Here is a 448,911-nt window from a genome sequence, read left to right as displayed (position 1 = left end):
GCCAGCCGTGCTCGGCGAACTCGGCCTTGCGCCCCTCCGCGGTGGCGCGGGCCAGCTCCGGCTCGGGGTGGCTGGTGAAGAAGCGGAAGGGAGTCCGGGCGCCCCACTCCTCGCCCATGAACAGCATCGGCGTGAACGGCGAGAACAGGACCAGCGCGGCCTTCACCGCCAGCTGGCCGTCGGTCAGGTACTCCGACGGGCGGTCGCCCCGCGCCCGGTTGCCCACCTGGTCGTGCGTGCAGGTGTAGGCCAGGAGCTGCGACGGTGCCACCCGTGTGGGGTCGATCTTCGTGCCGTGGATCCGGCCGCGGAACGAGCTGTGGGTGCCGGCGTGGAAGAAGCCCTCGGTGAGCACCGTCGCCAGGCACTCGGGGCTGCCGAAGTCGGCGTAATAGCCCTGCCGCTCGCCGGAGACGATGGTGTGGACCGCGTGGTGCACGTCGTCGTTCCACTGCGCGGCGAGCCCGTAGCCGCCCTGCTCGGTAGGCGTGACCAGGCGCGGGTCGTTGTGGTCGGACTCCGCGACGAGGGCCAGCGGCCGGCCGAGCTCCGCGGACAGCTCCTCGGCGAGCGCTGCGGCGTCCTGCAGGAGGTGTCGATCCGATTCGTCGACGAGGGCGTGCACCGCATCGAGGCGGAGCCCGTCGGCGCCGTAGCGGCGCAGCCACCACGCGATGTCGTCGAGGATGAAGCGCCGGACCTCCGCGCTGCCCTCGCCCGACAGGTTGACGGTGCGGCCCCAGGTGTTCGCGCCGTCGGTCTCGTACGGGCCGAAGCGCCCGAGGTAGTTGCCCGACGGGCCGAGGTGGTTGTGCACCACGTCGAGCAGCACGCCGAGGCCGAGATCGTGTGCGGCCGCGACGAACCGCTCCAGGCCCGACGGTCCGCCGTACGGCTCGTGCACCGCGAACCAGCCGACACCGTCGTAGCCCCAGCCGTGCTCGCCGTTGAACGCGTTGACCGGCATCACCTGCACGAAGCCGACGCCCAGGTCCCGCAGGTGCGGAAGCCGCTCGATGGCCGCGTCGAACGTGCCCTCTGGGGTGAAGGTGCCGATGTGCAGCTCGTAGACGACGGCGCCGCGCAGCTCGCGGCCCGCCCACCGCGTGCCCTCCACCTCCGGGATCAGCGCCGACGGGCCGTGCACCCCGTCGGGCTGGCGGGGCGACCGCGGATCGGGGAGCACGGTCTCGTCGTCATCGAGGAGGAAGCCGTACCGCGCGTCCTGCGCGGCCGGCGCGGTGACCCGCCACCAGTCGTCCGCGTCGCGGCGCATCGCGTGCACTGCACCTTCGAGCCAGAGCCGGACCCGCCGCGGGCGCGGCGCCCACACCTCGAAGGCGTGGTCGGCTGCAGCGGCGGGCGAGGTGGGCATCGGTTTGCAACGATAGCGTCAGTGCAGGCCCTCCCACTCCGTGGTGCGGGCGCGGTGCAGCTCCAGCGCCGCGAGCGCCGACTCCGCGGTCTCGTGCCGGCCGCCCGTGATGCAGCCGATGGCGCGATAGTCGTGCTGGTCGAGCGAGCGGAACCGCCACAACTCGTCCAGCGAGTGTGTGCAGACGTGCGTGGTGAGGGTGACCAGCGCCGGCGCGCCGAGGCAGGCGCTCGCGTCCTCCGCGAAGATCTCCGCGAATGTGCGCTCGCCGAGGCGGACGTAGAGCGTGTCGCTCATCGGCACCTCGCTGAGCACCGTGCGGTCACCGGCGAGGATCAGCCGATCGTGGATGTCGGCGGTGAGCTCCCAGGCCGACGCCATCCCGGCGCAGCGGATCAGCAGGTGCGCGACCTCCTCCGCGTCCTGGAGCAGGCCCAGGATGGAGTTGCGGCCCTCCCGCTGGGCCCGCACCTCGATGGCGCCGCCGGGCACCATCTGCGCGGTGAGCCGCGACGTGCCGGCGACCGTCACCAGGCGCCCGGTGGGCAGCAGATCGGCGGACAGGCCGTGCTCGCGCAGCGATTCGGCTACCCGCGCCAGCGAGGAGGCGCGGATGCGGTTGCCGCTGACACCGGCGCGCGCGGTGGCGGACTGGGCGAGTGCCGTGGAGACCGGCCGCGGGGTTTCGCTGTTCATGGCCCGAGTGTGCGCGGACCCACTGACAAGTTTTCTATTCGCGCACCAGGAGGGCGACAGGGTGTTCGAGGAAGAGCTCGGCGAGTGGCACCTGACCTGTGACGATCTGCCTCGTCAGGCGGTCCGTCCAGGCCGACTCGCCGAGGTCGATCCGCGTGTCGCGCCAGCCGCCCGCGCGCTCCAGGCCCAGCGACCGGCGCGTCGCGAGTGCGGCGACGTCGGGCTCGCCGCCGTCCGGGCCCCGATGGAAGCCGAGCAGGTGGTCGGCGGCCGGCCCGGCGGCGAGAACGGGGGAATAGGTGCCCCGGACGAAGCTGCCCGGCCGCTCGCGCCGCAGCCGGAGCGCCGCCCTGACCAGCCGCTGCTTGGGGTGGGCGTCGTCGGCGGCATCCCAGTCGACGGGGCGGCGGTTGTCCGGGTCGACGAGCGAGTCCTCCCACCGCTCCGTGCCCTGGTAGACGTCCGGCACGCCTGGTCCGGCGAGCTGCAGCAGCTTCTGCGCGAGGGCGTCCGACCGGCCGTGCGGCGCGAGCGCGCCGACGAGGTCCGTCATCGTCGCGCCAACGGCACCGTCGAACAGCGCGTCGAGGAAGGCGTGCCCGGCGGCCTCGAAGGCACCGTCGGGCGCGGTCCACGACGTGCCGACGCGCCCCTCCCGCATCGCCTTCTCGGCGTACGCGTGCAGGCGTGTCCGGAGTGCGTCGGTGATCGCGCCGTCCTCCGGCCAGACCCCGAACGCGGTCTGCAGCAGGAACAGGCCCGTCATCGGGTCGGGCGGTGAGGGGAGCAGGGGCATCGACCGGTCGACGAACGCCGCCCAGTCGTCCGGGCCCTGGCTCAGCACCCCGATCCGGGCGCGCACGTCCTCGCCGCGCTTGGTGTCGTGGGTCGACAGCGTCGTCATCGCCGCGGGCCACTCCGCGGCGCGGCGGGCGAGGGCCGGGTGCGGATCGCTCGGCCCGAGGTCCGACGGTGCGCCACCCACCTCCTGCAGCGAGACCAGGCGCGCGGAGCGGTAGAAGGCGGTGTCCTCGAGCGACTTCGCCGTCAGTGCGCCCGTGAGCTGCGCGAAGCGGGCCGCGCTCTCCGCGCCGCGGTCGATCGCCGCGGCCACCGCCTCGATCGCCCGATGGTCGGCCGAGGTCTCGGGCCCCGCGGCGTCGATGAGGCGGCGCCGGACGGCCTCCGCCTGTGCGCTGAGCACGGGGTAGTCGTCGCGGTAGTAGGGGATCTCGTTCATCCAGAACAGGGCGGCGTCGGCGAGGTCGTCGATCGGGACGGCCGTCCCGGTCTCGACGCGAATCGCCCGGGCCAGGCGCAGGAACTCCGGCCGCAGGTCCCGGGCCGCCAACTCGTCCCGCAGGCGCAGCGTCGCGCCGGAGTTCCAGCGGACGGCACCGTCGTTCCCGGTCCAGCGTTCGTGGAGCGCGCTCAGTCCCGGCCCCCCGGCGGGGTCGAGCAGCGCATGACCCAGCTCGCGGAGCGCGTCGTAGCCCGTGGTCCCCGCGACCGGGAGGATCGGGTCCAGGGGTTCGTCCGACTCCAGGATCTTCTCGATCACGATCCACGCGCCGGGGCCGGCGAGCTCGCGCAGCCTCCGCAGGTAGCGGACCGGATCGGCCAGCCCGTCGGGGTGGTCGACGCGCAGGCCGTCGGCGATGCCGTCGGTGAACCAGGCGCCGATCTCGGCGTGCGTCGCGGCGAAGACCTCGGGGTCCTCGACGCGGACCGCGGCCAGGTCGTCGACCGTGAAGAAGCGACGGTACGAGCGGATCGGGGCGTCCCACGGCACCAGCCGATAGGGCTGCGCGTAGTGGACCCGTTCGGCGTCGCCGCCGCCGACCTCGCGGCCGATCGGGAAGACCCGATCGTGGTAGCGCAGCACCGGCTCGGCGCCTGACCGGTCGACGGTCAGCGCCGCGGCGTCGGCTTCGGAGCCGAGGACGGGGAGCGCGAGCTTGCCGCCGGCGCCGTTGCGCGGGTCCCAGTCGATGTCGAAGTAGTGCGCGAACGCCGACTTCCGGCCGTGCTTCAGCACGTCCCACCACCACGGGTTCTGCTCCGGGCGCCCCACACCGAGGTGATTGGGGACGATGTCGATCACCAGCCCGAGGCCGTCGACGTGGGCCGAATCGGCGAGCCTCTCGAGGCCCTTACGTCCGCCCAGCTCGGCGCGCACCGTCGTCGGATCGGTGACGTCGTAGCCGTGCGTGGAGCCGCGGACGGCCTCGAGCACGGGGGAGAGGTAGATGTGCGTCACGCCGAGATCGGCCAGGTAGGGCACGCGGCGGGCGGCGTCATCGAAGGTGAACGACGGGCCCAGCTGGAGGCGGTAGGTCGCGCCGACGGGGCGCGGGTCGCCGGATGCCATGTCGCCGATCATGCCATCCGCCGCAGCCGCCACCGGGCCGCAACACCCGCCCGGCGGATGACGACACCGCGCGGGCCACCGCTAACGTGGCCCGACATGACGCCCGACGAGATCCTCGCCCTGGACACCCGGACGCTGTGGCACCCCTACAGCGCCGTCGGCGGCGCGGGGGCGCGGGTGGTCGCCTCCGCGGAGGGTGTGCACCTCACCCTCGGCGACGGGACACGGGTCGTCGACGGGATGAGTTCGTGGTGGGCCGCGATCCACGGCTACCGCAACCCCGTCCTCGACGCGGCCGCCAAGGCCCAGATCGACACGATGTCGCACGTCATGTTCGGCGGCCTCACCCACGAGAGCGCCGCCCGCCTCGGCGAGCTGCTGGTGCGGATCACGCCCGACGGCCTCGATCGCGTCTTCCTCGCCGACAGCGGCTCCGTCTCCATCGAGGTCGCGGTGAAGACGGCGCTGCAGTACTGGCGCGCCCGCGGCGTCCACGGCCGGAACCGCCTGCTCACCTGGCGCGGCGGCTACCACGGCGACACCTTCACCCCGATGAGCGTCTGCGACCCCGACGGTGGCATGCACTCGCTGTGGAGCGACGTCCTCGCCACGCAGGTCTTCGCGCCCGCGCCGCCCGCCGAGTACGACGAGGCCTACGTCGCCGAGCTGGATCGGCTGGTGGCCGAGCACGCCCACGAGCTGGCCGCCGTCATCATCGAGCCCATCGTGCAGGGCGCCGGCGGCATGCGCTTCCACCCGCCCGCCTACGTCGCTGCGCTGCGCGAGATCACCCGGCGGCACGGGGTGCTGCTCATCTGCGACGAGATCGCCACCGGCTTCGGCCGCACCGGCACCCTCTTCGCCTGCGACGCCGCCGCGATCACACCGGACATCCTCTGTGTCGGCAAGGCCCTGACCGGTGGCTACCTGACCCTCGCCGCGATGCTCTGCACCGACGAGGTGGCGCTCACCATCTCGAACTCGGACCAGGGCGCGCTCATGCACGGTCCGACCTTCATGGGGAACCCGCTGGCCTGCGCCATCGCGGTCGCCAGCACCGAACTGCTGCTCGCGCAGGACTGGGCCGCTCGTGTCGCCGAGATCGAACAGGGGCTGCGGGAGGGACTCGCGCCGCTGCGCGAGCTACCCGGCGTCGTGGACGTCCGGGTGCTCGGCGCCATCGGCGTCGTGCAGCTCGACCGACCCGTCGACATGGCCACCGCGACGGACGCGACGGTCGCTGCGGGCGTGTGGTTGCGCCCCTTCCGGGACCTCGTCTACACGATGCCGCCGTTCATCAGTTCGGCCGCGGACGTCGCGGCGATCTGCGGAGGGGTCTCGGCCGCCGTGCGCGCGGCGCTACAGTGAGGGCATGAACGGTGTTCAAGTAGACGCGCTCGGGTGGCTCGACGGCTACGCCGCCGACCGCGCGGAGGCGGGCCTCCGGCGGTCGCTACGGGCCCGACGCCCCGGCGAGCCCGGCCTCGATCTGGCGTCGAACGACTACCTCGGCCTCAGTCGCCACCCCCGCGTGCTCGACGCCGCCGCCGATGCGCTCCGCGTCTGGGGCGCCGGGGCCACCGGATCGCGGCTGGTCACCGGCACCACGGAGCTGCACGAGGAGTTCGAGCGCAACCTGGCGGACTTCCTCGGCGCCGAGGCGGCCCTCTGCTTCTCCTCCGGATACCTCGCCAACCTCGGGGTCGTCACCGCCCTCGCCGGGCGGGGCGCCCTCGTCGTCTCCGACGGCGGCTCGCACGCCTCCCTCGTCGACGCCTGCCGGCTCTCCCGCGCGCGCGTCGTCGTCACTCCGCGGGGCGACGTGAACGCTGTTCGAGAAGCCCTCGCGGGTCGCGTCGAGGAGCGGGCGATCGTCCTCACAGACTCGGTCTACAGCGCCGACGGAATGCTCGCGCCCGTCGCCGAGCTGCACGCCGCGACCCGCGCGCACGGCGCGGTCCTCGTCGTCGACGAGGCCCACGGCCTGGGCGTCCGCGGCGACGGCGGCCGCGGCCTGGTCCACGAGCTCGGCCTCGCCGGCGCGCCCGACCTGGTCATCACCGCGACCATGTCCAAGGCCCTCGGCTCCCAGGGCGGCGTGGTCGTCGGCCCCGAGCGGGTGCGGGCACACCTGATCGACGCCGCGCGGCCCTTCATCTTCGACACCGGCCTCGCCCCGGCGGCGGTGGCCGCCGCGGACGCCGCCCTCGCGGAGCTGCGCGCCGAGCCCGCGCTCGCCGGCCGGGTCCTGGACCGGGCACGCGCCGTGGCCGCCGGGATCGGCGCGCCCGAGCCGACCTCCGCAGTGGTCTCGCTCGTCCTCGGCGATCCCGAGCGCGCCGTCGCCGCCTGGGACGCCTGCGCGGCGCAGGAGGTGCACGTCGGCTGTTTCCGGCCGCCGTCGGTCCCGGAGGGCACCTCCCGCCTGCGGATCACCGTGCGCGCCGATCTCACGGACGCCGAGGTGGTGACCGCCGTCGCCGCGATCCGACGGGCCGTCGCGTGATCCTCTGCGTCACCGGCACGTCGACCGGCGTCGGCAAGACCGTCGCGACGGCGGCGCTGGCCGCCGCGCTGCTGCCGAGCGGGCCGGTCACCGTGGTCAAGCCCGCGCAGACCGGCTTCGCCGACGGCGCCGAGCGCGACGAGGACGGTCAGCTCTCCGACGCCGCCGAGGTCGCGCGCCTCGCGCCGGGCGCGGTCGCGGTCGAACATCTGCGGTACCCCGAGCCCCTCGCGCCGCTGACCGCCGCCCGTCTGGCGGGTCTGCCGCCGCTCGGGCGCGACGAGGCGGTGGCCGTCGTCCGGGAGGCCGAGGGGGCGGTCCTGGTCGAGGGCGCGGGCGGCGTCCTCGTGCGCCTCGGGGAGGACGATTCTCGAACGCCGTTCACCCTCGTCGACCTCGCGTCGGACCTCGCGGCGCCGGTCGTCGTGGTCGCCGACCCGGCGCTCGGCACCCTCAATCACACCGAGCTGACGGTCCGTGCCCTCGAGGCGGGCGGCGTCGCGTGCGCGGGCATCGTGCTGTCCCGCTGGCCGGACGAGCCCGGGCTCGCCGAGCGCTGCAACCTGATCGACCTCCCCGAGCTCACGGGCGTGCCGATCGTCGGGCGGATCCCCGACGGTGCCGCCGCGCTCCCGCCGGAGCGGTTCGCGGCGGCGGCGCCGTCGTGGTTCGACGCGGCCTGGCTCAGCGAGCTATCCAGGCGCTGAGCAGGTCGATCCGCTGCCATCCGCCCTGCACGTCGAGGGGGTAGCCGGCGGGCCCCGCGGTGCGGGCGATCCGCTCGCGCAGCTGGGCGTCCGTCAGGCCGGGGTGCGCGGCGCGCAGCAGGGTGATCGCGCCGGCGGGAACCCGGACCGGTGCATCGCCCCCGACGCGCGGCAGGCCCCAGGTCAGGTCGCGACGGTACGCCGCGGCCGCGGCCCCGGTCTCGACGTAGTTCTGCTGGCAGGCCACGACCTGCGCGATTCCGCCCCCGGCCCGCGCGCTCAACGCGGCCCGGAGCTCGGAACGCGCGGCGGCGACGGCGCCCGCGAATCGCGGGTCCGCCAGCGCGTCCGCCACCGCGGCCTGCGCCAGTATCCGGCCGCCGATCACGTCGAGCGGGTAGTGCACGCCGAGCACCACGCGATGCCGGCCGTAGTCGGCGCCCCGCGCCAGCAGCTGCGGGCCGAGCTCGGGGAGCAGGGTGGCGATGACGAGCGCCTCGGCGTAGCCCCACGCGGTGTGGCCGGACGGGTACGAGCCCGACCCGCGCACCGATTCGTACAGGTCGGCGCGGCCGTCGCCGTACTTCGCGATCCGGTCCGGGGCGACCTCGAAGGGCCGCTGGTACTGGAAGTGCTTCTTCGCGGCGGAGGTGTCGACGTAGGAGTTGATCAGCGCCTTCTTGCCGACGAGGAGCGCGGTGGTGTTCGGGAGCTCGCCCGCCTTCTCGGCGGCGCGGAACGCCGGGGCCAGACGGCTGCCGAGGGCGTTGAAGATCGAATCGTCGAGGATGCCGTAGTTGTCGTTCACCGCGTGCTGCCGCTCCGCGGCGGTGGCGGCCCGGTTCGTCGCGACGGCCGTGTCCAGGTTCGCCGTGAGGACGGACTTCGGCAGGCTCGAGAACGCGGCCAGCTGATCGATGTACGAGTTCGGCGCGGCCTTCGTGGCGCTCGCAGCGCCGGTTGCGGGCTCCGCCGACGGTGCCGCCTTCGGCGTGAGGACGCAACCGCCGGTCGGCGCGGCCGCCGCCGGGCCGGCCGTCCAACCGAGAGGTGTGACCAGGGAGGCCGCGGCGACCGTCGCGACCAGGATCTTCTTCGAGCGCAGCTTCATGGGGACACTGTCCCGTCGATACCTAGAAAAGGGAAGGAAACGATTCCGGTCGAGTCGGTGAACGTTTCCCGCCCGCGCCCGGCGGGCCTTGAACACCGTTCATGAATTGAACGCTGTACAGTGCTCGGTAGCCGCGGCGCCGTAGGTGTCGCAGACCACAGCCGACCGACCACAGCCGACGAGGGAGAACACATGACCGGGGTCCTGGCCGACATCATCGAGGTCGCGCGCGAGCAGGTGCTCGAGCGCGGCGAAGGGCTCAGCCAGGAGCAGGTGCTGGCCGTGCTGCAGCTGCCCGACGAGAAGCTCGACGACGTGCTGCAGCTCGCGCACGAGGTGCGCATGAAGTGGTGCGGCCCGGAGGTCGAGGTCGAGGGCATCATCAGCCTCAAGACCGGCGGCTGCCCCGAGGACTGCCACTTCTGCAGCCAGTCGGGCCTGTTCGAGTCGCCGGTGCGCTCGGCGTGGATCGACATCCCGTCGTTGGTCGAGGCCGCGAAGCAGACCGCCAAGACCGGAGCGACGGAGTTCTGCATCGTCGCGGCCGTCCGTGGCCCGGACAAGCGCCTGATGAGCCAGGTCGCCGCCGGTATCGCGGCGATCCGCAACGAGGTCGACATCCAGATCGCGTGCAGCCTCGGCATGCTCACGCAGGAGCAGGTCGACGAGCTCAAGGCGATGGGCGTGCACCGCTACAACCACAACCTCGAGACCTCGAAGTCGCACTTCCCGAACGTCGTGACCACACACTCCTGGGAGGAGCGCTGGGGCACGCTCCAGATGGTCCGCGAGGCCGGCATGGAGGTCTGCTGCGGCGGCATCCTCGGCATGGGCGAGACGCTGGAGCAGCGCGCCGAGTTCGCCGCGAACCTCGCCGAGCTCGAGCCCGACGAGGTGCCGCTCAACTTCCTCAACCCGCGCCCGGGCACGCCCTTCGGTGACCTCGACGTCCTGGAGCCGAACGAGGCGCTCCGGGCGATCGCCGCCTTCCGTCTGGCGCTGCCGCGCACCATCCTGCGCTTCGCCGGCGGCCGCGAGATCACGCTCGGCGACCTCGGTGCGGAGAAGGGCATCCTCGGTGGCATCAACGCTGTGATCGTGGGCAACTACCTCACCACGCTCGGTCGCCCGGCCGAGACGGACCTCGACCTGCTCGGCGAGCTCAAGATGCCGATCAAGGCCCTGAACGACACCCTGTGACCGTCATGGCCGACAAGGAGCCGGTGTACGACGTGTACACCGGCAAGCCGCTCGCCGAGGGGGCGCCCGTCTTCGCGGCGGCGCTCCTCGGGCTGGAGCCGCCGCGCTACTGCACGTACTGCGCGCGCCGGATGATCGTCCAGGTCAGCCCCCACGGGTGGACCGCGCGCTGTTCCCGACACGGCGAGTTCGATTCGTCGAGCGGCGAACGCTGACCGGCGGTCCCCGCCGCACTCGCTAGGCTTCGTGCCGATGACTACTGCAGCCCCGGCTCGGACCGCGTCGGACATCGTCGTGCCGGGCGTGATCGCCGCCGTCCTCGGTGCCGCAGGCGGCCTGCTCTGGGGCCTGACGGTGCCGGGCGTCCGCGGCGTCCTCACCCGGTCCGGCGTCATCTGGCGCGAGGGCCAGCTCGACAACATCTTCTTCGCGACGGTCCTGTTCGTGGCGGTCTCGGCGGTCGGCGGGCTGCTCACGGGCGCGCTGGTCTTCGTCGGGCGACGGCGCACTCCCCGGGGCGTCGCGGTCACGCTGACCGCTGCGGCGTTCGCGGTGCTGGTCGCGACGCCACTCGGTCAGGCCGTCGTCGACGCGCGGTTCGCCGGGCCGGGGGAGCCGGGCCTGGACTTCACCGCGGCGCCCTCGATCCGGCTCGACGGTGCGAACGTCTTCGCCCTCGCCGATCACTCCGGCGGACGGCTCGGCGACCTCGCCTCGTGGGTGCTCGTCCTCGTGTGGCCGGCATGCGCCGCGCTGTGGTGCACCGTGTCCGCCCTGGTCGGCCGGCTCCCGGAGGAGTCAGTCGCCGGTGTGCCCGCGGAGCAGGTCCGCGAAGTCGGCGACGGGGCCCAGGTCGAGGGCCTTGCCGGAGCGCCTGGGGGCGCCGAGGTCCGACGGTCCGCCGAAGCCGGCCACGGCACCGTCGGCCTGGACCAGCGCGCCGGCGAGCTCCGCCCCGGCCCGTGAGATCCGGGTCGCGAGCTCGGCGGAGCCGAAGTCCTCGGTCGCGGCGAAGACGCCGGTCGGGAGGATCTGCGCGCGCAGGTAGCTGAACAGCGGCCGCAGCGCGTGGTCGAGGACCAGCGAGTGCCGGGACGTGCCGGCGGTGGCCGCGACGAGCACCGGGACGCCGGTCAGGGCGTCGGGGTCCAGGGCGTCGAAGAACATCTTGAACAGCCCGCTGTAGCTCGCGGTGAACACCGGCGAGACCGCGATCAGGCCGTCCGCGGCGGCGATCGCGTCCTTGGCGGCGCTGAGTGCGGGCGTGGGCACGCCGGTCGTCATGACGGTCGCGAGGTCGCGGGCGAGTTCGCGCACCTCGATCACGGTCACGTCGACCGCCTCACCGCGGGCCGACACCGCGGCCCGGGTGGCGTCGGCCAGCTGATCGGCCAGCAGGCGGGTCGACGACGGCTCGGACACACCGGCCGCGACGACGACGAGGGAGCGGGGCACGTCAGGCCTCCTTCGCGGCGACGAGGTTCTGGGCCGGCACGACGAGGTGGTGCGGCGACTCCGGGCCGGCGGCGACGAGCGAGGCGTGGCTCGGCGGGTCCGACGGGACGTGCGCCGGCCGACGCAGCTCGAACTCCTTGCGGAGTACCGGGACGACCTGCGTGCCGAGGATCTCGACCTGCTCGAGGACCTGCTCCAGCGGAAGGCCCGCGTGGTCGAGCAGGAACAGCTGACGCTGGTAGTCGCCGGCGTAGTCCGCGAAGGCGAGCGTCTTCTCGATCACCTGCTCGGGCGTGCCGACGGTGAGCGGGGTCATCTGCTCGAAGTCCTCCAGCGAGGGGCCGTGGCCGTACACGGGTGCGTTGTCGAAGTAGGGGCGGAACCGGCGTTTCGCCTCCGCCTCGGTCTCGGCCATGAAGACCTGACCGCCGAGGCCGACGATCGCCTGGTCGGCGGAGCCGTGGCCGTAGTGCTCGAACCGCTGCCGGTACAGGCGCACCATCTGCTCGGTGTGCTCCTTGTTCCAGAAGATGTTGTTGTGGAAGAAGCCGTCGCCGTAGAAGGCCGCCTGCTCGGCGATCTCGGGCGAGCGGATCGAGCCGTGCCACACGAAGGGCGGCGTGCCGTCCAGCGGCGCCGGCGTCGACGTGTAGCCCTGCAGGGGCGTGCGGAACTCGCCCTCCCAGTCGACGACGGGCTCACGCCACAGGCGGCGCAGGAGGTGGTAGTTCTCGATGGCCAGCGGGATGCCCTGGCGGATGTCCTTGCCGAACCAGGGGTACACCGGGCCCGTGTTGCCGCGGCCCAGCGTGAGGTCGACGCGGCCCTCGGCGAGGTGCTGCAGCATCGCGTAGTCCTCGGCGATCTTCACCGGGTCGTTCGTGGTGATGAGCGTGGTCGCGGTGCTCAGCGTGAGGTGCTGCGTCTTGGCCGCGATCCAGCCGAGCAGTGTGGTGGGGGAGCTGGGCACGAAGGGCGGGTTGTGGTGCTCGCCGGTGGCGAACACGTCGAGCCCCACCTCCTCGGCCTTGAGCGCGATCTTCGTCATCGCGGCGATGCGCTCGTGCTCGCTGACGGTGGTGTCCGTGGTCGGGTCCGTGGTGACGTCACCGACGCTGAAGAGTCCGAACTGCATGTCGATCCTTCCCGATCGGGCCCCGGTCGGGCCCTTCACGAACTGTAACGGACTGCGGTCCGATTATGTTCCGCGGGGTGGATCGCGAGGTCAGAGCGGCTCGCGCCGGAGGACGTCGGAGGAGTTGAGGATGAGCACCTCGCGGTCGGATTCGGTGAGGGCCGTGACGAATCCGGACTCGACCTTGAGCACGTGGGCGGTGACGACGCCCGTCTTGGTGTGCAGGCGCTCGGCCGGCGACCAGGGCGTGCGCTCGACCGCGGCGAGGATCAGTACGGCGACTGCGGCGATCGACCCCACCTCGCGGACGGCGAAGTCGACGGTCCGTCCGCTGAAGCCGTCGGCGAACCAGTGCTTCACCGCGAGGATCACCAGGGCGATCGCCGTGGCGCCGATCGGTACCCACACGTAGTGATAGGTCGCGGTCAGCGCGATGCAGGCGGACGCCAGGACCGCGACGAGGAGCGCGGACCACACGCTGGTGGTCGACTTGGTGTGCATGCGCCACGCCAGGCGCAGGGCCGACAGCGGCAGCAGGACCATCACGAGGGCGCTGGTGAACTCGGGGTCGCTCATGAGAGTGCCGAGCACGATCGTCAGCGCGCTGTTGACGTCGGTGACGGCCATCATCCGCGAAGCCACGCGCCAGTCCCATTCCGCGACGACCAGGAGTCGGAGGACGACGAACAGCACGGCGACGCTCGCGCCCGTGCCCAGTGTCCGCACGATCCGGGCATCCGTGGCGTCCGCCAGCTTCTTCGCGATCGCGCGGTCCTGCGAGGCCTCGTCGGTCTGTGCTTCGCTCACACGCGGATCGTAATCACAGCCGGGTGTCTCGTGCTTGCGATCACGCAGCTCCGGCGACGGTGGCCGCGCGACCGGCTCAGCCCGGCGGGCGGAGGGTGGCGAACTCGTCGGTGATCCGCAGGTAGGAGTCGGTGTACCGGTACAGCGCGGGCGGGCGGCCGCGGGTCGCCTGTCCGGTCTCGCCGGTCGCGGTGATCACCGACCGTCGGGAGAGGATGCGCAGCAGGTTGGTGGAGTCCACCGGGTAGCCCAGGACGGCGACGTAGATGTCGCGCAGCTGTGAGACGGGGAAGGCGCGAGGGGCGAGCGCGAACCCGATGTTCGAGTAGGAGAGCCGGGCCGCCAGCCGGGCGCGGGCGCGGTGCACCATCGCGGCGTGGTCGAACGCCATCGTCGGCAGGGCTTCGACGGGGTGCCACGTCGTGTCGTCCGGGAGACGCGGATCGGTGCCGGACCGGACGAGGCCGAGGAAGGTCGAGGCCAGCGTGCGGTCCGCGTGTTCGCTCGCCGGCACCCGGTGCGGATCCGAGAACTCGGCGAACTGCTCCAGGTGTGCCACCTCGGTGAGGTCGACCTTCTCCGCGAGCAGCCGGCGGGCGCTGGTCGGGAGGTCCTCGCGGGCGTCGAGCAACCCGCCCGGGAGCGACCATGCGCCCTGGTCGGGGGCCATCGCGCGCTGCCACAGCAGGACCTCGACGGTGCCCTCGCTCACGCGGAACACGACGGAAAGAACTTCGTGCGCGACGTGGTGCGGGGGAGCGGTGCTAGCATCGGCCATATATCGATCATAGGTCGATAAATCATCGGATCGAGAAAGGGAGGCGAGATGACCACAGCCACGTCCGCCACCATCACGGAATTCAGCTCGCCGCTCTCCGAGCGGATCGTCGAGGGCGGTGGCATGTACACCGGTGTCGACGGCGACCGGGAGTGGGCCGCCGAGGTCAAGCGTCTCGCCAAGCTCCGCGACGCCACGATCCTCGCCCACAACTACGAGCTGCCCGCGATCCAGGACGTCGCCGACTTCGTCGGGGACTCGCTGGCGCTCTCCCGGATCGCCGCCGACGTCTCCACGTCGACGATCGTCTTCTGCGGCGTCCACTTCATGGCCGAGACGGCGAAGATCCTCAGCCCCGAGAAGACCGTGCTGATCCCGGACCAGCGCGCCGGCTGCTCGCTGGCCGACTCCATCAAGGCCGTCGAGCTGCAGGAGTGGAAGGACGAGCACCCCGGCGCCGTCGTGGTCTCCTACGTCAACACCACCGCGGAGGTGAAGGCCCTCACCGACATCTGCTGCACGTCGTCGAACGCCGTCGAGGTGGTGCAGTCGATCCCCGAGGACACCGAGATCCTGTTCCTGCCCGACCAGTTCCTCGGCGCGCACGTCAAGCGCGTCACGGGCCGGCAGAACATGCACATCTGGGCGGGCGAGTGCCACGTGCACGCCGGCATCAACGGCGACGAGCTCGCCGCGCAGGCGAAGGCGCACCCGGACGCCGATCTCTACGTGCACCCGGAGTGCGGCTGCGCCACTTCCGCGCTGTACCTGGCGGGCGAGGGCGCCGTCCCGGACGACCGGGTGAAGATCCTCTCGACGGGCGGCATGCTCGACGCGGCCCGCGAGACGGGCGCCAAGGAGGTCCTCGTGGCCACCGAGGTCGGCATGCTGCATCAGCTGCGGATGGCCGCCCCCGGCGTCGAGTTCCGCGCCGTCAACGACCGCGCCTCCTGCAAGTACATGAAGATGATCACGCCGGCGGCACTGCTCCGCTGCCTGGTCGAGGGCAAGGACGAGGTCGTCGTCGACGCCGCGATGGCGGACGCCGGCCGCAAGGCCGTCACGCGCATGATCGGGATCGGGCAGCCCGGCGGCGGGGAATGACCACCACCGCCGTCGCCGACCTGCTCGTCGTCGGCGCGGGCGTCGCCGGCCTGACCGCCGCGGTCGCCGCGGCGGACGCGGGCCTGACCGTCACGGTGCTGTTCAAGCCCTCGGCCGGCGGCGCACCGTCGACCTCGACGGCGTACGCGCAGGGCGGGATCGCCGTGGTCGACCCGTCCGATCCCGAGGACTCGATCGATCGGCACGTCGCCGACACCGTCGGCGCGGGCGGACCACTCGTGGACGTCGTCGCGACCCGGTCGATCCTCGCCGACGGCCCCGCCGCGGTGGACCGGCTGATCTCCTGGGGCGCCGCGTTCGACCGGCGCCCCGACGGGCGACTCAAGCGCACCCGCGAGGGCGGGCACACCGTCTCGCGGATCATCCACGCCGGCGGTGACGCCACCGGCGCCGAGGTCCAGCGCGCCCTCACCGCCGCCGCGAAGACGCGGCCCACGCTCACCGCCCGCCCCGCCCAGGCGTACGCGTTGCTCGCCGACGGTGACCGCGTCGTCGGGGTTCGGACGGCCGAGGGCGACGCCTTCGGGCGGACCGTCCTGCTCGCGACCGGCGGTGCCGGACACCTGTTCTCGAGCACAACCAACCCGCTGGGCGCCACCGGCGACGGCATCGCCCTGGCCGAGGCGGCGGGCGCCGACGTCCGCGAGCTCGAGTTCGTGCAGTTCCATCCGACGATGCTCTACACGCCGGGTGCCCGCGGCCGCCGGCCCCTGATCTCCGAGGCCGTCCGCGGCGAGGGGGCGCACCTCGTCGACGCGAACGGCGACGCCGTCATGGACGGCGTGCACCCGATGGGCGACCTCGCGCCCCGCGACGTCGTGGCCCGCGCCGTGACCGACGCGATGGAGCGCACGGCGGCGCCGTGCGTCTACCTGGACGCGACGATGATCCCCGATGTGGCGGACCGTTTCCCGACGGTGACCGAGGCCGTCCGCGCCGCGGGCCTCGACCCGCAGACCGACCTGATCCCCGTCGTCCCCGGCGCGCACTACCTGTGCGGCGGGGTGGTCACCGACCTGCACGGCGCGACCGGCGTCCCCGGTCTGTACGCCGCGGGCGAGGTGGCCCGCACCGGCCTGCACGGCGCGAACCGCCTGGCCTCCAACAGCCTGCTCGAGGCGCTCGTGATGGGCTTGCGGGTGGCGACCGCCGCGCAGGCGGCGCCCGCGCTGCCGGGCGGCCCCGTCCGCGAGATCGCGCCGCCGCACGCCCGTGCGGAGCGGGACGCCCTGCAGGACGCCATGACCCGATCCTGCGGCGTCCGGCGCACCGTCGACGGCCTGGCCGGCCTGACCGCGCTGCTGGCGGATCCCGCCTTCGTCGCCGACGCCCCCGCGGTATCGTCCCGGGACCGGGAGGACGCCGTGCTGACCGCGGTCGCCCGGCGGATGGCGGGGCAGGCCCTGGCCAGGCAGGAATCCGTGACCGAGGTAGTGGAGGTACGTCCGTGACCGAGCTGACGCTGGAGCCCGACCGCGCCGAGGTGGTGCGGCTCATCCGCACCGCCCTCGACGAGGACCTCCGCTACGGCCCGGACGTGACCAGCGAGGCCACCGTGCCCGCGGGCGCGACCACGCTCGCCAAGGTCATCAGCCGCGAGCACGGGGTGCTGGCCGGCATCCCCGTCGCGGAATGGGTGCTCGACGAGGTGGTCGGCCCCGGCAACTACCGGGTACCCGCGAAGATCGCCGACGGCACCGTCATCGCGCCGGGCGACGTGGCGATGGCCATCGAAGGCCCGACGCTCGCCCTGCTCACGGCCGAGCGCACCCTGCTCAACGTCGTCACCCACCTCTCCGGCATCGCGACCGCGACGGCCGCCTGGGTCGCCGAGGTCGAGGGCACCGGCGCGAAGATCCGCGACAGCCGCAAGACGCTCCCCGGTATGCGCGCGCTGCAGAAGTACGCCGTCCGCGCGGGCGGGGGCGTGAACCACCGGATGGGCCTCGGCGACGAGGCGCTGATCAAGGACAACCACGTGGTCGCCGCCGGATCGGTGACCGCCGCGATCGAGGCCGTGCGGCGGCGCGCGCCCGGCGTCCCGCTCGAGGTGGAGGTGGACTCGCTCGACCAGCTCGAGGAGGCCTTCGCGCTCGGCGTCGACCTCGTGCTGCTCGACAACATGCCGCTGTGGATGACGCAGTCCGCCGTGCAGCGCCGGAAGAAGCTCGCGCCGCGCACGAAGCTCGAGTCGTCGGGCGGGCTCTCCCTCGACGTCGCGGCGGACTACGCCCGGACCGGCGTCGACTACTTGGCCGTCGGGGCGCTCACGCACTCGGTACGAGCGCTCGACCTCGGCCTCGACCTCTGAGCCGATCGCCCAGCGTCGCGGCCGGCGACCAGCGACGGGCCAGCCCGCCGCCGGCGAGGACCGTCGCCGCGAGCACGACCATGACCGGGTACTGCACGACCAGTTGGTCTGCGGCCCAGTAGAAGCCGAGCAGTCCCGTCGCGACGAAGGCCGTCGCCCGAGGCAGGAGGCCGATCAGCGCGGCGACGCCCAGGGCGACTTCGGTGAGCGGCACCAGGATCCCGAAGACCGTGGCGAAGCGGCCCATGACCTCGGTGGCGAACCAGACGAACGCGCCCGGCACGCGGGGATTCCCGGTCGCACTGCCGACCACCAGGAGGATGTCGCTCCGGCCGAATCCCGCGTGGTACTTCACGTACCCCTCGTGCAGCCACGCCGCGCCGAGGGCGATCCGAGCGACGACGACGGTCACCGTCGCCGCCCGGGTCGCGGTCGGGGTCATCGCCCGAGCTGCGCGGCGCCGAAGACGGCGAGCGCCTTGTCGCAGTGCACGACCAGGTGCGTGTAGTCGGCGGCCGCGACGCCCTCGGGGAGCGTGAACCGCTGCGCGGCCTTGTCGTAGGCGATCGCGCCGAGGCGGACGCCGCCCTTCACATCGGCCTCGGTGGTGCCCTTGGTCAGGTACAGGTGCAGGTCCGGGCCCTCGTCCGAGGAGAAGCCCGCGAGCTCGACGGTGCCGCCCGTGATCGTCGCGGTTCCGGCGACGTTCTTGCCGTTCAGGCCGGCGAACATCCCCGTGACCGCCGCGGTCGACGGCGCGGACATCGGCATGGACATCTGCGTGGACATCGACATCGGGGCCGCTGTGCTCGTCATCGGCTCGGCCGACATGTCCTTCGCACCGCCGCACGCGGTCAGGGCCAGGCCCAGGGCGACGGTGGCGACGGCGCCGGTGAGGTGGGAAGCGCGCATGATGGGACTCCTTCTCGTGACATGACCGGCGGCTGGGGCGCCGGCTCGTGATCGAGTCAAACGCCGGTCGCCGACGGGGAGAAGGAGAGTGTCAGCGTCGTAAGGGCACCTTTCAGTTCCGTAAGGAACGGCGCGCTCGCCGCCGCCGCGCCTACGCTCGGACTCATGCACGAGGGGTCACGGGTGATGGTCGTCGAGGACGATCCGGCGGTCCGCACGGTCGTCGCCGACCACCTGCGGCTCGCGGGATGCCTCGTCGCCCAGCACCGCGACGGGGCGCAGGCGTGGGAGGCCTTCCAGGCCGAGCGGCCGGATCTCCTGGTGCTCGACCGCATGCTCCCGGGGCTCAGCGGCGACGAGCTGTGCCGGCGGATCCGCGAGGTCTCCGCGGTGCCGATCATCATGCTGACGGCGCTCGACGGCGTGGACAACCGCATCGACGGGCTGGAGAGCGGCGCCGACGATTACCTCGCGAAGCCCTTCTCCCTCCGCGAACTGCAGCTGCGCGTCAACGCCCAACTGCGCCGCAGCGCGCCGTCCGAGGCCGGCCTGGTCTTCGAAGCCGGGCCGTTCCGCATCGACGCCGCGCACCGCCGGGTGTGGGTCTCGGGCCGCGAGATCCCGCTGACCACGCGGGAGTACGAGCTGCTGCTCTACCTCGCGCGGAACCCGGACCGGGTGATCAGCCGCGACGAGATCCTGCGGGAGGTGTGGCGTTGGGGCTTCGGCGATCCGTCGACGGTGACGGTGCACGTGCGCCGCCTGCGCGAGAAGATCGAGGAGGATCCGCGCAATCCCGCACACCTGCGGACCGAGTGGGGCGCCGGGTATCGATTCGGGTGGGACCGATGATGCTCGACGGTGCCGCGCTCGCGCAGATCGCGGCGACCGCCCTGGCGGTGACCATCGCGGTCACCGTCGGCACGCTCGGCGTGCTCCGGCTGAGCCGCCGCGCGAGCATCGGCGTCCGGGCGGCGGTCGCGATCGCGGGCGCCCTGGTCTCGGTGGTGGCGTCCACTCTCGCGATCGCGCTGCAGATGTACCTGTCGCGGCACGACCTCACGGTGCTGCTGTGGGTGATCGGCACGTCCGCGGTGTTCAGCGTGATCGCGACGCCCTTCGTCGTGGGGCGCGCCGTCGGGTCGTCGATCGACGCCCTGCGCACGGCGACCCGACGGGTCGGCGACGGCGACGTGGTCGAACCCACCCGCACGGGGCTCGCCGAGCTCGATGCGGTCTCGGCCGAGCTCGCCGAGACCTCGCGGCGCCTGGAGGAATCCCGGGCCCGCGTGGCCGAGCTGGACGCCGCCCGCCGCCAGTTCTTCGCGTGGATCTCGCACGACCTGCGGACGCCGCTCGCCGGCGTGCGGGCCCTCGCGGAGGCACTCGACGAGGGCACGGCGCCTGATCGCGCCGCTTACCTCACCGCGCTCCGCGGCAAGGTGGAGACGCTGAACGCGATGATCGCCGATCTCTTCGAGCTCTCGAAGCTGCAGACCGGGACCCTGCAGATCCATCCCGAGCCGGTGGTCCTGCTCGACCTGATCAGCGACGCGGTTGCGGACTGTCGCGCCGAGGCCGAGCGGCGCGGGATCACGATCGCGCAGGACGGCATCGACGGGCATCTCGTGCACGTCGATCCGCGGGAGCTCACCCGCGTCATCGGCAACCTGCTCGCCAACAGCCTGCGGCACGCGCCCGAGAACAGCGAGGTGGTGGTCCGGGCCGACCGCGTCGACGAGCGCCTGGTGCTCAGCGTCATCGACCAGGGGCCGGGTGTTGCCGCCGAGGACCTGGGGCGGATGTTCGACGTGGGTTGGCGCGCCGACGCCGCCCGGTCCGCCGAGGTCGACGGTGCGCCGCCCGGTGCCGGCCTCGGCCTCGCGATCGTCCGCGGCATCGTCGAGGCGCACGGCGGCACCGTCGTCGCGCGGAGCACCGACGCCGGCTTCCGGCTGGACCTGACGCTGCCGGTGGTCGGCGGCTGACTCAGCCGCTGGCCAGGCTCACGACGAGGTTGATCGTCGTCGCGAGGATGCCGTTCGCGAAGACGAAGGAGAGCAGGGTGTGGCGCAGCGTTTCGGCGCGGACGTCGCTGGACGTGATCGCGGTGTCCGAGACGCAGTAGGCGGTCCCGAAGGACAGCGAGATGTACGCGAAGTCGGTGTACCGCGGCGGCTGGGTCTGGTTGAAGTCGATGCCGCCGGGCGGCGGGGTGTCGTAGTAGGTCTGCGCGTACCGCAGCGTGAACAGCAGGTGCATCATGAGCCAGGAGAGGATCGTCGTGCTGAGCGCGAGGCCGCCCAGCGCGAGCCTGCCGTTCGGCGTCGCCGCGTGGGCGTCCGCCATGACGATCGCCACGGCGATGAGGCTCGCGAGCGCGCAGGTCATGGTCAGGAAGTTCCCCAGGCGGCGCTGCGGGTCCTCCTCGGTCGAGTGGGCCGCGGTGGTCTCCGCGTCCATCGGCGAGATGGTCAGCCAGACCCAGACGACGTAGATCCCCGCCGCGGCCGCCCAGCCCGCGGCGGGCGCGTGGCGCCACGAGTCGAGTATGCCCACCGCGACGGCGACCCCGCCGCCCACGAGGACCATGACGGTGGCGCGGATCCTGGCCACCGCGGCTCGTCGCCCCGCCACGGCCGGCCGGCTGTCCTCTGAACCGGTTGCAACTGCATCGTTCGGCATGGGGGAATCTAAGCACCGGATCGCGACTTCCGTACCCCGCGCGGAGAATCCGGCAGGGCCCCGGGGCCGGATACCGGTCGGCGCGGCCGGAGCGCACAATGGAAAGCATGATCGTGAACGCATATGGAGCCGTATCCGCAACCGAGCCGCTCGCGCCGATGACGATCGAGCGCCGCGATCCCGGTCCGCACGACGTGCAGATCGCCGTCCGGTACGCGGGCATCTGCCACAGCGACATCCACACCGTCCGCAGCGAGTGGGGCCCCGCCCGGTACCCCGTGGTGCCCGGCCACGAGATCGCCGGTGAGGTCACCGCGGTCGGCTCGGACGTCACGAAGTTCGCGGTCGGCGACCGCGTCGGCGTCGGTTGTTTCGTCGACTCCTGCCGCGAGTGCGCGGCGTGCCTGCGCGGCGAGGAGCAGTACTGCGAGCGCGGCATGGTCGGCACCTACAACGCGAAGGGCCGCGACGGGCTGCCCACCCAGGGCGGCTACTCGACGGGCATCGTCGTCGACGAGAACTACGTGCTCCGAGTTCCCGAGAGCATCGACTACGCCGCGGCCGCACCGTTGCTGTGCGCCGGCATCACCCTGTTCAGCCCGCTGCGGCACTGGAACGTCGGCCCCGGCAGCAAGGTCGCGATAATCGGCCTGGGCGGCCTCGGCCACATGGGCGTCAAGCTCGCCGCGGCGATGGGCGCCGAGGTCACCGTGCTCAGCCAGTCGCTGAAGAAGATGGAGGACGGGCTGCGCCTCGGCGCGCAGCACTACTACGCGACCTCCGACCCCGACACCTTCAAGGTGCTGCGCAACCGGTTCGACGTCATCATCAACACCGTCTCCGCGAACCTCGACATGCACCCGTACTTCGGGATGCTGGCCGTCGACGGCACGCTCGTCGAGGTCGGTCTGCCGGAGCATCCGGTCCCCGTCAACGTCTTCGATCTGACCCGCAACCGCCGGAGTTTCGCCGGTTCGATGATCGGCGGGATCGCCCAGACCCAGGAGATGCTCGACTTCTGCGCCGAGCACGGCATCGGCTCCGAGATCGAGCTCATCTCGGCCGATCAGATCAACGAGGCCTACGAGCGCGTGATCGCCTCGGACGTCCGGTACCGCTTCGTGATCGATACCGCGACGATCGAGGCGCCCGCCGCGGTCTGATTCAGAGCTGATTGATCCGGATCAGGTTGCCCGCCGGGTCGCGGAAGGCGCAGTCGCGCACGCCGTAGTCCTGGTCCATGGGCTCCTGCACCACGTCGGCGCCCGCACCGGCGACGCGCTCGAACAGGCCGTCCAGGTCGTCGGTGGACAGGGTGATCGCGGTGTAGGCGCCCTTGGCGATGAGGTCGAGCACCGTCTGCCGCTCGTCGTCGGTGACGCCGGGGTCCATGGCGGGCGGGTGCAGCAGGATCGACGTCTGCGGCTGGCCCGCCGGTCCGACGGTGAGCCAGCGCAGGTCCTGGTAGCCGACGTCCTTGCGCACCTCGAAGCCGAGGAGGTCGCGGTAGAAGCCGAGGGCGGCCTCGGCGTCGGTGTGGGGCAGGTAGGCGAGCGAGATCGTGAGGTTCATGCGGCTCACGTTATTGCGGTGGGGCGTGCGGTGCTTCTCGATTCCTGACCGGTCGCATCACTTGGCGGGCGAGGCACGCGGGAATGCCCTCGGCGGCGGCGCTGTGGTCGCGCTGGTACACGCTCGGCGGCACGCCGACGAGCTCGGTGAACCGCGTGCTGAACGTGCCGAGCGACGAGCAGCCCACCGCGAAGCAGGCGTCGGTCACCGAGACGTCGCCGCGGCGCAGCAGCATCATCGCCCGCTCGATCCGGCGGGTCATCAGGTACGAGTACGGCGCTTCGCCGTAGACGCGCTTGAACTCGCGGCTCAGATGCCCGGCCGAGAGGTGCGCGCCGCGGGCCAACTCTTCGACGTTCAGCGGCTGCGCGAACTCGCGGTCGATGCGGTCGCGGACCCTGCGCAGGACCGCGAGGTCCCGCGCCCGCTGCGCGGGATCAGGACTCCGGGCGCCACTTCTTGGCGTACTCATCCACGTACTCCTGCCCGGTGAGGGCCTGGATCTCCTGCATCAGGCGGTCGGTCACCGAACGCTCGAGCGGGTGCCGCTCGTCGGGATCCGACGGGATGTCGTACTCGATCGGCTCGATGGGCTTGGCGAACTTCACCTGTACCTTCTCGGCGTGCCAGCTGAAGGGTCCGGGCGGCGAGACCTTGTCGGTGCCGATGACGCCGACGGGGATGATCGGGACGTTCGCCTCGAAGGCGATCCGGACCAGGCCGGTGCGTCCGCGGTAGAGCCGGCCGTCGGGGGAGCGGGTGCCCTCGGGGTACATGCCGACGAGGCGGCCCTCGGCGAGGAGCTTCTTCGCGGTGTTGAGCGCGGCGGTCGCGGCGTCGCCGCCCGCGCGGTCGACGGGCACCTGGCCGGTCTGCGTGTAGAAGAACTTCTGCAGCTTGCCCGAGACGCCGGGAGCGGTGAAGTAGTCGCTCTTCGCCAGGTAGGAGATGCGGCGCGGCACCACCAACGGCACGAACAGCCAATCCGCGATGGACATGTGGTTGCCGGCGATGAGCGCCGGACCGTCGACCGGGATGTTCTCCAGTCCCTCGACGGTGGGCCGGTTCACCAGCCGGATCGTCGGTCCCACCGACACGTGCTTGATCAGCCAGTACAGGAGGCCCTGGTCGCCGTGGTTGGTCTCAGCCATGGCGGACAACTTACCGGACCGTCAGGTGCCGCAGAGCGGTGAAGCGCGGCGCGGTACGGGCGTGTGACCGCACTCATAGCGGCGGCCGCCGTCCGGTTCGCCGGGGTGCTGCCCGGCCGGAAACCCGGTGGCGCCGGACCCATAGAATGGGGCCATGTCTGATCTGCAGCTGAGCCGTCTCGACCTGCGCGGTCGCCGCCCGTCGCTCGCCGAGCTGCGCGCGGCGCTCCCGCGCGGTGGCACCGATGTCGACGCGGTGGTGCCGCAGGTGCGGCCCATCGTCGACGCGGTCGCCGAGCGCGGCGGCGAGGCGGCGCTCGAGTTCGGCGCGAAGTTCGACGGGGTCCGCCCGGCCACCGTCCGGGTTCCGGCTGGGGCGCTGGAGCGCTCGCTCGCCGAGCTCGACCCGGCGATCCGCGAGGCCCTGGAGACCGCGATCAGCCGGGTCCGCATGGTGCACTCCGACCAGAAGCGCGTCGACACCGTCACCGAGGTCGTTCCCGGCGGCACCGTCACCGAGCGGTGGATCCCCGTCGACCGCGTCGGCCTGTACGTGCCCGGCGGCAACGCGGTGTACCCGTCGTCCGTCGTGATGAACGTGGTTCCGGCGCAGATCGCCGGCGTGGGCTCCCTCGTGGTGCTCTCGCCCGCGCAGAAGGACTTCGACGGGCTGCCGCACCCCACCATCCTCGCCGCGTGCGCGCTGCTCGGGGTCGACGAGGTGTGGGCCGTCGGCGGCGCACAGGGCATCGCGCTCGCCGCGCACGGCGGCACGGATCTCGACGGTGCCGAGCTCGCCCCCGTCGACCTCATCACCGGCCCCGGCAACATCTACGTCACCGCCGCGAAGCGGCTGTGCCGCGGCCTGGTCGGCATCGACGCGGAGGCCGGGCCCACGGAGATCGCGATCCTCGCCGACCACACCGCCGACCCGGTGCACGTCGCGGCCGACCTCATCAGCCAGGCCGAGCACGACGTCATGGCGGCGTCGGTGCTGGTCACCACCTCGCCGGAGCTCGCGGATCGGGTCGACGAGGCGCTGACTGCCCAACTCGAGATCACCCGCCACCGCGAGCGCGTGGACACCGCGCTGCGCGGCCCGCAGTCCGGCACCGTCCTGGTGGACGGGATCGACGAGGGCCTCGCGGTGGTCAACGCCTACGCGGCGGAGCACCTGGAGATCCAGACCGCGGACGCCCGCGAGGTCGCCGGGCGGGTGCGGGCCGCCGGCGCGATCTTCGTCGGCCCGCACTCGCCGGTGAGCCTCGGCGACTACGCCGCCGGCAGCAACCACGTGCTGCCCACCGCCGGCTGCGCGCGGCACAGCTCGGGCCTGTCGGTGCAGACCTTCCTGCGAGGCGTGCACGTCGTCGAGTACGACGAGGCCGCGCTCAAGGACATCGCCGGCACCGTGATCACCCTGGCCAACTCCGAGGACCTCCCGGCGCACGGCGAGGCGGTGCGGCTGCGGTTCGAGTCGCTGAAGGGCGGCCGCGCGTGAACCCGCTGCCCGGTGAGGCCGTGAGCCTCGACCAGCTGCCCATCCGGGACACGTTGCGCGGCAAGGAGCCCTACGGTGCGCCGCAGCTGCCCGTGGCCGCGGCGATGAACACGAACGAGAACCCGCACCCGCCGAGCCCGGCACTGGTCGCCGACATCGCCAAGGCCGTCGGCGAGGCCGCCGCCGCGATGAACCGGTATCCGGACCGCGACCTGGCCGCGCTGCGGAACCGCCTGGCGGAGTACGTGACCGAGCGCACCGGCACCGTCGTCGGGCCGCAGAACGTGTGGGCCGCCAACGGCTCCAACGAGATCCTGCAGCAGGTGCTGCAGGTGTTCGGCGGGCCCGGGCGCACCGCGATGGGGTTCGTGCCCAGCTACTCGATGCACCCGATCATCTCGGACGGTACCGACACGCACTGGATCCCGGGGAAGCGCACCGCGGACTTCGCGCTCGACGTGGACTACGCCGTGGGCGCGATCGACGAGTTGCGTCCCGACGTCCTGTTCCTCACGAACCCGAACAACCCGACGGGGCACCTCATCGCCGAGGACGACCTGATCCGGCTGATCGAGGCGGCGCCGGGCATCGTCATCGTCGACGAGGCGTACGGCGAGTTCAGCGCCGGGCCGTCGGCGGTGCGACTGCTGGACCGCTTCGGCGAGAAGCTCATCGTGAGCCGCACCATGAGCAAGGCCTTCGCCTTCGCGGGCGGACGCGTGGGCTACCTGGTGGCCGCGCCGGCCATCGTCGGGGCGATCCAGCTCGTGCGGCTGCCGTACCACCTCTCGGTGTTCACGCAGGCCGCGGCGATCGCCGCGATCGACCATCGCGCGGAGACGCTGGCGTCGGTGGCGCACCTGTCGGCCGAGCGGGACCGGATCTCGGCGCGGCTGCGGGAGCTCGGCTACGACGTGATCGAGTCGCACGCCAACTTCATCCTGTACGGCGGCTTCGCGGACGAGTCCGCCGCCTGGCGCACCTACCTCGACGGCGGGGTCCTGGTGCGCGACATGCACATCCCGGGGCACCTGCGCGTGTCTGTGGGGCTGGACCACCAGAACGACGCCTTCCTCGCGATCAGCGAGAAGCTGGCGCCCGAGCAGAAGTGAGTGACCGCATGACCGACCGCATCGCCCGTATCGAGCGCACCACGAGGGAGTCCTCGATCGTGGTGGAGCTCAACCTCGATGGCACCGGCGTCACCGACATCGCCACCGGCGTCCCCTTCTTCGACCACATGCTCACCGCGTTCGGTCAGCACGGCAGCTTCGACCTCACGGTGCAGGCCAAGGGCGACATCGAGATCGACGCCCACCACACCGTCGAGGACACCTCGATCGTGCTCGGCCAGGCGATCGGCGAGGCGCTGGGGGACAAGAAGGGCATCCGCCGCTTCGGCGACTGCTTCATCCCCATGGACGAGACGTTGGCGCACGCCTCCGTCGATGTCTCCGGCCGGCCCTACGCCGTGCACACCGGCGAGCCGGAGTACTTGGTCAGCTCCGTGATCGGCGGCTACCCGGGTGTCCCGTACTCGACGGTGATCAACCGCCACGTCTTCGAGTCCCTGGCGATGAACGCCCGAATCGCGCTGCACGTGCGCGTCCTGTACGGCCGCGACCCGCACCACATCACCGAGGCCGAGTTCAAGGCCGTCGCCCGCGCCCTGCGCGCAGCCGTGGAGCCGGACCCGCGGGTCACCGGCGTCCCGTCGACCAAGGGCACGCTCTAGCGGATCCCACGCGCCGGGCGCCGCGCGCGGGCGTCCGGACCCGCTGCGGCGACCCCGTCCTTTCGGAGGGCGAGGCCGCAAACAATTTTGTAGGATCAACAAAATTGTTCGCGGGAAGTCGGGAGTGCGGATGTCCAAGGTTCGAGGCGTCAGCGCCGTCAGCATCGTGATCGTCCTCCTGGCGGGCCTGCTGGCCTGCGGGTCGCCGGACCGCTCGGGGAAGGACGCAGGGGAGCAGAAGCCGGTTTCGGTATCGGTGGACGTCACCAACCTGCCGCGGCGCATCATCGGGGTGAAGCAGTCCATCCCCGTCAGCGCGGGCGAGGTGACCCTGCTCTACCCGCAGTGGCTGCCGGGAAACCATTCACCCTCGGGCCCGATCGACAAGATCGCCGGCATCTCGTTCTCCGGTGGCGGGAAGAAGTTGGACTGGAAGCGTGATCCGCTCAACGTCTACGCGCTGAAGGTGACGGTGCCGGACGGTGTCGACACCCTGGATGCGGCGTTCTCGTACCTCACGCCCACCGACAGCACCCAGGGCCGCGTCGTGATGACGCCGAACATGCTCAACCTGCAGTGGAACGCGGTCGTCCTGTACCCGGCGGGGAAGCCCGCGAGCGAGATCCCGTTCACCGCGAGCGTCACCTACCCACCCGGATTCGAGGCCGGCACCGCGCTGGACGTCTCCGGCCGACGCGGCGACACCGTCGACTACCGGACGGTTCCGCTCGACGTGCTCGTCGATTCGCCGGTCTACGCGGGCCGCTTCCACAAGCAGATCGACCTGGCCCCGGGCGCCGAGGTCCCGGTGCGGCTCCAGGTCTTCGCCGACGCGCCGGAGCAGCTCGAGGCCAAGCCCGAGCACATCGAGCAGCACCGGGCGCTCGTCGCGCAGGCGATCAAGCTGTACGGATCGCAGCACTACGATCACTACGACTTCCTGCTCTCGCTCTCCGATCAGCTCAGCTCCAACGGGCTCGAACACCAGCGGTCCAGCGAGAACGGCGAGCCGACCGACTACTTCACGGGGTGGAACCCCGCGGTGGGGAGCGACGATCTGCTCGGCCATGAGTACACGCACTCGTGGAACGGCAAGTTCCGGCGCCCGGCCGACCTGTGGACGCCCGACTTCAACACGCCCATGCAGGACAGCCTGATGTGGGTGTACGAGGGTCAGACCCAGTACTGGGGCAACGTGCTGACCGGTCGGGCGGGGCTGCGGCCGGCGGAGGTCTCCCGCGATGCGCTGGCATCCGTGGTCGCCACGTACACCGACGGCCGCCCGGGCCTGAGCTGGCGGAGCCTGCAGGACACCACGAACGATCCGATCATCGCGCAGCGCCGCACCAAGCCGTACCGGTCCTGGCAGCTCAGCGAGGACTACTACCAGGGCGGTCAGCTCGTGTGGCTGGGCGTGGACGCGCGCATCCGCGAACTGACGGGCGACACGAAGTCGCTCGACGACTTCGCCCGCGCCTTCTTCGGCGTCGACGCCGAGACGTGGAAGACGCAGAACACCTACGACTTCGACAAGGTCGTCGCGACGCTGAACGGTGTGGTCGCCGACGACTGGGCGACGTACCTGCGCGATCGCCTCGACGGCAAGGAGTCGTTCGCCTCGAGCGTCGAGAAGACGGGGTGGAAGTTGGTCTACGACAACAACCCCGGCCCCTTCTTGGCGGCGCAGATGAAGGCGGCGGAGGGTGCGGCCAACTACACCTACTCGATCGGCCTCAACGTGTCCGCGGCGGGCAAGGTCACCGATGTGCGGTGGGACGGACCCGCGTTCAAGGCGAAGGTCGGGACGGGGATGACGGTGCTGTCGGTCAACGACGCCGCGTACTCCCAGGCCACGATGCAGACCGCGATCGAGGCGGCCAAGACGAACCCCGCCCCGATCCGGCTGCAGGTGAAGGACTTCGACCAGACGCGGACCGTCGAGATCGACTACCACGGCGGCCTGCGGTACCCGCACCTGCAACGGATCGAGGGCACCCCGGACTACCTCAGCCGGATCTTCGCGAGTCGTCCGTAGCCGGGGAGCCGGAGGTCAGGCCTCGCCGCGGCGGAGCAGGCGACCGTGGGGGGTCTCGAAGTCGATCTTCTCGCCGCGGAGCCAGGTTCCGCTGACCACGCCGGCGAGGGCGCGGCCGTCGTACGGTGAGATCGCGTTCTTGTGGTGCAGGTGGTGCACGTCGACGACCTGCGCGGCCTCCGGCTCGAAGATCGCGAAGTCGGCGTCGAAGCCGAGGGCGATGCGGCCCTTGCGGGTCATGCCGGCCAGCTTCGCCGGGTTCGCCGACATCCACTCGAGGACCTGCTCGAGGGAGATCCCGCGTTTCTTGGCCTCGGTCCAGATGAGCTGCAGGCCCAGCTGCAGCGACGCGACGCCGCCCCAGGCCACACCGAAGTCGCCGTTCTCGACGTCCTTGAGGTCGATCGTCGAGGGGGAGTGGTCGGAGACGATGCAGTCGATGGTTCCGTCCAGCAGGCCCTGCCACAGGAGTTCCCGGTTCGAGGCCTCGCGGATCGGCGGGCAGCACTTGAAGGCGGTGCCGCCGTTGGGGATCTCCTCGGCGAGCAGCGTGAGGTAGTGCGGGCAGGTCTCGACCGTGAGCTTGACCCCGTCGCGGCGGGCGGTCGCGATCATCGGCAGCGCGTCCGACGAGGAGAGGTGCAGGATGTGCGCCCGCGCCCCGGTCCAGCGGGCGCGCTCGATGACATCGGCGATGGCCACGTTCTCCGCGCCGCGCGGGCGGGAGGCGAGGAACTTCGAGTACTTGTCGCCCTCGGGCTCCGGTGCGTGGTCGATGGCGCGCGAGTCCTCGGCGTGCACGATCATCAGCGAGTCGAACGTGGCCAGCTCGGCCATGTCCTCCTCCATCTCATCGGCGGTGAGGTGGGGGAACTCGTCGACACCCGAGTGCAGCAGGAAGCACTTGAAGCCGAACACGCCGTCGTCGTGCAGCCCGCGCAGCTCGCCCTTGTTGCCCGGGACGGCACCGCCCCAGAAGCCGACGTCGATGTGGGCCTTGGGGCCGGCCACCTCGCGCTTGATGCGCAGGGCCTCGCGGTCGACGGTGGGCGGGATGGAGTTGAGCGGCATGTCGACGAGCGTGGTGACGCCACCCGCGGCAGCGGCCTTGGTGGCGGACTCGAAGCCCTCCCACTCGGTGCGCCCGGGCTCGTTGACGTGTACGTGCGTGTCGACGAGGCCGGGGATCATCACCTGATCGTCGGTCAGCTCGACGACCTCGCGGCCGGTCAGGCCGTTGCCGAGCGGCTCGATGGCGACCACCCGGCCGTCCCGGATGCCGACCTCGCGCGCCACCGTCCCGGCGGTCGTGACGATGCGGCGGCCGCGGACCACCAGGTCGTACTCGGCGGTGTCGGTGCTCATGCAGGTTCTCCTTCGCTAGAAATTCCGAGTCGCGGAATTTCGTCTCGATCCTGGGGCCACACTAGGTGTGACCTGCGCCACTCGTCAAGATCGGCGTTTCCGTCGTGTGACGATCATATTCCGACATACGACATGGCCCTTGACACGCGAGCGGGGATAGGTCTTACTTATCGCTACAAGTGGAACAAAACTTCCGCACAACGGAAAAGATTCGAGCGGTCAGCCAGCAAGAACGAAGGCCCAGCATGACAGAAGAACTCACCCCCCGCGTCGCGGCGCAGGCGAATCCGATCCGGCTCGGTGACGCGGACGTCGCCGATGTTCCCGACGTGGACGCGCTGAACCGGCTCAGCGCCGGCCTCTACAACCAGGACCTCGCGCCGACGAAGCGGGCGGGCCGCACGTGGGGCGGCTACAACATCTTCACCCTGTGGGCGAACGACGTGCACAGCCTCGGCAACTACGCCTTCGCGATCGGCCTGTTCGCGCTGGGCCTCGGCGGGTGGCAGATCCTGCTGGCCCTCGGCCTCGGCGGCGTGTTCCTGTTCGTCCTGCTCAACTTCTCCGGCTTCATGGGGGAGAAGACGGGTGTGCCCTTCCCGGTCATGAGCCGCATCTCCTTCGGCATCCGCGGGGCGCAGATCCCCGCGCTGATCCGCGGTGTCGTCGCGATCGCCTGGTTCGGCATCCAGACCTACCTCGCCTCGGTGGTGCTGCGCATCATGATCGTCGCGGTCGCTCCGGGCGCGGCGACTCTCGATGAGAACCGCTTCCTCGGACTCTCCACCCTCGGCTGGATCTCCTTCCTGGTCCTGTGGGCGATTCAGCTCGTCATCGTCAGCTACGGCATGGAGATGATCCGCAAGTACGAGGCCTTCGCGGGGCCGGTCATCCTGGTCACTATGGCCGCTCTGGCCGTCTGGATGCTCAGCAAGGCCGATTGGTCCATCGCATGGACCACGCCGGAGTCCACGACGGGACTCGACATGTGGCTGCAGATCGTCGGTGGCGCCAGCCTCTGGGTCGCGATCTACGGCACCTTCGTCCTCAACTTCTGCGACTTCACCCGTAACGCGACGTCCAAGAAGTCCATCGTGCGCGGCAACTTCTTCGGCATCCCGCTCAACATGCTGCTGTTCGGCGCCATCGTGATCACGCTGGCCGGCGCCCAGTTCAAGATCAACGGACAGGTCATCGAGTCGCCCGCCGACATCGTCCAGACGGTGCCGAACACGCTGTTGCTCGTCCTCGCGTGCCTCGCGCTGCTCGTGCTCACCGTGGCGGTGAACCTGATGGCGAACTTCGTCGCCCCGATCTACGCGCTCAACAACCTGTTCCCGAAGCACTTGAACTTCCGCAGTGCGGGCCTCATCTCGGGCGTGATCGGCCTGATCATCCTGCCCTGGAACCTGTACAACTCGCCCGCCGTCATCACGTACTTCCTCGGGGGACTCGGCGCGCTCCTCGGCCCGCTGTTCGGCATCGTCATGGCCGACTACTGGCTGATCCGCAAGTCGAAGGTCAACGTGCCCGACCTGTACTGCGACCTGCCCGACGCGCCGTACTTCTACAAGGGTGGCGTGAACCCGCGCGCCGTCGTCGCGCTCGTTCCCACTGCCGGCGCCGCGCTGCTCATGGCCTTCGTGCCCGCCTTCCACGTGGTCTCGAACTACTCGTGGTTCATCGGAGCCGGCCTCGGCGCGCTCGTCTACCTCGTGGTGGCCGACCGCAAGGGCCCGTTCGTCGACGTCTCCGGCGAGCCGATCGCCGTCCCCAGCAAGCACTAGGAGTCCCGCGATGCGCATCCTCGTCGCCAACGTCAACACCACGGAGTCCATGACGGCCGCGATCGCCGAGTCGGCGCGCTCCGCGGCCTCTCCCGGCACCGAGATCGTCGGGATCACGCCGCGGTTCGGCGCGGACTCGTGCGAGGGCAACTTCGAGTCCTACCTCGCCGCGATCGCCGTCATGGATGCGATCACGCGCTACGAGGGGCCGTACGACGCCGTGATCCAGGCGGGGTACGGCGAGCACGGCCGGGAGGGGCTGCAGGAGCTGCTGGAGGTGCCCGTCGTGGACATCACCGAGGCTGCGGCGTCGACCGCGATGTACCTGGGCCACAAGTACTCCGTCGTCACGACTCTCGACCGCACGGTCCCGCTCATCGAGGACCGGCTCAAGCTGGCCGGACTCGACGCCCGCTGCGCGTCGGTGCGCGCGTCGGGTCTCGGCGTGCTCGAGCTCGAGTCCGAGCCCGAGCGGGCCGTCGAGGCCATCGTCGCCCAGGCGCGGGAGGCCGTCGAGCGCGACCACGCCGAGGTCATCTGCCTCGGGTGCGGCGGCATGGCGGAGCTGGAGGAGAAGGTCTCCGCCGCGACGGGCGTCCCCATCGTCGACGGGGTGCGCTCCGCCGTGACGATCGCCGAGGGGCTCGTACGCATGGGCCTGAAGACCTCCAAGGTGCGCACCTACGCCCCGCCGCGCCCCAAGGTCGTAACGGGCTGGCCCTTCCAGAACTGAAGCTCCTATCGGGTAGTCGTTCGAGAAGCAGGACGGCCGCGCCACATTCCGGCGAAGGGATGCACATGACCACGACTGAGGCGCCGAAGAAGAAGCGCTGGTACAGATCCCTGTTCGTCCAGGTGTTGATCGGCATCGCAGCCGGAATCGCCACGGGCATCTTCTTCCCGGGATTCTCGGACCACCTCGCTCCGCTGGGCCAGGGCTTCATCAAGCTCATCAAGATGCTGGTGTCGCCGCTGATCTTCCTCGTGGTGGTGACCGGCATCGCCAAGGTCGGCAGTATGGCCGCTCTCGGCAAGATCGGTGCGAAGGCCCTGCTGTGGTTCACCGTGTGCACCACGTTCGCCCTCGCGCTGGGGCTCGTGGTCGGCAACGTCGTCCGCCCGGGCGAGGGCCTGAACATCGACCCGTCGACCCTCGACGCGAGTGCGCTCGATGAGAAGACGCACGGCGAGACCCTGCCGGGCGGCGTCGACTTCGTCATGAACATCATCCCGACCTCCGTGGTCGACGCCTTCGCGAAGAACAACCTGCTCCAGGTGCTGTTGTTCGCGGTGCTCTTCGGCGTGGCGCTCGCGGCGATCAGCGAGAAGGTCCAACCCGTCCTGCTCGAGGTCATCGACCAGGCGATGCACGTGATCTTCCGGATCGTCAGCTACATCATGTATCTGGCGCCGATCGGTGCGTTCGGCGCGATGGCCTTCACCGTGGGGAACTACGGCGCCGACTCGCTCAAGTCCTTCGGCATGCTGGTGCTCGCGTGCTACGGCGCCGCCGTCGTCTTCATCCTCATCCTCGCGGTCGCGGTGCGTCTCATCACCGGTGTGAGTACGTGGAAGTTCCTCAAGTACTGCCGCGAGGAGTTCATGCTCGCGCTGGGCACGGGGTCGTCCGAGGCCGTGATGCCGTCGATCATCAAGAAGCTGGACGCGGCGGGCTGCGACCGATCGGTGGTCGGTCTGGTGATCCCGACCGGCTACTCCTTCAACCTGGACGGCGCGGCGATCTACCTCTCGCTGTCGATGATGTTCCTCGCGCAGGCCGTCGGCGTGGACCTCAGCATGGGGCAGCAGATCACGATCATGGGAATCCTGATCCTCAGTTCCAAGGGGATGGCCGGCGTCCCGGGCTCCGCGTTCGTGGCGTTGTCCGCCACGGCCGCTGCGGTCGGTGCCTTCCCGGTGGCCGCGGTCGCCCTGCTCCTCGGCGCCGACCGCCTCATGGACTCGATGCGTGTGGCGACCAACCTGCTGGGCAACTGCCTCGCCACCTTCGTCATCGCGCGGTGGGAGGGCCTGCTCGACACGGAGAAGATGAAGGCGGTCCTGGAGGGCACGCTCGTCGTCGACGATCCCGACGACGTGCGCGCGCACCCCGGCCACGGCGCGGCCGCGTTCCCGCCGCGTGCCGATGCCGTAGCGCCGGCCGCGGCCGGCGCCGAGACGACCGTCGATGCCGAAGGGGCGAAGAATGTCTGACACCACCGCTCCGGCTGGTCCCGAGGCCACGGTCGCGATCCTCGGCAGCTGGGGCTATTACGGGCTCCTCGACGACGCCCGCGCATACCCGGTGGACACGCCCTACGGCGCGCCGTCGGACGACGTGGTGATCGGGAGCGCGCACGGCCGGCGCGTCGCGTACCTGACGCGGTCCGGCCGCGAGCGGACCATCCCGCCGCACAAGATCAATCACCGCGCCAACATCTGGGCGCTGCACCACCTCGGCGTGCGGCACATCCTCGCCGCCACGCCCGCCGGAGCCTTCGACCCCGCGGTGGGCGTCGGCACCGTCGTCGTCCCGGACCAGCTCGTCGACCGGACCGGGCGCACCGACGACACCTTCCACGACGACGAGGACGTCCGGGTCTCGTTCGCGCAGCCCTTCTCCGAACCGACCCGCGCCGCCGCGATCGACGCGCTCCGCGACCAGCGCTGGGTCGTCGCCGATGGCGGTGTGGTCGTGGCGATCCGCGGCCCGCGCTTCTCGACCGCGGCCGAGTCCCGCTGGTACGCGGCGCAGGGCTGGGACGTCGTGTCGACCACCCCGTACCCGGAGGCGGCGCTGGCCCGCGAGCTCGGCATGGGCTATGCCTGCGTCGCGCTGGTCACCGATCACGACGTCATCGCCGAGACCCCGTGGCCCGTCAGCCAGGAGCGGGTCCAGGAGGAGCTCGACGCGAACACCCTGCGCCTACGCGAGGCGCTCGTGCGTGCCGCGGCGACCCTGTCCTGACCGACGGACCTCCACGCCACAGGGAAGTGCCCCTCCCGGAATCCGGGAGGGGCACTTCACGTATCGGCTCGCTACAGGGCGATCTGGCGGTTGACGTCCTTGTAGAGCAGGTAGCGGAAGTTCGACGGTCCGCCGGCGTAGCAGGCCTGGGGGCAGAAGGCGCGCAGCGACATGTAGTCGCCCTCCTGCACCTCGACCCAGTCGCCGTTGAGGCGGTAGACGGCCTTGCCCTCCAGGACGTACAGGCCGTGCTCCATGACGTGGGTCTCGGCGAACGGGATCGACGCGCCCGGCTCGAACGTCACGATGTTGCAGTGCATGTCGTACGCCAGGTCCTGCGGATCGAGGATCCGGGTGGTGCGCCACTTGTTGTCGGTGCCCGGCATCGGCGAGGGCTCGATGTCGCGCTCGTTGCCGACGGCGACCTTCGGCGTGTGCCCGGCGAGCGGCTCGTAGCGCTTGCGGACCCACTGGAAGACGGCGGCACCGTCGGACGTGTTGGCTACCGACCAAGACGTGCCCGCGGGGATGTACGCGTAGCCGCCCTCGGTGAGGGTGTGCGCCTCGTCGTCGATCGTCACCTGCAGGGTGCCCTGCGTGACGAGGAGGAAGCTCTGGACCTCGGGCTGCGGCTCCGGCGCCTCCGAGCCGCCGCCGGGGGAGACCTCGACGATGGACTGCGCGAAGGTCGTCGAGCCGCCCGCGACGGGGCGGTTGAGCACCCACGCGCGGGTGTTGGTCCAGCCCGGGAAGACCGAGGTCACGATGTCGCGCATGACGCCGCGCGGGATCACGGTGTAGGCCTCGGTGACGATGGCGCGATCCGTGAGCAGGTCCGTCTGCGGCGGGTGGCCGCCCTGCGGCGAGTAGTAGACGGGGGCGGACGAGCTCATCGGGTCTCCTCGGGCTGGGTGATGGTGGGGCGGTTCAGGGCGAGGTCGCGCACCGTCTCGACGGTGACCTCGGCGGCGGACGCGACCTCGGCGGCGGTGACCGCCCCGCAGGTCACGCCGCGATGGATGAAGGACGCGAGCGCGCGGGCCGTCGCCGGCTCGTCGAGGATCGCGGAGTCGATGCGGTGCACGTAGTTCCGCAGCCGGGTCGCGGCGGCGGGGAAGCCGTCGCGGTAGAAGGCGTAGGTCGCGAGGAACCGCGTGACGAGCTGAGCCGGGTGCAGATCCCAGCCCTGGTAGATGCCGCGCTCGAGGTGGCGGCGCACCAGCCGCGCGTGCAGGCGCCAGGCGTCGGCCACGTGGGCGGGATCGCCGATCGGCAGGATGTTCGTGGAGCCGTCCGAGAGGTGCACGCCCGTTCCGGCGACGGCCAGCTGCATGACGTTCTTGGCGTGGTCCGCGGCGGGGTGTTCCATCGACTGGTACTGCGCGGCGATGCCGAGCGAGGCGGAGTAGTCGTAGGTGCCGTAGTGCAGGGAGGTGACCCGCCGGTCGGCGGCGTGCAGCAGGGTGGCGACGGGTGCGGTGCCGTCGGCCCCGAGGATCACCTGGGGCGTCTCCACCTGCACCTCGAAGCGGAGCCGGCGCTCGCCCAGGCCCAGTGCGGTCTCGAGGCCGCGGCTCGCGTCGACCATCGCCTCCACCTGGCCGGCCGTGGTCACCTTCGGCAGCGTGATGGTGAGTCCCTCGGGCAGCGGGCCGGCCGCGACGAGACCGCTGACGAACAGGTCGAGGGTCCGAAGTCCGCGGGCGCGGGTGGGCGCCTCGAAGCACTTGAAGCGGATGCCGATGAACGGGGCCGTCGACCCGTTGGCCACGGCCTTCGTCACCGCGTCGACGGCGCGGGCCACGTCGGCGTCCTCGGCGTCGTCGCCGCGGTCGCCGTAGCCGTCCTCGAAATCGAGCCGGATGTCCTCGATCGGCTCCTCGGTCAGCTTGCGCCGCACCAGATCCGGGAGATCTCGGTCGTCGAGGCCCAGGGTGCGGGCGACCTCGTCCAGGCCGCCGGCGGCGTCGGCCGCCGCGAAGGCCTGCTCGCCCCACTCCCGAGTCGTCTCGGGTGTGAATCGGTCGGCCGGCAGGTAGACGGTGTGCACGGGCTGCCGGCGACCGTCGTCTCCGGGGAATTCGCGGGCCAGGAGCGCATCGGTGTCGGCCAGGCGGCGATCGATCGAGGCCAGGGCGTCGTCGGAGAGCGAGCGGCTGGGCATGGGTCCTCCGTCAGAGCTGAATGGAAAAGAAATTCCGTATGGTGGAGTCTACGCCGGTCCTGTGCTTCGCACAAGGATATTCGCGACGTCGTCCGACCGCTTCGCCCTAGGCCGCGACCTCGTCCCCGCCGATCCACACGCGCGCGACGTCCGCGGGGGTGGCCAGGGAGAAGATCTTCGCGAGGGCGTTCTCCGCCGAGGCCGCGTGCCGCAGGCACACGTCGAGCGGTTGGCCGTTGTGGGGGCGCACCAGGATGGCGTCGAACTGGCTCCCTGTCGAGAGGTCGCCGACGTCGTCCAGGCCGAGCGCGCTCGCGCCCGCCCGGGTGGCGAGGTACAGCAGGTGGGCGGCGGTGAGCGGCACCCCGTCGGACATCAGGAGCTGCTGCATGAAGTACGCCTGCAGTCCCTCCTTGAACAGGGAGAAGCCGCTGCCCGCGCCCACGTCCGAGCCGAGGGCCACCTGGACGCCGTGTTCGAGGTGGCGCCGTAGTGGGAACGATCCGCTGGCGAGAGCCGAGTTGGACGTCGGGCAGTGCGCCACCGCGGCGCCCGCGCTCGCCAGCAGCGCGAGCTCGGGATCGGTCGGATGCGCGTTGTGCGCCAACACCGAGCGCTCGTGGATGAGCCCGTGGCGGTGGTAGGTGTCGAGGTAGTTCGGCGATCCGGGGAACTGCTCGATCACGGCGGCGATCTCGGCGGGGTTCTCGTTGATGTGGGAGGTGAACCACAGGCCCGGGACGTCCTGCATGAGCGCGGCCCCGCTGGCGAGCATAGCGGGCGTGGTGGAGTACGAGAACCGGGGCGTGACCGCGTATCGCAGTCGACGGTGCCCGTGCCAGCGCTCCGCGAGCTTGCGGCCCTCGTCGTACGTCCGTTCCGGCGTGCTGAGCAGCGGCTCGGGCAGGTTGTGGTCGCTGGTGACGAGTCCCGCGGTGACGCGCACCCCGACCCGATCGGCCTCGGCGAAGAGGGCGTCCACCGCATCGGCGAAGTGCGAGCCGAAGACCAGCGCAGTGGTGGTTCCCGCGGCGGTGAGGCCCGCAAGGAATTCGCCGGCGATGGTGCGGGCGTACTCCGGATCCTCGAGCTTGCACTCCTCGGGGAGCGCGCACTGGTCGAGCCAGTCCAGGAGCGGCATCCCGAGGCCGCCGATGGCGCGGACCTGCGGGTAGTGGACGTGGGTGTCCACGAAGCCGGGGAGGAGGACGCCGTCGCGGACGTCGACGACCTCCGCCTCGGGGTAGTTGTCGGCGATGGTCCGGAAGTCGCCCCGATCGACGATCTTCCCGTCCTGGACCGCGAGGCCGGCATCGTCGGCGGAGCGGAGAGTGCCTCCGGCGAAGGGACTTTCGGGCGTGTCGAGCACCTGGGCGCGGTAGATGATCATGCGGGGTCTCCTTGAACGGCTGAGGGGAACCGGACGAGCAGGTCGGCGGCGACGCTCACGGCGATGGTCGCCGGATGTTTGCCGCCCAGGGCGCTCAGCCCGATGGGGGATTGGATGGTGTCGATGGTCGCGGCGTCGTGTCCGGTGTCGGCGAGCATGGCGCGGAAGCGGGTCCACTTCGCGGCGGAGCCGATGAGGCCGACGCTGCCCAGGCCCGGCGTCCGCAGGACCTGGTCGCACAGGCTGAAGTCCTCGGCGTGATCGTGGGTCATGATCAGCACGTGGCAGCCCGCGGGCAGATCCTCGAGGACCTCCTCGGGCAGCATCGAGTGCCGCAGGTGCACGGTGGCCTCACCGGGCTCCAGGGCGCCGGCGGCCTCGATCTGCTCGGGGCGCGAATCCGTCAGGTACAGCTCGACGTCGTGGCGGGACAGGATCCGCGCGAGTTCGAGGCCGACGTGGCCCACCCCGAAGATCGCGACCGCCGGTACCACCGGGAGCGGCTCGAACAGGAGAACCACCTCGCCTCCACAGCATTGGCGCCCGTGTTGATTGCGGGCCTTGTCGTTGAGGCGCAACGTGAGCGTCTCGGGCGTCGCGACCGCGTCCCGGAGCATCTCCCGGGCCCGGTCGATCGCCGTCAGTTCGAGATTGCCGCCCCCGATCGTGCCGAATTCGCCGTCGGCGGTGGCGATCATCTTGGCGCCCGCCTCGCGCGGAGCGTGCCCGCGGACCCCGATCTGAGTGATCAGGACCGCGGAGACGCGTTGCCGACGCAGGCGGGCGGCGTCGCCCAGCCAGGTCATGGCGGGCTCAGCCGAGAGGCGCGGGGGCCGGCGCCGCGGAGGCGGTTCCGGCCGCCGGGACGGGGGTCCGACGGTGACCGTTCCGCTCGGGACCGGCGGAACGCGCGGCCTCGACCGCCCAGTACACCGCCTCCGGCGTCGCAGGGGAGGCCAGCTCCACGGCGGTCCCGGGCGGGCCGAACGCGGCCGCCGCCTGGCGCAGCGCCTCGCGGACGGAGAAGGCGAGCATGAGCGGGGGCTCGCCGACGGCCTTCGAGCCGTAGACGGCACCGTCCTCGTGCGCCTTGTCCAGCAGCGAGACCCGGAAGTCGGGTGGCATCTCGGAGAAGCTCGGCAGCTTGTACGTGCTCGCCGACTGTGTGAGCAGGCGGCCGCGGGTGGGGCGGTCGCTCTCGTCCCAGCGCAGATCCTCCAGCGTGAGCCAGCCGGCGCCCTGCACGAACCCGCCCTCGATCTGGCCGATGTCGATCATCGGCGAGAGGGAGTCGCCCACGTCGTGGACGATGTCCACGCGGCGCAGGCGGTACGCGCCGGTGAACCCGTCGACCTCGACCTCGCTCGCCGCCACCCCGTAGGCGAAGTACTTGAAGGGCACGCCCTGCATCGCCTTGGCGTCCCAGTGCAGTCCCTCCGTCCGGTAGTAGCCGGAGGCGGAGAGCTGCACCCGCTGGAAGTAGGCGGCGTGCACGACCTCCTCCCAGCTGAGCTTCTGCGCGGAGGCGCCGAGCCCGCTGATGGTCCCCTCGCTGAACCGCACGTCGGAGGGATTCGTGCCGATGAGTGACGCGGCGACGCCGGCGAGGCGGTCGCGGATCTGCTCGCACGCGTTCTTCACCGCGCCGCCGTTGAGGTCGGCGCCGGAGCTCGCGGCGGTGGCGGAGGTGTTGGGCACCTTGTCCGTCCGCGTCGGAGCCAGGCGGACGCGCGACAGGGGGACGCCGAGCGTGGTCGCGGCGACCTGCAGCATTTTGGTGTGCAGCCCCTGCCCCATCTCGGTGCCGCCGTGATTGATCAGGATGGAGCCGTCCTTGTAGACCAGCACGAGGGCGCCGGCCTGGTTGAAGGCGGTGAGGTTGAAGGAGATCCCGAACTTGACCGGAGTCAGGGCGAGGGCGCGCTTGACGTTCGGGTGCGTCGCGTTGAACGCGGCGATCTCCGCCTCGCGGGCCTCGACCTCGCCGGTGGTGATGACCTGCTCCCACGCGGTCCGGACGCGGTCGGCGTGGCGGACGGGCTGGCCGTACGGCGTCGTCTGGTCGTCGCCGTAGAAGTTGCGGCGCCGGAGTTCCCGCGCGGACAGGCCGAGGCGCGGGGCGCAGGTGCCGAGGATGTCCTCGATGACGAGCATGCCCTGCGGCCCGCCGAAGCCGCGGAACGCGGTCTGCGAGGTCTTGTGGCACTTCGCGATCCGTCCGTGCACCGCGATGTTGGGGATCCAGTAGGCGTTGTCGATGTGGCACAGCGCGCGAGCGAGCACCGGCTCGGAGAGGTCGAGGCTCCAGCCGCCGTCCGCCGTGAGGGTGGATTCGAGGGCGGTGATGAGGCCGGCCGCGTCGAAGCCGACCCGCCAGGTGGCGTGGAAGCCGTGCCGCTTGCCCGACATGGTCATGTCCTGCGTGCGGTCCAGCCGCAAGCGCACCGGCCGACCCGTGAGTGTGGCGCCGAGTGCGGCGATGGCGGCGAAGCCGTGCGGCTGCATCTCCTTGCCGCCGAACGCGCCGCCCATCCGCAGGCACTGCACCGTCACGGCATTGCTGGGCAGGCCCAGCACGTGCGCCACGATGTCCTGCGTCTCCGACGGGTGCTGGGTGCTGGACTGGACGAAGATCTGGCCGCTCTCGTCGACCTGGGCCAGGGAGGCGTGGGTCTCCAGGTAGAAGTGCTCCTGGCCCGCGAACTCGAACTCGCCGGTGTACACGTGCACCGCGTCGGCGAAGCCGGCGTCGAGGTCGCCGCGTCGGACCGTGGGACGGGCACCGTGGAAGCTCTCCGCCCTGATGGCGTCGCCCAGCGAGATGAGAGAGGGGAGCGGCTCGAGCTCGAGCTTCACCGCCGCGGCGCCCAGTCGGGCCGCCTCCAGCGTCTCGCCGAGCACCCAGCACACCGCGTGCCCGAAGAACATCACCTCGTCCTCGGGGAACAGCGGCTCGTCGTGCTTGACGCCGGCGTCGTTCACGCCGGGGACGTCGGCGGCGGTCAGGACGCGGACGACGCCCGGTACCCGCAGCGCGGGAGCGGTGTCGATCGAGAGGATCCGGGCGTGGGCGCACTCGGCCTGGACGGGGTGCGCATGCAGTGCGCCGGGCGTGCGGCCGACGAGATCGTCCGTGTAGAGGGCGGCACCGCTCACGTGCAGGGCCGCGCTCTCGTGCGGGACGTCGAGCCCGACGACGGGGTTCGCGGGGCGCTCGGACAGGTGGCTCATGACAGCTCCTCTCGGGCCGTGGTCTCGGCGTGGAGCTTCTCGAGCGAGCGGCCCAGCATGGCCACCCGGTAGCGCCCGGAGGCCCGGTGGTCGTCCATCGGGGTGCCCTCCGCGCGCAGCACCTCGGCGGCGGCGCGCACGGTGTCCTCGGACCAGGGGCGCCCGACGAGTGCCTGCTCGGTCGCGGTCGCACGGAGCGGGGTCGCCGCCACGCCGCCGAGCCCGATGGCGGCGCGGGTGACCGTGCCGGCGTCCACGGTCAGCGCGAAGGCGACCGCGACGCTGGAGATGTCGTCGAAGCGGCGCTTGGCGATCTTGTGGAACGCGGTGAGCGGGCTCAGCGGCAGAGGGATCCGGACCGCCTTGATGAGCTCGTCGGGGCGGCGCACCGTCGCGCGGTAGCCGGTGAAGTAGTCCGCGAGCGGGACCGTGCGCTCGCCGTCGCGCGAGGCCAGGACGAGGCGGGCCTCGAGTGCGAGGAGCGCGGGCGGGGTGTCGCCGATCGGCGAGCCGGTCCCGAGGTTGCCGCCCAGCGTCGCGGCGTTGCGGATCAGCCGGGACGCGAACTGCGGGAAGACCTGGGCCAACAGGGGGACGCGCCCACCGAGGCGGCGTTCGATCTCGGACAGCGTCAGCGCCGCGCCGATCTCGAGTTCGTCCTCCTCCCAGCGCAACTCGCGGAGCTCGGGCAGGCGGTCGATGGCGACCACGAGGGGCTCGCGCCGTCCCTTGAGGTTGACGTCGACGCCGAAGTCGGTGGATCCGGCGACGAGGACGGGGGAGTCCTCGCCGGCGAGCAGGTCGAGGACTTCGCCGAGTCCGGCGGGCCGGACGAACCGTCCCTGCGGACCGTCGACCACGGTCGGGGCGGCGGCGGGGGCTGCTGCAGCACGTCGGGCGGCGAGTGGATCGTCGGCCGCGGGTTCCGCGGGCAGGCCGTAGGCGGCGTCCCGGATCGGCCGGTAACCCGTGCAGCGGCACAGGTTGCCGGAGAGAGAGTGCAGGTCGAAGCCGTTGGGGCCGTGCTCCTCGTCGTGGGCGGGGCAGGCGTCGCTTCCGGTTTCCGGTGCGTCGGCCGCGGCCCGGTCGGGCCGGTAGTACTCGGCCGCCATGCTGCAGATGAAGCCGGGCGTGCAGTAGCCGCATTGCGATCCGCCGCGGAGCGCCATGGCGGTCTGGACCGGGTGCAGGTCGTCCGGCGCGCCGAGTCCTTCGGAGGTGATCACCTCCTGGTCGGCGAGGGCGGCTGCGGGGGTGAGGCAGGCGTTGATCGCGGTCCAGCGTGTGCGGTCGGCCGGGGAGTCGGCGTCGCCGGGGCGGGCCACGAGGATCGAGCAGGCGCCGCACTCACCCTCGGCGCAGCCCTCCTTCGCGCCGGTAAGGCCCTGGTCGCGAAGCCAATCGAGGGCACTCGTGTGTGCCGGGCCGGTGAAGGGTCGGGATCGACCGTTCACGGTCACATGACATCCGGTCAGCGTTTCGGTCACCGCTGCATCCCTACTGAACCGCGGCATGCGGTTCCGACAGGCATGGTTTGCGAGGCTGAGCTGGACCGCTGGTTTTCCATGCGAACACGATCCAGTGCATTTCATGATAGGTGACGGGGGTCACATCGGGAAGAGCTTTTCGGAATCTTCTTTCCGCATCACGGAGTGTGATGCGGGAGCCGTTCCGGCTCGGCCCTGCGTCGTTGCAGGTCAGCCGCCGATCAACGCGGTGATCGGTCCTCGGACGAAGTAGAGGATGAATCCGATCGAGACCGCCCACAGTAGCCAGTGCGCCTTCTGTCCGCGACCGCTGAGGAGGCTCAGGAGGGCCCACGTGATGAAGCCGACACCGATGCCGTTGGCGATCGAGTAGGTCAGCGGCATGGTGACGATGGTGAGGAAGGCGGGCAGGGCCACCGAGAAATGGGTGAAATCGATCTCCCGGATCTGTGCCACCATCATCGATCCGACCACCACCAGGGCCGCCGCGCCGACCTCCATCGGGATCACGCCGATGAGCGGCGCGAAGAACATCGATCCCAGGAACAGCACGCCGGTCACGCAGGCGGCCAGGCCGGTGCGCGCGCCCTCCGCGATGCCGGACGCCGAGTCGACGAAGACGGTGTTCGACGAGCCGGACGTCGCGCCGCCGGCGACCGCGCCCATGCCCTCGATGACGAAGGCGGACCGGATGCGGGGGAAGGTCCCGTCGGGCTGGCCGACGCCGGCCTGGCGGGCGAGGCCGGTCATCGAGCCCATGGCGTCGAAGAAGTTGGTGAAGACCAGCGTGAACACCAGCATCGTGGCCGCCAGCGCACCGACCCGCTCGAACGCCCCGAACAGGTCGAACTGTCCGACGAGGCTGAAGTCGGGCAGCGCGACGATCTGGCTGGGCAGCTCAGGAGCGCTGAGGTTCCAGCCCTTCGGGTCGGGGTGCGTCGGGTCGCCGACGGTGCCGAGCTTGGCGAAGTGCTGCACGACGATCGCGGCGAGGGTCGCGACGACCATACCGATGAGGATGGCTCCGGGGACGCGGCGGGCGATGAGCACGGCGATCAGCAGCAGGGCGAAGATGAAGATCGCGGTGGGAAGCGTTTCGATCGAGCCGTCGTGGCCGAGCTGGACCGGCGGGCCGGCCGGGGTGCGCGTGACGAAACCCGAGTTCACGAACCCGATGAAGGCGATGAACAGGCCGATGCCCACCGTGATCGCGGTCTTGAGCTCGGCCGGGACCGCCCGGAAGATCGCCGTCCGGATGCCTGTGGCGCCGAGTACGACGATGATCACGCCGTTGATGATCACCAGGCCCATCGCCTCCGGCCACGTGACGTCCTTGACGACCGCGACCGCGAGGAAGGAGTTCATGCCGAGGCCGGCGGCGAGTGCGAAGGGGAGGCGCGCGACCAGGCCGAAGAGGATTGTGATGACACCCGCTGTCAGGCCCGTCACGGCGGTGACCTGGACGAATCCGAGCTTGCCCTCGAGCGCATCGGACGAGCTGCTCAGGATCAGGGGGTTCAGTACGACGATGTAGGCCATCGCCACGAAGGTGACGAGGCCGCCCCGGATCTCCCGGGGGATCGTCGAGCCGCGGCGGGTGATCTCGAAGAAGCGGTCCAGGAACTGCGAACTCGCCGGGCTCTCGACGCGTTCGTCGGCCCCGTTCTGTTCTTGCTGGCTGGTCATGGTGGTCCTCTCGGTCCGAAACGCCGGGCGGGGCCCGTCGCGTTCAGGCGCTCCGGGGAGCGGCGGCGAAGTGGGGCTGATCGAAGGCGACGCGTGGTGGCGATCGCGTGGGGCTCCGCAGATTTGCGTTCCGCCCATCGGAAATGTGATTCCGATCACGTTGAGTGAAGCATGCGGCCTGGGGGCTGTCAAGCAGAAGTTCTGCGCGATTCTCGGCGACTTCCGCCGGGCGACAACACTTGCCGGACGAGACCGGTGGATCGAGGGGGCATCTACGCGAGCCGAGGCTGCGAGAGCTGTTCCGTATCGTGGCGGATGACTTTCGGTCGGCAGGCGTGGTTCACCTGCCTCGTCGGCCGTGGATCGAAATCAATACCGCAATACGGAACGCAGGATGGAATTGTGAGCGTACCGTCGGGATTGGAACAGCAAACGATCAGACGTTCGGGGAGGCGATCATGGCGGGGAAGTCCACCTCCGGTGTGCAGTCGGTGGAGCGCGCTTTCGAGCTGCTCGAGCTCATGGGGCGCGCCGGCGGCGAGTGCTCGCTGAGCGAACTGTCCGCGGGCACGCCGCTCCCTCCACCCACGATCCACCGCCTACTCCGCACGCTCGTGGGTATCGGCTACGTCCGGCAGCTGCCCAATCGGCGCTATGCACTCGGGCCCCGGCTGATCCGGCTCGGTGAGGTCGCGAACCGGCAGCTCGGTGCCGTGGCCGTGCCCGTGCTCCAGGCGCTGGTCGACGAGCTCGAGGAGACCGCGAGCCTCGCGGTCCTCGACGGCGACATGGTGATCTACACCGGGCAGGTGCCCTCGCAACACAGCATGCGCACCAACAACGAGGCCGGTCGCCGGGTCAATCTGCACAACAGTGGAGTCGGCAAGGCGGTGCTCGCCGAGCTCGACGACGCGCGCATCGTCAAACTCGTCGGCCAGGCCGGGATCCCCGCGCCGACCGCGAACAGTGTGAGCACCTTGTCCGGCGTCTTCGCCGAGGTGGAGAAGATCCGCGCGCGCGGTTACTCGATCGACGACGAGGAGCAGGAGGTGGGAGTGCGCTGCTACGCCATGGCGGTGCCCGGCGCCCCGACCCCCATGGCCGTCGGCATCTCGGGCCCGGTCTCGCGGCTCAGCGCCGACTTCGTCGACCGTGCGATCCCCGCCCTGCAGCGCGCCACCGGCATCATCTCCGACGCCCTGATCGGCGCTCGCGAGATCTGACGATCAGTCCGACCAGACGACCACCGCGAGTCGCCGTCCCGCAGCCTCTACGTAGAAGTCGCGGAGCGCGTGGAAATGATCGGCGATGTATCCGCGCGGATCGGTCGGTGCCTCGAACCCGAGTTCCCGCTCGGCTTGCGCGGGGTCAGTCGAGATCGCGCGCGCGGTGTGATTGATGTCGATTGACGCGAGGCGCCTCGCGACAGCGGGAACATCGTCGGGGCCGATAGCCCGCGGCGCCTCCATGACGGGGAGGAACGGCTCCCGATAGGACGGATTGACTTCGTACGCACCCGCCCACGCGAGGTCGAGCAGGGCGAACTCCGCCGCCGGCGAGCCGGACAGGGTGAGTGCTCGGGCGATGTAGCGGGGCGCCCAGTTCAGGTCGAGGTAGTCCTCGTCGGGGCCGTCGAACGAGCACAGCCGATCGAGCAGGTCGACAGAGCGCGAGCACGCCGCGAGGTGTTCGCGTGTTACCCGTGCCAGCTGCTGCGTCACAGCCATGGCGCACTCCATCCGTTCTGTTGGTCGTCGAGTGATCACTGTCGACGCACGGTAGTGCGCGGCTGAGCCGTGCGGTACCGGATTTCGGTCGGGGTGATTCGAGACGGAATTGTCGGCGACCGGCGGCGGTTGGAACACTCATGGCGAAAGTAGTGGTGGCACAGGCGTTCGGAGGGCCGGAGGTCCTCGAGGTGATCGAGCGGGAGCTGCCCGCTCCGGGGCCGGGCGAGGTCGTCGTCGAGTTCCGGGCGATCGGCGTCAACCCGATCGACTACAAGCTCTACAGCGGAGCGTTCGGCGACGATCCGTCGACGCTGCCGCAGAACGTCGGGAGCGAGGGTGCCGGGGTGGTGACCGCGGTCGGTCCCGACGCCGTCGGACCGAGGGGCCCGATCGCCGTCGGCGACGAGGTCGTCGTCTACCGGGGTGACGGCGTCTACGCCTCCTCGGCGATCCAGTCGGCCCAGGCGGTGCTGCCGAAGCCCGCGGATCTGGGCTGGGAGGACGCCGCCGGGCTGCTGCTCACGGGCGCGACGGCGTGGGACGCCGTCGAGCGCATCGGTGTCGCCGCGGGCGACACCGTGCTGATCCATGGAGCGGCCGGCGGCGTCGGACTGCTGGCGGTGCAACTCGCGCGGCTCCGCGGCGCCACCGTGATCGGCACCGCGCGGGCCGCCAACCACGAGTACCTGCGCGGGCTCGGCGCGACCCCCGTCGAATACGGCGACGGGCTCGCGGACCGAGTGCGCGCGCTGGCGCCGGACGGCGTGAGCGCGGCCATCGACACCGTCGGCACCGACGAGGCGGCGGACGTCTCCCTCGACCTCGTCGCCGACCGGAAGCGGATCGTGACCATCGCGGGATTCGGCCGCGCAGTGCAGGACGGCTTCCTCGCGATCGGCGGGCCCGACCCGGACAGTGCCCGCATTCGCGATGAGGCCCGCGGCCCGCTGCTGGACCTCGCAGGCGAGGGCAAGCTGGTGAACGCGGTCGCCAAGACGTTCCCGCTCGCCGACGCCGCGCGGGCGCACACCGAGCTGAAGGCCGCGCACCCGATCGGGAAGTTCATCCTGATCCCGTAGTACTACGGTGCGCCCGCCAGGTGTTCGAGCAGAAGTGCCGCCCACTGGGCCTCGTCGTGTCCGCCGGAGTAGACGGTGTGCTCCACGTCGTGGCCCGCGCGGCCGGCGGTGGTCGCGAGGTCGGCGACTGCGGGGGTGAGTTCCTCCTCGAAGGCCCCGGACGCCAACCGGATCGAGAACGCCCGGGACGGGCAGGCGGCGATCAGGTCGTGGATCCAGTCCTGTCGCGCCGCGACGTCCGCGGGCCGGCCCGTGAGGCCGGGGCGCCACCAGACGGAGGGGGAGTACGCGAGTACCTCGTCGACGAGCCTGGGGTGCCGCGCCGCGAACGCGAGTGCGGCCAGGCCGCCGAGACTCTGCCCGGCGATCGTCACCCTGCCCGGGGAGTCCAGCCGTTGTAGCGCAGCGGGAAGGACCTCGTCCGTGATCGCCGCGAACAGCTCGTCGTGGGCGCCGAGGAACCGGAGCCGCGCCGCGGGGTCGGCGGGGGAGTCGATGCCGAGCACGGCACACCGTCGGCCCGAGGCGGCCAGGACGTCGGGCAGGCGGAACCGGTCGAACCACGTGTCGGCGTCGAAGGCGATGAGCAGGTCCATCGCCCCCGGGCCGGACGGTGCGGACAGCCGGTACCGGAGAGGCTCCGGGCACAGATCGATGGTGCGGTCCAGCGCCGTGGACGTCGCAGCCGCCGGCGCGGTCCAGGCGTCGAGCCGGGGAGCGTCCGGCCCGGCCAGGAGCGATCCGAACGGCGAGCCGGCCAGCGCCGCAGCGTTGTGCGGGTCGATGCGTGCGCGGCGGAGCAGCTCGCGCGGGGGTGGGATCTCCTCGGGCCCTGCGTGGCCCGCGGCGCGCAACGGGAGCACGCGGTAGGTGGCCAGCACGTCGCGCGGCACCGCGAGCTCGGCGAACCACAGATCGCTCGCGGCCCGGCGCCGCATCATTCCGAGGGCGACGTGCCGCTTGTCGGTGAGACGGTTCACCCAGAGGTACGCGCCCCCGGATCGATCCCCGGGAGCGGAGCGCCACGTGAACAGCGCCCGTACCCGCGTCGGGTCGTCGGGGTCGTCGGTGAGGAGCGGGCTGCCGAGCGACAGTAGCGTGGACGCGGTCGCCTCCGACAGTGATTCAACCTCGTGGACGATGCAGTGCCGCACCGCATCCGCCGACGGCTCCGGGCGGACCGTCACGTCGTCGCTCCCGACCCCGCTACCGACACCGCATCCTCTCGCTCGGCTCGGGTGCCCCGGCGGACGTAGTAGGCGGCGAGGAAGGTCCCGGCCCCGGTGAGGGAGCAGAGGACGGCGCCGGCGACGTCGTTGTTGTACTCCGACTTGCGAACGTTCCGGGTGCGTGCGTAGTCGTACGAGGACGGCGCGGTCGAGATCCCGCGCTGTAGCGCGGCACGGTGGGCATCGACGCCTGAGACGGGAGGCCCGCCGGCGGGCACGTACAGGTCGAACGTCGAGATCCCCTTCGAGACGACCATCCAGCAGGTGTCGGTCGGCCCCATCGGGCGCCCCTCGCAGTGCACCGCTCCGCCGGGCCCCCGCGCGACGTCCGCGCCCAGGGTGATCGCACCCCAGGTGGCGACGATGCCCATCATGATCAGCAGAACCGGTAGCGCCTTCACTGCAAGGCGGTCGTTCTCGGCCGCGAGTTCGGCGCGATACGCCCGCGCCTCCTCGCTGCCCTCGTCCGCCCTGTCGAAGACCCCCATGCGTCCAGCGTAATACTCCGATGCACCGCCTCTGCGCGGCCGATTAGGCTGGGGAGCATGAAGAAGGTGGCGATCCTCGACTACGGCTCCGGCAACATCCGGTCGGCGCATCGCGCGATGGAGCGCGCCGGGGCCGAGGTCACCGTGACCGCGGACGCGAAGACCGCCCTCGCCGCCGACGGCCTCCTCGTGCCGGGCGTCGGCGCCTACGAGGCGTGCATGGCGGGCCTCAAAGCGGTGCAGGGCGACCGGATCATCGGCGAGCGGCTCGCGGGCGGCCGGCCGGTGATGGGCATCTGCGTGGGCATGCAGATCCTCTTCGAGAAGGGGATCGAGTTCGGCGTCGAGACCGACGGTTGCGGGGAGTGGCCCGGCACCGTCGAACGGCTGCAGGCGGAGGTCGTGCCGCACATGGGGTGGAACACCGTCGAGGCGGCCGAGGGCTCGAAGCTCTTCGCCGGCACCGACGCCGACACCCGCTACTACTTCGTGCACTCCTACGCCGCCCAGACGTGGGAGCTGGACATCGCCGACCACATCCGCGCCCCGAAGGTCACCTGGGCCGACCACGGCGGCCGGTTCGTCGCGGCCGTGGAGAACGGGCCGCTGTGGGCCACGCAGTTCCATCCGGAGAAGAGCGGCGACGCGGGCGCGGTGCTGCTGAAGAACTGGGTGGACACGCTGTGAGCGGCCGACGGGGCCTCTCGCTCGGGCGGCTCGCGCTGTTCTCGCTCGGCGCGGCGGTCGCTGTGCTGGCCGTCGTGGTCATCCTGCTCAACGTGCTGCGTCCGAGCCCGTGGGTGAGCCTGCTCATCGTCGCCGTCGGCCTCGTGGGGGCGGTCGCCGCGATGGGGATCGTCTCGAACCGCATCGTCGGGCGCGCCGTCGAGGACCAGCAGGACCGGGAGCCCGGAAAGTCGGATGACACGACGCACTAGGCTGGTCGCGTGAGTCTGGTACTTCTTCCCGCAGTCGATGTCGCCGAGGGCCGGGCCGTGCGCCTGGTGCAGGGGGAGGCCGGCAGCGAGACGGCCTACGGGTCGCCCCGCGACGCCGCCCTCGCCTGGCAGAACGACGGGGCGGAGTGGGTGCATCTCGTCGACCTCGACGCCGCCTTCGGCAAGGGCAGCAACCGCGAGCTCCTCGCCGGCGTGATCGGCGAGCTGGACGTGAAGGTCGAGCTGTCGGGCGGCATCCGCGACGACGACTCCCTCGCGGCCGCCCTCGCGACCGGCTGCGCCCGCGTGAACCTCGGCACGGCGGCCATCGAGAACCCGGAGTGGTGCGCCAGCGCCATCGCCCGCTACGGCGACAAGATCGCCGTCGGCCTCGACGTCAAGCAGCTCGACGGCCAGTGGCGGCTGCGCGGCCGCGGCTGGGTCACCGACGGCGGCGACCTGTGGGAGGTCCTCGAGCGGCTGAACAACGACGGCTGCAGCCGCTACGTGGTCACCGACGTGTCCAAGGACGGCACCCTCACCGGCCCGAATCTCGACCTGCTCGCCGCCGTCGCCGCGGCGACCGACGCGCCCGTCGTCGCCTCCGGCGGCATCTCCGCGCTCGAGGACCTGACCGCGATCGCCACCCTCGTCGAGCAGGGTGTGGATTCCGCGATCATCGGCAAGGCTCTCTACGCCGGGCGGTTCACCCTCCCCGAGGCGCTCGCCGCGGTGTCGCGCTAGTGGCCGCCCTTCCCGCCGGTTTCACGGCCGATCCCGACCGGCTCCTCGCCCTGGCGGGCGAGGCGCTCGACGCCGTCGCGCCCCGTTTCATCGAGGGCGTCGGCGCGCCCGCGTCGGTCGCGAAGGGCCCGGCCGACTTCGCCACCGACCTCGACCTCGAGCTCGAGCGGCGCATCACCGCGGCCGTCGCCGAGGCCACCGGCATCCCGGTGCACGGCGAGGAGTACGGCGGACCCGCGGTCGACGAGGGCACCGTCTGGGTGCTCGACCCCATCGACGGCACCTTCAACTACTCCGCCGGGTACCCGGCCACCGGCACTCTGCTCGGCCTGCTGCACGACGGGAAGCCGGTCGCCGGCCTCGCGTGGTTCCCGCTCGTCGGCGACGCCTTCGCCGGCCACGTCGCGGGCCCCGTCCGCAACCGCGGCGAGGCGCTGCCGCCGCTCGGCCGCGCCGGCCTGGACGACGCCATGATCGCCGTCGGCAGCTTCAGCCGCGGCAGCAACGGGCACTTCCCCGGCGACTACCGCTACGCGATCCTCGGCGAGGTCTCGCGCCGCGTCGCCCGCGTGCGGCAGTTCGGGTCGACGGGCGTCGACCTCGCCTACACCGCCTCGGGCGCGCTGGGCGGCGCCGTCGTCTTCGGCCACCACGCGTGGGACAACGCCGCCGGCGCGGCGCTGGTCATCGCGGCCGGCGGCCGGGTGACCGACCTGGCCGGCGAGGACTGGCACGTCGGCTCCGACTCCGTGCTCGCGGGCGCTCCCGGCGTCTACGACGAGCTGCTTGCCATCGTGCGGTCAGTCGGCGCACCGTCGGACTACCGCGGCGAACCCGGGCACTCCGGAACCCTGAGCTACTAGAGAGATTCGAAGGAGGCCGATCCGATGACGGTGGCCGTGCGCGTGATCCCGTGCCTGGACGTCGACGACGGGCGCGTCGTCAAGGGCGTCAACTTCCAGAACCTGCGCGACGCGGGCGATCCCGTCGAGCTGGCCGCCGCGTACGACGCGCAGGGCGCCGACGAGCTGACCTTCCTCGACGTGACCGCGTCGAGCTCCGGCCGCGGCACCATGCTGGAGGTGGTGCGCCGCACCGCCGAGCAGGTCTTCATCCCGCTCACCGTCGGCGGCGGCGTCCGCTCCGTCGAGGACGTCGACACCCTGCTCCGGGCCGGCGCCGACAAGGTCTCCGTGAACACCGCCGCGATCGTCCGCCCCGAGCTGCTCCGCGAGCTCTCGAACCGGTTCGGCAGCCAGTGCATCGTGCTCTCCGTCGACGCCCGCACCGTCCCGGACGGCGACGAGCCGACACCGTCGGGCTGGGAGGTCACCACGCACGGCGGCCGCAAGGGCACCGGCATCGACGCCATCGAATGGGCCCGGCGCGGTGAGGAACTCGGCGTGGGGGAGATCCTCCTCAACTCCATGGACGCCGACGGCACCAAGGCCGGCTTCGATCTCCGGATGATCGCCGCGGCCCGCGCGGCGGTGCACATCCCGGTCATCGCCTCGGGCGGCGCGGGCGTCGTCGAGCACTTCGCGCCGGCCGTGGAGGCGGGCGCCGACGCCGTGCTCGCCGCGAGCGTCTTCCACTTCGGGGACATGACGATCGGGCAGGTCAAGGACGAGATGGCGGGACACGGACTGGTGGTGCGACGGTGACGGGACTCGACGAGGGCATCGCCGCCCGGCTCAAGCGCAACGCCGACGGCCTCGTCGCCGCGATCGCCCAGGAGGAGGGCACCGGCGACGTCCTCATGATGGCCTGGATGAACGACGAGGCCCTCGCGAGCACGCTCGCCACCCGCAAGGGCACGTACTACTCGCGGTCGCGGCAGCAGCTGTGGGTGAAGGGCGAGACCTCCGGGCATGTGCAGGAGGTGGTCGACGTGCGTCTCGACTGCGACGGCGACACCGTCCTGCTCACCGTCCGGCAGACCGGGCCCGCGTGCCACACCGGCACGCACACCTGCTTCGACGGGGACCTGCTGCTCGGCCGGGAGTGACCGTCAGGCGCTGAGCGTGCGGAGGAAGGCCAGCGTCTCCTCGACGTGCGCCACCGCCCGCAGTTCGCCGACCACGATGTGCAGCACGGTCCCGTCGGCGTCGATGAGGAAGGTCTGCCGGCGCACCGGTGCGACCGCGAACTTGCCCCGCTTGACGTCGTACTCGGCGGAGACCGCACCATCGGCGTCGGTGAGCAGCGGGAAGCCCGGCTCCATGACGTCCGCGAAGGCCTGCGTGCGCACCAGCGGGTCCATGCTGATCCCGATCCGGGCCGTACCGCGGCGGTCGAACTCCTCGCCCGCGTCGCGGAACCGCCCGACCTCCGCGACGCACACCGGCAGGCCCGCGGTGAGGTAGAAGAAGACCGCCGCGCGGCCGTCGCCGCGGAGCTCGGAGAGGGTGCGGACGGTGCCGGTGCGGTCGGGAAGGGCGAACTCGGGGGCCTGCTGGCCGATGCGCATGGCCACGAACCTACCGGCGCTGGGATACTGGCAGGCGATGAGTACCGCACAGCAGCCGAACCTGCAGCCCGACGGCGCGACCACCAGCCTGGACGAGTTCCGCGCGCTCGCGGATCGGCACCGCGTGGTGCCGGTGATCCGCACGGTGCTCGCCGATGCCGAGACCCCGCTGTCGGCGTACCGCAAACTGGCCGGCGGGCGGCCGGGCACCTTCCTGCTGGAGTCCGCCGCCGCGGGCCAGTCGTGGAGCCGATGGTCCTTCGTCGGCGCGCCCGCGCCCGCCGCGCTCACCGTCGTCGACGGTGCCGCCACCTGGATCGGGAAGGCGCCCGCCGGCGCACCGTCGGGCGGCGACCCGCTCGAGGCCCTGGGCGAGGTGCTGCGGCTGCTGAGCTCGGAGCGGATCGAAGGGCTGCCGCCGCTCAACGGCGGCATGGTCGGCTACCTCGCCTACGACGCGGTGCGGCGCCTGGAGCGGCTGCCGGACACCACCGTCGACGACCTGCACCTGCCGGAGATGGTGTGGCTGCTGGCGACGGACCTCGCCGCGATCGACCACCACGAGGGGACGATCACCCTCATCGCCAACGCGGTGAACTGGGACGGCTCCGCCGACCGGGTGGACGAGGCCTACGCGGACGCCGTCGCGCGGCTCGACGCGATGGAGGCCGCGCTGGCCGCGCCCCTCGCCTCCTCGGTCGCGTCCTTCACCCGGCCCGAGCCGGAGTACACCGCGCAGCGGACCGTCGAGGAGTACAGCGCGATCGTCGAGAAGCTGGTCGGCGACATCGAGGCCGGTGAGGCCTTCCAGGTGGTGCCGAGCCAGCGCTTCTCCGTGCCGTCCGACGCGGACCCGATCGACGTCTACCGGGTGCTTCGCGCCTCGAACCCGAGCCCCTACATGTACCTCGTGCAGGTGCCGGCGCCCGACGGCTCCGTCGCCTTCTCCATCGTCGGCTCCAGCCCCGAGGCGCTGGTCACCGTCGCCGACGGGACCGCCACGACGCACCCGATCGCCGGCACCCGCTGGCGCGGCGCGTCCCCGGAGGAGGATCTGCTGCTGGAGAAGGACCTGCAGGCCGACGAGAAGGAGAACAGCGAGCACCTGATGCTCGTCGATCTCGGCCGCAACGATCTCGGCCGGGTGTGCACGCCGGGCACCGTCCGGGTCACGGACTACCGGCGCATCGAGCGCTACAGCCACGTGATGCACCTGGTGTCGACGGTCTCCGGCGATCTCGCGCCCGGTAAGCAGGCGCTCGACGCGGTGGCCGCGTGCTTCCCCGCCGGCACCCTCACCGGGGCGCCGAAGGTGCGCGCGATGGAGCTCATCGACGAGGCCGAGATCACCCGCCGCGGGCTCTACGGCGGCATCGTCGGTTACCTCGACTTCGCCGGCGACGCCGACACCGCGATCGCCATCCGCACCGCCGTGCTCAAGGACGGCACCGCCTACGTCCAGGCCGGCGGCGGCGTCGTCGCCGACTCGGTCGGGGAGTACGAGTTCAACGAGTCGCGGAACAAGGCATTGGCCGCGCTGAAGGCCGTCGCCGCGGCGAACACCCTGCGCGGCGTGGCGGAGGAGGCACGATGAACGGCAAGCGGAACCTCGCGATCGCCTCGGTCCTGCTCGCCGCGGCGGCGGGCGCGGTGTGGGGTTCGGGACGGATGTCGTGGATGGGCGTGACCATCGCCGACGGGCTCTCGCCCGAGCGGACGATGGAGGTCGCGGGGAACACCTGGGCACCCGCGCTCTCGGCGCTGTGGCTGGTCTTCCTCGCGGCGATCGCCGCGGCGCTGGCGCTGAAGAACTGGGCCCGCGGCGTCGTCGCCGTCATCGTCGCGGTCGCCGCGATCGGCGCCGCCTACCCGGCGGTCACGGTGCTGACGCAGGAACCCGACATCGGCTACCTCGAGAAGATCCTGCGCGACGCCCCGGGCGGCGGCGACGCCGGCACCGCCGTCATGGGCAACAAGGACTACATCTCCCAGGTCGACCCGACGACGGCGGGCCCGTGGGTCGCGATCCTCGGCGCCCTCCTCGCGGTCGGCGCCGCGGTGCTGCTCATGCGCGGACTGCGGGGTGGCGGCATGGGATCGAAGTACGTCTCGCCCGCCGCGCGCCGCGCCGAACTGGAGCAGCGCGTCTTCGACGACACCGCCGCGGAGCCGGCCTCCGAGCGCGACCTGTGGGACGCGCTCGACGGCGGGGACGACCCCACCGAGGCGGGCGGCGCCCGTCCCGGCGCGGGCGAGGGGGCCGGACCCGAGCGTCCGCGGGCCGAGGGCTAATGTTGGAGCACGCTCGACGACCCACGAAAGGCCTCCAGCCGTGACTTCACCCACTGCTCTCGACTCCATCATCGAGGGTGTGCGCGCGGACCTGGCGGCCCGTGAGGCCATCGTCGACCTGGCCACGATCAAGGCCGCCGCGAAGGCCGCGCCGCCCGCCGTCGACGCCACCGCCGCGCTCCGCGAGCCCGGCATCGCGGTGATCGCCGAGGTGAAGCGCGCCAGCCCGTCGAAGGGCGACCTGGCCGGCATCGCCGACCCCGCCGAGCTCGCCTCCGAGTACGAGGCGGGCGGCGCCCGGGCGATCAGCGTGCTCACCGAGGAGCGGCGGTTCAAGGGGTCCCTGGCGGACCTCGACGCGGTCCGTTCGCGGGTGCGGATCCCCGTCCTGCGCAAGGACTTCATCGTCACGCCGTACCAGATCCACGAGGCCCGCGCGCACGGCGCCGACATCGTGCTGCTCATCGTCGCCGCGCTGGAACAGCCGGTCCTCGTCTCGCTGCTCGACCGCATCGAGTCGCTCGGCATGACCGCGCTCGTCGAGGTGCACACGGAGGACGAGGCGGACCGCGCGCTCGAGGCCGGCGCGACCGTGATCGGCGTGAACGCCCGCAACCTCAAGACCCTCGAGGTGGACCGCGACTCCTTCGCGCGGATCGCCCCCGGACTGCCCTCCTCGGTGATCAAGATCGCCGAGTCGGGCGTGCGCGACAGCCGCGACCTGCTGACCTACGCGGGCCAGGGCGCCGACGGGGTCCTCGTCGGCGAGGGGCTGGTCACGGCCGGCGATCCGCGGACGGCCGTCGCCGACCTCGTGACCGCCGGCTCGCACCCCAGCTGCCCGCGCCCCGCGCGCTAGTCCCGCGCGCCCCGGCGCTCCAGCTCGCGCAGCGCGATCTGGATCGCGCCGCGCACCGGATCGACCGTGAGGACCCGCAGGTCGGAGATGCCGCGCATCCCCAGGTGATGCCGCACCCGGCGCTGTAGCGCCGGCTGATGCACGGCGAGGCCGCCCGCGAGCACGACGGGGCCCGCCGAGCCGATCCGCTCGGCGACCGAGACGGCGATGTGGGTGAGTGCGATCGCGGCCTGGTCGACGATGTCGGTGCTCACCGGGTCGCCCGACTGGGCGAGCTCGAAAACCACCCGGGCCCGGCCCGCCCAGTACCGCCGCTCCTGCTGCGCGTAGAAGTGATCCAGCAGTTCGTCCGGGTCCTGCAGGCCGCAGTCGGCGGCCAGCTGCTGGCCGAGGTGATCGGCGGGCTCCTCGCGGTCGAGGCGGATCAGGGTGCGGCGCACCGCCTCCTTCGCGACCCAGTAGCCGCTTCCCTCGTCGCCCAGCAGATAGCCCCAACCGCCCGCGCGGGCGTGCTTGTCGCCCGCTCGGCCCCACGCGACGGCGCCGGTACCGGAGATGACCGCCACCCCGTCGCGCACGCCGGCCGCAGCGAGGATCAGCTGGCTGTCGTGCACCACCCGGATCCGGGCGCCCGGGATGCGCTCGGCGAGGAGTGCGGTGAGCGTGGCCGCGCCGGCCGGGGTCTCCACCCCGGCGGCGCCCGCGCACACCGCGCCCACGTCGTGGACGCCGAGCCGGCCGAGCGCGATGTCGAGCTGGCGACCGGCCTCGTCGCGGCCCACGGACGAGATGTTCGCGCTGCCGGCGAGCGCCTCGGCGACCACCACGCCGTTCTCGGCGCGGACGGCCTGCGTCTTGGAGCCTCCGATGTCGAGGCCGATCACCGCGGTGCTCACTGGGACACGGCCCCCGTCTTGTCGGCGTCGGTGGGCCAGGTGCCGTTGTTCTGCCAGTAGTGCTGGATGTCCTCGAGCTTGCGGCCCTTGGTCTCCGGTGCGAACTTGAGCACGAACAGGAAGGCGACGACGGTCAGGGCCCCGAAGACGGCGAAGGTGCCGGTGCCGCCGAGCAGTTGGCTGTTGAGCATCGTCAGCGTGACCTGGGCGACGATGGCGTTCGCCACGAGGTCCGAGGTCAGCATCGCCGACGAGCCGTAGGCGCGGAGCCGGGCGGGGAAGGCCTCGCCGGCGTACACCCACACCAGGGAGCCGAAGCCGAACGAGAAGCCGATCACGACCAGCACCAGGCCGGCGAAGCCGACGACGCCCGCGGTCTCGTGGTTCTTGAAGTCGCCGTCGGCCATCTGGTAGGCGAGGATCATCACGGCGAAGGCGAGGATCATGGTGCCGATGCCGCCGAGCAGGATGGGGCGGCGGCCGAACTTGTCGACGGTGAAGATCGAGACGACCACGGCGAGCAGGCCGAAGAGCTGCACGAAGGCGGGCAGCATGTACTTGCCGAAGTTCCCCTCGTAGCCCATCGACGCGAAGATGTCCGGGCTGTAGTAGATGATCGCGTTGATGCCGGTGATCTGGATGAAGAAGCCGAGGACGACGACGAAGAAGGTGGCGCGCAGGTAGGGCTGGCGGAAGAGCTGGCTGAGCTTGCCGCCCGTCTCGTCGGAGAGCTGGGCGCGCATCTCATCGAGTTCGGCCTCGATGCCGGCGGCGGTGGAGTCGGGCTCGACGGAGATGAGTGCGGCGCGGGCCTCGTCCTCGCGACCGCGGGTCATGTACCAGCGGGCGGTATCGGGAAGGCGCACGAGCAGGAGCGTGACGATGATCGCGGGCACGGCGGCGACGCCGAGCATCCACTTCCACGAGGTGGTGCCGAGGCCGGCGAGCAGGTAGCCGAGCACGTAGCCCAGGATGATGCCCACGATCGTGGCGAACTGGTAGGCCACGAGCATCGCGCCGCGGCGCTTCGCGGGCGCGGATTCGGCCACGAAGACCGGGACCACCACGACCGAGACGCCGACGGTGAGGCCGAGCATGAACCTCGCGAACAGGAGGAGGGGCACGGTCGGTGCGATGGCGCCGAACAGGGCGAAGATCGTGTAACCGGCGCCGACGGCGATCATCGCCTTCTTCCGGCCGACCTTGTTGGCGAACCAGCCGCCGACGATCGCGCCGAGGATCTCGCCGACGACGACGACCGTGGCCAGCGCCTGGGTCATCCCGTCGCCGAGGCCGAAGTCCTGCCGGATGAAGTCCTTCGCCGCGGCGATGTTCGACGTGTCGTAGCCGTAGATCACGCCGAGGCTCGCCGCCGCGACGCCGACGAGGACCGCGCTCGATTTCGCAGCCTGCGTACTGCTCATGTCATCTCCTTGAAGTCGGCTCCAAGTGGTCTACACCATTTGGAGTAGGCTAAGAGTGGCATAGACCACTTTGACCGTCAAGGGGTAATGTGGAACACATGACGCTCCCTCGTTCGTCGCACACCGAGCCGCCGCGCTACTTCCGCGCCAAACTCGAGCTGCAACGCCGCATCGGCGACCTCGGGCACGGGGACACCCTGCCCGCCGAACGCCGGCTCGCCGAGCAGCTCGGCGTTTCGCGCACGACCCTGCGCAAGGCACTGGCCGAGCTGTCCGCCGAGGGGGTGCTGCGCCGCGAGCACGGCAGCGGCACCTACGTCGCGCCGCCCAAGATCGTCCGGGTCCGACAGCTCACCTCGCTGAGCGAGGACTTCGGCGTCGACGGCAAGCAGGTGAGCTCACAACTGCTCTCGTGCGACCACATCACTGCGGACGCGGAGACGCAGGTGGCCCTCGAACTCCCGCGCGGGGCGCGCGTGTACCGCGTCACCCGGCTGCGCATCGTCGACGACGAGCCGCTGGCCATCGAGATGGCCCACCTGCGGGGCCCGCTCCGCGGACTCGCCACGCGTCTCGAGGAGCAGGCGTCGCTGTACCGCGTGCTCCGCGAGCAGTACGCGCGGTCGATCACCGCGGTCGAGGACACCGTCGAGACGGCGCTCGCCTCGCCGTCCGAGGCGGAGCTGCTCGGAGTCACCGCCGGGCACCCCCTGCTCATGGTGCACCGCCTGGGCCGGGACGCCGAGGGCCTCGCCCTCGAGTGGACCCGCAGCATCTACCGCGGCGACCGGTTCAAGTTCGTCGCCCGCGCCACGAGCCCGGCCGCGACGCTGGACGTCGCGGCCGGGCCGTCGGAACTCTGAGGACGCTCCCGCGTCACTTGTCGGTGATCGGCAGCCCCGGCGGGTTGATCTCCGAGGTGGGGACGGCCTCCGCCTCCAGTCCCCAGCGCTGCAGCACCTTGGCGTAGTCGCCGCTGCGGATCGTCGACTCCAATGCCGCCTGCACGGCGCGGATGATGCCGCTGTCCTTCTTCGTCGTCGCGCCGATGAGGCCCTGCAGCGTCGAGCCGGCGCCGGACACCCGGCCGACGACCTTCGTCGCGTTCGGGGTGCCCTTGGTCTGCGCGACGTGGAAGGCCGAAATCGGGTTCGGGCCGAAGTAGGCGTCGATCTGGCCCGACGCGAGCGCGGCGTAGGTGCCGGTGTTGTCCTGGTAGTTCTTGATGGCGATGCCGGGCTTGCCCGCGGCGCGCAGGTCCGCGTCGTAGCGCTGCAGGATCCGCTCCTGGTTGGTGCCGGAGCCGACGGCCACCGTCTTCCCGGAGAAGGAGTCCCCGCCCGTGAACGTGAACGTGGAGGACTCCTGGACCTCGACGGCGAGGTCGTCCTTGCGGTAGGTGGCGAAGTCGTACTTCTGCTTCCGCGCCTCCGTGACGGTGATGTTCGAGACGCCGAGGTCGAACTGGCCGCTGTCGATGCCCAGGAACAGGCCCTCCCACGAGGTGTTCGACTCCTCGAGCTTCAGGCCGAGGGCACCGGCGATCAGGTACGCGATGTCCGACTCGTCGCCGATGAAGACGCGCTCGTCGTCCGTCGCGGGGAAGTAGAACGGCGCGTTGCCCGCCCCCGAGCCGTGCGCGACCCGGAGCACGCCGCGATCGCGGATGGCCTGGGGGAGCAGGGCCGCCGCGGCCTCGTCCTTCGCGGGCACGATCCGGTTCTGCTTGCTGGTCAGGTTGAGCTGCTGCCCGGCCGCGCCGGTCACGCTCGCGGTCGTCGACTCGGTGGTCTGCCCGCCGCAGCCCGCCAGCACCGAGCCCGCGAGGGCGAGGGCCGCGACGAGGGCGGGCAGGCGATGTCGAACGGAACGGATGGTCATGCGGTCTCCTTGGTGGTCCAGTGGGCGAGGAAAGTGCGGGTGCGGTCGGTGGCGGGGCGGTCGAGCACGGCGGCCGGCGTGCCGACGGCGACGACGCGGCCCCGGTCGAGGAAGACGATCCGGTCCGAGATGCGGCGGGCGAGGGCCAGCTCGTGGGTCACCACGACCAGGGTCCGGCCCTCGGCGGCGAGCTCGGCGATGACGGCGTTCACCTCCCCGACCAGCTCGGGGTCGAGCGCGGAGGTCGGCTCGTCGAACAGGATCAGGTCCGGGTCGAGGGCGAGGGTGCGGGCGATCGCGACGCGCTGCTGCTGGCCGCCCGACAGCTGACCGGGGTAGTGGCCCGCATGCGCGCCGAGCCCGACCCGGTCGAGCAGTTCCCGGGCTCGGCCGTCGGCCTCGTTCCGGCTGCGGCCCAGGGTCAGGCGCTGCGGTCGCGCGACGTTCTCCGCGGCCGTGAGGTGCGGGAACAGGTTGAACTGCTGGAAGACGAAGCCGATGCGGGCGCGCTGGCGGCGCAGCTCGCGCTCGGGCAGCGCGACGAGGTGATCGCCGCGGCGCCGGACGCCGATCAGGTCGCCGTCGACCCGGACGACCCCGGAGCTCGGCTCCTCGAGGTGGTTGAGCAGCCGCAGCAGCGTCGACTTGCCGGATCCGGACGGTCCGATGATCGACACCACCTCGCCGGGCGCGACCGTGAGGTCCACGCCGCGCAGCACCTCGTCGTGGCCGAAGCGCTTCGACAGCCCCACGGCCTCCAAGCGCGGGCGCGGATCGGTGGCGGTCATGCGGTCTTCTCCTTCTTCGGGGTCTTCGTGGCCCCGTAGCCGCGCGCGAGGCGCTTCTCGAGGTAGTGCTGGCCGATCGACAGGACGGTGGTCAGCACCGCGTACCAGGCGACCGCGACGAGCAGCAGCGGAATGATCCGGCCGTTCCGGCCGTACACCACCTGGACCTGGTAGAACAGGTCGGGCAGCGCCAGGATGAAGACCGCCGTCGTGCCCTTGAGCAGGCCGATCACCTCGTTCGCGGCGGGCGGCACGATTGTGCGCAGTGCCTGCGGCAGCGTGATCCGCAGCAGGTGCGCAGCCGGCGGGATTCCGAGGGCGCGGGCCGCGTCGTGCTGCCCCGCCGAGACGCCCAGGATGCCCGCCCGCACGATCTCCGAGCCGTACGCGGCCTGGTGCAGGACGATGCCGATCACGGCCGCGGTGTACGGCGAGAGCAGGTCCTTGGTCGGCGCGTCGACGAAGGTCGGCCCGAACGGGATGCCGAGGCCGATCGTCGGGTACAGCGCCCCGAGGTAGCCCCAGAAAAGGATCTGCACGATGAGGGGGATCGACCGGAACAGCCAGATGAAGCCGAAGCTGAAGGCCGCGAGCACGCGATTACCGGACAGCCGGGCCAGGGCGAGCGCGCCGCCGAGGAGGAAGCCCAGGACGGCCCCGATCAGGGTGAGCTGGATCGTGAACCAGAGCGCCTCGAGGATCGTCGGACTGAACAGGTAGGCGCCGAAGGTGGGCCAGTCGAACCGGGGATTGGTCACGGCCGAGACCGCGAGCTGCGCGAACAGGACGCCCGCGACCGCGACCGCGAGCCATCGGCCCCATTGGACGCGGTGCCGCACAGGCAGGGCGGCGAGCTCGGCGAGCTCGGGATCGGTGGCGGCCGGCTGCGGCCGGGTGAGGGCGAGGGTCATGACTCTCCGGTCGATCGGGTGGGCGGCTGGACGAGGAGCAGGGGGATCGACGCGCGGAGCCGGAAGCCGAGGCCCTCGTACACCGCGCGGGCGCCGGTGTTCTCGGCGGAGGTGTGCAGGAACGGGACGTCGCCGCGGGCCCGGATGTGGTGTCCGACGGCGCGGACGAGGCGGGTCGCGAGGCCCCGGCCGCGGTGCTCCGGGTCCGTACAGACCGCGCTGATCTCCGTCCATCCGGGCGGGCGCAGGCGTTCCCCGGCGAGGGCGATCAGGCGACCGGAGTCGTCCCGCAGGCCCAGGTAGAGCCCCAGTTCGACGGTGCGCCGCTCGAACGGTCCCGGGCGGGTCCGCTCGACCAGATCGAGGATCTCGTCGACGTTCCGGGCACCGAGCACCTCGGCCTCGCCGTCGGGCGCCGTCTTGAGGGCGGCACCGTCGTACTGGACGAGCGGGATCTCGTCGACGATCCGCCACCCCGCGGGGAGCGGCGCCCGCACGCCCCGGAGCGAGAGCGGGGTGCCGGGGACGGCGAGGCGGGCCAGGGCCGCGAAGTCCTCGGGGGTCGGCTGCGGCGGGTGGCCGACGAAGCGCGCGACCTCCGGCCGGTAGCGGACGACGGCCCCGTCTCCGAGGCGGAAGCGGGCGTGCGCGCCGTGCAGGGAGGCCCGGACGGGATCGTCGAGGACATGGCCGAGCGTGGTGGTCATGCCCGGAAACACTCGTCGCGGAAACGGATTCGCGGAACGTTTGGCGTCGCTGTGATTCCACTTTGACGGCGTAGGGATAATCGTTCCTGTGAGCCTTCCTGAAGCCAGTACCGGACTGTCCGAACGATCGGCCTTCGAGCCGGACGGGACCGGTCATTGGGGCGCGTGGGGCGGACGGCACGTGCCCGAGGCGCTCATGGCGGTGATCGAGGAGGTCTCCGCCGAGTTCGAGAAGGTCCGCTCCGATCGGGAGTTCCTCGGCGAGCTCGACCGCCTGCAGCGCCAGTACACCGGGCGGCCGTCGCCGCTGTACCCGTGCGTGCGGCTGAACGAGCACGCCGGCGGCGCGCAGATCTATCTCAAGCGCGAGGACCTCAACCACACCGGCAGCCACAAGATCAACAACGTCTTGGGGCAGGTCCTCCTCGCCAAGCGCATGGGCAAGCCGCGGGTCATCGCGGAGACCGGCGCCGGGCAGCACGGGGTCGCCACCGCCACCGCCTGCGCCCTGCTCGGCATCGAGTGCGTCGTCTACATGGGCAAGGTCGACACCGACCGCCAGGCGCTCAACGTCGCGCGGATGCGGCTCCTCGGCGCCGAGGTGGTCGCGGTCGCCTCGGGTTCGGCGTCGCTCAAGGACGCCATCAACGAGGCCCTGCGTGACTGGGTCAGCAACGCCGACACCACCTACTACTGCTTCGGCACCGCCGCGGGGCCGCACCCGTTCCCGCTCATGGTCCGCGACCTGCAGCGGATCGTCGGCATGGAGGCCCGCGAGCAGATCCTCGAGGCGGAGGGCCGCCTGCCCGACGCGGTCTTCGCGTGCGTCGGCGGCGGCTCCAACGCGATCGGTGTCTTCCACCCGTTCATCGCGGACGAGGGCGTGCGCCTGATCGGCTGCGAGGCCGCGGGCGACGGCGTCGAGACCGGGCGGCACGCCGCGACCTTCACCGGCGGCAGCCCCGGCGCCTTCCAGGGCTCGTACTCGTACCTGCTGCAGGACGAGGACGGCCAGACCATCGAATCGCACTCGATCTCCGCCGGATTGGACTACCCGGGCGTCGGGCCCGAGCACGCGCAGCTCAAGCAGGACGGCCGCGCCGAGTACATCCCGATCACCGATGCGGAGGCCATGGAGGCGTTCGCCCTGCTCTGCCGCACTGAGGGCATCATCCCGGCGATCGAGTCGGCGCACGCCGTGGCCGGAGCGCTCGAACTGGGCCGGGCGATGGGTCCGGACGCCCTGATCATCGTCAACCTGTCCGGTCGCGGGGACAAGGACGTCGACACCGCCGGGAAGTGGTTCGGCCTCCTCGACGACCACGGGGACGTGGTCGGCCAGACGGTCGTCGGCGAGGACTTGAACACCGAGCTGCGGGACGCACAAGCGCGCGCGGCGACGAGCACGGGGGAGAGCAAGTGAGCGCACTGGCACCGGTCTTCGAGCAGTGCCGCGCGGAGAACCGCGCCGCATTGGTGACCTACCTGCCCTGCGGGTACCCGTCCAAGCAGGGCGGGCTCGACACCGTCGTCGCCATGGTCGAAGCGGGCGCGGACATCGTGGAGCTGGGCATCGCCTACAGCGACCCGGTCATGGACGGCCCCGTCATCCAGCGCGCGGCCGACGACGCCCTCCGGGGCGGCATCCGCGTGCGCGACGTCTTCTCCTACGCCGAGTCCGTCGCCGCCGCAGGCGCCGCGCCCGTGGTGATGACCTACTGGAACCCCGTGCTCAAGTACGGCGTGGAGGCCTTCGCGCGGGACCTCGCGGCCGCCGGCGGCAAGGGCCTGATCACGCCGAACCTCATTCCCGACGAGGCCGACGAGTGGATCGCCGCGGCTGATCGGCACGGTCTGGACAAGATCTTCCTCGCGGCACCGTCGTCGACGCCCGAGCGGCTCGCGATGACGGCGAAGGCCTCCTCGGGCTTCCTCTACGCGGCGTCGACGATGGGCGTCACCGGCGCGCGCGACGCGGTCGACAACGTCGCGCCCGAACTGGTGGCGCGCGTGCGTGAGGTGTCCGACATTCCCGTCGGCGTGGGGCTCGGCGTGCGCTCGCGCGCGCAGGCGGCGGAGATCGCCGCCTACGCCGACGCCGTGATCGTCGGTTCCGCGCTGGTCAGCGCCGCCGGTCGATCGATCGACGACGTCCGCTCGCTGACCGCCGAACTCGCCGCCGGTGTCCGCCGCGCCTGACCGAGCGGCGCCCGACAGCGCGGCGCGCGCCGGACGTGGGTCTCGCCGGCCCTCCTGGCGGCGACTGGTGCGTCGCGGCGGGCGAACACTGTTCGACGGTCGCCGATGGCGCACCGCCGGGCAGCGGGAATACGCGTACATGACCACGGCGATCCGGTACCTCAACGGGGAACGCATCCTCCGGGTATCGGTCGCGCTGCTCGCGATGATGATGCTCCCGTTGGCCGCGGTGATGCAGTTCAACCCGATGGGCCCCTCCGGAACGCCGGCGCGGCTCGTCCACATGAGCGCCGCCGTCATCGGCTTCCTCCTCGGGCTGCGCTGGCTCGTCGGGCGGTGGCCGTCGGCGCGCGAGGCGATATGGTTCCTCTTCCTCTCCGACCTCCTCATCGGAGTCGCCGTCGCGGTGCTGTCCGACCCCACCGCGCGCATCTGCGGCACGATCCACATCGCGATGGTGGGATTGTTCGCGGCGTTCTTCCTGGGCTGGCGGATCCTGTTGCTGCATTGCGTGTACGCGCTGCTGCTGATCGCCGGGCTGACCGCGTACGCGATGCTCGCCGACGGTCGGACCCTCCTGGACCTGTACGTGTACACGACGCCGGCGATCACGACCGTGGTGGGCCTTCCCGTGGTGATCCAGGTGGTCGTGGAGCTGGGTCGACACGGCGTCGCCGATCTCACGAAGGAGTGGAACGTCGACAGCCTGACCGGCGCGTACAGCCGGCGCGGTATGAACCTCGCGATCCGCCGGACCGCGAAGCGGGCGACCGACGACGGACTCGTCGTGGTGGCGGCGCTGGATCTCGACCGGTTCAAGCAGTTCAACGACACGCACGGACACGGGGCCGGCGATCAACTGCTCCGCGATGTCGCCGCCCGGCTCAAGACCGTCCCCCGCCTCGTCGTCGGTCGCCACGGCGGCGACGAGTTCGGGCTCGTCGCGTTCCGGGACGGGCGAGGAGACGCCATGACCACGATCGAGGAGTTGAGGGCGCTCGTCGTGCCGCGGGGGGATCACGACGAGACCGGGATCCCGGGCAGCCTCGGGATCGTCATAGCGGCGGGCCGGGACCGGGCGCGCCTCGACGCCTTGGCGCTGGCGGCCGACGAGGCGTTGTACGAAGCAAAACGTTCGACGACGTCCGCGGTCGTCGTGCGGGACCTGGCTCTGCGCTGACCGGTAGCTGCTGCCGGGCGCCCACGTTCGAGCCGCACCGCCGCGGGTACAATCACCCCCGTGATGACCGGGACCAGCGTTGGCCGCTGACGCGCGGCGACCGGCGGGCCCGTGGTCGAGTCCGGTCGATGACCTGCACCCGCGCCGCGGAGGAACCGTGGTGATCCGCGAGCCGGATGGAAGCGTCCGATGACCGCGCGGCGGTTCCTGCGCGCGGTGTGGCGGCGGCTCACCGACCGCGAGGGCTGGCGCACCGCCGGGAACGTGGAGTACATGACGGCGCAGTCCTGGCTGCGACTTCAGGGGGGCGGGCTCGCCCTGCGCTTCGCGATCGGCGGCCTCGCCCTGATGATGGTGCCGCTGTGCATCGGCATCCTGTTCTCGGAGGGCCGGCCGACGACGCCGATCGCGATGGTCGTCTTCGTCGCCGCCTCGAGTGGCAGCGCGGTGCTGGGTGTCTGGTGGCTCCGGCTCCGGAACCCCCGGGCGAAGGACGCCATCCGGTTCGTCGCGGCGGCGGACCTGTGCCTGTTCGTGGGGTGCATGGCCCAGTACGGCATCGCGCGGATCAGCGGCACCATCCACCTCGGCATGCTCGCGATGCTCACGGCGTTCCTGCTGGGCTGGCGGATCCTGCTACTGCACTGCCTGCTGTCCCTCGCCGCTCTGATCACCACCACCGTCGCGACGATCGTCATCGACGGCATCCCGCTCGCGGCCCTGTACCCGCTTCTCGCGCCGGCGCTCGCGGTCGTCTTCGCGCTCCCGATGATCGTGCAGTTCGTGGTCGAGTCCGGGCGCCGGGGGATCGGTGTCGCGGTGACCGATCAGCACCGGGACGGCCTCACCGGCCTGTACAACCGCGTCGGGATGCAGGCGCTGGTCCGGGAGAAGGCGCGCCGCGACCACGGTGCCGCGGTCGTCGCGATCCTGGACCTCGACCGGTTCAAGCACTACAACGACACCCACGGCCATCTGTCCGGCGATCAACTCCTCGTCGACACGGGCAAGGCGCTGCGGGACGGGCTCCCCGAGACGATCGTGTCCCGGATGGGCGGCGACGAATTCGTCGTGGTCGCGTTGCGGCCCTCGCGCGCCGCGGCGGAGGCCGTGGTCGCGGGTCTGCGGGCGCTGGTCGCCGGGGACGAACCGAGGCGGCGGGCCGTGGCGGGCAGCGCCGGGATCGTCGTGCTCGGGCCGCTGCGGCCCGGCGGTCTCGCGCCCGCCGTCGCCGAGGCGGACCGGGCGCTCTACGAGGCGAAGGCCGATCGGTCCCGCCGCGTCGTGGTCTACGAGCGGGAGACCGCCGTCGCGCCGCACGAGGTCGCGCCGCACGAGGTCGCGCCGCACGACGTCGCGCCGCAGGGAGAAGTGCCGGGCGAATCCGCGCGGTGACGCGGTGATCGGCGTCACCACCAGGGAAACGAAGGTGAGAACCGGACCTCCGGACCGGTAGGCTGGACCGTTGTGATCACCGCGACCGACCTCGAAGTGCGCGCCGGCGTCCGCACCCTGCTGACCGCGCCGGGCGACCAGTTGCGCGTGCAGGCGGGCGACCGGATCGGCCTCGTCGGCCGCAACGGCGCCGGCAAGACCACGACGATGCGCATCCTCGCCGGCGAGGGCGAGCCCTACGCGGGCAAGATCATCTCCTCCGGCGACGTGGGATACCTGCCCCAGGATCCGCGCGAGGGCGACCTGAACGTGCTCGCCAAGGACCGCGTCCTCTCGGCCCGCGGCCTCGACCAGATCGTCGCGCAGATGGCCAAGCAGCAGGTGCGCATGGGCGAGCTGGTCGGCGACGAGCTGGACACCGCGGTCCGCAAGTACGGCAACCTCGAGGAGCGCTTCTCCTCGCTCGGCGGCTACGCCGCTGAGTCCGAGGCCGCCCGGATCTGCAACAGCCTCGCGCTGCCCGAGCGGGTGCTCGAGCAGCCGCTGCGCACCCTCTCCGGCGGTCAGCGCCGCCGCGTCGAGCTGGCGCGCATCCTGTTCGCCGCGTCGGACGGCTCCGGCGGCAAGTCCGACACCACACTGCTGCTCGACGAGCCGACCAACCACCTCGACGCCGACTCCATCGGCTGGCTGCGCACCTTCCTGCAGAACCACGACGGCGGGCTCATCGTGATCAGCCACGACGTGGACCTGCTCTCGGACGTCGTCAACCGCGTCTGGTTCCTCGACGCAGTGCGCGGCGAGGCCGACGTCTACAACATGGGCTGGAAGAAGTACATCGACGCCCGCGCCACCGACGAGCAGCGCCGGCGCCGCGAGCGCGCCAACGCCGAGAAGAAGGCGGGCGCCCTGCGCGTCCAGGCCGCGAAGATGGGCGCCAAGGCGACCAAGGCCGTGGCCGCGCAGAACATGCTGCGCCGCGCCGAGCGCATGATGAGCGAGCTCGACGACGTGCGCGTCGAGGACAAGACGGCGCGGATCAAGTTCCCCGCGCCGGCGCCCTGCAGCAAGACGCCGCTGATGGTCAAGAACCTCACCAAGACCTACGGCTCGCTGGAGATCTTCACGGGCGTCGACTTCGCGATCGACAAGGGCTCGCGCGTCGTCGTCCTCGGGCTCAACGGCGCGGGCAAGACGACCCTGCTCAAGCTGCTCGCTGGCGTCGAAACGCCGGACACGGGCGGGCTCGAGCCCGGCCGCGGCCTGAAGATCGGCTACTTCGCGCAGGAGCACGACACCCTCGACGACGAGGCGTCCGTCTGGGACAACATCCGGCACGCATCGCCGGACGCGGGGGAGCAGGACCTGCGCAGCCTGCTCGGCGCGTTCATGTTCACCGGCCCGCAGCTCGAGCAGCCCGCGGGCACGCTGTCCGGCGGCGAGAAGACCCGCCTCGCCCTTGCCGGGCTGGTCTCCTCGGCCGCGAACGTGCTGCTGCTCGACGAGCCGACCAACAACCTGGACCCCGTCAGCCGCGAGCAGGTGCTCGAAGCGCTGCGCTCCTACGAGGGCGCCGTCGTCCTGGTCACGCACGACCCGGGCGCCGCCGAGGCGCTCAACCCGGAGCGCGTGATCCTGCTGCCCGACGGCACCGAGGACCACTGGAACGCCGAGTACCAGGAGCTCATCGAGCTCGCCTGACCTCGGTGCCCGACGGCGCCGTTGTGGACGCCCGTCAGGGGAGGATCGAGTCGACGTAGCCGCCGTCCACGCGGACGGCGCCGCCGGTGGTCGCCGAGGCGAGCGGCGAGCTGAGGTAGACCACCATGTTGGCGATCTCCTCGGGCTCGATGAGGCGCTGGATCAGCGACTGCGGGCGGTGCAGGCGCATGAACTCGCGCTGCGCCTCTTCCCACGGCAGGTCGCGGCTCACGAGCTGGTAGACGAAGTCCTCCACGCCGCCGGTGTGCGTCGGTCCGGCGATGACCGAGTTCACGGTGACCCCGGTGCCCGCGGCCGCCTTGGCGAAGCCGCGGGACGCGCCGAGCAGCGCGGTCTTCGAGACGCCGTAGTGGATCATCTCGGCGGGGATGACGATCGCCGAGTCACTGGCGATGTTGAGCACGCGGCCCCAGCCGCGGTCGATCATGCCGGGCAACAGCAGCCGGGTCAGACGCACTGCGGCGAGCACGTTGACGTCGAAGTAGCGGCGCCACTCGTCGTCGGTGACCTCGAGCGGGTCCTCGGCGCCGAACACCCCCAGGTTGTTGACCAGCACGTCGACCACGCCGAGTTCGGAGACCGCGTGCTCCGCCTCGACCTCGACGGTGACGTCGGCGACGACGGGCACGAGTTCGGCGCCCGGCACCTCCTCCCGGATCGCGGCGATGGCACCGTCGACCCGGCCCTCGGACCGGCCGTTGATCCCGACCCGCGCTCCCGCCCGCGCCAGGCCCACGGCGATGGCGAGGCCGATGCCCTGGGTGGATCCGGTCACGAGGGCGGTCCGCCCGCTCAGGTCGATACGCATGCTTTCGACACTAGCCGCGGGACGGTCAGGCGCGCTCCGCGTAGACGAGGTCGTTGTTCTCGTAGCCCATCGGCGGGCCGATGAACTTCCCGCCGCAGGTGACGAGGATCAGCGTCTCCGGGCCGTCGAGCCGGTTGAGATCGTCGGTCGGGAGGACGCCCTTGTGCACGGATGCGGTCCGGGTGACCCGGTAGGCGACCTGTGCGCCGTCCTTGCCGGTCAGCGTGACGGAGTCGCCCCGAGCGAGTCCGGAGAAGCGCTTCGCGTAGCCCGCGCCCTGCCGGGCGTCGTCGACGTGCCCGGTGACGACGACCGAGCCGGCGCCCGATCCCGGCAGCGCGGAGTCGACCCACCAGCCGAGCCGGTTCACGTCCGTCGGCGGATACAGGGCGCCCTGGGAATCGGTGGCGACGGCATCGATCGGGGCCTGCGCCCCGTCGACGGTGACGGCGACCGGTGTGGTCGGCTCCGCCGCCGTCGCGCTCACCGGGGGCCGCAGGTCGCTCTGCGCGCTCGGGTTCGACGACGGTGCCGCCGCCGTCCCCTCGACGGTGCTCCCGCAGCCCGCGAGGGCGAGCACCGCCGCGGCGGCGACGAGGAGCGAGGACGTGCGGCGCGGCATCAGAGCGTCCGTCCGGACGGGATCGACGCGATCGGGACGCGGACGCCGGGGTTACGGACCACCGGGCCGGCGCCGATCTTCGAGTTCGTCACGCGGACGAGGAACTGCGGCGTCAGGCGCACGTCGAATGCGACGGCCGCGGCGTCGCGGACGTAGCCCGCGGGGGCGGCGGTCTCGATGGCGCGGTAGCAGCCCGACGGCAGTGAGAAGGCGGCGACGCCGTTCTCGCCGGTGGTCACGGCGCGGACGGCCTCATCGGAGCCGCAGCGGGCGATGACGAAGGACGCGCCCGCGAGCGGGGCACCGGTGACGCGGTCGGTCTTGACCAGGGTCCCGTTGGTCTCGACCTCGCCGGGCGGGATCGTGACGCCGCAGCGGAAGCGGAAGGCGAGCCGATTGACACCGTTGCCCTCGACGCGCGAGTAGGCGTTCGGGCCGAGCAGCACGCAGGAGGACGGCCACGCGGTGGGCACCACGCTGACGCAGTCGCGGGGGAAGGCGCCCCCTCCGTTACCGGCGCTGTCGGTGCGCGCACCGCCCAGCGGCCGCCAGGAGTCGCACTCGGCGACCGCGTACTCCGAGGCGACGCCCCGGCCGTCCTGGTCGCGGGCGGCGACCGTGAAGCGGACGGTGCGGTTCGGCGGCGGCGTGGTCGACGTCGGCGGGACGATGCCGCCGCGCTCGAGGCTGAAGATGAAGTCGACGCGTCCCGAGGTCGACGTCCTCGTCTGCACCGACGGTGAGACGAGGTGCCAGTTGGTCGGCACGTTCTCCATCGTGGCGCGGACGCAGGGCCCGGTCACCGTCGTCGCTCCGCCGTGCGACAGCGTCGCCGCCGGGCCGCCGGAGCAGCCCTGGACGCGGACCGTCGCGCCGGGGACGCCGATGCCCTGCGTCTTCGCGTCGATGATCTGCACGGCGCCCACGGTGAGCCGCCCGGGTGGTCCCTGCGGCGGCGTCGTGGTGGTCGGCGCCGGCGTGGTCGGGAGCGTGATGGTCGGCGACGGGGTGGTCGCCGGGGTGGTCGGTTTCGGTGCCGGGGTGGTGGTCGTGGGGGTCGGTGCCGGCGGCGTGGTCGTCGTGGTGGTGGCGGGCGCCGGGGTGGTGACCGGTGCCGGGGCCGGCGTCGTCGGTTCGGCGCTCGCGACGGCGGGCATCAGCCCCAGCATCGGGATGAGCACAGCTGGTAGCGCCAGCGCGCCTCGGATCCGGTTCCTCCGGGTCGTGTTCCGCATCGCGTCCTCCTCGTGGTGATTCCCCCTGCGGCGATGTCCGCCGACATGAGGGAATCGCACGGCGACGCGGATTCCGTTAGCCGTGTTACGCGATCGTTATGGCCCGCTCCACGGCCGCGAGCACCGCCGACGCCCCGTCCTCCGCAGCGATCGCCCTGCTCAGGGCGCCCGCGGCGGCGCGATACCGAGGGTCGTCCACGGCGGCACGTATCGCGTCGGCGAGGGGGGAAACCGTGACCTTCGTCCGCGGGATCGGGGCGGTCGCCGCGCCCAGGGCGTGGATCCGGTTCGCCCAGAAGAACTGGTCCGCGCCGGGCGAGGGGAGCGGCACCGTCGGGATGCCGGCGCGGAGGGCGGACGCGGTGGTGCCCGCGCCGCATGAGTGCACGACCGCGGCGAGGCGCGGGAACAGCCACGAGTACGGGGCGGCACCGACGTTCAGGACGCCGTGGCGGTCCGGGACGCGAAGCCCGGCGCCGCCCGACTGGACGATGCCGCGCACGTCGGCGCGGGTGAGAGCCTCGTCGAGGACCGCGGAGAGGCGGTCGCGTTCGGCGGCGGGGACCATGAGGGAGCCGAGGCCGACGAGGACGGGCGGCGGACCGTCGGCGAGGAAGGCTTCGAGATCGCCCGACGGTGCCCATCCGTCCGGCTCGGGGGACCACCAGTACCCGGTGACGTCGATGCCGGGGCGCCAGTCGGCGGGCCGGGGCAGGACGGCGGGTGACCAGCCGCCGAGGATGGGCTGCTGCGCCGCCGCGCGGTCCCGCCGGAGCCGGCGGGCGGAGCGCCGCGGGAGCTCGAGATCGCGGCGCAGGTCGGCGATCACGCCGTTGTACAGAGTGTCGACGGTGCGCTCGGCGGCCCGGCCCGCCGCGAGATTGAGCGCACCGCCCATCGACCGGGCGGCCATCAGGCTGGGCGGGAACGCGCGCGTGGCGGAGATCGGCTGCAGCCGCAGCGGAATCCCCGGGGCGCCCCGTGCCTCCGCGAGCGCCTGGCCCGCGGGTTCGGCGAAGGGCGTCATGAGCACGACGTCCGCGGGGACGTCGTCGACCGCGTCGAGGATGTTCCGGCTGAGCTGCCGGATCCCCGCGGGCTTGACCAGCGCCATGGCGTCCCCCAGGGAGGGCTCGCCGGACGGTTCGCCGAGGTCGAGGTCGATCGTGCGGGCATCGAGGCCGAGGGCTGCGGTCTCGTCGGCGAGCTCGGTGTTGGTGGTGATGGTGACCGTGTGGCCGGCGCGCTGCAGGCGCAGTCCGAGCCCGGCGAGGGGCGTCGTGTCGCCGCGCGAGCCGTACGTGGCGATCAGTAGGTGGGCCATGGTGTGCCTCGATTCGATGGGGTCAGGGTGCGCACGCGCGGAGGAAGGCGTCGACGAGGTCGTCGGCGTAGCCGTCCAGATCGAAGTAGGGGTCCACGATCCGGCTGAACATGGCGTTGCCGATCGCCCCGCGGACGGCGGAGGCGATGGACGCGGGGTTGATCGGACGGAACTCGCCGGTGTCCACGCCCTGCCGGAGGATGGCCTCGAGCTCGACGCGCCCGCGGGCGTCGTCGTGCTCGGTATCGACGGGCAGGTCCCACAGGCGGATGCCGCCCTTGCCTCGGAAGCCGTTGCCGATCTCGGTGATCGCGACCTGGTGCGCGGGGTGGGTCGCGAGGTAGCCGAGGTGCGCGCGGATGTGGGCCTCGAGCTTGCCGCCGGCCGTCGGGGCTGCGTCGACCGCCGGGACCATGACCTCGAACAGGGTGCGGTAGCACTCGGAGACGACCGCCGCGATGAGGGAGTCCTTGTCGCCGAAGTGGTAGAGCACCACGCTCATCGCGACGCCGGTGCGGTCGGCGATCTTGCGGACGGAGGCCTGCGCGTAGCCGAGCTCGGCGATGGCGTCGATGGCGCAGGCGGTGATCTGGGCGCGCCGGGCCTGCTCGGTGAAGGTCTCGGTAGATCGCATGATCTAACTATAGATCACTTGATCTAGCTATGTCAGAGGAGCCGGTCCGCCGGCGACGTAGCTCCCGACGGTTCCACGTAGTACTCGGTGCCGACCAGCGGTGCGAGCACCCACGCGGGCAGGTGGAGCACCAGCCGCAGGATCCGCGCGACGGTCCCCGACTTCGCGATCTCCGACCGGTGGGCGGCGAGCGCGCGCTGCTTGGCGGCGACGTGCCGGCGCACGTCGACGCGGTGCGTGATCTGCGCCGCCGGCGTGAACCAGGTGCGCGCCTGCTCGAGGTGGCCGGGTCGCAGGAACCGCAGGCGGACGGCGATCGCCAGGACGCGCAGGATCGACTCCCGCGGCGCGGTCGCCTCGGCGAGCCGGACGCCGGTGAGTTCCGCTGCGCGGCGGGCGATGTGGTGCACGGCGAGGTGGTCGCGGTGCCGGTACCCGCCGGCCTCGTCGGAGCCGAGCAGCAGGTCGGCGGATACCTCGCGCAGGATCGCCGCGAGCCGCTCCGCCGGTTCGTCGACGCCGGCACGGACGAGCCGCACCCGGCCGGGCGGGTCCGGGTACAGCTCCCCGCCGTGGCCGCTGTCGGCGTAGCCGAGCCAGCGCACCTCGTGGACGCCCAGTTCCGCGGCGGCGGCTGACAACTCGTCGAGCCGTCGTCGGGGCTCTGGCTCGTCGTCGCCGCGCATCATCCCGTCGGTGGCGACCACGATCACCACCCGGTGTCCCTCCGCCGCGAACCGCGCGAGCGTGCCGCCCGCGAGCAGCGTCTCGTCGTCCGGGTGGGCGTTGAGCGCGACGACCGAGGCCATGCGCTCTGTATAGCAGTTCCGCGGCCGCCGGGCCCGCCGCCGGTCCGCCACCGCCGGGTGGCGGGCCGGTGACGGGCCGCCGGCGGTCAGGCGTCGCGGAGTTCGCGGCGCAGGATCTTCCCGGTCACCGTCTTCGGCAGCTCCGCGACGATCCGAACGTCGCGGGGGTACTTGTACGCGGCCATCCGCTCGCGGCAGTGCGCGATGAGCTCCTCCGGCGCGGCCTCGGCGCCCGGCATGAGGCTGACGAAGGCCCGCACGGTTTCGCCCCGGACCTCGTCGGGGACGCCGACGACGGCGGCCTCGCGGACAGCGGGGTGCTCGGCGAGCACGTCCTCGACCTCGCGCGGCCACACCTTGTACCCGGAGGCGTTGATCATGTCCTTCTTGCGGTCCACGATGAACACCCAGCCGCGCTCGTCCATGAAGCCCACGTCGCCGCTGTGCAGCGCGCCGCCGGGGAGCCCGGCTGCGGTCTCCTCGGGTTTGTTCCAGTACCCCGCGACCACCTGCGGCCCCTCGGCGACGATCTCGCCGATCTCCCCGAGCGGGAGGTCGGCACCGTCGTCCCCGACGATCCGCACCGCCGTCGACGGGGCCGGCAACCCGACGGACAGCGCGCCCGAGTTCGGGTCGACGGGGATCTCCACGCCGAACGGCGAGACCGTCATCGGGCTCGTCGTCTCGGTGAGGCCGTAGGCGTTGTGCAGCGGCCGGCCCGTGGCCTCGGCGAAGCGCCGCGCGGCCGTCGGGGAGATCGGCGCGCCGCCCGAGTACACCGACGCGAGCGAGGCGAACGCGTCCCGGTCGTAGTCGGGATGGTTGAGCAGCGCGTTGAACGCCGTGACCGCGCCGATCGTGCAGGTGGGGCGGTGCTCGCGCATCGTCTCCAGCATCACCGCGGGGTCGAAGCGGTACGCCAGGATCATCGGCATCGGGGCGAGCATGCTCAGCGCGATGTGCCCGATGAGGCCCGTGATGTGGAACAGGGGAGCGATCGCCAGCACCGCCGCGTCGGGGCCGGGCGCGAACGTCGCCGCGTCCCGGTAGACGGTGGCGGTGAAGACCACGTTGCGGTGGGTATTGATCGCGCCCTTCGGCTTCCCGGTGGTCCCCGAGGTGTAGGTGAGGAAGGCGGTGTCGCCGGGCCCGGGGGAGACGGGCGGTGGCACCTCGCCGCGGTGCTCCTCGACGAACTCCAGCAGGTCCTTCGCGCCCTCCGGCGTCGCCCGGCGGGGTCCGGGGAACAGCCGGGGATCGGCGCGGGTCTGCAGGTCGAGGCCGCTGGTGGTGAGCACCGTGCGGACCGCGGTGCCCGGCACCACGTCGCGCGCGACGTCCTCGTACAGGTCGTCGAGCGCGAGGAGCGCGGTCGCGCCGGAGTCGAGGAGCAGGTTCTCGAGCTCGCGGGCGCGGCTCATCGGGTTGATCGACACGGTGCACCCGCCGGCCTTCCAGGCCGCGACCATCCCGATCACGAACTGGGGCACGTTCTGCAGGTAGAGCGCGAGCCGGTCGCCGGGCGCGAAGCCCTCCGCGAGCAGTCCGGCCGCCAGCGCGTCCGTCAGCGCGTCGAGCTCCCGACGGGTGATGGTCCCGTCGAAGTAGCGGATCGCCGCCTGGTCGGGATGGCTCGCGACGCCCGCTCGGAACATGTCGAGCGCGCTGTCGAAGGCGATGTCCACCTCCGCGGGCAGCGACTCGTACCGGCCCACCCAGGGGCGCTGCGCGGATCCCGTCACGGTGCTCACTTCACCACGACCGGGTTGACGGGCGCGCCGCTGCCCTGCGCGATCTTCAGTGGGGCGGCGGTGTACATGAACTCGTAGACGCCGTCGGCGGCGCAGTCCGCGGCCAGGGCCTCGAGGTCGGTGATCTCCGTGAAGACCACGCCGAGGTTGCGCATCAGCGCGCAGTGCAGGGTGAGCGCGACGCCGTTATTCTGGTCGGTCGTCACCTCGTTGGCGATGGTGTCGGTCACCAGGTTGGGGATCTCGTTGTCGGCGAACCACTGCACCAGTTCTGGGCTGTACTGCAGGCCGGGCTCGCAGAAGCCCTCGTAGAAGGCGTCGCCGAGCTCGAAGAAGAGCTGCAGGTAGTTGGTGCGGATGAGCAGCACGTCGCGCGGCCGCAGCTGCACGCCCTGCGCGGCGGCGCACGCCTCGAGGTCGGTGTGGTCGAAGGTCTCCGCGGTGTCGAGGTGCTCCTTGCCCCGGAAGCGCGCCATGTCGAGCAGCACGCCGCGGCCCACCACGCCGCGCTGCGCGATCGGCTCCACGCTCGCCACGTCCATGCCGCCGACCGTCGTGCGGGCGTCGTAGCCGTTCCACAGCTTGCCGTCGAACCAGACGTGGCCCAGCGCGTCGTACTGCGTGGACCCCTGCAGGAAGGCGTCGATCTTGTCGTCGGCGTAGTGCAGGCCGCCGGGGAACTGCGGCGCCTCCGCGCCGTCCCAGCTCGCCTCGTCCATGATCTGCGTGCGCACCGCGGGGCTGCGGCCGGGCCACACCGGGTCGCCCTTGGGGTCGCCGATCAGTCGCTGCAGGGTGAAGACCTTGCCGCTGCGCACCAGCGCCGCGGCGGCGACGGCCTGCTCCGGGCCGAGGTAGTTGAGTGAGCCCACCTCGTCGTCCGGGCCCCACTTGCCCCAGTTCGACGGTGCCTGGGCGAGCAGGTCGCCGAGGTCGGGCGCGGTCACGGTCTGTTCGGTCATCGGTCCTCCTGGTTCGACGGTGCGCCGGGCTCGCCCGGCGGTGACGCGTGTCACAATCGAAGGTAGGAAGCGCGCGGCGGCGGGACGTTCGCCCGCGCGCACGGTTCTTTCGCGCAGGCGCACGCGCCGCGGGAGGGGAGGAGCAGGGCGTGCCGTACACGATCGACGGCCTGGTCACCGGGTCCGAGCGGCGCCTCACCGGTTCCCGCGCGCACGGAGCGTGGCGGGATTGGTGCAGCGGCGTCCACGGCGAGTTCGACATCTCCTTCGACGGCGACGGCTACCGCGGCGACGTGCTGCGCCAGCGCACCGAGGAGTACCAACTGGTCTCCTGGACCAGCCAGCGCGAGCACGTGCGCCGCGACGCCCGCGGCATCCGCAACGACCCGCGCGGCCACTACGAGCTGTTCATGCCCCTGAAGGGCGCGCTGCACGTGGGCGGCGACGTCACCGAGAGCGCGCTGATGCCGGGCGAGATGGTGCTCGTCTCGATCGATTCGCCGTTCGTGCTCGCGCACGAGGACGACGCCTCCGCGCTGGCCCTGCTCATCCCCGAGCACCGGGTCTCGCGGACGCTCGGCTCGGTCGCCAAGGAGGGCGTGCGGCTGCGCGGCGGCCGCGGGCTGGGCCGGGTCACCCGGGACCTCGCGGCGGCGCTCATCGACGAGCGGGAGCAGCTCACGGCGGCGGAGTTCGACGCCGCCTGCGACCGCGCCGTGGACCTGTTCTGCCTCGCCGCCAGCGGGGAGGCCGACGGTGCCGGCGCCGCCGACGACGACGTCCGGGCCGCGGTGCTCCGGCACGTGCGCGCCCACGCCACCGAGCCGGACCTGAGCCTGGCGGGCGTCGCGGCTGCCGTCGGCTGGTCGGCGCGGCACATCCAGGCGGTGCTCTCCCGCACCGGCGAGACCTTCTCCGACGCCGTGCGCGGCGAGCGGCTCGATCTGGCCCGGGACCGGCTCACCGATCCGCGGTGGGCCGCTCGCGGGATCGCGTTCATCGCCGACTCCGTGGGTTACGGCTCGGCGAGCGCGTTCAGCACCGCCTTCAGCCGGCGGTTCGGGCGCTCGCCGCGGGCGCACCGAGCCGGCGCCGCCGACTGACGCACGCGACCCGCGCAGCCGCCGGGGGCGGCGGACCGGTCAGCGTGACGGGGCGAGCTCGCCGAACGTCGCGTACCGGGCGTCCGAGCGGGCACCGTCGGGCGTGACCTGCTTGTCCACCAGGATCACCTGCCCGATGAAGGGCTCGACGATGCCGACCATGCGGATCGGGGCGGCGATGAGGAGCTGGAAGCCGAACTGCTCGAACGCCCGCAGCGACTGCGCCGAGAAGCGCTCGTCCGACTTGCTGAAGGCCTCGTCGAGCATGAGCGGCGCGAAGGCGGGCTCGTTCGATCCGTCGATGCCGTGGCTGCCCAGGGCGAAGCTCAGCGCCGCCGCGAGGCAGAACGCGACCAGCTTCTCCTGCTCGCCGCCGGAGTTGGTGGCGGTGTTGCGGTAGGTGACCACCGCGGGGGCGTCCGGCTCGGCCCCGACGGCGTTCTCCTTGCCGTAGAAGGAGTAGCCGGTGCGCACGTCGAGGACGTTCTCCGTCCAGCGGCGCGACTCGGGGTCGTCGCCGGTGAGGCGCAACACCAGGCCGCGGATGCGCTTGAACTGCGCCGCCATCGCGGCCGGCTCGGCGCGCTTCGCGGCGGGTGCGTCGCGCACCATCTCGTCGACCAGCTTCGCGAACTCCGTGGCCTCCGGCGTGGGCCGGGCGGCGTACGCGATCTGCAGGTAGGTGCCCTCGTTGAACTCCACCCGGCGCAGGCCCGCGTTGACGTCGGCGATGCCGCGAGTGATGGCCCGGTGGGTGTCGTCGACCTCCTTGAACAGGTTCGACACCGAGTGGCTGACGTCGGTCGTGATGAGCCGGCGGAACTTCTCCGTGGCGGCGGCGAGGCCGTGCGCGACGAGGTTCTCGTGCACCGCGACGAAGTCGGGAGCGGAGGCGGCATCGGCGGACAGCTCCGTCGAGGCGTCGGGCCACTCGCGCAGGAACTGCTCGGCGGTGCGGACGATGCGCGCCTCGGCGGCGTCCCGCTCGGCCGTCGCGGCGGCCTGCTGGCGCTCCAGCTCGGCGCGGAGGTCGGCGCGGACCTCGCCGAAGGAGTCGAGGGTGAGCCGCCGGGGCTTCGCCTCGTCGGCGGTGAGCAGGTGCCACAGGGCGGTCGCGAGGAAGTCCTCGTCTTCGCTCGTCAGCTTCGGGGCGCTCTCGGCGTCGATCTTCTCGAACTCGGCGAGCAGATCGTCGAACTCGGTGCCGGCGCGGTTCATCGTCTCGGTGAGGGCGCCGATGCGGGTCTGCGCCTCGGCCAGCTCGCCGTAGGCGTTGTCGGCCTGCAGCTCCAGCTCCCCGAGGTCCGCGTTGCCGGAGCGGGCGTCGGAGATCCGGTCGGCCAGCTCCTCGGCCTCGGCCTTCGCCGCCCAGTGGTCGAGCTCGGCCCACGACGTGTAGCCCAGCACGCCGGCGGCGCTGTCGGTGACGGCCTTGTGCTCGGCGAGGTCGTCGCGCAGTGTCGCCGACGCCTCGGCGGCCTTGGCGTGCACGGCGGCCAGCTCGTCGCGGCGGCGCTGCAGTGCCTCGCGCTTGCTGCCGGTGTTGGTGCCCAGCACCCACTGCGAGCGGTCGGCGACGGCGCGGCGGTCGTCCTTGCGGAACCGGCCGCCCGCGTTCTTCACCAGGCCCTCGGCGGTGACGGCCTGCTCGTGGCGCTCCAGTTCGGCGGGGGAGTCCACGCAGGTGTGCCGCGCGGCGCGCGCGACCGCGCCGGACAGCCATCGTCCGGCCTCGGTCGACGTGTCCACCGTCAGCTTGGCGGCCAGGGAGCCGGGATCCGGGCGGGTGGGGTCGGCACCGTCGACCACCTGGTACGTGAGCACGCCCTGGACGCGGTTGGCGTTGACGTGGTCGGCGACGGCGCGCTGGTGCTCGGCGGGGACCAACAGCGTCGTGGCCAGCGGGCGCAGCACGCGCTCGGCGGCGCCCGCCCAGGTCGCCTGCTCCGCGGGCCTTACGTCGATCAGCTCCGCCGCGTACGGAAGTTCCTCCGCGGGAACGCCGGTGGCGCGGGCGATCACGTCGCGCTGGTCCAGCAGCGCGGGCGGCAGCAGCGAGGCGCGGCGGTCGAGCACGGACAGCTCGTCGTCCACGGACTCGACGGCGCGGCGCGCGTCGGACTCGTCCGTGTACGCGGAGTGCACGCGCCCCGCGAGGGCCTCGGCGGCCTCGGTCGCGCGGTCGCGGATGCCGGGGACCTGCTCGCGCAGCGCGGCGAACTCCTCCGCCGACTCCGGCGCGCGCTCGCCGAGCTTCTCGACCGCGGCGGCGAAGCGTTCGTAGGCGCGCTGGCGGGCCTGGGTCTGCAGCTCGCGCGACTGGAGCTCGGCCTCGAGAACGCCGACCTCGCCCTGCTCCTGCCGGAGCCGGTGCAGCAGGTCGTTGTAGCGGATCTTGCGCTCCTCGGCGCGGTCCTCCCAGCGGGCGATCTGCGCGTCGGTGCCGGCCCGCTCGCCCTCGATCCGGTCCATCTGCTCCTGCAGCAGCCGCAGCTTGTGCCCGCGCAGGTAGGACCGGACGGGCGCGCCGAGCAGGTCGGCCGCGCGGCTCGTCCCGACGGTGGCGGAGCGGTACTTCTCGTAGGCCTCCGGCATCGGCCGCAGCACCTTCTCCTGCGCCTCGGCGCGCGCGGCGGCCCGGTAGGCCTCGTCGAGCTGGGTGAAGTTCTCCACCAGGCGCTCGGCGCGGGCGTAGGTCTGCGGCCGGTCGAGCATGTACGTCCGGATGAAGGCGTCGAGGTCGCCGACGTTCTTCATGGCCTTGGCCTTACCGAGCAGCGCGAGCGCGGCCGAGGAGGTGCCGATGCCGACGCGGCGGCGCAGCGCGTCCTGATAGGCGGCCTGGGTGTCGAAGGACTCGACGCCGCTGTGCCGGGAGCGCCAGCCGCGGGTGTCGAAGCCGGCGGTCGCCCACTCCTGCAGGTCGAGCAGATCGAAGGCGCCCGAATGCAACTGGTACCAGGACTTGAGCGAGGCGCCGTCGGTGCCGCTGCCCGGGAACCACTTCACGGCGACGGCCGTGGTCACGTTGCCGGCGCCGTTGTCGTAGGTCGCGGCGACGGCAGACCAGGTGGCCGAATCGCCGCGCAGGTACTGGACCTTGGACTGCTGGTGCTCGTCGTCGTTGACCGACCACGCGCCGCGCACGTAGTCCGCCATGGAGCGGGCGGCGCGCTTGGCGCCCTTCGCCGTCATGTCCGCGGAGGCGTTGAAGGACTGGTCGTAGGTGGGCAGCAGCACCACCGAATGCGCGTCCATCAGCGAGCTCTTGCCCGAGCCCGACGGGCCGGTGAGGATCACGCCCCGCTCGTCGATCGGGAAGTCCTTGTAGCCGTCGAAGGTGCCCCAGTTCACCACCTGCAGGCGGGTGAGGCGGTACTGGCCGAGATGCTTGCGGGTCACTGCTGCTCCTCGGTCTCGTTCTCCGGCCGGCTCTCCGGTTCGACGGTGCCGTCCTCGCCGTCGTCGACGGGGGCCGCCGCCTCGCCCAGGTCCTGATCGGTGCTGGCGAGGTCGCGGTACGCGGCGGTGTAGAGGTCCACCTGCTCGGGGGTGAGCAGGGACGCGATCACCGAGTGCACGGCCCACCGGTCGCTGGTGCCGACGCGGCGGATCAGGCGGCGGGTCTCCAGCTGGTTGATCGCGGCGTCGGCCTTCTTCACGAAGCCGGCCTCGTCGGTGTCGCGCGCGGGTCGGAAGGTCAGCAGGTGGTCGATCATCTCCTGCCGCTCCACGACCGCCGTCTCGTCCGGGCTGGACAGGTGCTTGAGCCGCAGGAACAGCGCCAGCACCGAGGCGGCGAGCGAGAGGCTCTGCGCGCGCAGCAGATTCCGCTGCCGCGGGTCGTTCTCGCTGACCTGGCGCGTGAAGGCGTGCTTGGTCTCGCGGTTGATCTCCAGCAGGAGGTTCAGCTCGGAGAGCCTGCTGCGCAGCAGCGTCTCCTCGGCCTCGATCACGGCCCAGTTCTTCGACCGCGACGAGACGTGCGGCGCCGCGATCAGCTCCTGCAGCGCGTAACAGACCGAGTTCGGCAGCGCGGAGGTGTCGCCATCGAAGCGGGGCGCGGTGTCGGCGCCGCGCAGCGACTTGATCGCCTCGTCGTCGGCGATGCTGAAGTCGGCCAGGTCGATCTCGGGGAGCACGTCGTCCGCGATGTCCAGTGCGGCGTCGAGCGATTCGTCGGTCATGTCACTCCTGCTCGAACAGCGTGGTGGGCTCGGGCGCGGCCGAGGCGGGGGTCAGGGGCGGGAGCGCGGCGGCGAAGGCGATGTGCGGCACCGTCATCTCGCGGGGCCCCCGTTTCGTGTGCGCGACGACGGTGACCAGGCGGTCCTCGTCGACGGTGCCGTACCGCGCGCCGAGCGACCAGACGCCGACGACGTCGCCGGCGCGGGGCGCGTCGATCGCGGCGAGGATCTCGGTGATGTCGGCACCGTCGGACGCGCTGACCTGCTGGTTGATGGCGGAGGCGAGTGCGTCCCAGTCGATCGCCTCGCGGCCGACGAGGCGGGCGGGGTCGATGGTGAACTCACCGGAGGTCTCGCGCACCTCGGGCGGCAGGGTGACGATGCCGTCGTGGAAGCGCAGGGCGCCGACGGAGCTGGTGTCGACGGCCGACATGGGGACCGCGAGGCCGGTGTCGCGGCCGGCGGAGACGGTGTCGAAGGCGTCGACGGCCGCGCGCTGCGCCTCGGTGATGCGGGCGCGCAGCGACTGGTACTGCAGGAAGTCGCCGTCCTTGACGAAGGTGTTGATGCGGCGATACACCTGGCCGCGGATCTCGTCCACGCGCTGGACCTGCATCCACATGCGGTCGAGGAAGCCGGTGAGGGAGTCTCTGAGGTCGTCCGGCAGCACGACCTCGTGCACGACGGAGGCGACCGAGGTCTCGAGCTGGCGGCGCAGGCGGTGGTCCGAGAGCAGCGTGTAGAAGGCGTCGAAGGCCTTGCCCTCGGGCGTGTTCGCCAGCTCGTCGTGGCCGTCGAAGAGGCGCTGCAGCGTCTTCGCGTAGGCCTCGGCTTCCGTGGAGTCGGAGGCGTCCAGGCCGTGGGTGAGGAGGGCCCGGGTGTGCTCGCGGAGCTTCTCGCCGTAGCCGAGGATGTCGGCCGGCATGCGCTCGGCGAGGGAGCTGACGATCTTGAGGTCGTCGACCACCTTGTCGCGGTCGTACTCGGGGATGAGGCCCTGGCGCAGGGCCTCGCGTCGCTGGGTGAGCTCGGCGATCTGCTGGTCCAGGGCGCGGAGGTGGTCGTCGGGGTCCGCGCTGACGGTGACCGCGACCGCCGACAGGCGGGCCGTGACGAGCTCGAGCGCGGTCTCGGTGGCGACGTTGCGGTCCAGCGACACCGCCTGCACCTGGCCGAGGGCCGTCGTGGCGCCGCGGGTGAGCTGGATGACCTCGCGGTCGTCTTCGTCGAGGGTGCGGGAGACGAAGCCGTGCTTGACCCACTGGTCCAGGACGTCCGGACCGGCCGGGACCGGTCGGGCGCGCTCGGTGAAGTGGCTCTGCAGGGACTGCAGGTCGACGGTGAGCGCGTCGCCCAACTCCTCCGCGTCGACGGGGCCCGTGCCCAGCCGCGCCGCCATCAGTGCCAGGTAGGCGACGGCGTGGGGGGAGCGGAGCAGGCGGAGCGCGACGTCGTTGTCGGCGTTGTCCGTGAACGCGGCGTACAGCTGCGCGGCCGACTGCGCCATCGTGTACCTCCCCTTGCGTATGCGACGGTCCAGTGTATCGGGGAGCCCTTCATGTCGCGGACAGGTCGGGTTCACCGTGGCGGCCTAGCGTGCGGTTCATGAACCTGCGGCGTCCGACGATCATCGCTCTGTCTCTCGCGCTGCTGGTCGGGGCGGCTCCGGCCGGCGCGGCGCCGCGGACCGTCGACCTGCAGGCGCACCGGGGCGGGCTCGGCCTGCAGACGGAGTCCACGCTGGAGGGCTTCTCCGCAGCGATGCGGCTCGGCGTGACCACGCTGGAACTGGACACGCAGGTGACGAAGGACCGGACGGTCGTGATCACGCACGACCGGAAGGTGGACGCACGCAAGTGCGCGGACACCGCGCCGGCGACGCCCGGCGACCCGCAGTACCCGTACGTCGGCAAGTACGTCCGCGACCTGACCTACGCCCAGGTCCGGACGATGAACTGCGGATACGAGAAGGTCACCGCCTCGCAGCGCGTGGTGGCGGGAGCCCGCATCCCCGAGTTGCGCGAGCTCTTCGATCTCGTCCGCGCGCGCCGGTCGCCGGTGCGGATGAACATCGAGACGAAGGTGGAGGCGGGGGCACCGTCGGAGACGGCGCCACGAGGCGAGTTCGTGCGGGCGGTGGCGGGGGAGATCACGCGCTCCGGCCTCGCCCGGCAGGTCACGATCCAGAGCTTCGACTGGACCGCCCTGCGGGAGATCGGGCCGCTGCTCCCGGGCGTCGGGCTGATCGCGCTGACCAACGGCGAGCAGTTCCTGCAGACGGGGAAGCCGGGCGGGTCGCCGTGGCTGGGGCTCGACGTGGACGCCTACGGCGGCGACTGGGTGCGGGCCGCGAAGGCGACCATCCCCGGACTGACGGCCGTCTCGCCGGTGCAGGGCGATCCGCAGGACGGCGGCGTCGGCGACGCGGACTTCGTGCGCTTCACAAAGCCGGAGCTGATCCGACGGGCGCACGGCCTGGGCCTGAAGGTCATCCCGTGGACGGTCAACGATCCCGCGACGATGCGGGCGCTGCTGCGGGACGGCGCGGACGGGCTGATCACCGACTACCCGGACCGCGCCCGTGCGGTGTTCCGCGAGCTGGGGATCGCGCTGCCCGCCTCCTCGTAGGGGCGGACCAGCACTTTCGGTGCGTGTCGGCGACGACACGCCGCTCGTCGACCGCAGGAATCCACCGAGGCTCTCGGGTGCTCTCGGCGTGCCCCGGACGTGGTGTCGGGTACGAATCATCATTCACGTGTGCAACACACGACTCAGTGGTGTAGTTTTCCACCGATAGACTCATTTGTCACGGAGGGCAACATGCGTGTCTCTGGTTTCTTCCGCTCGATCGTTTCGCTGACGGCCGCCGTTGCGGTCGCCGCCACCCTGGCGACGGGGACGGCGGGGGCGGCACCGTCGACCACCACGTCGTCGACGTCCCTGACCAACCAGGCGATCGACCGCCAGGCCGCGGGCGACACCGCGGGCGCGCAGGCCGCCATCAATCAGATGCCGGTCGACCAGGCGCAGAAGGTCGTGGCCCTGATGACGAACGTCAACAAGGCGCTGACCTTCCCGCTCACCGACCAGGTGCCCGGCGGCGTCGCGCCCGGCACCGCGATCGTCATCCTCGGCTTCGGCCTGGAGAACAACGGTGCGATGCGGTCGATCCTCGTCGAGCGGCTGACCAAGGGGCTCGCGGTCGCGCAGGCGTACCCCGCATTCCCGATCGTCGTGACCGGCGGCGCGCCCAAGGCCGGCAAGACCGAGGCCGCGGCGATGAAGGAGTGGCTGCTCGCGCAGGGCGTCTCCGGCACCCGCATCTACACCGAGGAGAAGGCGGGCTCGACCCAAGGCAACGCCATCAACACGGCGGTCCTCATGCGGCAGAACGGCTTCGGCAACGGCGCGGTGCTCGTCACCTCCGCCGACCACACCCGGCGTTCGGTCGCCGACTTCCTCGTCGCCGGCATCACGCTGCAGGCCGTCGTCGCCTCCGACGCGAAGATCCAGTCCGGGCCGATGTCCGCGAGTGGCGTGGCGGGCGTCTACCGGGACGCACGCGGCGTCGCCAACCTCTAGCCCGACGGTGCCGTGGGCGGGTTCGACACCCGCTCACGGCAATCGGCGGCGCAGGCCGATTCAGCGATCGTCAGCGCCGTGTCGATCGAAATCTGGAAACTTGTCGGCCCGGTGTGCCACCGTTGTCGCCATGACCGCGTACCACGCCCCGCTGGGCGCACCCGTGTGGATCGACCTCATGACCTCCGACGTCGAGCAGGCCGTCGAGTTCTACGGCGCCGTCTTCGGTTGGGAGGCGGAGCCCGCCAACGACGACTTCGGCGGGTACCGCAACTTCCGGGTGAACGGGAACCGCGTCGCCGGAGTCATGTCGCCGCCCGACGGTGGTGGTGGCCCCGGCGACGTCTGGTCGACCTACCTGCGGGTGGAGGACGCGAAGGCGTCGCTGCGCGCGGCCACGGACGCGGGCGCCTCGCTCGTGGTCCCGGTCGTGCCGGTGGCCGACCTGGGGCGCTTCGCCTTCGTCATCGACCCGGTCGGCGCGGCCATCGGCATCTGGGAGCCGGGGAAGCACGAGGGCTTCGTCGAGCGCGGCGTGCCCGGTACCCCGTACTGGTTCGACTGCATGAGCCGCAGCTACGACGCGACCAGGGCCTTCTACCGAGACGTCTTCGGCTGGGAGTCGGAGGAGATCGGCAGCGGGGGGCAGGAGGGCTCTTTCGGCCCGGACCGCTACAGCCAGGTCTTCACCGGTACGGGCGCGCAGCGGGACGCGGTCGCGGGAATCATGGACGCGGCGCCGCTCTTCGACTCGGGCGTCTTCGGCGAGGGCATGCCGTCGTTCTGGCAGGTGTACCTGACGGTCGAGGACACCGCCGCCGCCGAGCAGCGCATCGTGGCCGCGGGTGGCGAGCTCCTCCGCGCGGCGGAGGTGACGCCCTGGGCCACCATGGGATCGGCCAAGGATCCGGGCGGCGCGGTCTTCCTCTACGCGACCCCGCCCGAAGGGCGCTGAGCCGCACCGAAGATCACGTTTGGGCGTCGGCAACCGGATCGCAAGGCCGACGGGGCTACGCTCCCCGCATGACCTACAACCAGGGCGGATACCAGCAGGGCGGTCCCTACCCCCAGGGCGGCGGGCAGGTGCCGCCGCACCAGGGCCGGCCCCCGCAGCAGGGCGCTCCGTACGGCGGCCCGCCGCAGCAGCCCGGGCAGCCGTGGGACGCCCCGCAGCCTCCGCCGGGACAGCCGGCGTACGGTCGGCCGGGACAGCCGCAGTACCCGCAGTCGGGGCAGCCCCAGTACGGGCAGCAGCAGTTCGGTGGGCCGGGTCAGTACGCCGGCCAACCCGGGCCCTACGGGCAGCAGCCGGGGCAGTTCGGTGCACCGGGCCCGGCGGGGCCGGGCGGTCCGGCACCGTCGGCGAGCGGTGGCGTCGGCACGATCCTGCAGTTCCTGATCGCCGGCGCCGGCGCGCTCGTGATCCTGGGTGCCTTCCTGCCGTGGGCCAGCGCGTCGGCGAAGATCGGCGGCACGTCGATCACGAGCTCGGCGTCGGGGATCGACGGTAGCGACGGCTGGATCACGCTGTTCGCGGCGCTCATCGCCGGCGGCGTCGCGGTCGCGGCGGCGGTCGTCACCACGACGGGAGTACCGCTGCGGCTGATCTCCGGCATCGTCGCGACCGTCGCGGGGCTCGGGATCACCGGCCTCGCCGGCTACGACCTCGCGAACGTCGTGAAGCTGACGTCGACGTACTCGTCGATGGTCGACGTCTCGGCCGGCATCGGCCTCTACCTGACCCTGCTCGCGGGCATCGCGATGCTCGGGTTGGGCATCGCGACCCTCGTCCCGGCGCTGACGAAGCGCTAGGGACGCCGCACGCTCTCCTCGACCAGGTCGAGCACCGCCTCGAGGCCCGCCGTCGGCCGGCCCGAGGCGAGGTGGGTGACCAGCCCGTCGAGCACGAGGTCGAGGTAGCTGAGAATGACGTCGGTCGGCAGGTCGTCGCGCAGCCGGCCGCGCTGCTTCTGCCGCTCCAGGCGGCGCAGCGTGGCCTCGGTGAGCTCGGCGCTGCGTTCGGTCCACTCGGCGCGGAAGTCGCCGTCGTTCTTCAGCCGGCGCGCGATTTCCAGCCGGGTGCCCAGCCAGTCGAAGCGCTCCGGATGGCTGAGCATGTCGCGCATGACCTGCACGAGGCCCTCTTCCGCGGCGATGTCGGCCATCCGCTCGGCGTCCTCGCGGGCCAGCGCCAGGAACAGCGCGTCCTTGTCGCGGAAGTGGTGGAAGATCGCGCCGCGCGAGAGGTCGGTCGCGGCCTCGAGCCGGCGGACGGTGGCCCCGTCGTAGCCGTACTCGGCGAAGCAGGTCCGCGCACCGTCGAGGATCTGGCGGCGCCGCGCGGCGAGGTGATCATCGCTCACCTTGGGCATGTGGATGCTCCTGATCGAACGGGGACGGTTACTCGTTGTCCACTACGCGGACGGCGGGCCCGGCCGCTGGGGCCGGACCCGCCGTCACTGGTCAAGACTGAAGCGATCAGCTCTTGACCATGTTCCGCAGCACGTACTGCAGGATGCCGCCGTTGCGGTAGTAGTCCGCCTCACCGGGGGTGTCGATGCGGACGTCCGCGTCGAACTCCACCTTCGTGCCGTCCGTCTTCGTCGCGGTCACGTGCACCGTCTTCGGCGTGACGCCGTTGTTCAGCTCCGTGATGCCCGCGATGTCGAAGGTCTCCGTGCCGTCGAGGCCCAGGGTCTTCCAGGACTCGCCCTTGGGGAACTGCAGCGGGACGACGCCCATGCCGATCAGGTTCGACCGGTGGATGCGCTCGAAGGACTCGACGATGACGGCCTTGACGCCCAGGAGGCTGGTGCCCTTGGCCGCCCAGTCGCGCGACGAACCGGAGCCGTACTCCTTGCCGCCCAGGACGACCAGCGGGACGCCGGCGGCCTGGTAGTTCTGGCACGCGTCGTAGATGAACGACTGCGGGCCGCCCTCCTGGGTGAAGTCGCGGGTGTAGCCGCCCTGCGTGCCCTCGAGCCCGATGGTGTCGAGCACACGGTTCTGCAGGCGGATGTTCGCGAACGTGCCGCGGATCATCACCTCGTGGTTACCGCGCCGCGAGCCCAGCGAGTTGTAGTCCTTGCGGGCCACGCCGTGGGAGTCGAGGTACTGCGCGGCCGGGGTGCCGGGCTTGATCGGGCCGGCCGGGCTGATGTGGTCGGTGGTGACCGAATCGCCCAGCAGCGCCATGACGCGGGCGCCCGCGATGTCGGTGACCGGCGACGGCTCCATCGTCATGCCGTCGAAGTACGGCGCCTTGCGGACGTACGTCGAGTTCTCGTCCCAGGCGAACGTGTCGCCCTCGGGGGTGTCCAGGTTCTGCCAGCGGTGATCGCCCGCGAAGACCGTGGAGTAGGACTTGCGGAACATGTCCTGGTTGATGGCGTTCTTGATCGTGTCGTCGATCTCCTGCGCCGACGGCCAGATGTCCTTGAGGAAGACGTCGTTGCCGTCGTGGTCCTTGCCCAGCGAGTCGGTCTCGAAATCGAAGTCCATCGTGCCCGCGAGGCCGTAGGCGATGACCAGCGGCGGCGAGGCCAGATAGTTCATCTTCACGTCGGGGGAGATGCGGCCCTCGAAGTTGCGGTTGCCCGAGAGCACCGCGACCACGGTCAGGTCCTCGTCGTTGACGGCCTTGCTGATCTCGTCGGGCAGCGGGCCGGTGTTGCCGATGCACGTGGTGCAGCCGTAGCCGCCCAGGTAGTAGCCGAGCTTCTCGAGGTACGGCCACAGGCCGGCCTTCTCGTAGTAGTCGGTGACGACCTGCGAGCCGGGGGCCATGTTGGTCTTGACCCAGGGCTTGGTGGTCAGGCCCTTCTCGACGGCGTTGCGCGCGAGCAGCGCCGCGCCGAGCATGACCGACGGGTTCGACGTGTTGGTGCAGGACGTGATGCCCGCGACCGCGACGGCGCCGTGATCGAGGATGAAGGTGCCGCGCTCACCGGTCACGGTGACCGGCTTGGACGGGCGGCCCTCGGCGCCGTTGGCGGCGGACTGCACGTTGACGGCACCGTCGTCCGCGAAGGACAGCGCGGCCGGATCGGAGGCCGGGAAGGACTCCTCGACGGCCTCGTCCAGCTGCGTGTGCGCGGCCGGGTGCTGCTCCTCCACGTAGTTGTGGATGTCCTTGCGGAAGGCGGTCTTCGACTCCGACAGGAGGATGCGGTCCTGCGGGCGCTTCGGGCCGGCGATCGACGGCACGACGGTGCCGAGGTCCAGCTCGAGGTACTCGGAGTAGGCGGGCTCGTGATCGGCGTCGTGCCACATGCCCTGCTCCTTGGCGTACGCCTCGACGAGCGCGAGCTGCTCGTCGGTGCGGCCGGTCAGGCGCAGGTAGTTGATGGTCTCGCCGTCGATCGGGAAGATCGCGGCGGTGGAGCCGAACTCGGGGCTCATGTTGCCCAGGGTGGCGCGGTTGGCGAGCGGCACCTCGGCGACGCCCTTGCCGTAGAACTCGACGAACTTGCCGACGACGCCGTGCTGACGCAGCATGTCCGTCACGGTGAGCACCACGTCGGTCGCGGTGACGCCCGGCTTGATCTCACCGGTGAGCTTGAAGCCCACGACGCGGGGGATGAGCATGGAGACCGGCTGGCCCAGCATGGCCGCCTCGGCCTCGATGCCGCCGACGCCCCAGCCCAGGACGCCCAGGCCGTTCTCCATGGTGGTGTGCGAGTCGGTGCCGACGCAGGTGTCGGGGTACGCCTGGCCGTTGCGGGTCATCACGACCGGCGCCAGGTACTCGATGTTCACCTGGTGCACGATGCCCATGCCCGGGGGGACGACCTTGAAGTCGTCGAACGCGCCCTGGCCCCAGCGGAGGAACTGGTAACGCTCGCCGTTGCGCTGGTACTCCAGGTCGACGTTGCGCTCGAGGGCGTCGGCGGTGCCGAAGACGTCGAGGATGACCGAGTGGTCGATGACCATGTCGGCGGGGGAGAGCGGGTTGACCTTGTTGGGGTCGCCGCCCAGGGCCGTGACGGCCTCGCGCATGGTGGCGAGGTCCACGATGCAGGGCACACCGGTGAAGTCCTGCATGATCACGCGCGCCGGCGTGAACTGGATCTCGACGCTCGGCTCGGCCGAGGGATCCCAGTTCGCCAGGGCGTTGATGTGATCGGTGGTGATGTTCGCGCCGTCCTCGGTCCGCAGCAGGTTCTCTGCGAGGACCTTCAAGGCGTAGGGCAGCTTCTCGGTGCCGGGCACGGCGCTGAGGCGGAAGATCTCGTATGACTGATCGCCCACCTCGAGCGTGCCGCGCGACGAGAAGGAATCGATGCTCTTGCTCACGTCAGCTCCACTCAACGTTTTGTGGTGTGCACCGACGGGCTGTGTCGGTGCCTGAAGTCGATAATACAGTACGCTTGTCCTGTGAGAGTCCGCAGGGCTGAAACTCGCCGGACGCAGCTCATTGTGCCTCGTTCCGGGCGCGCCCGCGGGCGTGTCGTACTGTGAGGCCCATGGGTCCGCTGCCGATTCTCACCGAAGTTCCGACCGATGTGGATCTGTCCGCGCTGCAGGCGGACCTCGCGACGGACGGCGTCGCCGTGCTCAACCCCGCGCACGCCGATTCCGTGCCCCAGCTGGTGCAGGTCGTCAAGGACGCGCGGGCCAACGGCATCGAGAACTTCCAGGTGGTCGTCCTGGCGCACGATTACAACCCGGACACCTCGCTGCGCGACCTCGGCACCGAGCTCGGACGGCAGATGAACGCCGATGCCGATCATCCGCTGACCGTCCTCGTGATGTCGCCGTCGCAGGTCGCCGGGTACTCGACCCAGCTCTCGCGCTTCCAGATCGAGAAGGGGCAGGACGGCTACACCGGTCGACTCGCGCTCAACAACCCGCCGAAGGCCGCCGAGGACTTCGCGACCGTCGCGAACGACGCGACCTTCCCGTGGACGGGCTTCACCGTCGGGCTGGTGCTGGTCGTCGCCGCGCTCGCGGGCTGGGCCCGCGTGGTGACGCGCCGCCGCAGCCGGGCGGTGGACGCCGCCCGGCGTGCCGCGGCCGCGCCGGTGGCCGCAACGGTCGGGGCGGAGTCCTCCGACTCGACGGTGCCCACGACCGAAGAGAATGGCGGCTCCGCTGTTCGATCGAACGAATAGCGCACATTCATTCGAAATTCCAGCTGTGTAATTAGCAGCGCCTGTCCGATTCGAATGCCATTCGACGGACGATGATCCGTGCAGGTCAGCGCGGATCTTTCGCTACTCACACCTGTGTAATTTGTGAATCTTGTTTTCTATTGTTGTGAAAGTGCCGTACGGTACGTCTGAAGCCAATGTTGTGCGTGTTGCCCATGCGCACTCATCGGGTCTGAACGAGTCTTGAGTTGAGGGAGACACCTTGAGGCGTACGGCACACCCCGCCACGAATTTCGCTGCGCGGTCGTTGCTCGCGGCAGTCGCCACCGGTTCGCTGGTGGCCGGCTCCGTCGCAGGCGCGGGATCGGTCTTCGCCGAGCCCAACGGCCCCGACGCGAATCCCGCCAACGTCGTCGCCGCGCTCGTCGACCGCATCGCCCAGACCGACCAGCGGATCGCGGACCTCCGCGGCGACGTCGCGACGAAGCGGCAGTCCGTCAACCGCGCCGTCGTCGACCTGCAGTCCGCCCGCGACGCCGCCACCGCGGCGACCGGCGCGATCAAGGTCTCCGACACCGCGGTCGCGGACTCCGACGCCAAGATCAAGACCGCCCAGGACGCCTTCGACCAGGTGGTCCGTGCCGCGTACGCCCAGGGCAACAGTGCCGGCGCCCTCGTGAACACGCTCGGCGGGAACGACCCGGGCGATGCCGTCGACCGCGCGACCACGCTGCGGATCGTCGCCGACAAGCAGAAGGTCGCGCTCGGCGACCTCCGGGCCGCGAAGACCCGCGCCGAGGCCTCCCGTACCGCCGCCCGCGCGGCCAAGGTCCAGGCCGACGCCGCCACGGCCGCCGCGGCCGAGCGGAAGACGACGGCCGAGGACTCCATCACGCAGACCGTCGCCGCCCTGACGACGCAGCAGCAGGAGCAGACCACGCTCAGCACCCAGCGCGAGCTGGCACAGCGCGCCCTCGAGCAGGCCAAGCGCGCCGAGGACCGTGCGGCGCAGCAGAAGATCTACGCGCAGTACGTCGTCGACGAGCAGCAGACCCAGCAGATCGCGGCCCCCGCCGCGCCCGCCGCCCAGCCCGCCGCTCCGGCTGCGCAGGCGGCCGCCCCGGCGGCCCCCGCTGCGCAGGCCGGCACCGTCGACACCGCGGATCCGCTCGCCGCGGCCCGGACCTTCGCCCAGGGCATCGTCGGCCAGGCGTCGTCGCTGTTCAGCAACCCGTTCGGCGCCGTCACCGGCCAGTCCGGCGCTGCACAGCAGCCCACCGCCCCGGCCTCGCAGGCGGTGCCCGGCGTCGGGAGCATGAGCGGCGCGCAGATGATCGAGACCGTCATCCAGCGCGGCATGTCCGTCATCGGCGTGCAGTACGCCTGGGGCGGCGGTAACGCCTGGGGCGCGACCAAGGGCGTCCGCGACGGCGGCGTCGCCGACAGCTACGGCGACTTCAACCGCATCGGCTTCGACTGCTCGGGCCTGATGGCGTACATGTACGCCGCGGTCGGGATCGCGCTGCCCAAGTACTCGGGCTACCAGTACACGACGGGCAACAAGGTGCCGATCAGCCAGCTCAAGCGCGGCGACATGGTCTTCCGCGGCCCCGGCGGCACCCAGCACGTGGCGATGTACCTCGGCAACAACCAGATCCTCGAGTCGCCCCAGTCCGGCGGCGCGGTGCGGATCGCCCCCTTCGACGCCTCGACGTTCCTCTCGCAGGGCGTCCGCGTGATCAACAGCTGACCGCGCGCGATTCAGTACGCTCGTGGGAACGGGCCGCCGCGGCCCGGGATCGGACGGGCCCGCACGGGCCGGGGGAACGACGACGAAGGGGACTATTGCGTGACGCACTCACAGGGGCAGGACATCGCGTCGAGCGATGAGGTCAAGCTGCTGGAGCGGGCGGTCTACGAGGTCAAGCGCGTGATCGTGGGCCAGGACCAGCTCGTCGAGCGGATCCTGGTGGGCATGCTCGCCAAGGGCCACGTCCTCCTCGAGGGCGTTCCCGGCGTCGCCAAGACCCTCGCGGTCGAGACCTTCGCCACCGTCGTCGGCGGCTCGTTCTCCCGCATCCAGTTCACGCCGGACCTGGTCCCCTCCGACCTCGTCGGTACCCGCATCTACCGGCAGGGCAAGGAGCAGTTCGACACCGAGATCGGACCGGTCTCCGCGAACTTCCTGCTCGCCGACGAGATCAACCGCGCCCCCGCGAAGGTCCAGTCCGCGCTGCTCGAGGTCATGGCCGAGCGCAAGGTCTCCATCGGCGGCAAGACCTACCCGATGCCCGATCCCTTCCTCGTGCTCGCGACGCAGAACCCCATCGAGAACGAGGGCGTCTACCCCCTGCCCGAGGCCCAGCGTGACCGCTTCCTGTTCAAGGTCGTCGTCGGCTACCCCTCCATCGAGGAGGAGCGGGAGATCGTCTACCGCATGGGCACCGTCCCGCCCGTGCCCTCGCAGGTGCTCGACCCGAGCACCGTGATCCGCCTCCAGCGCGCCGCGAGCGAGGTCTTCGTCCACCACGCGCTCGTCGACTACGTCGTCCGCGTCATCGCCGCGACCCGCACCCCGCGCGAGTTCGGCCTCGACGACGTGGCCTCCTGGATCACGTACGGCGCCTCGCCCCGCGCCACCCTCGGCATCGTCGCCGCCGCCCGCGCCCTCGCGCTGCTCCGCGGCCGCGACTACGTCGTCCCCCAGGACGTCGTCGAGATCATCCCGGACGTGCTGCGCCATCGCCTCGTCATGAGCTACGACGCCCTCGCCGACGAGGTGACCGCCGACCAGGCGATCAACCGCGTGCTGCAGACCGTCGCGCTGCCGCAGGTCGTCGGGCAGCCCGTCCCGCAGCAGGCCGCGCCGCCGGCGCCCGCCCCGCAGCAGTACGTGCCCGCGCAGCAGCCGCAGGGCTGACGATGCCGGCCACACCCCCCGGCACGCCTCCCGGTCCCGGGCCCCGGCACAGCCCGCTCCCGAGCTTCGCCGGCGGCGAGGTCGACGAGACCCGCATGCAGGCGTCCCTGAAGATGCTCGAACTGCTGGTGCGCCGCCGGCTCGACGGCGTCCTCAAGGGCGATCACCAGGGACTGCTCCCCGGACCGGGCTCCGAGCCGGGGGAGTCGCGCCCGTACACGCCCGGCGACGACGTCCGCCTCATGGACTGGTCGGTCACCGCCCGCACGACGCACCCGCACGTGCGGCAGATGATCGCCGACCGCGAGCTGCAGACCTGGATCGTGGTCGACCTGTCCGCGTCGATGGACTTCGGTTCCACGGGCGGCACGAAGCGCGACCTCGCCGTCGCCGCGTCCGCCGCCGTCGTGCACCTGGTGAGCGGCGCCGCGAACCGCGTCGGCTGCCTCGTCACCAACGGCGCGCAGCTGGTGCGCGTGCAGCCCAAGTCCGGCCGCGCGCAGCGGCAGAAGGTGCTCAAGGCCATCGCCACCGCGCCCCGCGCCGTCGAGGGCACCCGCGGCGACCTGCCCATCGCGCTCGACGCCCTGCGCCGGCCCGAACAGCCCCGCGGCCTCGTCGTGGTGATCAGCGACTTCCTCGGCGACGTGGACTACGTCCGCGAGCTCCGCGGCATCGCCGCGCGGCACGAGGTGCTCGCCGTGGAGGTCCTCGATCCGCGCGACGTCGAGCTCCCGGCGGTCGGCGAGATCGCGCTCCGCGACGCCGAGTCCGGCGCCGTGCGCGAACTGACCGTGACCCCCGAGCTGCAGCAGCGGTTCGCCGCGGCGGCGCAGGAGCACCGCAAGCAGGTGGCGCGCACCCTGCGCGGCGTCGGCGCGCCCGTCCTCGAACTGCGCACCGACCGCGACTGGCTCGCCGACATCGTGCGGTTCGTCGCCGCACGTCGACGTGGATTGGCTGGTGCTTCCTGACATGGGCGGATTGACCTCGCTCGCCACCCCGATCTGGCTGCTCGGCATCCTCGTCGTGCTCGCCATCCTGGCGGGGTACGTCTACAACGAGCGGCGGCGCAGCAAGCGCGCGCTGAAGTTCGCGAACATGTCGGTGCTCGACTCCGTGGCGCCGCCCGGGCCCAACCGGTGGCGGCACGTGCCCATCGCGCTGCTGAGCATCGGCCTGATCCTGCTCATGATCGCGCTGTCCGGGCCGCAGGCGATGCGCAAGGTGCCGCGGAGCAAGGCCACTGTCGTGCTCGTCGTCGACGTCTCCCTGTCGATGAAGGCCACCGATGTCAGCCCCAATCGGCTCGACGCGGCCAAGGAGGCGGCGAAGAAGTTCGTCGGCGAACTGCCGCAGGGCATGAACCTCGGCATCGTCTCCTACGCCGGCACGGCGCAGCTCCTCGTCTCGCCGACGCCGGACCGCTCCCTGGCGACCAATGCGATCGATCACCTCGACCTCGCGCAGCGCACCGCGACGGGTGAGGGCATCTACGCGGCGATCCAGTCGATCAAGAACATCCGGGACGTGCTGGGCGGCAAGGACGCCGCGCCGCCCGCCCGGATCATCCTCGAGTCCGACGGCAAGCAGACGGTGCCCACCGACCTCGACGACCCGCGCGGCGGTTTCACCGCCGCCCGCAAGGCCAAGGAGGAGGGGATCCCCATCTCCACCATCTCCTTCGGCACGCCGAACGGCACCGTCGACATCGAGGGACAGAACATCCCCGTCCCCGTCGACGACGACTCGCTCCGGAAGATCGCCGAGCTCTCCGGGGGCAACTTCTTCTCGGCGTCCTCGCTGAGCGACCTCAATGAGGCCTACGGCACCCTGCGCGACGAGATCGGGTGGGAGATGCAGAAGGGCGACAACTCGCGGATCTGGGTGCTGTGGGGCACGGGCCTGCTGGTGCTCGGCGCCGCGGGCGCGGTGCTGTTCAACCGGCGTCTGCCGTGACCTCGGTGCCCGCGGAACGCGCACCCGCGACGACTCGCGTGCCCGGAGATTTCCTGGGTCGCGAGCGTGATTGATACGTTGTCATCCATGTCGACTTCTGAATTCACGCCCCGGTCCGTCCTCGTCACGGGCGGCAACCGCGGTATCGGCCTCGCGATCGCGCAGCGCCTCGCCGCCGACGGCCACAAGGTCGCGGTGACGCACCGCGGCTCCGGCGCCCCCGAGGGCCTGTTCGGCGTGCAGTGCGACGTCACCGACACCGAGTCCGTCGACGCCGCCTTCAAGACGGTCGCCGAGCACCAGGGCCCCGTCGAGGTGGTCGTCTCCAACGCCGGCATCACCGACGACACGCTGGTCATGCGCATGAGCGTCGAGAGCTTCGAGAAGGTCATCAACGCCAACCTCACCGGCGCCTTCCGCGTCACCAAGGCCGCCACGCGCGACATGCTGAAGAACCGCTGGGGCCGGTTCATCTACCTCGGCTCGGTCGTCGGCCTCGCCGGCACCGGCGGCCAGGCCAATTACGCCTCGTCGAAGGCCGGCGTCGTCGGCCTCGCCCGCTCCGTCACCCGCGAGATGGGCTCGCGCAACATCACGGCCAACGTGATCGCGCCGGGCCTCATCGACACCGACATGACCCGCGAGCTCCCGTCGGACATGACCGAGCCGCTGATCAAGCAGGGCATCCCCGCGAAGCGGATCGGCCAGCCCGAGGAGGTCGCCGCGGTGGTCTCGTTCCTCGCCTCGGACGACTCCTCTTACGTCACCGGCAACGTCATCAACGTCGACGGTGGCCTGGGCATGGGCCACTAGGCCCGAGACAACAGGCCACTAGGCGCGACCGCGCACCGTCGAACCAGCCACGCAGCACGAACACACTGAAGGAGGCACGTCCGTGACCGGACTGCTCGAAGGCAAGACCATCCTCATCACCGGCATCATCACCGATGCCTCCATCGCCTTCTCGGCCGCCAAGGTGGCCCAGGAGCAGGGCGCCAAGGTGATCATCACCGGCATCCCGGACCGGCTCCGCCTGATCGACCGCATCGCCAAGCGTCTCCCGCAGGAGGTGCCGCCGGCGATCCCGCTCGACATCACCGACGAGGAGTACCTCGGCACGCTGGCCGACAAGGTCCGCGAGCTCGCGCCCGAGGGCATCGACGGCGTGCTGCACTCCATCGCCTTCGCGCCCCGCACCCTCATGGGTCCCGACGCCGTGCCCTTCCTCGAGGGCCCCGGCCCCGACGTGGCGAAGTCCTTCGAGATCTCCGCGTGGAGCTACGCCTCGCTGGCCCGCGCCGTGCTGCCCGTCATGAACGAGGGCGGCTCCATCGTGGGCATGGACTTCGATCCCCGCACCGCGATGCCCGACTACAACTGGATGGGCGTGCAGAAGGCCGCCCTCGAGTCGGTCAACCGCTACGTCGCCCGTGAGGTCGGCTACGCCAAGAAGATCCGCTCCAACCTGGTGGCCGCCGGCCCGATCAAGACCCTGGCCGCCAAGGCGATCTCGGGCACCGCGACCGACGACGCCAAGAAGCTCAACATGCTCAATCAGTACTGGGACGGCGCCTCGCCCATCGGCTGGAACGTCGACGACCCGGAGGTCGTGGGCAAGAGCATCTGCGCGCTGCTCTCGGATTGGCTGCCCGGCACCACCGGCTCCATCGTCTACGTCGACGGCGGCGCCAGCCACAACACCTGGTTCCCCGAGGAAATGATCAACGCGCAGTCGTGACCCACGATGCGCTGCTCGTGCTCTCCTTCGGTGGGCCCGAGCACCCCGACCACGTACGGCCGTTCCTCGAGAACGTCGTGCGTGGTCGTGGCGTACCACCCGAGCGCTTGGACGCCGTCGAACAGCACTACCAGCGGTTCGGCGGCGTCTCGCCGATCAACGAGCAGAACCGTGCGCTGATCGCGGCCGTATCGGAGGAGTTCGACCGCCGGGGCCGGGCGCTGCCGGTCTACTTCGGGAATCGGAACTGGCATCCGATGGTCGAGGACACCGTGCGGCGGATGAAGGACGACGGCGTGCGCGACGCGCTCGTCTTCGCCACCTCCGCCTGGGGCGGCTTCTCGGGTTGCCGGCAGTACGACGAGGACATCGCCCGCGCCCTCGCGGCCGTGGGACCCGGCGCGCCGCGGCTGACCAAGCTGCCGCAGTTCCACGATCACGAGCTGTTCCTGGACTGCTTCGCCGACGCGGCGCAGGCCGCCCTGGCGACGGTGCCCTTCGGCTCGCGCCTGGTGTTCACGGCGCACTCGATCCCGGAGGCCGCGGACGTGAACGCGGGCCCGCCCGGGGTGTCCAACCTCTACTCGCGACAGGTCCGGGACGCGGCCGCGAACGTCGCCGCCCGGCTGGGGATGGATCACGACGTGGTCTGGCAGTCCCGTTCCGGCCCGCCGCAGGTGCCGTGGCTCGAGCCCGACATCTGCGACCACATCCAGGCGCTGTGGGACGAGCGGGTGCCCGGCGTCGCGGTCGTGCCCATCGGCTTCATCTCCGACCACCTCGAGGTGATCTGGGACCTCGACACCGAGGCGCGCGATCTCGCGGGGGAGTTGGGCATGCCCTTCGCCCGCGCCGCGACCCCGATCCACGATCCGCGGTTCGCGGCGATGGTCGCCGACCTCGTCGACGATGCGGATGCGGGCAGGTCCAGCGGGCTCGGCGTCAGCGTCGACGGCGCCGCGTGCGTCGAGGGCTGCTGCCCGGCAGTGCGGCGCCCGGTTCGCACCTGAAACCCGCGCTCAGCTGATCCGCGGCGCAGTATTTCGAGCGTCCCTCATCTGAACGACGGTTTCAGAATGCTCCGCGCAGTTCGTCGCGGCACACCGCGTTCACGGCGGCCACCCGCGCGGCGCGGACGGTGCGCCACAGGTCGCGGTAGGCGGCGTCGCCGCCCTGCGCGGAGGCGAGGGTGAGACCGGCGTACGGGTTCTCCGCACCCGCGACCAGCAGGATCGCCTCCACCATCCCGGCGCTGTCGAGCACGCGGTGCGCCCGCTCGGCGGCACCGAGGGGCAGCCGGTGCGCGCCCAGGTAGCGGGTCAGCTCCATGACGACGCCGCGCGGGTCCGACGCGGCGTCGGGCGCGGGCGGCAGGCTGGCCAGCGCGGACGGCGCCTCGCGGACGGCGTCCCGCAGCGCATGCTCGGCGGCGCCGAGGGACACCGGATCCGGATCGACGAGTGCGGGCTCGTGGAGGAAGGCCTGCCAGCGCATCACATCGGCGGCCTCGGGCGTCGGCACGAGGGCGATCGTGGACGTCGCGCCGTCGAAGAGCACGACCTCGCCCCGGGCCATCGCCGCTTCCTCCAGGTCGGTGCCCGCGGGGAGGCCCCGCGCATCGCCCGGCGCGGGCAGCAGCAGCCGAACCGAATGCGGCTCCAGGGCACGGATCTCGGCCAGCAGATCGGGGAGGTCGCCGTCGACCACGGACTGCACCGGCGCCCACTCGCCGAGCGCCTCCAGCAGCTCGTCCGTGCCCGCCGAGCCCGCCAGCCAGGCCGCAGACCACACCGCGAAGCCCTGGGCGGGCCCCGCGGTGGCGCGGCGGGCGAGGGTGACGACGGGGGAGCTCATGGGCATTCATCCTAGTCGCGGCACCCGCTGGGGTGTGCGCCCCAGCGGCGCGACTCCCGGGATACGGCGTGCCCGCGCCGCTGGAGCCCACATCTCAGCGCCCACGCCCGCAACGCCGCCATCGCGAGATTTCTGAAACATGTTCTAGCAAAGGCCGCGCGGATCTACCCTGACCGGCATGACCGAATCGGACACCTTCGCCGAGCAGGCCCGCCCGGCCTCCTCACAGCGCACCCCGGACGAGGTGCGCGCCCAGTTACAGCAGTGGTTCGCCGCGCGCGAGCCGGGCGCGGAGGTGCTCGACCTGCACTTGCCCGAGGGCAACGGCATGTCGAGCGAGACCCTGCTCGCCGCGGTCCGGTTCGGCGACGAGGAGCGGCGCCTCGTCATCCGCGTGGCGCCCCGGCCGGAGTCCGACCCGGTGTTCCCGACCTACGACCTGCCCGCGCAGTTCGCGGTGATGCGGCACGTCGAGTCGTACGGGGTCGCGGCGCCGTCGTGCCTGTGGGTGGAGGAGGACCCGGCGGTGATCGGCGCCCCGTTCCTCGTCATGGACCGCGTCGACGGCGACGTGCCGCCCGACGTCATGCCCTACACCTTCGGCGCCTGGCGGCCCGACTCCACCGACGCGGACCTGCGCGAGCTCGCCGACGCCTCGGTCGACGTGATCGCCACGATCCACGCCGTGCCCGCTCCCGCCGACGGCCTGATCCCGACACCCGAGCCGGGGGAGACCGCGCTCGCCGCGCACCTGCGCCGGCTCCGCGCGTTCTACGACTGGGCGGCGCAGAAGCACGGCGGGGCGCCCCTCCTGGACCGCGCGCTCGCGTGGGCCGAGGACAACCTCCCGCCGCACGCCGACCAGGTGCTCAACTGGGGCGATGCCCGCATCGGCAACCTGATGTACGGCGGCCCCGCCGGGAACACCCCCGTCGCCGTGCTCGACTGGGAGATGGCGACCGTCGGCCCGTGCGAGCTGGACCTCGGCTGGTTCGTCTACCTGCACCGCTTCTTCCAGGACCTCGCCGAGCTCGCCGGCCTGCCCGGCCTGCCGGGCTTCCTGCGCCGGCAGGACGTCGAGCGACGGTACGCCGACCGCACCGGCCACGTGCCCCGCGACATGGACTTCTACACCGCCTACGCAGCCATCGTGCACGGCGTGATCATGTACCGGATCCAAACCCGGGCCATCGACTTCGGCGCCGCCGTCGCGCCGGAGAACCCCGACGACATGATCCTGCACCGCGCCAGCATCGAGAAGATGCTCGCCGGCACGTACTGGGAGTCCGTCGTATGACGCTGTCGCCCTTCGACGACTACCCGGTCCACCAGGTCGCGGAGGTGATCCGCCACCCAGCGACGTCGGACCGCAACTTCTACGACCGCTACTACTTCAACGCTCACAACGGCACCGCCGACGAGCCCTTCCTCGTGCTCGGCCTCGGCGTCTACCCGAACCTGGGCGTCGTCGACTGCTTCGCCGTCGCCCGGCACGGCGACGACCAGATCGTCTTCCGCGCCTCCAAGGCCCTCGGCGCCGACCGCGCCGACACCACCGTCGGGCCGATGCGCGTCGAGGTGCTCGACGGCCTGCAGCGCCTGCGCGTCACCCTCGACCCCGGCGCGGACTACGACCTCGCCTTCGACCTGACGTTCACCGGCACCGGCCCCGCGCACCTCGAGCCGCGGCACTTCCACCGCCAGCTCGAGCGCGTCACCTTCGACACCCAGCGGTTCGTGCAGGTCGGAACCTGGGCGGGCGCCCTCACCGTGGGCGGGGAGACCTTCGACGCGAGCACCTGGCGCGGCAACCGGGACCGCTCCTGGGGCGTGCGCCCCGTCGGCGAGGCCGAGCCGCCCGGCCGCCGCGTCACCGAGGCCGGCAACTTCTTCTGGATCTACTCCGTCCTGACCACCGCCGACGCCGCGATCTGCGTCGTGCTGCAGGAGGACGTCCGGGGCCGCCCCGTCGTCGAGGACGCCACGTGGATCCCGCACGACGGCTCCGAACCGCGCTGGCTCGGCCACGTCGCGCACGACATCGACTTCGTGCCGGGCACCCGCCAGGCCCGGGCGGCCCGGCTCGTCTTCACGGGTTCCGACGGTGCCGCGACCACCGTCGACGTGCGCATCACCACCGCGAACCACTTCGGCTTCGGCACCGGCTACGGGCTCGACCAGGACTGGCGCCACGGCATGTGGCAGGGCGAGGAGAAGGTCGAGGGCCGGCGGTTCCGCGTGTCCGAGCTCGACGTCAACCTCACGATGCTGGTGCCCGTCGAATACCTCGCGACCTGCACCGTCCGGCATCCCGACGGGCGCACCGAGGAGGGCGAGGGCCTGTTCGAGTTCGGCGCGATCGGGCCGCACACGCGCTACGGCTTCCAGCACTACGTGGATCCCGCGCCGTAGAATCATCCGCCGTGGGACACGGCTATGGCGACATCTACGCGGGGCACGCGAGCAAGAAGGCGCGGGTGGTCCCCGAGGTTCCCGCCGACCGCGACCTCGTGGTCGAGGACGCGGCGACCGGCTTCTGCGGGGCCGTCGTCGGCTTCGACAAGAGCTACGACGGCGACTTCGTCAAGCTCGAGGACGGCCGCGGCGCCGTCCGCGTCTTCGCGATGCGCCGGGCCGCGTTCCTCATCGACGGGAAGCCCGTCACCCTGGTGAAGCCGCGGGCGACGGCACCGTCGGGCCCGCAGCGCAGCGCGTCGGGCTCGACCCGCGTCGAGGGCGTCAAGGCCCGCGTCGCACTGCCCAGCCGGATCTGGGTCGAGGGCATCCACGACGCCGCGCTCGTCGAGCGCGTCTGGGGCCACGACCTGCGGGTCGAGGGCGTCGTCGTCGAGCAGCTCGAGGGCCTCGACCACCTGGTCGCCCGGCTCGCCGAGTTCCAGCCCGGCCCCGGCCGCAAGGTGGGCGTGCTCGCCGACCACCTCGTCGAGGGCTCCAAGGAGTCCCGGATGACGCAGTCGCTCGGGAAGTACGTCATGGTCACCGGCCACCCGTTCATCGACATCTGGGCCGCGGTGAAGCCCTCGTCCGTGGGCATCGCGGCCTGGCCCGACGTGCCGCGCGGCGAGGACTGGAAGACCGGCACCTGCGCGCGCCTCGGCTGGGGCTCGCCGCAGGACGGCTGGCGCCGGGTGCAGGGCGCGGTCACCTCCTTCCGCGACCTCGACGCCTCGCTCATCGGCGCCGTCGAGCGGCTCGTGGACTTCGTCACCGATCCCGCTTCCTGACCGCGGCGCTTGCGGTCGCAGTTATAGAATCCGCAGGTGGCATCGACCCCGACGACCAAACCCGACACCCGGCAGCAGATCCTGCGCGCGGCTCTCGACTGGGTCGACGAGGCTGGCCTGACGCGGATCTCGATGGGCGCCCTGGCCAAGCGCGCCCGCCTGGCGCGGGCGACGCTCTATCAGCACTTCACCGGCAAGGACGCGCTGGTGGAGGCCCTCGTCGCGAGCGAGCTGGACAAGTTCTACCGGCGGATCCACGACTTCGCCGACGAGATCACCGACAACGACGAGCGGCTGGCGTCCGGCTTCGGCTACGCCTACGCCTACCTGCGGGAGCACCGCGCGTTGCAACACGTGCTGGCCTCGAACCCGGCCCTGCTGCTGCCGTACATCACCGGCGATTCGCCGCAGATCCAGCAGGGGCGCCGGTTCTTCCTGGGGGAGATCCGGCGCGGCGAGTACCGCGACGGTGCCGACGTGCACGCCTTCGCCGACTACTTCGTCCGGCAGCTCCACTCGCTGCTGCTGACCCCGCTGCCGGCCGTCGAGGGCGTCGTCGACGATGCCGACCACCGGGGCCCGAGCTCGGCGAACGTCGAGGCGGGCCGACGGTACGCCCAGGCCTTCGTGCTCCCGGTGCGCGCGACGATCGCTCCCTGACACGCCCTGGAGCTGCTCGGATAGACAGTTCATTGCGGACTGTCCGGCAGTGGTGTTACGTTCGCCACATGACCGATACGACTTCGCCCGAACGTACCCGCGATGCGGTTGCCGACCGGCTCCTCGGCGGCTCCGTCAAGCGCTCCTACGCGCCGGTCGTCGACATCGACTGGGACGCCCCGATCGACCCCGACAAGTTCTTCCTGCCGCCGCACATGTGCACCCTCTACGGCACGGACATCTGGAACGGCATGACCCGCGAGCAGCAGATCGCCCTCTCCCGTCAGGAGATGGTCAACCTGCTGTCTATGGGCATCTGGTTCGAGAACCTCCTCAACCGCCTGCTGCTGCGCGACCTCCTGTCCAAGGACCCCACCTCGCGCGACGCCTTCTACTCGCTCACCGAGATGGGCGACGAGTGCCGCCACATGGTGATGTTCGGCAAGGTCATCGACCGCGTCGGCGAGCGCCCCTACCGCCTGCGGGGCTGGCAGCTCGCCGTCGTGAAGTACGTTCTCGCCCCGGTCATCCGCGGCCAGGCCGTGTGGATCGCCGCCCTCGTCGGCGAGGAGATCTTCGACGCCCAGCAGCGGCAGATCAAGGACGATCCGGAGCTGCAGCCCATCGTCGCGCGGCTCATGCAGATCCACGTGACGGAGGAGGCGCGACACATCGGCTACGCCCGCGACGGCGCGCGCCGCGGCGTGGCCGACCGCACCCGGCTGCAGACGCTGCTCGTCGGGAACCTGCACGCCGGCGCCGCTTTCGGCTTCCGGATGCTGTTCGCCAATCCGCGCATGTACGCCCGCGTCGGACTCGACCCGAAGGCCGCCTACCGCGCCGCGATCACCAACCCGCACCACATCAAGGCCAAGCAGGACGGCTTCCGCGACCTCGGCCGCTTCCTCGATTCCGTCGGGCTCATGGGCCCGCTCGCGCGGTGGTCGTGGAAGAAGGCGGGGTTCCTCGCGTGACGTCGGTGGAGCATCCGCGGATCGTCGTCATCGGGTCGCGCGTCCCCGGGGTCGACGGTGCCGTCGTGGCACCGTCGGACGTGGTGGACCTGCGGTTCCGGCCCGACCGTGACGCGTGGACGCTGACCACCCCGGCGGGCGTGACGGACTACGACCTCGTGGTGCTCGCGGGAACGACGGCGGCGATCGAGGTTCCCGCGCTGGACCCGCGCGTCGTGCCGCCCGGCACCGTCGGGCCCGCGGACGCCGAGCGCGCCTACCTGGGCATGCTCGTCGACGGGGTGCCCAACCTGGTGCTGATCGACGGCTCGAAGCTCCAGCTGGACACGCTGGATGCCTGGCTGCGGTGGATGTACACCGAGGCGGCCACGCGCCTGCTGTCGCGGCCCCCGGTGACCGCCCGCTGGATCCACAAGGGGCGGCGCGCGCCGTCCCGGCCGGACCGCGACGCGATCGACCTCTCCAACGACCACGTGCGCGACGAGGGCGTCTACGCCGGCGAGGCGGTGCTCCGCTCCGGCGACTTCGAGGCCGTCTCGCCCGTCCGGCTCGCCGGACACCTCGAGCCGCTCGACGGCAACTACCACTGGTACGGCACCGTCGACGACCTGGAAATCGGTGCGGCGCTGAAGAAGATGCCCCGCGGCAGCGTCACGGTGTCCGTCGGCGGGGGAGAGGCGTCGCCCGCGATGGTCACCGACAAGACGGTGTGGGGCACCTACCGCCTGGTCGGCGTCGGCGCGCCGCCGTACCCGCTCTGACTCATCCCTGCTCGGCGGCCGGCCCGGACACGAGGCGACGGATCTCCTCGACGATCACCTCCGGGTCGGTCAGTGGGACGTTGTGTCCCGAGTTCGCGGCCACGACGTGCCGTCCGGTCGCGGACGCGGCGGCCCGCCCGGCGTGCGCCTCGTTGACCCGCGCGCGCACCGCCTTCCCGAGGCCCGCGCTCTTCGCCCCCGAGATCACGGTGACAGGCAGATCGCCCAGGTCGGGCGCGGCGTCCTGCCACGACTGCAGCTCCGGGTAGAAGGTCTTCAGCTCCTGCGCCATCGCGTCGATCGCGCGCTGGGTGGTCGCCTCACGCGCGAGGTCGGCGCGCACGTCCGCCGGCACTCCGCGGAACAGGAGTCCGCCCAGCAGGCGAAGCGCACCGGTCCGCGCGAGCACGCGGGCGATCGCCGTCGTCAGCGCCACGCGCCGTTCGACGTTCCCGTGGAACATGTCCTCCGCCGCCTCGTCCGACGGGTCGACCAGGACGAGCCCGACGATCCGGTCCGGACGGCGCGACGCGGCCAGGCGCACGATCACGCCGCCCAGGCTGTGGCCGACGAGCACGAACCGGGTGTCGTCGCCGTCGGCGAGGCCGTCGAGGAGGTCGTTCAGGTCGTCGGCCATCCGCCCGAAGGTGCGGTCCGCCGCGTCGGGCTCGCTGCGGCCGAGGCCCGACCGGTCGTACGCCACCGCGGGCGCGAAGACGGACACCGGTGGTTGCGCTGTGCCCCAGGACGACCGGGTTCCGCCGGCGCCGGCCTCGAAGACCACGACCGGCGCACCGGCCGGACCGTCGAGCTGCGCCGCGTGCAGTCGCCTGCCGTCCCGCGTCGTGAGGTACCGACTCCGCCCCTGAGTGTGTGCCATGGCCCCAGGCTAGCGCCGCGCACCGACGGGGTTCTCGCCCGTGCTGTCCGATTCTGGCAGGATCGAGGTATGGCAGCGGCGCTCTGGCTCATCGGCGCGATCCTGCTGGCCGTGGCGGAGACGGCGGCCGGCGAATTCACGCTGCTCATGCTCGGCGGCGGGGCGCTCGTCACCGCCGGCGCGACGGGCGTGTTCGACCTGCCGCTGTGGGCGCAGGGCGTCGTCTTCGCCGTCTCGTCGGTGCTGCTGCTCCTGCTGGCCCGCCCGCCGCTGCGGCGGTACGTCGAGAGCAAGCGGGGTGAGGCACCGTCGTACCTGGAATCGCTCCCCGGCATGAAGGCGACTGTGCTGCAGTCCGTCTCGGGCGAGGCGGGCCGGGTGCTCATCGGCGGGGAGGAATGGTCCGCGCGGACGCCGTACGACGGTGTTCCGATCGCGGTGGGCGTGGAGGTGACCATCGTCGAGATCGACGGCGCGGTCGCCGTCGTGGTCGACAGCTGACCGAAGACCTAGGAGAGGAAGATCCATGGAGGGCATAGGAATCGGACTGGTCGTACTCCTCGTACTGATCCTCGCGGCGGTGGTCGTGCTGGTGAAGTCGCTGGTGCTCGTCCCGCAGGCGCAGGCCGCGGTGATCGAGCGGCTCGGCCGGTACACGCGCACGGTGTCCGGTCAGCTGGCGCTGCTGATCCCGTTCGTCGACAAGGTCCGCGCGCGGGTGGACTTGCGCGAGCAGGTGGTCTCCTTCCCGCCCCAGCCGGTGATCACGCAGGACAACCTGACCGTGAACATCGACACCGTCGTCTACTTCCAGGTGACCCGGCCCGAGGCCGCGGTCTACGAGATCAGCAACTACGTGGTCGGCGTCGAGCAGATCACCACGACCACGCTGCGCAACGTGGTCGGCGGCATGACGCTGGAGGAGACGCTGACCTCGCGCGAGAAGATCAACGGCCAGCTCCGCGGCGTGCTCGACGAGGCCACGTCGCGGTGGGGCCTGCGCGTCGCCCGCGTCGAGCTCAAGTCGATCTTCCCGCCCCCGTCGATCCAGGAGTCGATGGAGAAGCAGATGAAGGCCGACCGCGAGAAGCGCGCCACCATCCTCTCCGCCGAGGGCCACCGGGAGGCCGCGATCAAGTCGGCCGAGGGCGACAAGGCGAGCCGGATCCTGCTGGCGGAGGGCGAGCGGCAGGCCGCGATCCTCGCCGCGGAGGCCGACCGGCAGGCGGAGATCCTGCGGGCCGAGGGCCGCCGCGCCGCCGCGTACCTGGAGGCCCAGGGCGAGGCGAAGGCCATCGAGACCACGTTCTCCGCGATCAAGTCGGGGCGTCCGACGCCCGAACTGCTCGCCTACCAGTACCTGCAGACCCTGCCGGAGATGGCGCAGGGCGACGCGAACAAGGTGTGGGTGGTGCCGAGCGACTTCAACGCCGCCCTCCAGGGCTTCATGCGCAACCTCGGCACGCCCGGATCCGATGGGGTCTTCCGGTTCGAGCCCTCCGAGGACGCGCCGGGCACCGCGCCGGACATCGACACCGAGGGCTGGTTCGACACGCCGGAGCCCGTGGCGCCCGTGGTCGTGACGAAGGACGAGGTGCCCGACGCGCCGATCGCGCCCTCCGCGCCCGCGCCCTCGGCGCAGGAGGCGTCGGCGGAATCCCTCTCGGAGGTCACCGCACAGTTGCCCAGCGGCCAGTCGGCGAGTCAGCTGGGCCAGGGTCACACGCGCTGGCAGAGCCTCGCGCCGTCCGAGGTGCAGCAGCCGGGACAGGTACCGCCGCAGGAGAGCTGACACCACGCGGGGTCGGCACCCGGCACTGGTCAGCGCCCCAGGGCGACCGCCACGCCGGCGCACGCGACGGCCCACAGCACCGAGACGAAGGTGCCGATGATGAACTGCTCCGCCGCGCCGGGGTGGCGCAGCTCGGGGTAGCGGGCGAGGCCCTTCGCGGCGACGATGACCGCGAGGCCGCCGCCGAAGTTCGCGAGCACGCACACCGCGATGGCGGCCCGCTCGAGGATGCCGATCGCCAGGCCGCCGCGCAGGGGTGACGCGGGCGCGGGCTCGTCCGCGGGGCCGCCACCCCCGGGCTCGTCGTCCGAAGGATCACCGTCGGCGGGCGGGCCCTCCGTGGGCGCGGTGTCGCCGTCGGGCTCGTCCTCGCCGGTCGCTCCGGCCAGCGTGAACGCGGCGGTGACCAGCGCGCTGCCGCCCGCCATCGCGGCGAGCACAGCGGCGACCCGCACCGCGGCGAGGCCGAAGCCGGTCGCCGCCGGGGCGGCGAGGGCGACGACGGCCGCCGCCCCGACGAGGACCGCCGGAACCGCGGCCCAGACCATTCCCGCCGGTCCGCGCGCGCCGCTTCGCGACGCGAGGACGCCGGCCACCGTCGCGGCGAGCAGCAGCGCGATCACGACGGCGATCATCGAGCCGCCCCTGCGCCGGGATCGGCCGCGGCCAGCAGTTCGACGGCGAGGGCGCGGCCCGCCGGCTCCACCGACCAGCCCGCCGCCGCCGCGCGCTGCGACGCCGCCTGCCGCGAGACGCCGAGCTCCGCCGCGGCCGCCGTGATCGACATTCCCGTGTTCAGCAAGGCGGTCACCTCCTGTCCCTCCCGTGATCTACGGCCCACGATAAGGCCGAGCACCGACAGGATCGCCTCGGCGCGCGCCGCCGCGGCCCCGTCGTCGCCCCGGACCTGCAGCGGCACGGCCGTGCCCTTCGCGGCCTCGACCGCTTCGCGTGCCGCCTCGAAGGCGCGTCCGCGGCCCGCCCGGGTCTGCGCGGGGAGCGGCTGCTCCACGGGGCCGGCACCGATTCCGATGCTCCAGTGCCCGTCGGCGAGGAGCGCGAGGGCGGCGTCGACGGCTACTGCGGCGTCGTCGGTGACGGCCTGCAGTTCGTCGCCCGCCGTCCGGTCGGGTGCGCGGAGCCAGGCGAGGGGCGCCAAGAGGGCGCGCGCCGCCTCGACTCGGTCGGAGTCGGAGCGGCTGCCCCGTTGGTCGGCGGTGAGGACGAACATGACGCAAGTGTATGGACTTGCTAAGGTCTAGCGCAAGGTTTTTGACTTGCCGGGCAGGCGGCTGCTGCTCGGGCGCCTCACGCGGCGAGCTCGGGATGGCGGAGCAGCGAGCCGCTGACGACGGCGCGGGCGAAGGTGCCGCGTGCCGCGGTGACCCACCCCGCCACCAGGCCGAGGAAGAAGACGACCGCGAGCACGGCGTATCCGGTGGCGCCGGTCGCCGCCGCCATCGCGCTGAAGCCGGTGGCGCAGGTCCCGACGGGGAAGGTGAAGGACCACCAGGTCAGGGCGTACGGCAGGCCGTCCGCCGTCCCCAGCGCGGTGCGGGCGGTGAGCACGAGCGCGACCGCGGTCCACATCAGGACGGCGACCGTGACGCTCCAGCCGTAGTCCGTGCCGAAGCGCTGCAGGCCGGCGGCCAGGTCGGGGCCCACGGCGAGGTGCGCGGTGGAGCCGAGCCCGTTCGCCGCGGTGATCGACTGCCCGAGCGGGCCGAGCACGATCCACGCGGTGGGGATCATCGCCGGCGCCCAGAGGGGGCCGCGAACCAGGCGGAGGAGCACTGCGGGGAGCACCACCAGCGAGGTGGCGAGAGTGAAGGCGAAACAGGCGTAGCTGAACCACAGCAGCGCGGTGCGCACAGCGCCCTCCGCCGCGTAGGGCAGCAGCACCGCACCGCCGGCGGCGGTGACCATGGGGGAGACGACGGGCATCAGCCAGCCCGCGAACGCGGCGTCCGAGCGGTAGTGGCCGCCGCGGACCATCAGCGCGGGGATCAGGAGGGCGAAGAACAGGCCGAGTGCTGTGCCGATCACCCACAGGGTGGTGCCCAGCGCGAGCGCGGCCGTCAACCCGATCCAGTCGCGGCCGACGAGCACCGCCCCGATGCCGACGGTGAGGAACGCCATCGCCATGGCGCCGTAGAAGTTGCCGATCACGGGGTCGCGGTGGTGCCGGCGGGCGAACGCGGGGTACCGGATCCAGTGCGCGACGGTGCCGAAGGTCAGCACGGCGAGCAGGACCGCCGCCAGCACCCACACCGCGGCGGCCGCGGTGCGGAGGCCGGGCGCGTGGACGGGGAGACCCACTGCAGCGTTGGCGATGATGCCGGTGCCCATGACCGAGGCGAACCAGTTCGGCGTGAGGTTGGAGAACGCCTCCCACGGGCTGCGGAGGTCGCGCAACAGCCCGGACGGGGCGGGGCCGGCGGCGCGGTCGGCGGTGGTCATCGCGTGCATGAGACCACTCTGTTGCCCGATCGAGGCATCCAGAACCCACAGGGCACCTATCTACCCATAGAATAAGGCTATGGATATGCCGTCGGTGGAATCGCTGCGCCTGCTGGTGGCGGTTGCGGATCTGGGGTCGATCTCGGCCGCGGCGCGGGAGTGCTCGATCTCCCAGCCGAGCGCCAGCTCCCGCCTGCGCCACCTCGAGCGCCAGCTTCGGCTCGACCTGCTGGATCGCCGCACCCGGGGCGCCGAACTCACGCCCGAGGGCGCCGCGGTCACCGAGTGGGCGCGGTCGGTGGTGACCGCGATGTCGGCCCTGCAGACCGGCGCGGAGGCGCTGCGCTTCGACCACACCGTGCGGATCGCCTGCAGCCAGACCATCGCCGAGTACCTCATGCCGGCGTGGCTCGCCCGGCTGCGCGAGCACACCGACGAGCCCGTGCACCTCACCGTCGGCAATTCCGCCGCCGTGATCGCCGAGGTGCGCGGCCACGTCGCGGACCTGGGCTTCATCGAGGGCCCGACGGTGCCCGACGACCTCGCCTCGCGGACCGTCCGCACCGACCGGATGGTGCTGGTCGCCGCGCCGGGGGACCGTCTGTCCCGGCGGCGGGACGACCGCCCCGTGACCGCGGCGGAGCTCGCGGAACTGCCGCTGGTCACCCGCGAACCCGGGGCCGGCACCCGCGACGCGCTCGAGGCCGCGCTGCGGAGGGTGGGGCTCGAGTCGGACCCGCGATCCATCGCGCTCGGCACGAACGCCGCCGTGAAGATCATGGTCGCCGCGGGCGGCCGGGCCGCCGTGCTCAGCGAACTCGCGGTGAATGCGGAGCTGCGCGACGGCCGGCTCGTCGAGATCCCCACCGACGGCGTCGACCTGCATCGACGCCTGCGCGCGGTGCGGCGCAAGGACGCCGCACCGCGCGAGGTGGTGGATACGTTGCTGGCGGTTGCTAGCGGGCGCGCCGCCGGAACGCCGAGAGCACGCCGAGGATCACCACGGTGACCAGTACGAGGAACATCGTGTTCGCGGCAGCGCCGAACAGGTCGCCGCGGTCCGACTGGGTGAACACCGTGACGGGCAGGGTCCGCCACGACGCCGGGTAGACCATGATCGTCGCGCCGAGCTCGCCCATGCACAGCGCCACCGACAGGCCCGCCGCGGCGGCGATCGACGGCAGCAGCAGCGGCAGGCGCACCGTCAGCAGCAGGCGCAGCGGCGACGCGCCGAGCGAGCCGCCCACCTTGTCCAGCATCGGATCCAGCTGCGAGACCGCCGCCGAGACCATCGAGTAGGCGAAGGCGAAGACCAGGATCGCCTGCACCAGGATCACGATCGACGGGGTGCCGCCCAGGACGATCGGCGGCGCCGAGAAGGCCACGAGCACGCCCAGGCCGACGACCACCGAGGGCACGGCGACGGGCAGGTGGAAGAACGCGTCGATCGCGCCGCGGAGCCGCCCGGGCAGGCTCGGCACCGCCAGCGCCGCCCACGTCCCGGCCACCACCGCGAGCGCGGAGGCGAGGAGCGCGGTCTGCACCGAGACGCCGATGCTGGCGGCGTTCTCGGGCGTGAAGACGTCGGCGACGTGGTCGGTGGTCAGCGCGGACGGCAGCACCGAGGTCCAGCTCGCGCTGAACGCCGTGATCACCGTGACGGCGATCGGCGTGATCACCAAAGCCAGCAGGACGACGGCGAAGGCCGCCCAGACGGCGACGCGGGCCGCCGGGTTACGCACCAGCATCAGCGGAGTCCCTTCTTCATGAGCAGGCGGTACGCGACGTACGCGCCGATGGAGATGAGCAGCTGCACCGTCGCGAGCACGGCCGCCGAGGCGAAGTCCTGCCCCACGATTGAGCGGGTGTAGATGAGCATCGGCACGGTGATGACGTCCTTGGCGCCGGTGAACAGCACGATCCCGAACTCGTTGAGCGTGAGCAGGAACGTGAGCGAGCCCGCGGCGGCCAGCGCCGGCAGCACCGCCGGCAGGATCACGCGGGCGATGATCCGCAGCGGTCCCGCGCCCAGCGACGACGCGACGTCGATCTGCACCGTCGGGAACTGGCCGAAGGCGGCGAGCATCGGCCGCACCACGAACGGCGTGTAGAAGGCGATCTCCGCGAGCACCACGCCCCACAGCGACGTGGTGAACGAGCCCGTCGGGACGCCGAGCGCCTGGGCCACGCCGACCGGGCCGAGCAGGACGCCCAGCGCGAGCGGGATGAGGAAGCTGGGGAACGAGACCACGACCTCGATCAGGCGCGAGACCGCCGCCGCGCCCGGGAAGGGCACGAAGGCCAGCACCAGCGCGAGGAAGGTGCCCGCGACGAGGCAGCCGGCCGTCGACAGGGCCGCGACCTTCACCGTCGTGCCCAGGGCGCTCAGTACGGCTCCGTCGGTGAGAGTGTCGCGCCAGGTCGCCAGGCCGGCGGGGCGCTCGGCCTTGTCGGTGAACGTGCGCGCGACGATCCCGACCAGCGGGTACACGACCGCGACGAGGATGAACGCGACCGGCGGCAGCACCCACACCCAGCGCGGCACCGCGAACGACGGGCCGGCGGGCGGGGCCGGGGGCGCGGGCGGCGCGTCCAGTACGACCGTCACCGCGGCACCACCATCACGTCGGCGGGGTCGACCTCTACCCACAGCGTCTCGGCCTTGAGCGGCGCCTCGGTGAGCACCGGCACGTCGACGCCGATCGTCTCGCCCGTCTCGGCGACGCGCGCCGTCACGTGCCGGACCGCTCCGCGCCACTGCTCCTGCTCGACGGTCACCCGCAGGCCGTTCGACGGTGCCGTCCGCGTGAACCGCCACGCCCACGGGCGCACGGCGAGGTCGACGGAACCGTCGGGCAGCAGCCGCGAGGTGCGCAGCGCGCCGCCCGGCAGGACGTCGGCGCCGCCGAGGAAGGTCGCGGTGAAGCGCGTCGGCGGGCGGTGGAACAGCTCCTCGGTGGTGCCGATCGCCTCGAGCCGGGCGTCGCGCATGATCGCGACGCGGTCCGCCAGCGCGAGGGCCTCGCTCTGGTCGTGCGTCACGTAGACCATCGCGACGTCGGGCAGCTCGGCGCGCAGGCGCTGCAACTCGCCGAGCATGTCCTTGCGCATCCCGGCGTCGAGGGCCGAGAGCGGCTCGTCGAGCAGCACGACGTTCGGCCGAGTGGCCAGCGCGCGGGCGATAGCGACGCGCTGCTGCTGGCCGCCGGACAGCTGCCGCGGCAGGCGATCCGCGTATTCGGCCATCCCCACCATGCCGAGCACCTCGGCGACGCGGGGCCCGATCTCCGACCGGTCGGCGCCGCGCGAACGCAGGCCGAAGGCGACGTTCTTCGCGACCGTCATGTGCGGGAACAGGGCGTAGCTCTGCACCACGATGCCGATGCCGCGCTTGGCGGGGGACAGGCGCGTCACGTCGCGGCCGTCGATGGTCACGGTGCCCGCGGACACCTGCTCGAAGCCGGCGATCGCCTTGAGGGCGGTGGACTTTCCCGATCCCGACGGCCCCAGCAGCGCGACGGTCTCGCCGCGCGCGACCTCGAAACTGCAGTCCCGCAGGGCGACCGTGTCGCCGTAGGCGACTCTGACGCTCTCCATGCCGACCGCCACCGTGCGGCGGACCGTCCGATCCACGGCGTCGTCGTCGAGCCCCTTCGATGCCCCGACGGTGTGCTTCGGCGCGGTCACTGACCCGTCGCCTTTTCATAGCTCTTGATGTCCGCGTCCAGCCCGCCCAGTACCTCGTCCCAGTTCGGGTACCAGATCTCGACGCCGTCGATCGCCTTCTGGAAGGCGTCCCACTGCGGGCCCGACGGGGTGACGTCGCTGCGGACCGGCGCGCCCCAGGCGCGGGCGGGAACGTTCTGCTGGACGTCCTTGGAGAGCAGGTGCTCCATGAGCTTCTTGCCGTTGGCCGCATGGGGCGCCTTGTCGGCGAGACCCATGTAGTACGGCAGCGGCAGCGTGGTGCGCTTGCCGTTGAAGGTGGGGTAGAAGACCTCGTAGGCGACCTTGTCGGCGGCGATGGCGGCGAGCGCCATCTGGACGTCGGAGTTCGCGACGATCAGCTCGCCCTTGGACGTCTTCGGGCCGAGCTTGCCGGTGGACGTCGACGGGCCGACGTTGTTCGGCTGGAGGTCGGCGAGGTACTTCAGCGCGGCCTCCTTGCCCATCACGTGCTGCAGGAGGAGCAGGAGCGCGGTGCCGTCGCCCGCCTTGCCCGGCGTCGAGTACTGGATCTTCTGCGTGAACGCCGGGCCGGTGAACTCGGCCCAGTCGGCGGGCTTCGGCTGCGCGGCCGTGTTGCGGATCATCGCGAAGTAGTTGTTGACCACGGCGACGTAGGTGCCGTCGGCGGCCTTGAGCTGGGCGGGCACCGCGGAGGTGTCGACGTCCGACTTCGTCAACGAGCCCTGCTGCTGGGCCTGCTGGATGAACGGCGGCAGGGTGACGAGGATGTCGACCTGCGGGTTCGCCTTCTCCTTCTGGGCCCGGGAGACGACCTCACCCGAACCGGCCTCGACGAGGGCGACCTTGACGCCGGTGTGCTTGGTGAAGTCCTCGAATTCGGCCTTGTACCAGTCGCCGAGGCCGTCGGCGCTGTAGACGGTGACGGTGTCCGAGGAACCGGTGCCGCCGCCGGTGCCGCCGCACGCGGCGACCGCGAAGACCGCGGCGACGGTCGTGATCGCGGAGAGGGATCGGGTGATGCGCATGGGGAAGTGCCCTTCGTTCGAGTGGAGCGGAGGTGAGGTGGTGGTGAGACGAGGTGTTCGGTCGGGTCAGTTCGGGAAGTGCCGGCGGGCGAGGCCGTGGGCGATGGTCATACCGACGCCGGAGGTCACGATGCGCACGCTGAGGCGCTCCTCCGGCTCGGCGACGAGGTAGGGGTGCAGGGGGCTGGAGGCGTAGACGCCCTGCCAGCGCTCGATGATGCGCAGCCGGTCGACGCCGAGGACGCGGGCGGTCTCGGCGCGGAGGGTCTCGGTGACGGCCTCGTCCAGGAAGGGGGCGACGGTGCGCTCCGTGTGGTGCGAGTCGCCGATGAGCAGGGTGCCGTCGGGGCGCTGGGTGAACATGACGTTCGCGTCGATGTCCAGCAGGTCGGGCCGGTCGGCCTCCATCCGGGTGCGGAGCGCTGCGGCGCTGGTGGTCTCGGCGAACGCGGGGTAGCGCAGCAGCGAGGTCGCGGTGAGGACGGCGGGCGTGACGACCGCGCCGGGGTCGGCGGCGCGGGCCATCTGCAGGGCGCACCGCTGGACGCGATGCTCCTCCGCAAGGTCGGGGTACAGGTGGTCGAGGTCGTGCCCGACGCAGACGATCACCCGCTGCGCCGCGATGGGGCCGCGGCTGGTGTGGGCGCGGGTGCCGTCGAAGCCGAAGTAGGCGGTGCCGAACCGGACCTCGGCGCCGTCCTGCGCATCGACCCAGGCGGCCAGTCGCGCGACGGTGACGCGCGGGTCCACCCGCAGGTCCGCGAGGAGTGCGGCGCCGCCCACGACGTCGTCGGCGCCGCCGCCGGGGAGTTCGGAGCGGACCTCGTCGGCGGTGCGCAGTGCGACCTCACCGGGCCGGGCGGCGGCGAGTTCCTCGAGGACGGCGAGCTCGGTGGTGTGGCGGGCGACCGCCAGGCCGCCGGTGGCGCGGGCACCGAGCCCGGCGCGGCCGTCCAGGTCGAGCCAGCGCTGGCGGGCCAGGTGCGCGAGCTCGGCGAGGTCGCCCGTCTGTCCGGTGACGCAGGCGTGGCCGAAGTTGCGGATCGAGGCGCCCACGGCGCGGCTGTCGCGCTCGACGACGGTGACCGTGAGGCCCCGATCGAGGGCCTCGACGGCGTGCGCCAGACCGACGACGCCGGCGCCGACGACGAGGACGTCCGTTGCGGTGTTCATGGCTCTCAGCGTGGCCTCCCGACGCCTCGCTTGGCAAGCCTGATCGGATGATGTCTATACAAGTTGGTTCGATGTACACCCAGGTAAGACGGTCGTTCATCTGCCGTTCATCGCGCGTGCAGGTGGGCAACGCTTTCACTTGTATACTCAATGACGTGGTCGCAGCCCAGCCCCTCCATCAACGTCTCGCCGCGGAGTTCCGTGCGCGCATCTCCTCCGGTCGCTGGCCGGAGGGGGAGCAGGCCCCCAGCGAGGCACTGCTCTGTGAGGAGTTCGGAACCTCGCGCGGGCCGGTCCGCCAGGCGCTGGCCACTCTCCGCGCGGAGGGACTGATCGTCGGCGGCCAGGGCCGCTCGCCGATCGTCCGCCGCAACGTGCCCAGTCACAGCGCCAGCGCCCTCGGCTCGTTCACCGCCTGGGCCCGCGAACAGGGCCGCGAACCCGGACAGCGCACCACTCTGCAGGCCCGCGTGCCCGCGACGCCGGACCTCGCCGAACGGCTTCAGATCGAACCCGGTGAGCCGGTGCTCGAGCTCCGTCGCGTGCGGACGCTCGACGGCGCTCCGGCGCTGTGCGAGACCATGTTCTTCGTCTGGGCGCTGGGCAAGCGCCTCATGGAGTTCGACCCGGACTCCGGTTCGGTGAACCGCTTCCTGCTCGACGCGGGCGCCGACCTGTACGCCTCCACCCACCAGATCGACGCGGTCGCCGCGACCGCCGAGGACGCGGCGCAGCTCGGCCTGTCCGAGGGGGCCCCGCTGCTGCGGGTACGCCGCACCACCACCGACGCCGCCGGCGACGTCGTCGAATACTCCGAGGACCGCTACGTCCCCGGCGTGACCACCGTGATCGTCGAGAACCGACTCTTCGCAGCGCCCACCGCGAACCCGCCCGCGCTGCGATCCGTACCCGTCAGGAGAGACGCATGACCGAATCCGACCGCACCATCGAGCTCGTCGCGCTGGACATGGCCGGCACCACGATCGACGACGGCGGCGCCGTCTACGAGGCGCTGCGCGGCGCCGTCGAGGACGGCGGGGCCACCGTCGCGCAGGCCGACCTGCAGGTGTGGATGGGCACCGACAAGGTCGAGGCCATCACGAACCTGTTGCGCCTCGGCGGCGTCGAGCCCACGCCCGAGCGTGTGGACTCCGGCTTCGCCCGCTTCCGCGAGCGCCTGCAGGAGGCGTACTCGTCGACCCCGCCCACCGCGATCGACGGCGTGCCCGCCGCCCTCGCCGAGCTCCGGGGCCGGGGGATCAAGGTGGCCCTCACCACCGGATTCGACGATGCCGTCGCCCTCCCGCTGCTCGCCGCGCTCGGGTGGAAGATCGGCGACGGTGCCGACGCGGTCGTCGACGCCGTGGTCACCACCTCCGACGTCGCCGCCGGCCGTCCGGCGCCGTACATGATCCACCGCGCGATGGAGCGCACCGGCGTCCGCGATGTGCGCCGCGTGCTCGCCGCGGGCGATACGGCCGTCGACGTGCAGGCGGCGAACAATGCCGGTGCCATCTCCGTGGGCGTGCTCACCGGCAAGGCCGACCCGCAGGTGCTCGCCGACGCGGGCGCCGACCACGTGCTCGACGGCGTCGTCGACATCCCGGCCCTGCTCAACGCGTAGCGATCGGCCTCATCAGCGGAGCCGCATCATGATCGCCGGCGAGCGCACGACCGGCTCCCGCGACCGGTTCCGCCTCGTCATTGCGTTGCAACGGAATGACGAGGCGGAAACGGGTTGGGGACCGCGGTCCGGCGTGCCGCACCCGACCTGAGCGGTGTGTGCACTCGAGGCAAGTTCGCGGGCTTGCCTCGGCGGATATCAAGCCTCAGGCCTTGCGGGCATGCGAGCGTCGAGGAGTAGTCCCGCAATCCCGGTGGCCATGAGCGCGCCGCTGATCACGACGAGCCACGGGGACGACTCCCCGGTCAGCGCGTCGCCCAGCAGCACGACCGCGATGGTGCCGGGCGCCAGGCCCGCCACCGTCGCGCCGAAGTACGGCCAGAAGGGCACCGGGGACAGTGCCGAGGCGTAGTTGACGAGGGAAAACGGCGCGGCCGCGATGAGCCGCAGCGACCCGACGGCCAGCCACCCGCGCGCCCGGAGCCGGGCCGCGATCGGCGCGTAGGCGCGGTGCTCGCGGGCGCGGGCGATCACGCGTGACGGGTGACGTCGGTCGATCTCCCGGACGCCCAGGAAGGCGATCGAAGCCGCGACGATCGAGGCCGCCATGCAGACCGCGATGCCGACGACCGGCCCGAACAGGAAACCCGCGGAGACCGTGAACACGGTGCGGGGGATCGGGAAGACCGTGATGACGACGTGCGCGAGGAAGAAGAGGGCGAGGAACCACGGGCCCGTCGAATCCGCCCAGGCCCGAATGGTGGCCGCGCCGGGGTGCGGCAGGAGCATGCCGAGAACCACGAGACCCAGGAAAGCGGCGCCGCCGACCGCCGCTCGCAGCACCAAGCCGCGGTCGCCGGGCCGCAGCCGGGATTCGTTGTCGCTCACGTCGAGCCAACATACGCGGTGGTCGCGCGGAGTGCCGTGACCCTACTGGGGCGTAGATATATGTATCGGTTAACGTGGGTTCTCATCGACCCGGCGTGCGCTGGGACACAGGTGAGGAGGTCTCGTGGCGGACAACCCCTACGATGCGTGGCGTGATTCGGTCGGCGCGGTGCTCGCGAAGTCGCGCGGCGGCACGCCGCCCGAGGACCCGATCGCCGCGCTGACCACCCTCACCGAGGACGACGGCGTGCAGATCGCACCGCTGTACTCGCAGCTCGACGAGCTCCCGGAGGCCCCGCTGCCCGGCGCCTTCCCCTTCGTTCGCGGCGGCAACCCCACCCCGGATGTCCGCCTGGGTTGGAAGGTCGCCGAGCGGTTCGACGCGACCACCGACTCCGCCGACGTGCTCGGCGCCCTGGAGTCCGGCGCGAGCGCCCTCTGGTTCACCCGCCCCGACCCGGCGCCGCTCCTCGACGGCGTCTATCCGGACATGGCGCCGATCCTGCTCACCGCCGGTGGTCGCGCCGCCGAGGCCGCAGCGCAGGTGTACGCCGCGCTGGACAACGCCGCGGAGTCCGACGCCTATCGCGCCGACCTGGTCCGCGTCAGCCTGGGCGCAGCCCCGCTGACCTCGCAGGTGGTCGGCCGCGCCGACGTCTCCCTCGACGAGGCCGTCGAGCTGGCCCGCGCCGCCGACGCCCGCACCGAGGACGTCCGCGCCCTCGTCGCCGACGGTGCCGACCTGCACAACGCCGGCGCGACCGCCGCCCAGGAGCTGGGCCTGACGGCCGCCGCCGCCCTCGATCAGGTGCGCGCCCTCACCGCGGCCGGCCTGACCACCGCTGCTGCGCTGAACCAGCTCACGATCCGCCTGGCCGCCACCGACGACCAGTTCCTCACCCTCGCCAAGATCCGCGCCTGGCGCACCGTCTGGGCCCGCGTCGCGCAGCACCTCGGCGCGCCCGAGGCCGGCAACGCGCCCGTGCACGCCGTCACCTCGCTCGCCGCGACCACGCAGCGAGACCCGTGGGTGAACCTGCTGCGCACCACCGTCGCCGCCTTCGGCGCCGGCCTCGGCGGCGCCGACTACGTGACCACCCTCGACTACGACGAGGCCCTGCCGGGCGGCATCGAGGGCTACTCGCCCGCCTTCGCCCGGCGCATCGCCCGCAACACGCAGCTGCTGCTCCTCGAGGAGTCGAACCTCGGCCGGGTCGTCGACCCGGGCGCCGGCTCGTGGCACGTCGAATCCCTCACCGACGACCTCGCCCGCGCGGCGTGGGGCGTCTTCCAGTCCGTCGAGGCCGCGGGTGGCTTCGCCCGGGGCGCCGCGGAGGAGACCGTCGCGACACAGCTCGGCGAGTCCGCCGACCGCCGCGACGCCGCCGTCGCCCGACGCGCGCGCAAGCTCACCGGCGTCAACGAGTTCCCGAACCTCGCCGAGCCGCCGATCGCCCCGTCGGCCGCGACCAACGGCCCCGTCGTGCGGTCGTACGCCGCGCCGTTCGAGTCCCTGCGGGCCCGGTCCGACGCCTTCCTGCGTGAGCACGGCGTCCGCCCCCGGATCCGGATGGTGACCATCGGCACCGTCGCCCAGTACAACGGGCGATCCACCTTCCTGACGAACCTGCTCGCCTCCGGCGGCATCGAGACCGTCCTGGACGCGGCCGAGCAGGCCGCCGGCGCCGCCACGCTCGACGGCACGCCCGGCGTGAAGATCGCCGCCCTGGCCGGATCCGACCCCGGCTATGCCGAGGAGGGCGAGGCCCTGGCCCGCTCGCTGCGCGAGGAGGGCGCCCTCGTGCTGCTCGCGGGCGCGCCGGGCACCGTCGACGACGGCCTGATCGACATCTACCTGCACGCGAAGATCGACGCGGCCGCCGCGCTCGACGATCTGCTGACCCGGCTGGGGGCCTGAGATGACCGACACCACCATCGGCAGCTTCGCCGACGTCCCGTTCGAGGAGCTGCCCGGCACGGCACCGTCGGGCGCCGACGTGGACGCCTTCGTCGAGGCCTCCGCCGCTGCCTACGCCTACACCCCGGACCAGCTGACCTGGACCACCCCGGAGGGCATAGACGTCAAGCCCGTCTACACCCGCGCCGACCGCGACGCCGTCGCCGAGGCCGGCTACCCCGTGGACTCCTACCCGGGCGCGGTGCCCTTCATCCGCGGGCCGTACCCGACGATGTACGTCAACCAGCCGTGGACGATCCGGCAGTACGCCGGCTTCTCCACCGCGGCCGAGTCGAACGCCTTCTACCGGCGCAACCTCGCGGCGGGCCAGAAGGGCCTGTCGGTCGCCTTCGACCTGGCGACGCACCGCGGCTACGACTCCGACCACCCGCGCGTCACCGGTGACGTGGGCATGGCCGGCGTGGCGATCGACTCGATCCTCGACATGCGGCAGCTGTTCGACGGCATCGACCTGGGCGGCGTCTCCGTCTCGATGACGATGAACGGCGCGGTGCTGCCGATCCTCGCGCTCTACGTGGTGGCGGCCGAGGAGCAGGGCGTCGGCCCGGAGAAGCTCGCGGGCACCATCCAGAACGACATCCTCAAAGAGTTCATGGTGCGCAACACCTACATCTATCCGCCCGTGCCGTCGATGCGGATCATCTCGGACATCTTCGCGTACACCTCGCAGAAGATGCCCAAGTTCAACTCCATCTCGATCTCCGGCTACCACATCCAAGAGGCCGGGGCCACAGCCGATCTGGAGCTCGCGTACACGCTGGCCGACGGTGTCGAGTACATCAAGGCCGGCATCGACGCGGGCCTCGACGTGGACAAGTTCGCGCCGCGCCTGTCCTTCTTCTGGGGCATCGGCATGAACTTCTTCATGGAGGTCGCGAAGCTCCGGGCCGCGCGCCTGCTGTGGAGCGAACTGGTCGCCGAGTTCGACGCGAAGAACGCCAAGTCGCTGTCGCTGCGCACCCACTCGCAGACCTCCGGCTGGTCGCTGACCGCGCAGGACGTCTTCAACAACGTCGCGCGCACGTGCGTGGAGGCGATGGCTGCGACGCAGGGCCACACCCAGTCGCTGCACACCAATGCCCTCGACGAGGCGATCGCGCTGCCGACGGACTTCTCCGCCCGCATCGCCCGCAACACGCAGCTGGTGCTGCAGCAGGAGTCGGGCACCACCCGGCCCATCGACCCGTGGGGCGGCTCGTACTACGTCGAGACCCTCACCCACGAGCTGGCCGAGCGCGCCCGCGCCCACATCCGCGAGGTGCAGGAGGCGGGCGGCATGGCGAAGGCCATCGGCGAGGGCATCCCGAAGCTGCGCATCGAGGAGGCCGCGGCCCGCACCCAGGCCCGCATCGACTCGGGCCGCCAGCCGGTGATCGGCGTCAACAAGTACCAGGTCGCCGAGGACACCGCGATCGAGCTGCTCAAGGTCGACAACTCGAAGGTCCGCACCGAACAGCTGGCGAAGCTGGACCGGCTGCGCGCCGAGCGGGACCCCGAGGCGGTCAAGGCGGCACTGGCGAACCTGACGCGCGCGGCGGGCTCGTCCGAGGGCGGGCTGGAGAACAACCTCCTCGCCCTCGCGATCGACGCGGCGCGGGCCGGCGCGACCGTCGGCGAGATCTCCGACGCGCTCGAGCAGGTCTACGGCCGCCACCAGGCCGAGATCCGTACGCTCAGTGGCGTGTACCGCGACGAGGCCGGCGCGGCCGGCAACATCCAGACGGCCACCGAGCTGGTCGAGAAGTTCGAGGAGGCCGACGGCCGTCGGCCCCGCGTGCTCATCGCCAAGATGGGCCAGGACGGCCACGACCGCGGCCAGAAGGTGATCGCCACCGCCTTCGCCGACCTCGGCTTCGACGTCGACGTGGGCCCGCTGTTCTCCACGCCCGAGGAGGTCGCGCAGCAGGCCGCCGATAACGACGTGCACGTCGTCGGCGTCTCCTCGCTCGCCGCGGGCCACCTCACGCTGGTGCCCGCGCTGCGCGACGCGCTCGCGGAGGTCGGCCGCCCCGACATCACCATCGTGGTGGGCGGCGTCATCCCGCCGGGCGACTTCGACGAGCTGTACGCGGCCGGCGCCTCGGCGATCTACCCGCCCGGCACCGTCATCGCGGACGCCGCGGTGAACCTGCTGCACGAGCTGGGGAACAAGCTGGGGTACCAGCTGGCGTGATCACCGTCGCCGAACTCGCGGACGGGGTCCGGGCCGACAAGCGCGCCGTGCTGGCGCGCGCCATCACCCTCGTCGAGTCCCGGCGCCCCGACCACCAGGCCCTCGCGCAGGAACTGCTGCTCGAGGTGACGCCGGGGCCGGACGCGCCGATCGCCACCCGGGTGGGGATCACCGGCGTGCCCGGGGTGGGGAAGTCGACCACCATCGAGGCGCTGGGCAACCACCTGATCTCGTTGGGGCACAAGGTCGCCGTGCTCGCGGTGGACCCGTCGTCCACCCGCAGCGGCGGTTCCATCCTGGGCGACAAGACCCGCATGGGCACGCTCGCCGTGAACCCGCGCGCGTACATCCGGCCCTCGCCCACCTCGGGCACGCTCGGCGGCGTCGCGAAGGCCACGCGGGAGACCATGGTGCTCATGGAGGCCGCCGGCTTCGACGTGATCCTGGTCGAGACCGTCGGCGTCGGGCAGTCCGAGGTCACCGTCGCGAACATGGTCGACACCTTCACCTTCCTCACCCTGGCCCGCACCGGCGACCAGCTGCAGGGCATCAAGAAGGGCGTGCTCGAGCTCGCCGACGTGGTGGCCGTCAACAAGGCCGACGGGGATCATGTGGTCGAGGCGCGCGTCGCCGCCCGCGAGCTGTCGAGCGCGCTGCGCCTGATCCATCCGCGCGGCTCCCTGTGGCGCCCGCCCGTGCTCACGCAGAGCGCCGTCGAGGGCACCGGCATCCCCGAGTTCTGGGACGCCGTCCTGCGGCACCGCAGCACGCTGCAGGAGGCGGGGGAGTTCGATCGCCGCCGCCGGCAGCAGCAGGTGGACTGGACCTGGACGATGGTCCGGGACGCGATCCTCGGCCGGGTCGAGCATTCCGACGGTGTGCGGTCCGTCCGGTCCGAGGTCGAGGCCTCCGTGCAGGACGGCTCGCTGACGCCGGCCCTCGCCGCGCAGCGCATCCTCGACGCCTTCGACGGCCACTGACCGGTACGGACGCCGTGCCCGAGCTCACGCCGCAGGAGGACGCGAACCGTCGACTCCTGCGGGCGCGGGACGCGATGGACCGGCGCTACGCGGAGCCGCTCGACGTCCCGGCGGTGGCGCGGATCGCCCTCATGTCACCCGCCCACTTCTCCCGCGAGTTCGCCGCCGCCTTCGGCGAGACGCCGCACCGTTACCTGCAGCGCCGCCGGATAGAGCGGGCCATGGCACGGCTGCGCGACACCGACCGCGCGATCACCGAGATCGCCTACGAGGTCGGCTTCGGCTCGTCCGGGACGTTCAGCCGCACCTTCCGCGCGATCATCGGGCGCTCGCCGTCGGAGTACCGGCGTGCCGTGGCGCCGGTGCGCGCCCCGGGCTGCGTCGTGCGGGCGTGGACCCGTCCCGCTCAATAGGGCGCTTTGCGCACTGAGCAGTTTCGGATAAGCGGAGCCCGCGAAGGCTTCGTAGGCTCAGTCGCATGTTCACCTCGATCGCCATCACATCCGTCTTCGTCCTCGACCAGGACGAGGCCCTCGACTTCTACGTCGGCAAACTGGGCTTCGAAGTCCACGACGACGTCGACATGGGATTCATGCGCTGGCTCACCATCGCCCTGCCGTCCGACCCCCAGCGCGAACTGGTGCTGGAGGTCCCCGGCGTGGGCGGCGGGAGCCCGGAGACCACCGCCGCGCAGCGGGATCTGTTGACCAAGGGCGCGCTCGGTGTGGCGTGCATCCTGAACACCGACGACTGCCGCGGCGTCTTCGAGAGGCTGAGCGCGCAGGGCGTCGAGTTCACCGAGGAACCGCAGGAGCAGCCCTACGGCATCGACTGCGCACTGCGGGACCCGTTCGGCAACCACATCCGGATCACCCAGCGCAAGCAGGGCCCCGTCGAGGTCACGCAGGCCGACAGGGACCGCTGGTCCGGCAACTGAGGAATCGTCAGCGCAGCAGGTGATCGCGGGCCGCGGCGGCCACAGCAGCGGCTCGGCTGGAGACACCCAGCTTCGCGTAGATGTGTTCGACGTGTGAGCCGACCGTGGACGCCGCGATCCCCAGCGTTCCCGCGATGCGGCGGTTGGTCGCGCCGTCCGCCAGGAGTCGGAGCACGTCGAGTTCCCGCCGCGTCAGAGCCGCGCCCGATGGTTCCCGTGTGCCTCGCGCGAGCTCGAGGAGCCGCGGACGCATGCAGGCGAGGAACCGCCGGGCGTGCGTCGGCACGTCCGGGCTGTCGAAGCTGAGGTGCATCGCGCCGATCAGCTCGCCGCCGTTCGTCAGTGCCATCGACGTGCCCTCGCGGAAACCTGCGGGCGCGAGCAGTGACCGGACGGTGGGCCCGTTCCGGAAGCCGGGGAGGTCCTCCCAGAACAGCGGCCGATCGGGATCCGCGACGACTGCGGTGAAGGCCGGATCCGAGACGATCGCGCTCGACAGGAAGCGCCGGACCGGCTCGCGGTAGCCCCAGGCGATGAGCGGGCGCATCGGCGCGCGTGCGGACGGTCGGACACAGAACGCCCCCGCGGCGGTGGGCAGTGCCGCACGCGTGAGCTCGATGAGCCACTCCGCGCCGACCGCCGTCGGGGACGTCGTCATTCCGTCATTGTCGCGTCAATCGGCCAGTGCCGGGGTCGTATCGGCCCACGGGTTCACCTGCTCGAGCACCGCCCCGGCGGCGAGTACGGTCGCGTCGGCGTGGTGTCCGCCCGCAATCTGCAGCCCCACCGGCAGCCCGTCGTCGGTGAACCCCGCGGGTATGGACAGCGCCGGCGAGGTGAGCATGTTGTAGGGGTAGGTCAGCAGCCAGCCGAGGAGCTGTCGCCGGAGCGGCTCGCCGTCGAGCCGCTCCGGGGCGAACCGGCCGTTCGGGAAGGCCGCCGTCGACAGCGTCGGAGAGATGAGCACGTCGTAGTCGCGCATGAACCGTTCGTACGCGTCCCACATCGCGCCCTGGAAGACATCGGCGCGCCCGATCTCGACGGCGGTCAGGCGCTCGGCGGCGACAATCATCTCGATCAGCTCGTCGTCGACGGTGCCGCGCGCGGCCTCCCAATCGAGGAGGTCGTGCTCGGACGAGAAGGCGGGTAGCCAGACGCCGTTCCACATCGCCTCCTCGGGATCGCCCCACGCGGGCGTCGCCTCGGTCACCGTGGCGCCGGCCTCCGCGAGTCGCTCGACGGCGGCCGCGCAGATCCGTGCCACCTCGGGGTCGACGTGGCCGAAGCCCAGGTCGGGAGAGTAGGCGATGCGGAGGCCCTCCGCGGTAGCCTCCCGGACCGCGGACACGAAGGACGGTCCGGTGCGGGGGAAGGTCATCGGGTCGCGACTGTCGGCCCCGGACACGACGTCGAGCATGATCGTCTGCGGCACGAGGCCCCTGGTCGGCTTGAAGCCCACGACGCCGCAGAGCGCTGCGGGAACCCGGACCGAGCCGCCACCGTCGCTTCCCTCGGCGAGCGGTCCGAGACCGGCCGCCACCGCCGCTGCGGCGCCGCCCGACGAGCCGCCGGGCGTGTAACCCGCGCGCCAGGGGTTCTGAGTGGGTCCGAACAGGTGGTTGTCGGTGCCGCCGTAGTAGCCGGATTCCGGAGTATTGGTGCGCCCCAAGAAGAGCCCACCAGCCCGGGCGAGCCGCTCCACGATCGGCGCGTCCGCCTCGGCCACCTGATCCTTCATCGGCAGCATCCCGAAGGTGAGCGGCAGTCCCTTCTGCGCCGTGAGGTCCTTGATCGTGTACGGCACGCCGCCGAGCGGCCCGAGATCCTCGCCCGCAGCGCGGCGCCGGTCGAGCTCCGCTGCGTCGGCCCGGATCTGCTCGGCGTCGAAGTGGACGATCGCGTTGATCGCCGGGTTGATCCGTTCGACTCGGTCGATCGCGGCCTCGGCGATCGCGCTCACGTCGATGCGGCCGTCGGCGACGAGAGCGGCGAGATCGGTGGCGCTGGTCCACGCGAGGTCGATGGCATCGGAAGTGGTCATGGTGGGCTCCTTCTGTGTGGTTAGGCCCGAACGCTAGGCATGCCCGGGGGCCGGCGGTATCGGCTGAACACCCGATGGCGGACCCCGCGCGGGCCCGTTATCGTGCGCCCCGATCAGCCAGGCTCCAACGGCCGCGCCGGGAGCGGCGAGGCCGCTTCCGTGTCACGATGGGGCCATGTCGGCACTGGTGATCTGCGCGTCCAAGCACCACGGCAACACCCGGAAGGTGGCCGATCGGATCGGCGGGGTCCTGAACGCCCCGGTTCTCGCGCCGGGGGAGGTGACGGCGGAGCAGATCGACGCGGCCGACCTGGTCGGCTTCGGCTCGGGCGTGTACTGGATGGCCTTCGACCCCGCGCTACTCCGTCTCGTTCGCAGCCTCCCGGCGAAGCCGCGCGGAACGGCTTTCGTCTACGCCACCAGCGGCCTGCCGGAGACGCCGCTGCGCCGGTACACCCGCACGCTCGCGGACCTCCTCACCGACGCCGGCTTCCGGCTCGCGCCCGACGTATTCCATTGCCGCGGGCTCGACACCATGGGGCCGTTCGGCCTGGTCGGCGGCGTGAACAAGGGGAGTCCCAGCGCGGCGGACCTCGCGGACGCAGAGGACTTCGCCCGCGGACTGGCGATCCGGGGATAAGCGGACGGCGTTCGCCTGCTGAGTTGTGATTGCGATCACACGGGCCTACTGTGAGGCTTGTGGCTTCAATGGTCGCCGACGAGATTGCAAATGCTTTGTATGCGTACGGTTTTCGCCACGCATACGGTATTCATGGTGCCAACTCCGAGGACCTCTTCGCCGCCCTGCTCCGGAGCGACGCGGACCACCGGCTCACGGTGACCATCGCCAAGCACGAGTTCGGTGCCGGCGCCATGGCCGACGGTGCGGCGCGCATGACCGGCCGGCCCGGCTGCCTGATCGCCACGTCCGGGGGCGCGGCGATGAACTGCGTTCCCGCGCTCGCTGAGGCGTATCAGTCCCGCTCGCCGGTCCTCGCGCTCATCGGCAGCCCGCCGACCGCCGTCGAGGGGCGCGGCGCCTTCCAGGACATGTGCGCGGCCCCGCGCACCGTCGACGTCCTCGCCGTCCTGCGCGGGGTGACCGGCTTCGCCGCGAAGGTCTCCGGTCCCGAGGATCTCGCTCCAGCGCTCGACGGCGCGTTCGCGGCGCTGGAGCAGGGGCTGCCCGCGGCGCTCCTCCTGCCCAAGGACGTCCAGGTCGCCGACTGCCCCGGACCGGTGGGGCGCGCGCCGATCCCACCCGGGCCGGAGGCACCGTCGGACGAGGTGGTGCGCCTCGTCCGCGCGGCCCGCAGACCCCTGATCCTGCTCGGCGAGGCGGCGTCCCGGGCCCGGCTCGCCGGACCCGTCGCGGCGCTGGCGGCGGCGACGGGCGCCGTGATCGCGGTCGGACCCAACGGACGCGACGCCGCGCCGCGGACCGGCGCGGTGGGCGTCGCGGGCGTCATGGGGCACCCGTCGGTCCCCGTCGTCGCGGCCGAGGCCGACCTCGTCCTGGCCCTGGGTACCGAGCTCGACCTCATGGACCGCACGGGCCTCGACGCCGCGATGGACGTCACCTGCACGGTGCACGTCGCGGCCGAGCCGCCGCTGCGTGAGGTGACGATCCACGAGCCCTCCCGGGACCTCGCCGCCTACACGAGGGCCCTCGCGGATGCGGTCGGGACACGCCCGCGCGCCCCGTGGACCGACGCGGCGCCCGTCCCGATCACCGTGCCGCGGAACGACTCCGGGATGCTCACCTGCGCCGATGCCGTGGACGCGCTGGCCGCCGCAATCCCCGCCGACGCCCTCGTCTTCGCCGATGCCGGCAATGCCGGGGCCGCCGCCGTGCACCGGCTCCCGCTCGGCACCGGCGACCGCTTCCTCGTCGCGCTGGGCATGGGCGGCATGGGGCACGGCATCGCGGCGGGGATCGGCGCCGCGATCGCGACCGGCCGTCCCACGGTGATCCTCGCCGGCGACGGCGCCTTCTACATGCACGGCATGGAGATCCACACCGCGATCGAGGCGCGGGCGCCCGTCCTGCTGGTGGTGCTCAACAACGACGCCCACGGCATGTGCGTGGCGCGCGAGGGGAAGTTCTTCCCCGACCTGCCCAGCATCAACCGGTTCCGGCCCAGCCGGATCGCCGACGGCCTCGCCGCCATGTTCCCCACCCTGCCCGTCCGCTCGGCCACCACGCCCGACGGTGCGCGGTCCGCCGCCGCCGAGCTCCTGGCCGTCCCGGGCCGCGGACCGTCGTGCCTGGAGATCGGAACCGACCCCGCGGAGATCCCGCCGTTCGCAGCGCTGCTGCCCGATACCGCGAAGGAGCGGCAATGATCCCGGTGATCGACATCGAAGGAACCATCCGGATCGAGAGTCACCCGCGCCCGGTGGCTCAGCCGATCCTCGTCGACCGCATGCGCTCGGTGTACCCGCACGAGCAGATCTACGGTGACTTCTGCCCCGTGCAGTCCTACGTCAACGCGCCGCCGGACGATCTCTACGACTGGCTCTCCGACACCCGCTCCCTCGAGGAGTGGACGTACAGCCTGCGCGGCTTCCGCGAGACCGACGAGGCCGGCCTGTGGGTCGCGCGCGACATGCTCGGCGCCGACACCGAGATCTACACGCGCACCGTCGCCCACCCGGACGCCCGGACCGTCGACTACCACTGCGCCTGGGACCAGGGGAAGCATCTCTGGATGATCTACCTGATGCGGATCGTCGACGCGCAGCTCGTGCTGAACAAGCCCGGCTCCGTGGTGCTGTGGGTCAACTGCCACCACCCCTTCTACGACGAGAACCCGTACCCCGAGACGGCGCCGCCCGAGCGGCCCGTGTGGGTCGGCGACCTGTGGGACACGTTCGGAGCCGGGCACCAGATGGAACTCGAGAACCTCAAGGCGATCGCCGAACACCGGCACGCGCACGGCGAGCCGATCAAGCCCGAATGGATGACGTCGTGACCGCCCCGCTCGTGAACCCGCGGATCGTCGGGGTGACCTCGTACCTGCCCGAGAACCGGGTGCCCGCCGAGTACTTCCGCGAGTTCGCCGACGTCGACAGCCGCACGCTCACCGCCAATCCGATGTTCGCGCCGCCCGCGTACCGGCATCACGCCGCGGCGGGGGAAGCCAACGTCGACCTGATGTGCGCGGCGATCGACCGGCTCCGCGAGCAGGTCGGGGACGAGGCCCTGCAGGCCGACGTGGTGCTGAGCCACTCGCAGTTGCCGGACCTGCCGGTCGTCGGCTGCGGCGGCGACGTCGTGCGCCGGCTCGGCACGCGGCCCTCGCTGGTCCTGGACATCCACAACGGCGGCTGCGCAGCCTTCCTGCTCATGCTGCACCTCGCCCGCACGATGTTCACCGCCGGGACCGCGCAATCGGCCCTGCTGCTCACCGCCACCAATGCGGCCGGGAACGTCTTCACCCAGGACCGGGTGCGGAATCTGCCGCAGGCCGCCATCCCGGGCGACGGTGCCGCCGCCGCGCTCGTCGTCGCCGACCCGCAGGCGGGTGGGCTGGAGGTCCGGGAGGTGATCTGCGCGCAGCACAGCGAGTACGCGGGCGACATGACCGCCGCCGTCGAACCGCCGCGCAAGTACTGGGAGGCCGGCGAGGGGCAACTGCACGTGGGCTTCACCGAGGCCAAGATCGCGAAGGTCCTCGCCCGGGGCAACCGGCTCGTGCCGGAGGTCGCGCTCGCCGCCGCGGCGGCGGGAGGCCTGCGCGGTCCCGACGTCGGGCACCTCGTCACCAATCAGCCCAACCGGACGTTCCTCCGCAACTGGCGCGAGGCCCTCGAGCTCCCGCCGGAGCGGCACCCCGACACCTTCGACGAGTGCGGCAACCTCTTCGCCGTCGGCGTCCCGCACACCTTCGCCACCGCCCGCGCGGACGGGCGGATCGGCGCGGGGGAGGACGTGGTCCTCGCGGCCTTCGCGCACGCCGGCGACTTCGCGGCCGGGGCGCTGCTGCGCACCTAGCCGGTTCGGGCCGGCCGTCCGGGGCCGGTCCTTCGGGGCTAGCCCCGAAGGCCCAGGCGGCCGCCGAGCCAGTCGAGTTCGGCGGTCAGCGCGCCCGACCACACGGTGAAGTCATGCCCGCCCCGGATCCAACGGGTGCGCACCGTCATCCCGGCTCCCGCGGCGGCCACGGCCACCCGTTTCGCGGCGGCGGTCGATGCGGCGTCGTCGGTGCCCGCGACGAGCACGCCCGCGCTGTCCGGGAAGCGCCGCAGCGACAGCTGGGTGAGCGGGTCCGCCCGCGCGTACGCACCGCGATCACCGGCGAAGGCGTCCCGGACGGTGGCCTCGCGCCCTCCTCCCAGGTCCGGCTCCGCGTCGGGCGAGAGCGCCAGGAAGGTCCGGAAGACCTCCGGGAACCGGGTCGCCAGCTGCAGCGCGCAGGTGCCGCCGTAGGAGTAGCCGCCGATCGCCCACGCCTGCGGGGCGGCATCCACCGCCAGGTTCTGGCGCACCCACGCGGGCACGTCCTCGGCGAGATAGGTCGCCGCCCGGGCGCGCCGGGTGTCGGCGCAGAGCGGGTTCGCGAACTGCCCGCCCGTCGCGTCCGGCACCACCACGACCGGCGCGACGCCGCCCCGCCGCTGCGCATAGGAGTCCATCGTCCGAGCCAGCTTCCCGCCCGAGAACCAGTCCCGCGGCGAGCCCGGCTGCCCGTGCAGGAGCATCAGCACCGGCAGCCGCTCGCGCGCACCGGACAGGTACGCCGGCGGTAGGTAGACCAGCGCCGGGCGGGCCGCGAACCGGGAGCGGGTGGGCGGCACCGTCGCCCGTACGACCACGCCGCGCTCGGCGGTCGTGCTGGGGGAGGGACGGGGCACCGTCGCCGGGTAGTCGACGGGCAGCAGGTCCTCCACCGACGGGTACGCCGAGTACAGCGAGTTCACCTGGCCGGCGCCCATCAGGACCACCAGGCCGACCGCCGCGGTGCTCAGCGCCGTCGACCGCCACGACGGTGCCCGGGCCACCCGCACCCCGGCGAGCAGCAGGGCGAGCACGCCGAGGGCGACCCACAGCAGCACCAGCGGGTCGAGGCGGTCGGGGAACGGCTTCCACACGAACTCGACCAGGTAGTCCACGAGCGCGGTCACGCCGAGCGCGGCGGCCACGCAGGCGAGGACGATGCGCGCGGACCCGCCGCGACGGGTCGCGGAGATCAGGCCGGCGAGGGCCGCGGCTCCCGCGAGGAGCAACAGTAGTGGCACGGGGCCCGCCGTGAGCTGCAGGTTCCGTAGGGGGTTCACCGGCCGCACTCCCGTCCTCGCACGCGCCCAGAATAGGTGCGCCCCATAAGATGGACCTGTGGGAAAGGGCGGCATTCCCGGCGTTCTACGCTGTGAGCCATGACACTCTCGGACGCCGCCGCGCACCAGGACATCACCACCGTCGAGGTCCCCACCCACTGGTACAACCTGGCCGCGGAACTGGACACGCCCATCCCGCCGCACCTGCACCCCGGCACCAAGGGGCCCGTGCGGCCCGAGGACCTGGCGCCGCTGTTCGCGTCGGGCCTCATCGCGCAGGAGGCGTCCACCGAGGCGTACCACGAGATCCCCGAGCCGGTCCGCGAGATCCTCGCGATGTGGCGGCCGTCGCCGCTCATCCGGGCCCGGAAGTTCGAGCAGGCGCTCGGCACCACCTGCCGCATCTACGTCAAGTACGAGGGCGTGAGCCCCGTCGGTTCGCACAAGACGAATTCGGCCGTCGCGCAGGCGTACTACAACTCGGTGGACGGCGTGACGAAGCTGACCACCGAGACCGGCGCCGGCCAGTGGGGCAGCGCACTCTCCTTCGCCGGTGCTCAGTTCGGCATCGACGTCGAGGTGTGGCAGGTGCGGGCCTCCTACGACTCGAAGCCCTACCGCGGCCACCTCATGCGGACCTACGGCGGCACCGTGCACCCGAGCCCGTCGGGGCTCACCGAGTCCGGCCGCGCGATGCTGGCGAAGGATCCGGACACCACCGGCAGCCTCGGGATGGCCGTCTCGGAGGCCGTCGAGGTCGCCGCCCAGGATCCCGACGCCCGGTACGCGCTCGGCAGCGTGCTCAACCACGTGGTGCTGCACCAGTCGGTCATCGGCCTCGAGGCCGTCGATCAGCTGAACCTGCACGAGAAGGGTGCCGACGTCGTCTTCGGCTGCGCCGGAGGCGGATCCAACCTCGCCGGCCTCGCCTTCCCGTTCCTGCGGGAGAAGATCCACGGCCGGCAGGACCCGCGCATCGTCGCCGCCGAGCCCGTGGCGTGCCCGTCGATCACGAAGGGCGAGTACCGCTACGACCACGGCGACGTCGCCGGCCTCACCCCGCTGCTGAAGATGCACACCCTGGGCATGGACTTCGTCCCGGACCCGATCCACGCGGGCGGCCTGCGCTATCACGGGATGTCGCCGGCGCTGAGCCACACCGTGGAGCTGGGGCTCGTCGAGGGCATCGCGATCGAGCAGAACGACGCCTTCGCCGCGGGCGTGCTGTTCGCGCGGACCCAGGGCATCGTCCCCGCCCCGGAGTCGACGCACGCGATCGCCGCCGCCGCGGACTACGCCCGGGAGCACTCCGACGAGGTGCTCGTCATCGGCCTCTCGGGCCACGGCCAGCTCGATCTGCCCGCCTACGCGGAGTACCTCGCGGGCGGTCTGGCCTGACGGTGCGCCGCTACGCCCCCGGGGTCTCCGGGGGCGCCGCGGGCGAGCCCAGGGACCGGCGGATCTCGTCGAGCTTCGCTTTCGCCGCCTTCTCCCGCTCCTCGAAGGCGCGGGCGGCGTCCTGCCCGGCGGAGGTGCCGTGCGCGAGCTCCTCGGCGCCGAGCGCGGTGGTCGTGCGGCGCTCGATCTTCTCCCGCACGTGGTCGAAGGTGGGAACGCCGGCGGTGGTGTAGCCGGTGACCTGCTCGTACGACGGTGCGACCGGCCCGCTCGGCGGGAGGTCGACGAACTCGGCCTCGATCGGCTCCGACGCTCCGGGGGCCGGTTCGGTGGGCGTCGGCTCGGGGGCCGGGGGCTGCGCGGGGTCGCCGGGGTGCGTCATGTCCCCAGGGTAGCGCCGGACGGCGGGGCGGGCGGCCCCGTCGACCCCGGTCGTCAGGCGTCCTCGCCGCCCCGCACCGCCCACTGTCGCAGGTGGTCCAGGTCCACCGCCCGGGACCACAGGAAGCCCTGCGCGAAGTGGGCGCCGGCGGCGGCGAGCGCCGTGGACTCCGCGGGGCATTCGATGCCCTCCGCGATGACGTCGAGATCGAGAGCCCGGGCCATGGCGACCGCGGCGTCCAGCATGGCCTCGAGTTGCGGATCGTCGTGGCCCGTCGAGGCGGTGACCACGGACCGGTCGATCTTCACCAGCGCCAGGTTCAGGTCCCGCAGCTGCGCGAGGCTCGACCAGCCGGTGCCGAAGTCGTCCAGCGCGATCCGGATGCCGAGCTCGATGAGGCGGTGCGTGGCGGCCAGGACGTGCCGTTCCGGGACGACCCGCTCGTTGATCTCGAGGATCAGCCGCGCCGGGTCCAGTCCCGACCGGGTCAGTGCGGTCTCGATGACGTGCGGCAACTGCGGGTCCGCGAGGTCCTCCGACGCCAGGTTCACCGAGACCCAGCCCAGTTCCGGTGCAACGGCGAAATCGGCGCAGGCACGGTCCAGCACGATCCGCGCCAGGTCGGGGAGCATGCCCAGGGCCTCCAGATGCGGGAGGAAGCCCGCGGGAGCCAGCTCGTCGCCGTCGGGGCCGGGCATCCGGGCCAGGGCCTCCGCGCCCACCATCGCGCCGGTCGCGAGGTCCACGACCGGCTGGTAGCGGACGATCACGTCGCCGCGGCCGATCACCGACCGGATGTGGGTCGCGAGCGCCACCCGTTCCTGCTGCGGGGCGTGCAGCCCGACGGAGTGCTGCACGATGCGGTTGCGCCCGTCGCGCTTGGCCTGGAGCAGCGCCAGGTCGCCGTCGATCAGCAGCTGCGTGATGCCGTCGTCCGCGGCCCCCGATTCGACGAGGCCGATCGAACAGGTGACGGTCAGCTGCAGGCCGTCGACCTCCACGGGCTTCGCCATGGCGGCCCGGACCCGTTCCGCCCAGTCCGGTGTCCGTCGAGCCGCATCCACCCGGGGGCGCAGCACGACGAATTCGTCGCCGCCGAGGCGGGCGACGAGGTCCGTGGGCAGGCTCGCCGACTGCAGTCGTCGGGCGACGACCTGCAGCACCTGGTCGCCGAGCTTGTGGCCGAGGGAGTCGTTGATCCGCTTGAAGGAGTCGAGGTCGATCCAGAGCACGGCGAGGGCCCCGCCGTCGGCACGCCGCTGTTCGACGACCTCCGTGGCGCGCTCGATGAACCCCGCCCGGCCGAGCAGCCCGGTGAGGTCGTCGTGGTCGGCGCGCCAGCGCAGGCGGCGGTTGAGCTCCCGGATCTCGGACTCGGCGCGGCGCCGCTCGGTGACGTCGGTGTGCGTGCCGATCAGGCGCGTCGGCAGCCCGTCGGGCCCGGTCTCCATCGCGCGCCCGCGGTCGTGGATCCAGCGCCAGCTGCCGTCCTTGGTCCGCATGCGGTGCTCGACCGAGAACTCGGCGGTCTCGCCGCGCACCACGCCCTGGACCAGGGCCCAGGACCGCTGGTAGTCGTCGGGGTGCACGAGCTCGGCCCAGTCCGCGACGGTCTCGCCCACATCCTCGGCCGAGTAGCCGAGCATCGCCTTCCACTGCTGTGAGTAGAAGACGGTGCCCGAGCGAACGTTCCAGTCCCAGATGCCGTCGCCGGCACCGTCGATCGCGAACTGCCAGCGCGCCTCCGCGTGGCGGAGCAGGGCCTGGTCGCGCCGCGCCGCGGTGATGTCGCGCGAGATGCCGATCAGGCCCACCACCTTCCCGTCGGCGTCCCAGTACGGTGCCTTGTTCGAGAGGTAGGTGCGGAGCTCGCCGTCGACCTCGGGGTACTCCTCGACCTCGTGGCCGATGCCGGACCGCATGATCTCCTCGTCCGTGGCCATGAGGGTCTCCGCGATGGCGGGGAAGACGACCGTGTCGTCGGAGCCGATCGCCAGGACCGGGGAGATCCCGGCGAGTTCGGCGACGGCGGAGTTGATGTACTGGTACCGCCCCTGCCGGTCCTTGATGTAGACGAGGTCCGGCGCGGCGTCGATGACGGCCTGGAGCAGTCCCGCGACTCGCTCCGAGTGGTGCGCCGATTCCACGGCGCGCTCCTCGAGCCGGCGCTGGGCGTCGCTCATCGCCCGGACGGACGCGACGCGTTCCGAGATGTCGCGGGTGAGGCCCGCGATGTACCGGCGACCGTCGATCTCGTGGAAGAAGAGATGGGCCTCGATGGGGAAGGTGCTGCCGTCCTTGCGGCGATGCATCGCGGGGATCACCTGCATCGTGCCCGCCAGCGCGAGCTCCCAGTTGTGGCGCGCCTCGCTGACCGTGACCTGCACGATGTCCAGGGCGTTCATGCGCAGGAGCTCGGCGCGGGTGTAGCCCGTACTCGTGCAGGCGGCGTCGTTGACCGCGACCAGCCTGCCGTCCTCGTCGTGGACGAAGAAGCCGTCGAGGGACCGGTCGATGAAGGCGCGTGCCAGGTCCGAGGACGGCACGCCGGATCCCGCGGCCTGCGGGAACGGCGTGTCGCTCACTGGGCGGTGGGTGCGGTGGCAGCCTGAATGAAAGCGATCACGCGTTGCAGGTCCAGCCCGCGGCGCACTCCGAGGGGATGGTCGACACCCGCGGCGATCGACGCGAGGAACTCGTCGAGCAGGACGCGGAAGCACTCGATCGCCGAGGTGCCGCGATTGTCGAGCACGACCGCGCCGCGCGCGGAGTGTGCGGCCACCCGCACGATGGTCGGCTCGACCGGAGTGCGCAGCGACAGCGACGCGGTCGACGCCGTGCCTCCGGCGTGGGCCAGTTGCGCGGTCCACGTGTCGCTGGCGGGGTCGTACCGCGCGGCGTCCACCCCGGTGATCGGCCCCGCGACTGCGTCGAGAAGATCGAGGACGTGCGGGCCGACGTCGAAGAGTGCGCCTTGCTCCTGTCGCCAGGCCGACGCGGCGAATCTACCGGCGAGTGCGGCGCCGGAGAGCCACTGGGCCTCGGCCGCGATGGGCTCGAGCTCGGCTGCTCGGGCGAGGAACTCCCTCGTCTCCGGCGCGAACCGGCGAGTGAAGGCGATGATCGACCGCACGCCTGCGGCCTCAACGGTCTCCGTCAGAGCTACTGCGCCCTCGACGTCGAATGCGATGGGCTTGTCGAGCACGAGGTGCTTCCCGGCCCGCGCCGCCTCCGCCGCGAGCGGGGCCTGCACGTTCGGTGGCACCGCGAAGGAGACCGCGTCAACGGCGTCGAACAGCTCAGCGGGCGAGGCGAACGCCCGCGGGAAGACCTCCGCCGCGGCCGCGGGATCGCGGGCCCAGCCGCCCACGAAATCGATGTCCTGGTGCGCCGCGAGTGCCGGCGCGTGCGTCTCCCGCGCCCAGGGGCCGGCTCCGACCAGACCGATACGCATCGTCATTCGTCAGAGTCTGCCACGGCGGCCTCCCTGCCCAACACGGAGTGGCGCCGACCGTAGAGGAGGTAGATGGCGACCCCGAGCGCGAACCAGACGAGGAAGCGCAGCCAGGTCGCGACCGCGAGATTGAGCATGAGGTAGACGCAGGCCAGCCCGGACAGGACGGGGATGGCGGGGGAGAAGGGAACCTTGAACGGGCGCTTCAGATCCGGCTTGGTGCGACGCAGGATCGGCACCGCGAGCGAGACCAGGAGGAAGGCGAAGAGCGCGCCGATGCTGACCATCTCGGACAGCGCCTCGATCGGGATGAAACCGCCCATGAGGGCGCAGACGATCACGATGATCACGGTGAGCCGAGTCGGGGTGCCGAACTTCGGCGAGACCTTCGCGACCGACGGCGGGATGAGGCCGTCACGGCCCATGGCGTAGCCGATCCGGCCCATCGTCACCAGCTCGACGAGGATCACCGAGGTGAGTCCGGCGACCGCGGCGATCGCCACGAGGTCGCCGGCCCAGGACGCGCCGACCACGTCGAAGGCCTTGGACAGCGGGGCGCTGGAGTCGATGTCGGTGTACTTGACCATGCCGGTCAGCACCACCGAAACGAGGACGTAGAGCAAGGTGCAGGCGAGGAGCGTCCCGATCAGTGCGCGCGGCATGTCGCGCTCGGGCTGGCGGGACTCCTCGCCGAGGTTGGCGACCGCCTCGAAGCCGGTGTAGGCGAAGAAGACGACCGCGGCGGCGGTGAGGATGCCCGCGACGCCGAAGTGCGACGGCGCCCCGCCGAGGATGGTCTCGATGAGCGGCCGGTCCAGAGCGTCGCCGCCCGACTCCGCCGGCACCGAGTCGGGGATGAAGGGCACGAGGTTCGAGCGGGTGATGAAGAAGGCGCCGACGATCACCACGAAGACCGAGATCGCGACCTTGACCAGCACCAGCAGGTTGGTCACCCGGGCGGATTCCCGGATGCCGACGGTGGCGACCACGCCGAGGACGACGATGACCAGGATCGCGCCGATGTTGACCGGCGCCTCCTCGGTGAACCACTCGGGCGGTAGCCCGAACAGGTCCGCCAGGTAGCCGGACCAGCTGCGGGACACGACCGCGGCACCGAGCCCGAACTCGAGCAGCAGGTCCCAGCCGATGATCCAGGCGAAGACCTCGCCGATGGTCGCGTAGGCGTAGGTGTACGCACTGCCGGCCGTCGGGACCGCGGACGCCAACTCGGCGTAGCAGAGGGCCGCGAAAAGACTGACCACTCCGGCCACGATGAAGGAGATCGCGATCCCGGGACCGGCGTTCACCTTGGCCTGTACGCCGGTCAGGGTGAAGATGCCGGTCCCGATCACGATGCCGACGCCGAAGCCGATGAGGTCGATGAGCCGCAGATCGCGGCGGAGTCCGCCCTCGGCGGCCCCGTCGGCCTTGATCCTGGCGAGAGGTTTGGTCCGCAGGATGTCCATTCCGCGGGACGCTACACCCGTTCGTACGCCTCCGCAGTGGTCTTGGCGTCCTCGATGAAGCGCTCGACATCGGCCTCCGTGCGGAAGTCGAGGATCGGCGCGGGCTCGGAAAGGAGCCCGAACAGCGCGGCGCCCACGGCGTCATCGGCGACCGCGCCCGCGAACAGCAGGCCCGCGGCGAAGGCGTAGTCCGGATCGCCCAGGAACAGGCGGGTGACCTCGGCCGCGGCGTGACCGCGCTCCTCCCAGTGCCGGTCGAACTGGTCCGTGATCCATTCGGCGGTGAAGTCCGAGCCGCGCGCCTCGATGGCCTTGACCAGGGCCGCCACCTGGATCAGCCCGGTCTGCGCGCCCTGCCCGGCGATCGGGTCGAAGGCGATCGCGGAGTCGCCGAGCGCGAGGACGGGGCGGCCGCCGCGGGTGTGGCCGACGCCCTGCCGCACGGTCGGGGTGACGGCGCCGCGCAGCCACGAATGCTTGTCCTCGTCGATGACGCGGAGCTTCTCGATGTCGGGCAGGTCGTCGGGGAAGTAGTCGCGGTAGACGCTGACCACCACCTCGAGGGCGCTCTGCGCGTCGGTCACCTCGCCGAACCGCTGCACCCAGTCACCGTCGGGCTTGGCGAACCCGAGCACGCTCCACGTCGCGCCCGCGTCCTTGTGCCAGTACGGCCCGATCCAGATCTCGCCGTGGTCGGTGTGCAGGTTGAAGACGTTGTGCTTGCCCGCGCCGTGCCCGCGCGCCGTGAAGACGTCGTCGCCGTGACCGAGCCCGGTGAACGCGGCGGCCAGGAGGTGCCGCTGGGGCGAGCGGTAGACGGTGCGCGCCTCGTCGACCGGGAAGAGGCCCGACAGGCCGCCCTTGCCGGTGGAGATCAGCGTGAGATCGTGCGCGCCGGCGATGGCGTCGAGGTTCTCGGGGGTGACGGTCTCGACGTGGAAGTCGCCGCCGGCCTGCTCGAACAGGCGGATCCGGTCGTGGGCGCGCAGGCGCACGTCGATACCGGCGGCGGTGTAGGTGAAGTCCGGGTCGAAGGCGAGCACCTGCTCCAGCGCGCCCGGCGCACCGGTGTTGAGGCGGGTGTTCATGCCGGTCGAGAGCGGGGCGTCGGGATAGAGCTCCTCGACGAGGGTGTGGTCGACGTCCCGGGAGTGGCCGAAGAGGACGGCGGTGCCGGTCGCGGGGACCTCGTCGCGCAGCTGCTCGGCCGTGCGGTCGCTGTAGAGGTCGACGGGGTGGCCGGCGCGGGCGAGGACGAGCGCGGCGGTGGCTCCCACCACTCCGGCGCCGATGATGGCGATGCGTGCCTGGGTCATGGTCGTGCCTTTCGGTGGTCGGACATGGGGGTGGGACTAGGAGGTGGAGGCGGTGCGGGCGCCCGCGTTCCACGCGTAGGGCAGGTCGGCGCCGTTGAGCAGGAGATCGCCGATGGCGCGGGCCTTCTGGATCGCGGGATTGTGCACCGCCAGGGTGCGGGCGTTGCGCCAGTGCCGGTCGAGGCGCAGGTCGGCGTCGACGATCGACGCGCCGCCCACGTCGAACAGCTCGGTGGTGGCCTTGAGGACCGTGTCGATGACGGCGAGCTGCGCGTGCGCGGCGGCCAGCTCGGCCTCCGGCACCAGGTCCTCGTGCACCCGACGGTCCGCCAGGACGTCGTCGAGCACGTCGGCGACGGCGAGCACGGACTGTTTCGCGGACCACGCGGCGCTGGAGAGCCGGCCGATCACCTGCTGCACGAGCGGATCGTGGCGCTGCAGGTCGGCGGCGGCGTGCGAGAACGTGCGGGTGCGGGCCTGCACCCAGGCGACGGTGTCGTCGGTGGCGCGCTGCGCGATGCCGGCGAGGCCCGCGAGCTGCACCAGCTGCAGGTAGGAGGTCGCGTACGTGGCGCCCGGCGCGCCGTAGCCGGGGCCGAGCAGCCGGTCCGCGGGGACGGCGACGTCGGTGAAGACGGTGGTGCCGCTCGCGGTGAGGCGCTGCCCGAAGCCGTTCCAGTCGTCCACCCGCTCGACGCCCGGCGCGTCCGCGTCGACGAGGACGCCGACGCGCTCGCCGTCGAGGTCGGCGGCCACCAGGATCTCGTCGGCGTAGAGCGAGCCGGTCGAGTAGAACTTGGTGCCGGTGAGGCGGTAGCCGCCGTCGGTGCTCGCGGTGAGCTTGGTGGCGTAGCCCCCGACGGAGCCCGCGCCGGGCTCGGTGATCGCGTTCCCGACGACGGTGCCGTCGGCCGCGGCCCGCAGCCACGCGTCGCCCGCGGGGGTGTTCGCGAGCCGCTGGTCCTCGACGAAGTTGACGTGCACGCGCAGCGCCTGCGGGATGTTGGAGTCGGCGGCCGCCAGGTTGATGAGCTGCCGGAAGAACTGCCGCAGCGTCACGCCGCCGCCGCCGAGCTCCTGCGGTACGCGCAGGGCGGTGAAACCCGCCTCCTTGAGCCGCGCGATCGGCTCGTGCACGAGCTCGCGGTCGCGCTCGCGGGCGACGGCGCCCTCCGCGATCCGGGCGTACACGGGGCCGAGGTTCGCGTCGAGCTCGGCGTCGGTCTTCGGGGGCGTCAGCGAGGTGGTCATGGCCGACAACTGTGGTCTGCGAACGATCTGCTGGCGAGGATTCCCCGCGCCGTGAACGTTATTCACGGAAGATCGTGGAGTGTTTCGCGTCCGATTCCGCCCCGCGATGCGGTAGAACCTGTTACAACTAGAACACGTTCTGCTGAGCTGAAGCGCTTCGCAGGTCAGGAACAGGAGTGCGCATGAAGTTCAACCTCGCCGATGTCTTCGAGGCGGTCGTCGACGCGGTTCCGGAACGGATCCTGCTGAGTTTCGAGGGCGATCAGACCTCGTACGCGGAGATGGACGGGCAGGCGAACCAGGTGGCGCACCTGTTCGCCGCGAACGGTATCGGCGCGTACGACCACGTCGCGCTGTTCCTCAAGAACAGCGTCGAGCACGTGCAATCGCTGCTGGCGCTCATCAAGATCCGCGCGGTGCCGGTCAACGTCAACTACCGGTACACCGCGACCGAGCTCGAGTACATCTTCACCAACTCCGACGCGCGCGGGATCATCGTCGAGCTGCCGGAGCACCAGCGCACGCTCGCCGGACTGATCCCGGCGCTGCCCGAGCTGCGGACCGTGTTCGTGATCGGCGAGGCCGATCCGGCCCTCACCGCCGCGGTCGATGGTGCCGAGGGCGTCGCCCTGGTGCCCTTCGCCGACGCCGCGGCCCAGTCGACGGCGCGCGACTTCGAGGAGCGCACCGGCGAGGAGCACTACATCATCTACACCGGCGGCACCACCGGCTACCCGAAGGGCGTCGTGTGGCAGCACGACGACTTCTTCCGCAAGCCGCTCTCCGCCGGCGTGCCCTACGGCGGCGAGCCGCGGCAGAACCTCGACGAGGTGGGCGAGGGGGCGAAGCAGTTCCCGCCGCTCGCCTTCCTCGTGGCCGCGCCGCTCATGCACGGCGCCGCCGCCTACTCCCTGTTCACGTTCTTCGTGCTCGGCTCCCGGATCATCCTCGAGCGGGACTTCAAGGCCGAGCAGATCGTCCGGAACATCAAGCGCGACCAGACGCAGACGATCCTCATCGTGGGCGATGCGATGGGCATCCCGCTGGTCGAGGAGATGGAGAAGCAGAAGGACACCGCGGACTTCTCGTCGCTGTTCTCGATCACGTCGGGCGGTGCGATCTGGTCCAAGCACGTCCGCGACCGGATGGCCGCGATCAAGCCCGAGCTGATCCTGCGCGACAACTTCGGCGCCTCCGAGTCCGGCAACGACGGGGTGATGACGCTCGACGAGAACGGCAACCTGCACGCGCCGCCCACCGACAAGATGATGGTGGTCGACGAGTCCTTCGAGCAGATCACCGAGACGGGCCAGGTGGGGTACATCGCTCGCGTCGGCAACGTGCCGCTGGGCTACTACAACGATCCCGAGAAGTCGGCGCGCACCTTCCCGACGCTGCCCGACGGGCGCCGGATCTCGGTGCTCGGCGACATGGGCTACCCGGCCGAGGACGGCGGCATCGTCTTCCTCGGACGAGGCAGCCAGTGCATCAACACGGGCGGTGAGAAGGTGTACGCCGAGGAGGTCGAGGCCACCCTGCACGGGCACCCCGCGATCGCGGACGCCCTCGTCGTGCCCGTGCCGGACGCCCGCTACGGGCAGCGCGTCGCGGCGGTCATCTCCGTCGCGGCGGGCCAGGAGCGCCCGTCGATCGAGGACGTGCAGACCTTCGCCCGCGGCGAGCTCGCCGGCTACAAGGTGCCCCGCACCGTCGTCTTCGTCGACGAGGTCAAGCGCACCCCGGCGGGCAAGGCGGACTACCGCTGGGCCAAGACCACCGCCGAGGACGCCGCGGAATCGGAGCAACCCGCGTAGGACGGGTTGCCGCCGAGCGGGCCTTGTTCTACGAGCGACTCTCCGATTCCGTCCGATACGGACAGTGCGCCGAACACGCTCGCGGATCACTGGTCAGCCCGTGAACTCCCACGGGTTGACCAGTGGCACGCCAGTGGGCTCGAAATGCTTGGTGTTGCGGGTGACGACGGTCAGACCGTGCATGATCGCGGTGCCTGCGATGATGGAGTCGTGCCCAGGTAGAGGGTCCGGCGATCGAAGCTGGGCACTCAGGCGAGCGATCAGGCGATCCACCGGAATCGTACGTTCTGCGAACCTGGCGAGAACGTCGTCGTCGAACCACTTCCGTAGAACCGCGCCCGCTGGGGCGTCCGTGCGTTCCTTCTTGACGATTCCGCGTTCGATCTCCATCACCGTGAGCACGCTGATGAAGTGGCGCGAAGCGTCCTGCCCCTGCGCCCACCTCACGACACGCGGATCCGCGAGGGCCGGGCGGCGCAGTTCGCTGAGGACATTGGTGTCGAGGAGGTAGCTCACGATAAGTCGACTTCGCGGGGCGTCCAATCGATGAGGCCCGTCTCGAACTCGAGGTCCAGGTCGGGATCCACCGGTCCTTTCATCGCGAGGGCGTCAGCTAGGTTCATCGGCGGCTCCTCCCGACGCCGATAAGCCGCGATCGACATCAACACGTACGCGGGTTCCCCTCGGTCGGTGATGAACACCGGCGCCTCATCAGCGGCCCGCTTCGCCGCGCTGACGTCACGGTTGAAGTCGCGGGCGGATATCGACCTGTTCACCATGTCAGTCACCGCGCACCTCCTGGTAGGTAAGTGCCTACCAAGCTACGCTCGACGAAGCCCGTTAGCTATTGGGTTGCCAACCAGTCCAGGTATACGGCGCCGCGGGGCGAGAGCTCGTAGCCGACCTCGTGGCTGATGGTCAGGCCCATCCCCTTGAGCTTGCGGATGTCGGCCTTCATGGGCAGCAGCTCGACGCCGCGTTCGGCGGCGAGTTCCTTGGAGACGACGTGCGGGTGGTCGCGGATCCACTCCAGGATGTCGCGGGTCCACGGCCCGGTCTCGCGGGCGTCGAGCCGCGCCAGACGCTTCGCGATGGCCGCGAGCTCGGCGTCGTCCGGGAGTTCCTCCCGCAGGGCGAGCCGCGGGTCCTCGCCGGCCCATTCCAGGTGGACGCGGTAGACGTGCTCGCCGCCCCGCGCGGAGCGCTCCCGGCGAGGCGCGTCGGGGTCGCGGGGCGTCAGCAGCTTCCGGAGTGCGGCGGCGTCCTTGACGCCCGCCGCCCGCGCCGCGCGATCGGAGATCTTGTCGACGTCGGGTACTCGGGTGACGCGGGTGAACCGCAGCAGGCCCGCCGGGGTGAGCTGGGTGCCGCCGACCTTCACGCGCGGGGTGTCCCAGCGGCGGTACTGCGTGGTGACGCGGCCGTCGCGGACGCCCTCGGCGATCGCCTTCGGAATGAGCATGGCTTCAGTCTGCGCGACGCGCGACGACGTCGCGACAGATCTCCATGTGTCCGGTGTGCTGGGTCAGCTCGCGGAGCATGTGCGTCAGCACCCACTCCGGCGTCGCGGTGGCGGCGTTGCGCCGCGTGGTGCCGGTGGCACCGGGATTGCGGATCCCGGTGGCGGCCACCGCGGCCCACCGCGGCAGGTCGTCGCGCAGCTTCGCGACGATCGTCCGGGCCCGGTCGACGGTGCCGGTCGCGTGGAACTCCGACGACCGGTCGCGGGGAATGTCCTCGCCGGCCATGAGCGAGCCGCCCCAGTAGCCCACCGCCCCGCCGACGTGCGTCACGAGGGCGAACACCGAATTCACCCCGGGGACCGGCGGAACGGCGTTGACGGTCGTGTCGTCGAGATCGTCGAGCACGCGGTCGATCGTGTCCAGGGTCTCCGCGGCGACGTCGAGGAACGCCGCGATCTGCGCCTCAGTCGCGGCCACGGGCCAGCCCTGCGATCGAGTCGAGGAGGTCGTCGAAGAAGGCCGCCTGGTCGGTGGCGACGGCGACCTGCGCCGTGTCGGGGCGGTTCCACGCGCCGTGCACGTCCGCGACCGTCGTGCCCCGGGTCAGCGAACCGGTGAGCTCCACGTCCACGGGGTAGGCGCGGGTCTCCACGATCGACGGGTCGAGCGCGACGGCCGCGGCGAACGGATCGTGCATGTGCGCGATGTAGCCGAGGTCGTGGTCGCGGTGGAACTCGAAGTAGAACCGCACGGCGTCCGAGGTGGCCCGGACCACGGGATTGCTCGCGGCCGACCGCGTCCCGTCGGCGTCCTCGGGGGCGAGGCACTCGGCCGGGGCGCTCCCGGCGGCGTCGGCGAGGCGCAACAGGTGGTCCGGCGTGAGCTCGATGGTCTCGGTGAGGTCGAGGGGGCACAGGATCGGCAGCGGGGTGCCGGTGCCGTCGAGTTCGCCGTAGGCGCGCAGCACCTCCCACAGCGATTCGGGATCGACTGCGACGTTCCACTCCGAGGTGGGCGTCGTGTTGCCGGGGTGCCAGAAGACGCCGCCCATGATGACGAGGCGGCGCAGGCGGGTGAGGATCCCCGGGTCGTCGCGCAGGGCGAGGGCGAGGTTGGTGCACGGCCCGGTCACGAGGGCGACCACCTCGCCCGGGTGGGCGCGGGTCAGGTCGGACCAAGCCTGCGGCCCCGAGATCTCCGACGGTCCGCGGGTCGGCGTCGGCAGCTCGGCGTAGCCGACGCCGAACGGGCCGTGGGTCTCTTCGGTGGTCATCAGCGGCGTCGACAGCGGCGCGTCGGAACCGGGGAAGACCTCGATGTCTGTGCGGCCCAGCAGCTCCAGCCAGCCCAGGTTGTTCTCCACGACCTGCGTCGCGGGTACGTTGCCGGCCGTGGACACGATGCCGAGCAGGTCCACTCCGGGCTTGCTCAGCAGGTACAGCAGTGCCAGGGAGTCGTCGACGCCCGTGTCGCAGTCGAACAGGACCTTCGTTTCCGCCACAGAGGAGACCCTAGCGCCCGCCGCCGACATCGATCACCGCGGCGGCGGGCCGCCCGTCACCACGGCGAGGGCTTGTAGTCCTTGAGGAAGCAGCCGTAGAGGTCGACGCCGTTCTCGCCCTGGACGATCGGGTCGTAGACGCGGGCGGCACCGTCGACCAGGTCGAGCGGGGCCCGGAAGCCCTCGTCGGCGAGCCGCATCTTGGTGTGATGCGGCCGCTCGTCGGTGATCCAGCCCGTGTCGACGGCGGTCATGAGGATGCCGTCCTGCTCCAGCATCTCGCCGCTGGAGGTGCGGGTGAGCATGTTGAGCGCCGCCTTGGCCATGTTGGTGTGCGGGTGGCCGGGGCCCTTGTAACCGCGGCCGAACTGGCCCTCCATGGCCGAGACGTTCACGACGTACTTGCGCCGCGCGGGCGACGCGGCCAGCGCGGGGCGCAGCTTCGAGATGAGGATGAACGGCGCCACGGAGTTGCACAGCTGCACCTCGAGCAGCTCGAGGGGCTCGACCTCCTCGACGGTCTGCACCCACGAGTTGGTGTGCACGAGGTCGGGCAGGAGCCCGCCGGCGTCGATGGCGGTGCCGTCCTCGATGCGTGCGGCCGACGACGAGCCGCCGCGCAGCGCCAGCGCGGTGAGCGCCGCGGGGTCGAGCGCGGCCAGATCGCCGGAGACGCCGCCGGTGTGCCCGTCGAGGGCCTCCGTGAGCGCGGCGGGGTGCGCGGAGCTGGCACGGCCGAACCGGATGATCCGGTTCGCGAGCTCGGGCGGCACGTCGCCCGCCTCGGATTCGACCAGCGCCGAGTAGGCGCCGGGGGAGCGGCGCACCGTCTGCGCGGCGTTGTTGATGATGATGTCGAGCGGGCCCCGCGCCGCAACGGCGTCGGCCAGGGCGCTCACCTGCGACGGGTCGCGCAGGTCGATGCCCACGATGTGGAGCCGGTCGAGCCACTCTGCGCTGTCGGCGAGGGCGGCGAAGCGGCGGGCCGCGTCCGTGGGGAAGCGGGTGGTGATGGTGAGGTCGGCGCCGTCGCGCAGCAGGCGCAGGGCGATGTACATGCCGATCTTGGCCCGCCCGCCCGTGAGCAGGGCGCGGCGGCCGGCGAGGTCGGTCGTGGCGTCGCGCTTGGCGTGGCTGAAGGCGGCGCACTCCGGGCAGAGCTGGTGGTAGAAGGCGTCGATCCGCGTGTAGGGCTGCTTGCAGATGTAGCAGCTCTGCGGGCGCAGCAGCTCGCCCGCGCTGTCGCCGACGGTGGGCGTGGTCAGCAGGATCCCGGCCGTCTCGTCGTCGATGCGCTCGGCGTTGCCGGTGGCGGTGCGTTCGAGAACGTCGCGGTCCGCGTCCTTGACCTTGGCGCGGGCGGACTTGCGCCGCTCGCGCTTGAGCAGCTTGAACATGTGCCCGACGGCGCGCTGCACCTCGACGGACTGCGGATCGCGGTCGTCGAGGTACGCGGCGGCCTCGAGCACGCGGTGAAACGCGGCGAGGTCTTCCGCAGAGATCGGGGCGGTGGTATCGGGCATGAGGTCGATTGTCCCTCATCGCCCGAGGGGCACCGTCGCCTCGTGCGCCGTGAGGTCGACCACGACCGCGTCCTCGGACCAGCGGATGTCGGTGATCGTCAGCGCGTCGACGGCCGCCGGCACGATCCGCGCCCGCAGCGCGGTGATCCACGAGTCGATCGCCCAGGCGATGGGGATCGGCACCGGCACGACGCTGACCGGCATCGACAGGTCCGTGGCGCGCAAAGCGACCCGGCCGTCCCGCACCGACACCGCCACGACGACCCGCACGTCGACGCCGAGGCCGAAGGCGACGGGCAGCCCGACGGTGACCGACACCGAGCGGCGGCGCGGGACCAGAGTGAGGGAACGGACCACGATCGCCGCGTCGTCGGCCTCCTCGCGGGCCGAGTCCACCAGGTGCCGCATCCAGGACAGTCGCAGCTCGGCGGTCGCGTCGACGGACCCGACGGTCACCGCCTCGTGTCCCGGCACCACGTCCGTCGCGTCGGCGGCGAGCACCAGGACTCGCGGGTCGGCCGCGGCGTGGTGGGTGTCGACGTGCAGCCTCGGGATCCGACGGTGCCGTGCGAGCGGCACCAGCATCGGACGGGAGCCGAGGGTGACCGTCGGTACGGCGCCGAGCGGGTCGGTGGCGGCGCGGCGGATCTCCGCCCGCACCCGAGTGCGGGCCCAGGCCTCCGTGGCGACCAGCGCGAGAGCGAGGAGCAGCACGACCGCGATCGCGGTCGCGACGGACGTCGGCATCCGGTCTCCCTCCCTCGTACCGGGTCATTATGCGTGGCCCGCCGACGGGGCGGTCGGCGGCAGGTGCGCGCTTGCGCCGCGCACGCCCGGGCGGTCGTGATCTACTCGACCGATGGCGACGATCCAGATCTGCGTGATGGGAGTATCCGGCTCGGGGAAGTCGACGGTAGGCGCCGAATTGGCCTCCCGCCTGGGCCGGAGCTTCGCCGACGGTGACGATTTCCACAGTGAGGCGAACCGCGCCAAGATGGGCGCGGGGCAGCCGCTGACCGACGAGGACCGGTGGCCGTGGCTCGCCACGATCGGCGCCTACCTGCGCGACGAGATGATCGCGGGCCGCCCCACGGTGGTGGCGTGTTCCGCGCTCAAGCGGGTGTACCGGGACCGGATCCGCGCCGCGGGCGCGTCGGTTTACTTCGTCTTCCTCACTGGCAACGAGGAGCTGCTGCAGGAGCGCATGAGCAGCCGCGCGGGGCACTTCATGAAGGCCGGGATGCTCGCCTCCCAGCTCGCCATCCTGGAGCCGCTGGACCCCGACGAGTTCGGCGTCACGGTGAACGTGACCGGCGACGTCCCGCAGATCATCACCGAGGCCCTCGCCGATTTCGCCGCGACGGAGGTCCCCGGCATCGCCTGACGCTCAGCCGGCTTCCGCGTCGGCGACCGGGCAGCGGGTGCGGCTGTAGATCGTGGGCATGCAGAGGTTGCAGTGGGTGCAGCGGTCGGGTTCGGCCGGGTCGTCCTGCATACGCCGGACCAGGTCCGGGGTGCGGAGCAGGCCGCGCCCCATCGCCACGAACTCGAAGCCCTCGGCCATCGCCCGGTCCACCGCGGTCCGCTCGGCGATCCCGCCGAGGAGGACGAGCGGCATGTCCAGGGCCGCACGGAACCGCCGGGCGAGCTCGAGCAGGTAGGCGGGGCGGTACGGGTACTCCCGCAGGAAGACGGGGCCGGCGGCACGCAGCCCGGCCCGGAGCGCCGGGCTGGGGAACGCGGCGGCGAACTCGCGGCGCGGCGGCGTGCCGTGGAACAGGTACATCGGGTTGAGCAGCGAGCTCCCGGCGGTGAGTTCGAGGGCGTCGAGGGTGCCGTCGGCTTCGAGCCAGCGGGCCGTGCGCAGGGCGTCGTCGGGGCTGAGGCCGCCGGGCACCCCGTCGGTCATGTTGAGCTTGGCGGTCACCGCAAGGCGCCCGCCGACGGCGTCGCGCACCGCCTCCGCCACCTCTCGCGCGAGCCGGGCGCGGGCCGCGAGGTCTCCGCCGTAGGCGTCGCGACGGCGGTTGAGCAGCGGGCTGAGGAAAGCGCTGATCAGGTAGTTGTGGCCGAAGTGGAGCTCCACGGCGTCGAACCCGGCCTCCTCGGCGAGGAGAGCGGCGTCGGCGTGCGCCCGGACCAGCGTGCGGATGTGCGTCGCGTCCGGACGGAGGGTCGGGCGCAGCGCGAGCGGGCTGATCATCCTGCTGGGCGTCACCGGGCGCCGGTGCTGAGCCCCATCGGCGACGGGCCCCGCGTGCCCCAGCTGCGCCGAGACCGCGGCGCCCTCGGCGTGCACGGCGTCGGTGAGCCGGCGCAGGCCCGGGATCGCCTCGGGCCGCATCCAGAGCTGACGGCGCTCGGTGCGGCCCTCTGGCGCGACGGCGCAGTAGGCAACCGTCGTCATGCCGACGCCGCCCCGGGCGAACTCGGCGTGGAAGTCGATCAGGTCGTCGGTCACGAGCGCGTCGGGGGTGCGGCCCTCGAAGGTCGCGGCCTTGAGGATCCGGTTGCGCAGGTCGACGGGGCCGAGCCGGGCCGGGGCGAAGGCGTCCTCCATCCCCGGATTAGAACATGTTCTGGTCAGTCGCGGGTGGCGATCGCGGCGGCCAGGCCCCCGAAGGCGAGCACCGCGGCACCGCCGAGCGCGACGGTGCTCAGCCCGCCGCCCAACAGGGCGTCCAGCGGCGCACCCAGGCTCGCGCCGCCGAAGATCGCCACGGTGTAGAGCGACGCGGCGGCGCCGATCGCCGGCGCACCGAGCCGGGTCACCTCCGCCACCACGGATGGGGCAGCGAGGGCCACCGCCCCGACGAGGAGGAACAGACCCGCGCCGACCGCGACCGTCGCGCCGACCGCGCACAGCAGAGCCCCGGCGACGGCGAGCGCCACCGCGGACAGGATCCGGGCCCGGGCCGGGACGCCGCCCAGGCGCAGCGTGAGCACGCCCGCGACGAGCACCGCCGGGAGGGAGCTGGCGCGCAGGACGAGGAGCGTGGTGGCGGACCAGCGGCCGTCCGCCGCGATCGCGGTGTACAGCGCCACGAGCACGCTGAGGAACGTCAGGCCGGTGCAGTAGAGCAGCACCAACCGGGGGCGGGCGAGCAGGCCGGGGATGGCGCGGTGCACGGCAGCGGGCGACGGCCGCGCACCCGCGGGCGCGGCGTCGCCCGGGAGCAGCGCGCGGACCGCAACGGCAGCGGCCGCCGCGGCGCCGGCGAAGGCCAGGAAGACGCCCGTGATGCCGAGCGCCGGCGCGATCAGCTGCGCCGCGACCTGGCTGACGACCGCGGACGCGAGGCCCGCTCCGATCGCGGCCGTGTTGAGCGGGACACGCGCCGAGGCCGGGGCGGTGCGCGCGATGTAGGCGAGGGTGGCCGGGGTGAACGCGGCGGCCGCGAGTCCCTGTGCGGCGCGCCCCACGAGGAACCAGGACGCCGACGGCGCGAATGCCGTAAGAGCGGTCACGACCGCGGTCGCGGCGGCGCTCGCCACCATGAGGCGCCGCGCCCCGAAGCTGTCCGCGAGGGGGCCGAGCGCGAGGATGCCTAGCGCGTAGGCCAGCGCGAAGGCGGTGCTGGCGAGCGCGGGCGTCGAGCCCGTCGCGCCGGGCAGCGTCCCGATCTCGGCTGCGAGCGGCAGCACGACGTAGAGCTGTCCGACGATCGGCAGCGCCCCGAGGGCGGTGATCGCGCCGGTGCGGATCAGGGCGGGACGAGCGGTGTCGGAGCGGGTGGTCGTCGTCATGCGGCGAACGTAGCAACCGTACGGTTGGCGCGTCAACCGAACGGTTGGCGGTAGTCTGTCGGCTGTGACCGACGCCGCCGGATACGAATCGACGCCCACGAGCGAGGCGCTCATCGCCGCCGCCCGCACCGAGTTCACCCGCCGCGGCTTCGACGGTGCCCGCGTCGCCCGCATCGCCGCGGAGGCCGGCGTCAACAAGGAGCGGATCTACGGCTACTTCGGGAGCAAGGAGGGGCTGTTCGAGGTCGTCATGGCCAAGGCGCTCACCGAGCACGTCGAGCACAGCCCGTTCCTCGAGGGGCAGACGCTCACCGAGCACGTCATGGCCGCGTACGACCACCACCGCCGCGACCCCGAGCTGGTGCGGCTGCTCATGTGGGAGTCGCTGCACTACGACGCCGACCAGGGCGAGAGGCCGCCGTTCAGCGACGGCCGACGGGAGTTCTACCGCCGCAAGGTCGAGCGGCTGCGGGCGGTCACCGGCGGCACAGACGACCTGCGCGCCGCGATCGCGCTCTACGTCGCCATCGGACTGCAGGCCGCGCCCTTCATGATCCCGCAGCTCGGCGCCGTCATCCTCGGCCGGCCGCTCTCCGACGACGAGGTGCAGGAGTCGCTGCGGCCTCTGGTCGAGCAGACGGTTCGGTTCATCGAGGAGCGCCTCGCCGACGAGGGCTGAGCGTCACGGCCGGCGCAGGGCGCCGGTGAACATCATCGACTTGTACGGGTGCCCGACCGCGGTGTTCCACTGCGAGACGACGAGGCGTGCGGACTCCAACGTCGAGCCGGGGACGAGGTAGCCGCCGTACAGCTGGGCGACCCGGCCCGCCGCGTGGTCCTCGTCCTGCCACGACGAGCCCTGCAGCAGCGTCACCGGATCGGACCACACCCCGTCGATCCTGTCGGCGAACCGGGCGGCGATCCGGTAGCCGGTGGCGTCGAAGTAGGTCAGCACCCAGGTGTCCTCCACCAGCGACAGGGAGAGCTCGCCGTAGCCCTGGCCGAGCGCGAGATCCGTGGGCGGGTTGCCCCACGCCCAGCCCGTGTCCCGCCGCCAGCCCCAGGACTCCCATTCGACGTTGACGCCCTTGCGGAGGGTGCCGAGGGTTTCCGTCCGCATCCGGTGCAGCCGCAGGCCCTTGTCGCGCGTGAGGCCGCCCGTGGAGACGCTGTAGGTGTAGCCGTCCGGGGCCGGGCACAGGGCCCACATGCACCAGGCGCCGTCCGCGTGGCCGGCGTTGTACTGCGCGATCTCCCGCCACGTCGCGGCACCGTCGTCGCTGCGCCACAGGCCCGTCTGCACGACGGTGTCGAGGCTCTGCATGGTCATCGTGTGCAGGTACAGGACCCCGTCGACCCGGATGCACGTCGTGGGCAGGATCGTCGTGAACCGGCCGGTGTCGTGCGAGTAGTCGAGCAGCTGGCGCGCGCGCTCGGGATCGGGGCCGGCGGGGCGGCTCATGACGCCGTTGCGGTCGCCGAACAACCCGACGGGGGAGCGCCACTCGCCGGCGCCGATGCTCAGCCCCTCGAAAGTGTCCCCGAAGACGTAGAGCACCTCGTCGCCGACGCGGCACGCGATGCCCAGATCGGTACCGCCGACACCGAACCGGGTGACGGGCGTGATGTCGCGGAGCTTGCGGAGGCGGGTGGGCTCGATCGACTGGGGCACGTCCGTCAGCCTGCCAGACGGGGCGTCGTCGCGCGCCGCTCCGGCGGTGCGGGGACAGGTTCGGGGGAACTGTTCCGAATGTCCGGTACGCCGCGGAATCCGTCGCGGCCGGGCGCGAACGGGAGCACCATGAACGGTATGGAAACGTTCACGGGACGCGAACTGTACGAGGCCTTCCACGCGGACTACGACGCCGTCACCGATCGCGATGCGCGGATCTTCGACGCCGAGGGCCGGCTGCTGGCGGCGGGGCGACTGTCGGGGCTCCGGCTCGACGAATCGGGCGGCACCGAGACGGTCGAGTACAGCTTCCTGTCGCTGCACGACGACGTCGTCTGGGCGCCGTCGCACCGCATCGAGCTGGCGCCGCAGCCCGTCCAGTAGAAACGCGAAAACCCCGGCCGGGGCCGGGGTTTTCGTCGTTGTGCGCGGAGGGGGACTTGAACCCCCACGTCCATTAGTAGGACACTAGCACCTCAAGCTAGCGCGTCTGCCATTCCGCCACCCGCGCTGGGAAGCTCGTTAACCGTAATCCACGGGGGCCCGGGAAACCAAATCGGCACGTCGGGGGCACCGTGGGCGCGACGAAGTCGTCGCCCGTCCGTGGTACTCATATGGGTGTGGCTACTGCAGTGAACGCGCTCGACGAGGTCGTCGAGACCGTGAGCGCCCTGATCCGATTCGACACCTCCAACACCGGTGAGCTCGAGACCACCAAGGGTGAGGCCGAGTGCGCCCGCTGGGTCCAGGCGCAGCTGGAGGAGGTCGGGTACGAGACCGTGTACGTCGAGTCGGGCCAGCCCGGCCGCGGCAACGTCTTCGCGACCCTCAAGGGCGCGAACCCGAAGCGGGGCACCCTGCTCGTGCACGGGCACCTCGACGTGGTGCCCGCGGAGCCCGCCGACTGGAGCGTGCACCCGTTCTCGGGCGCCGTCGAGGACGGCTACGTGTGGGGCCGCGGCGCGGTCGACATGAAGGACATGTGCGGCATCATGCTCGCGCTCGCGCGCCAGCTGAAGTCGACGGGCACGGTCCCGCCGCGCGACATCACGTTCGCCTTCCTGGCCGACGAGGAGGCCGGAGGGACGTGGGGATCGCACTGGCTGGTCAAGCACCGGCCGGAGCTGTTCGCGGGCGTCACGGAGGCCGTGGGCGAGGTCGGCGGTTTCTCGCTGACCGTCGACACCCCGTCGGGCGACAAGAAGCGCCTGTACCTCGTGGAGACCGCCGAGAAGAGCATGTGCTGGATGCGCCTGACCGCGAAGGCACGGGCCGGGCACGGATCGTTCGTGCACGAGGACAACGCGGTCACCCTCCTGTCGGAGGCGGTCGCCCGTCTCGGCCGGCATACGTTCCCGCTGGTTCTGACCGACAGCGTGATCGAGTTCCTCCGCGCCCTCGACCGGGAGTCGACGATCGACATCGACCTGGACGGGCCGGACCTCGAGGGCCAGCTCGCCAAGATCGGCGGGCTCGCCCGCATCGTCGGCGCCACGCTCCGCGACACCGCCAACCCCACCATGCTCAAGGCGGGCTACAAGGCGAACGTCATCCCGCAGACCGCCGAGGCCGTCATCGACTGCCGCGTCCTACCGGGCCGGCAGGCCGCGTTCGAGAAGGAGCTCGACGAGATCCTGGGCCCGGACATCGAGCGGGAGTGGATCACCAAGCTCGACTCGTACGAGACCCAGTTCGACGGGGATCTCGTCGACGCCATGAACGACGCGATCCTCGCGTTCGACGCGGACGGCCGCACGGTGCCGTACATGCTGTCGGGCGGGACCGATGCGAAGGCCTTCGCCAAACTCGGGATCCGCTGCTTCGGCTTCGCGCCCCTGCAGCTGCCCGAGGAGCTGGATTTCGCGGCGCTGTTCCACGGCGTCGACGAGCGCGTCCCCGTCGACGCGCTGAAGTTCGGTACACAGGTCTTCGAGCACTTCCTGATGAACTCCTAGAGATCCGCGCACCACGAGAGGAAATCGCCATGACTTCGTTCGATCCGTACGCGGGGCTGCCCGCCCTTCCGGCGCTGACCGTCACCTCCGAGAGCATCGTCGACGGGGCCGAGCTCCCCGTTGCGCACCGCAGCGGCATCATGGGCGCGGGCGGCGAGGACGTCTCGCCGCAGTTGTCCTGGAGCGGCGCGCCGGCGGGCACCAAGTCCTACGCCGTGACCTGCTACGACCCCGACGCACCGACCGCCTCCGGATTCTGGCACTGGGCGGTCGCGAACATCCCCGCCTCTGTCACGTCCCTCGCCGCCGGCGCGGGCGACGGTGCGCCGGGCTCGCTCCCGGAGGGCGCGCTGACGCTCAACAACGACGCGAGCCTGCCGCGCTACATCGGTGCCGCGCCGCCCGCCGGGCACGGCCCGCACCGGTACATCTTCGTCGTGCACGCGCTCGGCGTGGAGAAGCTGGACCTTCCGGCCACGGCGACGCCCGCCTACCTGGGCTTCAACCTGTTCGGCGCCGCCATCGCCCGCGGCTCGATCACGGCGACCTACGCGCAGGTCTGACCGGGGACGAAGGCCGCGCCCGGCGATCCCGGGCGCGGCCTTCGTCGTACGATCAGGGCGTCAGCGATCGACGCCTACCGCCTCGGAGATCGAGGCGAAGCCGTCGGCGCGCAGGCGTGCGGCCAGCTCCTTGTGCACGGACCGGGTCCACGCGGGACCGCCGTAGATGAACTGGGTGTACACCTGCACCAGCGAGGCGCCGGCGCGGATGCGCTCGTAGACCTCGTCGGCGGTCTCGATGCCGCCGACCGAGATCAGCACCAGGTCGTCGCCCACGCGGGCGGAGAGGCGCCGCAGGACCTCCAGCGAGCGCGCCTTGACGGGCCGGCCGGACAGGCCGCCCGCGCCCATGGCCTCGACCTCGGCGTCCGGCGTCGCCAGGCCCGCGCGGCTGATCGTGGTGTTGGTGGCGACGATGCCGGCGAGACCGAGCTCCTTCGCGAGGTCGGCCACGGCGTCGACGTCCTCGTCGGCGAGGTCGGGCGCGATCTTCACCAGCACCGGCACGGTGACGGTGTCGACGACGGCCTGCAGCACGGGGCGCAGCGATTCGGTGGCCTGGAGGTCGCGCAGGCCCGGGGTGTTGGGGGAGGAGACGTTGACGACGATGAAGTCGGCGAGCGGTCCGAGCAGCATGGCGCTGATCCGGTAGTCGTCGGCGGCGCCCTCGAGCGGGGTGACCTTGGTCTTGCCGATGTTCGCGCCGATCGGCACCGCGGTGGGTCCGGCGTCGCGCTTACGCAGCTCGTTCGCGGCGGCGCCGGCGCCGTAGTTGTTGAAGCCCATGCGATTGATCAGGGCACGATCGGCGGGGAGCCGGAACAGGCGCGGCGTCGGATTGCCGGGCTGCGCGTGGGCGGTGACGGTGCCGATCTCGGCGAAACCGAAGCCGAGCGCGCCCCAGCCGTTGACGGCGCGGGCGTTCTTGTCGAAGCCGGCGGCCAGGCCGACGGGCGCGGGGAAGCGGACGCCGAAGACGGTCTGCTCGAGGATCGGGTCCCGGTGCGCGAGGCCCCGTCGGATCCCGGCCCGAACGGGCGGGACGGCGGTGGTACCCCGGATCAGACCGAAGACCCAGTGGTGGATCCGCTCGGGCGAGACGAGGAACAGCACGTTCAGGAGCGACCGGTAGATCGCCTGGGACATCGCCGGCATGGTGTTTACAACCCCTTCGTGGCGTCCGGCGGCAGCATGCCGGACGTTTTCGTGCGTTTGCGGCGCAGCAGGACCCGCCGCGAACCGTCGGTGTACAGCCGCACGCGGGACAGCTCCCACCCGCCGAACTCGGCCTCGATGGCGAGGCGCATCGCCGCGGTGACGCGGGAGACCTCCCGCGGCAATCGCAACGGCAGGAAATCGTACTCCTCGTCGCTGAACGCGCCGCCCTCCCGTGCGCCTGCGGTCGTGGTCATGGGGCTCCTAGCGGGTGGGGATCGCCTGGATGCCAGCGCCGGTCGCCGACTGCACGTACAGGGTCCCGGTCGTCGCGTCCACCGCCAGCGCGTTCGGCTGGCGCACGGTGGGGTACAGCTTGCGCTGTTCGGGAATGCCGGTGTTCAGCGAGTACCCGACCACCTCGTTCGTCGCGGTGCGGGTGACCCACATCAGCTTGTCGGTGTCGTCGTAGTCGACGGCCCAGGGCGAGCCCTTCTCCGGGTACAGGAACCGCTGCATCAACGGCTCGATCGTGTAGCCGATGACCTGGTTCTTCCCCGTGTCGACGGCGAACAGACGTCCGTACGGGTCGACGGCGGCGTTGGTGATGCCGCGGCCCACGCGCAGGCCCTTGCCGAGCTTGCCGCCCGCGACGTCGACCGCGGACACGGAGGACTGCAGCCGGTCGACGACAGCCACGTCGCCGTCGTGCACGAGGATCTTGCTCGCCTCGACGGGGCCGGTGATGGTCTTCGGGTTCGACGATGCCCCGAGCGCGACGATCCGGCCGTCCGACGTCCCGGCGAGGACGGAGAGGCCGTCCTCGCGGTACGGGGCGACCGTGAGCACATCGCCGTCGACGTCGTAGGTCGCGCGGCCGACGGTGCCGTCGCTTCCGGGGAGCTCGACGACCTGCTTGCCGGCCGCGACCAGGAATCCGCCGTCCGGGTTCGCGACGACCTGACTCGGCCGTGCCGGCATGCTCGACCGCCCGACCTCCTTGAGGCCGCCGTCGACGGTGTACTGCACGATCTCGGTCCCGCTGATCGCGGCCAGGCGGCGGTTCTTCGCGTCGAAGGCGAGGCCCTCGCCCGCGGCGGCGGGGGCGACCACTCCGGCGGGGGCGGTGGCGGGCTCGGGCGCGACGGCGGGCTGGGCCGGGACGATCGTCGGGCGGTCCTCCCGCGCGGGCATCGTCGAACAGCCGGTGAGGGCGACCGCTGCGACGACGGTGAGGGCGGCGATCCGGGAGGCGAAGGTGCGGCTCATGATCCCTCGAAACTACCGCCCCGGGCCCGTCCCGGCTGCGGCCGGTAGCCTGCCCGGGTGGACATGACGTGGTTGCAGGCGATCGTGCTCGGCTTGGTGCAGGGGTTGACGGAGTTCCTTCCCGTCTCGTCCTCGGGGCACCTGCGAATCGTCTCGGAGCTCTGGTTCGGCGACGACGCGGGAGCCTCGTTCACCGCGGTCACGCAGCTGGGCACCGAGCTGGCGGTGCTGATCTACTTCGCCCGCGACATCTACCGCATCGTGGTGGCGTGGTTCCGCGGCCTGTTCGACGCGGGCGAGCGGGGCGTCGACTACCGGATCGGCTGGTACGTGATCATCGGCACGATTCCGATCGGCGTGCTCGGCTACCTGTTCAAGGACGAGATCCGCACCGCGGCCCGGAACCTGTACCTGGTGGCGACGATGCTCATCGTCTTCTCCATCGTCATCTTCGCCGCGGAGTACGTGAGCTCGAAGTTCTACGCGAACCGTCAGCGCCCGTTGGAGCAGGTCACGGCCCGCGACGGCATCATCATGGGCTTCGCTCAGTGCCTGGCGCTGATCCCCGGCGTCTCCCGCTCCGGCGCCACGTCGAGCGCGGGCCTGTTCCTCGGCCTGCAGCGCGAGGCAGCGGTGCGGCTCTCCTTCCTGCTCGCGATCCCCGCGGTCACCGCGTCGGGCCTGTTCAGCCTCCCGGACGCCTTCAAGCCCGCCGGCGAGGGACTGCACGCCTCGGGCCCGCAGCTGTTGGTCGCGACCGTGATCGCCTTCGTCGTGGGCTACGCCGCGATCGCCTGGCTGCTGAACTTCGTCGCGAAGCACTCGCTGAACTGGTTCGTCGGCTACCGCATCGCGGTCGGTTTCCTGGTCCTGGGCCTGCTCTGGGGCGGCGTGATCAGCGCGACCTGAGCGCCGCCCGCGCCGCCCCGATGAGCGGGTCGCGGGCCGCGCCGCGCCGATAGGCCAGCGCGGTGTGCCGGACCACGGCCAGCGGGGTGAGCAGGACCGCCTCCGGCACGTCGACTGCAGCCAGATCGGGGATCACGGCCACCCCCTGCCCGGCTTCGACCAGCGCGAGGACGGCGGTGAAATCGTCGGTGCGGTGCCGCACGCGCGGCGTGAAGCCCGCGTTCTCGCAGGTCCGGACGGTGGCGTCGTCGCACAGCGTGCCGACGGTGCCCGAGATCCAGCGCTCCTCGGCGCAGTCGGCGAGCGCACGTGCGCGATCCCGCGGGGTCGCGAGGTGCACGGCCTCGTCGAACAGCGGCTCGGTGTCGAGCGCGGGTTCCTCGCGCGTGGGCAGGCAGTCGTAGCTCTGGAGCAGGGCGACGTCGAGCCGCCGGGAGCGCAGTTCTTCGGGCGCCGTCGCGGGGTCGATCTCGGTGACGCGGACGCGGAGCAGCGGGTGGTCGCGCGAGAGGCGCAGGAGTGCCGGGGTGATCACGGTTCGCATGGCGGAGCTGAACGCGCCGATCCGCAATTCGCCCGCGACCTCCGTGCCGAGGGCGTCGATCTCCGCGCGGGCCCGTTCGAGGCGTTCGAGCACCGCGTCGGCGTGGCCGGCGAGGATCCGGCCGGCCTCGGTGAGCCGGACGGTGCGGCCGGTGCGCTCGAGCAGGGGCCTCCCGGCCTCGCGCTCCAGCGTCGCGAGCTGCTGCGAGACGGCCGAGGGGGTGTAGTCGAGCGCCTGCGCGACGGCCGTGATGGTGCCGCGCAGCGAGAGCTCCCGGAGGAGGCGCAGCCGGTGCGCGTCGAGCATAAGCTCAGCTTACGCTCGACATCGGAATATCGTGCTGGATCTTTCACTCGCGGTGTCGGAACCTGGGACCATGCAGCTCACCGGCCTCCACGTCCCCCTCGTCACGCCGTTCGCCGCGGACGGCACCGTCGACCTCGCCTCGCTCGAGCGCCTGGCCCACGACACCCTCGCCGACGGTGCCGACGGCCTCCTCGCCCTCGGCACCACGGGTGAGCCCGCGACCCTGACCCCCGCGGAGCGGGCCGCCGTGATCGACCGGATCGGCGGGGTCTGCGCCGAGCACCGCGCCGTTCTCACCGTGGGCGTCGGCAGCAACGCGACGGCTGACACCGCGGCCGCGCTCGGCGGCATCGACCCGCGAGCAGACTTCGCGCTCGTCGTCGTCCCGTACTACACCCGGCCCTCGGAGGCGGGCGTGGTCGAGCACTACCGCAGGGTCGCCGCCGCGAGCCCGGTGCCGGTGATCGTCTACGACATCCCGCAGCGCACCGGACGCACGTTGTCCCTGGAGACGCTGCTCGAACTCGCCGCCATCGACGGGGTGGGCGGGTTCAAGCACGCCGCCGGCGGAGTCACCGAGACGACGGTGCGCCTGCTCGCGGCGATCAACACCGCGACGCCCGGCGCGATCTCGGTCCTCGCGGGCGACGACGCCTTCGTCGGCGCCGTGTTGGCACTCGGCGGACACGGCGCGATCTCCGCGTGCGCCAACGTCGCCGCGGGGGAGTTCGCGGCGCTCGTCGCGGCGTGGCGCGAGCACCGGCTCGAGGAGGCCCGCGTGATCGGCGGCGCCCTCGCGGAACTGGCGGCGGCGCTGTTCGCCGAGCCCAATCCGACGGTGATCAAGGGTGTCCTGGCCGCGCAGGGCCGGATCGCCACGCCCGCAGTGCGCCTCCCGCTGCTCCCGGCGTCCGACGGTGCCGTCGCCGCCGCATGCGCTCTGGCGAGGTCCGTCGTCGCCGCGTAGTCGACGCGATCTACCCTGACGGCGCAGTTGTTTTCGTTCGGGGAGGTAACTATGTGGATGCACAGGATCGCCGGCGTCGCGGCGGCAGCGACTCTGGGCTTGGTGGCGGGCTGCTCGCCAGCAACTCCATCGCCACCGGATGCGAATAGCACCACGAGTTCCACGGCGCCGAGTTCGTGGGTCGACGACGAGGTCACGTTCGACAGCGGCGGCGTGACGATCCACGGCACACTGCAACGTCCCGCGACCGGTGCGCCCGCTCCGGCGGCGCTGATCATCGCTGGAAGCGGCCCGACCGACCGCGACGGTAACTCCCGGTTGCTACCGGGCACAGTGGACACCCTCAAATCGGTCGCGAACCGACTCGCGGACGCCGGCGTCGCGAGCTTGCGGTACGACAAGCTCGGGTCGGGGAAGACCGGGGTCGGACGGTACGGGGCCGATCCCGCTGCGCTCGGCGCGGACGTTTTCACGGGGGAGGCGCGCGATGCGCTCGCCTACCTCGCGTCGAGGCCGTCGGTCGACCGGAACCGGCTCTCGGCGTACGGGCACAGCGAAGGGGCGCTGTTCGCCCTGCAACTCGCTGCCGACCGCGCCGGGCCGGCGGTGCGAGCCGTTGGGCTGCTCGAACCGCTGAGTCGCCGCTACCTCGACGTGATCTCACGGCAGCTCGCCGACCAGGTCGCGGCTGCGGAGAAGGCGGGGTCGATGTCTCGGTCCGACGGCGACGCACTGCTGGCCTCGCTCGCCTCCGGCATCGCGCAGGTTCGCGCGACCGGGACCGTGCCCGCGAATCTTCCGCCCGCGTTGCAGTCGGTACTCAATCCCGGCACGGCGAAGTTTCTGCAGGAGTTGGACCGGATCGACCCGCCGGACCTCGCCCGGACTCTGCCCACCGACTACCCGGTGCTTCTGACCTGTAGTGATTCCGACATCCAGGTCAGCTGCGCGGACGTTGATCACCTCGCGGCCGGGCTCACCAGCGCCGATCTCACCTTCGTCCGGCTCACCGGCGTCTCGCACGTTCTCAAGCAGGATCCCAGCCGGGATCCGGCGAACTACACTGCGGCCCTTCCGTTCTCCACCGCCGCTGCACAGGCGATCACCGCCTTCGCGAGAACGCAGTGACCCCACGGTGGTCGTTGAACGGCAGTGGAGCGGTGGAGCAGTGTTCGCGACGGCGTCCCACGTGAACCCACCGGCCTCCGGTTCAGCCCTGAGCGATCAGAGGGCGGGACAGGACGTCCCGCGTGCATAGACTCGGGGCATGACCGTGATCCTGCTGCGCCACGGCCGCTCGACCGCGAACACCTCCGGGGTGCTCGCGGGACGGGCCGAGGGCGTCGCGCTCGACGACGCCGGCCGCGCCCAGGCCGCCGATCTCGTCGGTCGCCTCGCCGACGTCGAGCTCGTGGCCGCCGTCCGTTCTCCGCTCCTGCGCTGCGAACAGACCCTCGCGCCGCTCGCCGCCGCGCACGGCCTCACTCCCGAGGTCGACGACCGGCTCGTCGAGGTCGACTACGGCACCTGGACCGGCCGCGCGATCAAGGACCTGCTGCAGGAGCCCCTGTGGAAGGTCGTGCAGCAGCAGCCCTCCGCGGCCGTCTTCCCCGACGGCGAGGGGCTCGCCGACGTCCAGGCCCGCGCGGTCGCCGCGATCCGCGAGGCGGACCGCCGCTTCACCGAGGAGCACGGACCCGGTGCCGTCTGGGTGGCGTGCAGCCACGGCGACGTGATCAAAGCCGTCGTCGCCGACGCGCTCGGCACGCACCTGGACCAGTTCCAGCGGCTCTTCGTCGCCCCGGCGTCCGTCTCCGTCGTGACCTACGGTCCCGCGCGCCCGCTCGTGCAGTGCGTCAACTCGTCCGGTACCGTCACGCTGCCCAAACGTCCAGCCAAGGAGGCCACGGTGGGAGGCGAGGCATGAGCCGCTCCGTCCATGTTTTCCGCACCCCCGACAGGTTCGTCGTGGGCACCGTCGGGCAGCCCGGCGATCGTGCCTTCTACCTGCAGGCCGTGCACGATTCGCGCATCGTCTCCGTGCTGCTGGAGAAGCAGCAGGTGGAGGTGCTCGCCGAGCGCATCGCCGCGCTGCTCGACGAGGTGGCCCGCCGCTTCGGCACCGCGATGCCCGCCGCCGACACGCCCGTCACCGACCTGCAGCCGCTCGTGATGCCCGTCGACGCGGAGTTCCGCGTCGGCACCATGGGCCTGGGCTGGGACTCCGAGGAGAAGGCGGTGGTCATCGAGCTCCTCGCGATCACCGAGCAGGAGCTCGACGAGTCCGTCGTGCTCGCCGATGACGCCGAGGAGGGCCCCGACGCGGTCCGCGTCTTCCTCACCCCCGTCGCCGCCCGGGAGTTCGCCAACCGCTCGGAGAAGGTCCTCGGCGCGGGCCGCCCGGCGTGCCCGCTCTGCGGCGAGCCGCTCGACGCCGACGGGCACATGTGCGTGCGCCTCAACGGCTACCGCCGCGGCGCCGCCTTCGGTTCCGAGGACGAGTAGGTGGACCTGACGGTGGACCTCGAGAGCGCCGATCTGACGATCCTCGGCCGGATCACCAGCGCCTCCAACGCCACCCTGCTCTGCGACCTCGGCGACACGGGGGAGCGGGCGGTCTACAAGCCGATCCGCGGCGAGGTGCCGCTGTGGGACTTCCCCGACGGGACACTCGCCGGCCGCGAGGTCGCTTCGTACCGGGTCTCGGAGGCGCTCGGCTGGGGCCTCATCCCCGAGACCGTGCTGCGCGACGGTCCGCTCGGGCCCGGGATGGTGCAGCGCTGGGTCGTCGAACCGGAGGACGGCCCGGACCTCGTCGACCTGTTCCCGCTCGACGGGGTGCCCGAGAGCTACCTGAAGGTCTTCACCGGCTACGTGGAGGACGAGGACGCGCCGGACGGCATCGCTGAGGTCGCCCTCGCGCACGCCGACGACCCGCGGCTGCGCCGCCTCGCGGTGCTCGACGTGCTCATCAACAACGCCGACCGCAAGGGCGGCCACGTGCTCACCGGCCCGGACGGCCGCGTGCAGGGCGTGGACCACGGCATCTGCCTGCACAGCGCGCCGAAGCTCCGGACCGTGCTGTGGGGCTGGGCGGGCCGCCCCGTCGGCGACGAGCTGCTTGCCGACGTCGAGTCCTTCCGGGACACTCCGCCGGACCTGACCGGGCTCATCACCGACGCGGAGCAGGCCGCGCTCGTCGAGCGCGCGGAGATCCTCCTCGAACTCGGCGCGATGCCGCTGCCCACCCCGAGCCGGCCGATCCCCTGGCCGCCCTTCTGATCCGTCCCTCCGGGAGCGTCCGGTCAGCCGCGCCGCGGCAGCCACCCGGTCCGACGGGGCGCCTCCGCGTGCGCCGCGTGCGCGTCGCGCTTGTGCCGGCACACCGCCCCGGCGGCCGCGACCTCGTCCGGATCGAAGCCGTCCGGCACGGGACCGTCGGCGACGAGGGCCCGGACCAGTGCCTCCTGACGTTCCCGCAGGCTCATGCCCACTCCTTCCGCGCGTGCTCGGTGATCGGCGGACAGCCGGCGGCCGCGGCGATGGCGTCGAGCTCGTCGAAGAGTTCGGCCGCGGGCGGGTAGCGACCGTCGCGCTCGAGCATGAACGGCACGTCCACGCGCTCCCGCAGGGCCGTGACCAGCTCGAGCACACCGGCGTTGACCGGGTCGATGTGCGTGTCGTGGTACCGACCGCCGCCCTCGGAACCGCCCGCGACGTGGCTGTAGGCGATCCGGTCGACGGGCAGCCGCGCCAGTTCGGCCAGCGCGTCGCGGCCCCGGTTGAGCGCGTTGGCGTAGACGTTCGCCACGTCCAGCACGAGCAGCGCACCGGTGCGCTCCAGCAGCTCGGTGAGGAACTCCGCTTCGGTGTACTCCTCCTCGGGCCACCGCAGGAAGGCCGCGATGTTCTCGACGGCCAGCGGAACCGGCAGCGCGTCCTGCATCCGGGTGATGTTGCGGACCAGTACGTCGAGCGCTTCCCGGGTGCGGGGGACCGGCAGCAGGTGGCCGGCCTCGATGCCGCCGGCGCGGACGAAGGCGATGTGCTCGCTGACCAGCGGCGCCCCGAAGGCTTCTGCGCAGGCGACCAGACGGTGCACGCGGTCCGGTTCGAGCTCCTCGACGCCGCCCAGCGAGAGCGCGACGCCGTGCGGCACGAGCGGGACGCCGCGATCGCGGAGGTCCGCCAACAGGGGGTCGATCTGCGCCCGGCCGCGCCGGATCGGGACGGACTCGGCGATCACCTCGCAGAAGCCGGGCCGCAGGTCGGCGATGATCCCGGCGATCTCGCGCCGCCAGCCCAGGCCGAGGGGCCCGAGGGCGGTCACGTGGCGAGGGACGGCGCGCGTCATGCCGCTCATCCTCCTCCGCACCCGCCGCAGCCGCCACAACCCCCGCAGCCGCTGCCACAGCCCCCTGCGCCGCCGCAGGACGCGCCGCCGCACGAGGCCCCGCCGTCGCCCGTGGCCTCCGCGCTGCCCGCCAGCTCGACGTTCCCGGCGAAGTCACCGTCGAACTGCCACAGGGCGGTCGTGCCGAAGACGGCCACGGACAGTCCGACGGCGGCGGCGCCGTAGGTCGCCCAGGCCGGCTTCAGAGAGGGCGCGAGGTACCCCAGGCGAACCTTCTCGGCCCGGAGCAGGCGATTCCCGGCGCGGGTACCTCGGCCGACCGACCACAGGTGCGGCGCGATGAAGGTCAGGGTGATCAACGACGGCACCAGGACTCCGGGGAGGAGCGCGAGCTTCTCCTGGCCGAGGATGACGAGTCGTACGAAGGCGGTGATCGCGCCCCCGACCGCGGCCGCCGTCACCGGGGGCGCCCCGAGCCGCATCCGCCAGCGGTCCGTCTCGGAGCGCACGTAGCCGCGGGCGGACAGGCGCTCCTCGAGCGCGTCGAGCTCGTCCGACAGCGCGTCGGTGACCTCGTCCACCGTGTACGACGAGCGGTCGTCGCAGTACGCGTGGACGGCGCGGACGAACGGATCCGCGTCGGGCGGCAGTGGTGGGCCGGTCATCTGCCGGACGGTGCTGACGTGCCCGCCGGCGCGCAACTGGGCCAGCGCCACCACGACGGGGGCCTGCCGGCTGCGCACGCACGCCAGCTCGACGGCCGACAGCGGGGGATCGACGACGGTGCGCCGCCGCGGCGCGGTCGCGAACCGCCAAGCGAGCGCGAGCGCGACCCCGCCGACCAGCAGGTACAGGAACCAGCGGGTCTCGGTGGGGAGGAGCGTTGCGATGACTGTCTCGAGTGCGGTGCGGGGCATGACGTTCACCTCCTGGTGTCGGGTTCGATGAGATCCCGGTGCCCTTGCTGCGGAGGGCCCGGTGGTTCTGGGGATCGGGTTCTGGGATGGGGATGCGCGAGGCGGCTCAGCCGCCGCAGCCTCCGCCGCCGCCACAGCCACCCCCGCCGCCGCACGAGGAGCCTCCGCCGCAGGAGGAGCCGCCGCAGGTGAAGGAGCTGCCGCAGGAGGATCCGGCGCCGCCGCTGCCCGTGCCGCCCGCTACGGCCATCGCCGCTGCGTACCTGGGGTCGATCTGCCAGAGGGCGGCGGTGCCGAAGAGGGCGACGGACAGCCCCACCGCGCCAGCGCCGTACGTGGCGAAGGCGGGCCGCAGGGCGGGCTTGAGGTAGCTCGCTCGAGCCTGCTCGGCCGCGAGGAGCCGCTTTCCCGCGCGGGTGGTGCGAGGCGCAGACATGAGCGGGGGGACGAGGAAGACGGCCGTGAGCACGGACGGGACGAGGAAGGACATGACCGCGGCCTCCACCGGATGACGCCCGGTGAGGGCCAGCACGGGCGTGCACACGACCCCCGCGACCACGACGGCGGCGAGCGGCATCGCACCGAACCGGGTGCGCCAGCGTTCACCGCCCGTCCGCAGGTAGCCGCGCCGTGCGAGGCCGTCCTCCAAGTCCCGCAGCGGGCCCAGCTGGTCGTGGAGCAGCAGATTCACGGAGAACTGCGAGCCGTCGAGCCGGTGCAGCATCCGGCGGGTGAAGTCGTCCGTGGCGGGTGGGAGGGGCCGCGTGGGATCTGCGCGGCCGTCGGCGTCGAGGTGCCCACCCGCTCTGAGCAGGCCCATCGTCGCGACGAGCGGTGCCTGCCACGACCGCAGGCAGGCGATCTCCGCCACGGTGAGCGGTGGGTGCTCGACGACCGGGCGCCGGACGGCGGTCAGGAAACGCCAGGTCAGGGCGAAGGCGATGCCGCCGAGCAGGCAGTACAGGAACCATCGGGACTCGGTGGGGAACAGATGGTCGAGGACGTTCTCGAATGGATTGCGGGACATGACATTCACCTCCTGGGACGGGCGGACCTTCAACGTTGGGTAAAGCATGGCGGCAGATCGGGCTACCCGCTAGTAACCGGGGGCAAGAGTTTGCTGAGAGTTCGTGCGGCACAGGATCGTCCCTCGTCGGACGGGCTGTTCCCGGTGCGATCGCCGCGGGCGGGCGGAGAGCGCGGCCGATGACTGCGGCGCCGGCCGCCGATCCGGCCCGGAATCCACGCCCGCGAAGGTACGCATAGGGTGGGGGTTATGCGTTCCTGGCCGACCCCCACCGTCCCCACCGTGCCCGGACCGTCGGTCCCGCTGCGCCTCTACGACACCTCCGACGCGGCGGTGCGTCCCGTGAACCCCGGCGCCGTGGCGGGGATGTACGTCTGCGGCATCACCCCCTACGACGCGACGCACCTCGGTCACGCCGCCACGTACCTCGCGTTCGACCTGGTCAACCGCGTGCTGCGGGACAACGGCCACGAGGTGCACTACGTGCAGAACGTGACCGACGTCGACGATCCGCTGTTCGAGCGGGCCGAGCGCGACGGGATCGACTGGCGCGATCTGGGCGCCCGGGAGACCGACCTGTTCCGCGAGGACATGGAGGCGCTGCGGGTGATCCCGCCGCGCGACTACATCGGGGCGGTCGAGTCGGTCGACGAGGTCGTCGAGTACGTCGGGAAGCTCCTGGACAACGGCTCGGCCTACGTCGTCGACGATCGCGAGTTCCCCGACGTCTACTACCGCTCCGACGCCACGGAGCAGTTCGGCTACGAGTCGGGCTACGACCGCGCGACGATGGAGAAGTTCTTCGCCGAGCGCGGCGGCGATCCCGACCGCCCGGGCAAGCGCGACAGCATCGATCCGATCCTGTGGCGCGCCGAGCGCCCCGGCGAGCCCTCGTGGCCCTCGCCGCAGGGCCCCGGCCGCCCCGGGTGGCACATCGAGTGCGCCGCGATCGCGGCGAACCGCCTGGGCGCGACTTTCGACGTCCAGGGCGGCGGCAGCGACCTGATCTTCCCGCACCACGAGTACTCCGCGGCACACGTCGAGGCGGCGACCGGTGAGCGCCGCTTCGCGCGGCACTACGTGCACGCGGCGATGATCGGCCTCGACGGCGAGAAGATGTCGAAGAGCCGCGGCAACCTCGTCTTCGTCTCGAAGCTGCGGCGCTCGGGCGTCGACCCGGCCGCGATCCGGCTGGGTCTGTTCGAGGGGCACTACCGGCAGGACCGGCCGTGGTCCGACGAGGTACTGCAGCGCGCTCTGGCGCGGCTGGACCTGTGGCGCCGGGCTTTCCAGGCGTCGTCGGGCCCGGACGGCGCAGAGCTCATCGCCCGCGTCCGCCGGTACCTCGCGGACGATCTGGACACCCCGCACGCCCTCGCCGCGATCGACGCCTGGGCCGAGAAGGCCGTCACCGTCGGCGGTCCCGACGCCGGCGCGCCGGCCGCCGTGGCCCTCGCGATCGACGCGCTGCTCGGCGTACCTGCCGCGGCCTGACAGCGCGACACGCTATATTGCGCCTGTGAGGACCGTCAGCGAGCTGGCCCCGGATCTGACCGAGGGCGTGTGGACCGTACAGACCCGCACGTCCACGTACGTGGTCGATCTGGGGGAGATGACCCTGATGCGCGCGCCGGGCATCGGCGGCGAATCCGAGGGCGAGCAGTGGAGCATCAGCTCGCTGCGCCGCGACTCGGAGGACATCCCGCTGCTGGGGATCAAGAGCTGCCGGGTGGGCGAGTCGGCACAGTTCTGGGTCCGCGCCGCCGACGACCCGGACGTGCGCACCTGGCGCATCACCACGCCGGTCGTCTCGATCGAGCGGATCGGCTAGCGCCACCCGCCCCGCACCGCTAGGGGCCCGTGCCCGGGTCCCGTCGCCGCAGGTACTTCTCGAACTCCTCCGCGATGGCGTCGGCGTCGATGTGCTGCTCGACGTCCTTCGCCTCCGCATCGCCACGCTCCTCGAGCCCGCGCACGTAGTCGGCGATGTCCTCGTCGTCCTCGGTCATCTCCGTCACGGACGCCTCCCACGCCTCGGCGCGGGTCGGCAGGTCACCGAGCGGCACGGCGAGGTCGAGCGCGTGCTCCACGCGCTGCAGCAGGGCGACGGTGGCCTTCGGGTTCGGGGGCTGGGAGACGTAGTGCGGCACCGCGGCCCAGAAGGAGACCGCGGGGAAGCCCGAGCGCACGCACGCGTCCTGCAGGACGCCCGTGATCCCGGTGGGGCCCTCGTACCGGTTCTGCTCGAGGCCGAAGCGCTTCGCCGAGTCCGCGTCGTAGCCGGCGCCCGTGACGGGAACCGGACGGGTGTGCGGCGTGTCCGCGAGGAGCGATCCCAGGATCACGACGCTGTCGATGTGCAGCTCGGTGAAGATCGCGAGCAGCTGGTCGCAGAACGCGCGCCACCGGAAGTTCGGCTCCGTGCCGCGGAGCAGCACCACGTCGCGGTCGGCCTTGGGCGGCCGGCACACGGAGAGCGTGGTCGACGGCCACTCGACGGCGCGGGTCACCCCGTCGACCTGCTTGATGATCGGCCGGTTGACCTGGAAGTCGTAGAAGTCGTCCGAGTCGACCTCGGTGATGAGTTTCGCGTCCCAGGTCAGCTCGAGGTGCTCGACGGCGCCCGACGCGGCGTCGCCCGCATCGTTCCAGCCCTCGAACGCCGCGATGAGGACCGGGCGGTCGAGCTCAGGGAAGGACGTCACTTCGATCAGAGTACGCGCCGGTCGTGAAGATTCGATTTGCCCGCACCCACTACCCTGGGACTATGACCCGTACGCATCAGCAGCCGCTGCAGTCGAGTTTCCTGGAGGCGGCCTCGAGCCGTGTTCTCATAGGCGACGGTGCGATGGGCACGATGTTGCAGGCAGCGGACCTGACCCTGGACGATTTCCTGGGACTGGAGGGCTGCAACGAGATCCTCAACGACACCCGGCCGGACGTGCTGGAGGAGATCCACCGCGCCTACTTCGCCGCCGGCGCCGACGCGGTGGAGACCAACACCTTCGGCTGCAACCTGAGCAACCTCGGCGACTACGACATCGCCGACCGCATCCGGGAGCTGTCGGAGAAGGGCACCGCGATCGCCCGGAAGGTGGCCGACGAGTTCGCCGCGGACGGCACGCCCCGGTTCGTCCTGGCCTCCATGGGCCCCGGCACCAAGCTGCCAACGCTGGGCCACACGTCGTTCGCCGTGATCCGCGACGCCTACGCCGAGGCCGCGCGCGGCATGCTCGACGGCGGCGCGGACGCCTTCCTCATCGAGACCTGCCAGGACATCCTGCAGTCGAAGGCCGCGGTCCTGGGCTGCCAGGACGCGATGGACGAGCTCGGCCGGCGCATCCCCGTCATCGTGCACGTCACGGTGGAGACCACCGGCACGATGCTGCTCGGCTCGGAGATCGGCGCCGCGCTGACGGCCCTGGAGCCCCTGGGCATCGACATGATCGGCCTGAACTGCGCCACCGGCCCGGCGGAGATGAGCGAGCACCTGCGGCACCTGTCGCGGCACTCGACCATCCCCGTGTCCGTGATGCCGAACGCCGGCCTGCCGGTGCTCGGCAAGAACGGCGCCGAGTACCCGCTCACGCCCGAGGAGCTGGCGGTCGCCCTGTCGGGCTTCGTGTCCGAGTTCGGCCTGAGCTTCGTGGGCGGCTGCTGCGGCACCACCCCCGAGCACATCCGCCAGGTCGCCGAGGCGGTGCGGGCCACCGAGCGCCTGCAGCGCGTCCCGGAGACCGAGAGCGCGATCAGCTCGCTGTACACGTCCGTGCCCTTCGCGCAGGACGCGTCGATCCTGATGATCGCCGAGCGTACGAACTCGAACGGCTCCAAGGCCTTCCGCGACGCGATGCTCGCGGGGGACCACGACAAGTGCGTCGACATCGCCAAGGACCAGATCCGCGACGGCGCCCACATGCTGGACCTCAACGTCGACTACGTGGGGCGCGACGGTGCGCTGGACATGGCGGCACTGGCCGCCCGCCTGGCGACCGCGTCGACGCTGCCCGTGATGATCGACTCCACCGAGCCCGAGGTCATCAAGGCCGGGCTCGAGCACCTCGGCGGACGGTGCGCCGTCAACTCGGTCAACTACGAGGACGGCGACGGACCCGAGTCGCGCTTCGTCAAGATCATGGAGCAGGTCAAGGCGCACGGCGCGGCCGTCGTGGCGCTGACCATCGACGAGGAGGGCCAGGCCCGCACCGCCGAGTGGAAGGTGCGGATCGCCGAGCGGCTCATCGCCGACCTCACCGAGAACTGGGGCCTGAGCCTCGACGACATCATCATCGACCCGCTGGTGTTCCCCATCTCGACCGGCCAGGAGGAGGTCCGGCGCGACGCGCTCGAGACCATCGAGGCCGTGAAGATCCTGCACGCGAAGTACCCGAGCCTGCACTTCACCGTCGGCCTGTCGAACGTCTCGTTCGGGTTGAACCCGGCCGCGCGGCAGGTGCTGAACTCGGTGTTCCTGCACGAGCTGACCGAGGCGGGGCTCGATTCCGCCATCCTGCACGCGTCGAAGATCCTGCCGATGAGCAAGATCGAGGACGTGCAGCGCGAGACCGCCCTGGACCTGGTCTACGACCGCCGCGGCGCCGACGGACTGCAGTCGGGCGGGGACGCCGACTACAACCCCCTGTCGAAGCTGATGGAGCTGTTCGAGGGCGTCTCGGCGGCCGGTGCGCGCGAGTCCCGCGCGCAGGAGCTCGCGAAGCTACCGCTGTTCGAGCGGCTGGAGCGGCGCATCGTCGACGGCGAGCGCGAGGGCCTGGACGCCGACCTCGATGAGGCCATGACGACGGTGCCTCCGCTGAAGATCATCAACGACACGCTGCTCAGCGGCATGAAGACGGTGGGCGAGCTGTTCGGCTCCGGCCAGATGCAGCTGCCCTTCGTGCTGCAGTCCGCCGAGGTGATGAAGGCCGCGGTGGCCTACCTCGAGCCGCACATGGAGAAGTCCGAGGACGACGCCGGCAAGGGCCGCATCGTGCTGGCGACCGTCAAGGGCGACGTGCACGACATCGGCAAGAACCTCGTGGACATCATCCTGTCCAACAACGGCTACGAGGTGGTCAACATCGGCATCAAGCAGCCGATCGCCGCCATCGTCGAGGCCGCCGAGGACAAGCACGCCGACGTCATCGGCATGTCCGGCCTGCTCGTGAAGTCCACCGTGGTGATGAAGGAGAACCTCGAGGAGCTCAACACCCGCGGCCTGGGGGAGAAGTACCCCGTGCTGCTCGGCGGCGCCGCCCTCACCCGCGCCTACGTCGAGAACGACCTCGCCGAGGTCTACGCCGGCGAGGTCAGCTACGCCCGCGACGCCTTCGAGGGCCTGCGCCTCATGGACGACATCATGGCGCTCAAGCGCGGCGACGGCCCCGACCCCGACAGCCCCGAGGCCCTGGCGGCCGCGGAGAAGGCCCGCGAGCGCAAGGAGCGGCACGCCCGCAGCCGCCGCATCGCCGAGAAGCGCAAGGCCGAGGCGGCGCCGGTCGTGGTGCCGGACCGCTCCGACGTCGCGCTGGACTTCGACGTGGCCACCCCGCCGTTCTGGGGCACCCGCGTCGTCAAGGGCATCGCGATCAGCGAGTACGCCTCCCTGCTCGACGAGCGCGCCCTGTTCTTCGGCCAGTGGGGCCTGCGCGGCGCCCGCAAGGGCGAGGGCCCGTCGTACGAGGAGCTCGTGGAGACCGAGGGCAAGCCGCGGCTGCGCTACTGGCTCGACAAGCTCAAGTCGGAGAAGATCCTCGACCACGCCGCCGTGGTCTACGGCTACTTCCCCGCGGTGAGCCACGGCAACGTCATCGACGTGCTCGAGTCCCCGGAACCCGATGCGCCCGTGCGGTACTCGTTCGAGTTCCCGCGACAGCAGCGCGGCCGTTTCCTCGCGATCTCGGACTTCATCCGCGACCGCGAGACGGCCATCGCCCGCGGCGAGGTCGACGTGCTGCCCTTCCAGCTGGTCACCATGGGGCAGCCGATCGCGGACGCCGCGAACGAGCTGTTCGCCGCCAACAGCTACCGCGACTACCTCGAGCTGCACGGCATCGGCGTGCAGCTCACCGAGGCGCTCGCGGAGCGCTGGCACCAGCGGGTCCGGCAGGAGCTGATCCTGCCCGGTGGCCGGAAGGTCGCGGACACGGACCCGTCGGCCGTCACCGACTTCTTCGACCTCAAGTACCTCGGCGCGCGCTACAGCTTCGGCTACGGCGCCTGCCCGGACCTCGAGGACCGCGCGAAGATGGTCGACCTGCTGCAGCCCGAGCGCATCGGCGTCGAGTTGTCGGAGGAGCTGCAGCTGCACCCGGAGCAGTCCACCGACGCCTTCGTCCTCACCCACCCCGAGGCGAAGTACTTCAACACGTAGGCGGTCCGCACCGCGGAGCCGACGTCCTGAGGAGGCGGTGATGGCCGAGATATCCGCGCGGCTCGCAGGCATCGTCGCCGCGCTGCCCCTCGCTCCCGGGCTGCGCGTGCTCGAGATCGGCTGCGGCCCCGGCGTGGCCGCGCGCGCCGTCGCCGACCGCGTTCCGGGGGGCCACGTCCTCGCGATCGATCGGTCCGCCGCCGCGATTCGGCAGGCCGAGGCGGGGTGCGCGGAGCAGATCGCCGCCGGTCGCCTGACGGTCCGACGGTGCGCCGTCGAGGACCTCGCCCTCCTGCCGGGCGAGGAGCCCTTCGACCTCGCCTTCGCGGTGCGGGTGGGCTGCCTCGACGGCCGGCACCCGCGGGAGGGCGAGATCGCGCTGCGCCGGATCGCCGACGCCCTGGTGCCCACCGGTCGCCTGTTCATCGACGGCGGTACGCCGCTGCGCGAGCTGGACGTGCCCGGGTGAGCGTGGACGACTACCGCCTGCACCTGCAGGCCGGCGAGCCCGGCGACGAAGGCGCGTGGTTCTGGCGACTCGACGACGCCGCCGGCCTGCAGATCGCGGCGTCCTGGGCCGACTCCATCGCGGGCGCTCTCGAAGCTGTGAAGCAGGTGTCCTCGGACCTCGGCCTGGACGACGCCTGACGACGACGGAGATGGGACGTCAGCGCAGCGCGGACAGATCGACGACGAGGGGGAGGAGTCCGTCGACCGCGATGCGGTCGGCCACGGTCGGGCCCTCGTACGCGCCGTCGACCAGCGTGAGCACTTCGGCGGATGGGCCGTCGAGGTCGACGATCCAATAGTGCCGGATCCCGGCGGCGGCGTACTCGGCGCGCTTGATCACACGGTCGGTGCGCCGGGACCCGGGCGACAGGATCTCGACGGCAAGGAGTACGTCGGCCGCGGTGAGCGGTTCGGGCGCACCGGACGCGAGAACGATCACGTCGGGCTGGCGCACCGTCGCGGGCGTGCGCTGCAGGACCACGTCGACCTCGTCGTAGACGTCGAAGCCCGCAGGCAGCTGCGCCTCGATCGTATTGGCGAGGCGGCGGATCGCCCGCGCGTGCGCGAGCCTCGGACTCGGACTCGGTGACACCTCCAGTACCCCCCGGCACAGTTCGGCGCGCCGCAGCGATTCGTCCTCCCCCAAGGCGAACCAGTCCTCCAGCGTGAGCAACGCGGGATCGGATGCGGCGGTCATGGCCCGATGCTACTGCGAACATCCGACACGCGGAACGGCTTGCCCCTCCCGTCACGGGAGGCCCTAGCGTCGCGGACATGAAGATCACCGTCCTGGACACCTACACCGCGATGCGCGAGATCCTGTGCGCGCCCGAGCCGGAGCGCGCGGCGCTGCTGGAGGAGATGTGGCGGCCCGCCGCGGGCATGTACCGGTACTTCCCGGGCCCCGTCGACCTGGTCGCGATGCACGCCGCGTCGTCCGGATTCCCGCTCGACCGCGATACCGCCGCCTGCCTCGACGCGGTCGAGCGGCTCCGCGCCGCGGACGCGTGGGGCCGGATCGAGCGGGCGCTCCGCCATGCCGCCGACCGGCTCGCGGACGCCCTGCGCCGCGTCGACCTGCCGGAGGTCACGGTCCTGCTGATCGTCGGCGACCCGTCGGATCGCATCTACCTCGACGAGGCGCTCGGCCTCACCGCGAACGGCAGCGTCACCGGCTACCTGTACCTCAACGTCTGGCCGTCGCCGGAGAACCTGGATCGGCTGGAGGCCATGGCTGTCCACGAGTTCGACCACAACGTGCGGTACGCGCCCGGCGGCGTCGTCTGGGACCCGGCGACGGTCACCGTCGGGGAGCAGATCGTCTCGGAGGGCCTGGCGGACGCCCTGGCCCGCGAGCTGTACGGCGAGGAGCTGGGCCCCGCGCGGATCGGCGTCCCGCACCGGCACGACGACGCGCTCTACGCCACCGTCGTCGACAACCTCGGCGTCACCGGTATGCAGAACTTCGCCTCGTGGGTCCTCGGCGACGCCATCGCCGGCCGGTTCGGCGCGAAACCGATCGGCGTGCCGACGGGCGCGGGCTACGCGGTGGGCAACCGCCTCGTCGACGCCTACCTGGCTGCGACGGGCCGCACCGCGAGCGAGGCCGTGCACGCGGACGCGCGCGAGATCATCGCTACAGCTTCGTGACCCGGCTTGTGGGCACCTGCAGGTCCGGGGTGGCCTGCAGGTACTTCTCCAGCGCGTCGAGGTCGATGCCGCCGACGGCGAGCTCGGTCGACTGGGTGAACACGCTGAAGCCGTCGCCGCCCGCGGCGAGGAAGTTGTTCGTGGTCACCCGGTACTTCGCTACGGGGTTCAGCGGCTGGTCGCCGACCTTGACGCTCTCGCGCACCACCTTCCGGTTCGGCGCGCCGTTCGGGTCGTAGCTGTAGGTGATGCCCGACGGTGCCAGGATCGTCGTCTTCGCGGGGTTCTGCCACTGCTGCTCGAGCAGGTCGATGATCTGCTGGCCGGTGAGCGAGACGGTGACCACCTGATTGCCGAAGGGCTGCACCGTGTACGCCGCACCGTAGGTCACGTCGCCGCCCTTGAGGTCGGCGCGGACGCCGCCCGGGTTCATGAGGGCGATCTGCCCGGCCGCGTCGTTCGGCGGGCGGGTGGTGAAGAGCATCGCGTCGGCGATCACGTCGCCGAGCGGCGAGTCGCCGCCGGGGAAGGCCTCCCGCTTGAGCTCGGTGGGGATCCTGCCGATCACCCGGTCGGCGCGCGGCTTGGCCTCCTTCTCGTAGTACTCGACGAGGCGCTGCGTCGCGGCGTCGGCGGGGAGGTCCCGGCTCACGACGCGGTTCACGGCCGTCGCCTTGGCCGCGGGGCCGCTGAAGTCGAGCGTGATGTCGGTGATGAGGCGGCCGTACGACGCCGCCTGGGTGACGGTGCGCCCGTCGATGGAGCAGTTGTAGGCCTGGTGCGAGTGCGCGGTGACCAGGGAGGTCACCGCCGGATCGATCCGCTTGGCGAGGTCGGGCACGGGCGCGGAGACGTCCTGGCAGGCGTTCGGGTCCTGCTCGCCGGAGCCCTTCTGCGCGCCACCGTCGTGCATGGTCGCGACGATGGCCTGCGCGCCGGCGGCTTTGATCTCGGGCACGTACTTGTTGATGGCGTCGGCCTCGTCGCCGAAGCTGTAGCCGCGCACGCCCTCCGGCGCGACGATGGTCGCGGTCTCCGGGGTGACGGTGCCGATCACGGCGATCTTCTTCCCGCCGACCTCGAACATCTTCCACGGGACGGTGCCGGGCGGCAGCTGCCCCTGCTCGTTGGTGACGTTCGCGGCGAGGTACTGATAGGCCGCGCCGGTGAAGGGCTCGCCGGGCTCGCAGCCCTGGGGCGCGCAGCCGCCCTTCTGCAGCCGCTCCAGTTCGATCGTGCCGTGGTCGAACTCGTGGTTGCCCACCGAGCTCGCCTGCAGGCCCACCGAGTTCAGGAACTTGATCGTCGGCTCGTCGCGGAACAGCGCCGAGACCAGCGGGCTGGCGCTCACCAGGTCGCCCGCCGCGACCGTGAGAGTGTTCGGGTACTGCTTCTTGAGCCGCTGCAGGGCGGTGGCGAAGTACGCGGCGCCGCCGGCCTCCTTGCCGCCGATCTTCCCGGTCGACCCGGTCGGCGGCTGCAGGTTGCCGTGGAAGTCGTTGAACGCCAGCAGGTGCACCTGGTCCGGGTTCGCGGCCGGCAGATCATCGACGCCGGGCACGGTGAAACTCGCCTTCGCGGTCGACGGGGCGGCGCCCGAGGACGACGGCGCCGCGTCGTTCCCGGAGGTGCCGCAGCTCGCGAGGAGCGCGGCGGTCGCCGTCAGGGCCAGGGCGGTGTGCAGCCTGCGATTGCGCATGTCAGGAATTCGAACACAGGCAGCCATCGTTCGGGTGACGAATGAATTAACACCCCGTGCGCGCGCCGACCTAGGGTGGGCGGCATGACCTCTCCGTCGCTGCCCGCCGCGGTCCTGTTCGACATGGACGGCACCCTCCTCGACTCCGAGAAGCTCTGGGACATCGCCGTCGCCGAGTTCACCCGCGACCTGGGCATGGAGATCACGCCGGAGGCGCGGGAGTCGACGCTCGGCAACGCCACCGCGGACGCGCTGCGCAAGCTCTTCGACTTCGCGCAGGTCCCGGAGGCGGACCGCGACTACGCCGGCGCGGAGCGGTGGGTGTCGAACCGCGTGGTCGAGCTCTTCGACGGCGGCATCCCGTGGCAGCCCGGCGCCCGGGAGACGCTGGACCTGCTGGCCGCGGCGGACGTCCCGCTGGTCCTGGTCACCAACACGATCCGCGAGGTCACCGAGCACGCGCTCGGCACCCTCGGCCGCGACCGGTTCGTCGCCACCGTCTGCGGCGACGAGGTACCCAGCCCCAAGCCGGCCCCAGATCCCTACCTGCGCGGCGCCGAGCTCGCAGGCTTCCCCGCGGCGGACTGCGTCGCCGTCGAGGACTCGCCGACCGGCTCGCGGTCCGCCCTCGCCGCGGGGTGCACCGTCCTCACCGTCGGACCCGAGCCGGTGCTCGACGGTGCCCGCCACCTCGGCACGCTGTCGGGCGCCGGGCTGGCCGACTTCGCGCCGCTCAGCCGACGCTGAACGAGGCGTCGCCGGCGCGACAGACGGCCGGCGTCTCCGCCGTCGGGGCGCATCGCCACCCGCCCGTCTCAAGGGTGACGGGCTGACCGTCCGCGTGCGCCGCGGCGGCGGCGTAGGCCCGCGCCGCCCGCAGCACCCGGACGCAGTTCGCCGACCCGCTGCGGATCACGACCTGCGCGTCGTCCTGCGCGGTGGCGACGGAGCCGCAGACCGTGCCCGAGGCCGCCAGTTCGACGGTGCCGGCGGGTGCAGCCGCGGACGCCGAGGAGGTGCCCGCGACGGCGGAGAAGCTCACCTCGCTCGCGGCCGGATCGTCGTTCGCCGCCGCGCATCCCGCGATGGGAAGCAGGAGCAGCGTGCACATCGCTGACCAACGTGGGTTCATTTCCAGGAAGCTAGCCGCGACGGCCGTCGCGCGCTCGCTGAGAGGCCCCGAAGGTGTTGGGCATCACGGTTTTCGTTAGGTCCCGCGACGACGGGCCGACTGTTACTTCTCCGCGCCGTCGATGGCGGCGCTGGCCATGACGGCCATGCGGACCCGCTCGGTGTCGGCGGGCGTCCAGCCGGCGGGCGGCAGGACGGCGGCGAAGGCGTCGACCATCGCGGTCCCGTAGTTGTGCCCGTGCCCGTCCGGCACCCCGGCGGCGTTCGCGAGGTCCGCGGAGACCTGCCAGAACGTGACGAACGGGTACCAGGCCATCGCCGGACTGCGGTCGCGGCCGGGCGGCTCGCGGAGCCAGTCCGGTTGACGCAGCATCAGGTCCGGAGACCACCAGACCACGGGATCCGACGGGTGCTGGACGTAGACGATGTGCGGCCCGAGCCACTCGACGCCCCCACTGCCGCCGTCGCCCGTCAGCGGCCGCTGCCCGTCGGTGAACCGCACGATCAGCCCGTCCGTGTACGTCGGCAGCACCTCGGGCGTGCCGAGGTCGCGGCGGTCGGTGATCGCCGAGTGGATCGGGTTGGCCAGCGGCGGGCCGAGCCAGACGACCCCGTCGACCTTGTCGCGGATGTCGGGCAGCCCGGCGAAGGCGCCCTCGCCGGCCCGGGAGCCGAGACTCTCGCCCATCACGAGGAGCTTGGGGCGCGCCGGGACGGGCCGGGCGCGCACGTCGGCGACGACCGCGTCGATGAGCCGCTTCCCGGACTGCAGCGAGGCCTCGCCGTCGGTGACGAAGGAGATCCAGCTGGGCAGGTACGAGTACTGCATCGCGACCAGGGCGACGTCCCCGTCGTACATGAGCTCGACGGCGCGCGCGGCGGTCGGATTCACCCAGCCGGACCCGGTGGTCGGCACCACCACGACGTGGCCACGATCGAGGGCTCCGGTGCGGGCGAGCTCACGGTGCAGCAGCGCGATCCGGTCCTCGGGCGTGTCGGCATTCTCCAGCCCCACGTAAACGCGCACCGGCTCGGTGACCGGCCGGGTGGTGAACCGGGCGATCTCGGCGGCCCGGAGCCCGCCGGAGACGAACTTGCGGCCCTCGTTCCCGAGCCCCGACCACTGCGCGGCGGAGCCCTCGGAGCCCGACCGCCAGGCCTCCGACGGCTGGGGGAACTCGGCCAGTTCCTGGTCGTTGGTCGAGGAGGCGAGGGTGTTCGCGGTCGCGGTGAAGGCGCGGAAGCCCACGTCGTTGACCGTGAAGACCACGAGGACCACGACCAGCCCGAAGCCGAGTACCTTGGCCGCGGGCTGCGGCACGCGCAGGTACCGGTTGGCGCGGCGGGCCAGGAACAGCCCGAGATCGCGCAGCACGCGGAAGGTCGAGATCAGCGCCGCGGACACCAGGAAGGCGACGACGGGCGTCAGCACGTACCAGAGGTTCGAGCCCGGCGGCATGTCCATGAGCGCGCGGACGTCGTCCTGCCAGCGCTTCGCGGCGACCATCATCGCCAGGCCGCCGACGAGGACGCCGAGCACGATCATCGCCCGCCAGACGGGCACGAACCGGGCGCGCCGCGGATCGTCGCGGATCGGGTGCGCCCGCACCAGCAGGTCGACGATCACCCACTTGAGGAACACGCCGATCGCGTAGCCGATCACCGCGTTGATCCCGGAGACGATGCCCTGGAAGAACCACGATCGGGGGAGCAGCGACACCGTCAGGCTGCTCATCAGGAACAGGCCGCCGACGAACAGCCCGGCGAAGTCGAGGTGCAGCAGGCTCCACGCCCAGGCCAACAGGGGGTGGCGGGCGGCGAACTCGTCGTAGTTCTCGCGAAGGAAACGGTCGGGGTCCCGCGCGGCGCGCACCACCCGGAGCCGCGCGCGGATCAGCGCACGGGTGTACCGGTACTGGGTGGCGCCCTTCGCGGGCGGGGTGCCGGGCCCGTCCGTACCCGGGGCCGACGGTGCCGCCTCGTCGGTCGCGCTGCCCTCCACACGGACCACTCTAGTTCGCGTGGGACAATGACCTCCGTGAAGACCATGGAGACGCTGTTCGCGGAGTTGGCCGCCAAGGCCGAGGAGCGGCCCGCCGGGAGCGGGACCGTCGAGGCGCTGGACCGCGGTATCCATTTCCTGGGCAAGAAGGTGCTCGAGGAGGCGGGCGAGGTGTGGATCGCCGCGGAGCATCAGAGCGACGAGGACCTCGCCGAGGAGGCCTCGCAGCTGCTGTACTGGCTGCAGGTGCTGCTGGTCAAGCGCGGCCTGACGCTCGACGACGTCTACTCCTACCTGTAGCCCGACTCCCTTTCCCGAAGGATCTCAAGAAACATGTTGCGGGTCGCCGTACCGAACAAGGGCGCGCTCTCCGAGGCCGCCGCCGCCATCCTCAGCGAGGCGGGCTACCGCCGCCGCTCCGATGCGAAGGACCTCACGGTCCTCGACAACGCCAACGAGGTGGAGTTCTTCTTCCTCCGCCCCAAGGACATCGCCCTGTACGTCGGCTCGGGCGAGCTGGACATGGGCATCACCGGCCGCGATCTCGCGCTGGACTCGGGTGCCGAGTTCACCGAGCGCCTCGCGCTCGGCTTCGGCCGCTCCACCTTCCGTTACGCCGGCCCCGCCGGTCAGGAGTGGACCGTCGCCGACCTGGGCGGCAAGCGGGTCGCCACGTCGTACCCCAACCTGGTGCGCCGCGACCTCGCCGCCCGGGGCCTCGACGCCGAGGTGATCCGCCTCGACGGCGCGGTGGAGATCTCCATCCAGCTGGGCGTGGCGGATCTCATCGCCGATGTCGTGGAGTCGGGCCGATCGCTGCGCCAGAACAACCTGGTGGCCTTCGGCGACTCGCTCTGCGATTCGGAGGGCGTGCTCATCGAGCGCGTCGGCCTCGAATCGGACCGCTCCCGCGATCAACTCACGGCGCGGCTCAAGGGCGTCGTCTTCGGCCGCCAGTACGTGATGCTCGACTACGACTGCCCGCGCACGCTGCTCGACGGTGCCATCGCCGTCACGCCCGGCCTGGAGTCGCCGACGGTGGCGCCCATGGCCGACGACAAGTGGGTCGCGGTGCGCGCCATGGTGCTCCGCAAGGAGGCCAACGACGTCATGGACGACCTCGCGGAGCTCGGCGCCAAGGCGATCCTGATGACGGACATCCGCAGCTGCCGGTTCTGACGCCGGCCGCCGCGCCGCGGCCCCGCCGTCAGCGGGCGGCGACGAGGAGCGTCTGCGCGCCGACGGCGAAGGCCCCGGCACCGTCGTAGAGGCGGGAGACCGTGGTGCCGATGCCCTCGTTACCGACCAGCTGGTCGCCGAGCAGGCCGACCCAACCGTCGACGGGCCGTGGAGACCGGTGGAAATGCACCGTCATGTCCATGTTCATCCAGGTCACGGCGGTGGGATCGAGGTAGGCGGAGATGCCGTTCGCGGCATCGACCACCGAGAAGACCTGCACCAGGGGCGAGGGCTCCTCGCCGGCGACGAGCGGCATCTTCGCCCGGATCCAGCACTGCTTGACGCCGTCCGGCCCATCGGGGCCGTCGACGAACTTCCAGTCGCACGCGGCCAGGAAGCCCTGGTCCTTCAGGTGCTTGAAGAAGCCGGGCATGACGCCCTGCGAGGCGCCGGCCGGAGGCAGAGCGGGGGAGAGGTCGCGGGCGATCGCGGTGGTGTCGGACGCGGCGAGCGCCCAGGCCTGCGCCCGTGCGACGGTCCGGTACTCCCCGGCACCGTCGACGCAGTCCATCTCCGCGGCGATGAGCGAGATCGTGCGGCCGGGCCGCGCGACCCAGGCCCGCACCCGGGTGCGGGTGATCGGCACGACGCCGAGCAGGTCGATCGTCACGCGGGAGATCCGGGCGCCGTCGCCGACGAACTTCTCCATGGCGCGCACCATGATCGCCGCGGGCGGCGCGCCGTGCTGCATGGTGTCGGCCCACACGCTGGCGGTGGACGGCGTCGGGTCGAAGACCTCGTACTCGAACCCGTCGGCGTCGAGGGTCCCGGCGGGGTGGAAGAACGCACTATCGGCCATGTACCAGTCCTACCGACAGGTCGGATTCGCCCCGCGACCGGGGTGGCTGGGATGATGTTCCACCATGGCGAACAGTGGACCCTTCGTGGTGGGCGACCGAGTACAGCTGACGGACGCGAAGGGCCGGAAGTTCACCGTCCACCTGGAGGCGGGCAAGGAGTTCCACACGCACAAGGGCGGCATCCGGCACGACGAGCTGATCGGCGCCCCCGAGGGCAGCGTGGTCAAGGCCGTCAACGGCACCCCGTACCTCGCGCTGCGCCCCCTGCTCACCGACTACGTGCTGTCCATGCCGCGCGGCGCGCAGGTCATCTACCCCAAGGACGCCGCGCAGATCGTGGCCGAGGGCGACATCTTCCCGGGCGCGCGGGTGCTCGAGGCCGGCGCCGGCTCCGGCGCGCTGACCTGCTCGCTGCTCCGCGCCGTCGGCCCCGAGGGCTCCGTGACGTCGTGGGAGGTCCGCGAGGACCACGCCGAGTACGCGGCGAAGAACGTCGAGGAGTTCTTCGGCGGCCGCCCCGAGAACTGGCACCTGCAGCTCGGCGACCTCGCCGAGTACGACGGCCCGCAGGTGGACCGGGTGGTGCTCGACATGCTCGCGCCGTGGGACGTCCTCGACGCGGTCGGTAAGGCCCTGGTGCCGGGCGGCGTCCTCACCGTCTACGTCGCCACCACCACGCAGCTGTCGAAGGTCGTCGAAGCCATGCGCGAGCAGGCCATCTGGACGGAGCCGCGGTCCTGGGAGGCCCTGGTGCGCGAGTGGCACGTCGTCGGCCTCGCCGTGCGGCCCTCGCACCGGATGCAGGGGCACACCGCGTTCCTCATCACCTGCCGGCGCCTGGCCGACGGCACGGTCGCGCCGCGTCCGCAGCGGCGGTCCAACAAGGGGTAGCGTGAGAAGACCCCACGGAAAGGGAGTTCACTCGTGACGGAACCGGATCCGACCCGTCCCTCGGCCGCGCCGGCGGACTCGTCCGCCCCGCAGGCCACGTCCGCGGCCGTGCTGCGCGAGCGCGTCGACGCGCTCACCACCCGCAACGCGAAGCTGCTCGAGACGCTGCGCGACGCCCGCAATCAGCTGCTCACGCTCCGCGAGGAGGTCGAGCGACTGGGGCAGCCCCCGTCGGGTTACGGCGTGCTCCTGGGCACCTACGAGGACGACACCGTGGACGTCTTCACCTCCGGGCGCAAGATGCGGCTCACGTGCTCCCCGAATCTGGACGTCCCGACCTTCCGCACGGGCCAGACGGTCCGCCTCAACGAGGCGCTGACCGTGGTCGAGGCGGGCGAGTACGAGACCGTGGGCGAGATCTCCACGCTCCGCGAGATCCTCGACGACGGGACCCGCGCCCTGGTCGTCGGCCATGCCGACGAGGAGCGCGTGGTGCGCCTGGCCGCGCCGCTGGCGCTGCAGGCCTCCGAGGATCCCGGTCTGGACGAGTTCGGCCTGCCGCTGCGCAAGCTCCGCGTGGGCGACTCGCTGCTGGTCGACACCAAGGCCGGCTACGCCTTCGAGCGCATCCCCAAGGCCGAGGTCGAGGACCTGGTGCTCGAGGAGGTCCCAGACGTGGACTACTCGGACATCGGCGGCTTGGGCCGGCAGATCGAGCTCATCCGCGACGCCGTCGAGCTGCCATTCCTGCACAAGGACCTGTTCAAGGACTACTCGCTGCGACCGCCCAAGGGCGTGCTGCTGTACGGCCCGCCCGGCAACGGCAAGACGCTCATCGCGAAGGCCGTGGCGAACTCGCTGGCGAAGAAGATCGCGGAGGTCCGCGGCGACGACTCGCGCGAGGTCAAGTCCTACTTCCTCAACATCAAGGGCCCCGAGCTGCTCAACAAGTTCGTCGGCGAGACCGAGCGGCACATCCGCCTGATCTTCCAGCGGGCCCGCGAGAAGGCGTCCGAGGGCACGCCCGTCATCGTCTTCTTCGACGAGATGGACTCGATCTTCCGCACCCGCGGCTCGGGCGTCAGCTCGGACGTGGAGACCACCGTCGTGCCGCAGCTGCTGTCGGAGATCGACGGCGTCGAGGGCCTCGAGAACGTCATCGTGATCGGCGCGTCCAACCGCGAGGACATGATCGACCCCGCGATCCTGCGGCCCGGCCGCCTTGACGTGAAGATCAAGATCGAGCGGCCCGACGCCGAGGGCGCGATCGACATCTTCTCGAAGTACCTGACCCCGGGGCTGCCGATCCACGAGGAGGATCTCGCCGAGTTCGGCGGCGATCGCGAGGCGTGCGTGAAGGCGATGATCGAGCGCGTGGTCGAGCGGATGTACGCGGAGACCGACGACAACCGGTTCCTGGAGGTGACCTACGCCAACGGCGACAAGGAGGTCATGTACTTCAAGGACTTCAACTCGGGTGCGATGATCCAGAACGTCGTGGACCGGGCGAAGAAGCATGCCATCAAGGGTTTCCTGGAGACCGGGCAGCCCGGCCTGCGGATCACCCACCTGCTGGAGTCCATCGTCGACGAGTTCGCCGAGAACGAGGACCTGCCCAACACCACGAACCCGGACGACTGGGCGCGGATCTCGGGCAAGAAGGGCGAGCGGATCGTCTACATCCGCACGCTGGTGACCGGCAAGAACTCCAGCGCCTCGCGGGCGATCGACACGGAGAACAACACCGGCCAGTACCTGTAGGGCGCTGCAGTCGCACAACAAGCGCGGCATAAGCCCAGGGCAAGCGGCATCTGAATAGAATGCTCCGTGATGAGTACGGATACCGCGGTTCTCACCGTCACTGTGGACGGGCAGACGCTGACCTTCGCCCCCGGTAAGACGGTGACCTTCGGGCGCACCCTCGAATCGGACGTGACGATCAACCACCCGTTGGTCTCGCGGACGCACGCCGTGGCGTCCGCGGGGCCGACGGGGTGGATCCTCACCGACCGCAGCACGAACGGCGTTTTCGTGGGCGGCGTCCGCCGGCCCACCATCGCCCTCAACGGCAGCCAGCAGCTGATGTTCGGCGACCCGCGGACCGGCGCCCCGGTCACGTTCTCGGCGGCCGCGCGCTCGAACACCCCGCCCCCGCCGCCGCCCCGCACTCCGCCGCCCGCCGCCGCGCAGCAGCCGGTCCAGCAGCTCCCGGCGGCGCGCCGCGCACCGTCGAACCCCGTTCCCCGCACGCCCCCGCCGCCCGCGACCGGCGGTTTCTCGCCGCCCGCGGCCGGCGGCATGCCGTCGAACCCGAGCCCCGTGCAGGGGCCGCCCGCGACTCCGGCCCCCCCGTCGCGCCCGATGCAGCTGCCCCCGCGCCAGCAGGCACCGTCGGCCCCGATCCCGGCCCAGCAGGCCCCGGTCCCGCCGCGCCCGACGGGCGACGTCGCGCCGCACCTGCGCGCAATGGCCGGCAACACCGGCCTGTACCAGGTGGCGAAGATGCCCGCGCGGCCCGTCGGCACCGGACAGATGACCATCGGCCGCACGCCGGACAACGACATCGCGATCGGCGACATGCTGGTCTCGCGCCGCCACGCCCGCCTGCTCACCGGCCCGCAGGGCCTGGTCATCGAGGACCTGGGCTCGGCGAACGGCACGCAGGTCAACGGCCGCCGCATCGCCGGCCCCACCGCCCTGCGCGACGGCGACCTGGTCACGGTCGGCAACTCCGACCTCATCGTCGAACAGGGGCGGCTCGAACGCCCGAAGGCCCAGGAGTTCGCGGGCGCCGGCCTGGCGGTGCAGGGCATCACCCTGACCGTGGACGGCAACAAGACGCTGCTGCACGGCGTCGACTTCCGTGCCGCCCCGGGCACGTTGACGGCCGTGATCGGCCCGTCGGGCGCCGGCAAGTCGACGGTGTCCCGGGTCGTCTCCGGCGCCGTCACCCCCACCGCGGGCCGGGTCGAGTTCGAGGGCCGCGACGTGCACCGCGACTTCGATGCGCTCCGCTCCCGCATCGGCATGGTGCCGCAGGACGACGTGCTGCACCGCCAGCTCACCGTGCTGCAGGCCCTGCGGTTCGCCGCCGAGCTGCGCCTGCCGCCGGACATGTCGAAGGCCGACCGGGACCAGGTGATCGACGGCGTGCTCGCCGAGCTGCAGCTCACCGAGCACAAGCAGACCCGCGTGGACAAGCTCTCCGGCGGCCAGCGCAAGCGCGCGTCCGTCGCCATGGAGCTGCTCACCGGCCCGTCGCTGCTCATCCTCGACGAGCCCACCTCGGGCCTGGACCCGGCGCTGGACCGGCAGGTCATGCAGACCCTGCGCCGGCTCGCCGACGCGGGCCGCGTGGTGATCGTCGTGACCCACTCGCTCACCCACATCGACATGTGCGACCAGGTGCTCCTGCTCGCGCCCGGCGGCAAGACCGCGTACTGCGGCTCGCCGAAGGGCGTGAAGGCCGCGATGGGCACGAGCGACTGGGCCGAGATCTTCGACTTCGCCGCCAAGCAGCCCGACGTGGCCTGGCAGCGGTACCGGTCCGCGCACCCCGCACCGCCGCCGCCCGCGCCCACCGGGGCGCCGCCGGCTCCGACGAAGGCGCGGAAGACCTCCGTGCGCAAGCAGCTCTCGGTGATCGCGCGCCGCCAGGTCCGGCTGATCCTCGCCGACCGCGCCTACCTGATCTTCCTGCTGTTGCTGCCGCTGGTGCTCGGCGGGATCACGTTGCTCGTGCCCGCGGACGACGGCCTGGCCTCGCCGTACTCGCTCCCGGACGGCTACAGCGGCGCGAAGATGATCCTCGTGCTGCTGGTCGTGGGCGCCTGCTTCATGGGTGCCGCGCTGACCTCGCGCGACCTGGTCGGCGAGCGCGCGATCTACCAGCGCGAACGCGCCGTCGGACTCGGACCGGGCGCGTATCTGTCCGCGAAGACGCTGGTCTACTTCGTCGCGGCCACCATCCAGGCGGTCATGATGATGGCGATCGTGATCCTCGGGGTGAAGCAGTCGACGGCGCAGGGATCGGTGCTGGCCAGCGCTCCCGTCGAGTTAGTGATCGACATCGCGGTCCTCGCGTGCGTGTCCACGCTGGTGGGCCTGCTGATCTCCGCGCTGGCCAGGTCCAGCGAGCAGGTGATGCCGATGCTCGTGGTGGTCGTCATGGTGCAGCTGGTGATGAGCGGCGGCCTGTTCACGCTGCACGATCGCGTGGGTCTGGAGCAGATCTCCTGGCTGTTCCCGTCGCGCTGGGGCTTCGCGTCGAGCGCGTCCACCGTCGAGCTGCAGAAGCAGATCGACGCGGTCTCCGGGCGGCCGACGATGCAGGCGATCGACCCGCTGTGGGACTCGACGCCCATGCAATGGGGCATCTCGATCGGCGTGCTCGCGCTGATGGCGGTCGTGCTGTGGACCGCGACGCGCTGGCGGATCGGGCGGCAATCGGCCTGACGGACCGGTGACGGTCGCCGCCGCCGGGAGCGGGCGGGAGCAGCACCGATAGGCTGGGCGGCATGCAGCGCATCATCGGGACCGAGGTCGAGTACGGGATCTCCGCGCCGAAGGATCCCACCGCCAATCCGATCCTCACGTCCACCCAGGCCGTGCTCGCCTACGCGGCGGCCGCTGCGGTGCCGCGCGCCAAGCGCACCCGGTGGGACTACGACCTGGAGTCGCCCCTGCGCGACGCCCGCGGCTTCGACCTCGGCCGCGGCGGCCCGGCGCCGATCATCGACGCCGACGAGATCGGCGCGGCGAACATGATCCTCACCAACGGCGCGCGGCTGTACGTCGACCACGCGCACCCGGAGTACTCCGCTCCCGAGGTCACCGACCCGCTCGACGCGGTGATCTGGGACAAGGCGGGGGAGCGGGTCATGGACGCCGCGGCCCGCTACGCCTCGACGGTGCCCGGCGCCCCGGCGCTGCAGCTGTACAAGAACAACATCGACGGCAAGGGCGCCTCGTACGGCACGCACGAGAACTACCTGTGCCGGCGCGAGACCCCCTTCGCGTCGATCGTCACCGGCCTGACCCCCTTCTTCGTGACCCGGCAGGTCTTCTGCGGCAGCGGCCGCGTCGGCATCGGCGCCAGCGGCGACGAGCCGGGCTTCCAGCTCTCGCAGCGCGCCGACTACATCGAGGTCGAGGTGGGGCTGGAGACCACCCTCAAGCGCGGCATCATCAACACCCGCGACGAGCCGCACGCCGACCCGGACAAGTACCGCCGGCTGCACGTGATCATCGGCGACGCCAACCTCGCCGAGACCTCCACGTACCTCAAGGTGGGTACGTCGGCGCTGGTCCTGGACCTGATCGAAGCCGGCGTCGACCTCTCGGACCTGCAGCTCGCCGCGCCGGTGACCGCGGTGCACCAGGTCTCGCGCGATCTCTCGCTCACCGCGCCGCTCGAGCTCGCCGACGGCCGAACGATGACGGCCATCGACGTGCAGCGCGAGTACGCCGACCGGGTGGGCCGGTTCCTCGAGGGCTCGGACGACGCCCGCGCGCTGGACGTGCATGCCACCTGGGTGCGGGTGCTCGACACCCTTGCCGACGACCCGCTGCGGCTCGCGGACGAGCTCGACTGGCCGGCCAAGCTGCGCCTGCTCGAGGGCATCCGGCAGCGCGAGGGACTGGGCTGGGCGGCGTCGAAACTGCAGCTCGTGGACCTGCAGTACTCCGACGTACGGCTCGACAAGGGCCTGTACAACCGGCTCGTCGCCCGCGGCTCGATGAAGCGCCTGGTGACCGAGCAGCAGGTGATGGACGCCGTCACCTCCCCGCCGGAGTCCACCCGCGCCTACTTCCGCGGCGAGTGCATGCGCCGCTTCGGCACCGAGATCGCCGCCGCCAGCTGGGATTCGGTCATCTTCGACATCGGCGCCGAGTCGCTGGTCCGGATCCCCACCCTGGAACCGTTGCGCGGCACCAAGGAGCACGTCGGCCGGCTGCTCGAGGAGGCCGCCACCGCGCGCGAGCTCGTCGATTCTCTGCGAGGCTAGGGCCATGGACATCGGTCGCGAAGTGGGCAAGCTCTACGCCAAGGCCTTCCCGGAGGTGCTCAAGGCGCACGGCGAGCTGTACGTGCGCTCCGGCGGTCGCATCGGGCACAAGCTGCTCTTCGGTGTGCCCAGCCTGATCGTGCGCACCGTCGGGGCCAAGTCGGGCGAGCCCCGCACCACGGTCCTGACCTACGTGCGCGACGGCGACGACTACGTCGTGGTCGCCTCCATGGGCGGCGCGCCCCGCAACCCGGCCTGGTTCCACAACATGGTCAAGGCCGGCACCGTCGACGTGCAAGTCGGCACCGACCGCTTCCCGGCCGCTGTGGAGGCGCTCAGGCCCGGCGACGCCGATTACCAGCGGCTCTGGGACCTCGCAGATGCCAACAACGGCGGCCGCTACGCCGCCTACCAGCGCAAGACGTCGCGCCCGATCCCGGTGGTCCGCCTCCGCCCCGCCTGACCGACGGTGCATCACGCGATCGCGCCGCCGCGCCGGCTGCGGCCGATGGTGCTGGGGTTGTGCTGCAGTTCGGCACTCTTCCTCGGGGCGGCGTTCATCGGTATCGCCCTCGCGATGCAGGGCGAGGTAGTCGACTGGTTCGTCAACATCGTCGGCGGGCTGTTCTTCGGCGTGGGAGGTGTTGTCCTGGCTCGGCAGGCGTCCGAGCTCGCCGTCCCCAGGTACGGTGCGCTCCGGCTGGTCGGCGGGACGGAGGTCCGAGGCCGGCTCGGTCCACGGTTCGTCGCGACCACGGTCGTCGCCGTCCTGCATACGGCGCTTACGGCAGTCGCCGTGTGGAATGCGGTAGGCCACGTCGAACCCCCCGTTGATTGGACGTCGGTCCCTACGGGACTCTCTCTCGCCGCATTCGCCGCGATGATCGATGTCTTCGTCGTCGGCTACGCGGTCGGGATGTATCGAGCGAGCCGCATGGTGCTCATCTCGATCAACGACGAAGGTGTGAGCACAGCGACTGTGATCGACTCACCGGCGTACACGCGCTGGGACGATGTGTCCGCGTGGACGACGACCCCGGAGTCGGTGTTCGTCCCGACCATCGGGCGCGACATCCGGCACCACCTCGTGTGGCGGTTCGGCGCTGAGTCCGTCCGCACGCCGGTGGACCTGCGGCCGAGCGCGGACGAGATCACGCGGGAGATCGCGCGGAGGGCGCCGAATGCGCGCACGCGCTGACTAGGGCGGCTCCAACATGCGCTGACCAACACTTTTCGAAGCGTTCTGCGAAGGTTTCGGCCCTGCGAGTCGCAGAACGCTTCGAAAAGTGTTGCCCGTGACGGCGGACCGTCGGGCTACATGCCGATGGCGAGGTTCCGGGCGTAGCCGACGCGGTTGAAGACGTCCTGCACGGCGGCGTAGGAGTGCACGGGCACGCTGGTGGTGAACGATCGCCCCTCCGGTCCGAAGACCGCGACCTGCACGAAGCCCTGCGTGCGGTCCTCCTTCGCGAGCAGGAAGAACAGCGAGAAGAGGCAGACCACGAAGGCGCCGACGATGGCGAGCACGATCGCCCAGGTCGGGATCTCCCGCGTCGTCACGCTCTGGTCGGACACCGTCCATTGCGCGCCCGCGATCGGGAACGTCCCTGCCGGAGTGATCACCTCGGTTCGGGTGCAATGGATGTCACCGATGCTCACGAGCACCGGATCGGGCATGTTGAGCGGCGTGTACGGATCCACGACAGCAGTCTAGGCCGGTAGTGTTGGCACATCGGGTCGTGCGGCCCGGATTCGGTCGCTAAGGAGGCAGCGAGATGGCGCAGGAGCAGGTCAAGCGTGGCGGCGGCGGAGACGACGAGGATGCCACGGGTGCACCGTCGGGTGCCGGCCAGGAGCGCATCGAGAAGCTGACCGACGAGACGGACGATCTGCTCGACGAGATCGACGACGTGCTCGAGGAGAACGCCGAGGACTTCGTGCGGGCCTACGTGCAGAAGGGCGGCCAGTGACGCCGCTCCGCGGCGGATCGTCGTTCGTCGAGCACCTCGCCGCGGTGGCGCCCGAGGCGCTGCCCGGCCGGGGTACCGGGTCCGACGGTGCGCCCGACGTCCCGCACGGCACCACGATCGTCGCCGTGGCCTTCGACGGCGGTGTGCTGCTCGCCGGTGATCGCCGCGCCACGATGGGCAACCTCATCGCGCAGCGCGACATCGTCAAGACCTTCGTCACCGACGAGCTGACCGCGGTCGGCATCGCCGGGACCGCGGGGATCGCCAAGCAGATCGTCAAGCTCTTCACGGTGGAGCTGGAGCACTACGAGAAGATCGAGGGCGTGCCCCTGACGTTCGAGGGCAAGGCGAACCGCCTGGCCGGCATGGTGCGTGGCAATTTCGGCGCCGCCCTGCAGGGCCTCGCCGCGGTCCCGCTGCTGGTCGGATTCGACGAGGCCGAGGCCCGCGGCCGGATCGTCTCCTACGACGTGACCGGCGACTGGCACGACGAGGTGGGCTACCACTCGATCGGCTCGGGCTCGGCCTGGGCGAAGTCGTCGATCAAGAAGCGCTTCCGGCCCGGCCTCGACGCCGACGGTGCGCTCGACGTCGCGGCCGAGGCCCTGTTCGACGCCGCCGACGACGACACCGCCACGGGCGGTCCCGACGTGCTCCGCAAGCTCTATCCGACGGCGATCGCCATCACGGCGGACGGCGCCGTCGAGGTGTCCGAGGAGGGCGTCGCCGCCGCCACCGACCGCGTGATCGCGGCGAGGGGAGGCGACCAGTGACGTTCCCGTATTACGCGTCCGCCGAGCAGATCATGCGCGATCGCTCGGAGCTGGCGCGCAAGGGCATCGCCCGCGGCCGCAGCGTCGTGGTGCTCAAGTACTCCGACGGGGTGGTCTTCGTCGCCGACAACCCGAGCTCGCTGTACAAGATCAGCGAGATCTACGACCGGATCGGCTTCGCCGCCGTGGGCAAGTACAACGAGTTCGAGGCGCTCCGCCGCTCGGGCATCCAGTTCGCCGACACCCGCGGCTATCAGTACTCGCGGCGCGACGTCACGGGCTGGTCGTTGGCGAACGCCTACGCCTCCACCCTGGGGACGGTCTTCACCGAGCAGGCCAAGCCGTACGAGGTGGAGCTGTGCGTGGCCGAGGTCGGCACGCCGGAGACCAGCGGATCCAAGCTCTACCGCGTCGGCTACGACGGTTCCATCGGCGACGAGAAGCAGTACGTCGTGATGGGCGGCCAGACGGAGTCGATCTCGCCGGTGCTCACCGAGGGCTACACCGAGGGCCTCGACCTCGACGGCGCGTTCACGCTGGCAGTGAAGGCGCTGAGCGCCCCGGCACCGTCGAACGGATCGGGAAGTTCGGCACCCGCCGAGCCGAAGACCTACGAGGCCGGCGGCCTCGAGGTCGCGATCCTGGACCACACCCGCCCGCGCCGCGCTTTCAAGCGGCTCTCGGACGAGCGGGTCGCGGACCTGCTCGCCACCGGACCGGAGAACTAGGTGGCTCGCCCCGGAGCCCTCGGCGTGTTCGACGAGTTGTCCGGGGAGATCGGAGTCTCGCTTCGGTCGCGGGAGTTCGTACGTGGGCGGTCCAGGCACGCATGGATGCATCGACGCCCCGCTGCGACCATCGGCCTCAAGCTGCAGAGCTGGTCCGGAAGTACCCGAGGCTCTGTGCGGACTTGTATGAACTGGGAGTACACGACGGCGACGTACTGGGAACAGCTCGTCGATGCATGGCCCGAGAAGATCACCGAGGAAGGCTCGATCGGAATGTTCGGCCGGAGCTTCGGCGGACGTCTCATGCCGGTCAGACCGAGGAAGTTCCTGCAGAAACCCCGGGTCGAACGGGATCACTGGTGGACACTGGAGACTTCGACAGACATCGCGCGCACCATGCACGAGATCACGGTCGCGGTAGATCAATGGCTGCTACCTCGTTTCGTCGCGTACGACGACCGGGACCTGCTGCTGGATGCGATGCGGAACCAGGTCTCTCGCTACCCGCTCCGGCGGTGGGAACTCGCGCACGAACTGGCGGCTGACGGTCCGTCGGTGGAATTGGAATCGGTACTGCAGTCGATCCGGGAGAGCGACTCCAGACCTGCCGTTCACGAACGCCTCGACCGGATTCATGAATGGGCGAATTCGCGTGATGCGAAGTGACCCCGGCTAGCCCTGAGCATCGCGTACAGCGGACAGTGCACACGATCCGGCGCGCGGGGTAGCGCTGGCACCACCGCGGGTTCGGGCGTGCGCGCCCGTGACCGGGGACCGTCGATCCGGTGTGCTGGAGGCATGACCGACACCTCTGTGCACCGGCGGGGCATCGCCTGGTTCCTCGCGCTCACCTTCGTGCCGTCCTGGGCGATGTGGCTCGCCGCGTACGGGCTGGGGCATCCGCTCGACGATCCGGCGATCCAACTGATCACCGCGGCGTTCCTCCCGGCCGTCGCGGCCCTCGTGGTGCGCCTGTGGATCACCCGGCAGGGCATGGCGGGCGCCGGCCTGCGGCCGCAGCTCCGGGCGCAGTGGCGGTGGTACCTGGCAGCCCTCGCGATCCCGGCGGTGCTCCTCGTGATCGCCCTCCCGCTGGGCTTCGCGACCGGCGTCATGACGACGCCCGCGGACGGGATCCCCGCGCACCTGCAGGCCGTGGCCTTCGGCCCGCTGATCATGGTGGTGCTGGCGCCGGTGTTCTTCGGCGAGGAGTTCGGGTGGACCGCCTACCTCCGGGGCGCGCTGGCGGACCTGCCGATCCTGCGCGGCAGGCCGACAGCGGCCTCCGCGGCGACGGGCGCGATCTGGGGAGCGTGGCACTGGCCGCTGGCCTCGGTCGGCTACTTCAGCTTCCAGCCACCCCTGCGCGACGTCCTACTGCTCATCCCGCTCTGGATCCTGATGTCGATGCTCCTCGAGATCGTGTGGAGCACACTCTGGTACGGCTCCGGCAGCATCTGGCCGACGTCGGTCGCGCACGCCGGCTTCAACCTGGTCTTCTCCGCGACGATGGGGGAGTTCCTGCCGCCCGAGGCCCTCGTCGCGGCCTTCCTCGTGCCCAGCGCGGCGCTCGTTCCGCTCGCGATCGTGGCGTACCGCGTCGATCATCGCCGACGCACCGGAGCGCTGCCCACGACGGTGCCGGTCGCCGCGGCGGTCAGCTGATCACGTCGACCACGGCCTCCGGGGCGGACCGCTCGCTGACGAGGGCGACGACGGTCTCCGCGAGGTCGCCTGGCTGCAGGGTGATCGCGGAGTAGTCCTGCGCCGGGGAGCTCGCCGCGACCGAAGCGGCGATATCGCCGCCCGCGATCATCCCGCCGACGGTGAGGGTGCCGGCGTACACACCCTCCGGCGCGAGGGCGGCGTGCAGGTTGAGGGCGTACGCGCGGTACGCCGCGGCGACCAGGGTGAGCGCCCCGAGGTGCGGCATCGGCACCACGCTGCTCAGGCCTCCGACGAGGACCAGGGCACCGTCGTGCGCACGCAGCTCGGGCAGGACGGCGGTCGCGAACTCGATCACGGGGGCGACGGTGCCGAGCGCGTCGGTCGCGGCCTCCGACGTCAGCTCGGTGATGGGCGTGAGTTCGACGGGTGCGCCCGCGCCGTAGTAGGCCACGTCGATCCGGCCGAACCGCTCCACCACGGCGGCTGCGGCGGCGACGAGGGATCCGGGGCGTGCGGCGTCGACCACGAAGGCCTCGGCGTCGATGCCGAGTGCGCGGAGTTCGGCGAGGTACGCGGGATGACGGTCCGCCGAGCGGGAAGCGATCGCGACGCGGTGGCCGCGCCGGCCGAAGGCGCGCGCGACGGCCATGCCGAGACCGGGACCGGCGCCGACGACGAACAGGACGGGTTGCGCAGTAGTTGAGGTCATACTCAACTTAGTAACAGAAGTTGAGGCGTTCCTCAAGATTGCTAGGCTTGTGTCATGTCTCCTCGGGCGGACGCGGTCCGCAATCGGCAGAAACTGGTGGACGCCGCGAGGCTGTCGTTCGCCGATCAGGGCGTCGACGTGCCGCTGGAACAGATCGCCAAGCGGGCCGGCGTGAGTATCGGAACCCTGTACAACCACTTCGCCGACCGCGGCGAACTGGTCGACGCGGTGCTGCCCGACCGCATGGCACGGATCGACGCGATCGCCGCGGCCTCCGCCGCCGAACCCGATGCGTGGACCGCCTTCGCCACCTTCCTCGACGCGCTGATCTCCGCGCAGGCGCGCGACCGCGCGGTCAACGAGGCCGTCGCGCGCGGGTCCATCGGCACCGTGGACCTGGTCGCCGAGTGCGGCCGGGCGGGCAGTGCGGTGCTCGCGGTCCTGGAGCGTGCCCACGTCGCCGGTGTGCTCCGCGACGACTTCGGGTTCGACGAGCTGGGGACCGTGATGGTCGCGGTCGCGAACATCATCGCGCTGCACCCCGAAGACGACGGGGCGTGGCGGCGCCACCTCGGATTCGTCCTCGACGGGATCAGGCGCACGCCGCACCGAACAGAGGCATGACCACGGCGAACCCGTCGAGAGGTAGTGTTCGTCACGTGCAGCGGCGAATCATGGGAATCGAGACCGAGTTCGGTGTCACGTGTACTTTTCACGGGCACCGTCGACTGAGCCCCGACGAGATCGCCCGGTACCTCTTCCGGCGCGTGGTCTCCTGGGGCCGCAGCTCGAACGTCTTCCTCCAGAACGGCTCGCGCCTCTACCTCGACGTGGGCAGCCACCCCGAGTACGCGACCGCGGAGTGCGATTCGGTGCTCCAGCTGGTCACGCACGACAAGGCGGGCGAGCGCGTCCTCGAGGACCTGCTGCTGGACGCCGAGCAGCGGCTGCAGGACGAGGGCATCGGCGGCGACATCTACCTGTTCAAGAACAACACGGATTCGGCGGGCAACTCCTACGGCTGCCACGAGAACTACCTCGTGGGCCGCGTGGGCGAGTTCTCCCGCATCGCCGATGTGCTGCTGCCCTTCCTGGTGACCCGGCAGCTGATCTGCGGCGCCGGAAAGGTGCTGCTCACGCCGAAGAACGCCACCTACTGCCTGAGCCAGCGCGCCGAGCACATCTGGGAGGGCGTCTCCAGCGCCACCACCCGCAGCCGGCCCATCATCAACACCCGGGACGAGCCGCACGCCGACGCCGAGAAGTACCGCCGCCTGCACGTGATCGTGGGCGACTCGAACATGTCCGAGACCACCACGATGCTCAAGGTGGGCACCGCACACCTCGTGCTCGAGATGATCGAGGCGGGCGTCCAGTTCCGCGACTTCTCGCTCGACAACCCGATCCGCGCGATCCGCGAGGTCAGCCACGACACGACGGGCCGGCACGAGGTGCGGCTCGCGGGCGGCCGGCAGGCGGGCGCGCTCGACATCCAGCGCGAGTACTACGGCAAGGCCGTCGAGTACCTCGCGACCCGCGAGCCCGACGCGCAGCTCGCCCAGGTCGTCGACCTGTGGGGCCGCACGCTCGACGCCGTCGAGTCGCAGGACTTCTCCGGGATCGACACCGAGATCGACTGGGTGATCAAGCGCAAGCTCTTCCAGCGCTACCTGGACAAGTACTCGATGGACCTGTCCGATCCGAAGATCGCGCAGCTCGACCTCGCCTACCACGACATCAAGCGCGGCCGCGGCGTCTTCGACGTGCTGCAGCGCCGCGGGTTGGCCGCGCGGGTGACCACCGACGAGGCCGTCGACGCCGCGGTGAAGAACCCGCCGGAGACCACCCGGGCGAAGCTCCGCGGCGACTTCATCACCGCCGCGCAGGCCGCCGGCCGCGACTTCACGGTCGACTGGGTGCACCTCAAGCTCAACGACCAGGCGCAGCGCACCGTGCTGTGCAAGGACCCGTTCCGCAACGTCGACGAGCGCGTCGAGCGGCTGATCGCATCGATGTGACCCGACATCGCGTCGATCCGGGCCGAGCGCGCGCATAGAACGTAAGATCGACACGTGGCAACTTCGCGGATCGAGCGTCTCACCAACCTGGTGATATGCCTTCTGTACACGCAACGACCGCTCGATCGGGACTACATCCGGGCGAACGTCTTCGGGTACGACCCGGACTCGGACGACGAGGCCTTCGAACGGATGTTCGAACGCGACAAGGCGGACCTGCGCGAACTCGGCGTCCCCATCGAGGTGGCCCCGGTCTCCCGGATCAACTCGGCCGTCGGCTACCGCATCGCCCTCGACGAGTACGCCCTCGGCGACATCGACCTGGACCCCGAGGAGGCGACCGCGGTGGCCGTCGCCTCGGCGCTGTGGCAGTCGCCGGAGTTGTCGGCCGCGGCCCAGTCCGCGGTGCAGAAGCTGCGCGCCGGCGGGATGGACGTCGACGGCCCCGGCGCGGGCGTGAGCCCCGGCATCGCGCCCGACCGCGGGGCCGAGGGGGCGCTGCTCGCCATGCTCGAGGGCGTGGACCGGCGCCGTCAGGTCACCTTCGAGCACCGCGCCAACCCGGCGCAGCCGTACGTCGACCGCACGCTCCACCCGTGGGGCGTGGTCACGTTCCGCGGCAGCGCCTACGCCGTCGGGCACGACGTCGCGCGCGACGCGGTGCGCACCTTCAAGCTCAGCCGCGTCCGGGGCGGCTCGGTCACGGGCAGTCCCGCCACCGTCCGGCCGCCGGAGGGCTTCGACCTGCACGCGCACGTCGTGGCCACCGTCGCCGAGCGCGATCCGGTCGGCACGGCCCGGCTGTGGGTCGCGCAGGGCAAGGGCGACGGGCTGCGCCGCCTCGCCTCGACCCAGGCCGACGGTGACTTCCGGGGGCGGCCCGGCACGGAGCTGACGGTGGAGATGCGGTCGGTGGACGCCGTGGCCCGCGAGGTCAGCGGACTCGGGCCCGATGCGGTGGTCTTCGAGCCGCAGCAGTTGCGCGACGCCGTCGTCGAGCGACTCACGGCACTGGTGGGGGAGCGATGAGCACGCAGTCGAAGCAGCCGAGCCGGCAGATGCAGCGCCTGGCGCGCTGGCTCAACGTGATCCCGTACTTCCGCACCCACCCGGACGCGGATCTCGAACGTGCGGCGGCCGACCTGGGCGTCACCGTCGCGCAGCTGCGCAAGGACATCACGGGCCTGACGATGTGCGGGCTGCCCGGCATGTTCCCCGGCGACCTCATCGAGATCGACTACGACGAAGCCGGCGTCGACATCGAGTTCAGCGCCAACCTGGACCGCCCCCTCAAGCTCACCGGCCCCGAGGCCGCGTCGCTGCTGCTCGCCCTGCGGGCCCTGGCCGACTCGCCCGGCGTCGCGGACCCCGCGGCCGTGCTGCGGGCCATCGCCAAGCTGGAGGCGGCCGTCGCCGGCGCGGGCCGCGACACCGTCGCCTCGATCGACGGTGCGCAGGACGCCGGCCCCGTCGCCGCCATCGCGAGCACCGTCCGCGGTGCCCTGCGCGACGGCCGCGCGCTGCACCTGCGCTACTACTCCGCCACCCGGGACGCGGCCACCGAGCGGGACGTGGACCCCATCGCCCTCGACACCTTCGCCGGGCACAGCTACCTGCAGGCCTGGTGCCGCAGCAGCGAGGGTCTGCGGATGTTCCGGCTCGACCGGATCGACGAGGCCGTCGTCCTCGACGAGGCCGCGTCGGTGCCGCAGCACGTCGAGCCCGCATCGGGCCTGTTCGACGGTGCCGCCGCGGACGAGCTGACCACCGCCACGCTCGAGGTCGGGCCCGGCGCCGCCTGGGCGCTCGAGTACCACCCCTTCACGGTGCTCACCGACGAGGCGGGCGGCCCGGTCACCGCGACGATGCAGTACGCGACTGAGTCCTGGATGGTCCGGTTCGTGCTCAGCTTCGGCGGGGAGCTGACGGTACGCGGCCCGCAGTCGCTGGCCGACGCCGTGGCCGACCGCGCGGCGGCGGGACTCGCGAACTATTCATGAAGTGGACATGTCGGCCGGGACTTCGGCGGGCGTTCGGGGTCGCCGCGATCCGGTAGTCTCAGGAGAGATATTCGCGAAGTTAGTGAGGCATCGTCATGGGCTGGCATACCCCTTGGTTCTGGATCATCGCTGCGGTGGTCCTGCTGATCCTGTTCGGCGGCAAGAAGCTGCCCGACGCGGCGCGCGGCCTCGGCCGTTCCATGCGCATCTTCAAGAGCGAGATGGACGAGATGAAGACCGAGGGCGAGAAGAAGACCGCCGCTGAGCAGCCGCAGGCCCAGGTCGCCGACAAGCCGATCGACGTCCAGACGGTGCAGCCGTCCGAGGCCGATCACAAGTCGGCGTAGCCGCCTGCCCCTTTGAAGATCCCGTTCGATCCCCGTCGTCGTCGTGCCGTCGTCAATCCCGACGGCACGATGTCGATCGTGGAGCACCTCTACGAGCTCCGGACCCGGCTGTTGTGGTCGCTGCTCGCGATCGCGCTCACTTCGGTCGTCGGCTTCTGGTGGTACAGCCACGGCCCGTTCGGGCTGCCGTCCACAGGCCACCTGCTGACGGGACCCTACTGCGACCTCCCGGCCACCTCGCGCGCCGAGATCACCCGGGACGGTGAATGCCGCCTCCTGGCCACCGGTGTCTTCGACCAGTTCAACCTGCGGCTGAAGGTCGCCGTCGCTACCGGCGTGCTGCTGGCGTGCCCGGTGTGGCTCTACCAGATCTGGGCCTTCATCGTGCCCGCCCTGCACCGCAACGAGAAGCGGTACACGGCCGCGTTCGTCGCCCTCGGCGGCACGCTCTTCGTCAGCGGCGCGGTGCTCGGCTACCTGATGATCACCAGCGCCTTCAGCTTCTTCCTCACGGTCGGCAACGAGACCCAGGTGACGGCGCTGCAGGGACCCGACTACTTCAGCTTCGTACTGAACGTGATGGCGATCTTCGGTATCAGCTTCGAGCTGCCGCTGTTCATCATCGCGCTCAATCTGGTCGGCGTCCTCAAGTACGACAAGCTCAAGCAGTGGCGCCGCGGCCTCCTGCTGTCGATGTTCATCTTCGCCGCCTTCCTGACGCCGACGGGCGATCCGTTCACGATGCTGACTCTCGGCGCGGCGCTCGCCGTCCTCCTCGAGCTCTCCATCCAGTTCGCCCGGTGGAACGACCGGCGCAAGGCCCGTCGCGCGGGCGCGGCGGACGCCTGGGAGGGCGAGCTCGACGACGAGGCGGCGTCGCCGGCACCGTCGGCCCCGCAGCCGATCGGCGCGTCGACAGGCCCGTCGGGCAGCGCTCTCGCCGCCCCGGCACCGGTCGGGCAGCCGGACACGCTGACGCGCACGTCGATCCCGCGTTCGGGGTTCGATGACGTCCTCTGAGTTCGACAGCTTCACCGCAGCCCTCGAGTTCACCCTCGATCCGTTCCAGGTCCAGGGCTGCCGCGCGCTCGAACAGGGCCGCGGCGTGCTCGTCTGCGCCCCGACCGGCGCGGGCAAGACCGTGGTCGGCGAGTTCGCCGTCCACCTCGCCCTGGCCGGCGGCACCAAGTGCTTCTACACGACGCCGATCAAGGCGCTGTCGAACCAGAAGCACGCCGAGCTGACCGCCCGCTACGGCGCGCACAACGTCGGGCTGCTGACGGGCGACACCGCGATCAACTCCTCCGCGCCGGTGGTCGTGATGACCACCGAGGTGCTGCGGAACATGCTCTACGCGAACTCGACCACCCTCGACGGCCTGAGCCACGTGGTGATGGACGAGGTGCACTACCTCGCGGACCGGTTCCGCGGCGCGGTGTGGGAGGAGGTGATCCTGCACCTCCCCCAGGAGGTGCGTTTGGTCAGCCTCTCCGCGACGGTCTCCAACGCCGAGGAGTTCGGCGCGTGGATCACCGAGGTCCGCGGCAGCACCGAGGTGATCGTCGACGAGCACCGGCCGGTGCCGCTGTGGCAGCACATGCTCGTGGGCCGGCGGCTCTTCGACCTGTTCGACACCAAGGCCCTGCGCACCGCCCAGGAGTCCGGGCAGAAGAACCTGGTCCTCGACGCCGACCTGGTGCGCTACGTCAAGCAGCGGGAATCGCTGGACCGCAGCTTCGAGCCCGGCATCAACAGCCGCACCGGGCGGCGCACCGGCGGCCGGGGCCGCCCGCAGGCGACCCGCCGGCCGATCCCGCGCCCCGACGTCATCGCGCTGCTCGACGCCGAGGGTCTGCTGCCGGCCATCACCTTCGTCTTCTCGCGCTCCGGCTGCGAGCAGGCGCTGACCCAGTGCCTCCGGTCGCCCGTCGTGCTCACGGACCAGGCGCAGGCCGACGAGATCGGGCGCATCGTCGACAAGCACGTCGCCGAGTTCGCGCCCGCCGATCTCGACCTGCTCGGGTACGAGGAGTGGCGCGCCGCGCTGCTCCGCGGCTTCGCGGCGCACCACGCCGGCATGCTCCCCGCCTTCCGGCACGCGGTCGAGGAGCTCTTCGTCAAGGGTCTGGTGCGGGCGGTCTTCGCCACGGAGACCCTGGCCCTCGGTATCAACATGCCCGCGCGCACCGTCGTGCTGGAACGCCTGGTCAAGTACAACGGCGAGTCGCACGTCGAGCTCACGCCCGGCGAGTACACGCAGCTCACGGGCCGCGCCGGCCGCCGCGGCATCGACATCGAAGGCCACGCCGTGGTGCTCTGGCAGACCGGCGTGCGCCCGCAGGAGGTGGCCGGGCTCGCCGGGGCGCGCACGTTCCCACTGGTCAGCTCGTTCTCGCCCGGCTACAACATGTCGATCAACCTGCTCGACCGCCTCGGCCGCGTCGGCGCCGAGCGGCTGCTCGAGGCCAGCTTCGCCCAGTTCCAGGCCGACCGCTCCGTCGTCGGGCTCGCGAAGCGCGTCGAGCGCGGGGAGAAGGAGCTGGCGACCCTCAGCGCCCAGATCACCGAGGCCGCCGGCGGCGCCGACTACCTCGAGTACGTGCGGCTCCGCGAGGCCGTCCGGGCACGGGAGCGGTCGTTGCGCCGCGAACACCTCGCGGACCGGCACGACGGCGCGGCCACCGCGCTCGCGGAGCTGCGCCGCGGCGACGTCATCGCCGTGACCGGCGGCCGCCGCCGCGGCCTCGCCCTCGTCGTGGAGCCGTCCGGCGACCGGCGCGACCCCAAGCCCGTGGTGGTGACCGAGAGCAGCTGGTCGGGCCGCGTCGGCGCCTCCGACTTCGTGGGCGACGTGGCGGTGCTCGGCACGCTGCGGGTGCCGAAGAACGCCGACTACCGCTCGGGCCGCGGCAAGCGCGACCTGGCGTCCACGCTGCGCAACAGCAACATCTCCGCGCCGCGGCAGCAGGCGAAGGCGGCGCGCCCCGCCGCGTCCGACACGCAGCTCGCGGACCTGCGCGCCCGGATGCGGGCGCATCCCGCGCACACCGGGCAGCGCGCCCCCGAGCTGGACCGGCTCGCCGAGCGCTACGCCCGGCTCGAGCGCGAGGTCACGGCGTCGGCGGCGACGGTCCGCGCCACCACCTCTTCGCTCGCCGTGACGTTCGAGCGGATCGTCGCGCTGCTCGGCGACCGCGGGTACATCGAGACCGTCGACGGGGAGTCCGAGCTCACGGAGGCCGGCCACCGCCTGGCCCGGGTCTACAGCGAGTCCGACCTGCTGGTGTGCGAGTGCATCGAGGACGGCGTCTTCGACGGTCTCGACCCGGCCGGCCTGGCCGCGGTGGTCAGCGCGCTCGTCTTCGAATCCCGCGGCGAACGCGGCGGCATGCTCCTGACCGGCGAGAAGGTGCCCGGCGCAGTGCGCTCGGCGGTCCGCGACATCGCCGACCGCTGGACCGACATCGTCTCCGCCGAGGCCGCGCACCGCCTGGAGCCCAGCCGGGAACCCGACATCGGTTTCGTCGCGCCCATGCACCAGTGGGCCGCGGGCGGAACCCTCGCCGCGGTGCTGCTGGCGGCGGGCGAGCGCGGCCGGCCTCTGCCCGCGGGAGACTTCGTCCGATGGTGCCGGCAGGTGATCGACCTGCTCGATCAGATCAAGCAGACCTCGTTCGACACCCGCCCGGGGTTGGCGACCGTCGCCACCGCTGCGATCGCAGCCGTCCGGCGCGGCGTCGTCGCGGAATCGGGCTGATGATCGGGTATCTTGACCGAAGAGGCGTACGTCGCGGGCCGTCGGCCGGCGACAGGGGAGGAGTGGACACATGAGCAACCCGCAGGATCCGAACCAGTGGGCGCAGCAGGGCTGGCAGCAGCCCGGCCAGCAGCAGCCGCAGGATCAGACCCAGATCGCACCGCAGTACGGCCAGCAGGGCTTCGGCGCGCCGGCGGGTGATCAGACCCAGATCTCGCCGCAGTACCAGGGCCAGTGGGGCCAGCAGCCGCAGCCGCAGGGCCAGCAGTTCGGCGGTGGCTACCAGCAGCCGCAGCCGCAGCAGCCCCCGCAGTTCGGGCAGGACCAGTTCGGCCAGCAGCCCGGCCAGCCCGCGCAGTTCGCGGGCCAGCAGTTCGGGCAGCAGTTCGGTCAGCCGGGGCAGCCCGGCCTGGGCGGCCCCAAGAAGTCGAGGACCGGCCTCGTCGTCGGTATCGCCGCCGCGGCGATCATCGCGATCGTGGCGATCGTCGTCCTGGTGGGCTGGCTGACCGGCGCCTTCTTCGGCAAGAAGTTCGACAACGCCAAGGTCAACGAAGGCGTGACGAAGGTCCTCAACGACAGCTACAACGAGACCGGCACCAAGGACGTCGACTGCAAGACCGACGGCGTCAAGGTCAAGACCGGCGAGACCTTCACCTGCAGCGCCACCATCGGCGGCAAGCAGAAGACCGTCGAGGTCAAGGTGCTCGACGACAACGGCAAGTACCAGGTGGGCGCGCCCTCCTGATACCGGTGGCCCGCGGGGATTGTCCGCGGGCCGTTCGGTCAGCCCGCGAGGGCGGCGAGCAGGCGCTCCACCTGCGCTCCGATCCGCAGTTCCTCGGCCAGTTCGGCCAGGCGCTGCGGATCGCGTGCTTCCCGGGGCATCGCATCGGATCCCGACAGCGCGACGTCCGCGTCGCGCTGCACCCAGACCACGTCCCAGGCGGCGTCGAGGTAGTCCGCCGACGCGGCGATCGACGTCGCCGCCCGGGCGGCCAGCGGCGACGGGGTCCGCGCCGCGGCCTCGCGGATCGCGGCGAGGGAGCCGTACTCCAGCAACAGCTTGGAGGCCGTCTTCTCGCCGATGCCGGGCACGCCGGGCAGCCCGTCGGACGGGTCGCCGCGCAGCAGCGCGAGCTCCGCGTAGGCCTCCCCGGCGCGGTCCAGGGGCAGGCCGTACTTCTCCGCCACCTCGGCCGGCCCGAACATCTCGGCCTTGGCGATGCCGCGGCCGATGTACAGGCACCGCACGCCGGGCGCGGTGTCGTCGGCCACCTGCAGCAGGTCGCGGTCACCCGAGACCACGATGACCGGGTCGTTCTGCTCGCGCGCGGCCAGGGTGCCGAGCACGTCGTCAGCCTCCAGGTCGACGGCGCCGCCCGTGGCGATCCCGACGGCGTCGAGGACCTCGAGGATCATGTCCACCTGGGGCGAGAGGGTGTCGGGCACCTCCTCGGCGCTGCCGTCGCCCTCCTCCGCCACGCGATGGGTCTTGTAGGTGGGGAGCAGCTCCACGCGGAAGGCGGGGCGCCAGTCCAGGTCGAGGCACGCCACGAGCCGTCCGGGCCGATGCGTGGTGATCAGCTGCGAGGTCATGTCGAGGAAGCCGCGCAGCGCGTTCACCGAGCGGCCGTCGTCGGCCTTCACCTTGTCGGGGATCGCGTAGAAGGCCCGGAACCAGAGCCCGGCGGAGTCGAGCAGCATCAGTGGGCGCGCGTCGTTCGTCACGGGAATCATCGTGTCACAATCGGATCATGAGTAACCCCCAGTCCTTTCCCGCCTCGGTGTACGCGACCCGTCTCACCCGGGCCCAGCAGCTCGCGACCGCGGCGGGCACCCCGCTCGTCATCACGCCCGGGCCCGATCTCGCGTACCTCACCGGCATCGTCAGCGAGTCCTTCGAGCGCCTCACCGCCCTCGTGATCACCGACGCCGGCTTCGGCCTGGTGGTCCCGCGCCTCGAGCTCGCGATTCTCAAGGACTCCTCGGTACCCGGACTCGGCGCGGCCGGGGTCGAGCTCACCATCCACGACTGGGTCGACGGTGACGACCCGTACGCCCTCGTCCTCGGCCTCCTCTCCGGGGCGTCGACGGTGGCCGTCGCCGACGCCGTGCCCGCGCTGCACCTGGTGCCGCTGCTGGACCGGGGCCTGAGCGTGGGCCTGGCGACCGGCGTGCTGCGCCGGCTGCGGATGATCAAGGACGCGGCGGAGCTCGACGAGCTGCGGGCCGCGGGCGCCGCGATCGACCGCGTGCACGCCCGGATCGGCGACTTCCTCAAGGTCGGCCGGACGGAGCGCGAGGTGGCCGACGACATCGCGGCCGCCATCGTCGAGGAGGGGCACACCGAGGCCGCGTTCATCATCGTCGGCTCGGGCCCGCACGGCGCCGATCCGCACCACGAGGTCTCGGACCGGGTCGTCGAGGCGGGCGACATCGTGGTCGTCGACATCGGCGGCCCGCTGGCGTCGGGCTACAACTCCGACTGCACGCGCACCTACGCGATGGGCGAGCCGGCGGCGGAGGTCGCCGAGCAGTACGCGCTGCTGGAGCGGGCGCAGCGCGCCTCCGTCGAAGCGGTGCGGCCGGGTGTGAGCGCCGAGGCGATCGACGCCGCGGGCCGCGACCTGCTCGCCGGCGCGGGCCTGGGGGAGTACTTCCTGCACCGCACCGGGCACGGCATCGGACTGTCCGTCCACGAGGAGCCCTACATCGTTGCGGGCAACGACATTCCGGTCGAACCGGGCATGGCCTTCTCGATCGAGCCGGGAATCTACTTCAGTGGCCGGTGGGGAGCGCGGATCGAGGATATCGTCATCGTCACCGAGGACGGCTGCGAGAGCGTGAACACCCGGCCCCACAGCTTGACGATCCTCTAGGAGCTACACACCGGAGGCATCATGACGCACGGCGGCGGCAGCACGGCCGATGGCCCTTCGATCTTCGAGGAGGGCGAGGGCAACAGCAGCCGCGTCGTCCAGATCGCGATCGTCGCCGCGATGGGCGGCCTCCTCTTCGGCTACGACAGCGCCGTCATCAACGGCGCGACGAAGGCGATCGAGGGCCGGTTCGACATCCACGGCTACACGCTCGGCTTCGCCGTCGCGTCCGCGCTGCTGGGCGCCGCCGCCGGCGCCATGACGGCGGGCCGGATCGCGGACCGGATCGGCCGCCTGCGCGTCATGCAGATCGCGGCGGTGCTGTTCTTCCTCAGCGCCATCGGATGCGCCTTCGCCACCCACACCTGGATACTCATCCTGTTCCGCGTGGTCGGCGGCGTCGGCGTCGGCGTGGCGTCGGTGATCGCGCCCGCGTACATCGCGGAGGTCTCGCCGGCCCGGATCCGCGGACGGCTGGGATCGCTGCAGCAGATGGCGATCGTGCTCGGCATCTTCCTCTCGCTGCTGGTCGACTGGCTGCTGGGCTCGCTCGCGGGCGGCGCGTCGAACGACCTTTGGTTCGGGCTGGAGGCGTGGCGGTGGATGTTCCTGGTGATGGCGATCCCCGCGATCGTCTACGGCGTGGCGTCGACGATGATCCCCGAGTCGCCGCGCTACCTGGTGTCCCGGCACCGCATCCCCGAGGCCCGGAAGGTCCTCACGATGCTGCTCGGCGAGAAGAACATGGACATCACCGTCACCCGCATCGAGCAGAGCCTCGCGGGCGAGGAGAAGCACTCCTGGCGCGACCTGGTCCGACCCGGCGGCGGCATCTACCCGATCGTCTGGGTCGGCCTGCTGCTGTCGGTCTTCCAGCAGGCCGTGGGCATCAACGTGATCTTCTACTACTCGAACATGCTCTGGCAGGCCGTCGGTTTCAAGGAGTCGCAGTCGAACCTGATCAGCGTCTTCACCTCGATCGTCAACGTCATCGTGACCATCGTCGCGATCATGCTGGTGGACCGGATCGGCCGCCGGCCCCTGCTGCTCATCGGCTCGATCGGCATGGCGTTCTCGCTCGCAACGATGGCGGTCTGCTTCAGCACCGCGGAGATCGTCGACGGTAAGCCCTCGCTCACCGGCGTGGTGGGCGTCCTCGCCCTCGTCGCGGCGAACCTGTTCGTGATCTTCTTCGGCGTGAGCTGGGGCCCGGTGGTGTGGGTGTTGCTGGGCGAGATGTTCCCCAACCGCATCCGCGGCGCGGCCCTCTCGCTGGCCGCGGCGGCGCAGTGGGCGGCCAACTGGGCCATCACGGTGACCTTCCCGAAGATGGAGGGCAATCTCACGCTGGCCTACGGGCTGTACGCGACCTTCGCGCTGCTGTCGCTCTTCTTCGTCTACCGGTTCGTGCCCGAGACCAAGGGCAAGTCGCTGGAGGACATGGACGGGAACATCCCCGCGCGGTAGCCGCTCCCGTCCGTCAACCGCGGAGCGTGCTCGATCCCAGAACTCGGGTCACGTCGATCTCGATCACGACGCGCTTCGGGTTCTCCCGCGGCGGCTTGTAGCGCACCGAGTAGCGGGCCTCGGCGTCGCGCACCGACTCCACATCGGTCAGGACCCGCGCCGGCCCCTCCAGGGTGAGCCAGCGGGCACCGTCGACCTGGGTCAGCGCGGCGTACCCGCCCCGGCCCGCGTTGCGCGCCTTCTGGCTGTCGCCGGAGGTGATGACGCGCGCGACCCCGGTCGCGGGGTCGTAGGTGAACGCGATCGCCACGGTGTGCGGCGTCCCGTCGGCGCGCAGGGTGCTCAGCGTCGCGAGGTGACGGTCGGTCACGAAGGCGAAGGCGTCGGGATTGAGGACAGGGCGGTCGTTCGGCACACCGTCACGGTAGCGGGGTGCCGCGCGTCTAGTCTGGTCCGGTGAGTGCGGACAGGATTCCCGACGGCGCGGTGCTCCTCCTGGGCGGCCGGAGCGAGGTCGGCCTGGAGGTGGCGCGGCGCATCGCACCGGGCCGCGACGTGATCCTCGCGGCCCGCCGTTCGGAGTATTTGGACGAGCAGATCGCGGCGCTGCGCGAGGTCGGCGCCACCGGCGTCTTCCCGATCGAGTTCGACGCGGACCGCACCGAGCGGCACGCCGCCTTCCTGGACGAGGTGGCCGACCGGTTCGGCCGCATCGGCGTCGCGGTCGTCGCCTTCGGCATCCTCGGCGACCAGGCCCGGGCCGAGGCCGATCCCACGCACGCCGTCCAGATCGCGCAGACCGACTACGTGGCGCAGGTGTCCATCCTGCTGGGGCTGGCGAAGCTGCTGCGCGCCCAGGACGACCGGGACGGCGGCCGGGGCGCCATCGTCGCCTTCTCGTCGGTCGCCGGCGTCCGGGTGCGCAAGGCCAACTTCGTCTACGGCAGCACCAAGGCGGGCCTCGACGGCTTCGTGCAGGGCTTCACCGACTCGTTGCACGGCAGCGGGATCCAGGTGTTGCTCGCCCGCCCGGGATTCATCGTCGGGGCGATGACGCGCGAGCTCATGGCGTCCGGGGTGAAGCCCGCGCCGTTCAGTCGCACCGCGCCCCAGGTCGCCGAGGCGACGGTGCACGCGCTGCGCCGCGGCCGCCGCGTCGTCTGGATCCCGCCGGTGCTGCGCCCGCTGTACGCCGGGCTGCGGTTCGTCCCGCAGGCCGTCTGGCGGCGGATGCCGCGATGACGGTGACCGTGGTCGGCATCGGCGCCGACGGCTGGCCCGGGCTGACCGACGGTGCGCGCCGCGCCCTGCTCGACGCGACCGTCATCCACGGCGCGCCCCGGCAGCTCGAGTTCCTGCCGAAGGAGCTGGCCGAGAGGGCCGCGCGGCCGTGGCCCTCGCCGCTGCTGCCCGCGATCGACGACCTCGCCGACGGGGTGCACGTGCTGGCCAGCGGCGACCCGATGTTCTACGGGGTCGGCGCGACCATCGCGCGGCGCCGTCCCGAGCTCGACCTGCACGTGATCCCGCACCTGTCGTCGTTCGCGCTGGCCTGCGCCCGCCTGCGCTGGCCGGCAGAGGAGGTCACGGTCGTCTCCACGGTGGCGCGGGACCCGTCGCCGGTCGTCCGCGCCGTCCGCGACGGGCGGCGGACCCTCGTCCTCAGCGAGTCCGGCACCACGCCGGCGCTCCTCGCGGAACTGCTGCGCGACGCCGGCCTCGCCGCGACGACGACGGTCCTGGAGCAGCTCGGCGGCCCCCGTGAGAAGGTCCGCCCGTTCCGGAAGAACCTGCGCATCGACGACCTCAACGTGGTCGCGCTCGAACCGGCCGGTCCGGCGGGGGAGTTCGCCTTCGAGCACGACGGCCAGATCACCAAGGCCGATGTCCGCGCCATGACGGTGGCGGCCCTGCGCCCGACGCCCGGCTGGATCTGGGACTTCGGCGCGGGCTCGGGTTCCGTCGGGATCACCTGGGCGCTGCAGGGCGGCGGCTCCGTCGTCGCCGTCGAGCGGCGTGCGGACCGGGCCGAGCGGGTGGCGCGCAACGCGGCCCGGGCCGGCGTGACCGTCGAGGTGGTCGTCGGCGACACGGCGGACCTCACCGCGGACCTGCCGATGCCCGACGCGATCTTCGTCGGCGGCGGCCTCACCGAGACCCTCGCCGCGGCGTGCGTCGGGGTGCTGCCCGCGGGCGGGCGGCTCGTGGCGAACACCGTCACCGTCGAGGGCCAGGCCCTGGCCGCGGCGCTGCGGGCCCGGTACGGCGGCGAGCTGCGCAGCTGCACCGTCGCGGACCTCGCGCCCCTGGGTGGGGGCACCGCGTGGCAGCCTCGCCGGCCGATCGTGCAATGGGTGTTCGTGAAAGGTGATGCGTGACCGTCTACTTCATCGGAGCCGGTCCCGGCGCCCCGGACCTGCTGACGCTGCGCGGCGCGGAGCTGCTCGCGCGCTGCCCCGTCTGCCTGTACGCGGGATCGCTCGTGCCGCAGCAGATGCTGGACCGGTGCCCGCCCGATGCGAAGCTCGTGGACACGGCGCGGATGCCGCTGCCGGACATCGTCGACGAGCTGGTCGCGGCGCATGAGGCGGGTCTCGACGTGGCGCGCCTGCACTCGGGCGACATCTCGCTGTACTCCGCGTTCACGGAGCAGGCCCGCCGGCTCGACGCGGCCGGCGTGCCGTACGAGATCGTCCCCGGCGTGCCCGCCTTCGCCGCCGCCTCCGCCGCGCTCGGCCGGGAGCTGACGGTGCCCGGCGTCGGCCAGTCGCTGCTCATCACCCGTGTCTCGACGCTCTCGACGGACATGCCCGCGGGGGAGGACCTCGCCTCGCTGGCCCGCACCGGGGTGACGCTGGCCCTGCACCTCGCCGCGCACCGTGCGCAGGCGCTGACCGAGGACCTGCTGCCGCACTACGGCTCCGATTGCCCCGTGGCGGTCGTGGCCTTCGCCAGCCGCGAGGACGAGCGGATCGTCCGCTGCCGGCTCGCGGAGCTTCCGGAGCGCCTCGCGGCGGAGGGGATCACGAAGACCGCGGTGATCTTCGTCGGCAAGGTGTTGGACGCGGAGGCCTTCGAGGAGAGCTACCTGTACTCGGCGCGCCGCCTGCGCGCCCCGGGGGCGAGCCACTGATGCCGCGCGTGCTGGTCCTCGGCGGGACCGCCGAGGCCCGCGAACTGGCCCGCCTCCTGCACGAGGACCCGCGGTTCACGGTGCTCAGCTCGCTGGCCGGCCGAGTGGCGAATCCGCGCCTACCGGTGGGGGAGACGCGGATCGGCGGGTTCGGCGGACCGTCGGGCCTGGCGGCGTTCCTCGCGGAGGACGGCGTGGACGTGCTCGTGGACGCGACGCATCCGTTCGCGGCGACGATCTCCCGCAACGCCGCCCTCGCGGCGGAGGCGGCGGCGGTGCCGGTGCTCGCGCTGGTCCGCCCGGAGTGGACGCCGGTCGCGGGCGACCACTGGACCCGGGTGCCGACGGTGGCCGCCGCGGCGGAAGCCCTGTCGCGCCGAGGCGGCGGACGCGCCATGCTCACGACCGGCCGCCAGGACGTCGGCGAGTTCGCGGCGCTCGAGGACTGGTGGTTCCTGATCCGCGTGGTCGACGCGCCGTCGGGCGCCCTGCCGCCGCGGCACGAGCTGCTCCGCGACCGCGGCCCGTACACGGAGGACTCCGAGCGGGCGCTGCTGCGCGCGAACGGGATCGATGTGCTCGTGACCAAGAACAGCGGCGGGGACCTGGTTTCGGCCAAGCTGGCCGCGGCGCGGGAGCTCGGGATCGACGTGGTCGTGGTCGACCGGCCCGAGCGACCCGCGGGGGTGCCCGCGGTGCCGACGGCGGCCGCAGCCTACGCCCGCCTCGTCGGGGAGGCCTGACACCGCCCGACGTACAAGCAGGACTTGTGGATCGGACCGGTATTCGAGCGGCACAGCCGCACTCGCGCCCCTACGATGGCGACTGTGGGGCTGCAAGCCCACGGACGCTACGACGAGGAGACGCGCATGACGAACATCGAGATCCCCAGCCCGGTCAAGGAGTTCATCGATTCCGTGAACGCCGGTGACGAGGCGGCCTTCCTCGACGCCTTCACCGCCGACGGCTACATCGACGACTGGGGCCGCGTTTTCGGCGATCGCGCCGCGATGCAGGGGTGGAGCGCGAAGGAGTTCATCGGCGCGAAGGGCGTGCTGACGCCGGAGAAGGTCACCGTCGACGGCGACACCGTGACCGTGGTGGGCGACTGGCGCAGCACCCACGCCAACGGGCTCAGCGAGTTCACCTTCGCCGTCGCCGGGGAACGCCTGGCGTCCATGACGATCCGCGAGGGCTGACCACCGTGCGGACGATCGTCATCGTCACCCTCGGAATCGTGTTGGCGTTGATCTTCCTCGCCGTCGGCAGGAAGGTCGGCACCGTCGGCCCGCAGCGGGCGGCGATCGCCTTCGTCGTGCTCTGGACGCTGGCGATGATCGGCAACCTGGCCGTCGGCGTCTCCCACGGCTACACCGTGGCCGAGGAGTTCCCGATCCTGCTGGTCAATGTCCTCCCCGGCGCCGTCGTGGCCCTGGTGGGGGCGCGCCTGCTCACCCGAGAAGCGCGCTGACGGCGGAGCGTCTGCGCGCCAGCTCGCCGAGGTCCGCATCGATGCGGGACAGGGTGGCGCGCATCGCGGCCTCGATCGCGGGGCACAGGTCGACGGTCCGCTCGTTCCGGGCGCACGGGAGGATCACCCGGATGGCGTCGGTGTCGAAGCCGGCGTCGAGGAGGCCGCGGATCCGGCGCACCTGCGAGGCCGCGTTCCCGTCGTAGACGCGGTAGCCGGCGGGGGTGCGCTCCGCGGCCAGGAGGCCCTTCTCCTCGTAGTACCGCAGGGACCGCGCGCTCGCGCCTGTGACCTCGGACAACTCGCCGATCAGCATCTCGCCCTTGACCTTCACACCAGCGTCAACCCGCACACTGCACGCATGTATTCCGATCGTGCCGCCCAGATCCTGTCCGCTTCCTCATCCGCCGTCGTCGACCGCGGCGCCGGCCCCGTCGTCGCGCTCGCCCACGGCGCGGGCGGCGGGGTGCTCGAGAACTTCGCCGCGCTGGTCGACCGCGCGCCCGACCTGCGGTTCGTTGGACCGTCGTGGCCCGGATCGGGCGGTACCCCGCTCGGCGCAGCGCCGCTCGCCCTCGAGGACCTCGCCGATCGCGTCGTGGCGGCCGCCGTGAGCCGCGGCGCCGAGCGCTTCCCCGTCGTCGGGCTCTCCCTCGGGGCGGCCGTGGCGGTCACGGCCGCGCACCGCCACCCCGAGCACGTCTCGGCGCTGGTGCTGACGGTCGGCGTCGCCCGATCCGACTTCCGGGTACGGACGGTCACGGAAACGATCGGCGCGCTCGCTGCGGCCGGCGCCCACGACGCGCTCGCGGCGTACGTGCTGTCCGTCGCGTCCTCGGACGCGACGCTGCGTGCGCTTCCGCCGGCGACGCTCGAGGAGACACGGATCGCGGTCCGCGACACCATGCCGGAGGGGATGTCCGCGCAGATCGATCTCGCCGGGCGCGTGGACGTCACCGATCTCCTGCCCGGCCTCGCGGTCCCCACCCTGGTCGTCGTCGCGGGCGGCGACCGGCTGGTGCCCGCCGACATCGCCCGGGAGTTCAGCGCGATCCCCGGGGCGCGCGTCGTCGACTACGCCGGGGCCGGGCACATCTTCACGCCGTCCGAGGCCGAGGAGTGGGCCGTCGAGGTCACCGAGTTCCTGCGGGCGGTGGACTGAGCGCGGCATGATCGAGGTATGACAGCTGCTGTCCTGGCCCTGCATTGGCAGGTGAACGTGATCGAGCCGGAGGGCTTCTTCGGTCCGATGCTGGCGGAACCGGTCGAGGAGTCCGGCGTCGTGGACCGAGCCGCGACCTTCCACGACGCGGCGCTCGCGGCGGGCGTGCCGGTGATCTTCACCCGGTTCACCGTGCCCGAGGGTGAGGGGGACCTCGTGCGGAACACCGCGTTCATGCAGGCGGTCGGCGACGCGCAGGAGTCGTTCCGCCCGGACGCCGACGGCGCGCGGATCATCGCCGCGATGGCCGACCAGCCGACCGCGATCTACGACAACCAACGACTCTCGGGGCTCGCGGGGCCGGCGACGGAATGGCTCGCGGAGCACGGGATCGACACGATTTACCTGACGGGCGTCGCGACCAACCTCACGGTCGAGCAGACCGCGCGGCACGGCACCGATCTCGGCCTCGTCGTGCACGTGGTCGAGGACTGCGTCGCCGCGGCGGATCCGGACGTGCACGCGGCATCGCTCGCGAACCTGGATCTCGCGACCGCGGGCCGCGTGACGGCCGTGGAGGCCATCGCCCGCTTCGGCGTCGCCTGAGGCCCGACGCGGACGCTCAGCGCAGCTTGGCGCCGTACGCGTGCGTGATCTGCAGGACCAGCAGCACCCGGCGGTCCGCGACCATCACCTCGCGGTACTCGCGCCAGTCGGGATGCTCGCCGGCGCCGGTGCGGTAGTAGTCGACGAGCGCGTCCACCTCGGCACCATCGGGATCCGTCGACGGGCCGATGAGAGTCGCGGTGCCCTCGGCGGTGGCCCAGGTGTAGCCATCGGCGCTCGTGAACTCGATCGCGGCCCGCGGATCGCGGCGCAGATTCGCCTCCTTCGCGCGGCCCGCGGTCATGGACACGAGGATCCGGTCGGCGTCCACGTCGTACACCGTGGTGACGGGGGAGAGCTGCGGCATGCCACTGGCCCGGAGCGTCGCGAGGACGCCGATCCGGCTGGCGGCGATCAGGGTGCGGGGGTCGAACTCGGTCGAGGCCATGCACCGTCCAACGCCTCGCCGGCCCCCGCTGTTCCGGGGACCGGCGAGCAGGGCTCAGACCGCCGCACTGTCGACCCGCACACCGGGACGAGGAGCGCGGCGCCGTCGCTCGGCGGCGATGCTCGCGGCGGCCAGCAGGGCGCCCGCACCGCTCAGGGCGACGCCGATCCACACCGGCGACGTGGGGCCGCCTCCGAGGCTGATCCCCGTGCCGCCGAGTTGTGCACCCACCGCGTTGCCCAGGTTGAACGCCGCGATGTTGGCCGACGAGGCGATGAGCGTCGCGGTGCCGGCGTTCCGCAGCACGCGCAGTTGCAGGGCGGGCACCGTCGCGAAGCCGACGAGGCCCATGACGGCGAGCGCGACCGCGACGAGCGGCTGCGAGCCCGCGAGCACCGCGACCGCCGCGATGGCGAGGGGCAGGAGCACGGCGAACGTGAGCAACGCGCGGTCCGCGTCCCGGTCGGCGGCACGACCGCCCACGAGGTTGCCGGCGAACAGGCCAAGACCGAACAGCACCAGGAGCCAGGGGATCGCGGCGGCGCCGAAGCCGGTCACGGACCGCAGCAGCGGCTCGATGTACGTGAAGGCGCCGAACAGCCCGCCGAAGACGAGAGCCGTGACAGCGCAGGCGATCCAGACGGACGGGCGCAACAGCACCGACAGTTGGGTCCGCACCGAGGTCGTCTCGGCGGGCACGCTCGGCACCAGGACGGCGATCGCCGCCATGGCCACGAGCCCGATCACGGCGACCGCGACGAACGTGGCCCGCCACCCGAATCGGTGACCGAGCGCGGTACCGGCGGGGACGCCGAGCACGTTGGCGACGGTGAGCCCGGCGAACATCAGCGCGATCGCCGACGCCTGGCGGTCGGGCGTGACCAGCCGCGCCGCGAGCACGGCGCCGATCCCGAAGAAGCCGCCGTGGCACAGCGCCGCGAGGATCCGACCCGCCATCACCAGCTCGTAGGTGGGGCCGGCCGCGGAGAGGGCATTCCCCGCGACGAAGAGGGCGAGCAGGATCAGGAGCGCGGTCTTCGGCGGCCGCGACACCAGGGCGAGCGTCACGGTGAAGGCGCCGAACACGACGCCGAGCGCGTAGCCGGTGACCAGTCCGCCGGCGACGGGGATGCTCACGCCCAGGTCGCTCGCGACGTCGGAGAGCAGGCCGGTGATGGAGAACTCCGTCAGCCCGATCCCGAAGCCGCCCATGGCGAGTGCGAGCAGTCCGGGGTGCAGGCGACGGTGCGAGGTGGCGGTCATCATCGGGCTCCGTTCAGGGTCGCGCGCAGCCAGACGGCCAGGTCGCGCTGGAGGTCGGTGGCGGCGTCGAGCACGGCGTCCATCCAGTAGAAGCCGTGCAGGGTGCCGGGATAATCGCGGTAGTCGACGGCACCGCCCGCTGCCCGGAGAGCCTCCGCGTACTGCCGGCCGTGGCCGCGCAGAACGTCGAACTCCGCCGTCGCGACGAAGGCCGGTGGGAGTCCGGTGAGATCGTGCGCGTTCAGGGGCGCCGCGCCGGTCGGCACGTCGCCGTCGGGAAGGTATTGGCTCCAGAACCATTCCATGTCGGCGGGCGACAGGCTCACCTCGTCCGCGGCGAGGTCGTCGTACCCACCGGGCCGCAGCGGCGGGTAGAGGACCGCGTGGGCGGCGATCGGCGGTCCGCCCCGATCCCGGACGCGCTGCACGAGCGCGGCGGTGATCGTCCCACCGGCGCTGTCGCCGATAACCGCGATCCGCTCCGGATCCACGTCGAGCGCGCCGGAGGCGATCCACTCGAGCACGGCCGCGGCGTCGTCGATCGCCGCAGGATAGGGGTTCTCGGGCGCCTTCCGGTAGTCGACGGTGACGACGGTGAAGCCCGTGGCGAGCGCCAGGAGCCGCGCGGGTTCGTCGCTGACCTCGATGTCGGCGATCACGAAGCCGCTTCCGTGCAGCATGAGGATCACAGGTCCGCCGGGCGGGCCGTCGCGGTACACGCGCACGGGCAGAGACGATCCCGGGCCGATCACGTAGGTGTGCCGGACGTGGTCGACGTCGGGTGCGCGGCGTTGCAGGTCGAGGTAGCCGCGTCCCGCTCGGCGGGCCTCGGCGACGGTGCCGGCGTGGACGGGCGCGGCGCCGGCGATGGCGGCGAGGTGGGCGGCGGCCTGGGGGTGCAGGGGCATGACGGGTCCGTTCTTCGGGCAGCGGGGATCGCCAGTGGTCGCCGCGGTTCGGCGACCCTGGTGGAGGAGGGTTGGGGCTGGGGTGCGGCTCAGTCGGCCACGCGGTGCCGCAGCAGCGTCAGGGCGTCGTCGTCCGGGCTGCCGGGCGCGGCGCTGAATGCGATCATGCGGGCACCGTCGGACTCGGGGAGGTGGAGCATCTGGTAACAGAGGTCGAGCCGGCCCACCCACGGATGGTGGAACCGCTTGACGCCGCTGGTGCACAGCTCGACGGCCTGCAGTGCCCACAGCCGGGCGAAGTCGCGGTCGAGCACCAGCTCGCCGAGCAGGCCGCGGAGGGCCGCGTCGTCGGGGAACTGGGCGGCGACCCAGCGGAGCGACGCGACGGCCAGCTCGGCCTCCAGTTCCCAATCGACGAAGAGCGACCGGACCTCCGGATCGAGGAAGGTCTGCCGCACCTTGTTCGGCGGCGGATCGGCGTGCAGGTCCTCGTACGGGACGTGCGGGGCCAGAACGGCGTTGCCGAGGCGGTTCCACGCCAGGATGTCCTGATTGAGCGAGAGCACCACGGCGGGCGTCTCCATCGCGTCGACGAGTTGGCGCACGCCGACGAATCCGGCGCCGTGCCGATCGATCGGCGCCGCGCCCTCGCCCGACGGACGAGCCAGCTCGAGGAGGTGCAGGCGCTCGACCTCGCTCAGCTGCAGGGCGCGGGCGAGTGCGCTCAGGACCTCGCCGGAGGGATTTCCCGCGGCGCCCTGCTCCAGGCGGGTCAGGTAGTTGACCGAGACCCCGGCGAGCTCGGCGAGCTCCTCGCGGCGCAGGCCCGGGACCCGCCGTCGGCCGTAGCTGGGGAGGCCGAGAGCATCGGCGTCCACCGCGGCGCGCCGGGAGCGGAGGAAGGACGCCAGGGTCGGGGCGGTCTCATCGATCATGTCCCCGAGTCTGGTCCACTACGCGCGCGGTTGCCTGCCCCTGTGAGGGGCAGGCTCCGCGGCGGCGGGTCAGCGCAGGTCAGGAGCCTTCACAGATGCGGATCTCGCGGACGGCACCGTCACCGAGGGCGGCGAGGGCCTCCTGGTAGGCGGGGGAGTCGTGCGTGGCGACGGCCTGCTCGAGGCTGTCGAACTCGATGACCGTGGTGCGCTCGATCTTCCCCGCCTCGTAGGCGACGGCGGCCTGGCCGCGGACGATGAAGCGCCCGCCGCCGTCGGTGATCGCGGGCCCGCCGATGGCCGCGTACGCCGCCATCTTCTCGGGGTCCTTGATCTCCTGGTAGAACGCGATCCAATACGCCTTCGCCATCATCCGTCTCCTTCTGTCAGTACTTACGGGGAGTGTGCACGATCCGACCGCCGGAGCGTTCGGTGACCTCGGTGCGCGAGGACCCGACGATGAGGAGGCAGCGCATGTCCACCTGCTCGGGTTCGAACGCGCCGAGGGTGGTCACCGTCAGCGTCTCCTCGGGCGAGCCGACGGCGCGTCCGACGATGACGACGGTCTCGGGGGAGCGCACCTCGAGCAGCACGTCGCGCATCCGTACGAGCTGCTCGCGGCGCGTCCTCGACGCCGGGTTGTACACGGCCAGCGCGAGGTCCGCCGCGGCGACGGCGCGCAGCCGCTGCTCGATGACCTCCCAGGGCTTGAGGTAGTCCGAGAGCGAGAGCACCGCGTAGTCGTGGCCGAGGGGCGCGCCCACGCGGCTCGCGACGGCGTTCGCCGCCGTCATACCCGGCAGCACGCGGACGGGGACGTCGTGGAAGGCCGGATCGGCGGCCACCTCCGCGACGGCCGAGGCCATCGCGAACACGCCGGGATCGCCGGAGCTCACCACGGCGACGCGGGCACCGCCGGCCGCGAGTTCCAGCGCGTGCCGGGCACGGTCGGCCTCCACGCGGTTGTCGGAGGCGTGCACGCGCTGGCCCGGCCGCGGGCGCACCCGTGCGGTGTAGGTCTGATATCCGACGATGTCCGTCGCCTCGGACAGCTCGTGCCGGACCTCCGGCGTGGTCCACGCCTCGTCGCCGGGGCCGAGACCGACGACCACGACCTCGCCGCCCGACGGTGCCGTGGGCGCGTTGATCCGTCCGGGCACCAGCACTGTCGCGAAGTAGGGCACGTCCTCGGCGCTCACATCGCCGACCGCGAGCACCCGCTCGTCCGCGCGGCTGGCCCGCTCGACGTACCAGGCCGCGCCGTCCCGGCCGGCGTCCTGCAAGGCGCCGCGAACGGTCGGGAAGGTCCTGCCCAGCTTCATGATCGCGGCGGCGTCCGTGTCGGCGAGGCGGCGGCGCAGCTCGGATTCGGGGAGCGTGCCGGGCAGCACGGTGAGCACCTCGTCGGCCTCGACCAGCGGCACACCGGTGGCGGCGGCCGCGGCGCTCACGGACGTGACGCCCGGGACCACGACGCATTCGAACCGGTCGCGGAGCCGCTTGTGCATGTGCATGTAGGAGCTGTAGAACATCGGGTCGCCCTCGGCGAGCAGCGCGACGTTGCGCCCCGCCGTCAGGTGCTCGGCGAGCTCCTCCGCGGCGCCGACGTAGAAGTCGTCGAGCGCGCCGCGGTAGCCGCCGGGGTGATCCGTGGTCTCGGTGGTCACCGGGTACATCAACCGGATCTCCGTCTGGCCCTCGCGCAGGTACGGCGCGGCGCACGCGCGCGCGTTCGAGCGGCCGTGCCGCGCACTGTGATAGGCCACCACATCGGCCTCGGCGATGAGCCGCGCGGCCTTCACCGTGACCAGCTCCGGATCGCCAGGACCCACGCCCACGCCGTACAGGATCCCCGTCACAGCTCCTCCTCCCGCGCCAACGCGTTGAGCGCCGCCGCCGTGATCGCGCTGCCGCCGCGGCGGCCCAGCACGGTGATGTACTCGACGCCCAGCCCCGCCGCCTCCGCGACGAGCGCGTCCTTCGACTCGGCGGCGCCGATGAAGCCGACCGGGATCCCCACGACGACCGCGGGTTTCGGCGCGCCCGCCGCCAGCAGGTCGAGCAGGTGGAACAGGGCCGTCGGCGCGTTACCGATCGCGACCACCGCGCCCGCCATGCGTTCGCCCCACAGCTGCAGGGCCGCGGCGCTGCGCGTGTTCCCGATCTCGGCGGCCAACGCGGGCACGCGCGGATCGCGCAGCAGGCACAGCACCTCGTTGTCCTCGGGCAGGCGGGCGCGGGTGACGCCGTGCACCACCATGTTCGCGTCCGCGAGGATGGGCGCCCCGGCGCGCAGCGCAGAGCGTCCGGCCGCGACGGCGTCGGCCGAGAACCGGACGTCACGATCCAGATCGACCTGACCGGCGGCGTGGATCATGCGGACCGCCACCGTCTCCGCGTCGGCGGCGAGGGCGGCGAGGTCCGCCTCGGCGCGGATCGTGGCGAACGATCGCCGGTAGATCTCGGCGCCGTCGGTGAGGTAGTCGTGCACCCGGGAAGTCTATTCGCCGGGCTCGCCGGTCACGACCACGCGTCGGTGTTCGCCCGACGGTGCGCCGCAGCCGCGCTCGCACGCGACCACGTGGACCCGCTCGTCGTCGGCGATGTCGTCGGCGATGTCCGCCGCGTGTGCGAGCGAATCGCCGTGCGCGCGGGCGCATCCGTGGTCGCCGACGCACGCGCTCACCCGCAGGAGCGGCGCATTCGCGTCGAAGATCAGGCCCATCGGCGCGAGGACCCGCACCACGGTCTCCGCAACGCCCTCGTCGAGGCCGTGCACGTGCACCGTCCGCCACGGCGTGATCGTGATCGGGTGATCCACGGCGGCGATGAACTGCGCGGTGCGCGGGTCGAGCCGGCCCAGCGGAACGCCCATCCCGAGCGTCACCGAGCCGTCGGGCCGGTCGAACCAGCCGACGGGAGGCGGCGTGGGGGGCGCCGGGACCGCGCGCGGCCCGGTCACAGCGCCGCCGAGGGCGGCAGCGATGCGCTCGGCACCGTCGGGCAGGTCGTGCACGCGCCATTCGTCGCCGCGCAGGTCGAGGAACGCCTGCGCGGCGTCGAGCAGCGCGTCGACGGTGCCGGGCAGGTCGGTCGGCCGCCCAGCGAGGTGGAGCACGCCGCCGCGCGACTCGGCGTCCGCGGCGAGCGCCGCGACGTCGCCGGCGCCGTCGTCGAGGGCGAACAGGAACCGACCCGGGAGCTCGGCGAGGGCGGCGCGCGCCACGAGCGCCCGGTCGAGCGCCGCGGCGGTCTCCCGGAGCTCGCCGGCCTGCGGCGAGGCGACGATGTTGCGCACGCGCTCGTGTGTCGGCGAGGGCAACAGTCCCGCATCGGCGAGACGCCCGCGGGCGGCGTCGAGGTCGGCGACGCCGCGCAGCTGGACGTTGCCGCGCGAGGTCAGCTCGATCGGCTCGTCACCGGCGAGTTCCGCGAGGGCGACGAGCTGAGCGGGTTCGAGCGCTCCGCCGGGCAGCCGGACCCGGACCAGGGCACCGTCGGCCGCGGCGTGCGGTCGCAGGACCCCCGGGCAGGCGTCGGGTTGCTTCGGCTGCAGGACGATCAGTCCTCGAAGTGGACCGGCGGCAGGGTGATGACGTGGCCGGCGTAGGCCAGGCCGGAGCCGAAGGCCATGACGAGCGCGGTCTGGCCGGGCTTCGCCTTGCCGGTGCGCAGGAGCTCCTCGACGGCGAGCGGGATCGACGCCGCGGAGGTGTTGCCGGTGGTCACGATGTCCTCGGCGACCACGCAGTCGTCGCGCAGCTCGAGGGCCTTGATGAGCACCTGGGTGATCCGCAGGTTGGCCTGGTGCGGCACGAAGACGTCGATGTCCTTCGAGGTGAGGCCGGCGAGCTTGAGCGCCTCCTGGCACGCGGGGAGCAGCGCGGTCGCGGCCCAGCGGAAGACCTTGCGGCCCTCCATGCGCAGGAACGGACGGACGGGCGCCTCGATCGTGGTGTCGTCCCGGAAGGCGTGGACCTCGTCGAAGTACGTGCCGAAGTCCTTGTCCTGGAAGATCGCGGTGGTGAAGTCGCCGTCGGCGCCCCACGACACCTGGGAGACACCCACCTCCTCGGACGGTCCGAGCACGGCCGCGCCGGCACCGTCGGCGAAGATGAACGCGCAGGTGCGGTCCTCGGGCGAGATGAGGTCGGAGAGGCGCTCGACGCCCACGACCACGACGTACTTCGCGGTGCCGGCGCGGATCAGGTCGGTGCCGACGGCGGCGGCGGTGGTGAAGCCGGAGCAGCCGGCGGTGATGTCGAACGCAGGGACGCCGACGCGGCCCAGCTCCTTGGCGATCTGCGGGGCGAGCGAGGGGCCCAGCTCCAGGCGGGTGTTCGTCGCGGAGATGACGCAGTCGACCAGCTGGGGATCGATGCCGGCGGCCGTGATCGCACGCTCGGCAGCCTTGACCGACATCGACAGGATCGTCTCGTCGTCCTCGGCGAAGTGCCGCGACTCGATGCCCGAACGGGTCTTGATCCACTCGTCGCTCGAGTCGATCTTGTCGACGATCTCGGAGTTGGGCACCACGCGCCGCGGTCGGTACGCGCCGATCCCGAGGTAGCTGACGTTCGACTGCTCAGCGGGGGCGGGAGGGGCGATCCGGGCGGGGGCGGTCATGCGTGAGGTACTCCGTTCGAGGGGTGGCGCGGATGAACCATTCGGTTCATCGACCCGTCATTGGTAACATGAACCGAGCGGTTCAAACAAGCGCCGCCACGCCGCGTGGCGGACTCCACTTCGGTGGACGTCCGCTGTTTCCGAAGAGTCGAGGAGGGTCCGGCCACGATGCCCACCGCCCCGAAGCCGCGCCCCCGCCCCCGCGTGCGACTGGTCAACACCGCGCTCAACCTGGTCGGACGCCACGGCTTCGCCGACGCCGGCCTCGCCGAACTCACCGCGCAGTCGCAGGCTTCCAAGAACTCGCTGTACCAGTACTTCCCCGGCGGCAAGGCCGAGCTCGTGGAGGCGTCCACGTCGCTCGCGGGCCGCCGCCTGCTCCGGTACATCGACGCCGCGACCAGCAAGGGCGAGCCGCACGAGTGGATCGGCCGGTTCATCGAGCTGTGGAAGCGGGTGCTGGTCCGCTCCGAGTTCCAGGTCGGGTGTCCGCTCCTGGCGGCCGCCCTGGCCGACGGCGCGCCCCGCGTGCAGGACGCCGCCACCGCCGCGTACACCGAGTGCGAGCGCCGGTTCGCCTCCGCGCTGGTCGATTACGGGGTCGAGGAGCGCGGCGCGCTCGTCTTCGCCTCCGTCTTCATGAGCTCGATCGAGGGCGCGGTCGCCCGGGCCCGCGCCGCCCGCGACATCTATCCGCTCACCGACGTCTACCACTCGATGATGGCCCTGCTCGACCTGACGATGGCGGCTCCCGACGTGGTGCGGGGCGCTACAGTCGCCGAATGACCGACGGCGACTACACCCACTGGCTGGACGACTGCTACTCCGTCGACTCCGAGGGACTGCGGTCGTACGGCCGGGCCACCCGCTCGCCGCACGTCCCGTACGCGAGCAGCCGGATCATCCCGCGGGACACGCCCGTCCCGCCGCTCATCGTGGCGGATCCGGTGTTCAAGGTGGCCGCGCGGCTGCTGGCGGAACAGATCGAGCAGTTCAACGTCGGCCGGCTGCTGCACGTCTCGCAGACGGTCCGCCAGGTGACGCCGATCCGGATCGGCGACGTCGCGTCGCTGGGAGCCCGGATCTCCGACCGCGTGACGCGAGCCGGGATCGACCTGTTCACCGTGGACTGCGTCGTGCGCGTCGGCGGCGAGACCCGGATCGAGACGTCGAGCGTCGTCGCCTATGCCGGCGGCGACGAGGCGAATACCGACCTCGTCGACGCGGCCGCTCCCGGCATCGTCATGCACGACGCCGTGCTCTGAACGCGCTCACTCGACGACGATCACCCGCAGGCTCCGGGGGCCGTGCACGCCCTCCACGCGGTCCAGCTCGATGTCGCTCGTCGCGCTGGGCCCGCTGATCCAGGTGAGCGGGCGGACGTGGACGCCGGTGTCCCGTAGCCGCGCGACCGCCGCGGGGACGTCGTCGACGATCCGGTCGGCGTGGACGACGCAGACGTGCACGTCGGGCACCAGGGTGACGGCCCGGCGCCCCTGGCCCGGGCCGTGGTCGAGCACGATCGTCCCGGTGTTGGCGATCCCGACGGTGGCGGTGGTCACCACGGCAGCGGCGGCGTCGAGCCGGTAGGGCGAGAGGCCGTCGTCGTCGAGCCAGGGGAGCGGGCCGGGGACGAGGTCACGGACGACCTCGTCGCCGAGCACACCCGCCGCCCCGTCGATCGGCCCGAGCAGCTCGCGCACCGTCGCGCCGAGATCGGGGGCGGCGCACCGTCGGACCTGGGCGCGGTAGTCGGCCACCCGTTCCGCGAACCGGTCGACGACGTCGAGGTCGCCCGTCCCGACGGGCCGGCCGTACGTCCAGGGGATCGGGGTTTCGGCGGTGTCGCGGTCGCCGACGTCGGCGAGCGCGGCGCGTACGCGGCCGAGGATCTCCTCGCGTGCGGTCATCGGCCGTCGCCTCCCTCGTGTTCGCGGGCCCACCACTGCCGGAAGGTCTCCGTCGGCGGGACGGGGGTGTCGCGCTCGGCGCTCCAGCCGTGCATCGGACCCGGGAGCTTGCCGAACGTCGTGCGACGGCGGAAGATCCGGCCACCGAGGGTCGCCACTCGTTGCGCCGCGCCGAGCCTGCCGGCGCTGCCGAACATCCACGCCGCACCCTTCATCGCGGCGGCCTCGGGCTTGGGGACGCCGCCGCGCGCCTCGTCGACCACCCGGGTCCGCAGGTGGACCAGCAGGTCCGGGATGGGGATCTTCACGGGGCAGGCGTCGAAGCAGGCGCCGCAGAGCGTGGAGGCGTAGGGCAGGGAGGCGTCGACCGCGGACGACGTGCCGCGCAGCTGCGGGGTCAGGATCGCGCCGATGGGGCCGGGGTAGACGGAGCCGTAGCTGTGGCCGCCGACCCGCTCGTACACGGGGCAGACGTTCAGGCATGCGGAGCAGCGGATGCAGCGCAGGGCGGAGCGGCCCACCTCGTCGGCGAGGACGTCGGTGCGGTGGTTGTCGAGCAGCACGATGTGCACGGCCTCCGGCCCGTCGCCGTCGCCGGAGGGCCCGGTCCAGATCGAGGTGTACGGGTTCTCGCGCTCGCCCGTGCTGGAGCGGGGGAGCACCTGCAGGAAGACCTCGAGGTCGTCGAAGGTCGGCAGGATCTTCTCGATGCCCACCACCGAGATGAGGGTCTTCGGCAGCGTGAGGCACATGCGGCCGTTGCCCTCGGACTCCACCACTACGAGGCCGCCGGTCTCGGCCATCGCGAAGTTCGCTCCGCTCACGCCGACTTCGGCGCGGAGGAACTTCTCCCGCAGGTGCAGGCGCGCGGCCTCGGCGAGCCGGGCGGGCTCGTCGGTGAGGTCGTCGGGGGCGGGGCGGCCGACCTCCTTCATCCGGCGCCGGAAGATGTCGCGCACCTCGGTGCGGTTGCGGTGGATCGCGGGTACCAGGATGTGGCTCGGCCAGTCCTCGCCGAGCTGCACGATGAGCTCCGCGAGGTCGGTCTCCCAGGCGTCGATCCCGGCGGCGGCCAAGGCCTCGTTGAGCTCGATCTCCTGGGTGGCCATGGACTTCACCTTCACCACCTCCTCCGCGCCGGCGGCGCGCACCAGGTCGACGACGATCCGGTTCGCCTCCTCGGCGTCGCGGGCCCAGTGCACGACCGCGCCCGCGGCGGTGGCGTTGGCCTCGAACTGTTCGAGGTAGTGGTCGAGGTGGCGCAGGGTGCGGTTCTTGATCGCCTCGGCCGCGTCGCGCAGCTGCTCCCAGTCGTCGAGCTCGCCGACGACGGAGGCCCGCTTGCCCCGGATGACCTTCGTGGCGTGCGCCAGGTTGCGGCGCAGCGTGGTGTCGGCCAGCGCCTCCCGGGCGGCATCCGGGAACTTGGGCATGCCGACGAACGTGCCGGTCACGCCGACGTGGGGATGTCCGGTGGTCACAGCGGGGCCCCTTCGGTGGACGCCAGGATCTCGGCGAGGTGGACGGTGCGCGTGCGCTCGCCGGTGCGCGACATGAGCCCGCCGATGTGCGCGAGGCAGGAGTTGTCGCCGGCGACGAGGTACTCGGCGCCGGTATCCCGGACGCATCCGGTCTTGTCCAGGCCCATCGCCACGGAGACATCGGCGTTCTTCACGGCGAAGGTGCCGCCGAAGCCGCAGCACTGGTCGGCGTCGGGGAGCTCCACGAGGTCGATGCCGCGGACCGCGCGGAGCAGGCGCAGCGGGCGGTCGCCGACGCGGAGCATGCGCAGCGAGTGGCACGTGGGGTGGTAGGTCACGCGGTGCGGAAAGTAGGCGCCCACGTCAGTCACGCCGAGGACATCCACGAGGAACTCGCTGAGCTCGTGGACCCGGGGCGTCAACTCGTCGACGGCGGACCGGAGCCCGCGGTCGCCGGCGCGGTCCGCGAGGCCCGCGTGCTGGTGCCGCACGGACCCGACGCACGAGCCCGACGGGGCGACGACGGCGTCGTAGCCGGCGAAGACGTCGACGAAGCGCCGGACGCCGGGGATCGCTTCGTCGGCGTACCCGGTGTTGGTGAACATCTGGCCGCAGCACGTCTGGGCCCGCGGGAACTCGACGTCGACGCCGAGGCGTCGCAGCAGTCGGACCACGGCCTTCGGGGTCTCGGGCCACATCGTGTCGTTGAAGCACGTGGCGAACAACGCGACTCTCACGAGGCCTCCGTCCGGTCGATTTCGTGTGGTCTGACCACAGAATCGAAGGTAGGGTGACGGGGACCACATGTCAACCGACGCACGCTCCCCGTGGAAGGCTGAGGGACATGACGCTCGACCCACCGGACTGGCGGCCCGTCGCTCGCACCCGCACCTACCACCTGGTCATCAGCGCGATCGAGGAGCAGATCCTGGCGGGCTCGCTCCGCGTCGGTGACGCCCTGCCCGCCGAGCGCGACCTGGCGGCGCGACTGGAGGTGAGCCGGCCGGCGGTCCGGGAGGCGTTGCGCGTGCTGGAGGCGCAGGGCGTCGTCACGTCCGGCACCGGCAGCGGGCCCCGCGCGGGCACCTTCGTCAGCGCCGTGCCCGCCGATTCCCTCTCCCACTTCCTGCGCCTGCACATGGCCCTCAGCAACTTCGAGTTCCCCGAGGTCGTCGAGGCTCGCGTCCTCCTCGAGCGGTCCTCGGTCTCGCTCGCGGCCCGCGACGCCGAGACCGCGGCCCTGGCGCCGGTTCGCGCCGCGCTCGCCGCGATGGACGCCGCCGGCGACGACCGCGCCGCCTTCAACGACGCCGACACCGATTTCCACACCGCGATCGCCGAGGCCTGCGGGAACCGCCTCGTCACGACGGTGACGGTCGCCATCCGCGGCGCCCTCCGCCCGGGGATCCTCGCCGCGTTCGAGGAGATCGACGACTGGCCGGCGCTCACCGCGGTCCTGCAGGAGGAGCACCGGGCGATCCTGGCCGCGATCGAGGCGGGGGACTCCGCCCGCGCCGCCGAGCTCACGGAGGCGCACATCCGCGGCGCGTACGGTCGGCTGCCCGGACTGCACTCGGGCACGATCGTCTGAATCGGCGCCCACTAGGGTTGGTGAGGTGATCCTTCTCCTCTCCACCTCGGACACCGACCTCCTCAGCGCGAAGGCCAGCGGCGCCGACTACCGCTGGGCCAACCCCGCGCGGATCAGCGTGGAGCTCGACCTCCCCGGCCTGCTCGACGGTGCCGACATCGTGCTGGTGCGCATCCTCGGCGGCCGCCGGTACTGGGAGAGCGGCCTCGACGCGCTGGCGGCCAGCGGGAAGCCGGTCGTCGTGGTCTCGGGGGAGCAGGCGCCCGACGCCGACCTCATGGAGGCCTCGACGGTGGCCGCCGGCGTCGCCACCCAGGCGCACGCCTATCTCGCCGAGGGTGGCCCCGACAATCTGGCGCAGCTGTACCACTTCCTCTCGGATACGGTGCTGCTCACCGGCGACGGCTTCGAGCCCCCGGTCGCGGCGCCGCAGTGGGGGATCGTGGACCGGCCGGCGGCGGCGCAGGACGGCCCGCGGATCGGCGTGCTGTACTACCGCGCCCAGCACCTCGCGGGCAACACCGCCTACATCGACGCGCTCGCCACGGCGATCGAAGCGCGCGGCGCCGTGGCGGTGCCGATCTTCTGCGCCTCGCTGCGCACCGCCGACGACGCCCTCTTCGCCGAGCTCAGCACGCTCGACTCCCTGGTCGTCACGGTGCTCGCCGCGGGCGGCGTCAACGCCGCCGGTGCCGCGGCCGGCGGCGACGACGAGTCCTGGGACGTGGGCCGCCTCGCCGCGCTCGACATCCCGATCCTGCAGGCCCTGGCGCTCACCACCTCCCGCGAGCAGTGGGAGGGCAGCGACGACGGCCTCAGCCCGCTCGACGTGGCGACACAGGTCGCGATCCCGGAGTTCGACGGCCGGATCATCACCGTGCCCTTCTCCTTCAAGGAGATCGGCGACGACGGGCTGCCCGCGTACGTCCCGGACGCCGAGCGCGCCGACCGGGTCGCGGGCCTCGCGCTGCGGCACGCGCGGCTGCGATCCATACCGAACGCGGACAAGAAGATCGCGCTCATGCTCTCCGCGTACCCCACCAAGCACGCCCGTATCGGCAACGCCGTCGGCCTGGATACGCCGCAGTCGGCGCTGGAACTGATCCGTCGCCTCGCGGACGCGGGCTACGACGTCGGCGCACCGTCGGACATCCCCGGGCTCGAGGCCGACGACTCCGACGCCTTCATCCACGCCGTCATCGCCCGCGGCGGCCAGGACCCGGACTGGCTCTCCGACGAGCGGCTCGACGGGAGCGAGGTCACCGTCGACCCCGCGATCTACCGCGCCTGGTTCGCGACGCTCCCGCGGGACCTGCGCGACGCGGTGACCGAGCACTGGGGCCAGGCGGCAGGCTCGCTGTTCACCACCGGCTCGGGGGACATCGCGATCGCCGCGCTGCGGTTCGGGAACCTCACCGTCATGGTGCAGCCGCCGCGCGGCTTCGGTGAGAACCCCGTCGCGATCTACCACGACCCGGACCTGCCGCCCAGCCACCACTACCTGGCGAGCTACCGCTGGCTCGCCGACCGCGAGCACGGCTTCGGCGCCGACGCGGTCATCCACCTCGGCAAGCACGGCAACCTGGAGTGGCTGCCCGGCAAGACGCTCGGCATGTCCGCCTCGTGCGGCACGGACGCCGCGCTCGGGGACCTGCCGCTGATCTACCCGTTCCTGGTCAACGACCCGGGCGAGGGCACGCAGGCCAAGCGCCGCGCGCACGCCGTGCTCGTCGACCACCTGATCCCGCCGATGGCGCGCGCGGAGAGCTACGGCGACATCGCGCGGCTGGAGCAGCACCTCGACGAGTACGCCAACGTGCAGAGCCTGGACCCGGCGAAGCTGCCGATGATCCGGCAGCAGATCTGGACGCTGCTGCAGGCGGCGAAGCTCGATCACGACCTCGGCCTGGAGAACCAGCCCGACGAGGACGCCTTCGACGACATGATCCTGCACGTCGACGGCTGGCTGTGCGAGATCAAGGACGTCCAGATCCGCGACGGCCTGCACATCCTGGGGGCGGCACCGTCGGGCGACGCGGAGACCGACCTCGTGCTCGCCATGCTCCGGGCCAAGCAGATGTGGGCGGGCTCCGTGCACACGCCGGGCCTGCGCGAGGCCCTGGGCCTGGAGGAGGACGGCACCGCGTCGAAAGCGAAGACGGACGAGTTCGAGGCCCGCGCCCGCGAGCTCGTCGTCGCCGCCGCGGCCGCCGACTGGGCACCGTCGGCGATGCCGGGCCTCACGGACGACCCGGCCGTGGCCAAGATCCTGGACTTCGCGGCGACCGAGGTCGTGCCGCGACTGCGCCGCACCGGCGACGAGCTCGACCACGTGCTGCGCGCGCTCGCCGGCGGCTTCGTGACCGCGGGCCCGTCGGGCTCGCCGCTGCGCGGGCTGATCAACGTGCTGCCGACCGGCCGCAACTTCTACTCCGTGGATCCGAAGGCGGTGCCCTCGCGGCTCGCCTGGGCGACGGGGCAGGAGCTGGCCGCCTCGCTGGTCTCGCGATACCGAGACGAGCACGGCGAGTACCCGAAGTCGGTGGGGCTGTCGGTGTGGGGCACGTCGGCCATGCGTACCGCCGGCGACGACATCGCCGAGGTGCTGGCGCTGCTCGGCGTCACGCCCGTGTGGGACGAGCAGTCCCGGCGCGTGTCCGGCCTCGAGGTCATCGGACTGGAGGAGCTCGGCCGCCCGCGCATCGACGTCACCGTCCGCATCTCCGGCTTCTTCCGCGACGCCTTCCCGCACGTCGTGGCGATGCTCGACGACGCCGTGCAGCTGGTGGCGCAGCTCGACGAGCCGGACGACTCCAACTTCGTCGCCGCGCACACCCGCGCCGCGCTCGCGGACCACGGCGATCCCCGTCGGGCCACCACGCGGGTGTTCGGCTCCAAGCCCGGCACCTACGGCGCCGGCCTGTTGCAGCTCATCGACTCGAAGAACTGGCGCAGCGACGCCGACCTCGCGGAGGTCTACACGGCCTGGGGCGGCTACGCCTACGGCCGCGGGCTCGACGGGGCGCCGGCCGCCGACGACATGCGCGCCGCGTACCGGCGGATCAACGTCGCGGCGAAGAACATCGACACCCGCGAGCACGACATCGCCGACTCGGACGACTACTTCCAGTACCACGGCGGCATGGTCGCGACGGTCCGTCATCTCACCGGTTCGGACCCCGAGGCCTACGTCGGCGACTCGACCCGGCCGGACGCGGTGCGGACGCGCACGCTGAGCGAGGAGACGAACCGCGTCTTCCGCGCCCGCGTCGTGAACCCGCGGTGGATGGCGGCGATGCGCCGGCACGGCTACAAGGGCGCCTTCGAGATGGCCGCGACGGTCGACTACCTCTTCGGCTTCGACGCCACCGCCGGCGTGATGGCCGACTGGATGTACGAGAAGCTCACCGAGAACTACGTCCTCGATCCCGAGAACCGGAAGTTCATGGAGGAGTCCAACCCGTGGGCGCTGCACGGCATCGCCGAGCGGCTCCTCGAGGCCTCGCAGCGCGAGCTGTGGAAGTCCCCGGACCCCGAGCTCCTCGCCGCCCTCCAGCAGGCCTACCTCGACACCGAAGGCGACCTCGAGGACCGCTGATCCCGATTGAACGTCGTTTTGGAGAACGCCACCTGCGGGTTTCCTCTCCAAAACGTCGTTCAATCGCGAGGGGGCCGGGAACCATTCGCCCGGATCGCCCGTTGTACCGGTATGAAGCTCTTCGCGTTCCTGACCTACATCGTCGTGGAGATCGCGGCGTTCGCCGGGCTGGTGTCCTGGCTCGGCTTCGGCTGGGCCGTGCTGGCGATGATCGGCGCCACCGTGCTCGGCGTGCTCATGCTGCGCCGGACCGCCGCGGGCGTGCTCCGCGACCTCGGGGAGGCCCTCGACGGGCAGCGGTCCGCGGGCCCCGCGCTGATGGACACTGCGATCCTCGCGGCGGCCGTCTTCCTGCTCGCCGTGCCCGGCGTGGTGAGCACCGCCCTCGGCCTGCTGCTGTTGGTCAAGCCGGTGCGCGCGGTGGTCCGGCCCGCGGTCGCGTACGTCGGCGCCAAGCGCGTCGCGTCCTTCGTCGAGGAGTCCGGCCTGGTCACGGTCCTCGCCGGCCAGCCGCGCGGCTACGGCACCGTCGTCGACGGTGACGTGGTCACCGACCAGCGCACGCCGGCCGAGCCCGTGGTCGACTTCGGCGGCCCGGGACCGCGCCCGGGGTACCGCGAGTTGCCGCCCGCCCCGTAGTTGGCAGACTGGTCCTTCGTGACCACCGAACTGCTCGTCGGCGGGCGGATCTACACGCCCACGTCCACCACCGCCACTGCGATCGCCGTCGAGAACGGGGTGATCGGCTGGATCGGGGAGGATCGCGCGGCGCGGGCCCTGCACCCGGACGCGCAGGTCACCGACCTCGCCGGCGCCTTCGTCGCGCCCGCCTTCGTCGACACCCACGTGCACGTGACCGCGACGGGCCTCGCGCTCACCGGCCCCGACCTCACCGGCGGGCTCGACGCCGTCCGCGCGGCGCTCTCCGGCGCCTCCGGCGACACCGTGATCGCCCGCGGATGGGACGACACCACCTGGGAACGCCCGCTGCAGCGCACCGACCTCGACGAGCACCGCGTGATCTACGCGGCCCGCATCGACGAGCACTCCGCGCAGGCCAGCACCGCGCTGCGCGCCCTCGTGCCCGGCCTGGACGGCCTCGCCGGCTTCTCGCCCGACGGTCCGCTCACCGCCGCCGCGCACCACGCCGTCCGCGCGGCCGCCACCGACGCTCTCACCGACGCGCAGATCACCGCCGCCCAGACCGCCGCCCTCGACGCCGCCGCGGCTGCCGGCATCGCCGCCGTCCACGAGTGCGGCGGGCCCGACATCGCGGGGGAGCGCGACTTCACTCTCCTCGGCGCCCTCGAGCACGGCGTCCACGTGCGCCGCTACTGGGGCGAGGCCGCCCGCGACGCCGACCACGCCCGCGCGATCATCTACCGCACCGGGGCGGACGGCCTGGCCGGCGACCTCTTCGTCGACGGATCGCTCGGCAGCCGCACCGCCCTGCTGCACGCGCCGTATGCGGACGTACCGTCGACCGGCGTCGCCTACCTCGACCAGGACGCCGTCACCGCGCACGTCCTGGCCTGCACCCGAGCCCGGATCCAGGCAGGCTTCCACGCCATCGGCGACGCGGCGGTCGCCCGGGTGGTCGCCGCGTTCGCGGCGGCCGTCGACGCCTTCGGCGGGCCGCGGGTCGCCTCCTGCGGGCACCGGATCGAGCACGCGGAGATGGTCACGCCGGACGAGGCCGCGAAGCTGGGCGACTGGGGCGTCAACGCCTCGATGCAGCCGCAGTTCGACGCCCTGTGGGGCGGCCCCGACGGGATGTACGCGCGCCGCCTCGGCGCGGAGCGCGCCGCGACCCTCAACGACTTCGCCCTGCTCGCGAAGAACGCCGTGCCGCTCGCCTTCTCCTCGGACTCGCCCGTCACCCCGCTCGATCCCTGGGCCACCCTGCGTGCCGCGACGCAGCACCACACGCCGGGCAGCGCTGTCTCGCCCCGCGCCGCGTTCGCCGCCGCCACCCGCGGCGCCTGGCGCGCCGGGGGAGTCCGCGACGGCGTCGCCGGGACCCTGGTCCCCGGCGCGCCCGCGACGTTCGCGGTGTGGGACGCCGACGAGCTGGTGGTCCGCGCACCGTCGGACGCCGTGCAGCGCTGGTCGACCGACCCCCGCGCCGGCGTCGCGCCGTTGCCCGACCTCGCGCCCGGCGCCCGCCTGCCCCGCTGCCAGCGCACCGTGGTCGACGGCCGGACGGTGTTCGCGGCGTGACACTCCTGGTCCGCGGGGGAGCCGCGCTGCTCGCCGGCGTCGCGCTGTTCTTCGCCTTCCCGCCCGCGGGCCTGTGGTGGCTCGCCCCGGTCGGCGTCGCGGCGCTCGTCGCCGTGCTCGCCACCCGCGAGCGCCCGACACTCCGCGGCGGCTTCGGGTACGGCCTCCTCGCCGGTCTGGGCCTGTTCATCCCGCTGCTCAAGTGGATCGACTCCATGGTGGGCGCACTTCCGTGGATCGGCCTCGGGATCACCTGCGCGCTCTACTACGGCGTCTTCGGGCTGATCGCGACGCGCGTGGTCCGCGCCCCCGGCGGCCCCGTGTGGGTCGCGGCGGCGTTCGCCGTGACCGAGTGGGCCCGCGCTTCCTTCCCCTTCGGCGGCTTCCCGTGGGGCCGGCTCGCGTTCAGCCAGGCCGACGGTCCGCTGCTCGCCCTCGCCCGGTACGTCGGGGCGCCCGGCCTGTCCTTCGCGGTGGCCCTGCTCGGCGCCTGTCTCGCCGCCGCGGGCGTCGCGGCGTACCGTCGCGCGGACCGTCGGACGTTCCTGCTGCCCGCGGCCGCGGCCGCCCTCGTCGCGATCGGCGCGGCGGCGGCGTGGCCGGCCGTCGGCGCACCGTCGGCGGGGCGCGAGGTGACCATCGCCGCGATCCAGGGGAACGTGCCGGAGCAGCGCTGGGACGTCGCGACCCAGCGCGAGGCCGTGCTCACCAACCACCTGACCGAGACGCACCGACTCGCGACCGAGGTCCGGGAGGGCCGGCAGAAGCAGCCCGACGTGGTGATCTGGCCGGAGAACTCCTCGGACGTCTCGCCGGAACGCGACCCGGACGTCGCGGCCAGGATCCGCGCGGCGGCAGCCGACGTGGGCGCCCCCATCCTGGTCGGCACCGTGCACTACGACGGCACCGGCCGCTACTACAACAGCATGACCCTCATCGACGCGAGCGGCCCGCTGGAGCGGCACGACAAGGCGATCCTGCAGCCCTTCGGCGAGACCATGCCGATGCGGGACTTCTTCCGCCTGTTCAGCGACTACGTCGACCTCGCGAACGATTTCACCCCGGGCAGCGGGCCTGGCGTGGTGCGCCCGAACGGCGTCCCGCTCGGCGTCGCCACCTGCTACGAGGTGGCCTTCGACCGGGCGCTGCGCGGGTCCGTCGAGAACGGCGCGCAGATGCTCACCGTGCCCACCAACAACGCCACCTTCGGGCGCACCGGGATGACCTATCAACAGCTCGGCATGTCCCGGGTCCGGGCCGTCGAGCTGGACCGCGACGTGGTGGTCGCCGCCACCACCGGGGTGAGCGCCCTGGTGCGCCCCGACGGCGAGGTGACCCGGCAGACGAGCATCTGGACCAACGACCACCTCGTCGAGACGATCCGCCTGCGCGACGGCCTCACCCCGGCCGCGCGACTGGGGGATTGGGGCGAGGTGGCACTGCTCGTGGCCACCCTCTGCGGAATCGCGATGGCGATAAGGCACGATGGAGGTCTGTTTCAGCCCCGCCCACGGACCGAGGAACCTGCATGAGTGAGACGTCAGCGCCGTCGTCGAAGACGCTGGTGATCATCCCCACGTACAACGAGCTGGAGAACCTGCCGCTCATCGTGGGCCGGCTGCACCGCGCGCAGCCCGGTGTCGACGTGCTCGTGGTCGACGACAACAGCCCCGACGGGACCGGCGACCTCGCCGACTCGTTGGGAGCCGAGGATCCCCGGATCCACGTGCTGCACCGGGCCGAGAAGAACGGCCTCGGCGGCGCCTACATCGCGGGCTTCAAGTGGGCCCTGGAGCGCGACTACCGCGTCATCGTCGAAATGGACGCCGACGGCTCGCACGCCCCGGAGCAGCTCGAGCGGCACCTCGCCGCGATCGACGCCGGCGCCGACCTGGTGATCGGTTCCCGCTACGTCTTCGGCGGCAAGACCGTGAACTGGCCGCTCTCGCGCCAGCTGATCTCGCGCGGCGGCAACGTGTACAGCCAGGTCATGCTGGGCACCCGTATCCGCGACATCACCGGCGGCTACAAGGCCTTCCGCCGCGAGACCCTGGAGGGCCTCGGCCTCGACGAGGTCGAGTCGCTGGGCTACAGCTTCCAGATCGACCTGACCTGGCGCGCCGTGCAGGCCGGCTTCACCGTGGTCGAGGTGCCCATCACCTTCACCGAGCGGGTGATCGGCGACTCGAAGATGAGCGGCTCGATCTTCAAGGAGGCGGCCACCCTGGTGCCGAAGTGGGGCTTCCGGGCCCGCAAGCGCAAGCTGCAGAAGCTGCGCGGCAAGTAGGACCGCAGGAACGCCGAAGGGCCCCGGAGTGATCCGGGGCCCTTCGTGTTCGTCGGACGAACCTCGCGTTACTTACCGCGCCGCGCCTTGAGCAGGTCCAGCCGCTCCTTGAGGAGCTCCTCGAGCTCGCCCTCGGACCGCCGCTCGAGCAGCATGTCCCAGTGCGTGCGCGGCGGCTTCGCCTTCTTCTCCTCGGGTGCGACCCCGTCGATCAGGGTGCCCTCGAGCCCGTTCTTGCACAGCCAGGTGCCGGGGAGCTCGGCGTCGTCCGCGAACGGGACGTCGAACTCCTCACCGTTGTCCGTGCGGTACCGCGCCACCCGGCGCGGAGCGAGGTCGTGGTCCCGATCCGTCTCATAGCTCACCGCGCCAAGGCGGCTGCCCCGTAGAACTCGATCTGCCATGCTTCTCCCAACCTCATGCCTACGCCGAACATTCCCAGTCTACCCGGTTCACTAGACTGCGGCCCATGACCACCGCTCGCCGTCGCAGGTCCGCCGCATGTGCGTGGTGCGGGCGCGAGGTGGTCTCCGAGGGGCCGGGCCGCACCCGCAAGTACTGCCGCCGGTCCTGCCGGCAGCGCGCCTACGAGTCCCGCAACGCCCTCGCCGGTACCTCGTTGCCTCCGGATTCCGTGGTCCTCACCGCGGACGAGGCCGAGTCGGTCGGGGAGCGTATGTTCGAGGTGAGATGCGCCGCGGAGGACGTGCGGACCGCCATCGCCGAGGGCGCCGAGCCGGCCGAACTCGCCGAGCTCGCGGACCGGCTCGTCGAGACCGCGCGCGCCGCAGAACGCCTGCGCTGACCACGCGCCGAACCACGAGAGGGAAGTCGATGACCCACGCCCGGACGCGGTTCGCCGCAGTGCTCCTCGCGATGCTGCTCGCCGTCGCGTCGTGCGCGTCGGACAAGCCCACCCCGGTGATCTCGCAGGAGCCCGCGCCGCCCGCGCCCGCGGCGCTGCCCGCGGACTGGAACGAGTCGACGGTCCAGGTGCCCGTGAGCGCGGGCGCCGCCGTCTACGTCTCGCCGCGCAATCCGCAGCGACTGCGCGCCGCGCTGATCCTCGCCGGGTCGGACCGGGCCGGGCAGATCGCCGCGCGCGAGCTCTCGGTGATGCTCGCCCAGCACGGCGTGGCCTCGCTGCGGTTCGAGGGCGCACCGTCGGACGTCCCGGACTACGCGGCCCAGCTGGACCGCGCGGGGAAGGGCCTCACGGCGCTCGCCGAGCGGTCCGGCCTGGGCGACGACCGGCTGCTGGCCGTCGGGCACGGTGCGTCGGCGGCCCTGACGCTCGCGCTGGGCACCGGCGCCACCGGACGCGCTGCCGTGCCGATGGCCCTCATCGAGCCCGTGCTGACCGGCCTGCCCGCGGGGACGCCCGACGTACTGCGCACCGCGATGACCCTGCCGCCGCAGAAGCACAACATCGTCACCTGCTCGGACGCGGACGTCGCGGTCGACTGCTCCGCCACGCAGGACCTCGCCGACGTGATGACCGGCACCCACGCGAACTACGTGCGGCTGCGCGGCGTGAGCCACGCCCTGCAGGAGGACGCCTCCCGCGATCCGGCGCGCTACGGAAGCGACCTGCCCTTCTCCGCCACGCTGTTCCGCTCGCTCGGCTCGTGGGTGACGATGCAGTGACCCGGGCTCGGCGGGGAGCACCCGCGCTGGCGGCGGGCGCCGCGGTGGCGTGGTCCAACGCGGCGCTGCCGCGCCTCGCGGACCGGTTCGGCTGGAACCGGGACGCCCGCTCGGCGGCGACGCTCGCCTTCTGCGCCGCGGACGCCGCCCTCGCCCGGTCGCACGTCCCGACGGCGGCCGGCGTCGTCGCCGGGGGAGCGCTCGCCGGGGCGGGTCTGGCCCTCGTCCGGCCCGTGCGGCGGGAGGCACCGTCGAACCGGGCGAAGTGGGTCCTCGTGGACATCCCGCTGGGCACCGCGCTGCCGGAGGAACTGCTCTTCCGCGGGTCGCTGACGCCGGCGCTGGAGGCCGCCTACGGCCGACGGGCGGGCGCCGTGGCGGGGCCGCTGACGTTCGGTTTGTGGCACGTCGGCGCCGCGCACAGCGCTCACGACCCCGTCCTTCCGACAATCGGCGTCACCGCGGGCTTCGGGGCCCTGATGGACGCCCTCGCGCGACGAACCGGCAGGTGGTGGCCCTGCTTCGTGGTCCATTGGATGCTGAACGCGAGCGGTGTGATCCTCAGCTCAGGTTCAGGGATTTCTTCACCTGAGGCCCTGGACCCGTAGAATCGTGCGCAAAGCTTGATACCGCAGGAGGAACAACGATGACTGACCGGAACCTCGGTCCCACCGGCGTCGACCGGCGCGGCTTCGCACGCCTGGGCGCGGGCGCCGCAGCGGCGATCGTCGCCGCGACGGCCTCCGCGGCCGTCGCGGGCGCAGCGCCCACCACCCCGTCGCGCCCGACCACCCCGCGCCCGGCCACGCCGCGGCCCACCGGCCCGTCCACGCCCTCGGGCGCCACCGAGACGAGCACGACCGTCGCGGCCTCGCCGGAGCCTCCCGTCGCGACCAAGACCGGCTGGGTCGCCCTCGCGGACGACAACACCAAGCAGATCACCGTGTGGCACGACGGCGAGGTCGTCAAGACCATGCCGACGTCCTTCGGCACCAACAAGCACCCCACGCCGAACGGCACGTACTACACCATGGAGAAGAAGCGCGACATGTACATGGACTCGTCCACGTACGGCGTGCCGGTCGACTCGCCGGAGGGCTACCGCACCTACGTCGAGTACGCCACGCGCATGTCCTGGAGCGGCATCTTCGTGCACGCCGCCCCGTGGTCGGTGAACCAGCAGGGCGTCTCCAACGTGAGCCACGGCTGCCTCAACGTGAGCACGGCCAACGGCAAGTACTTCTACGACAACTTCCCGATCGGCTCGCCGATCGTGGTGCGCAACACCGTCGGCGGCACCTACGTGCAGGGCTCGTAGGCCCCTTCCCGGAGGGCCTCCCGGCCCGCACACGACGAATGAACCCGCCCCCTCTGGAGGGGGCGGGTTCTCTCGGTTCCGGGTCAGGCGATCAGACGCCGGCCTTCGACGCCGCCGCGACGGTGCCGAACTTCAGCTCGGGGGCGTCGACGCGCGAGCGCTGGTAGTCCAGCGAGTCCAGCACGAAGTTGTGCCGGATCATCCACGGCTGCTCCGTGGCGGCCTTGGGCATCGCGTCGGGCGACCGCTGCACGTAGCCCGAGCTCAGGTCGAGCGCGGGGTGCTCGGTCAGCACCTTGCCGCCGACCTGCGGCTCGACGTGCGTGTAGCCCTTGACCACCATGTGGTTGAGCAGGCGCGCGATGCCGCGGGCCGAGATGTCGGCGCGCAGCGTCCACGAGTTGTTGGTGTAGCCGATGATGAACGCGAAGTTCGGCACGCCCTCGAGCATGTAGCCGTTGTACGCGAACTTGTCGTTGGGCTTGATCGGGGCGCCGTCGACGTTGACCTCGACGCCGCCGAAGGCCAGCAGCTGCAGGCCGGTCGCGGTGATCACGATGTCGGCCTGGAGCTCGCGGCCCGAGGTCAGGCGGATGCCCTTCTCGGTGAAGGTCTCGATGGTGTCGGTGACCACCTCGGCCTTGCCGTCCTTGATCGTCTTGAACAGGTCGCCGTTCGGGACGACGCAGAGGCGCTGGTCCCAGGGCTCGTACTTCGGCTTGAAGTGGACGTCCACGTCGTAGCCCTCGGGCAGCATGGCCTGGTTGAGCTTGCGCAGGAACTTGCGCGAGGTCTTCGGGAACGACCGTGCGAGGACGTACTGGCCGACGTTGATCACGGCGTTCACGTTGCGCGTGATGTTGTGCGAGACGGTCGCCGGGAGCACCTTCGCGCCGAACATCGTCAGCGGGTCGGCGTTGGGGACCGGCAGCACGTACGTGGGGGAGCGCTGCAGCATGGTGATGTGCTCGACGTCGTCGGCCATCGACGGGATCAGGGTGATGGCGGTGGCGCCGGACCCGATGACCACGACCTTCTTGTCCTTGTAGTCGAGGTCCTCGGGCCAGTGCTGCGGGTGCACGATCTGGCCCTGGAACCGGTCCACGCCGGGGAAGGGCGGCTCGTAGCCCGCCTCGTAGTTGTAGTAGCCGGTGCACGCCACGAGGAAGCGCGACTGGTACACGACCTGCTCGCCGTCGCGCTCCGCCGTGACGGACCACAGGTCGGTACGCGAGTCGAAGTCGACGGTGCCGACCTTGGTGTTGAAGCTGATGTTCTTGGTGATGCCGAACTTCGCGGCGGCCTCTTCGATGTAGGCCTTGATCTCCGGGCCGCTGGCGAGGCGGTTGGTGCCCTTCCACGGGAGGAAGGGGTAGCTGAGGCTGAAGATGTCGGAATCGGAGCGGATACCGGGGTACTTGAACAGGTCCCAGGTGCCGCCCATCTCGGCGCGCTGCTCGAGAACGGCGTAGCTGAAGTGCGGGACCTCGTTCGACACGCGGTAGGCGGTGTCGATGCCGGCGAGACCGGCGCCCACGATGAGCACGTCCTTGTAGATCGCCTCGGGATTGGCCACGGGAGTCTCCTCGTCGAAGTGGTGACGGTCCCGGCGGTGGCTGCCTACTGAGACCAATTCAATAACGTTCCCGCCATGCTACAACGCGGTAGCTTGCGGGTCTACGTCTATCACCCCGGCGTCACCCGACGACGAGGTTCTCCCCGTCGCGGCGCACGGGGACCGAGGCCAGCGCCGTTTTCGCGGGCCCGCCCTCGACCGCGCCCGTGCCGCCGTTGAACTTGCTCCCGTGCGCCGGGCACTGCAGGGACAGGCCGTCCTGCGCCGCCACGGTCACGCCCTGATGGGTGCACGCGGCGTCGAAGGCGACGAACGCTCCGTCGGTGGGCTGGGCGACCACGTAGGGCTTCGCGCCCGCGATCACCACGGCGCTCCCGACGGGCACCTGGGCAACGGGGATCCGGGCGCCGCCGCCCGGCGCCGTGCCGCCGCCGGAGGTGCCGTTCGACGAGGTGTCGTTCGCTGGAGTGGAGCCCGACGAGGAGTCGTCGGTCTTCGAGGTCGTTCCACAGGCCACCGCGACGGGCAGGATCGCGATACCGGGAAGGGCCGCGAGCACCGCGCGCCGCGTGGGGCAGAAGGTTGGCTGAGTTGTCTGCATCACAGGGTCCACTCTGCCAGCATTGATGCGTGCTCACCGAGATCGCGGGAATTCCGAGTCATCCGCTGTTGGTCCATGCCGCGGTGGTCCTGTTGCCACTCGCCGCGCTGGCCCTCGTCGTCGCCGCGTGGTGGCCCTCGGCCCGCGCCCGGTTGGGCGTCGGATTGCCCGTGTTGGCGCTGGTCGCGGCGCTGGCGTGCTACCTCGCGAAGGAGTCGGGGGAGAAGCTGGAGCAGCGCCCGTCGATGGAGGGGATGCGCGAGCAGATCGCGGGCCACGAGACCCAGGGGACGGCCACGTTCCTGTGGTCGCTGGCGTTGCTCGTCGTCGCGGTCCTGGTGTGGGCCGGGTCCAGCCCGGCGGTCGCCTCCCGCGCCTCCGGGGCGACGGTGCTGTCCGGTCGCGCGGGGTCCGTCGTGTTGGGCGTGCTGTCGACGGTCGCCGCCGCCGCGTGCATCTGGGGCGTGATCGCCGCCGGGCACTCCGGCGCGACGATGGTGTGGTCCGGACTCTGAGTCGCCCGGCCTCGGCCCGACGGGTCCGAGCTACGCCGGTCCGGTCTGCGTCGCGTGGGCCTGCGTGAGGAACTGGTAGCCGGCCGCGTTCGCGGTGATCCCGGCGCGCTCGTCCTCGGACAGCTCGCGCCGCACCTTGGCGGGCACCCCCGCGACCATCGAGCCGGGCGGCACCTCCATCCCCTGGGGGACCAGCGCGTTGGCGGCGATCAGGCTGCCGGCGCCGATCACCGCGCCGTTGAGCACGACCGCGCCCATCCCGATGAGCACGTCGTCGCCGACGGTGCAGCCGTGCACCACGGCGTTGTGTCCGATGGACACCCGCTCGCCGACGGTCAGCGGGAAGCCCGGGTCGGCGTGCATCGCCACGCCGTCCTGGACGTTGCTGTTCTCGCCGATGACGATGGGCGTCGTGTCGCCGCGGACCACGGCGCTGTAGAACACCCCGACGCCCGGCCCGAGCTCCACGTCGCCCACGACGGTGGCGGTCTCGGCCACCCACGCCGTCTCGGCGATGCGGGGCGTCTTGTCTGCGAACCGAGCGATCACTCGCGGCCTCCTCAGGCGATTCCAGTGGTGCCGAGGAGCTTACCCACGGCGTAGGTGACGGCCATCGCGATGAGGCCGCCGATCACGACGCGAGCCGTCGCGCGCCGGACGTCCGCGTCGCCCAGCCGCGCGGAGACGTAGCCGGTGAGCGCGAGCCCCACCAGCACCGAGAGCACGATGGCCAGGATCCGCTGCCCCTCGATGAGCGAGGCCAGGATCGGGATGCTCGCGCCCACGCTGAACGAGACGGCCGAGGACAACGCAGCCGCGACCGGACTGGTCAGGTTCTCCTCGTCGATGCCGAGCTCGGCGTCGAGGTGCGCCTGCAGCGGGTCGTTCGCGGTGAGCTCCTCGGCGACCAGGCGCGCCGTCGTGGGGGAGAGCCCCTTCTGCCGGTAGATCTGCTCCAGCTCGGCGAACTCGTCGTCTGGCATCTCCTTGAGCTCGGCCTTCTCCTTGGCGATGAGCGCGACCTCGGTGTCGCGCTGCGTGCTCACCGAGACGTACTCGCCGAGCGCCATCGACACCGCGCCCGCGGTGAGGCCCGCGATGCCCGCGGTGAGGATCGCCGAGGACTCGCCGGTGGCCGCGGCCACGCCGATCACGATGCCCGCCGTCGAGATCAGCCCGTCGTTCGCGCCGAGCACGCCCGCCCGCAGCCAGTTGAGACGGTCCCCGATCGCGGCGTGGTGCGGCTCGAATTCGTGTGTGCCTTCACCGATCTGCTCAGCCATGGGAAGGAGTCTAGGTACGTTCGTGGCATGACTGCAGCGCAGATAGGACTTCCCCGTCGGCTCGCGGTCGGAGGGGGCGCACTCGCCGACTCCGGCCGCCTGGTCCGGGACCTCGGCTTCTCCCGACCGGTGGTCGTGACGGACGCCTTCCTCTCCGCGCAGGGCACGGTCGCTCGGCTGGTCGCGGCCCTGACCGACGCGGGCTGCGAGGTCTCCGTCTTCGACCGCACGGTGCCCGACCCGACCACCGATTCGCTCGCGCCCGGCCTCGCCGTTGTCCGCGAGCACGGCGCGGACTGCGTCATCGGTCTCGGCGGCGGCAGCCCGCTGGACACGGCGAAGGCCCTCGCGGTGCTCGCCGCGGGCGGCGGCACGATGCGGGACTACAAGGCCCCGACGGTCACCGTCGGGCCCGCGCTCCCGGTGATCGCGATCCCGACGACGGCCGGCAGCGGCAGCGAGGCCACGCAGTTCAGCATCATCACCGACAGCGCGAGCGACGAGAAGATGCTCTGCCCGGGACCGGCGTTCCTCCCGGTCGCGGCGATCGTCGACTACGAGCTCACCCTGTCGATGCCCGCGCGGCTGACGGCGGACACCGGCGTGGACGCCCTCACCCACGCGATCGAGGCGTACGTCAGCCGCAAGGCGAATCCGTTCGCCGACGGCTTCGCCCTCACCGCGATCTCGACGATCTCCGCCAACATCCGCGCCGTCTACGCCGACGGTGCCGACCGCCCGGCCCGCGAGGCGATGATGCTCGCCGCCACGCAGGCCGGCGTCGCCTTCTCGAACAGCTCGGTCGCGCTCGTGCACGGCATGAGCCGGCCGATCGGCGCGCATTTCCATGTGGCGCACGGACTGTCGAACGCGATGCTGCTGCCCGCGGTGATGCGCTTCTCCGTCGGCGCGGCGCCGGCCCGCTACGCGGACTGCGCCCGGGCGTACGGGCTGGCGGGCGACTCCGACGAGGCCCTCGCACAGGCGCTCGTCGGCGCGATCGAGCAGCTCTGCGCCGACCTGGCGGTGCCCACGCCGCGCGCGTACGGCATCGACAAGGCGCGGTGGGACGAGCTGGCCCCGCTCATGGCGGAGCAGGCCCTGGCGTCGGGCTCACCCGGCAACAACCCGCGCGTTCCCGACGCCGCCGAGATCGTCGCCTTGTACGACGAGGTCTACGGCTAGGCGGCGGTCTCCGCCGCGACGCTCGCGGCCTGCTCGGTCACGTCGGGCTCGGAGACCTCGGCCGCCGGGGTCTCCGACGCTGCGACCTCGGTGGACGGGGCCTCGGGCGCGGGGGTCTCGGCCGGCGGGTCCGAGGGGGTCGACGGGACCGAGCCACCGGTGACCGGCTCCGGCGTCGCGACCGGCTCGGTCGGGGGAGTCGACGGTGCGGGCACCACGGCCGTCGCCTGCTCCGTCGGCGCCACCGGCTCAGCCGCGGGCGTCGTCTTCTGCTCGCTGCTCGCGACCAGCTCGGCGACGGTCACCCCGTCGGGCCGGTCGGTGCCGTGCCGTGCGGGCGGCGCGGTCCGCTCGGCCGGCGAGGAGACCGGAAGTCCGGGAATCAGGCCCGAGTCGCCGGGCTCGGGCACCGGGATCAGGGCGTTCAGGAGCTGGTCGAACTCCTTCGGCACGGCGATGCCGTTGCGGCGCAACATCCAGCCCCACGGATTCTCGCCCGTGTCGATCGACACCCAGGTCGTGTTGTCCTCGGTCCACGTCCGTTTGACGGTGCCGTTCGCGTAGGTCTCGACGGTCACGATGTTGCCGTTGCGGGTCTCGGTGCGGGTGCCGACGGGCGTCTCCGGGGTCGACCCCGGCGTGAAGGCCTCGCCGGTGATCGGCGAGTAGCGGCCGATGTTCTCCGCGGTGTAGACGGTGCCGTGCATCAGGAAGCCCGGCGGGAAGTAGAACGCGGCGACAAGGGGATTGACACCCATCCCGCAGCCGAAGTCGCCCTTGACGCAGATGCTGACCACCGTCGCGCCGGACGCGCCGTCGTTGCGAACGGGTCCGTTGTGGAGACCGGGGATGCCCGCGGGAATCAGGTTCCACGCGCCGGACCGGATGAAGCTCGGGCTGCCCTGCTCGATGACGGTGATTCCCGCGGACCCGCCCGACGGCTGCGGGTGATCCCTGCCGTACCGCAGCACCGCGAGGCCGACGACGTCGGCGCCCTGCGAGATCGTGTAGATCACGACCTCCTCGTTCGGGTCCTGCTTCGCCGCCGTGATCGCGTCGACGGTGGCCGCCGCGCCGATGTCGTTCGACTGCGCGTAGGTGTGCTTGCCGTCGCTGCTGAGGGCGAAGCCGGGGAAGCCGATGCCGAAGACGGCGGGGTGCTGGACGAAGACCGGCGCGGGGCCGGTGTAGTCGCGGCCGATCCGGGCCCACTGGTCCTTGCCGGTCGGATCGCTGGCCCCGCCGACGACGATGATCGTCTTGGCCGCGACCTGCGCGAGGAAGTCCGCGCCGCCGCCGGTGAGAGCGAGCACGCCCGCGAGTCCTGTTCCCGCCGCTGCGAGCGCGATCGGCCGGGGCTTGCGGAGGGCATGCCTCGCTGTCATCAGTTGCTCGCTTTCTCGAAGCAATGACGTGGGTCGTCGGTGCGCTGCTGATTGTGCCCGAAAATCGTTCCGGTGGAATGATTTCGTCGGATCTCACGGGAGGGAGACAGCGGCCCCGCCGTCCAGCGCGACAGCCGCCGCCCGCTGATCGCGGGCGACGGCCGTGGCGACGCCGCTGTCGGCTATGCCAGGAGCTTCTCCATGCGGGCGATCTCCGCCTGCTGGCCACTCTTGATCTGCTCGGCGAGCTTCCGGTTCTCCGGGTTGACGCCCTTCGCGAGCTCGGTGTCGGCCATGGTGATGGCGCCCCGGTGGTGCGCGATCATCATCGTGAGCCATTCGCGGTCGAACTCGGCGCCGCGCAGGGTGCCGAGCTTCTCCATCTGCGCGGGCGTCATCATCCCGTCCATGGCGTGCTCCATGGTGGCGCTGGGGGCGGGCTTGCCCCACTGCGCGAGCAGGCGGGTGAAGGCGTCCATCTCGGGCTGCTGAGCGCCCTGGACCTCGGCGGCGAGCTCGACGACCTCCGGGCGTGCCCCCTTGCCCTCGACGAGCTTGGCCATCTCGACGGCCTGGGCATGGTGCGGGTACATCATCGTGGCGAAGTCGACGTCGGCGTCGTTGAACTGCGCGGTGACCGCACTGCTCGACGGGGCCGACGAGCCCATGCTGTGGCCGGCGTGGTCGGCCGCGCCGGTGGCGGCGGTGCTCGACGGGGCGGTATCGGTCGACGCGCCGGTGGTGCACGCGCCGATCAGGGACGCGCCGACGGCGACGGCGGACAGCATGGTGGCGATACGGATACGTGAAACGGTCATCGTTGTTCCCTCTACGGGTCTCGGAGTGTTCTGATGGGTCGGCTCAGCGCGCCGCGGCCGGGGCGGCCGCGCGCGGGCGTCGATCAGACTCGGAGAACGCAGAGTTGGGCGAGGTCGAAGACCGTCCAGGACGGCGGACCCCGCGCGACGGCGGCGTGATCCGCCGGGGTGGTGCGGGCGGCACCGTCGGCGAGGGGGAGGACCGCGACGAGCGGTGGCGCGCCGACGGTCTTGTGCACGACGACGGTGCCGGCGCAGTCGTGCGACTCGTGGTCGTGGACCGCATCGACGGTCTGCTTCTGCACCGAGGTGCCGTGATCGGCCCGGTCCATCGTGGTGCGCTCAGTCGCGGAATCGCGGGGCGCGCCGTGGTGCGTCGTCGACGCGGACGCCGCGGGCATCGACATGGGAGGCATGCCGAGATGCATCAGGAGGACGGCGAGCGCGAGGAGCACGGCCGTGGTGGCCGCCGTCCATCCGCTCCGCATCGTCCGCACGCCCGAATGATACCCCAGTGGGGTATTGATCAGCGCTCCCGGAGTCGGACCTCGGCGAGGAGCTCGCGGGCGGCGGCGCGGGCGGCCGACGCATCGCCGGCGGCCACGGCGTCGATGACCGCGATGTGCGCGCACTCGTACGAGGTGGCGAAGCCGACGGGGAACTCCTGGAGGTGCTCCTGCAGGACGGGCACCAGCGAGTCGTAGAACTCGAGGTAGATCGTGTTGTGACTGGCGGCGACCACGCCGCGGTGCATCGCGAGATCCGCCGCGATGGCCTCCCGCTCGGCGCCGGATGCGACCTGCTCGGGTGCCCAGAGCCGGTTCCGGGCCTCGAGGAGGCGGCGCAGCTCGGCGACGTCGTCGTCGTCGCGGCGCTCCGCGGCGAGCCCGGCGGCGGTCACCTCGAGCGCCTCGCGAAGCTCGAGCAGGTCGGTGTCGCGCGCGGCGGAGAAGTAGTCACCCAGCGTGGAGGTGGCGCAGGCGGAGAGCACGTACGTGCCCGACCCCTGGCGCCGCTCCAACATGCCGGCGTGCACGAGCGCCTGCACCGCCTCGCGAACGGTGTTGCGCGCCGTGCCGGTGAGCTCGCGGAGCTCGGTCTCCGTGGGTATGCGCCCGCCCACGGGCCATCGCCCGCTGGCGATCTCGCCGCGGAGCTGTTCTGTGACCTGCGCTATCAAGGTCTGCCTGCGTACCGGTTGCATCACAGTCATCCTATCCGGACGGAAACCGTCTTGCCGTCATACATCCATTCATCCTATGATTTGTGTCGACCGTAAGGAGGGCGAATGACCAGCATCGCGACCGAGCCGCAGGAGGCCGACCAGACCATGGTGCGATCCGTGAAGCAGGGGCGGCTGCTCGTACTGCTCGCGATCGTGCTGTTCGCGCTGACGCTGCGGACCGCGGTCACATCGCTCACGCCGCTGCTCACGCGGATCAGCGAGGACCTCCACTTCGGCGCGACGATCATCGGCGTCTTCGGCATGCTGCCCACCGCGATGTTCGCCGCGGCGGGCATCGTGACGCCGTTCCTAACGAGCCGGATCGGCCTCGAGCGCACGACACTGGTGGCCGTCGTCGCGACCGCGATCGGCATCGGCGTGCGCTCCCTGATGGGCGGCACGCTCGGCCTGCTGGCGTTCTCGTGCCTCGCGCTGATCGGCATGGGCATCGGCAACGTCGTGCTGCCGCCCCTGGTCAAGCGCTACTTCTCGGACAACGTCGCCGTGCTCAGCACCGCGTACCTCACCTGCGTCCAGCTCGGCACGATGGTGCCCGCGCTCACCGCGGTCCCGGTCGCGGACGCCTACGGCTGGCGCGTCTCGCTCGCGATCTGGGCGATCATCCCGATCGCCGCGTTCCTGCCCTGGCTCGGCATCGTCCTGGCCCGGCGCGGCCACGACGTGGAGGACGTGACCGGGGAGGCACCGTCGGAGCCGACGGGCCGGATCTGGCGCTCCCCGCTGGCCTGGGGCGCGGCCGCGATGTTCGGCATGACCTCGCTGAACACCTACGCGATGTTCACCTGGATCCCGACGATCCTCTCGGACTCCGGCGGCAGTGCCGCGCTCGGCGGCAACATGGTCGCGCTGTTCTCCGGCGTCGGCTTCCTGGCGACGCTGATCGTGCCCGGCCTCTGCACCCGGATGGTGAACCCGTTCCCGCTGGTGATCGTGTTCCTCGGCTGCTTCGTCGTGGGCTTCCTGGGCCTGCTGTTCGCGCCGATGACCCTGACCTGGGTCTGGGTGATCGCGCTGGGGCTCGGCCCGACGACCTTCCCGATGGCGCTGACGCTGGTCAACCTGCGCACCCGCACGGGCGCCGGATCGGCCGCACTGTCCGGCTTCATGCAGGGCGTGGGCTACCTCGCGGCGTGCGCCGGCCCGCTCGGCTTCGGCCTGCTGCACGAGGCGACGCACGGCTGGACCGCGCCGTTCATGATGCTGTTCGCCTGCCTCGTGGTGCTCGGCCTCGGCGCCTACCAGGCGTGCAAGCCGCGCATGCTCGAGGACACCTGGAACTGATTTAGAACTTGCTGCTCCAGTAGTCCCAGAACTGCACCGCGATCAGCGTGAGCACGACGATGTACCAGAGCAGCACCAGGGCGGCGAGCCCCTGCTTGACCTGCTGGGTGGCCTTCGGGCCGAGCGCGGCGGCCACGGCGGTCGCGAGCACGATGGGCATGATCGTCCAGACGAGCATGCACCACAGGCACAGCGCGTGGATCACAAACAGGCTCGAGTAGATCAGGAAGATCACCAGAGCGACGCCGGCGGCGGCGCCGATCGCGAGCCCGGTCCAGAACCACCGGGGGAGTTCGACGCCGCCCGCGGCGAGCACGCCTGCGACGATCACCACCGAGAACGCCGCGATGCCGATCAGCGGGTTGGGGAAGCCGAACACCGATCCCTGCCAGGACTGCATCACCGAGCCGCACGAGATCGTCGGGTCGAAGCTGCATCCGGGGACGAAGTTCGGGTCCTCGAGCAGCTTGATCTTGTCGATGGTCAGCATCGCCGAGGCCAACAGCCCCAGCACGCCGGTCACGAGCAGCAGGATTCCGGTGGTACGACGGTTCTCGGTGGCCGGTGCGGCAGTCTCGATGGTGGACACGCCAGCGATCGTATGCGAACGCGCTGTGGACTCGCTGTCAGCGGACCGCCGACGGGGACGTCAGCCCCCGATGTACGTGGCCAGATGCTCTCCCGTCAGGGACGAACGTCCCGCCACCAGGTCCGACGGGGTCCCCTCGAAGACGACCCGGCCACCGTCGTGCCCGGCACCCGGGCCGATGTCGATGATCCAGTCGCCGTGGGCCATCACTGCCTGATGATGCTCGATCACGATGACCGACTTGCCCCCGTCGACGAGGCGGTCGAGCAGGCCGAGGAGTTGTTCGACGTCGGCGAGATGGAGGCCCGTGGTGGGCTCGTCGAGGACGAGGACGCCGCCCTTGTCGCCCATGTGCGTCGCGAGCTTGAGCCGCTGGCGCTCGCCGCCCGACAGCGTGGTGAGCGGCTGTCCGAGCCCGACGTAGCCCAGCCCCACGTCGTCGAGGTGGCCGAGGATCTTGTGCGCGGCCGGGATCTTCGCCTCGCCGGTGCCGAAGAACTCGAGCGCCTCGGCGACGGGCATGCTGAGCACCTCGCTGATGTTCTTCCCGCCGAAGTGGTACTCGAGCACGGCGGCCTGGAACCGTCGCCCCTCGCACTCCTCACAGGTGGTGGAGACGCCGGCCATGATGCCGAGGTCGGTGTAGATGACGCCCGCGCCGTTGCAGGCGGGGCAGGCACCCTCGGAATTGGCGCTGAACAGGGCCGGCTTGACACCGTTGGCCTTGGCGAAGGCCTTGCGGATGTGGTCCAGCAGGCCGGTGTACGTGGCGGGGTTGCTACGCCGGCTGCCCTTGATCGGGGTCTGGTCGACGGTGACGACGCCCTCCCGCGGGCTGATCGAGCCGTGGATGAGCGAGCTCTTGCCCGAGCCCGCGACGCCGGTGACCACGACGAGCACGCCGAGCGGCACGTCGACGTCGACCTCCTGCAGGTTGTGCTCGGTCACGCCGCGCACCTCGAGCACGCCCGACGGTGACCGCACGCCGTCCTTGAGGCGGGCCCGGTCGTCGAGGTGCCGCCCGGTGAGCGTGTCAGCGGCGCGCAGGCCGTCGACGGTGCCCTCGAAGACGATCTCGCCGCCCGCGGTGCCGGCCCTCGGACCGAGGTCGACGACGTGGTCGGCGATCGCGATGGCCTCGGGCTTGTGCTCGACGACGAGGACGGTGTTGCCCTTGTCGCGCAGGCGCAGCAGCAGGCCGTTCATGCGCGCGATGTCGTGCGGGTGCAGGCCGATGGTGGGCTCGTCGAAGACGTAGGTGATGTCGGTGAGCGAGCTGTTGAGGTGCCGGATCATCTTGGTGCGCTGGGCCTCGCCACCCGAGAGCGTCCCCGCGGGGCGGTCCAGGGACAGGTAGCCGAGGCCGATCTCGACGAAGGAGTCGAGGGTCTGCTGGAGGTTCTCGATCAGCGGCGCCACCGATGGATCATCGACGGTGCGGATCCACTCGGCGAGTTCGTTGATCTGCATCGCGCAGCAGTCGGCGATGGACGTGCCGCCGATCTTCGAGGACCGCGCGAGCTCCGAGAGCCGGGTGCCGTCGCACTCGGGACAGGTGCTGAACGCGACGGCGCGCTCGACGAAAGCGCGGATGTGCGGCTGCATCGCCTCGACGTCCTTCGACAGGAACGACTTCTGGATCTTGGGGATGATGCCCTCGTACGTGAGGTTGATCCCCTCGACCTTGATCTTGGTCGGCTCCTTGTAGAGCAGGTCGTTCAGTTCGCGCTTGGTGTACTTCGCGATGGGCTTGGCGGTGTCGAAGAAGCCGCTGCCGCGGTAGATGCGGCCCTGCCAACCGTCCATGCTGTAGCCGGGAATGGTGAACGGGCCGTCGTCGAGGGACTTGCTGTCGTCGTAGAGGGCGGTGAGGTCGATGTCCGTGACGCTGCCCCGGCCCTCGCACCGCGGACACATGCCGCCCGTGATGCTGAAGCTGACCTTCTCCTTGACCTCGCGGCCGCCCTTGTCGTGCTTGACGGCGCCGGCGCCGCTGACCGAGGCGACGTTGAAGGAGTAGGCCTGCGGGGAGCCGATGTGCGGGTCGCCGAGCCGGCTGAACAGGATCCGCAGCATGGCGTTGGCATCGGTGGCGGTGCCCACCGTGGAGCGCGGGTCGGAGCCCATGCGCTCCTGTCCGACGATGATCGCGGTGGTCAGGCCGTCGAGGACGTCGACGTCGGGCCGCGCGAGCGTCGGCATGAACCCCTGCACGAAAGCGCTGTAGGTCTCGTTGATCAGCCGCTGCGACTCCGCGGCGATGGTGCTGAAGACGAGTGAGCTCTTGCCGGATCCGGAGACGCCCGTGAACACCGTCAGCCGGCGCTTGGGGAGTTCGATGCTGACGTCCTTGAGATTGTTCTCGCGCGCCCCGTGGACGCGGATCCTCTCGTGGCTGTCGGCGGCGTGCGGGACGGACTGCGGCATGGACGCTCCTGATGACCTCGTACGGCAACCGCACCAGCGTACCGGCGTATCGGCGCGGGACCCCGTCGAAGAGAAGAGCCGAGCACCCCTTGCAGGTGTGCTCGGCTCAGCGGACGGGGGAGTATGTCACTCGTTGTACTGGGAGAGCGAGACCTCGCCCCACTTGTAGCGGTTGCCCGGGGTGAGGGTGGCGCGACCGAAGCCCTCGAGGTCCTCGAAGCCGCTCCAGTTGTCCCCACCGTCGGTGAGGCCGAAGGCGTAGACGTCGGTACCCAGCAGGTGCTGCACGCCCACGGTGTAGCCCTCGACGTTGGTGACCAGCATCGGCATGCGATGCATGTCGACCATGAGGTCGTTGTCCTCGGGGTTGAACGAGATCAGCTTCTCGCCGGAGCTGGAGAGCTGCCACTTGATCTTGTCGGCGGGGCCGTCCTTCGTGGAGAAGTCCAGCAGCTCCGCGAGGCGGAGCGCACAGTCGGCGCTGTAGGTCGCGATCAGCGAACCGGTCTGGCGCACCCGGCCTTCACGCTCGACTCGCTGTGCGCGCTGCTCCTCGTCGTGCTTGCGGACGAGTTCTTGAGCGCGCTTGAGGACGGAGAGGTCATCATTGGTCATGGTGTTAACAATAGCGTTATCCGACCACCGATGGTTACTGTTCCCCGCAGGAGGCCGCGTGTCGTCGGCAGATTCTCCTGTGAGCCGGTGTCGACCGCCGATGAGGTGCCGCATGCGGGTCGCCGCGGCATGCGCGAATCGGTTACCGGCCGTGGCGATCTGACGGAAGTTCACGAGCGAGCCGCGGTGCGCGGCGCGCCGGGCCGCCCGAGGATCCGGCGCATTGTCGATCATGTCAATCAAATCGATCATGCGTGAAATTGAATCTATGGCCATCTGGCGCGTATCGGAACTGGCCAGCGCGGAGGTCGGACGGTCGAGACTGAGGCCGGGGAGGCGGAACTGCACGGTCTCTTCAAGGGAAACATCTCCCCGCGGAGCGGCCACGACTTCCTCATGGCTATGCCTACCCATAATTCCTCCTTGCCCACACGAACGAATTCCCCATTCGCGCCGCGTTTCACCGTGCGCCACAAGAGTAGGAGAGAGCCGCTTGCTATTGCAATAGGCGTGGCAGGATGTCCATTTCTGCCATTGTTGAGAACATTCTCGGAGCGAACACGAACAAGCCCCTGAACCCCACGTGCCCGCCTCCGTATATACGTCACAGTGACGTATATACGGCGTCGGCCAGCCCGGCTGGGACACCGCAGGTGACGTCGCGACATCGCGGCCCGGGCCTGAAGTGCGCTCGCGGGCGAGAGAAGACACCCCAGCAGAAAGGCGGTCGTGTGCCACACAGGCGTCGCGGTACGGCGGTCAGTCGATGGTCCGGAGAACCGCAGCGCAGGCCGACGGTGGATTCACCCACCCGGGGGCGCATTCACAGCGCGCCGAGCAAGCGTCGCTGTTACCTGTCCCTTCTCATTCCACTTGACGCATTCCCACCGCTCTGACCTGCGTTGCGTCAACTCGATTGAGAATTGAAACGGTGCGCCTTCTCAATCTACTTGTCGCAAATCGTCAGATCGTCGGGATCGATGGGCGTAAGCGTACTTGTCGGGCACAGGACCGCCACCCAGGCCCGTGACGTCGCGTCGATGCATCTCGATGACGTTCTCGCGGGCACGTAGCCACCCTTGCGGCTCACCCCGGTCGGCCGCGCGGACCTCACGCGCCGAGCTTGTGGGTCAGTGGCGGCCGGCGAGGGCGGTGAGTGTGTTCGCGAACTCCTCGGCGATCGCCAATTGGGCTCGGAGTTCGGCGCAGCGCTGCTGCGCGGCGTCGGAGCATTGATCGACGAAAGCGGTGGCGTCGGCCCGCACCGTGGCGGTTGCTGCCGGGTCGGCGAGGGTGTCGAGGGCGGCGAGCAGGTCCCGCATCTGCTCGAGAGTGAAGCCGAGGGGTTTCATGCGGCGGATCACCAGCAGGCGTTCGACGTCGGCCGCGGTGTAGAGGCGAAAGCCCCCGGGGCTGCGTTCGGACGGGGCGACCAGCCCCATCTCGTCGTAGTGCCGGATCGTTTTGAGCGACAGTCCAGTTGCTTCGGCGACTTGGCCGATCTGCAGCAGCCGGCCGCCTTCGGGTTCGTCAGCCATGATCGTGAGCCTAGTGTTCGCCGCCGAGGTGGCCGCTGAGCCGTCCGTGCCGCTCCGCGGATGCTGGGTTGAGGCCGATGAACTCGACTGTCTTGCCCTTGTTGCGGTACTTGGTCTCGATCGCGTCGAGGGCCGCGACGGTGGAGGCGTCCCAGACGTGGGTGTCGGAGAGGTCGATGATCACGTGCTCGGGGTCGTCGACGTAGTCGAACTGGTAGACCAGGTCGTTGCTGGAGGCGAAGAACAGTTCGCCGCGCACTCGGTAGGTGCGGGTGCCCGCATTGTCGGATGCGGTGGGTGTGACCTCGGTGAAGTGGGCGACGCGGCGGACGAACAGCAGGGTCGCGACGATGACGCCGCCGATCACGCCGTACGCCAGGTTGTGGGTGGCGACGGTGATCGCGACGGTGACGATCATGACTGCGGTCTCGCTGCGCGGCATCCGCCGCAGTGTCGCCGGGGCGATGCTGTGCCAGTCGAAGGTGCCGACGGCGACCATCACCATCACGGCGACCAGTGCGGCCATCGGGATCTGCGCCACCAGATCTCCGAGTCCGACGACGAGGATCAGCAGGAACAGGCCGGCGAGGAAGGTCGAGATCCGGGTCCGCGCGCCGGAGCTTTTGACGTTGATCATGGTCTGGCCGATCATCGCGCAGCCGCCCATGCCGCCGAAGAATCCGGTGATGACGTTCGCGACGCCCTGCCCCCAGCCTTCGCGGGTCTTGTCGGAGTGGGTGTCGGTGATGTCGTCGACGAGCTTGGCGGTCATCAACGATTCGAGCAGGCCGACCAGGGCCATCGCGATCGCGTACGGGGCGATCAACTTCAGGGTGTCCAGGTTGTACGGGACATCGGGGATGAGCCACTGCGGCAGGGTGCTCGGCAGCTCGCCCTCGTCGCCGACGTTCGGTACTCCCAGGCCGAAGGCCATGGTGATAGCGGTGAGCAGCACGATCGCCACCAGGGGTGCTGGCACCGCGTTCGACAGCTTCGGCAGACCGACCATGATGACCAAGCCTGCGGCGATCATCGGATACACCAGCCAGGGCACGTCCGTCATGTGTGGCAGCTGGGCCAGGAAGATCAGGATCGCCAGGGCGTTGACGAAGCCGACCATCACCGACCGGGGGATGAACCGCATCAGCTTCGCCACCCCCAGTGCGCTGAGCACGACCTGCAGGATCCCGGCGAGGATCACCGTCGCCAGCAGGTAGTCCAGCCCGTACTCACGAGAAATCGGCGCCACCACCAACGCGATCGCACCGGTCGCCGCCGAGATCATCGCCGGCCGCCCACCGACGATCGCGATGGTCACCGCCATGGTGAACGAGGCGAACAGCCCGACCCGCGGGTCGACCCCGGCGATGATCGAGAACGAGATCGCCTCCGGAATCAGCGCTAATGCGACGACGAGACCGGCGAGGGACTCGGTTTTGAGGCGTTTCGGGCTCCGCAGCGCCGCAACGACATCGCTGCCCTGCACGGCCTCTTTCACACGCGTCTGTACTGCCATCGAGATCGGGGATCCTCCGTGAATCGGTCGCACGGCACTGCACAGCAACGGTGCGACGGGTGGGTGGTGACGGTGCGCGGTCGTCCGCGCAAGCTGCATCAGACCCTACCCTCCCGTAAGGGGAGTTTCATCCGTGGGTGTCGAGCGGCCCGCGTTGCAGTGGATCTTCCTTACGACTGCGACCTCGTCAGTGTGTGTCGATGATCGCTGTCGTCGGAAGGAGTGATTACCGATTGAACGTAAGAGCGCTGCGTTGATGCTGCAGCTGGTGCTCGCGGACCCAGTTCTGGGCGGCGACCTGCACGGCGTCCCACGGGGAGCCGAGCGGCGGGGTGTAGGACAGGTCGAGTTCGGAGAGGGCGTCGATGGTCATGCCGTGGTGCAGGGCGGTGGCGTAGGTGTCGACGCGCTTGGAGATCTCCGCGGTGCGATGGCCGATGAGCTGAGCGCCGAGCAGGATGCCGGTGTTCTGGTCGCCGGTGATGCGGATGCTGATCGGTGTGGCGCCCGGGTAGTAGGCCTTGTGATCGTCCGGTGTGGAGGTCGTCGACACCGGTACCCAGCCGCGGTCGGCGGCGAGGGCTTCGGTCTCTTTGAGGCCGGTGCGGGCGGCGACGAGGTCGAAGATCTTGACGACCTGGGTGCCGAGGGATCCGGTGTAGTGGGCGGTGCCGCCGAGGGCGTTCTCGCCGGCGACGCGGCCCTGCTTGTGCGCGGTCGTCCCGAGCGGCAGCCAGGTGATGCCGAGCTGGCGGTGGTGGGTGTGCACGGCATCGCCGGCGGCGAAGACGTCCGGCAGGTTGGTGCGCATCTGCTCGTCGACGGCGATCGTGCCCTTGACCCCGAGCTCGGCCCCGGCCTTGGCGGCCAGCTCGGTGTCCGGGCGCACGCCGACGACGACGAGCACCAGATCAGCAGTCAACTGGTCGGTCTCGCCGTCACGTTCGGTGGTCACGGCCAGCCCGCCGGTGGCGGTGCGGTTCACGGCGGTGACCAGGGTGTTGGTGCGGACGTCGACCCCGTTGCGGACGAGTTCGGTGTGGACGAGGGCGCCGAGTTCAGGTTCGACGGTGGGCAGCACCTCGGGCAGGGCTTCGATTTGAGTCACGTGGATGCCGCGGGCGGTGAGCCCTTCGGCCATCTCGAGGCCGATGTAGCCGGCGCCGATAATGATCGCGGTCTTCGGATCCTTGGCGGTGAGGGTGTTCATCACGGCGAAGGTGTCGCCCATCGAGTGAAGCAGGTGCACACCATCGTCAGCGCCGAGGCGGTCGAGGCCGGTGATCGGCGGCCGCACCGATACCGCGCCGGTGCCGATGACGAGGGCGTCGTAGTCGAGGTCGCGAGTGGCGCCGCCGGGGCCGGTGACCGTGAGGCGGTGCCCGGCGGCGTCGATCGCGGTCGCGAGGGTGTCGGTGTGCACGGTCATGCCGGTGGCGGCGAGGTCGGCGGCGGTGCGGTGGGCGAGGTTGCTCCAGTGGGTGACCTCGCCGGAGACGTAGTACGGGATGCCGCAGATGGAGAAGTTCGGGTAGGCGTCGGCGACGACCACGGTGACCTCGCTGGTGGGGTCGAGTTCGCGGGCCCGCAGGGCCGCGGAGATCCCGGCGTCCGAACCGCCGATGGCGATGATCTTGCGTGCAGACATGGGTGTTTTCGTTCCCTTCCAAGAACACAGGCGAGATGAGCAGGGCAGGCGGAACACGGCCGACGGCGGCGAAGGCCGGGCGGTCGACCAGATCTAGAGACGGGGCGGGTCGGGTGGGTCAGGTGGTGGCCGGCAGGAGGTCGGTGAGGAGGGCTTGGACGCGGCGGTCGAGGTCGTCGCGGATCAGGCGGACGGTCTCGATGGGGTGGTTGTCGGGGTCGGCGACCTGCCAGTCCAGGTACCGCTTGCCCGGGTAGACCGGGCAGGCGTCGCCGCAGCCCATGGAGATCACCACGTCCGCGGCCGCGACCACGTCGTCGGTGAGCGGCTTGGGGAACTCCGCGGCCAGGTCGAGCCCGACCTCGGCCATGGCCTGCTCGACGACCGGGTTGATCGCCGTGGCAGGCAGCGAGCCTGCGGAGCGGACGTGCACCCGCCCGCCGCCGTGGTGGGTGAGCAGGGCGGCGGCCATCTGCGAGCGGCCCGCGTTGTGCACGCAGATGAACAGCACCTCCGGCACCGTCTTGCTGGTCGCACCCGTGGATTGCGCGAGTGCGGTGAGGCGTTCGGCGGCGAACCGGCCGGCGAGGGTGACCAGGTGGGTGTGGATGCGGGCGGTGCGCCGCAGCGCGGTGTAGGACTCGAAGACGACCCGTTCGACGGTCTGCTCGGAGACGATCCCGCGGTACTGGACCGCGAGCCGCTCCGCGGTCCGGGCGAGCAGCGCCTGCGGCATCAGCAGTTCCGGTGTGCCGGCCGGTTCGGTGGTGGCGTTCATTCCTATGCTCCCGTTCGTCCGATCCCGGCCTGCTGGGTTGCTACCGGGTTGTGAGTTCGGCGGCCAGCGCGGTGACGCGGGCGGCGATGTCGTCGCGGACCAGGCGCATCCGCTCGATGCCGTCGATGCCCCGCTCCGACGGCTCGTCGGTGTCCCAGTTGACCAGCGCCACACCGTCAGGGGTCTCGACTACCGCTTCGCGGCCGAGGGTGACCACCAGGTCCACGCGGGAGAGCAGATCGGGGTCGATCGGCTTCGGGGTCTCACCGGTGATGTCGACGCCGACCTCCGCGAGAGACTCGGCGGACAGGCCGTTGACCGCGGACCCGGGCTTGGTGCCGGCCGAGTACACGGCGACCGCGTCGCCGGCGGTCTTACGCATCAGACCGGCGGCCATCTGCGACTTGCCGCCGTTCTTCACGCACACGAACAGAACACTCGGCGTGCCCGATTCGGTCTCGGTATCAGGCTTGGTCTGGTTGTCGGGCATCAGTTCATACTCCTGGACGAATCAGCTGCGGTCGCAGCGGAGGACGGGGTGAGGGGGAATCGCTTGCGCAGGGCGAGTGAGACGTAGACGAGGCCGACGAGGACCGGCACCTCAATGAGCGGTCCGACGACGCCGGCGAGGGCCTGGCCGGAGGTGGCGCCGTAGGTTGCGATCGCGACGGCGATGGCGAGCTCGAAGTTGTTGCCGGCGGCGGTGAACGCGAGCGTGGTGGTGCGCTCGTAGCCCAGGCCCATGACGGCGCCGAGCAGGTAGCCGCCGCCCCACATGATCGCGAAGTACACCAGCAGCGGCACCGCGATCCGGGCGACGTCCCACGGGCGGGAGGTGATCTGCTCACCCTGGAGCGCGAAGAGGATGACGATGGTGAACAGCAGCCCGTACAGGGCCCACGGCCCGATCTTCGGGAGGAACTTCGCTTCGTACCAGTCGCGGCCCTTGGTCTTCTCGCCGATCCGGCGCGAGAGGTAGCCGGCGAGCAGCGGAATGCCGAGGAAGATCAGCACCGATTTGGCGATCTGCCACGGTGAGGTGCTGATCGTGGTCTGCTCCAGACCGAGCCAGCCGGGCAGGATCGAGAGATAGAACCAGCCGAGGACGGCGAACATGATCACCTGGAACACCGAGTTCAGCGCCACCAGCACGGCCGCCGCCTCGCGGTCGCCGCAGGCCAGGTCGTTCCAGATGATCACCATCGCGATGCACCGGGCCAGGCCGACGATGATCAGACCCGTCCGATACTCGGGCAAGTCGGGCAGGAAGATCCAGGCGAGGGCGAACATCAGCGCCGGGCCGAGGACCCAGTTCAGCAGCAGCGAGCCGAGGAGGAGTTTGCGGTCGCCGGTGACGGTATCGAGGCGGTCGTAGCGGACCTTCGCCAGCACCGGGTACATCATGATCAGCAGGCCGATGGCGATCGGCAGCGAGACGCCGTCGACCTGGATCTTCTCCAGCGCGGTGTTCAGGCCGGGGATCATCCGGCCCAGCAGCAGGCCGGCGACCATGGCGACGCCGATCCACACCGGCAGGAACCGGTCGAGGGTGGAGAGTTTGCCGACGACCGGCTGATGCTCGGCGGCTGTTGCGGGGCTGGTCACGAAAGAACCTCCATCGAAGTGGCGCTGGTGGCGGGTTCGCCGGACTGCAGGATCCCGGCGAGCGAGGACAGGACTTCGGGGATGACGCGGTAGTACACCCAGGAGGCGCGGCGCTCGGACTCGAGCAGCCCCGCAGTCTTGAGGACCTTGAGGTGATGGGAGATCGTCGGCTGCGAGACGTCCACGGCCGGCGAGATGTCGCAGACGCAGGCCTCGCCATTCTCGTGGCTGGCGATCAAGCTGAACAACCGCAACCGGATCGGGTCAGCGAGAGCCTTGAACACCGCCGCCAGATCGACGGACTGGGTTTCCGACAGGGGTTCACGGACCAGCGGTGAGCACCGCACGGTCACCTCGGTCAACGGAATCGAATTCGACACACATCAATATTGACAGACGTCGATCTCGAACGCAATATGGTCGCCGTCCGCCGCGACGGGCTCAGCGGTCGAGAATCTCCCCGGACAGTTCGTTGATCACGACACGGAGGCGGGCGAGTTCCTCGACACCGGCTGAGGTGGCTGTGTAGACGCGTCGCACCCGGCCGTCGACGAGGTGCTCTGAGGAGCGAAGGAGTCCGCCGTCTTCGAGGCGTTGCAGCAGCGGATAGAGGGTTCCGGGTGAGATGCGGTAGCCGTGGTGCGCGAGTTCTTCGGCCATCCACGCGCCGTAGACACCGCCGTCTTCGGCGGCATGGTGCAGGATATGGACCGGCACAGCGCCGCGCAGAAGTTCGCGCACCAGGTCCATGTCGGGCACCCTACCGAACGTCGCCTCGCCTGCCCGAGAGCTGCTGACGGATCACGTAGACGGCGGCACCGAGCCCTGCCACCACCGCGCCGGCCGCGACCGATTGCCAGGGCAGGGTGAACGCGAGCAGCACGCACCCGCCGGCCCCGACGACAGGTATCAGTCGCGCGGGGCGGCCCTCGTCGAGGCTGAGTGTCCACGCTGATGCGTTGGCGATGGCGTAGTAGAGCAGGACGCCGAACGAGGAGAAGCCGATCGCCCCGCGCACGTCGACCGCGAGCACCAGCGCAGCGACGACGACCCCGACGGCGATCTCGGCGTGGTGCGGCACCTGGAACCGCGGATGCACCGCCGCCAGCGGAGCGGGGAGGTGTCCGTCGCGGGCCATCGCGAGGGTAGTGCGCGAGACGCCGAGGGTCAGCGATAGCAGCGACCCGAGCGCCGCAACGGCGCCCCCGATCGCGACAGCTACCGCCAGCCCTGGCACGCCGGTCGCGCGGGCGACGTCGGTGAGCGGTGCGACCGATGTGGCCATCGCGTCCGGACCGAGAACTGCGAGCGCGGTCGTGGCGACCGCCGCGTAGACCAGTAACGCCAGGCCCAGCGCTGTCGGGATCGCCAGCGGGATCGTGCGTTGCGGATCCCGGACCTCTTCGCCGAGCGTCGCGATCCGCGCGTACCCGGCGAAGGCGAAGAACAACAACCCCGCCGCCTGCAACACCCCGTACACGGTCACATCTGAACCGATCGCCAACCTGCCGGCGTCGAGGGCGCCGGCCCCGATAGCGGAGAGCACCACCGCGGCGAGCGCAGCGAGTACCACGGCGACGATCACCCGGGTCAGGATCGCCGACTTCTGCACCCCGCGGCAGTTCACCGCGGTCAGCGCCACGACAGCGGCCACCGCGACAGCGCGGGCGTGCTCGGGCCACGCGTACGCGCCGACGGTCAGCGCCATCGCCGCACACGACGCCGTCTTGCCGACCACGAAGCTCCACCCGGCCAGGTAGCCCCAGAACGGCCCCAGGCGCTCACGCCCATACACGTAGGTGCCGCCCGACTGGGGGTATCGCGCCGCCAATCGCGCTGAGGCGATCGCGTTGCAATACGCCACCACTGCTGCCACGAGAAGCCCGACCAGCAGCCCGGACCCCGCGGCGGCCGCCGCGGGCCCGAGAGCGGCGAAGATCCCCGCACCGATCATCGACCCGAGCCCGATCACCACCGCATCACCGACACCGAGTCGACGCGCCAACCCGCTGTTCGCCGCCCCTGTAGCCATTTCTGCACGCCTCCGCTCGACTGCCGTACAACCGAGAACGGTAGCCGATATCTAGATCCGATATCGGATGCAGTGGAGTCGTTGCCCGGATGTTCGTCACCAGTTCACCGACTACGTGGAGTGCGGCAGCCTCGCCCGAGCCTGGCGCCCTCACCGGCGGCGGCCGGGCGCGCGCAGAGAACTGCTAATTGCCGGGCGTGCAGCAGGCAGTCGGTGCGATTCGTGCGACTCCGCCGGCAGGAGCTACTGTCGGTTCGGCGGCAGAGGGTTCACCATTGAAGGTCTCGGCGTCAGCGAGGACGGTGTAAACCTCCCAGCGTTCGGCGTCGGGGGCGGTGACCCAGACCTTGTCCTGGGTGGCGAAGCAACAGGTGGCGCCGATCTCCTCCTCGGTGAACAGCTGCTCGTCGGTGAGGCGGGCGATCTCGGAGTGGACCTTCTCGCTGGAGTCGACCTCGACGCCGAGGTGGTTGATGCTGCCGCCCTGACCGGGGTTCTCCAGCAGCACCAACTTGAGCGCCGGGTCGGCGACGGCGAAGTTGGCGTAGCCGGGCTTGACCTTGGCCGGGCCGGTGCCGAACAGCTTGGTGTAGAACGTGATCGACTGCTCGAGATCGTCGACATTGAGGGCGAGTTGGACGCGGGACATGAGAACCTCCAAGGCTGAGATATATATCAAAAGGGTGTGCGGGTTCAGTTCTAGACCACACTTTGACATATGTCAACAAGTGGGTAGATTGGAATCATGCCCAAGACGCTCCCCGTGGTCGATATCAGCGCCCCGATCTGCTGCGCCCCGCTCGCCGCCGGCGTGATGGACGCTGGCACCGCGCTCGAGCTCGCGTTGCGGCTCAAGGCCCTCGCCGATCCGGCGAGGATCCAGCTGATCTCGATTCTCATGGCCTCCCGCCCGGGGGAGGCCAGCACTGGCGACCTCGCCGAGGCAGTGAACCTTTCCTCGGCGACTGTCAGCCATCATCTCGGGCAGCTCAAGAAGGCCGGCCTAGTCAGCTCGGAGCGCCGCGGCGTCAACGCTTTCTATCGCGCCGAACCCGGTGCGCTCGAAGCGCTCCGCGGCGTGCTGGCCACCTGCTGCTGATTGAGACACTGCCGCAGGTCGTTTCGCATGGTGCTCTTGGATCGCCTACGGCGCATGCGCAGCAGCGATGAGCGTGCGCTGTCTGATGTCGTTGCGCCAGAGAGTGAGTGGGTCACTCATCCCTTCGGGGCGGCAGTTGTCGGACACCAGGTGCGCGAAGGTGGGGCGGACGTCTGCCCAGGCTCGTGAGGCCAGAGCCTGGGCAGTCCAGGTGGGGTCAACGAGCAGTCGCGTGAGCTCGACAGTCGCCGGATAGCAATGGGCGGCCATACGTGTGGACCAGATCTCGCGTGGGGATACCGTCCCCCTGATCGCGGCCGGCGCCGGGTCTAGGGCCTGATCGGGTGGCAGGTTCAGCACGTTCATCGTGGACCAGGAGGTGATGATCTCGACGGCGTCGCGGAAGGCGGTGTGGGTCGGGGCCGCGCCGTATTGTGCGACGAGCCTGCGGTACCGGTGGTGGGCGCGGCTGATGTCGGGTCGGCGGTCAGTGTGCAGGGGATAGCGCACGTTGCCGGTCCAGACGCGATGTCGAGGACAGAATCGAGCCGGGTGTGCGTGCCAGGCGTTGACGGTTTGTCCGGGTGCTCGGCGGGCGACGCAGCGATAGCACGGAGCGAAGGTGTACCAGTGGCCCGGCAGCAGCCGCGTCGTTTTCGCATCGAGTTCCGGTAACGCGCATCGGAGTACGGGGGCCGAGTATCCGCTCAAGGTGGAGAGCAACGCGGTCTGACGGCGATCTTCGGATATCGACAGGCTCAGTAGGAGTCCCTTGGGGAAGCAGTTGATCTGCTCGAGGCGGTGCAGGTAGCTGAAGACGACCTCGTTGGGGAACGGTTTGACCGTCCGGGGCAGTCGGCGGACGACCTGGAGCGGGTTGCCGGAGATCACTGTGCCGTGCGCTCGTCGCGTGGCGTGATTTGTTCCGCTGCGTGGTCGACGGGCGTCTCCTCGAGCAATGCGCGGGTGACCGCTTCGGTGCCGGTGATGATCGCGGTCAGGGCCGCGGAGCGGACGAGCTGCGAGAGGCTGGAGATGCTTCCGCCGGTCCGGCGGTGGAGAAACTTCCCGTTGCGGGTGAGCGTGCCCGGGGCGTGGTCATAGAGCCGCAGGGCGCTGTCGAGGGTAGCGACGAGTCCGCGCCATTCGTCGTCGCAGGCGAAGGTGCCGGTGCGCATGAGCACCGAGCGGCCTGAGATCTGCTTGCCCCTGACACCTGTGAACAGCCCAGATCGTTCGACGTTGATCCCGGCGTAGATGAACGTCGCGGGCATGTGTTCGGTGAAGTATTTCAGGTGGTCGGACATGTCTTCGCCGGCGCTCGTCGCGAGGTTGAGGTTGTGGATCTCGTCGACGATCACCAGGTCCGTACGGGCTTCGGTGAGGACGTGGCACACAGCGTCGGCGATGTCGCTGGTGTTGAACCGAGCGCGGCTCGGGATGCCGAGGAAGTGGGCGAATTCGCTGGCGAGTTTGCGGGGCGAGCCCTTCGGTGGGGTGGTGATGTAGACGACAGGGATCCGGTCCTGGCCCGGCCATCGGCGGCGCACGCTCTGCTCGTGCACCTTGCCGAGCATCTTGATCGTGGTCGACTTTCCGCTTGCCCAGGGCCCGTCGACAATGAGTGATCTCCGCGCGCTGATCTCCCGTTGGTTGAGCAGGGTCAGCATTCGGCCGCGGTTGATGATCGCGCGCATCGGCGCAGTTTCGACGACCACGAGCTCAGAGTGATACGCAATGCGCCGCTCGTCGTACGCCTCGCGCTCGGGGGCGTCCATCGCGTCCACCGCAGGTCGTGGCAGTAGCGTCAGCGCCGCCGGTTTCTCCTGGACGAACTGGCGCCAGCCCTCCAAGGTCACCGTGGGAAGGCGGCGGTTCTCCGCGCCGGGATCGTCGTCGTCGGCTACCACCATGATTTTGCTTCCCTTTCGGGGTCGAAAACGGGCAGCGGGATGACGTCAGCGCCCTCGTCATCTTCTTCGTCAGAGATCGGCGCTGGCGCGGTGCCAGACGAGGGGAGTGGCAGCCTTCGCGCTTCAGCGGTAGCAGCGGTACGTGCGGCGATACGGGCGTCTCGTCGCTTGCGCCGGCCGTTGCGCGGCGCTCGATCGGGCGCCGCGGCGCGGTTGAGAACATCGTCGACCGCTTCCGAGATCGCCTGCTCGGTGACGCGTTCGCCACGGTCTGCGATGATCCTGCGGCCGTGCTCCCACGCGTCACGGCCGAACGGCTGCGGCGCGGCCCGAAGTTGTCGCCAATAGGCAATGATCCACGCGTCGTCGTCGGGCGTGCGGATCCACACGCGGCTGACGTCGTACGGGTCGTAGTGCACCAGCCACCGTCCGTTAAGGGACTTGATCCGTGACTTCTCGCCCCGGAGCGGGTTGAGCGCCTCGCAGTCGTACACCCGATGGTCGATCTTGATGCCGTACGAATTGATGACCCGCGTGCAGGTTGGCAGCAGTCGGATGTAGTCGTCGTCCGACAGCGGCACCGGCACGTATCCGGCCACGGACAGCAACGCCGCGTACTTCTCGTTGGGTGACATCACCTCACGGGTCACGAACGGATCCCGGAGGCCGTCGTGACGGCGGTTCTGCCACCCGGTGACGATCCACTCGTCGAGAAGGTTCTGCAACTCGAGCATGGTGAATGCCGCGTTCTGCTCGGCGTCGCGGCCGCGGCGTTCGACAGAAGAGCCGAGGTAGCCGGCAACGTGTTGAGCGAACAAGGTGCCGACAGACTGGATCGTGCGCTCAACGATCGGCTTGTCCGTCGGAGTGTCCTCATGGGCCGGTTGCAGGCTGATCCCGAGCGTTCGGCAGGCAGAGCGGAAGGTGTCCGACAAGAACGCTTTCCCGTGGTCGTAGACGATAGTCTCAGGCACGATCACTGGTCGCGCTGCAGCCTCACGTAACCGGTCATCGATTTCGACAAGGTGGTGATACGGCAGTGCTGAGTGCGCCATCTTCACCGCTTCAGACCACCCGGGGCGCATTGGTTCCGGTGTCATCGCGCGCGCCAACAGCAGCGCCGCATCGACAGCCTTCGTCGTCGGCCGCAGTACGGCGGCGCCGATCGTGCGGGTCGCCACGTCGACGAGACCGGTCAGTTCAACCCGCCCGACCACGCCGTCGTCGAGGATGACCGCGACGTCGAGGGGAGTGGAATCGATCTGGGTCACCTCGCCCGGGCGGACCGCGGTGACCGTGCTGAACGGCCCGTCGGGCTGCTTGGCCAACGTCCGCCGGGTTCGTGCCGAGCCCGTCGCGTGACGGCCCTGAGCGAGCCTCTTCAGAAGCCGGTAAAGCGTCTGCATCGACGGCATCGGCACCGTCTCACCCGGGTGGTACTCGGCCAGATCACGCTCGACCGAACGTCTGATCCGATCGACGGTTCCCGAGGAACCGTCCGTATTCGCCTCCAGGACACGCTGCAGCGCCTCGATCACCCTCGGGTCGGTTCGCCCCGCGGGGTTGCTCGCCTGCAGCCGGCGGCGATCGACAAGACCGAGGACGCCCTGCGCCTCGTAGGCAACGCGGCGACGCTGAAACATTCGCAGGGTCATGGCCTGCTGTCCAGCACGCTCGAGCTCGGCGACCTTCGCCATCTCACGCTGGCGCAGTGTCGTCGACCCGACGTCGTACTCCGGTCGCGGACGGGTACCGTGCGGCGCACCTACCGGCACCCCGTCGAGTACCTCGGTGATGTGGCCCTCGAGGTCCCTCGCGGCATCCCTGACGTCGTCGGGAAGCAGGTCGAACAACGCCGGCGGCGCTACCGGCCGGGCGATCACTGACTCCAGCGCGAACGTGCGATCCGTTAGCAGATCAGTCGCCAGAATCGTCAACGGTGCGCCACCGCTCGTACCCGCCAGAAACACCGACGACCCGTCGGTCCCTGCGACGTCGTACACGAGCTCCCGGAACCGCACGCGGCTCCCGACCCGGATCTGGCGATCGCCGGCTCTCACGAACCACCGCCACCCGCCGCAGCTGCCACGACGGTCTCTAGCCCCAGAATCTGCCGGGCCAGCGGCGCACTAAGCTCGCCCGTCCAGATCAGATGAAACAACGTCGGGAGCACCGCGATCTGCGGACCGACGCGGTCTGCGAGAACGCCGATGGGTAGCGGCCCATTGGTCGATTCCGTGAGTGCCGCTGCCGCGAGCGAGTCGTCACGGCACCGCGGTTGCCGGTATCCCGCGAGCCATCGAAGATTCGCTGCGTGCACCGCGTCAAGGACACCCAGCCGCAGGTAGTCCCACCCGACGTCGACGCAGCAGTCGCGCGTCGCGGCGAACACCGCAGCAGCGTCCTCATCGACACGACCATCCGGACGAACATCGACTACCGCCGTCGATCCATCGCGTCGCCGCACGAGCACATCAGGAGTATGCGACCTCGTGCGACCTCCGACCGATAGCTCCAGCGTGAGCGGCTGGCTGACGATCTCGATCACATCCGGATTCTGGTCGAACAGCATCAACCAGTCCCGCTCCACCCACGACTCGAAGACGACGTGGTCACCCATCGTCGACGACCACCACTCGCCGGTGAAATTCCGCTGTCCCTTGAACGACCGCGGCTTGCGCACACTGAGCAAATTGACCGCATCCATCGCAGCGAACACAGCGAGAGAGTCTCGCTGCACCACCCCAGCGATCGACATATACGTCACTGTGACGGAACCCGACACCGCAGCGGGCAACCGATCATCACGAGCGGCGAGAGGCTGCGGTGCCTGCATAGGCCGACGCTAGGACATCGAGCGATCCGGGCAACGCAGGCGCGCCGGTCGATGCGTCAACAAGATGAGAACAACACCGAAGATGCGTCAACTAGTTGAGAGCGCCCACTGCAATGCGTCAACTAGGCCGCGAATACGTCAACTGCACTGAGAAGGGACATTACCCACCGACCGCCACCGACGAACCACTCCGATCGCCACCGACGAACCACTCCGATTCGCCGATAATCTACATTATGACATTACGAGCGTTGGTATTACGCCGTCGAGCGTTGAGGCCTCACTGCCTGCCGCCATCCCCCAGGCTGGTGCGAAACAGGTCACGCAGCAGTGCGATCTCCGCACCGTGGTGAATCAGTTCCCGCTGGGTGTGGAGCACGACCGCCAGCGTGGACCACTCGGCGAACATGTCACCCGGCGGTCCCGCAGGAGCCGCGAGACCGCCGAGTCCGAGTTCCTCGACCCCGCAGATCCAAGCCCCGTACGCACCGTCGAGCCGGTCCAGCGCACGCTCCGGTGTCTCTGGGTAACGGTACGAGGCGAAATGAACCGTCGGGCCGCCGAACCGCTGCGGGCCGCTTTCGAGAAGGAACACCAGGTGTCCCAACCTCCACGCGATCGTGGTCACGGGAGCCGGCTCCGGCGGAGGGATCGTGAAGTCGGCGACGAATCCGTCCTCAGCGGAACGCACGGACCACATCCCCTCGACCGGCTCCCAGAAGTACTCAGCCTCCGTCATGCCGTCCAAGCGAGGGCGCAACTGCCGGGCCCAGTGAACCTCGATCTGCGCACGGATCTCTGCATTCCAATCGATTGCCACGCGTGCGATCCTGACCCGAGGCACAGGGTGACGGCAACGGAATTCCCGAACGCCCCGTCCACTCACCGTCCGCTCGACCTACAGACGATCGGACGGACCCCCACCGGGCTCCAGGAGTTCGGCCCGCAGAGCCTCGACTCGGGCCGCGATGTCGTCGCGGACGAGGCGCATCCGCTCGATACCGTCGATGCCCCGCTCGGAGGGCTCGTCGGTGTCCCAGGTGACGAGTCGTACCCCCGCGGGCGGCTCGACGACCGCTTCGCGGCCGAGGACGACCACCAGATCCACGCGCGCGAGCACCTCGGGGTCGATCGCCTTCGGCGTCTCCCCGGTGATGTCGACGCCGACCTCGGCCAGGGATTCGGCGGACAGGCCGTTGACCGCGCTGCCCGGCTCCGTCCCCGCCGAGTGGACTTCGACGGCATCGCTCGCGGTCTTGCGCATCAGTCCGGCGGCCATCTGGGACTTGCCACCGTTCTTCACGCACACGAACAGCACGCTCGGCGTGTTGGTGTCGTTGTCGGGCATCAGTTCACACTCCTGGACTGGTCGACTGCGGTCCCGCCGGCCGGCGGACTCGGGGGGAATCGCCTCCGGAGCGCCAGGGAGACGTACACGAGCCCGACGAGCACCGGGACCTCGATGAGCGGCCCGACGACGCCGGCCAGCGCCTGGCCGGAGGTCGCGCCGTAGGTGGCGATCGCGACGGCGATCGCGAGCTCGAAGTTGTTGCCCGCCGCGGTGAAGGCCAGCGTGGTGGTGCGCTCGTAGCCGAGCCCCATTGCGGCGCCGAGCAGGTACCCGCCGCCCCACATCACGGCGAAGTACACCAGGAGCGGCAGCGCGATCCGCGCGACGTCCCACGGGCGGGAAGTGATCTGCTCCCCCTGCAGCGCGAACAGGACGACGATCGTGAACAGCAGCCCGTAGAGCGCCCACGGCCCGATCCTGGGCAGGAACGTCGATTCGTACCAGTCGCGGCCCTTGGCCTTCTCCCCGATCCGGCGCGACAGGTAGCCGGCGAGCAGCGGGATGCCGAGGAAGATCAGCACCGACTTCGCGATCTGCCAGGGCGAGGTACTGATCGTCGTCTGCTCCAGGCCGAGCCAGCCGGGCAGGATCGACAGGTAGAACCAGCCGAGAACCGCGAACATGATCACCTGGAACACCGAGTTCAGCGCGACGAGCACCGCCGCCGCCTCCCGATCGCCGCACGCCAGGTCGTTCCAGATGATCACCATCGCGATGCAGCGCGCCAGACCGACGATGATCAGCCCGGTGCGGTACTCGGGCAGGTCGGGCAGGAAGATCCACGCGAGGGCGAACATCAGCGCAGGTCCGAGGACCCAGTTCAACAGCAACGAACCGAGCAGCAGCTTGCGGTCGCCGGTCACGGTGTCGAGGCGGTCGTAGCGGACCTTCGCCAGCACCGGGTACATCATGATCAGCAGCCCGAGTGCGATCGGCAGGGAAACACCGTCGACCTGGATCTTCTCCAGCGCGGTGTTCAGGCCCGGGATCATCCGGCCGAGCAGCAGGCCGACGACCATGGCGACGCCGATCCACACCGGCAGGAATCGGTCGAGGGTGGAGAGCTTGCCGACGACCGGCTGGTGCCCGACGGTCGGCGCGGTACCCGTCACGCGATCGCCTCGACCGGGGCACCGGACCCGGTGGACTGCAGAACGCCGGCGAGCGACGACAGGACCTCCGGGACGACCCGGTAGTACACCCACGAGCCACGGCGCTCGGATCTCACCAGGCCCGCGGTCTTGAGGACCTTGAGGTGATGCGAGATCGTCGGTTGCGAGACGTCCACCGCCGGCGAGATGTCGCACACGCACGCCTCGCCACCCTCATGGCTGGCGATCAGGCTGAACAGGCGCAGCCGTATCGGGTCGGCCAGGGCTTTGAACACCGTCGCGAGGTCGGCGGACTGCCCCTCCGACAGTGGCTCACGGACCAGCGGCGAGCACCGCACGGTCACTTCGGCGAGCGGAAGTGGATTCGACACACATCGATATTGACAGATATCGATTCCAGAGACAATCCTCGAACGATCAGCAGCAGTTCGACGACGCCGGAGCACAGCAGGCCGCCGTCGGCGTGCCGGCCGCCGGCGCCACCTCCGGAACCGGGGCGCCGTCGAAGGTCTCGGCGTCGGCGAGGACCGTGTAGACCTCCCAGCGCTCGGCGTCGGGGGCCGTGACCCAGACCTTGTCCTGGGTGGCGAAACAACAGGTCGCGCCGATCTCCTCCTCGGTGAACAGCTGCCCCTCGGTGAGACGCGCGATCTCCGCGTGCACCTTCTCACTGGAATCGACCTCGATACCGAGATGATTGATGCTGCCGCCCTGTCCGGGGTTCTCCAGCAGCACCAGCTTGAGCGGCGGCTCGGCGATGGCGAAGTTGGCGTAGCCGGGCTTGACCTTCGCCGGTCCGGTGCCGAACAGCGTGGTGTAGAACGCGATCGACTGATCGAGGTCGTCGACGTTGAGGGCGAGCTGGACGCGGGACATGAGAACCTCCGATAATTCGACATACATCTAACTGTTGCGCGTTCAGTTCTAGACGACCCTTTGACATATGTCAACGAGTAGGTAGATTGAGGCGTATGCCCAAGACGCTCCCCGTGGTCGACATCAGCGCCCCCATCTGCTGCGCCCCGCTGGCCGCCGGGGCGATGGACGCCGATGCGGCGCTCGAGCTGGCTCTGCGCCTCAAGGCACTCGCCGACCCCGCGCGGATCCAATTGATCTCGATCCTCATGGGCGCCCGTCCGGGCGCCGTGAGCACGGGCGACCTCGCCGACCTGGTGAACCTGTCGCCGGCGACCGTCAGCCACCACCTCGGCCAGCTCAAGAAGGCGGGACTGGTCAGCTCGGAACGTAGCGGCATCAACGTCTTTCACCGTGCGGAAGCCGGAGCGCTCGAGGCCCTCCGCGGCGTCCTCGCCACCTGCTGCTAGTCCGTCGACTCCCCACGCGGATACACGGCCCACGACGATACGGAGGCGGCACATGGCCGGACTGATCTATCCGACGAACGTCTCGCTCGACGGCTTCATCGAGGACGAGGACGGCCGCTTCGACTGGCTACCCGGCGACGACGACGTCTTCGCCGCGCACACCGAGCTGATGCGCTCCGCCGGCACGCTGGTCTACGGGCGGCGCCTCTACGAGATGATGGCGGTTTGGGAGACCGATCCAGCGCTCGCCGGACGGTCCCCCGCGGCGGCCGCATTCGCCGCGGCCTGGCGGGCGCCGGCCAAGGTCGTGTACTCGACGAGCCTGACGGCACCGTCGACCGCGAACACCCGGATCGAGCGCGCCTTCGATCCCGAACACGTCCGTACCCTGAAGGCCGCGGCCGACCGTGACCTGCTCATCGGCGGCGCCGACTTCGCCGCCCAGGCGTTCGCGGCCGGCCTGATCGACGAGGTGCAGCTGTACGTCCTGCCGATCGTCGTGGGCGGCGGCAAGCCGGGCCTCCCCACCGGGATGCGCGTCGGCCTGGAACTGCTCGACCAGCGGCGCTTCGACAGTGGCGTCGTCCTCCTCCGCTACTCCCCCAGCAGCCGCTGAACGAAGACCGCCACGACGTCCGTCGACACCGACGGATCGGTCGCGCGCTGCATGCCGAGCCCGAGGATCAGGCTGAACAGCCCGAGAGCCAAGGTCTCGGCGTCCACCGGGAGCTCCAATCCGTGTGCGGCCTCCAGCTCTGTGACCAGCGTCGCGGTCGCCGCGCGGATGCGCTCGTAGCGCGACGCGGTCGCCGCCATCTGGCCGCCGTCCTCCGTGTTGGTCGCCGCGACCGCCATCTCGAGCCGGAACCACGCACGGTCCCCCACGATCGTCCGCCCCCACGCGTCGACGGAGGCGATCACCGCGGCGAGCCCGTCGTCCCGCGCCGCCTCGGCCAGCGCCAGCACCCGATCGGTCTCCCGCTCGTACAGGGCGTCGATCACCGCGCTCCCCAGCGCGACCTTGCCGGCGAAGTTCGAGTACACCGCGCCCCGGGTGAAGCCGGCGTGGGCCGCGACCGCCTCCAGCGAGGTCGCCGTGAACCCGTCGCGGAGGAACAGTTCGGTCGCCGACGCCACGATCAGCTCGCGCGTGCGGACCTGAGCCTCCGCTCTCGACAATCGTTGCATCCGGCCATCCTATCGGGATACAGTCCGTATTCGAATACTGACTGTATCTGAAATGAGGCGTCCGACGTGCCCGATGCACCGCTCCCCCTCGCTCCGCATCACGAGATCGTCATCGTCGGCGCCGGGTTCTCCGGCCTCGGCACCGCGATCGCCCTGGCCCGGGCGGGATTCGACGACGTGCTCCTCGTCGACGATGCCGCGGGTCCCGGCGGCACGTGGCACTGGAACACCTACCCCGGCGTCGCCGTCGACATCCCGTCGTTCAGCTACCAGTTCTCCTTCGCGCAGCGCTCGACGTGGTCGCGCAGCTACGCGCCCGGACGGGAACTGCGCGCCTACGCCGAGCAGATCGTCGACGAGTACGACCTCGCGCCGCGCCTCCGGTTCGGCACGCGCGTCCATGCCGCGTCCTTCGACGAGGCGACCGCCCGCTGGACGATCGCGACCAGCACGGGCGAGATCCCGGCCCGCTGGCTGATCCACGCGGGCGGCCCGCTGAGCCAGCCGAAGCTCCCCGAGATCGACGGCATCGACTCCTTCGAGGGCGAGACGATGCACACGAGCCGGTGGAACCACGACGTCACGACGGCGGGCAAGCGCGTCGGCATCATCGGCACCGGCGCCACCGCCGTGCAGGTCATTCCCGAGATCGCACCGGAGACGGAGCATCTCACCGTCTTCCAGCGCACCCCGATCTGGTGCCTCCCCAAGCCCGACTTCCCGCTCGGCCGCGTCGGCCGCACCGGCCTGGCCGCGATCCCCGGCGTCCGGCAGGCGGCCCGGCTCGCCAGCCAGGCCTTCGTGGAGGCGACCTTCCCCGTGCTCGCCCACTTCCACAAATGGATCCCCGGCACCGACGTCCTCGAGATCGCGGCCCGGAACTACATCCGGACGCAGGTCTCCGATCCCGCGACGCGCGAGAAGCTCACGCCCGCTTACGCGCTCGGCTGCAAGCGGCCGAGCTTCCACAACTCGTACCTGGCGACCTTCAACCGCGAGAACGTCGCGCTGGAGACCTCGTCGATCGAGGCGGTCACCCCCACCGGCATCCGCACCGCCGACGGCGTGGAGCACCCGCTCGACGTCCTCATCCTCGCGACCGGCTTCAAGGTCACCGACCGCGACGCGCTCCCGACGTACCGGCTGACCGCCGCCGACGGCACCGACCTCGCCGAGCACTGGGAAGAGGGACGATTCCACTCGTACCAGGGCGTCGCGACGGCGGGCTTCCCGAACTTCTTCACCGTCTTCGGGCCCTACGGGTACAACGGATCCTCGTTCTTCACCCTGGTCGAGAACAGCGCCGCGCACATCGTCCGGGTGCTCGAGGAGGCCCGGCGCCGCGCGGCGACCACCGCCGAGGTCACGACGGCCGCCCAGGAGTCGTACATGGACTCGATCCTGGCGCGCAAGCCGCTGCAGGTGTTCTCGAACCCCAGCTGCGCGGGCGCCAACAGCTATTACTTCACCAAGCAGGGCGACGTCCCGTTCCGGGCCTCCACGACCGTCGAGGCGGCGTGGCACAGTCGCCGCTTCCCCCTCACCGACTACGCCTTCGCGGGCTGACGAACCACCACCAAGGAGAACCGCACATGAACCTCGACCTCGCCGGCCGGACCGTCGTCATCACCGGAGCCGCGCGCGGCATCGGCCTCGGGACCGCGAAAGCCGCCGCGGCGCGCGGCGCCCGGGTCGCCGTGCTCGACCTCCGACAGGAGGACGTCGACGCCGCCGCCGCTGAGATCGGCGACGGCGCGATCGGCCTCGCGGCCGACGTCACCGACCGCGACGGGCTCGCCGACGCGTTCACGGCCGTCGCCGATCGCTTCGGCGCGATCGACGTGGTGGTCGCGAACGCGGGCATCGCACCGCGCGGGGCGACGGTGCAGGGCATGGCCCCCGAGGAGTTCGACCGGGTGCTCGCCGTCAACCTGCACGGCGTCTACAACACCGTTCTCGCCGCGATGCCACACGTCCTGAAGACCGGCGGACACCTCCTGCTCACGTCCTCGGTGTACGCCTTCGTCAACGGCGTCGGCGTCTCCCCCTACGCGGTGGCGAAGGCCGGCGTCGAGCAGCTCGGGCGCGCGCTGCGCGTCGAGCTCGCGCCCTACGGCGCGACGGCCGGCGTCGTCTACTACGGCTTCGTCGACACCCACATGGTCAAGGTCGGATTCGACGAGGATCCGCTCGCCTCCGCGGTGACCGATCTGCTGCCCTCGTTCCTGACCGCCCGGATCACGCCGGAGCAGGCCGGGGAGAGTACTGTCCGCGGAATCGAGCGCCGGGCCGCGCGAACGATCGCGCCCGCCCGCTGGACCGGCTACAGCCTCCTGCGCGGGCTCATCAACCCCGTCCTCGACGTGATCACCGCCCATCATCGCCCGGTCGTCGAGCTGGTCCTCGCGCTCGACGTCCGATCGCGCGCCGGCCGGGCGGCGGTGCCCGCGACGGCCGAGTGATCGGCGCTCAGGGCCGCGGCTCTCAGTGGTCGCGCAGGTCGGCGATCAGGGCCGCCTTGCGCTTCGACGAGTAGCCCGAGAGGCCGAGCTCCTTCGCCCTCGCCTTGAGTTCCTCGACGGTCCACTCCTCGTAGGGGCGCGAGCGACCGCCGGCGGCGCCGACCGCGGACCGACCCCGGTTCGCGGCGGCGTTCGCGATCCGCGCCGCCTTCTCCTTCGAGTCCCCCTTGTCGCGGAGCTCTTCGTACAGTTCACCGTCCTTCACGGACGGCCCCGGGTTCTTCTTCGCCATGCTTCCGACCGTACGCCGCGAGCGAGATGCACACCACAGCGTGAAGCGCCGGGTTCGCGTAGACATACTGAATGCAGCTAACGATCGAAGCACTCCCTCAGGCCCGGCCGGTCGACTCGCTGAGCACACGGCGCACCGTGCTGGCCGGGGCACTACTGGCCGCCACGCTGATCTACTTCCTCGCCGAGCTGATCGTCGCGCGACAGTGGCCCCGCCCGTACAGCTGGTCCCACAACATGATCAGCGACCTGGGCGTTCCCGAGTGTCTCGGCGACCTCAGCCGCGACGGCGGCCTGGCGGTCTCGGACCGCTTCGTCTGCTCGCCCTGGCACCCGCTCATGAACATCACGTTCGTGGCGGTCGGCGCGCTCGGAATCGCGGCCGCGATCGCACTGGGCCCGCTCCTCCCCCGCCGCTGGGACACCGCCGCCGTCGCCCTCGCGACGGTCAACGGCGTCGCACTGGCATGCGTGGGCCTCTTCCCCGGGAGCGCGGGCGAGTTCCCGGGCGGGCCGCAGTCGCGCATCATCGTCCATCCGATCGCGGCGTACGTCGAGCACGTGACCGGGATGGCGCTGATGACGCTCGCCGCACTCCTGCTGCTCCGTTCGCGCGCCCGGGTCGCCGCGATCACAGTCGCCTGCATCGCGGTCTCCGGGCTGGCCGCCCTGATCATCCCGTGGGCGAACCCCCTCGGCGCGGGCGGCACGGAGCGGGCGGCGATCGACCCGTTCCTGTGGTGGCGCTGCGCCCTGGGGATCGCCCTGCTCATGACCGCGTGGCGGGCGCTCCTACGCCCGACGCCGGAACCGGCCTTGACCTGAATCAATATTGAGGTCCTAGCGTCGAAGACACCCGACGAGAGGACATCCGATGCTCACCACGATCCGGCCCGACCTGCTCGAGACCCCGACCTACTCCCCGTTCCCGGGACTCACGACCCACGCCTACCTCTGGACGCCCCGGACCGGCGGGAACGTCCTGTTCTACTCCCCCGGCGACGACGCCGACTTCGGAGACATCGCCGAGCGCGGCGGCGTCGCCCACCAGTACCTCAGCCACCAGGACGAGGCGGGCCCGATGCTGGGCGCGATCGCCGAGCGCTTCGGCGTCGTCCTGCACGCGCCGGAGCGGGACCTCGACGGCATCGCCGAGCACGCCACCCCGGGCGTCCTCCTCGCCGAGCGGACCGTCGACGCGAACGGCGTCGAGATCATCCCGACCCCCGGGCACACGCCCGGGAGCACGTCCTTCGTCGTCACCGGGTCCGACGGTGCCCGCTACCTGTTCACCGGCGACACCCTGTACCGGGGCGCGGACGGGCGGTGGAACGCCGGCTACATCCCCGGCATGAGCGACGGGGAGCAGCTCCTCGCCGGCCTGGAGGTGCTCGGCGGCCTCGAACCCGACCTCGTCGTCTCGAGCGCGTTCGCGGGCGGATCCGGGACGCACGCCGTCGATCCCGCGACGTGGCGGCGCACCGTCGCCGAGACGGCCGAGCGGCTCGCGACCGGCGTCCTGGCCCGCTGAGCACGTCGGCGCCGGCGCCCCCTACAGCCCGGCCGGGACGACCTTGCCGTTGACGGTGACCTCGACCTTCGTGGTCTGGGTGTTGAAGGTGATCTTCCCGTGTTCGAAAGTGGTCTGCTTGACCGCGCCCGACGTGGTCTCGTCGCTGGTCACGGCGCCCAGCGGCCCCGCGGAACCGTTCGCCCCGCTCGGGGAGGGCGTGCCGTCCGGGCCGCGCTCGATGTTCCACGCGTCCCGGATCCGGCCCCAGGTGATGTAGGCCGGCGTGCCGGCGGCGGCGTTCTTCGCGGTGATGACGCCGCCCTTGAACTGCTGGAAGATCACGCCGCTGTCGCGGGTCCCGGCGTTGTGATCGCCCGTCAGGACCACGCCCAGCGCGGTGCGTTGCGCCTGCGTCGCGGCCGCGTACTTCGCGGCGATCGGGCCGGTCAGCGTCACGTCGCTGCCGTCGGCCCCCTTGACCTTCACCGCGCCGGGCTGGGCCTTCGCCGAGGAGCCGGCCACAGTGGAGGCGCGGGACGCCGCGGCGGAGGACGACGCCGCGGACGGCCCTGTCGACGCCCCGCCGGACGCCGCCGCTGCGGACGTCGTCGACGCCACCGCCGCCGAGGTGGCGGCCACGTCCTCGCTCGGGCCGCTGTTCCCGCACCCCGCAGCGATCAGGGTTGCGGCCGCGAGGCCTGCGACGACGCCGATGGTCCGTCGAGCTGCGTTCTTCCTCATGGGTCCTTCCGGTGGTGCTCCGAGTCGACCGAGCGGTGCTTCCAGAACCGCTCGTGACCCGACGTAACCACATCCCGGCGCTGCGGACCGGCGCTTTCACTCACCCATCGGACGTCGCGTCCGTCGCCGCGAACCGCACCGACGATCCGAGCGGCAGCTGCGCGAGCCGGTCCAGGTGGTGCTCCGCCACGACGGCGAGCACCGGATAGCCGCCGGTCGTCGGGTGGTCGACGACGAAGACGACCGGCTCGCCGGACGGCGGGACCTGGATCGCGCCGGGCACGAGCGCCTGACTCTGCACCTCGCCGTCGGCGCGCGCGAGCGGTGTACCGGCGAGCCGGACGCCGACGCGGTCGCTCTGCGGCGTGACCTCCCACGACTCGTCGAGAAGGTGCGCCCAGGCGCCACCGGGGAACAGGTCCGCGTCGGGCCCGGGAACAACGTCGAGCACCGTCGGGCTACTCCCGTCCGGGAGGGTGGGCAGGGCTTCGGGCTCCCCGACGACCGTGCGCGGCGCGCGGCCGACGGGCAGCACGTCGCCGGCGGCGACCGGCGCTGGCCCGAGGTGCGCGAGGACGTCCGTGCTGCGGCTGCCGAGTACCGCGGGGACGTCGACACCGCCCCGCACGGCGACGACGACGCGCAGGCCCGCCGTCACCGGGCCGACCTCGAGGAGATCACCGTCGTCGAGGGCGAAGGGACGACCGCGCTCGACGGTGCGCCATCGCCCGTCCGGCGATTCGACGACGAGAGCGGCCTCAGCGCCGGTCACGGCGACCACCTGCTCCCCCGCGGCGACGAGTTCCATCCCGCCCCCGGCGTTCTCGATCCCCGCGGTCCCGGCGGGGTTGCCGACGAGCCGATTGGCCTGCCGCAGCGCACCGCGATCCGCGGCGCCCGACCGGGTGACGCCGATCGCGGCGCGCCCCGGCCGCCCGAGGTCCTCGACGAGGCTCTGCAGCCCCGTCTCCCGCACGACGAGCCCCCGGCCCGCGCGCGGCGCGGGCGGGCGCGGCGGCGTCCCCACCGGGACCTCGATGCGCGCGCGGACCGCGGTGAACCGCACGCGCGCGCCCGGGACGAGCAGCGCGGGCGGGTCGCGGTCGAGGGACCAGAGCTCGGCGTCGGTGCGGCCGATCAGCTGCCAACCGCCGGGCGAGGTGCGCGGGTACACCGCGCTGTACTCCCCCGCCAGCCCGACGGCGCCGGCCGGCACCCGCACGCGCGGCGAGGCCCGCCGCGCGATCTCCGGCCCCGGCTCCGTCGAGCGGAGGTAGGCGAAACCGGGCGCGAAGCCGAGGAAGCCGACGTGCCAGGCGCGCGCGGTGTGCATCCGCACGACGCCCGCCTCGTCGGTGCCGAGCTGCTCGGCGACGTCGCGCAGGTCCTCGCCGTCGTAGACGACGCCGATCTCGACCAGCGGCCCGTCCAGGGTGATGACGTCCGGCGGCGGCATTTCCGCGAGCAGGCGCTCGCCCTCCGCCGCCGACCCGGCACCGTCGAAGACGACGGTGACGGTCTCGCCCCCGGCGACGAGCTCGCGCTGCCCGGGGAGCGGCTCGGCGGCGAGGCGGGCGCGCAGCGGTTCGACGGTGCCGGGCGTGACCCGGACGCGCACGGCGCGGGCGCCGAGGCGGCGGACGTCAGCGGGGAGCATCGACACCGTCCGGGGCGTCGGCGAGCAGCTCCAGCTCCTCCTCCGGGTCGGGGTCGCGGCCGAGCGCCATGCCCGCGACCGTGGCGACGGCGGTCACGGCGACGTAGACCGCGATGATCACCCAGGAATCGGTCCAGCGGAACAGCACGGTGAAGATGAGCGGCGCCATGCCGCCGCCGACGACGCCGGCGAACGTGTAGGCGAGGGAACTGCCCACGTAGCGCAGCCGCGCGGGGAACTGCTCGGTGATGAACGCCGCCTGCGGGCCGTACATCAGCGCGTGCAGCGACATCCCGACGACGACGCCGAGAGTCAGCAGGACGCGGCTGCCGGACTGGATCATGAGGAACAGCACCGGGACCCACGCCGCGGTGAGGACCGCGCCGACGCCGTAGACGAGGCGGCGGTTGAACCGGTCGGTGAGCGCGCCGGCGAGCGGCATGGCGAAGACCTGCACCGCCGATCCGGTGAGCACCGCCGTCAGCACGTGGCTGGTCGGGAAGTCCAGTTCCTTCGTGGCGTAGCTCGCGAGGAACACGGTGAGCAGCGAGTACAGCACGTCGGGGCAGATCCGCGAGAGCGCCGCGGCGAGCAGCGCCCGCGGGTGCCCGCGCAGCACCTCGGAGATCGGGGCCTTCGGCTGCTCCGCACGCTCGGCGATGGCCTGGAAGACGGGCGTCTCCTCCAGCTTGAGCCGGATCATGAGCCCGAAGACCACAAGCACGGCCGAGAGCAGGAAGCCGATCCGCCAGCCCCAGTCGCGGAAGGCGTCCTCGGTGAGCAGGGCAGCGACCAGGGCGAGCACGCCGTTCGCCATGAGATTGCCGACGGGCACGCCGATCTGGGCCGCGGACGCCCAGAAGCCGCGCTTGCGCGGGTCGCCGAACTCGCTGGAGAGCAGCACCGCGCCGCCCCACTCGCCGCCGACGCCGACGCCCTGCGCGAACCGCAGCAGCACGAGGATCGTCGGGGCGATCACGCCGATGGTGCCGTAGCTCGGCAGCACGCCGATGAGCACCGTGGCGATGCCGATCAGGAGGAGCGTCGCGACCAGGACGTTCTTGCGCCCGATGCGGTCGCCGAGCCGGCCGAAGACGACCCCGCCGATGGGCCGGGCGAAATAGCCGACGGCGAAGGTGGAGAACGAGAGGAGGAGCCCGATGAACGGATCCTCCGCGGGGAAGAAGACGTGCGGGAAGACGAGCGCGGACGCGACGGAGTACAGCGCGAAGTCGTAGTACTCGAGGGAGGTGCCGGTCAGGCTCGCGACGTACGCCTTGACGGCGCCCTTCTGCACGGCGCCCTGCTCGGGCTGATCAGTGGACATGGATGGTCTCTTCTCGGTGAGCGGTCGGCGCTGATGTGATCCACACCATAGATGATTGTTGAACAATCTGTCACTACCGCGCGCCCGATTTGTTCAACAAAGTTCGGCACCGCTCCGTACGATCGAGCCGTGAGCACAGGCAGACAGCGCGGCCACGCCGCCACGGAGGCCACCGACGACCTGCGGCGCGCCATCGTCGAGGGCACCCTGCGCCCGGGCGACCCGCTGCGCGAGGAGCGCCTGGCGGCGGAGCTCGGCGTCTCGCGGAACACCCTGCGCGAGGCGATGCGCACGCTCGCCCACGAGGGGCTGATCGTGCACGAGGCCAATCGGGGCGCCCGGGTCACCGCCCCGACCCGCGCGTCCGTCCGCGACATCTACCTGGTGCGGCGCACCGTCGAACCGCCCGCGCTCCGCACCGCGGGTCCGGATCACCCCGGCGCGGTCCGGATGCGCGATGCGGTGGCGACGGCGCAGGCGGCGGCGCGGCTCGGCGACTGGCAGGCGGTCGGCACCGCCGACCTGGCGTTCCACCGCGCGATCGTCGGGCTCAGCGACAGCCCCCGGCTCGACGCGGTCCTCGACTCGATCCTCGCCGAGCTGCGCCTCGCCTTCGGGGCGATCGCGGACCCGGAGTTCCTGCACGCCCCGTTCCTCGACGACAACGTGACGATCCTCGAAACGTTCCTCGACGGCCGGGGCGACGAGGCGGCGGACCTGCTCGCGGAGTATCTCGTCCGCTCGGAGGAGACCCTGTTCGGCGCGCAACCGGTCTCGAAACTCACATCGTGAGTGGCGGCCGCCGCGAGCACACCACCGTAGAATAAGTTCTATGTTCGAAGGACTTCTGGCCCTCGGGATCCGCACCGGGACGATTCTCCGCGTCTCCCTCCCCGACGGTGCGGTCGAGACGCTGTACACCGACGAGGCCGGGGCCTCGCCCGACGGCGTTCTCGTGGAGGGCGGCCGGATCTACTGGACGACGATGGGCCGCCCCGACCGCGCCCCGGGGACCTCGAGCGAAGAGGGCCTCGACTTCTCCGCCCGCACGGGCGGCGTCCACTCCGTCCTTCTCGACGGCACCGACCTGCGCGACCTCGTGCCGGCGGGCGCGATGACCACCGGGAAGCAGCTCGCGTCCGACGGTGCCGGCACGCTCTTCTGGGCCGACCGCGAGGGTTGCCGGGTGAGTTCGGTGCGGACGGACGGCACCGGGCTGCGCGACCTCGTCGTCAACGTTCCCGAGCCCGACCGGCTCGCCGAATGCGTGGGCGTCGCCGTCGATCCCGCGCGCGGCCACCTCTATTGGACGCAGAAGGGGCCCGCGAAGGGCGGCCGCGGACGCATCCTGCGCGCCGGCCTCGAACTCCCCTCCGGCGCGTCGCCGGACGACCGCCCCGACGTCGAGACGCTGTGGGACGGCCTGCCCGAGCCCATCGACCTCGAGATCGTCGGCGACACCCTGTACTGGACCGACCGCGGCGCCGCGCCCGACGGCAACTCGCTCAACCGGGCCCCGCTCCCCGCGGTCGGCACGCGCGGGGCCGCACCGACGATCCTGGCGCGCGGCTTCGACGAGGCCATCGGCCTGGCCGTGGACGCCGCCTCCGGGCTCGCCTACGTCTCCGACCTGGGCGGCCGCATCTGGCGCGCGCCGCTCGACGGCCGCGCCCCCGAGATCCTCGTCGACCTCGGCACGCTCGTGTCCGGCATCGTCGGCCTGCCGGCCGCTACCGCTCGGTGACCAGCTTGGCGCCGAAGCCGATGAGCGCGACACCCGCGACGCCGTCCAGCATCCGCCGGGTGCGGGGCGTCCGCATCCAGCGGGTCACCGTGCCGGCGGCCGCGATCAACACGCCGCAGTAGACCGCCGTCAGCGCGATGTAGACGCCGCCCAGGGCGAGCGTCGTCCAGGTCACCGAGTAGCCGGCGGGCACGAAGCCCGGGAGCAGGCTCACGAACAGCACACCGATCTTCGGGTTGAGCAGGTCGGTGAGGAAGCCCGCGGTGAAGCCGCCCGTGCGCCACGACGTCTCCATCGGGGCGGCCGGCTGCTCCCCCAGCGCCGTGCCGCGTATCACCGCACGCAGGGACTGCACGCCCATGTAGATCAGGTACGCGGCGCCGACCACCTTGAGCGCGGTGTAGCCGTATTCGCTGGCCTTGAGCATCGCCGAGAGCCCGAGCACCGCGGCGAGCACCCAGATGACGAGGCCGCTGAGCACCCCGAGGCTGGTGCGCAGCCCGGTACCGCGGCCGCCCTGCGCCACGCCGCGCACCACGACGAGGGTGTCGGGTCCGGGCACGATGACGAGCACGGCGGAGGCGGCGGCGAACGAGAGCAGGGCGACGAGCATTCGGTGATCCAATCAGAAACCCCGGGCTACGCGGAAGTCGACTCCGCGCTCCTCAGGCCGTCGCCGCGGCCGTCTCGCTCGGCGACTCCCCGAAGCGCTCCCGGTAGTCGACGGCGAACCGACCCAGGTGCGTCAGCCCCACGCTCAGCGCGACGTCGGTGACCGTGCGCCCCGGATGCATCGCGTCCAGCAGCCGGGCGCGGGCGGCGAGCAGTCGCCGCTCCTTGACGACGGCGATCGGCGTCGAGTCGAGTTCGGATCGGCAGGCCTCGCGCAGCGCGCGGACACTCACCCGCAGGCGCTCCGCGAGCCAGCCCGGGCCGAGCGGGTCGGCGAGGTGGTCGTCGACGAGCGCGACCATCCGCGAGCCGAGACTGGCGGCACCGTCCGCCGCCGCGGCGAGGGCCGCGCTGTAGTTGTGCGGCTGCACGTCGAGGAGCTGGTTCACGACTCCGCGGGCGAGGTACTCGGAGCAGTCGGCACCGCCCACTGAGGAGGAGCCGCGCAGGGCCTCGTCGCCGAGGAAGCGCACCATCCGGACCCAGGACGCGACGTCGGGACGGCGCAGGTCCATGCCCACGTCGAACCGCAGCGGCGTCGTGACCTCGCTGCCGAGCCGGCGCATGAGCTCCCGGTCGACGGTGCTGCGCCGCAGCCGCACGCAGAGCTGCGGGTTGCCGCGCTGCCAGGTCATCGACGTCGGCGACGTGGGCGACAGGACGGTGGCGAGATGGGGAGAGGACTGGACCCGCGTGGCGCCGTGCTCCACGACGGCCCGGCCAGCGAGCGGGATCTGCACCAGGTAGAAGGTGGCGAGCGGCCCGGGACGGATCTGGACCGGCTCGCCGTAGTCGAGGTGCACGAGGCCCATCGAGCCGATGGTGTCGATGCGCAGGCGCATGTCGATGGCGTGCGCGCGACCCACCGGGTCGAGCCGGTGGTCGCAGAAGAAGTCGGCCACCCGCGCCCGGGCTACGTCGACGTCCCTCGTCCTCAGGACCGTCGGAGCGGTCACGGACACCTCCCTGTGGCGTGGATCACGTCCCCATCATGTGCTGCATTCCTGCCTGTCGTCAAGCAGGCGCAATACCGCGAACTGGATAGTGGGCGCGCCGAAGCGGATAGCAGGGCTATGACCTGCGTCACTACCGTCCGGATCGATCGGCGCCCGCACGGCGCCACGGACTCGACGCGAGGTGGAGGCATGACGGGAAATCTGGACGGGCGTACAGCGATCGTGACCGGTGGGGCGACCCTGGTCGGGCACGGCGTGGTGGAGGCGTTGCACGCGGAGGGCGCGACGGTGATTGTCGCCGACATCGACGCCGACGGTGCGCGGGCGATCGCGGATCGGCTCGGCGAGCGCGTGATCGCGCGCACAACGGACATCACCGACGACGCACAGGTCGCGGACCTGGTCGCCGCGACCGCCCGCGAGCACGGCGGGCTCGACATCGTCGTCAACCTCGCCTGCACCTACCTCGACGACGGGGCCGACACCGCCCGCGCGGACTGGCTGACGGCCTTCGACGTCAACGTCGCGAGCGCGGTCCGCGTCGCGGCGGCCGCGCGGCGCGCACTGGCCGCGAGCGGGCACGGGTCGATCGTGAACTTCACATCGATCTCCAGCTCGGTGGCGCAGACCGGCCGCTGGGTCTACCCCGCCTGCAAGGCGGCGCTGGTCCAGATCACCCGGTCGATGGCGATGGACTATGCGGCCGAGGGGATCCGGGTGAACTCGGTCAGCCCCGGCTGGGTGTGGTCGAAGATCATGGACACCGTCTCCGAGCACGACCGCGCGCACACCGACGGCGTCGCCGCGCCCTTCCACCTGACGGGCCGCGTCGCCGACCCGATCGAGGTCGGCCGCGTGGTCGCCTTCCTGTGCTCCGACGCCGCGTCCGTCGTGACCGGCGCCGATTGGGCCGCCGACGGCGGCTACTCCGCGATGGGGCCGGAACAGGCCGCCCCCGCGATCCCCCTGTTGGCCCCCGCGGGCACCGAGTAGGAGAACACACAGCCATGCGTATCGCCGTGATCGGAGCCGGCTTCGCCGGAGTCTCCGCAGCCAAGGTCCTCACCCAGTTCGGCCACGACGTCACCGTCTACGAGAAGGCCCCCGACATCGGCGGGGTCTGGAGCGCGTCGCGCCGCTACCCGGGCCTGCGCACCCAGAACAACAAGGGCACGTACTGCCTGTCGGATCAGACGATGCCGCGGCACTACCCGCAGTGGCTCGAGAGCGCGCAGGTGCAGGAGTACCTCGACGGCTACGTCGACCGGTTCGGCCTCCGGGACCGATTCCGGGTGTCCACCACCGTCATCTCCGCCACCCTGTCCGAGCCCGACGGTGCGCCGTCGGAGTCCGACGTGACCGCGAACCCCGCGCTGCGGCCGGTCACCTGGTCGGTGACCGCTGAGGGCCCGGAGGGCGTGAGCACCGAGGAATACGACTACCTGGTGAGCGCGAACGGGATCTTCTCGGCGCCGTCCATCCCGGGGTGGCCGGGCCGCGAGGCCTTCGAGGCGGCGGGCGGGCGACTCTGCGCGCCCGGCGACGTGCACTCGCTCGACGAGGTGGCCGGCCGCGACGTGCTGGTCGTGGGCTACGGCAAGTCGGCCTGCGACGTGGCATCGGCGATCGCACCCGTCACCGGCAGCGCCACGGTGATCGCACGGAAGCTGCTGTGGAAGATGCCGCGGCACCTCGGCGGCGCGATCAACTACAAGTTCCTCATGCTCACCCGGCTCGGCGAGGCCCTGTTCGAGTACCAGCGACTGCAGGGCGTGGAGGCCTTCCTGCACGGCGCGGGCAAGCCCGTGCGCAACGGCATGCTCGCGAGCCTGCAGGCCGTGGCGACGCGCCAGCTCAAGCTCAAGGAGTACGGGCTCGTGCCGGACGGCGACTTCGAGCGCATCGCGCGCAGTACGGTCAGTCTCGTGAGCGAGGGCTTCTTCGAGGCGGTGCAGGATGGCAGCCTCGCGGTGCGCCGCGACACGGAGATCGCCGAGCTGCTCGTCGAGGACGGCCGCCCGGCGGCGCGCCTGTCCGACGGGTCGACGGTGCCGGCCGACGTCATCATCGCGGCGACGGGATGGCGGCAGGACGTGCCCTTCCTGGACGCCGACGTGCAGGCCCGGCTCACCGACGCGAACGGCGACTTCGAGCTCTACCGCTTCATCCTCCCGCACGAGGTCCCCGGCCTCGCCTTCGTCGGCTACAACTCCTCCTTCTTCTCGCCGCTGTCGGCCGAGATGGCCTCGCTCTACGTCGCGCACGTCCTCGACGGCGCGGCCGAGCTGCCGCCGGTACCGGAGCGCCGCGAGCAGGTCTCGGCGCGGCTGCGCTGGATGCGCGATCGCACCGAGGGGCACCACGCCCGCGGCACGAACCTGATCCCGTTCTCGATGCACAACATCGACGAGATCATCGAGGAGATGGGCCTGAAACTCTCGCGGCGCCAGCGGGTGCGCGAGTGGCTGCTCCCGCCGAAGCCCGCGGACTACCGGTGGGTGACCAGGCGCCTCCTCGCGCGCCGGCCCCGCCCGGCCGCCTCGGCGGTCCCGTCCGGAGCCGGACCGAGGCGCGCCGCATGACGGCCGACGTCGTCGTCATCGGGTCCGGCATCAACGGGCTCGTCGCCGCGGCCGAGCTCGCGGGTTCCGGCCGGTCGGTGTGCCTCATCGAGGCCGCCGACCGGCTCGGCGGCTTCCTCGCGAGCGACGAGCTCACGCTGCCGGGCTTCGTGCACGACACCTACTCGTCGTGGCACCCCCTCTTCGTCACCGGCGGCGCGTACGCGACGCTCGGCGAGGACCTGCACCGGCACGGTCTCGCGTACGCGAACGCCGACGACGCCGTCACCGGGTCGGTTTCCGGCGACCGCCCCGCGGTGGTCGCGCACCGGGACCCGGCGCGCACCGTCGAACAGTTCTCGGAGCGGGACCGCGCCGCCTACCTGGCGATGCTCGACCGGATCGGCGGCGACCTCGACGTCATCGGCGCCCTGCTGGGCAACGAGACCCGAGCCCCGGGGGTGCTGGGCCACGCGGCGACGATGCTGCGGCGCGGCCTGGGCCGTACCGAGGGCTGGGTCCGCGACGCCGCGACGAGCGGGCGACGCTGGGGCCGGCGGACGTTCGAGGGCACCGAGGTGGACCAGCTCTGGGCGCCGTGGCTATTGCACGCGGGCCTGAGCCCCGACAGCGCCTCGGGCGGGCTGATGATCCCGGTCTTCGCGGCGACGATGCACGGCGCGGGCCTGCCGGTCGCCGTGGGCGGGCAGCGGGCCTTCCTCGACGCCTTCGCGTCGCTGCTCGCCGAGCGGGGCGTCGAGGTCCTGACGGGAGCTCCGGTCGACCGGATCCTCGTCGAGTCGGGCCGCGCCGCGGGCGTCATGGTCGGCGGGCGCCGGATCGACGCGCGGCAGGCCGTCCTCGCCTCGGTGACGCCGACGGCGCTGTACTGCGACCTGCTCCCGGAATCGGCCGTGCCCGAGGCGGTCCGCGCCGAGGCGCGCGGCTACCAGTACGGCCGGGCGGCGATGCAGGTGCACGTCGCGCTGGATGAGCCGCTCGAGTGGTCCGACCCCGCGCTCGACGGCGCGCCGTTGGTGCACCTCACCGCCGGCTCGGACTCCGTCGGCGTCGCGTGCGCGCAGGCCGAGGCGGGCCTGCTGCCCGCCCGTCCAACGGTGGTCGTCGGGCAGCAGGCCCTCATCGATCCGAGCCGGGTCCCCGCGGGCCGGGGCATGCTGTGGCTGCAGTTGCAGGAGGTCCCGTTCGCGCCGGTCGGCGACGCGGCGGGCGAGCTCGACACGTCCGCGGGCTGGACCGACGAGCTGGTCGCCGGCTACGTCGACCGGGTGCTCGGACTCGTCGAGGAGGCGGCGCCGGGCACCCGGGACGCGGTCCTCGCCGTCAGCGCGATCAGCCCCGTCGACCTGGCGGCCGCGAACCCCAATGCCGTGCAGGGCGATCCGTACTGCGGTGCCGCGGAGCTGGACCAGAACATCTTCTGGCGACCCGGGCCGCTCACCGCCCGTCACCGCACCGCGGTCGACGGGCTGTGGCACATCGGGGCCGCCACTCACCCGGGGCCGGGCCTCGGTGGCGGCTCCGGTCACCTCGTCGCGCAGGAACTGCTCAAGCGCGACGACGGTGCCCTCACCCGCGTCCGGCGCCTGCTCGGCCGCTGAGCGGCCGTTCCTACGAGCGGATCGCGGTGGCGGGGCCGAGGCCGGTTCCCGTCACCGCGGACACCGTCATGCTCGGCGTGATCGCCGGGTCCCCCACCCGGTCGGGGAAGTCGAAGATCCCGAGGATGAGCATCATCGGGTAGTCCGGCGCTTGGGGACTGACGCGCGTGACGGTGCCGTCGATGGAGAAGGTCACGCGCCCGGGCTCCCAGTCCGCGCGGTACGTGTGCGGCCGGCTCACGTCGACGGCGTGGCGTTCGGCGGAGAAGTCCTCCGTCAGCGCGGGATCGCGGAAGCGATGGATGCCCTGGCCGACTGCGGCGATCCCGTCCTCGATCGCGTCGCCGAAGACCTCCACGAGGCAGATCTCGCCGCAGCGTTCGACGCGGTCCTCCAGCCCCACCATCCACGCGGCGAACATCGACCGGGGCGTGAGCACGGCCGAGCAGGTGACGGCGATGCCGCCGAAGTGCGGCGCGAACCCGAGGCGGGTGGCCTGCTCCTCCTGCACGGTCTGGCCGGGGAGGAAGGGCTGCGGCGCGTCCGTCGATCCGACGGGGCCCGACCGGTTCGCGGAGTGGATGCCCGAGACGCGCAGCGGGGTGGGGTGCGTGTCCGGACACCACGGGCCCTGTTCCGGCGGGATCGAGAGCGTGAGCCCGTCCGGGCCCGCCGCGACCGTCGCGCGGGCGGCCGCCCGCGAACTCCACGCCGGCAGGTACGAGTCCGTCCAGATCGTCGGGTCGAGCCGGTCGAAGGTCTCGCGGAACTCCATCGCCCGATCCTCGCACGGAGCGCCCCGCACGACCGGCGAAGCGGCGCCGAACCCTACGCCGCGGTGCGGCGCAGGGCGGCGAGGCCGTCGCGGAGCTTCCCGCCGTCCTCGTCGGCCACCGCGGCGTCCACCAGGCGCCGCATCCGCTCGGCGGCGTCGGGCAGCCCGCGCACCAGTTCCAGCCCCTCCATCAGCAGGCCGAAGCTGTCGACGCCGTGGGCGTGGGTCTGCCCGTAGCCCTTGAGGACCCGCGCGGCGACGATCACCTCGGTCGCGAGCGCGGGATCGGTGCGGCCCACCGAGGTCACGGTGTCGAGCCAGGTGTCGATGAAGACCTGCTCGCGGCCGAACCGCAGGGACCGCGGCCGCAGCGGCCGCATCCGGGCGAGGGTGGAGAGTGTGGCGTAGCCCCAGACCGAGGTGGTGTTGATGATGAAGCCGCGGTGGCACACCGTATCGACGGCCTTGGCGAAGGCCCGGTTGTGCTCGAGCGCGCGGCCCAGGGCGGTGGGCATCGTGTCGGTGATCTCGTCGACCTGCGGGTGCAGGTACTCGTGGACCCGCATGACCTGCTCGTCGCCGGGCCGCACCTCGGCGCGCACGCGGTCCATGCGCCGGCCGCGCACCTTCTGCAGCGCGACGTGCACCGTGTCCTGGTAGCTCATCCACAGCGCGATGTGCCGCGCCGCCTCCACGGTGAGCCGGGCCTGCCCCTCGTGGTCCGGATCGAGGGCGCTGATCCGCGCGACGCGGTCGAGGTAGCGGTCCGCGTAGGCGAGGTCCTGGTAGACGGCGGTGCGCTCGAGCCCGTGCAGCAGCATCGACGCGGCGGCCGGCGGGAAGGACCGCGCGACCCGGCGGGCCCGGTCGGCGAGCGCGGGACCGACGAGCGATTCCGGTGCGCGCGCCGCGATCTCGTTGCGCTCGGTCTCGCGGTCGGCCTTGAGCTCCTCGGGCGTCTTCGGCCGCCGCACCTGCAGGGTCAGCGGCACGGGAGCACTGCCGGACGGCGCCGGGGCGGGGGCCTGCGCCCGGGCGGCGTCCTCCGCGAGGCTCTGCCGCGCCCGCTCGTACCCGGCGGCGAACGCCGCGAGCGAGGTCTCGACACCCTTGCCGCCCTTGCGGATCGCCTCCTCGAAGTCCTCGCGCGGGAAGGGCAGGGCGCCGCTGCCCGCGAGGGCGCCGAACAGCGCCGCGCTGATCACGCTGCCGTTGTCGCGGGCGAGCGTCGCGAAATCACCGGAGACGAGGGTCTTCGCCGCGGAGGCGGCACCGTCGAGCAGAGCCGCCGAGTCGACCCGGCCGTCGTCGAACGTGGACTTCTCGAGGATCGAGTAGACCCGATTGAGTGAGGCGATGAGGGTGGTGCGGTCCGGGGTGACGAAGCCGCGCTGCACCGCACGGCCGGCCTCCATGAGCTCGGACGCGATGAGCACATCGACCTCGCCGGGCGTGGGCATGAGCGAGAGGATCGGCGTCTCGCGGGCGCGCCCGGTCCCGCTGCGGTGCGTGACGTCCGGCGGGAAGAGCTCGGCGTAGTAGACAGTGGCTCCGGTGCGCTGGGCGACGCCGGCGACGGAGGTGTTCTGCGCGGTCCAGCCCTCGTCCTCGCCGAGCGAGACGATCCAGTCGGCGAGGACGCCACCGCCCTCGCCGCCCATGGCGAGTACCGCGACGGTGATGGGCCGTTGCCCCTGGGTCCAGGTCATGAGAAGGCCTCCGTGGATTCGAAGCGGGCCGCGCGGCCCTCGAGGCCGCGACCGAGGCGCTCGGACACGGCGCCGCGCACGCGGTCGCGGATCCGGTCGACGCGGGTGGGATTGGTGACGACGTCCGTGCGGTAGAACGACGGGCAGAGGGCCGCCGCGTGCGCGTTGTTGCCGCACACACCGCAGCCGACGCAAGTGTCGGTGACCGCGGCGACGGGGTCGGTCCGCATGGGGTCGGGGTTGGGCGCGATGGTCAGCGACGGGCAGCCGGAGATCCGCATGCAGGCGTGATCGCCCGTGCAGGTCTCCGGGTCGACGCCGAACCGCTGGGTGACGACGCGCTTGCCGGCCTTGACCGCCGCGGCCCGTTCCGGCTTCTCGCGACGCTGCTTGTTCAGCTGACACTCGCTCTGCGCGACGATGACCTTGGGGCCCTTCTTCTTGCTGGTCAGGGCGTCGACGAAGACGTCGCGCATCTTCGCGACGTCGAAGGTGTCGGGCATCGTCTTCGCCCACTTCACGCCGACGCCGCGCACCGCCCGTTCGATCGGGTTGTTGGTGCTGCGGTCGGGCAGGATCGCGCGGGAGGAGAGCAGGTCCTGGCCGCCGGTGGCGGCCGCGTAAGCGTTGTCCACCACCACCAGGAGCTGGTCGGACTCGTTGAAGACGGCGTTGCCGACGCCGGAGGTGAGGCCGTTGTGCCAGAAGCCGCCGTCGCCCATCACGGCGACGCCGCGCCGGCCGGCGTCCTTGCTGCTCAGCGCGGCGCCACCGGCGGAGCCGAGGCCGTAGCCCATCGTCGTGGCACCCAGGTTGAAGGGTTCGTTGATGGCGAACAGGTGGCAGCCGATGTCCGCGCTCACGTGATGCTCCACGCCGGTCTCGCGCTCGGCGAGCTTGAGCGCGGAGAAGATCGGCCGCTCCGGGCAGCCGGTGCACAGGCCGGGCGGGCGGGGCTGGACGGCGCGGCCGTCGACCCGCTCGGTGAACGGGCTGCGCGGGTCGCCCGCCGGGAGGAGCACCGCGGGATCGCCGGTGACCAGCTCGGGGGCGTACCGGCCGAGGAACTCGGCGGCGCCCTTCGTGACGGCGATCGGGGTGTACTCCCCCGCCTTCGGCAGCACGTCCTTGCCGTGCAGCGCGGTGTCGAGGCCGTTGCGGCGCAGGATCGCGTTGAGGTTCTGCTCGATGTAGTCGGGCTGCCCCTCCTCGAGGAGCAGGACCGCGTCCTTGTCGGCGCAGAACTCGACGATCTCCTCGTCGATCACCGGGTACGTCACGTTCATGACGTAGAGCGGGACCGCGGTGTCGCCGAAGGCGTCCGAGCAGCCGAGGAGTTCCAGCGCGCGGTTGAGGGTGTTGTAGAGGCCGCCCTGCACGATGAGGCCGACCTTGCCGTCCGCCGGGCCGAAGGTCTCGTTGAGGCCGTGCTCGCGGATGTACTGGACGGCCGCGGGCCAGCGGTGGGCGATCTTCTCCTGCTCGTGCTGGAAACTCGCGGGCGGCAGCACGATCCGACTGACGTCGCGCTTCGGGTTCTCCATCGCCTGCTCGACGGTCATCTGCGGCCGCCGGTTCTCCCTCGTCGTGAAGGTGCCGTGCAGGTGGCACGAGCGCAGCCGCAGCTCCAGCATGACCGGGGTGTTCGACGCCTCGGACAGCGCGAAGCCGTGCTCCACCGCGTCCACGATGGCGGTGTGGTCGGGCCGCGGATCCAGCAGCCACATCTGCGATTTCATCGCGAAGGCGTGGGAGCGCTCCTGCATGATCGAGCTGCCCTCGCCGTAGTCCTCGCCGACGATGATGAGCGCGCCGCCGGTGACGCCGCCGCTGGCGAGGTTGGCCAGCGCGTCGGAGGCGACGTTGGTGCCCACCGTCGACTTGAAGGTGATCGCGCCGCGCAGCGGGTAGTGCACCGAGGCGGCGAGCATCGCCGCGGCGGTCGCCTCCGAGGCACTGTTCTCGAAGTACACGCCGTACTCGTCGAGGATCTCGCGGGCATCGCCGAGGACGTCCATCAGGTGGCTGATCGGCGCCCCCTGGTAGCCGCCGACGTACGCGACGCCGGACTGCAGCAGCGCCTTCGTCACCGCCAGGATCCCCTCGCCCTCGAACCGGGTCCCCGGTTCCTGGCGCAGCTTGAGGACTTCTTTCGCAAAGGAGCGTTCCGCCATGCCCCGACCTGCCTTCCACGTATCACGGGCCGTGTGATGCATCCCACGCTAGCCTCGCTCCGGGACGGGTTGAAGAGCCCGCGCGGTGCCCGCGCCGATCGGGACAGCGGGCGGTCGCGATCTGGATAGCCGGGCCGTTCGGCGCGTCCTACCGTCGGGCGCAGCCGCCGCTTTCCGACGGTGCGGCCCGCGCGGCCGCTCAGCCGACACCGGCCCGTGCCGGGGAGAAGAGGACCCATGCTCACCGAACTCGCCACCGCCCTCGCGGGCGGGAGGATCCGGGTGCTCGACCTGACCACGCCGCTCTCGGCGGACACCCCGACGCTGCGCCTGCCCGAGCCCTTCGTGAACCTCATCGACTTCAGCCTGGAGCGGGTCGCCGCGTTCGAGCCGACGGCGCCGGCCTGGCAGCACAACAACATCCACACCGGCGAGCACATCGGCACGCACGTGGACGCCCCGTGCCACTGGATCACGGGCCGTGACGGCGCCGACGTCAGCCAGCTGCCGCCCGGGCGCCTCGTCGGTCCGGCGTGCGTGATGGACTTCGCCGACCGCGCCGCGGCCGATCCGGACTGGCTGCTCGACGTCGCCGACGTGCAGGGCTGGATCGCCGAGCACGGGGCGATCCCGGAGGGCGTGTGGCTCCTGCTGCGCACGGGCTGGGATCAGTACGGCGGCGACCGCGAGCGCTTCCTCAACCTCGACGAGAACGGCTCGCACACCCCCGGCGTCTCCGCGGCCTGCGCGCGGTGGTTGGCCGAGGAGGTCCCGATCTCCGGCTTCGGCGTGGAGACGGTGGGCATCGACGCGGGCAATGCGGCGATGCTGGAGCCGCCCTTCCCCGCGCACAACTTCCTGCTCGGCGCGGACAAGTACGGCCTGACGAGCCTGCGGAACCTCGCGCAGTTGCCGCCCCAGGGCGCGGTGATCGTGGTCTCGCCGCTGCCGATCGTCGGCGGCACCGGCTCCCCCGCCCGCGTCCTCGCCCTCGTCGAGGACTGACCTCCGAACACACCGGAACGGCGGCGCCCCACCGGGGACGCCGCCGTTTCCGTACGCACGCGGGTCAGGTCCGGGCGGTGACGCTCTCCTCCGGCTCCGGGGCCCCGTCGGATTCGCCCCGCAGGAGCGGGAGCGCGGCCACCGCGAGCGCGGCGATGCCGCCGACGACGGCGAAGAAGACGAAGTTGGCGCGGTAGCCGAAGCCTGCCCCTGCGATGAACCCGCCCACGATCGGCCCCACGATGGCGCCGACGCGCGCGAAGGACAGCGCCATCCCGGTCGCCGCGGCGCGGATCCGGGCCGGGTAGTAGTGCGCCACCCAGCCGGTGAGCACCAGCGAGGTCGAGATGGAGCCGATCCCCGCGATGCCCACCAGGAGGTAGTTGACCACCATCGGGCCGCGGAACATCAGGGCGAGGATGCCGAGCGCGCCGACCGCGTAACAGACCACGAGGACCGGCTTCTGGCCCCGCCGATCGGCGAGCAGTCCGACGACGATCCCGCCGATCGCGGAGGCGAGCGAGAAGACGAGCAGGAACATCAGCGACGAGCCGAGGTCGTAGCCGGCCTTGCGCATGATCTGCGGCAGCCACGTGTTGAGCCCGTACACCAGCAGCAGGCCGCAGAACAGGGCCAGCCAGAAGCAGGCGGTTGCCACTCGGTACCGCGGGGAGAAGACGACCCGGAGCGCATCGAGGAAGCCCTCCCGCTCCCCCCGCTCGGCGCGCGCTGCGGCCGGAACCGCCGGCGGCGGTTCGATGCCCAGCCTGCGGGCCTCCGCGGCGGCGCGGTCGGTCTGCCCGCTCGCCGCGAGCTGCTCGATCGACTGCGGCAGCGCGACCGCGAGGATCGGCACCAGGATCACGGCGCCGAAACCGAGGCCCATCACCCAGCGCCAGCCGAGGGCGTCGAGGGACAGCACGGCGACCAGCGCCGCGAGCATGATCCCCAACGAGTAGCCGGAGTACATGATCCCGTAGTTCCTCGACTTCTTGGCCGGCGGCGAGAACTCGATGGTGTAGGCGGCGGCGATCGGGATGACGCCGCCGAGGCCGAGCCCGCCGACGAACCGGAACAGCCCGAGGACCTCGGGGCTGGGCGCCAGCGCGACGCCGAGCTGCGGCAGCGCGCACAGCGCCACGGCGACGAGCAGCATGTTCTTCCGCCCGACCCGGTCGGCCAGCACGCCGATCGTGGTGGCGCCGATGAGCATGCCCACCAGCGACCACGCCGCGAGGCCGCCGATCTCGACCGCGCTGAGCGACCAGGGCTCGTAGGCGAGCAGGCCCGGCACCACGGCGCCGAAGACGCCGACGTCGTAGCCCTCGGCGAGGATCGCGATCCAGCAGCACAGCAGGACTCGGCGGGTCACCGCGGCGGGGATCACGGGGTCCACCGCACGTGCGCGGCGAGCTCGGGCTCCTCGTCGCGCAGCAGCGCGAGGCGCGGGCGCACGGCGTCGGTGCGAGCGCTGGGCGGCTTGCGGTTGCCCGCGCGGAACTGATCCGGCCACTCGGCCCCGGGCCCGGCGTACTTCTGGTCGGCCGCGGCGTGCAGCGTCCACTGCGGGTCATACAGGTGAGCGCGGCCGAGGGCGCAGAGATCGGCGCGGCCCGCGAGCAGGATCGAGTTGACGTCGTCGTAGGACGAGATCGCGCCGACGGCGACCACCTTCACGCCGGCGGGACCGGCGACCTCATTGCGGATGCGGTCCGCGTACGGGGTCTGGTAGCTCCGCCCGAAGGCGGGCCGTTCGTGCTTGGCGACCTGGCCGGTGGAGACGTCGACGAGGTCGACGCCGTGCTCGCAGAAGGCGCGGGCGATCTCCAACGCCTCGTCGATGTCGTTGCCGTCCGGGATCCAGTCCGTGGCCGACAGGCGCACGGAGACCGGCCGGTCGGCGGGCCAGGCGGCGCGGACGGCGTCGAACACCTCCAGCGGGAAGCGCAGCCGATTCTCGACGGAACCGCCGTACTCGTCGGTGCGGGTGTTCGAGATCGGCGAGAGGAACGAGGAGATCAGGTAGCCGTGGCCGGCGTGGAACTCGAGCAGGTCGAAGCCCGCCTCGGCGCCGCGGCGGGCGGCGTCGGCGAACTCCCCGACGACGCGGTCCATGTCGGCACGCGTCATCTCCCGGGGCACCGCGCTGTCCGGGCCGTAGGGCAGCGCCGACGGTGCCATGACCTCCCAGTTGTCGGCGTCGAGCGGATCGTCGATCCCCTCCCACATGAGTTTCGTCGAGCCCTTGCGGCCCGAATGGCCGAGCTGCAGGCCGATCTTCGCGCCGGAGTACGCGTGGACGGCGTCGACGACGCGGCGCCATCCCTCGCGCTGCTCGTCGGTGTAGAGGCCGGTGCAGCCGGGCGTGATCCGGCCGTCGGCGGAAACGCAGACCATCTCGGTCATCACCAGGCCGGCGCCGCCGAGCGCCTTCGAGCCGAGGTGCATCACGTGGAAGTCGTTCGGCAGGCCGTCGACGGCGGAGTACATGTCCATGGGCGAGACCACGATCCGGTTCTTCAGCCGCAGGTCGCCGATGGTGACCGGGTGGAACATCGCCGGGATCTCGGGCCCGGCGCCGGTTCCGGCGCCGAACGAGCGCATGACCCGGTCGGCGAAGTCCGCGTCGCGGAGCCGGAGGTTGTCGAAGGTGATCCGGCGGCTGCGGGTGAGCAGGTTGAAGGTGAACTGCACCTGCTCCTGCTCGCGGTAGCTGCCGATGGTCTCGAACCATTCCAGGGAGGCCTGCGCCGCGCGCTGCGTCGACTCGACGACGGGCCGCCGCTCCACTTCGTAGACCTTGAGCGCGGTGCCCAGGTCGCCGTTCTCGTGCAGGCACGCCGCCAACGACAGTGCGTCCTCCATCGCGAGCTTGGTGCCGGAGCCGATGGAGAAGTGCGCGGTGTGCGCGGCGTCCCCGAGCAGCACCAGGTTCCGGTGCACCCAGCTGGTGTTGCGGACCGTGGTGAAGGTGATCCACTGCGAGTTGTTCGCGAGGATCCGGCCGTCGCCGAGATAGGGCGCGAAGATCTCGGCGATCCGGGCGATGGCGGCGTCGTCGTTCTCGCCGGGCGCGAAGGCGCGGTCCGCGGTGGCGTCGAATCCCGCTCGGAGCCAGACGTCCTCGGCCATCTCGACGATGAAGGTGCTGCCCTGGTCGGAGTAGGGGTAGCCGTGGATCTGCATGGTGCCCCACTCGGTGTCCTCCACGATGAACGTGAAGGCCTCGAAGACCTTGTCGGTGCCGAGCCACATGTACTTGCACCGGCGCCGGTCCAGGTCGGGCTCGAAGCCCTCGGCGAACCGGGTCCGCGCGGCGGAGTTGAGACCGTCGGCGGCGAGGACGAGATCGTGCGTCGCCATCAGCTCCTCGACGTCGGGCGCCGGCGTCGCGAACCGCACGTCCACCTCGAGATCGAGGCAGCGGCGCTGCAGGAGGGCGAGCAGGTCGTGCCGGTTCATGGCGGCGAAGCCCTGGCCGCCCACGGTGTTCCACTCGCCGCGGTAGTGCACGTCGATGTCGGTCCACCGGGCGAAGTGGGACTCCATCTGCCCGTAGATGACCGGGTCGGCGTTCTCGATGCCGCCGAGGGTCTCGTCGGAGAAGACGACGCCGAAGCCGAAGGTGTCCTCGGCCCGGTTCCGCTCGAACACCGTGATCTCGTGGTCCGGGTCGAGCTGTTTCATCAGGGCGGAGAAGTAGAGGCCGCCGGGGCCGCCGCCGATCACTGCGATCTTCATGTCTCGAGTCCTTCGTGCTGAGGTGGGCGGATCAGCCGCGGACCGCGGCGTCGGCCTCGCGGGCCAGTTGATCTCGGAGCCGGAAGTGCTGGAGCTTTCCGGAGGGGTTGCGCGGCAGCGCGTCCACGAAGCGGACGTCGCGCGGGTACTTGTACGGCGCCAGGCGGGACTTCACGCCGTCCTGGATGCGCCGCACCATCGCGGGGCCGGTGTCCTCCCCCGCGCGGAGCACGACGAAGGCACACACGACGGCGCCGCGCTCGGTGTCGGGCCGGCCGACGACCGCGGCCTCCACGACGGCGTCGTCGGCGCAGATCGCCGCCTCGACCTCGGGGCCGCCGATGTTGTAGCCGGACGAGACGATCATCGAATCGGAGCGCGCCTGGAAGCGGAACACGCCGTCGGCGTCGCGGACGACGGTGTCGCCGGTGACGTTCCAGCCGTCCACCACGTAACCGAGCTGCCGGGCGTCGTCGAGGTAGCGGCAGCCCGTGGGCCCGATGACGGCCAGCCGCCCCGGGACGCCCGGGCCGACCTCCTCGTCGTCGGGGCCCAGCACCGTCGCGCGGAAGCCGGGCACGGGGACGCCGAGGGCTCCGGCGGCGGTGCGGCCGGGCGCGGTGGAGAGGAAGACGTGCAGCAGCTCGGTGCAGCCGATGCCGTTGACCAGCTCGATGCCGCACTCCTCCCGCACCAGGTCGAAGGTCTCCTCCGACAGGTGCTCGCCGGCGGAGACGCCGACGCGGACCCCGCGGAGCAGTTCCGCGCCGCCGCCGCGGATGATCGCGCGGTAGGCCGTGGGCGCGGTGAACAGGACGGTCACGCCCTGCTCGGCGACGACCTCCGCGAGCCGCAGCGGGGTGGCCCGCTCGGTGAGCACCGTGCTCGCGCCGAAGCGCAGCGGGAACACGACCAGCCCGCCGAGGCCGAAGGTGAAGGCGAGCGGCGGCGATCCCGCGAAGACGTCCTCCGGCCCCGGGCGGAGCACGTGCCGGGCGAAGGTGTCCGCGTTGGCCAGGACGTCGCGGTGGAAGTGCATGGTGATCTTGGGCCGGCCGGTGCTCCCCGAGGTCGGGCAGAGCAGCGCGACATCGTCCGCGGCGGTCGCGACGGGGGTGAAGACGCCGTCCCGACGCGCGGCGCGCTCCTCGAGCCGGTCCGGGTCGTCGCCGCCGATCAGCACCAGGGCTGCGCCGGAGCCGGTGCGCTCCAGCGCCTCCCGCAGGTCGGGTGCGGCCGCCGCACCACTGAGGCAGACCGCGGGCGCGGTCCGCTCCAGGAGATCGACGAGTTCGCCGGGGCGGAGCATGGGCATCGTGGTCACGAGAACCGCACCCGCCTTGAGGGCGCCGAGCCAGGCGGCCACGAGCCACGGCGTGTTGCCCTCGCGCAGCAGCACCCGGTTCCCGGGCCGCACGCCGAGCTCGTCGACGAGGACCTGCGCGACCCGGTCCGAGGCGGCGCGCAGCTCCCTGTAGGTCCACAGGAAGCCCTCGGGCGTCCGGATCGCGGGCCGCTCTCCGAACCGCTCCGCTCCCTCGTCGATGAGCGCCACCGCGGCGTTGACGCGGTCGGGGTACTGGAGCTCGGGCAGGGTGGACTCGAGCGTCGGCCACTGCTCCGCCGGCGGCAGGTGGTCGCGGGCGAAGGTGTCCTCGTGGGCGCTGGGAGACAGGATCATCGTCGGCCTTCCGTCACTGCGCGAGCAGGCCCTCCTGGCACACGGTGGCCAGGTGGGTGCCCTTGCGGTCGTGGAAGCGGCCCGTGTTGAGGCCGCGGGAGGAGCCGACGTTCAGCGACTCCTGCGAGTAGAGGACCCAGTCGTCCAGCCGCGCCGGGCGGTGGAACCACATCGCGTGATCCAGGCTCGCGGTCCGCAGTCCCTCGTCGGACCACGCCGCACCCAGCGCCCGCAGCGAGGGCTCGAGGATCGTGTAGTCACAGCAGTACGCGAGCGCGATGTCGTGCACGGTCTGCTCCTCCGGGAGCTCCGAGAAGGCCTTGATCCACACCGCCTGGCGCGGGACGCGGTCCCGGTCGCCGGGGAGGTAGATCGGGTCCGGGACGTGCCGCATCTCGAAACTGCGGCCGTGCGACCAGTAGTCGGCGTCGGCGCCGTCGCGGCCGACGAGAGCCTGAGCGGAGCTCGGCAGGCTCTCCGGGTCGGGGACGCCCGCGAGTCCGGTCGCCGCCACCTCGCCCACGAGCGGAGCGCCGGGGATCTCCGTGCCTTCGGCTCCCGCGGCGAAGGAGGCGTAGCAGGTGTAGATCACCTTCCCGTTCTGCAGGCCGCGGACGTGACGCGTGGCGTAGCCCCTTCCGTCGCGCAGGATCTCGACCTCGTAGCGCACGTCGCCGCCGATCTCGGCGGGGCGGAGGAAGTAACTGTGGGCCGAGTGCACGGTCTTGCCCTCGACGGTGGCGCACGCCGCGGCCACGGCCTGCGCCACCAGGTCGCCGCCGTAGGCCTTGGGCCAGGGCACGTACTGGGTGGTGGCGGTGAAGGCCCGGTGGCCGTCCGGGGCGTCGCCGGTCTCGGTGAGGCGCACCGCGTCGAGGAAGCGGGCGGAATCGGCCACGTTGCTGTGGAATTCGTTGACGGTGGTCATGCGCGGCGGTACCCCTCGAGCGCGGCGTCCTCGACGTCGTCGAGGTTGACGACGATGTTCTCCGGCGTGCGGCAGGTCAGCCAGACGAGGTCGTCGGTGACGGACATGTTCGCCTCGACGTGGGGCATGTAGGGCGGCACGAAGACCCAGTCGCCCTCGGTCATGTCGGTGTACTGGGCGTAGTCCTCGCCGTAGTAGATCCGGCCGTGGCCGGAGAGCACGTAGCCGCCGGTCTCGGCCTCGCCGTGGTGGTGCGGGAGCGAGCGGTAGCCGGGCTTGTTGCGGACCTGGCCGTACCAGATCTTCGTGGCGGGGGTGTGCTGGATGCTGACGCCGGAGACCCGGATGCAGTCGCCGGACTGCGCGGTGTCGGTGCTCTCCGCGCCGTGCCGGGTGACGACGGGGACGTCGCCGGTGGGTAGGAGTGCGGGGTTGACGATCTGGTCGGTCATTGGGCTTCGCCTTTCGTGGTGATGGGTGCGGTCAGGCTGTGATGCGGATGGTGTTGCGCAGGAGGCCGATCCCCGAGATCTCCGTCTCGAGGACCTGGCCGTCGGCGAGGAAGCGTTGCGGTTCGCGGCCCGCGCCCACCCCGGCCGGGGTGCCGGTGAGGATCAGGTCGCCGGGGCGCAGGCGGGTGAAGCGCGCGGCGTGGTGCAGCAGTTCGGCGGCGGAGAACAGCAGGTCGTCGAGCGGCGCCCGCTGCACGGTCTCCCCGTCGACGCGGCAGGTCACGGTGTGCTCGGCGGGATCGAAGGCGTCGGCGGTGACCACGGCCGGCCCAACGGGCGTGGTCGCGTCCCAGGCCTTCCCGGAGAGCCATTGGGTGGTGGCCCACTGCCGGTCCCGCAGCGAGACGTCGTTGCTGACGGTGTACCCGGCGATCGCCGCCGCGCACTCGTCGACGGAGGCCCGGCGCAGGTCGGCGCCGACCACGACGGCGAGCTCGGCCTCCCAGTCCAGCTTCTCGGTGTCGCCGGCATCGAGCACGACGTCGGCGTCCGGGCCGACGAGGGTGTCGGCCCACTTCGCGAAGAAGGTGGGCTCCTCGGGCACACCGCGACCCATCTCCTCGATGTGCGCGCGGTAGTTGAGCCCGCAGCACAGCACCTTGCCGGGGCTCAGGATCGGCTGCAGCGGGCGGGCCGACGGCGGGAGCGGCTCACCGTCGGCCGCGGCGCGCCGGGCGACGGCGCGCCAGTCGTCCCGGCGCAGCAGGTCGTCGACGCTGGCGGCGCCGGTGCACCGTGGGCCGGATCCGGCGTCGGCGGTGGCGACCGTCCGGTCGCCGAGCTGATGGGTTGCGAGCCTCACGGGAGAGCCTCCGAAGTCGTATGTAGCGATTCTGACGTCCGTCAGATTGGCTGAATGTAGCACGGATCACACCCGGGGACCAGACCCCGATCCAGCACCGATCCGCCTCTGCACGAAAGGAACCCCATGTCCGCCAAGGTCACCGTCAATCCCCCGCAGCTCGCCGTCCCCCGCGGCTTCGCCCACGGCACGCGCGTCGGGAACACGCTCCATCTCGGCGGGCAGACCGCCATGGACGCCGAGGGGGTGATCGTGCCGGGCGGCATCGTCGAGCAGTTCCGGCGCGCCTTCGCCAACGTGCTCGCGACGGTGGCCGAGGCCGGCGGGACGCCGGACGACCTGGTGTCGGTCACCATCTACCTGACCGATGTGCAGGACTACCAGCGCAACGGCAAGGAGATCGGGCGCATCTGGCGCGAGCTCGCCGGCGATCACTACCCCGCCATGGCGGGCATCGGCATCAGCGAGCTGTGGCAGCCCGAGGCGCTCATCGAGATCGCGGGCATCGCCGAGATCGGATCGGGCGCACGGGGGTAACGTCGCGGGGAGCCGGCCCCGCGCCGCACGGCACCGAGGAGGGACGATGACGGAAGCAGCTCGACCGCAGCCGCTGGTCCGCGATCTGATCGTCTCACTCTTCGGGCTCTACGGCCGCGGGGCGGAGCCGCTCCCCATCTCCCAGATCATCGCCCTGATCGGGACCGCCGGACCGGACGAGCAGTCCGTGCGCTCCAGCGTCTCCCGGATGAAGTCCCGGGGCCTCCTCGACGCCGCCGAGGCGGGGCACTACCACCTCGCGGGGCGGCGGGCCGCGGCCTTCGAGGCCGGCGACAGCCGGATCTTCGGCGACCACCCCTACGACCCCGCGGCCGCGTGGTCGCTGGCGGTCTTCTCGGTGCCCGAATCGCAGCGCGCCCGCCGCGTCCTGCTGAAGAAGACGCTGGGCGAGATGGGCTTCGGCGTCGTCGGGGCCAGCGTCTACATCGCACCGTCGGGCATCGGCGAGGAGGCCCGCGCGCGGCTGGCCCGGCTCGAGCTCGACGGCTACGTCGAGTGGTTCGACTTGCACCCGCCGAGCATCGACCGCCTCCGGGCGGAGGCCGCGCAGTGGTGGGACCTGGACGCCGTCGCCGAGGAGTACCGCGACTTCCTCGCGGAGTTCGCGCCCGTGCGGGAACGCTGGGACTCTGCGCCGGGCACGGACGCCGAGGCCTTCGCCGATCACCTCCGTCTGGTCACGGCGTGGCGCGACCTGCCCTATCGGGATCCGGGCCTTCCCGCCGAGGCGCTGCCCGCCGACTGGCCCGGCGCGCCCGCCCGCGAGCTGTTCCTGCACCTGCGCCGAACCCTGGCCGAGCCGGCCGCCCGGTACGCCGGCCACGCGGACCTCGAGCGGCGCGACTGACCCCTGAACACGGCACCCGCCGCCGACCCGCTCGACGTGCGGGTGCCGCGCGCCGCATTGTTAGGATTGCTACCTGCCCACCGCCGATCACGAAGGCACGACCCTGTCCGAGTCATATCCCCGCGCCGCGGTCGCCGTGTTGTGCGCCGCGGGCATCGTGGTCGCGCTCATGCAGACGATCATCGTGCCGCTGATCCCCCAGTTGCCGGGGATGCTCGGCACGTCGCCGACCAACGCCTCCTGGACCCTGACGATCACGCTGCTCGTGGGCGCGGTCGGGACGCCGATCGCCGGGCGCCTCGGCGACATGTTCGGCAAGCGCCGCGTGCTGCTGGGCACCATGGCGGCGGTCGCACTGGGCTCGACGGTGTGCGCCCTCTCGAGCGCCTTCCTGCCCTTCCTGATCGGCCGTGGCCTGCAGGGGCTCGGCATCGGTGCGATCGCCGTCGGCATCAGCATCCTGCGCGACATCGTCCCGGCGGTGCGGCTCGGCTCCGCGGTGGGCACCATGAGCGCCTCCCTGGGCGTCGGCGGCGCCCTGGGGCTGCCCTTCGCCGCGTCGATCGCGCGGCACGTCAGCTGGCACGCCCTGTTCTGGGCGTGCGCGCTCGCGGCCGTGGCCTGCGGCGCCGCGATCCTGCGGTCGGTCCCGGAGGGCCCCGCCGACCCCGGCGGCAGCTTCGACGCGATCGGCACCGTCGGCCTCACCGCCCTCCTGACCTTCGTCCTGCTCCCCCTCTCCAAGGCCTCCGAGTGGGGCTGGACCGACCCGCTGACGCTCGGCCTGTTCGCCGCCTTCCTGGTCACGGGCGCCGCCTGGTGGCGGTACGAGCTGCGCATCCCCAACGCGCTGATCGACGTGCGCACCCTGCTACACCGCCCGATCCTGCTCACCAACGCCGCGTCGATCGCCACCGGATTCGCGTTCTACGCGATGCAGATGATGCCGATCCAGGTGCTCATGGCGCCGGAGCAGACGCCCGCCGGGCTGGGCCTCGGGATGGTCGAGGCGAGCCTCGTCCTCATGCCGAGCGGCCTGGTCATGTTCGCCTTCTCCCGGGTCAGCTCGTGGATCACGGACCGGCGCGGCGCCCGGATCTCGCTCGCTGTGGGCGCCGTGGTCATCGCCGGGGGCTACCTGGTGCTGCTGCTGGCGATCGCCGGGCCGTGGCCCGTGGGCTGGGTCTGGATCCTGGCGTCGAGCGCGCTGGTCGGGGCGGGCCTCGGCATCGCCTATTCGGCGATGCCCGCCCTGATCATGGCGGTGGTCCCGGTCGAGCAGACGGGCGAGGCGAACGGCGTCAACGCGCTGATGCGCTCGGTCGGCACCTCGATGGCCACGGCCGTGGTCGCGATGGTCCTGACCGGCGGCACGGTCGTCACCGCGACCCCGGCCGGCCCCGTCGAAACGCCCTCGGCCGGCGCGTACACGGAGACGATCCTGCTCTGCCTCGCGGTCTGCGCGGTGGCCGTCGCCTGCTCGCTCGCGATCCCCCGACGCCCGACGGCGGACGCCGCGCGCGACTGTTAGGTTGGCGTGGTGCCGATCACGCCGTCCGCCCTGCCGCGCGCGCTGACCAGCCGCGTCGGCGGCCTGCTCCGCGGCCTCGCGACACCCGACCCCGTCACCGCCATCGGCCCACCGAACTGGTCGGGCCTCGACGCGCGCGCGTACTCCGGCCCCGCGCTGCCCGCCGGCACGCCGATCGACCGGGTGCCGCTCGCCGCGGGGCTCGGCCTCGACGAGGCGGCGCAGGCGTACCGGTTCCTCTACTCGACCACCAACCAGCGCGGGGACGCCGTGAGCACCGCGTCCCTGTTCCTGCCCGACGGGGACGCGCCCGCCGGCGGATGGCCCGTGGTGGCCTGGGCGCACGGCACCGTCGGACTGTGCGACGACGCGACCCCGTCGGCCCAACCCCAGTCCGAGCGACAGCAGTTCTACCTGGGGCACTGGCTGCGGCACGGCTATGCGGTGGTCGCCACCGACTACGCGGGCATGGGCACGCCCGGCCTGATGAGCTATCTCAACGGGAAGGTCGAGGCGCACAACCTGATCGACTCGGTGCAGGCCGCGCGGCAGCTGGGGCTGCCGCTGGCCCGACGGTGGGCCCTCGTCGGCCAGTCGCAGGGCGCGGGCGCGGCGATGAACGGCGCCCGCTACGCCGCGGAGTTCGGCGCGGGCTACGACCTCGACCTGTGCGGGACGGTCGCGACCGGGACGCCGGCGAACATCGAGCGGGTGGCGCAGTTCCTGCGGCCCTCCTTCCCGCCGGTCACGCTGCCGCCGCTGACCAACGTCTACGCGGCGTACATCCTGGCCGGGATCCGCGACGCCCGGCCCGACCTCGGGATCGACGCCCTGCTCAGCGACGAGGGGCGGCGGATCGTCGCCCTCGCCGAGCGGCTGAGCCTGTACGACACCCGGGAGGCGGTGCGCGGCGCGCGGATCAGCACCTGGGTGACCGCGCCGCTGCGCAGCATCCCCGGGATCTACGACGCCCTGCACGCGCACATGGGCACGCCGACGCAGGGGTACGACCGGCCGATCTTCCTCGGCCACGGCCTCACCGACATCGACGTACCGGTCGCGTCCGGACTGTCGCTGGCCGCGGCACTGACCCTGCACCGGCAGCCGGTCACGCTGAAGCTCTATCCCACCGACCATTTCGGCACCGTGTACGCGGCCGCCGACGACGCCGCCGCGTTCCTCGCGCGGGTCATGGAGAACCAGGAGTAATCGTATGAAGGACTTCCACGGCAAGGTCGCCGTCGTCACCGGCGTCGCCTCCGGCATGGGCCGCGAGCTCGCGCTCGAACTGGCGCGACAGGGCGCGAAGCTCTCGCTGTGCGACTACGACGCCGTCGGCCTCGAGAAGACCGCGGACGACGCGCGCGCCCTGGGCGCGGAGGTCCACACCAAGGTCGTCAACGTCGGCGAGCGCGAGCAGATCCTCGCCTACGCGGACGAGGTCGCCGAGCACTACGGCGTGGTCAACCTCGTCTTCAACAACGCGGGCATCGCGCACCACGCGAGCGTCGAGAAGACCTCCTTCAAGGACTACGACCGCCTGATGGACGTCGACTTCTGGGGCGTGGTCAACAGCTCCAAGGCCTTCCTGCCGCACCTGATCGCCTCCGGCGACGGCCACATCGCCAACACCAGTTCGATCTTCGGCCTGTTCGGCGTCGGCGGCCAGAGCGCCTACAACGCCGCCAAGTTCGCGGTCCGCGGCTTCACCGAGGCCCTCCGGATCGAGATGCTCGCGAGCGGACACAACGTGGGCGTCAGTTGTGTGCACCCCGGCGGGATCAAGACCGACATCTGCAACAACGCGACGGTCGCCGAGGGCCAGGACCAGGCCTCGTTCGCGGACTTCTTCAACCAGCACCTCGCGCGCACCGAGGCCGACGCCGCGGCGCGCACCATTCTCAAGGGCGTGCAGAAGAACCACGGCCGCATCCTCATCGGCCCCGACGCCGTAGCACTGGACCTGTTGGTCCGGGTCACCGGCTCGGGCTATCAGCGGCTCATGTCCTTCGTCGACGGGCAGTCGAAGCGCTTCCTCTGAGCCGTCAGGCCCGCGGGGCCAGGATTTCCTCGGCGGCGCGCCGGCCGGAGCGGATCGCGCCGTCCATGTAGCCGTTCCACCGGCTCGCGGTCTCCGCGCCCGCCCAGTGGATCCGCCCGACGGGTGCGGCGAGCGCGTGGCCGTACTGCGTCCACACCCCGCAGCCGAGCCGTCCGCCGTAGCAGCCGCGGCTGAACTCCTCCGCGCACCAGTCCATCTCGACGTAGCCGAAGGGGGTCGCGGCCTCGGGCCCGAAGTACTTCACCAGCGCGCCGAGAACCAGCTCGCGTCGCTCGGCAGGACTGAGCCGCTCCGCCGTGCGGGCGTGGGCGCCCTCGAGGAAGCCGACGAGCACGCCGCAGCTCGCGTCCTGCGGGGAGTTGTCGAGGACCACGTTGAAGGCGTCGTCGAGGCTGATGACGAAGCCGCTGAGCCCGTCCTCACGCCAGAAGGGGCGGTCGTAGCCGACCTGCACCTTGATCACCGAGCCGGCGGGGATCTGCTGCGTGAGGCCGTCGCGCGCCGAGGGCAGGGCCGGCAGGTAGCGGATGCGGCCGGCCAGGGTCGGCGGGATCGCCACGATCACCTCGTCCGCCGTGACCGCGCCGCCCGGCGAACCGTCGGCGTTCTCGTAGACGACGGTGACGCCCTCGTCGTCCTGCGTGATCGTGCGGACCACGGCGCCCAACCGGACCGACTCCCCCAACTCGGCCGCCATCCGCTCCGAGATCAGGTGGGTGCCGCCGACCACGCGGGAGTCCTGCGCGCCCGTCCGGGTGGTGAGCAGCATCGCCAGGCTCGTCCCCGAGCGGATGTAGGCGAGGAAGTGCAGGAACGAGAGCTCGGCGGTCTCCGCGGAGAAAACCGCCGGCACGATGATCCGGAAGAAGCTGCGGGCCATCGTGTTCCCGGTGTTCGCGCTCACCCAGGTGTCGACGTTGTGCCGGTCCAGATCGGCGGCCCCGTCGGCCTCCCACGGCGCGGCGGGATCGACGCCGGCCGCGAGCGTCTCGATGGCCACCCACAGCCGCCCGACCTCGGCGAGGGACTCCTCGTCCAGGCCGAAGGTCTCGTCGGCGTACCGGACGGCGCGCCCGTCCACGACGGTGATCGCGTCACCGTCGTCGTAGGAGGGGAACGTCTCCAGCCCGAGCTCGGCCACGAGATCGAGCGCCGCCGTCTGGTCGGGGCCGATCCACTGCCCGCCCAGCTCGACGGGCGTCCCGTTGCTGAGGAAGCCACCGTGGTTGCGGCCGGCGACGCGATCCCGCGCCTCGAGCACCCGCACCGCCCTCCCCTCGGCCGTCAGGCGCCGCGCTGCCGAGAGGCCCGCCAGACCGGCGCCCACCACGATCACGTCCACATCCGTCATGTCCAGCTCCTTCAACTCAGTCAGTTGTATGACTTGATTCACGTACTGTAAGCCGAGTCACACCCCTGTGTCGAGACTTGGACCGGAATCCGGTGTGCTTTGCTGGACACCCACCCCTTGGAACCGGAGGCCGGATGCCCTACGTCGAATCCGCGGTGCGCGGCCCGCAGATCGTCGCGGCGGCGCGCGCGGTCCTGATCCGCGACGGGGTCGCCAAGACGAGCCTGCGCGCGGTCGCGGCCGAGGCCGGGATCCCGCTGGGCACGCTGCAGCACGTCTTCCCGAGCAAGCAGCAGTTGCTCCAGGCCGTCATCGAGCGCGTCGTCGACGACATCTCCGATGTGCTCCGGCGCACGGCCGAGACCGACGCGGGGCTGGCGCACGCGATCCGCAACGGCATGCGCAACTTCTGGTCGGCACTCGTGACGGACGAGCGCGAGCTCCAGGTGCTGCAGTACGAGCTGGTGACCCACGCGCTCCGCACCCCGGGTCTCGAGGACCTCGCGCGGATCCAGTACGCGCGCTACACCGAGGCCGTGCGGCAGTGGTGCGCCGAGGCGGCCGACCTCGCCCACGAGACCAGCGCCGTGCCGCTGGACCGGCTCGCTCGCGTCATCCTCGGCGCCGTCGACGGCCTGATCCTGCAGCACGTGGCGCATCCCGACCCGGCGCGCTCCGCCGCCGACCTGGACACCGTCGCCGACATGGTCGTCGCGCTCGCCGCACCCGTCCCGCAATAGCGGAACGGGCACCGCGACCGGAGTCGGCGATGCCCGTTCCAGCGGGATCGATCAGGAGTCCAGCGACTCCAGGTCCGCGTTGAAGGTGGCGCTGGGACGCATCACCTTCGACATCTTCTCCGGGTCCGGGTAGTAGTAGCCGCCGATGTCGGCGGGCTCGCCCTGGACCGCGCGCAGCTCCTCCACGATGGTGGACTCGTGCTCGGAGAGCGCCTTCGCCAGCGGCGCGAACTTCGCGGCCAGCTCCGGGTTCTCCGTCTGCGCGGCCAGCTCCTGCGCCCAGTACAGAGCCAGGTAGAACTGGCTGCCGCGGTTGTCCAGCTCGCCGGTGCTGCGTGACGGGGCCTTGTTGTTCTCGAGGAGCTTGCCGGTCGCGGCGTCCAACGTGGTCGCGAGGACCTTCGCGGCGGCGTTCTCGTTCTTGATGCCCATGTCCTCGAAACTCACCGCGAGCGCGAGGAACTCGCCCAGCGAATCCCAGCGGAGGTGGTTCTCCTCCGTGAGCTGCTTGACGTGCTTGGGCGCCGAGCCGCCGGCGCCGGTCTCGTACATGCCGCCGCCCGCCATGAGCGGGACGATCGAGAGCATCTTCGCCGAGGTGCCGAGCTCGAGGATCGGGAACAGGTCGGTGAGGTAGTCGCGCAGGATGTTGCCCGTCGCGGCGATGGTGTCGAGGCCGCGCATCGCGCGCTCGAGGGTGTACCGCATGGCGCGCACCTGCGACATGACCTGGATGTCGAGGCCCTCGGTGTCGTAGTTCTTGAGCTCGGCCTTGACCGCCTTGATGAGCTCGTTCTCGTGCGGGCGGTACGGGTCCAGCCAGAACAGCACCGGCGTACCGGAGTTGCGGGCACGGTTGACGGCCAGCTTGATCCAGTCGCGGATCGGGGCGTCCTTCACGGTGCACATGCGCCAGATGTCGCCCTCCTCGACCTCCTGGGAGAGCACGACCTCGCCGGTGGCGTTGTCGACGATGTTCGCGGTGCCGGCGGCCGGGACCTCGAAGGTCTTGTCGTGGCTGCCGTACTCCTCCGCCTTCTGCGCCATCAGGCCGACGTTGGGGACCGTGCCCATGGTGCGCGGATCGAAGGCGCCGTTGGTCTTACAGAAGTTGATGATCTCCTGGTAGATGCGCGCGAAGGTGGACTCCGGCATCACGGCCTTGGTGTCCTTGGTGCGGCCGTCGGCGCCGTACATCTTGCCGCCGGCGCGGATCATGGCGGGCATCGAGGCGTCGACGATGACGTCGGAGGGCGAGTGGAAGTTGGAGATGCCGCGCGCCGAGTCGACCATCGCCAGCTCCGGGCGGTGCTCGTGGCAGGCGTGCAGGTCCTTGACGATCTCCTCGTGCTTGCTGGCCGGCAGCGTGGCGATCTTGTCGTAGAGGTCGCCGAGGCCGTTGTTGACGTTGACGCCCAGCTCGTCGAAGAGGTCCTGGTGCTTGGCGAAGGCGTCCTTGTAGAAGACCTTCACGGCGTGGCCGAAGACGATGGGGTGCGAGACCTTCATCATGGTGGCCTTGACGTGCAGCGAGAACATGACGCCGGTCTCGTAGGCGTCCTGCATCTGCTCCTCGTAGAACTCGAGCAGCGCCTTCTTGCTCATGAACATCGAGTCCATGACATCTCCGGCGCCGAGCTTCACGCTGTCCTTGAGCACGTGGGTCTGGCCGTCGGCCGTGACGAGCTCCATGCGCAGGTCGCGCTCGCGGTCGAGCGTCGTGGACTTCTCGCCGTGATAGAAGTCGCCGTGCTTCATGTGCGCGACGTGGCTGCGCGAGGCCATCGACCACTCGCCCATGCTGTGCGGGTTCTTGCGGGCGTACTCCTTGACCGCGCGCGGGGCGCGACGGTCCGAGTTGCCCTGGCGCAGGACCGGGTTCACGGCGCTGCCGAGGATCGTGGAGTAGCGCGTCGCGATGTCGCGCTCCTCGTCGGTCTTGGGCTCCGACGGCAGGTCGGGGATGTCGTAGCCCTTGCCCTGCAGCTCCGCGATCGCGGCCAGCAGCTGGGGCACCGAGGCGCTGATGTTCGGGAGCTTGATGATGTTCGCGGTCGGCTCGAGGGTGAGCGCGCCGAGCGTGGCCAGGTTGTCCGGCACCTTCTGCTCGTCGGTGAGGCGCTCGGGGAAGGTCGCCAGAATGCGCGCCGCGACCGAGATATCGCTCGTCTGCACGTCGATGCCGGCGGGCCCGGCGAAGGCGCGGATGATCGGCAGGAACGACGCGGTGGCCAGAAGTGGGGCCTCGTCGGTCAGCGTGTAGATGATGGTCTGCTGCTGCGCACTCATGTGTGTTTGCTTCTCCCGAATGTCTTGGTCGGTCGACTCTGTACGAACTGCTCTGTCAGTCTCCATGTAACGGTTCCCCCATTATCCTCCCTCACCCCGACAGCCCGCGACGGCAGTCCGGCAAACGCGCGCGGCCCTCCCCGATTACGCTGTCGCCATGGCCGGAGGACTCGCTGCCCTGCTCGACGACATCGCCGCTCTCGCGCGGCTCGCCGCCGCGTCGGTCGACGACGTGGCCGCCGCCGCGGGGCGTGCGAGCGTCAAGGCCGCGGGCGTCGTCGTCGACGACACCGCGGTCACGCCGCGGTACGTGCAGGGCATCAAGCCCGAGCGCGAGCTGAGCATCGTCGCGCGCATCGCGAAGGGCTCGCTGCGCAACAAGCTGATCTTCATCCTCCCCGCGATCCTGCTGCTGAGCTGGCTCGCCCCGTGGGCCCTGACCCCGATCCTCATGCTCGGCGGCACCTACCTCTGCTACGAGGGCGCCGAGAAGATCTGGGAGAAGCTCAGCGGCCACGGGGACGTCGAGGAGCCCTCGTCGTCCACGGGCGAGGTCGACGAGGACACCGTCGTCGCCGGCGCCATCCGCACCGACTTCATCCTGTCCGCCGAGATCATGGTGATCGCGATGAACGAGGTCGCGAGCGAGTCGATCTGGTCGCGGGCGCTGATCCTCGTGGTGGTGGCGATCCTCATCACCGCGCTGGTCTACGGGGTGGTCGCGGCGATCGTGAAGATGGACGACGTGGGCCTCGCGCTCGCGCAGCGCCCGTCCGAGTTCAGCCGCAAGGTCGGCACCGCGATGGTCAAGGCGATGCCGGTGGTGCTCAGCGTGCTCGCGAACGTCGGCATCGTCGCCATGTGCTGGGTCGGCGGCCACATCCTGCTGGTCGGCCTCGACGATCTGGGCTGGCACTGGCCCTACTCCGTGGTGCACCACTTCGAGACCTGGGCGCACGACCTGATCCCGTCGATCGGCTCGGTGGTGGGCTGGCTCGCCAACACCCTCGGCTCCGCCCTGTTCGGGCTGGCGGTGGGCGCCGTGGTGGTCGCGATCGTGCACGTGATCGGCAAGCTCCGCGGCGCTCCCGCGTCCCACTGAGCTACCGCACCGGCACCACGACGCGGGTCCGCAGTTCGGCCTCCGGCACCGCGCACGGGTCGTTGAGGTACACGTTGAAGTGGTGCGTCGCCGGATCGTCGACGGTGCGCGCGAGCGCCAGGCCGTGCTCGGCGACGTACGCGCCGATCAGCTCGTGCGCCCGCGGGATCGCCTGCGCGTAGGGCCCGTCGACGACGGCCTCGACGGCGCGGCCCGCCGGCGCCTCGAAGACGGCGAGCGGCGCCGCGACGGTAGTGCCGGCGGGCACCTCGAAGAACACGGACTCGTCGACGTCGGACTCGCGGAACTCGTCGTCGTGCTCGATGCAGCCACCCGGGCCCGCGGGGGCGATGTCCTGGGCCTGCACTTCGGGGAGGAAGCGCTCCCAGAGCTCGCCCTCCCCGGCGTAGTCGGGGACGGTGCCGCGCAGGTGCACGAGCGTGCGGGCGGGCAGGGCGGTGAGGGCGACGGTGTCGGTCATGGTGGGCTCCCGGATCAGCGTGTCGATGAGGCGGAGCCGCGCCACGGAGTCCTCGGCGGCCGCGGCGAGGTCGAGACGCTGCGCGCGCAGGGCCTCGTCGAACGCCTCGGTCCCGCGGACGGCCAGCAGGGCCCCGATGGCGGACACGCCGAATCCCACGTCGCGCAGCCGGCGGATCGCCGCGGCCTCCGCGAGCTGCGCCGGCGCGTACCGGCGGTAGCCGGTCACGGCGTCGACGTCCGCGGGCACCAGGACGCCGTGGGCGTCGTAGTGGCGCAGCATCCGCACGCTGATCCGGCTGAGCGAGGAGAACCTGCCGATGGGCACGAGGTCCGGGGTGTCGGTCACGGTCTCCACTCTGTCGGCTGACACGGTGTGAGGGTCAAGCCCCGGGCAGCGCGGATTCCGCCGCCGGTACCCCGGCGCGCGCCGCGCCTTCCGCGAGTAGGAACTGCGCGCCGGTGTAGGTCGCCATGACGGCGCCCTCGAGCCACGCGGGCGGGTCGGCGAGGACGAACTTGCGCAGCCCGAGGATCGAGTCGCTGAGCAGGAACAGGCCCGCGCCCGCGAGGGTGGCGCGCCGGGCGTCCCCGGGGATCTGCGGGCCGAGCACCGTTGCGGCCGCCGCCGTGCCGCTGAGCAGCGCGGAGTAGCCCGCGAGCACCGGGGCCAGGAAGGGCTCGGTCCGGTACGCGGCGAGCAGGGTCCGCGGCGCGCCGACGGCCCAGGCGGCGCCGACGGCGGCGGGACGCGCGAGCGAGGCGTCGGGATCGCGCTGCGCCAGCAGCCCGCTGATGTAGGCGGCGTGGCCCGTCGCGAAGGCGCTCGCGCCCAGGGCGAAGTGCTTCGGCTCGTCGCCGAGCAGCGCCACGTCGCCCACCCAGCCGGCCGCCTGCCCGGCGAGGGTGGTGCGGCGCAGCGGCGAATGCCGCGCCCGCGGGTCGGTCGCGAAGGACGCGGCGAGAGTCGGCAGCAGCAGCGGCTTGGTGAACCGCCGGGCGTGGTGGTGCACGGGTCGCGGCGATGCCGACAGAGTGGTGTCGACCGCCGCGAGGGCGGCGTAGGCGAGCTTGAGAGCGGTGCTGGCGCGGGTCACCGCGCCAATCTATCCGTAGGCTCGTGCCGTGAGCAGCGACACCGTGCCGGCGGCCCCCGCACCCGAGGAGGGCCGCATTCGCGTCGCCCGCGACCTGGACGCGATCACGGACGTGGGCACCGAGGACCGAGCCGGCGCGGATCCGCGCGCCGTGGAGCGGATCTGGCTCGCCGCCCGGTCCTGGTACGCAGCGGGCATGCAGCCTGCGATCCAGGTGTGCGTCCGGCACCAGGGCAACGTGGTTCTGAACCGGGCCATCGGCCACGCCCGCGGTAACGGCCCCGACCTGCTCTCCAACCGCGACGAGGCGACGGAGCCGGTGCCGGTCACCGTCGACACCCCGTTCTGCACCTACTCCACGGCCAAGGGCGTGGCGGTCACCGTGCTGCACCGCCTGATCGAGCGCGGCGACCTCGACATCGAGGCCCGCGTGTGCGACTACATGCCGGAGTTCACCAGCGACGGCAAGGACCGGATCACGGTGCGGCACGTGCTGACCCACAGCGCGGGCATCCCGATCAACACCGGGCCCAAGCCGGACCTCAGGCGGTCCGAGGACAGCGCGTACACCCGGGCGATGCTCGCCGGGATCAAGCCCGTCTACTCCCCCGGCCGGCTGCACTTCTACCACGCGCTGACCTGGGGGCCGCTGGTCCGCGAGCTGGTACTGGCCGCCACGGGGCGCACGATCCGGGAGATCGCCGCCACGGAGATCCTCGGCCCGCTGGGCTTCCGGTGGACCAACTTCGGGGTCGCGCCCGAGGACCTCCCCGCCGTCGGGCTGAGCTACGCGACCGGTAAGCCCGCGCCGCCCGCGATCGAGGCCGCCTTCCGGAAGGTGGTGGGCGGCACCATGCAGCAGATCGTGCCGATGTCGAACTCGCCGCAGTTCCTCACCGGGATCGTGCCGTCGTCGAACCTGGTCTCGAACGCGCAGGAGCTCTCCCGGTTCGCCGAGATCCTCCGGCGGGGCGGGGAACTCGACGGGGTCCGCGTGCTGCGGCCCGAGACGCTCGCGGCGGCGACCCGGCAGGCGCGCCGACTGCGCCCCGACTTCGCGACCGGCGGCGCGCCCCTGCGGTGGGGCACCGGGTACATGCTGGGCTCGGAGCGGTTCGGCCCGTTCGGCCGGCACGCCCCGGCCGCTTTCGGGCACACCGGCCTCACCGAGATCGCGATGTGGGCCGACCCGCAGCGGGACCTGGCGGCCGCGGTGGTATCGAGTGGCAAGCCGGGCGGCCACCCGGAGGCGAAGCGCTACCCCGCCCTCCTGGACGCCATCGGCGCGGCCTTTCCGCGCACGCGCGGCTGACGCCCCCGGGCATCGTCACAGACCCGTCGATAGGGGTTTCCTACCGCACCGATAGGCCGTTTCACCTCGACTTTCAGGTATTTCTAGAATAATTCCAGAAAAGCTGGAATCCGTGGCTCCGCGGACGTACAGTGAAGAACGCGCGGCCCGACAGCCCGGCCGCCTCGCTTCAACAGCCGTACACACATCCGTACCGAGAGGAACGCCGTGTCCGAGGATCAGACCACCTCCCCCCAGGAACAGACGAGCGGAAGCGGCGGTTGCCCCGTCGCCCACGGTTCGCTGCGCCCGCCGGTCGCCGGCGGCGGCAATCGCGACTGGTGGCCCGACGAGGTCAACCTGAAGGTGCTCGCCAACAACCCCGCCGAGGGCGACCCCCTGGGCGCCGACTTCGACTACGCGGCCGCGGTCGCCACGCTCGACGTCGAGGCCGTCCGCGCCGATCTGGTCGCGCTCATGCGCGAGTCGCAGGACTGGTGGCCCGCCGACTTCGGCCACTACGGCCCCCTGTTCATCCGCATGTCCTGGCACTCCGCGGGCACGTACCGCACCACCGACGGACGCGGCGGCGGCGGCGCCGGCCTGCAGCGGTTCGCCCCGCTCAACAGCTGGCCCGACAACGTCAGCCTGGACAAGGCCCGCCGCCTGCTGTGGCCGGTCAAGCAGAAGTACGGCCGCTCGCTCTCCTGGGCCGACCTGATCCTGTTCGCGGGCAACGTCGCCCTCGAGGACATGGGCTTCACCACCGAGGGCTTCGCCTTCGGTCGCGCCGACGTCGCGGAGCCGGAGGACGTCTACTGGGGTCCGGAGCACACGTGGCTCGGCTCGGACGGCCGGTTCTCCGGCAAGCGCGAGCTGGACCAGCCGCTCGGCGCCACCCACATGGGCCTGATCTACGTCAACCCCGAGGGCCCCGAGGGCGTGCCGGACTACATCGCGGCCGCGGACGACATCCGCGAGACCTTCGGCCGGATGGCGATGAACGACGAGGAGACCGCGGCGCTCATCGTCGGCGGCCACACCTTCGGCAAGACCCACGGCGCGGGCCCGGCGGAGAACGGCCCCGAGCCGGAGGCCTCCCCTATCGAACAGCAGGGTCTGGGCTGGAAGGGCCACAACGGCACCGGCGTCGGCAAGGACGCCGTCACCAGTGGCCTCGAGGTGATCTGGACGCACACGCCCACCAAGTGGGACAACAGCTTCCTCGAGATCCTCTACAGCAACGAGTGGGAGCTCTTCCAGAGCCCCGCCGGCGCGAACCAGTGGCGCCCGAAGGACGGCGGCTGGGCGAACTCGGTGCCGGAGGCCTTCGGCACCGGCAAGACCCACCCGTCGATGCTGACGACCGACCTGTCGCTGCGGTACGACCCGATCTACGGCGAGATCACCAAGCGCTGGCTCGACAACCCGCAGCAGCTGGCCGACGCCTTCGCCAAGGCCTGGTTCAAGCTCCTGCACCGCGACATGGGCCCGACCGCCCGCTACGTGGGCCCGCTGGTCCCCAAGACCGAGCACCTGTGGCAGGACCCGATCCCCGCGGCCGAGGGCGCCCCGATCAGCGCGGCCGACGCCGACGCGATCACCGAGCGGATCCTGGCCACCGGCCTGACCACCGCGCAGCTGGTCAAGACCGCGTGGGCGGCGTTCTCGTCGTTCCGTCGCACAGACAAGCGCGGCGGCGCCAACGGCGGCCGCCTGCGCCTGCAGCCGCAGGCCGGCTGGGAGGTCAACGAGCCCGACGAGCTGGCACAGGTGATCCGGACGCTCGAGGGCGTCGTCGACGCCTTCAACGCGGAGTCCGGCACGAAGGTCTCGTTCGCCGATGTCGTGGTCCTCGCGGGCAACGCGGGCGTGGCCCAAGCCGCGAAGGCCGCGGGCGTCGAGGTGACGATCCCGTTCACGCCGGGCCGCGCCGACGCGACCCAGGCCGACACGGACGTCGAGTCCTTCGCCGTCCTCGAGCCGCGCTTCGACGCCTTCCGCAACTACGTCGCGAAGGGCGCGCCCATGCCGGCGGAGTACCTCCTCGTCGAGAAGGCCAACCTGCTCGGCCTCACGGCGCCGGAGATGACGGTGCTCCTCGGTGGCCTCCGCGTGCTGGGCAACAACTTCGGCGGGTCCGAGGCGGGCGTGTTCACCGATCGCCCGGGCACACTGAGCAACGACTGGTTCGTGAACCTGCTCGACATGTCCACGAAGTGGGCCCCGGCGTCCGACGACGACGCGACCTACGTGGGCACCGATCGGGCGACCGGCGAGAAGAAGTGGACGGCCACCCGCGCCGACCTCGTCTTCGGCTCGAACTCGATCCTCCGCGGCATCGCCGAGGTCTACGGCGCCGCCGACGCCGGCGAGAAGTTCGTGGGCGACTTCGTCGCCGCGTGGACCAAGCTCGCCAACGCAGACCGGTTCGATGTGAAGGCCTGATCCTCTTCCTCCGGCCGGCAGCCGCGCCCCGTACACCGTTCCGGTGTGCGGGGCGCGGTCGTTTCCGGGGGCGAATTACAGTTAGTGATCATTAACCCTATGTGCGATACGCGCCGGTCGCGGGCGTACGCTCACTTCCATGCCGTACTTCGACCGGGTCTCCGCGACCGCGTTCCGTCCGACCGAGCACGTCTCCGGCGGGTGGAACACCGCCGAACAGCACATCGCCCCGCCCATGGCACTCCTCGCGCACGCGGTGGAACAGGACCGCGACGCGCGACGCGACGACGACCTGCGTCTCGCGCGCCTGTCGTACGACATCCTCGGCACGCTGCCGATGGACGTGGTCGAGGTGGACGTCCGCGTCGTCCGCCCGGGCCGCACCATCGAACTCGTCGAGGCGACGCTGAGCCATGCCGGCCGTGCCGGTCTCGTCCTGCGCGCCTGGCTGCTCGACCGCCGCGACACGCGCGGCGTCGCGGGCTCCGAGCTCGAGCCGATCCCGCCGGCGGCGGGGATGCCGGAGTGGGACCCGAGCACTGTCTGGCCCGGGGGCTACATCGCCTCCGCGCGCGCCCGCCGCCAGGAGGTGCGGCCCGGCCGCGCAGCGTACTGGGTGGAGTCCGACGTGGACCTGCTCGACGAGCCGTCGGGGCCGGTCGCACGGGCCGCGCGACTGTTTGACATCGCCAACGGCATGACACCCCGGTTCACCCCGGAGGAGGTCGCGTATCCGAACCTCGACCTCACCGCGCACCTGTTCCGCGATCCCGTCGGACCCGCTCTCGGCTTCGACACTCGGGTGTCCACCGGACCCGATGGCGCTGGTCTGACCCATTCGGTCATTCACGACATCGCGGGCCCGGTCGGCACGGTGGATCAGATACAAACGGTGCGTCTGCGCTGAAATCCAGTCAAGAATGTGGTTACATTCCGAGCGTTCAGTTCACCCTGCCGAAGGGAGCTCTTATGAATACTCGGATCACACGGACGATCGGTGCAGTAGCCGCCGCCGTCGCGCTGACCGTGACCGTCTCCGCCTGCGACAACGCCAAGGACACGGCGAACGACGCGAAGGACGCCGCCACCTCGGCGGCCGGCAGCGCGGCCTCGGCGGTCACCGGCGCGAACGGATCCGGCGCGAACGGGGCGGGTTCCGAGTCGCAGGCCGCCGTGCCCTCGACCAGCATCGCGACCCCCGGCGGCACCGAGGTCACCCTCACCGACGGCCCGATCATCGGCGAGTACGCGAAGTACGGCTACGAGAAGGGGCACCTCGGTGCGCCTCTGGGCCCCGTCTCCGCACTGCCGGACGGCAAGGGCAAGTACCTCACGCTCAAGGGCGGCACGATCTACTGGTCGGAGGCGTCGGGCGCGCACGTCGTGCACGGCGTGATCGGCGACAAGTGGGGCGACGCGGGCCACGAGACCGGCAAGCTGGGCTACCCCACCAGCGACGAGACCGCCGAGAACGGCGCGATCAAGCAGACCTTCCAGAACGGGACGATCACCTTCCGCGACGGGGTCGCGACGGTCTCCTAGTCTCCGACGACGGTCACGGCGCCGTCCCGATGTACACCGTTCGTGCGGCCAGCACGAAGGCATCGGGGCGGCGTCGCACGTTCTGCGGGTCCTCCGGGTCGGTGAGCCGGCGCAGGACGTCCGCGTCGTCCGGGTCGAGCCGGTCCGCCATCCGCAGGTAGCGGCCCAGCATCTGGGCCACGCCGCGGCGGGCCCCGTCGTCGAGCGGGGCGGGGCGGTCCACCAGGAAGGTGCGGGCCCGCACGTCCCGCAGCCCCGCCGCCCGCAGCAGCGCGGGCCAGTCCTCCGGCGCGTCGACGGTGCCATCGAGCGCGGCCCGCATCTCCCCGAAGCCCACGGCCTGCAGAGCGTCGAGCCGCTCGGCGAGGCCCGGGCGCCCGAGCCCGATGTCGCGCGGGAGGAACCGCGAGGGAAGGCCGCCCTCGGCCACCGCGAGCACGCCGCCCGGATTGAGCCGGCTCGCGAGCGCCGCGACCGCGGCGCCCTGATCCCCCACGTGGTGCATCGTCTGCGCGGTCCAGATGAGATCGGCGGCGGGCAGCTCCGCGAACCCCGCGGGCAGGTCGGTGGGGAGCGTCTCGATCGGGTTCCCGGCCGCCGTCGCGCGGTCCCGGGCGCGGTCCAGCAGTGCGGGGGCGCCGTCGACCGCGATCACACGCGCCTGTGGGAACCGCGCTGCCAGCGCCGTGGAGAACACTCCCGGGCCGGAGCCGACGTCCAGCACCGTCCCCGGCGCGGGTACGCCGCCGGCGATGACGTCGAGCGCCTGCGTCACGTACGGCAGGAGGGTCTCCCCCTCCGCCTCGATCTCGGCCGCGAGGGCCTCCCAGTCCGGATGGGTGTGCGAGTGCGCGTGTGCGTGGTCGGCCATGGAACCCATGGTGCCGACCACGCGGTCGGCCGGCAAGTTCTCGTGCCGTTCTAGCAAATCGTCAGCTGATCCGGACGCGCACGCCCGGCGGCAGGACGGCCCGCGCGTCCGGCAGGCGCGCGACGTCCACGCCGTGCAGCACGACGGTGACCGGCGGCGCGGCCCGCAGCTCGACGCCGTCCGCGGGGAAGCCCGCCGCGACGAGCGCGGCGCGGATCCGGGCGGGCACCGCCCACCCGCCGGGCACCGCGATCCGGTCCGGATCCACCGGCCGGGCGGGCACCGCGGGCAGCGGCGCATCCGGCGCGGCGAGGGCGGCGCCCAGCAGCGCCGCGACCGCGTCGACATGGGCGGCGGCCCGTGCCGCGTCGTAGAGCTCGGGATGGAAGACGCCGTCGACGACGAGCTCGTCCCCGGGCTCGGAGTACACCGAGATCAGGCAGTCCGGGACCGGCCCCCACGCCGTCACGTCGAGCGACCAGCCGTCGGTCCGCACGTCCGGGAGCACGTTGACGATGGGCCCGTGCAGGCGCCCGGTTCGCCAGGCGGCGGGGACCACAGTGAGCAGCTGCTCGGGCCGCTCGCCGCCCGCGATCCGCTCGGACGCCGCCGCCAGCCAGCGCCGCACGTCGGCGGCGAGGGTCGCGGGCGTCGCGTCCGGCGGCACGGCCAGGCGGGTGGGCACCACGGCCATCCACTGCACGGGCGTGGCCCGCTCGAGGGCGGTGCGGCGCAGGCCCGCGGTCACACCGACGTGGGCTTCGGCGGTGCCGAGGTACCGGGCGGTGTACGCCGCGACGACGGCGACGGCCTCCGCCGGCCACGTCCGACGGTCCGCGATCCCGGGCGCCGAGATCCGCGCCCGGCGCTGCCGCGGGCGCCCCGACGGTGGCGCGACGCGGTCCGCGAAGGCGATCTCGCGGCCGGGGTCGCCGACGCCGTCCGTCGCGGCGGACCAGAACGCGGCGTCGGGCGGGCGCAGTGGGGCCGCCTCCGCGGCGAGGGCCGCGAGGTCGCCGAGGCGCTCGTGCGGGAGGGGCGCACCGTCGGCCTCGGCGCGCAGGCGGGCGACGATCCGGCGGAAGACCCGGGTGACGGCGTAGCCGTCGAGGACGGCGTGATGCGCGAGGAGCCGCACGACGTGGGAGCCGCCGACCCGCACGATGGTCGCGCGCACCAGCGGCCCACCGTCGAGCTGCAGCGTGCCGCCTGCGCGCCACGCCGCGTAGGCCTCCTCCGTGCCGAAGCGCTCCACCCCGACGGGGGCGGGACGGGCGGCCACGAACCGCGCGCCGCCGTCGACGACGGCCCCGATCTCGGCGGCCTCGGTCTCGGCGAGCGCACCCGCCGCCGCCCGCTCGAGGGCGGCGGTGTCGATCCGGAGATCGGTGCGCCACGCCGCGTCGATGACGAGCGACCGTGCGCCCGGCTGCTCGGCGGCGAGCTGCAGCATCGCGACCTGGGAAGGGAGTGGCTGCACGCCGCTCACCCTACGTCCGGGCGAATGGCAGAATGCACTGGTTGTCACAGCATCGCGACAATGTCCTATATTCGAGCGACGAAGCAACATCCGAAAGTCCCGAGGAGCACATGAGCCTGAACGGTGCACCGGCCGGCAGCGGCCGCCGCATGCGCCGCCACTCGTGGGCGCTCGCATTCTTCGACTTCCTGATCATCTACGCCTTCCTGGCGGCGACGAACTCCTCGTCCCCCTCGCACGTCACCCACGCGGTCGAGGGCCTCCTCGGCGCTTCCCTCGCCGTCAGCGTCTTCTACCTCTTCGGGCTGTACCGCACCCGGATCACCCTGAGCGCGCTCGACGCCGCACCGCAGCTGGCGATCGCCGGGTGGATGCTGGCGCCGATCGGCGTCATCACCGTCTGGCAGGACGACCACTACCAGCTGATCGGCGCCGCGCTGTGCTGGGCGGTGCTGTTCGGCGTGCGCGTGCTGTACTACGGCGCGGTCCGGCGGCACCGCGCACAGCACCCCGAGAACGGCGGACGGACCCTGGTCATCGGCGGCGGCAAGGTCGCGGGCGAGCTGGTCCATTCGATGTTCATGTTCCCCGAGTACGGGCTGCGGCCCGTGATGGTGATGGACGACGACCCGCTCGACGCCACCGCGTTCCCGGTCGAGGTGATCCCGCGCCGCAACGACCTGGCCCGCCTGATCCGCGAGCACGACATCGACACGGTGATCGTCGCGTTCTCCCGCGACCGCGACTCCACGCTGGTCGAACCGCTGCGCGACTGCGACACCCTGGACTGCGAGATCTACGTCGTCCCGCGCCTGTACGAGTTCGTGCACCAGGACCGCGACATGGACCGTATCCACACCACCCCGCTGGTCCTGGTGCGCCGACTCGCGCTGCGCTCGAGCCACTGGCGGGTCAAGCGTGTGACCTCGTTCGTCACCTCGCTCGTGGGCCTGGTACTGCTCGCCCCCCTCCTGCTCCTGGTATCCGTGGCGATCAAGCTCCAGGAGCCGACCGCGCCGATCCTGTTCCGGCAGACCAGGGTCGGCCAGGACGGCCGACTGTTCTCGCTGTACAAGTTCCGCACCATGCGGCCGGTCCCCGACGAGGAGTCGGACCGCGACTGGACCGACGACCGGCTCCGGATCACCCGGCTCGGCCGGTTCCTGCGACGCCACTCGATCGACGAGCTCCCGCAGCTGTGGAACGTGGTGCGGGGCGACATGTCGGTGGTGGGCCCGCGGCCGGAGCGCCCGCACTTCGCCAACCGCTTCGGCGCGGAGATCCCCGCCTATCAGTCCCGACACCGGGTGATGGTGGGCCTGACCGGGTGGGCCGCGATCCACGGGCTGCGCGGCGACACCGACATCCGGGACCGCGCGTCGTACGACAACTACTACATCGAGAACTGGAGCCTGTGGCTCGACGCGAAGATTCTCCTGATCTCCGTCGGCACCGTGCTCTTCGGTCGCGGCGGACGCTAGGAGCCGGGCTCCGCGAGCTCGGCGACCACCACCGCGGCGGCGGTGCGGTCGGTGTGGGTGAGCGAGACCTCGGCGCGGACCCAGCCCTGCTCGCGGGCGCGCGCGGCGAGGCCGCCGTGCAGCCGCAGCTCCGGCCCGTGCGGCGTGCCGACGACCTCGATCTCGCGCGGCGGGGTCGCCGTGTCGGGGCCGAGGCGCAGCGCCTTGATCGCGGCCTCCTTCGCCGCCCACCGCGCGGCGAGACGGCGCGCGTCGCCGGCGCACGTGGCGAGCTCGCCCGGGGTGAAGACCCGCTCGGTGAAGCGCGCACCGAAGAGCGCCACCGATTCCTCGATGCCCGCCACCTCGGCGAGGTCGATCCCCACCCGGTTCACCGGACCGCCTCCGCGACGATCGCCCGCATCCGCTCCTGGAAGACCGGCACGGAGAACCGCTCGGCGTGCGCGCGCAGCACCGCCGGGTCGAACTCCGCGGGCCGCAGGCCGCGCATCGCCGCGGCGAGGGCGTCCGTGAACGGCTCGTCGGGGCCGTCGGGCACGAGCACCCCGGAGACCCCGGGCACCACGGTGTCCAGCGCGCCGCCCGCGGCGCGGGCCAGGACCGGGGTGCCCGCCGCCATGGCCTCCACCGGCACGATGCCGAAGTCCTCCTCGCCGGGCATGACGGTGGCGATCGCGTCGCGCTGCAGGCGCACCATGTCCGCGTCCGAGACGCGGCCGAGGAAGACGGTCTCGTCGCCGGCGATGCGGCGCAGCGCGGCGTCGTGCCGCCCGTCGCCGGCCACGACGAGCCGCACCCCCGCGCGCTGGGCCGCGCGGATGGCGAGGTCGACCCGGCGGTACGGCACGAGGCGCCCCGCGACCAGGAAGAAGTCGCCGGGGGCGGCACCGTCGGGCGTGAACCGCGCGACGTCGACGGGCGGCGCGACCACCCGGGCCGGGACGCCCCACCAGCGCTCGATGCGCTCGGCCACGGCGGTGGAGTTGGCGACCACGACGTCGAGGTAGGGCACCGCGGCGGTCTCGACCGCGCGGGTCTGCGCGGCGAGCGCCGCGAGCGCGAGCCGGCCGGCGCCACCGAAGGCCTCCCCGGACCGCAGCTCGGGCAGCCACGCCCAGCGGGCGGGCGAGTGCACGTAGGCGACGACCGCGGCGTCCGGCCAGGACTGCGCGGCCGAGACCGCCATCGCGTGGTGACTGATGACGACCGCGTCCGCGCCGGGGTCCGGGCGGTGGCGGCGCCAGGCGGCCGGCGCGAGGGGGATGAGCGGTGCGTGGGAGCGCCGCCCGAGGGCCCGGTGCACCCCGTCGAGCCCCGTGACGGCGATCCGGCCCCGCAGTTCGTCGGGGACGGTGCGCGGATCGGCGAAGGCGACGTGGAGGCGGCTGCCGGGCCAGGCGTCGACCAGCGCCCGCGCGACGTTCTCGGAGCCGCCCTGTTCGGTCCACCGCTCGTGGACGACGGCGATGCGCGTCATCGGCGCCTCAGCCGACGAGCTCGCGGACCGTCGCCGCGATCGAATCCAGAGTGCTGAATGTGTTCTTGCTCATGCACGAGTCTGGGAACTCGATAGTGAATCTGTCTTCGATAGCCAGCATGACGTTCACGGCCGCGTGGGACGTGAGACCGAGTGCAAACAGATCATCACCACCCGCAATTTCCGCGATCGGCCTGGTCAACCGGCCATGACGCCCCACGATCGAGCGGATCGCCTCGTCCACCGCACCTCCCACCAGCGTCGCGCACCGGCGCGACACCGGCGGCGAATCCTTTTGCAGTCGCGACTCCCGCGCCGCCGTCGTACACCCTAGCCTGGTAACATGTTGCAGTGACAACGGTTCCAGCCACGGAGAAGAGACCGATGACGCAGGCCGCAGCAGCACGTGCGATCGACTTTACTGACCTGCACGCACGTCAGCAGGAGTTCCGCGCGTCGCTCTTCGACGCGGGGCTCCTCATCCCGTCGGGCGTCGACGGCGTGTACGGGCAGGGCGCGGCGTTCGCGGAGCTCACGGCCGCGATCGACGCGCTGATCGGCGCCACGGTGCGCGACGTGCACGGCGGCGCCGCCACGGTGCTGTCCTTCCCGCCCGTGATGCCGCGCGAGTACCTCGACCGGACCGACTACATCGTGTCGTTCCCGCAGCTCGCGGCCGCGGTCTCCACGTACACCGGCGGCGACGCCGAGCACCGCCTCCTGCTCGCTGGCCGCAACGCGGGCCACGACTGGGGCGGCCACTTCCACGCCAGCGACGTCGCGCTCGTGCCGTCGGCGTGCCACTCGGTGTACCCGGTCCTGAGCGGGCAGCTCCCCCGCGACGGCGCCTGGGTCGACGTCTCCGGCCACTGCTTCCGGCGCGAGCCCTCCGCGGATCCGGCCCGGATGCAGTCCTTCCGCATGCGCGAGATCGTCCGCGTCGGCTCGGACCGGGCGGCCGTCGCGCACCGCGACACGTGGGTGGCGCGCGCCGCCGACCTGCTCAGCGACCTCGGCCTCGCCGTCCGGCAGACCCCCGCGACGGATCCCTTCTTCGGCCGCGCGGGCCGCATGCTCGCCGCCAACCAGACGGCGGAGAACCTCAAGACCGAACTGCTGGTGCCCATCTACGGCGAGGACGTTCCGGGGGTCGCCGTCGCGTCCAGCAACTACCACCGCGATCATTTCGGGGTGCACTTCGACATCACCACCGTGGACGGCGCGCCCGCGCACAGCGCCTGCCTCGGCTTCGGCATCGAACGGATCGCCCTGGCGCTGCTCGCGCGGCACGGCCTCGACCGCGCGACGTGGCCCGGTTCCGTCTCCGCCCAGCTGTGACCGCGGTCCCCGTCCACCTGACCGGGACCACCTGGCCGGGCACCGAGCCCGGCGGTCTCCCCCGCTACTTCGCGGACCTGTTCGCGGCCCTGCGCCGGCGGACCGACGTCGCCGCCACCGCCGCGGCCTTCGGCGACCCGGAGTCGGGGGGCGCGACCTGGGGGCCCGACGCCGGCTCGACGGCCGCCCGGATCCGGGCGTCCCGTCGACCCGGGCCCGCGGACACCGCGGTCCTCGACCGGCACTTCGCGCTGTTCGGCCCGGCGCCCCGCGGGGCGGCGCTCGTCACCCACTTCCACGGCCCGTGGGCCCAGGAGAGCGCCGCCGCGGGCGAGGGCCGCGCCGCCGTGGCGGTCAAGGCGCTCATCGAACGCGCCCGCTACCGCGGCAGCGACCGGTTCGTGGTGCTCTCGCAGGCCTTCGCCGACGTGCTCGTCGCCCGGTACGGCGCCGACCGCGGGGCGATCGACGTGATCCCGCCCGGCGTCGACCTCGCGCGCTTCGCCGCGGCCCCCGCCCCAGACGGTCCGCCCCGCGTGCTCTGCGTCCGGCGGCTGGAGCGCCGGATGGGCATCGACGTGCTGCTGCGGGCCTGGCCCGCGGTGCTGGCACGACACCCCGACGCCAGGCTCGACGTCGTGGGCGACGGCTCGCAGCGCGACCTTCTGCGGCAACGCGCGGCGGAACTGGGGATCACCGATACTGTGACCTTCGTGGGAACGATCGACGACGCCGACCTCGCGCGCCGGTACGCCGCCGCGACGCTGACGGCGGTCCCGTCCCTGGCTTGGGAGGGTTTCGGGCTCGTCGCCCTCGAGTCCCTCGCCTCCGGCCGCGCCCCGGTGGTCACGGACGTCGGCGGCCTCCCCGACGCGGTCCGCGATCTCGCCCCCGATCTCGTCGTGCCCGCGGGCGACGCCGGGGCCCTCGCGGACCGTCTGGCCGCGGGGCTCGACGGTGCGCGCCCCTCGGCGGCGGCCTGCCGCGCGCACGCCGAGCGCTTCACCTGGGACGCCGCCGCCGCGCGGCACGCGGCCCTCTACCGGGCGGTCGCCGCATGAGCGCGCGCCGGCCCGTCTTCCTCGGGCACACCGCCGCACCTTCGGGCGCGGAGCTCGCCTTCGCCCGCCTCGCCGGAGAGCTCCGCCACCGCGGCGTCCCCGCCTCCGTGATGCTGCTCGCGCCCGGCCCCCTGACCGACGTGCTCGAGGCGGCGGACGTGCCGGTCACCGTCGTCCCCGGCCGCCCGTCGACGGTGCGCCGCGACGCCGGGCCGGTGGGCGTGCTGCGCGCCGCCGTCGGCCTCTACCGCGCCGGCCGGCGGCTCGCCCCGATGCTGCTCGCCGCCGACGCCGACGTCGTGGTCGCCGAGTCGACGAAGTCGCTCTTCGTCGGAGCGGTCGCCTCCCGTCGCACGGGCATCCCCCTGGTGTGGCAGGTGCACGACCGGGTGAGCGCGGAGTACTTCGGCCGCAAGCGCTTCCCGCTGCGTCTGCTCGGCCGGATGGCCGCGTCCGGCTACCTCGCCAACTCGCGCGGGACGCTGCGCACCATCTCGACCGGCGGCAGCCCGACCGCGGTGTGCCACCCGGGCGTCGACCTGAGCACGGTCCCCGCCGCGGCGCCGCAGCGCGCCCCGAAGAGCGTGAAGATCGCCATGATCGGCCGGATCACGCCGTGGAAGGGCCAGGACCTCTTGCTGCGGGCGCTCGCCCAGATGGAGGCCCAGCCCGAGGTGCGGTTCGTCGGCGGCACCCACTTCGACGGCGACGATCGGTACCTCGCCGAGCTCGAGGAACTCGCCGAGCGCCTCGGCATCGCGCACCGGGTGACCTTCACCGGGCACGTCGAGGATCCGCTCGCCGAGGCGGCGGACGCCGACGTGGTGGTGCACTACTCCCGGCTCACCGAGCCCTTCGGGCAGGTCGTCGCCGAGGCGATGGCCGCGGGCCGGGTCGTGGTCGCCGCCCGCGCCGGCGGGCCGACGGAGCTCATCGTCGACGGGCAGACCGGCGTCCTGGTGACGCCGCGCCGCCCCGACCAGCTGGCCGTCGCGCTCGATGCGCTCATCGCCGACTGGGAGCTGCGCGAGCAGCTCGGGGCGGCGGCGCGCGACCGCGGCCGCGATCTCGACCTCAAGACCTCCGCGGCGATCGCGGACTCCCTGCTGGCGCGGGTGGCCCGGGACGTCCGATGAGGCGGCTCCCCGGCGTCGCGGGGGTGCTCCGGGACGTGGTCCTCGTCTCGGCCGGCCGGTACGGCCAGTACGCGATCACCCTCGTCACGATCCCGCTGTGCGCGCGGCTGCTGGGCCCCGCCGGGATGGGCCTGCTCGCGATCGCGATGTCGACGTACTTCCTGGGCGCGCTCTGCACCGACCTGGGCATCACGGCGTTCGTGGCCGCCCGCGCGGAGAAGCCGGGGCTGGCCCGGCTGCGGGGCGACTACGCCGGGCTCCGCGCCGCGGCGCTCGCGGCGTTCACCGCGCTGTTCCTGGTTGCGGCGGCGCTGCCGGTGCCCCGCGCCGTGGAGATGGGCGCGCTGGGTCTCGTCGTCGGGTCGGTGAGCGCGTGCGGCGACGACTGGGTGCTCCTCGGCACGGGCCGGTTCGGCGCCGTCGTGGCGCAGCAGACCGCGGGCCGGGTCGTCTACCTGGCGCTCCTGGTGGCGCTGCTGCCGCAGGTCCGGACGCCGGAGGTGGCGATGGGCTGCCTGCTGGCGGGGAACGTCCTGGCGGTCGGGTGGTCCTGGGCGCGGACGATCCGCGACCACGGCCGCCCGGCCCGGCCCGGCGCGCCGCGCGCACTCCTGCGCACGGGGGCGCCGGTGTTCGCGGCGCGGCTGCTGTCGTCGTCGTACGGCCCGGGCGCCGCGACGGTCTTCGCGCCGGCGCTCCCGCCGCACGCGCTGGGCCTGTTCAGCGCGAGCGACCGCCCGGTGCAGGCGGCCGGCTCGCTGCTGGACGCCGTCGGGGTGAGCCTGCTCCCCCGGCTCGCGCGCCGGGACACCGACGCCTTCTGGGCGACCGCACGACGCGGCATCCTCCTGGTCGCGGCCGGCGGAGTCGCGCTCGCCGCGGCCGCGACGCTGCTCGCACCGTGGCTGCTCCCCCTCCTCTTCGGCGACGAATTCGACGGCGCCGTCCCGTTGCTGCAGGTGCAGGCGTGGGCCCTCCCCGGCCTGGCGGTCGCGTCGTTCGTGGCGACGGCCGTCCTGCCGGTGCTGGGCGACGCGCGGGGCGTGCTGCAGGCCGGCGCGGTCGGGGCGGTCGTCATCGCGGCGACGCTGGCGGTCGCGCTGCGGACCCACGACCCGCTGACCGTCGTGGCCGGGATCGTTGCCGCCCAGACCGCGGCCGCGGGCTTCTCCGTCCTGCGGGCCCGGCGCCTGGAAGCCGCGGCGGTCCCCGCACCGGCCGGTGGGGCCGCCGCATGAGGATCCTGTTCGCCGGCGACGACTGGTACGGCAGCAACGCCCGTTCCCTCGCCGAGGGCTTCCGCCGGGCGGGGCACGACGTGACCGTCGTCGACACCACCGCCGTCACGCTCCCCCGCCGCGGCGGCCCGGCGTGGTGGTACGCCAAGCGCACCGGGCGGCGGGCGCCGGCCACCGTCGAGGCCGTGCACCGGCGGCTCGAGGCGCAGCCCGTCGCCGACCTGCTGTTCTGCTACACGTCCGTGCACTTGGACCAGGAACGCCTGCTGAACCTGCCTGCGGGCCGGCACGTGCACTACAGCGCCGACGACGTCGCCAACCCCGTCAACACCACCCCCGAGTACCTCGCCGCGGAGCCCGGCTGGGACGCGATCGTCACCACCAAGGCGCACAACGTGCCGGAGCTGCTCGCGCGCGGGGCGCAGCGCGCGATCCTCGTGCGGAGCGCCTACGACCCCGACTGGCACCGCCCCGTCGCGCCGCGCTCGTCACGGCGGTACGCCGCCGGCTTCGTCGGCAACGCCCGCCCCGACCGCGCCGCGCTCGTCACGGGCCTCGCCGCCCGGCTCGGCCCGGAGTTCTATCTCGCCGGCCCGGGCTGGCGCCGGAGGCCCGCCGTCGTGCGCAGCCGGGCGACGGTGCGCGGCCCGCAGTACGGCACCGCCCTGTCCGCGGCGATCGGCGCGATCGACGCGAACCTGGTGCTGCTCAACTCCGACAACCGCGACACGCACACCTGCCGCACCTTCGAGGTCCCCGCGGCGGGCGGTCTGTTCGTGGGCCCGCGGACCGCCGAGCACGCGGAGCTGCTCGCCGACGGCCGCGAGGCCCTGCTGTACGACGACCCCGCCGAGATCGACGGCATCGTCGCGCGGGTGCGGGCGGAACCCGCGGCCGCGGCGCGGATCGCCGCCGCCGGGCACGCCGCGATCACCGGCGGCGCGAACACGTACACGGACCGGGCGAGGGAGATCGTCGATGCCCTCGACTGACGCCCCGCTGGAGCTGCGGACCTATTTCGGCCCGGCCGACGCGCCGCTGTACGGCGCGTTGCACCTGCCCGCGTCGCGCCGGGTGCGGGGCGCGGTCCTGCTGGTCCCGCCGCTCGCCAAGGAGCAGTACGACGCCCAGCGCGGGCTGCGCCGGCTCGCCGCCCTGCTCGCCGCCGACGGCCTCGCCGTGCTCCGCTTCGACTACCTCGGCACGGGCGACTCCGCCGGCCCCGCGGGCCTGCCCGACGCCGCCGCGGGCTGGATCGTCTCGGTCCGGCACGCGGACGCGTACCTGCGCGATCTGGGGGTGCGCGCCCCCGCGGTCGTGGCGCTGCGGGCGGGCGCGGCCGTCGCGGGCGCCGCGGGCCTGACCCCGCCCGCCGCGGTCCTGTGGGACCCGATCGGCGGCAGGCCCTTCACCCGCGCGCAGGGTGCGCTCGCGCGGATGGCGATCGGCGCCGGGCCGGACACGTGGATCGGCCTCGACGTGCACCCCACGGCCGTCGCGGAGCTCGCGACGCTGCCGGCCGACGCCCTGGCCGCCCCGCGCGTCCTGATCGCGGAGCGCCCCGGCGCCGCACCCGTCGGCCCCGTCGGCGCCGACCGGATCGCCGTCGACGGCATGCCGGAGTTCGTCGAACCGAGCGCGCACCTGGTCCGCATCCCCGACGCCGCGGTCGCCGACATCGCCGCCTGGCTGGGCGCCGCCCTGCCCGACGGGGAGCGCGTCACCGTCGCGCCCGAGATCCGCGCCCGGGCGCGGTGGGGCGACGTCGAGGAGCGGATCGAGGACATCGGTGGCGCCGCGGCGATCAGGACCGTCCCCGCCGTGGGCGCACCGCGCCGGTCCGTACTGCTCTGCGCGACCGCCAACGACGCCCGGCACGGCCCGAACCGCGCGTGGGTCGCGCTGGCCCGGGAGGTCGCCGCCGCGGGCGGCGCCGCGCTGCGCTTCGACCGCCGCGGCGCCGGCGAATCGGGCCCCGTCGACGCGGGCGAGGCCGTCGCGCTGTTCCCGCCGGCCGGGGTGGACGACGCGGTCGCCGCGGCCCGCGCGCTCGACGGCCCCCTGCTCACCGCCGGGGTGTGCTCGGGCTCCTGGTACGCCGCGCACGCCGCCCGCGCGGCCGCGGCGGATACGACGGTCCTGGTGAACACGGTCCTCTACTCGTGGCGGCTCAAACCGGGGATCACGGCCGCGCCCGCGCAGGACCTGGGCGTGCCGCGCACGGACCCCGCCTTCGCGCGCAGCCCCCGCGGGCGCCTGAAGGAACTACTGCGGACCCGGCTGCCCTACCCGGCCTGGCGGCTCCTCGGCCGACGCGGCGTCACGCAGGTCCCCGAGGTCCTGCTGCGGCCGGTCGTCGCGGCGGGGACCGACGCGGTCCTCGTCCTCGCCCCGCCCGATGCCGCGTGGTTCGACTCCCAGCGCGGCCCCGAGGGCCTCCGTCGGCTGCTTCGCCTCGCCGGCCGACAGCGCGCGGGCACCGTCCGCGCCGTGCGGCCGGGCGCCGGCGACCACCCCGGGTATCACCCCGATGTGCGCGCGGATGTTGCAACCGCGATACTGCAGTGGTGCGAACAGCGGTGACCGGGGGGCGGCGGATGCGTCGGCTGATCGCGTGCGCCCTGGTGCTCGTGCTCGTCGCCGTCGTCGGCATCGCCCTCGACCGCGCCTACCTGCAGCCGAAGATCGACCGGGAACTCAGGCCCGCGGACGCGATCGTCGTGCTCGGCGGGAATCCCTACGACCGGTTCGAGTACGGCCTCGACCTGGCGGAGCGGGGCCTGTCGACGCAGGTCGTGCTGTCCAACTCCGTCGGCGCCGACGACACCCGGATGCGGGAGCTCTGCGCGCGGACGATCACCGGCGTACAGGTCACCTGCTTCCTTCCCGAGCCCTGGACCACCCGCGGCGAGGCCCAGGAGGTGCAGCGGCTCGCGGCCGCCCGCGGCTGGGACGACATCATCGTGGTCACCACCACCGCGCACCTCGAACGCGCCCGCTTCATCCTCGAGCGCTGCTACGGCCGGGCCATGCAGATGACCGACTTCCCCGAGCAGCGCGGCACCGCCGAGACGGTCTTCGGCTGGGGCTACCAGAGCGCCGGCTGGCTCAAGGCGCTGTACCAGACGGGCTGCTAGCCGGACGCGCCGTTCGTGCGGGTCACGGCGTAGGCGAGGGCGCCCGCGACCAGCACGAGGATGCCCGCGGACACCGAGCCGGCGGGCAGCGACAGCGCCACGAGCAGGCACCCGGCCAGCCCGATGGCGGGCACGATCCGGGCGCGGACCGCGGCGTCGAGCGTCCAGGCGGACGCGTTCGCCACGGCGTAGTAGACGAGTACCGCGAACGACGAGAAGCCGATGGCGGCGCCGAGATCGGCCGTGGCCGCGACCACCGTGACGACGGCGCCGACGGCCAGCTCCGCGTGCACCGGGACCCCGCGCCGGCCGTCGACCGCGGCGAGCGGGCGCGGCAGATGACCGTCGCGGGCCATCGCGAGAGCGGTGCGGGAGACGCCGAGCAGCAGCGCCAGCAGCGAACCCAGCGCCGCGACGCAGGCGGTCACCGTGACCACCGCGACCGGGAATCCGGCCGCCCGCGCCGCATCGGCGACCGGCGCGGCCGAGGCCGCGAGCCCGGCCGTGCCGAGGACTACGACCAGCGCGACGCCGACGAGCACGTACACCCCGAGGGCGACGGCGAGCGCGACGAAGATCGCGCGCGGGAGGGTCCGGGCCGGATCGCGCACCTCCTCGCCCAGGGTGGCGATGCGCGCGTACCCGGCGAACGCGAAGAACAGCAGGCCCGCGGCCTGCAGCACCCCGAACGGGCCGGCGGCCGCACCGTCGAACACCCGGGACGGCTCCGCCGCGCCGGAGGTGAACGCGGCGACCGCGACCGCGACGAGCACCGCCAGGACGACGGCGACGATCACGCGCGCGACCCGCGCCGAGCGCTCCACGCCCGCGACGTTGAGGGCGGTCAGCGCGACGACGGCACCCGCGGCGACGGCGTGCGACTGGGCGGGCCAGGCGTAGTGGCCGACGGTGAGCGCCATCGCGGCGCAGGACGCGGACTTGCCGACCAGGAAGCTCCAGCCGGCGAGGTGGCCCCAGAACGGGCCGAGCCGCTCGCGCCCGTACACGTAGGTGCCGCCGGACTGCGGGTACCGCGCGGCGAGCCGGGCGGAGCTGCTCGCGTTGCAGTACGCGATCAGCGCGGCGATCGCCAGGCCGAGGAACAGCCCGGAGCCCGCCGCCGCGGCGGCCGGCGCGAAGACGACGAAGACGCCCGCGCCGATCATCGCGGAGAGGCCGACGGTGACGGCGTCCCCGAGGCCGAGCGTCCGCTGCAGTGCGGGTCCGCTCACCGATCCTCGGCGCGGGCCGCGAGCCGGTCGACGGACGCGGCCAGACGGTCCGCGGTGGTCGCCCGGGCCCGCGGGAGGCGCTGCTCGTCGTGGAGCTGCGTCCAGTCGTAGGTGTGCGTGACCCGGGTGGCTCCGTCGGCGAGCGGCGCCAGCTCCCACCGCCAGAGGTGACCCGGGGCGGGCTCGCCGACGGGCGACGGCTTCCAGGCGATGAGCCGGCCCTCGTCGAACTCGGTGATGTGGTTCTCGCGGACCTGGCTGTTGGTCAACGTCATCGTGAAGACGTCCCCGACGGCGCGCACCCGCTGGCCCGGCGCCGCCTCGGTGAGGTTGTCGTTGCCGTCCCACTCGGGCTGGCGCGCCGGGTCGGCGATCAAGTCGAACAGGAGGTCCGCCGGGGCCGCGATGTCGCGGGAGGCGGAGACGATGCGGGTGTCATCCGATGTGCTCACGCACTCATCGAACCAGGTGCACCCGCATCGTGCCCAGGGATGGAATCTACTTGCGGTTCATGTCGACGCTGTTCTCGTAGGTGACCGAGCCCTCGGGCGAGTTCACCCACTGGCCGGGGCAGCTCCCCCGCAGCGAGCTGGTGACGAGCGGGACGACCCGCGGATCCCAGGCGAGGTACGCGTGGTCGAACGACGCGGCCGCCGGGAGGTAGCCCTTGACCGTGGCGCGGCACTGGCGGCCGTCGAGGTTGCCGGACAGCGGATCGGTCGTGCTGCGGATCGAGTAGAACTCGGTGGGGCCGGGGGTGTCGACGCCGGCGTTCAACTGGTTCAGGATCGCCGATCCGTTGCAGGCGCCGTTCGCGGGCGCCGGCAGCACACAGCCGGTCGGCGAGCCGTACTCGACGCCGCCGAGCACCACCGAGCGGGCGACGTCCTTGGATCCGCCCAGCGCCTTGATGTAGTAGCGGCTGCTGATCGCGCCGGAGCTGTGCGAGACGATCGAGACGGTGCGGTTCGGCGAGGCCTTCTTCGCCTGGTCCACCGTGGCCTTGAGCTCTCCGGCCTCCTTGCGGTGGTCGAAACCGGGCAGCCACAGGTTCTTGACGTCGAAACCGGCATTGCGCAGGTTGGTGTTCAGGGGCTCGTAGATCTGGCCGGGGGCGATCAGGCCCGCGTACACGATCACCAGGTCACGCTCGGCGGCGTGGGCGATCGAGGGGACGGCGGCGACGACACCGAGGCCTGCTACGGCGGCGACGAAGGACTTCTTCAGGATCTGCATGAACGCAACATAGCAGGCAATGTTGCGATCGCAACACACGGGAAGGTGAGGGGGCTCATAGCACCCACCCGGTGGGGGAAACCGACTCCTCGGGGGCAGCGATTATTCTCGAACGTATGAAAGCTGTCGTGTGCACCGAAGGCCGCCTGACCGTCGAAGAACTCCCCGCCCCGAGTCCCGCCCGCGGGCAGGTGCTGCTCAACGTCACCCGCACCGGGATCTGCGGCTCCGACCTGCACGCCCGCCACCACGCCGACCTCGTCGCGGACCTCGCCGCGAAGGCCGGCTACCCCGATTGCATGCGCACCGACCAGCGCATCGTCATGGGCCACGAGTTCGTGGGCACCGTCGCCGAGTACGGGCCGGGCTGTCGCAAGCGGTGGCCGGTGGGCACCCGCGTCGTGTCCCTGCCGACGCTGATGGTCGGCAGCGAGCCGCAGCTCGTCGGACTGTCCGAGCGGTCCCCCGGCTCGTACGCCGAGCAGGTGCTCGTCCAGGAGTCGATGACGATGCCGGTGCCCGACAAGCTCTCCGACGAGGAGGCCGCCCTCACCGAGCCGATGGCCGTGGCCTGGCACGCGGTGCGCCGCGCAGAGGTCGGTCGCGGGCAGACGGCGATCGTGATCGGCTGCGGCCCGATCGGCCTCGCGGTGATCTCGATGCTGCGCGCCTCGGGCGTCAAGAAGATCATCGCCAGCGACTTCTCCCCCGGGCGCCGCGCCCTCGCGACGCAGATGGGCGCCCACGTGGTGGTCGACCCGCGGGAGCAGCAGCCGTGGGACGCCTACAAGCAGCCCCGCAACGAGATCCGCAAGGCCAGCGACCTCTTCAAGCTGGGCGTGAGCACGATGGACAAGCTCACCCTGGTCCCCGGCCCCGTGCCGTGGTGGCACGTCTTCCGCCTCGCGGACAAGATCGGCGAGACCCCGTCCGGTCCCGTCGTCTTCGAGTGCGTGGGCGTGCCCGGCATGATCAACTCGATCATCGAGGCCGCACCGCTGCGCACCCGCGTGATCGTCGTCGGCGTGTGCATGGAGCCCGACACGATCATGCCCGCGCTGGCCGGCAACAAGGAGATCGACCTGCGGTTCGTCTTCGGCTACGACCCGGGCGAGTTCCACGACACGCTGCACATGATGGCGAGCGGCAAGGTCGACGTGAAGCCGCTGGTCACGGGCACCGTCGGGCTCGGCGGGGTGGAGACCGCGTTCGACGCGCTCGGCGACCCCGAGGTGCACGCCAAGATCCTGATCGACCCCTCGAGCACGGCGACCGCGCCCTGACGGCGCCGACCGCGCTGCGGATCGGCACGTTCAACGTCAACGGGATCCGGGCGGCGCGCCGCCGCGGCTTCGACGACTGGCTCGCGGGACGCGGGCTGGACGTGCTGGCGCTGCAGGAGCTGCGCTGCCCGCCCGCCGAGGTGGGCGTGTTCCCCGGCTATCACGCGGCCGTCGACTGCGGCTCGATCCCGGGCCGCAACGGGGTGGCGATCCTGAGCCGGGAGGCACCGTCGGACGTGCGGACCTGGGCGAGCAGTCCGCCCCGCGCGCGCGGGCTCGCCGAGTACGCCCACGAGGGCCGGTACGTCGAGGTGGACCTCCCCGGCCTGACGGTGGCCTGCCTGTACCTGCCCAAGGGCGGGCTGCCCGCGCACCTGCAGCGCCCCGGGAACATGCGGGACGTGCCGGACGGCGGCGCGAAGCACGCCCGGAAGATGCGCTTCCTCGACGCCTTCGCGCGCGAGCTCGACCGCAACCGCCGGGCCGCGCTCGCCGCGGGGCGCGAGTTCCTGCTGCTCGGCGACCTCAACCTGGCGCTCCTGCCGCACGACGTCACCAACTGGCGGCCCGCGCAGAAGATGGAGGGCTTCCTCCCGGAGGAGCGGGAGTGGCTGGGCGCGCAACTGGGGCCGCGCCGGCTCGTCGACGTGGTGCGCACGCTGCACGGCGACCGGCCCGGACCGCTGTCGTGGTGGAGCTGGGCGGGCGAATCCTTCACCAAGGACGTCGGATGGCGCATCGACCACCAGCTGGCGACCCCGCGCCTCGCCCGCACGGCGCAGTCGGTGGTCGTCGACAAGGAACCCTCCCCCGACGAGCGACTGTCGGATCACGCTCCCGTGATCGTGGACTACGCACGCGGCTGAGGGGCGCGGGATCACCCTGACCGCAAACCTTTCCGCGCGGCGAAAGGCGCTGCACACTGGTCCCTCGTGAAACGAACGGCTACCGCCATCCTCGCAGTCCTGTTGTCCCTCACCGCGGTCGGCACCACCGCCTGCGCGAGCGACACCCCGTCGAACGAGATCAAGCTCGGGGTCGTCGACGTCGGCAAACCCCACTGGAAGGTGTTCACCGACGTCGCGAAGGAGCACGGCTACACCGTGAAGCTCGTCTCCTTCTCCGACTACAACGCCCCGAACCCCGCCCTCGCCGACGAATCCATCGACCTCAACCAGTTCCAGCACGTGCGCTACCTCGCCGCGTACAACGTCAAGAACACCGTCCGCCTGGCCCCGGTCGGCGCCACCCAGATCTACCCGCTGCAGCTGTACTCGAAGCGACACCGGTCGATCGATGCCTTGCCGCAGGGAGCGACGATCGCCCTGTCGGACAACCCCGCGAACCAGATCCGTCCCCTGCTCAGCCTGAAGGCGGCCGGTCTCGTGACCTTCCGCGACGGCGCGGGCACCTGGCAGTCCTCACTCGCCGACGTGGATCGAGCGCGGTCCAAGGTCACGCTCGTCACGCTGGATCCCACCCAGATCGGCCCGGCGCTCGACAGCGTCGACGCCGGCTTCGTGGACGACACCTTCGCGGTGAAACTGGGGCTCACGAGCAAGGACTCGATCTACACCGACGATCCGCGCCGCCCCGACCTGGCGCAGTACATCAACGTCTTCGCCGCCCGCGAGAACGATCCCCGCACCGGCGACTACACCGCGCTCGCCGCTCTGTACCACGATCAGCGGGTCCATGACGCCGTCGTGAAGGACTCCGGCGAGACGGCGATCTTCACGACGGACGCGCCGGAGGCGCTCCGGACGACGCTGACCCGGGTGGAGCAATCGTTGCGGAGCTAGCCGCAGGTCCCGCCGCGACGGCGACGCCGCCGATGGTGACGAGGGCGCCGAGGATCAGGGCGGCGCCCTCGCCCGCGGCGAACAGGTGCATCTGCTCACCGACGGTGACGGCGGCGACGGGCACGCCGATCTGCGCGGCCGCGAGCACGCCCAGCGGGATGGGGAGGCCCGCGAACCGCATCGCGACGTGCGCACCGATCGCGCCGAAGCCGAGAGCGAGGCCCAGCAGGATGAACGACGGGTGCTCGACGAGGTCGCGCAGATTCACGCGCGCGCCCAGCCAGACGAAGAAGAGCGGCGCCAGGAAGCCCTCCCCGAGCGCGAAGAGCTGCGCCGCCATCCGCCGCGGCTCGCCCACCGACGAGACCGCGAGTCCCAGCGCGAAGCCGGCGAGCATCACCGAGACGTGCATCGTGGTGGCGATCGCGGCGAGCAGGAACAGCGCGACGAGGCTGATCCGCAGCTGCAGCGCGAACTCGCGCTCCTCCGAGAACTGCTCGATCCGGTCGCGCAGTCCGCTGTTCTCCGACCACCGCAGGATCAGGTAGAGCACGAACGCCGCGCCGCCCACCGCGAGCGCGCCGAGCGCCGCCCGTCCCGCCGTGGGCGGGTCGATGACCAGCGGCAGCGCGACGACGCAGACGGTGTCGGCGATCGCGACCTGCGCGGTCAGCGCCAGGACCGGCTTGCCGGTGAGGTGGTTGGAGTTGATGATCGGCAGCACCACGGCCGTCGATGACGACGCCATGAGCACCGCGTACAGCGCGGCGTGGCCGGTATCGAAGGCCGCAGACAGCGCGGTGCCGAGGATCGCGGCGATGACGCCGACCGCGGCCGCGCGGATCGCCCCCGCGCCCAGCGCCGCGCGCACCGCCGGATCGCGGACCGGGACGTGCGTCCCGGCGACGAACATGACGATGGCGAAGCCGATGTCGGCGAGGAAGGCGAAGGTCGGCTCGGTCGCATCCAGGACCCGGAAGCCCGTCGCGCCGAAGACCACGCTCGCCAGCATCGGGCCCAAGATCAGGGGCAGGTGCCACGACTGCTTCGCGGCGAGCAACGGGCCCAGCAGCCCCAGCGCCGTGACCAGCGCCAACGTCGAGAACGTCATTGCAAGGAGGCTACTCCCCGCGGGCCGCCCAGTACCCCCGAAGTTCCTGCTCCGACGCCGATTTCACGACCAGCTCGCCGTCCTCGTCGTCCAGCAGGCAGACGGTCTCCCGTGGCAGGGCGTCCTCCGCGACGAGCTCCGCCTTCGCGCGGCGCATCGCCCCGAGCAGCGCGTACCCGTAGCGGGCGTACGCCGCGCTCCACGCCGCGTCGTCGAGGCCCTCGACGGCGTGGTTGAGGGCGTCCTGCCAGCCGTCGAGCGGTGGGCGCCGCGCCCAGGCGTCGTCGCGCCGGGGCCACGCGGGCGGGTCCCAGAGCTCGTGCGGCGGCACGGATTCGACGGTGCCCAGCGCCGGGTGGGGCAGCAGGATCACGCCGCCCCGCTCGGCGTAGAAGGTGGTCAGCGCGTACGCGTAGGGCAGCTCACCGTCGGCCTGGTAGACCAGCGCCCGCGCGACGGTGCGGAGCTCGGCGCAGACCGCGTCCTCGAAGCCGAACCAGTCGAAATCGACGCCGGCGCCGGTCACCGCTTGACGACGTGCAGGTCGGCGAGGGTCGTCAGGCAGTCCGCGGCCATCGTCAGGTCGGCCTCGGCGAGCATCGACCGGAGCACGTGCTCGACGCCCGCCGCCCCGCCGAGGGTGAGGCCGTAGACGTAGGGGCGGCCGATGCCGGCGAGCGTCGCGCCGAGGCCGACGACGCGGAGGATGTCGACGCCGTCGCGGACGCCGCTGTCGAAGGTGACGGGCAGGCCCGCGTCGAGGACGCCCTCGAGGTGGCTCACGGCGGGCAGCCCGCCGTTGGCCTGGCGGCCGCCGTGGTTGGAGCAGGCGATCGCGTCGACGCCCTCGGTCGCGGCCTTCCGCGCGTCCTCGGCGTGGCAGATGCCCTTGAGGATGATCGGCAGGTCGGTGATCCGGCGGATGCGGGCCACGTCGTCCCAGGAGAAGGTGGGCTTGCTGAACAGCGACGACCACACGATCCCCGCGTGCAGCGGCGGCGGGTTGTCCACCCCGCACAGCTCGATGAACCGCGGGTCGGTGAGGTAGTTGGCGAGGCAGCGGCCGCGCAGGAACGGGATGTACCCGTTCCGCAGGTCCCGCGGCCGCCAGCCCAGGCTGCCGGTGTCGAGGGTGATGGTGAGCGCGTCGAAGCCGGCCTTGTCGGCGCGGCGCACCAGGTTGTCCGTCAGCTGGTCGTCCTTGGTCGGGTACAGCTGGAAGGCGGCGAAGGAGTCGCCGCGGGTGTCGGCGATCTCCTCGAGCGGCGCCTCCGACAGCGTCGAGTACATCGCCGCCACGTTCAGCTCCGCGGCGGCCCGAGCCACCTCGAGGTCGCCGTTCTCGTGGACCAGGCCGTTCACCCCGACCGGGCACAGGATGAGCGGCGCGTCGAGCTCGGCGCCGAGGAACGTGGTCGACAGGTCGCGGACGCTGCGGTCGCGGAGCATCCGCGGGACGAAGCCGTAGCGCCGCAGCTCGGTGACGTTCGCGTCCTGCGTGGTCTCGTCGCCGGCGCCGCCGCGCACGTAGTCGAAGAGGGAGTGGTCGAGCACCTGCTGCGCGCGGGCCTCGAGATCGCTGAAGGTGTAGGGGAAGTGGCGGTGCTTCGCGAGCAGCCCCTCCGCGTAGATGCCGTCCTGGAAGCTGCCGTAGTCCGCCATGGATGGACGGTAGCAGTGGCGGGTCAGGGCGCGGTGAGGAAGTCCAGGGCGTCGACGGTGGCCGCCGGCTCCTGCAGGTGGTAGCCGTGCCGCACGCCCCGGTACACCCGCATCCGGGCACCGTCGATGCCGGCGCGGAGGATCTCGGCGTTCTCGGCGGGACACATGCGGTCGTCGGCGCCGTGCAGGATCAGCGTGGGCGCCTCGATCCACGGCAGGGCCGCGGCCGCGTCGTGGTCGGTGCTCGCGGCGAAGTGCGCGCGCTGGGCGGGCAGCGAGCGCGGCTGCGCGAGGATCGCCTCGGCCGCCTCGGGGTGCGCGGCGAGCCACTCGGGCGTGAAGAACAGCTCCAGCAGGGCCCGTCGGTCCGAGCGCACGAGGATGCGGAGCACCTCGCTGGGGCGCGCGACGCCGTGGGCGTCGCCGACCGTCGTGGCGCCGAGGATCAGGCGGCGGACCCGCCCGGGCTGGTCGGCGGCGAGCCACTGCGCGGCGCGGCCGCCCATGGAGAAGCCGTAGACGTCGAGCGCGTCGCCGATCGCGCCGTCCGCGCGGGCGGCGTCGAGCACCGCGAGGGCGTCCGCGGCGCAGTCCCGGGTGCTCCACCCGCGCGGGAAGACGTCGTCGCTCGCGCCGATGCCGCGGTGGTCGAACGTGATGACGGGACCGGCGGCGCGGAAGTCGTCGACGACCGGCGCCCACGACGATCCGGCGAGCGCCTGACCGGCGAACAGCAGCACCCCGGGACCGCTCGCGCCGGGCGCCGCGGGGTGCACCGTGTAGGCGAGCCGGGCACCGTCGGCCAGGGTTGCGTGAGGCATGGCGGCAAGCCTAGGACGTCACACCGACAGGATGCAGCTCACACCACGAGGTGAGGCTTGGCTAGAATCTCGTCCCATGTCTGTTCACATCTTCTACGGTTCCTCGACCGGCACCGCCGAGGGCGCAGCGAACGCCATGTACAACGTGTTCGCCAAGGCCGGCTCCGTCGAGCTGCACGACATGATGGACGGCGAGATCGACGCGCTGGATCCCGCGGACTTCCACGTCTTCTCGTGCGCCACCTACGGCGAGGGCGAGCTGCCCGCCGGCACCACCGAGTTCTTCGAGGACCTGCTCGAGGCCGCGCCCGACCTCACCGGCCTGCGCTTCGCGGTCTTCGGCCTGGGCGACACCATCTACGTCGACACCTACAACGCCGGCGGCAAGACCATCGTCAAGCACCTCACGGGGCTGGGCGCCACCCAGGTGGGCGACCGCTTCGAGCACGACAACTCCGGCACCGACGACGTGGACGAGAAGGCCGTCGAGTGGGCCGAGGAGATCGTCGGCCAGATCTGACGTCCTTCAACGACGCACCCCTGACAGACGAACGCCGCCGCGGAGGAATCCGCGGCGGCGTTCTTTCGTCGGTGGGTACCGCTACTGCGGCACCGAGAGGGTGGGCGGAGTGGTGTTCACGCCCGCGCAGGCCTCGCACACCGAGGCGGGGATGACGCCGCGGCGCTGCAACCAGCCGAAGACGATGCAGCCGAGGCACACGCCCGCCGCCGACTCCAGCAGCGCGGCGACCACGAGCAGGCCGAGCACGACCTGGGCCGCGACGGTGTTCCCCGTCAGGAAGAGCACGAGCGCCACGGTCGAGAAGACGAGGCCGATGGTCTGCGCGAACCGCTTGGGCGGGCCGGGCACCAGCTTGGCCGGACCGAGCTTCGGCGCGATGACGTGCACCGACAGCCGGCCGAAGGGCGAATAGCGCGGCCCGCCGGCGACGCGCAGCGCGAAGCCGATCGCCAGGGCGGCGTAGAGCCACCACTGACCGGCGACGATCGTGACCACCGCGAGGACGACCACCAGCGCCGCCGTCGCGCGGGCCGCGTACTCGTTGACCGGGTTCGGGAAGGAGAAGAGACCACTCACGAGGCCGAGATTATCGCCGCCCGGCGGCGGCCATAAGGGTTGCGCTCGCAGTGATTCTCATGCGTCCGGGCCAGCGGCCAGGCGCAGGAGGAGGGGCACCGCGTCGCGCAAGCGGGCCGCCTCGTCGGCGGTGAGCTGCGCGCTGCCGGTCTCGACCAACCAGGCGTCCTGTGCGGCGTCCCGGGCGTGCAGCACCTCCCGCCCGCGGTCCGTCAGCGCGACGGGCCGCCGCCGGCCGTCGGAGCCGTCGGCGTCGCCCTGCAGGAAACCGCGGCGCCGCAGGTCGGCGACCGCGACCGAGACGTTCGAGCGCTTCATCGCGAGCCGGTCCCCGATCGCCGTCGGGAAGGCGTCCACGCCGAGCGCCTCGACGGTGGCGAGCACGAACAGCTCGGAGCCGCGCAGCCCCGCGGCGGGCAGCTGCTGGAGTCGCTGCTCCAGCAGGCCCACCGCGAGGCGGAGCGCCTCGGCATCGCCGGACTTCACCGGTCGCTACTCGTCGACCACGACGGTCTCGCCCGGAGCGGCGCCGAGCAGCTGCCCCAGGTCGATGCCCTGCGACTTGAGCGCGGCCACGACCGACGCGACCGACTGGCCCGACAGGCCGAGGAGGCCACCGGCGGCGTCCCCCTGACCCCCACCGATGATGCTGATGTTGTCGATGGCGGCGGTCGCCTCGGACTGCGCGCGGACCGACGCCTCCACGGTGGCGAGCACCTGCGGCGCGAGCAGCAGCCGGACGGCCTCCGCGTTGTACTGGTTGAAGGCCTCGGCCTGCGCCTGCTTGCCGGCCGCGTCGGCGCGCAGCTCGGCCTCGAGCGCCGCCGCGGCGGACTTGCGGGCCTGCGCCTTCGACTCGCCGTCGAGGCGGGTCGACTCCGCGGACGCCTCGGCGGCGAGGATCGCCGCCTGCCGGTCGCCCTCGGCGCGCGCGACCGCCGCCTGGCGCGCGGCCTCGGCGGGCGCGATCACGTCGGCCTCGAGCGAGGCCTCGGCCTGCGCGCGACGCTTGCGCTCGACCTCGGTGCGGGCCTCGACGCGGGCCGCCTCGGCCTCCTCCAGCGCGATGCCGACGGCCTTCTCCGCCTTGGCCTTGGCGAGCGGGCCGGCCTGGTCGGCCTCGGCGTTCTGCGCCTCGGTCTGGGCGCGGAGCTGCGCGATGCGCACGTCGCGGCCCTGCTGGGCCTCGGCGATCGCGGTCTCGGCCTCGGTCTGTGCGATCTCCCCGGCGCGACGGGCATCGGCGGAGCGGATCAGCGAGTCACGCTCGGCCTCGGCCTTGCCGATGTCGGCGTCGCGCTTGACCTCGGCGATGCGCTTCTGGCCCAGCGATTCGAGGTAACCGTTGCGGTCCTCGATGCCGGCGATCTTGAGGATGTCGACCTCCATGCCGATGCGCGCCAGGTCGCCACCGGCCTCGTCGACCACGCCGCGGGCCAGGGCCTCGCGGTTGCTGTTGAGCTGCTCGACGGTCATGGTCGCGGCGATGCCGCGGAGGCTGCCGGCCAGGATCTCGTTGATCTGGTTCTCGAGCTCCGCCATGTTGGCGGTGAGGAAGCGTTGGGCGGCGGTGCGGGTCATCTCGTCGGTGGTGCCGATGCGCACCAGGCCGACGGCCTGCAGCTCGACGGGCACGCCGTCGATGCTGCGGGCGTTGCTCAGCGCGATCCGGATCTCGAAGGGGCGCAGCGGCATGTAGTCGACGCGCTCGAGGCCGGGCACCTTGAAGCGGGCGCCGCCGCGGACGACCTTCATCTCGCCGCGGCCGGTGAAGATCGCCACCTGGTCGGGCGGCGACTTGATGTAGTTGTGGAAGAAGATCCACAGGGCGAGCAGGATCACGATCACCGCGGCACCGGCCGCGATCAGGATCGATACGGTCATTGATTCCCTCCCTCTGCCGGGCGCGACGGCCCGGCGCTTGTGATCAGGCCTGAGTCTCGAGCGGCTGCACCACGAGGCGGTCCCCCTCGACGTCCACGATGAGCACCGAGGCGCCCGCCGCCGCGACGGCGGCGGGATCGACGAGGATCGCGGTCGTGGTGGCGCGCACCGACTCCGAGTCGACGTAGCTCACCCGGCCCCAGCCGCCGGCCGGGATCTCCATGCTGAGCTCGCCGATGGTGCCGACCGCGGCGCGGAGCCCCGCGACGGTGCCGGTCTGCGCCCGGCGCATCGCGCGGAGCACCAGCATGAGCAGCCCGTAGGCGGCGACGCCGGAGGCGGCTGCTGCACCCACGACGACGGGCGTCGACAGCGACGCCCCGGCGGACAGGGGCCAGCCGACCACACCGAAGACGCCGACGGCGGCGGCCAGTGCGGGCGCGCTGAGCCAGGGCAGGCCGGCGTCGGCGCTGCCGACCTCGACTCCCCCGACCTCGAAGTCCCCCAGGACCAGTGACGCGATCAGGACCAGAACCCCGACGACGGCACAGACTGCGAAAACGGTAACCACGGGCGCCTCCTCTGCGCTCGGATCTCCTGTTTGCAGTATAGCAAAGATTGCGTATAGGGCGTACACGAACGGAGACGGTTCCCACATTATTAGTTATGGACATATAATCCTTGTATGCCTACAAGTGTTTCGGGGCTGGGGCCGCGCCGTCGCGCGCTCGTCCTCGTCGCGTGCAGCCTGAGCCTGCTGATCTCCTCGATGGACGTGACCATCGTCAACGTCGCGCTCCCCGGGATCGGGCGGCAGATGGCGGCGTCGGTCACCCACCTGCAATGGGTGGTCGACATCTACACGCTCACGCTCGCCAGCCTGTTGGTGCTCTCCGGCGCCACCGCCGACCGCTTCGGGCGGCGCCGCGTCTTCCGGATCGGTCTCACGGTCTTCGCGGCGGGCTCGCTGCTCTGCAGCCTCGCGCCCACCGTCGACGTGCTGATCGCCGCCCGCGGGATCCAAGCCGTGGGCGGCTCGATGCTCACGCCCGTCGCGCTCTCCATCGTCACGGCGGTGTTCACCGAGCCGTCCGAACGCGCCCGCGCGATCGGCCTGTGGGGCGCGGTGGTCGGGGTCTCCACGGCGGTCGGGCCGCTCGTGGGCGGCGTCCTCATCGACACCCTGGGCTGGCGGTCGGTGTTCTGGGTGAACCTGCCGATCTGCGCCGTCGCGCTCGCGCTCACGTACGCCGTGGTGCCCGAGTCCAAGGCGGCCGTGCCCCGCAGCATCGACCCGCTCGGGCAGGTGCTCGCGATCGCCGTGATGTTCACGGCGGTGTTCGGCCTCATCGAACGCGAACCGCTGATGTTCGCGCTGACGGTCGCCGCCCTCGCCGCGTTCCTCGCTCACGAGCGCCGGCACCCGTCGCCGTTCATCGACCTGCGCTTCTTCCGCAGCATCCCGTTCTCCGCCGCCACGCTCACCGCGGTCTGCGCCTTCGCAGGCTTCGGCGCCTTCCTGTTCACCATGTCGCTGTACCTGCAGAACACGCGGCACTTCTCCGCGGTGCAGACCGGCCTGATGTTCCTGCCGATGGCGCTGTCGGTGCTCGTCGCCTCCCCCGTGTCCGGTCGGCTCGTGGCACGGTTCGGCACCCGGCCCTCGCTGCTCGGCGCGGGCCTCCTCATGACGGGAGCGGCCGTCGTGCTGACGACGGTGGACGCGGGCACGCCCCTGCCGGAGCTGGCGGTGGTCTTCGCGGTCTTCGGCATCGGCTTCGGCCTGGTCAACGCGCCGATCACCAACTCGGCCGTGAGTGGAATGCCGCTCGACCGAGCGGGCGCCGCCGCCGCCGTCGCCAGCACCAGCCGGCAGCTGGGCATCAGCCTGGGTGTCGCCCTGTCCGGCCTCATCGCCGGCGCGACGCTCTGGTGGGCCGTCGCGGGTTTCGCGCTGGTCGTCGTGGCGCTCGCCGTCCTGTCGACCGGCGCCCGGGCGGAGCGCTCGCGGGCGCGGATCGCGCCGCTGCTCGAGACGAAGGAGGTGGCCGGTGCCCACTGAGAACCCGGACGAGGTGTGGAGCCTGCTCGTCCACGCCGTCATCGACAGCCGCTCGGACTGGCGCCGCGCGGTCGTCGAGCGCACCGGCCTGCCCTTCAGCCGGCTGCGGGCGCTCAAGCGCCTCGACCGCTACGGCTCGCTCACGCTCAAGGAGCTGGCCGCCCTCGCGGACATGGATGCGCCCGCCGCCACCGTCGCCGTCAACGACCTGCAATCGCGTGGGCACGTCGAACGCACCGTCTCCCCCGAGGACCGTCGGGCGAAGGTCGTGACCATCACCGACTCGGGACGCGCCGTCATCGACGCCATGGCCTCCGTGGAGGACCCGGCGCCACCCGCGATCCGGTCACTGCCTCCCGGGGAGCTCGCGCGCCTGGCCGAGCTCGCGCGCGCGCTCGCCGGGTAGTCCGGCGACGGGCTCGTGCGCCACGTCGAGCGGCTCCTCGCCGGGCGCCGAGGGCGGGGCCGGCGCCGCGACGGGACCCGGGGCACCGTCGGCCGACGGTGCCGGCACGCTCTGCTCGACGGTGCCGACGACCACCTTCCGGGTGCGGCGCATCGCGAAGGTGACCTCCTCGACCTCCTCGTAGGACTGCTGCACCGTGCGGGTCTCGCCGCCGCCTCCGCCGGGCAGGACGCGCGCGACGATGGGCGGCACGAGCGGCCGGACGAAGCCGGCGATGGTGCGCGCGGCCTCGTCGAGCACGGGCGGCACGAACGGATTGGGCTTGTGCGCGATCTCGCGCGCCGGGACCGCCGGGGCCGCCTCGGCGACCCGGGCGGGCAGGTTCGTCTCGTCGGGCACGGCGGTCTCCTCGGCGGTTTCGGGTTCGGTCGTGATCACCGGGATCTCGCCCGTCGGCGTGTCATCGGCGACGGGCTGCCCCGCCGCGGCCAGGCTGGCTGCTTCCGCGGCGGCGGCGATGGGGAGGAAGTCGTCGTTCACGGCGGGGGTCTCCTGTCGGTAGCGCCGTGCGGTCACCGCGACCGGCTCGAATCCGGCGGCCTCCAGCGCCGCTGCGCCGGCCGCCGCGCCGCCGAGGGCGGGCAGCAGCTCGGTGGGGCGGTCGTCGGCGATCGCGAGCTCGACGCGGCGCTCGTGGTCGCGGCGCTCGATGGCCAGCTGCGCGGCGGAGGCGAGGCGCTCGCTCTCCAGGTCCCGACGGTGCCGGATGTCGCGGACGGTCTCACCGCGCCACAGGCGCAGGAGCAGCGGGAGCAGGGCGAGCACCACGCAGACGAGGTCGATCGCGATCCGGAGCGCGGCGGCGGGGAGCGAATGCGCGGTGACGCCGTTCAGTGCGACCCAGCGCGCGCCGAGGCCGTCGTCGGCCCCGGCGGTGGCGTCCTGCCGGGCGGCCGCGACCTCGGTCCGCGCGGTCACGACGCGGGCGTCGCGGCCGGGCGCGTCCTTCGCCCGGGCGGCGGTCGCGCGATCGAGGTCGGTCTGCGCCGAAGCGAGCCGCTCGTTCGCGGTGCGGGCCTCCGGTCCCCGGCCGGGGACGCCGGTGATCGAGGTCTGCGGGCAGGCGGGACCCGGCCGGTACTCGCAGCGCGCGACGACGAGCGCCTGGTCGCGCCGGGTGGAGGCCTCCGCGACCGCGGTGTCGAGGGCGGACCGGTCGGCGCGGGCGGCGTCCAGCTCGGCCTGTGCGGCGCGGACCGCGGGTGCCGACGCCGCCGCGCGGTCGGCGTCCTCGTGCAGCCGGTCCTCGATCGCGCCGTTGAGCGCGAGCATCGAGACCAGTTCGCCGACGACCAGCCCGACGAGCACGGCGACGAGGAACCGGCTGGGCAGCGCGGCGCGGCGCCCGGGGGCGGCGACGGCGACGCAGATCGCGCCGCCGATCAGGAGCGCGAGCACCGCGAGCACCAGGACCGTCGTCATGCCGCCTCCTTCGCCGCGATAGAACTCCGTCGATCTACTCTCAGATGAGAATCGCAGCCCGCCGCGGTTCGCGCCCAATCGTGTGGCCGCTTTCACAGCGCGAAGTACCCACTGCGAAGGGGTAGTTCTACTCATCCCGTGCAGGTCGGCGGGCGGCACGCTGTGTGCATGACCACCATCGCAACCTCGCCCAAGCCCACCGCCGCCTTCTTCATCCAGTCCGCGATCGCCTTCGCCGTCTCGTCGGGCAGCCTGCTCGTCGGCGCCTTCTACCTGCCCATCGACACCTGGCAGCGCGGCTTCCTGCTCGTCGGGGCCCTGTTCCTCATCACCAGCACCTTCAACCTCGCGAAGGTCATCCGCGACCAGCAGGAGGCGGACAGCGTCCGCGTCCGCGTCGACGAGGCCCGGATCGACAAGCTCATGGCCGAGCACGACCCGCTGCGCGCCATCTGATCCGGACGCCTCTAGACCGCATGGTCTATATTTAGACCATGCGGTCTAGAGATACGTTCACGTCCGAGCAGCGACGGGCTCAGCTCGTCGACGCGGCCATCGCCGTCATCGCCGAGCACGGCTACCCGGCGGCGTCCGTCGCGAAGATCGCCGAGCACGTCGGGATCGCGAAGTCCGTGGCGCTCTACCACTTCCGCACCAAGGACGAGCTGGTGGCGGCGGTCACGACCGCGGTCTTCACGGTCGCGGCCGGGTACATCGTGCCCGCGATCGCCGCGGCGGAGACGGCCACCGACAAGCTCGCCGCCTACATCCGCTCCAACGCCACCTTCCTGTCCGAGCACCGCGCCGCGACCGTCGCGCTGCGCGAGATCGCGACCTCCTACCGCACGGCCGACGGCCGTCGGTTCGACGAGGCGGTCACCGAGGACACCGCGGCGAACCCGCCCCAGGGCGACCTCGCGCTGCTCGACCCCGCGGCGATCTTCGCGCTCGGTGTCGAGAACGGCGAGTTCCGGGCCGACCTCGACCCGGTGCGCGCGGGCTCGGCGCTGCGTGGCGCCCTCGACGGCGCCGCGTCCGATCTCGCCCGGCTGGGAGCGATCGGCGTCGACTACGACCCCGTTGCGTACGGCGAGACCCTGGTCGAGATCTTCACCCGCGGGGTGCGCGCATGAGGACCGCGATCCTGGCCTTCGGCACCCGCGGCGACGTCGTGCCGCTCACCGGGCTCGCCCGCCGGCTGGGCTCCGACGGCCACGACGTGGTGCTCGCCGCGCAGGAGCCGTACCGCGCCGAGGTCGCGGGCGCCGGCGTCGCGTACGCGCCGCTGCCGAGGGACACCCGCGCGGCGACGCTCGCCTCCCCCGCCGCGCAGGCCCTCGTCGACGGGGCGAGGATGCGCCCTTCGAAGGACTCACTCGAGGAGATGCGCGAGGAACTGCACGGCGTCGGCCAGGCGATGGCCGCGGCCGCCGAGGGCAGCGACCTGCTGCTGCTGGAGGGCCCCGTCGGCGCGCTGCTCGGCCGGCACGTCGCCGCCGCGCTCGGTGTTCCCAGTGCGGGCGTGATGTTCCAGCCCGCCTCCCCCACCGGCGATTTCAGCCCGCCCGCGCTCGGCGTGCGCTCCTACGGGCGCCTGGGCAACCGGTTCGTCTGGTGGGCCGGCGGCTTCGCCGAGCGCGTCTACGCGCCGGTGATCGCCGAGCTCCGCCGCGACCTCGGCCTACCCGCGAAACCCTCGCGCGCGGAGCGCGACCGGCCCTGGCCCGTGCTCCACCCGTTCAGCGAGCACGTCCTCCCGCGGCCCACCGACTGGCCGGAGCACGTGCGCGTCACCGGATACCTGCGCCCCGAGCCCGTGGGCGCGCTCGGCCCGGACCTCGAGGCCTTCCTGTCCGACGGTCCGCCGCCCGTCGCCGTCACGCTCGGAAGCACCGCGACGGCGAACGGGGCAGCGCTCTCCGAGATCGTCGCCGAAGCCGCCGCGGCGGCCGGGGTGCGCGCCGTCGTGCAGCGCGGCTGGGCCGGGCTCGAACCGGTCGGTGAGCACGTCCTCGTCGTCGACGACGTGCCGCGCGCGCTGCTGTTCCCCCGCTGCGCCGCCGTGATCCACCACTGCGGCGCCGGGACGACCGCGGCCGCACTGCACGCGGGGGCACCGTCGATCCCGGTGCCCGGGATCATGGACCAGCCCTTCTGGGCCCGACGCCTGCACCGCCTGGGCGCCGGCACCGCCCCGCTCCCCCGGCACTCCCTCACCGCCGACGGCCTGACGGGGGCGCTGCGCACCGTCGGACAGCTCCGGCCTGCGGCCGAGCGCCTGGGCGCGGCCCTGCGCGCCGAGGACGGCGCCGGCCGCGCCGCCGCGGCGATCACCGACCTGTTCCACCCGAGATAGGAGGCACACCATGGCCGATCAGAACCTCGTCAACGCGATCATCACCGCCGGCGCCCTCGGCGGCGGCGGGCTCATCATGGCGGGCGGCGCGATCGGTGCCGGGATCGGCAACGGCACCGCCGGGGCCAAACTGGTGGAGGGCATCGCGCGGCAGCCCGAGGCGGCGTCCCGACTGTTGCAGCCCTTCTTCATCACGGTGAGCCTGGTCGAGGCCGCCTACTTCATCAACCTCGCTTTCATGGCGCTGTTCGTCTTCGCCACCCCCGTCTTCGCGGGATAGCCCGCGTCACAGCGCCGCGGCGAGGTCCTCGCGGAGCGCGTCCAGGGCGGGTGTGGCGCGCGGGGTCATCGCGCGCCAGGCGTCGAGGATGCGCAGGCTCTGGTCGGCGTGCCGGACGAAGTGGTTGCCCGCGAACTTCGGGAAGTCGAAGGGCACGGTCCGGCAGAGCTGCCGCAGCACCGCGCGGACCACGATCGGCGGCGGGGCGGGCGCCGGCAGCCCGACGTCGACGCGCATCGCCTCTGCCATCGCCCGGCCCGGCCGCTTCAGCCGTCGCAGGAACGTGGGCCAGTCGCCGCCGACGATCGCCAGCTCCGCGGCGTAGGGCACCATCGCCGCGCCGACGGCCGCGGCAGCCCGGGCCGGCGTGCGGCCGATCACCTTCGGGTACTCCGCGGCGAGGCGGCGCGGCAGGCCCGGCGAGCCCTCCACCGCGACCGCCGCGAAGGCGGGCGCGAGCGGCGGCACCCAGAACTCGGCGCGGGTCTCGGTGCCGCGGGCGGTCGCGAAGGACAGCAGGCCCGGGGCGAGGGTCGCGATGCCGGCGCCCGGGAACATCCGCTCCGCGACCGCGGCGTCGCCGATCACGGGGCTGGTCACGCCGACCGTCTCGGGCCGGGCCGCGGCCAGCGTGGTGGCGACGCCGTCGTCGAGCACGCCGGGGGCGGACGTGAGGATCAGAAGGTCGACGGTGCCGGGTTCCACGTCCGCGTACCGCACCACCGGCACGTGCGCCACCACGCCGCGCGGATCGACGGCGGTGAGGAGGACGTCGGCGCGACGCGACGCGGCCCGCACGTCGGCGCCGGTCCCCGCCAGCAGCGCGCCGGCCGCAGCAGACACCGCCCCGGCCCCCTGGATCAGGACGCGCCTGCGCTCGGTCATACCCCAGCGTCTCCCCGGAGGCCGCTCGCCCGCAACACCTGCCGCTCGACGCCGGCCCGCAGCGCCTCCTCGCCGCCGACCAGCCGGACGCGCTGCCGCGCGCGGGTGATCGCGGTGTACAGCAGCTCGCGGGTGAGCAGCCGGGAGTCGGCGGGCGGGACCACGACGGACACCGCCTCGTACTGGCTGCCCTGGCTGCGGTGGATCGTCATCGCGTAGACGGTGCGCACCGCGACCAGCTGGTTCGGGTACAGCAGCGCGACGTCGCCGCCGCGGGCGAAGGCGGCGCGCAGGTCCGCCGGGTCGCCGTCGTGCGCGATGACCACGCCGACGTCGCCGTTGTAGACCTTGGTGTCGTAGTCGTTCGCGGTCACCAGCAGGGGCTGCCCGGCGTACCAGCCGGAGCCGCCGCCGCGGACGCCCGCCCACTCCTCGGCGAGCTGCGCCCAGCGGGTGACGCCCGACGGCCCCTCCGAGTGTGCGCACAACACGCGGTGCAGCTGGACCCCGGTGGCGGCCTCGGCGGCGTGCCCGCGCTGCGCGGCGCCGACGGTGACCGCGCTCGCCCGTTCCACGTCGGCGCGCAGGCCCGCGAGGTCGTCCGGCTCGCACCACTCGATGGCGCCGTCGCCGCCGGCGCGGGCCAGCTCGACGACGCGGTCCGCGTCGCCGCGGCGCACCGCGTCGGCCAGATCGCCGAGCGCACCGGTGAACCGGCGGCCGCGCCGCAGCCGCACCACGCCGCGGCGCGCGTCGGCGAGCTCCGCGTCGTCGATGCCGGCCTCCTCGCCGCCGGGCCGCCCGGTCTCGTCGGCGAGGAGCGCCTCGAGCTCCGGCGACGGTGCCGTCGTCACCCCGCGCGCGACCAGGTCGCCCAGGACCGCGCCCGCGTCGACCGACGCGAGCTGATCCGGGTCGCCGACCAGGATGAGCCGCGCGTCCGGCCGCAGCGCCTCGAGCAGCCGGCACATGATGGTCAGCGAGACCATGGAGGTCTCGTCGACCACCACCACGTCGTAGGGCAGGTGGTTGGTCGCGTCGTGCCGGAACCGGCTCGCGTTGCCCGGCTTGAAACCGAGCATGCGGTGGATCGTCTGCGCCGGGATCTCCCGCGGCAGACCCAGCGTCGCCCCCTGCGCGCGGACCTCGCCCGCGAGCTGCGCCGCCGCGCGCCCGGTGGGCGCGGCGAGGCCGACCCGCAGGTCCGGGCCGTGCTGGTCGAAGAGGAGCGCGAGGATCCGGGCCACCGTGTACGTCTTGCCGGTGCCGGGGCCGCCGGCGAGCACCGTCGTCTGGCCGAGCACCGACGCCGCGGCCGCGAGCCGCTGCCGGTCCGGGCCGGGCTCGGGGAACCGGGCCAGCAGGCCCTCGCGCAGCCGCGCGGCGTCCACGCCGGGCGCGGCGCCGGCGCGGGCGTCGAGGATCGCGCGGACCGTCTCCTCCTGCCGGTGGTACCGGTCGAGGTAGAGCAGCTCGTCGCCGACGAGCCGCAGCGGGCGCAGTGGCCCCGACGCGGCGCCGACCACGAGCGGGCTGCGCCGTAGACCGTCGAGCACGGCGGCGTCCTCGGGCCAGGGCAGGGCGGCCACGTCGACCTCGCGCTCGCCGTCGACCGCGACGTCCCGCAGGCGGGACAGCTCGAGGCAGACCGAGCCGAGCCGCACCGCGCGGGTGGCGAGCGCGGCGGCGAGCAGCACGGCCTCGTCGGACTCGCCGCCGAGGCGGCCCAGGGTGGCGGCGACGTGCACGTCGGCGGGGCCGAGGACCCCGGCCTCGGCGAAGGTCTCCAGCAGCGTCGGCTCCGTCGTGGTCATCGCCCGCCCCCTGCCAGCGCATCCGACACCGCGACGACGAGTGCCGCCGGCGGGTGCCACTCGAAGACGCCCGCGCCGGGCGGGCTGTCGGGGCCGATCATGGCGCGCACGAAGTGGTACTGGACCACGCCGAGGTGCGTGGCCGGCGAATAGCCGGGCACGCGCCAGGACAGGAAGCGGTGCAGCGCCACCGAGTAGAGCAGGGCCTGCAGCACGTAGTGCGACGAGATCATCTCCCGCGCCATCGCCTCAGCGGTGTAGTCGGCCGTCGTCAGGTCGCCGCGCGCGAGCCGGTTGGTCTTGTAGTCGACCACGGTGAACCGCGGGCCCTCCGGCGTCGCGACGCGGAGCACCGAGTCGATGCTGCCGGTGAGGTAGCCGCGCAGCGCCGCGCCGGGCACCTCGCGCAGCCGCTCCGCGTACGGGGCCAGCGGATCCCCGGCGGGGAGATGACGCTCGAGCAAGTCGGCGATCGTCGACAGGGTGGCCGCGGCACCGTCGTCCGCGCCCAGGGGGATCTCGAAGTCCAGCTCGGCGAGGTGATCCGCCGGCGCGACCTCGGCGAGGGTCAGGTGCGCGAGGTCGCCGGTGCCGAGCGGGGTGTGCAGCACCGCGACCAGCGCGGCGGCCACCTCCGCGGGATCGTCCGGGGTGGCGCCGAACTCGGCCGCCTCGCGGCACCGGGCCAGCACCTCGGCCGCGAGATCCGGCGCTCCCGTGTCGACGTGCTCGAGGATCTCGTGCACGAGCGTGCCGAACACCGCGCCGCCCGACAGCCCGTTCATCAAGGACGACGGTGCGCCGCCCGCCTCGGCGGGCGCGTCCATCGGCTCCTCGGTCGGCTCGTCGTCGGTGACCGGCTCCTCCGGCTCGCTGCCGGTGTCGGGCGCCGCCTCGGCCGGGCCGTGGGCCGCGTCGGCGACGAGCGCCGAGTAGCTGGTGCGGCGCCAGGTGGGGTCGATGCGGCGCGCGGCGCGGCCCAGTTCGAGCGCCGGGTAGGCCCGGTCCTCGGGCCGCCAGGGCTCCGGCTTCGGCGCGGCGAGGTCGACCGCCTCGATCGACACCGCTGCGGCGACGGGCGCGGCCCACTCGCGCAGCCTCGGGCCCACGTCGGGGTCGCGCGGGATCGGCGCCTGATCGGCGGGGATCCGGCCGCCGCCCACGTCGGCGGAGAACAGCAGCCGGTGCAGCGGCGAGCTGCGGGTGGTGGTGCCGGGCGCCCACCACAGCACCAGCCGGGACTGCGCGCGCGTGGCGCCGACGTAGAACAGGCGCAGCTCCTCGCCCGCGGCCTCCTTCTGCGAGACGGCGTACCGCTCGGCGTAGCCGGGCGCGTACTCCCCGCCCACGTCGATGAGGCGCTCGCCCTTCTCGTCGTGGAAGACGAAGGTCTTCTTGCCGCCGAAGGAGCCGTCGTCCCAGCCGAAGGGCAGGTACACCACCGGGAACTGCAGACCCTTGCTCGCGTGCACGGTCATCAGCTGGACCGCGGCGGTGTCGGTGGCCAGCCGGCGCGCGGGGTCGGCGGTGCCGCCCAGGCCCGGGTCGGCGATGCGGTCGGCGAGCCATCGGGTGGCGGCGCCGAGGCCGAGGCCCAGCGTCACGGTGGCGTGCTGGACCAGTTCGGCGACGTGGCGCAGGTCCGTGAGCATCCGCTCGCCGCCGACGCGGCCGAGGAGCCGCTCGTCGAAGCGGGAGCGGGTGGCGAGGGCGTCGAACATCGCCGCGAAGCCGGAGCGGGCGAAGACGCCCGCGAGGGTCCGCAGCCGGCCGCTGATCGCGGAGACGAGCTCGTCGCCGCGCTCGTCGAGGTCGCGGGCGGTGAACTCGAACAGCGGCGTGAGCGCGGCGAGTCGAGCGCGGTCGCTGCGGCCGGGGTTCTCCAGCGCCTGCAGGACGCGGAGCCAGTCGACGGCGGCGGCCGTGGTGAAGACGCTGGCACCGCCCGCGGCGACGGCCGGCACACCGTAGTCCTGCAGCAGCGACTGCAACTCGGCGACGTGGGCGTTCTTCCGCACCAGCACCGCGACGTCGCCGGGCCGGAGCGCGCGGCTCTCGCCGGGCGCCGTCTCCAGCTGCTCCCCCGCCGTGAGGGTGCGGGTGATGTCGGCGGCGGCGTCGCGGAGCACGGCCGGCCGCACGTTCCGCACATAGGGAGTACCCGACTGGGTCTTGGGGCCGAGGCCGTTCGACCCGAGGTGACGCAGCCGCAGCGGCGCTCCGCCGGCGAGCCGGGAGGTGCGGCGGTGCGCCTCGACGGAGCCGGCCACGATGAGCGGATCCCCCAGCGCGACATCGCCGTACAGGTGCTGCAGCGCGTCGACGAGGGGTGCGTCGGAGCGGTGGTTGACGGTGAGCGCCTGGTGCCGGTCCGCGGTGGTGGCGGCGCTGAGGTAGCTGTAGACCTCCGCGCCGCGGAAGGCGTAGATGGCCTGCTTCGGGTCGCCCACCAGCACCAGCGTGCTCGTGCGGTGGAAGGCGGCGTGCAGGATGTCCCACTGCACGGGGTCGGTGTCCTGGAACTCGTCCACGAGGACCACCGAGTAGAGCGCCTGCAGCCGGGCGCAGGCCCGGTGCCCGTGCACGCGGTCCGTGAGGGCGTCGCGCAGCAGGCCCTGCAGGTCGTCGTAGTCGCGCAGGCGCCCCATCCGCTTGCGGCGATCCACCTCGCGGCGCACGATCCGCGCGTAGTCGACGCGCATCCCCGTCTCCGATCCGGGTTCGGCGTCGGCGGGCGTGATGTCGGCGCGCGGGTTGGCGACGACGGTGCGGGCGTAGATCAGGGCGTCCGCCAGGGAGAAAGGCGCGCGCTCGCGGCCGGCGAACATGCCGAGGTAGACGTCCTCCGCCACCTCCTGCACCAGATCGTCGACGTCCTCGACGAAGACCGCGCCCGGCTCGAGGTCGCCCGCGAGGCCCAGCGCGTCGAGCATGCGCTGGCAGAAGCCGTGGGTGGTGGTGATGGTGGCGGCGTCGAAATCGGAGAGTGCGGTGACCAGGCGGCGGTGCCGGGCGGTGATCTCGGCCGGGGCGCCGGTGGCGAGGTGGCGGATCAGCTCGTCCTCGGACCCCGACGCGGCGTCGGGGTCGCGCAGGGCCAGCTCGACGGACAGCAGCCGGGCGCGGGCGCGCTCGCGCAGCTCCTGGGTGGCGGCCCGGGAGAACGTGATGAGCAGCATCTCGCCCAGCTCCGCGACGCCCTCCGCGACGTACCGCGCCAGCAGCCCGACGATGGCGTAGGTCTTGCCGGTGCCTGCGCTGGCCTCGAGCACCGTGGTGGTGGGCCCGGCGGGCAGGGGGCCGGTGAGCTCGAAGGGGACCGCGCCCAGCACGGGTTCGCGCGAGCTCATCAGATCATCTCCTCACACGCGAGGATCGGTACCCACAGCCGGGCGGCCAGAGTGCCGAACCGGCTGCGCTCGAAGGAGAAGCCCGTCTCGCCGTCGTGCGGCGGGCCCTGCGCATCCGCGAAGGCGTTCTCCCCCAGAGCGAACCGGATCGACCGGTCCGCCTGATCACCGAAGGTGTCGTCGAAGGCGCGCAGCGCCGCCTCGGTCGCGGCGGCCTGGTCGTCACCGTTCTGCCGCCGCTCGGCGTACACCGCGGACGCGGCGGGGAACAGCGGTAGCGGCTCGCGCAGCCCGCGGTCCCGCAGGTCGACCAGCGAGCGCAGCACCGCCGCGGGATCCGGCGGTACCTGCAGCCGCGAGGTCAGCACCCCGCGGAACCTGGCCCGGCCGATCGCGACGGCGGAGGCATCGTCGTGGCCCGCTCCGGCCAGCGCGAGCAGCGCGATCCACGCCGCCACCCGGTGCTTCGGCGCGAGCCGGGAGAACGAGGCGCGCACCACCCCGTCGGGTCGCACGGCCGGCACCGAGCCGACGAGCCTGCGCCCGTCCCCGACGTCGACCGCCACGTCGACGGTGGTCGCGGCGCCGGTCATGAGCGGCCCCGCGACGCGGGCCAGCTCGGCGACGGTGGCGCCGATGTCGCCCAGCACAGCCGAGCCGAGGGCGAAGGGCGGGAGGGTGCCGCGGCGCACCTCGGCGGCGGCGAACTTCTCCGGCGGCACGCCGGCCAGGGCGGACGCCAGCATCCGCTCCCCGATGTCCCACTTCTGCAGGCCGTCGGGGGCGATGGTCAGCGTCTCCGCGAGCTCCTCGTCGGCGTCGGGGACCGTGAACCCGAGGCGCTGCCGCAGGAAGGCCTTGACGGGGTGCTCGCAGAACCGCACCAGGGCGTCGAGGTCGACGTCCTCCACGGCGGAGGCGAGGAGCGGCGCGGCCAGGAAGGGCTCCGGGGCGGCGGGCGTCGCCAGCGCGGCGACGGCGCCCGCGTACGCCGCGGGATCGAAGGAGAAGGGCTCGCCCCGGCCGAACGCCGCCGGGTCGAAGTTGACGGGGTCGAAGGGCTGCAACGGATGCCGGAACTCCAGCCCGGCGGCCGCCGGGTCCGCGAGCAGGGCCTGCGCCGCGTCGCGCAGCTCCGAGGCGGGGACCGCGGGCGGGCGGCGGGTGCCCTTGACCGGGTCCGCGCCGGTGTAGAAGACGAGCAGCCGGTCCGTCGCGCTGGTCACCGCGTCGAGGAAGAGCTCGCGGTCCTCGGCGCGGGGGTCGCGCTCGCCGACGCAGGGCGTGCGGCCCAGCACGTCGTCGCCCGAGTAGCGGGTGGAGCGCGGGAAGACCTCGTCGTCCAGCCCGAGTAGCACGACGACCCGGTGCGGCACCGACCGCATCGGCACCAGGGTGCACACCGTGAGTTCGCCGGTGCGGAAGTTCGCGCGGGTCGGCTTGGCCGAGAGCCGCGAGGCGAGCATCGCCCGGACCTCGGTGAGCGTGAGGTCGCGGTCGGCACCGTCGCGCAGAGCGGCGGTGAGCTCGCGGCCCGCCTGCGTGACCTGCCAGGAATCGGCGGCGGGCACGGCACCCACCTCGCCGAGGAGTCGTTGCAGCGATTCCGCCCACGCGCGGGCGGACCGCCGGCCGCGGCTGTCGGCGCTCGCGCGGGTGAGCACGCCCTGGAACTCGGCGAACCGGCCGACGAGGTCGATGTCGGTGGAGTCCACGTCGTCGAGCGGCAGCCCGAGGCCCAGCCACTCGCCCTCGGACTCGTCCGCGACGACGCCCAGGACGATGCGGTCGAGGGCCGTGGCGAGGGTGTTCTGCGGGAAGCCGCCGAGGCCGTAGCGCTCGCGTCCCGCGGCGTCGAGGCCCCACCGGGCGCCCGACGGGCCCGCCCAGGCGCGCAGCCGCTCGATATCGGAGTCGCCGAAGCGGTAGCGCCGGCGCACCGGTTCGGTGGCGGCGAGGTCGAGGACCTGCGCCACGGTGGCGCGGCCGTCGGCGATCTCCAGGACGGTGACCAGCGCGTCGAGCAGCGGATTGGTGAACCGGAGCGCGCGGTCCGCGAGCCGCACCCGCAGTCGCTGCGCGGGATGCACCTGCTCCCCGTCGATCCGGCCCGCTCGCTCCGCTCCCGGCGCCGTGGCGGCATCGCCCGCGGCACCGGTCACGGCCTGGCCGAACGCGGAGCGGATCAGCGGCGCGTAGGTCTCGATGTCGGGGCAGGTGACCAATACGTCCCGGGGCTGCAGCGTGGGATCGTCCTCGAACAGCCGCACCAGCCGCTCGCGCAGCACCTCGATCATGCGGGCGGGGCCGTGGCACGCGTGGAACTCCAGCGAGCCGTCGGGCACGTGATCGCCGGCCAGGGGCGCGTCGTCGGCGACGGAGGCCTGCAGGGCGCCCAGCAGGGTGGCGGGGCGCGCGGGCGCGGGGTGGTGCAGATCGGCGTCCGTGAGGGGCGCGACGCGCTGCTGCAGCTCCCGGGCCTCGCGCCCGAGCGACGCGAGGAGCGGGTTCGCCGCCGCGGCGCCCGCGGTGCGCGGCACCGGCGCGGGCACCGGGCCGGCGGCGGGCGCACCGTCGGACGACGCGGACCAGAGGGCCGGGCTGGGGTGCGGGAGCCATAGGTGCACCTCGCGCCCCGCGGCGAGGGCGCCGAGGACCGCGACCTGGTCCGACGGGAGCCGGGTGGGTCCGTACACCGAGAGCCGGCCGGGCAGGCCGACGAGGCCGGGCTCGCTCCGCAGCCGGGCGCACGCCTCCTCGAGGCGCTCCGCGGGGCTGGGCACGCCCGCCAGCGCCCGCACGCGACGGAAGAGCTCGGCCTGCCAGGCCAGGTCCTCGGGCAGCTCTGCGCCGAGGCCGTCGGTGTCGTTGCCCGCCGCCCAGGCGGCCAGCATGCCGGGGCGGTTCGCGCCGTACGAGCGGAGCAGGCCGGCCAGCAGTTCGGCCGTGGGGTACCGGCGGCGCGGCCGGTGACCTGGCTGGTCCGCCCAGCCGCCCCCCGCCACGACGCCCAGGTGCCGGGCCAGCACGGCGCCCTCGGGTTCGAACGCCATCGCGTCGACCGCGGCGAGCACCAGCCACACGAGCCGCTCGCCGCGCCACGGGTCCTGGTCCGGGGCGATGCCCGAGGCGGCGCCCACCGCGTCCGCGACGAGCGCTGCGGGCGTGGGGAAGTCGATGTTCGCCGCGATGCCCAGCCGGGAGGCGAGGCCCTGGATGATCCACCGCTCGACCCCGCGGGCGGGGACCGCGATCAGGTCCGGGACGAAGGGATCGGCGCCGGGCACCGCGAGCACCTCGGCGAGCGCGTCCAGCAGGACGTCGCCGCGTTCGGATCGGTGCACGGTGAGCATGGGGGCAGTTGTAACACGGGCCACCGACAGGTCAGACCGCCCGGGTGAGGGCCGCCGGGAGTTCGGCGAGCGAGCGGATCGTCGGCGGCTCCCCGCCGGTGCCCCGGCCGGACCGGTCGAGCCACAGTGCCCGCAGCCCCGCGTCGCGCGCGGCGACCACGTCGTTCGCGTAGTTGTCGCCGACCGCGACGCACGCCTCGGGGGCGGCCCCGGCCAGTTCGCAGGCGTGCAGGAAGACGCTGGGGTCCGGCTTGCCGATCCCGAGGGTGTCGGTGGTGACCACCCGCTCGAACCGATCCGAGACGCCCAGTACCTGGAGCTTCATCCGGGTCGCCGGCGACGACGAGTTGGTGAGCAGGACGACCGCGATCCCCCACCGCTCGGCGGCCGCCACGGCCGGCATCGCGTCGGAGAACAGATGCTGCGCCGCGGCGAAGGCCGGGTCGAAGCCGCTGCAGAAGCGGCGGTACCGACGCGCCTCCCAGAGCAGCCCGGACCGCTCCGCGGCGACGGCGATGCGGGCCTTGCGCATCTCGTGGAAGCGCAGCTCCCCCGCGGTGTACCGGCCGAAGACGCCCTCGGGATCGGTCAGGAAGAGCTCCGCGAAGCGCTCGCGCACCGTGGCGTTCGACGTCGGCCACACCTCGAGCGCTGCCGCCCGGGCGGCGGTGCGCAGGGCGGCGTCGGTGTCGACGAGCGTGTCGTCGATGTCGAGGATCAGGCCGTCACAGGGCCGCGGACCGTCGAACCCGGCGTGCTGCCGCAGCCGGGCGACCGTGTCCGCACCCCAGCTCAGGCCGCCGCGGACCGCGGCGCCGACCAGATCCGTGAGTTCCACGCGCCCGCCCTCCCCGTGTGCGCCGCTACTTCGCGTACGTCCGCTGGAAGGTCGCGAGCGATTCCGCGATGTCGCCCTTGAGCGCTCGCGCCACCGTCGCGCCGATCGGGCCGAACAGCGGGGCCCCGCCCAGATCGGCGCGCAGCGAGATCGTCGAGCCGCTGCCCTTGGGCGCGATCGCCACGGTGAGCTTGTACTTCGTGCCGGCGACGCCCTTGCCGTCGAGCACCAGGGTGCGCGGCGGGTCGTACGACGTGATGACCCAGTCGACCCGATTGCGGAAGTTCTTCACCTTCACCACGCACGCGATCTTCGCGCCCTTCGCCAGCTCGGGCAGGGGGCCGCGCCAGCCGTCGTGCAGGGTCAGCCACTGCGGCAGCGTCTCCAGGTCGGCCGCCTTCGCCCAGGCCTCGTCCGGGGGGAGCGCCACCTCAACGGTGCTCTCGACCTTCGCCACGTCAGTCCTCCTTCGCGGGTTGCTGCTGTCGAACTTAGCGTGCGCTGCGTCGGCCGCTCGCGCGAGCGTAGATTTCACGCGTGTCCGCCACCTCGGCCTCGGTCGTCCTCGCCCTCGTCGCCGCCTTCCTGTTCGCCTGCGGTTCCGCCGCGCAGCAAGCGGAGGCCGCCACCGTCGACGAGGGCGGCTCGCTCATCGCGGAGCTCGTCCGCCGGCCGCGCTGGTGGCTCGGTCTGCTCGGCGACCTCGGCGGATACGCCTTCCAGGCGTGGGCCCTGGCGCTCGGCCCGGTGCTCGTCGTGCAGCCGCTCATCGTGGCGGCCCTGCTGTTCGCGCTGCCCGTCTCGGCGCTGCTCAACCACACGCGGGTCACCGCGCGCGAGTGGACCTATGCGGCGGTGCTCGCGATCGCGCTGGCGGTCTTCCTCGTCGCGGGCCGCCCCACCGACGGCGTCCCCGACGCCCCGGGCGCCACCTGGCTCCCCGCCCTCGTGGCCGTGGGCGCCGTCGCGGCGGTCGCGACCGGGTTCGGGCTCGTGCGGTCGCTGCCCGGCCCGGTGCGCGCGATGTCCTTCGGCGTCGCCTCGGGCGTCCTGTTCGGGGTGGCGACGGTGCTGACCAAGCCGGTGCTCACCTCGTACGAGCACGCCGACTTCCTCGCGAACAGCCTGCGGCTGCTCACGGATTGGCGCCTGTACGTCCTCGTCCTGAGCGGGCTCGGCGCGATGTACCTGCAGCAGCGGGCGTTCCAACCCGCGCCGATCTCCGCCTCGCTGCCGGCGATCACCCTGGCCGAGCCGGTGTGCGCCGCGGCGCTCGGCGCCGTCGTGCTCGGCGAGACCGTCACGATGAGCGGCTGGCACGGCGTCGCGGTCGTCGCCTCGGGCCTGGTCGGCGCCGCCGCGGCGGCCCGCCTCGCCCGACGGTGACGGCGTACCGTCGGGCGGTATGACGGACCTCGCGGCACTGGTGGACGCGCCCTTCACCTACCCGGAGGTGGGCGCGACCCGCGGCACCCCGCCCGGCGACGCCCACGCGGTTCGCGCCGAGCGGGTCGTGGGCCGCGGCCGGGAGGACTTCGCCACCGTGCGGGACGCGATCCTCGCGTACGGCATGCAGCGCGGGGCGGGCATGCGGGTCCGGGCGAGCACACCGACCGCCGAGGTCGGCACCGTCATGGTGATGTCGACGCCGCTGTTCGGCCCGATCCGGATCCCGTGCCGCGTGGTCTACGTGCTCGACGAGTCCGACCGGGCCGGTTTCGCCTACGGCACCCTGCCGGGGCACCCGGAGAGCGGCGAGGAGCTCTTCTCCGTGGAGATCCGTCCCGACGGGGCCGTCGTGGCGGTCGTGGCCGCGTTCTCCCGCCCGGGACGCTGGTACTCCCGCCTGGGCGGCCCGGTCGCCCGCGCGCTGCAGGCCGTGATGACGCGGCGCTACCTCGCCGCGATGGTCCGCTAGACGGAGACGCGGCGCCGGCGGAAGGGCACCGGATCGCCGACCAGCCCGGCGAGTTCGGTGCGCAGGACGGCGGGCAGCGGCGCCGGGCGACCGGCCTCGTCGACGACGACCATGGAGGTCTCGGCGATCGCGGCGACGGCACCGTCGGAGGCGATGACCTCGTAGCCGAGGTCGAAGCCGGAGCGGCCGATCCGCGTGACGTGCAGGACGATCCGCACCGGCTCGGGCGAGTACAGCAGCGGCGCGAGGTAGTCGATCTCGTGGTGGGCGACGAACATCGTCACCTTCGCCTCGCGCGGCTGCGGGACGTTGTCGGTCAGGAATCGGATGCGGGCCTCTTCCAGCAGCCGCATCATCGCGACGTTGTTGATGTGCTGGAGGGCGTCCATGTCGGCCCACCGCATCGGGACCGCCACCTCGTGAGTTGCCATGGGGATAGTCTCGACCATCGGAAGCCGACCACCGCCACCGGGAGTTGCCATGCGCGCCGCACGTGTCCTGACCGCCGCCGTCCTCGCGGCGAGCCTCGCCGCCTGCTCGACGTCGAACACGCCGGAGGGCGCGACGTCCTCGTCGGCGGCCGCGGGCTCCGGCACCGTCATCGTCTACGCCGCCGCGAGCCTGCAGGCGACCTTCGAGAAGCTGGGCACCTCGTTCTCCGCCGCCAACCCCGGCACGACGGTGAAGTTCTCCTTCGGCGGGTCCTCGGGCCTGCTCACCCAGTTGCAGCAGGGCGCCCCCGCCGACGTCTTCGCGACCGCCGACACGCCCACGATGGACAAGGCCGAGGCCGCCTCGCTGGTCACCGACCCGCAGCCCTTCGCCACCAACGTGCTCACCATCACCACCGCGCCCGGCAACCCGAAGGGCATCGGCACGCTCGCCGACCTGGCGAAGCCGGGCGTCTCCGTCGTCGTGTGCGCGCAGCCCGTGCCCTGCGGCACCGCGACCGCGAAGGTCACCAAGGCCGCCGGCGTGACCCTCACGCCCGTCAGCGAGGAGGACTCGGTCTCGAGCGTGCTTGCCAAGGTCCGGCACGGGCAGGCCGACGCGGGGCTCGTCTACCGCACGGACGTCAAGGGCACGAAGGGCGCCGTCGCGTCGGTCGACTTCCCCGAGGCCGACGGTGCGGTCAACGTCTATCCCATCGCCCCGCTGACCGGCGCGAAGAACGCCGACGGCGCGAAGCGGTTCGTCGACTTCGTCCGCGGGACCGAGGGCCGGGCCGCGCTCGCGGACGCCGGATTCGGGGCACCCAACTGACCCCGCCCGCCCGCTCCACGCCCGTGACCGGGTATCCGCGCTGGATCGTGGTACCCGCCGCACTGGGCGCGGCCTTCGTGCTGATCCCGCTCGTCGCGATCGTGGCGAAGGTGGACTGGCCCCGGTTCGGCGAGCTGGTCACCTCCGAGGACTCCCGCACGGCCCTGGTGCTCTCGCTGGAGACCTCCCTCGCCGCGACGGTGGTCTGCATCCTGGTGGGCGTCCCGCTCGGGGTGATCCTCGCGCGCAGTCGTTCCCGGTTCGTGGGCGTGCTCCGCCCGCTGGTGCTGCTGCCGCTGGTGCTGCCGCCGGTGGTGGGCGGCATCGCGCTCCTCTACGCCTTCGGCCGGCGCGGCCTGGTGGGCCAGTACGGCGGGGTCGGCGGGCACATCGCGTTCACGACGACGGCCGTGGTCCTCGCCCAGGCCTTCGTCGCGCTGCCCTTCCTGGTGCTGGCGGTGGAGGGCGCGCTGCGCACGCTGGGAACGGATTTCGAGCACACGGCGGCGACGCTGGGCGCGCCCCCGTCGGTCGTGCTGCGGCGCATCACTTTGCCGCTGGTGCTGCCGTCGATCGCCTCGGGCGTGGTGCTGACCTTCGCGCGGGCGCTCGGCGAGTTCGGCGCGACGCTCACCTTCGCGGGCTCGCTCGCCGGGACCACCCGCACGCTCCCGCTGGAGATCTACCTGCGCAACGAGACCGATCCCCAAGCGGCGGTGGCGCTGTCGCTGGTCCTGCTCGCGGCGGCCGCGGTGATCGTCTCGGGCGTCTACGGGGTGCGGGCGTGGCGCCGATGACAGGGGATCCGACGGCCCCGGGCCTGGAGGTCGACATCAGCGTCGTGGACCGCGGCGTCGACGCGGTCTTCGCGGTGCCCGAGGGGCGGACCCTGGCGCTGCTCGGCCCCAACGGCACCGGCAAGTCGACGGTGGCGGGCGCCGTCGCGGGCCTGGTCCGGCCCGATGCGGGGCGGATCGTCGTCGCCGGCGAGACCGTCGCGCACGGCAGCACCTGGGTGCCGGCGCACCGTCGACGGGTCGCGCTGCTCGGCCAGGCGGCGCGGCTGTTCCCGCACCTGCGGGTGCGCGCGAACGTGGCCTTCGCGCCCCGGAGCGCGGGGGCGGACCGTCGGGCCGCGGCGGCCGCGGCCGACCACTGGCTCGAGGCCGTGGGCGCCGACCACCTCGCAGACCGGCGCCCGGACGAACTGAGCGGCGGGCAGGCGCAGCGCGTCGCGCTCGCCCGGGCCCTCGCCGCCGAACCGAAGGTGCTGCTCCTCGACGAGCCGCTCTCGGCGCTCGACGTCTCGGCGCGGGCGGAGGTGCGCTCGCTCCTGCGCGCCCTGCTGCGAGACCGGACGTGCGTCCTGATCACGCACGACGCCGCCGACGTGGTGGCGCTCGCCGACGAGGCAGCCGTCCTCGAGGACGGGCGGGTCGCCGATCACCGCCCCGCGGCCGAACTGCTGCTCTCCCCCGCAACGCACTTCGCCGCCCGGCTGGCGGGGATGAACCTGCTGCCGGACGGCGAAGGGGTGCGGGTCTTCCCGCCGGACGCGGTGCGCGTCGACGGGCCCGACGGTGCCGGGATGGCCGGCACCGTGGTCGAGGTGACGGTGGCGGGCGGGCACTGCCGCGTGACCGCCACCGTCGAGGACGGGACCGCGCTGGTCGCGGAGCTCCCGGCGGAGCGCTACCGGGATCTGCATCCCGGCGACGCGGTGCGCCTGCTCCCCGATCCGGCGCGGGCGCGCCGGGCGGCTACTGCTCGTCCGGCTCCGCGGCGTCGGTAGCCGCACCGTCGGCGGCCGGGTCACCGGCGGCCGGGGGCGTGCGGTCCACGCCGGCGAGCAGCAGGTAGACCTGCTTGATCGCGTCGCCGAGGATGGTGTCGACGGCGGCGGTCTGCTCGGCGTTGCCGGTGCGGGCCACCCGGCGGGTGACCTCGTGCAGCTCGCGCAGCGTGTCGCGGAGGTGTCCGCGCTCGGCCGAGCCGCCGTCGAACCCGGCGAAGGGATCGGGCGCGTCGGCGAGGGTGGTCTCGATGTACTCGCGACCCGCGTCGGTGAGCGTGGCGACCTTGCGGCCGTTCTCCCGCTCGATGGTGATCAGCCCCTCGTCCTCGAGCTGGCTGAGCGTGGGGTAGATGGCGCCGGGGCTGGGCTTCCACGCCCCGGCCGTGCGCTCCTCGATCGAGGAGACGAGCTGGTAGCCGTGCATGGGCTCGGCCTCCAGCAGCTTGAGGACCGCGATCCGGACGTCGCCGCGCTGGACGCCGCGGCGTCCGCCACGGCCACCGCGGTGGCCGCCGCGGCCATGGCCGCCGGGACCTCCCGGACCGAAGGGGCCCGGGCCGCCGGGGCCGAAGCCGGGCCCACCCGGGAAACCGCCCTGGCGGAACCGGCCGTCGAAGCGGCCCTCGAACCGGTCGTCGCAGTTGCGGGCGCCACGGCCCTCGAAACGCTGATCATCGTGAGTGTGCCTACGCATGGTGGCACTCCTTTCGGTAGGGGGCCGCATGTTCCGCGACCCGATGCGTTCACGATATATCGTGATGCATTCTTTGACAACCCCCTGCGACGACGAAGTCCCCGCCCGGATCTCCGGACGGGGACTTCATTCAGCTGTTCGGGCTGGTCAGGCCTTCTCGGCGGCCACCCGCGCGAGGACGGCCTGGGCGAACTTCTCCGCGCCGCCGTCGAGCCGCTCCAGGTGCAGATCGGGCTGGACGACCTGGACCTCGAGGATGACCGGCGCGCCCTCGGGGGTGCGGACGATGTCGATGCGCACGTACAGCGGCGGGTTCGCCGGGTCGATCGGCTTCAGTGCGGCCTCCGCGACGGCGCGCTCGGCGTCGGTGGGCTCCGCGTCGACGACGACCTCGGCCGGGCGGCCGTCCGCGGGCTCTGCGTTGACCTCGGCGGCCAGGTCGCGCCCGAAGGCATGGCTGTATTCGCCGCCGATGTACACCAGCGAGACGCCGCCGGCCTCGACCGAGTAGGGGAACACCATGACGCTACTGCCCGAGGCCTTGATCTCCTCGAGCTTGGCGCGGCTCGCATCGCTGTCCTCGGGGCCGAAGCGGAAGGACTCCGCGAGGCCGCCGCTGATCGACGGGCGCACGACGTGATCGGTGCCGAGGTAGTCGTGGTCGAGCGTGGCGTCGTGCACCGTGATGAACTGGGTCGGCACGATCGGGATGCCCTCGGACTCGTAGTCCCGCAGGTAGCGCTTGTCGGCGTACCACCGGACCAGGGGCTCGGGGTTGAGTACGAGCGACTGGGCGGCGGCACGCCAGGCCCAGCCGAGGAAGTCGTCGTAGCGCTGCGCGTAGTCCCAGGCGCCGGCGATCACGACCGCGTCGAACTGCTCCCAGTCGACGGCGGAATCGGACCACACGGCGGCCTCGGCCTCGTGGCCGGCGGCGCGCAGGGCGGCGAGGATCTCCTGGCCGCGGTCGTCGGTGTCCGGCTGCGCCGCGGAGGTGGCAAGAGCGATTCGGTACGTCACGCCGGACAGTATGGCAGCCAACGGCGGCCCGCCGTCGCGACACCCGCGCGAACTGCCCCGTACACCGGCGCCGAGACGATACGCTGGGCCTCGTGAGGGGAGATTTGCACGTGCACATCGAAACGGCGCGCCTGCACCTCTCCCCTGCCACCGGCACCTCCGGCGACGCCGACGGCCGGTTCCACATCGTCGATCGGCACAGTCGCCGCACTCTCGGCCGGATCGCGCTGCGCGCCTCCCGGCACAGTCGAGCCCGGGGACTGGAGCTGAGCTACGCGGTCGCGGACGCCCACCGTCGACGGGGATTCTGCGCCGAGGCGGCGCACGCGCTCGTGGGCCACGCCCTCGAGCACGGCCTCACGGGGCGCGTCTACGCCTCCACCGCCTGGTCGAACCTGGCCTCGCGCCGGGTGCTCGCGGGCCTCGGGATGCAGCAGCTCGACATAGCGATGCTCGACTGGGAGTCGCTGCAGGGCGAGGTGGATCTCGGCGACGAGGCCGAGGCCGACCTCACGCCGTACGCGCGGGTGGAGTACGAGCTCCATCGCGCGGACTGGCTGGCGCGTCTCGCCGCGGACCGTCCGGCGTTCCGCTCCGCTCGCCCCGCTTGACCGCGATCACGCCCGCGACGATCGCGACCGCGCCCACGATCTGCAGCGGCGTGAGCGCCTCACCCAGCATCAACCAGGCCACGACGCCCGAGGCGATGACCTCGGAGAAGCCCAGGAACGACGCCAGCGTGGGGCCGATCATGTTGATGGCGAGGATGCCCGCGACGTACGCCAGCCCGGTGGCGACCGCGCCGATCACGACGGCAGGAACCCACCACGGCGTGGTGCCGAGGCCGCCGAGGACCACCGGCGCGGTCGAGATGCGCACGGGCGTCAGGCCCGCGAGCGAGGTCAGCGACAGCACCACCGCGCCCACGAGCAGGCCGCCGACGGCGAGCGCCAGCTGGTCGACCGCGGGCTTCGCGCCCTCGATGCTCGCGACGTCGATGTCGTCCGCCCGGGTGCCGTCCTCGGCGAGCAGGAAGTACGCCGCGAGGCCGACCAGCGAGACGAACGCCCACGCCAGGCCGATGGGGGTGACCACCGCGCCGCCGGAGGCCGCGCCGACGACCGCGACCAGTCCCGCGACGGCGAGCGCCGCACCGAGGACGGTGCGCACCGACGGGCGCCGGCCGAACCGGGCCCACAGGTACACCAGCACCAGGAGCGGCGCCGAGAACTCGATCAGCAGCGCGACGGTGACCGACATGTGCGCGATGGCGTTGAAGTACGCGAGCTGCACGCCGATCACGGCGAGCAGGCCGTACGCCAACACCGTGAACGGCGCGTGCCGCAGCGTCGCGAGCCTGGCCCGCCCGACGATCAGCATCGGGATCAGCGTGACGATCGCCGCGATCCAGATGCGCACCAGCACGACGCCGGCCGGACTCCATCCCGCGGCGAGCAGCGGCTTGCCGAACGGGCCGGACATCGCGAAGGCGAACCCCGACAGTAGTGCGATTGCGATACCCCGACCCATGCGTCACCTCCGTGTCTGCGCGATCCGTAAGGAGTCAATTGAAGTACACTCATGACAGTAGCGGCCCCAGCCGTAAGGAGTCAAATGAAATTCGCACATGACACGGAGCCATCCCTACTCATGGCGGCCGACCTGGTGAACACCGCGTACGGCGACGAGGAACGGCTCGGCACCGTCGAGTCGCTGAAGGAGTACCTGCACCGGCACGAGTTCACCGGGTGGAGCAGCGCGCAGGCGCGCGACGTCGCGCCGATCCACGCTCTGCGCGCCGAGCTGACGCGGGCCTTCACGGCCGGGCACCCCGACGCCGTCGCCGGGATCGTCAACGAGATGCTCGCGGCGACACCGCAGCAGCCCCGGCTGACCCGGCACGGCAGCTGGGACTGGCACCTGCACTTCACGGACGACGACGCACCGATCCCCGTGCGCGTCCGCGTGGAATGCGCGATGGCCCTCGTCGACCTCGTCCGCAGCGGCAACGTCGACCGGCTCAAGACCTGCGCGGCCGACGACTGTGACCGAGTTCTCGTGGACCTGTCGAAGAACCGCTCGCGCCGCTTCTGCACCGAGGGGAACTGCGGCAATCGGACGCACGTCGCCGCCTATCGGGAGCGTCGCGCGACGAGTTCGGGCGTGCGACGCGACGGGAGTTGAGCGGCGGACTACGGTAGGACTGCACACGCCGGGGATCCCGGCTTCGACGTACATCAGGAGCGACGAGAGTTATGAGCGACGCAGCGCACCGCCACAAGGTGGTCGTCATCGGATCGGGGTTCGGCGGCCTCTTCGGCACGCGCGCCCTCAAGCGCACGGACGTCGACGTGACGATGATCGCGAAGACGACCCATCACCTGTTCCAGCCGCTGCTCTACCAAGTCGCGACGGGCATCCTCTCCGAGGGCGAGATCGCGCCCGCGACCCGCATGATCCTGCGCAAGCAGCGCAACGCCGAGGTCCTGCTGGGCGAGGTCAGCGACATCGACCTCGAGAACCGCACGGTCACGAGCCAGCTGCTCGAGCGCACGACGGTCACGCCCTTCGACAGCCTCATCGTCGCGGCCGGCGCCGACCAGTCGTACTTCGGCAACGACCAGTTCGCCGAGTTCGCGCCCGGCATGAAGACCATCGACGACGCCCTCGAGCTGCGCGGCCGCATCCTCGGCGCCTTCGAGCAGGCCGAGCTCTCGCACGACCACGAGGAGCGCATGCGGCTGCTCACGTTCGTCGTGATCGGCGCCGGCCCCACGGGCGTCGAGCTCGCCGGGCAGATCGCCGAGATGTCGGACAACACGCTCAAGGGCGCGTTCCGAAACATCGACCCCACCGAGGCGCGCGTGATCCTCCTCGACGCCGCCCCGGCGGTGCTCCCGCCGATGGGCGAGAAGCTGGGCACCATGGCCGCGAAGCGGCTGGAGAAGATGGGCGTCGAGATCCAGCTCAACGCGATGGTCGTCGACGTCGACGCCGACGGCCTCGTCGTCAAGGAGAAGGACGGCACCGAGCGGCGCATCGAGGCGCAGTGCAAGGTGTGGTCCGCGGGCGTCGCCGCCAGCAAGCTCGGCAAGATCCTCGCCGACCAGTCCGGCGCCGAGACCGACCGCGCGGGCCGGGTCCGGGTGCTGCCCGACCTCACCATCCCGGGCAACCCGAACGTCTTCGTCGTCGGCGACATGATGCTGGTCGACGGTGTCCCGGGCATGGCGCAGGGCGCCATCCAGGGCGCGACGTACGCCGCGAAGGCGATCAAGGCCGGCCTCGAGGGCCAGTCCCCCGCCGACCGCAAGCCCTTCAAGTACTTCGACAAGGGCTCCATGGCCACCGTCTCGCGCGCCAGCGCCGTGGCGAAGGTCGGCAAGCTCGAGTTCGGCGGCTTCCTCGCCTGGCTCGGCTGGCTCGCGCTGCACCTCTGGTACATCGTGGGCTACCAGAACCGCGTCATCACGCTGACATCGTGGGCGATCACCTTCCTCACCAACAAGCGCGGCCAGATGACCATCACCGAGCAGCAGGTCTACGCGCGCACGGCGCTCGACGCGCTGCAGAACGGCGCGAAGCCCGCCATCCCGCCGGTGCACACCAGCTCGCCGACGAAGGCGCTGCCGAAGTCGGCGCCCAAGGCGGACGTGCCGGTCGCGGCCCCGGGCGCACCGGCGAACGAGGCCGAGAAGGCCGGCTGACACCGGCCCCGCACGAACGCGACGAGCGCGTCACCCACGTCGGGGTGGCGCGCTCGTCGCGTTCCGGGAGGGCCGTCAGGCGTCGATGTTCTGCAGCCGCACCTGGCCGCGCGCGACGGCCTTGCCGTCCTCGGAGTCGATCTCCACGAGCCACAGCTGCTGGCGGCGGCCGCGGTGGATCGGCGTGGAGCGGATCGAGAGGACGCCGCTGGAGAGCGCGCGCAGGAAGTCGGTGTTGTTGTTCACGCCCACCACGTGCCCGGCGCCACCGAGCCACACCACGCCGGAGACGCTGGCGACCGACTCGACGATGGCGCAGTAGACGCCGCCGTGGGTGATGCCGAAGGGCTGGTGCAGTTCGGGCCGCAGGGTGAGCGTCGCCTGCACGCCGTCGGCGGTGACGGCGGTGTACTCGAGGCCGAGGATCTTGTCGAATCCGGCGGTACCGCCGGCGATGATCCCGTCGATGACCTGCTGCTGTCCGGGTGTCGGTTGCGTCATGGATCCACCCTAGAACCGGGCATCGCCGACGCCGCTCCCGGGCCGGAAGATCGGGGCTCGGGTCGGGGTAGACCCCGATGCGGGCGGCGCCGCCGCCCGGCACTGTGGAGTCATGACCGAGAACGATCCCTTCGCCCCCAATCCCTACTTCCCTCCGGCGCCGCCGCAGAAGCGGTTCGCCCGCGACGTCCAGAACAACTGGATCGGCGGCGTGTGCGCCGGCATCGCTCGCTACTTCGGCATCGACGCGACCCTGGTCCGCGTGCTCTTCGTGGTGTCGTGCCTGTTGCCCGGCCCGCAGTTCCTGCTGTACCTGCTGCTCTGGCTCGTGATGCCCAAGGATTGATCCGCGCTCGGCGGCGAGGGGCACGTCCGCGTCGGAGACTTCACGACGCGGGGAAAGAAGTCGGCGGGTCCGGGGGCTCAGCCATCCCCCGGACCCGCCGTGGCACAGACCGGCGGATTACTGCAGCCCTCAGTTCGCGTCACGGTCCGATGTGGTTTCGGTGTCGCTCTCGGCGACGAGACCTACTCTAGGGCAGGCTCCCCTAACTAAGCAAGCCCTAATGAGTGTGGCGTGGATTACGACAGGCCGTCGTAGCGATGCGGGCCATGCCGAGTAGAATCGGAGCAATGGCGGCATTGGGAGATCTCGAACGCGCGGTCATGGACCATCTCTGGGCGTCCACTGAACCGCAGACCGTGCGACAGGTGCACGAGTCGCTCGCCGCTGACCGCGAACTCGCGTACACGACGGTGATGACTGTGCTGCAGCGTCTCGCGAAGAAGAAGCTGGTGAGCCAGATCCGCACGGACCGGGCCCATCGCTACGCCGCGAGCTTCGGCCGCGAGGAGCTCGTCGCCGACCTGATGTTCGACGCGCTGAACCAGGCCGAGAGCTCGCGGGAGGCCGCGCTCGTGCACTTCGTCGAGCGCGTGGGTGCCGACGAGGCGCAGGCGCTGCGCCGCGCGCTCGCCAAGCTCGAGGCCGGCGACGCCGGTCGTCGCGCCGAGCCCTGATCAACCAGTAGGCTCGTCCTCATGGCGGCCTTCATCTTCGGAGCGCTGGCCCTGCTGCTCGCGGGGCCGGTGCCCGCGTGGCTCTCCCGCGCCTCCTGGCCGCTGCGCGCCCCGCGCGCCGCGCTCGTGCTGTGGCAGGCGATCGCCCTCGCCGCGGTGCTCTCCGCCTTCAGCGCCGGTCTGGTGATCGCCAGCCGCCTGCTGGTCCCCGGCGCCGACGGCCGGCCCACCACCAACCCGATCGACGAGATCCGCCAGCTCGGCCTCATCCCGTGGATCGTCGCAGTGGTCGCCTTCGCGCTCACCCTGCTGATCGGCGCCCGGCTCATCACCTCCACCGTCCGGCTCGCGATCCGCACCCGCCGGCGCCGCGCCCGGCACCGCACCGTCGTCGACATCCTGTCCCAGGCGGTCGACGGTGACCACCCCGTCTCCGCCGCCGACCTGCGCGTCCTCGGCGTCGACCAGCCGCTGGCCTACTGCCTGCCCGGGCTGCGGCACCGCGTCGTGCTGAGCGTCGGCACGATCAACCAGCTCAGCCACGAGGAGCTCACCGCCGTCATCGCGCACGAGCGGGCGCACCTGCGGTCCCGGCACGACCTGGTGCTCGAGGCCTTCACCGCCGTCAACCACGCCTTCCCCAAGGTCGTCCGCTCGTCCGCCGCACTCGACTCGGTGAAGTTGCTCGTCGAGCTGCTCGCCGACGACGAGGCCGTCGCCGCCGCCGGGCCGCTCCCCCTCGCCAACGCCCTGGTCACCTGCGCGCAGAGCCCGGCCCCGCGGGGCGCCCTCGCGGTCGGCGCGACCGGCACCGTCGTCCGGGTCGAGCGGCTGACGATGCCCCCGGCAAGCAACCTGTTCAGCGCCTCGGTCTACCTGCTCGCGGGCCTGATCCTGGTGGTGCCCACGGTCGCCGTCGCGGTGCCCTGGCTCACTGAGCTCTCCCGGCTGATCCTGCACTGATTCCGCGCCGGTACGCTGGGCGCCTCAGGGGAGACGAGGAGACCACCATGACCGATCCGAAGCAGCCGTACGGCCAGCAGTACAACCCGTACGCCCAGCAGGGCTACGACCCGCAGCCGTCCTACGACCCGTACGCCCAGCAGCAGCCGTACGGCATCGCGCCGTACCAGGGAGGTTACGGCCAGCCGGGCTATCCGCAGGCCGGATACCCGCAGCCCGGGTACGCCATGGGAGGCGGCTACGGCGTGGACCCGGCGACGGGCCTCCCGCTCTCCGACAAGTCGAAGGTCGTGGCGGGACTCCTGCAACTGTTCCTCGGGGGCTTCGGCGTCGGCCGGTTCTACCTGGGGTACGGCGTGATCGGCGGCCTCCAGCTGGGCATCCACGTCATCGGCTGGTTCTTCTTCTTCCTGGGCTTCCTCACCTTCGGCATCGGCATGCTCATCGCGATGCTGTTCTGGATGGCCGGGGGCATCTGGGCGCTGATCGACGCGATCATGATGCTCACCGGCAGCGTCCGTGACGCGCAGGGGCGCGTCCTCCTGTCGTAGCCATCGATGCTCTGGAATCGCCGCGGGTGGGCTAGCATGATTCCACGTGCAGTTCCTTCCTGATAGCCGCCCGCAGTACGACCTGACCTACGACGACGTCTTCCTCGTCCCGAACCGGTCGGACGTGACCTCCCGATTCGACGTCGATCTGGCGTCGGTCGACGGGACCGGCACCACGATCCCCCTCGTCGTCGCCAACATGACGGCCGTCGCCGGCCGCCGCATGGCGGAGACCGTCGCGCGCCGCGGCGGCATCGTCGTCCTCCCGCAGGACCTGCCGCTGCAGGCCGCGTCCGAGACCATCTCGTACGTCAAGAGCCGCGACCTCGTGGCCGACACCCCGGTCACGCTCAGCGCCGAGGACTCCGTGAGCGACGCGGTGGCGCTGCTGCCCAAGCGCGCCCACGGCGCCGTCGTGATCATCGACGCCGAGAACCGGCCGGTCGGCCTCGTCACCGCCGCGGCCTGCGAGGGCGTCGACCGCTTCGCGCGCCTGCGCGACGTCATGACCACGTCGTTCGTGTGCGCCGCCGCCGGCACCGCGCCCGAGGCCGTCTTCGACCTGCTGGACAAGGACCACTCCGACCTCGCGGTCCTCGTCGACGGCGACGACCGCCTGCACGGCGTCCTCACCCGCACCGGCACCGTCCGCGCGGGCATCTACAGCCCCGCGGTCGACGGTGCCGGCAAGCTCCGCATCGCCGCCGCCGTCGGCATCAACGGCGACGTGGCCGCCAAGGCCCGCGCCCTCGCCGAGGCCGGCGCCGACGTGCTCGTCGTCGACACCGCGCACGGCCACCAGGCCAAGATGTTCGACGCGCTCGAGGCCGTCGCCGCCCTCGACCTGGGACTGCCGCTGGCCGCGGGCAACGTGGTCGCCGCGGCCGGCGCCCGCGACCTGGTCAACGCCGGCGCCACCATCGTCAAGGTGGGCGTGGGCCCCGGCGCCATGTGCACCACCCGCATGATGACGGGCGTCGGCCGGCCGCAGTTCAGCGCCGTGCTCGACTGCGCCGCGGCCGCCCGCGAGCTGGGCGCCCACGTCTGGGCCGACGGCGGCGTGCGGCACCCGCGCGACGTCGCGCTGGCGCTGGCCGCCGGCGCCTCCAACGTGATGGTCGGCTCGTGGTTCGCCGGCACCTACGAGGCGCCCGGCGACATGAAGTACGCGACCGACGGCTCCGCCTACAAGGAGAGCTTCGGCATGGCCTCCAAGCGCGCCGTCGCCGCGCGCACCGCCGGCGAGGGCGCCTTCGACCGCGCCCGCAAGTCGCTGTTCGAGGAGGGCATCTCCAGCTCGCGGATCCGCGTCGATCCCGAGGCGCCCAGCGTCGAGGACCTGCTCGACCGGATCACCTCGGGCGTGCGCAGTTCCTTCACCTACGCGGGCGCGCGCAGCGTGCCGGAGTTCCACGCGAAGGCCACCGTCGGCGTGCAGAGCGCGGCGGGCTTCGCGGAGGGCCGGCCGCTCCCCGGCGGTTGGTGAGAATCCCGACGGATCGTCGGTAGGATGCAGTGAATCCCACCGACGATCCTCTGGAAGGACCATGAAGTCCCGAAGACCCGGCAAACGCCGCCGACGACGAGCGCTGACCGCTGTGACCAGGTCGAGGGGGCGGGTCGTTGTCTAGCGCGCTGATCACGGTCGGCGCCGTCGTCGGCTTCCTCGCGCTCACCGTCGGCACCGCGCTCTTCGTGGCGGCGGAGTTCTCGCTGACCGCGCTGGAGCGGTCGACGATCGACGCGGACGTCCGCGACCGCGGGGACCGCCGGTCGAAGCAGGTGCAGAACGCGCACCGCACCCTGTCCTTCCAGCTCTCCGGCGCCCAGCTCGGCATCACGATCACCACCCTGGTCACGGGTTATCTCGCCGAGCCGGTGCTCTCGAAGTTCCTGCGCCCCGCGCTGGAATGGACGGGCATGCCCGGGGTCTGGTCATCGGCGCTCACCCTGATCCTGGCCCTGGTCATCGCGACCTCGCTGTCGATGGTGCTGGGCGAGCTGGCGCCGAAGAACCTCGCGATCGCCCGGCCGCTGCAGACCGCGCGGCTCACCGCGGGCGCGCAGTCGCTGTTCTCCTCGACCTTCCGCTTCGCGATCTCCTTCCTCAACCGCTCCGCGAACGCGCTGGTCCGCCGCCTGGGCATCGAGCCCGCGGAGGAGTTGAGCTCGGCCCGGTCGGCGCAGGAGCTCAGCGCCCTCGTGCGCAATTCCGCCGCGCACGGCGCGATCGACGAGATGACCGCCGAGCTCGTGGGACGCAGCCTCGAGTTCGGCGAGCTCACCGCGGAGGAGCTCATGACCCCGCGGCAGCGGATCCACTCGCTGGACGCGGACGACACCGTCGCCGACCTGGTGGCGCTGTCGATCGAGTCCGGTCGCTCCCGGTTCCCCGTGGTCCGGGGCGACCTGGACGACACGATCGGGCTGGTGCACGTGAAGCAGGCGCTGACGGTGCCCGCGGACCGTCGCGCGACGGTGACCGTCGCCGAGATCGCGACGACCGCCCCCGTCGTGCCCGCGACGCTCGACGGCGACGCCCTGATGGACCAGCTGCGCGCCAACGGCCTGCAGATGGCCCTCGTCGTCGACGAGTACGGCGGCTCCGCCGGCATCGTCACCGTGGAGGACCTGATCGAGGAGATCGTGGGCGACGTGCGCGACGAGCACGACGCGAACGAGCCGGTCGACGTGCAGCGCACGGACGACGGCTTCCTCTGCGCCGGCCTGCTCCGCATCGACGAGTTGGAGCGCGACACCGGGTACCGCGCCCCCGAGGGCGACTACGACACCCTCGGCGGCCTCGTGATGTTCCTGCTCGGCCGCATCCCCGCGGTCGGCGACCGCGTCCCGCTGCCCAACCACCCGTCGGTCGACGACGACGAGGCGCAGGTCCCGCAGTGGTCGGCCCGCGTCGCCCGGATGGACGGCCGCCGCGTCGATCTCGTGGAGGTGACCCATGAGTGACCTCCTGGGTGTCGCCCTGACCGTCCTGCTCCTGGCCGCGAACGCCTTCTTTGTCGCGGCCGAGTTCGCCCTCATCGCCGCCCGCCGCGACCGCCTCGAGGCCCTGGTGGAGCAGGGCCGGTCGAGCGCGAAGGCCGTGATCAAGGCGTCGGAGAACCTCTCGCTCATGCTGGCGGGCTGCCAGCTGGGCATCACCATCTGCTCGATCCTGCTCGGTAAGGTCGGCGAGCCGGCCATCGCGCACCTCCTGGAGAAGCCGCTGGGCTGGGCGAACGTGCCCGAGGCGCTGCTGCACCCGATCTCCTTCACCGTCTCCCTGGGGCTGGTCGTGGTGCTGCACATCCTGCTCGGCGAGATGGTGCCGAAGAACATCGCGCTCGCGGGCCCGGAGGCCGCGGCCATGCTGCTCGTGCCGCCGCACGTCGCCTTCGTCCGCCTGGTGCGGCCGCTGATCGCGGTCTACAACTGGATGGCGACGCTCGTGCTGCGCGCGGGCGGCGTGGAGCCGCGCGACGAGTTGGACAGCACCGTCTCCGCCGGCGAGCTGGGCGTGCTCATCGCCGAGTCGCACGACGAGGGCCTCATCGACGCCGAGGAGCGGGTGCGGCTGACCCGCGCGCTGCAGACCTCACGTCGCACGGTCGCCGACGTGGCGATCCCCCTGACCGAGATCCGCGGGCTGCAGGCCGTCCAGAGCGCCAACGGCGCCTGGGGCCCGACGCTCGGCGACATCGAGTCCGCCGTCGCCGAGACCGGCTACTCCCGCTACCCGGTGCGCAGCAGCGCCGGCGCGTTCACGGGCTACCTGCACGTCAAGGACGTGCTCCCCGACATCATGGACGCCGCCGTCGGCCCCGAGTCGGTGATCGGCGCGAGCCGCATCCGCCCGCTGCCGGTGGTCGACGGGAGCCTGTCGCTGGATCAGGCCGCGGGTGACCTGCGCCGCCTCGGCGGCCACCTCGCCGCCGTCGCCGACGACCACGGCCGGACCATCGGCATCGTGGCGCTGGAGGACGTGGTCGAGGAGTTCGTCGGCACCGTGCGCGACGGGACCCACCGGGTGTGACGGTGCTCAGCGACGCCGAGTGGGAGGCCCGCGCGGCGGACCACCGCGCCCGGCTGGAGCCCTTCGTCGAGGCGCATCGCCGCCGGGCCGCCCGCGGCGAGAAGCACCCCGTCTGGGACTTCCTGTTCACGTACTACGGGCACCGCCCCGCGCACCTGCTGCGCTGGCACCCGGGCCTCGGGACCGAGCTCGACGGCCCGCGGGCGGCGGACGAATTCAGCGGCGCGCGCGGCTACCTCGTCGAGGGCACCCGGGTCCGGCCGGACCCGGCGACGCTGGCCAACCGCGCGGGCACCGCCGCCTACGTGGCCCGGCTCCTGGAGGCCACGGCCGCGCGCCGGCCCGTGTTCGGCTGCTTCGGCCTGCACGAGTGGGCGATGGTCTTCCGCGAGGCCGACCAGGCGCGACACCCGGTGCCGCTGCGCCTGGGCCCGGCGGGCACGGACGACGTGGTCCGCGCGGGCCAGCTGACGTGCACCCACTACGACGCCTTCCGCTTCTTCACCCCCGACGCGGCGCCCCGCAACGCGGTCGAGCTCACGCGGGAGACCCAGGTCGGCTCGGAGCAGCCCGGCTGCCTGCACGCCGGCATGGACCTCTACAAGTGGGCCTTCAAGCTGACGCCCGGCGCACCGTCGGACCTGGTGGCCGACGCGTTCGACCTGGCCCGGGACGCCCGGGAACTGGACATGCGGGCGAGCCCGTACGACCTGACGGCCTACGGCTTCGAGCCCATCGCGATCGAGACGGCCGAGGGCCGGCGCGAGTACGTGCGGCAGCAGGCCGCGCTGGCCGAGCGCGCCACCCCGATCCGCGAGCGCCTGCTCGCCGTGGTCCGCGCCTGGCCCGCAGAGCGGCCCGGTGAGCGGCCCGGTGAGCAGCCCGCCGCCGATATGCCCGCATCGCCCGCCTAGACTTCCGTTCCAGCGACGGTCCGTGGGCGCGAGCCCACGGCGCAAGAGGGAACCCGGTGCGAAACCGGGGCTGCCCCGCAACGGTGACACGCCCAGCGCGTGCGAGCCCGATACCTGCCCTCGCGACCGCCCGGAGCCGGGCGGTGCTCACCGACCCGAGGGGAGTCGCGGAGTGCGAGTGGTCTCGTCGCGCCGTGTGGCAGTGCTGTTGGCCTGCTTGCTGATCGCGCTGATCGCCGCGATGTGGCTGGGCGTGCTGCTGGGCACCGTGCGCATCCCTTGGCAGGACTCGACCCGCTATGTCTGGGCCTTTCTCACCGGCGGCGTCATCGACGCCGAGCACGCCACGCACTACCGGATCGTCGCGGATTCGCGGATCCCCCGGGTACTCAGCGCCGCGATCGTGGGCGCGGGGCTCAGCGCGATCGGCGTCGCGGTCCAGGCGATGGTGCGCAACGCCCTCGCCGACCCGTACGTACTCGGGATCTCCTCCGGCGCGTCGGTCGGCGCGACGACGGTGGCCCTGTTCGGCGTCTTCGGCACGCTCGGCCTGTACGCGCTCCCTACGGCCGCCTTCCTGGGCGCGCTCGGTGCGACGGCGCTGGTCTACCTCATCGCGTACCGCGGCGGCGGCCTCACGCCGCTGCGGCTCGTCCTCACCGGAACCGCCCTCGCGTACGGCTTCTCGGCGGTGACCACGGTGCTGGTCTTCCTCGCCCCGCGCGGCGACGCGGCCCGCACCGTCATGTTCTGGCTGTTCGGCAGCCTCTCCCCCTCGACCTGGCGCACCACCGCGCTGCTGGCGGTCACGGTCGCGATCGGGCTGGTGACGCTGCGGTACGGCGCGCGCAAGCTCAACGCGCTCGCCCTCGGCGACGAGGTCGCGATCTCCGTCGGGCTCTCGGCCTCCGGCTACCGCTCGGCGCTGTTCGTGCTCACCGCGGCGATGACCGGGATCATCGTCTCCGTCTGCGGCGCCATCGGCTTCGTCGGGCTCGTGGTGCCGCACGTCGCCCGGCTGCTGGTGGGCGCCGACCACCGCCGGGTCCTGGTCATCGCGCCCGCGCTCGGGGCGGTCTTCCTCGTGCTCGCCGACATCGCGGCCCGCACCGTCGCGCCACCGCAGGAGCTGCCGCTCGGCGCGATCACCGCCGCCGTCGGCGTGCCCCTGTTCATCGCGCTCATGCGCCGCAGGTCCGTGGGGAGCGCGTGATGCGGGTCGAGTACAGCGGCGTCTCCGTCGAGCTGGGCGGACGGCGCATCGTCGAGAACCTCAGCCTCACGGCGGAATCCGGCGAGTTCATCGGCGTCGTGGGCCCCAACGGCAGCGGCAAGTCCACCCTGCTCCGGTGCGCCTACCGCGCGCTGCGACCGGCGACGGGCACCGTCACCGTCGACGGGCGGGACGTCACGGCGATCAGCCTCGAGGAGAATGCGCGGCAGGTCGCGGCCGTGATGCAGCACGCCCCGTTCGACATCGGCTTCACCGCGCGCGAGATCGTGGAGACCGGTCGCCTGCCGCACCGCCGCCGGGGCGTCCCGCTCGCCGCGCACCGTCGGGCGGTCGACGGTGCGCTCGCCGCCGCCGGCGCCGCGGACCTGGCCCGGCGGGACTTCGGCACGCTCTCGGGCGGCGAGGCGCAGCGGGTGCTCATCGCGCGGGCCTTCGCGCAGGAGCCGCGGGTGCTGGTGCTCGACGAGCCCACCAACCACCTCGACGTGCGGCACCAGTTCGCGGTGCTCAGCGCCGCCCGCGACCTGGGCGTCACCGTGATCGCGGTGCTGCACGACCTCAATCTCGCGGCGCAGTACTGCGACCGCCTGTACGTGCTGTCCGAGGGTGCGCTGGCCTGCTCCGGCACCCCGGCGGAGATCCTCACGCCGAAAACGCTCCGGCGGTACTTCGACATCGGGGCGCACGTGTTGCCCCACCCCCGCCTGGGCGTGCCCCAGGTGATCTTCGACAGTGGTCTGACGGAAGGGACCTGACATGAAACGACTCCCCCTGGTGCTGCTCGCGGGCGTCCTGCTCACCGGCTGCGGCGCGACCGTCGAGGAGGCGGCGCCGTCGGCGTCCTCGGGACCCGCCACCGTCACCAACTGCGGTGCGCCCCTGACGGTGCCGGGCCCGCCCAGCCGAGTGGTGGTCAACGACACCGGCACCGCGGAGATCCTGTTCGCGCTGGGCCTGACCGACCGCATCGTCGGGTACACGACCTACGACGGCAAGCACGTCGACTACAACACCTCGCCGTGGAAGGCCGACTTCGATCGTGCCCCCAGCCTGGGCACCGCCTTCACCCGCGAGACGATCCAGGCGGCCCGGCCCGACTTCGTCTTCGCGGGCTGGAACTACGGCTTCAAGGAGACCACCGGCGTGACGCCGGACTGGATCCGCGAGATCGGCGCCGTGCCGTACCAGCTCACCGAGGCCTGCCGCCAGGCCGGGAGCACGAAGCGGGGCATCATGCCGCCGCTCGACGCGCTGTTCGCGGACCTGACGAACCTCGGGACCCTGTTCGGAGTGCCGGAGCGCGCGGAGAAGCTGGTCGCCGAGTACCGCGCCCGGATCGATGAGGTCCGGACCTCCGCGCCGGCGGGGAAGAAGGCGCGGGTCTTCCTGTTCGACAGCGCCTCCCCGGACCCGTTCACCTCGGGCCGCACCGGCACCCCGCAGGCGATCATCGAGAACGCGGGCGGCGAGAACGTCTTCGCCGACCTCGACGACTCGTGGACGACGGCGTCCTGGGAGGCGGCGGCGCAGCGCGACCCGGAGGTGATCGCGATCGTCGACTACGGCGTCGGCCCGGAGAACACCCCGGACGCGAAGATCGCGCAGCTGCGCTCGCAGCCGCTGATGGCGAACACCACCGCCGTCCGCGAGGGCAACGTCGTCGTGATCCCGTACGCGGGCTGGGTCGAGGGCCCGCGCACGCCGGGCAGCGTCGAGACTTTGGGCGCGTACCTCCGTTCCAAGGGCTTCTGATTCGCCCAGCGCGTACCCGTGTGCGATGACATACTCGCGCTGAACGTGAGCCATGCTCACGTTCATGCCCCGCTCATGCACTTTCAGGGAGAAGAGTCATGACAGCTCACCACGAATCAGCACAGCTCAGCCGGCGTCGTCTGCTCATCGGCGGCGCGGCCGTCGCCGGACTCACCGCCGCGGCGGCCGCGGCCGGGTCCGTGGTCGCGCCGGCGGCGAACGCCGCGACCTACGTGCGGCCCATCCGGAACGCGACCGCGCACCCGATCACCGCTCAGTGGCGACAGCCCGGCTCCTGGGAGGCGGGTTACCACACCGGGGTCGACATCGGCTGTCCCATCGGCACGCCCGTGTACGCGACCATCGGCGGCGATGTCCGCACGGGACGGGCGAACTGGGGCGCGGCGTACGGGACGATGATCCTGATCAACGACGACGTCGACGGATCGGACTGGGGCTACTGCCACCTGTCGCGGCGGGTCGTGAGCGACGGCCAGAAGGTCGCGACCAACCAGCTGATCGGGTACTCGGGCGACACCGGGAACACCCGGGGACCGCACCTGCACCTGGAGCGCCGTCCGCGCTACGGCGGCTACGGATCGGATCTCAACCCGAACCTCTGGCCCTGACCGGCAGAACGACCCGACGAACGACGACGGCCCGTCGGACCATCCCCCCGAATGGTCCGACGGGCCGTTGCCCGTGCGTGTCGGCCTAGGTGGCCGGCTTGGTGATCTTCACGTCCTTGCCGAACTCGGTGAGGTTCAGCGTGATGGGCAGTTCCTTCAGCTTGACCTCCATCCGCGTGACGTTCGGCTTGGGCTGCGGGTTCGCCGACGGATCGAAGACGATCCACAGCGTGATGGGCAGCGTGGTGCCGGCGTTGCCGCGGGTGGCGATGTCGGTGATCTGCGGCAGCAGCGGGTCGAGGACCTGCGTGGCGACGGTGCCGGTGACCTTGACGGTCTTGAGGCCGTTCGCGGTGTCCTTGCCGTCGACCTTCGGGTTCTGCACGGAGTCGAGGATCTTGGCGAGCCCCTTCTCCAGGTCGAGGATGATCGCCGGGTCGTAGACGCCCTTCTCACCGGTCTTGCCCATCGGCTGGTACTTCGCGCCGCCGAGGTTGGCGTACATCACGCCGTCGATCACGACGAACTTCGTCTGCACGTAGTTGTCCTGGACGCGGACGTTGGCGTCGCCCTGCGCGGCCACGCGCTTGGTGTCCTTGAAGGAGATGATGTCGCCGGTGACGCTGGTGACGGGCAGGCCCTGGATCCCCTTGTCGACGGCGAGCGTCAGGTGCTCCGAGTAGGTCTCCCGGGTGGCCAGGGCCGCGTCCTGCACGATCTGGACGGTCGGCAGGCCGCTCGCGTCGACCGAGGGTGCGGCCGTCGGCGAGCCCGAGGCGCCGCTCGCGGCCGCGGCGGTGGCGGTCGTGGTGCCGCCGTCGTCGGTCTTCTTGTCCGCACAACCGGTGAGTACCAGTGCGCCGGCGGCGAGCAGCGCTACAGCCGCCCGCGATGCCTTGAGGTTCATAGGGTTCCCCCCTGGAATCTGTCCGGGCGGAACCGCCCGGGGCCGAATGAAAGGGCGGAAGCCCCGCCCTCACGATGAAGTATGCATGAATTCCGGAGTCGATCGAAGCATTCTTCTGCGCGATTTCCGGGCAAATCGGACACTGGGCGGTAGCGGCAAGCGCACCTTCAGCGATCCATTAGCGTGACCGGAGAAGGTCTACACAACCGCCGGATCCGGCAGTGTTCAGGAGGAACCAGAAGTGTCGATCAATTCCACCCCGCCACCGGCGCCGTCCGAGCGCGGCGCGGCCGACCCCGGCCCCCGCGATCTCGAGCGCGGCACCGACCCGGGGCGCGGAGGCGGCGCAGGTCACGACGGCGCTTCCGGCTCCGACGAGCGCGATCCCGGGCGTCGCCCCGCCGGCCCCCGCGGCCGCGATTTCGATACCGAGAGCGGCGACCCCGGACCCCGCGATCTGGGGCGTGAACCCGGCCCCGGCGGCGGGCCGCAGTTGTCGAACGTGTGGGTCTACAAGGGCCGCGCCTACGATCTCTCGGAATGGATCAACAAGCATCCGGGCGGGGAATTCTTCATCGGCCGCTCCAAGAATCGTGACATCACGTCGATCATCGGTTCGTATCACGCGAATCCCGAAAAGGTCGAGAAGATGCTGGAACGGTTCGCCCTCGATCGCGATGCCCGCGTCGAGGACGTCCATCCCAAGAACAATGCGCCGGCCTTCCTCTTCAAGGACGGATTCGACAGTTGGCGCGACACCCCGCGCTACCGGTTCGACGATCCGACGGATCTGCTGCACGCCGTGAAGGCGCGGCTGCGCGACCCGGCGATGAAGGCGCGCGTGCAGCGCATGGACCGCTGGTTCAACGTCGTCGCGGCGGCGCTGGCCGTCGCCTACGTCGTGGTCATCGCCACCCGCCTGGGCGTCCCGTCGTGGATGCCGATCTGGCTGTTCGTGCTGCTCATGGTCGTCCTCCGCAGCTCGCTGGCGGGTTTCGGCCACTACGCGATCCATCGCAAGCAGAAGGGCGCGACGAAGGTGCTGGTCAACGCCTTCGACATCAACTACGTCGCACTGTCGTTCGTGACGGCCGACGGGCACGCGCTGCTGCACCACCCGCACACGCAGAGCGAGGTGGACATCAAGAAGAACGTCTTCACCATGATGATGGACATCCCGCGCTGGTACCGGATCCCGATCCACACGCTGCACAAGTTCGGGCACACCGCGACGGGCATGACGATGCGGCTGTTCGAGATCGTCAAGCTCACCCGCCAGGTGGGGGTCGCCGACATGTACGGCTCGCTGCGCGGGGCGCTCCCCCACTTCATCGGCGCCTTCGCGATGCGCGCGCTGCTCATCGGCGAGTTCCTGCTGTTCCTGTTCCTCGGCGACGTGTGGGCCTGGGTGGCGCAGTTCGTCGCCGTGCTGTGGGTGAGCACCTTCCTGGTGGTCGCGAGCCACGACTTCGAGACGGACGTCGACGACCTCCCCGAGGTCGAGACCGAGGACTGGGCGGTCAACCAGCTCAACCAGGCCTACGACCTGTGGATCTCGGGCAACCGGTACGTCGACTGCTTCCTCTCGGCCGGCCTGTCCAGCCACCGCGTGCACCACGTCCTGCCCTACCAGCGCAGCGGCTTCGCCAACATCGCGACCGAGGAACTGATGGCCGAGGAGGCCGCCAAGTTCGGCGTCGAATGGCTGCCCAGGCGCAGCTTCTTCTTCGACCGCCTGCCCGACCAGGTCAACACCTTCCTCGGCAGCAAGGCCCGGCCCGCGCAGGAGCAGGGCCACGGCTTCTTCCGCGAGCACTTCTCGCCGGCGGCCCTCAAGACGTCCGGTTCGTACGTCGTCGCGGGTTTCACCGGCATCGGCACGGTTTAAGGAGATGACCATGAACGCCACCCCCCAGGGCACCCCCGCCCTCGACGTCGCAGCCCCCGTGCTTCCCGCACCCGGCACCTGGCTGGGCGCCCCGCCCGCGCCGCCGACCTCGGTCGCGGTGATCGAGTCGCTCGCGACGGGCTCCCCCGCACAGGCCTACGACCAGGCCGAGTCCGCGGACCGGGTGGCCACACGGTTCGAGGACCCGAAGCAGGCCGAGCGGATCCGCCGCGTCTACGCCAAGACCAAGGTCGCCGAGCGGCACCTCGCGATCGATCCCCTCACCCCGGAGTTCGCGGAGTTCAGCACCCGCCCGGACACCGTCCGCGAGCGCATGGACCTGTTCTACGAGCACGCCGCGCCGCTGGCGATCGAGACCGCCCGCCGCGCCCTGCGGGTCGGCACCGAGAACGAGGTCGCCCCCGAGGACGTCGGCCAGCTGGTGTTCGTCACCAGCACCGGCTTCCTCGCGCCCGGCGTCGACGTCGCGGTGATCCGCGCCCTCGGCCTCGCGCCGCAGACCAGCCGCGTGGTCATCAACTTCATGGGGTGCGCGGCCGCGATGAACGCGCTGCGCGTCTCCACCGACTACGTCCGGGCCCACCCGGACCGCAAGTCGCTGATGATCTGCCTGGAGCTGAGCTCGGTGAACGCCGTCTTCTCCGGCGACCCCAACGACGTGGTGATCTCCAGCCTCTTCGCCGACGGCTGCGGCGCCGCCGTCATCGGCGCCAGCGAGGTCGGGCACCCGCTGCCCGGCGGCCGGATCGTCGTGCGCGACACCTTCACCCACCTGCTCGACGGTGCCGAGGACGGGATCGTGCTCGGGGTCAACGCCAACGGCATCACGTGCGAGCTCGCGGAGTCCCTGCCGCAGTACATCGTGAACGGCGTCGCCCCCGTGATCGACGAGGTGCTGGACCGCAACGGCCTCGGCCGGGAGGCCATCGCGCACTGGGCGATCCACCCCGGCGGCCCGAAGATCATCGAGTCCGCGTCCGCGGCGCTGGGCCTGCCCGAGGAGGCCTCGCGCACGAGCTGGGACGTGCTCGCCGAGCACGGCAACATGCTCAGCGTCTCGCTGCTGTTCGTCCTCGAGCGCCTCCTGACACAGGTCGGCTCCGCCCCCACCTCGGGAGCCCCGTCGACCGGCATGGCCTTCTCCTTCGCACCCGGCGTGACCGTGGAGGGCTTCCTCTTCGACGTCGTGACCGCCGGCGAATGAGCGCGCCATGAAGCTCTTCAAGTTCCTGCTCTCGATCTCGCCGGCGGCGATCGCCGCGGCGGTGGTCGCGGGCCTGATCGCCGGTGGCGCGAACGCCTACCTGCTCACCCTCATCAACGGCCTGGTCGCGCCGGGCCCGATGCCGACGGTGACGGTCACCCAGTTCGTCCTGACGGCCGTCGTCGTGGTGATCGCGGGCGTCACCTCGCAGCTGATCCTGCTGCACCTCGCGCAGGCCGCCGTGTACCGGCTGCGCGCGCGGCTCTCGCAGCGCGTGCTGGCGGCGCCGCTCGAGCACATCGAGCGGCTCGGCGATCACCGCCTGCTGGCGACCCTCACCGAGGACGTCCGGTCGCTGTCGATGGCCGTCTCGGGTATCCCCGGGCTGTGCATCGACCTGGCGACGATCATCGGCGCCCTCACCTACCTCGCGACCGTCTCGGGCACGCTGTTCGCGGTCTCGGTGGCGGGCACGCTCATCGGCATCGCCTGCGTGGAGACGGTGCTGCGGCGGGTCCGGGAGACCTACCGCCGGGCCCGCGAGCTCGACGACGCCCTGATCGGCTCGTTCCAGGAGGTCACGCACGGCGTCAAGGAGCTCAAGCTGCACCGCGCGCGGCGCACCGATTTCCTGGACCGCAAGCTGCTGGGGACCGCCGAGGACCTGCGCCGCAAGCACGTCGCGGCGGGCACCCGGTTCGCCGGCGGGCAGGCGCTGGGCCAGGTGCTGCAGCTGGGCACGATGGTGGTCATCCTGTTCGTCCTCGCCCGGGCGATGGAGCTGCCGCGCGAGACGATGATCGGCTACGTACTGGTCACGACCTTCCTCTCGATGCCCATGCAGAGCCTGATGCACCGCATCCCCGACCTGCTGCGCGGCGACGTCGCGCTGGCGAAGATCCGCGGCCTCGACCTCTCGCTGGAGACCCCGCGCGACGAGTCGGTGCTCCCCTACGACGGGCGGCCCGTCGGCGACGGCACCGTCGAACTGCGGGGCGTCGGCTACGAGTACCTCCCCGAGCCGCCGCAGCACGGCCCCGGCCAGCACCCGCCGCACGGCGGCCCCGGTGGCCCCGGTGGCCCCGGTGGCCCGGGTGGCCCCGGTGGCCCGCCGCCGCACCCGCCCCAGGGGCCGCCGCCCGGCGTCCCGCACGGCTTCCGCCTCGGCCCCGTCGACCTGACGCTGCGCCCCGGCGAGGTGACCTTCGTGGTCGGCGGCAACGGCAGCGGCAAGTCGACGCTGGCGAAGCTGATCTGCGGGCTGTACGCGCCGCGGATCGGCGAGATCCGCGCCGGCGGCGAGCCGATCGGCCCGCAGAACCTGGAGTGGTTCCGGCAGCACACCACCGCGGTCTTCTCGGACTTCCACCTGTTCGACGACTACCTCGGCCTGGCGGCCGACGACCTGGACGACCGGGTCCGCGGGCTGCTGCACGACCTGGAGCTGGCGCACGCCGTCACGGTGCAGGACGGGAAGCTCTCGACGCTCGCCCTCTCGACGGGGCAGCGCAAGCGGCTCGCTCTGCTGACCGCGCTGCTCGAGGACCGGCCGGTGTACCTGTTCGACGAATGGGCCGCCGACCAGGACCCCCGCTTCCGCGCGGTCTTCTACGACCGGATCATCGCCGACCTGAAGGCGCGCGGGAAGACGGTGGTCGTGATCACCCACGACGACCGGTACTTCGACCGCGCGGACCAGCTCGTGAAACTGGACTTCGGCCAGGTGGTCCCGGCGTCGGCGGCGATCGCGCGCGGAGTAACCTGATCCCTACCTATCAGTAGCTACGAAGGGGTTGAAGTACAACCATGGTTGACACCGCCCGGACATCCGTCGCCGGCCTCGAGGTCGCAACGGTCCTCTACGACTTCATCAACAACGAGGCACTTCCGGGCACCGGTGTAGACCAGACCGCCTTCTGGGCGGGCGCCGCGCAGCTGATCGGCGACCTGGTCCCGAAGAACCGCGCGCTGCTGGCCACCCGTGACGAGCTGCAGGCGAAGATCGACGCGTACCACGCCGCCGCTCCGGGCGAGATCACCGACTTCCCCGCGTACAAGCAGTTCCTCACCGACATCGGCTATTTGGTGCCGGTCCCCGAGGACCGCGAGATCACCACCGCGAACGTCGACACCGAGATCACCTCGACCGCCGGCCCGCAGCTGGTGGTCCCGATCCTCAACGCCCGCTTCGCGATCAACGCCGCGAACGCCCGCTGGGGCTCGCTGTACGACGCCCTCTACGGCACGGACGCCATCTCCGAGGCCGACGGCGCGGAGAAGGCGCCCGGCGGCAAGCCCGGCTACAACAAGGTGCGCGGCGACAAGGTGATCGCCTTCGCCAAGGACTTCCTGGACAAGGCCGTGCCGCTCGAGTCCGGCTCGCACGCCGATGTCGTCGAGTACCGCATCAACGGCACCGAGCTGCTGGCCACCGTCAAGGGCGCGTCGGGCTCCAGCGAGGACGCCTCGGTGTGCCTGGCGGACCCGGCGGCCTTCGTCGGCTACACCGGCGAGAAGGACGCCCCGTCGGGCATCCTGCTGCGCCACAACGGCCTCCACCTGGAGATCCAGATCGACGCCGCCTCCCCGATCGGCTCGACCGATCGCGCGGGCGTCAAGGACGTGCTCGTCGAGTCCGCGGTCACCACGATCATGGACTTCGAGGACTCGGTCGCGGCCGTCGACGCCGACGACAAGGTCGTGGGCTACCGCAACTGGCTGGGCCTGAACAAGGGCGACCTCGCGGAGGAGGTCAGCAAGGGCGGCAAGACCTTCACCCGCACGCTGAACCCGGACCGCGTCTACACCGCCGTCGACGGCTCCGAGCTGGTGCTGCACGGCCGCTCGCTGCTGTTCGTCCGCAACGTGGGCCACCTGATGACCACCGACGCGATCCTCCTGAACGGCGAGGAGATCGGCGAGGGCATCCTCGACGGCATCGTCACCTCGCTCATCGCGATCCACGGCCTCTCGGGCGACATCCGCAACTCGCGCACCGGCTCGGTGTACATCGTGAAGCCGAAGATGCACGGCCCCGACGAGGTGGCCTTCGCCGCGGAGATCTTCGCCCGCGTCGAGCAGCTGCTGGGCCTGCCCGCGCTCACCCTCAAGGTCGGCATCATGGACGAGGAGCGCCGCACGTCGGTGAACCTCAAGGCCGCGATCGCCGCCGCGAACGACCGCGTCGTGTTCATCAACACCGGTTTCCTGGACCGCACCGGCGACGAGATCCACACCTCGATGGTCGCGGGTCCGATCGTCCGCAAGGGCCAGCTCAAGGGCCAGACCTGGTACCCCGCGTACGAGGACAGCAACGTCGACATCGGCCTGCACGCGGGCCTGCAGCACAAGGCGCAGGTCGGCAAGGGCATGTGGGCCATGCCCGACCTGATGGCCGCGATGCTCGAGCAGAAGATCGCCCAGCCCAAGGCCGGCGCGACCACCGCGTGGGTGCCCTCGCCCACCGCCGCGACCCTGCACGCCCTGCACTACCACCTGGTGGACGTGTTCGAGGTGCAGAACGAGATCGCCAAGCGCGATCCCGCGTCGGTCGACGACATCCTCACCATCCCGCTCGCCCCGAACGCGAACTGGTCGGAGGAGGAGAAGCGCGAGGAGCTCGACGAGAGCGCCCAGTCGATCCTCGGCTACGTCGTCCGCTGGATCGACGCGGGCGTCGGCTGCTCGAAGGTGCCGGACATTCACGACGTGGCCCTCATGGAGGACCGCGCGACCCTGCGCATCTCCTCGCAGCTGCTCGCGAACTGGCTGCGCCACGGCGTGGTGACCGAGGACGAGGTCATCGAGGCGCTCAAGCGCATGGCCCCGGTCGTCGACCAGCAGAACGCCGGCGACCCGACGTACCGCCCGCTGGCGCCGGACTTCGACACCAACATCGCCTTCCAGGCGGCGAAGGACCTGGTCCTGCTCGGCGGCACGCAGCCGAACGGCTACACCGAGCCGATCCTGCACGCGCGTCGCCGCGAGTTCAAGGCCGCGAACAGCTGAGCGGTTCCGACCCCGTGACGGACACCGGGCCGGTCGTGATCGAAGCCGATCGCGACCGGCCCGGTGCGTTCACGGTGCTCCTCGACGGGACGCCGCAGAGCTACATCGACACCGGCGACCCGACGAACCTCGTCTTCGAGTACGTCCGGCGCATCGGGCACGTCGTGGACCTGGTGCGCCCGACCGGCGAGGCCATCACCGCCGTCCACCTGGGCGGCGGCGGCTTCACGCTGCCCCGCTACGTCGCCGCCACCCGCCCCGGTTCGCGCCAGCAGGTGCTGGAGAACGATCGCGCGCTGATCGACGCGGTGCGCGCCGCCGCGCCGCTGCCCAAGCGCGAGCAGATCAAGATCCGCTGCGCCGACGCCGCGGTCGCCGCCACCGCGCTGCCCCCGGGCATGCTCGGCACCGTCGATCTGCTGGTCCTGGACGTCTTCGCCGGGGCCCGCACCCCGGCGGCTCTCACCACGCGCGAATTCTTCGCGTCGCTCGTCCCCTTGCTCGGCCCCGGCGCGGTGGTCGCGCTCAACATCGCCGACGGTGCGCCGCTCGCCTTCGCCAGATCCGTAACCGCGACCGTCGCCGAGGTCTTCGGCGGGCCTACCGATGGCTCCGTGGCGATCGCGGCCGAGCCGGCGGTGCTGAAGGGCCGCCGATTCGGGAACCTCGTACTGGTGGCGGGTGCCGTGCCGGATCTGCTGGAACGCGGTCTGGGGCGCCGCCTGGCCGGCGATCCGTTCCCGGGAACCCTGCTGGCGGGCGCCGAGGCGGCCCGGTTCGTCGCCGGGGCGAAGCCTTTCACCAGCGCGAACGCACAGGAGTCTCCTATGCCACCGCGCGGGCTCTTCGGGTAGGTTGCTCTCGATGGGATCACATCGTTCTGGAACCGGTTCCCGTGGCGTCGCGCGCTGGCTGATCGCCGCGGTGGTCGTCGTCGTCGTGATCGCCGCCGTGGCGGCCGCGATGGTGTGGCTGTCGGGGCGATCGGAGCAGGAGGGCCGCGACGCGGCGGCCTCGTGCGTGCGCGGCGACCTCGCGGTCCAGGTCGCGGCGGCCCCCGCCCTGGTCGGCCCGCTCCGCCGGGTCGCGGAGAGCTTCAACGCGAGCGGCGCCGTCTCGGCGGACTACTGCCCGAAGATCGAAGTGTCGGGGATCGACTCCCCCGTGGCGCTGGACGCGCTGACGGGAACCTGGGATCCGAAGCTGGGCCCCGCGCCGTCGCTGTGGATCCCCGAGAGCACGCAGTGGACGGCGCGGCTCGCGGCCGCCAAGCCGGCGGAGCTGTCCGGGCAGCCCACGTCGATCGCCACGTCGCCGGTGGTGCTCGCCGTGCGCGGGTCGGCGCGCTCGGCCTTCGACGGTGTCCGCTGGCTCGATCTCTCCGCCCGCCAGGAGCAGCTCCGGATAGCGCTGCCGACGGGGGCCGAGGCCGACGGGACGTACCTCGCCGCGCAGTCCGTCGCCGCCGCCGTCGCCCGCACCGCGGGCGCCGCTCTGTCCGACGAGGCCGCGAAGAGCCCGGTGGTCACCGGCTCGCTCGCCCGGTGGGCGAAGGACGCGCCGAAGTCCACCACCGCCGGCGCCGCACTCGACGCGCTGACCAAGCCCGGCGATGCGATCCGCGCCGTGCCGGTCACCGAGCAGCAGCTCGCCGCGTTCGCGCGGGGGCGCGGCAACGCCGCCCCGGTCGCGGTGTACCCGTCGGGCCCGACCGCCTCGGCGACGCACCCCGCGGCCGTTCTCGACCGCGAGGACACGACCGACGCGCACGATCGCGCCGCCGCCGACTTCGTCGCCTTCCTCACCCAGGGCGGCAACGCGAAGCCGCTGGCCGAGGCCGGATTCCGGGTCGTCGGCGAGCCGGCGCCGGCCAAGGCCCCGTCGGTCGAGTTCGGCACCGTCGAGCCCCTCGCCCCCGCGTCGAACGTCGCCGTCATCTCGCTCGCGGACACCCTGAACCGGCGGTAGCCGGGCAGCGAGATCAGAAGGGTGGCGGGCCGTCGAACGACGGGGTCCGGCTCGGCGACGTGGGCTCGCCGATCGCGGCGGCGAGGTGCTCCTCGACCGTGCTGACGGGCGTGTTCGCGAGGGCGAGGTCCGCCTCCATCGCGGCGACGTTGCGCTGCCGTAGGCGCTCGCGGCGCGCGTGTTCGCGCTGGAGGCGCGTCCGTCCTCCCGGCGGTGGGGCCTGTTCTCGGCGTTTCGATTCTTCGGCGCTATCGGGCAGGGTCCAGCGCACCCGCTTTAGGTCGGGGAACAGTGCGAGGACGGTGCCACTCGGATCGACGATGTAGCGACGCCCGTCCGCCGAGGTCCACAGGATCCGGCCGTCGGGCAGGCGCGCGTCGATCCACTCACCCGCGGTCTTGAGCTGATGGTGTGCGGTGCACAGCGGCTGCAGCTGATCCGCCGAGGTAGCGCCACCCAGCTCCGGGTCGCGGTGGTCGTACTCGCGCCGATGGTCGACCTGCGCCCGCGTCGCGGGACGGGTGCAGTAGGGAAACACGCACCGCGGGAACACCAGCCGCAGGTACCGCCGCAGATCCGCCGACGGCCGATACCCGCTGCTCCCCCGCGCTGACGCCACTGCACGGGCACCACCTGCATCGCGAGCGTCGACGTCGACGCCCACACCGGGGTCCGGCGGCGCACCCTGTGGATCGGGGTCGTCATCGGGATCGTCATCGCGGCGCGGAGGGGGTGGCGGACCGTCCGGTGGCGGGCAGTCGGGCGGCAGATCGTCGGGCGGACATCCACCGAACCAGACCCCGCCACCCTCGCCCGGGCCCGAATGACCTTCGAGCCGAACGACGATGTCCGCCCAGACTGCCGCGAAGTCCAATGTCCCGCGCGGGCCGTCGAAGCCCGATGCGGGAACAGAGGTTCGCTCGCGCTCCGTCGGTCCTGGTGGCAGTTGCTCCGCGATCGCCGATTCATCGATCCGTTGGCCGAAGGGGCGGATCCTCGCGTCCTCGCGAGCAGCGAGTTCGCGCGCGTGGTCGCCGGTGATCGGACCGTGCCCGACCAGATACCCGAAGCCACCTCGCGCATCGGTAACGAGCGCCGCCCCATGATCGGAATCGCCGTCCGGCGCAGAGAGGTCACGCTCGTTGATCACCACGTTGATCATCGTCACGAACCGGGTGATCACGCCGTCCGCGTCCGGCTCGCCGTGGAAACGCGCCTCGCGATAACGACAATCGGGCGTCGCGCATTCGCAGCCGAGGGTGCTGTATCCCCGGGTGAGCTGGACCCAGCCGTCGGCGCGGCGCTGTGCCGGCGTCCGCGGATCGGCGTCGCACACGGTGCCCGCGATGTGGTCGACCCGCGCCTCCACCTCGCGTACGTCCTCAGCCGGCATGAGGGCGAACACCGCGGCCATGCCGTCCTGCTCGGGACGGAAGCTCACCCTCCGGTCCTCGATCGCCGCGCGGCGCCGCCGTTCGGCCGCCTCCGCATCGATCTGATCGACGATCAGATCGGCAGCCTCCCGCAACGCGGGGAGTGAGAGCACCTCGTAGTCCACCGTCAGCCGGTCGGCGAGAAGTTCGTCGAACCGGCGCACCTGCACCCCGTCGAGCGCCCGGGACCGATGCAGCGCCGCCTCCCCCGCCTTCGGCGAGATCACGTTCTCCCCGATCAACGCGAACACCTTGGGCAACCGCTCCACGAGGCCGATCGCCGTCTCGATCGCGATCCGCGCGGCCGTCGACCCCAACCGCAGCAGCGTCGAGACCTGCGCCTCCAACGCCACACCTGCCGCAGTGAGGCTCCGTCGGGCCTCCAGCGCCTCCGCGAAGTCCCCCGGCCGGGCCAAGTATTCCGCCTCGTCGTCGGCGTACATCACCCGATGCAGGGCGTACACGACCGTCATCGTCCGGCAGTAGGCGAGGCTCTCGCACCGACGTTGTTCGAACAACACCTCCGCAACCGCACGCTCCTGACCACCCGCGCCGAGAAGCCCCGAGGGAATAATTCCCCCAGGTAGATCGCTCAACCCGGCCGGCATCGTCATTCTTCGATTCTACGCTCGTTCGAACGATCACGCCATACTTGCTCGAATCTTGTTCGAACGGATGGCCGGTCGGCAGTACCGCCGCTCGAGCTCGCCGCTCGAGCCACCCGGAGTCCGCCACGGGCGGGCACCAAGCCGCATGGAGGTCTCCGAGCACGCCGGCACGCGAGCACGGTTTCGCCACATATGGGCCCCATCGTCTGGAATCGGAGCGATCGAGACCTCGGCGGCACCCCCGATCTCGGATACGGTGAACGAGGAACACAGCCGCGGCTGTCGCGGTGAAGCAGAGGCGACGGCGGTCAGCGGACGAGTCCATCGGAAGGTTGCATCATGGCGCTTCTCGACAAGATCAAGGAACTGCTCGGCAAGAACCCCGACCAGGTCAACAAGGTGATCGACAAGGCGGGCAGTGCGGCGAAGGGCAAGTTCGCCGGCCACGAGGACAAGATCGACCAAGCGGTGAACAAGGTCAAGGACGTGACCGGCGGTGCCAATCCGCCCGCCGGCGGTGCGACGCCGCCCGACGGCGGCACCACCCCGCCCGCCGGCGGCGAGACCACTCCCGGCACTCCGCCCCAGGGCTGACTCCGATCGACGACGCGTGCCCACCTCCCGAGGGAGGTGGGCACGCTCGCGTCGCGGGACCGACGGGCCGTGACACGGGTTCCGCCGTAGGGTGTCCGACATGTCCACTCCCGATGTGCCCGACCGTCGGCTGAGTGCGTGGGCCGACACGGCGGTCGAGAAGCTGCGCACCGAGTCCGGAAGCGCTCTGCTGCTGGTCGCCGTCTCACTGATCGCGCTCCTGTGGGCGAACTCGCCGCTCTCCGACGCCTACTTCCACCTGTGGGAGACGCCGATCAGCGTGGACATCGGCGACCTGCGGTTCGACATGAACCTGCACCACTGGATCAACGACGGCCTGATGGTCGTGTTCTTCTTCCTCATCGGCCTGGAAGTCCGGCAGGAGTTCGCCGTGGGTTCGCTCCAGGACCGCAGCAGAGCGATGGTCCCACTGATCGCCGGCCTCGCCGGAGTCGCGCTCCCCGCGCTGATCTACCTCGCCATCGCCGGCGGCACCGCACCGGCGGGGTGGGGCGTCGTCGTGGGCACCGACACCGCCTTCCTCCTCGGCATGCTCGCGATCCTCGGCCCGCGGATGTCCAGCCAGCTGCGGGTCTTCCTGCTGACGCTCACCGTCGTCGACGACTTCCTCGCCGTCGCGATCATCGGCACCGTCTACACCGAGGACCTGAACCTCACCGCCCTGGGCATCGCGCTCTCGGGCCTCGTCCTCCTGTGGCTCGTCGGGCGCAGCGGGCAGTGGCGCAGCGGCCCGTACGTCCTGCTGATCGTGGTCATCTGGGCGGCGACGATCAAGTCCGGCGTGCACCCCTCCCTCATCGGGATGGCCGCCGGACTCATGATCCCGTCGGCGAACCCGGACCGGGCGGACGTCGTGGCGGCCAAGCACGTCTTCCGCGACTACTGGCAGGCGCCGGCCGCCGGCGCGGCGCGGATCGTGACGAGCGGCGTGCGTCGCTCCATCTCCGTCAACGAACGGATGCACGAGTCGCTGCGCGGCGTGGTGTCACTGGTCGTGGTGCCGATCTTCGCCCTCGCCAACGCGGGCATCGACCTCCGCGGCGACGGCCTCGGCGACGCACTGCGCTCGCCCATCACGTGGGCCGTGGTCGCGGGCCTCGTGCTGGGCAAGTTCGTCGGCATCTCGGCGGGCACGTGGCTCTCGGTGCGCTTCGGGCTCGGGAAGCTGCCCGACGGTGTCGGACGGGGCAGTGTCCTCGGCGGCGCGGCACTGTCCGGGATCGGCTTCACGATGGCCCTGCTGATCATCTCGCTCGCCTTCGACGACGAACGGCAGGCCCAGGCGGCCACCGTCGGTGTCCTGATCGCGATGGTGCTCTCCCTGCTCCTGGGCTGGGCGGTGTTCCGGATCGCGCGGGTGCGGTGGGGCGGGACCTCGGCCGACCTGCCCGTGACGCTGGAGCCCGCGGTGCACGGCGGCGACCACGCGATCGGTGAGCCCGACGCCCCGTACACCGTGGTCGAGTACCTCGACTTCGAGTGCCCCTTCTGCGCCCGCGCCACCGGTATGGGCCGGGACCTTCAGGAGCACTTCGGAGACGACATCCGGTACGTGGTGCGCCACCTGCCCCTCGAGGACGTGCACCCGCACGCCTTCCGCGCGGCGATCGCGGCCGAGGCGGCCGCCCAGCAGGGCGCCTTCTGGCACATGCACGACATGCTGTTCACGCACCAGGACCGTCAGGAAGCCGAGGACCTCCGACGGTACGCCGAGGAGATCGGCCTGGACCTGGACCAGTACGACGCCGCCGTCGCCGACCCCGAGCTCGCCGAGCTGATCCGGCGCCATCAGCGCAGCGCGCACGACAGCGGTGCCCGCGGCACCCCGACCTTCTTCCTCAACGGGGTCCGGCACCGCGGCCCGCACGACGCGCGCACCTTGATCGCGGCGCTCGAGTCGACCGAGCTGGCCTCCGCCACGCGCCGGCGGTCCTGACCACGGTTCTCGGTCAGCGCGCGGATCGACAAGCCCCGCGTCCGGACGCACCGGTGCCGACGGGAACCTACTCCGCGAAGGCCTCGATCGGCGGGCAGGAGCAGATCAGGTTGCGGTCGCCGTAGACGCCGTCGATGCGACGGACCGACGGCCACACCTTCGCGCGCGCGCCGCCGGACGGCAGGCCCTGCGGGTAGACGGCGACCTCGCGCGAGTAGGGGTGATCCCACTCGGTCACGAGGCACTCCGCGGTGTGCGGGGCGCCGCGCAGCGGGTTGTCGTCCACCGGCCACTCGCCGGAAGCGACCCGCGAGATCTCCGCGCGGATGGCGATCATCGCGTCGCAGAACTCGTCGATCTCGCCGAGCGACTCGCTCTCCGTGGGCTCCACCATGAGCGTGCCCGCGACGGGGAAGCTCATGGTCGGCGCGTGGAAGCCGTAGTCGGCCAGGCGCTTCGCGACGTCGTCGATGGAGACGCCGGTCTCCTTGGAGATGCCGCGCACGTCGAGGATGCACTCGTGCGCCACGCGGCCGTTCTCGCCCGTGTAGAGCACCGGGAAGGAGTCGTTCAGGCGCGCCGCGATGTAGTTCGCGGAGGCGATCGCGGTGAGCGTCGCGTTGCGCAGGCCCGAGGCGCCCATCATCCGGATGTACGCCCAGGTGATCGGGAGGATCGAGGCGCTGCCGAAGGGCGCGGCCGAGATCGTCGGGCCGTTCCCGAGCGACGGCTCGAGCGGGTGCCCGGGCAGGAAGGGCGCGAGGTGGCTGCGGACGCCGATCGGGCCCACGCCGGGGCCGCCGCCGCCGTGCGGGATGCAGAAGGTCTTGTGCAGGTTCAGGTGCGAGACGTCGCCGCCGAACTTGCCGGGCCGCGCGAGCCCGACCAGCGCGTTCATGTTGGCACCGTCGACGTAGACCTGACCGCCGGCCTCGTGGACCGCGCCGCAGATCTCCCGCACCTCGTGCTCGTACACGCCGTGCGTGGACGGGTAGGTGATCATGATCGCCGCCAGCTCATCGGCGTGCTTGGCGATCTTCTCCTTGAGGTCCGCGGTGTCCACGTCGCCGGACTCGCGCGAGGCCACCACGACCACGCGCAGGCCCGCCATTACGGCCGACGCCGCGTTGGTGCCGTGCGCCGAGGAGGGGATCAGGCAGACGGTGCGGTGCGCGTCGCCGCGCGAGAGGTGGTAGTTGCGGATCGCGAGCAGGCCCGCGTACTCGCCCTGCGAGCCGGCGTTCGGCTGCAGCGAGACGCTGTCGTAGCCGGTGATCGCGACGAGCCACTCCTCCAGCTGGGCGATCAGCGCGCGGATGCCCTCGGTGTCCGCGGCGGGCGCGAACGGGTGCACCCGCGAGAACTCCGGCCAGGTGATGGACTCCATCTCCGCGGTCGCGTTGAGCTTCATCGTGCACGAGCCCAGCGGGATCATCGAGCGGTCCAGCGCGATGTCCTTGTCGGAGAGCTTGCGCAGGTAGCGCAGCATCGCCGTCTCGGTGCGGTAGGCGTGGAACGCCGGGTGCGTCAGGAACTCGGAGGTCCGGTTCTCGATGTCCGACGGTGCCGCCTGAACCGGGCTCGCATCGAACGCCGCGAGGACGGCGGCGACATCGGCCGCGGTCGACGTCTCGTCGAAGGAGACGGAGACGTGGTCGTCGTCCACGCGCCACAGGTTGTAGCCGGCGGCCTTGGCGGCGGCGAGCACGTCGTCCGCGCGGCCCGGGACCTGCACGAGCACGGTGTCGAAGAAGTCGGCGTGCACGACGGCGTCGCCGAGCGCGGCGGCCAGCGCCGAGGCGCGGGCATGCACGCGGAGCGCGATCGCACGCAGCCCCTCGGGGCCGTGGTACGAGGCGTACATCGCGGCGAGCACGGCCAGCAGCACCTGCGCGGTGCAGATGTTCGACGTGGCCTTCTCGCGGCGGATGTGCTGCTCACGGGTCTGCAGGGCCAGGCGGTAGGCGAGGTTGCCGTCGGCGTCGACAGAGACGCCCACGAGGCGGCCGGGGATCTGGCGCGCGTGCTTCGAATGCACCGCGAGGTAGCCGGCGTGCGGGCCGCCGAAGCCGAGCGGCACGCCGAAGCGCTGCGTGGTGCCGAAGCAGGCGTCCGCGCCCTGCTCGCCGGGAGGCGTCAGCAGAGTCATCGCCAGCAGGTCGGCACCGACGGCGACGAGCGCGCCGCGCTCGTGGGCACCGTCGATCACGGACTGCACGTCGGCGATCCGGCCCGAGGCGCCGGGGGTCTGCAGGATGACGCCGAAGAACTCGCCCTCGGGCAGGCCGGTGGTCACGTCGTGGACCAGCACCTCGATGCCCAGCGGCTCGGCGCGGGTCTCGATCACGGCGAGGGTCTGCGGGAAGACGTCGCGGTCGACGACCAGCCGCGGGCTCTTGGACTTGCCGGCGCGGCGCAGCAGGGTCATGGCCTCGGCGGCGGCGGTCGCCTCGTCGAGCATGGAGCTGTTGGCGATCTCCATACCGGTGAGGTCGGAGACCATCGTCTGGAAGTTGAGCAGGGCCTCGAGGCGGCCCTGGCTGATCTCGGGCTGGTACGGCGTGTAGGCGGTGTACCAGGCCGGGTTCTCGATGATGTTGCGCAGCAGCACCGGCGGGGTCAGCGTGTCGTAGTAGCCGAGGCCGATCATGGTGCGGTCCACGGTGTTGCGGTCCGCGAGGGCGCGCAGCTCGGCGAGGGCGTCGTGCTCGTCGATCGGGGCCGGCAGGGCTCCCAGGCCGTTATCGGCCTCCGGGTCCAGGATGGCCGACGGGACCGCGGCCCGGGCCAGGTCGTCGAGGCTGTCGACGCCGATGACGCGCAGGATCTGCTCGAGCTCGCTCGCGTCGGGGCCGATGTGGCGCGCGGGGAAGTTGCTCGCGGGAGTGGTGTCGGACACTGGGGACCTCCGGGCCGGGTGCCCTCTCCCTCAGTCGCCGGCGGCTCCAGAGGCGCCCAACCCACGTGGTCCTGGTGCCTGAGAGATTGACGGAGAGGTGTTGCTCCTTCGGCGCCCATGGGCCCGTGCTCGACGGTGCCCGCTGGGCTCTCCCACGCGGTGTTGCGACGCAGGAAGATTCTAACGCATTTCAGCAGGACGCCCGTACGGTGAGGTCACGCCGGGAGCCGGGACTCCACGACCGCCACCGCGGCGTCGAGTCCGCCCAGCTCCGCCAGCTCCGCCGCGAGCTCCCCCGCCCGGCCCGTGAGCGCGAGCGCCGTGTCGCACGCGGCCCCGAGCGTTGTCCCCGAGAGCTCCTCCGGGACCGGCACGGCGATCCCCGCCGCCGCGAGCATCGTCGCGTTCTCGAACTGGTCGGCGGCCTGCGGCGCGGTCACGACGGGCGTGCCGGTCAGCATCGCCTCGCTCGACCCGCCCATCCCGGCGTGCGTAAGGAGGACGTCGGTCTCCTGCAGCACCGCGACCTGGTCGATCCACGGATACACCTCGGCGTTCGGCGGCACGGACCCGTCGCTGGCGGTCACCGTCGCCGGATCCGTCCTGCCCCCGACCTGCAGGATCACGCGCCAGCCGGGCCGCTGCGCGGCGAGGTCGCAGGCGGCGCGGTAGGTCGCGGGCTGGTCGGTGAAGGCGGAGCCGAAGGAGACCAGGAGCGTCGTCCTGCGGTCCGTCCCGCCCGACGGTGCCGCGGGCGCCTCCGGCAGCCGGCGCGCCGGGCCGGTGAACGTGTACCGCGAGCGGTCCACCCGGTCGGCGTTCGGCTGCATGGACGGCGCGATGAGGACGAGCGAGTGCTCGACGTTCCCGGTGAAGGCCAGCGAGTCCTCGTGGATCCCGTGCCGGGCGAGGAGAGCGTCCTGCCGGGCGAGCATGGCGACGCCGCGGGGATCGGTGCGCAGCAGGGTGTGGAAGTCGGCCATGTCCTCCTCGTAGCCCTCCCAGGCCACGTAGGTCGGCGAGACCTGCAGGGTCGGGATCCCCCACGTGCGGGCCAGGACCACGCTCATGGACCCGGCGATGTCGTAGAGGATCAGATCGGGGCGGTCGTCCTCGTAGAGCGCGAACCACCGCGGCAGCTGGTTCTCGTACTCGTCGGCGAACAGGGTGAGCTGGTCGATGACGTCGCCGCCGTAGGCCTCGGCGTCGTCGGTCCCCGCGGCGTCGCCGATCTTCGGGAGCACGGAGTCGTAGGCGCGGAACTCGGCGCCGGTGGGTTCGATCGTGGCCCGCATGGACGGGTCGTTGGCGTAGGTCACCCGGTGGCCGCGCCGCACGAGCTCCGCGACCAGGTCCAGCGACGGGAGCACGTGGCCCGGGGCGGGGATGGAGAACATCGCGATGTGGGCCATGCCGCACACGTTAGGCCCCGGGGCGGTGCCGGGGCGAACGACTTTCTCGAGGGCGACTATCCGGTGGCGCGGGCGCGGTTGCGGCGGCGCGAGGCCAGCTCGTCCTCGGGGGCGGCCTCGGCGGCCACGCCGTCGGCGCGCTCGCCGGGGAAGTCGGCGATGGTGCCGGTGAGCTCGCGCATCGCGCCGGAGACGGCGATGCCGAAGACACCCTGGCCGTGCTGCAGGAGGTCGACGACCTCCTCGGCGCTGGTGCACTCGTAGACGGTGGTGCCGTCGGAGAAGAGGGTGATGCGCGCCAGGTCCTCGACGCCGCGCTGGCGGAGGTGGTCGACGGCGACGCGGATGTTCTGCAGCGAGATGCCCGTGTCGAGCAGGCGCTTGACGATCTTCAGGACGAGCACGTCCTTGAAGGAGTACAGGCGCTGGGTGCCCGAGCCGCCCGCGCTGCGGATGGACGGCACGACCAGCGAGGTGCGGGCCCAGTAGTCGAGCTGGCGGTAGGTGATGCCGGCGATCTGGCAGGCGCTGGGGCCGCGGTAGCCGAGCAGCTCGTCCGGGATGGTGTCGTTCGGGAACAGGCCCGGGGCGATGTCGTCGAGCGAGCCCTGGGTGCCCACGGCGTTATCCGCCTGCGGCGCGTTCTGCCCGGTGCCGTCCTGATCGGTCACTGCCGTCTCCCTCATGAGGTCCGTGCGCACTCCTGAGAGTACGCCTCCCGCGTGGAGGCCGTCGGTGTAATTCCCTCGGTGCCATTTCCGCGGTGTTCGGCGTGAACGCTAGGGCCCGGAGAGCGCCGAATCAACGCGACACACCGACACCCTCAAGTTGAAGTTGAGGTCGAGATCGAATCGTGACCTCGCGGCGGCCCCGGATCCGCGCCGGATTCAGGAGTCGCCCGGCGCCTTGAAGTCGTCCGCGGAGATCGAATCGAGGAACTCCTTGAACGCCTCGACCTCCTCGTCGGCGGGCGGCTCCTCGCCGGATTCGTCTGCCTCCGAGGCGATCTCCTCTTCCGGGAGCAGGAGGCCCGCCTCGGCGAGCACCTCCTCCTCCGCGAAGATCGGGACCTCGAGCCGCACGGCCATGGCGATGGAGTCCGACGGCCGGGCCGAGACGGTCTGGTCACCGTCGAGCACGAGGTCCGCGAAGTACGTGCCCTCCTGGAGCCCTGTGATGCGCACCTCGGTGACCGAGCGCCCCAGGGTCTCGAGCAGGTCGACGATGAGGTCGTGCGTGAGCGGGCGGCGCGGCACGACGCCCTGCAGCTTGATCGCGATCGCGGTGGCCTCGCCCTGGCCGATCCAGATGGGCAGGTACCGGGGGCCGGAGACCTCCCGGAGGAGCAGGACGGGATCGTTCTGCGGCGGGTCCATCCGGATGCCCGCGACGGTCATCTCGATCATGGTTCCAGCTTACCGGCGCGGCAGCGGGATCGAGCGCCGACGCCCGGTTCGGGAGCGCAGCGAGCCGCCCCCCGGGACGGCGTCAGCGCACCGCGTCCTTGACGGCGGCCTTGACCAACTGGGTGTGGAAGGTGACCGACAGGGCGGCCAGCTCACGCACCAGCTCGGCCGCGCGCTCGGCGGCACCCGCGTCGCCGCCGCGGGCGACGGGGTTGGCGATCTGGGCGATGAGGCCGGCCTCGCGGTCGGCCGAGGTCTTGAAGGCGCGCAGGTGCCGCGCCTCGAGGCCGTACTCGGCGAGGGCCTTGGCGGCCTGCACCAGCGCGACCGCGTCCTCGTCGAAGAAGCCAGCCTTGCCGGAGGTGAGCAGCGCCGAGCGCTCCAGCTCCCGCAGGAAGGCCTCGTCGGCCCCGGAGCGGGCGAGCAGGTCGGCGCGGCTGATCCGGGTCTGCCGGCGCGCCGAGAAGTCGGTGGCGGGCGCCGTCTTCGACGACACCGCGGCGAGCGCGCGGGGCGCACGCGGAGCGGGGCCCTCGACGGCCTCGCCCCGATCGTGCGCGTCCAACTGCTCCTTGATGATCTTCAGCGGCAGGTAGTAGTCGCGCTGCGCGGTGAGCACGTACTTGAGCCGCTCGCAATCCTTCGGCGAGAACCGCCGGTACCCCGACGGGGACCGGTCGGGCGTGACCAGTCCCTCCGACTCGAGGAATCGGATCTTGGAGATGGTCACGTCCGGGAACTCGTCACGAAGACGTTCGAGGACGGCCCCGATCGACATCGCGCTCGGGGCCGCCGGTTCCTGGCGTGGGGCCGTCACAGGGGTCAGCCGGCCGCCGGGACGAAGAAGACCAGACGGAACTTGCCGATCTGGACCTCGTCGCCGTGGGCGAGCGGCGACGCGTCGACCGGCTCGCGGTTGACGTACGTGCCGTTGAGGCTGCCCACGTCGACGACGGTGAAGCCGCCCTCGACCGAGCGGAACTCCGCGTGGCGACGCGACACGGTCACATCGTCGAGGAAGATGTCGCTGTCGGGGTGACGGCCGGCGGAGGTGGTCTCCTGGTCCAGCAGGAAGCGGGAACCCGCGTTCGGGCCGCGCTTCACCACGAGCAGCGCCGCGCCGGCCGGGAGGTTGTCGAGGCCCTGGACGGGCGCGTCGCTCTCGGGTCCGCCGGAGGCGTCCATCTCGCGGATGATGTCGGCGCGGAACACCGAAGTGGTCTCAACGGGGGCCGATTCGTTGCCCTTGTCGTTCTCGCTCACATCGCTCCTTCGTCAGTGATTACTGCACAGGTCTGTAGTTCACGACACCTGATGGACGTACGGTCCACGGTACCGCGCCCGGCGCCTCGGAGGCGGCCGGATTCGTCGGCTCTAAAGCCGTTCTAAGGAAAGGCGATCACGCCTCGGCGGTCAGCGCCTTGTACGCATCCGCGTCGAGCAGCTCGCCCAGGGCGGTCTCCAGGTCCTCGGGAGACGCGGCCTCGATCTCCACGATCCAGCCCTCGCCGTAGGGATCCGAGTTGATCAGGTCGGGGCTCGAGTCCAGCTCGCCGTTGATCGCGACGACGGTGCCCGACAGCGGTGCGTAGATGTCGGAGACGCTCTTGGTGGACTCCACCTCGGCGAACGAATCGCCGGAGGCGACCTCGGCGTCGTCCTCGGGCAGCTGCACGAAGACCACGTCACCCAGCTGATCCTGCGCGAAATCGGTGATCCCGATCCGCACCACGGTCTCGCTCTTCTTCAGCAGCCACTCGTGATCGGGGGTGTAGAGCAGTTCTCCGGGAAAGCTGGCGCTCAACGTGAGAGTTCCTTTCGCGAGGGCCACGCGGGCTGCGTAGCAGGTTCAACTTAGTGTGCCGCACCGGTGTCGAGCAACCGGCCCCCACGATTCCCGCGGTCACCTGCGCCGCATCGGGTTACCGCGTCGGCGCCGTCCGCAACGCCGACCTCGGCAGCACCACCGGGGTGCCGGTATCCGGGTCGGCGATCACCCGAGCGTCCAGGTCGAAGACCTCGCGCACGAGGTCCTCGGTGATGATCCGGCCGGGCTCGCCCTGGCGCACGATGCGCCCGTCGCGCATGGCCACGACGTTCGTCGCGTACCGCGCCGCGTGGTTGATCTCGTGCAGCACCGCGACCACGGTGCGTCCCGCGTCGCGCAGACCCCGGACCAGCTCGAGCACCTCGACCTGGTGCGCGATGTCCAGGTAGGTCGTGGGCTCGTCGAGCAGCAGGACGGGCGTCTCCTGGGCCAGCGCCATCGCGATCCACACCCGCTGCCGCTGCCCGCCGGACAGTTCCGCCACGCGCCGGTCGCGCAGCCCCGCCACACCCGTGGCCTCCATCGCCTCGGCCACCGCCCGCTGATCGTCGTGCGACCAACTGCCGAACAGCCGCTGGTGCGGGTACCGCCCGCGCGCGACCAGCTCGAAGACCCCGATCCCCTCGGGCGCGACGGGGCTCTGCGGCAGCAGCCCGACCTCCCGCGCGAGCTCGCGCGTCGGGCGCTCGCGCAGGTCCCGGCCGTCGAGCTCGACGGTGCCGGCCGCCGGCCGCAGCAGGCGCGCGAGGGCGCGCAGGAGAGTCGATTTGCCGCAGGCGTTCGGACCGATGATGACCGTGAGCTCCCCGTCCGGCACCTCCAGGTCGAGACCCTCGACGACGGTGCGGTCGCCGTACGCCAGGGTGATCGACCGCGCCGACAACCTGCTCGTCACATCAGTATCCCTTCTCATCGGCGACTCTCGACCGCCAGCAGCACCACGAGGTAGATACCACCGAGGCACACCGTGACGGCCCCGACGGGCAGGCTCACGCCCGGGATCACGTGCTGCGCCACAAGATCCGCGGCGACGAGCACCAGCGCCCCGACGATCGCGGAACCCACCAGGTCGACGGTCGCGCCACGCCCGGTGAGGCGCCGCGCGATCTGCGGGGCGGCGAGCGCGACGAAGCCGATCGGCCCTGAGACCGCGGTCACGGCGGCGATCGCGGCGACGCCGAGCACCACGAGTGCGAGCCGGACCCGCTCCACGGGCACGCCGGTGGCCGCCGCGGCGTCGTCGCTCAGTTCCATCTGCCGCATCCAGCGCTGGGCGACGGGTGCGCACAGCGCCACGAGCAGCAGCACCGCCGCGGCGGAGGCCACGGCGCGCCAGTCGACGGTGGCGACCGAGCCGGCACCCCAGACCGCGGCCGCGTAGGCGTCGTCGAGGTCGGCGGTCACCATGAACCACCCGTTGAGCGCCGTCAGGAAGGCCCCGACCGCGATCCCGACGATGATGAGGCGGAAGCCCTGCACGCCGTCACGGAAGGCCAGCAGGTAGACCAGGAGCGCCGCGCCGAGACCGCCCGCGAGCGCGCCGGCCGAGACCGCCGCGAATCCGGTGCCGCCCAGGAAGATCACGGCGATCACCCCGGTGAGCGAGCCGTGCGTGAAGCCGATGACGTCGGGGCTGCCGAGCGGATTGCGCGTCAGGGACTGGAAGACCGCGCCGCTGAATCCCAGTGCGGCGCCGAGGACCACGGCGGCGACGATCCGCGGCAGCCGCCAGTCGACGATCACCGTTGTGGTGATCCGGTCCGCGCGGCCGAGCACCACGTCGAGGACGTCGCCGAGCCCGAGCCCCTGCGCGCCGCGGGTGAGACCCCAGAGCGCGAGCGCGGCGATGAGCACGACGGCGGCCACGTCGACCGCGACCGCCCGGCGGGAGACGAGCATGCTGACCCGCCCCACCCGCACCGGGATCAATTCGCCGGCCGTCACAGCGCGCTCGCCCCGCGACGGCGCACGAGGGCGATCAGCACGGGCGCGCCGAGCAGCGCCGTCACGACGCCCACGTCGACCTCGTGCGGCGCCATGACCCGACCGAGCACGTCCGACCCGACGAGCAACGCAGGCGCGAGCACGACGGTGAAGGCGAGGATCCAGCGCTGGTCGGGGCCGGTCCACCAGCGGACCGCGTGCGGCACCATCAGGCCGACGAAGGCGACCGGGCCCGCCACCGCGACGGACGCGCCGCAGAGCACGGTGACGGCGACGACCACCAGGACGCGGGTGCGGCCCACCCTCGCGCCCACCGTGACCGCCAGGTCCTCGCCGAGCGCCACCGCGTTGAGCGGATGCGCGCAGAACGCGGCGATCACCAGGCCGGCCGCGATCCACGGGCCGGCGACGGCGAGCGACTCGGCGGGCCGGTCGGCGAGCGTGCCGACGCCCCAGAACCGCATGCGATCGAAGGTCTCCGTGTCGATCAGGCGCAGCGACTGCGTGAGGCCGCCCAGGACCGCGGCGAGGGCGACGCCGACGAGCGTCAGCCGCACCGGCGTCGGCACCGTGCGGCCCTGAGACGCGATGCCGTAGACGAGCACCGTCGCCGCGACCGCGCCGCCGAAGGCGAAGGGCAGGTACTGATCGACGCGGCTGATCCCGAAGGCCAGCACGCCCACCGCCACCGCGAAGCTCGCGCCGGCGTTCACGCCGAGGATCCCGGGGTCCGCGAGCGGGTTGCGGGTCAGCGCCTGGATGAGCGCACCCGCCACGCCGAAGCCCGCCCCGGCGACGACGCCGAGCAGCACCCGGTCCAGGCGCGCGTCGACGGCGGCGTGGGTCGGCGAACCGTCGGGGGCGGTGAGCGCCGGCCACACGGCCGACAGGCGCACGTCGCCCGAGCCGATCAGGAGCCCGAGCACGCACACCGCGCCGAGGACCGCCAGCGCACCGAGCCAGGCCGCGCCCAGCGGCACGCGCCGCCGCGAAACGGTCTGCGGGGCAGTCCGATCGGCGACGGCGTCGAGAGCTGCGGGGTCGCGCACCGTCATCCCGCACTCCTCCGCTCGCATCGCGTCACACCGTCCACCCCGGCTATTTTGCTAAGCCTAGCCTAAGGGTAGTTTCAGGCGATATGCCGGACCGTCCGGCGTTCCGATCCCTTCCGAGGAGTCACCGTGCCCCTACCGTCCCGATCCCCCGTGGCCTACCTGGCCGCGATCCTGACCGCCGTGCTCCTGCTGGCCGGCTGCGGCGGCGGCGCGGACGCCGACACCTCCGCGACCCGCACCGTCGCGACGATCCAGGGCGACGTGCACGTCCCGACCGCCCCGAAGCGGATCGTCGTGATCAGCAGCGCCCTCGCGGGCTACCTGTTCGACATGGGGCTGCCCGTGGCGGGCGTCGTCCCCCGCGACGCTGACCTCAAGGAGAACAGCACGGACATCCTCTGGACCGCGAAGGCGAAGGAGCAGGGCACCACGACGTTGCCCTGGACCGCCGACGGCTACGACCTGGAGGCGATCCTGGCCGCGAAGCCCGACCTGATCATCGGCGGCGGTGTCGGTTACCCGCTGGGACAGGCGCAGAAGGTCTACGACAAGCTGACCGCCATCGCGCCGACCGTCCTGCTCGAGAAGATGGACGCCTGGCAGGACCAGTACCGCTTCCTGGCGGAGAAGGTCTTCGACCGCAAGGGCGACTTCGACCGCGCCGAGGCGGCGTACACCAGCCGCATCGCCGAGGTGAAGTCCCGGATCACGCCGCCGCCCGGCCCGTCGGTCTTCCTGACCATCACCGCGCAGGGCCGCACCTACGTCCTCGACGAGGCCCGCGGCCTCCCCACTGTGTTCGCACAGCTCGGTATCCCCGCGGCGCCCCTGTACGCCTCGGGCCGGTTCAAGCCGTACACGCCCGGCGGCGACATGTTCCTGCTCTCGACCGAGCAGGTGAGCCAGGAGATCACGCAGCCGTCCGTGTTCGTGATGGGCTTCAACGCCAACACCACCGACGTCGCGGCGCTTCGCAAGAACCCGGTGTACGACGCGCTGCCCGCCTTCCGAGCCGGCCGCGCCTACGACCTGCCGTACTGGGCGCTGCGCAGCGACTACGACCAGGCGATGGCCACCCTCGACGTGGTGGAGAAGCTCTTCCGGAAGTGACTCACACCGGTGGCAGGCGGCGCGCTCCGAACCACGGAGCAGCGCCGCCCGTCGCGTCCGTCACCGGACCTTCGGCAGATCACGCACCACGAGCACCGTCTGCCACCAGTAGAGCACCAGGGTCCACCAGTACATGCCCAGGCCCCAGATGAGGAACGCCCAGCCCAGCGGGTGCATGATCGCGCCGAGCGTGTTGTCGAAGGTGCCGGCCAGCAGCATGGGCAGCGCGTACATGAGGGCGAAGGTCGCGGCCTTGCCCAGGTACAGCGTCGGCAGCGCGGTGATGCCGCGGCTGCGCAGGAAGGGCACCGTCCCGGCGAGCACCACCTCGCGGCCGATCAACAGCCCGATCACCCACCACGGCAGGATCCCCCGGATGCCGAAGGCGATGGGGACCGCGATCATGTAGAGCCGGTCCGCCGCGGGGTCGAGCAGCTCCCCCAGCCGCGTCTGCTGGTTCAGCAGCCGCGCGAGCTTGCCGTCGAGCCAGTCCGTGAACCCGGACACCATGAGCACCACCAGCGCCCACGCGTCGGCGTGCTCCACGAGGAGCAGCCACAGGAACAACGGCACGCCGAGCAGCCGGAGCACGCTCAGGGCGTTGGGCACGTTGAGCGGGCTCGGGGGCTTCCCCGGGGCCGACGGTGCGCCGTCGGCCTCGGGTGCGGACCGCCCGGGTTCGCTCATGGTCGACTCAGATCATTCCGAACATGTTCGCCATGCCCTTCGTGGCGAACGGATTGTCGTGGACCATGTAGGTCCAGGTCAGGGTGTTGCGACCGAGGTCGGCGCCGTCGAGGTCGATCCCGTCGTCGGTGATCTCGGCCTCCCGCAGCGTCTCCCGAGCGCGGCCCACGGCCTCGTCCGGGAGCTTGCGGAACTCCTCGATCACGAGCCGGTGGAACTCGTCCAGCGGCGACTGGCGGCCCAGCGCGCGCAGGTGGATCGTGGTCTGCACCTCGGAGACGAACGCGAGGTGCTCCGCCCAGGTGCGGTCGAGGTGGTACAGGAAGGCCTCGCGGGCCGCCTGCTCCAGCACCTCGTCGGAGATCCCCACCTCGCGCAGCTCAGCGAGCCGCTCCGGCTCCAGCTCGGCGAAATCCGTGAGCGGCCGGTCGGTGGTGAGCAGGGTGTGCCGCCGCGCCATCACGAGGTCGCGCTGCTGGTTGACCAGCTGGTTGTAGCGCCAGGTGTTGGCGTGCGTCTCCAGCATCCCGCCCTCGGCGACGCGCTGCGCCGAATCGAGCAGGTCGGCCGCCTTGCCGCGCGGGAACTCGCCGGTCTCGGGGTCGGCGCCGCCCGGCGGCCGCCCCCGCGGCAGGTGCCGCTCCACGATCGGGTCCTCGACGGAGGCGAAGATCACCGACGTGCCCGGGTCACCCTGACGGCCCGCCCGGCCGCGCAGCTGCTGGTCGAGGCGCTCGGTGTCGTGCAGGCCGGTGCCCACGACGGCGAGGCCGCCCAGCTCGGCCACCTCGTCGTGCTCTTCGCTCTCGTCGCCGGCGTCGTGGCCGCCGAGCTTGATGTCGGTGCCGCGGCCCGCCATCTGCGTCGAGACGGTGACCGCGCCCTTGGTGCCGGCATCGGCGATGATCCGCGCCTCGTCGGCGTCGTTCTTGGCGTTGAGCACCGTCGCGATCACGCCCGAGATCTTGAGCATGTGCGCGAGCTCCTCGGACTCGGCCACGTCGTGCGTGCCGATGAGCACCGGCTGGCCGGTCTCGTGCACCTCGCGCACGTAGTCGACGATGCCCGCGACCTTGTTGCCCTTGTTGTCGTAGACCCGCATGGGCTGATCGACGCGGACGGTCGGCGTGTTCGGCGGGATCTGCGAGACGCCCAGGTCGTAGAACTGGCGCAGCTGCTCGCCGGCGGCGATCGCGGTGCCGGTCATGCCGCACACCAGGGCGTAGCGCTGCAGGAGCGCCTGCACCGTGATCGTGTCGATGACCTCGCCGGAGTCGGTCTGCGAGAGCCCCTCCTTGGCCTCGACGGCCGCCTGCAGGCCGTCGGGCCAGCGCTGCAGCTCGGCGACGCGGCCGCGGGAGGAGTTGATGAGCTTCACCTGGCCGTCGCGCACGATGTAGTGCACGTCGCGCTCGACGAGCGAGTAGGCGTGCAGCGCGATGTTGACCTGCGGGAGCGTCGACGCGACGTGCGCGTCGGAGTAGAGGTCGATGCCGCCGAGCTCCTCCTCGACCAGCTTCGCGCCGTCGTCGGTGAGGAACGCGGACTTGCCGTCGGAATCGATCTCGTAGTGCTTGCCCTCGCGCAGCCGGGCGACGACCTCCATGATCGCGGCCTGCGGCACGTCGCCCCTGACGGAACCGGCCAGCACCAGCGGGATGAGCGCCTCGTCGACCAGGACCGAATCGGCCTCATCGACGATCGCCACGTCGGGCTTCGGGGACAGCAGGTCCTCGGCGCGGGTGGCGAGCTGGTCGCGGAGCACGTCGAAGCCGATCTCGTTGACCGAGCCGTAGACGACGTCCTTGGCGTAGGCCGCGCGCCGCTCCTCGCGGGTGGACGACTCGGCGACGTAGCCGACGGTGACGTCCAGCAGGTCGAAGAAGGGCTTCATCCACTCCGCGTCGCGCCGGGCGAGGTAGTCGTTCGGCGAGATCACGTGCACGGAGCGGCCGGCGAGGGCCATGCCCGCGGCGGCGACGGCCCCGGCGAGGGTCTTGCCCTCGCCGGTGGCCATCTCGATGACGTCGCCCTCGAGCAGCCGGTCGGCGCCCTGCAGCTGGACGTCGAAGGGACGCAGCCCCAGTGCGCGGTCGGCGCCCTCGCGGGCGATCGCGATAAACTTCGCGCGATCGTCCGACTTGGCGGCGTAGACGTCCAGCGCCAGCGCGGCGTCGGGGAACTCGTCGTCGGAGAGCCCCTGCGCCCACTCGTCGAATGCGGCGGACTGCTCGATCAGCGCGACGGACCGGGTCTGGTTCCGTGTGCTCTGCGCGCCGAGCACCTTCCACATCTTGTTGCTGAACCTGCCCACCGGACCTCCGCACTACATCACGCACTGTGAATCACTCGACCGCTTGCGCAGTCGAGACTACCGGTGCGTCAGAGTGCCGCGAAGTACGCCGTGGAGAAGCCCACCGAGCCGAGCGCGATGCGGTACATGTCGCGGTTGACGTTCTCGATCGTGTCGCGCGGGCTGTGATAGTTCGGGTCGAAGATGTCGCCGACGGTGCCGCCCCACTGCCGCTGCTGCTCCTCGGTCTTCTTGCCGTCCGCTCCCGTGTCCATGCCGCCGGCGGCGATGCCTGCGTCCTTGAAGGGCCCGTAGTCCGAGCGGCCGTCGAAGGCGGAGGCCTCGACCGGCACGTTGCGCCACGCGAAGTAGTTGCGGAAGACCTGCTCGATCACGCCCGATCCGGCCGGGCCTGCACCCCCCTCGAGCTTGGACGAGCCGTCACCGTCGAAGGTGAAGTAGCCGCCGTTGGGCGAGCCCAGCATGTCGAAGTTGAGGTAGCGCTTGATCTTCGACGCCTGCTCCTCGCTCAGCTCCTTGACGTAGTGCTCCGAGCCGACGAGGCCCTCCTCCTCCGCGCCCCACAGCGCGAAGCGGACCTTGTTCTTGACGTCCGCGCCCGCGCCGAGCTTGGCGGCGGTCTCCAGGACCGCGGCGGAGCCGGTGCCGTTGTCGTTGATGCCGGGGCCCTCGGTGACGCCATCGAGATGCGCGCCGACCATCTGCACGTTGGCGTCGTCACCCTTGGTGGTCTCCGCGAGGATGTTCCAGGTCTTCGCCTTCTGGGTCTTCGCGTCGACGGTGAGCGTGATGTCCTGGCCGTCGGCGATCGACGCGTCCTGCGCGACGCCCACGACGGCGATGGAGGCACCGTCGTCGAGGCCCAGCGTGCCGCCCTTCCAGTCGCCGGCCTGGTTGTTGGTGATGACGAGCGCCTTGGCGCCCTTCGCGGCAGCGGCCTTGTACTTCTCGCCGAAGGTGCACTTTCCGCGCTGCACCACCGCGATCGAGCCCGCGGTGACCTTGGCGAGGTCGGCGTCGGTGCAGCCCTGCGTGCCGGTGACGACGGCCTTGGCGGTGACGGTGCCCTCGGTGGCGCCCGAGAACGAGAGGGCCGCGGCCTTCACGGGCGCGCCGGCGGCCTGCACGTCGACCTTGGACGCGGACCAGACGGCCGTCGAGAACTCCTGGCGCTGCGGGGTGTAGCCGGCGTCGCGGAGCACCTTCTCGGCGTACTCGACGCTCTGCTCGTAGCCGGGCGAGCCCAGGGCGCGGTTGCCCCCGTTGCGGTTCGCGATGTCCTGGAACGCCTCCAGGTGCTTGACCGCACCGTCGAGCGTGACCGCGTCGGCGAGCGCGCGGGCCTTCTCCGTGGCGCCGGCGTCATCGGCTCCGCCCGCGGGCGCGGGGCGGTCGACGCTGCTGGGAGCGGCGTTCGACGAGGACCCGGCGGCCGTGCTCGACGACGCCGCGTCGTCGCCCGACGTGCCGCAGCCCGCCGCGACGAGGCTCACGGCCGCCAGCGCGCTGACGACCCGGACGGTGGTGGACTTCTTTCGCCTGTGCAACATGCTCCCCATTAGATACACAACAGGGGGACGATTGCGGGGTGAACGAGCACACTTACTCCGTCGAAGTCGAATGGTCCTCGGCCGAGGGCACGGCCGACTACCGCTCCTACCCGCGGGAACACCGGCTCAGCTCCGCGGCGGCGGCGTCGATCGCCGCCTCGGCGGACCCCCACTTCCGCGGCGACCCCGCGCTCTGGAACCCCGAACAGCTCCTCGTCGCGGCGGCGGCGAACTGCCACATGCTCTCGTACCTCGCGCTGTGCGCGCTGCGGGGCGTCGTGGTGCTCGACTACGTGGACGCCGCCGTCGGCACGATGGTCGAGACGCCCGGCGGCGGTGGGCGATTCACCTCCATCGACCTCCGGCCGCGGGTGGTCCTCGCCCCGGGCGCCGACGCCGAGCTGGCACGGGCGCTGCATCACGAGGCGGGCGAGCAGTGCTACATCGCGGCGTCGCTCAGCTGTCCGGTGACGCATGCGCCGGAGATCGCTCCCGGATAGGGCCCACTCAGGTCGCGTCGAGGTGCTCGAGCAGCATCGTGGTGATCGCCTCGGGCGCCTGCTCGGGCGCCCAGTGCGAGACGTCCTCGAGCATCTCGAACCGGTACGGCCCGCTGCAGTGCGCGGCGGTCCCGAGGGCGGCGACGTCGCCGAAGGCCACATCCTCGGTCGGCCAGACGTACAGGACCGGGGTGTCGACGGTGCCGAGGGCAGCCGGCGGGCGGCCGCTGCGGTACCAGTTCAGGGCGGCGGTGAGGGCGCCCGGCTCCTGCAGGCGCTGGACGTAGTCGTCGACCGAGTCGCGGGGCACGTCGCGCCCGAAGATCTGCCGCAGCGCGCGGGCGTCGTCGGCGAGCATGGCGTTCTCCGTGGCCGGGGTGGCGCGCCATTCCGTCATGTACCGCGACCGGTTGGCCTGGTCCTCGTCCGTCTTCAGCGCGACGGCGAGGGCGGCCGGGTGGGGCGTGGAGACGACGGCGAGCGAGCGCAGCCGGTCCGGGTGGTCGGTGGCGGTCCACCAGGCCACCGCGCCGCCCCAGTCGTGCCCGACGAGGTCGAACCGCTCCCAACCGAGGGCGTCGGCGATCGCCACCACGTCGCCGATCAGCTCGGAGATCCCGTACTCGGCGGGCCGTTCGGGCCGCACGCCCGGCGAATAGCCGCGCTGATCGACCGCGACCGCGCGGAATCCGCGCTCCCCCAACACCGCGACCTGGTGCCGCCAGGCGATCGCGGCCTCGGGGAAGCCGTGCAGGAACAGCACGGGACGTCCGTCCTCGGGGCCGGCGGCGATCGCGTCGAAGGAGCCCGCGGCGGTGGGGATGCTCAGGTGTTCGGTCACGGATGTTCACGGTAGGCCACGCGCCTGTCGGTGGCCCGTGCCAGAGTGGCGCCATGACCGAACTCAGCACGCTCTCCCCCGCCGAACGGCACCGCGCCGCCGCGGCCACCTTCGCCGGCATCGCCGGCGCGATCACCGACTGGGACGCGCAGACGCCCGTCCCCGAGTGGAAGGCCCGCGAGGTGGTCGGCCATCTCGTCGAGTGGCTGCCCGGGTTCCTCGCCATGAACGGCGTGGAGCTGCCCGGCGCCCCCTCGGACGCGGCGGAGCCGGCGGCGGCCTTCGGCCAACTGACCGAGGCGGTGCAGGCCCTGCTCGACGCACCGGACGCGTCGCGGGTGCTCACCACGCAGATGTTCGGGGAGAAGCCGCTGGACGCGCTGGTCGACCAGTTCTACACCGCGGACGTCTTCATGCACTCCTGGGACCTGGGTCGCTCGAACGGCATCACCCCGGATCTCGATCCCGCGTTCGCGAAGGCGCTGCACGGCGGGCTCGAGTCGATGGGGCCGATGCTGCAGGAGTCGGGCCAGTTCGGCGCGCCGATCCCCGTGCCCTCCGGCACCGACGAGGTGACCTCGCTGATGGCGTTCATCGGGCGGGATCCGGCGTTCGGGAGGTGACAGCGGGTGGCGCCGCGCTCGGCGCCACCGCCGGTCCTCACTTCGTGATCTGCAGCCCGGTCAGGATCGCCTGCGAGTCGCGCCGGTAGAGCGGATCGTCGGGCATCTTGGACTGCACGGTGATGGTGACCGACCAGAGGGTCACGCCGTCGGGGATGGAGACCGCGAGGGTGGTCGACTTATGGTTCGGGGTGCTGCCGGGCATCGTGTAGGTGACAGTGGTGCTCGGGTAGCCGCAGAGGGTGCCGGGCACGGGCTGCAGGCCCGTGACCTTGAGGCCCTGGCGCAGCGAGTCCACCTGGGAGTCGAGCGCCTGCTGGGCGGTCATGCCCTTGGCGTTCTCGAGTGTGATCACCGCGTTCGCGGCGAAGGCGTCGCTCACCAGGTCCTTGTTGACGATGGCGCCGCGGATCACGTCGGAGTCCTGGGAGGTCTCCCGCTCCCATCCGGCCGGCTGCGGCAGCCCGAGCACGGGCTCCCCCGCCGCCTTCTTCGGCAGCGTCAGCACCCGGCCCGAGACCGCCGCGCAGTCGCCGGGCTTGGCCGCGGTGGACGCGGCGGCGGACTGCGCTGCGGACGTGGTGGCGGAAGTGCTCGCCGCCACGGGGTCACCGCCGGTGGTCTGCGAGCATCCGGTGGCGCCGAGGACCACGACCGCCGGCACTGCGAGGACAGTGGCGAACTTCTTCACACGCTGATTCGTCATGTCCGGAACCGTAGCCGGGGCGCCGAATCGGTGCGCGTGAATCGGGGACGCGTCAGCGCGGAGTGAGCACAACCACGGGGATGTCCCGGTCGGTGCGCTTCTGATAGCCGTCGTAGCCGCTGTAGACCTTGGTGATCTGCGGCCACAGCTGCGACTTCTCGTCCGGGTCGGCGGCCTTGGCGGTCCACGGGCTCGTGACCTCGTCGACGGTGATCTCCACGTCGGGATTCGCCGCCAGGTTCTTGAACCAGTCCGGGTTGTCCGAGTGCCCGCCCTTGGACGCGACGACCACGACGCGGTCGGGCCCGTAGATGGGCGCCGTGAGCATCGTCGAGCGACGCTGCCCGGACTTCCGGCCGATCGTGTGCAGTTCCAGGGTCTGCATGCCGAGCACGCGCTTGGGAAAGCGGCCGCCCGTGATCGCGAGCAGGGCGCGGTGCCCGTTCTCGAGACCCCACGCGCCGAGCTCGGTGACCTTGTCGGAAAGACTCATGGGCCCATCATGCATGGTGCAGCGCCCGGCCGCCCGCGGGCGGGTTCCCGTACGGTCGGGGCATGGCCCCGCGCTCCGTGCAGATCGTCCTGTTCGGCGGCTTCGAGCTGCTCGACGTCTTCGGCCCCGTCGAGCTGTTCGGCCTGCTGCCGGAGCAGTTCGCGGTCACCTTCCTCGCCCCCGGCGAGGCGCCCGTGCGCAGCTCTCAGGGCGTCACGGTCAACGCCGACCACACCTACGCCGCGGCACCCGCGCCGGACATCATCCTGGTACCGGGCGGCCTCGCCACGCGCGAGGTCATCACCGACGAGGCCTTCCTCGCCTGGCTGCGCGGCCACGGCACGGCCGCCCGGCTGGTGACGTCCGTCTGCACCGGCTCCGCGCTGCTCGCAGCGGCGGGCCTGCTCGAGGGATACCGCGCGACGTCGAACAAGTACGCCTTCCGCTGGGTCGAGACCTTCGGCAGCACCGTCGAGTGGGTGCCGCACGCCCGCTGGGTGGAGGACCGCGACCGCTGGACCTCGTCGGGCGTGGCCGCGGGGATGGACATGACGGTCGCCCTCATCCGGGCGCTCTACGGGGACGACGTGGCCGCGGAGGCGACGGGCATGGCCGAGCTCGACTACCGGACGGACTCCACGCAGGACCCGTTCGCGGCGCTGCACGGCCTATGACCGATGCCGGTGCGCCGGCCCGCCCGCCAGCCCCGCCGCAACGTGCGGGTGCAGGGCGATCGAATGGTCGTAGTACTCGTCCGTCATGGGCAGGTACGGGATCGGCTCCTCGGTCCCGACGGTGCCGAGCCGCTCGGCGAGACCGTCCGCGAGGCGACGCACACCGTCGGCGTCGATCCCGTGCACGTCCGTGATCAGATGCGGTGCAAGCGCTTCCATGCCCGTGTACCAGAAGGTGCCGTGCAGCAGCGGCCAGAACAGGTCCTCGACGTCGCCGCTGATACCGCGCGGCGAGATCGAGTTCGCCCGGTCGCCGGCGGTGACGACGGCCAGCGCCCTCCGGCCGGCGAGGCCCCCGTCGCCGTACTTACGGTTGCGCCCGGTGGCCGGATCCGGGACGTCGTAGGCGAAGCCCCGCTCGAAGACCCGGTCGATCCAGCCCTTGAGCATCGCCGGCGGGCCGTACCACCACAGCGGGAACTGCAGCACCACGAGATCGGCGGCGAGGAGGCGGCGCTGCTCCGCGCGGACGTCCGCGCCGCCCTCGTCGACCAGGACCGGGTCGAAGCCCTCCGCGTACAGGTCCGCCACGTCGACCGACCAGCCGTCCGCCCGGAGCCGTTCCACCCCCGCGTCGCGCAGCGTGGCCGTCAGCGATTCCGGCCGCGGATGCGCCGAGACCCAGAGTGCGTGCGCGTTCTCCCGTTCGTCGCCCATGTCAGGGCCAACCCCGCGCAGCGGCCGCTGATTCCATCGGCACCTGAGCGGCCTGCCCCGGAAACCGAAAAGTCCCGAGACACCGTGTGTCTCGGGACTTCTGGTCGGGCTGACAGGATTTGAACCTGCGACCACCTGACCCCCAGTCAGGTGCGCTACCAAGCTGCGCCACAGCCCGTGGCCGCTCTCGCGGTGCTGTAGGAGATTACCCCATGCCTCGCGCGGAGGAGAAATCGCCTGCACGCGGGGCTCAGCGCCGCATGTTGGCGAAGGGAAGCCGCCCGTGCTGCGCTGCGAAGGCGGCGAGCATGGAGCTCTCGGTGGGTGCGGCGTCGTCGTCCGCGGTCTCGCACCACGCGACGAGCAGGTCGCCGTGGTCTGCGAGCTGCCAGATCCGGCGGCCGCCCGAGTGCCCGACGCGCTCGCCCGCTCCGTAACGGCGGTACTCGTCGAGCCGTTTGCGCAGCCCGCGACGGCCGGCACCCGCCTTGCCGATGTACACGACCCGCTCCCCCGCGACCCAGCGCCGCTCGAGCTCGGCGACGGGCACCGTCGGATCCTTCCCTTTCCAGTGACCGGCGGGCGACACGTCCAGGAAGACGGGCGGCGCGTCGGACGGCCGCACGACCACGTAGACGCCCGGGTCGCGCGGCACGTCGGCCGAGGGCAGCTCGGCGAAGGGGATCCAGCCCGCGAATCCGGTCAGCGCGTCCACGCGCCCAGTCAAGCATCGATCGCAGTCGCAACGCCGGTGGAATCGGACGTTCCGCCCTACTGTGGACCCATGCGCACCCCGATCCGGCACCGCGGCGTTGCGATCGCGCTGCTCGCGACGCTCTCGCTCGCAGCGTGCGGCGGCGGCGGCGGCGCACCGTCGGAGACCGCGGCGCCGAGCGCGAGCGCCGGGCCCGCGCTCGACGACACGATCGCGACGGGGCTCGACGCGCCCTGGTCGATCGCCTTCGCCGACGGTGCGCCCCTGGTCAGCGAGCGGGACCGCGGCCGCGTCGTGGAGATCGTCGACGGCAAGCCCCGCGAGGTCGGCCGGATCGACGGCGTCGCGGCGCGCGGCGAGGGCGGCCTGCTCGGGATCGCTGTTCGCGACGGCGACCTGTTCGCCTACCTCACCACCGCGACGGACAACCGGATCGTCCGGATGCCGCTGCAGGGCGCGGCGGGCGCGCGCACCCTCGGGCCGGCGCGCACGATCCTCACGGGCCTGCCCGCGGCGTCGATCCACAACGGCGGCCGCATCGCCTTCGGGCCCGACGGGATGCTGTACGCCACCGTCGGCGACGCGGGACGACCCGACGACGCCCAGGACCCGCGGGCGCTCGGCGGCAAGATCCTCCGGATGACTCCCGACGGGGCGCGGCCCGCCGACAATCCGTTCCCCGATTCCCTCGTTTACAGCCTGGGCCACCGCAACGCGCAGGGGCTGGCCTGGGGGCCCGATGGCGCCCTGTACGCCAGCGAGTTCGGCCAGAACACCTGGGACGAGCTCAATCTCATCCGCCCGGGCGCGAACTACGGCTGGCCGGAGGTCGAGGGCATCGGGCGACGCGAGGGTTTCGTGGACCCGCTGCAGCAGTGGTCGACGTCGTCCGCGAGCCCGAGCGGGATCGCCGTCGTCGGCTCCGATCTGCTCATCGCGAACCTCCGCGGCGAGCGGCTGCGGACGGTCCCGCTCGCCGCGACCGCCACGGCGTCGGAGCAGTACCGCGCGAGCCTCGGGCGCCTGCGCGACGTGGTGCGCGCGCCGGACGGCTCCGCATGGATCCTCACGAACAACACCGACGGGCGCGGCGATCCGCGCCCCGGCGACGACCGGATCGTGCGTGTGCGCGGCCGTTAGCCCTGCTAGTCGCGGTGCATGCGCGGTACAGTGGCGTGCATGAAGCGTGCCCTCCTGGTGTCGGCGATGGTCGCCGGTGCGTTCGTGGTCGCCGTGCCCGCGGCCGCGGAACCGGCGGTGGACGCCGACCGCTATCGCACGGACGGGGGCGGGTACGCGTTCCTGTACCGCTACGACGGCGGCAAGCGCGTGTGCACCATCGCGTCGGATCCCACCACGGTCCGGTGCGGGATCTCCGCGCCGGCGGGCACCCGGATCACGGCGAAGAACCGCACCGTCCGGCCCGAGGCCGTCGAGGTCACGGACCGCGGCTGGCGCTACCTCGACACGCTGACGGTCCAGGAGCGCCCCCGCGAACTACCCGCGGGCGCCCGGCTGTCGGTGCACGGCGCCTCGTGCACCGCGCTGAGCGACGGCGGCCTGGAGTGCTCCGTCGACTCCGCGGGATTCACCCAGGACGACGGACGCTTCTCGACCCGCGGCCGCAAGCTCGGCTAGGAGTCCGCGCTACGCGACGAGCTTCGCACGCAGCCGGGCGATGACAGCGTCGTCGATCCCGAGGCCCTCGCGCACGTACGCGTCGAAGCCGCCGTACCGGGCGTCGGCCTCGTCGAAGGCCGCGGTCAGCGCCTCGGGGAAGACCCCCGCCAGCACCCGAGCGGCCTCGCCGATCGCCTCGCCCCGCTCGGCAGCGGCCCCGGCCGCGATCTTGTCGATCACGGCGGCGGAGTACTCGTTGGTCAGCAGGTAGTCGGCCATCACGTCGTCGGGCGAGACGCCCAGGATACGCTGCACGACCGCCGCGGCCCAGCCCGTGCGATCCTTGCCGGCGGTGCAGTGGAAGACCTGCGGGCGCTCCTCGTCGGCGACCGCGCGCACGAGCGCCGCGAACTGCGCGCGGGCGTTCTCCTCGCTGACGAACATGCGGTAGACGTCGGAGAGCAGCTCGCGGGCGCCCGCGGCGTCCTTGAGCGACTTGGGATCCAGCGCGCCGAGCTCGACGTCGTCACCGATCACGTTGAGCCGCACGTACCGCGCACCGTCGGGCACGACGTCGGGCTTAGGGGTCACCTCCACCGTCATGCGGAGGTCGAAGACGTCCGCCAGGCGGGCCTCCGCGAGGCGGGCGGGATCGATCGCCTCGGCGTCGAGGGCGCTGGACCGGAAGAGCAGGCCCCGGCGCATCCGGCCCCCGTCGGCGGGGTAGCCGTCCGCACCTGCGGCATCGCGGAAATTGTGCACGCACGAAGCCTAATCGACCGGGCCTGCTCGCCCGACGGTGACGTCGCTCAGGCCAGGCGCTCGAGGCTCCGGTGCGCCTCCGCGGCGGGCCACCAGGCCCGGGAACCGGGGGTAGCAAGGCCGTGCGGCAGCGCGAGCGCCAGGGCGATCGGGGCGTCCACGGGGACGTCGACGGGGACCTCGACGCGGGCGGCGAGCCGCGCACCGTCGGACCCGCGCACCAGCAATTGCCGCATGCGGGCCCCCGCGAGCCGGGCGCCGGGCCAGGCGACATCGGCGAGACGCGCGTGCGGCGGCAGCTGCCCCGCGACGTCGCACAGGACCACGGGGCCCGAGCGCACGAGCCGGCTGATCCGGCTCACCACCACGGGGTAGGCCGACGGTCCGCCGTCGGCCAGGGCGGCCGCCGGGACGCCTGCTATGAGGACCTCGTCGCCGTCCATCGCGGTGCCTTCGGGCCAGATCGTGGGATCGAAGGACCGGGCGATGCCGGCGCGGGCGAGTGAGGGCAGAACCTCCATCAGAGTCACGTCTACCGGTCTACTCGGGCCGCGGCGCAGGCGGAAGGTCCGGCGCCGTCAAGGTCGCGCTAAGACTGCGCGACCGCCACTTCGGCGCAGGGTAGGACACCCGCCTTGACGGCGGCCTGCACTGCGGCGTAATCCTTTTCGTTCTGGTCGGCGTAGGCGGTGGCGAACGTGGCCACAGCCTCGTCGAACTCGGTGGACTTGCCCAGGTACGCGGATGCCACGGCGGATTGCGGCGACTGGGCGTGCGCACGCGCCAGGACCCCTGCGCAGGATTGGCCGTAGCGCTCGAACTGATCGTGGGTCAGCAGTTCCGTCGCCACGGAGCCCTTCATGTCGCGGAACTGGCGCCAGTAGAAGTCGTGACCGCGCAACGTCGGGGTGAAGCCGAGGAACGAGTCGGCGTGCGACTGCAGGATCTGCTGCCCCGCCATGACCCGCCACGCCTGGGTGCCGGTGGCCGGCGCCCCGGGCGGCATGATCGACGGGCCGAGCTTGCCGTAGGTCTGCAGCACCGACTGGGTCGCCTCCTTGACCTGGAGGAACAGCGTCTCGGTGTTGCCTTCGGAGGTCTCACGCCCCAGCAGCACGATGAAACAGCGAGTACCGACGCTGCCGACGCCGACGACCCGCAGTGCCCAATCGAGCACGCGGAACTGCGCGAGCAGTGCGCGCGCATCGGGGCGGAGCGTGTCGAGATAGCGGTCGTAGACGCCCTCGAAGCCCTCCACCAGCTCCGCCGGAGCCGGAACCAGGGTGGGCGGATCGGCCACGATGTGCAGCTCGCCGTCCTCGCGGGTCGCAGTGATCTTCTCGACCATGCGGGCCGAGGTGCGCTTGCGAGCCTTCTTCGCGGTGTGCTGGATGAGGGCCTTGAGGGGTTCGTCGCCCGACGCGGCCGTCGTGAGCGTGTCCACGTCGACGGAGACGTAGTAGCGGTCCAGCGCGCTGAGCTGGACGAGCTCCGCGAGCGTGGTGCGGTACATCCCGACGGCACCGGCGACGGCGCTCTTCGCCTGGTCTTCGGTGTAGCCGTTCTCGCGCGCCGAGATCATGACGCTGCCGGCGAGCCGCTTCACGTCCCACTCCCACGGGGCGATCCCGGCCTCGTCGAAGTCGTTGACGTCGAACAGGAGCCGCCGCTCCGGCGAGGCGAACAGACCGAAGTTGGAGATGTGCGCGTCGCCGCAGCTCATCACGGTGAGCCCGGTGTTCGCCTCCCCCGCCAGATCGTGCGCCATGAGCGCCGCCCCGCCGCGGTAGAAGGAGAACGGCGAGTGCAGCATCCGGGAGATCCGCTCCGGCACCAGTTCCTGGATGCGGGTGCTGTTCTGCTCGCGGATGATGTCGACGGGGTCGCGGCCGTCCGGAGTGAATTCCGCCTGGGCGGACCGGGAGACGCGCTTGCGAAGGTCCTTGCCGTTCGGGGCATCTGCGCTCATGGTGGAAGATGCTAGTCCCGGCTCCGTGCATATCGGAGCGTTCTGAATAGCAAACCCCTGCCGAGATCCGTCGATTAGGTAACCCTAATTTTTGAGGCGTACGGTGGATGCCATGACTGAATCGCGTACCGACACAGCTCCCGCACCCGCCCGCCGCGCGCGGCCGACCTTCGAGGTCACGGTCGTGCGCACCGAGACGATCGGCGCCCACCTCGTCCGCGTGATCGCCGAGGGCGAGAGTCTCGCCTCCTTCGGCGACCCCGAACTCCCCGGCCTGCCCAGCACGGACGCCTACGTCAAGCTCGCCTTCGGCGACGCGACCCGCACCTACACCGTGCGGTCCTTCGACCGTGCCGAGCGCCGGATCGCGATCGACTTCGTCGTCCACGGCGACGAGGGACTGGCCGGCCCGTGGGCGCGGCGCGCGCAACCGGGCGACACGATCACCATCATGGGGCCGGGCGGCGCGTACTCCCCCGACCCCGCCGCCGCGTGGCACTTCCTGGCCGGCGATCTCTCGGCGGTGCCCGCGATCGCTGCCGCCCTGGAGGCGCTTCCGGCCGACGCGCGGGGCGCCGCGATCATCGAGGTCGAGAGCGATGCCGACCGGATCGCGCTGACGGCACCGTCGGGCGTGGACGTGCGGTGGGCCGTCAACCCCGACGTGACCGACGTCGACTTCCTGGCGCGCCAGGTGGCCGTCGCGGACTGGCCCGCGGATCGCGCCACGACGCACGTCTTCGTCCACGGCGAGCGCGAGTCGATCAAGGCGATCCGCAAGGTCCTGCGCGAGCTGGCGGTGCCGCGCGAGCGCCTCTCGATCTCCGGCTACTGGGCGCGCGGCCGCGCCGAGGACGCCTTCCAGGCGGAGAAGCGCACGCCGGTCGGGCAGATCGACTAGGGCGTTCCAAGCAGGCGACGGTGCCACCGCGAGGCCCGTCGTGACGGCCATCACAGGCTGGTGCGCGACGTGAGTGTCGGCACAATGCACCGTGCCGGAGCATGGATTTCAGACAACTACGGATAATTTGTCTATCTGTGGATCTTGCACCGGTGCCCGGCTTCTCCCCGACGCACGCCCAGCTCCGGCGACGTGGCGTCGCGTTCAGCCTGTGCGCGGCACTTCTCGCCCTCGCGGTGTGGGGCGTGCAGGCACTGCGCCCGCAGGACGTCTTCACGCTCACCCTTCGCACGCCGACGGTGGCGGCCGGGATCGTCGAGGGCGCGAAGGTGCGGATCCAGGGGCTCGACGTGGGCTCCGTGACCGGGATCCGGTCGCTCGGCAATGCGCAGCAGGGCGTGACGCTGCGCCTCGACGGCCCCCAGGGCCGCAGCCTCACCAACAACGTGGAGGCGGCGTTCTCCGCGGGCAACCTCTTCGGCGTCTCCGAGGTGATCCTCACCCCGCACGAGGGCGGCGGCGCACTGCAGGACGGCGCCGAGCTCGCCCCGACGCGGCGGATCACCGACAACACGGTGTCGAACATGATCACCACCCTCGGCGACGTGAACGACGACGCCCTGCGGCCGCGCATGAGCGAGCTGCTGATGAACTTCGACGCCTCGTCGGAGGCGATGCTGCCGCTGCTCACGGCACTCGGGAGCGTCGCGCAGACGATGCAGGACACGCAGCGCCTCTCCACCGCTCAGACCTTCCCGACGGTGGTAGCCGCCCTCCAGGCCGCCGATCCCGCGCTCGCCGCGATGATCCCGGCGTTCCAGGCGGGCCTCGACCATAAGCCGCTCCACAACGGCGACAGCAAGAAGACGCTCGCCGTGCAGGACGGGCTCAACGACGAGCGCACCGGGCTCGTCGCCGGGCTGCAGGCGATCCTCACGCCGCAGGCGCTGGAGGGCCTGAAGACCGCGTCGCCGATGCTGGTGAGCCTGCTCCAGCCGATCCTCGCCGCGTTCCCGAACGGCAGCGCGACCGGCGTGGGGATCCAGCTGTCGCAGCTGATGGACAACGTACGCAAGGCCATGCCGAACACTCCGAACGGTCCGGTGCTGAACCTGCGTCTGTCGGTGGAGTACCCGGCCGTCGCGGCCGTGCTGCCGCCCGGCGTCGACGCAGTGAAGCCGGGTACGGCCGCGAAGCCGGGCACGCCGGCGAAGCCCGGAGCGACGTCGAAGCCCGCGTCCTCGACGCCCGCTGCCGCCTCGGCATCCGCGACCGCGACGCCCCGCTGACGCTCCCCTTCCGGGAGGCCGATCGCGCTGCTGGACGACTCTCGAATTCTGTCCGTTCCGGACACGCTGTCCGACCCGGACAGAATCCGAGATCGTGCCGCACGACGGCGTCGCCCCCTCGCCGATTGTTTCAAACAGTTGACACATTGCGAGGCCTCGTGATCAACTCCTTGTATCAAACACACGACACAAGGAGTCAAAATGCGTCGCTCCCTGATCGCCGCCCCCGCGGTCGCCCTCGCGGGCCTCGCCCTCGCCGGCTGCGGCGCCGTTTCGACGGTGACGAAGTACCCCGTCTCCGGCTCGATGGTCGCCCTGCCGGAGTGCGCCGGCGAGGACTTCATCGTCTACAACGAGGGCATCGGGCCCGCCATCAAGCGTGCGGGGCAAGGACTCGCCGAGCTCGACCAGCCCGTCAACTTCAGCGGCGCCTTCAGTGCCGACCAGGCAGCGGACGGACGGATCGCGCTCACGATCGAGATGTGCGGCCCCGGCGTCGGCCCGGACGGCACCCGGGACGGCGCCACGACCCTCGCGCGATCCTTCGCACGCACCGACGGCCTGCGCGATAAGCTCGGCAGCCTCCTGATCATCAACGGCGACAATGGTATCCGCATCGCCACCGCCCCATTCGACACAGCCCGATTCGCATCGGAGACCCCCGTCGCCGAACTCCGGTCCCAGTGGCGCGACGCCCCCAAGGAGAAGTGACCGATGTTCACAGCGATCTTCCTGCTGCCCCTCATCCCGCTGGCGATCGCCGCCGTGATCATTCGCGTGATCTACGTCCTGGTAACCACGGACGCCGCCGCGCCGCGCACCCCGGAGGCGCGCCGGGCATCTCGCTCAGTCGCGATCGCCCTCGGCCTCGCTGCCGTCCTGGCCCTCGCCGCGGCGATCGTGCTCATCGTCGACGACCGCCTCGGTCGAGGGCTCCTCCTCGCCTTCCCGGCGGCGCTCATCGTCCTCCAGCTCGGGCTCGGAGTCGCCACAGGAATCATCGGTTCGACTGTCCGCGCGCGCGAATCGGTCCGGATCGCGTCGCTCTCGCCGCGCACGATCGGCGTCACCGCTCCGAGGAAGCTCCTCGCGGCCACCGTGATCGGAGTGGTGATCGCGTTGGCGTTCTCCGCGATCGGCTGCGCCACCGCCTCGCCCGACGACGACGGTCTTTCCCGCGCCTTCGCCTCACCCGGCGAATACGGCGGCGTCGAGATCACGACTCCGTTCGCCGGCTCCTTCTACGCCATCCCCGCCGCGCTCGCCATCGTGCTGTCGACGATCCTCGCCGTGTCCACGATGTTCGGCGCCCGGAGGTGGGGCGCCCTGGACCAGGCTGAGCTCGACATCGCCCTGCGCGTGGGGATCACGACCCGCACGATCGCCGCGACAGCCATGGCCACCGGGTTCCTCCTCGTCGTCCTGGGCTGGTCTCTCACCCTCGCAGCGCTGCAGGTGGCGAACTCGTCGGACGATTCCACGATGTGGTGGATCGGGCGCATCGGATTCCCGCTGGGCGCAACGTACGGATTCATCCTCGGAATCTGGGCGTTCCTGGCCTTCCTCGTCCCCACTCGCACCCGACAGACGGGCGCAGCGGCCGTGCGCCTCCGGGAGGTCCGGCCGTGACCGGCCCCGCCATCGTGGTCCGCTCGGACGATCCACTACCGCCGTACGAGCAGATCCGGCGACAGATCGCGGGCGTGATCGCCTCGGGCGGGCTCCAGCCGGGCGACCGACTGCCCCCGTTGCGGCAGTTGGCCCGCGACCTCGACGTGGCGGTCGGCACCGTCGGGCGGGCGTACCGCGACCTGGAGGCCCAGGGCTGGGTGGAGTCGCGTCGCGGGCGCGGCACGCACGTGCTCACGCCGCCCACCGCCACCGTCGCGCCGCCCACCGAGGACCTGCACCGCCTGGCTCGCAACTATCTCGCCGCCGCCATGGAACTGGGCTTCACGCACCAGCAGGCGATCGACGCCGTACACCGGTGATATCCGGCCGGATCTCGTCGTCACACGAACCGAGCGACTCTCGGACCCGTCCACGCCGGGCAGCGTGTCCATAGTGGACAGAATCCGAGAGCGCAGTGATCCGGCCTACATCCCGGTTCGATAGTCGACCACCCGTGCCCTCGGCCCCGCCGAACCGTGACCGCTCAGGCGAGCGCGCGGTCGCGGGCGGGCCGCACCTGCAGGAGCAGAACCAGCCCCAGCGCGAGGACCACGATGATGCCGCCGATGCCGGCCCGGTCGGTGCCGAAGACGGCGACGAAGACACCGAACAACAGCGGCCCGAGGAACGAGGCCGCGCGGCCGGTGGTCTGGTACAGCCCGAACATCTGGCCCTCGCGGCCGGGCACCGTCATCCGCGCCAGCATGCTGCGCGCCGATGACTGGGCCGGGCCCACGAACACCGTGAGCATGAGCCCGAAGACCCAGAACATGGTCTCGCCGCTCACGAACAGCAGCACCGTCCCCGCGATCAGCATCCCCACGAGGCAGGTCACGATCACCGGCTTCGGGCCGATCCGGTCGTCGAACCGCCCGGCGATCACCGCACCCAGCGCGGCCACGACATTGGCGGCCACGCCGAACAGCAGCACCGTCGACTCGCTCATCCCGTATACGCTGTGCGCGAGCACCGCGCCGAAGGTGAAGGTCGCCGCGAGCCCGTCGCGGAACACCGCCGACGAGACGAGGAACCACACCACGTTGCGGTCCGCGCGCCAGAGCGAGCCGATCGTCGCGAACAGGTCGCGGTAGGCCCCGGCGATCCCGCGGCGGGGCGCCGCGCTCGGGTCCGCGGGGAGCTCCGGCACGAGGAAGAGCACCGGCAGCGCGGAGATCGCGAACCACGCCGCCGCGAACAGGGCCACGAGCCGGATGTTCAGCCCGCCCTCGGTGGGCACGTCGAGGAATCCGCGGGTCGGCCCGTCGCCCGCGATGAAGCCGAAGTTGCAGATCAGCAGCAGCACGATCCCGCCGAAGTAGCCGCAGGCCCAGCCGATCCCGGACACCCGGCCGATCGTCTCCGGCGTGGAGACCTGCCGCAGCATCGCGTAGTACGGCACGTTCGCCAGCTCGAAGGCGGCGGTCCCCACCGCGAGGAGCAGCAGGCCGAGCCACAGGAACTGGTACTCGTCGCGCACGAAGAAGCACGCGGCGGTGCACAGCGTGACGACGGCGCTCCACACGGCGAGGGAGAACCTCCGCCGGCCCGCGGCGTCGGCGCGACCGCCGAGGACCGGCGCGGTCAGGGCGACGACCACGCCGGCGGCGGCCATCGCCCACGACAGCCAGCTGGTGGCACTGATCGGGCCCGGGAGGTCCTCGCCGACGGCGCCGGTCAGGTACACGGTGAAGATGAACGTGGTCATCACCGCGTTGAACGCGGCGCTCCCCCAGTCCCACGCGCACCACGCCGCCACCTGGCGGCGCGGTACGGGCGCGGCCGGGACCTCCACCGCCGTCACGGCGTTACTTCTTCGCGCGCTTCTCGCGGACCCGGACGTTCACCCGCACCGGCGAGCCGTCGAAGCCGAACTCCTCGCGGAGCCGGCGCTCGAGGAACCGCCGGTAACCGGCCTCCAGGAACCCGGAGCTGAACAGCACGAACGTCGGCGGACGCGTCGCTGCCTGGGTCGCGAACAGCACCTTGGGCAGCTTGCCGCCGCGCAGGGGCGGCGGGGTCGCGGCCATCACGTCGCGCAGCCAGTTGTTGAGGCGGCCCGTCGGGATGCGCTTGTCCCACGACTCGAGCGCGGTATCGATCGCGGGCACCAGCTTCTGCATGGCGCGCCCGGTCTGCGCGGAGATGTTGACCCGCATCGCCCAGGGGATCTGGACCATCTCGCGGTCGATCTCCTTCTCCAGCTGGTACCGGCGGTCCTCGTCGACGAGGTCCCACTTGTTGTAGGCGATCACCAGCGCGCGGCCCGATTCGACCACCATCGACAGCACCCGCTGGTCCTGCTCGGTGATCGGCTGCGAGGCGTCGATCAGCACGATCGCGACCTCCGCGGCCTCGATCGCGCCCTTGGTGCGCAGCGAGGCGTAGAACTCGTGCCCGCTGGCCTGGTTGACCTTCTTGCGCAGGCCCGCGGTGTCGATGAACTTCCACGTCCGGCCGCCGAGCTCGACGAGCGAGTCCACCGGATCGACGGTGGTGCCGGCGACGTTGTCGACGACCGACCGGTTCTCGCCGGTGAGCTTGTTGAGCAGCGAGCTCTTGCCGACGTTCGGCTTGCCGATCAGCGCGATGCGGCGCGGACCGGTGCCGCCGGTGCCCTCGCGGGGCGTTTCCGGCAGCTTCTCCAGGATGACGTCCAGCAGGTCACCCGTCCCGCGGCCGTGTGCGGCCGAGATCGTGTGCGGCTCACCGAGGCCCATCGACCACAGCGTCGCGGCCTCGGCCTCCGTGCGCTGGTCGTCGACCTTGTTGGCCGCCAGGATCACGGGGGTCTTGGAGCGGCGCAGCACGCGGGCGACGGCTTCGTCGGTCGCGGTGGCGCCGACGGTCGCGTCCACGACCACCACGATCGCGTCCGCCGTGCGCATGGCGACCTCGGCCTGCGCAGCGATGGACTGCTGCATCCCCTTGGCGTCCGGCTCCCAACCGCCGGTGTCCTGCACCAGGAACCGTCGGCCGGCCCAGTTGGCCTCGTAGCTGATCCGGTCGCGGGTCACGCCCGGGATGTCCTCGACGACGGCCTCGCGGCGACCGAGGATGCGGTTGACCAGCGTCGACTTGCCCACGTTGGGGCGGCCCACGATCGCGACCGTCGGCAGGCGCATGGCCTCCTGCGCGGCCTCCGCCTCGAGATCGGCGAAGTCGCCCTCGTACTCGGCGAAGTCGCCCTCGTCGTCCCAGGTGCCGTCCGCGGCATCGGAGCCGGCGTACTCGAACTCGTTGTCACTCATCGCGTGACCTCCTTATCGCGGGAGGCGCTCAGCGCGCGGTCGGCCGTCTCGGCCACCGCTGCGACGGTCTCCTCCAGGTTCATGTCCGACGAGTCCAGCTCGATCGCGTCCTCGGCCGGGCGCAGCGGCGAGATCTTCCGCGTCGAGTCCAGGCCGTCGCGGCGCTGCACGGACGCCAGCACCTCGTCGTAGTCGCTGGGCAGCCCCAGCTCGGTGTTCTGCGCGTGGCGGCGCTGCGCGCGCGCCTGCGCCGAGGCCGTCAGGTAGATCTTCACCGGCGCGTCGGGGAAGACGACGGTGCCGATGTCCCTGCCCTCCACCACGATCGGCGAATCGTCGTCGGCGGCGATGGCCCGCTGGTACTCCACGAGCTGCTCGCGCACCTCGGGCACCGCGGACACGGCCGACACGGCGGCGGTCACGTCGTCCTCGCGGATCCGGCGGGTGATCGAGATCCCGTCCAGCTCCACCTGCTCGGCGAGCGGATCGCAGCCCATGGCCAGCGGCAGGTCCGCCGTGGCCGCGGCGATCGCGGCCGGGTCGGTGAGGTCGACCTCCCGCTCCAGCGCCCAGACGGTGGCGGCGCGGTACATCGCGCCGGTGTCCAGGTAGCGCGCGCCGAGGTTCTCGGCGATGCGCCGGGCCACCGTCGACTTACCGGTCCCCGAGGGGCCGTCCATGGCGATCACGAGGGTCACAGTCCCACCGCCTGGTACAGCGCAGACACCTCGTCGCGGCCGAGGACGCGCAGCGAGCCCGGGCGCTGATCGCCCAGGGCCACCGACCCCACGTGCGTGCGCACGAGGCGCTCGACGGGGTGCCCGACCTCCGCCAGCAGCCGCCGGACGATGTGCTTGCGGCCCTCGTGCAGCACGACGCGGACCATCGAGCGGCCCTCCGACGCCTCGAGCACGGAGAACTTGTCCACCTTCGCGGGGCCGTCCTCGAGCTCGACGCCGGAGCGCAACGTATTGCCGAGCCGGCGCTGCACCTCGCCCTGCACCCACGCGAGGTAGGTCTTCGGCACCTCGTAGGAGGGGTGCATGAGGCGGTGCGCGAGGTCGCCGTCGTTGGTGATGAGCAGCAGGCCCTCGGTGTCGGCGTCGAGGCGGCCGACGTGGAAGAGCCGCTGGCCGGCGGCGACGCGCTCGGCCACGATGTCGCCCACGCAGGGGCGGCCCATGTCGTCGCTCATCGTCGACTGCCAGCCGCGGGGCTTGTTCAGCGCGAGGTGCACGAGGTTCTCGTTGACGAGCACGCGCACGCCGTCGACGCGGACGACCGCGACGTTCGGGTCGACGCGGCGGCCCTGCTCCGTCACGATCTCGCCGTCGACCTCGACGCGGCCGTCGGCGATCATGTCCTCGGCCACGCGCCGCGATGCGACGCCGGCCTGGGCCAGCACCTTCTGCAGGCGGATCTTGTCGCTGTCGCCGCCGGGATGCGGGGTCTTCTCGGGCGCGTCCCAATCGTCGACGTCGCGCGCGGGGACGTTCTGCGTGCGTGCGGGTTTGGCGTTCGACAGGCGGGGGACGCCGCCCTGGCGCCCCGCCTGCTTCTGCGGCGGCTTCGCACCCTGTTTCGGCTTGCTGGTTCTGCTTCGGTCCGGTGTGCCATCACGGCGAGCGGGTCTGTTCATGATCACTCCATGATCGCAGGTCGCGGCCGAAATCGGTATTCGTCAGCGCGGCGCGGCGCGGGCGGCGCTCAGCGGACGGTTCCGGCGGCCCATGAACAGCACCGCGGCGCCCACCGAGGTGACCACGATCGTGCTCACCAGCCCGCCCTTCGGCGGGAAGAACAACGGGTCACCGCCCGCATCGCCGCCGGTCAGGTCCTCCAGCCCGCTCATCATCATCGCCGGGAAGATCCACACGAGGATCGACAGGACCGCGGCCAGTCCGAGGAGCCCGCTCGCGAGGGCGCGGCCGCGGGCGGCGAAGGACGGGCGCACCGTGGCGACGATCACCAGGATCAGGGCGACGATCGCGAGGCCGGCGGTGGCGTAGCCCCACGGGAGCACCCCGTCGGCCAGCACGTCCGGACTCCCGAACCCGCCGGTCACCATCGCGTCCGCCTCGGCGCCGGTGAGCACCATCCGTCCCGTACCCGTGAACCCGAACGGCACCCCGACCCGGCCGATGGTCAGCCCGAACCAGGTGGCGGTCGCGGCCCACCCGGTCAGCGCGGCGACGGCCCCGGTGAGGACGAGCGGCCACCAGCGGCGCACCGTCGGGCCCGCGGCGCCGAGCGGGAAGGCCTCGCGGAGGACGGCGGAGAGGTCAGGCATCGGGATCGAATCCGATCACGTCGGCGCTCTTGCGGCCGAGCTTGGCGAAGCGCGGCTCCTCGTCGAGGTGGGAGCTGAGGTCCTCGATGACGTCGATCTCGGGCAGCAGGGGCGCGAGCGGCGGCAGCTCGTCGAGCGAGCTCAGGCCCAGTCGCTCGAGGAAGAGCTCGGTGGTCGCGTAGGTCGTAGCGCCGGAGTCCATGCCCGCCTCGGCGATCAGGCCGCGGGCCGCGAGCGTGCGCATCACCCCGTCGACGTTGACGCCGCGCACCGCGCCGACCTGGGACCGGCTCACGGGCTGCTTGTAGGCGATCACCGCGAGGGTCTCGAGCGCGGCGCGGGTCAGCTTGGACCGCACCCCGTCGAGGAGCAGCCGCTCGACGTAGGGCGCGTACTCGGCGCGACTGTAGAGCCGCCAGCCCTCCGCGGATTCGCGCAGCTCCATGCCGGACCGTCGCTCCGCCAACTCACCCGCCCAGGCGCGCAGGTCGGCGGTGATCCGCTCCTCCGGCTCCTCCAGGGCGGTGCCCAGCTGCTCAGCGGTCGCGGGCGCGTCCACCACCAGCAGCAGCGCCTCCAGCGCCGACCGCAGCTCGTCCGGCTCCATGCCCTCGACGAGGGCGAAGTCCTCGGCCTGCTCGCTCACGATTCCTCCTCGGGTGTCTCGTCGTACTCGTCGCGGGTGCCGCCCACGACCAGGTTCTCGTTCTCCCCCGACCAGCGCACCTTGAGGTCGCCGAGCGCCTCGGGCTGGTCGAACAGCACGGCCCGCTCGCGGTACAGCTCGAGCAGCGCGAGGAAGCGGGCGATCACGGCGATGCCGGAGTCGCAGTCGGCGACGAGCTCCGAGAACCCGGACCAGTGGTCGGGCCGCTCCCGCAGCCGCGCCGCAATGAGCCGTGCCTGTTCCGGCACCGAGACCTTGGGCACGTGCAGGTGCCCGAGGCCGACCGTCGGCTTGGGCTTCGGCGTGAACGCGGACGCGGCGACGAGCGCGAACTGCTCGGGCGTGACGCCCAGTTGGACCGGGGGCACGAGCTCCTCGAACCGGGGCTCCAGGCCCACGGCCCGGGGGTACCGACGGTTCGCCTTCGCCTCCAGCTGGGCCATCAGCTCGGCCACCTGCTTGTACGCGCGGTACTGGAGCAGGCGGGCGAACAGCAGGTCGCGGGCCTCGAGCAGTGCGAGGTCCTCGGCGTCCTCTACCTCGCCCGCGGGCAGGAGCCGCGCGGCCTTGAGGTCGAGCAGCGTCGCGGCGACGACGAGGAACTCGGTGGTCTGGTCGAGGTCGGCCTCGGCGCCGAGCTGCTTGGTGTAGGCGATGAACTCGTCGGTCACCACGTGCAGCGCCACCTCGGTGACGTCGAGACGCCTGCCGCCGATCAGCTGCAGGAGCAGGTCGAAGGGGCCCTCGAAGTTGGCGAGCTTGACGGTGAAGCCGGGCTGCGCGGCGTCCGCGTCCGACGGTGCCTCAGGGGCGGGGTCGAGCGGGACCTCGGCTTCGATCGGCTCGGGGGCCGCTGCGGTGTCGGTCACTTCTCCTGCGCGATGACCTCGCGCGCGAGGGCGCGATAGGCGGTGGCGCCGGACGACTTCGGGGCCCACGAGGTGATCGGCTCGCCCGCGACGGAGGTCTCCGGGAAGCGCACGGTGCGGGAGATCACCGAGTGGTACACGGCGTCGCCGAAGACCTCGACCACGCGGGCCATCACGTCGCGCGAGTGCAGCGTCCGGGAGTCGAACATCGTGACCACGATGCCGGCCATGCCCAGCCGGGGGTTCAGGCGATCCTTGACCTTGTCGACGGTGTCCGTCAGCAGGGCCAGGCCGCGCAGCGCGAAGTACTCGCACTCCATGGGGATCAGCACCTGATCCGCGCACGCCAGCGCGTTCACCGTCAGCAGGCCCAGGGAGGGCTGGCAGTCGATGAGGATGTAGTCGTAACGATCCAGCACCGGGTACAGCGCGCGGCCGAGCGTCTGTTCGCGGCCCACCTCGTTGACCAGCTGGATCTCCGCGGCGGAGAGGTCGATGTTCGACGGCAGCAGGTCCAGGCCGTCCACCCGGGTGCGCAGCAGCACGTCGTCCGCGGAGATGCGGGACTCCATGAGCAGGTTGTGCACCGTGAGCTCGAGCTCGTGGTGCGCGACGCCGAGGCCGGCGGACAGCGCGCCCTGCGGGTCCAGGTCGACGAGCAGCACCCGTCGCCCGTAGGAGGCGAGCGAGGCGCCCAGGTTGATGGTGGTCGTCGTCTTGCCGACGCCGCCCTTCTGGTTGCACACCGCGATCACGCGGGCCGGGCCGTGCGTGGTCTTGGGCGTCGGCTCGGGGAACTCGACGCGGGGCCGGCCGGTGGCGTCCAGCGAGTCGTCGTGCGGGTCCCGCGCTGCGGGGTGGTGCGCGAGCTCACCCAGGTCCAGGCCCGGGTTCTCCGCGTCCGGCGCTGCCGCCAATGTCCACCTCCAGATAAGTCCCCACCCACCCTAATGCGCGCGACGCGCGTGCCGCCGCAGCGGCACGCACGACCCGCCGATTCTACGGACCGGGCCGGCGCCGCACTCAGCCGAGCGCGCGCGGATGGGCCTGCGCGTACACCTCGCGCAGCGCGCTCACCGTCACGAGCGTGTACACCTGCGTCGTGGTGACGGAGGCGTGGCCGAGCAGTTCCTGCACCACGCGCACGTCGGCGCCGCCCTCGAGCAGGTGGGTGGCGAAGGAGTGCCGCAGGGTGTGCGGCGAGACGTGCGTGGTCGCGGTGTCGATCCCGGCGCGCTCCGCCGCCGCCGCGAGCACCTGCCACGCGGACTGCCGGGAGAGCCGGCCGCCGCGGACGTTGAGGAACAGCGCCGGATTCGAGCGCTTCACCAGCGCGGGGCGCCCGCGCACCAGGTACGCGTCCAGGGCCGCGAGCGCGGGCCGGCCGATCGGCACCACCCGCTGCTTGCCGCCCTTGCCGAGCAACACCACCGAGCGCGACTCCGCGTCGATGTCGTCGACGTCGAGCGCCGTGACCTCGGAGATGCGGGCGCCGCACGAGTACAGGAGCTCGAGCATCGCGCGGTCGCGCAGGCGCGAGGGGGTGTCGGCGTCCGAGTCTCCCCCGGCCGCCTCGAGCAGCGCGATGACCTGCTCGACGGGCAGCGCCTTGGGCAGGCGCTTCGCGGGCGCGGGCGGGCGCACCTCGCGGGCCACGTCGACGTCGGTCACGCCCTCCGCGGCGGCGAACCGGTGCAGCCCGCGCACGGCGATCAACGACCGCGCCGCGGAACTCGCCGCGAGCGGCGGATGATCGTCACCGCCCTCGCGCAGGGCGACGAGGAAGCCGCTGACCTGGTTCTGCGTGACGTCGGCGAGATCGCCCACGCCGAGCGCAGCCAGGTACTCGCGGTACCGGCCGAGATCGCGCCGGTAACTGCTCAGCGTGTTCGCCGCGGCGCCCCGCTCGACGGTGAGGTGGTCGACGTACGCGCGCAGCTGATCGTCGAGTGCCACCCCGACCGACACAGTTACCGCCCGTCCTCCACGGGCCGGCCCTTGCGGGCGGCGAGGGCCGTCGGGCGGCCCGGCCACGGCGCGTCGGAACAGCGCAGCGGGGTGTCGTCGTCGGTGACCATCGTGGCGGCGAGGATGGCGCTGACCGAGGTCGAGTTCACGATCTCGCCGGAGAGCACCATGCGGACGGCGTCCGGCATGGCGATCCACTCGACGGTCATGTCGAGCTCCTCGTCCTCCTGCTCGGCCATCTCGCAGTAGCGCAGGTCGGTGGCGAGGAAGACGCGCACCATCTCGTCGGTGAAGCCGGGCGACGGGGCGAGGTCCACCAGCACGTGCCAGTCGCGCGCGCCGAGCCCCGTCTCCTCCGCGAGCTCGCGCTGCGCGGCGCACACGGGCTCCTCCTCGCCGGTGTGGTCGAGCAGCCCCGCGGGGATCTCCAGCATCCGCCGGCCCATGGGGTGGCGGTACTGGTTCACCATGGCGATGGCACCGTCGGCGTTCATCGCGACCACGGCCACGGCACCGTCGTGCTCGACGACGTCCCGGACGGCGGTCCCGCCGCCCGGCATCGTCACCTCGTCGCGCCGGACCGCGAAGATCGGGCCCTCGTACACCGTCTCACTGCTGAGTGCCTGGAAGTCGTGCGTCTGCACGGAACCGAGCGATTCGAGCTGCTCAGTCATCTGCGTGGTCATCCTCCGACGGTACCTCTTCCACGGCGGTGCGGACGCCGACCGGGAGTTCGAGCTCGGCCCGGTACTTCAGGGCCGCGCCGACGAACGCGGCGAACAGCGGGTGCGGGCGCGTGGGACGCGACTTGAGCTCGGGATGCGCCTGCGTGCCGACGAGGAACGGGTGCGCCTCCTTCGGGTACTCGACGAACTCGACGAGGTGGCCGTCGGGCGAGACGCCCGAGAACTTCAGGCCCGACTCGGCGATCTTGTCGCGGTAGGCGTTGTTGACCTCGAAGCGGTGCCGGTGGCGCTCGGAGACCTCGGTCGCGCCGTAGGCGTTCGCCACGATCGAGCCGCGCTCCAGCGCGGCCGGGTAGGCGCCGAGGCGCATGGTGCCGCCCAGGTCGGCCTCGCCGGCGACTGCCTGCTCCTGATCCGCCATGGTCGAGATCACGGGGTACTGCGTGTCGTCGTCGAACTCGGTGGAGCTGGCGCCCTCGAGCCCGACGGACCGGGCGGCCTCGATGACGATGCACTGCAGGCCCAGGCACAGGCCGAGCAGCGGCACGCCGCGCTTGCGGGCGTACCGGATGGCGCCGAGCTTGCCCTCGATGCCGCGGATGCCGAAGCCGCCGGGGATCAGGATGCCGTCCATGTCGCGCAGGGCGGCGGACGCGCCGGCCTCGGTCTCGCAGTCGTCCGACGGGACCCAGGAGATCTGCACCTTGGCCCAGTTGGCGAAGCCGCCGGCGCGCAGCGCCTCGGTGACCGACAGGTACGCGTCGGGCAGGTCGATGTACTTGCCGACCAGCGCGATGTTCACGGTCTCGCGGGGCTCGTGGACCCGCTTGAGCAGGTCGCCCCACACGGACCAGTCGACGTCGCGGAAGGGCAGGCCCAGCTTGCGCACGACGTAGGCGTCGAGCTGGTTGCGGTGCAGCACCTTCGGCACGTCGTAGATCGAGCCCGCGTCGGGGCAGGAGATCACGCCGTCGATGTCGACGTCGCACATGAGCGCGATCTTGTTGCGCTGCCCCTCGGGCACGTCGCGGTCGCAGCGCAGGATCAGCGCGTCGGGCGTGATGCCGATGCTGCGCAGCGCGGCGACGGAGTGCTGCGTGGGCTTGGTCTTGAGCTCGCCGGACGCGGCGAGGTACGGGACCAGCGAGACGTGCAGGAAGAAGACGTTGTCGCGGCCCACGTCGTGGCGCACCTGGCGGGCGGCCTCGAGGAAGGGCTGCGACTCGATATCGCCGACGGTGCCGCCGATCTCGGTGATCACGACGTCCGGGACGATGCCCTCGGAATCGGGCGCCTGCATCGCGAGGATGCGCGCCTTGATCTCGTCGGTGATGTGCGGGATGACCTGGACGGTGTCGCCCAGGTACTCGCCGCGGCGCTCCTTGGCGATGACGGTCGAGTACACCTGGCCGGTGGTGACGTTGGCGATCCCCGAGAGATCCCGATCGAGGAACCGCTCGTAGTGGCCGACGTCGAGGTCCGTCTCGGCACCGTCCTCGGTGACGAACACCTCACCGTGCTGGAACGGGTTCATAGTGCCCGGATCCACGTTGAGGTACGGATCGAGCTTCTGCATCGTCACGCGGAGACCGCGGGCCGTGAGGAGCTGTCCCAGACTGGAGGCCGTCAGGCCCTTACCCAGGGAGGATGCAACGCCTCCGGAGACGAAGATGTGCTTCGTGGCGACACGCGCGCCAACGCGAGGAGAGGGCAACGAGACTCCCGTATTCGAGCGGACAAACCTGCTTCTACTACGGGACTTCAGCCTATCACCAGTCGTCAGCGGATACCGGATCCGTACGCGCGGACGTCGCCGCGCGTCGCCTGCGCGAGCGCCAGCGCGGCCGAGACCTGCCCCACGACGGTGTCGACATCGTCGACGGTGGCGAGGCCCGGGGCGAGCCCCTTGTCCTGCCGGACGACCACGATCGGGCCCGCACCCTGCGACGATCCCGTGCGGCCGGCGAGAACGGAACCGTCGCCGTGCCGCGACAGCGCGGCCGCGAGGCGGCCGATCCCCTGCCCCTCGCCCGCGCGCTCGCCCGGAACTGTTCCGCCCGTCACGATGACCGCGGCGCGCGCGCCGGGCACCGTCGGGCCGGAGAAATCGACGAAGCCGGCCTGCTTCAGGGCGGCCAGGGCATCGGTCCGGCCGTTCGACGGTGGCTTCACCGCGCCCTCGGAGAGGAGGACGGCGCCGAGCAGGTCGCCGGCGCGGGCGCGGGGGTCGACGAGCGAGGCGTCGAGGGTGACGCCGTTCGGGACGGCGTTGTCGACGACGCCGCGCAGGCGCTCGGCCTTGTCCTCGGCGTAGAGGTCGTCGGTCAGCGTCAGCGTGCCGGCGACGGTGCCGCCGCCCTGCGTGACCCGGCGGCCTATCTGCCCGACGTCGCCGCGGTCGGCCGACGGCGCGACGACCATCAGGACGGGGATGCCGGCCAGGCTCCGGCCCAGCGTCGACGGTGCCGCCGCGTCGGCGAAGGCGTCCGCAGCGCGGGAGCGGTCGGTCAGTGCGGCATTGGCACCCTCGAGCCGCTCGACCTGCGCGCGCAGGTCCTTGAGGTCACCGTCGGTGGTGAACCGGGCGAGGACTCCCCCGCCCAGCGCGACGCCGACGGCGAAGGCCAGCAGCACGGCCGCCCAGACCAGCGCGGGCCGCCGGGCGCCGGACGAGCGGAGGCGGCGCGACGGGCCGGGCACCTAGAGTGCCCGGAACTGGCCCTGGACCCAGAGCGCGAAGCGGTTCCACTGGTCGATGACCCACTGCAGCAGGTCGTGGCCCTGGTTGGAGACCAGCACCGCCGCGACGACGGCGACCAGCGCGGCGAGGATGAACAGCGCGATCGCGCCGCCGTGGCCGCGACTGCGGTAGAGGGTGGCGACGGCCTTGCCGTCGACCAGCTTCGTGCCCACCTTGAGGCGGGTGAGGAAGGTCGACGGGTTCGACTCGCGCCGGCCCGCGTCGAAGAACTCCTCCAGCGAGGCGGAGTGGCCGACGGAGACGATCAGCGAGGCGCCGTGGTGGTCGGCGATGATCAGCGCGAGGTCGGCGGCCGAGCCGGTGGCCGGGAAGGTCATCGCGCCGATGCCGAGGTCCTGGATGCGCTCCAGGCCCGGGGCGTGGCCGTCGGGGGCGGCGGGCAGCACGACCTGTGCGCCGGAGCGCAGCGTGTTGGTGGTGATCATCTCGGGGTCGCCGACGATGAGATCGGGGCGGTAGCCGGCCTTGACCAGCGCGTCGGCGCCGCGGTTCACGCCGATGAGGACCGGCGCGTACTCCTTGATGAAGGGCTTGAGGCGCTTGAGGTCCTCGACGTGGTCGGCGCCGTCGGAGACGACGAGCACGTGCCGGTCGTTGAGGTTGACCTCGACGTCCGGGATGCCGACACCGTCGATGAGCAGCGGCGACTCGACGCGGATGAACTCGACGGTGTTGCCGGCGAAGGCCTCCAGGTGGTCGACGACGCCGGAGCGCGCGGCCAGCATGCGGGAGGTCACGTCGGTGTCGGTGAGCTGCTCGCCCTGGGCCAGCTCGCGCTCGCCGGTGTAGACGACGCCCTCGTGGACGCGGATCTTCGCACCGTCCTTGACGCGGGAGAAGACCTCCTTGCCCGCGTCGTCGACGAGCTCGATCCCGGCGGCCGCCAGCACCTCGGGGCCGAGGTTCGGGTAGCGGCCGGAGATGAACGGCGACGCGTTGACCACCGCCGCGACCCCCGCCTCGACCATGAGGTCGGCGGTGGTGCGGTCGAGGTCCAGCTCGTCGCACACCACGATGTCGCCGCGGCCGATCCGGCCGAGCAGACGCGTGGTGTCCTTGTCGACCCGGGCGGTGCCGGTGACGCCGGGCAGGTTCGACGTGTTGCGGGACAGCAGGCCAGTGAGCTTCATGCCGCACATACTGCCCCGTGAGTCACACAAGTCACGGGAGGCGCGCCGACAACACTGGAAACTTTGATCTACTTCGGCCGCAGCGGTTACTTGCTCGCGTGCACTCCCGACTGCGCGACCTTGTCGGAGTCGGCCGCTTCGAGCAGCTCCTCGGCGTGCGCGCGGCCGGTGTCGGAATCGCCCAGGCCGGCGAGCATGCGCGCCAGCTCGGCGATCCGCTCCTCGCGCGTCAGTGCGGTCAACGTCGACGTGACCGAACCCTTGCCGGTCTGCTTCCCCACCGTCAGATGCGTGTCCGCGAACGCGGCGACCTGCGGCAGGTGCGTCACGACGATCACCTGGTGCCGCTGCGCGAGCGCCGCGAGCCGCCGGCCGATCTCGACGGCCGCCTTGCCGCCGACGCCGGCGTCCACCTCGTCGAAGACCATGGTCAGGCCCTGCTCGGTGGCCGCGAGGACCACCTCGAGCGCGAGCATCACGCGGGAGAGCTCGCCGCCCGAGGCGGACTTGCCGATGGGCAGCGGGTTCGCGCCGTCGTGCGCGACGAGCCGGAACTCGACCACGTCGGTGCCGTGCGCGCCCGCGCGGCGCGGCGCACCGTCGACCGCGACGCCGTCGGTGTCGGGCGCGACGGCGTCCGGCGCCACGTCGACCGTGATCGACGCGCCGCCCATCGCGAGCTTGCGCAACTCGCCGGTGACCTTCTTGCCCAGGGAGCCCGCCGCCTTCACGCGCGCGGCCGTGAGCGCGGACGCCGCGGCGCCGAGCGCGGTTTCCAGCTCCGTGACGCGGGCCTGCAGCGCGGCGAGTCCCTCGGCGGAGGTGTCGATGCCCTCGAGCCGGGCGCGCGCCTCGTCGGCCCACGCGATGACGCCGTCGATGTCGGGCGCGTACTTGCGGGTGAGGGTCTTGAGCTCGGACTGGCGCAGGAGCAGCGACTCCAGCTCCGACGGATCGCTCGGCAGGTCGGTGAGATACGCGCCCAGCTCGGTCGCCACGTCGCCCGCGACGGTGGCCGCCTCCTCGATCCGCTCGGCGAGCGCGCGCAGCGCGGCGTCGTCGGAGCCGGACAGCGACGCCCGGACGGTGCCGAGCAGGTCCAGCACGGAGCCGGCGCCCTCCCCGTCGCTGCCGTAGCCGGCGCCGGTGAGCGCGGCGTAGGAGGTGTCCGCGGCCTCGCGCAGGCTGTCCAGGTCGGAGAGTCGTTTGATCTTCTCGACGGTGTCGACGTCCTCGCCGGACACCGGATCGACGCCGTCGATCTCGGCGAGCGACGCGGTCAGATGGTCCTGTTCGAGGGCGAGCTCGCGGGAGCGGGTGGTGCGGTCGGCGAGCTCGGCCCGCGCGGCGAGCCACTCCTCGCGGACGCCCTGGTAGGCGCGCAGCGCCTTGGTCGCCGGGGAGCCGGCGAAGGCGTCGAGCAGGTCGCGCTGCCGCTCGGGCCGCAGCAGCCGCAGCTGGTCGTTCTGCCCGTGCACGGTGAGTAGCGGCCCGGCGAACTCGGAGAGGGTCCCGACGGGCACGCTGCGCCCGCCGAGGTAGGCGCGCGAGCGGCCGTCGCCGGCCACGCTGCGCACCGCGATCACGGCGTCCTCGTCGAGCTCGCCGCCGGCGTCGTCGACCGTCGCGCGGACCAGGTCCGCCGAGCTGGCGCCCGCCAGCGAGAACCGGCCCTCCACGACGGCCTTGTCGGCTCCGGCGCGGATGCGGCCGGGATCGGCGCGTGCGCCCGCGAGCAGGTGCAGGCTGGTGACGACCATCGTCTTGCCCGCGCCGGTCTCGCCGGTGAGCACCGTGAGGCCGGGCGCGAACTCCGCGGCGGCCTGCTCGATGACGCCGAGCGACGAGATGCGGATCTCTTCGAGCACTTCGTTATCCCCCGATTCCCGTGCTGATGTCGGCGACGCCGTCGCCGTCGCGGCGGCCGCGCCAGCCGCTGATGGGCAGTTGGAACTTCGTGACCAGGCGATCCGTGAAGGGGCCGGCGCCCAACTTGATGAACCGCACCGGCTCCTCACCGCGCCGGATCTCGATGCGGCCGCGCTCGGGCACCTCCAGCGTGCGACGCCCGTCGCAGAAGGCGATCGCCTCGTGCCGGCTGCCCTCGACCTCGATCGCGATCACCGACCGCGGGCTGGTGACCATGGGTCGCGCGAACAGCGCGTGGGCGTTGCTGGGCACGATGAGGAGGGCCTCGAGGTCGGGCCACATGACGGGCCCGCCCGCGGAGAAGGCGTAGGCGGTGGAGCCGGTGGGGGTCGCGACGAGCAGCCCGTCGCAGGCGAACCGTGAGACGGGGCGGCCGTCGACCTCGGTGACCAGCTCGAGAAGGCCCTGGCGGGAACGGTTCTCGACGGAGACCTCGTTGAGCGCCCAGCCCTGGGAGACCAGGCTGTCGCCGTCGTGGATCTCGATGTCCAGCGTCATCCGCGGGTGCACGGTGTACCGGCGGTGCACGAGATCGTCGATGGTGTCGGGCACCGTGTCGACCTCGGACTCGGCGAGGAAGCCGACGTGCCCGAGGTTGATGCCGATGATGGGGACGTCGGCGCGGCGTGCGAGCTCGGCGCCGCGGAGGAAGCCTCCGTCGCCGCCGAGCACGACGACGACCTCGCAGCCGACCGCGGCGTCGTCGGGTGCCTCGCGGACGTCGCTCTGGAGCTTCATCCGGACGCCCGCCACGTCGAGCCGGCGACGGATGTCCTCGACGGTGCGGTCCACGTCGCTGCGGAGCGTGTGGACCACCACCAGGAACGTGCGGTCGTGCGGTGCGGTCACTGCGGTCCCTCCGTCACTGCCGTGTCGATCATGTCGTCCACCTCGTCGGGGAGCGCGACGGGGCCGTCCCCGTCGGATTCCCTGCGCAGCCATAGGAAGTACTCGACGTTGCCCGACGGGCCGGGCAGCGGGCTGAAGGTGACGCCGCGGGTCGTCAGGCCCACGGCGGCGGCCGCCTCGGCGACGCCGCGGACGGCGCTCGCGCGCAGCGAGGGCTCGCGGACCACGCCACCGGAACCGAGGCGGTCCTTCCCGACCTCGAACTGGGGCTTGACCATGGGCAGCAGGTCCGCGCCGGGCGCCGCGCACCGCGCGAGCGCGGACAGAACGAGGCCCAGCGAGATGAAGGACAGGTCGCCGACGACGAGGTCGACGGGGCCGTCGACGGCGTCCGGCTCGAGGAAGCGCACGTTGGTGCGGTCGAGGACCGTCACGCGGTCGTCGTCGCGGAGCCGCCAGATGAGTTCGCCGTAGCCGACGTCGACGGCGTACACGCGCTCGGCGCCGCGGTGCAGCAGCACGTCGGTGAAGCCGCCCGTCGACGCGCCGGCGTCGAGGCACCGTCGGCCCTCGACCGCGACGTCGGGGAAGGCGTCGAGCGCCCCGATCAGCTTGTGCGCGCCGCGGGAGGCCCATTCGATCTCGCCCGCGACGGCCGTGACGTGCACCGGGTCCGCCGGGTCGATCTGGTTGGCGGCCTTGCGCGCGACCTGCTTGTTGACGGTGACCCGCCCGGCCTCGATGAGCTCCCGGGCGTGTTCACGGGACCGGGCCATGCCGCGGCGGACCAGCTCGGCGTCGAGCCGTACCCTCCGAGCCATCAGGCGCGATCCACCGTGTCGAGGGCGCCGACCAGCAGCTGGTGGGCCTGCTCGAACAGGGCCGCCTGCCGTCCGAGCGTCGCCAGCTCGCCGACACCCGCCACGGAACCGGGGTCGACGACGGGCGCCGCGTCGAGCTCGTCGACGCGGTGCATCAGGTCCTCGACGGCCGTGCGCACGTCGGCGGGATCGCCGGATCGAAACACTGCTGGCTCCACGGTGTCCACGCTATCGGATGGTCAGCCGCAGGCCCGACCGGCGCTCCTCGGAGAGTTCGCGGGCGGCGGCGATGGCCGCGTACTTCGCGTCGGCGGGGTCCGCGCCGGGGGCGCCGGTCACGGTCAGGTCATCGCCGTCGACGGTGACGGTCCACCCGTCCCGAGGCCCCGGCACCATCGCCGCGCGGTGCAGGCGCAGGCCCGCGAGCGTTTCGCCGACGTACGTCGGCTGGTGCAGGTCCGGTGCGGCGACGACGTCCTGCACGTCGTTGACGCCGGTGAGCACGAGATAGGTGTCGGCGCCGAAGGCGTTGCCGCCCTCGATGTCGGTGTCGAGGCGGTCCCCCACGACGAGGGCGGTGGTGGCCCCGGCCGCGCGCATCGCGTCGACGAAAATCGGGGTGTAAGGCTTACCGGCGACCTGGGGCTCGCGCTCGGTGGCGTTGCGCACGGCGGCGACCATCGAGCCGTTGCCGACGAGCAACCCGCGCTCGGTGGGGAGCGTCGCGTCGGTGTTGGTGGCGACCCACACGGCGCCGGCGCGGATCGCGAGGGCGGCCTCGGACAGTCGCGCCCAGCCGGTCTCGGGACTGTGCCCCTGGATGACGGCCCGGGCGTCCTCGGCCTTCTCCACCAGGGTCAGGCCGCGGGCCTCGACCTCCGCGCGCAGCGCAGGGGCGCCGACCACGAGGACCGGGGTACCGGCGGGCACGAGGGACGCGAGCAGTCCGGCGCCGGCCTGGGCGCTGGTGACGACGGTGTCGTCGGGCGCCGCGAAGCCGAGGTCGCGCAGGTGTTGCGCCACGTCGCCGGGTAGGCGGCTGGCGTTGTTCGTGACGTAGGTGACGGGGAGCCCGTCGAGGGCCTCGGCGGCGCCGGGGATCGCGACGGCGCCCGCGTAGGCGGTCCCGTCGAGATCGACCAGCAGCCGGTCGTACGCCGCCGCGAGCGGGGCCGTCATTCGGCGGAGTCGTCCGCGGACAGCTCGGCGACACGCTCCTCGGCGTCCGTGGCCTCGTCCTCGTCCGCGGCGGCCGCGTTGAGGAACCAGGTCAGCGCGTCGTCGCGACGCTCGGCCCCGAGCAGCGCCTCGGCGTAGACGTAGAACAGGCGGGCGGCGTGGAAGCCGCGGCGCGCGGGGTCGAGGTCCTCGGCCTGCAGGGTCACGACGGCCTTGTCGTACTCCCCCAGGTCCATGCGGGCGCCGGCCTCGACCATGCGCAGCTCGGTGCGATCGTCGCCGGTGAGCTGAGCGGCCTCGTCGCCGCGGGCGGTCTCGATGGCCTTCTCGGGCCGGCCGAGGCCGCGCTCGCTGTCGGCGATCATGGGGAGCAGGTTGACGGTGCCGCCCATCCGCTTCGCGGCGCGCAGCTCGCTGAGCGCCTCGGACCACTCGCCGTTCATGTACGCGGCGATACCGCACGCCTCGCGCACCGCGGCGATGCGCCCGGCGCGTTCGCGCGCGGCCCGCGCATGGGCCAGCGCCGCGGCGGGGTCGGAGTCGAGCAGGCGCCCCGCCAGCACGAGGTGCGAGGAGACGAGCTCGGCGTTGTTCTTGTCGAGGCTCAGCAGATCGCGCCGGATCGCCGGATCGAGCTCCTTGGGATCGACGTCCTTCGGGATCGACGGTTCGCCGGCACGGGTCCGCGGGCGGTCCGAGCGCTCGTCGCGCTGGAAGCCGCCGGAGCGTCCGCCCTGGCCACCGGGACGCGAACCCGAGCCGTTGCGGGAGCCGTAGGAGCCACCACCGGAACGGCGGTCGCCGCCGGGACCTGCGCCCCGACGGTCCGCGGAACCGCCACCGGAGCGACGGTCACCCGAGGGCCTGCCGCCGAAGTCGCGGCGCTCGCCCGGGCCGGAGGACCGACGATCGCCGGAACCGGAGGGGCGACGATCGCCCGACGGGCGGCCACCGAACTCGCGCCGATCGCCGCCGCGGGAATCCCCACCGCGGTTGTCGCGACGATCGCCGCCACGGAAGTCTCCGCCACGGCTGTCCCGACGGTCTCCACCGCGGAAGTCACCACCACGGCTGTCCCGACGGTCACCGCCACGGGAGTCCCCGCCGCGGTTGCCGCCGAAGTCGCGGCGCTCGCCACGGCCTCCCTCGGAGCGTCGGTCGCCGCCGGTGCGTCCCTGGTAGCCGCCGCGCTGGCCGCCGCCGGAGCGATCGCCACCACCGCGCCGGTCGTCGGAACGTCCGGCACCGCGATCCGCACCCCGGCTTGCGCCACGTGACGAATCTCCACCGCTGCTGCGCTCGGTCCGGTCGGCGGGATTGGTGAACCCCGCACGCTGCCGGCGGTCGCCGTTCGACTCAGCCGCCACGTTGCACCCGCTTTCCGTCGCCTCCGAGGCGACCCACGCTATTACTGTACTTGGACATGACGAAGGCCCCTGGGGAGGTGGAACACTGCGAAGTGTTCGACACGATCCCCAAGGGCCTTCATCCTGTATCTAATTTTAGTCCGGCGGTGTCCTACTCTCCCACACCCTCGCGAGTGCAGTACCATCGGCGCTGGAGGGCTTAGCTTCCGGGTTCGGAATGGAGCCGGGCGTTTCCCCTCCGCTATGGCCGCCGTAACACTGCGAAACAACACATGCGTGCTGTCTCAGACATTGCATAGTGGACGCGAACCAGCCTCAGCTGGTTTCTGTTATTGTTACACGCTTTCACCTGTGAGCTTGTGCTCGTTTTGGCGAATGTTATGTGTGTGGTAAGTCCTCGACCGATTAGTACCAGTCACCTACACGCATTACTGCGCTTCCAGTTCTGGCCTATCAACCCCATAGTCTGTAGGGGGTCTTACCCACTCAAGGTGGTGAGAAACCTAATCTTGGAACAGGCTTCCCGCTTAGAT

The 448,911-nt window shown here is 71.8% G+C and carries 445 protein-coding genes, 2 tRNA genes, 2 rRNA genes, 1 pseudogene and 2 riboswitches (1 of these 452 only partly in view); of the genes and pseudogenes, 218 read left to right on the top strand and 232 right to left on the bottom strand.

The genetic code is table 11. The features are described from left to right. The 3 genes in view from treZ to treY are tightly spaced (at most 34 nt apart) and all read right to left on the bottom strand, a layout consistent with a single transcriptional unit that may run on beyond the window. Positions 1-1,375, bottom strand: partial view of a malto-oligosyltrehalose trehalohydrolase gene (gene treZ, locus WFK95_RS08030; protein WP_336670395.1) — the 5' portion only. Its footprint begins 365 nt before the window's first position; only the first 1,375 of its 1,740 coding nucleotides appear in the window; the start codon lies at positions 1,373-1,375; its stop codon lies off the left edge, out of view. A gap of 18 nt (positions 1,376-1,393) precedes the next feature. Then, the gene (locus WFK95_RS08025) at positions 1,394-2,071 is read right to left on the bottom strand and encodes a hypothetical protein (protein WP_336670394.1); all 678 of its coding nucleotides are present in this window, start codon (positions 2,069-2,071) and stop codon (positions 1,394-1,396) included. Positions 2,072-2,105: 34 nt separating this feature from the next. Then, the gene (treY, locus tag WFK95_RS08020) at positions 2,106-4,442 is read right to left on the bottom strand and encodes a malto-oligosyltrehalose synthase (RefSeq protein ID WP_336670393.1); all 2,337 of its coding nucleotides are present in this window, start codon (positions 4,440-4,442) and stop codon (positions 2,106-2,108) included. 96 nt (positions 4,443-4,538) lie between these two features. Between treY and WFK95_RS08015 the strand changes: the two genes are divergently transcribed. The 3 genes from WFK95_RS08015 to bioD are packed head-to-tail and all read left to right on the top strand — an operon-like array spanning position 4,539 to position 7,655. Then, the gene (locus WFK95_RS08015) at positions 4,539-5,810 is read left to right on the top strand and encodes an adenosylmethionine--8-amino-7-oxononanoate transaminase (protein WP_336670392.1); all 1,272 of its coding nucleotides are present in this window, start codon (positions 4,539-4,541) and stop codon (positions 5,808-5,810) included. Positions 5,811-5,814: 4 nt separating this feature from the next. After that, on the top strand, positions 5,815-6,948 hold the full coding sequence (locus WFK95_RS08010; RefSeq protein WP_336670391.1) for an 8-amino-7-oxononanoate synthase: 1,134 nt from the start codon (positions 5,815-5,817) through the stop codon (positions 6,946-6,948). Further along, on the top strand, positions 6,945-7,655 hold the full coding sequence (bioD, locus tag WFK95_RS08005; RefSeq protein ID WP_336670390.1) for a dethiobiotin synthase: 711 nt from the start codon (positions 6,945-6,947) through the stop codon (positions 7,653-7,655). The genes WFK95_RS08010 and bioD overlap by 4 nt, the downstream gene beginning before the upstream one ends. Here the strand turns inward: bioD and WFK95_RS08000 are convergent. Beyond that, positions 7,633-8,766, bottom strand: a complete 1,134-nt coding sequence (locus WFK95_RS08000) for a phosphatase PAP2 family protein (RefSeq protein ID WP_336670389.1) — start codon at positions 8,764-8,766, stop codon at positions 7,633-7,635. The two genes, bioD and WFK95_RS08000, sit on opposite strands and share 23 nt — an antisense overlap. 192 nt (positions 8,767-8,958) lie before the next feature. Between WFK95_RS08000 and bioB the strand changes: the two genes are divergently transcribed. Together bioB and bsaP are read left to right on the top strand one after the other, a co-directional pair. After that, a complete protein-coding gene (gene bioB, locus WFK95_RS07995; protein WP_336670388.1) occupies positions 8,959-9,966 on the top strand; it encodes a biotin synthase BioB in 1,008 nt (335 codons plus the stop codon). A 5-nt stretch (positions 9,967-9,971) separates the two neighbouring features. After that, positions 9,972-10,181 (top strand): biotin synthase auxiliary protein BsaP, encoded by a 210-nt coding sequence (gene bsaP, locus WFK95_RS07990; protein ID WP_336670717.1) that lies wholly within the window; start codon positions 9,972-9,974, stop codon positions 10,179-10,181. 583 nt (positions 10,182-10,764) lie between these two features. Here bsaP and WFK95_RS07985 read toward each other — a convergent pair. The 4 genes from WFK95_RS07985 to WFK95_RS07970 form a co-directional block, all read right to left on the bottom strand. After that, on the bottom strand, positions 10,765-11,421 hold the full coding sequence (locus WFK95_RS07985; protein WP_336670387.1) for an FMN reductase: 657 nt from the start codon (positions 11,419-11,421) through the stop codon (positions 10,765-10,767). Between the two features lies 1 nt (position 11,422). Further along, positions 11,423-12,556 (bottom strand): LLM class flavin-dependent oxidoreductase, encoded by a 1,134-nt coding sequence (locus tag WFK95_RS07980; protein WP_336670386.1) that lies wholly within the window; start codon positions 12,554-12,556, stop codon positions 11,423-11,425. 90 nt (positions 12,557-12,646) lie between these two features. Further along, on the bottom strand, positions 12,647-13,363 hold the full coding sequence (locus WFK95_RS07975) for a hypothetical protein (RefSeq protein ID WP_336670385.1): 717 nt from the start codon (positions 13,361-13,363) through the stop codon (positions 12,647-12,649). Between the two features lie 76 nt (positions 13,364-13,439). Continuing rightward, on the bottom strand, positions 13,440-14,141 hold the full coding sequence (locus tag WFK95_RS07970; RefSeq protein WP_224645051.1) for an NUDIX hydrolase: 702 nt from the start codon (positions 14,139-14,141) through the stop codon (positions 13,440-13,442). 48 nt (positions 14,142-14,189) lie between these two features. On the opposite strand from WFK95_RS07970, the gene nadA reads away from it, so the two are divergent. The 3 genes from nadA to nadC are packed head-to-tail and all read left to right on the top strand — an operon-like array spanning position 14,190 to position 17,577. Further along, positions 14,190-15,245, top strand: a complete 1,056-nt coding sequence (gene nadA, locus WFK95_RS07965) for a quinolinate synthase NadA (RefSeq protein ID WP_336670384.1) — start codon at positions 14,190-14,192, stop codon at positions 15,243-15,245. Continuing rightward, on the top strand, positions 15,242-16,717 hold the full coding sequence (gene nadB, locus WFK95_RS07960) for an L-aspartate oxidase (protein ID WP_336670383.1): 1,476 nt from the start codon (positions 15,242-15,244) through the stop codon (positions 16,715-16,717). Before nadA ends, nadB begins: the two co-directional genes overlap by 4 nt. Further along, positions 16,714-17,577, top strand: a complete 864-nt coding sequence (gene nadC / locus WFK95_RS07955; RefSeq protein WP_224645054.1) for a carboxylating nicotinate-nucleotide diphosphorylase — start codon at positions 16,714-16,716, stop codon at positions 17,575-17,577. Before nadB ends, nadC begins: the two co-directional genes overlap by 4 nt. On the opposite strand, the gene WFK95_RS07950 is transcribed toward nadC, so the two are convergent. Together WFK95_RS07950 and WFK95_RS07945 are read right to left on the bottom strand one after the other, a co-directional pair. Further along, positions 17,534-18,019, bottom strand: coding sequence for a hypothetical protein (locus WFK95_RS07950; RefSeq protein WP_336670382.1), 486 nt, complete (start codon positions 18,017-18,019; stop codon positions 17,534-17,536). The genes nadC and WFK95_RS07950 overlap by 44 nt on opposite strands. After that, positions 18,016-18,489 (bottom strand): DM13 domain-containing protein, encoded by a 474-nt coding sequence (locus WFK95_RS07945; RefSeq protein WP_336670381.1) that lies wholly within the window; start codon positions 18,487-18,489, stop codon positions 18,016-18,018. Before WFK95_RS07945 ends, WFK95_RS07950 begins: the two co-directional genes overlap by 4 nt. Positions 18,490-18,654: 165 nt before the next feature. Between WFK95_RS07945 and WFK95_RS07940 the strand changes: the two genes are divergently transcribed. Further along, positions 18,655-19,341 carry a response regulator transcription factor gene (locus WFK95_RS07940; RefSeq protein ID WP_224645057.1) on the top strand — a complete coding sequence of 229 codons (687 nt, stop codon included), beginning with the start codon at positions 18,655-18,657 and terminating at the stop codon, positions 19,339-19,341. Continuing rightward, positions 19,341-20,477: a sensor histidine kinase gene (locus tag WFK95_RS07935; protein WP_443081544.1), complete on the top strand. Its 1,137-nt coding sequence runs from the start codon at positions 19,341-19,343 to the stop codon at positions 20,475-20,477. Before WFK95_RS07940 ends, WFK95_RS07935 begins: the two co-directional genes overlap by 1 nt. Position 20,478: 1 nt before the next feature. Here WFK95_RS07935 and WFK95_RS07930 read toward each other — a convergent pair whose 3' ends face one another. After that, complete coding sequence (locus WFK95_RS07930; RefSeq protein ID WP_336670379.1) at positions 20,479-21,105, bottom strand: DUF1345 domain-containing protein; 627 nt, start codon at positions 21,103-21,105, stop codon at positions 20,479-20,481. 167 nt (positions 21,106-21,272) lie between these two features. Here WFK95_RS07930 and WFK95_RS07925 point away from each other — a divergent pair, with 167 nt between their 5' ends. Further along, positions 21,273-22,337, top strand: coding sequence for an NAD(P)-dependent alcohol dehydrogenase (locus WFK95_RS07925; RefSeq protein WP_336670378.1), 1,065 nt, complete (start codon positions 21,273-21,275; stop codon positions 22,335-22,337). Position 22,338: 1 nt separating this feature from the next. Here WFK95_RS07925 and WFK95_RS07920 read toward each other — a convergent pair whose 3' ends face one another. The 3 genes from WFK95_RS07920 to WFK95_RS07910 are packed head-to-tail and all read right to left on the bottom strand — an operon-like array spanning position 22,339 to position 23,897. Further along, positions 22,339-22,746, bottom strand: a complete 408-nt coding sequence (locus WFK95_RS07920) for a VOC family protein (RefSeq protein ID WP_336670377.1) — start codon at positions 22,744-22,746, stop codon at positions 22,339-22,341. A gap of 10 nt (positions 22,747-22,756) precedes the next feature. After that, a complete protein-coding gene (locus tag WFK95_RS07915; protein ID WP_224645062.1) occupies positions 22,757-23,218 on the bottom strand; it encodes a helix-turn-helix transcriptional regulator in 462 nt (153 codons plus the stop codon). Beyond that, positions 23,184-23,897 carry a lysophospholipid acyltransferase family protein gene (locus WFK95_RS07910; RefSeq protein WP_336670376.1) on the bottom strand — a complete coding sequence of 238 codons (714 nt, stop codon included), beginning with the start codon at positions 23,895-23,897 and terminating at the stop codon, positions 23,184-23,186. The genes WFK95_RS07915 and WFK95_RS07910 overlap by 35 nt, the downstream gene beginning before the upstream one ends. Positions 23,898-24,051: 154 nt before the next feature. On the opposite strand from WFK95_RS07910, the gene hisD reads away from it, so the two are divergent. From hisD to WFK95_RS07890, 4 genes are all read left to right on the top strand, one after another. Next, the gene (hisD, locus tag WFK95_RS07905; RefSeq protein WP_336670375.1) at positions 24,052-25,398 is read left to right on the top strand and encodes a histidinol dehydrogenase; all 1,347 of its coding nucleotides are present in this window, start codon (positions 24,052-24,054) and stop codon (positions 25,396-25,398) included. Further along, positions 25,395-26,510, top strand: coding sequence for a histidinol-phosphate transaminase (locus tag WFK95_RS07900; protein WP_336670374.1), 1,116 nt, complete (start codon positions 25,395-25,397; stop codon positions 26,508-26,510). Before hisD ends, WFK95_RS07900 begins: the two co-directional genes overlap by 4 nt. A gap of 8 nt (positions 26,511-26,518) precedes the next feature. Further along, positions 26,519-27,133 carry an imidazoleglycerol-phosphate dehydratase HisB gene (gene hisB / locus WFK95_RS07895; protein ID WP_336670373.1) on the top strand — a complete coding sequence of 205 codons (615 nt, stop codon included), beginning with the start codon at positions 26,519-26,521 and terminating at the stop codon, positions 27,131-27,133. A 130-nt stretch (positions 27,134-27,263) separates the two neighbouring features. Continuing rightward, positions 27,264-29,168, top strand: coding sequence for a M61 family metallopeptidase (locus tag WFK95_RS07890; RefSeq protein ID WP_336670372.1), 1,905 nt, complete (start codon positions 27,264-27,266; stop codon positions 29,166-29,168). Between the two features lie 15 nt (positions 29,169-29,183). On the opposite strand, the gene allB is transcribed toward WFK95_RS07890, so the two are convergent. Further along, complete coding sequence (gene allB, locus WFK95_RS07885) at positions 29,184-30,533, bottom strand: allantoinase AllB (protein WP_224645068.1); 1,350 nt, start codon at positions 30,531-30,533, stop codon at positions 29,184-29,186. A 245-nt stretch (positions 30,534-30,778) separates the two neighbouring features. Here allB and WFK95_RS07880 point away from each other — a divergent pair, with 245 nt between their 5' ends. The 4 genes from WFK95_RS07880 (at position 30,779) to WFK95_RS07865 (ending at position 35,288) form a co-directional block, all read left to right on the top strand. Beyond that, positions 30,779-32,320: an NCS1 family nucleobase:cation symporter-1 gene (locus WFK95_RS07880; RefSeq protein WP_336670371.1), complete on the top strand. Its 1,542-nt coding sequence runs from the start codon at positions 30,779-30,781 to the stop codon at positions 32,318-32,320. Positions 32,321-32,330: 10 nt separating this feature from the next. Continuing rightward, positions 32,331-33,053, top strand: coding sequence for an aspartate/glutamate racemase family protein (locus WFK95_RS07875; RefSeq protein WP_224645070.1), 723 nt, complete (start codon positions 32,331-32,333; stop codon positions 33,051-33,053). A gap of 65 nt (positions 33,054-33,118) precedes the next feature. Further along, complete coding sequence (gene dctA, locus WFK95_RS07870) at positions 33,119-34,534, top strand: C4-dicarboxylate transporter DctA (RefSeq protein WP_336670370.1); 1,416 nt, start codon at positions 33,119-33,121, stop codon at positions 34,532-34,534. Next, on the top strand, positions 34,527-35,288 hold the full coding sequence (locus tag WFK95_RS07865; RefSeq protein ID WP_224645072.1) for an MTAP family purine nucleoside phosphorylase: 762 nt from the start codon (positions 34,527-34,529) through the stop codon (positions 35,286-35,288). The genes dctA and WFK95_RS07865 overlap by 8 nt, the downstream gene beginning before the upstream one ends. 71 nt (positions 35,289-35,359) lie before the next feature. Here the strand turns inward: WFK95_RS07865 and WFK95_RS07860 are convergent, their stop codons facing one another. The 7 genes from WFK95_RS07860 to WFK95_RS07830 all read right to left on the bottom strand — a co-directional run bounded on the left by WFK95_RS07860 (position 35,360) and on the right by WFK95_RS07830 (position 45,246). After that, entirely contained in the window at positions 35,360-36,181 is an 822-nt protein-coding gene (locus WFK95_RS07860; RefSeq protein ID WP_224645073.1) for a bifunctional allantoicase/(S)-ureidoglycine aminohydrolase, read from the bottom strand. Beyond that, on the bottom strand, positions 36,178-37,452 hold the full coding sequence (locus WFK95_RS07855) for a DUF6986 family protein (RefSeq protein WP_224645074.1): 1,275 nt from the start codon (positions 37,450-37,452) through the stop codon (positions 36,178-36,180). Before WFK95_RS07855 ends, WFK95_RS07860 begins: the two co-directional genes overlap by 4 nt. A gap of 106 nt (positions 37,453-37,558) precedes the next feature. Then, positions 37,559-38,842: a guanine deaminase gene (guaD, locus tag WFK95_RS07850; protein WP_224645075.1), complete on the bottom strand. Its 1,284-nt coding sequence runs from the start codon at positions 38,840-38,842 to the stop codon at positions 37,559-37,561. Further along, positions 38,839-39,648: a xanthine dehydrogenase accessory protein XdhC gene (xdhC, locus tag WFK95_RS07845; protein ID WP_224645076.1), complete on the bottom strand. Its 810-nt coding sequence runs from the start codon at positions 39,646-39,648 to the stop codon at positions 38,839-38,841. The genes guaD and xdhC overlap by 4 nt, the downstream gene beginning before the upstream one ends. Positions 39,649-39,655: 7 nt before the next feature. Beyond that, complete coding sequence (xdhB, locus tag WFK95_RS07840) at positions 39,656-42,073, bottom strand: xanthine dehydrogenase molybdopterin binding subunit (RefSeq protein WP_224645077.1); 2,418 nt, start codon at positions 42,071-42,073, stop codon at positions 39,656-39,658. After that, positions 42,070-43,527, bottom strand: coding sequence for a xanthine dehydrogenase small subunit (locus tag WFK95_RS07835; RefSeq protein WP_308011412.1), 1,458 nt, complete (start codon positions 43,525-43,527; stop codon positions 42,070-42,072). Before WFK95_RS07835 ends, xdhB begins: the two co-directional genes overlap by 4 nt. A gap of 243 nt (positions 43,528-43,770) precedes the next feature. Further along, complete coding sequence (locus tag WFK95_RS07830) at positions 43,771-45,246, bottom strand: NCS2 family permease (protein WP_224645079.1); 1,476 nt, start codon at positions 45,244-45,246, stop codon at positions 43,771-43,773. 458 nt (positions 45,247-45,704) lie between these two features. Between WFK95_RS07830 and WFK95_RS07825 the strand changes: the two genes are divergently transcribed. Further along, a complete protein-coding gene (locus tag WFK95_RS07825; RefSeq protein ID WP_224645080.1) occupies positions 45,705-46,469 on the top strand; it encodes an IclR family transcriptional regulator in 765 nt (254 codons plus the stop codon). A 3-nt stretch (positions 46,470-46,472) separates the two neighbouring features. Here WFK95_RS07825 and WFK95_RS07820 read toward each other — a convergent pair whose 3' ends face one another. Then, positions 46,473-46,973: a DUF1877 family protein gene (locus tag WFK95_RS07820; protein WP_336670369.1), complete on the bottom strand. Its 501-nt coding sequence runs from the start codon at positions 46,971-46,973 to the stop codon at positions 46,473-46,475. A 140-nt stretch (positions 46,974-47,113) separates the two neighbouring features. Between WFK95_RS07820 and WFK95_RS07815 the strand changes: the two genes are divergently transcribed. After that, on the top strand, positions 47,114-48,055 hold the full coding sequence (locus WFK95_RS07815; protein WP_336670368.1) for an NADP-dependent oxidoreductase: 942 nt from the start codon (positions 47,114-47,116) through the stop codon (positions 48,053-48,055). Positions 48,056-48,057: 2 nt separating this feature from the next. On the opposite strand, the gene WFK95_RS07810 is transcribed toward WFK95_RS07815, so the two are convergent. Both WFK95_RS07810 and WFK95_RS07805 read right to left on the bottom strand, forming a co-directional pair. Continuing rightward, a complete protein-coding gene (locus tag WFK95_RS07810; protein ID WP_336670367.1) occupies positions 48,058-49,242 on the bottom strand; it encodes an alpha/beta hydrolase-fold protein in 1,185 nt (394 codons plus the stop codon). Then, a complete protein-coding gene (locus tag WFK95_RS07805; protein ID WP_336670366.1) occupies positions 49,239-49,772 on the bottom strand; it encodes a hypothetical protein in 534 nt (177 codons plus the stop codon). Before WFK95_RS07805 ends, WFK95_RS07810 begins: the two co-directional genes overlap by 4 nt. Before the next feature lie 57 nt (positions 49,773-49,829). Between WFK95_RS07805 and hisH the strand changes: the two genes are divergently transcribed. Genes hisH through hisI form a run of 6 tightly spaced genes read left to right on the top strand, consistent with a single transcriptional unit; the run spans position 49,830 to position 53,462 of the window. Next, positions 49,830-50,459: an imidazole glycerol phosphate synthase subunit HisH gene (gene hisH, locus WFK95_RS07800; RefSeq protein WP_336670365.1), complete on the top strand. Its 630-nt coding sequence runs from the start codon at positions 49,830-49,832 to the stop codon at positions 50,457-50,459. Next, entirely contained in the window at positions 50,456-50,710 is a 255-nt protein-coding gene (locus WFK95_RS07795; RefSeq protein WP_224645086.1) for a hypothetical protein, read from the top strand. The genes hisH and WFK95_RS07795 overlap by 4 nt, the downstream gene beginning before the upstream one ends. Positions 50,711-50,719: 9 nt before the next feature. Next, on the top strand, positions 50,720-51,454 hold the full coding sequence (gene priA / locus WFK95_RS07790) for a bifunctional 1-(5-phosphoribosyl)-5-((5-phosphoribosylamino)methylideneamino)imidazole-4-carboxamide isomerase/phosphoribosylanthranilate isomerase PriA (protein ID WP_224645087.1): 735 nt from the start codon (positions 50,720-50,722) through the stop codon (positions 51,452-51,454). After that, the gene (locus WFK95_RS07785; RefSeq protein WP_336670364.1) at positions 51,454-52,317 is read left to right on the top strand and encodes an inositol monophosphatase family protein; all 864 of its coding nucleotides are present in this window, start codon (positions 51,454-51,456) and stop codon (positions 52,315-52,317) included. The genes priA and WFK95_RS07785 overlap by 1 nt, the downstream gene beginning before the upstream one ends. Positions 52,318-52,341: 24 nt before the next feature. Then, entirely contained in the window at positions 52,342-53,118 is a 777-nt protein-coding gene (gene hisF, locus WFK95_RS07780) for an imidazole glycerol phosphate synthase subunit HisF (protein WP_224645089.1), read from the top strand. Next, the gene (gene hisI / locus WFK95_RS07775) at positions 53,115-53,462 is read left to right on the top strand and encodes a phosphoribosyl-AMP cyclohydrolase (RefSeq protein ID WP_336670363.1); all 348 of its coding nucleotides are present in this window, start codon (positions 53,115-53,117) and stop codon (positions 53,460-53,462) included. Before hisF ends, hisI begins: the two co-directional genes overlap by 4 nt. A gap of 3 nt (positions 53,463-53,465) precedes the next feature. Here the strand turns inward: hisI and WFK95_RS07770 are convergent, their stop codons facing one another. Next, positions 53,466-53,924: a peroxiredoxin gene (locus WFK95_RS07770; RefSeq protein ID WP_336670362.1), complete on the bottom strand. Its 459-nt coding sequence runs from the start codon at positions 53,922-53,924 to the stop codon at positions 53,466-53,468. Between the two features lie 37 nt (positions 53,925-53,961). Between WFK95_RS07770 and WFK95_RS07765 the strand changes: the two genes are divergently transcribed. From WFK95_RS07765 to trpC, 3 genes are read left to right on the top strand one after another with little or no spacing between them, the layout of a single operon-like run. Next, on the top strand, positions 53,962-55,518 hold the full coding sequence (locus WFK95_RS07765; RefSeq protein ID WP_224645092.1) for an anthranilate synthase component I: 1,557 nt from the start codon (positions 53,962-53,964) through the stop codon (positions 55,516-55,518). Further along, positions 55,515-56,216, top strand: a complete 702-nt coding sequence (locus tag WFK95_RS07760; RefSeq protein ID WP_336670361.1) for a TIGR02234 family membrane protein — start codon at positions 55,515-55,517, stop codon at positions 56,214-56,216. Before WFK95_RS07765 ends, WFK95_RS07760 begins: the two co-directional genes overlap by 4 nt. Positions 56,217-56,256: 40 nt before the next feature. After that, positions 56,257-57,075, top strand: coding sequence for an indole-3-glycerol phosphate synthase TrpC (trpC, locus tag WFK95_RS07755; RefSeq protein WP_224645094.1), 819 nt, complete (start codon positions 56,257-56,259; stop codon positions 57,073-57,075). On the opposite strand, the gene WFK95_RS07750 is transcribed toward trpC, so the two are convergent. After that, positions 57,072-57,971: an N-acetylglucosamine kinase gene (locus tag WFK95_RS07750; RefSeq protein WP_224645095.1), complete on the bottom strand. Its 900-nt coding sequence runs from the start codon at positions 57,969-57,971 to the stop codon at positions 57,072-57,074. The genes trpC and WFK95_RS07750 overlap by 4 nt on opposite strands. Next, entirely contained in the window at positions 57,968-59,395 is a 1,428-nt protein-coding gene (locus WFK95_RS07745) for a sugar porter family MFS transporter (protein ID WP_336670360.1), read from the bottom strand. The genes WFK95_RS07750 and WFK95_RS07745 overlap by 4 nt, the downstream gene beginning before the upstream one ends. A gap of 98 nt (positions 59,396-59,493) precedes the next feature. Between WFK95_RS07745 and WFK95_RS07740 the strand changes: the two genes are divergently transcribed. Continuing rightward, positions 59,494-60,258, top strand: a complete 765-nt coding sequence (locus WFK95_RS07740; protein WP_224645097.1) for a GntR family transcriptional regulator — start codon at positions 59,494-59,496, stop codon at positions 60,256-60,258. A 13-nt stretch (positions 60,259-60,271) separates the two neighbouring features. On the opposite strand, the gene WFK95_RS07735 is transcribed toward WFK95_RS07740, so the two are convergent. From WFK95_RS07735 to WFK95_RS07720, 4 genes are read right to left on the bottom strand one after another with little or no spacing between them, the layout of a single operon-like run. Continuing rightward, positions 60,272-61,276, bottom strand: coding sequence for a transporter substrate-binding domain-containing protein (locus WFK95_RS07735; protein ID WP_336670359.1), 1,005 nt, complete (start codon positions 61,274-61,276; stop codon positions 60,272-60,274). Beyond that, positions 61,273-62,064, bottom strand: coding sequence for an amino acid ABC transporter ATP-binding protein (locus tag WFK95_RS07730; protein ID WP_336670358.1), 792 nt, complete (start codon positions 62,062-62,064; stop codon positions 61,273-61,275). Before WFK95_RS07730 ends, WFK95_RS07735 begins: the two co-directional genes overlap by 4 nt. Beyond that, the gene (locus WFK95_RS07725; RefSeq protein ID WP_336670357.1) at positions 62,061-62,975 is read right to left on the bottom strand and encodes an amino acid ABC transporter permease; all 915 of its coding nucleotides are present in this window, start codon (positions 62,973-62,975) and stop codon (positions 62,061-62,063) included. The genes WFK95_RS07730 and WFK95_RS07725 overlap by 4 nt, the downstream gene beginning before the upstream one ends. After that, a complete protein-coding gene (locus WFK95_RS07720; protein WP_336670356.1) occupies positions 62,972-63,682 on the bottom strand; it encodes a GNAT family N-acetyltransferase in 711 nt (236 codons plus the stop codon). The genes WFK95_RS07725 and WFK95_RS07720 overlap by 4 nt, the downstream gene beginning before the upstream one ends. Before the next feature lie 88 nt (positions 63,683-63,770). Here WFK95_RS07720 and trpB point away from each other — a divergent pair, with 88 nt between their 5' ends. The 5 genes from trpB (at position 63,771) to WFK95_RS07695 (ending at position 70,157) form a co-directional block, all read left to right on the top strand. After that, positions 63,771-65,105 carry a tryptophan synthase subunit beta gene (gene trpB, locus WFK95_RS07715; protein ID WP_336670355.1) on the top strand — a complete coding sequence of 445 codons (1,335 nt, stop codon included), beginning with the start codon at positions 63,771-63,773 and terminating at the stop codon, positions 65,103-65,105. After that, positions 65,102-65,881 (top strand): tryptophan synthase subunit alpha, encoded by a 780-nt coding sequence (gene trpA, locus WFK95_RS07710; protein ID WP_336670354.1) that lies wholly within the window; start codon positions 65,102-65,104, stop codon positions 65,879-65,881. The genes trpB and trpA overlap by 4 nt, the downstream gene beginning before the upstream one ends. 139 nt (positions 65,882-66,020) lie before the next feature. Beyond that, positions 66,021-67,061, top strand: coding sequence for a GGDEF domain-containing protein (locus WFK95_RS07705; protein WP_336670353.1), 1,041 nt, complete (start codon positions 66,021-66,023; stop codon positions 67,059-67,061). A 189-nt stretch (positions 67,062-67,250) separates the two neighbouring features. Beyond that, the gene (locus WFK95_RS07700; protein WP_336670352.1) at positions 67,251-68,456 is read left to right on the top strand and encodes a GGDEF domain-containing protein; all 1,206 of its coding nucleotides are present in this window, start codon (positions 67,251-67,253) and stop codon (positions 68,454-68,456) included. A 72-nt stretch (positions 68,457-68,528) separates the two neighbouring features. Next, positions 68,529-70,157, top strand: a complete 1,629-nt coding sequence (locus WFK95_RS07695) for an ABC-F family ATP-binding cassette domain-containing protein (protein WP_259143356.1) — start codon at positions 68,529-68,531, stop codon at positions 70,155-70,157. Positions 70,158-70,191: 34 nt separating this feature from the next. Here the strand turns inward: WFK95_RS07695 and WFK95_RS07690 are convergent, their stop codons facing one another. From WFK95_RS07690 to WFK95_RS07680, 3 genes are read right to left on the bottom strand one after another with little or no spacing between them, the layout of a single operon-like run. After that, a complete protein-coding gene (locus WFK95_RS07690; protein ID WP_336670351.1) occupies positions 70,192-70,986 on the bottom strand; it encodes an SDR family NAD(P)-dependent oxidoreductase in 795 nt (264 codons plus the stop codon). Between the two features lie 25 nt (positions 70,987-71,011). After that, positions 71,012-71,608: a class F sortase gene (locus WFK95_RS07685; protein WP_224645108.1), complete on the bottom strand. Its 597-nt coding sequence runs from the start codon at positions 71,606-71,608 to the stop codon at positions 71,012-71,014. Then, positions 71,608-72,525, bottom strand: coding sequence for a prealbumin-like fold domain-containing protein (locus tag WFK95_RS07680; RefSeq protein WP_336670350.1), 918 nt, complete (start codon positions 72,523-72,525; stop codon positions 71,608-71,610). Before WFK95_RS07680 ends, WFK95_RS07685 begins: the two co-directional genes overlap by 1 nt. Before the next feature lie 10 nt (positions 72,526-72,535). On the opposite strand from WFK95_RS07680, the gene WFK95_RS07675 reads away from it, so the two are divergent. Continuing rightward, a complete protein-coding gene (locus WFK95_RS07675; protein ID WP_336670349.1) occupies positions 72,536-72,862 on the top strand; it encodes a hypothetical protein in 327 nt (108 codons plus the stop codon). 66 nt (positions 72,863-72,928) lie between these two features. On the opposite strand, the gene WFK95_RS07670 is transcribed toward WFK95_RS07675, so the two are convergent. The 5 genes from WFK95_RS07670 to WFK95_RS07650 all read right to left on the bottom strand — a co-directional run bounded on the left by WFK95_RS07670 (position 72,929) and on the right by WFK95_RS07650 (position 78,323). Then, the gene (locus WFK95_RS07670) at positions 72,929-74,167 is read right to left on the bottom strand and encodes a glycosyltransferase (protein ID WP_336670348.1); all 1,239 of its coding nucleotides are present in this window, start codon (positions 74,165-74,167) and stop codon (positions 72,929-72,931) included. Between the two features lie 22 nt (positions 74,168-74,189). Beyond that, a complete protein-coding gene (locus WFK95_RS07665; RefSeq protein WP_224645111.1) occupies positions 74,190-74,801 on the bottom strand; it encodes a TetR/AcrR family transcriptional regulator in 612 nt (203 codons plus the stop codon). 32 nt (positions 74,802-74,833) lie between these two features. After that, positions 74,834-75,610 carry a PIG-L deacetylase family protein gene (locus WFK95_RS07660; protein WP_336670347.1) on the bottom strand — a complete coding sequence of 259 codons (777 nt, stop codon included), beginning with the start codon at positions 75,608-75,610 and terminating at the stop codon, positions 74,834-74,836. Positions 75,611-75,696: 86 nt separating this feature from the next. Beyond that, positions 75,697-77,352, bottom strand: coding sequence for an AMP-binding protein (locus WFK95_RS07655; protein ID WP_336670346.1), 1,656 nt, complete (start codon positions 77,350-77,352; stop codon positions 75,697-75,699). Between the two features lie 5 nt (positions 77,353-77,357). Next, positions 77,358-78,323, bottom strand: a complete 966-nt coding sequence (locus WFK95_RS07650; protein WP_336670345.1) for a cyclase family protein — start codon at positions 78,321-78,323, stop codon at positions 77,358-77,360. Positions 78,324-78,472: 149 nt separating this feature from the next. Here WFK95_RS07650 and WFK95_RS07645 point away from each other — a divergent pair, with 149 nt between their 5' ends. Continuing rightward, the gene (locus WFK95_RS07645; RefSeq protein WP_224645115.1) at positions 78,473-79,426 is read left to right on the top strand and encodes an AraC family transcriptional regulator; all 954 of its coding nucleotides are present in this window, start codon (positions 78,473-78,475) and stop codon (positions 79,424-79,426) included. A 39-nt stretch (positions 79,427-79,465) separates the two neighbouring features. Here WFK95_RS07645 and WFK95_RS07640 read toward each other — a convergent pair whose 3' ends face one another. From WFK95_RS07640 to WFK95_RS07630, 3 genes are read right to left on the bottom strand one after another with little or no spacing between them, the layout of a single operon-like run. Next, the gene (locus WFK95_RS07640) at positions 79,466-82,828 is read right to left on the bottom strand and encodes an ATP-binding protein (protein ID WP_336670344.1); all 3,363 of its coding nucleotides are present in this window, start codon (positions 82,826-82,828) and stop codon (positions 79,466-79,468) included. After that, complete coding sequence (locus WFK95_RS07635; RefSeq protein WP_224645117.1) at positions 82,825-83,613, bottom strand: DUF4194 domain-containing protein; 789 nt, start codon at positions 83,611-83,613, stop codon at positions 82,825-82,827. Before WFK95_RS07635 ends, WFK95_RS07640 begins: the two co-directional genes overlap by 4 nt. 1 nt (position 83,614) lies before the next feature. Next, on the bottom strand, positions 83,615-85,120 hold the full coding sequence (locus tag WFK95_RS07630) for a DUF3375 domain-containing protein (RefSeq protein ID WP_336670343.1): 1,506 nt from the start codon (positions 85,118-85,120) through the stop codon (positions 83,615-83,617). 98 nt (positions 85,121-85,218) lie between these two features. Between WFK95_RS07630 and WFK95_RS07625 the strand changes: the two genes are divergently transcribed. The 4 genes from WFK95_RS07625 (at position 85,219) to WFK95_RS07610 (ending at position 89,007) form a co-directional block, all read left to right on the top strand. Then, positions 85,219-86,241: a glycerophosphodiester phosphodiesterase family protein gene (locus WFK95_RS07625; RefSeq protein WP_224645119.1), complete on the top strand. Its 1,023-nt coding sequence runs from the start codon at positions 85,219-85,221 to the stop codon at positions 86,239-86,241. A gap of 192 nt (positions 86,242-86,433) precedes the next feature. Continuing rightward, complete coding sequence (locus tag WFK95_RS07620; RefSeq protein WP_336670342.1) at positions 86,434-87,195, top strand: YdcF family protein; 762 nt, start codon at positions 86,434-86,436, stop codon at positions 87,193-87,195. Between the two features lie 130 nt (positions 87,196-87,325). Continuing rightward, a complete protein-coding gene (locus tag WFK95_RS07615) occupies positions 87,326-88,150 on the top strand; it encodes a VOC family protein (RefSeq protein ID WP_224645121.1) in 825 nt (274 codons plus the stop codon). A 68-nt stretch (positions 88,151-88,218) separates the two neighbouring features. Next, positions 88,219-89,007, top strand: coding sequence for a hypothetical protein (locus WFK95_RS07610; RefSeq protein WP_336670341.1), 789 nt, complete (start codon positions 88,219-88,221; stop codon positions 89,005-89,007). Here WFK95_RS07610 and WFK95_RS07605 read toward each other — a convergent pair. Both WFK95_RS07605 and acnA read right to left on the bottom strand, forming a co-directional pair. Continuing rightward, positions 89,004-89,567 (bottom strand): TetR/AcrR family transcriptional regulator, encoded by a 564-nt coding sequence (locus WFK95_RS07605; RefSeq protein ID WP_224645123.1) that lies wholly within the window; start codon positions 89,565-89,567, stop codon positions 89,004-89,006. The two genes, WFK95_RS07610 and WFK95_RS07605, sit on opposite strands and share 4 nt — an antisense overlap. Positions 89,568-89,673: 106 nt before the next feature. Beyond that, positions 89,674-92,490: an aconitate hydratase AcnA gene (gene acnA / locus WFK95_RS07600; protein WP_224645124.1), complete on the bottom strand. Its 2,817-nt coding sequence runs from the start codon at positions 92,488-92,490 to the stop codon at positions 89,674-89,676. Positions 92,491-92,660: 170 nt separating this feature from the next. On the opposite strand from acnA, the gene WFK95_RS07595 reads away from it, so the two are divergent. From WFK95_RS07595 to WFK95_RS07560, 8 genes are all read left to right on the top strand, one after another. Continuing rightward, a complete protein-coding gene (locus WFK95_RS07595; RefSeq protein WP_224645125.1) occupies positions 92,661-93,308 on the top strand; it encodes an Rv1476 family membrane protein in 648 nt (215 codons plus the stop codon). Between the two features lie 241 nt (positions 93,309-93,549). Continuing rightward, the gene (locus WFK95_RS07590) at positions 93,550-95,037 is read left to right on the top strand and encodes an NlpC/P60 family protein (RefSeq protein ID WP_336670340.1); all 1,488 of its coding nucleotides are present in this window, start codon (positions 93,550-93,552) and stop codon (positions 95,035-95,037) included. Between the two features lie 9 nt (positions 95,038-95,046). Continuing rightward, positions 95,047-96,207, top strand: coding sequence for an AAA family ATPase (locus tag WFK95_RS07585; protein ID WP_336670716.1), 1,161 nt, complete (start codon positions 95,047-95,049; stop codon positions 96,205-96,207). A gap of 2 nt (positions 96,208-96,209) precedes the next feature. Further along, a complete protein-coding gene (locus WFK95_RS07580; RefSeq protein WP_443081534.1) occupies positions 96,210-97,181 on the top strand; it encodes a DUF58 domain-containing protein in 972 nt (323 codons plus the stop codon). Position 97,182: 1 nt separating this feature from the next. Then, complete coding sequence (locus WFK95_RS07575) at positions 97,183-98,166, top strand: VWA domain-containing protein (protein ID WP_224645196.1); 984 nt, start codon at positions 97,183-97,185, stop codon at positions 98,164-98,166. Positions 98,167-98,253: 87 nt separating this feature from the next. Then, positions 98,254-98,979: a 3-oxoacyl-ACP reductase FabG1 gene (gene fabG1, locus WFK95_RS07570; protein ID WP_224645127.1), complete on the top strand. Its 726-nt coding sequence runs from the start codon at positions 98,254-98,256 to the stop codon at positions 98,977-98,979. Positions 98,980-99,061: 82 nt separating this feature from the next. Further along, a complete protein-coding gene (gene inhA / locus WFK95_RS07565) occupies positions 99,062-99,904 on the top strand; it encodes an NADH-dependent enoyl-ACP reductase InhA (RefSeq protein WP_168544074.1) in 843 nt (280 codons plus the stop codon). Continuing rightward, on the top strand, positions 99,901-100,914 hold the full coding sequence (locus WFK95_RS07560) for a ferrochelatase (protein ID WP_224645128.1): 1,014 nt from the start codon (positions 99,901-99,903) through the stop codon (positions 100,912-100,914). Before inhA ends, WFK95_RS07560 begins: the two co-directional genes overlap by 4 nt. 61 nt (positions 100,915-100,975) lie before the next feature. Here the strand turns inward: WFK95_RS07560 and WFK95_RS07555 are convergent, their stop codons facing one another. Next, a complete protein-coding gene (locus WFK95_RS07555; protein WP_224645129.1) occupies positions 100,976-101,758 on the bottom strand; it encodes a hypothetical protein in 783 nt (260 codons plus the stop codon). Between the two features lie 178 nt (positions 101,759-101,936). Here WFK95_RS07555 and WFK95_RS07550 point away from each other — a divergent pair, with 178 nt between their 5' ends. The 6 genes from WFK95_RS07550 (at position 101,937) to WFK95_RS07525 (ending at position 107,398) form a co-directional block, all read left to right on the top strand. Further along, on the top strand, positions 101,937-103,055 hold the full coding sequence (locus WFK95_RS07550) for a phosphotransferase family protein (RefSeq protein WP_336670339.1): 1,119 nt from the start codon (positions 101,937-101,939) through the stop codon (positions 103,053-103,055). Then, positions 103,052-104,170, top strand: a complete 1,119-nt coding sequence (locus WFK95_RS07545; RefSeq protein WP_336670338.1) for a hypothetical protein — start codon at positions 103,052-103,054, stop codon at positions 104,168-104,170. The genes WFK95_RS07550 and WFK95_RS07545 overlap by 4 nt, the downstream gene beginning before the upstream one ends. Positions 104,171-104,181: 11 nt before the next feature. Continuing rightward, the gene (locus tag WFK95_RS07540) at positions 104,182-105,003 is read left to right on the top strand and encodes a DUF3097 domain-containing protein (protein ID WP_336670337.1); all 822 of its coding nucleotides are present in this window, start codon (positions 104,182-104,184) and stop codon (positions 105,001-105,003) included. 36 nt (positions 105,004-105,039) lie between these two features. Continuing rightward, complete coding sequence (locus WFK95_RS07535; RefSeq protein WP_224645133.1) at positions 105,040-105,663, top strand: TetR/AcrR family transcriptional regulator; 624 nt, start codon at positions 105,040-105,042, stop codon at positions 105,661-105,663. 68 nt (positions 105,664-105,731) lie between these two features. Continuing rightward, entirely contained in the window at positions 105,732-106,637 is a 906-nt protein-coding gene (locus tag WFK95_RS07530; RefSeq protein ID WP_224645134.1) for an AurF N-oxygenase family protein, read from the top strand. Beyond that, on the top strand, positions 106,634-107,398 hold the full coding sequence (locus tag WFK95_RS07525) for a DUF4873 domain-containing protein (RefSeq protein WP_336670336.1): 765 nt from the start codon (positions 106,634-106,636) through the stop codon (positions 107,396-107,398). Before WFK95_RS07530 ends, WFK95_RS07525 begins: the two co-directional genes overlap by 4 nt. Position 107,399: 1 nt before the next feature. On the opposite strand, the gene WFK95_RS07520 is transcribed toward WFK95_RS07525, so the two are convergent. Next, on the bottom strand, positions 107,400-108,278 hold the full coding sequence (locus tag WFK95_RS07520) for an alpha/beta fold hydrolase (protein ID WP_224645136.1): 879 nt from the start codon (positions 108,276-108,278) through the stop codon (positions 107,400-107,402). A gap of 69 nt (positions 108,279-108,347) precedes the next feature. Between WFK95_RS07520 and WFK95_RS07515 the strand changes: the two genes are divergently transcribed. Together WFK95_RS07515 and WFK95_RS07510 are read left to right on the top strand one after the other, a co-directional pair. Beyond that, positions 108,348-108,779, top strand: coding sequence for an NfeD family protein (locus tag WFK95_RS07515; RefSeq protein ID WP_224645137.1), 432 nt, complete (start codon positions 108,348-108,350; stop codon positions 108,777-108,779). 25 nt (positions 108,780-108,804) lie between these two features. Beyond that, positions 108,805-110,070, top strand: coding sequence for an SPFH domain-containing protein (locus WFK95_RS07510; RefSeq protein WP_224645138.1), 1,266 nt, complete (start codon positions 108,805-108,807; stop codon positions 110,068-110,070). 29 nt (positions 110,071-110,099) lie between these two features. On the opposite strand, the gene WFK95_RS07505 is transcribed toward WFK95_RS07510, so the two are convergent. From WFK95_RS07505 to WFK95_RS07495, 3 genes are all read right to left on the bottom strand, one after another. Then, positions 110,100-110,705 carry a hypothetical protein gene (locus WFK95_RS07505; protein WP_224645139.1) on the bottom strand — a complete coding sequence of 202 codons (606 nt, stop codon included), beginning with the start codon at positions 110,703-110,705 and terminating at the stop codon, positions 110,100-110,102. Beyond that, the gene (locus WFK95_RS07500) at positions 110,702-111,301 is read right to left on the bottom strand and encodes a hypothetical protein (RefSeq protein WP_224645140.1); all 600 of its coding nucleotides are present in this window, start codon (positions 111,299-111,301) and stop codon (positions 110,702-110,704) included. Before WFK95_RS07500 ends, WFK95_RS07505 begins: the two co-directional genes overlap by 4 nt. Positions 111,302-111,378: 77 nt before the next feature. Next, positions 111,379-112,539, bottom strand: coding sequence for a TDT family transporter (locus WFK95_RS07495; protein WP_224645141.1), 1,161 nt, complete (start codon positions 112,537-112,539; stop codon positions 111,379-111,381). Between the two features lie 70 nt (positions 112,540-112,609). Between WFK95_RS07495 and WFK95_RS07490 the strand changes: the two genes are divergently transcribed. After that, positions 112,610-113,539 (top strand): LysR family transcriptional regulator, encoded by a 930-nt coding sequence (locus tag WFK95_RS07490; RefSeq protein ID WP_224645142.1) that lies wholly within the window; start codon positions 112,610-112,612, stop codon positions 113,537-113,539. On the opposite strand, the gene WFK95_RS07485 is transcribed toward WFK95_RS07490, so the two are convergent. The 5 genes from WFK95_RS07485 to WFK95_RS07465 form a co-directional block, all read right to left on the bottom strand. Beyond that, positions 113,487-114,278 carry an ABC transporter permease gene (locus tag WFK95_RS07485; RefSeq protein WP_224645143.1) on the bottom strand — a complete coding sequence of 264 codons (792 nt, stop codon included), beginning with the start codon at positions 114,276-114,278 and terminating at the stop codon, positions 113,487-113,489. The two genes, WFK95_RS07490 and WFK95_RS07485, sit on opposite strands and share 53 nt — an antisense overlap. Next, on the bottom strand, positions 114,278-115,138 hold the full coding sequence (locus WFK95_RS07480; RefSeq protein WP_224645144.1) for a 2-aminoethylphosphonate ABC transporter permease subunit: 861 nt from the start codon (positions 115,136-115,138) through the stop codon (positions 114,278-114,280). The genes WFK95_RS07485 and WFK95_RS07480 overlap by 1 nt, the downstream gene beginning before the upstream one ends. Further along, positions 115,135-116,217 carry an ABC transporter ATP-binding protein gene (locus WFK95_RS07475; protein WP_336670335.1) on the bottom strand — a complete coding sequence of 361 codons (1,083 nt, stop codon included), beginning with the start codon at positions 116,215-116,217 and terminating at the stop codon, positions 115,135-115,137. Before WFK95_RS07475 ends, WFK95_RS07480 begins: the two co-directional genes overlap by 4 nt. Beyond that, positions 116,214-117,245, bottom strand: a complete 1,032-nt coding sequence (locus tag WFK95_RS07470; RefSeq protein WP_336670334.1) for a 2-aminoethylphosphonate ABC transporter substrate-binding protein — start codon at positions 117,243-117,245, stop codon at positions 116,214-116,216. Before WFK95_RS07470 ends, WFK95_RS07475 begins: the two co-directional genes overlap by 4 nt. A 66-nt stretch (positions 117,246-117,311) precedes the next feature. After that, positions 117,312-118,418 carry a TIGR03364 family FAD-dependent oxidoreductase gene (locus tag WFK95_RS07465; protein WP_336670333.1) on the bottom strand — a complete coding sequence of 369 codons (1,107 nt, stop codon included), beginning with the start codon at positions 118,416-118,418 and terminating at the stop codon, positions 117,312-117,314. Positions 118,419-118,573: 155 nt separating this feature from the next. Here WFK95_RS07465 and WFK95_RS07460 point away from each other — a divergent pair, with 155 nt between their 5' ends. Next, complete coding sequence (locus WFK95_RS07460; RefSeq protein ID WP_224645147.1) at positions 118,574-119,347, top strand: GntR family transcriptional regulator; 774 nt, start codon at positions 118,574-118,576, stop codon at positions 119,345-119,347. Then, a complete protein-coding gene (locus tag WFK95_RS07455) occupies positions 119,344-120,042 on the top strand; it encodes a phosphonatase-like hydrolase (protein WP_336670332.1) in 699 nt (232 codons plus the stop codon). Before WFK95_RS07460 ends, WFK95_RS07455 begins: the two co-directional genes overlap by 4 nt. Before the next feature lie 198 nt (positions 120,043-120,240). Here the strand turns inward: WFK95_RS07455 and WFK95_RS07450 are convergent, their stop codons facing one another. Continuing rightward, positions 120,241-120,930, bottom strand: a complete 690-nt coding sequence (locus WFK95_RS07450; protein ID WP_336670331.1) for a TVP38/TMEM64 family protein — start codon at positions 120,928-120,930, stop codon at positions 120,241-120,243. 124 nt (positions 120,931-121,054) lie between these two features. On the opposite strand from WFK95_RS07450, the gene WFK95_RS07445 reads away from it, so the two are divergent. From WFK95_RS07445 to WFK95_RS07425, 5 genes are all read left to right on the top strand, one after another. Beyond that, complete coding sequence (locus WFK95_RS07445) at positions 121,055-122,848, top strand: methylmalonyl-CoA mutase family protein (protein WP_336670330.1); 1,794 nt, start codon at positions 121,055-121,057, stop codon at positions 122,846-122,848. Between the two features lies 1 nt (position 122,849). Beyond that, on the top strand, positions 122,850-125,081 hold the full coding sequence (gene scpA / locus WFK95_RS07440) for a methylmalonyl-CoA mutase (RefSeq protein ID WP_336670329.1): 2,232 nt from the start codon (positions 122,850-122,852) through the stop codon (positions 125,079-125,081). Next, positions 125,081-126,061 carry a methylmalonyl Co-A mutase-associated GTPase MeaB gene (meaB, locus tag WFK95_RS07435; RefSeq protein WP_224645198.1) on the top strand — a complete coding sequence of 327 codons (981 nt, stop codon included), beginning with the start codon at positions 125,081-125,083 and terminating at the stop codon, positions 126,059-126,061. Before scpA ends, meaB begins: the two co-directional genes overlap by 1 nt. 74 nt (positions 126,062-126,135) lie before the next feature. Then, positions 126,136-126,474 carry a helix-turn-helix transcriptional regulator gene (locus WFK95_RS07430; protein ID WP_336670714.1) on the top strand — a complete coding sequence of 113 codons (339 nt, stop codon included), beginning with the start codon at positions 126,136-126,138 and terminating at the stop codon, positions 126,472-126,474. Between the two features lie 65 nt (positions 126,475-126,539). Next, on the top strand, positions 126,540-126,998 hold the full coding sequence (locus WFK95_RS07425) for a VOC family protein (protein WP_336670328.1): 459 nt from the start codon (positions 126,540-126,542) through the stop codon (positions 126,996-126,998). Between the two features lie 7 nt (positions 126,999-127,005). Here the strand turns inward: WFK95_RS07425 and WFK95_RS07420 are convergent, their stop codons facing one another. Then, entirely contained in the window at positions 127,006-127,656 is a 651-nt protein-coding gene (locus tag WFK95_RS07420) for a helix-turn-helix transcriptional regulator (protein ID WP_336670327.1), read from the bottom strand. Between the two features lie 15 nt (positions 127,657-127,671). Next, a complete protein-coding gene (locus WFK95_RS07415) occupies positions 127,672-129,039 on the bottom strand; it encodes an amidase (RefSeq protein WP_336670326.1) in 1,368 nt (455 codons plus the stop codon). Positions 129,040-129,214: 175 nt separating this feature from the next. Here WFK95_RS07415 and WFK95_RS07410 point away from each other — a divergent pair, with 175 nt between their 5' ends. The 4 genes from WFK95_RS07410 (at position 129,215) to WFK95_RS07395 (ending at position 133,036) form a co-directional block, all read left to right on the top strand. After that, positions 129,215-129,679 (top strand): flavodoxin domain-containing protein, encoded by a 465-nt coding sequence (locus WFK95_RS07410; protein ID WP_336670325.1) that lies wholly within the window; start codon positions 129,215-129,217, stop codon positions 129,677-129,679. 68 nt (positions 129,680-129,747) lie between these two features. Then, positions 129,748-131,385: a thiamine pyrophosphate-binding protein gene (locus WFK95_RS07405; RefSeq protein WP_336670713.1), complete on the top strand. Its 1,638-nt coding sequence runs from the start codon at positions 129,748-129,750 to the stop codon at positions 131,383-131,385. Next, positions 131,382-132,014 (top strand): SRPBCC family protein, encoded by a 633-nt coding sequence (locus tag WFK95_RS07400; RefSeq protein WP_336670324.1) that lies wholly within the window; start codon positions 131,382-131,384, stop codon positions 132,012-132,014. Before WFK95_RS07405 ends, WFK95_RS07400 begins: the two co-directional genes overlap by 4 nt. 11 nt (positions 132,015-132,025) lie before the next feature. Beyond that, complete coding sequence (locus WFK95_RS07395) at positions 132,026-133,036, top strand: 3-oxoacyl-[acyl-carrier-protein] synthase III C-terminal domain-containing protein (RefSeq protein ID WP_443081543.1); 1,011 nt, start codon at positions 132,026-132,028, stop codon at positions 133,034-133,036. 38 nt (positions 133,037-133,074) lie between these two features. Here WFK95_RS07395 and WFK95_RS07390 read toward each other — a convergent pair whose 3' ends face one another. Further along, positions 133,075-134,319, bottom strand: a complete 1,245-nt coding sequence (locus WFK95_RS07390) for an alpha/beta hydrolase (protein WP_336670322.1) — start codon at positions 134,317-134,319, stop codon at positions 133,075-133,077. Between the two features lie 99 nt (positions 134,320-134,418). Between WFK95_RS07390 and WFK95_RS07385 the strand changes: the two genes are divergently transcribed. Continuing rightward, a complete protein-coding gene (locus WFK95_RS07385; RefSeq protein ID WP_336670321.1) occupies positions 134,419-135,717 on the top strand; it encodes a TrpB-like pyridoxal phosphate-dependent enzyme in 1,299 nt (432 codons plus the stop codon). 10 nt (positions 135,718-135,727) lie between these two features. Here WFK95_RS07385 and WFK95_RS07380 read toward each other — a convergent pair whose 3' ends face one another. The 6 genes from WFK95_RS07380 to WFK95_RS07355 are packed head-to-tail and all read right to left on the bottom strand — an operon-like array spanning position 135,728 to position 143,586. After that, on the bottom strand, positions 135,728-136,099 hold the full coding sequence (locus tag WFK95_RS07380) for a hypothetical protein (RefSeq protein WP_336670320.1): 372 nt from the start codon (positions 136,097-136,099) through the stop codon (positions 135,728-135,730). A 53-nt stretch (positions 136,100-136,152) separates the two neighbouring features. Beyond that, positions 136,153-138,684, bottom strand: coding sequence for a sensor domain-containing protein (locus WFK95_RS07375; protein ID WP_336670319.1), 2,532 nt, complete (start codon positions 138,682-138,684; stop codon positions 136,153-136,155). Next, positions 138,681-139,559 carry a Gfo/Idh/MocA family protein gene (locus tag WFK95_RS07370; RefSeq protein WP_336670318.1) on the bottom strand — a complete coding sequence of 293 codons (879 nt, stop codon included), beginning with the start codon at positions 139,557-139,559 and terminating at the stop codon, positions 138,681-138,683. The genes WFK95_RS07375 and WFK95_RS07370 overlap by 4 nt, the downstream gene beginning before the upstream one ends. Then, on the bottom strand, positions 139,556-141,019 hold the full coding sequence (locus tag WFK95_RS07365; RefSeq protein WP_336670317.1) for an amino acid permease: 1,464 nt from the start codon (positions 141,017-141,019) through the stop codon (positions 139,556-139,558). The genes WFK95_RS07370 and WFK95_RS07365 overlap by 4 nt, the downstream gene beginning before the upstream one ends. Positions 141,020-141,030: 11 nt before the next feature. Continuing rightward, entirely contained in the window at positions 141,031-142,335 is a 1,305-nt protein-coding gene (locus WFK95_RS07360; protein ID WP_336670316.1) for a styrene monooxygenase/indole monooxygenase family protein, read from the bottom strand. Positions 142,336-142,371: 36 nt separating this feature from the next. Then, positions 142,372-143,586: an acyl-CoA dehydrogenase family protein gene (locus tag WFK95_RS07355; RefSeq protein WP_336670315.1), complete on the bottom strand. Its 1,215-nt coding sequence runs from the start codon at positions 143,584-143,586 to the stop codon at positions 142,372-142,374. 182 nt (positions 143,587-143,768) lie between these two features. Between WFK95_RS07355 and WFK95_RS07350 the strand changes: the two genes are divergently transcribed. Beyond that, on the top strand, positions 143,769-145,400 hold the full coding sequence (locus WFK95_RS07350; RefSeq protein ID WP_224645167.1) for an AMP-binding protein: 1,632 nt from the start codon (positions 143,769-143,771) through the stop codon (positions 145,398-145,400). A gap of 93 nt (positions 145,401-145,493) precedes the next feature. Here WFK95_RS07350 and WFK95_RS07345 read toward each other — a convergent pair whose 3' ends face one another. From WFK95_RS07345 to WFK95_RS07315, 7 genes are all read right to left on the bottom strand, one after another. Beyond that, positions 145,494-145,916 (bottom strand): type II toxin-antitoxin system VapC family toxin, encoded by a 423-nt coding sequence (locus tag WFK95_RS07345; RefSeq protein ID WP_336670314.1) that lies wholly within the window; start codon positions 145,914-145,916, stop codon positions 145,494-145,496. After that, on the bottom strand, positions 145,913-146,179 hold the full coding sequence (locus WFK95_RS07340; RefSeq protein WP_224645200.1) for a type II toxin-antitoxin system Phd/YefM family antitoxin: 267 nt from the start codon (positions 146,177-146,179) through the stop codon (positions 145,913-145,915). Before WFK95_RS07340 ends, WFK95_RS07345 begins: the two co-directional genes overlap by 4 nt. 65 nt (positions 146,180-146,244) lie before the next feature. Continuing rightward, on the bottom strand, positions 146,245-146,862 hold the full coding sequence (locus WFK95_RS07335) for an ASCH domain-containing protein (RefSeq protein WP_336670313.1): 618 nt from the start codon (positions 146,860-146,862) through the stop codon (positions 146,245-146,247). A 4-nt stretch (positions 146,863-146,866) separates the two neighbouring features. Next, positions 146,867-147,340 carry a mycothiol transferase gene (locus WFK95_RS07330; protein WP_224645170.1) on the bottom strand — a complete coding sequence of 158 codons (474 nt, stop codon included), beginning with the start codon at positions 147,338-147,340 and terminating at the stop codon, positions 146,867-146,869. Next, complete coding sequence (locus tag WFK95_RS07325) at positions 147,327-148,364, bottom strand: nucleoside hydrolase (RefSeq protein ID WP_336670312.1); 1,038 nt, start codon at positions 148,362-148,364, stop codon at positions 147,327-147,329. The genes WFK95_RS07330 and WFK95_RS07325 overlap by 14 nt, the downstream gene beginning before the upstream one ends. Before the next feature lie 56 nt (positions 148,365-148,420). Further along, positions 148,421-149,887 carry an SDR family NAD(P)-dependent oxidoreductase gene (locus WFK95_RS07320; protein ID WP_336670311.1) on the bottom strand — a complete coding sequence of 489 codons (1,467 nt, stop codon included), beginning with the start codon at positions 149,885-149,887 and terminating at the stop codon, positions 148,421-148,423. 15 nt (positions 149,888-149,902) lie between these two features. Then, positions 149,903-150,634 (bottom strand): hypothetical protein, encoded by a 732-nt coding sequence (locus tag WFK95_RS07315; protein WP_336670310.1) that lies wholly within the window; start codon positions 150,632-150,634, stop codon positions 149,903-149,905. Positions 150,635-150,746: 112 nt separating this feature from the next. On the opposite strand from WFK95_RS07315, the gene WFK95_RS07310 reads away from it, so the two are divergent. Continuing rightward, positions 150,747-151,271 carry a gluconokinase gene (locus tag WFK95_RS07310; protein WP_336670309.1) on the top strand — a complete coding sequence of 175 codons (525 nt, stop codon included), beginning with the start codon at positions 150,747-150,749 and terminating at the stop codon, positions 151,269-151,271. A 3-nt stretch (positions 151,272-151,274) separates the two neighbouring features. Here the strand turns inward: WFK95_RS07310 and WFK95_RS07305 are convergent, their stop codons facing one another. Beyond that, a complete protein-coding gene (locus WFK95_RS07305) occupies positions 151,275-152,447 on the bottom strand; it encodes an NADH:flavin oxidoreductase (protein ID WP_336670308.1) in 1,173 nt (390 codons plus the stop codon). Positions 152,448-152,470: 23 nt separating this feature from the next. After that, the gene (locus WFK95_RS07300; protein WP_336670307.1) at positions 152,471-153,634 is read right to left on the bottom strand and encodes an MFS transporter; all 1,164 of its coding nucleotides are present in this window, start codon (positions 153,632-153,634) and stop codon (positions 152,471-152,473) included. 64 nt (positions 153,635-153,698) lie between these two features. On the opposite strand from WFK95_RS07300, the gene WFK95_RS07295 reads away from it, so the two are divergent. After that, positions 153,699-154,313 (top strand): TetR/AcrR family transcriptional regulator, encoded by a 615-nt coding sequence (locus WFK95_RS07295; RefSeq protein ID WP_224645177.1) that lies wholly within the window; start codon positions 153,699-153,701, stop codon positions 154,311-154,313. A 3-nt stretch (positions 154,314-154,316) separates the two neighbouring features. Here the strand turns inward: WFK95_RS07295 and WFK95_RS07290 are convergent, their stop codons facing one another. Then, a complete protein-coding gene (locus WFK95_RS07290) occupies positions 154,317-155,306 on the bottom strand; it encodes a DUF4185 domain-containing protein (RefSeq protein ID WP_224645178.1) in 990 nt (329 codons plus the stop codon). A gap of 138 nt (positions 155,307-155,444) precedes the next feature. On the opposite strand from WFK95_RS07290, the gene WFK95_RS07285 reads away from it, so the two are divergent. Further along, positions 155,445-155,690, top strand: a complete 246-nt coding sequence (locus WFK95_RS07285; RefSeq protein ID WP_336670306.1) for a hypothetical protein — start codon at positions 155,445-155,447, stop codon at positions 155,688-155,690. Positions 155,691-155,731: 41 nt separating this feature from the next. On the opposite strand, the gene WFK95_RS07280 is transcribed toward WFK95_RS07285, so the two are convergent. After that, positions 155,732-155,817 (bottom strand) — tRNA-Leu (locus WFK95_RS07280). Positions 155,818-155,920: 103 nt separating this feature from the next. On the opposite strand from WFK95_RS07280, the gene WFK95_RS07275 reads away from it, so the two are divergent. Further along, positions 155,921-157,261, top strand: a complete 1,341-nt coding sequence (locus tag WFK95_RS07275; protein WP_224645180.1) for a M20/M25/M40 family metallo-hydrolase — start codon at positions 155,921-155,923, stop codon at positions 157,259-157,261. A 29-nt stretch (positions 157,262-157,290) separates the two neighbouring features. Continuing rightward, complete coding sequence (locus WFK95_RS07270; RefSeq protein WP_224645181.1) at positions 157,291-157,824, top strand: YbhB/YbcL family Raf kinase inhibitor-like protein; 534 nt, start codon at positions 157,291-157,293, stop codon at positions 157,822-157,824. A gap of 60 nt (positions 157,825-157,884) precedes the next feature. Here the strand turns inward: WFK95_RS07270 and WFK95_RS07265 are convergent, their stop codons facing one another. From WFK95_RS07265 to WFK95_RS07255, 3 genes are read right to left on the bottom strand one after another with little or no spacing between them, the layout of a single operon-like run. Further along, positions 157,885-158,958 carry a quinone-dependent dihydroorotate dehydrogenase gene (locus tag WFK95_RS07265; protein WP_224645201.1) on the bottom strand — a complete coding sequence of 358 codons (1,074 nt, stop codon included), beginning with the start codon at positions 158,956-158,958 and terminating at the stop codon, positions 157,885-157,887. Between the two features lie 26 nt (positions 158,959-158,984). After that, a complete protein-coding gene (locus tag WFK95_RS07260) occupies positions 158,985-159,236 on the bottom strand; it encodes a DUF5703 family protein (RefSeq protein WP_224645182.1) in 252 nt (83 codons plus the stop codon). Positions 159,237-159,243: 7 nt separating this feature from the next. After that, positions 159,244-160,248 (bottom strand): YncE family protein, encoded by a 1,005-nt coding sequence (locus WFK95_RS07255; RefSeq protein WP_336670305.1) that lies wholly within the window; start codon positions 160,246-160,248, stop codon positions 159,244-159,246. A 63-nt stretch (positions 160,249-160,311) separates the two neighbouring features. Here WFK95_RS07255 and WFK95_RS07250 point away from each other — a divergent pair, with 63 nt between their 5' ends. Further along, entirely contained in the window at positions 160,312-161,157 is an 846-nt protein-coding gene (locus WFK95_RS07250) for an undecaprenyl-diphosphate phosphatase (protein WP_336670304.1), read from the top strand. Here the strand turns inward: WFK95_RS07250 and WFK95_RS07245 are convergent. Continuing rightward, positions 161,144-162,007: a LysR substrate-binding domain-containing protein gene (locus WFK95_RS07245; protein WP_336670303.1), complete on the bottom strand. Its 864-nt coding sequence runs from the start codon at positions 162,005-162,007 to the stop codon at positions 161,144-161,146. The two genes, WFK95_RS07250 and WFK95_RS07245, sit on opposite strands and share 14 nt — an antisense overlap. A gap of 70 nt (positions 162,008-162,077) precedes the next feature. Here WFK95_RS07245 and dapA point away from each other — a divergent pair, with 70 nt between their 5' ends. The 5 genes from dapA to WFK95_RS07220 all read left to right on the top strand — a co-directional run bounded on the left by dapA (position 162,078) and on the right by WFK95_RS07220 (position 166,256). Continuing rightward, entirely contained in the window at positions 162,078-162,974 is an 897-nt protein-coding gene (gene dapA / locus WFK95_RS07240; RefSeq protein WP_224651259.1) for a 4-hydroxy-tetrahydrodipicolinate synthase, read from the top strand. Between the two features lie 213 nt (positions 162,975-163,187). After that, on the top strand, positions 163,188-164,102 hold the full coding sequence (locus tag WFK95_RS07235; protein WP_224651261.1) for an alpha/beta hydrolase: 915 nt from the start codon (positions 163,188-163,190) through the stop codon (positions 164,100-164,102). A 139-nt stretch (positions 164,103-164,241) separates the two neighbouring features. Next, positions 164,242-164,901, top strand: a complete 660-nt coding sequence (locus tag WFK95_RS07230) for a histidine phosphatase family protein (protein ID WP_336670302.1) — start codon at positions 164,242-164,244, stop codon at positions 164,899-164,901. Then, positions 164,898-165,479, top strand: coding sequence for a DUF3090 domain-containing protein (locus WFK95_RS07225; protein WP_224651265.1), 582 nt, complete (start codon positions 164,898-164,900; stop codon positions 165,477-165,479). The genes WFK95_RS07230 and WFK95_RS07225 overlap by 4 nt, the downstream gene beginning before the upstream one ends. A gap of 6 nt (positions 165,480-165,485) precedes the next feature. Then, a complete protein-coding gene (locus WFK95_RS07220; RefSeq protein WP_336670712.1) occupies positions 165,486-166,256 on the top strand; it encodes an SCO1664 family protein in 771 nt (256 codons plus the stop codon). Between the two features lie 23 nt (positions 166,257-166,279). Here the strand turns inward: WFK95_RS07220 and WFK95_RS07215 are convergent, their stop codons facing one another. The 4 genes from WFK95_RS07215 to WFK95_RS07200 form a co-directional block, all read right to left on the bottom strand. Beyond that, positions 166,280-166,462, bottom strand: a complete 183-nt coding sequence (locus WFK95_RS07215; protein WP_336670301.1) for a hypothetical protein — start codon at positions 166,460-166,462, stop codon at positions 166,280-166,282. Next, positions 166,459-167,328 carry a DUF692 domain-containing protein gene (locus WFK95_RS07210; protein WP_336670300.1) on the bottom strand — a complete coding sequence of 290 codons (870 nt, stop codon included), beginning with the start codon at positions 167,326-167,328 and terminating at the stop codon, positions 166,459-166,461. Before WFK95_RS07210 ends, WFK95_RS07215 begins: the two co-directional genes overlap by 4 nt. A gap of 5 nt (positions 167,329-167,333) precedes the next feature. Then, positions 167,334-168,245, bottom strand: a complete 912-nt coding sequence (locus WFK95_RS07205; RefSeq protein WP_336670299.1) for a TIGR04222 domain-containing membrane protein — start codon at positions 168,243-168,245, stop codon at positions 167,334-167,336. Positions 168,246-168,351: 106 nt separating this feature from the next. Further along, the gene (locus tag WFK95_RS07200; RefSeq protein ID WP_336670298.1) at positions 168,352-169,272 is read right to left on the bottom strand and encodes a TIGR04222 domain-containing membrane protein; all 921 of its coding nucleotides are present in this window, start codon (positions 169,270-169,272) and stop codon (positions 168,352-168,354) included. A 249-nt stretch (positions 169,273-169,521) separates the two neighbouring features. Between WFK95_RS07200 and mshC the strand changes: the two genes are divergently transcribed. Next, positions 169,522-170,766, top strand: coding sequence for a cysteine--1-D-myo-inosityl 2-amino-2-deoxy-alpha-D-glucopyranoside ligase (mshC, locus tag WFK95_RS07195; protein ID WP_336670297.1), 1,245 nt, complete (start codon positions 169,522-169,524; stop codon positions 170,764-170,766). Between the two features lie 25 nt (positions 170,767-170,791). Continuing rightward, positions 170,792-171,103 carry a hypothetical protein gene (locus WFK95_RS07190; protein ID WP_224651275.1) on the top strand — a complete coding sequence of 104 codons (312 nt, stop codon included), beginning with the start codon at positions 170,792-170,794 and terminating at the stop codon, positions 171,101-171,103. A gap of 19 nt (positions 171,104-171,122) precedes the next feature. On the opposite strand, the gene WFK95_RS07185 is transcribed toward WFK95_RS07190, so the two are convergent. Then, positions 171,123-171,986 (bottom strand): PAC2 family protein, encoded by an 864-nt coding sequence (locus tag WFK95_RS07185; protein WP_255604208.1) that lies wholly within the window; start codon positions 171,984-171,986, stop codon positions 171,123-171,125. A 53-nt stretch (positions 171,987-172,039) separates the two neighbouring features. On the opposite strand from WFK95_RS07185, the gene metH reads away from it, so the two are divergent. From metH to WFK95_RS07170, 3 genes are read left to right on the top strand one after another with little or no spacing between them, the layout of a single operon-like run. Then, positions 172,040-175,645, top strand: a complete 3,606-nt coding sequence (gene metH, locus WFK95_RS07180; RefSeq protein WP_336670296.1) for a methionine synthase — start codon at positions 172,040-172,042, stop codon at positions 175,643-175,645. A 40-nt stretch (positions 175,646-175,685) separates the two neighbouring features. After that, positions 175,686-176,114, top strand: coding sequence for an SAM-dependent methyltransferase (locus tag WFK95_RS07175; protein WP_336670295.1), 429 nt, complete (start codon positions 175,686-175,688; stop codon positions 176,112-176,114). After that, positions 176,111-176,293: a hypothetical protein gene (locus WFK95_RS07170; RefSeq protein ID WP_224651279.1), complete on the top strand. Its 183-nt coding sequence runs from the start codon at positions 176,111-176,113 to the stop codon at positions 176,291-176,293. The genes WFK95_RS07175 and WFK95_RS07170 overlap by 4 nt, the downstream gene beginning before the upstream one ends. Before the next feature lie 19 nt (positions 176,294-176,312). Here the strand turns inward: WFK95_RS07170 and WFK95_RS07165 are convergent, their stop codons facing one another. Beyond that, entirely contained in the window at positions 176,313-176,852 is a 540-nt protein-coding gene (locus WFK95_RS07165; protein WP_336670294.1) for a Uma2 family endonuclease, read from the bottom strand. Between the two features lie 77 nt (positions 176,853-176,929). Here WFK95_RS07165 and WFK95_RS07160 point away from each other — a divergent pair, with 77 nt between their 5' ends. Further along, the gene (locus tag WFK95_RS07160) at positions 176,930-177,805 is read left to right on the top strand and encodes a DUF2268 domain-containing protein (protein WP_224651283.1); all 876 of its coding nucleotides are present in this window, start codon (positions 176,930-176,932) and stop codon (positions 177,803-177,805) included. Here the strand turns inward: WFK95_RS07160 and WFK95_RS07155 are convergent. Continuing rightward, on the bottom strand, positions 177,792-179,504 hold the full coding sequence (locus WFK95_RS07155; protein WP_336670293.1) for a bifunctional metallophosphatase/5'-nucleotidase: 1,713 nt from the start codon (positions 179,502-179,504) through the stop codon (positions 177,792-177,794). The two genes, WFK95_RS07160 and WFK95_RS07155, sit on opposite strands and share 14 nt — an antisense overlap. An 84-nt stretch (positions 179,505-179,588) precedes the next feature. On the opposite strand from WFK95_RS07155, the gene WFK95_RS07150 reads away from it, so the two are divergent. Beyond that, the gene (locus tag WFK95_RS07150) at positions 179,589-180,251 is read left to right on the top strand and encodes an HAD family hydrolase (RefSeq protein ID WP_224651285.1); all 663 of its coding nucleotides are present in this window, start codon (positions 179,589-179,591) and stop codon (positions 180,249-180,251) included. Here the strand turns inward: WFK95_RS07150 and WFK95_RS07145 are convergent. Both WFK95_RS07145 and WFK95_RS07140 read right to left on the bottom strand, forming a co-directional pair. Beyond that, on the bottom strand, positions 180,238-180,636 hold the full coding sequence (locus WFK95_RS07145; protein ID WP_224651286.1) for a hypothetical protein: 399 nt from the start codon (positions 180,634-180,636) through the stop codon (positions 180,238-180,240). The two genes, WFK95_RS07150 and WFK95_RS07145, sit on opposite strands and share 14 nt — an antisense overlap. Before the next feature lie 102 nt (positions 180,637-180,738). Then, a complete protein-coding gene (locus tag WFK95_RS07140) occupies positions 180,739-182,511 on the bottom strand; it encodes an alpha/beta hydrolase (protein WP_443081542.1) in 1,773 nt (590 codons plus the stop codon). Between the two features lie 162 nt (positions 182,512-182,673). Between WFK95_RS07140 and WFK95_RS07135 the strand changes: the two genes are divergently transcribed. Both WFK95_RS07135 and hisG read left to right on the top strand, forming a co-directional pair. Continuing rightward, the gene (locus WFK95_RS07135; protein ID WP_068535820.1) at positions 182,674-182,937 is read left to right on the top strand and encodes a phosphoribosyl-ATP diphosphatase; all 264 of its coding nucleotides are present in this window, start codon (positions 182,674-182,676) and stop codon (positions 182,935-182,937) included. A gap of 33 nt (positions 182,938-182,970) precedes the next feature. Then, positions 182,971-183,816: an ATP phosphoribosyltransferase gene (gene hisG, locus WFK95_RS07130; protein WP_336670291.1), complete on the top strand. Its 846-nt coding sequence runs from the start codon at positions 182,971-182,973 to the stop codon at positions 183,814-183,816. A gap of 28 nt (positions 183,817-183,844) precedes the next feature. Here hisG and WFK95_RS07125 read toward each other — a convergent pair whose 3' ends face one another. Further along, positions 183,845-184,675: a thioesterase family protein gene (locus tag WFK95_RS07125; protein WP_336670290.1), complete on the bottom strand. Its 831-nt coding sequence runs from the start codon at positions 184,673-184,675 to the stop codon at positions 183,845-183,847. A 64-nt stretch (positions 184,676-184,739) separates the two neighbouring features. Here WFK95_RS07125 and WFK95_RS07120 point away from each other — a divergent pair, with 64 nt between their 5' ends. The 6 genes from WFK95_RS07120 to WFK95_RS07095 all read left to right on the top strand — a co-directional run bounded on the left by WFK95_RS07120 (position 184,740) and on the right by WFK95_RS07095 (position 192,773). Continuing rightward, complete coding sequence (locus tag WFK95_RS07120; protein WP_146432116.1) at positions 184,740-185,567, top strand: tRNA (adenine-N1)-methyltransferase; 828 nt, start codon at positions 184,740-184,742, stop codon at positions 185,565-185,567. 108 nt (positions 185,568-185,675) lie between these two features. Further along, positions 185,676-187,328 (top strand): proteasome ATPase, encoded by a 1,653-nt coding sequence (gene arc, locus WFK95_RS07115; RefSeq protein ID WP_336670711.1) that lies wholly within the window; start codon positions 185,676-185,678, stop codon positions 187,326-187,328. Positions 187,329-187,397: 69 nt separating this feature from the next. Then, on the top strand, positions 187,398-190,022 hold the full coding sequence (locus tag WFK95_RS07110) for an ATP-binding cassette domain-containing protein (RefSeq protein WP_336670289.1): 2,625 nt from the start codon (positions 187,398-187,400) through the stop codon (positions 190,020-190,022). Positions 190,023-190,084: 62 nt separating this feature from the next. Further along, a complete protein-coding gene (dop, locus tag WFK95_RS07105) occupies positions 190,085-191,575 on the top strand; it encodes a depupylase/deamidase Dop (protein ID WP_336670288.1) in 1,491 nt (496 codons plus the stop codon). Positions 191,576-191,579: 4 nt separating this feature from the next. Next, complete coding sequence (locus WFK95_RS07100; protein ID WP_336670287.1) at positions 191,580-192,038, top strand: nitroreductase family deazaflavin-dependent oxidoreductase; 459 nt, start codon at positions 191,580-191,582, stop codon at positions 192,036-192,038. Between the two features lie 6 nt (positions 192,039-192,044). Then, entirely contained in the window at positions 192,045-192,773 is a 729-nt protein-coding gene (locus WFK95_RS07095) for a hypothetical protein (protein WP_336670286.1), read from the top strand. A gap of 116 nt (positions 192,774-192,889) precedes the next feature. Here WFK95_RS07095 and WFK95_RS07090 read toward each other — a convergent pair whose 3' ends face one another. After that, the gene (locus WFK95_RS07090) at positions 192,890-193,276 is read right to left on the bottom strand and encodes a hypothetical protein (RefSeq protein ID WP_336670285.1); all 387 of its coding nucleotides are present in this window, start codon (positions 193,274-193,276) and stop codon (positions 192,890-192,892) included. A gap of 74 nt (positions 193,277-193,350) precedes the next feature. Between WFK95_RS07090 and WFK95_RS07085 the strand changes: the two genes are divergently transcribed. The 5 genes from WFK95_RS07085 (at position 193,351) to WFK95_RS07065 (ending at position 196,711) form a co-directional block, all read left to right on the top strand. Next, positions 193,351-193,545: a ubiquitin-like protein Pup gene (locus tag WFK95_RS07085; RefSeq protein WP_224647175.1), complete on the top strand. Its 195-nt coding sequence runs from the start codon at positions 193,351-193,353 to the stop codon at positions 193,543-193,545. After that, the gene (prcB, locus tag WFK95_RS07080; protein ID WP_336670284.1) at positions 193,542-194,318 is read left to right on the top strand and encodes a proteasome subunit beta; all 777 of its coding nucleotides are present in this window, start codon (positions 193,542-193,544) and stop codon (positions 194,316-194,318) included. Before WFK95_RS07085 ends, prcB begins: the two co-directional genes overlap by 4 nt. Then, positions 194,315-195,046 (top strand): proteasome subunit alpha, encoded by a 732-nt coding sequence (gene prcA, locus WFK95_RS07075; protein ID WP_336670283.1) that lies wholly within the window; start codon positions 194,315-194,317, stop codon positions 195,044-195,046. The genes prcB and prcA overlap by 4 nt, the downstream gene beginning before the upstream one ends. Positions 195,047-195,232: 186 nt before the next feature. After that, positions 195,233-195,712 (top strand): hypothetical protein, encoded by a 480-nt coding sequence (locus WFK95_RS07070; RefSeq protein ID WP_336670282.1) that lies wholly within the window; start codon positions 195,233-195,235, stop codon positions 195,710-195,712. Positions 195,713-195,844: 132 nt separating this feature from the next. Continuing rightward, complete coding sequence (locus WFK95_RS07065; RefSeq protein ID WP_336670281.1) at positions 195,845-196,711, top strand: CPBP family intramembrane glutamic endopeptidase; 867 nt, start codon at positions 195,845-195,847, stop codon at positions 196,709-196,711. Here WFK95_RS07065 and WFK95_RS07060 read toward each other — a convergent pair. Beyond that, complete coding sequence (locus tag WFK95_RS07060; protein ID WP_336670280.1) at positions 196,704-197,423, bottom strand: SDR family oxidoreductase; 720 nt, start codon at positions 197,421-197,423, stop codon at positions 196,704-196,706. The two genes, WFK95_RS07065 and WFK95_RS07060, sit on opposite strands and share 8 nt — an antisense overlap. 54 nt (positions 197,424-197,477) lie before the next feature. On the opposite strand from WFK95_RS07060, the gene WFK95_RS07055 reads away from it, so the two are divergent. The 8 genes from WFK95_RS07055 (at position 197,478) to WFK95_RS07020 (ending at position 206,293) form a co-directional block, all read left to right on the top strand. Continuing rightward, a complete protein-coding gene (locus tag WFK95_RS07055) occupies positions 197,478-198,047 on the top strand; it encodes a TetR/AcrR family transcriptional regulator (RefSeq protein WP_336670279.1) in 570 nt (189 codons plus the stop codon). A 35-nt stretch (positions 198,048-198,082) separates the two neighbouring features. Next, positions 198,083-199,441, top strand: coding sequence for a Pup--protein ligase (pafA, locus tag WFK95_RS07050; RefSeq protein WP_336670278.1), 1,359 nt, complete (start codon positions 198,083-198,085; stop codon positions 199,439-199,441). Between the two features lie 54 nt (positions 199,442-199,495). Continuing rightward, a complete protein-coding gene (locus WFK95_RS07045) occupies positions 199,496-200,470 on the top strand; it encodes a helix-turn-helix transcriptional regulator (protein ID WP_336670277.1) in 975 nt (324 codons plus the stop codon). Further along, the gene (locus WFK95_RS07040; protein WP_336670276.1) at positions 200,467-201,441 is read left to right on the top strand and encodes a helix-turn-helix transcriptional regulator; all 975 of its coding nucleotides are present in this window, start codon (positions 200,467-200,469) and stop codon (positions 201,439-201,441) included. Before WFK95_RS07045 ends, WFK95_RS07040 begins: the two co-directional genes overlap by 4 nt. Positions 201,442-201,536: 95 nt before the next feature. Then, positions 201,537-201,788: a Sec-independent protein translocase subunit TatA gene (tatA, locus tag WFK95_RS07035; protein ID WP_336670275.1), complete on the top strand. Its 252-nt coding sequence runs from the start codon at positions 201,537-201,539 to the stop codon at positions 201,786-201,788. 12 nt (positions 201,789-201,800) lie between these two features. Further along, a complete protein-coding gene (gene tatC / locus WFK95_RS07030) occupies positions 201,801-202,808 on the top strand; it encodes a twin-arginine translocase subunit TatC (protein ID WP_336670274.1) in 1,008 nt (335 codons plus the stop codon). Beyond that, entirely contained in the window at positions 202,795-205,545 is a 2,751-nt protein-coding gene (locus WFK95_RS07025; protein WP_336670273.1) for a DEAD/DEAH box helicase, read from the top strand. Before tatC ends, WFK95_RS07025 begins: the two co-directional genes overlap by 14 nt. A 70-nt stretch (positions 205,546-205,615) precedes the next feature. Beyond that, positions 205,616-206,293: a DUF4333 domain-containing protein gene (locus tag WFK95_RS07020; RefSeq protein WP_336670272.1), complete on the top strand. Its 678-nt coding sequence runs from the start codon at positions 205,616-205,618 to the stop codon at positions 206,291-206,293. A gap of 38 nt (positions 206,294-206,331) precedes the next feature. Here the strand turns inward: WFK95_RS07020 and WFK95_RS07015 are convergent, their stop codons facing one another. After that, positions 206,332-207,285 carry a 5'-3' exonuclease gene (locus WFK95_RS07015; RefSeq protein ID WP_336670271.1) on the bottom strand — a complete coding sequence of 318 codons (954 nt, stop codon included), beginning with the start codon at positions 207,283-207,285 and terminating at the stop codon, positions 206,332-206,334. 17 nt (positions 207,286-207,302) lie between these two features. Between WFK95_RS07015 and WFK95_RS07010 the strand changes: the two genes are divergently transcribed. Together WFK95_RS07010 and WFK95_RS07005 are read left to right on the top strand one after the other, a co-directional pair. Beyond that, a complete protein-coding gene (locus WFK95_RS07010; protein ID WP_336670270.1) occupies positions 207,303-208,427 on the top strand; it encodes a M24 family metallopeptidase in 1,125 nt (374 codons plus the stop codon). Positions 208,428-208,448: 21 nt separating this feature from the next. Continuing rightward, positions 208,449-209,894 carry a sugar porter family MFS transporter gene (locus WFK95_RS07005; protein WP_336670269.1) on the top strand — a complete coding sequence of 482 codons (1,446 nt, stop codon included), beginning with the start codon at positions 208,449-208,451 and terminating at the stop codon, positions 209,892-209,894. A 13-nt stretch (positions 209,895-209,907) separates the two neighbouring features. Here WFK95_RS07005 and WFK95_RS07000 read toward each other — a convergent pair whose 3' ends face one another. Then, complete coding sequence (locus tag WFK95_RS07000) at positions 209,908-210,309, bottom strand: TIGR03618 family F420-dependent PPOX class oxidoreductase (RefSeq protein ID WP_224647153.1); 402 nt, start codon at positions 210,307-210,309, stop codon at positions 209,908-209,910. A 41-nt stretch (positions 210,310-210,350) separates the two neighbouring features. Between WFK95_RS07000 and WFK95_RS06995 the strand changes: the two genes are divergently transcribed. From WFK95_RS06995 to WFK95_RS06970, 6 genes are all read left to right on the top strand, one after another. Then, entirely contained in the window at positions 210,351-211,136 is a 786-nt protein-coding gene (locus WFK95_RS06995; RefSeq protein ID WP_224647152.1) for an SDR family NAD(P)-dependent oxidoreductase, read from the top strand. Next, the gene (gene cbiE, locus WFK95_RS06990; protein ID WP_336670268.1) at positions 211,133-212,272 is read left to right on the top strand and encodes a precorrin-6y C5,15-methyltransferase (decarboxylating) subunit CbiE; all 1,140 of its coding nucleotides are present in this window, start codon (positions 211,133-211,135) and stop codon (positions 212,270-212,272) included. Before WFK95_RS06995 ends, cbiE begins: the two co-directional genes overlap by 4 nt. Next, positions 212,269-213,027, top strand: a complete 759-nt coding sequence (gene cobM, locus WFK95_RS06985) for a precorrin-4 C(11)-methyltransferase (RefSeq protein ID WP_224647150.1) — start codon at positions 212,269-212,271, stop codon at positions 213,025-213,027. Before cbiE ends, cobM begins: the two co-directional genes overlap by 4 nt. Then, positions 213,027-213,770, top strand: a complete 744-nt coding sequence (locus tag WFK95_RS06980; RefSeq protein WP_224647149.1) for a cobalt-precorrin-6A reductase — start codon at positions 213,027-213,029, stop codon at positions 213,768-213,770. The genes cobM and WFK95_RS06980 overlap by 1 nt, the downstream gene beginning before the upstream one ends. A gap of 126 nt (positions 213,771-213,896) precedes the next feature. Continuing rightward, positions 213,897-214,226: a nuclear transport factor 2 family protein gene (locus WFK95_RS06975; RefSeq protein WP_224647148.1), complete on the top strand. Its 330-nt coding sequence runs from the start codon at positions 213,897-213,899 to the stop codon at positions 214,224-214,226. A 5-nt stretch (positions 214,227-214,231) separates the two neighbouring features. Then, positions 214,232-214,498, top strand: a complete 267-nt coding sequence (locus tag WFK95_RS06970; protein ID WP_224647147.1) for a hypothetical protein — start codon at positions 214,232-214,234, stop codon at positions 214,496-214,498. Here the strand turns inward: WFK95_RS06970 and WFK95_RS06965 are convergent. Beyond that, positions 214,479-214,850: a MerR family transcriptional regulator gene (locus tag WFK95_RS06965; RefSeq protein WP_224647146.1), complete on the bottom strand. Its 372-nt coding sequence runs from the start codon at positions 214,848-214,850 to the stop codon at positions 214,479-214,481. The two genes, WFK95_RS06970 and WFK95_RS06965, sit on opposite strands and share 20 nt — an antisense overlap. Before the next feature lie 9 nt (positions 214,851-214,859). Between WFK95_RS06965 and WFK95_RS06960 the strand changes: the two genes are divergently transcribed. Both WFK95_RS06960 and WFK95_RS06955 read left to right on the top strand, forming a co-directional pair. Next, positions 214,860-215,660, top strand: coding sequence for an alpha/beta fold hydrolase (locus WFK95_RS06960; RefSeq protein ID WP_336670267.1), 801 nt, complete (start codon positions 214,860-214,862; stop codon positions 215,658-215,660). An 18-nt stretch (positions 215,661-215,678) separates the two neighbouring features. Next, entirely contained in the window at positions 215,679-216,266 is a 588-nt protein-coding gene (locus WFK95_RS06955; protein WP_336670266.1) for a cysteine hydrolase, read from the top strand. Positions 216,267-216,282: 16 nt separating this feature from the next. Here WFK95_RS06955 and WFK95_RS06950 read toward each other — a convergent pair whose 3' ends face one another. The 10 genes and pseudogenes from WFK95_RS06950 to WFK95_RS06905 all read right to left on the bottom strand — a co-directional run bounded on the left by WFK95_RS06950 (position 216,283) and on the right by WFK95_RS06905 (position 224,446). Then, on the bottom strand, positions 216,283-216,714 hold the full coding sequence (locus tag WFK95_RS06950) for a PPOX class F420-dependent oxidoreductase (protein WP_224647142.1): 432 nt from the start codon (positions 216,712-216,714) through the stop codon (positions 216,283-216,285). Between the two features lie 54 nt (positions 216,715-216,768). Next, on the bottom strand, positions 216,769-217,977 hold the full coding sequence (locus tag WFK95_RS06945; protein WP_224647141.1) for an MFS transporter: 1,209 nt from the start codon (positions 217,975-217,977) through the stop codon (positions 216,769-216,771). Beyond that, a complete protein-coding gene (locus WFK95_RS06940) occupies positions 217,977-218,885 on the bottom strand; it encodes an alpha/beta hydrolase (RefSeq protein WP_224647139.1) in 909 nt (302 codons plus the stop codon). The genes WFK95_RS06945 and WFK95_RS06940 overlap by 1 nt, the downstream gene beginning before the upstream one ends. Before the next feature lie 89 nt (positions 218,886-218,974). Then, positions 218,975-219,820, bottom strand: a complete 846-nt coding sequence (locus WFK95_RS06935; protein WP_224647137.1) for a helix-turn-helix domain-containing protein — start codon at positions 219,818-219,820, stop codon at positions 218,975-218,977. A 79-nt stretch (positions 219,821-219,899) separates the two neighbouring features. Beyond that, on the bottom strand, positions 219,900-220,190 hold the full coding sequence (locus tag WFK95_RS06930) for a DUF1330 domain-containing protein (RefSeq protein ID WP_224647135.1): 291 nt from the start codon (positions 220,188-220,190) through the stop codon (positions 219,900-219,902). 16 nt (positions 220,191-220,206) lie between these two features. Continuing rightward, positions 220,207-221,679 carry a precorrin-2 C(20)-methyltransferase gene (locus WFK95_RS06925; RefSeq protein ID WP_336670265.1) on the bottom strand — a complete coding sequence of 491 codons (1,473 nt, stop codon included), beginning with the start codon at positions 221,677-221,679 and terminating at the stop codon, positions 220,207-220,209. After that, positions 221,676-222,311: a precorrin-8X methylmutase gene (locus WFK95_RS06920; protein WP_336670264.1), complete on the bottom strand. Its 636-nt coding sequence runs from the start codon at positions 222,309-222,311 to the stop codon at positions 221,676-221,678. Before WFK95_RS06920 ends, WFK95_RS06925 begins: the two co-directional genes overlap by 4 nt. Positions 222,312-222,320: 9 nt before the next feature. Continuing rightward, positions 222,321-223,118 (bottom strand): hypothetical protein, encoded by a 798-nt coding sequence (locus WFK95_RS06915; protein WP_336670739.1) that lies wholly within the window; start codon positions 223,116-223,118, stop codon positions 222,321-222,323. Between the two features lie 117 nt (positions 223,119-223,235). Beyond that, positions 223,236-223,295 (bottom strand): annotated as a pseudogene (locus WFK95_RS06910) (hypothetical protein); the annotation flags it as partial. 86 nt (positions 223,296-223,381) lie between these two features. Then, positions 223,382-224,446: a beta-ketoacyl-ACP synthase 3 gene (locus WFK95_RS06905; RefSeq protein WP_336670263.1), complete on the bottom strand. Its 1,065-nt coding sequence runs from the start codon at positions 224,444-224,446 to the stop codon at positions 223,382-223,384. A gap of 168 nt (positions 224,447-224,614) precedes the next feature. Between WFK95_RS06905 and WFK95_RS06900 the strand changes: the two genes are divergently transcribed. Then, positions 224,615-225,232, top strand: a complete 618-nt coding sequence (locus WFK95_RS06900; protein ID WP_224647128.1) for a TetR/AcrR family transcriptional regulator — start codon at positions 224,615-224,617, stop codon at positions 225,230-225,232. After that, positions 225,229-225,711 (top strand): FAS1-like dehydratase domain-containing protein, encoded by a 483-nt coding sequence (locus WFK95_RS06895; RefSeq protein WP_224647126.1) that lies wholly within the window; start codon positions 225,229-225,231, stop codon positions 225,709-225,711. Before WFK95_RS06900 ends, WFK95_RS06895 begins: the two co-directional genes overlap by 4 nt. Positions 225,712-225,717: 6 nt before the next feature. On the opposite strand, the gene WFK95_RS06890 is transcribed toward WFK95_RS06895, so the two are convergent. The 3 genes from WFK95_RS06890 to WFK95_RS06880 are packed head-to-tail and all read right to left on the bottom strand — an operon-like array spanning position 225,718 to position 228,574. Further along, a complete protein-coding gene (locus tag WFK95_RS06890) occupies positions 225,718-226,356 on the bottom strand; it encodes a LutC/YkgG family protein (RefSeq protein ID WP_336670262.1) in 639 nt (212 codons plus the stop codon). Next, positions 226,353-227,789: a LutB/LldF family L-lactate oxidation iron-sulfur protein gene (locus WFK95_RS06885; protein WP_336670710.1), complete on the bottom strand. Its 1,437-nt coding sequence runs from the start codon at positions 227,787-227,789 to the stop codon at positions 226,353-226,355. Before WFK95_RS06885 ends, WFK95_RS06890 begins: the two co-directional genes overlap by 4 nt. 44 nt (positions 227,790-227,833) lie before the next feature. Then, complete coding sequence (locus WFK95_RS06880) at positions 227,834-228,574, bottom strand: (Fe-S)-binding protein (protein WP_336670261.1); 741 nt, start codon at positions 228,572-228,574, stop codon at positions 227,834-227,836. Positions 228,575-228,681: 107 nt separating this feature from the next. On the opposite strand from WFK95_RS06880, the gene WFK95_RS06875 reads away from it, so the two are divergent. From WFK95_RS06875 to WFK95_RS06850, 6 genes are all read left to right on the top strand, one after another. Continuing rightward, positions 228,682-229,428: a FadR/GntR family transcriptional regulator gene (locus WFK95_RS06875; RefSeq protein ID WP_336670260.1), complete on the top strand. Its 747-nt coding sequence runs from the start codon at positions 228,682-228,684 to the stop codon at positions 229,426-229,428. A 25-nt stretch (positions 229,429-229,453) separates the two neighbouring features. Next, entirely contained in the window at positions 229,454-233,026 is a 3,573-nt protein-coding gene (cobN, locus tag WFK95_RS06870; protein WP_336670259.1) for a cobaltochelatase subunit CobN, read from the top strand. 111 nt (positions 233,027-233,137) lie between these two features. Then, positions 233,138-233,665 (top strand): FxsA family protein, encoded by a 528-nt coding sequence (locus WFK95_RS06865; RefSeq protein ID WP_336670258.1) that lies wholly within the window; start codon positions 233,138-233,140, stop codon positions 233,663-233,665. Positions 233,666-233,683: 18 nt separating this feature from the next. Next, a complete protein-coding gene (locus tag WFK95_RS06860; protein WP_336670257.1) occupies positions 233,684-235,246 on the top strand; it encodes an amidohydrolase in 1,563 nt (520 codons plus the stop codon). Further along, positions 235,243-236,778 carry an apolipoprotein N-acyltransferase gene (gene lnt, locus WFK95_RS06855; RefSeq protein ID WP_336670256.1) on the top strand — a complete coding sequence of 512 codons (1,536 nt, stop codon included), beginning with the start codon at positions 235,243-235,245 and terminating at the stop codon, positions 236,776-236,778. The genes WFK95_RS06860 and lnt overlap by 4 nt, the downstream gene beginning before the upstream one ends. After that, on the top strand, positions 236,775-237,533 hold the full coding sequence (locus tag WFK95_RS06850) for a polyprenol monophosphomannose synthase (protein WP_336670255.1): 759 nt from the start codon (positions 236,775-236,777) through the stop codon (positions 237,531-237,533). Before lnt ends, WFK95_RS06850 begins: the two co-directional genes overlap by 4 nt. Before the next feature lie 68 nt (positions 237,534-237,601). On the opposite strand, the gene WFK95_RS06845 is transcribed toward WFK95_RS06850, so the two are convergent. Further along, entirely contained in the window at positions 237,602-237,937 is a 336-nt protein-coding gene (locus WFK95_RS06845; RefSeq protein ID WP_068534369.1) for an RNA polymerase-binding protein RbpA, read from the bottom strand. Positions 237,938-238,002: 65 nt separating this feature from the next. Between WFK95_RS06845 and WFK95_RS06840 the strand changes: the two genes are divergently transcribed. The 4 genes from WFK95_RS06840 to WFK95_RS06825 are packed head-to-tail and all read left to right on the top strand — an operon-like array spanning position 238,003 to position 240,498. Continuing rightward, the gene (locus WFK95_RS06840) at positions 238,003-238,338 is read left to right on the top strand and encodes a hypothetical protein (RefSeq protein WP_224647113.1); all 336 of its coding nucleotides are present in this window, start codon (positions 238,003-238,005) and stop codon (positions 238,336-238,338) included. 29 nt (positions 238,339-238,367) lie between these two features. Continuing rightward, complete coding sequence (locus WFK95_RS06835) at positions 238,368-239,180, top strand: hypothetical protein (protein WP_336670253.1); 813 nt, start codon at positions 238,368-238,370, stop codon at positions 239,178-239,180. Further along, positions 239,162-239,788 carry a CPBP family intramembrane glutamic endopeptidase gene (locus WFK95_RS06830; protein ID WP_224647110.1) on the top strand — a complete coding sequence of 209 codons (627 nt, stop codon included), beginning with the start codon at positions 239,162-239,164 and terminating at the stop codon, positions 239,786-239,788. The genes WFK95_RS06835 and WFK95_RS06830 overlap by 19 nt, the downstream gene beginning before the upstream one ends. 38 nt (positions 239,789-239,826) lie before the next feature. Continuing rightward, positions 239,827-240,498 (top strand): L,D-transpeptidase, encoded by a 672-nt coding sequence (locus WFK95_RS06825; protein WP_224647108.1) that lies wholly within the window; start codon positions 239,827-239,829, stop codon positions 240,496-240,498. A gap of 91 nt (positions 240,499-240,589) precedes the next feature. Here the strand turns inward: WFK95_RS06825 and WFK95_RS06820 are convergent, their stop codons facing one another. Both WFK95_RS06820 and WFK95_RS06815 read right to left on the bottom strand, forming a co-directional pair. Further along, on the bottom strand, positions 240,590-242,074 hold the full coding sequence (locus WFK95_RS06820) for a flavin-containing monooxygenase (RefSeq protein ID WP_336670252.1): 1,485 nt from the start codon (positions 242,072-242,074) through the stop codon (positions 240,590-240,592). A gap of 121 nt (positions 242,075-242,195) precedes the next feature. Further along, the gene (locus tag WFK95_RS06815; RefSeq protein WP_224647189.1) at positions 242,196-242,675 is read right to left on the bottom strand and encodes a Rieske (2Fe-2S) protein; all 480 of its coding nucleotides are present in this window, start codon (positions 242,673-242,675) and stop codon (positions 242,196-242,198) included. Positions 242,676-242,704: 29 nt separating this feature from the next. Here WFK95_RS06815 and WFK95_RS06810 point away from each other — a divergent pair, with 29 nt between their 5' ends. Continuing rightward, positions 242,705-243,190 carry a DUF2231 domain-containing protein gene (locus WFK95_RS06810; RefSeq protein WP_224647104.1) on the top strand — a complete coding sequence of 162 codons (486 nt, stop codon included), beginning with the start codon at positions 242,705-242,707 and terminating at the stop codon, positions 243,188-243,190. Positions 243,191-243,220: 30 nt separating this feature from the next. On the opposite strand, the gene WFK95_RS06805 is transcribed toward WFK95_RS06810, so the two are convergent. After that, positions 243,221-243,739 carry a gamma carbonic anhydrase family protein gene (locus WFK95_RS06805; protein WP_224647102.1) on the bottom strand — a complete coding sequence of 173 codons (519 nt, stop codon included), beginning with the start codon at positions 243,737-243,739 and terminating at the stop codon, positions 243,221-243,223. Between the two features lie 11 nt (positions 243,740-243,750). Beyond that, on the bottom strand, positions 243,751-244,473 hold the full coding sequence (locus WFK95_RS06800; RefSeq protein ID WP_336670251.1) for a VIT1/CCC1 transporter family protein: 723 nt from the start codon (positions 244,471-244,473) through the stop codon (positions 243,751-243,753). Between the two features lie 27 nt (positions 244,474-244,500). Here WFK95_RS06800 and WFK95_RS06795 point away from each other — a divergent pair, with 27 nt between their 5' ends. Then, positions 244,501-245,658, top strand: coding sequence for an iron-containing alcohol dehydrogenase (locus tag WFK95_RS06795; RefSeq protein WP_336670250.1), 1,158 nt, complete (start codon positions 244,501-244,503; stop codon positions 245,656-245,658). On the opposite strand, the gene WFK95_RS06790 is transcribed toward WFK95_RS06795, so the two are convergent. The 4 genes from WFK95_RS06790 to WFK95_RS06775 form a co-directional block, all read right to left on the bottom strand. Further along, entirely contained in the window at positions 245,655-247,043 is a 1,389-nt protein-coding gene (locus WFK95_RS06790; protein WP_336670249.1) for a hypothetical protein, read from the bottom strand. The genes WFK95_RS06795 and WFK95_RS06790 overlap by 4 nt on opposite strands. Positions 247,044-247,225: 182 nt before the next feature. Continuing rightward, positions 247,226-247,861 carry a DUF305 domain-containing protein gene (locus tag WFK95_RS06785; protein WP_336670248.1) on the bottom strand — a complete coding sequence of 212 codons (636 nt, stop codon included), beginning with the start codon at positions 247,859-247,861 and terminating at the stop codon, positions 247,226-247,228. Between the two features lie 83 nt (positions 247,862-247,944). Beyond that, positions 247,945-248,358: a DUF6153 family protein gene (locus tag WFK95_RS06780; RefSeq protein ID WP_336670246.1), complete on the bottom strand. Its 414-nt coding sequence runs from the start codon at positions 248,356-248,358 to the stop codon at positions 247,945-247,947. Positions 248,359-248,387: 29 nt separating this feature from the next. After that, positions 248,388-249,065 (bottom strand): FadR/GntR family transcriptional regulator, encoded by a 678-nt coding sequence (locus WFK95_RS06775; RefSeq protein ID WP_336670245.1) that lies wholly within the window; start codon positions 249,063-249,065, stop codon positions 248,388-248,390. Between the two features lie 84 nt (positions 249,066-249,149). Between WFK95_RS06775 and WFK95_RS06770 the strand changes: the two genes are divergently transcribed. Further along, positions 249,150-250,388 carry an MFS transporter gene (locus WFK95_RS06770; protein WP_224647094.1) on the top strand — a complete coding sequence of 413 codons (1,239 nt, stop codon included), beginning with the start codon at positions 249,150-249,152 and terminating at the stop codon, positions 250,386-250,388. 1 nt (position 250,389) lies between these two features. Here WFK95_RS06770 and WFK95_RS06765 read toward each other — a convergent pair whose 3' ends face one another. The 3 genes from WFK95_RS06765 to WFK95_RS06755 form a co-directional block, all read right to left on the bottom strand. Continuing rightward, positions 250,390-250,977: a vitamin K epoxide reductase family protein gene (locus tag WFK95_RS06765; protein WP_224647092.1), complete on the bottom strand. Its 588-nt coding sequence runs from the start codon at positions 250,975-250,977 to the stop codon at positions 250,390-250,392. Positions 250,978-251,037: 60 nt separating this feature from the next. Continuing rightward, the gene (locus WFK95_RS06760) at positions 251,038-253,404 is read right to left on the bottom strand and encodes an excinuclease ABC subunit UvrA (protein WP_336670244.1); all 2,367 of its coding nucleotides are present in this window, start codon (positions 253,402-253,404) and stop codon (positions 251,038-251,040) included. Positions 253,405-253,530: 126 nt separating this feature from the next. Continuing rightward, positions 253,531-254,019 carry a hypothetical protein gene (locus tag WFK95_RS06755; RefSeq protein WP_224647089.1) on the bottom strand — a complete coding sequence of 163 codons (489 nt, stop codon included), beginning with the start codon at positions 254,017-254,019 and terminating at the stop codon, positions 253,531-253,533. Between the two features lie 87 nt (positions 254,020-254,106). Here WFK95_RS06755 and WFK95_RS06750 point away from each other — a divergent pair, with 87 nt between their 5' ends. Next, a complete protein-coding gene (locus tag WFK95_RS06750) occupies positions 254,107-254,277 on the top strand; it encodes a hypothetical protein (protein ID WP_336670243.1) in 171 nt (56 codons plus the stop codon). A gap of 872 nt (positions 254,278-255,149) precedes the next feature. Here WFK95_RS06750 and WFK95_RS06745 read toward each other — a convergent pair. The 10 genes from WFK95_RS06745 to WFK95_RS06700 form a co-directional block, all read right to left on the bottom strand. Further along, entirely contained in the window at positions 255,150-255,557 is a 408-nt protein-coding gene (locus WFK95_RS06745) for a MerR family transcriptional regulator (RefSeq protein WP_068565170.1), read from the bottom strand. A gap of 10 nt (positions 255,558-255,567) precedes the next feature. Beyond that, positions 255,568-257,073 carry a SulP family inorganic anion transporter gene (locus tag WFK95_RS06740; protein WP_115391354.1) on the bottom strand — a complete coding sequence of 502 codons (1,506 nt, stop codon included), beginning with the start codon at positions 257,071-257,073 and terminating at the stop codon, positions 255,568-255,570. A 226-nt stretch (positions 257,074-257,299) separates the two neighbouring features. After that, a complete protein-coding gene (locus WFK95_RS06735) occupies positions 257,300-258,721 on the bottom strand; it encodes an FAD-dependent oxidoreductase (RefSeq protein ID WP_068565166.1) in 1,422 nt (473 codons plus the stop codon). A gap of 118 nt (positions 258,722-258,839) precedes the next feature. Then, positions 258,840-259,499 (bottom strand): arsenate reductase ArsC, encoded by a 660-nt coding sequence (locus WFK95_RS06730; protein ID WP_068565163.1) that lies wholly within the window; start codon positions 259,497-259,499, stop codon positions 258,840-258,842. A 40-nt stretch (positions 259,500-259,539) separates the two neighbouring features. Beyond that, positions 259,540-259,989, bottom strand: a complete 450-nt coding sequence (locus WFK95_RS06725; protein WP_068565160.1) for an arsenate-mycothiol transferase ArsC — start codon at positions 259,987-259,989, stop codon at positions 259,540-259,542. Further along, positions 259,989-261,104 carry an ACR3 family arsenite efflux transporter gene (gene arsB / locus WFK95_RS06720; RefSeq protein ID WP_083350806.1) on the bottom strand — a complete coding sequence of 372 codons (1,116 nt, stop codon included), beginning with the start codon at positions 261,102-261,104 and terminating at the stop codon, positions 259,989-259,991. The genes WFK95_RS06725 and arsB (WFK95_RS06720) overlap by 1 nt, the downstream gene beginning before the upstream one ends. Next, complete coding sequence (locus WFK95_RS06715) at positions 261,101-261,466, bottom strand: ArsR/SmtB family transcription factor (protein ID WP_443081533.1); 366 nt, start codon at positions 261,464-261,466, stop codon at positions 261,101-261,103. The genes arsB (WFK95_RS06720) and WFK95_RS06715 overlap by 4 nt, the downstream gene beginning before the upstream one ends. Before the next feature lie 79 nt (positions 261,467-261,545). Then, positions 261,546-261,845, bottom strand: a complete 300-nt coding sequence (locus tag WFK95_RS06710) for a PadR family transcriptional regulator (RefSeq protein ID WP_068567686.1) — start codon at positions 261,843-261,845, stop codon at positions 261,546-261,548. 19 nt (positions 261,846-261,864) lie between these two features. Continuing rightward, on the bottom strand, positions 261,865-263,136 hold the full coding sequence (locus tag WFK95_RS06705; protein ID WP_068567463.1) for an APC family permease: 1,272 nt from the start codon (positions 263,134-263,136) through the stop codon (positions 261,865-261,867). A 184-nt stretch (positions 263,137-263,320) separates the two neighbouring features. Then, positions 263,321-263,785: an ArsI/CadI family heavy metal resistance metalloenzyme gene (locus WFK95_RS06700; RefSeq protein WP_231857682.1), complete on the bottom strand. Its 465-nt coding sequence runs from the start codon at positions 263,783-263,785 to the stop codon at positions 263,321-263,323. Between the two features lie 96 nt (positions 263,786-263,881). Between WFK95_RS06700 and WFK95_RS06695 the strand changes: the two genes are divergently transcribed. Then, positions 263,882-264,235 (top strand): Rv2640c family ArsR-like transcriptional regulator, encoded by a 354-nt coding sequence (locus tag WFK95_RS06695; RefSeq protein WP_336670242.1) that lies wholly within the window; start codon positions 263,882-263,884, stop codon positions 264,233-264,235. 45 nt (positions 264,236-264,280) lie between these two features. Here WFK95_RS06695 and WFK95_RS06690 read toward each other — a convergent pair whose 3' ends face one another. From WFK95_RS06690 to WFK95_RS06650, 9 genes are all read right to left on the bottom strand, one after another. Further along, entirely contained in the window at positions 264,281-265,126 is an 846-nt protein-coding gene (locus WFK95_RS06690) for a hypothetical protein (RefSeq protein ID WP_139184196.1), read from the bottom strand. Next, on the bottom strand, positions 265,123-266,148 hold the full coding sequence (locus WFK95_RS06685) for an ATP-binding protein (protein WP_068567466.1): 1,026 nt from the start codon (positions 266,146-266,148) through the stop codon (positions 265,123-265,125). Before WFK95_RS06685 ends, WFK95_RS06690 begins: the two co-directional genes overlap by 4 nt. Further along, the gene (locus WFK95_RS06680) at positions 266,139-268,151 is read right to left on the bottom strand and encodes a Mu transposase C-terminal domain-containing protein (RefSeq protein WP_336670241.1); all 2,013 of its coding nucleotides are present in this window, start codon (positions 268,149-268,151) and stop codon (positions 266,139-266,141) included. The genes WFK95_RS06685 and WFK95_RS06680 overlap by 10 nt, the downstream gene beginning before the upstream one ends. Positions 268,152-268,204: 53 nt before the next feature. After that, positions 268,205-268,984, bottom strand: coding sequence for a TnsA-like heteromeric transposase endonuclease subunit (locus WFK95_RS06675; protein ID WP_336670240.1), 780 nt, complete (start codon positions 268,982-268,984; stop codon positions 268,205-268,207). 280 nt (positions 268,985-269,264) lie between these two features. After that, the gene (locus WFK95_RS06670; protein WP_336670709.1) at positions 269,265-269,798 is read right to left on the bottom strand and encodes a DinB family protein; all 534 of its coding nucleotides are present in this window, start codon (positions 269,796-269,798) and stop codon (positions 269,265-269,267) included. An 84-nt stretch (positions 269,799-269,882) separates the two neighbouring features. Next, positions 269,883-270,332, bottom strand: coding sequence for an arsenate-mycothiol transferase ArsC (locus WFK95_RS06665; RefSeq protein WP_336670239.1), 450 nt, complete (start codon positions 270,330-270,332; stop codon positions 269,883-269,885). Then, positions 270,332-271,447, bottom strand: a complete 1,116-nt coding sequence (gene arsB / locus WFK95_RS06660; protein WP_224647087.1) for an ACR3 family arsenite efflux transporter — start codon at positions 271,445-271,447, stop codon at positions 270,332-270,334. The genes WFK95_RS06665 and arsB (WFK95_RS06660) overlap by 1 nt, the downstream gene beginning before the upstream one ends. Further along, the gene (locus tag WFK95_RS06655) at positions 271,444-271,818 is read right to left on the bottom strand and encodes a metalloregulator ArsR/SmtB family transcription factor (RefSeq protein WP_336670238.1); all 375 of its coding nucleotides are present in this window, start codon (positions 271,816-271,818) and stop codon (positions 271,444-271,446) included. Before WFK95_RS06655 ends, arsB (WFK95_RS06660) begins: the two co-directional genes overlap by 4 nt. Positions 271,819-271,864: 46 nt before the next feature. Beyond that, on the bottom strand, positions 271,865-272,323 hold the full coding sequence (locus WFK95_RS06650) for an ArsI/CadI family heavy metal resistance metalloenzyme (protein WP_336670237.1): 459 nt from the start codon (positions 272,321-272,323) through the stop codon (positions 271,865-271,867). A 95-nt stretch (positions 272,324-272,418) separates the two neighbouring features. Between WFK95_RS06650 and WFK95_RS06645 the strand changes: the two genes are divergently transcribed. Both WFK95_RS06645 and WFK95_RS06640 read left to right on the top strand, forming a co-directional pair. Then, the gene (locus WFK95_RS06645; protein ID WP_336670236.1) at positions 272,419-272,772 is read left to right on the top strand and encodes an Rv2640c family ArsR-like transcriptional regulator; all 354 of its coding nucleotides are present in this window, start codon (positions 272,419-272,421) and stop codon (positions 272,770-272,772) included. A 52-nt stretch (positions 272,773-272,824) separates the two neighbouring features. After that, positions 272,825-273,388, top strand: coding sequence for a dihydrofolate reductase family protein (locus WFK95_RS06640; protein ID WP_336670235.1), 564 nt, complete (start codon positions 272,825-272,827; stop codon positions 273,386-273,388). On the opposite strand, the gene WFK95_RS06635 is transcribed toward WFK95_RS06640, so the two are convergent. Then, positions 273,367-273,960: a TetR/AcrR family transcriptional regulator gene (locus WFK95_RS06635; RefSeq protein WP_336670234.1), complete on the bottom strand. Its 594-nt coding sequence runs from the start codon at positions 273,958-273,960 to the stop codon at positions 273,367-273,369. The two genes, WFK95_RS06640 and WFK95_RS06635, sit on opposite strands and share 22 nt — an antisense overlap. A gap of 66 nt (positions 273,961-274,026) precedes the next feature. Between WFK95_RS06635 and WFK95_RS06630 the strand changes: the two genes are divergently transcribed. Then, positions 274,027-275,526, top strand: a complete 1,500-nt coding sequence (locus tag WFK95_RS06630; RefSeq protein WP_336670233.1) for a flavin-containing monooxygenase — start codon at positions 274,027-274,029, stop codon at positions 275,524-275,526. A 26-nt stretch (positions 275,527-275,552) separates the two neighbouring features. Continuing rightward, on the top strand, positions 275,553-276,422 hold the full coding sequence (locus WFK95_RS06625; RefSeq protein WP_336670232.1) for a short-chain dehydrogenase/reductase: 870 nt from the start codon (positions 275,553-275,555) through the stop codon (positions 276,420-276,422). 22 nt (positions 276,423-276,444) lie between these two features. Here the strand turns inward: WFK95_RS06625 and WFK95_RS06620 are convergent, their stop codons facing one another. Continuing rightward, positions 276,445-276,714, bottom strand: coding sequence for a DUF7218 family protein (locus WFK95_RS06620; RefSeq protein WP_336670231.1), 270 nt, complete (start codon positions 276,712-276,714; stop codon positions 276,445-276,447). A gap of 71 nt (positions 276,715-276,785) precedes the next feature. Between WFK95_RS06620 and WFK95_RS06615 the strand changes: the two genes are divergently transcribed. Both WFK95_RS06615 and WFK95_RS06610 read left to right on the top strand, forming a co-directional pair. Continuing rightward, positions 276,786-277,538, top strand: a complete 753-nt coding sequence (locus tag WFK95_RS06615; RefSeq protein WP_336670230.1) for a DUF998 domain-containing protein — start codon at positions 276,786-276,788, stop codon at positions 277,536-277,538. Positions 277,539-277,587: 49 nt separating this feature from the next. Beyond that, complete coding sequence (locus WFK95_RS06610; RefSeq protein ID WP_336670229.1) at positions 277,588-278,244, top strand: MBL fold metallo-hydrolase; 657 nt, start codon at positions 277,588-277,590, stop codon at positions 278,242-278,244. A gap of 21 nt (positions 278,245-278,265) precedes the next feature. Here the strand turns inward: WFK95_RS06610 and WFK95_RS06605 are convergent, their stop codons facing one another. The 3 genes from WFK95_RS06605 to WFK95_RS06595 all read right to left on the bottom strand — a co-directional run bounded on the left by WFK95_RS06605 (position 278,266) and on the right by WFK95_RS06595 (position 281,951). After that, the gene (locus WFK95_RS06605) at positions 278,266-278,967 is read right to left on the bottom strand and encodes an LGFP repeat-containing protein (RefSeq protein ID WP_336670228.1); all 702 of its coding nucleotides are present in this window, start codon (positions 278,965-278,967) and stop codon (positions 278,266-278,268) included. A 100-nt stretch (positions 278,968-279,067) separates the two neighbouring features. After that, positions 279,068-280,624 carry a 5-oxoprolinase/urea amidolyase family protein gene (locus WFK95_RS06600; RefSeq protein ID WP_336670227.1) on the bottom strand — a complete coding sequence of 519 codons (1,557 nt, stop codon included), beginning with the start codon at positions 280,622-280,624 and terminating at the stop codon, positions 279,068-279,070. Next, positions 280,611-281,951 carry an MFS transporter gene (locus tag WFK95_RS06595; RefSeq protein WP_336670226.1) on the bottom strand — a complete coding sequence of 447 codons (1,341 nt, stop codon included), beginning with the start codon at positions 281,949-281,951 and terminating at the stop codon, positions 280,611-280,613. Before WFK95_RS06595 ends, WFK95_RS06600 begins: the two co-directional genes overlap by 14 nt. A gap of 129 nt (positions 281,952-282,080) precedes the next feature. Between WFK95_RS06595 and WFK95_RS06590 the strand changes: the two genes are divergently transcribed. Both WFK95_RS06590 and WFK95_RS06585 read left to right on the top strand, forming a co-directional pair. Continuing rightward, positions 282,081-282,743, top strand: a complete 663-nt coding sequence (locus WFK95_RS06590; protein WP_336670225.1) for a GntR family transcriptional regulator — start codon at positions 282,081-282,083, stop codon at positions 282,741-282,743. Between the two features lie 40 nt (positions 282,744-282,783). Then, entirely contained in the window at positions 282,784-283,695 is a 912-nt protein-coding gene (locus WFK95_RS06585; RefSeq protein WP_336670224.1) for a hypothetical protein, read from the top strand. Here the strand turns inward: WFK95_RS06585 and WFK95_RS06580 are convergent. Both WFK95_RS06580 and WFK95_RS06575 read right to left on the bottom strand, forming a co-directional pair. After that, the gene (locus WFK95_RS06580) at positions 283,682-284,308 is read right to left on the bottom strand and encodes a LysE family translocator (protein ID WP_224647998.1); all 627 of its coding nucleotides are present in this window, start codon (positions 284,306-284,308) and stop codon (positions 283,682-283,684) included. The two genes, WFK95_RS06585 and WFK95_RS06580, sit on opposite strands and share 14 nt — an antisense overlap. Before the next feature lie 52 nt (positions 284,309-284,360). Next, positions 284,361-285,323, bottom strand: coding sequence for an AraC family transcriptional regulator (locus tag WFK95_RS06575; protein WP_224647997.1), 963 nt, complete (start codon positions 285,321-285,323; stop codon positions 284,361-284,363). A 189-nt stretch (positions 285,324-285,512) separates the two neighbouring features. Here WFK95_RS06575 and WFK95_RS06570 point away from each other — a divergent pair, with 189 nt between their 5' ends. Genes WFK95_RS06570 through WFK95_RS06560 form a run of 3 tightly spaced genes read left to right on the top strand, consistent with a single transcriptional unit; the run spans position 285,513 to position 289,506 of the window. Beyond that, on the top strand, positions 285,513-286,316 hold the full coding sequence (locus tag WFK95_RS06570) for an SDR family oxidoreductase (RefSeq protein WP_336670223.1): 804 nt from the start codon (positions 285,513-285,515) through the stop codon (positions 286,314-286,316). Positions 286,317-286,330: 14 nt separating this feature from the next. Next, complete coding sequence (locus WFK95_RS06565; RefSeq protein WP_336670222.1) at positions 286,331-287,905, top strand: flavin-containing monooxygenase; 1,575 nt, start codon at positions 286,331-286,333, stop codon at positions 287,903-287,905. Next, positions 287,902-289,506: a phytoene desaturase family protein gene (locus tag WFK95_RS06560; protein WP_224647994.1), complete on the top strand. Its 1,605-nt coding sequence runs from the start codon at positions 287,902-287,904 to the stop codon at positions 289,504-289,506. The genes WFK95_RS06565 and WFK95_RS06560 overlap by 4 nt, the downstream gene beginning before the upstream one ends. A 10-nt stretch (positions 289,507-289,516) precedes the next feature. Here WFK95_RS06560 and WFK95_RS06555 read toward each other — a convergent pair whose 3' ends face one another. The 3 genes from WFK95_RS06555 to WFK95_RS06545 are packed head-to-tail and all read right to left on the bottom strand — an operon-like array spanning position 289,517 to position 294,164. After that, on the bottom strand, positions 289,517-290,281 hold the full coding sequence (locus tag WFK95_RS06555) for a glycoside hydrolase family 16 protein (protein ID WP_224647993.1): 765 nt from the start codon (positions 290,279-290,281) through the stop codon (positions 289,517-289,519). A gap of 53 nt (positions 290,282-290,334) precedes the next feature. Further along, positions 290,335-291,990, bottom strand: a complete 1,656-nt coding sequence (locus tag WFK95_RS06550) for an indolepyruvate oxidoreductase subunit beta family protein (RefSeq protein ID WP_336670221.1) — start codon at positions 291,988-291,990, stop codon at positions 290,335-290,337. Next, positions 291,987-294,164 carry a thiamine pyrophosphate-dependent enzyme gene (locus tag WFK95_RS06545; RefSeq protein WP_224647991.1) on the bottom strand — a complete coding sequence of 726 codons (2,178 nt, stop codon included), beginning with the start codon at positions 294,162-294,164 and terminating at the stop codon, positions 291,987-291,989. The genes WFK95_RS06550 and WFK95_RS06545 overlap by 4 nt, the downstream gene beginning before the upstream one ends. Before the next feature lie 237 nt (positions 294,165-294,401). Here WFK95_RS06545 and WFK95_RS06540 point away from each other — a divergent pair, with 237 nt between their 5' ends. After that, a complete protein-coding gene (locus WFK95_RS06540) occupies positions 294,402-295,169 on the top strand; it encodes a cyclase family protein (RefSeq protein WP_224647990.1) in 768 nt (255 codons plus the stop codon). 64 nt (positions 295,170-295,233) lie between these two features. Here WFK95_RS06540 and WFK95_RS06535 read toward each other — a convergent pair whose 3' ends face one another. From WFK95_RS06535 to WFK95_RS06510, 6 genes are read right to left on the bottom strand one after another with little or no spacing between them, the layout of a single operon-like run. Then, complete coding sequence (locus WFK95_RS06535) at positions 295,234-296,556, bottom strand: MFS transporter (RefSeq protein WP_336670220.1); 1,323 nt, start codon at positions 296,554-296,556, stop codon at positions 295,234-295,236. Beyond that, positions 296,553-298,910 carry a bifunctional salicylyl-CoA 5-hydroxylase/oxidoreductase gene (locus tag WFK95_RS06530; RefSeq protein WP_336670219.1) on the bottom strand — a complete coding sequence of 786 codons (2,358 nt, stop codon included), beginning with the start codon at positions 298,908-298,910 and terminating at the stop codon, positions 296,553-296,555. Before WFK95_RS06530 ends, WFK95_RS06535 begins: the two co-directional genes overlap by 4 nt. 31 nt (positions 298,911-298,941) lie before the next feature. Next, on the bottom strand, positions 298,942-300,591 hold the full coding sequence (locus WFK95_RS06525) for an AMP-binding protein (protein ID WP_336670218.1): 1,650 nt from the start codon (positions 300,589-300,591) through the stop codon (positions 298,942-298,944). A gap of 13 nt (positions 300,592-300,604) precedes the next feature. Further along, positions 300,605-301,519, bottom strand: coding sequence for an acyl-CoA thioesterase (locus tag WFK95_RS06520; protein ID WP_336670217.1), 915 nt, complete (start codon positions 301,517-301,519; stop codon positions 300,605-300,607). Then, positions 301,516-301,971 (bottom strand): cupin domain-containing protein, encoded by a 456-nt coding sequence (locus WFK95_RS06515; RefSeq protein WP_336670216.1) that lies wholly within the window; start codon positions 301,969-301,971, stop codon positions 301,516-301,518. The genes WFK95_RS06520 and WFK95_RS06515 overlap by 4 nt, the downstream gene beginning before the upstream one ends. 31 nt (positions 301,972-302,002) lie before the next feature. Then, complete coding sequence (locus tag WFK95_RS06510) at positions 302,003-302,833, bottom strand: fumarylacetoacetate hydrolase family protein (RefSeq protein WP_336670215.1); 831 nt, start codon at positions 302,831-302,833, stop codon at positions 302,003-302,005. A gap of 126 nt (positions 302,834-302,959) precedes the next feature. Between WFK95_RS06510 and WFK95_RS06505 the strand changes: the two genes are divergently transcribed. The 5 genes from WFK95_RS06505 to WFK95_RS06485 all read left to right on the top strand — a co-directional run bounded on the left by WFK95_RS06505 (position 302,960) and on the right by WFK95_RS06485 (position 307,810). Next, a complete protein-coding gene (locus WFK95_RS06505) occupies positions 302,960-303,370 on the top strand; it encodes a RidA family protein (RefSeq protein ID WP_336670213.1) in 411 nt (136 codons plus the stop codon). 46 nt (positions 303,371-303,416) lie between these two features. Beyond that, on the top strand, positions 303,417-304,238 hold the full coding sequence (locus WFK95_RS06500; RefSeq protein WP_336670212.1) for a PaaX family transcriptional regulator: 822 nt from the start codon (positions 303,417-303,419) through the stop codon (positions 304,236-304,238). Between the two features lie 136 nt (positions 304,239-304,374). Further along, a complete protein-coding gene (locus WFK95_RS06495) occupies positions 304,375-305,769 on the top strand; it encodes an MFS transporter (RefSeq protein WP_336670211.1) in 1,395 nt (464 codons plus the stop codon). Positions 305,770-305,775: 6 nt separating this feature from the next. Beyond that, the gene (locus WFK95_RS06490; RefSeq protein ID WP_443081531.1) at positions 305,776-306,978 is read left to right on the top strand and encodes a lipase family protein; all 1,203 of its coding nucleotides are present in this window, start codon (positions 305,776-305,778) and stop codon (positions 306,976-306,978) included. A 4-nt stretch (positions 306,979-306,982) separates the two neighbouring features. Further along, positions 306,983-307,810, top strand: coding sequence for an SDR family NAD(P)-dependent oxidoreductase (locus tag WFK95_RS06485; protein WP_336670209.1), 828 nt, complete (start codon positions 306,983-306,985; stop codon positions 307,808-307,810). A 4-nt stretch (positions 307,811-307,814) separates the two neighbouring features. Here the strand turns inward: WFK95_RS06485 and WFK95_RS06480 are convergent, their stop codons facing one another. Continuing rightward, positions 307,815-309,182, bottom strand: coding sequence for a flavin monoamine oxidase family protein (locus WFK95_RS06480; RefSeq protein WP_336670208.1), 1,368 nt, complete (start codon positions 309,180-309,182; stop codon positions 307,815-307,817). A gap of 134 nt (positions 309,183-309,316) precedes the next feature. On the opposite strand from WFK95_RS06480, the gene WFK95_RS06475 reads away from it, so the two are divergent. Further along, positions 309,317-309,922, top strand: coding sequence for a TetR/AcrR family transcriptional regulator (locus WFK95_RS06475; protein WP_336670207.1), 606 nt, complete (start codon positions 309,317-309,319; stop codon positions 309,920-309,922). Positions 309,923-309,973: 51 nt separating this feature from the next. On the opposite strand, the gene WFK95_RS06470 is transcribed toward WFK95_RS06475, so the two are convergent. Further along, a complete protein-coding gene (locus WFK95_RS06470) occupies positions 309,974-312,211 on the bottom strand; it encodes an NADP-dependent isocitrate dehydrogenase (protein ID WP_224647977.1) in 2,238 nt (745 codons plus the stop codon). Between the two features lie 157 nt (positions 312,212-312,368). Here WFK95_RS06470 and WFK95_RS06465 point away from each other — a divergent pair, with 157 nt between their 5' ends. After that, positions 312,369-313,313 (top strand): DUF808 domain-containing protein, encoded by a 945-nt coding sequence (locus tag WFK95_RS06465; RefSeq protein WP_224647976.1) that lies wholly within the window; start codon positions 312,369-312,371, stop codon positions 313,311-313,313. A 1-nt stretch (position 313,314) separates the two neighbouring features. Here WFK95_RS06465 and WFK95_RS06460 read toward each other — a convergent pair whose 3' ends face one another. Together WFK95_RS06460 and WFK95_RS06455 are read right to left on the bottom strand one after the other, a co-directional pair. Then, on the bottom strand, positions 313,315-314,142 hold the full coding sequence (locus WFK95_RS06460; RefSeq protein ID WP_336670206.1) for a MerR family transcriptional regulator: 828 nt from the start codon (positions 314,140-314,142) through the stop codon (positions 313,315-313,317). A 34-nt stretch (positions 314,143-314,176) separates the two neighbouring features. Then, a complete protein-coding gene (locus WFK95_RS06455) occupies positions 314,177-314,890 on the bottom strand; it encodes a lysoplasmalogenase (RefSeq protein ID WP_336670205.1) in 714 nt (237 codons plus the stop codon). A gap of 28 nt (positions 314,891-314,918) precedes the next feature. On the opposite strand from WFK95_RS06455, the gene WFK95_RS06450 reads away from it, so the two are divergent. The 4 genes from WFK95_RS06450 to WFK95_RS06435 all read left to right on the top strand — a co-directional run bounded on the left by WFK95_RS06450 (position 314,919) and on the right by WFK95_RS06435 (position 320,171). Beyond that, positions 314,919-316,202: a serine hydrolase gene (locus tag WFK95_RS06450; RefSeq protein ID WP_336670204.1), complete on the top strand. Its 1,284-nt coding sequence runs from the start codon at positions 314,919-314,921 to the stop codon at positions 316,200-316,202. A 207-nt stretch (positions 316,203-316,409) separates the two neighbouring features. After that, entirely contained in the window at positions 316,410-318,629 is a 2,220-nt protein-coding gene (katG, locus tag WFK95_RS06445; RefSeq protein WP_336670203.1) for a catalase/peroxidase HPI, read from the top strand. A 139-nt stretch (positions 318,630-318,768) separates the two neighbouring features. After that, positions 318,769-319,536, top strand: a complete 768-nt coding sequence (locus tag WFK95_RS06440; RefSeq protein WP_224647971.1) for an acyl-CoA thioesterase domain-containing protein — start codon at positions 318,769-318,771, stop codon at positions 319,534-319,536. 62 nt (positions 319,537-319,598) lie between these two features. Beyond that, on the top strand, positions 319,599-320,171 hold the full coding sequence (locus WFK95_RS06435; protein ID WP_224647970.1) for an LGFP repeat-containing protein: 573 nt from the start codon (positions 319,599-319,601) through the stop codon (positions 320,169-320,171). Between the two features lie 13 nt (positions 320,172-320,184). Here the strand turns inward: WFK95_RS06435 and WFK95_RS06430 are convergent, their stop codons facing one another. Together WFK95_RS06430 and WFK95_RS06425 are read right to left on the bottom strand one after the other, a co-directional pair. Further along, positions 320,185-321,042: a class I SAM-dependent methyltransferase gene (locus WFK95_RS06430; protein WP_224647969.1), complete on the bottom strand. Its 858-nt coding sequence runs from the start codon at positions 321,040-321,042 to the stop codon at positions 320,185-320,187. A 61-nt stretch (positions 321,043-321,103) separates the two neighbouring features. After that, a complete protein-coding gene (locus WFK95_RS06425) occupies positions 321,104-322,522 on the bottom strand; it encodes a hypothetical protein (protein WP_224647968.1) in 1,419 nt (472 codons plus the stop codon). 110 nt (positions 322,523-322,632) lie between these two features. On the opposite strand from WFK95_RS06425, the gene WFK95_RS06420 reads away from it, so the two are divergent. Further along, entirely contained in the window at positions 322,633-324,003 is a 1,371-nt protein-coding gene (locus WFK95_RS06420) for a sugar transferase (RefSeq protein WP_224647967.1), read from the top strand. On the opposite strand, the gene WFK95_RS06415 is transcribed toward WFK95_RS06420, so the two are convergent. Genes WFK95_RS06415 through WFK95_RS06405 form a run of 3 tightly spaced genes read right to left on the bottom strand, consistent with a single transcriptional unit; the run spans position 324,000 to position 325,724 of the window. After that, on the bottom strand, positions 324,000-324,377 hold the full coding sequence (locus WFK95_RS06415; RefSeq protein WP_224647966.1) for a holo-ACP synthase: 378 nt from the start codon (positions 324,375-324,377) through the stop codon (positions 324,000-324,002). The genes WFK95_RS06420 and WFK95_RS06415 overlap by 4 nt on opposite strands. Further along, positions 324,374-325,480: a glycosyltransferase gene (locus WFK95_RS06410; protein WP_224647965.1), complete on the bottom strand. Its 1,107-nt coding sequence runs from the start codon at positions 325,478-325,480 to the stop codon at positions 324,374-324,376. Before WFK95_RS06410 ends, WFK95_RS06415 begins: the two co-directional genes overlap by 4 nt. Before the next feature lie 7 nt (positions 325,481-325,487). Next, entirely contained in the window at positions 325,488-325,724 is a 237-nt protein-coding gene (locus tag WFK95_RS06405; protein ID WP_224647964.1) for an acyl carrier protein, read from the bottom strand. A gap of 140 nt (positions 325,725-325,864) precedes the next feature. Here WFK95_RS06405 and WFK95_RS06400 point away from each other — a divergent pair, with 140 nt between their 5' ends. From WFK95_RS06400 to WFK95_RS06370, 7 genes are read left to right on the top strand one after another with little or no spacing between them, the layout of a single operon-like run. Then, positions 325,865-326,818: an amino acid--[acyl-carrier-protein] ligase gene (locus WFK95_RS06400; protein WP_224647963.1), complete on the top strand. Its 954-nt coding sequence runs from the start codon at positions 325,865-325,867 to the stop codon at positions 326,816-326,818. Then, positions 326,815-327,879 carry a glycosyltransferase family 4 protein gene (locus WFK95_RS06395; protein ID WP_224647962.1) on the top strand — a complete coding sequence of 355 codons (1,065 nt, stop codon included), beginning with the start codon at positions 326,815-326,817 and terminating at the stop codon, positions 327,877-327,879. Before WFK95_RS06400 ends, WFK95_RS06395 begins: the two co-directional genes overlap by 4 nt. Beyond that, positions 327,876-329,015 (top strand): glycosyltransferase, encoded by a 1,140-nt coding sequence (locus WFK95_RS06390; RefSeq protein WP_336670202.1) that lies wholly within the window; start codon positions 327,876-327,878, stop codon positions 329,013-329,015. The genes WFK95_RS06395 and WFK95_RS06390 overlap by 4 nt, the downstream gene beginning before the upstream one ends. After that, positions 329,012-330,253, top strand: coding sequence for a lipopolysaccharide biosynthesis protein (locus WFK95_RS06385; protein ID WP_224647960.1), 1,242 nt, complete (start codon positions 329,012-329,014; stop codon positions 330,251-330,253). The genes WFK95_RS06390 and WFK95_RS06385 overlap by 4 nt, the downstream gene beginning before the upstream one ends. Next, a complete protein-coding gene (locus WFK95_RS06380; protein WP_224647959.1) occupies positions 330,250-331,245 on the top strand; it encodes a glycosyltransferase family protein in 996 nt (331 codons plus the stop codon). The genes WFK95_RS06385 and WFK95_RS06380 overlap by 4 nt, the downstream gene beginning before the upstream one ends. Next, on the top strand, positions 331,232-332,836 hold the full coding sequence (locus WFK95_RS06375; protein ID WP_336670201.1) for an alpha/beta hydrolase: 1,605 nt from the start codon (positions 331,232-331,234) through the stop codon (positions 332,834-332,836). The genes WFK95_RS06380 and WFK95_RS06375 overlap by 14 nt, the downstream gene beginning before the upstream one ends. 14 nt (positions 332,837-332,850) lie before the next feature. Further along, a complete protein-coding gene (locus WFK95_RS06370; RefSeq protein WP_224647957.1) occupies positions 332,851-333,390 on the top strand; it encodes a YdcF family protein in 540 nt (179 codons plus the stop codon). Here the strand turns inward: WFK95_RS06370 and WFK95_RS06365 are convergent. From WFK95_RS06365 to WFK95_RS06355, 3 genes are read right to left on the bottom strand one after another with little or no spacing between them, the layout of a single operon-like run. Beyond that, on the bottom strand, positions 333,387-334,622 hold the full coding sequence (locus tag WFK95_RS06365) for an APC family permease (RefSeq protein WP_308011456.1): 1,236 nt from the start codon (positions 334,620-334,622) through the stop codon (positions 333,387-333,389). The genes WFK95_RS06370 and WFK95_RS06365 overlap by 4 nt on opposite strands. Further along, entirely contained in the window at positions 334,619-335,074 is a 456-nt protein-coding gene (locus tag WFK95_RS06360; RefSeq protein WP_224647956.1) for an SRPBCC family protein, read from the bottom strand. The genes WFK95_RS06365 and WFK95_RS06360 overlap by 4 nt, the downstream gene beginning before the upstream one ends. A 46-nt stretch (positions 335,075-335,120) precedes the next feature. Next, complete coding sequence (locus tag WFK95_RS06355; protein ID WP_224647955.1) at positions 335,121-335,858, bottom strand: esterase/lipase family protein; 738 nt, start codon at positions 335,856-335,858, stop codon at positions 335,121-335,123. Between the two features lie 116 nt (positions 335,859-335,974). On the opposite strand from WFK95_RS06355, the gene WFK95_RS06350 reads away from it, so the two are divergent. The 3 genes from WFK95_RS06350 to WFK95_RS06340 all read left to right on the top strand — a co-directional run bounded on the left by WFK95_RS06350 (position 335,975) and on the right by WFK95_RS06340 (position 338,943). Then, positions 335,975-337,141: a zinc-binding dehydrogenase gene (locus tag WFK95_RS06350; RefSeq protein WP_336670200.1), complete on the top strand. Its 1,167-nt coding sequence runs from the start codon at positions 335,975-335,977 to the stop codon at positions 337,139-337,141. Positions 337,142-337,155: 14 nt separating this feature from the next. Further along, positions 337,156-338,007, top strand: a complete 852-nt coding sequence (locus tag WFK95_RS06345) for an exodeoxyribonuclease III (RefSeq protein WP_224651855.1) — start codon at positions 337,156-337,158, stop codon at positions 338,005-338,007. A gap of 66 nt (positions 338,008-338,073) precedes the next feature. Continuing rightward, complete coding sequence (locus WFK95_RS06340; RefSeq protein WP_224651852.1) at positions 338,074-338,943, top strand: MetQ/NlpA family ABC transporter substrate-binding protein; 870 nt, start codon at positions 338,074-338,076, stop codon at positions 338,941-338,943. Here WFK95_RS06340 and WFK95_RS06335 read toward each other — a convergent pair. The 4 genes from WFK95_RS06335 to WFK95_RS06320 are packed head-to-tail and all read right to left on the bottom strand — an operon-like array spanning position 338,876 to position 342,537. Beyond that, positions 338,876-340,054 (bottom strand): cation:proton antiporter, encoded by a 1,179-nt coding sequence (locus tag WFK95_RS06335; protein WP_336670198.1) that lies wholly within the window; start codon positions 340,052-340,054, stop codon positions 338,876-338,878. The two genes, WFK95_RS06340 and WFK95_RS06335, sit on opposite strands and share 68 nt — an antisense overlap. A 10-nt stretch (positions 340,055-340,064) precedes the next feature. After that, entirely contained in the window at positions 340,065-340,580 is a 516-nt protein-coding gene (locus WFK95_RS06330) for a hypothetical protein (RefSeq protein WP_224651850.1), read from the bottom strand. Next, the gene (locus WFK95_RS06325; RefSeq protein WP_336670197.1) at positions 340,577-341,716 is read right to left on the bottom strand and encodes an alpha-hydroxy-acid oxidizing protein; all 1,140 of its coding nucleotides are present in this window, start codon (positions 341,714-341,716) and stop codon (positions 340,577-340,579) included. The genes WFK95_RS06330 and WFK95_RS06325 overlap by 4 nt, the downstream gene beginning before the upstream one ends. Positions 341,717-341,739: 23 nt before the next feature. After that, positions 341,740-342,537, bottom strand: coding sequence for an alpha/beta fold hydrolase (locus WFK95_RS06320; protein ID WP_336670196.1), 798 nt, complete (start codon positions 342,535-342,537; stop codon positions 341,740-341,742). Between the two features lie 76 nt (positions 342,538-342,613). On the opposite strand from WFK95_RS06320, the gene WFK95_RS06315 reads away from it, so the two are divergent. Then, a complete protein-coding gene (locus tag WFK95_RS06315; RefSeq protein WP_224651843.1) occupies positions 342,614-343,057 on the top strand; it encodes a flavodoxin domain-containing protein in 444 nt (147 codons plus the stop codon). An 81-nt stretch (positions 343,058-343,138) separates the two neighbouring features. On the opposite strand, the gene WFK95_RS06310 is transcribed toward WFK95_RS06315, so the two are convergent. From WFK95_RS06310 to WFK95_RS06295, 4 genes are read right to left on the bottom strand one after another with little or no spacing between them, the layout of a single operon-like run. Continuing rightward, the gene (locus WFK95_RS06310) at positions 343,139-343,636 is read right to left on the bottom strand and encodes a DUF4395 domain-containing protein (protein WP_224651841.1); all 498 of its coding nucleotides are present in this window, start codon (positions 343,634-343,636) and stop codon (positions 343,139-343,141) included. Between the two features lie 57 nt (positions 343,637-343,693). Next, the gene (locus tag WFK95_RS06305; RefSeq protein WP_336670195.1) at positions 343,694-344,122 is read right to left on the bottom strand and encodes a MarR family winged helix-turn-helix transcriptional regulator; all 429 of its coding nucleotides are present in this window, start codon (positions 344,120-344,122) and stop codon (positions 343,694-343,696) included. Between the two features lie 6 nt (positions 344,123-344,128). Beyond that, positions 344,129-345,520, bottom strand: coding sequence for a flotillin family protein (locus WFK95_RS06300; protein ID WP_336670194.1), 1,392 nt, complete (start codon positions 345,518-345,520; stop codon positions 344,129-344,131). Positions 345,521-345,563: 43 nt separating this feature from the next. Then, positions 345,564-346,091 (bottom strand): hypothetical protein, encoded by a 528-nt coding sequence (locus WFK95_RS06295; protein WP_224651836.1) that lies wholly within the window; start codon positions 346,089-346,091, stop codon positions 345,564-345,566. Positions 346,092-346,205: 114 nt separating this feature from the next. On the opposite strand from WFK95_RS06295, the gene WFK95_RS06290 reads away from it, so the two are divergent. Continuing rightward, the gene (locus WFK95_RS06290; protein WP_336670193.1) at positions 346,206-347,582 is read left to right on the top strand and encodes an MFS transporter; all 1,377 of its coding nucleotides are present in this window, start codon (positions 346,206-346,208) and stop codon (positions 347,580-347,582) included. After that, positions 347,572-347,988 carry a MarR family winged helix-turn-helix transcriptional regulator gene (locus WFK95_RS06285; RefSeq protein WP_224651827.1) on the top strand — a complete coding sequence of 139 codons (417 nt, stop codon included), beginning with the start codon at positions 347,572-347,574 and terminating at the stop codon, positions 347,986-347,988. The genes WFK95_RS06290 and WFK95_RS06285 overlap by 11 nt, the downstream gene beginning before the upstream one ends. Here WFK95_RS06285 and WFK95_RS06280 read toward each other — a convergent pair. Continuing rightward, on the bottom strand, positions 347,929-349,470 hold the full coding sequence (locus WFK95_RS06280) for a DUF4407 domain-containing protein (protein ID WP_336670192.1): 1,542 nt from the start codon (positions 349,468-349,470) through the stop codon (positions 347,929-347,931). The genes WFK95_RS06285 and WFK95_RS06280 overlap by 60 nt on opposite strands. A gap of 168 nt (positions 349,471-349,638) precedes the next feature. Between WFK95_RS06280 and WFK95_RS06275 the strand changes: the two genes are divergently transcribed. The 4 genes from WFK95_RS06275 to WFK95_RS06260 are packed head-to-tail and all read left to right on the top strand — an operon-like array spanning position 349,639 to position 352,106. Then, positions 349,639-349,926: a YiaA/YiaB family inner membrane protein gene (locus tag WFK95_RS06275; protein WP_336670191.1), complete on the top strand. Its 288-nt coding sequence runs from the start codon at positions 349,639-349,641 to the stop codon at positions 349,924-349,926. Positions 349,927-349,964: 38 nt separating this feature from the next. Further along, entirely contained in the window at positions 349,965-350,603 is a 639-nt protein-coding gene (locus WFK95_RS06270; protein WP_336670190.1) for a TetR/AcrR family transcriptional regulator, read from the top strand. Next, on the top strand, positions 350,600-351,826 hold the full coding sequence (locus WFK95_RS06265; protein WP_336670189.1) for a glycosyltransferase: 1,227 nt from the start codon (positions 350,600-350,602) through the stop codon (positions 351,824-351,826). The genes WFK95_RS06270 and WFK95_RS06265 overlap by 4 nt, the downstream gene beginning before the upstream one ends. A 10-nt stretch (positions 351,827-351,836) precedes the next feature. Then, the gene (locus tag WFK95_RS06260) at positions 351,837-352,106 is read left to right on the top strand and encodes a F0F1 ATP synthase subunit C (RefSeq protein WP_224651818.1); all 270 of its coding nucleotides are present in this window, start codon (positions 351,837-351,839) and stop codon (positions 352,104-352,106) included. Between the two features lie 6 nt (positions 352,107-352,112). Here the strand turns inward: WFK95_RS06260 and WFK95_RS06255 are convergent, their stop codons facing one another. Genes WFK95_RS06255 through WFK95_RS06230 form a run of 6 tightly spaced genes read right to left on the bottom strand, consistent with a single transcriptional unit; the run spans position 352,113 to position 362,803 of the window. Further along, positions 352,113-352,991: a hypothetical protein gene (locus WFK95_RS06255; RefSeq protein WP_336670188.1), complete on the bottom strand. Its 879-nt coding sequence runs from the start codon at positions 352,989-352,991 to the stop codon at positions 352,113-352,115. Then, the gene (gene recD / locus WFK95_RS06250) at positions 352,988-354,805 is read right to left on the bottom strand and encodes an exodeoxyribonuclease V subunit alpha (protein WP_336670187.1); all 1,818 of its coding nucleotides are present in this window, start codon (positions 354,803-354,805) and stop codon (positions 352,988-352,990) included. The genes WFK95_RS06255 and recD overlap by 4 nt, the downstream gene beginning before the upstream one ends. Continuing rightward, positions 354,802-358,155, bottom strand: a complete 3,354-nt coding sequence (locus WFK95_RS06245) for a UvrD-helicase domain-containing protein (RefSeq protein WP_336670186.1) — start codon at positions 358,153-358,155, stop codon at positions 354,802-354,804. The genes recD and WFK95_RS06245 overlap by 4 nt, the downstream gene beginning before the upstream one ends. After that, positions 358,155-361,508, bottom strand: coding sequence for an exodeoxyribonuclease V subunit gamma (gene recC / locus WFK95_RS06240; protein ID WP_336670185.1), 3,354 nt, complete (start codon positions 361,506-361,508; stop codon positions 358,155-358,157). Before recC ends, WFK95_RS06245 begins: the two co-directional genes overlap by 1 nt. 31 nt (positions 361,509-361,539) lie before the next feature. Continuing rightward, complete coding sequence (locus WFK95_RS06235) at positions 361,540-362,346, bottom strand: HAD family hydrolase (protein ID WP_224650786.1); 807 nt, start codon at positions 362,344-362,346, stop codon at positions 361,540-361,542. A gap of 25 nt (positions 362,347-362,371) precedes the next feature. Next, the gene (locus WFK95_RS06230) at positions 362,372-362,803 is read right to left on the bottom strand and encodes a type II toxin-antitoxin system Rv0910 family toxin (protein WP_224650788.1); all 432 of its coding nucleotides are present in this window, start codon (positions 362,801-362,803) and stop codon (positions 362,372-362,374) included. 80 nt (positions 362,804-362,883) lie between these two features. Here WFK95_RS06230 and WFK95_RS06225 point away from each other — a divergent pair, with 80 nt between their 5' ends. After that, positions 362,884-363,732 carry a DMT family transporter gene (locus WFK95_RS06225; protein WP_224650790.1) on the top strand — a complete coding sequence of 283 codons (849 nt, stop codon included), beginning with the start codon at positions 362,884-362,886 and terminating at the stop codon, positions 363,730-363,732. 19 nt (positions 363,733-363,751) lie between these two features. After that, positions 363,752-364,264: a DUF1990 family protein gene (locus tag WFK95_RS06220; protein ID WP_224650793.1), complete on the top strand. Its 513-nt coding sequence runs from the start codon at positions 363,752-363,754 to the stop codon at positions 364,262-364,264. Here the strand turns inward: WFK95_RS06220 and WFK95_RS06215 are convergent. Beyond that, a complete protein-coding gene (locus tag WFK95_RS06215) occupies positions 364,261-364,695 on the bottom strand; it encodes an acyl-CoA thioesterase (RefSeq protein ID WP_224650795.1) in 435 nt (144 codons plus the stop codon). The genes WFK95_RS06220 and WFK95_RS06215 overlap by 4 nt on opposite strands. Positions 364,696-364,744: 49 nt before the next feature. Here WFK95_RS06215 and modA point away from each other — a divergent pair, with 49 nt between their 5' ends. The 3 genes from modA to WFK95_RS06200 are packed head-to-tail and all read left to right on the top strand — an operon-like array spanning position 364,745 to position 367,319. Further along, a complete protein-coding gene (gene modA / locus WFK95_RS06210; RefSeq protein ID WP_224650797.1) occupies positions 364,745-365,527 on the top strand; it encodes a molybdate ABC transporter substrate-binding protein in 783 nt (260 codons plus the stop codon). A gap of 23 nt (positions 365,528-365,550) precedes the next feature. Then, positions 365,551-366,324, top strand: coding sequence for an ABC transporter permease (locus WFK95_RS06205; protein WP_224650800.1), 774 nt, complete (start codon positions 365,551-365,553; stop codon positions 366,322-366,324). After that, positions 366,321-367,319: a sulfate/molybdate ABC transporter ATP-binding protein gene (locus tag WFK95_RS06200; protein ID WP_224650857.1), complete on the top strand. Its 999-nt coding sequence runs from the start codon at positions 366,321-366,323 to the stop codon at positions 367,317-367,319. The genes WFK95_RS06205 and WFK95_RS06200 overlap by 4 nt, the downstream gene beginning before the upstream one ends. Here WFK95_RS06200 and WFK95_RS06195 read toward each other — a convergent pair. Continuing rightward, positions 367,288-368,016: a PadR family transcriptional regulator gene (locus WFK95_RS06195; RefSeq protein ID WP_224650803.1), complete on the bottom strand. Its 729-nt coding sequence runs from the start codon at positions 368,014-368,016 to the stop codon at positions 367,288-367,290. The genes WFK95_RS06200 and WFK95_RS06195 overlap by 32 nt on opposite strands. A gap of 147 nt (positions 368,017-368,163) precedes the next feature. Then, the gene (locus WFK95_RS06190; RefSeq protein WP_224650805.1) at positions 368,164-369,036 is read right to left on the bottom strand and encodes a hypothetical protein; all 873 of its coding nucleotides are present in this window, start codon (positions 369,034-369,036) and stop codon (positions 368,164-368,166) included. Between the two features lie 92 nt (positions 369,037-369,128). Here WFK95_RS06190 and WFK95_RS06185 point away from each other — a divergent pair, with 92 nt between their 5' ends. Beyond that, positions 369,129-369,647, top strand: a complete 519-nt coding sequence (locus WFK95_RS06185) for a GNAT family N-acetyltransferase (protein ID WP_336670184.1) — start codon at positions 369,129-369,131, stop codon at positions 369,645-369,647. Here the strand turns inward: WFK95_RS06185 and WFK95_RS06180 are convergent. Then, on the bottom strand, positions 369,547-370,566 hold the full coding sequence (locus WFK95_RS06180; protein ID WP_224650809.1) for an EamA family transporter: 1,020 nt from the start codon (positions 370,564-370,566) through the stop codon (positions 369,547-369,549). The genes WFK95_RS06185 and WFK95_RS06180 overlap by 101 nt on opposite strands. 84 nt (positions 370,567-370,650) lie before the next feature. Between WFK95_RS06180 and WFK95_RS06175 the strand changes: the two genes are divergently transcribed. Continuing rightward, entirely contained in the window at positions 370,651-371,220 is a 570-nt protein-coding gene (locus WFK95_RS06175; protein WP_224650811.1) for a CGNR zinc finger domain-containing protein, read from the top strand. Positions 371,221-371,291: 71 nt separating this feature from the next. After that, the gene (locus WFK95_RS06170; RefSeq protein ID WP_224650814.1) at positions 371,292-372,743 is read left to right on the top strand and encodes an NAD(P)/FAD-dependent oxidoreductase; all 1,452 of its coding nucleotides are present in this window, start codon (positions 371,292-371,294) and stop codon (positions 372,741-372,743) included. Positions 372,744-372,818: 75 nt separating this feature from the next. Here the strand turns inward: WFK95_RS06170 and WFK95_RS06165 are convergent, their stop codons facing one another. Further along, the gene (locus WFK95_RS06165; RefSeq protein WP_224650816.1) at positions 372,819-373,244 is read right to left on the bottom strand and encodes a PaaI family thioesterase; all 426 of its coding nucleotides are present in this window, start codon (positions 373,242-373,244) and stop codon (positions 372,819-372,821) included. A 112-nt stretch (positions 373,245-373,356) separates the two neighbouring features. Here WFK95_RS06165 and WFK95_RS06160 point away from each other — a divergent pair, with 112 nt between their 5' ends. From WFK95_RS06160 to WFK95_RS06105, 12 genes are all read left to right on the top strand, one after another. Further along, positions 373,357-373,590, top strand: a complete 234-nt coding sequence (locus tag WFK95_RS06160; RefSeq protein ID WP_224650819.1) for a PspC domain-containing protein — start codon at positions 373,357-373,359, stop codon at positions 373,588-373,590. A gap of 287 nt (positions 373,591-373,877) precedes the next feature. Continuing rightward, positions 373,878-374,264 carry a BlaI/MecI/CopY family transcriptional regulator gene (locus WFK95_RS06155; protein ID WP_224650832.1) on the top strand — a complete coding sequence of 129 codons (387 nt, stop codon included), beginning with the start codon at positions 373,878-373,880 and terminating at the stop codon, positions 374,262-374,264. Between the two features lie 21 nt (positions 374,265-374,285). Further along, positions 374,286-375,227 (top strand): M56 family metallopeptidase, encoded by a 942-nt coding sequence (locus WFK95_RS06150; protein ID WP_224650835.1) that lies wholly within the window; start codon positions 374,286-374,288, stop codon positions 375,225-375,227. A gap of 47 nt (positions 375,228-375,274) precedes the next feature. Beyond that, positions 375,275-375,778, top strand: coding sequence for an NINE protein (locus WFK95_RS06145; protein ID WP_224650837.1), 504 nt, complete (start codon positions 375,275-375,277; stop codon positions 375,776-375,778). Between the two features lie 46 nt (positions 375,779-375,824). Further along, positions 375,825-377,264, top strand: coding sequence for a GuaB1 family IMP dehydrogenase-related protein (locus WFK95_RS06140; RefSeq protein WP_224650840.1), 1,440 nt, complete (start codon positions 375,825-375,827; stop codon positions 377,262-377,264). Positions 377,265-377,401: 137 nt separating this feature from the next. Then, positions 377,402-378,745 (top strand): hemolysin family protein, encoded by a 1,344-nt coding sequence (locus WFK95_RS06135; protein ID WP_224650842.1) that lies wholly within the window; start codon positions 377,402-377,404, stop codon positions 378,743-378,745. Next, positions 378,738-379,811: a hemolysin family protein gene (locus WFK95_RS06130; RefSeq protein WP_224650844.1), complete on the top strand. Its 1,074-nt coding sequence runs from the start codon at positions 378,738-378,740 to the stop codon at positions 379,809-379,811. The genes WFK95_RS06135 and WFK95_RS06130 overlap by 8 nt, the downstream gene beginning before the upstream one ends. Next, on the top strand, positions 379,808-380,725 hold the full coding sequence (locus tag WFK95_RS06125; protein ID WP_224650847.1) for a 3-methyladenine DNA glycosylase: 918 nt from the start codon (positions 379,808-379,810) through the stop codon (positions 380,723-380,725). The genes WFK95_RS06130 and WFK95_RS06125 overlap by 4 nt, the downstream gene beginning before the upstream one ends. Further along, positions 380,725-380,861: riboswitch (cobalamin riboswitch) on the top strand. It overlaps the preceding gene by 1 nt. A 105-nt stretch (positions 380,862-380,966) precedes the next feature. Continuing rightward, complete coding sequence (locus WFK95_RS06120) at positions 380,967-381,938, top strand: FecCD family ABC transporter permease (protein ID WP_224650858.1); 972 nt, start codon at positions 380,967-380,969, stop codon at positions 381,936-381,938. Further along, the gene (locus WFK95_RS06115; RefSeq protein WP_336670183.1) at positions 381,938-382,714 is read left to right on the top strand and encodes an ABC transporter ATP-binding protein; all 777 of its coding nucleotides are present in this window, start codon (positions 381,938-381,940) and stop codon (positions 382,712-382,714) included. Before WFK95_RS06120 ends, WFK95_RS06115 begins: the two co-directional genes overlap by 1 nt. A 1-nt stretch (position 382,715) precedes the next feature. Continuing rightward, positions 382,716-383,711 carry an ABC transporter substrate-binding protein gene (locus tag WFK95_RS06110; RefSeq protein WP_336670182.1) on the top strand — a complete coding sequence of 332 codons (996 nt, stop codon included), beginning with the start codon at positions 382,716-382,718 and terminating at the stop codon, positions 383,709-383,711. 98 nt (positions 383,712-383,809) lie between these two features. Then, complete coding sequence (locus tag WFK95_RS06105) at positions 383,810-384,340, top strand: M23 family metallopeptidase (RefSeq protein ID WP_224650854.1); 531 nt, start codon at positions 383,810-383,812, stop codon at positions 384,338-384,340. A gap of 85 nt (positions 384,341-384,425) precedes the next feature. Here WFK95_RS06105 and WFK95_RS06100 read toward each other — a convergent pair whose 3' ends face one another. Beyond that, the gene (locus WFK95_RS06100; RefSeq protein ID WP_224650856.1) at positions 384,426-385,247 is read right to left on the bottom strand and encodes an LppX_LprAFG lipoprotein; all 822 of its coding nucleotides are present in this window, start codon (positions 385,245-385,247) and stop codon (positions 384,426-384,428) included. Positions 385,248-385,704: 457 nt separating this feature from the next. On the opposite strand from WFK95_RS06100, the gene WFK95_RS06095 reads away from it, so the two are divergent. The 6 genes from WFK95_RS06095 to WFK95_RS06070 are packed head-to-tail and all read left to right on the top strand — an operon-like array spanning position 385,705 to position 394,336. Next, a complete protein-coding gene (locus tag WFK95_RS06095) occupies positions 385,705-387,135 on the top strand; it encodes a fatty acid desaturase (protein WP_224650859.1) in 1,431 nt (476 codons plus the stop codon). A gap of 10 nt (positions 387,136-387,145) precedes the next feature. Continuing rightward, positions 387,146-388,360, top strand: coding sequence for a type III polyketide synthase (locus WFK95_RS06090; RefSeq protein WP_336670181.1), 1,215 nt, complete (start codon positions 387,146-387,148; stop codon positions 388,358-388,360). Between the two features lie 7 nt (positions 388,361-388,367). Next, positions 388,368-390,125 carry an ATP-binding cassette domain-containing protein gene (locus WFK95_RS06085; protein ID WP_336670180.1) on the top strand — a complete coding sequence of 586 codons (1,758 nt, stop codon included), beginning with the start codon at positions 388,368-388,370 and terminating at the stop codon, positions 390,123-390,125. A 41-nt stretch (positions 390,126-390,166) separates the two neighbouring features. Further along, the gene (locus tag WFK95_RS06080) at positions 390,167-392,368 is read left to right on the top strand and encodes a malate synthase G (protein WP_336670179.1); all 2,202 of its coding nucleotides are present in this window, start codon (positions 390,167-390,169) and stop codon (positions 392,366-392,368) included. 14 nt (positions 392,369-392,382) lie between these two features. Then, the gene (locus WFK95_RS06075; protein ID WP_336670178.1) at positions 392,383-393,222 is read left to right on the top strand and encodes a spermidine synthase; all 840 of its coding nucleotides are present in this window, start codon (positions 392,383-392,385) and stop codon (positions 393,220-393,222) included. A 10-nt stretch (positions 393,223-393,232) separates the two neighbouring features. Next, complete coding sequence (locus tag WFK95_RS06070) at positions 393,233-394,336, top strand: hypothetical protein (protein WP_336670177.1); 1,104 nt, start codon at positions 393,233-393,235, stop codon at positions 394,334-394,336. A gap of 13 nt (positions 394,337-394,349) precedes the next feature. Here WFK95_RS06070 and WFK95_RS06065 read toward each other — a convergent pair whose 3' ends face one another. Beyond that, positions 394,350-396,383, bottom strand: a complete 2,034-nt coding sequence (locus tag WFK95_RS06065; protein ID WP_336670176.1) for an HNH endonuclease signature motif containing protein — start codon at positions 396,381-396,383, stop codon at positions 394,350-394,352. Between the two features lie 333 nt (positions 396,384-396,716). Between WFK95_RS06065 and WFK95_RS06060 the strand changes: the two genes are divergently transcribed. Then, complete coding sequence (locus WFK95_RS06060; protein WP_336670175.1) at positions 396,717-396,971, top strand: antitoxin; 255 nt, start codon at positions 396,717-396,719, stop codon at positions 396,969-396,971. A gap of 100 nt (positions 396,972-397,071) precedes the next feature. Next, positions 397,072-398,928: a Na+/H+ antiporter NhaA gene (nhaA, locus tag WFK95_RS06055; RefSeq protein WP_336670174.1), complete on the top strand. Its 1,857-nt coding sequence runs from the start codon at positions 397,072-397,074 to the stop codon at positions 398,926-398,928. Between the two features lie 67 nt (positions 398,929-398,995). Here nhaA and gcvP read toward each other — a convergent pair whose 3' ends face one another. The 10 genes from gcvP to WFK95_RS06005 all read right to left on the bottom strand — a co-directional run bounded on the left by gcvP (position 398,996) and on the right by WFK95_RS06005 (position 409,472). Next, complete coding sequence (gene gcvP / locus WFK95_RS06050) at positions 398,996-401,827, bottom strand: aminomethyl-transferring glycine dehydrogenase (RefSeq protein ID WP_336670173.1); 2,832 nt, start codon at positions 401,825-401,827, stop codon at positions 398,996-398,998. 56 nt (positions 401,828-401,883) lie between these two features. Continuing rightward, positions 401,884-401,992, bottom strand: a riboswitch (glycine riboswitch). Positions 401,993-402,042: 50 nt separating this feature from the next. Next, positions 402,043-403,239 carry a macrolide family glycosyltransferase gene (locus tag WFK95_RS06045; protein WP_336670172.1) on the bottom strand — a complete coding sequence of 399 codons (1,197 nt, stop codon included), beginning with the start codon at positions 403,237-403,239 and terminating at the stop codon, positions 402,043-402,045. Between the two features lie 56 nt (positions 403,240-403,295). Next, positions 403,296-403,925 (bottom strand): MerR family transcriptional regulator, encoded by a 630-nt coding sequence (locus WFK95_RS06040; protein ID WP_443081528.1) that lies wholly within the window; start codon positions 403,923-403,925, stop codon positions 403,296-403,298. Between the two features lie 201 nt (positions 403,926-404,126). Further along, positions 404,127-404,645, bottom strand: coding sequence for a bifunctional nuclease family protein (locus tag WFK95_RS06035; protein ID WP_336670170.1), 519 nt, complete (start codon positions 404,643-404,645; stop codon positions 404,127-404,129). Between the two features lie 82 nt (positions 404,646-404,727). Continuing rightward, complete coding sequence (gene ftsR / locus WFK95_RS06030) at positions 404,728-405,462, bottom strand: transcriptional regulator FtsR (protein ID WP_443081527.1); 735 nt, start codon at positions 405,460-405,462, stop codon at positions 404,728-404,730. A 5-nt stretch (positions 405,463-405,467) separates the two neighbouring features. Next, entirely contained in the window at positions 405,468-405,908 is a 441-nt protein-coding gene (odhI, locus tag WFK95_RS06025) for an oxoglutarate dehydrogenase inhibitor Odhl (RefSeq protein ID WP_224647837.1), read from the bottom strand. Positions 405,909-406,044: 136 nt separating this feature from the next. After that, complete coding sequence (gcvH, locus tag WFK95_RS06020; protein WP_224647836.1) at positions 406,045-406,449, bottom strand: glycine cleavage system protein GcvH; 405 nt, start codon at positions 406,447-406,449, stop codon at positions 406,045-406,047. Between the two features lie 118 nt (positions 406,450-406,567). After that, on the bottom strand, positions 406,568-407,386 hold the full coding sequence (locus WFK95_RS06015; RefSeq protein WP_224647835.1) for an ABC transporter ATP-binding protein: 819 nt from the start codon (positions 407,384-407,386) through the stop codon (positions 406,568-406,570). Further along, positions 407,383-408,417: a FecCD family ABC transporter permease gene (locus WFK95_RS06010; RefSeq protein WP_336670169.1), complete on the bottom strand. Its 1,035-nt coding sequence runs from the start codon at positions 408,415-408,417 to the stop codon at positions 407,383-407,385. The genes WFK95_RS06015 and WFK95_RS06010 overlap by 4 nt, the downstream gene beginning before the upstream one ends. After that, positions 408,414-409,472 carry an iron chelate uptake ABC transporter family permease subunit gene (locus tag WFK95_RS06005; protein WP_224647833.1) on the bottom strand — a complete coding sequence of 353 codons (1,059 nt, stop codon included), beginning with the start codon at positions 409,470-409,472 and terminating at the stop codon, positions 408,414-408,416. Before WFK95_RS06005 ends, WFK95_RS06010 begins: the two co-directional genes overlap by 4 nt. A 126-nt stretch (positions 409,473-409,598) precedes the next feature. On the opposite strand from WFK95_RS06005, the gene WFK95_RS06000 reads away from it, so the two are divergent. Then, on the top strand, positions 409,599-410,582 hold the full coding sequence (locus WFK95_RS06000) for an ABC transporter substrate-binding protein (RefSeq protein WP_224647832.1): 984 nt from the start codon (positions 409,599-409,601) through the stop codon (positions 410,580-410,582). Between the two features lie 60 nt (positions 410,583-410,642). Here WFK95_RS06000 and WFK95_RS05995 read toward each other — a convergent pair whose 3' ends face one another. The 3 genes from WFK95_RS05995 to WFK95_RS05985 form a co-directional block, all read right to left on the bottom strand. Next, positions 410,643-411,269, bottom strand: a complete 627-nt coding sequence (locus WFK95_RS05995) for a CDP-alcohol phosphatidyltransferase family protein (RefSeq protein ID WP_224647831.1) — start codon at positions 411,267-411,269, stop codon at positions 410,643-410,645. Between the two features lie 7 nt (positions 411,270-411,276). Then, positions 411,277-413,583 (bottom strand): accessory Sec system translocase SecA2, encoded by a 2,307-nt coding sequence (gene secA2 / locus WFK95_RS05990; protein ID WP_336670168.1) that lies wholly within the window; start codon positions 413,581-413,583, stop codon positions 411,277-411,279. Positions 413,584-413,651: 68 nt separating this feature from the next. Further along, positions 413,652-415,133 (bottom strand): M28 family peptidase, encoded by a 1,482-nt coding sequence (locus WFK95_RS05985; protein WP_336670167.1) that lies wholly within the window; start codon positions 415,131-415,133, stop codon positions 413,652-413,654. 38 nt (positions 415,134-415,171) lie between these two features. On the opposite strand from WFK95_RS05985, the gene WFK95_RS05980 reads away from it, so the two are divergent. Further along, entirely contained in the window at positions 415,172-415,633 is a 462-nt protein-coding gene (locus WFK95_RS05980) for an OsmC family protein (RefSeq protein ID WP_224647828.1), read from the top strand. A gap of 7 nt (positions 415,634-415,640) precedes the next feature. On the opposite strand, the gene WFK95_RS05975 is transcribed toward WFK95_RS05980, so the two are convergent. Continuing rightward, the gene (locus WFK95_RS05975; RefSeq protein ID WP_224647827.1) at positions 415,641-416,474 is read right to left on the bottom strand and encodes an alpha/beta fold hydrolase; all 834 of its coding nucleotides are present in this window, start codon (positions 416,472-416,474) and stop codon (positions 415,641-415,643) included. A 53-nt stretch (positions 416,475-416,527) separates the two neighbouring features. Here WFK95_RS05975 and WFK95_RS05970 point away from each other — a divergent pair, with 53 nt between their 5' ends. Continuing rightward, positions 416,528-417,097 carry a maleylpyruvate isomerase N-terminal domain-containing protein gene (locus tag WFK95_RS05970; RefSeq protein WP_336670166.1) on the top strand — a complete coding sequence of 190 codons (570 nt, stop codon included), beginning with the start codon at positions 416,528-416,530 and terminating at the stop codon, positions 417,095-417,097. Between the two features lie 37 nt (positions 417,098-417,134). Here the strand turns inward: WFK95_RS05970 and WFK95_RS05965 are convergent, their stop codons facing one another. After that, positions 417,135-417,803, bottom strand: coding sequence for a hypothetical protein (locus WFK95_RS05965; RefSeq protein ID WP_336670165.1), 669 nt, complete (start codon positions 417,801-417,803; stop codon positions 417,135-417,137). Between the two features lie 52 nt (positions 417,804-417,855). Further along, positions 417,856-418,296: a nitroreductase/quinone reductase family protein gene (locus tag WFK95_RS05960; RefSeq protein ID WP_336670164.1), complete on the bottom strand. Its 441-nt coding sequence runs from the start codon at positions 418,294-418,296 to the stop codon at positions 417,856-417,858. A gap of 62 nt (positions 418,297-418,358) precedes the next feature. Between WFK95_RS05960 and WFK95_RS05955 the strand changes: the two genes are divergently transcribed. Continuing rightward, positions 418,359-418,970 carry a DJ-1/PfpI family protein gene (locus tag WFK95_RS05955; protein ID WP_336670163.1) on the top strand — a complete coding sequence of 204 codons (612 nt, stop codon included), beginning with the start codon at positions 418,359-418,361 and terminating at the stop codon, positions 418,968-418,970. Here the strand turns inward: WFK95_RS05955 and WFK95_RS05950 are convergent. The 3 genes from WFK95_RS05950 to WFK95_RS05940 all read right to left on the bottom strand — a co-directional run bounded on the left by WFK95_RS05950 (position 418,965) and on the right by WFK95_RS05940 (position 420,402). After that, positions 418,965-419,687 carry an NAD(P)H-dependent oxidoreductase gene (locus WFK95_RS05950; protein WP_336670162.1) on the bottom strand — a complete coding sequence of 241 codons (723 nt, stop codon included), beginning with the start codon at positions 419,685-419,687 and terminating at the stop codon, positions 418,965-418,967. The genes WFK95_RS05955 and WFK95_RS05950 overlap by 6 nt on opposite strands. Before the next feature lie 101 nt (positions 419,688-419,788). Continuing rightward, positions 419,789-419,865, bottom strand: a tRNA-Pro gene (locus WFK95_RS05945). Between the two features lie 72 nt (positions 419,866-419,937). After that, the gene (locus tag WFK95_RS05940; RefSeq protein ID WP_336670161.1) at positions 419,938-420,402 is read right to left on the bottom strand and encodes a hypothetical protein; all 465 of its coding nucleotides are present in this window, start codon (positions 420,400-420,402) and stop codon (positions 419,938-419,940) included. A 69-nt stretch (positions 420,403-420,471) separates the two neighbouring features. Here WFK95_RS05940 and WFK95_RS05935 point away from each other — a divergent pair, with 69 nt between their 5' ends. Further along, positions 420,472-421,542 carry a PQQ-dependent sugar dehydrogenase gene (locus tag WFK95_RS05935; protein ID WP_336670160.1) on the top strand — a complete coding sequence of 357 codons (1,071 nt, stop codon included), beginning with the start codon at positions 420,472-420,474 and terminating at the stop codon, positions 421,540-421,542. A 39-nt stretch (positions 421,543-421,581) separates the two neighbouring features. Further along, on the top strand, positions 421,582-422,040 hold the full coding sequence (locus WFK95_RS05930; protein WP_336670159.1) for a hypothetical protein: 459 nt from the start codon (positions 421,582-421,584) through the stop codon (positions 422,038-422,040). A 9-nt stretch (positions 422,041-422,049) separates the two neighbouring features. Here WFK95_RS05930 and WFK95_RS05925 read toward each other — a convergent pair whose 3' ends face one another. From WFK95_RS05925 to WFK95_RS05915, 3 genes are all read right to left on the bottom strand, one after another. After that, positions 422,050-422,784 carry a tyrosine-protein phosphatase gene (locus tag WFK95_RS05925; protein WP_336670158.1) on the bottom strand — a complete coding sequence of 245 codons (735 nt, stop codon included), beginning with the start codon at positions 422,782-422,784 and terminating at the stop codon, positions 422,050-422,052. Between the two features lie 47 nt (positions 422,785-422,831). Next, a complete protein-coding gene (locus WFK95_RS05920; protein ID WP_336670157.1) occupies positions 422,832-423,305 on the bottom strand; it encodes a hypothetical protein in 474 nt (157 codons plus the stop codon). A 68-nt stretch (positions 423,306-423,373) separates the two neighbouring features. Continuing rightward, on the bottom strand, positions 423,374-424,753 hold the full coding sequence (locus WFK95_RS05915) for a DUF2252 domain-containing protein (protein ID WP_224647816.1): 1,380 nt from the start codon (positions 424,751-424,753) through the stop codon (positions 423,374-423,376). Between the two features lie 112 nt (positions 424,754-424,865). On the opposite strand from WFK95_RS05915, the gene WFK95_RS05910 reads away from it, so the two are divergent. The 5 genes from WFK95_RS05910 to WFK95_RS05890 all read left to right on the top strand — a co-directional run bounded on the left by WFK95_RS05910 (position 424,866) and on the right by WFK95_RS05890 (position 428,934). After that, the gene (locus WFK95_RS05910) at positions 424,866-425,654 is read left to right on the top strand and encodes a siderophore-interacting protein (RefSeq protein WP_224647815.1); all 789 of its coding nucleotides are present in this window, start codon (positions 424,866-424,868) and stop codon (positions 425,652-425,654) included. A 137-nt stretch (positions 425,655-425,791) separates the two neighbouring features. Further along, positions 425,792-426,943, top strand: a complete 1,152-nt coding sequence (locus WFK95_RS05905) for an MlaD family protein (protein ID WP_224647814.1) — start codon at positions 425,792-425,794, stop codon at positions 426,941-426,943. A 201-nt stretch (positions 426,944-427,144) separates the two neighbouring features. Then, complete coding sequence (locus tag WFK95_RS05900; RefSeq protein WP_224647813.1) at positions 427,145-427,654, top strand: hypothetical protein; 510 nt, start codon at positions 427,145-427,147, stop codon at positions 427,652-427,654. A 3-nt stretch (positions 427,655-427,657) separates the two neighbouring features. Next, positions 427,658-428,572 carry a hypothetical protein gene (locus tag WFK95_RS05895; protein ID WP_336670156.1) on the top strand — a complete coding sequence of 305 codons (915 nt, stop codon included), beginning with the start codon at positions 427,658-427,660 and terminating at the stop codon, positions 428,570-428,572. Further along, complete coding sequence (locus tag WFK95_RS05890) at positions 428,569-428,934, top strand: GntR family transcriptional regulator (RefSeq protein WP_224647811.1); 366 nt, start codon at positions 428,569-428,571, stop codon at positions 428,932-428,934. The genes WFK95_RS05895 and WFK95_RS05890 overlap by 4 nt, the downstream gene beginning before the upstream one ends. Before the next feature lie 164 nt (positions 428,935-429,098). On the opposite strand, the gene WFK95_RS05885 is transcribed toward WFK95_RS05890, so the two are convergent. The 21 genes from WFK95_RS05885 to WFK95_RS05785 form a co-directional block, all read right to left on the bottom strand. Then, positions 429,099-430,415 carry an MFS transporter gene (locus WFK95_RS05885; protein WP_336670155.1) on the bottom strand — a complete coding sequence of 439 codons (1,317 nt, stop codon included), beginning with the start codon at positions 430,413-430,415 and terminating at the stop codon, positions 429,099-429,101. 4 nt (positions 430,416-430,419) lie between these two features. Then, positions 430,420-431,862: a ribosome biogenesis GTPase Der gene (gene der / locus WFK95_RS05880; protein WP_336670154.1), complete on the bottom strand. Its 1,443-nt coding sequence runs from the start codon at positions 431,860-431,862 to the stop codon at positions 430,420-430,422. Continuing rightward, a complete protein-coding gene (cmk, locus tag WFK95_RS05875) occupies positions 431,859-432,551 on the bottom strand; it encodes a (d)CMP kinase (RefSeq protein WP_224647852.1) in 693 nt (230 codons plus the stop codon). The genes der and cmk overlap by 4 nt, the downstream gene beginning before the upstream one ends. 5 nt (positions 432,552-432,556) lie before the next feature. Continuing rightward, positions 432,557-433,501 (bottom strand): pseudouridine synthase, encoded by a 945-nt coding sequence (locus tag WFK95_RS05870; RefSeq protein WP_224647808.1) that lies wholly within the window; start codon positions 433,499-433,501, stop codon positions 432,557-432,559. A 42-nt stretch (positions 433,502-433,543) separates the two neighbouring features. Beyond that, positions 433,544-434,152 carry a hypothetical protein gene (locus WFK95_RS05865; RefSeq protein WP_336670153.1) on the bottom strand — a complete coding sequence of 203 codons (609 nt, stop codon included), beginning with the start codon at positions 434,150-434,152 and terminating at the stop codon, positions 433,544-433,546. After that, positions 434,145-434,801: an SMC-Scp complex subunit ScpB gene (gene scpB / locus WFK95_RS05860; RefSeq protein WP_336670708.1), complete on the bottom strand. Its 657-nt coding sequence runs from the start codon at positions 434,799-434,801 to the stop codon at positions 434,145-434,147. Before scpB ends, WFK95_RS05865 begins: the two co-directional genes overlap by 8 nt. Next, positions 434,795-435,688 carry a segregation and condensation protein A gene (locus tag WFK95_RS05855; protein ID WP_426000408.1) on the bottom strand — a complete coding sequence of 298 codons (894 nt, stop codon included), beginning with the start codon at positions 435,686-435,688 and terminating at the stop codon, positions 434,795-434,797. Before WFK95_RS05855 ends, scpB begins: the two co-directional genes overlap by 7 nt. Continuing rightward, positions 435,685-436,572: a ParA family protein gene (locus WFK95_RS05850; protein WP_374201328.1), complete on the bottom strand. Its 888-nt coding sequence runs from the start codon at positions 436,570-436,572 to the stop codon at positions 435,685-435,687. Before WFK95_RS05850 ends, WFK95_RS05855 begins: the two co-directional genes overlap by 4 nt. 139 nt (positions 436,573-436,711) lie before the next feature. Then, positions 436,712-437,656 carry a site-specific tyrosine recombinase XerD gene (xerD, locus tag WFK95_RS05845; protein ID WP_224647806.1) on the bottom strand — a complete coding sequence of 315 codons (945 nt, stop codon included), beginning with the start codon at positions 437,654-437,656 and terminating at the stop codon, positions 436,712-436,714. A gap of 2 nt (positions 437,657-437,658) precedes the next feature. Then, positions 437,659-438,342, bottom strand: a complete 684-nt coding sequence (locus WFK95_RS05840) for an NUDIX domain-containing protein (protein WP_224647805.1) — start codon at positions 438,340-438,342, stop codon at positions 437,659-437,661. Continuing rightward, positions 438,323-440,056, bottom strand: coding sequence for a CTP synthase (locus WFK95_RS05835; protein ID WP_224647804.1), 1,734 nt, complete (start codon positions 440,054-440,056; stop codon positions 438,323-438,325). The genes WFK95_RS05840 and WFK95_RS05835 overlap by 20 nt, the downstream gene beginning before the upstream one ends. 65 nt (positions 440,057-440,121) lie before the next feature. Further along, positions 440,122-441,042: a copper transporter gene (locus tag WFK95_RS05830; RefSeq protein WP_336670152.1), complete on the bottom strand. Its 921-nt coding sequence runs from the start codon at positions 441,040-441,042 to the stop codon at positions 440,122-440,124. Beyond that, entirely contained in the window at positions 441,043-442,233 is a 1,191-nt protein-coding gene (gene steA / locus WFK95_RS05825; RefSeq protein ID WP_224647802.1) for a putative cytokinetic ring protein SteA, read from the bottom strand. Positions 442,234-442,319: 86 nt separating this feature from the next. Beyond that, on the bottom strand, positions 442,320-444,101 hold the full coding sequence (gene recN, locus WFK95_RS05820; RefSeq protein ID WP_336670151.1) for a DNA repair protein RecN: 1,782 nt from the start codon (positions 444,099-444,101) through the stop codon (positions 442,320-442,322). Positions 444,102-444,105: 4 nt separating this feature from the next. Continuing rightward, positions 444,106-445,104, bottom strand: a complete 999-nt coding sequence (locus WFK95_RS05815; protein ID WP_443081526.1) for an NAD kinase — start codon at positions 445,102-445,104, stop codon at positions 444,106-444,108. Beyond that, positions 445,008-445,832: a TlyA family RNA methyltransferase gene (locus WFK95_RS05810; protein ID WP_336670149.1), complete on the bottom strand. Its 825-nt coding sequence runs from the start codon at positions 445,830-445,832 to the stop codon at positions 445,008-445,010. The genes WFK95_RS05815 and WFK95_RS05810 overlap by 97 nt, the downstream gene beginning before the upstream one ends. Then, positions 445,832-446,050, bottom strand: a complete 219-nt coding sequence (locus tag WFK95_RS05805; protein WP_224647798.1) for a hypothetical protein — start codon at positions 446,048-446,050, stop codon at positions 445,832-445,834. The genes WFK95_RS05810 and WFK95_RS05805 overlap by 1 nt, the downstream gene beginning before the upstream one ends. A 10-nt stretch (positions 446,051-446,060) precedes the next feature. Then, a complete protein-coding gene (locus WFK95_RS05800; protein ID WP_336670148.1) occupies positions 446,061-447,011 on the bottom strand; it encodes an HAD-IIA family hydrolase in 951 nt (316 codons plus the stop codon). Further along, positions 447,008-448,378, bottom strand: a complete 1,371-nt coding sequence (locus WFK95_RS05795) for a hypothetical protein (protein ID WP_336670147.1) — start codon at positions 448,376-448,378, stop codon at positions 447,008-447,010. The genes WFK95_RS05800 and WFK95_RS05795 overlap by 4 nt, the downstream gene beginning before the upstream one ends. Before the next feature lie 138 nt (positions 448,379-448,516). After that, positions 448,517-448,633: ribosomal RNA gene (gene rrf / locus WFK95_RS05790) — 5S ribosomal RNA — on the bottom strand. A 130-nt stretch (positions 448,634-448,763) separates the two neighbouring features. Beyond that, positions 448,764-448,911 (bottom strand): 23S ribosomal RNA (locus tag WFK95_RS05785); the annotation flags it as partial.

Source organism: Tsukamurella sp. USMM236 (genome assembly GCF_037148755.1).
Taxonomy (GTDB): domain Bacteria; phylum Actinomycetota; class Actinomycetes; order Mycobacteriales; family Mycobacteriaceae; genus Tsukamurella.
This window is presented reverse-complemented; position numbering and strand designations above follow the sequence as displayed.

Excerpts from the sequence above, each read along its gene's own strand:
- WFK95_RS08025 (WP_336670394.1), bottom strand. The coding sequence starts at position 2,071 with ATGAACAGCGAAACCCCGCGGCCGGTCTCCACGGCACTCGCCCAGTCC.
- treY (WP_336670393.1), bottom strand. The coding sequence starts at position 4,442 with ATGGCATCCGGCGACCCGCGCCCCGTCGGCGCGACCTACCGCCTCCAG.
- WFK95_RS08015 (WP_336670392.1), top strand. The coding sequence starts at position 4,539 with ATGACGCCCGACGAGATCCTCGCCCTGGACACCCGGACGCTGTGGCAC.
- WFK95_RS08010 (WP_336670391.1), top strand. The coding sequence starts at position 5,815 with ATGAACGGTGTTCAAGTAGACGCGCTCGGGTGGCTCGACGGCTACGCC.
- WFK95_RS08000 (WP_336670389.1), bottom strand. The coding sequence starts at position 8,766 with ATGAAGCTGCGCTCGAAGAAGATCCTGGTCGCGACGGTCGCCGCGGCC.
- bioB (WP_336670388.1), top strand. The coding sequence starts at position 8,959 with ATGACCGGGGTCCTGGCCGACATCATCGAGGTCGCGCGCGAGCAGGTG.
- bsaP (WP_336670717.1), top strand. The coding sequence starts at position 9,972 with ATGGCCGACAAGGAGCCGGTGTACGACGTGTACACCGGCAAGCCGCTC.
- WFK95_RS07980 (WP_336670386.1), bottom strand. The coding sequence starts at position 12,556 with ATGCAGTTCGGACTCTTCAGCGTCGGTGACGTCACCACGGACCCGACC.
- WFK95_RS07970 (WP_224645051.1), bottom strand. The coding sequence starts at position 14,141 with ATGGCCGATGCTAGCACCGCTCCCCCGCACCACGTCGCGCACGAAGTT.
- nadA (WP_336670384.1), top strand. The coding sequence starts at position 14,190 with ATGACCACAGCCACGTCCGCCACCATCACGGAATTCAGCTCGCCGCTC.
- nadB (WP_336670383.1), top strand. The coding sequence starts at position 15,242 with ATGACCACCACCGCCGTCGCCGACCTGCTCGTCGTCGGCGCGGGCGTC.
- WFK95_RS07950 (WP_336670382.1), bottom strand. The coding sequence starts at position 18,019 with ATGACCCCGACCGCGACCCGGGCGGCGACGGTGACCGTCGTCGTCGCT.
- WFK95_RS07945 (WP_336670381.1), bottom strand. The coding sequence starts at position 18,489 with ATGCGCGCTTCCCACCTCACCGGCGCCGTCGCCACCGTCGCCCTGGGC.
- WFK95_RS07940 (WP_224645057.1), top strand. The coding sequence starts at position 18,655 with ATGCACGAGGGGTCACGGGTGATGGTCGTCGAGGACGATCCGGCGGTC.
- WFK95_RS07935 (WP_443081544.1), top strand. The coding sequence starts at position 19,341 with ATGCTCGACGGTGCCGCGCTCGCGCAGATCGCGGCGACCGCCCTGGCG.
- WFK95_RS07925 (WP_336670378.1), top strand. The coding sequence starts at position 21,273 with ATGGAAAGCATGATCGTGAACGCATATGGAGCCGTATCCGCAACCGAG.
- WFK95_RS07920 (WP_336670377.1), bottom strand. The coding sequence starts at position 22,746 with ATGAACCTCACGATCTCGCTCGCCTACCTGCCCCACACCGACGCCGAG.
- WFK95_RS07915 (WP_224645062.1), bottom strand. The coding sequence starts at position 23,218 with ATGAGTACGCCAAGAAGTGGCGCCCGGAGTCCTGATCCCGCGCAGCGG.
- WFK95_RS07910 (WP_336670376.1), bottom strand. The coding sequence starts at position 23,897 with ATGGCTGAGACCAACCACGGCGACCAGGGCCTCCTGTACTGGCTGATC.
- hisD (WP_336670375.1), top strand. The coding sequence starts at position 24,052 with ATGTCTGATCTGCAGCTGAGCCGTCTCGACCTGCGCGGTCGCCGCCCG.
- hisB (WP_336670373.1), top strand. The coding sequence starts at position 26,519 with ATGACCGACCGCATCGCCCGTATCGAGCGCACCACGAGGGAGTCCTCG.
- WFK95_RS07890 (WP_336670372.1), top strand. The coding sequence starts at position 27,264 with ATGTCCAAGGTTCGAGGCGTCAGCGCCGTCAGCATCGTGATCGTCCTC.
- allB (WP_224645068.1), bottom strand. The coding sequence starts at position 30,533 with ATGAGCACCGACACCGCCGAGTACGACCTGGTGGTCCGCGGCCGCCGC.
- WFK95_RS07880 (WP_336670371.1), top strand. The coding sequence starts at position 30,779 with ATGACAGAAGAACTCACCCCCCGCGTCGCGGCGCAGGCGAATCCGATC.
- WFK95_RS07875 (WP_224645070.1), top strand. The coding sequence starts at position 32,331 with ATGCGCATCCTCGTCGCCAACGTCAACACCACGGAGTCCATGACGGCC.
- dctA (WP_336670370.1), top strand. The coding sequence starts at position 33,119 with ATGACCACGACTGAGGCGCCGAAGAAGAAGCGCTGGTACAGATCCCTG.
- WFK95_RS07865 (WP_224645072.1), top strand. The coding sequence starts at position 34,527 with ATGTCTGACACCACCGCTCCGGCTGGTCCCGAGGCCACGGTCGCGATC.
- WFK95_RS07860 (WP_224645073.1), bottom strand. The coding sequence starts at position 36,181 with ATGAGCTCGTCCGCCCCCGTCTACTACTCGCCGCAGGGCGGCCACCCG.
- WFK95_RS07855 (WP_224645074.1), bottom strand. The coding sequence starts at position 37,452 with ATGCCCAGCCGCTCGCTCTCCGACGACGCCCTGGCCTCGATCGATCGC.
- guaD (WP_224645075.1), bottom strand. The coding sequence starts at position 38,842 with ATGATCATCTACCGCGCCCAGGTGCTCGACACGCCCGAAAGTCCCTTC.
- xdhC (WP_224645076.1), bottom strand. The coding sequence starts at position 39,648 with ATGACCTGGCTGGGCGACGCCGCCCGCCTGCGTCGGCAACGCGTCTCC.
- xdhB (WP_224645077.1), bottom strand. The coding sequence starts at position 42,073 with ATGAGCCACCTGTCCGAGCGCCCCGCGAACCCCGTCGTCGGGCTCGAC.
- WFK95_RS07830 (WP_224645079.1), bottom strand. The coding sequence starts at position 45,246 with ATGACCAGCCAGCAAGAACAGAACGGGGCCGACGAACGCGTCGAGAGC.
- WFK95_RS07825 (WP_224645080.1), top strand. The coding sequence starts at position 45,705 with ATGGCGGGGAAGTCCACCTCCGGTGTGCAGTCGGTGGAGCGCGCTTTC.
- WFK95_RS07820 (WP_336670369.1), bottom strand. The coding sequence starts at position 46,973 with ATGGCTGTGACGCAGCAGCTGGCACGGGTAACACGCGAACACCTCGCG.
- WFK95_RS07815 (WP_336670368.1), top strand. The coding sequence starts at position 47,114 with ATGGCGAAAGTAGTGGTGGCACAGGCGTTCGGAGGGCCGGAGGTCCTC.
- WFK95_RS07805 (WP_336670366.1), bottom strand. The coding sequence starts at position 49,772 with ATGGGGGTCTTCGACAGGGCGGACGAGGGCAGCGAGGAGGCGCGGGCG.
- hisH (WP_336670365.1), top strand. The coding sequence starts at position 49,830 with ATGAAGAAGGTGGCGATCCTCGACTACGGCTCCGGCAACATCCGGTCG.
- hisF (WP_224645089.1), top strand. The coding sequence starts at position 52,342 with ATGACGGTGGCCGTGCGCGTGATCCCGTGCCTGGACGTCGACGACGGG.
- WFK95_RS07770 (WP_336670362.1), bottom strand. The coding sequence starts at position 53,924 with ATGCGCATCGGCCAGCAGGCCCCCGAGTTCGCCCTTCCCGACCGCACC.
- WFK95_RS07765 (WP_224645092.1), top strand. The coding sequence starts at position 53,962 with ATGAGTACCGCACAGCAGCCGAACCTGCAGCCCGACGGCGCGACCACC.
- WFK95_RS07760 (WP_336670361.1), top strand. The coding sequence starts at position 55,515 with ATGAACGGCAAGCGGAACCTCGCGATCGCCTCGGTCCTGCTCGCCGCG.
- WFK95_RS07745 (WP_336670360.1), bottom strand. The coding sequence starts at position 59,395 with ATGAGCAGTACGCAGGCTGCGAAATCGAGCGCGGTCCTCGTCGGCGTC.
- WFK95_RS07740 (WP_224645097.1), top strand. The coding sequence starts at position 59,494 with ATGACGCTCCCTCGTTCGTCGCACACCGAGCCGCCGCGCTACTTCCGC.
- WFK95_RS07735 (WP_336670359.1), bottom strand. The coding sequence starts at position 61,276 with ATGACCATCCGTTCCGTTCGACATCGCCTGCCCGCCCTCGTCGCGGCC.
- WFK95_RS07730 (WP_336670358.1), bottom strand. The coding sequence starts at position 62,064 with ATGACCGCCACCGATCCGCGCCCGCGCTTGGAGGCCGTGGGGCTGTCG.
- WFK95_RS07725 (WP_336670357.1), bottom strand. The coding sequence starts at position 62,975 with ATGACCCTCGCCCTCACCCGGCCGCAGCCGGCCGCCACCGATCCCGAG.
- WFK95_RS07720 (WP_336670356.1), bottom strand. The coding sequence starts at position 63,682 with ATGACCACCACGCTCGGCCATGTCCTCGACGATCCCGTCCGGGCCTCC.
- WFK95_RS07705 (WP_336670353.1), top strand. The coding sequence starts at position 66,021 with ATGACCACGGCGATCCGGTACCTCAACGGGGAACGCATCCTCCGGGTA.
- WFK95_RS07700 (WP_336670352.1), top strand. The coding sequence starts at position 67,251 with ATGACCGCGCGGCGGTTCCTGCGCGCGGTGTGGCGGCGGCTCACCGAC.
- WFK95_RS07690 (WP_336670351.1), bottom strand. The coding sequence starts at position 70,986 with ATGCGTATCGACCTGAGCGGGCGGACCGCCCTCGTGACCGGATCCACC.
- WFK95_RS07685 (WP_224645108.1), bottom strand. The coding sequence starts at position 71,608 with ATGCCGCGCCGCACGTCCTCGCTCCTCGTCGCCGCCGCGGCGGTGCTC.
- WFK95_RS07670 (WP_336670348.1), bottom strand. The coding sequence starts at position 74,167 with ATGGCCCACCTACTGATCGCCACGTACGGCTCGCGCGGCGACACGACG.
- WFK95_RS07665 (WP_224645111.1), bottom strand. The coding sequence starts at position 74,801 with ATGCGATCTACCGAGACCTTCACCGAGCAGGCCCGGCGCGCCCAGATC.
- WFK95_RS07660 (WP_336670347.1), bottom strand. The coding sequence starts at position 75,610 with ATGGCCTCGGTCGTCGCGCTCAACGCCCACCCGGACGACGAGACGCTG.
- WFK95_RS07650 (WP_336670345.1), bottom strand. The coding sequence starts at position 78,323 with ATGACCGAACAGACCGTGACCGCGCCCGACCTCGGCGACCTGCTCGCC.
- WFK95_RS07635 (WP_224645117.1), bottom strand. The coding sequence starts at position 83,613 with ATGACCGACGAATCGCTCGACGCCGCACTGGACATCGCGGACGACGTG.
- WFK95_RS07630 (WP_336670343.1), bottom strand. The coding sequence starts at position 85,120 with ATGGCGCAGTCGGCCGCGCAGCTGTACGCCGCGTTCACGGACAACGCC.
- WFK95_RS07625 (WP_224645119.1), top strand. The coding sequence starts at position 85,219 with ATGAACCTGCGGCGTCCGACGATCATCGCTCTGTCTCTCGCGCTGCTG.
- WFK95_RS07620 (WP_336670342.1), top strand. The coding sequence starts at position 86,434 with ATGCGTGTCTCTGGTTTCTTCCGCTCGATCGTTTCGCTGACGGCCGCC.
- WFK95_RS07615 (WP_224645121.1), top strand. The coding sequence starts at position 87,326 with ATGACCGCGTACCACGCCCCGCTGGGCGCACCCGTGTGGATCGACCTC.
- WFK95_RS07610 (WP_336670341.1), top strand. The coding sequence starts at position 88,219 with ATGACCTACAACCAGGGCGGATACCAGCAGGGCGGTCCCTACCCCCAG.
- WFK95_RS07605 (WP_224645123.1), bottom strand. The coding sequence starts at position 89,567 with ATGCCCAAGGTGAGCGATGATCACCTCGCCGCGCGGCGCCGCCAGATC.
- WFK95_RS07595 (WP_224645125.1), top strand. The coding sequence starts at position 92,661 with ATGGGTCCGCTGCCGATTCTCACCGAAGTTCCGACCGATGTGGATCTG.
- WFK95_RS07580 (WP_443081534.1), top strand. The coding sequence starts at position 96,210 with ATGCCGGCCACACCCCCCGGCACGCCTCCCGGTCCCGGGCCCCGGCAC.
- WFK95_RS07575 (WP_224645196.1), top strand. The coding sequence starts at position 97,183 with ATGGGCGGATTGACCTCGCTCGCCACCCCGATCTGGCTGCTCGGCATC.
- fabG1 (WP_224645127.1), top strand. The coding sequence starts at position 98,254 with ATGTCGACTTCTGAATTCACGCCCCGGTCCGTCCTCGTCACGGGCGGC.
- WFK95_RS07555 (WP_224645129.1), bottom strand. The coding sequence starts at position 101,758 with ATGAGCTCCCCCGTCGTCACCCTCGCCCGCCGCGCCACCGCGGGGCCC.
- WFK95_RS07550 (WP_336670339.1), top strand. The coding sequence starts at position 101,937 with ATGACCGAATCGGACACCTTCGCCGAGCAGGCCCGCCCGGCCTCCTCA.
- WFK95_RS07545 (WP_336670338.1), top strand. The coding sequence starts at position 103,052 with ATGACGCTGTCGCCCTTCGACGACTACCCGGTCCACCAGGTCGCGGAG.
- WFK95_RS07530 (WP_224645134.1), top strand. The coding sequence starts at position 105,732 with ATGACCGATACGACTTCGCCCGAACGTACCCGCGATGCGGTTGCCGAC.
- WFK95_RS07520 (WP_224645136.1), bottom strand. The coding sequence starts at position 108,278 with ATGGCACACACTCAGGGGCGGAGTCGGTACCTCACGACGCGGGACGGC.
- WFK95_RS07515 (WP_224645137.1), top strand. The coding sequence starts at position 108,348 with ATGGCAGCGGCGCTCTGGCTCATCGGCGCGATCCTGCTGGCCGTGGCG.
- WFK95_RS07510 (WP_224645138.1), top strand. The coding sequence starts at position 108,805 with ATGGAGGGCATAGGAATCGGACTGGTCGTACTCCTCGTACTGATCCTC.
- WFK95_RS07505 (WP_224645139.1), bottom strand. The coding sequence starts at position 110,705 with ATGATCGCCGTCGTGATCGCGCTGCTGCTCGCCGCGACGGTGGCCGGC.
- WFK95_RS07500 (WP_224645140.1), bottom strand. The coding sequence starts at position 111,301 with ATGTTCGTCCTCACCGCCGACCAACGGGGCAGCCGCTCCGACTCCGAC.
- WFK95_RS07495 (WP_224645141.1), bottom strand. The coding sequence starts at position 112,539 with ATGCACGCGATGACCACCGCCGACCGCGCCGCCGGCCCCGCCCCGTCC.
- WFK95_RS07490 (WP_224645142.1), top strand. The coding sequence starts at position 112,610 with ATGGATATGCCGTCGGTGGAATCGCTGCGCCTGCTGGTGGCGGTTGCG.
- WFK95_RS07485 (WP_224645143.1), bottom strand. The coding sequence starts at position 114,278 with ATGCTGGTGCGTAACCCGGCGGCCCGCGTCGCCGTCTGGGCGGCCTTC.
- WFK95_RS07470 (WP_336670334.1), bottom strand. The coding sequence starts at position 117,245 with ATGCGCATCACCCGATCCCTCTCCGCGATCACGACCGTCGCCGCGGTC.
- WFK95_RS07465 (WP_336670333.1), bottom strand. The coding sequence starts at position 118,418 with ATGAACACCGCAACGGACGTCCTCGTCGTCGGCGCCGGCGTCGTCGGT.
- WFK95_RS07455 (WP_336670332.1), top strand. The coding sequence starts at position 119,344 with ATGACCGAATCCGACCGCACCATCGAGCTCGTCGCGCTGGACATGGCC.
- scpA (WP_336670329.1), top strand. The coding sequence starts at position 122,850 with ATGACCGACACCACCATCGGCAGCTTCGCCGACGTCCCGTTCGAGGAG.
- WFK95_RS07430 (WP_336670714.1), top strand. The coding sequence starts at position 126,136 with ATGGACCGGCGCTACGCGGAGCCGCTCGACGTCCCGGCGGTGGCGCGG.
- WFK95_RS07425 (WP_336670328.1), top strand. The coding sequence starts at position 126,540 with ATGTTCACCTCGATCGCCATCACATCCGTCTTCGTCCTCGACCAGGAC.
- WFK95_RS07420 (WP_336670327.1), bottom strand. The coding sequence starts at position 127,656 with ATGACGACGTCCCCGACGGCGGTCGGCGCGGAGTGGCTCATCGAGCTC.
- WFK95_RS07415 (WP_336670326.1), bottom strand. The coding sequence starts at position 129,039 with ATGACCACTTCCGATGCCATCGACCTCGCGTGGACCAGCGCCACCGAT.
- WFK95_RS07410 (WP_336670325.1), top strand. The coding sequence starts at position 129,215 with ATGTCGGCACTGGTGATCTGCGCGTCCAAGCACCACGGCAACACCCGG.
- WFK95_RS07405 (WP_336670713.1), top strand. The coding sequence starts at position 129,748 with ATGGTCGCCGACGAGATTGCAAATGCTTTGTATGCGTACGGTTTTCGC.
- WFK95_RS07400 (WP_336670324.1), top strand. The coding sequence starts at position 131,382 with ATGATCCCGGTGATCGACATCGAAGGAACCATCCGGATCGAGAGTCAC.
- WFK95_RS07385 (WP_336670321.1), top strand. The coding sequence starts at position 134,419 with ATGACACTCTCGGACGCCGCCGCGCACCAGGACATCACCACCGTCGAG.
- WFK95_RS07380 (WP_336670320.1), bottom strand. The coding sequence starts at position 136,099 with ATGACGCACCCCGGCGACCCCGCGCAGCCCCCGGCCCCCGAGCCGACG.
- WFK95_RS07370 (WP_336670318.1), bottom strand. The coding sequence starts at position 139,559 with ATGACGATGCGTATCGGTCTGGTCGGAGCCGGCCCCTGGGCGCGGGAG.
- WFK95_RS07365 (WP_336670317.1), bottom strand. The coding sequence starts at position 141,019 with ATGGACATCCTGCGGACCAAACCTCTCGCCAGGATCAAGGCCGACGGG.
- WFK95_RS07360 (WP_336670316.1), bottom strand. The coding sequence starts at position 142,335 with ATGACCCAGGCACGCATCGCCATCATCGGCGCCGGAGTGGTGGGAGCC.
- WFK95_RS07355 (WP_336670315.1), bottom strand. The coding sequence starts at position 143,586 with ATGACCACCTCGCTGACGCCCCCGAAGACCGACGCCGAGCTCGACGCG.
- WFK95_RS07350 (WP_224645167.1), top strand. The coding sequence starts at position 143,769 with ATGAAGTTCAACCTCGCCGATGTCTTCGAGGCGGTCGTCGACGCGGTT.
- WFK95_RS07340 (WP_224645200.1), bottom strand. The coding sequence starts at position 146,179 with ATGGTGAACAGGTCGATATCCGCCCGCGACTTCAACCGTGACGTCAGC.
- WFK95_RS07335 (WP_336670313.1), bottom strand. The coding sequence starts at position 146,862 with ATGCTCATTCCGAAGGCGATCGCCGAGGGCGTCCGCGACGGCCGCGTC.
- WFK95_RS07320 (WP_336670311.1), bottom strand. The coding sequence starts at position 149,887 with ATGCCCGATACCACCGCCCCGATCTCTGCGGAAGACCTCGCCGCGTTT.
- WFK95_RS07315 (WP_336670310.1), bottom strand. The coding sequence starts at position 150,634 with ATGCCGACGTCCGTCGCGACCGCGATCGCGGTCGTGCTGCTCCTCGCT.
- WFK95_RS07310 (WP_336670309.1), top strand. The coding sequence starts at position 150,747 with ATGGCGACGATCCAGATCTGCGTGATGGGAGTATCCGGCTCGGGGAAG.
- WFK95_RS07305 (WP_336670308.1), bottom strand. The coding sequence starts at position 152,447 with ATGGAGGACGCCTTCGCCCCGGCCCGGCTCGGCCCCGTCGACCTGCGC.
- WFK95_RS07300 (WP_336670307.1), bottom strand. The coding sequence starts at position 153,634 with ATGACGACGACCACCCGCTCCGACACCGCTCGTCCCGCCCTGATCCGC.
- WFK95_RS07285 (WP_336670306.1), top strand. The coding sequence starts at position 155,445 with ATGGAAACGTTCACGGGACGCGAACTGTACGAGGCCTTCCACGCGGAC.
- WFK95_RS07275 (WP_224645180.1), top strand. The coding sequence starts at position 155,921 with ATGGGTGTGGCTACTGCAGTGAACGCGCTCGACGAGGTCGTCGAGACC.
- WFK95_RS07270 (WP_224645181.1), top strand. The coding sequence starts at position 157,291 with ATGACTTCGTTCGATCCGTACGCGGGGCTGCCCGCCCTTCCGGCGCTG.
- WFK95_RS07260 (WP_224645182.1), bottom strand. The coding sequence starts at position 159,236 with ATGACCACGACCGCAGGCGCACGGGAGGGCGGCGCGTTCAGCGACGAG.
- WFK95_RS07255 (WP_336670305.1), bottom strand. The coding sequence starts at position 160,248 with ATGAGCCGCACCTTCGCCTCCCGGATCGCCGCCCTCACCGTCGTCGCA.
- WFK95_RS07250 (WP_336670304.1), top strand. The coding sequence starts at position 160,312 with ATGACGTGGTTGCAGGCGATCGTGCTCGGCTTGGTGCAGGGGTTGACG.
- WFK95_RS07245 (WP_336670303.1), bottom strand. The coding sequence starts at position 162,007 with ATGCTCGACGCGCACCGGCTGCGCCTCCTCCGGGAGCTCTCGCTGCGC.
- dapA (WP_224651259.1), top strand. The coding sequence starts at position 162,078 with ATGCAGCTCACCGGCCTCCACGTCCCCCTCGTCACGCCGTTCGCCGCG.
- WFK95_RS07230 (WP_336670302.1), top strand. The coding sequence starts at position 164,242 with ATGACCGTGATCCTGCTGCGCCACGGCCGCTCGACCGCGAACACCTCC.
- WFK95_RS07225 (WP_224651265.1), top strand. The coding sequence starts at position 164,898 with ATGAGCCGCTCCGTCCATGTTTTCCGCACCCCCGACAGGTTCGTCGTG.
- WFK95_RS07215 (WP_336670301.1), bottom strand. The coding sequence starts at position 166,462 with ATGAGCCTGCGGGAACGTCAGGAGGCACTGGTCCGGGCCCTCGTCGCC.
- WFK95_RS07210 (WP_336670300.1), bottom strand. The coding sequence starts at position 167,328 with ATGACGCGCGCCGTCCCTCGCCACGTGACCGCCCTCGGGCCCCTCGGC.
- WFK95_RS07205 (WP_336670299.1), bottom strand. The coding sequence starts at position 168,245 with ATGCCCCGCACCGCACTCGAGACAGTCATCGCAACGCTCCTCCCCACC.
- WFK95_RS07200 (WP_336670298.1), bottom strand. The coding sequence starts at position 169,272 with ATGTCCCGCAATCCATTCGAGAACGTCCTCGACCATCTGTTCCCCACC.
- mshC (WP_336670297.1), top strand. The coding sequence starts at position 169,522 with ATGCGTTCCTGGCCGACCCCCACCGTCCCCACCGTGCCCGGACCGTCG.
- metH (WP_336670296.1), top strand. The coding sequence starts at position 172,040 with ATGACCCGTACGCATCAGCAGCCGCTGCAGTCGAGTTTCCTGGAGGCG.
- WFK95_RS07175 (WP_336670295.1), top strand. The coding sequence starts at position 175,686 with ATGGCCGAGATATCCGCGCGGCTCGCAGGCATCGTCGCCGCGCTGCCC.
- WFK95_RS07165 (WP_336670294.1), bottom strand. The coding sequence starts at position 176,852 with ATGACCGCCGCATCCGATCCCGCGTTGCTCACGCTGGAGGACTGGTTC.
- WFK95_RS07160 (WP_224651283.1), top strand. The coding sequence starts at position 176,930 with ATGAAGATCACCGTCCTGGACACCTACACCGCGATGCGCGAGATCCTG.
- WFK95_RS07155 (WP_336670293.1), bottom strand. The coding sequence starts at position 179,504 with ATGCGCAATCGCAGGCTGCACACCGCCCTGGCCCTGACGGCGACCGCC.
- WFK95_RS07150 (WP_224651285.1), top strand. The coding sequence starts at position 179,589 with ATGACCTCTCCGTCGCTGCCCGCCGCGGTCCTGTTCGACATGGACGGC.
- WFK95_RS07145 (WP_224651286.1), bottom strand. The coding sequence starts at position 180,636 with ATGAACCCACGTTGGTCAGCGATGTGCACGCTGCTCCTGCTTCCCATC.
- hisG (WP_336670291.1), top strand. The coding sequence starts at position 182,971 with ATGTTGCGGGTCGCCGTACCGAACAAGGGCGCGCTCTCCGAGGCCGCC.
- WFK95_RS07125 (WP_336670290.1), bottom strand. The coding sequence starts at position 184,675 with ATGGCCGATAGTGCGTTCTTCCACCCCGCCGGGACCCTCGACGCCGAC.
- WFK95_RS07120 (WP_146432116.1), top strand. The coding sequence starts at position 184,740 with ATGGCGAACAGTGGACCCTTCGTGGTGGGCGACCGAGTACAGCTGACG.
- WFK95_RS07110 (WP_336670289.1), top strand. The coding sequence starts at position 187,398 with ATGAGTACGGATACCGCGGTTCTCACCGTCACTGTGGACGGGCAGACG.
- dop (WP_336670288.1), top strand. The coding sequence starts at position 190,085 with ATGCAGCGCATCATCGGGACCGAGGTCGAGTACGGGATCTCCGCGCCG.
- WFK95_RS07100 (WP_336670287.1), top strand. The coding sequence starts at position 191,580 with ATGGACATCGGTCGCGAAGTGGGCAAGCTCTACGCCAAGGCCTTCCCG.
- WFK95_RS07085 (WP_224647175.1), top strand. The coding sequence starts at position 193,351 with ATGGCGCAGGAGCAGGTCAAGCGTGGCGGCGGCGGAGACGACGAGGAT.
- WFK95_RS07070 (WP_336670282.1), top strand. The coding sequence starts at position 195,233 with ATGAACTGGGAGTACACGACGGCGACGTACTGGGAACAGCTCGTCGAT.
- WFK95_RS07065 (WP_336670281.1), top strand. The coding sequence starts at position 195,845 with ATGACCGACACCTCTGTGCACCGGCGGGGCATCGCCTGGTTCCTCGCG.
- WFK95_RS07060 (WP_336670280.1), bottom strand. The coding sequence starts at position 197,423 with ATGACCTCAACTACTGCGCAACCCGTCCTGTTCGTCGTCGGCGCCGGT.
- WFK95_RS07055 (WP_336670279.1), top strand. The coding sequence starts at position 197,478 with ATGTCTCCTCGGGCGGACGCGGTCCGCAATCGGCAGAAACTGGTGGAC.
- WFK95_RS07040 (WP_336670276.1), top strand. The coding sequence starts at position 200,467 with ATGAGCACGCAGTCGAAGCAGCCGAGCCGGCAGATGCAGCGCCTGGCG.
- tatA (WP_336670275.1), top strand. The coding sequence starts at position 201,537 with ATGGGCTGGCATACCCCTTGGTTCTGGATCATCGCTGCGGTGGTCCTG.
- WFK95_RS07025 (WP_336670273.1), top strand. The coding sequence starts at position 202,795 with ATGACGTCCTCTGAGTTCGACAGCTTCACCGCAGCCCTCGAGTTCACC.
- WFK95_RS07020 (WP_336670272.1), top strand. The coding sequence starts at position 205,616 with ATGAGCAACCCGCAGGATCCGAACCAGTGGGCGCAGCAGGGCTGGCAG.
- WFK95_RS07015 (WP_336670271.1), bottom strand. The coding sequence starts at position 207,285 with ATGATTCCCGTGACGAACGACGCGCGCCCACTGATGCTGCTCGACTCC.
- WFK95_RS07010 (WP_336670270.1), top strand. The coding sequence starts at position 207,303 with ATGAGTAACCCCCAGTCCTTTCCCGCCTCGGTGTACGCGACCCGTCTC.
- WFK95_RS07005 (WP_336670269.1), top strand. The coding sequence starts at position 208,449 with ATGACGCACGGCGGCGGCAGCACGGCCGATGGCCCTTCGATCTTCGAG.
- cbiE (WP_336670268.1), top strand. The coding sequence starts at position 211,133 with ATGACGGTGACCGTGGTCGGCATCGGCGCCGACGGCTGGCCCGGGCTG.
- WFK95_RS06980 (WP_224647149.1), top strand. The coding sequence starts at position 213,027 with ATGCCGCGCGTGCTGGTCCTCGGCGGGACCGCCGAGGCCCGCGAACTG.
- WFK95_RS06975 (WP_224647148.1), top strand. The coding sequence starts at position 213,897 with ATGACGAACATCGAGATCCCCAGCCCGGTCAAGGAGTTCATCGATTCC.
- WFK95_RS06960 (WP_336670267.1), top strand. The coding sequence starts at position 214,860 with ATGTATTCCGATCGTGCCGCCCAGATCCTGTCCGCTTCCTCATCCGCC.
- WFK95_RS06955 (WP_336670266.1), top strand. The coding sequence starts at position 215,679 with ATGACAGCTGCTGTCCTGGCCCTGCATTGGCAGGTGAACGTGATCGAG.
- WFK95_RS06950 (WP_224647142.1), bottom strand. The coding sequence starts at position 216,714 with ATGGCCTCGACCGAGTTCGACCCCCGCACCCTGATCGCCGCCAGCCGG.
- WFK95_RS06945 (WP_224647141.1), bottom strand. The coding sequence starts at position 217,977 with ATGACCGCCACCTCGCACCGTCGCCTGCACCCCGGACTGCTCGCACTC.
- WFK95_RS06940 (WP_224647139.1), bottom strand. The coding sequence starts at position 218,885 with ATGCCCCTGCACCCCCAGGCCGCCGCCCACCTCGCCGCCATCGCCGGC.
- WFK95_RS06935 (WP_224647137.1), bottom strand. The coding sequence starts at position 219,820 with ATGATCGATGAGACCGCCCCGACCCTGGCGTCCTTCCTCCGCTCCCGG.
- WFK95_RS06930 (WP_224647135.1), bottom strand. The coding sequence starts at position 220,190 with ATGGCGAAGGCGTATTGGATCGCGTTCTACCAGGAGATCAAGGACCCC.
- WFK95_RS06905 (WP_336670263.1), bottom strand. The coding sequence starts at position 224,446 with ATGACCGCCCCCGCCCGGATCGCCCCTCCCGCCCCCGCTGAGCAGTCG.
- WFK95_RS06900 (WP_224647128.1), top strand. The coding sequence starts at position 224,615 with ATGCCCACCGCCCCGAAGCCGCGCCCCCGCCCCCGCGTGCGACTGGTC.
- WFK95_RS06895 (WP_224647126.1), top strand. The coding sequence starts at position 225,229 with ATGACCGACGGCGACTACACCCACTGGCTGGACGACTGCTACTCCGTC.
- WFK95_RS06890 (WP_336670262.1), bottom strand. The coding sequence starts at position 226,356 with ATGACCGCACGCGAGGAGATCCTCGGCCGCGTACGCGCCGCGCTCGCC.
- WFK95_RS06885 (WP_336670710.1), bottom strand. The coding sequence starts at position 227,789 with ATGCCCAAGTTCCCGGATGCCGCCCGGGAGGCGCTGGCCGACACCACG.
- WFK95_RS06875 (WP_336670260.1), top strand. The coding sequence starts at position 228,682 with ATGACGCTCGACCCACCGGACTGGCGGCCCGTCGCTCGCACCCGCACC.
- WFK95_RS06865 (WP_336670258.1), top strand. The coding sequence starts at position 233,138 with ATGAAGCTCTTCGCGTTCCTGACCTACATCGTCGTGGAGATCGCGGCG.
- WFK95_RS06850 (WP_336670255.1), top strand. The coding sequence starts at position 236,775 with ATGAGTGAGACGTCAGCGCCGTCGTCGAAGACGCTGGTGATCATCCCC.
- WFK95_RS06845 (WP_068534369.1), bottom strand. The coding sequence starts at position 237,937 with ATGGCAGATCGAGTTCTACGGGGCAGCCGCCTTGGCGCGGTGAGCTAT.
- WFK95_RS06840 (WP_224647113.1), top strand. The coding sequence starts at position 238,003 with ATGACCACCGCTCGCCGTCGCAGGTCCGCCGCATGTGCGTGGTGCGGG.
- WFK95_RS06835 (WP_336670253.1), top strand. The coding sequence starts at position 238,368 with ATGACCCACGCCCGGACGCGGTTCGCCGCAGTGCTCCTCGCGATGCTG.
- WFK95_RS06825 (WP_224647108.1), top strand. The coding sequence starts at position 239,827 with ATGACTGACCGGAACCTCGGTCCCACCGGCGTCGACCGGCGCGGCTTC.
- WFK95_RS06815 (WP_224647189.1), bottom strand. The coding sequence starts at position 242,675 with ATGCAGACAACTCAGCCAACCTTCTGCCCCACGCGGCGCGCGGTGCTC.
- WFK95_RS06800 (WP_336670251.1), bottom strand. The coding sequence starts at position 244,473 with ATGGCTGAGCAGATCGGTGAAGGCACACACGAATTCGAGCCGCACCAC.
- WFK95_RS06795 (WP_336670250.1), top strand. The coding sequence starts at position 244,501 with ATGACTGCAGCGCAGATAGGACTTCCCCGTCGGCTCGCGGTCGGAGGG.
- WFK95_RS06790 (WP_336670249.1), bottom strand. The coding sequence starts at position 247,043 with ATGACAGCGAGGCATGCCCTCCGCAAGCCCCGGCCGATCGCGCTCGCA.
- WFK95_RS06785 (WP_336670248.1), bottom strand. The coding sequence starts at position 247,861 with ATGACCGTTTCACGTATCCGTATCGCCACCATGCTGTCCGCCGTCGCC.
- WFK95_RS06775 (WP_336670245.1), bottom strand. The coding sequence starts at position 249,065 with ATGCAACCGGTACGCAGGCAGACCTTGATAGCGCAGGTCACAGAACAG.
- WFK95_RS06770 (WP_224647094.1), top strand. The coding sequence starts at position 249,150 with ATGACCAGCATCGCGACCGAGCCGCAGGAGGCCGACCAGACCATGGTG.
- WFK95_RS06760 (WP_336670244.1), bottom strand. The coding sequence starts at position 253,404 with ATGCCGCAGTCCGTCCCGCACGCCGCCGACAGCCACGAGAGGATCCGC.
- WFK95_RS06755 (WP_224647089.1), bottom strand. The coding sequence starts at position 254,019 with ATGACCAATGATGACCTCTCCGTCCTCAAGCGCGCTCAAGAACTCGTC.
- WFK95_RS06745 (WP_068565170.1), bottom strand. The coding sequence starts at position 255,557 with ATGGCTGACGAACCCGAAGGCGGCCGGCTGCTGCAGATCGGCCAAGTC.
- WFK95_RS06740 (WP_115391354.1), bottom strand. The coding sequence starts at position 257,073 with ATGGCAGTACAGACGCGTGTGAAAGAGGCCGTGCAGGGCAGCGATGTC.
- WFK95_RS06735 (WP_068565166.1), bottom strand. The coding sequence starts at position 258,721 with ATGTCTGCACGCAAGATCATCGCCATCGGCGGTTCGGACGCCGGGATC.
- WFK95_RS06730 (WP_068565163.1), bottom strand. The coding sequence starts at position 259,499 with ATGAACGCCACCACCGAACCGGCCGGCACACCGGAACTGCTGATGCCG.
- WFK95_RS06725 (WP_068565160.1), bottom strand. The coding sequence starts at position 259,989 with ATGCCCGACAACCAGACCAAGCCTGATACCGAGACCGAATCGGGCACG.
- WFK95_RS06705 (WP_068567463.1), bottom strand. The coding sequence starts at position 263,136 with ATGGCTACAGGGGCGGCGAACAGCGGGTTGGCGCGTCGACTCGGTGTC.
- WFK95_RS06700 (WP_231857682.1), bottom strand. The coding sequence starts at position 263,785 with ATGTCCCGCGTCCAACTCGCCCTCAATGTCGACGATCTCGAGCAGTCG.
- WFK95_RS06695 (WP_336670242.1), top strand. The coding sequence starts at position 263,882 with ATGCCCAAGACGCTCCCCGTGGTCGATATCAGCGCCCCGATCTGCTGC.
- WFK95_RS06685 (WP_068567466.1), bottom strand. The coding sequence starts at position 266,148 with ATGGTGGTAGCCGACGACGACGATCCCGGCGCGGAGAACCGCCGCCTT.
- WFK95_RS06675 (WP_336670240.1), bottom strand. The coding sequence starts at position 268,984 with ATGCAGGCACCGCAGCCTCTCGCCGCTCGTGATGATCGGTTGCCCGCT.
- WFK95_RS06665 (WP_336670239.1), bottom strand. The coding sequence starts at position 270,332 with ATGCCCGACAACGACACCAACACGCCGAGCGTGCTGTTCGTGTGCGTG.
- WFK95_RS06650 (WP_336670237.1), bottom strand. The coding sequence starts at position 272,323 with ATGTCCCGCGTCCAGCTCGCCCTCAACGTCGACGACCTCGATCAGTCG.
- WFK95_RS06645 (WP_336670236.1), top strand. The coding sequence starts at position 272,419 with ATGCCCAAGACGCTCCCCGTGGTCGACATCAGCGCCCCCATCTGCTGC.
- WFK95_RS06640 (WP_336670235.1), top strand. The coding sequence starts at position 272,825 with ATGGCCGGACTGATCTATCCGACGAACGTCTCGCTCGACGGCTTCATC.
- WFK95_RS06635 (WP_336670234.1), bottom strand. The coding sequence starts at position 273,960 with ATGCAACGATTGTCGAGAGCGGAGGCTCAGGTCCGCACGCGCGAGCTG.
- WFK95_RS06625 (WP_336670232.1), top strand. The coding sequence starts at position 275,553 with ATGAACCTCGACCTCGCCGGCCGGACCGTCGTCATCACCGGAGCCGCG.
- WFK95_RS06620 (WP_336670231.1), bottom strand. The coding sequence starts at position 276,714 with ATGGCGAAGAAGAACCCGGGGCCGTCCGTGAAGGACGGTGAACTGTAC.
- WFK95_RS06615 (WP_336670230.1), top strand. The coding sequence starts at position 276,786 with ATGCAGCTAACGATCGAAGCACTCCCTCAGGCCCGGCCGGTCGACTCG.
- WFK95_RS06610 (WP_336670229.1), top strand. The coding sequence starts at position 277,588 with ATGCTCACCACGATCCGGCCCGACCTGCTCGAGACCCCGACCTACTCC.
- WFK95_RS06605 (WP_336670228.1), bottom strand. The coding sequence starts at position 278,967 with ATGAGGAAGAACGCAGCTCGACGGACCATCGGCGTCGTCGCAGGCCTC.
- WFK95_RS06600 (WP_336670227.1), bottom strand. The coding sequence starts at position 280,624 with ATGCTCCCCGCTGACGTCCGCCGCCTCGGCGCCCGCGCCGTGCGCGTC.
- WFK95_RS06595 (WP_336670226.1), bottom strand. The coding sequence starts at position 281,951 with ATGTCCACTGATCAGCCCGAGCAGGGCGCCGTGCAGAAGGGCGCCGTC.
- WFK95_RS06585 (WP_336670224.1), top strand. The coding sequence starts at position 282,784 with ATGTTCGAAGGACTTCTGGCCCTCGGGATCCGCACCGGGACGATTCTC.
- WFK95_RS06580 (WP_224647998.1), bottom strand. The coding sequence starts at position 284,308 with ATGCTCGTCGCCCTGCTCTCGTTCGCCGCCGCCTCCGCCGTGCTCGTC.
- WFK95_RS06570 (WP_336670223.1), top strand. The coding sequence starts at position 285,513 with ATGACGGGAAATCTGGACGGGCGTACAGCGATCGTGACCGGTGGGGCG.
- WFK95_RS06565 (WP_336670222.1), top strand. The coding sequence starts at position 286,331 with ATGCGTATCGCCGTGATCGGAGCCGGCTTCGCCGGAGTCTCCGCAGCC.
- WFK95_RS06560 (WP_224647994.1), top strand. The coding sequence starts at position 287,902 with ATGACGGCCGACGTCGTCGTCATCGGGTCCGGCATCAACGGGCTCGTC.
- WFK95_RS06555 (WP_224647993.1), bottom strand. The coding sequence starts at position 290,281 with ATGGAGTTCCGCGAGACCTTCGACCGGCTCGACCCGACGATCTGGACG.
- WFK95_RS06550 (WP_336670221.1), bottom strand. The coding sequence starts at position 291,990 with ATGACCTGGACCCAGGGGCAACGGCCCATCACCGTCGCGGTACTCGCC.
- WFK95_RS06545 (WP_224647991.1), bottom strand. The coding sequence starts at position 294,164 with ATGGCGGAACGCTCCTTTGCGAAAGAAGTCCTCAAGCTGCGCCAGGAA.
- WFK95_RS06540 (WP_224647990.1), top strand. The coding sequence starts at position 294,402 with ATGCTCACCGAACTCGCCACCGCCCTCGCGGGCGGGAGGATCCGGGTG.
- WFK95_RS06530 (WP_336670219.1), bottom strand. The coding sequence starts at position 298,910 with ATGAAGATCGCAGTGATCGGCGGCGGCCCCGGCGGCCTCTACTTCTCC.
- WFK95_RS06525 (WP_336670218.1), bottom strand. The coding sequence starts at position 300,591 with ATGATCCTGTCTCCCAGCGCCCACGAGGACACCTTCGCCCGCGACCAC.
- WFK95_RS06520 (WP_336670217.1), bottom strand. The coding sequence starts at position 301,519 with ATGACCACCGTCAACGAATTCCACAGCAACGTGGCCGATTCCGCCCGC.
- WFK95_RS06515 (WP_336670216.1), bottom strand. The coding sequence starts at position 301,971 with ATGACCGACCAGATCGTCAACCCCGCACTCCTACCCACCGGCGACGTC.
- WFK95_RS06505 (WP_336670213.1), top strand. The coding sequence starts at position 302,960 with ATGTCCGCCAAGGTCACCGTCAATCCCCCGCAGCTCGCCGTCCCCCGC.
- WFK95_RS06500 (WP_336670212.1), top strand. The coding sequence starts at position 303,417 with ATGACGGAAGCAGCTCGACCGCAGCCGCTGGTCCGCGATCTGATCGTC.
- WFK95_RS06485 (WP_336670209.1), top strand. The coding sequence starts at position 306,983 with ATGAAGGACTTCCACGGCAAGGTCGCCGTCGTCACCGGCGTCGCCTCC.
- WFK95_RS06480 (WP_336670208.1), bottom strand. The coding sequence starts at position 309,182 with ATGACGGATGTGGACGTGATCGTGGTGGGCGCCGGTCTGGCGGGCCTC.
- WFK95_RS06475 (WP_336670207.1), top strand. The coding sequence starts at position 309,317 with ATGCCCTACGTCGAATCCGCGGTGCGCGGCCCGCAGATCGTCGCGGCG.
- WFK95_RS06470 (WP_224647977.1), bottom strand. The coding sequence starts at position 312,211 with ATGAGTGCGCAGCAGCAGACCATCATCTACACGCTGACCGACGAGGCC.
- WFK95_RS06465 (WP_224647976.1), top strand. The coding sequence starts at position 312,369 with ATGGCCGGAGGACTCGCTGCCCTGCTCGACGACATCGCCGCTCTCGCG.
- WFK95_RS06440 (WP_224647971.1), top strand. The coding sequence starts at position 318,769 with ATGCCGTACTTCGACCGGGTCTCCGCGACCGCGTTCCGTCCGACCGAG.
- WFK95_RS06435 (WP_224647970.1), top strand. The coding sequence starts at position 319,599 with ATGAATACTCGGATCACACGGACGATCGGTGCAGTAGCCGCCGCCGTC.
- WFK95_RS06430 (WP_224647969.1), bottom strand. The coding sequence starts at position 321,042 with ATGGCCGACCACGCACACGCGCACTCGCACACCCATCCGGACTGGGAG.
- WFK95_RS06420 (WP_224647967.1), top strand. The coding sequence starts at position 322,633 with ATGAGCCTGAACGGTGCACCGGCCGGCAGCGGCCGCCGCATGCGCCGC.
- WFK95_RS06410 (WP_224647965.1), bottom strand. The coding sequence starts at position 325,480 with ATGACGCGCATCGCCGTCGTCCACGAGCGGTGGACCGAACAGGGCGGC.
- WFK95_RS06400 (WP_224647963.1), top strand. The coding sequence starts at position 325,865 with ATGACGCAGGCCGCAGCAGCACGTGCGATCGACTTTACTGACCTGCAC.
- WFK95_RS06390 (WP_336670202.1), top strand. The coding sequence starts at position 327,876 with ATGAGCGCGCGCCGGCCCGTCTTCCTCGGGCACACCGCCGCACCTTCG.
- WFK95_RS06385 (WP_224647960.1), top strand. The coding sequence starts at position 329,012 with ATGAGGCGGCTCCCCGGCGTCGCGGGGGTGCTCCGGGACGTGGTCCTC.
- WFK95_RS06380 (WP_224647959.1), top strand. The coding sequence starts at position 330,250 with ATGAGGATCCTGTTCGCCGGCGACGACTGGTACGGCAGCAACGCCCGT.
- WFK95_RS06375 (WP_336670201.1), top strand. The coding sequence starts at position 331,232 with ATGCCCTCGACTGACGCCCCGCTGGAGCTGCGGACCTATTTCGGCCCG.
- WFK95_RS06370 (WP_224647957.1), top strand. The coding sequence starts at position 332,851 with ATGCGTCGGCTGATCGCGTGCGCCCTGGTGCTCGTGCTCGTCGCCGTC.
- WFK95_RS06355 (WP_224647955.1), bottom strand. The coding sequence starts at position 335,858 with ATGCAGATCCTGAAGAAGTCCTTCGTCGCCGCCGTAGCAGGCCTCGGT.
- WFK95_RS06350 (WP_336670200.1), top strand. The coding sequence starts at position 335,975 with ATGAAAGCTGTCGTGTGCACCGAAGGCCGCCTGACCGTCGAAGAACTC.
- WFK95_RS06335 (WP_336670198.1), bottom strand. The coding sequence starts at position 340,054 with ATGACGTTCTCGACGTTGGCGCTGGTCACGGCGCTGGGGCTGCTGGGC.
- WFK95_RS06325 (WP_336670197.1), bottom strand. The coding sequence starts at position 341,716 with ATGGCGGACTACGGCAGCTTCCAGGACGGCATCTACGCGGAGGGGCTG.
- WFK95_RS06320 (WP_336670196.1), bottom strand. The coding sequence starts at position 342,537 with ATGCCTCACGCAACCCTGGCCGACGGTGCCCGGCTCGCCTACACGGTG.
- WFK95_RS06315 (WP_224651843.1), top strand. The coding sequence starts at position 342,614 with ATGTCTGTTCACATCTTCTACGGTTCCTCGACCGGCACCGCCGAGGGC.
- WFK95_RS06300 (WP_336670194.1), bottom strand. The coding sequence starts at position 345,520 with ATGACCGTATCGATCCTGATCGCGGCCGGTGCCGCGGTGATCGTGATC.
- WFK95_RS06290 (WP_336670193.1), top strand. The coding sequence starts at position 346,206 with ATGCCTACAAGTGTTTCGGGGCTGGGGCCGCGCCGTCGCGCGCTCGTC.
- WFK95_RS06280 (WP_336670192.1), bottom strand. The coding sequence starts at position 349,470 with ATGACGACGGTCCTGGTGCTCGCGGTGCTCGCGCTCCTGATCGGCGGC.
- WFK95_RS06275 (WP_336670191.1), top strand. The coding sequence starts at position 349,639 with ATGACCACCATCGCAACCTCGCCCAAGCCCACCGCCGCCTTCTTCATC.
- WFK95_RS06270 (WP_336670190.1), top strand. The coding sequence starts at position 349,965 with ATGCGGTCTAGAGATACGTTCACGTCCGAGCAGCGACGGGCTCAGCTC.
- WFK95_RS06265 (WP_336670189.1), top strand. The coding sequence starts at position 350,600 with ATGAGGACCGCGATCCTGGCCTTCGGCACCCGCGGCGACGTCGTGCCG.
- WFK95_RS06260 (WP_224651818.1), top strand. The coding sequence starts at position 351,837 with ATGGCCGATCAGAACCTCGTCAACGCGATCATCACCGCCGGCGCCCTC.
- WFK95_RS06255 (WP_336670188.1), bottom strand. The coding sequence starts at position 352,991 with ATGACCGAGCGCAGGCGCGTCCTGATCCAGGGGGCCGGGGCGGTGTCT.
- recD (WP_336670187.1), bottom strand. The coding sequence starts at position 354,805 with ATGACCACGACGGAGCCGACGCTGCTGGAGACCTTCGCCGAGGCCGGG.
- WFK95_RS06245 (WP_336670186.1), bottom strand. The coding sequence starts at position 358,155 with ATGAGCTCGCGCGAACCCGTGCTGGGCGCGGTCCCCTTCGAGCTCACC.
- recC (WP_336670185.1), bottom strand. The coding sequence starts at position 361,508 with ATGCTCACCGTGCACCGATCCGAACGCGGCGACGTCCTGCTGGACGCG.
- WFK95_RS06220 (WP_224650793.1), top strand. The coding sequence starts at position 363,752 with ATGACGGACCTCGCGGCACTGGTGGACGCGCCCTTCACCTACCCGGAG.
- WFK95_RS06215 (WP_224650795.1), bottom strand. The coding sequence starts at position 364,695 with ATGGCAACTCACGAGGTGGCGGTCCCGATGCGGTGGGCCGACATGGAC.
- modA (WP_224650797.1), top strand. The coding sequence starts at position 364,745 with ATGCGCGCCGCACGTGTCCTGACCGCCGCCGTCCTCGCGGCGAGCCTC.
- WFK95_RS06200 (WP_224650857.1), top strand. The coding sequence starts at position 366,321 with ATGACAGGGGATCCGACGGCCCCGGGCCTGGAGGTCGACATCAGCGTC.
- WFK95_RS06195 (WP_224650803.1), bottom strand. The coding sequence starts at position 368,016 with ATGCGTAGGCACACTCACGATGATCAGCGTTTCGAGGGCCGTGGCGCC.
- WFK95_RS06180 (WP_224650809.1), bottom strand. The coding sequence starts at position 370,566 with ATGGGTCGGGGTATCGCAATCGCACTACTGTCGGGGTTCGCCTTCGCG.
- WFK95_RS06175 (WP_224650811.1), top strand. The coding sequence starts at position 370,651 with ATGAAATTCGCACATGACACGGAGCCATCCCTACTCATGGCGGCCGAC.
- WFK95_RS06170 (WP_224650814.1), top strand. The coding sequence starts at position 371,292 with ATGAGCGACGCAGCGCACCGCCACAAGGTGGTCGTCATCGGATCGGGG.
- WFK95_RS06165 (WP_224650816.1), bottom strand. The coding sequence starts at position 373,244 with ATGACGCAACCGACACCCGGACAGCAGCAGGTCATCGACGGGATCATC.
- WFK95_RS06160 (WP_224650819.1), top strand. The coding sequence starts at position 373,357 with ATGACCGAGAACGATCCCTTCGCCCCCAATCCCTACTTCCCTCCGGCG.
- WFK95_RS06155 (WP_224650832.1), top strand. The coding sequence starts at position 373,878 with ATGGCGGCATTGGGAGATCTCGAACGCGCGGTCATGGACCATCTCTGG.
- WFK95_RS06150 (WP_224650835.1), top strand. The coding sequence starts at position 374,286 with ATGGCGGCCTTCATCTTCGGAGCGCTGGCCCTGCTGCTCGCGGGGCCG.
- WFK95_RS06145 (WP_224650837.1), top strand. The coding sequence starts at position 375,275 with ATGACCGATCCGAAGCAGCCGTACGGCCAGCAGTACAACCCGTACGCC.
- WFK95_RS06130 (WP_224650844.1), top strand. The coding sequence starts at position 378,738 with ATGAGTGACCTCCTGGGTGTCGCCCTGACCGTCCTGCTCCTGGCCGCG.
- WFK95_RS06120 (WP_224650858.1), top strand. The coding sequence starts at position 380,967 with ATGTGGCTGGGCGTGCTGCTGGGCACCGTGCGCATCCCTTGGCAGGAC.
- WFK95_RS06115 (WP_336670183.1), top strand. The coding sequence starts at position 381,938 with ATGCGGGTCGAGTACAGCGGCGTCTCCGTCGAGCTGGGCGGACGGCGC.
- WFK95_RS06110 (WP_336670182.1), top strand. The coding sequence starts at position 382,716 with ATGAAACGACTCCCCCTGGTGCTGCTCGCGGGCGTCCTGCTCACCGGC.
- WFK95_RS06105 (WP_224650854.1), top strand. The coding sequence starts at position 383,810 with ATGACAGCTCACCACGAATCAGCACAGCTCAGCCGGCGTCGTCTGCTC.
- WFK95_RS06100 (WP_224650856.1), bottom strand. The coding sequence starts at position 385,247 with ATGAACCTCAAGGCATCGCGGGCGGCTGTAGCGCTGCTCGCCGCCGGC.
- WFK95_RS06090 (WP_336670181.1), top strand. The coding sequence starts at position 387,146 with ATGAACGCCACCCCCCAGGGCACCCCCGCCCTCGACGTCGCAGCCCCC.
- WFK95_RS06085 (WP_336670180.1), top strand. The coding sequence starts at position 388,368 with ATGAAGCTCTTCAAGTTCCTGCTCTCGATCTCGCCGGCGGCGATCGCC.
- WFK95_RS06080 (WP_336670179.1), top strand. The coding sequence starts at position 390,167 with ATGGTTGACACCGCCCGGACATCCGTCGCCGGCCTCGAGGTCGCAACG.
- WFK95_RS06070 (WP_336670177.1), top strand. The coding sequence starts at position 393,233 with ATGGGATCACATCGTTCTGGAACCGGTTCCCGTGGCGTCGCGCGCTGG.
- WFK95_RS06065 (WP_336670176.1), bottom strand. The coding sequence starts at position 396,383 with ATGACGATGCCGGCCGGGTTGAGCGATCTACCTGGGGGAATTATTCCC.
- WFK95_RS06060 (WP_336670175.1), top strand. The coding sequence starts at position 396,717 with ATGGCGCTTCTCGACAAGATCAAGGAACTGCTCGGCAAGAACCCCGAC.
- nhaA (WP_336670174.1), top strand. The coding sequence starts at position 397,072 with ATGTCCACTCCCGATGTGCCCGACCGTCGGCTGAGTGCGTGGGCCGAC.
- WFK95_RS06045 (WP_336670172.1), bottom strand. The coding sequence starts at position 403,239 with ATGGCCCACATCGCGATGTTCTCCATCCCCGCCCCGGGCCACGTGCTC.
- WFK95_RS06040 (WP_443081528.1), bottom strand. The coding sequence starts at position 403,925 with ATGAGGGAGACGGCAGTGACCGATCAGGACGGCACCGGGCAGAACGCG.
- WFK95_RS06035 (WP_336670170.1), bottom strand. The coding sequence starts at position 404,645 with ATGATCGAGATGACCGTCGCGGGCATCCGGATGGACCCGCCGCAGAAC.
- WFK95_RS06015 (WP_224647835.1), bottom strand. The coding sequence starts at position 407,386 with ATGAGAAGGGATACTGATGTGACGAGCAGGTTGTCGGCGCGGTCGATC.
- WFK95_RS06005 (WP_224647833.1), bottom strand. The coding sequence starts at position 409,472 with ATGACGGTGCGCGACCCCGCAGCTCTCGACGCCGTCGCCGATCGGACT.
- WFK95_RS05995 (WP_224647831.1), bottom strand. The coding sequence starts at position 411,269 with ATGAGCGAACCCGGGCGGTCCGCACCCGAGGCCGACGGCGCACCGTCG.
- WFK95_RS05985 (WP_336670167.1), bottom strand. The coding sequence starts at position 415,133 with ATGTTGCACAGGCGAAAGAAGTCCACCACCGTCCGGGTCGTCAGCGCG.
- WFK95_RS05970 (WP_336670166.1), top strand. The coding sequence starts at position 416,528 with ATGACCGAACTCAGCACGCTCTCCCCCGCCGAACGGCACCGCGCCGCC.
- WFK95_RS05965 (WP_336670165.1), bottom strand. The coding sequence starts at position 417,803 with ATGACGAATCAGCGTGTGAAGAAGTTCGCCACTGTCCTCGCAGTGCCG.
- WFK95_RS05960 (WP_336670164.1), bottom strand. The coding sequence starts at position 418,296 with ATGAGTCTTTCCGACAAGGTCACCGAGCTCGGCGCGTGGGGTCTCGAG.
- WFK95_RS05955 (WP_336670163.1), top strand. The coding sequence starts at position 418,359 with ATGGCCCCGCGCTCCGTGCAGATCGTCCTGTTCGGCGGCTTCGAGCTG.
- WFK95_RS05950 (WP_336670162.1), bottom strand. The coding sequence starts at position 419,687 with ATGGGCGACGAACGGGAGAACGCGCACGCACTCTGGGTCTCGGCGCAT.
- WFK95_RS05935 (WP_336670160.1), top strand. The coding sequence starts at position 420,472 with ATGCGCACCCCGATCCGGCACCGCGGCGTTGCGATCGCGCTGCTCGCG.
- WFK95_RS05930 (WP_336670159.1), top strand. The coding sequence starts at position 421,582 with ATGAAGCGTGCCCTCCTGGTGTCGGCGATGGTCGCCGGTGCGTTCGTG.
- WFK95_RS05920 (WP_336670157.1), bottom strand. The coding sequence starts at position 423,305 with ATGGAGGTTCTGCCCTCACTCGCCCGCGCCGGCATCGCCCGGTCCTTC.
- WFK95_RS05915 (WP_224647816.1), bottom strand. The coding sequence starts at position 424,753 with ATGAGCGCAGATGCCCCGAACGGCAAGGACCTTCGCAAGCGCGTCTCC.
- WFK95_RS05910 (WP_224647815.1), top strand. The coding sequence starts at position 424,866 with ATGACTGAATCGCGTACCGACACAGCTCCCGCACCCGCCCGCCGCGCG.
- WFK95_RS05900 (WP_224647813.1), top strand. The coding sequence starts at position 427,145 with ATGCGTCGCTCCCTGATCGCCGCCCCCGCGGTCGCCCTCGCGGGCCTC.
- WFK95_RS05895 (WP_336670156.1), top strand. The coding sequence starts at position 427,658 with ATGTTCACAGCGATCTTCCTGCTGCCCCTCATCCCGCTGGCGATCGCC.
- der (WP_336670154.1), bottom strand. The coding sequence starts at position 431,862 with ATGAGTGACAACGAGTTCGAGTACGCCGGCTCCGATGCCGCGGACGGC.
- WFK95_RS05870 (WP_224647808.1), bottom strand. The coding sequence starts at position 433,501 with ATGAACAGACCCGCTCGCCGTGATGGCACACCGGACCGAAGCAGAACC.
- WFK95_RS05865 (WP_336670153.1), bottom strand. The coding sequence starts at position 434,152 with ATGCCTGACCTCTCCGCCGTCCTCCGCGAGGCCTTCCCGCTCGGCGCC.
- WFK95_RS05840 (WP_224647805.1), bottom strand. The coding sequence starts at position 438,342 with ATGACCACGCAGATGACTGAGCAGCTCGAATCGCTCGGTTCCGTGCAG.
- steA (WP_224647802.1), bottom strand. The coding sequence starts at position 442,233 with ATGAAGCTCACTGGCCTGCTGTCCCGCAACACGTCGAACCTGCCCGGC.
- WFK95_RS05815 (WP_443081526.1), bottom strand. The coding sequence starts at position 445,104 with ATGGCTGCGCAGGGAATCCGACGGGGACGGCCCCGTCGCGCTCCCCGA.
- WFK95_RS05810 (WP_336670149.1), bottom strand. The coding sequence starts at position 445,832 with ATGGCTCGGAGGGTACGGCTCGACGCCGAGCTGGTCCGCCGCGGCATG.
- WFK95_RS05800 (WP_336670148.1), bottom strand. The coding sequence starts at position 447,011 with ATGACGGCCCCGCTCGCGGCGGCGTACGACCGGCTGCTGGTCGATCTC.